This is a genomic window from Picosynechococcus sp. PCC 73109 (assembly GCF_001521855.1).
Lineage (GTDB): Bacteria > Cyanobacteriota > Cyanobacteriia > Cyanobacteriales > MRBY01 > MRBY01.
The window spans coordinates 1,307,228-1,768,600 of the sequence record NZ_CP013998.1 but is presented as its reverse complement, the minus strand read 5'-3'; the positions used below and the strand labels follow the sequence as shown (position 1 = coordinate 1,768,600).

419 protein-coding genes, 5 tRNA genes, 3 rRNA genes and 1 pseudogene (1 of these 428 running past the window's edge) are annotated in these 461,373 nt (G+C 49.7%); 185 read left to right on the top strand and 243 right to left on the bottom strand.

What is annotated here, in order from left to right:
- On the bottom strand, positions 1 to 1,599 hold the 5' portion of the coding sequence (gene pyk, locus AWQ23_RS08490) for a pyruvate kinase (RefSeq protein ID WP_012307271.1). The gene continues 198 nt to the left of window position 1, outside the view; only the first 1,599 of its 1,797 coding nucleotides appear in the window; the start codon lies at positions 1,597 to 1,599; its stop codon lies beyond the left edge, outside the window.
- Between the two features lie 203 nt (positions 1,600 to 1,802).
- Entirely contained in the window at positions 1,803 to 4,517 is a 2,715-nt protein-coding gene (locus AWQ23_RS08485; protein WP_062434397.1) for a cation-transporting P-type ATPase, read from the bottom strand.
- Positions 4,518 to 4,958: 441 nt separating this feature from the next.
- Here AWQ23_RS08485 and proS point away from each other — a divergent pair, with 441 nt between their 5' ends.
- On the top strand, positions 4,959 to 6,764 hold the full coding sequence (gene proS, locus AWQ23_RS08480) for a proline--tRNA ligase (protein WP_062434394.1): 1,806 nt from the start codon (positions 4,959 to 4,961) through the stop codon (positions 6,762 to 6,764).
- Positions 6,765 to 7,016: 252 nt separating this feature from the next.
- Positions 7,017 to 8,216 carry an HhoA/HhoB/HtrA family serine endopeptidase gene (locus AWQ23_RS08475; RefSeq protein WP_062434392.1) on the top strand — a complete coding sequence of 400 codons (1,200 nt, stop codon included), beginning with the start codon at positions 7,017 to 7,019 and terminating at the stop codon, positions 8,214 to 8,216.
- A gap of 65 nt (positions 8,217 to 8,281) precedes the next feature.
- Here the strand turns inward: AWQ23_RS08475 and fmt are convergent, their stop codons facing one another.
- Positions 8,282 to 9,268 carry a methionyl-tRNA formyltransferase gene (gene fmt, locus AWQ23_RS08470; RefSeq protein WP_062434384.1) on the bottom strand — a complete coding sequence of 329 codons (987 nt, stop codon included), beginning with the start codon at positions 9,266 to 9,268 and terminating at the stop codon, positions 8,282 to 8,284.
- Between the two features lie 137 nt (positions 9,269 to 9,405).
- Positions 9,406 to 10,932: a ferredoxin:protochlorophyllide reductase (ATP-dependent) subunit B gene (bchB, locus tag AWQ23_RS08465; protein WP_012307265.1), complete on the bottom strand. Its 1,527-nt coding sequence runs from the start codon at positions 10,930 to 10,932 to the stop codon at positions 9,406 to 9,408.
- Positions 10,933 to 11,235: 303 nt separating this feature from the next.
- Here bchB and AWQ23_RS08455 point away from each other — a divergent pair, with 303 nt between their 5' ends.
- The 5 genes from AWQ23_RS08455 to AWQ23_RS08435 all read left to right on the top strand — a co-directional run bounded on the left by AWQ23_RS08455 (position 11,236) and on the right by AWQ23_RS08435 (position 15,392).
- Positions 11,236 to 11,640: an Npun_F0494 family protein gene (locus AWQ23_RS08455; RefSeq protein ID WP_062434379.1), complete on the top strand. Its 405-nt coding sequence runs from the start codon at positions 11,236 to 11,238 to the stop codon at positions 11,638 to 11,640.
- A gap of 54 nt (positions 11,641 to 11,694) precedes the next feature.
- Positions 11,695 to 13,182: an AAA family ATPase gene (locus AWQ23_RS08450; RefSeq protein ID WP_062434376.1), complete on the top strand. Its 1,488-nt coding sequence runs from the start codon at positions 11,695 to 11,697 to the stop codon at positions 13,180 to 13,182.
- A 177-nt stretch (positions 13,183 to 13,359) separates the two neighbouring features.
- The gene (locus AWQ23_RS08445; protein ID WP_030006969.1) at positions 13,360 to 13,872 is read left to right on the top strand and encodes a Fur family transcriptional regulator; all 513 of its coding nucleotides are present in this window, start codon (positions 13,360 to 13,362) and stop codon (positions 13,870 to 13,872) included.
- A 15-nt stretch (positions 13,873 to 13,887) separates the two neighbouring features.
- The gene (locus tag AWQ23_RS08440; protein WP_062434372.1) at positions 13,888 to 14,907 is read left to right on the top strand and encodes an ABC transporter ATP-binding protein; all 1,020 of its coding nucleotides are present in this window, start codon (positions 13,888 to 13,890) and stop codon (positions 14,905 to 14,907) included.
- Between the two features lie 11 nt (positions 14,908 to 14,918).
- On the top strand, positions 14,919 to 15,392 hold the full coding sequence (locus AWQ23_RS08435) for a CRR6 family NdhI maturation factor (protein WP_062436603.1): 474 nt from the start codon (positions 14,919 to 14,921) through the stop codon (positions 15,390 to 15,392).
- Position 15,393: 1 nt separating this feature from the next.
- Here the strand turns inward: AWQ23_RS08435 and cysE are convergent, their stop codons facing one another.
- The 4 genes from cysE to AWQ23_RS08415 form a co-directional block, all read right to left on the bottom strand.
- Entirely contained in the window at positions 15,394 to 16,131 is a 738-nt protein-coding gene (gene cysE / locus AWQ23_RS08430; RefSeq protein ID WP_012307259.1) for a serine O-acetyltransferase, read from the bottom strand.
- A gap of 113 nt (positions 16,132 to 16,244) precedes the next feature.
- Positions 16,245 to 17,873 carry an AarF/ABC1/UbiB kinase family protein gene (locus AWQ23_RS08425; RefSeq protein ID WP_062434369.1) on the bottom strand — a complete coding sequence of 543 codons (1,629 nt, stop codon included), beginning with the start codon at positions 17,871 to 17,873 and terminating at the stop codon, positions 16,245 to 16,247.
- Positions 17,874 to 18,028: 155 nt separating this feature from the next.
- Positions 18,029 to 18,943 carry a M23 family metallopeptidase gene (locus AWQ23_RS08420; RefSeq protein ID WP_062434366.1) on the bottom strand — a complete coding sequence of 305 codons (915 nt, stop codon included), beginning with the start codon at positions 18,941 to 18,943 and terminating at the stop codon, positions 18,029 to 18,031.
- 72 nt (positions 18,944 to 19,015) lie between these two features.
- Positions 19,016 to 19,225 (bottom strand): Hfq-related RNA-binding protein, encoded by a 210-nt coding sequence (locus AWQ23_RS08415; RefSeq protein WP_062434363.1) that lies wholly within the window; start codon positions 19,223 to 19,225, stop codon positions 19,016 to 19,018.
- A 41-nt stretch (positions 19,226 to 19,266) separates the two neighbouring features.
- Here AWQ23_RS08415 and dapF point away from each other — a divergent pair, with 41 nt between their 5' ends.
- The gene (dapF, locus tag AWQ23_RS08410; RefSeq protein WP_062434360.1) at positions 19,267 to 20,112 is read left to right on the top strand and encodes a diaminopimelate epimerase; all 846 of its coding nucleotides are present in this window, start codon (positions 19,267 to 19,269) and stop codon (positions 20,110 to 20,112) included.
- Here dapF and AWQ23_RS08405 read toward each other — a convergent pair.
- Together AWQ23_RS08405 and AWQ23_RS08400 are read right to left on the bottom strand one after the other, a co-directional pair.
- A complete protein-coding gene (locus AWQ23_RS08405; RefSeq protein ID WP_062434357.1) occupies positions 20,109 to 21,347 on the bottom strand; it encodes a GAF domain-containing sensor histidine kinase in 1,239 nt (412 codons plus the stop codon). The genes dapF and AWQ23_RS08405 overlap by 4 nt on opposite strands.
- 155 nt (positions 21,348 to 21,502) lie before the next feature.
- Complete coding sequence (locus tag AWQ23_RS08400; protein WP_062434355.1) at positions 21,503 to 22,255, bottom strand: YebC/PmpR family DNA-binding transcriptional regulator; 753 nt, start codon at positions 22,253 to 22,255, stop codon at positions 21,503 to 21,505.
- Positions 22,256 to 22,428: 173 nt separating this feature from the next.
- Between AWQ23_RS08400 and AWQ23_RS08395 the strand changes: the two genes are divergently transcribed.
- A complete protein-coding gene (locus AWQ23_RS08395; protein WP_232309000.1) occupies positions 22,429 to 25,590 on the top strand; it encodes a hybrid sensor histidine kinase/response regulator in 3,162 nt (1,053 codons plus the stop codon).
- A 62-nt stretch (positions 25,591 to 25,652) separates the two neighbouring features.
- A complete protein-coding gene (locus AWQ23_RS08390) occupies positions 25,653 to 27,245 on the top strand; it encodes a SpoIID/LytB domain-containing protein (protein WP_062434352.1) in 1,593 nt (530 codons plus the stop codon).
- On the opposite strand, the gene AWQ23_RS08385 is transcribed toward AWQ23_RS08390, so the two are convergent.
- Positions 27,242 to 27,538: a hypothetical protein gene (locus AWQ23_RS08385; RefSeq protein WP_030006981.1), complete on the bottom strand. Its 297-nt coding sequence runs from the start codon at positions 27,536 to 27,538 to the stop codon at positions 27,242 to 27,244. The two genes, AWQ23_RS08390 and AWQ23_RS08385, sit on opposite strands and share 4 nt — an antisense overlap.
- 205 nt (positions 27,539 to 27,743) lie before the next feature.
- Between AWQ23_RS08385 and hisF the strand changes: the two genes are divergently transcribed.
- Positions 27,744 to 28,526, top strand: coding sequence for an imidazole glycerol phosphate synthase subunit HisF (gene hisF / locus AWQ23_RS08380; protein ID WP_012307249.1), 783 nt, complete (start codon positions 27,744 to 27,746; stop codon positions 28,524 to 28,526).
- Here the strand turns inward: hisF and AWQ23_RS08375 are convergent.
- On the bottom strand, positions 28,516 to 29,688 hold the full coding sequence (locus AWQ23_RS08375; protein ID WP_062434349.1) for an S-layer homology domain-containing protein: 1,173 nt from the start codon (positions 29,686 to 29,688) through the stop codon (positions 28,516 to 28,518). The two genes, hisF and AWQ23_RS08375, sit on opposite strands and share 11 nt — an antisense overlap.
- 228 nt (positions 29,689 to 29,916) lie before the next feature.
- Here AWQ23_RS08375 and AWQ23_RS08365 point away from each other — a divergent pair, with 228 nt between their 5' ends.
- A complete protein-coding gene (locus AWQ23_RS08365; protein ID WP_012307245.1) occupies positions 29,917 to 30,834 on the top strand; it encodes a LysR family transcriptional regulator in 918 nt (305 codons plus the stop codon).
- Between the two features lie 107 nt (positions 30,835 to 30,941).
- Here AWQ23_RS08365 and apcB read toward each other — a convergent pair whose 3' ends face one another.
- On the bottom strand, positions 30,942 to 31,451 hold the full coding sequence (apcB, locus tag AWQ23_RS08360; protein WP_062434343.1) for an allophycocyanin subunit beta: 510 nt from the start codon (positions 31,449 to 31,451) through the stop codon (positions 30,942 to 30,944).
- Between the two features lie 572 nt (positions 31,452 to 32,023).
- On the opposite strand from apcB, the gene glnA reads away from it, so the two are divergent.
- Entirely contained in the window at positions 32,024 to 33,445 is a 1,422-nt protein-coding gene (gene glnA / locus AWQ23_RS08355; protein WP_062434340.1) for a type I glutamate--ammonia ligase, read from the top strand.
- Between the two features lie 119 nt (positions 33,446 to 33,564).
- On the opposite strand, the gene AWQ23_RS08350 is transcribed toward glnA, so the two are convergent.
- The gene (locus tag AWQ23_RS08350) at positions 33,565 to 33,852 is read right to left on the bottom strand and encodes an RNA-binding protein (RefSeq protein WP_012307242.1); all 288 of its coding nucleotides are present in this window, start codon (positions 33,850 to 33,852) and stop codon (positions 33,565 to 33,567) included.
- A 263-nt stretch (positions 33,853 to 34,115) separates the two neighbouring features.
- Here AWQ23_RS08350 and AWQ23_RS08345 point away from each other — a divergent pair, with 263 nt between their 5' ends.
- On the top strand, positions 34,116 to 35,018 hold the full coding sequence (locus tag AWQ23_RS08345) for a histone deacetylase (protein WP_030006984.1): 903 nt from the start codon (positions 34,116 to 34,118) through the stop codon (positions 35,016 to 35,018).
- Here AWQ23_RS08345 and urtE read toward each other — a convergent pair.
- The 5 genes from urtE to crtD all read right to left on the bottom strand — a co-directional run bounded on the left by urtE (position 35,015) and on the right by crtD (position 38,568).
- Positions 35,015 to 35,740, bottom strand: coding sequence for an urea ABC transporter ATP-binding subunit UrtE (urtE, locus tag AWQ23_RS08340; protein WP_030006985.1), 726 nt, complete (start codon positions 35,738 to 35,740; stop codon positions 35,015 to 35,017). The genes AWQ23_RS08345 and urtE overlap by 4 nt on opposite strands.
- Positions 35,741 to 35,856: 116 nt before the next feature.
- On the bottom strand, positions 35,857 to 36,381 hold the full coding sequence (locus tag AWQ23_RS08335; RefSeq protein ID WP_062434336.1) for a peptidylprolyl isomerase: 525 nt from the start codon (positions 36,379 to 36,381) through the stop codon (positions 35,857 to 35,859).
- A gap of 90 nt (positions 36,382 to 36,471) precedes the next feature.
- Positions 36,472 to 36,741 (bottom strand): Txe/YoeB family addiction module toxin, encoded by a 270-nt coding sequence (locus AWQ23_RS08330; RefSeq protein WP_062434333.1) that lies wholly within the window; start codon positions 36,739 to 36,741, stop codon positions 36,472 to 36,474.
- Positions 36,722 to 36,994: a type II toxin-antitoxin system Phd/YefM family antitoxin gene (locus AWQ23_RS08325; protein WP_062434330.1), complete on the bottom strand. Its 273-nt coding sequence runs from the start codon at positions 36,992 to 36,994 to the stop codon at positions 36,722 to 36,724. The genes AWQ23_RS08330 and AWQ23_RS08325 overlap by 20 nt, the downstream gene beginning before the upstream one ends.
- A 74-nt stretch (positions 36,995 to 37,068) precedes the next feature.
- Entirely contained in the window at positions 37,069 to 38,568 is a 1,500-nt protein-coding gene (gene crtD / locus AWQ23_RS08320) for a C-3',4' desaturase CrtD (protein ID WP_062434327.1), read from the bottom strand.
- 169 nt (positions 38,569 to 38,737) lie between these two features.
- Here crtD and ffh point away from each other — a divergent pair, with 169 nt between their 5' ends.
- From ffh to ilvA, 7 genes are all read left to right on the top strand, one after another.
- Positions 38,738 to 40,174: a signal recognition particle protein gene (ffh, locus tag AWQ23_RS08315; RefSeq protein ID WP_062434324.1), complete on the top strand. Its 1,437-nt coding sequence runs from the start codon at positions 38,738 to 38,740 to the stop codon at positions 40,172 to 40,174.
- Positions 40,175 to 40,226: 52 nt separating this feature from the next.
- Positions 40,227 to 40,601, top strand: a complete 375-nt coding sequence (locus tag AWQ23_RS08310; RefSeq protein ID WP_030006991.1) for a group 1 truncated hemoglobin — start codon at positions 40,227 to 40,229, stop codon at positions 40,599 to 40,601.
- A gap of 79 nt (positions 40,602 to 40,680) precedes the next feature.
- Positions 40,681 to 41,499 (top strand): Dam family site-specific DNA-(adenine-N6)-methyltransferase, encoded by an 819-nt coding sequence (locus tag AWQ23_RS08305; RefSeq protein WP_083500700.1) that lies wholly within the window; start codon positions 40,681 to 40,683, stop codon positions 41,497 to 41,499.
- Positions 41,500 to 41,621: 122 nt separating this feature from the next.
- The gene (locus AWQ23_RS08300; protein ID WP_062434318.1) at positions 41,622 to 42,803 is read left to right on the top strand and encodes a HEAT repeat domain-containing protein; all 1,182 of its coding nucleotides are present in this window, start codon (positions 41,622 to 41,624) and stop codon (positions 42,801 to 42,803) included.
- A gap of 75 nt (positions 42,804 to 42,878) precedes the next feature.
- Positions 42,879 to 43,943, top strand: coding sequence for an anthranilate phosphoribosyltransferase family protein (locus AWQ23_RS08295; protein WP_062434315.1), 1,065 nt, complete (start codon positions 42,879 to 42,881; stop codon positions 43,941 to 43,943).
- Positions 43,944 to 44,245: 302 nt separating this feature from the next.
- Positions 44,246 to 44,569 carry a hypothetical protein gene (locus AWQ23_RS08290; RefSeq protein ID WP_062434312.1) on the top strand — a complete coding sequence of 108 codons (324 nt, stop codon included), beginning with the start codon at positions 44,246 to 44,248 and terminating at the stop codon, positions 44,567 to 44,569.
- An 81-nt stretch (positions 44,570 to 44,650) separates the two neighbouring features.
- Positions 44,651 to 46,162: a threonine ammonia-lyase, biosynthetic gene (ilvA, locus tag AWQ23_RS08285; protein WP_062434310.1), complete on the top strand. Its 1,512-nt coding sequence runs from the start codon at positions 44,651 to 44,653 to the stop codon at positions 46,160 to 46,162.
- Between the two features lie 9 nt (positions 46,163 to 46,171).
- Here the strand turns inward: ilvA and AWQ23_RS08280 are convergent, their stop codons facing one another.
- Complete coding sequence (locus AWQ23_RS08280) at positions 46,172 to 47,362, bottom strand: glycosyltransferase family 4 protein (protein WP_062434307.1); 1,191 nt, start codon at positions 47,360 to 47,362, stop codon at positions 46,172 to 46,174.
- A 497-nt stretch (positions 47,363 to 47,859) separates the two neighbouring features.
- Here AWQ23_RS08280 and trxA point away from each other — a divergent pair, with 497 nt between their 5' ends.
- The gene (trxA, locus tag AWQ23_RS08275) at positions 47,860 to 48,183 is read left to right on the top strand and encodes a thioredoxin (protein WP_012307227.1); all 324 of its coding nucleotides are present in this window, start codon (positions 47,860 to 47,862) and stop codon (positions 48,181 to 48,183) included.
- Between the two features lie 87 nt (positions 48,184 to 48,270).
- On the opposite strand, the gene AWQ23_RS08270 is transcribed toward trxA, so the two are convergent.
- The 3 genes from AWQ23_RS08270 to AWQ23_RS08260 form a co-directional block, all read right to left on the bottom strand.
- Positions 48,271 to 48,729 (bottom strand): hypothetical protein, encoded by a 459-nt coding sequence (locus tag AWQ23_RS08270; RefSeq protein ID WP_062434303.1) that lies wholly within the window; start codon positions 48,727 to 48,729, stop codon positions 48,271 to 48,273.
- A gap of 84 nt (positions 48,730 to 48,813) precedes the next feature.
- Entirely contained in the window at positions 48,814 to 49,287 is a 474-nt protein-coding gene (locus AWQ23_RS08265) for a hypothetical protein (protein ID WP_030006998.1), read from the bottom strand.
- Positions 49,288 to 49,351: 64 nt separating this feature from the next.
- A complete protein-coding gene (locus AWQ23_RS08260; RefSeq protein WP_062436599.1) occupies positions 49,352 to 49,903 on the bottom strand; it encodes a GNAT family N-acetyltransferase in 552 nt (183 codons plus the stop codon).
- A 323-nt stretch (positions 49,904 to 50,226) separates the two neighbouring features.
- Between AWQ23_RS08260 and AWQ23_RS16000 the strand changes: the two genes are divergently transcribed.
- Positions 50,227 to 50,403, top strand: coding sequence for a hypothetical protein (locus AWQ23_RS16000; RefSeq protein WP_157072206.1), 177 nt, complete (start codon positions 50,227 to 50,229; stop codon positions 50,401 to 50,403).
- Positions 50,404 to 50,464: 61 nt separating this feature from the next.
- Here AWQ23_RS16000 and hemC read toward each other — a convergent pair whose 3' ends face one another.
- The 4 genes from hemC to mraY form a co-directional block, all read right to left on the bottom strand.
- Entirely contained in the window at positions 50,465 to 51,430 is a 966-nt protein-coding gene (gene hemC / locus AWQ23_RS08255; RefSeq protein WP_062434296.1) for a hydroxymethylbilane synthase, read from the bottom strand.
- Between the two features lie 146 nt (positions 51,431 to 51,576).
- The gene (gene tyrS, locus AWQ23_RS08250) at positions 51,577 to 52,758 is read right to left on the bottom strand and encodes a tyrosine--tRNA ligase (RefSeq protein ID WP_315862652.1); all 1,182 of its coding nucleotides are present in this window, start codon (positions 52,756 to 52,758) and stop codon (positions 51,577 to 51,579) included.
- Between the two features lie 93 nt (positions 52,759 to 52,851).
- Positions 52,852 to 54,657: a penicillin-binding protein 2 gene (gene mrdA, locus AWQ23_RS08245; protein WP_062434290.1), complete on the bottom strand. Its 1,806-nt coding sequence runs from the start codon at positions 54,655 to 54,657 to the stop codon at positions 52,852 to 52,854.
- Positions 54,658 to 54,713: 56 nt separating this feature from the next.
- Positions 54,714 to 55,808, bottom strand: a complete 1,095-nt coding sequence (mraY, locus tag AWQ23_RS08240) for a phospho-N-acetylmuramoyl-pentapeptide-transferase (RefSeq protein ID WP_062434286.1) — start codon at positions 55,806 to 55,808, stop codon at positions 54,714 to 54,716.
- 124 nt (positions 55,809 to 55,932) lie between these two features.
- Here mraY and AWQ23_RS08235 point away from each other — a divergent pair, with 124 nt between their 5' ends.
- Together AWQ23_RS08235 and psbQ are read left to right on the top strand one after the other, a co-directional pair.
- Positions 55,933 to 56,784: an alpha/beta fold hydrolase gene (locus AWQ23_RS08235; RefSeq protein WP_062434283.1), complete on the top strand. Its 852-nt coding sequence runs from the start codon at positions 55,933 to 55,935 to the stop codon at positions 56,782 to 56,784.
- Between the two features lie 123 nt (positions 56,785 to 56,907).
- Entirely contained in the window at positions 56,908 to 57,366 is a 459-nt protein-coding gene (gene psbQ, locus AWQ23_RS08230) for a photosystem II protein PsbQ (protein WP_223209910.1), read from the top strand.
- A 92-nt stretch (positions 57,367 to 57,458) separates the two neighbouring features.
- On the opposite strand, the gene AWQ23_RS08225 is transcribed toward psbQ, so the two are convergent.
- From AWQ23_RS08225 to AWQ23_RS08175, 9 genes are all read right to left on the bottom strand, one after another.
- Complete coding sequence (locus AWQ23_RS08225; protein WP_052349659.1) at positions 57,459 to 57,989, bottom strand: GspH/FimT family protein; 531 nt, start codon at positions 57,987 to 57,989, stop codon at positions 57,459 to 57,461.
- Between the two features lie 41 nt (positions 57,990 to 58,030).
- Positions 58,031 to 60,871, bottom strand: coding sequence for a type II secretion system protein J (locus AWQ23_RS08220; RefSeq protein ID WP_062434280.1), 2,841 nt, complete (start codon positions 60,869 to 60,871; stop codon positions 58,031 to 58,033).
- Between the two features lie 69 nt (positions 60,872 to 60,940).
- A complete protein-coding gene (locus AWQ23_RS08215) occupies positions 60,941 to 61,483 on the bottom strand; it encodes a Tfp pilus assembly protein FimT/FimU (RefSeq protein ID WP_045441916.1) in 543 nt (180 codons plus the stop codon).
- A complete protein-coding gene (locus AWQ23_RS08210; protein ID WP_030007008.1) occupies positions 61,458 to 61,997 on the bottom strand; it encodes a hypothetical protein in 540 nt (179 codons plus the stop codon). Before AWQ23_RS08210 ends, AWQ23_RS08215 begins: the two co-directional genes overlap by 26 nt.
- A gap of 2 nt (positions 61,998 to 61,999) precedes the next feature.
- Positions 62,000 to 63,493, bottom strand: coding sequence for a hypothetical protein (locus tag AWQ23_RS08205; protein WP_062434277.1), 1,494 nt, complete (start codon positions 63,491 to 63,493; stop codon positions 62,000 to 62,002).
- Between the two features lie 281 nt (positions 63,494 to 63,774).
- Positions 63,775 to 64,650: a peptide chain release factor N(5)-glutamine methyltransferase gene (prmC, locus tag AWQ23_RS08200; RefSeq protein ID WP_062434266.1), complete on the bottom strand. Its 876-nt coding sequence runs from the start codon at positions 64,648 to 64,650 to the stop codon at positions 63,775 to 63,777.
- Positions 64,651 to 64,671: 21 nt separating this feature from the next.
- Complete coding sequence (locus tag AWQ23_RS08195; RefSeq protein ID WP_099238604.1) at positions 64,672 to 65,514, bottom strand: Tic22 family protein; 843 nt, start codon at positions 65,512 to 65,514, stop codon at positions 64,672 to 64,674.
- Between the two features lie 408 nt (positions 65,515 to 65,922).
- A tRNA-Pro gene (locus AWQ23_RS08185) sits at positions 65,923 to 65,996 on the bottom strand.
- Positions 65,997 to 66,367: 371 nt separating this feature from the next.
- On the bottom strand, positions 66,368 to 66,874 hold the full coding sequence (locus AWQ23_RS08175) for a GNAT family N-acetyltransferase (RefSeq protein ID WP_030007011.1): 507 nt from the start codon (positions 66,872 to 66,874) through the stop codon (positions 66,368 to 66,370).
- A 235-nt stretch (positions 66,875 to 67,109) separates the two neighbouring features.
- Here AWQ23_RS08175 and AWQ23_RS08170 point away from each other — a divergent pair, with 235 nt between their 5' ends.
- The 3 genes from AWQ23_RS08170 to AWQ23_RS08160 all read left to right on the top strand — a co-directional run bounded on the left by AWQ23_RS08170 (position 67,110) and on the right by AWQ23_RS08160 (position 69,204).
- Complete coding sequence (locus tag AWQ23_RS08170; protein WP_062434260.1) at positions 67,110 to 67,832, top strand: hypothetical protein; 723 nt, start codon at positions 67,110 to 67,112, stop codon at positions 67,830 to 67,832.
- Between the two features lie 85 nt (positions 67,833 to 67,917).
- A complete protein-coding gene (locus tag AWQ23_RS08165; RefSeq protein ID WP_062434258.1) occupies positions 67,918 to 68,805 on the top strand; it encodes an alpha/beta fold hydrolase in 888 nt (295 codons plus the stop codon).
- Positions 68,806 to 68,889: 84 nt separating this feature from the next.
- Positions 68,890 to 69,204, top strand: coding sequence for a DUF6679 family protein (locus AWQ23_RS08160; RefSeq protein ID WP_012307207.1), 315 nt, complete (start codon positions 68,890 to 68,892; stop codon positions 69,202 to 69,204).
- Here the strand turns inward: AWQ23_RS08160 and AWQ23_RS08155 are convergent.
- The 3 genes from AWQ23_RS08155 to AWQ23_RS08150 all read right to left on the bottom strand — a co-directional run bounded on the left by AWQ23_RS08155 (position 69,201) and on the right by AWQ23_RS08150 (position 71,839).
- Positions 69,201 to 70,853 (bottom strand): MBL fold metallo-hydrolase, encoded by a 1,653-nt coding sequence (locus AWQ23_RS08155; RefSeq protein ID WP_062434255.1) that lies wholly within the window; start codon positions 70,851 to 70,853, stop codon positions 69,201 to 69,203. The genes AWQ23_RS08160 and AWQ23_RS08155 overlap by 4 nt on opposite strands.
- A 130-nt stretch (positions 70,854 to 70,983) precedes the next feature.
- The gene (locus AWQ23_RS16445; RefSeq protein WP_041443506.1) at positions 70,984 to 71,106 is read right to left on the bottom strand and encodes a membrane protein; all 123 of its coding nucleotides are present in this window, start codon (positions 71,104 to 71,106) and stop codon (positions 70,984 to 70,986) included.
- Positions 71,107 to 71,260: 154 nt separating this feature from the next.
- Entirely contained in the window at positions 71,261 to 71,839 is a 579-nt protein-coding gene (locus AWQ23_RS08150) for a DUF1997 domain-containing protein (RefSeq protein ID WP_012307204.1), read from the bottom strand.
- 254 nt (positions 71,840 to 72,093) lie between these two features.
- On the opposite strand from AWQ23_RS08150, the gene psaC reads away from it, so the two are divergent.
- A complete protein-coding gene (gene psaC, locus AWQ23_RS15760) occupies positions 72,094 to 72,339 on the top strand; it encodes a photosystem I iron-sulfur center protein PsaC (RefSeq protein ID WP_012307203.1) in 246 nt (81 codons plus the stop codon).
- 237 nt (positions 72,340 to 72,576) lie between these two features.
- Here psaC and AWQ23_RS08145 read toward each other — a convergent pair whose 3' ends face one another.
- Both AWQ23_RS08145 and AWQ23_RS08140 read right to left on the bottom strand, forming a co-directional pair.
- Positions 72,577 to 73,131, bottom strand: a complete 555-nt coding sequence (locus tag AWQ23_RS08145; RefSeq protein WP_062434252.1) for a hypothetical protein — start codon at positions 73,129 to 73,131, stop codon at positions 72,577 to 72,579.
- A 472-nt stretch (positions 73,132 to 73,603) separates the two neighbouring features.
- Complete coding sequence (locus AWQ23_RS08140; protein ID WP_012307201.1) at positions 73,604 to 74,008, bottom strand: universal stress protein; 405 nt, start codon at positions 74,006 to 74,008, stop codon at positions 73,604 to 73,606.
- Positions 74,009 to 74,165: 157 nt separating this feature from the next.
- Here AWQ23_RS08140 and AWQ23_RS08135 point away from each other — a divergent pair, with 157 nt between their 5' ends.
- Complete coding sequence (locus AWQ23_RS08135) at positions 74,166 to 75,362, top strand: phosphoglycerate kinase (protein ID WP_062434249.1); 1,197 nt, start codon at positions 74,166 to 74,168, stop codon at positions 75,360 to 75,362.
- Positions 75,363 to 75,445: 83 nt separating this feature from the next.
- On the opposite strand, the gene AWQ23_RS08130 is transcribed toward AWQ23_RS08135, so the two are convergent.
- The 5 genes from AWQ23_RS08130 to AWQ23_RS08110 all read right to left on the bottom strand — a co-directional run bounded on the left by AWQ23_RS08130 (position 75,446) and on the right by AWQ23_RS08110 (position 79,748).
- Complete coding sequence (locus tag AWQ23_RS08130) at positions 75,446 to 76,507, bottom strand: D-alanine--D-alanine ligase family protein (protein WP_062434246.1); 1,062 nt, start codon at positions 76,505 to 76,507, stop codon at positions 75,446 to 75,448.
- Between the two features lie 29 nt (positions 76,508 to 76,536).
- On the bottom strand, positions 76,537 to 77,862 hold the full coding sequence (locus AWQ23_RS08125) for a (Fe-S)-binding protein (RefSeq protein WP_062434243.1): 1,326 nt from the start codon (positions 77,860 to 77,862) through the stop codon (positions 76,537 to 76,539).
- Positions 77,863 to 77,998: 136 nt separating this feature from the next.
- Positions 77,999 to 78,463: a hypothetical protein gene (locus AWQ23_RS08120; RefSeq protein ID WP_157072204.1), complete on the bottom strand. Its 465-nt coding sequence runs from the start codon at positions 78,461 to 78,463 to the stop codon at positions 77,999 to 78,001.
- 143 nt (positions 78,464 to 78,606) lie between these two features.
- Entirely contained in the window at positions 78,607 to 78,903 is a 297-nt protein-coding gene (locus tag AWQ23_RS08115; RefSeq protein ID WP_232308873.1) for a hypothetical protein, read from the bottom strand.
- Positions 78,904 to 79,007: 104 nt separating this feature from the next.
- On the bottom strand, positions 79,008 to 79,748 hold the full coding sequence (locus tag AWQ23_RS08110; protein WP_062434237.1) for a hypothetical protein: 741 nt from the start codon (positions 79,746 to 79,748) through the stop codon (positions 79,008 to 79,010).
- 188 nt (positions 79,749 to 79,936) lie between these two features.
- On the opposite strand from AWQ23_RS08110, the gene nfi reads away from it, so the two are divergent.
- A complete protein-coding gene (gene nfi, locus AWQ23_RS08105) occupies positions 79,937 to 80,617 on the top strand; it encodes a deoxyribonuclease V (protein WP_062434234.1) in 681 nt (226 codons plus the stop codon).
- Between the two features lie 51 nt (positions 80,618 to 80,668).
- Here the strand turns inward: nfi and AWQ23_RS08100 are convergent, their stop codons facing one another.
- Both AWQ23_RS08100 and lipA read right to left on the bottom strand, forming a co-directional pair.
- The gene (locus AWQ23_RS08100) at positions 80,669 to 81,181 is read right to left on the bottom strand and encodes a hypothetical protein (RefSeq protein ID WP_030007023.1); all 513 of its coding nucleotides are present in this window, start codon (positions 81,179 to 81,181) and stop codon (positions 80,669 to 80,671) included.
- Positions 81,182 to 81,310: 129 nt separating this feature from the next.
- A complete protein-coding gene (lipA, locus tag AWQ23_RS08095; protein ID WP_062434231.1) occupies positions 81,311 to 82,213 on the bottom strand; it encodes a lipoyl synthase in 903 nt (300 codons plus the stop codon).
- Positions 82,214 to 82,531: 318 nt separating this feature from the next.
- Between lipA and AWQ23_RS08090 the strand changes: the two genes are divergently transcribed.
- The 4 genes from AWQ23_RS08090 to AWQ23_RS08075 all read left to right on the top strand — a co-directional run bounded on the left by AWQ23_RS08090 (position 82,532) and on the right by AWQ23_RS08075 (position 85,925).
- On the top strand, positions 82,532 to 83,041 hold the full coding sequence (locus AWQ23_RS08090; RefSeq protein WP_062436596.1) for a response regulator: 510 nt from the start codon (positions 82,532 to 82,534) through the stop codon (positions 83,039 to 83,041).
- Positions 83,042 to 83,126: 85 nt separating this feature from the next.
- Positions 83,127 to 83,327 carry a hypothetical protein gene (locus AWQ23_RS08085; protein ID WP_030007026.1) on the top strand — a complete coding sequence of 67 codons (201 nt, stop codon included), beginning with the start codon at positions 83,127 to 83,129 and terminating at the stop codon, positions 83,325 to 83,327.
- A 60-nt stretch (positions 83,328 to 83,387) separates the two neighbouring features.
- Positions 83,388 to 84,605, top strand: coding sequence for an AI-2E family transporter (locus AWQ23_RS08080; RefSeq protein ID WP_232308872.1), 1,218 nt, complete (start codon positions 83,388 to 83,390; stop codon positions 84,603 to 84,605).
- A 57-nt stretch (positions 84,606 to 84,662) separates the two neighbouring features.
- Positions 84,663 to 85,925, top strand: a complete 1,263-nt coding sequence (locus AWQ23_RS08075; protein ID WP_062434225.1) for an efflux RND transporter periplasmic adaptor subunit — start codon at positions 84,663 to 84,665, stop codon at positions 85,923 to 85,925.
- A gap of 12 nt (positions 85,926 to 85,937) precedes the next feature.
- On the opposite strand, the gene AWQ23_RS08070 is transcribed toward AWQ23_RS08075, so the two are convergent.
- Positions 85,938 to 86,438, bottom strand: a complete 501-nt coding sequence (locus AWQ23_RS08070; RefSeq protein ID WP_062434222.1) for an HNH endonuclease — start codon at positions 86,436 to 86,438, stop codon at positions 85,938 to 85,940.
- A gap of 147 nt (positions 86,439 to 86,585) precedes the next feature.
- Between AWQ23_RS08070 and AWQ23_RS08065 the strand changes: the two genes are divergently transcribed.
- The 4 genes from AWQ23_RS08065 (at position 86,586) to AWQ23_RS08050 (ending at position 89,393) form a co-directional block, all read left to right on the top strand.
- Complete coding sequence (locus tag AWQ23_RS08065) at positions 86,586 to 87,509, top strand: TIGR01777 family oxidoreductase (protein ID WP_062434221.1); 924 nt, start codon at positions 86,586 to 86,588, stop codon at positions 87,507 to 87,509.
- Between the two features lie 85 nt (positions 87,510 to 87,594).
- Positions 87,595 to 87,879 (top strand): DUF2470 domain-containing protein, encoded by a 285-nt coding sequence (locus tag AWQ23_RS08060; protein WP_012307185.1) that lies wholly within the window; start codon positions 87,595 to 87,597, stop codon positions 87,877 to 87,879.
- A gap of 274 nt (positions 87,880 to 88,153) precedes the next feature.
- Positions 88,154 to 88,387 (top strand): hypothetical protein, encoded by a 234-nt coding sequence (locus tag AWQ23_RS08055; protein ID WP_223209913.1) that lies wholly within the window; start codon positions 88,154 to 88,156, stop codon positions 88,385 to 88,387.
- 136 nt (positions 88,388 to 88,523) lie between these two features.
- Complete coding sequence (locus tag AWQ23_RS08050) at positions 88,524 to 89,393, top strand: M48 family metallopeptidase (RefSeq protein WP_030007031.1); 870 nt, start codon at positions 88,524 to 88,526, stop codon at positions 89,391 to 89,393.
- A 136-nt stretch (positions 89,394 to 89,529) separates the two neighbouring features.
- Here AWQ23_RS08050 and AWQ23_RS08045 read toward each other — a convergent pair whose 3' ends face one another.
- Both AWQ23_RS08045 and holA read right to left on the bottom strand, forming a co-directional pair.
- Positions 89,530 to 90,012 (bottom strand): DUF4168 domain-containing protein, encoded by a 483-nt coding sequence (locus AWQ23_RS08045; RefSeq protein ID WP_012307182.1) that lies wholly within the window; start codon positions 90,010 to 90,012, stop codon positions 89,530 to 89,532.
- Positions 90,013 to 90,132: 120 nt separating this feature from the next.
- The gene (gene holA / locus AWQ23_RS08040) at positions 90,133 to 91,113 is read right to left on the bottom strand and encodes a DNA polymerase III subunit delta (RefSeq protein ID WP_062434219.1); all 981 of its coding nucleotides are present in this window, start codon (positions 91,111 to 91,113) and stop codon (positions 90,133 to 90,135) included.
- A 68-nt stretch (positions 91,114 to 91,181) separates the two neighbouring features.
- On the opposite strand from holA, the gene AWQ23_RS08035 reads away from it, so the two are divergent.
- The 7 genes from AWQ23_RS08035 (at position 91,182) to psbC (ending at position 96,805) form a co-directional block, all read left to right on the top strand.
- Positions 91,182 to 91,703 (top strand): photosystem I assembly protein Ycf3, encoded by a 522-nt coding sequence (locus AWQ23_RS08035; RefSeq protein ID WP_030007033.1) that lies wholly within the window; start codon positions 91,182 to 91,184, stop codon positions 91,701 to 91,703.
- Positions 91,704 to 91,755: 52 nt separating this feature from the next.
- Positions 91,756 to 92,049 carry an Asp-tRNA(Asn)/Glu-tRNA(Gln) amidotransferase subunit GatC gene (gene gatC, locus AWQ23_RS08030; RefSeq protein WP_062434216.1) on the top strand — a complete coding sequence of 98 codons (294 nt, stop codon included), beginning with the start codon at positions 91,756 to 91,758 and terminating at the stop codon, positions 92,047 to 92,049.
- Between the two features lie 149 nt (positions 92,050 to 92,198).
- Entirely contained in the window at positions 92,199 to 92,600 is a 402-nt protein-coding gene (queF, locus tag AWQ23_RS08025) for a preQ(1) synthase (protein WP_062434213.1), read from the top strand.
- A complete protein-coding gene (gene lgt / locus AWQ23_RS08020; RefSeq protein ID WP_062436594.1) occupies positions 92,600 to 93,472 on the top strand; it encodes a prolipoprotein diacylglyceryl transferase in 873 nt (290 codons plus the stop codon). Before queF ends, lgt begins: the two co-directional genes overlap by 1 nt.
- A gap of 36 nt (positions 93,473 to 93,508) precedes the next feature.
- Complete coding sequence (gene cobU / locus AWQ23_RS08015) at positions 93,509 to 94,066, top strand: bifunctional adenosylcobinamide kinase/adenosylcobinamide-phosphate guanylyltransferase (protein WP_062434210.1); 558 nt, start codon at positions 93,509 to 93,511, stop codon at positions 94,064 to 94,066.
- Between the two features lie 314 nt (positions 94,067 to 94,380).
- Positions 94,381 to 95,439: a photosystem II D2 protein (photosystem q(a) protein) gene (gene psbD / locus AWQ23_RS08010; protein ID WP_012307174.1), complete on the top strand. Its 1,059-nt coding sequence runs from the start codon at positions 94,381 to 94,383 to the stop codon at positions 95,437 to 95,439.
- On the top strand, positions 95,423 to 96,805 hold the full coding sequence (gene psbC / locus AWQ23_RS08005; RefSeq protein WP_030008145.1) for a photosystem II reaction center protein CP43: 1,383 nt from the start codon (positions 95,423 to 95,425) through the stop codon (positions 96,803 to 96,805). The genes psbD and psbC overlap by 17 nt, the downstream gene beginning before the upstream one ends.
- A gap of 97 nt (positions 96,806 to 96,902) precedes the next feature.
- On the opposite strand, the gene AWQ23_RS08000 is transcribed toward psbC, so the two are convergent.
- Genes AWQ23_RS08000 through AWQ23_RS07970 form a run of 7 tightly spaced genes read right to left on the bottom strand, consistent with a single transcriptional unit; the run spans position 96,903 to position 102,671 of the window.
- The gene (locus AWQ23_RS08000; RefSeq protein WP_062434207.1) at positions 96,903 to 97,766 is read right to left on the bottom strand and encodes an NAD(P)-dependent oxidoreductase; all 864 of its coding nucleotides are present in this window, start codon (positions 97,764 to 97,766) and stop codon (positions 96,903 to 96,905) included.
- Positions 97,767 to 97,803: 37 nt separating this feature from the next.
- Positions 97,804 to 99,258: a hypothetical protein gene (locus AWQ23_RS07995; protein WP_232308871.1), complete on the bottom strand. Its 1,455-nt coding sequence runs from the start codon at positions 99,256 to 99,258 to the stop codon at positions 97,804 to 97,806.
- A gap of 57 nt (positions 99,259 to 99,315) precedes the next feature.
- The gene (locus AWQ23_RS07990) at positions 99,316 to 100,020 is read right to left on the bottom strand and encodes a class I SAM-dependent methyltransferase (RefSeq protein ID WP_062434201.1); all 705 of its coding nucleotides are present in this window, start codon (positions 100,018 to 100,020) and stop codon (positions 99,316 to 99,318) included.
- Between the two features lie 53 nt (positions 100,021 to 100,073).
- Positions 100,074 to 100,784 carry a biotin/lipoate A/B protein ligase family protein gene (locus AWQ23_RS07985; RefSeq protein ID WP_157072203.1) on the bottom strand — a complete coding sequence of 237 codons (711 nt, stop codon included), beginning with the start codon at positions 100,782 to 100,784 and terminating at the stop codon, positions 100,074 to 100,076.
- A complete protein-coding gene (locus AWQ23_RS07980) occupies positions 100,784 to 101,812 on the bottom strand; it encodes a mannose-1-phosphate guanylyltransferase (RefSeq protein ID WP_062434198.1) in 1,029 nt (342 codons plus the stop codon). Before AWQ23_RS07980 ends, AWQ23_RS07985 begins: the two co-directional genes overlap by 1 nt.
- Before the next feature lie 13 nt (positions 101,813 to 101,825).
- Positions 101,826 to 102,032 carry a hypothetical protein gene (locus AWQ23_RS07975; RefSeq protein WP_062434195.1) on the bottom strand — a complete coding sequence of 69 codons (207 nt, stop codon included), beginning with the start codon at positions 102,030 to 102,032 and terminating at the stop codon, positions 101,826 to 101,828.
- Positions 102,033 to 102,071: 39 nt separating this feature from the next.
- Positions 102,072 to 102,671, bottom strand: coding sequence for a tRNA-(ms[2]io[6]A)-hydroxylase (locus tag AWQ23_RS07970; RefSeq protein WP_062434192.1), 600 nt, complete (start codon positions 102,669 to 102,671; stop codon positions 102,072 to 102,074).
- Between the two features lie 151 nt (positions 102,672 to 102,822).
- Between AWQ23_RS07970 and AWQ23_RS07965 the strand changes: the two genes are divergently transcribed.
- Entirely contained in the window at positions 102,823 to 103,062 is a 240-nt protein-coding gene (locus AWQ23_RS07965) for a hypothetical protein (RefSeq protein ID WP_062434189.1), read from the top strand.
- A gap of 11 nt (positions 103,063 to 103,073) precedes the next feature.
- Positions 103,074 to 103,922 carry an alpha/beta fold hydrolase gene (locus tag AWQ23_RS07960; protein WP_062434187.1) on the top strand — a complete coding sequence of 283 codons (849 nt, stop codon included), beginning with the start codon at positions 103,074 to 103,076 and terminating at the stop codon, positions 103,920 to 103,922.
- A 147-nt stretch (positions 103,923 to 104,069) separates the two neighbouring features.
- On the opposite strand, the gene gcvP is transcribed toward AWQ23_RS07960, so the two are convergent.
- Positions 104,070 to 106,964 (bottom strand): aminomethyl-transferring glycine dehydrogenase, encoded by a 2,895-nt coding sequence (gene gcvP / locus AWQ23_RS07955; protein WP_062436592.1) that lies wholly within the window; start codon positions 106,962 to 106,964, stop codon positions 104,070 to 104,072.
- A 227-nt stretch (positions 106,965 to 107,191) separates the two neighbouring features.
- Here gcvP and AWQ23_RS07950 point away from each other — a divergent pair, with 227 nt between their 5' ends.
- The 4 genes from AWQ23_RS07950 (at position 107,192) to purQ (ending at position 110,470) form a co-directional block, all read left to right on the top strand.
- Positions 107,192 to 108,331: a response regulator gene (locus tag AWQ23_RS07950; protein WP_157072202.1), complete on the top strand. Its 1,140-nt coding sequence runs from the start codon at positions 107,192 to 107,194 to the stop codon at positions 108,329 to 108,331.
- 22 nt (positions 108,332 to 108,353) lie between these two features.
- Positions 108,354 to 109,373: a permease gene (locus AWQ23_RS07945; RefSeq protein WP_062434180.1), complete on the top strand. Its 1,020-nt coding sequence runs from the start codon at positions 108,354 to 108,356 to the stop codon at positions 109,371 to 109,373.
- Positions 109,374 to 109,465: 92 nt separating this feature from the next.
- On the top strand, positions 109,466 to 109,720 hold the full coding sequence (purS, locus tag AWQ23_RS07940) for a phosphoribosylformylglycinamidine synthase subunit PurS (protein ID WP_012307160.1): 255 nt from the start codon (positions 109,466 to 109,468) through the stop codon (positions 109,718 to 109,720).
- 57 nt (positions 109,721 to 109,777) lie between these two features.
- On the top strand, positions 109,778 to 110,470 hold the full coding sequence (purQ, locus tag AWQ23_RS07935) for a phosphoribosylformylglycinamidine synthase subunit PurQ (protein ID WP_062434178.1): 693 nt from the start codon (positions 109,778 to 109,780) through the stop codon (positions 110,468 to 110,470).
- Positions 110,471 to 110,555: 85 nt separating this feature from the next.
- Here purQ and AWQ23_RS07930 read toward each other — a convergent pair whose 3' ends face one another.
- Positions 110,556 to 111,215, bottom strand: a complete 660-nt coding sequence (locus tag AWQ23_RS07930; RefSeq protein WP_062434175.1) for a hypothetical protein — start codon at positions 111,213 to 111,215, stop codon at positions 110,556 to 110,558.
- A 697-nt stretch (positions 111,216 to 111,912) separates the two neighbouring features.
- On the opposite strand from AWQ23_RS07930, the gene AWQ23_RS07925 reads away from it, so the two are divergent.
- Complete coding sequence (locus AWQ23_RS07925; RefSeq protein WP_030008156.1) at positions 111,913 to 114,186, top strand: ribonuclease R family protein; 2,274 nt, start codon at positions 111,913 to 111,915, stop codon at positions 114,184 to 114,186.
- A 79-nt stretch (positions 114,187 to 114,265) separates the two neighbouring features.
- On the opposite strand, the gene AWQ23_RS07920 is transcribed toward AWQ23_RS07925, so the two are convergent.
- Genes AWQ23_RS07920 through AWQ23_RS07905 form a run of 4 tightly spaced genes read right to left on the bottom strand, consistent with a single transcriptional unit; the run spans position 114,266 to position 116,606 of the window.
- Positions 114,266 to 114,955 (bottom strand): hypothetical protein, encoded by a 690-nt coding sequence (locus tag AWQ23_RS07920; protein WP_232308870.1) that lies wholly within the window; start codon positions 114,953 to 114,955, stop codon positions 114,266 to 114,268.
- 43 nt (positions 114,956 to 114,998) lie between these two features.
- Positions 114,999 to 115,412 carry a DUF1824 family protein gene (locus AWQ23_RS07915; protein WP_062434171.1) on the bottom strand — a complete coding sequence of 138 codons (414 nt, stop codon included), beginning with the start codon at positions 115,410 to 115,412 and terminating at the stop codon, positions 114,999 to 115,001.
- 49 nt (positions 115,413 to 115,461) lie between these two features.
- Positions 115,462 to 116,133 (bottom strand): hypothetical protein, encoded by a 672-nt coding sequence (locus AWQ23_RS07910; RefSeq protein WP_062434168.1) that lies wholly within the window; start codon positions 116,131 to 116,133, stop codon positions 115,462 to 115,464.
- Between the two features lie 20 nt (positions 116,134 to 116,153).
- Positions 116,154 to 116,606, bottom strand: a complete 453-nt coding sequence (locus AWQ23_RS07905) for a M48 family metallopeptidase (RefSeq protein WP_062434166.1) — start codon at positions 116,604 to 116,606, stop codon at positions 116,154 to 116,156.
- 118 nt (positions 116,607 to 116,724) lie between these two features.
- Between AWQ23_RS07905 and AWQ23_RS07900 the strand changes: the two genes are divergently transcribed.
- Positions 116,725 to 119,238: an O-antigen ligase family protein gene (locus AWQ23_RS07900; RefSeq protein ID WP_232308869.1), complete on the top strand. Its 2,514-nt coding sequence runs from the start codon at positions 116,725 to 116,727 to the stop codon at positions 119,236 to 119,238.
- Here AWQ23_RS07900 and AWQ23_RS07895 read toward each other — a convergent pair.
- Entirely contained in the window at positions 119,235 to 120,749 is a 1,515-nt protein-coding gene (locus AWQ23_RS07895) for a site-2 protease family protein (RefSeq protein WP_062434161.1), read from the bottom strand. The genes AWQ23_RS07900 and AWQ23_RS07895 overlap by 4 nt on opposite strands.
- A gap of 161 nt (positions 120,750 to 120,910) precedes the next feature.
- Between AWQ23_RS07895 and AWQ23_RS07890 the strand changes: the two genes are divergently transcribed.
- The 5 genes from AWQ23_RS07890 (at position 120,911) to glgA (ending at position 126,164) form a co-directional block, all read left to right on the top strand.
- The gene (locus AWQ23_RS07890; RefSeq protein WP_062434158.1) at positions 120,911 to 121,576 is read left to right on the top strand and encodes a hypothetical protein; all 666 of its coding nucleotides are present in this window, start codon (positions 120,911 to 120,913) and stop codon (positions 121,574 to 121,576) included.
- 196 nt (positions 121,577 to 121,772) lie between these two features.
- Positions 121,773 to 122,429 carry an ATP-dependent Clp endopeptidase proteolytic subunit ClpP gene (clpP, locus tag AWQ23_RS07885; protein ID WP_030008130.1) on the top strand — a complete coding sequence of 219 codons (657 nt, stop codon included), beginning with the start codon at positions 121,773 to 121,775 and terminating at the stop codon, positions 122,427 to 122,429.
- 41 nt (positions 122,430 to 122,470) lie between these two features.
- The gene (gene clpX, locus AWQ23_RS07880; RefSeq protein WP_012307148.1) at positions 122,471 to 123,802 is read left to right on the top strand and encodes an ATP-dependent protease ATP-binding subunit ClpX; all 1,332 of its coding nucleotides are present in this window, start codon (positions 122,471 to 122,473) and stop codon (positions 123,800 to 123,802) included.
- A 5-nt stretch (positions 123,803 to 123,807) separates the two neighbouring features.
- On the top strand, positions 123,808 to 124,656 hold the full coding sequence (locus AWQ23_RS07875) for an alpha/beta fold hydrolase (RefSeq protein ID WP_062434156.1): 849 nt from the start codon (positions 123,808 to 123,810) through the stop codon (positions 124,654 to 124,656).
- Positions 124,657 to 124,727: 71 nt separating this feature from the next.
- Entirely contained in the window at positions 124,728 to 126,164 is a 1,437-nt protein-coding gene (gene glgA, locus AWQ23_RS07870) for a glycogen synthase GlgA (protein WP_062434153.1), read from the top strand.
- On the opposite strand, the gene menD is transcribed toward glgA, so the two are convergent.
- Complete coding sequence (gene menD / locus AWQ23_RS07865) at positions 126,161 to 127,900, bottom strand: 2-succinyl-5-enolpyruvyl-6-hydroxy-3-cyclohexene-1-carboxylic-acid synthase (protein ID WP_062434150.1); 1,740 nt, start codon at positions 127,898 to 127,900, stop codon at positions 126,161 to 126,163. The genes glgA and menD overlap by 4 nt on opposite strands.
- 71 nt (positions 127,901 to 127,971) lie before the next feature.
- Here menD and AWQ23_RS07860 point away from each other — a divergent pair, with 71 nt between their 5' ends.
- Positions 127,972 to 128,535, top strand: a complete 564-nt coding sequence (locus tag AWQ23_RS07860) for a Uma2 family endonuclease (RefSeq protein WP_062434147.1) — start codon at positions 127,972 to 127,974, stop codon at positions 128,533 to 128,535.
- Here AWQ23_RS07860 and AWQ23_RS07855 read toward each other — a convergent pair.
- Positions 128,532 to 128,939, bottom strand: a complete 408-nt coding sequence (locus tag AWQ23_RS07855; RefSeq protein ID WP_012307143.1) for a hypothetical protein — start codon at positions 128,937 to 128,939, stop codon at positions 128,532 to 128,534. The two genes, AWQ23_RS07860 and AWQ23_RS07855, sit on opposite strands and share 4 nt — an antisense overlap.
- Positions 128,940 to 129,245: 306 nt before the next feature.
- Here AWQ23_RS07855 and AWQ23_RS07850 point away from each other — a divergent pair, with 306 nt between their 5' ends.
- The gene (locus AWQ23_RS07850; RefSeq protein ID WP_232308868.1) at positions 129,246 to 130,076 is read left to right on the top strand and encodes an HAD family hydrolase; all 831 of its coding nucleotides are present in this window, start codon (positions 129,246 to 129,248) and stop codon (positions 130,074 to 130,076) included.
- Here AWQ23_RS07850 and mreD read toward each other — a convergent pair.
- The 6 genes from mreD to AWQ23_RS07820 form a co-directional block, all read right to left on the bottom strand.
- Positions 130,049 to 130,591 (bottom strand): rod shape-determining protein MreD, encoded by a 543-nt coding sequence (gene mreD / locus AWQ23_RS07845; protein ID WP_045442536.1) that lies wholly within the window; start codon positions 130,589 to 130,591, stop codon positions 130,049 to 130,051. The two genes, AWQ23_RS07850 and mreD, sit on opposite strands and share 28 nt — an antisense overlap.
- Positions 130,572 to 131,372 (bottom strand): rod shape-determining protein MreC, encoded by an 801-nt coding sequence (gene mreC / locus AWQ23_RS07840; protein ID WP_062434141.1) that lies wholly within the window; start codon positions 131,370 to 131,372, stop codon positions 130,572 to 130,574. Before mreC ends, mreD begins: the two co-directional genes overlap by 20 nt.
- Before the next feature lie 32 nt (positions 131,373 to 131,404).
- A complete protein-coding gene (locus tag AWQ23_RS07835) occupies positions 131,405 to 132,454 on the bottom strand; it encodes a rod shape-determining protein (protein WP_012307139.1) in 1,050 nt (349 codons plus the stop codon).
- Positions 132,455 to 132,690: 236 nt separating this feature from the next.
- On the bottom strand, positions 132,691 to 132,960 hold the full coding sequence (locus AWQ23_RS07830; protein ID WP_062434138.1) for a TIGR02450 family Trp-rich protein: 270 nt from the start codon (positions 132,958 to 132,960) through the stop codon (positions 132,691 to 132,693).
- 51 nt (positions 132,961 to 133,011) lie between these two features.
- On the bottom strand, positions 133,012 to 133,887 hold the full coding sequence (locus tag AWQ23_RS07825) for an ABC transporter permease (RefSeq protein WP_062434135.1): 876 nt from the start codon (positions 133,885 to 133,887) through the stop codon (positions 133,012 to 133,014).
- Entirely contained in the window at positions 133,877 to 134,335 is a 459-nt protein-coding gene (locus AWQ23_RS07820) for a hypothetical protein (RefSeq protein ID WP_012307136.1), read from the bottom strand. Before AWQ23_RS07820 ends, AWQ23_RS07825 begins: the two co-directional genes overlap by 11 nt.
- A 153-nt stretch (positions 134,336 to 134,488) precedes the next feature.
- Here AWQ23_RS07820 and obgE point away from each other — a divergent pair, with 153 nt between their 5' ends.
- Positions 134,489 to 135,553, top strand: coding sequence for a GTPase ObgE (obgE, locus tag AWQ23_RS07815; protein ID WP_062434132.1), 1,065 nt, complete (start codon positions 134,489 to 134,491; stop codon positions 135,551 to 135,553).
- On the opposite strand, the gene AWQ23_RS07810 is transcribed toward obgE, so the two are convergent.
- The 23 genes from AWQ23_RS07810 to AWQ23_RS07700 all read right to left on the bottom strand — a co-directional run bounded on the left by AWQ23_RS07810 (position 135,516) and on the right by AWQ23_RS07700 (position 156,515).
- Positions 135,516 to 136,151, bottom strand: a complete 636-nt coding sequence (locus AWQ23_RS07810; RefSeq protein WP_315862651.1) for a putative colanic acid biosynthesis acetyltransferase — start codon at positions 136,149 to 136,151, stop codon at positions 135,516 to 135,518. The genes obgE and AWQ23_RS07810 overlap by 38 nt on opposite strands.
- Before the next feature lie 21 nt (positions 136,152 to 136,172).
- Positions 136,173 to 136,403, bottom strand: a complete 231-nt coding sequence (locus AWQ23_RS07805) for a type II toxin-antitoxin system HicA family toxin (protein ID WP_062434128.1) — start codon at positions 136,401 to 136,403, stop codon at positions 136,173 to 136,175.
- Positions 136,400 to 136,639: a type II toxin-antitoxin system HicB family antitoxin gene (locus tag AWQ23_RS07800; RefSeq protein ID WP_062434125.1), complete on the bottom strand. Its 240-nt coding sequence runs from the start codon at positions 136,637 to 136,639 to the stop codon at positions 136,400 to 136,402. Before AWQ23_RS07800 ends, AWQ23_RS07805 begins: the two co-directional genes overlap by 4 nt.
- A gap of 182 nt (positions 136,640 to 136,821) precedes the next feature.
- The gene (locus AWQ23_RS15755; protein WP_062434122.1) at positions 136,822 to 137,052 is read right to left on the bottom strand and encodes a hypothetical protein; all 231 of its coding nucleotides are present in this window, start codon (positions 137,050 to 137,052) and stop codon (positions 136,822 to 136,824) included.
- Between the two features lie 8 nt (positions 137,053 to 137,060).
- Positions 137,061 to 137,870, bottom strand: coding sequence for a YdcF family protein (locus tag AWQ23_RS07790; RefSeq protein ID WP_232308867.1), 810 nt, complete (start codon positions 137,868 to 137,870; stop codon positions 137,061 to 137,063).
- 36 nt (positions 137,871 to 137,906) lie between these two features.
- Positions 137,907 to 138,707 carry a glycosyltransferase family 2 protein gene (locus tag AWQ23_RS07785; RefSeq protein WP_062434119.1) on the bottom strand — a complete coding sequence of 267 codons (801 nt, stop codon included), beginning with the start codon at positions 138,705 to 138,707 and terminating at the stop codon, positions 137,907 to 137,909.
- A complete protein-coding gene (locus AWQ23_RS07780) occupies positions 138,700 to 139,896 on the bottom strand; it encodes a glycosyltransferase (RefSeq protein WP_062434115.1) in 1,197 nt (398 codons plus the stop codon). The genes AWQ23_RS07785 and AWQ23_RS07780 overlap by 8 nt, the downstream gene beginning before the upstream one ends.
- Before the next feature lie 63 nt (positions 139,897 to 139,959).
- Complete coding sequence (locus AWQ23_RS07775) at positions 139,960 to 140,496, bottom strand: DUF874 family protein (protein WP_062434111.1); 537 nt, start codon at positions 140,494 to 140,496, stop codon at positions 139,960 to 139,962.
- 58 nt (positions 140,497 to 140,554) lie between these two features.
- Complete coding sequence (locus AWQ23_RS07770) at positions 140,555 to 141,709, bottom strand: glycosyltransferase (RefSeq protein ID WP_062434108.1); 1,155 nt, start codon at positions 141,707 to 141,709, stop codon at positions 140,555 to 140,557.
- 17 nt (positions 141,710 to 141,726) lie between these two features.
- Positions 141,727 to 143,451, bottom strand: a complete 1,725-nt coding sequence (locus AWQ23_RS07765) for a carbamoyltransferase C-terminal domain-containing protein (RefSeq protein ID WP_062434105.1) — start codon at positions 143,449 to 143,451, stop codon at positions 141,727 to 141,729.
- A 168-nt stretch (positions 143,452 to 143,619) separates the two neighbouring features.
- Complete coding sequence (locus AWQ23_RS07760) at positions 143,620 to 144,864, bottom strand: glycosyltransferase family 4 protein (protein WP_232308866.1); 1,245 nt, start codon at positions 144,862 to 144,864, stop codon at positions 143,620 to 143,622.
- A 48-nt stretch (positions 144,865 to 144,912) separates the two neighbouring features.
- Positions 144,913 to 146,274 carry a hypothetical protein gene (locus AWQ23_RS07755; protein ID WP_062434102.1) on the bottom strand — a complete coding sequence of 454 codons (1,362 nt, stop codon included), beginning with the start codon at positions 146,272 to 146,274 and terminating at the stop codon, positions 144,913 to 144,915.
- A gap of 165 nt (positions 146,275 to 146,439) precedes the next feature.
- A complete protein-coding gene (locus AWQ23_RS07750; protein ID WP_062434100.1) occupies positions 146,440 to 147,060 on the bottom strand; it encodes an acyltransferase in 621 nt (206 codons plus the stop codon).
- 130 nt (positions 147,061 to 147,190) lie between these two features.
- Positions 147,191 to 148,285: a hypothetical protein gene (locus tag AWQ23_RS07745; protein WP_062434098.1), complete on the bottom strand. Its 1,095-nt coding sequence runs from the start codon at positions 148,283 to 148,285 to the stop codon at positions 147,191 to 147,193.
- A gap of 4 nt (positions 148,286 to 148,289) precedes the next feature.
- Positions 148,290 to 149,060, bottom strand: a complete 771-nt coding sequence (locus AWQ23_RS07740; RefSeq protein ID WP_062434096.1) for an FkbM family methyltransferase — start codon at positions 149,058 to 149,060, stop codon at positions 148,290 to 148,292.
- A gap of 137 nt (positions 149,061 to 149,197) precedes the next feature.
- Complete coding sequence (locus AWQ23_RS07735; RefSeq protein WP_062434094.1) at positions 149,198 to 150,187, bottom strand: glycosyltransferase; 990 nt, start codon at positions 150,185 to 150,187, stop codon at positions 149,198 to 149,200.
- Between the two features lie 44 nt (positions 150,188 to 150,231).
- Positions 150,232 to 151,521, bottom strand: a complete 1,290-nt coding sequence (locus tag AWQ23_RS07730) for a lipopolysaccharide biosynthesis protein (RefSeq protein WP_157072201.1) — start codon at positions 151,519 to 151,521, stop codon at positions 150,232 to 150,234.
- Positions 151,522 to 151,708: 187 nt separating this feature from the next.
- Positions 151,709 to 152,278: a Uma2 family endonuclease gene (locus AWQ23_RS07725; protein WP_062434092.1), complete on the bottom strand. Its 570-nt coding sequence runs from the start codon at positions 152,276 to 152,278 to the stop codon at positions 151,709 to 151,711.
- A 250-nt stretch (positions 152,279 to 152,528) separates the two neighbouring features.
- Positions 152,529 to 153,092, bottom strand: a complete 564-nt coding sequence (locus AWQ23_RS07720) for a Uma2 family endonuclease (RefSeq protein ID WP_062434090.1) — start codon at positions 153,090 to 153,092, stop codon at positions 152,529 to 152,531.
- 71 nt (positions 153,093 to 153,163) lie between these two features.
- Positions 153,164 to 153,595: a DUF29 domain-containing protein gene (locus AWQ23_RS07715; protein ID WP_062434087.1), complete on the bottom strand. Its 432-nt coding sequence runs from the start codon at positions 153,593 to 153,595 to the stop codon at positions 153,164 to 153,166.
- A gap of 119 nt (positions 153,596 to 153,714) precedes the next feature.
- The gene (locus tag AWQ23_RS07710) at positions 153,715 to 154,065 is read right to left on the bottom strand and encodes a hypothetical protein (protein ID WP_062434085.1); all 351 of its coding nucleotides are present in this window, start codon (positions 154,063 to 154,065) and stop codon (positions 153,715 to 153,717) included.
- 234 nt (positions 154,066 to 154,299) lie between these two features.
- Complete coding sequence (locus tag AWQ23_RS07705) at positions 154,300 to 155,607, bottom strand: glycosyltransferase family 4 protein (RefSeq protein ID WP_062434083.1); 1,308 nt, start codon at positions 155,605 to 155,607, stop codon at positions 154,300 to 154,302.
- A 416-nt stretch (positions 155,608 to 156,023) separates the two neighbouring features.
- The gene (locus tag AWQ23_RS07700; RefSeq protein WP_062434080.1) at positions 156,024 to 156,515 is read right to left on the bottom strand and encodes a hypothetical protein; all 492 of its coding nucleotides are present in this window, start codon (positions 156,513 to 156,515) and stop codon (positions 156,024 to 156,026) included.
- Between the two features lie 446 nt (positions 156,516 to 156,961).
- On the opposite strand from AWQ23_RS07700, the gene AWQ23_RS07695 reads away from it, so the two are divergent.
- The 4 genes from AWQ23_RS07695 (at position 156,962) to rplI (ending at position 163,088) form a co-directional block, all read left to right on the top strand.
- A complete protein-coding gene (locus AWQ23_RS07695; protein ID WP_232308865.1) occupies positions 156,962 to 158,359 on the top strand; it encodes an SLBB domain-containing protein in 1,398 nt (465 codons plus the stop codon).
- 42 nt (positions 158,360 to 158,401) lie between these two features.
- Positions 158,402 to 160,657: a polysaccharide biosynthesis tyrosine autokinase gene (locus tag AWQ23_RS07690; protein WP_062434077.1), complete on the top strand. Its 2,256-nt coding sequence runs from the start codon at positions 158,402 to 158,404 to the stop codon at positions 160,655 to 160,657.
- 355 nt (positions 160,658 to 161,012) lie between these two features.
- Positions 161,013 to 162,572 carry a diguanylate cyclase gene (locus AWQ23_RS07685; RefSeq protein WP_062434074.1) on the top strand — a complete coding sequence of 520 codons (1,560 nt, stop codon included), beginning with the start codon at positions 161,013 to 161,015 and terminating at the stop codon, positions 162,570 to 162,572.
- 57 nt (positions 162,573 to 162,629) lie between these two features.
- Positions 162,630 to 163,088, top strand: coding sequence for a 50S ribosomal protein L9 (gene rplI / locus AWQ23_RS07680; protein ID WP_012307112.1), 459 nt, complete (start codon positions 162,630 to 162,632; stop codon positions 163,086 to 163,088).
- Between the two features lie 156 nt (positions 163,089 to 163,244).
- Here the strand turns inward: rplI and cysH are convergent, their stop codons facing one another.
- A complete protein-coding gene (gene cysH, locus AWQ23_RS07675; RefSeq protein WP_012307111.1) occupies positions 163,245 to 163,994 on the bottom strand; it encodes a phosphoadenosine phosphosulfate reductase in 750 nt (249 codons plus the stop codon).
- A 275-nt stretch (positions 163,995 to 164,269) separates the two neighbouring features.
- A complete protein-coding gene (locus AWQ23_RS07670; protein WP_062434072.1) occupies positions 164,270 to 165,166 on the bottom strand; it encodes a rhodanese-related sulfurtransferase in 897 nt (298 codons plus the stop codon).
- A gap of 131 nt (positions 165,167 to 165,297) precedes the next feature.
- On the opposite strand from AWQ23_RS07670, the gene AWQ23_RS07665 reads away from it, so the two are divergent.
- Positions 165,298 to 166,527, top strand: a complete 1,230-nt coding sequence (locus AWQ23_RS07665) for a CCA tRNA nucleotidyltransferase (protein ID WP_062434068.1) — start codon at positions 165,298 to 165,300, stop codon at positions 166,525 to 166,527.
- Positions 166,528 to 166,609: 82 nt separating this feature from the next.
- Here AWQ23_RS07665 and cysC read toward each other — a convergent pair whose 3' ends face one another.
- Positions 166,610 to 167,143, bottom strand: a complete 534-nt coding sequence (cysC, locus tag AWQ23_RS07660; RefSeq protein WP_030007136.1) for an adenylyl-sulfate kinase — start codon at positions 167,141 to 167,143, stop codon at positions 166,610 to 166,612.
- 343 nt (positions 167,144 to 167,486) lie between these two features.
- On the opposite strand from cysC, the gene AWQ23_RS07650 reads away from it, so the two are divergent.
- The 4 genes from AWQ23_RS07650 to AWQ23_RS07635 all read left to right on the top strand — a co-directional run bounded on the left by AWQ23_RS07650 (position 167,487) and on the right by AWQ23_RS07635 (position 171,453).
- Complete coding sequence (locus AWQ23_RS07650; protein ID WP_062434062.1) at positions 167,487 to 168,473, top strand: hypothetical protein; 987 nt, start codon at positions 167,487 to 167,489, stop codon at positions 168,471 to 168,473.
- A gap of 42 nt (positions 168,474 to 168,515) precedes the next feature.
- Positions 168,516 to 169,979 carry a phosphoglucomutase/phosphomannomutase family protein gene (locus AWQ23_RS07645; protein ID WP_062436585.1) on the top strand — a complete coding sequence of 488 codons (1,464 nt, stop codon included), beginning with the start codon at positions 168,516 to 168,518 and terminating at the stop codon, positions 169,977 to 169,979.
- Between the two features lie 84 nt (positions 169,980 to 170,063).
- Complete coding sequence (locus AWQ23_RS07640; RefSeq protein WP_071884912.1) at positions 170,064 to 170,597, top strand: hypothetical protein; 534 nt, start codon at positions 170,064 to 170,066, stop codon at positions 170,595 to 170,597.
- A gap of 493 nt (positions 170,598 to 171,090) precedes the next feature.
- The gene (locus tag AWQ23_RS07635) at positions 171,091 to 171,453 is read left to right on the top strand and encodes a hypothetical protein (RefSeq protein ID WP_030007142.1); all 363 of its coding nucleotides are present in this window, start codon (positions 171,091 to 171,093) and stop codon (positions 171,451 to 171,453) included.
- Positions 171,454 to 171,616: 163 nt separating this feature from the next.
- Here the strand turns inward: AWQ23_RS07635 and AWQ23_RS07630 are convergent, their stop codons facing one another.
- Positions 171,617 to 171,967 (bottom strand): hypothetical protein, encoded by a 351-nt coding sequence (locus AWQ23_RS07630; RefSeq protein ID WP_157072200.1) that lies wholly within the window; start codon positions 171,965 to 171,967, stop codon positions 171,617 to 171,619.
- Between the two features lie 305 nt (positions 171,968 to 172,272).
- On the opposite strand from AWQ23_RS07630, the gene AWQ23_RS07625 reads away from it, so the two are divergent.
- The 3 genes from AWQ23_RS07625 to AWQ23_RS07615 are packed head-to-tail and all read left to right on the top strand — an operon-like array spanning position 172,273 to position 174,860.
- Positions 172,273 to 172,746, top strand: a complete 474-nt coding sequence (locus AWQ23_RS07625) for a cupin domain-containing protein (protein WP_052349666.1) — start codon at positions 172,273 to 172,275, stop codon at positions 172,744 to 172,746.
- 34 nt (positions 172,747 to 172,780) lie between these two features.
- Positions 172,781 to 173,953 (top strand): hypothetical protein, encoded by a 1,173-nt coding sequence (locus AWQ23_RS07620; protein ID WP_062434053.1) that lies wholly within the window; start codon positions 172,781 to 172,783, stop codon positions 173,951 to 173,953.
- Entirely contained in the window at positions 173,943 to 174,860 is a 918-nt protein-coding gene (locus AWQ23_RS07615) for an oxidoreductase (protein ID WP_062434050.1), read from the top strand. The genes AWQ23_RS07620 and AWQ23_RS07615 overlap by 11 nt, the downstream gene beginning before the upstream one ends.
- 9 nt (positions 174,861 to 174,869) lie before the next feature.
- Here the strand turns inward: AWQ23_RS07615 and AWQ23_RS07610 are convergent, their stop codons facing one another.
- A complete protein-coding gene (locus AWQ23_RS07610) occupies positions 174,870 to 176,327 on the bottom strand; it encodes a PPC domain-containing protein (protein ID WP_062434047.1) in 1,458 nt (485 codons plus the stop codon).
- A gap of 431 nt (positions 176,328 to 176,758) precedes the next feature.
- Here AWQ23_RS07610 and AWQ23_RS07605 point away from each other — a divergent pair, with 431 nt between their 5' ends.
- The 3 genes from AWQ23_RS07605 to AWQ23_RS07595 are packed head-to-tail and all read left to right on the top strand — an operon-like array spanning position 176,759 to position 181,243.
- Entirely contained in the window at positions 176,759 to 178,141 is a 1,383-nt protein-coding gene (locus AWQ23_RS07605; RefSeq protein WP_062434044.1) for an efflux RND transporter periplasmic adaptor subunit, read from the top strand.
- Positions 178,142 to 178,153: 12 nt separating this feature from the next.
- Positions 178,154 to 178,870, top strand: a complete 717-nt coding sequence (locus tag AWQ23_RS07600; protein WP_062434041.1) for an ABC transporter ATP-binding protein — start codon at positions 178,154 to 178,156, stop codon at positions 178,868 to 178,870.
- 3 nt (positions 178,871 to 178,873) lie between these two features.
- The gene (locus tag AWQ23_RS07595) at positions 178,874 to 181,243 is read left to right on the top strand and encodes an ABC transporter permease (protein WP_062434038.1); all 2,370 of its coding nucleotides are present in this window, start codon (positions 178,874 to 178,876) and stop codon (positions 181,241 to 181,243) included.
- Positions 181,244 to 181,251: 8 nt separating this feature from the next.
- Here the strand turns inward: AWQ23_RS07595 and AWQ23_RS07590 are convergent, their stop codons facing one another.
- Together AWQ23_RS07590 and AWQ23_RS07585 are read right to left on the bottom strand one after the other, a co-directional pair.
- Entirely contained in the window at positions 181,252 to 182,433 is a 1,182-nt protein-coding gene (locus AWQ23_RS07590) for a DUF1176 domain-containing protein (protein WP_062434036.1), read from the bottom strand.
- A gap of 63 nt (positions 182,434 to 182,496) precedes the next feature.
- Positions 182,497 to 183,399 carry a hypothetical protein gene (locus tag AWQ23_RS07585; RefSeq protein WP_138073271.1) on the bottom strand — a complete coding sequence of 301 codons (903 nt, stop codon included), beginning with the start codon at positions 183,397 to 183,399 and terminating at the stop codon, positions 182,497 to 182,499.
- A 560-nt stretch (positions 183,400 to 183,959) separates the two neighbouring features.
- Here AWQ23_RS07585 and AWQ23_RS07575 point away from each other — a divergent pair.
- Positions 183,960 to 184,259 carry a hypothetical protein gene (locus AWQ23_RS07575; RefSeq protein WP_030007153.1) on the top strand — a complete coding sequence of 100 codons (300 nt, stop codon included), beginning with the start codon at positions 183,960 to 183,962 and terminating at the stop codon, positions 184,257 to 184,259.
- Positions 184,260 to 184,408: 149 nt separating this feature from the next.
- Here AWQ23_RS07575 and AWQ23_RS07570 read toward each other — a convergent pair whose 3' ends face one another.
- The 4 genes from AWQ23_RS07570 to AWQ23_RS07555 form a co-directional block, all read right to left on the bottom strand.
- Positions 184,409 to 184,621: a hypothetical protein gene (locus AWQ23_RS07570; protein ID WP_030007154.1), complete on the bottom strand. Its 213-nt coding sequence runs from the start codon at positions 184,619 to 184,621 to the stop codon at positions 184,409 to 184,411.
- Between the two features lie 27 nt (positions 184,622 to 184,648).
- Positions 184,649 to 184,846, bottom strand: coding sequence for a hypothetical protein (locus tag AWQ23_RS07565; RefSeq protein WP_012307091.1), 198 nt, complete (start codon positions 184,844 to 184,846; stop codon positions 184,649 to 184,651).
- A gap of 48 nt (positions 184,847 to 184,894) precedes the next feature.
- A complete protein-coding gene (locus tag AWQ23_RS07560; RefSeq protein ID WP_012307090.1) occupies positions 184,895 to 185,104 on the bottom strand; it encodes a chlorophyll a/b-binding protein in 210 nt (69 codons plus the stop codon).
- A 214-nt stretch (positions 185,105 to 185,318) separates the two neighbouring features.
- Positions 185,319 to 187,841, bottom strand: a complete 2,523-nt coding sequence (locus tag AWQ23_RS07555; protein WP_062434028.1) for a sigma 54-interacting transcriptional regulator — start codon at positions 187,839 to 187,841, stop codon at positions 185,319 to 185,321.
- Positions 187,842 to 187,954: 113 nt separating this feature from the next.
- Here AWQ23_RS07555 and AWQ23_RS07550 point away from each other — a divergent pair, with 113 nt between their 5' ends.
- The 8 genes and pseudogenes from AWQ23_RS07550 to AWQ23_RS07515 all read left to right on the top strand — a co-directional run bounded on the left by AWQ23_RS07550 (position 187,955) and on the right by AWQ23_RS07515 (position 196,479).
- Positions 187,955 to 188,917: an aldo/keto reductase gene (locus tag AWQ23_RS07550; RefSeq protein ID WP_012307088.1), complete on the top strand. Its 963-nt coding sequence runs from the start codon at positions 187,955 to 187,957 to the stop codon at positions 188,915 to 188,917.
- A gap of 65 nt (positions 188,918 to 188,982) precedes the next feature.
- Entirely contained in the window at positions 188,983 to 189,450 is a 468-nt protein-coding gene (locus AWQ23_RS07545) for a hypothetical protein (RefSeq protein WP_062434026.1), read from the top strand.
- A 158-nt stretch (positions 189,451 to 189,608) separates the two neighbouring features.
- Complete coding sequence (locus tag AWQ23_RS07540) at positions 189,609 to 190,796, top strand: CapA family protein (protein ID WP_232308864.1); 1,188 nt, start codon at positions 189,609 to 189,611, stop codon at positions 190,794 to 190,796.
- A 112-nt stretch (positions 190,797 to 190,908) separates the two neighbouring features.
- Complete coding sequence (locus AWQ23_RS07535; RefSeq protein WP_062434024.1) at positions 190,909 to 191,388, top strand: hypothetical protein; 480 nt, start codon at positions 190,909 to 190,911, stop codon at positions 191,386 to 191,388.
- 196 nt (positions 191,389 to 191,584) lie between these two features.
- Entirely contained in the window at positions 191,585 to 191,935 is a 351-nt protein-coding gene (locus tag AWQ23_RS07530) for a hypothetical protein (protein ID WP_062434022.1), read from the top strand.
- 240 nt (positions 191,936 to 192,175) lie between these two features.
- Positions 192,176 to 192,781 carry a fasciclin domain-containing protein gene (locus tag AWQ23_RS07525; protein WP_062434020.1) on the top strand — a complete coding sequence of 202 codons (606 nt, stop codon included), beginning with the start codon at positions 192,176 to 192,178 and terminating at the stop codon, positions 192,779 to 192,781.
- Positions 192,782 to 192,986: 205 nt separating this feature from the next.
- The gene (gene uvrA, locus AWQ23_RS07520; RefSeq protein WP_062434018.1) at positions 192,987 to 195,815 is read left to right on the top strand and encodes an excinuclease ABC subunit UvrA; all 2,829 of its coding nucleotides are present in this window, start codon (positions 192,987 to 192,989) and stop codon (positions 195,813 to 195,815) included.
- A 90-nt stretch (positions 195,816 to 195,905) separates the two neighbouring features.
- Positions 195,906 to 196,479: pseudogene (locus tag AWQ23_RS07515) on the top strand (Uma2 family endonuclease).
- A gap of 16 nt (positions 196,480 to 196,495) precedes the next feature.
- Here AWQ23_RS07515 and ribD read toward each other — a convergent pair.
- On the bottom strand, positions 196,496 to 197,611 hold the full coding sequence (ribD, locus tag AWQ23_RS07510; RefSeq protein WP_062434017.1) for a bifunctional diaminohydroxyphosphoribosylaminopyrimidine deaminase/5-amino-6-(5-phosphoribosylamino)uracil reductase RibD: 1,116 nt from the start codon (positions 197,609 to 197,611) through the stop codon (positions 196,496 to 196,498).
- Between the two features lie 200 nt (positions 197,612 to 197,811).
- Here ribD and AWQ23_RS07505 point away from each other — a divergent pair, with 200 nt between their 5' ends.
- Together AWQ23_RS07505 and arsS are read left to right on the top strand one after the other, a co-directional pair.
- Positions 197,812 to 198,999: a methyltransferase domain-containing protein gene (locus AWQ23_RS07505; protein ID WP_062434014.1), complete on the top strand. Its 1,188-nt coding sequence runs from the start codon at positions 197,812 to 197,814 to the stop codon at positions 198,997 to 198,999.
- A gap of 37 nt (positions 199,000 to 199,036) precedes the next feature.
- Complete coding sequence (arsS, locus tag AWQ23_RS07500; RefSeq protein ID WP_062434012.1) at positions 199,037 to 200,035, top strand: arsenosugar biosynthesis radical SAM (seleno)protein ArsS; 999 nt, start codon at positions 199,037 to 199,039, stop codon at positions 200,033 to 200,035.
- Positions 200,036 to 200,144: 109 nt separating this feature from the next.
- Here the strand turns inward: arsS and AWQ23_RS07495 are convergent, their stop codons facing one another.
- Positions 200,145 to 200,771: a DedA family protein gene (locus tag AWQ23_RS07495; protein ID WP_062434011.1), complete on the bottom strand. Its 627-nt coding sequence runs from the start codon at positions 200,769 to 200,771 to the stop codon at positions 200,145 to 200,147.
- A 176-nt stretch (positions 200,772 to 200,947) separates the two neighbouring features.
- Between AWQ23_RS07495 and AWQ23_RS07490 the strand changes: the two genes are divergently transcribed.
- From AWQ23_RS07490 to opcA, 4 genes are all read left to right on the top strand, one after another.
- Entirely contained in the window at positions 200,948 to 202,330 is a 1,383-nt protein-coding gene (locus AWQ23_RS07490; protein WP_062436580.1) for an efflux RND transporter periplasmic adaptor subunit, read from the top strand.
- 436 nt (positions 202,331 to 202,766) lie between these two features.
- Entirely contained in the window at positions 202,767 to 203,912 is a 1,146-nt protein-coding gene (tal, locus tag AWQ23_RS07485) for a transaldolase (protein WP_062434007.1), read from the top strand.
- Between the two features lie 94 nt (positions 203,913 to 204,006).
- Positions 204,007 to 205,536, top strand: coding sequence for a glucose-6-phosphate dehydrogenase (zwf, locus tag AWQ23_RS07480; protein ID WP_062434004.1), 1,530 nt, complete (start codon positions 204,007 to 204,009; stop codon positions 205,534 to 205,536).
- A gap of 118 nt (positions 205,537 to 205,654) precedes the next feature.
- Positions 205,655 to 206,992 (top strand): glucose-6-phosphate dehydrogenase assembly protein OpcA, encoded by a 1,338-nt coding sequence (opcA, locus tag AWQ23_RS07475; protein ID WP_071884911.1) that lies wholly within the window; start codon positions 205,655 to 205,657, stop codon positions 206,990 to 206,992.
- A gap of 17 nt (positions 206,993 to 207,009) precedes the next feature.
- Here opcA and AWQ23_RS07470 read toward each other — a convergent pair whose 3' ends face one another.
- The gene (locus AWQ23_RS07470; RefSeq protein ID WP_012307071.1) at positions 207,010 to 207,672 is read right to left on the bottom strand and encodes a Crp/Fnr family transcriptional regulator; all 663 of its coding nucleotides are present in this window, start codon (positions 207,670 to 207,672) and stop codon (positions 207,010 to 207,012) included.
- 145 nt (positions 207,673 to 207,817) lie between these two features.
- Between AWQ23_RS07470 and AWQ23_RS07465 the strand changes: the two genes are divergently transcribed.
- Positions 207,818 to 208,564 (top strand): hypothetical protein, encoded by a 747-nt coding sequence (locus tag AWQ23_RS07465; RefSeq protein ID WP_062433997.1) that lies wholly within the window; start codon positions 207,818 to 207,820, stop codon positions 208,562 to 208,564.
- A gap of 305 nt (positions 208,565 to 208,869) precedes the next feature.
- Here the strand turns inward: AWQ23_RS07465 and AWQ23_RS07460 are convergent, their stop codons facing one another.
- From AWQ23_RS07460 to AWQ23_RS07410, 11 genes are all read right to left on the bottom strand, one after another.
- Positions 208,870 to 209,979 carry an ABC transporter permease gene (locus AWQ23_RS07460; RefSeq protein ID WP_062433993.1) on the bottom strand — a complete coding sequence of 370 codons (1,110 nt, stop codon included), beginning with the start codon at positions 209,977 to 209,979 and terminating at the stop codon, positions 208,870 to 208,872.
- A 37-nt stretch (positions 209,980 to 210,016) separates the two neighbouring features.
- Positions 210,017 to 210,511, bottom strand: a complete 495-nt coding sequence (locus tag AWQ23_RS07455) for a salt stress protein, Slr1339 family (RefSeq protein WP_062433988.1) — start codon at positions 210,509 to 210,511, stop codon at positions 210,017 to 210,019.
- Positions 210,512 to 210,569: 58 nt separating this feature from the next.
- Complete coding sequence (gene aat, locus AWQ23_RS07450) at positions 210,570 to 211,157, bottom strand: leucyl/phenylalanyl-tRNA--protein transferase (protein ID WP_062433986.1); 588 nt, start codon at positions 211,155 to 211,157, stop codon at positions 210,570 to 210,572.
- Between the two features lie 51 nt (positions 211,158 to 211,208).
- Positions 211,209 to 211,877 carry a response regulator transcription factor gene (locus AWQ23_RS07445; RefSeq protein ID WP_062433984.1) on the bottom strand — a complete coding sequence of 223 codons (669 nt, stop codon included), beginning with the start codon at positions 211,875 to 211,877 and terminating at the stop codon, positions 211,209 to 211,211.
- Positions 211,843 to 213,354, bottom strand: coding sequence for a cell wall metabolism sensor histidine kinase WalK (locus tag AWQ23_RS07440; RefSeq protein ID WP_062433982.1), 1,512 nt, complete (start codon positions 213,352 to 213,354; stop codon positions 211,843 to 211,845). The genes AWQ23_RS07445 and AWQ23_RS07440 overlap by 35 nt, the downstream gene beginning before the upstream one ends.
- The gene (locus AWQ23_RS07435) at positions 213,354 to 213,716 is read right to left on the bottom strand and encodes a hypothetical protein (protein ID WP_012307064.1); all 363 of its coding nucleotides are present in this window, start codon (positions 213,714 to 213,716) and stop codon (positions 213,354 to 213,356) included. Before AWQ23_RS07435 ends, AWQ23_RS07440 begins: the two co-directional genes overlap by 1 nt.
- Positions 213,717 to 213,823: 107 nt before the next feature.
- A complete protein-coding gene (locus tag AWQ23_RS07430; RefSeq protein ID WP_062433979.1) occupies positions 213,824 to 214,816 on the bottom strand; it encodes a phosphotransferase family protein in 993 nt (330 codons plus the stop codon).
- Positions 214,817 to 214,818: 2 nt separating this feature from the next.
- Complete coding sequence (locus AWQ23_RS07425) at positions 214,819 to 216,651, bottom strand: ABC transporter ATP-binding protein (RefSeq protein ID WP_062433976.1); 1,833 nt, start codon at positions 216,649 to 216,651, stop codon at positions 214,819 to 214,821.
- A gap of 33 nt (positions 216,652 to 216,684) precedes the next feature.
- On the bottom strand, positions 216,685 to 217,824 hold the full coding sequence (locus tag AWQ23_RS07420) for a glycosyltransferase family 4 protein (RefSeq protein ID WP_062433973.1): 1,140 nt from the start codon (positions 217,822 to 217,824) through the stop codon (positions 216,685 to 216,687).
- Positions 217,821 to 219,062 (bottom strand): glycosyltransferase family 4 protein, encoded by a 1,242-nt coding sequence (locus AWQ23_RS07415; protein WP_062433970.1) that lies wholly within the window; start codon positions 219,060 to 219,062, stop codon positions 217,821 to 217,823. The genes AWQ23_RS07420 and AWQ23_RS07415 overlap by 4 nt, the downstream gene beginning before the upstream one ends.
- Before the next feature lie 37 nt (positions 219,063 to 219,099).
- Complete coding sequence (locus tag AWQ23_RS07410; RefSeq protein ID WP_062433967.1) at positions 219,100 to 220,401, bottom strand: glycosyltransferase family protein; 1,302 nt, start codon at positions 220,399 to 220,401, stop codon at positions 219,100 to 219,102.
- A 380-nt stretch (positions 220,402 to 220,781) separates the two neighbouring features.
- Here AWQ23_RS07410 and AWQ23_RS07405 point away from each other — a divergent pair, with 380 nt between their 5' ends.
- From AWQ23_RS07405 to AWQ23_RS07395, 3 genes are all read left to right on the top strand, one after another.
- The gene (locus tag AWQ23_RS07405) at positions 220,782 to 221,171 is read left to right on the top strand and encodes a hypothetical protein (protein WP_062433964.1); all 390 of its coding nucleotides are present in this window, start codon (positions 220,782 to 220,784) and stop codon (positions 221,169 to 221,171) included.
- Positions 221,172 to 222,159: 988 nt separating this feature from the next.
- Complete coding sequence (gene nifJ, locus AWQ23_RS07400; RefSeq protein WP_062433962.1) at positions 222,160 to 225,696, top strand: pyruvate:ferredoxin (flavodoxin) oxidoreductase; 3,537 nt, start codon at positions 222,160 to 222,162, stop codon at positions 225,694 to 225,696.
- Between the two features lie 69 nt (positions 225,697 to 225,765).
- Entirely contained in the window at positions 225,766 to 226,782 is a 1,017-nt protein-coding gene (locus AWQ23_RS07395; protein WP_062433959.1) for a dihydroorotate dehydrogenase-like protein, read from the top strand.
- A 6-nt stretch (positions 226,783 to 226,788) separates the two neighbouring features.
- Here the strand turns inward: AWQ23_RS07395 and AWQ23_RS07390 are convergent, their stop codons facing one another.
- Positions 226,789 to 227,379, bottom strand: a complete 591-nt coding sequence (locus tag AWQ23_RS07390; RefSeq protein WP_062433956.1) for a triacylglycerol lipase — start codon at positions 227,377 to 227,379, stop codon at positions 226,789 to 226,791.
- Between the two features lie 65 nt (positions 227,380 to 227,444).
- Here AWQ23_RS07390 and AWQ23_RS07385 point away from each other — a divergent pair, with 65 nt between their 5' ends.
- Genes AWQ23_RS07385 through AWQ23_RS07375 form a run of 3 tightly spaced genes read left to right on the top strand, consistent with a single transcriptional unit; the run spans position 227,445 to position 229,132 of the window.
- Complete coding sequence (locus tag AWQ23_RS07385) at positions 227,445 to 228,113, top strand: HEAT repeat domain-containing protein (protein WP_012307054.1); 669 nt, start codon at positions 227,445 to 227,447, stop codon at positions 228,111 to 228,113.
- Between the two features lie 3 nt (positions 228,114 to 228,116).
- Positions 228,117 to 228,653 (top strand): peptidase C15, encoded by a 537-nt coding sequence (locus AWQ23_RS07380; protein ID WP_062433953.1) that lies wholly within the window; start codon positions 228,117 to 228,119, stop codon positions 228,651 to 228,653.
- On the top strand, positions 228,650 to 229,132 hold the full coding sequence (locus AWQ23_RS07375; RefSeq protein ID WP_062433950.1) for a DUF4112 domain-containing protein: 483 nt from the start codon (positions 228,650 to 228,652) through the stop codon (positions 229,130 to 229,132). Before AWQ23_RS07380 ends, AWQ23_RS07375 begins: the two co-directional genes overlap by 4 nt.
- Here the strand turns inward: AWQ23_RS07375 and surE are convergent.
- From surE to AWQ23_RS07350, 5 genes are all read right to left on the bottom strand, one after another.
- Positions 229,129 to 229,812 (bottom strand): 5'/3'-nucleotidase SurE, encoded by a 684-nt coding sequence (gene surE / locus AWQ23_RS07370; protein ID WP_062433947.1) that lies wholly within the window; start codon positions 229,810 to 229,812, stop codon positions 229,129 to 229,131. The two genes, AWQ23_RS07375 and surE, sit on opposite strands and share 4 nt — an antisense overlap.
- A complete protein-coding gene (locus AWQ23_RS07365; protein WP_062433944.1) occupies positions 229,812 to 230,576 on the bottom strand; it encodes an ABC transporter ATP-binding protein in 765 nt (254 codons plus the stop codon). The genes surE and AWQ23_RS07365 overlap by 1 nt, the downstream gene beginning before the upstream one ends.
- A 53-nt stretch (positions 230,577 to 230,629) precedes the next feature.
- Positions 230,630 to 231,256: a signal peptidase I gene (gene lepB / locus AWQ23_RS07360; protein ID WP_062436579.1), complete on the bottom strand. Its 627-nt coding sequence runs from the start codon at positions 231,254 to 231,256 to the stop codon at positions 230,630 to 230,632.
- Between the two features lie 203 nt (positions 231,257 to 231,459).
- Positions 231,460 to 232,683, bottom strand: a complete 1,224-nt coding sequence (locus AWQ23_RS07355; RefSeq protein ID WP_062433941.1) for a DNA double-strand break repair nuclease NurA — start codon at positions 232,681 to 232,683, stop codon at positions 231,460 to 231,462.
- Positions 232,684 to 232,759: 76 nt separating this feature from the next.
- Positions 232,760 to 233,464 carry an SIMPL domain-containing protein gene (locus AWQ23_RS07350; protein WP_062433938.1) on the bottom strand — a complete coding sequence of 235 codons (705 nt, stop codon included), beginning with the start codon at positions 233,462 to 233,464 and terminating at the stop codon, positions 232,760 to 232,762.
- A gap of 253 nt (positions 233,465 to 233,717) precedes the next feature.
- Between AWQ23_RS07350 and AWQ23_RS07345 the strand changes: the two genes are divergently transcribed.
- From AWQ23_RS07345 to AWQ23_RS07335, 3 genes are all read left to right on the top strand, one after another.
- Positions 233,718 to 234,602, top strand: coding sequence for an RnfABCDGE type electron transport complex subunit D (locus tag AWQ23_RS07345; protein ID WP_062433935.1), 885 nt, complete (start codon positions 233,718 to 233,720; stop codon positions 234,600 to 234,602).
- An 8-nt stretch (positions 234,603 to 234,610) separates the two neighbouring features.
- A complete protein-coding gene (locus tag AWQ23_RS07340; protein WP_062433932.1) occupies positions 234,611 to 235,951 on the top strand; it encodes a DUF2330 domain-containing protein in 1,341 nt (446 codons plus the stop codon).
- Between the two features lie 128 nt (positions 235,952 to 236,079).
- On the top strand, positions 236,080 to 236,541 hold the full coding sequence (locus AWQ23_RS07335) for a thiol-disulfide oxidoreductase DCC family protein (RefSeq protein WP_062433930.1): 462 nt from the start codon (positions 236,080 to 236,082) through the stop codon (positions 236,539 to 236,541).
- A 49-nt stretch (positions 236,542 to 236,590) separates the two neighbouring features.
- Here AWQ23_RS07335 and AWQ23_RS07330 read toward each other — a convergent pair whose 3' ends face one another.
- Complete coding sequence (locus AWQ23_RS07330) at positions 236,591 to 236,797, bottom strand: hypothetical protein (protein WP_012307043.1); 207 nt, start codon at positions 236,795 to 236,797, stop codon at positions 236,591 to 236,593.
- A 171-nt stretch (positions 236,798 to 236,968) separates the two neighbouring features.
- Here AWQ23_RS07330 and AWQ23_RS07325 point away from each other — a divergent pair, with 171 nt between their 5' ends.
- From AWQ23_RS07325 to AWQ23_RS07315, 3 genes are read left to right on the top strand one after another with little or no spacing between them, the layout of a single operon-like run.
- Positions 236,969 to 237,181 (top strand): DUF2555 domain-containing protein, encoded by a 213-nt coding sequence (locus AWQ23_RS07325; protein ID WP_012307042.1) that lies wholly within the window; start codon positions 236,969 to 236,971, stop codon positions 237,179 to 237,181.
- A complete protein-coding gene (gene coaBC / locus AWQ23_RS07320) occupies positions 237,182 to 238,393 on the top strand; it encodes a bifunctional phosphopantothenoylcysteine decarboxylase/phosphopantothenate--cysteine ligase CoaBC (protein ID WP_062433926.1) in 1,212 nt (403 codons plus the stop codon). It begins immediately after the preceding gene.
- Positions 238,394 to 238,415: 22 nt separating this feature from the next.
- Positions 238,416 to 238,727 carry a DUF2499 domain-containing protein gene (locus tag AWQ23_RS07315; RefSeq protein WP_030007198.1) on the top strand — a complete coding sequence of 104 codons (312 nt, stop codon included), beginning with the start codon at positions 238,416 to 238,418 and terminating at the stop codon, positions 238,725 to 238,727.
- On the opposite strand, the gene AWQ23_RS07310 is transcribed toward AWQ23_RS07315, so the two are convergent.
- Together AWQ23_RS07310 and AWQ23_RS07305 are read right to left on the bottom strand one after the other, a co-directional pair.
- Positions 238,724 to 240,202, bottom strand: coding sequence for a carotenoid oxygenase family protein (locus tag AWQ23_RS07310; RefSeq protein WP_062433922.1), 1,479 nt, complete (start codon positions 240,200 to 240,202; stop codon positions 238,724 to 238,726). The genes AWQ23_RS07315 and AWQ23_RS07310 overlap by 4 nt on opposite strands.
- 74 nt (positions 240,203 to 240,276) lie before the next feature.
- Positions 240,277 to 242,031, bottom strand: a complete 1,755-nt coding sequence (locus AWQ23_RS07305) for a hypothetical protein (protein ID WP_071884910.1) — start codon at positions 242,029 to 242,031, stop codon at positions 240,277 to 240,279.
- A 44-nt stretch (positions 242,032 to 242,075) separates the two neighbouring features.
- On the opposite strand from AWQ23_RS07305, the gene AWQ23_RS07300 reads away from it, so the two are divergent.
- Positions 242,076 to 242,969: a glycosyltransferase family 2 protein gene (locus AWQ23_RS07300; RefSeq protein ID WP_062433919.1), complete on the top strand. Its 894-nt coding sequence runs from the start codon at positions 242,076 to 242,078 to the stop codon at positions 242,967 to 242,969.
- 7 nt (positions 242,970 to 242,976) lie between these two features.
- Here the strand turns inward: AWQ23_RS07300 and murQ are convergent, their stop codons facing one another.
- The 4 genes from murQ to AWQ23_RS07280 all read right to left on the bottom strand — a co-directional run bounded on the left by murQ (position 242,977) and on the right by AWQ23_RS07280 (position 246,774).
- On the bottom strand, positions 242,977 to 243,882 hold the full coding sequence (gene murQ / locus AWQ23_RS07295; RefSeq protein ID WP_062433915.1) for an N-acetylmuramic acid 6-phosphate etherase: 906 nt from the start codon (positions 243,880 to 243,882) through the stop codon (positions 242,977 to 242,979).
- A gap of 47 nt (positions 243,883 to 243,929) precedes the next feature.
- Positions 243,930 to 244,244, bottom strand: coding sequence for a Dabb family protein (locus AWQ23_RS07290; RefSeq protein WP_012307035.1), 315 nt, complete (start codon positions 244,242 to 244,244; stop codon positions 243,930 to 243,932).
- A 46-nt stretch (positions 244,245 to 244,290) separates the two neighbouring features.
- Positions 244,291 to 245,949 (bottom strand): CTP synthase, encoded by a 1,659-nt coding sequence (locus tag AWQ23_RS07285; RefSeq protein ID WP_062433913.1) that lies wholly within the window; start codon positions 245,947 to 245,949, stop codon positions 244,291 to 244,293.
- Between the two features lie 228 nt (positions 245,950 to 246,177).
- Entirely contained in the window at positions 246,178 to 246,774 is a 597-nt protein-coding gene (locus AWQ23_RS07280) for a hypothetical protein (RefSeq protein WP_062433910.1), read from the bottom strand.
- 102 nt (positions 246,775 to 246,876) lie between these two features.
- Here AWQ23_RS07280 and AWQ23_RS07275 point away from each other — a divergent pair, with 102 nt between their 5' ends.
- Positions 246,877 to 247,200, top strand: coding sequence for a hypothetical protein (locus AWQ23_RS07275; protein WP_062433907.1), 324 nt, complete (start codon positions 246,877 to 246,879; stop codon positions 247,198 to 247,200).
- Between the two features lie 152 nt (positions 247,201 to 247,352).
- Here the strand turns inward: AWQ23_RS07275 and psbA are convergent, their stop codons facing one another.
- Positions 247,353 to 248,435, bottom strand: coding sequence for a photosystem II q(b) protein (psbA, locus tag AWQ23_RS07270; protein ID WP_012307032.1), 1,083 nt, complete (start codon positions 248,433 to 248,435; stop codon positions 247,353 to 247,355).
- Between the two features lie 113 nt (positions 248,436 to 248,548).
- On the opposite strand from psbA, the gene cofG reads away from it, so the two are divergent.
- Positions 248,549 to 249,565: a 7,8-didemethyl-8-hydroxy-5-deazariboflavin synthase subunit CofG gene (gene cofG, locus AWQ23_RS07265; RefSeq protein WP_062433904.1), complete on the top strand. Its 1,017-nt coding sequence runs from the start codon at positions 248,549 to 248,551 to the stop codon at positions 249,563 to 249,565.
- Positions 249,566 to 249,582: 17 nt separating this feature from the next.
- Here cofG and AWQ23_RS07260 read toward each other — a convergent pair whose 3' ends face one another.
- Entirely contained in the window at positions 249,583 to 252,354 is a 2,772-nt protein-coding gene (locus tag AWQ23_RS07260; RefSeq protein ID WP_062433901.1) for an SGNH/GDSL hydrolase family protein, read from the bottom strand.
- Between the two features lie 130 nt (positions 252,355 to 252,484).
- On the opposite strand from AWQ23_RS07260, the gene AWQ23_RS07255 reads away from it, so the two are divergent.
- Positions 252,485 to 252,673 (top strand): hypothetical protein, encoded by a 189-nt coding sequence (locus tag AWQ23_RS07255; RefSeq protein ID WP_143589350.1) that lies wholly within the window; start codon positions 252,485 to 252,487, stop codon positions 252,671 to 252,673.
- Between the two features lie 146 nt (positions 252,674 to 252,819).
- Positions 252,820 to 255,807, top strand: a complete 2,988-nt coding sequence (gene ppc / locus AWQ23_RS07250; RefSeq protein WP_062433898.1) for a phosphoenolpyruvate carboxylase — start codon at positions 252,820 to 252,822, stop codon at positions 255,805 to 255,807.
- 79 nt (positions 255,808 to 255,886) lie between these two features.
- On the opposite strand, the gene AWQ23_RS07245 is transcribed toward ppc, so the two are convergent.
- Entirely contained in the window at positions 255,887 to 256,123 is a 237-nt protein-coding gene (locus tag AWQ23_RS07245) for a NifU family protein (protein WP_012307027.1), read from the bottom strand.
- 174 nt (positions 256,124 to 256,297) lie between these two features.
- On the opposite strand from AWQ23_RS07245, the gene AWQ23_RS07240 reads away from it, so the two are divergent.
- The 5 genes from AWQ23_RS07240 (at position 256,298) to AWQ23_RS07220 (ending at position 262,350) form a co-directional block, all read left to right on the top strand.
- On the top strand, positions 256,298 to 257,038 hold the full coding sequence (locus tag AWQ23_RS07240; protein ID WP_062433896.1) for a HEAT repeat domain-containing protein: 741 nt from the start codon (positions 256,298 to 256,300) through the stop codon (positions 257,036 to 257,038).
- Positions 257,039 to 257,072: 34 nt separating this feature from the next.
- Complete coding sequence (locus AWQ23_RS07235) at positions 257,073 to 257,702, top strand: flavin prenyltransferase UbiX (RefSeq protein WP_062433893.1); 630 nt, start codon at positions 257,073 to 257,075, stop codon at positions 257,700 to 257,702.
- Positions 257,703 to 257,873: 171 nt separating this feature from the next.
- Positions 257,874 to 258,998, top strand: a complete 1,125-nt coding sequence (locus tag AWQ23_RS07230; RefSeq protein WP_232308997.1) for a PQQ-dependent sugar dehydrogenase — start codon at positions 257,874 to 257,876, stop codon at positions 258,996 to 258,998.
- Between the two features lie 53 nt (positions 258,999 to 259,051).
- Complete coding sequence (locus tag AWQ23_RS07225; RefSeq protein WP_030007211.1) at positions 259,052 to 259,621, top strand: Uma2 family endonuclease; 570 nt, start codon at positions 259,052 to 259,054, stop codon at positions 259,619 to 259,621.
- Positions 259,622 to 259,701: 80 nt separating this feature from the next.
- Positions 259,702 to 262,350: a trans-splicing intein-formed DNA polymerase III subunit alpha N-terminal partner DnaE-N gene (locus AWQ23_RS07220; protein ID WP_062433888.1), complete on the top strand. Its 2,649-nt coding sequence runs from the start codon at positions 259,702 to 259,704 to the stop codon at positions 262,348 to 262,350.
- Here the strand turns inward: AWQ23_RS07220 and AWQ23_RS07215 are convergent.
- The gene (locus tag AWQ23_RS07215; protein ID WP_232308985.1) at positions 262,337 to 263,158 is read right to left on the bottom strand and encodes a UPF0104 family protein; all 822 of its coding nucleotides are present in this window, start codon (positions 263,156 to 263,158) and stop codon (positions 262,337 to 262,339) included. The two genes, AWQ23_RS07220 and AWQ23_RS07215, sit on opposite strands and share 14 nt — an antisense overlap.
- A gap of 281 nt (positions 263,159 to 263,439) precedes the next feature.
- On the opposite strand from AWQ23_RS07215, the gene purD reads away from it, so the two are divergent.
- A complete protein-coding gene (purD, locus tag AWQ23_RS07210; RefSeq protein WP_062433885.1) occupies positions 263,440 to 264,705 on the top strand; it encodes a phosphoribosylamine--glycine ligase in 1,266 nt (421 codons plus the stop codon).
- A 70-nt stretch (positions 264,706 to 264,775) separates the two neighbouring features.
- Entirely contained in the window at positions 264,776 to 266,794 is a 2,019-nt protein-coding gene (gene nblS, locus AWQ23_RS07205) for a two-component system sensor histidine kinase NblS (RefSeq protein ID WP_062433881.1), read from the top strand.
- Between the two features lie 18 nt (positions 266,795 to 266,812).
- Here the strand turns inward: nblS and AWQ23_RS07200 are convergent, their stop codons facing one another.
- From AWQ23_RS07200 to AWQ23_RS07185, 4 genes are all read right to left on the bottom strand, one after another.
- A complete protein-coding gene (locus AWQ23_RS07200; RefSeq protein WP_062433878.1) occupies positions 266,813 to 267,370 on the bottom strand; it encodes a CAP domain-containing protein in 558 nt (185 codons plus the stop codon).
- Positions 267,371 to 267,396: 26 nt separating this feature from the next.
- On the bottom strand, positions 267,397 to 267,876 hold the full coding sequence (locus AWQ23_RS07195; protein ID WP_062433875.1) for a Mov34/MPN/PAD-1 family protein: 480 nt from the start codon (positions 267,874 to 267,876) through the stop codon (positions 267,397 to 267,399).
- Positions 267,877 to 267,963: 87 nt separating this feature from the next.
- The gene (gene thrC, locus AWQ23_RS07190) at positions 267,964 to 269,073 is read right to left on the bottom strand and encodes a threonine synthase (RefSeq protein WP_045442698.1); all 1,110 of its coding nucleotides are present in this window, start codon (positions 269,071 to 269,073) and stop codon (positions 267,964 to 267,966) included.
- Between the two features lie 165 nt (positions 269,074 to 269,238).
- Positions 269,239 to 270,879: a Ppx/GppA phosphatase family protein gene (locus AWQ23_RS07185; protein ID WP_062433872.1), complete on the bottom strand. Its 1,641-nt coding sequence runs from the start codon at positions 270,877 to 270,879 to the stop codon at positions 269,239 to 269,241.
- A gap of 92 nt (positions 270,880 to 270,971) precedes the next feature.
- Here AWQ23_RS07185 and AWQ23_RS07180 point away from each other — a divergent pair, with 92 nt between their 5' ends.
- On the top strand, positions 270,972 to 271,853 hold the full coding sequence (locus AWQ23_RS07180) for a 4-hydroxybenzoate solanesyltransferase (protein ID WP_062433869.1): 882 nt from the start codon (positions 270,972 to 270,974) through the stop codon (positions 271,851 to 271,853).
- A gap of 160 nt (positions 271,854 to 272,013) precedes the next feature.
- On the opposite strand, the gene rrf is transcribed toward AWQ23_RS07180, so the two are convergent.
- The 10 genes from rrf to ruvB form a co-directional block, all read right to left on the bottom strand.
- Positions 272,014 to 272,131 (bottom strand): 5S ribosomal RNA (gene rrf, locus AWQ23_RS07175).
- Between the two features lie 79 nt (positions 272,132 to 272,210).
- Positions 272,211 to 275,022 (bottom strand): 23S ribosomal RNA (locus AWQ23_RS07170).
- A 206-nt stretch (positions 275,023 to 275,228) separates the two neighbouring features.
- Positions 275,229 to 275,304 (bottom strand) — tRNA-Ala (locus AWQ23_RS07165).
- Between the two features lie 39 nt (positions 275,305 to 275,343).
- Positions 275,344 to 275,417 (bottom strand) — tRNA-Ile (locus AWQ23_RS07160).
- 121 nt (positions 275,418 to 275,538) lie between these two features.
- Positions 275,539 to 277,027 (bottom strand): 16S ribosomal RNA (locus AWQ23_RS07155).
- Together the 16S, 23S and 5S rRNA genes with 2 tRNA genes alongside form the textbook arrangement of a ribosomal RNA operon.
- Before the next feature lie 502 nt (positions 277,028 to 277,529).
- A complete protein-coding gene (gene gltX / locus AWQ23_RS07150) occupies positions 277,530 to 278,975 on the bottom strand; it encodes a glutamate--tRNA ligase (protein WP_062433866.1) in 1,446 nt (481 codons plus the stop codon).
- A gap of 169 nt (positions 278,976 to 279,144) precedes the next feature.
- Positions 279,145 to 279,357: a photosystem I reaction center subunit IV gene (locus AWQ23_RS07145; RefSeq protein ID WP_012307012.1), complete on the bottom strand. Its 213-nt coding sequence runs from the start codon at positions 279,355 to 279,357 to the stop codon at positions 279,145 to 279,147.
- A gap of 99 nt (positions 279,358 to 279,456) precedes the next feature.
- The gene (locus tag AWQ23_RS07140; protein ID WP_062433864.1) at positions 279,457 to 280,074 is read right to left on the bottom strand and encodes a DUF6391 domain-containing protein; all 618 of its coding nucleotides are present in this window, start codon (positions 280,072 to 280,074) and stop codon (positions 279,457 to 279,459) included.
- Positions 280,075 to 280,136: 62 nt separating this feature from the next.
- A complete protein-coding gene (locus tag AWQ23_RS07135) occupies positions 280,137 to 281,633 on the bottom strand; it encodes a site-2 protease family protein (protein WP_062433861.1) in 1,497 nt (498 codons plus the stop codon).
- A 103-nt stretch (positions 281,634 to 281,736) separates the two neighbouring features.
- Positions 281,737 to 282,828 carry a Holliday junction branch migration DNA helicase RuvB gene (gene ruvB / locus AWQ23_RS07130; RefSeq protein WP_062433859.1) on the bottom strand — a complete coding sequence of 364 codons (1,092 nt, stop codon included), beginning with the start codon at positions 282,826 to 282,828 and terminating at the stop codon, positions 281,737 to 281,739.
- A 162-nt stretch (positions 282,829 to 282,990) separates the two neighbouring features.
- On the opposite strand from ruvB, the gene AWQ23_RS07125 reads away from it, so the two are divergent.
- Positions 282,991 to 284,220: a sugar phosphate nucleotidyltransferase gene (locus tag AWQ23_RS07125; protein ID WP_062433856.1), complete on the top strand. Its 1,230-nt coding sequence runs from the start codon at positions 282,991 to 282,993 to the stop codon at positions 284,218 to 284,220.
- Here the strand turns inward: AWQ23_RS07125 and AWQ23_RS07120 are convergent.
- Positions 284,197 to 285,654 carry an ankyrin repeat domain-containing protein gene (locus AWQ23_RS07120; RefSeq protein WP_062433853.1) on the bottom strand — a complete coding sequence of 486 codons (1,458 nt, stop codon included), beginning with the start codon at positions 285,652 to 285,654 and terminating at the stop codon, positions 284,197 to 284,199. The two genes, AWQ23_RS07125 and AWQ23_RS07120, sit on opposite strands and share 24 nt — an antisense overlap.
- A gap of 158 nt (positions 285,655 to 285,812) precedes the next feature.
- Between AWQ23_RS07120 and AWQ23_RS07115 the strand changes: the two genes are divergently transcribed.
- A complete protein-coding gene (locus tag AWQ23_RS07115; RefSeq protein ID WP_012307006.1) occupies positions 285,813 to 286,283 on the top strand; it encodes a DUF4079 domain-containing protein in 471 nt (156 codons plus the stop codon).
- On the opposite strand, the gene AWQ23_RS07110 is transcribed toward AWQ23_RS07115, so the two are convergent.
- Positions 286,267 to 287,043, bottom strand: a complete 777-nt coding sequence (locus tag AWQ23_RS07110) for a DUF1997 domain-containing protein (RefSeq protein WP_232308984.1) — start codon at positions 287,041 to 287,043, stop codon at positions 286,267 to 286,269. The two genes, AWQ23_RS07115 and AWQ23_RS07110, sit on opposite strands and share 17 nt — an antisense overlap.
- Positions 287,044 to 287,188: 145 nt before the next feature.
- Here AWQ23_RS07110 and AWQ23_RS07105 point away from each other — a divergent pair, with 145 nt between their 5' ends.
- The gene (locus AWQ23_RS07105) at positions 287,189 to 287,851 is read left to right on the top strand and encodes an SDR family oxidoreductase (RefSeq protein WP_062433847.1); all 663 of its coding nucleotides are present in this window, start codon (positions 287,189 to 287,191) and stop codon (positions 287,849 to 287,851) included.
- Positions 287,852 to 287,997: 146 nt separating this feature from the next.
- A complete protein-coding gene (locus tag AWQ23_RS07100; RefSeq protein ID WP_062433844.1) occupies positions 287,998 to 290,007 on the top strand; it encodes a DICT sensory domain-containing protein in 2,010 nt (669 codons plus the stop codon).
- 287 nt (positions 290,008 to 290,294) lie between these two features.
- Here the strand turns inward: AWQ23_RS07100 and AWQ23_RS07095 are convergent, their stop codons facing one another.
- From AWQ23_RS07095 to AWQ23_RS07085, 3 genes are all read right to left on the bottom strand, one after another.
- Positions 290,295 to 290,876, bottom strand: coding sequence for a thioredoxin family protein (locus tag AWQ23_RS07095; protein WP_062433841.1), 582 nt, complete (start codon positions 290,874 to 290,876; stop codon positions 290,295 to 290,297).
- 62 nt (positions 290,877 to 290,938) lie between these two features.
- Entirely contained in the window at positions 290,939 to 293,998 is a 3,060-nt protein-coding gene (locus tag AWQ23_RS07090) for an ATP-binding protein (protein WP_062433838.1), read from the bottom strand.
- Between the two features lie 129 nt (positions 293,999 to 294,127).
- Positions 294,128 to 295,732 carry an iron ABC transporter permease gene (locus tag AWQ23_RS07085; protein WP_198158703.1) on the bottom strand — a complete coding sequence of 535 codons (1,605 nt, stop codon included), beginning with the start codon at positions 295,730 to 295,732 and terminating at the stop codon, positions 294,128 to 294,130.
- 184 nt (positions 295,733 to 295,916) lie between these two features.
- On the opposite strand from AWQ23_RS07085, the gene AWQ23_RS07080 reads away from it, so the two are divergent.
- Positions 295,917 to 296,159 (top strand): hypothetical protein, encoded by a 243-nt coding sequence (locus AWQ23_RS07080; protein WP_041443478.1) that lies wholly within the window; start codon positions 295,917 to 295,919, stop codon positions 296,157 to 296,159.
- A 15-nt stretch (positions 296,160 to 296,174) separates the two neighbouring features.
- Here AWQ23_RS07080 and AWQ23_RS07075 read toward each other — a convergent pair whose 3' ends face one another.
- Positions 296,175 to 297,950: a S8 family peptidase gene (locus AWQ23_RS07075; RefSeq protein ID WP_062433832.1), complete on the bottom strand. Its 1,776-nt coding sequence runs from the start codon at positions 297,948 to 297,950 to the stop codon at positions 296,175 to 296,177.
- Positions 297,951 to 298,035: 85 nt separating this feature from the next.
- On the bottom strand, positions 298,036 to 298,827 hold the full coding sequence (locus tag AWQ23_RS07070; RefSeq protein ID WP_030006575.1) for a YaaW family protein: 792 nt from the start codon (positions 298,825 to 298,827) through the stop codon (positions 298,036 to 298,038).
- Between the two features lie 106 nt (positions 298,828 to 298,933).
- On the opposite strand from AWQ23_RS07070, the gene AWQ23_RS07065 reads away from it, so the two are divergent.
- The gene (locus tag AWQ23_RS07065) at positions 298,934 to 299,908 is read left to right on the top strand and encodes an NAD(P)/FAD-dependent oxidoreductase (protein WP_062433829.1); all 975 of its coding nucleotides are present in this window, start codon (positions 298,934 to 298,936) and stop codon (positions 299,906 to 299,908) included.
- A gap of 12 nt (positions 299,909 to 299,920) precedes the next feature.
- Here AWQ23_RS07065 and hmpF read toward each other — a convergent pair whose 3' ends face one another.
- The gene (hmpF, locus tag AWQ23_RS07060) at positions 299,921 to 301,648 is read right to left on the bottom strand and encodes a pilus motility taxis protein HmpF (protein WP_062433826.1); all 1,728 of its coding nucleotides are present in this window, start codon (positions 301,646 to 301,648) and stop codon (positions 299,921 to 299,923) included.
- 430 nt (positions 301,649 to 302,078) lie between these two features.
- Between hmpF and AWQ23_RS07055 the strand changes: the two genes are divergently transcribed.
- From AWQ23_RS07055 to modA, 6 genes are all read left to right on the top strand, one after another.
- The gene (locus AWQ23_RS07055; protein ID WP_062433823.1) at positions 302,079 to 303,266 is read left to right on the top strand and encodes a response regulator; all 1,188 of its coding nucleotides are present in this window, start codon (positions 302,079 to 302,081) and stop codon (positions 303,264 to 303,266) included.
- A 258-nt stretch (positions 303,267 to 303,524) separates the two neighbouring features.
- On the top strand, positions 303,525 to 303,920 hold the full coding sequence (locus AWQ23_RS07050) for a response regulator transcription factor (RefSeq protein WP_012306993.1): 396 nt from the start codon (positions 303,525 to 303,527) through the stop codon (positions 303,918 to 303,920).
- Between the two features lie 61 nt (positions 303,921 to 303,981).
- A complete protein-coding gene (locus AWQ23_RS07045; RefSeq protein ID WP_030006571.1) occupies positions 303,982 to 304,518 on the top strand; it encodes a chemotaxis protein CheW in 537 nt (178 codons plus the stop codon).
- 140 nt (positions 304,519 to 304,658) lie between these two features.
- Positions 304,659 to 307,367 carry a methyl-accepting chemotaxis protein gene (locus tag AWQ23_RS16325; RefSeq protein ID WP_062433820.1) on the top strand — a complete coding sequence of 903 codons (2,709 nt, stop codon included), beginning with the start codon at positions 304,659 to 304,661 and terminating at the stop codon, positions 307,365 to 307,367.
- 106 nt (positions 307,368 to 307,473) lie between these two features.
- Positions 307,474 to 308,268: an MlaE family lipid ABC transporter permease subunit gene (locus AWQ23_RS07035; protein ID WP_012306990.1), complete on the top strand. Its 795-nt coding sequence runs from the start codon at positions 307,474 to 307,476 to the stop codon at positions 308,266 to 308,268.
- Positions 308,265 to 309,056 carry a molybdate ABC transporter substrate-binding protein gene (gene modA, locus AWQ23_RS07030; protein WP_062433817.1) on the top strand — a complete coding sequence of 264 codons (792 nt, stop codon included), beginning with the start codon at positions 308,265 to 308,267 and terminating at the stop codon, positions 309,054 to 309,056. Before AWQ23_RS07035 ends, modA begins: the two co-directional genes overlap by 4 nt.
- Here modA and AWQ23_RS07025 read toward each other — a convergent pair.
- Both AWQ23_RS07025 and AWQ23_RS07020 read right to left on the bottom strand, forming a co-directional pair.
- Positions 309,046 to 309,642, bottom strand: coding sequence for an Npun_F5749 family FMN-dependent PPOX-type flavoprotein (locus AWQ23_RS07025; RefSeq protein WP_062433814.1), 597 nt, complete (start codon positions 309,640 to 309,642; stop codon positions 309,046 to 309,048). The genes modA and AWQ23_RS07025 overlap by 11 nt on opposite strands.
- Positions 309,643 to 309,684: 42 nt before the next feature.
- Positions 309,685 to 310,008, bottom strand: coding sequence for a DUF2605 domain-containing protein (locus AWQ23_RS07020; RefSeq protein ID WP_012306987.1), 324 nt, complete (start codon positions 310,006 to 310,008; stop codon positions 309,685 to 309,687).
- Between the two features lie 191 nt (positions 310,009 to 310,199).
- Here AWQ23_RS07020 and AWQ23_RS07015 point away from each other — a divergent pair, with 191 nt between their 5' ends.
- The 5 genes from AWQ23_RS07015 to AWQ23_RS06995 all read left to right on the top strand — a co-directional run bounded on the left by AWQ23_RS07015 (position 310,200) and on the right by AWQ23_RS06995 (position 314,628).
- A complete protein-coding gene (locus tag AWQ23_RS07015) occupies positions 310,200 to 310,862 on the top strand; it encodes a TIGR00266 family protein (RefSeq protein WP_062436573.1) in 663 nt (220 codons plus the stop codon).
- Positions 310,863 to 310,871: 9 nt separating this feature from the next.
- Entirely contained in the window at positions 310,872 to 311,549 is a 678-nt protein-coding gene (locus tag AWQ23_RS07010) for a TIGR00266 family protein (protein ID WP_012306985.1), read from the top strand.
- 39 nt (positions 311,550 to 311,588) lie between these two features.
- A complete protein-coding gene (locus AWQ23_RS07005; protein ID WP_062433810.1) occupies positions 311,589 to 312,287 on the top strand; it encodes a TIGR00266 family protein in 699 nt (232 codons plus the stop codon).
- A gap of 98 nt (positions 312,288 to 312,385) precedes the next feature.
- The gene (locus tag AWQ23_RS07000; RefSeq protein WP_062433807.1) at positions 312,386 to 313,315 is read left to right on the top strand and encodes a substrate-binding domain-containing protein; all 930 of its coding nucleotides are present in this window, start codon (positions 312,386 to 312,388) and stop codon (positions 313,313 to 313,315) included.
- Positions 313,315 to 314,628, top strand: a complete 1,314-nt coding sequence (locus AWQ23_RS06995; protein ID WP_062433804.1) for a cell wall metabolism sensor histidine kinase WalK — start codon at positions 313,315 to 313,317, stop codon at positions 314,626 to 314,628. Before AWQ23_RS07000 ends, AWQ23_RS06995 begins: the two co-directional genes overlap by 1 nt.
- A 116-nt stretch (positions 314,629 to 314,744) precedes the next feature.
- On the opposite strand, the gene guaA is transcribed toward AWQ23_RS06995, so the two are convergent.
- Positions 314,745 to 316,367, bottom strand: a complete 1,623-nt coding sequence (guaA, locus tag AWQ23_RS06990; protein WP_062436572.1) for a glutamine-hydrolyzing GMP synthase — start codon at positions 316,365 to 316,367, stop codon at positions 314,745 to 314,747.
- Between the two features lie 279 nt (positions 316,368 to 316,646).
- Here guaA and moaA point away from each other — a divergent pair, with 279 nt between their 5' ends.
- Together moaA and AWQ23_RS06980 are read left to right on the top strand one after the other, a co-directional pair.
- Entirely contained in the window at positions 316,647 to 317,636 is a 990-nt protein-coding gene (gene moaA, locus AWQ23_RS06985; RefSeq protein WP_062433801.1) for a GTP 3',8-cyclase MoaA, read from the top strand.
- 147 nt (positions 317,637 to 317,783) lie between these two features.
- Complete coding sequence (locus AWQ23_RS06980; RefSeq protein WP_062433798.1) at positions 317,784 to 318,230, top strand: hypothetical protein; 447 nt, start codon at positions 317,784 to 317,786, stop codon at positions 318,228 to 318,230.
- A gap of 34 nt (positions 318,231 to 318,264) precedes the next feature.
- Here AWQ23_RS06980 and AWQ23_RS06975 read toward each other — a convergent pair whose 3' ends face one another.
- Positions 318,265 to 318,873, bottom strand: coding sequence for a rhomboid family intramembrane serine protease (locus tag AWQ23_RS06975; RefSeq protein ID WP_012306978.1), 609 nt, complete (start codon positions 318,871 to 318,873; stop codon positions 318,265 to 318,267).
- Positions 318,874 to 318,946: 73 nt separating this feature from the next.
- The gene (locus tag AWQ23_RS06970; protein ID WP_062433795.1) at positions 318,947 to 319,453 is read right to left on the bottom strand and encodes a hypothetical protein; all 507 of its coding nucleotides are present in this window, start codon (positions 319,451 to 319,453) and stop codon (positions 318,947 to 318,949) included.
- Between the two features lie 273 nt (positions 319,454 to 319,726).
- On the opposite strand from AWQ23_RS06970, the gene AWQ23_RS06965 reads away from it, so the two are divergent.
- Entirely contained in the window at positions 319,727 to 320,245 is a 519-nt protein-coding gene (locus tag AWQ23_RS06965; protein ID WP_062433793.1) for an NYN domain-containing protein, read from the top strand.
- 396 nt (positions 320,246 to 320,641) lie between these two features.
- Positions 320,642 to 322,243 carry a 2-isopropylmalate synthase gene (locus tag AWQ23_RS06960; RefSeq protein ID WP_062433790.1) on the top strand — a complete coding sequence of 534 codons (1,602 nt, stop codon included), beginning with the start codon at positions 320,642 to 320,644 and terminating at the stop codon, positions 322,241 to 322,243.
- A 202-nt stretch (positions 322,244 to 322,445) separates the two neighbouring features.
- Here the strand turns inward: AWQ23_RS06960 and AWQ23_RS06955 are convergent, their stop codons facing one another.
- The gene (locus tag AWQ23_RS06955; RefSeq protein WP_062433787.1) at positions 322,446 to 324,788 is read right to left on the bottom strand and encodes a sensor domain-containing diguanylate cyclase; all 2,343 of its coding nucleotides are present in this window, start codon (positions 324,786 to 324,788) and stop codon (positions 322,446 to 322,448) included.
- Between the two features lie 583 nt (positions 324,789 to 325,371).
- Between AWQ23_RS06955 and AWQ23_RS06950 the strand changes: the two genes are divergently transcribed.
- Together AWQ23_RS06950 and leuC are read left to right on the top strand one after the other, a co-directional pair.
- Complete coding sequence (locus AWQ23_RS06950; RefSeq protein WP_062433784.1) at positions 325,372 to 326,490, top strand: HAMP domain-containing sensor histidine kinase; 1,119 nt, start codon at positions 325,372 to 325,374, stop codon at positions 326,488 to 326,490.
- 49 nt (positions 326,491 to 326,539) lie between these two features.
- Positions 326,540 to 327,943, top strand: coding sequence for a 3-isopropylmalate dehydratase large subunit (gene leuC, locus AWQ23_RS06945; RefSeq protein WP_062433780.1), 1,404 nt, complete (start codon positions 326,540 to 326,542; stop codon positions 327,941 to 327,943).
- A 230-nt stretch (positions 327,944 to 328,173) separates the two neighbouring features.
- On the opposite strand, the gene fba is transcribed toward leuC, so the two are convergent.
- From fba to AWQ23_RS06930, 3 genes are all read right to left on the bottom strand, one after another.
- Positions 328,174 to 329,247: a class II fructose-bisphosphate aldolase gene (gene fba / locus AWQ23_RS06940; protein ID WP_030006557.1), complete on the bottom strand. Its 1,074-nt coding sequence runs from the start codon at positions 329,245 to 329,247 to the stop codon at positions 328,174 to 328,176.
- Positions 329,248 to 329,539: 292 nt separating this feature from the next.
- Entirely contained in the window at positions 329,540 to 330,007 is a 468-nt protein-coding gene (smpB, locus tag AWQ23_RS06935) for an SsrA-binding protein SmpB (RefSeq protein WP_012306970.1), read from the bottom strand.
- Between the two features lie 151 nt (positions 330,008 to 330,158).
- Positions 330,159 to 332,468: a ribonucleoside-diphosphate reductase subunit alpha gene (locus AWQ23_RS06930; RefSeq protein WP_232308982.1), complete on the bottom strand. Its 2,310-nt coding sequence runs from the start codon at positions 332,466 to 332,468 to the stop codon at positions 330,159 to 330,161.
- Positions 332,469 to 332,748: 280 nt separating this feature from the next.
- Between AWQ23_RS06930 and AWQ23_RS06925 the strand changes: the two genes are divergently transcribed.
- Positions 332,749 to 334,353: a radical SAM protein gene (locus tag AWQ23_RS06925; RefSeq protein ID WP_062433777.1), complete on the top strand. Its 1,605-nt coding sequence runs from the start codon at positions 332,749 to 332,751 to the stop codon at positions 334,351 to 334,353.
- A gap of 6 nt (positions 334,354 to 334,359) precedes the next feature.
- Here AWQ23_RS06925 and trpC read toward each other — a convergent pair whose 3' ends face one another.
- Entirely contained in the window at positions 334,360 to 335,244 is an 885-nt protein-coding gene (gene trpC, locus AWQ23_RS06920) for an indole-3-glycerol phosphate synthase TrpC (RefSeq protein ID WP_062436567.1), read from the bottom strand.
- Positions 335,245 to 335,340: 96 nt separating this feature from the next.
- Entirely contained in the window at positions 335,341 to 335,457 is a 117-nt protein-coding gene (locus AWQ23_RS06915; protein ID WP_012306966.1) for a photosystem II protein Y, read from the bottom strand.
- 204 nt (positions 335,458 to 335,661) lie between these two features.
- Here AWQ23_RS06915 and AWQ23_RS06910 point away from each other — a divergent pair, with 204 nt between their 5' ends.
- The 3 genes from AWQ23_RS06910 to sat all read left to right on the top strand — a co-directional run bounded on the left by AWQ23_RS06910 (position 335,662) and on the right by sat (position 340,305).
- Complete coding sequence (locus AWQ23_RS06910) at positions 335,662 to 336,606, top strand: permease (RefSeq protein WP_198158700.1); 945 nt, start codon at positions 335,662 to 335,664, stop codon at positions 336,604 to 336,606.
- A 514-nt stretch (positions 336,607 to 337,120) separates the two neighbouring features.
- Entirely contained in the window at positions 337,121 to 339,055 is a 1,935-nt protein-coding gene (dnaG, locus tag AWQ23_RS06905) for a DNA primase (protein WP_062433774.1), read from the top strand.
- An 83-nt stretch (positions 339,056 to 339,138) separates the two neighbouring features.
- Positions 339,139 to 340,305: a sulfate adenylyltransferase gene (gene sat, locus AWQ23_RS06900; RefSeq protein ID WP_062433772.1), complete on the top strand. Its 1,167-nt coding sequence runs from the start codon at positions 339,139 to 339,141 to the stop codon at positions 340,303 to 340,305.
- Positions 340,306 to 340,392: 87 nt separating this feature from the next.
- Here sat and gyrB read toward each other — a convergent pair whose 3' ends face one another.
- From gyrB to AWQ23_RS06875, 5 genes are all read right to left on the bottom strand, one after another.
- Positions 340,393 to 342,315 (bottom strand): DNA topoisomerase (ATP-hydrolyzing) subunit B, encoded by a 1,923-nt coding sequence (gene gyrB, locus AWQ23_RS06895; protein ID WP_062433770.1) that lies wholly within the window; start codon positions 342,313 to 342,315, stop codon positions 340,393 to 340,395.
- Between the two features lie 287 nt (positions 342,316 to 342,602).
- On the bottom strand, positions 342,603 to 343,196 hold the full coding sequence (locus AWQ23_RS06890) for a hypothetical protein (protein WP_062433768.1): 594 nt from the start codon (positions 343,194 to 343,196) through the stop codon (positions 342,603 to 342,605).
- A gap of 23 nt (positions 343,197 to 343,219) precedes the next feature.
- On the bottom strand, positions 343,220 to 344,560 hold the full coding sequence (locus AWQ23_RS06885) for a DUF4335 domain-containing protein (RefSeq protein WP_062433766.1): 1,341 nt from the start codon (positions 344,558 to 344,560) through the stop codon (positions 343,220 to 343,222).
- 9 nt (positions 344,561 to 344,569) lie between these two features.
- A complete protein-coding gene (locus tag AWQ23_RS06880) occupies positions 344,570 to 345,205 on the bottom strand; it encodes a DUF3038 domain-containing protein (protein ID WP_012306959.1) in 636 nt (211 codons plus the stop codon).
- Positions 345,206 to 345,402: 197 nt separating this feature from the next.
- Entirely contained in the window at positions 345,403 to 345,705 is a 303-nt protein-coding gene (locus tag AWQ23_RS06875) for a DUF2288 domain-containing protein (protein ID WP_062436565.1), read from the bottom strand.
- 148 nt (positions 345,706 to 345,853) lie between these two features.
- Here AWQ23_RS06875 and AWQ23_RS06870 point away from each other — a divergent pair.
- Positions 345,854 to 345,925, top strand: a tRNA-Gln gene (locus AWQ23_RS06870).
- Positions 345,926 to 346,029: 104 nt separating this feature from the next.
- Here the strand turns inward: AWQ23_RS06870 and AWQ23_RS06865 are convergent.
- The 3 genes from AWQ23_RS06865 to AWQ23_RS06855 form a co-directional block, all read right to left on the bottom strand.
- Positions 346,030 to 346,356, bottom strand: coding sequence for a YbjQ family protein (locus AWQ23_RS06865; RefSeq protein ID WP_062433763.1), 327 nt, complete (start codon positions 346,354 to 346,356; stop codon positions 346,030 to 346,032).
- A 64-nt stretch (positions 346,357 to 346,420) separates the two neighbouring features.
- Positions 346,421 to 346,819, bottom strand: coding sequence for a TIGR03792 family protein (locus AWQ23_RS06860; RefSeq protein ID WP_062433760.1), 399 nt, complete (start codon positions 346,817 to 346,819; stop codon positions 346,421 to 346,423).
- A gap of 39 nt (positions 346,820 to 346,858) precedes the next feature.
- Entirely contained in the window at positions 346,859 to 347,896 is a 1,038-nt protein-coding gene (locus tag AWQ23_RS06855; protein WP_062433759.1) for a hypothetical protein, read from the bottom strand.
- 198 nt (positions 347,897 to 348,094) lie between these two features.
- Here AWQ23_RS06855 and AWQ23_RS06850 point away from each other — a divergent pair, with 198 nt between their 5' ends.
- Complete coding sequence (locus AWQ23_RS06850) at positions 348,095 to 348,976, top strand: ABC transporter permease (RefSeq protein WP_030006543.1); 882 nt, start codon at positions 348,095 to 348,097, stop codon at positions 348,974 to 348,976.
- A gap of 68 nt (positions 348,977 to 349,044) precedes the next feature.
- On the opposite strand, the gene AWQ23_RS06845 is transcribed toward AWQ23_RS06850, so the two are convergent.
- Entirely contained in the window at positions 349,045 to 350,169 is a 1,125-nt protein-coding gene (locus AWQ23_RS06845; protein WP_071884909.1) for a TMEM43 family protein, read from the bottom strand.
- Between the two features lie 319 nt (positions 350,170 to 350,488).
- On the opposite strand from AWQ23_RS06845, the gene AWQ23_RS06840 reads away from it, so the two are divergent.
- Positions 350,489 to 351,640, top strand: a complete 1,152-nt coding sequence (locus AWQ23_RS06840; RefSeq protein ID WP_062433753.1) for an alanine--glyoxylate aminotransferase family protein — start codon at positions 350,489 to 350,491, stop codon at positions 351,638 to 351,640.
- A gap of 175 nt (positions 351,641 to 351,815) precedes the next feature.
- On the top strand, positions 351,816 to 352,835 hold the full coding sequence (locus AWQ23_RS06835) for a methyltransferase (protein WP_062433750.1): 1,020 nt from the start codon (positions 351,816 to 351,818) through the stop codon (positions 352,833 to 352,835).
- A gap of 127 nt (positions 352,836 to 352,962) precedes the next feature.
- On the opposite strand, the gene AWQ23_RS06830 is transcribed toward AWQ23_RS06835, so the two are convergent.
- The 5 genes from AWQ23_RS06830 to AWQ23_RS16175 form a co-directional block, all read right to left on the bottom strand.
- A complete protein-coding gene (locus tag AWQ23_RS06830; RefSeq protein ID WP_062433748.1) occupies positions 352,963 to 353,904 on the bottom strand; it encodes a DUF1517 domain-containing protein in 942 nt (313 codons plus the stop codon).
- A gap of 84 nt (positions 353,905 to 353,988) precedes the next feature.
- A complete protein-coding gene (locus tag AWQ23_RS06825; protein WP_062433745.1) occupies positions 353,989 to 354,564 on the bottom strand; it encodes a hypothetical protein in 576 nt (191 codons plus the stop codon).
- 5 nt (positions 354,565 to 354,569) lie between these two features.
- Positions 354,570 to 355,205, bottom strand: a complete 636-nt coding sequence (locus AWQ23_RS06820; protein WP_012306948.1) for a ParA family protein — start codon at positions 355,203 to 355,205, stop codon at positions 354,570 to 354,572.
- A gap of 106 nt (positions 355,206 to 355,311) precedes the next feature.
- Positions 355,312 to 356,055: a nucleotidyl transferase AbiEii/AbiGii toxin family protein gene (locus AWQ23_RS06815; protein WP_062433743.1), complete on the bottom strand. Its 744-nt coding sequence runs from the start codon at positions 356,053 to 356,055 to the stop codon at positions 355,312 to 355,314.
- Complete coding sequence (locus tag AWQ23_RS16175) at positions 356,052 to 356,285, bottom strand: hypothetical protein (RefSeq protein ID WP_062433740.1); 234 nt, start codon at positions 356,283 to 356,285, stop codon at positions 356,052 to 356,054. The genes AWQ23_RS06815 and AWQ23_RS16175 overlap by 4 nt, the downstream gene beginning before the upstream one ends.
- Before the next feature lie 81 nt (positions 356,286 to 356,366).
- Between AWQ23_RS16175 and AWQ23_RS06805 the strand changes: the two genes are divergently transcribed.
- A complete protein-coding gene (locus tag AWQ23_RS06805) occupies positions 356,367 to 359,069 on the top strand; it encodes a CBS domain-containing protein (protein WP_062433737.1) in 2,703 nt (900 codons plus the stop codon).
- On the opposite strand, the gene AWQ23_RS06800 is transcribed toward AWQ23_RS06805, so the two are convergent.
- The 4 genes from AWQ23_RS06800 to AWQ23_RS06785 form a co-directional block, all read right to left on the bottom strand.
- Positions 359,070 to 359,546: a cupin domain-containing protein gene (locus AWQ23_RS06800; RefSeq protein ID WP_062433732.1), complete on the bottom strand. Its 477-nt coding sequence runs from the start codon at positions 359,544 to 359,546 to the stop codon at positions 359,070 to 359,072.
- A gap of 84 nt (positions 359,547 to 359,630) precedes the next feature.
- Positions 359,631 to 359,987, bottom strand: a complete 357-nt coding sequence (locus tag AWQ23_RS06795) for a HEPN domain-containing protein (RefSeq protein WP_062433730.1) — start codon at positions 359,985 to 359,987, stop codon at positions 359,631 to 359,633.
- A gap of 20 nt (positions 359,988 to 360,007) precedes the next feature.
- The gene (locus AWQ23_RS06790; RefSeq protein WP_062433728.1) at positions 360,008 to 360,331 is read right to left on the bottom strand and encodes a nucleotidyltransferase domain-containing protein; all 324 of its coding nucleotides are present in this window, start codon (positions 360,329 to 360,331) and stop codon (positions 360,008 to 360,010) included.
- A gap of 99 nt (positions 360,332 to 360,430) precedes the next feature.
- Complete coding sequence (locus AWQ23_RS06785) at positions 360,431 to 362,161, bottom strand: diflavin flavoprotein (protein WP_062433725.1); 1,731 nt, start codon at positions 362,159 to 362,161, stop codon at positions 360,431 to 360,433.
- A gap of 118 nt (positions 362,162 to 362,279) precedes the next feature.
- Here AWQ23_RS06785 and AWQ23_RS06780 point away from each other — a divergent pair, with 118 nt between their 5' ends.
- The 4 genes from AWQ23_RS06780 (at position 362,280) to AWQ23_RS06765 (ending at position 365,290) form a co-directional block, all read left to right on the top strand.
- Entirely contained in the window at positions 362,280 to 363,419 is a 1,140-nt protein-coding gene (locus AWQ23_RS06780; protein ID WP_062433722.1) for a chromate transporter, read from the top strand.
- A 65-nt stretch (positions 363,420 to 363,484) separates the two neighbouring features.
- Complete coding sequence (ureA, locus tag AWQ23_RS06775; protein WP_012306939.1) at positions 363,485 to 363,787, top strand: urease subunit gamma; 303 nt, start codon at positions 363,485 to 363,487, stop codon at positions 363,785 to 363,787.
- A 185-nt stretch (positions 363,788 to 363,972) separates the two neighbouring features.
- Entirely contained in the window at positions 363,973 to 364,593 is a 621-nt protein-coding gene (locus AWQ23_RS06770) for a MotA/TolQ/ExbB proton channel family protein (RefSeq protein ID WP_303396470.1), read from the top strand.
- On the top strand, positions 364,583 to 365,290 hold the full coding sequence (locus AWQ23_RS06765) for a biopolymer transporter ExbD (RefSeq protein WP_062433719.1): 708 nt from the start codon (positions 364,583 to 364,585) through the stop codon (positions 365,288 to 365,290). The genes AWQ23_RS06770 and AWQ23_RS06765 overlap by 11 nt, the downstream gene beginning before the upstream one ends.
- Here the strand turns inward: AWQ23_RS06765 and tmk are convergent.
- From tmk to AWQ23_RS06735, 6 genes are all read right to left on the bottom strand, one after another.
- Positions 365,244 to 365,903: a dTMP kinase gene (gene tmk, locus AWQ23_RS06760; RefSeq protein ID WP_062433717.1), complete on the bottom strand. Its 660-nt coding sequence runs from the start codon at positions 365,901 to 365,903 to the stop codon at positions 365,244 to 365,246. The two genes, AWQ23_RS06765 and tmk, sit on opposite strands and share 47 nt — an antisense overlap.
- 2 nt (positions 365,904 to 365,905) lie before the next feature.
- Entirely contained in the window at positions 365,906 to 367,120 is a 1,215-nt protein-coding gene (locus tag AWQ23_RS06755; RefSeq protein ID WP_062433714.1) for an FAD-dependent oxidoreductase, read from the bottom strand.
- A 57-nt stretch (positions 367,121 to 367,177) separates the two neighbouring features.
- A complete protein-coding gene (locus tag AWQ23_RS06750) occupies positions 367,178 to 369,406 on the bottom strand; it encodes a molybdopterin oxidoreductase family protein (RefSeq protein ID WP_062433711.1) in 2,229 nt (742 codons plus the stop codon).
- A 207-nt stretch (positions 369,407 to 369,613) separates the two neighbouring features.
- The gene (locus AWQ23_RS06745; protein ID WP_062433708.1) at positions 369,614 to 371,218 is read right to left on the bottom strand and encodes an MFS transporter; all 1,605 of its coding nucleotides are present in this window, start codon (positions 371,216 to 371,218) and stop codon (positions 369,614 to 369,616) included.
- Positions 371,219 to 371,544: 326 nt separating this feature from the next.
- A complete protein-coding gene (psb28, locus tag AWQ23_RS06740) occupies positions 371,545 to 372,018 on the bottom strand; it encodes a photosystem II reaction center protein Psb28 (protein ID WP_062433705.1) in 474 nt (157 codons plus the stop codon).
- A 73-nt stretch (positions 372,019 to 372,091) separates the two neighbouring features.
- Positions 372,092 to 372,211 (bottom strand): PetM family cytochrome b6-f complex subunit 7, encoded by a 120-nt coding sequence (locus AWQ23_RS06735; RefSeq protein WP_012306931.1) that lies wholly within the window; start codon positions 372,209 to 372,211, stop codon positions 372,092 to 372,094.
- Between the two features lie 255 nt (positions 372,212 to 372,466).
- Here AWQ23_RS06735 and dcd point away from each other — a divergent pair, with 255 nt between their 5' ends.
- The 3 genes from dcd to AWQ23_RS06720 all read left to right on the top strand — a co-directional run bounded on the left by dcd (position 372,467) and on the right by AWQ23_RS06720 (position 376,237).
- Positions 372,467 to 373,063, top strand: coding sequence for a dCTP deaminase (gene dcd / locus AWQ23_RS06730; RefSeq protein ID WP_062433702.1), 597 nt, complete (start codon positions 372,467 to 372,469; stop codon positions 373,061 to 373,063).
- A 133-nt stretch (positions 373,064 to 373,196) separates the two neighbouring features.
- Positions 373,197 to 375,251 (top strand): FAD-dependent thymidylate synthase, encoded by a 2,055-nt coding sequence (gene thyX / locus AWQ23_RS16490; RefSeq protein ID WP_062433699.1) that lies wholly within the window; start codon positions 373,197 to 373,199, stop codon positions 375,249 to 375,251.
- A gap of 236 nt (positions 375,252 to 375,487) precedes the next feature.
- Positions 375,488 to 376,237: a response regulator transcription factor gene (locus tag AWQ23_RS06720; RefSeq protein WP_012306928.1), complete on the top strand. Its 750-nt coding sequence runs from the start codon at positions 375,488 to 375,490 to the stop codon at positions 376,235 to 376,237.
- Between the two features lie 34 nt (positions 376,238 to 376,271).
- Here the strand turns inward: AWQ23_RS06720 and AWQ23_RS06715 are convergent, their stop codons facing one another.
- The 8 genes from AWQ23_RS06715 to AWQ23_RS06680 form a co-directional block, all read right to left on the bottom strand.
- The gene (locus AWQ23_RS06715; RefSeq protein WP_062433695.1) at positions 376,272 to 376,949 is read right to left on the bottom strand and encodes a hypothetical protein; all 678 of its coding nucleotides are present in this window, start codon (positions 376,947 to 376,949) and stop codon (positions 376,272 to 376,274) included.
- Between the two features lie 36 nt (positions 376,950 to 376,985).
- Positions 376,986 to 377,750, bottom strand: a complete 765-nt coding sequence (locus AWQ23_RS06710) for a hypothetical protein (protein WP_062433693.1) — start codon at positions 377,748 to 377,750, stop codon at positions 376,986 to 376,988.
- 53 nt (positions 377,751 to 377,803) lie between these two features.
- Complete coding sequence (locus AWQ23_RS06705) at positions 377,804 to 380,536, bottom strand: hypothetical protein (protein WP_062433691.1); 2,733 nt, start codon at positions 380,534 to 380,536, stop codon at positions 377,804 to 377,806.
- A gap of 178 nt (positions 380,537 to 380,714) precedes the next feature.
- Positions 380,715 to 381,299, bottom strand: coding sequence for a nucleoside triphosphate pyrophosphatase (locus tag AWQ23_RS06700; RefSeq protein WP_030006517.1), 585 nt, complete (start codon positions 381,297 to 381,299; stop codon positions 380,715 to 380,717).
- A 106-nt stretch (positions 381,300 to 381,405) separates the two neighbouring features.
- Positions 381,406 to 381,957, bottom strand: a complete 552-nt coding sequence (gene psbP / locus AWQ23_RS06695) for a photosystem II reaction center PsbP (protein WP_012306923.1) — start codon at positions 381,955 to 381,957, stop codon at positions 381,406 to 381,408.
- Positions 381,958 to 382,088: 131 nt separating this feature from the next.
- Positions 382,089 to 383,366, bottom strand: coding sequence for a glutamyl-tRNA reductase (locus tag AWQ23_RS06690; RefSeq protein WP_012306922.1), 1,278 nt, complete (start codon positions 383,364 to 383,366; stop codon positions 382,089 to 382,091).
- 258 nt (positions 383,367 to 383,624) lie between these two features.
- Positions 383,625 to 384,662 carry a class II fructose-bisphosphatase gene (gene glpX / locus AWQ23_RS06685; RefSeq protein WP_062433689.1) on the bottom strand — a complete coding sequence of 346 codons (1,038 nt, stop codon included), beginning with the start codon at positions 384,660 to 384,662 and terminating at the stop codon, positions 383,625 to 383,627.
- A 143-nt stretch (positions 384,663 to 384,805) separates the two neighbouring features.
- A complete protein-coding gene (locus AWQ23_RS06680; RefSeq protein WP_062433688.1) occupies positions 384,806 to 386,434 on the bottom strand; it encodes an NB-ARC domain-containing protein in 1,629 nt (542 codons plus the stop codon).
- 445 nt (positions 386,435 to 386,879) lie between these two features.
- Between AWQ23_RS06680 and AWQ23_RS06675 the strand changes: the two genes are divergently transcribed.
- On the top strand, positions 386,880 to 387,809 hold the full coding sequence (locus tag AWQ23_RS06675; RefSeq protein WP_062433685.1) for an FTR1 family protein: 930 nt from the start codon (positions 386,880 to 386,882) through the stop codon (positions 387,807 to 387,809).
- Between the two features lie 14 nt (positions 387,810 to 387,823).
- Here AWQ23_RS06675 and AWQ23_RS06670 read toward each other — a convergent pair whose 3' ends face one another.
- On the bottom strand, positions 387,824 to 388,417 hold the full coding sequence (locus tag AWQ23_RS06670; protein WP_062433683.1) for a hypothetical protein: 594 nt from the start codon (positions 388,415 to 388,417) through the stop codon (positions 387,824 to 387,826).
- A gap of 222 nt (positions 388,418 to 388,639) precedes the next feature.
- Positions 388,640 to 389,404, bottom strand: a complete 765-nt coding sequence (locus tag AWQ23_RS06665) for a dienelactone hydrolase family protein (RefSeq protein ID WP_062433682.1) — start codon at positions 389,402 to 389,404, stop codon at positions 388,640 to 388,642.
- A gap of 215 nt (positions 389,405 to 389,619) precedes the next feature.
- On the opposite strand from AWQ23_RS06665, the gene AWQ23_RS06660 reads away from it, so the two are divergent.
- On the top strand, positions 389,620 to 391,056 hold the full coding sequence (locus AWQ23_RS06660; RefSeq protein WP_062433680.1) for an NAD(P)/FAD-dependent oxidoreductase: 1,437 nt from the start codon (positions 389,620 to 389,622) through the stop codon (positions 391,054 to 391,056).
- On the opposite strand, the gene folP is transcribed toward AWQ23_RS06660, so the two are convergent.
- The gene (gene folP, locus AWQ23_RS06655; RefSeq protein ID WP_062433668.1) at positions 391,034 to 391,891 is read right to left on the bottom strand and encodes a dihydropteroate synthase; all 858 of its coding nucleotides are present in this window, start codon (positions 391,889 to 391,891) and stop codon (positions 391,034 to 391,036) included. The two genes, AWQ23_RS06660 and folP, sit on opposite strands and share 23 nt — an antisense overlap.
- Before the next feature lie 4 nt (positions 391,892 to 391,895).
- Positions 391,896 to 392,678, bottom strand: coding sequence for an exodeoxyribonuclease III (xth, locus tag AWQ23_RS06650; RefSeq protein ID WP_041443459.1), 783 nt, complete (start codon positions 392,676 to 392,678; stop codon positions 391,896 to 391,898).
- 401 nt (positions 392,679 to 393,079) lie between these two features.
- On the opposite strand from xth, the gene AWQ23_RS06645 reads away from it, so the two are divergent.
- From AWQ23_RS06645 to AWQ23_RS06635, 3 genes are all read left to right on the top strand, one after another.
- Complete coding sequence (locus AWQ23_RS06645; RefSeq protein WP_041443458.1) at positions 393,080 to 394,108, top strand: chlorophyll a/b binding light-harvesting protein; 1,029 nt, start codon at positions 393,080 to 393,082, stop codon at positions 394,106 to 394,108.
- Positions 394,109 to 394,274: 166 nt separating this feature from the next.
- Positions 394,275 to 394,787: a flavodoxin FldA gene (gene fldA, locus AWQ23_RS06640; RefSeq protein WP_062433665.1), complete on the top strand. Its 513-nt coding sequence runs from the start codon at positions 394,275 to 394,277 to the stop codon at positions 394,785 to 394,787.
- A gap of 147 nt (positions 394,788 to 394,934) precedes the next feature.
- The gene (locus AWQ23_RS06635; protein WP_062433662.1) at positions 394,935 to 395,660 is read left to right on the top strand and encodes an alpha/beta fold hydrolase; all 726 of its coding nucleotides are present in this window, start codon (positions 394,935 to 394,937) and stop codon (positions 395,658 to 395,660) included.
- A gap of 43 nt (positions 395,661 to 395,703) precedes the next feature.
- Here the strand turns inward: AWQ23_RS06635 and AWQ23_RS06630 are convergent, their stop codons facing one another.
- Positions 395,704 to 396,795, bottom strand: a complete 1,092-nt coding sequence (locus AWQ23_RS06630; protein ID WP_062433660.1) for a saccharopine dehydrogenase family protein — start codon at positions 396,793 to 396,795, stop codon at positions 395,704 to 395,706.
- A gap of 351 nt (positions 396,796 to 397,146) precedes the next feature.
- Here AWQ23_RS06630 and AWQ23_RS06625 point away from each other — a divergent pair, with 351 nt between their 5' ends.
- The 3 genes from AWQ23_RS06625 to AWQ23_RS06615 all read left to right on the top strand — a co-directional run bounded on the left by AWQ23_RS06625 (position 397,147) and on the right by AWQ23_RS06615 (position 401,608).
- Positions 397,147 to 397,476, top strand: coding sequence for an STAS domain-containing protein (locus tag AWQ23_RS06625; RefSeq protein WP_062433658.1), 330 nt, complete (start codon positions 397,147 to 397,149; stop codon positions 397,474 to 397,476).
- A gap of 130 nt (positions 397,477 to 397,606) precedes the next feature.
- Positions 397,607 to 401,095 (top strand): transcription-repair coupling factor, encoded by a 3,489-nt coding sequence (mfd, locus tag AWQ23_RS06620; protein WP_062433656.1) that lies wholly within the window; start codon positions 397,607 to 397,609, stop codon positions 401,093 to 401,095.
- A 48-nt stretch (positions 401,096 to 401,143) separates the two neighbouring features.
- Positions 401,144 to 401,608, top strand: a complete 465-nt coding sequence (locus tag AWQ23_RS06615) for a plastocyanin/azurin family copper-binding protein (protein WP_012306906.1) — start codon at positions 401,144 to 401,146, stop codon at positions 401,606 to 401,608.
- An 85-nt stretch (positions 401,609 to 401,693) separates the two neighbouring features.
- On the opposite strand, the gene AWQ23_RS06610 is transcribed toward AWQ23_RS06615, so the two are convergent.
- Together AWQ23_RS06610 and AWQ23_RS06605 are read right to left on the bottom strand one after the other, a co-directional pair.
- The gene (locus AWQ23_RS06610; protein WP_012306905.1) at positions 401,694 to 402,032 is read right to left on the bottom strand and encodes a P-II family nitrogen regulator; all 339 of its coding nucleotides are present in this window, start codon (positions 402,030 to 402,032) and stop codon (positions 401,694 to 401,696) included.
- Between the two features lie 123 nt (positions 402,033 to 402,155).
- A complete protein-coding gene (locus AWQ23_RS06605) occupies positions 402,156 to 402,596 on the bottom strand; it encodes a thioesterase family protein (RefSeq protein WP_062433654.1) in 441 nt (146 codons plus the stop codon).
- Positions 402,597 to 402,648: 52 nt separating this feature from the next.
- Here AWQ23_RS06605 and AWQ23_RS06600 point away from each other — a divergent pair, with 52 nt between their 5' ends.
- Both AWQ23_RS06600 and AWQ23_RS06595 read left to right on the top strand, forming a co-directional pair.
- Positions 402,649 to 403,869 carry a hypothetical protein gene (locus tag AWQ23_RS06600; RefSeq protein WP_157072199.1) on the top strand — a complete coding sequence of 407 codons (1,221 nt, stop codon included), beginning with the start codon at positions 402,649 to 402,651 and terminating at the stop codon, positions 403,867 to 403,869.
- 102 nt (positions 403,870 to 403,971) lie between these two features.
- On the top strand, positions 403,972 to 404,811 hold the full coding sequence (locus tag AWQ23_RS06595; protein WP_030006501.1) for a hypothetical protein: 840 nt from the start codon (positions 403,972 to 403,974) through the stop codon (positions 404,809 to 404,811).
- Here AWQ23_RS06595 and bioF read toward each other — a convergent pair.
- Positions 404,808 to 405,995 (bottom strand): 8-amino-7-oxononanoate synthase, encoded by a 1,188-nt coding sequence (gene bioF / locus AWQ23_RS06590; protein ID WP_062433650.1) that lies wholly within the window; start codon positions 405,993 to 405,995, stop codon positions 404,808 to 404,810. The two genes, AWQ23_RS06595 and bioF, sit on opposite strands and share 4 nt — an antisense overlap.
- Before the next feature lie 2 nt (positions 405,996 to 405,997).
- Positions 405,998 to 408,919, bottom strand: a complete 2,922-nt coding sequence (gene polA, locus AWQ23_RS06585) for a DNA polymerase I (RefSeq protein WP_062433647.1) — start codon at positions 408,917 to 408,919, stop codon at positions 405,998 to 406,000.
- Between the two features lie 188 nt (positions 408,920 to 409,107).
- Here polA and AWQ23_RS06575 point away from each other — a divergent pair, with 188 nt between their 5' ends.
- Positions 409,108 to 409,932, top strand: a complete 825-nt coding sequence (locus AWQ23_RS06575; protein ID WP_062433642.1) for a class I SAM-dependent methyltransferase — start codon at positions 409,108 to 409,110, stop codon at positions 409,930 to 409,932.
- Between the two features lie 84 nt (positions 409,933 to 410,016).
- Here the strand turns inward: AWQ23_RS06575 and ilvC are convergent, their stop codons facing one another.
- Positions 410,017 to 411,012, bottom strand: coding sequence for a ketol-acid reductoisomerase (gene ilvC, locus AWQ23_RS06570; RefSeq protein ID WP_012306898.1), 996 nt, complete (start codon positions 411,010 to 411,012; stop codon positions 410,017 to 410,019).
- 327 nt (positions 411,013 to 411,339) lie between these two features.
- On the opposite strand from ilvC, the gene map reads away from it, so the two are divergent.
- Positions 411,340 to 412,110: a type I methionyl aminopeptidase gene (gene map / locus AWQ23_RS06565; protein ID WP_030006497.1), complete on the top strand. Its 771-nt coding sequence runs from the start codon at positions 411,340 to 411,342 to the stop codon at positions 412,108 to 412,110.
- Between the two features lie 99 nt (positions 412,111 to 412,209).
- Here map and tig read toward each other — a convergent pair whose 3' ends face one another.
- Positions 412,210 to 413,574: a trigger factor gene (gene tig, locus AWQ23_RS06560; protein WP_062433638.1), complete on the bottom strand. Its 1,365-nt coding sequence runs from the start codon at positions 413,572 to 413,574 to the stop codon at positions 412,210 to 412,212.
- 109 nt (positions 413,575 to 413,683) lie between these two features.
- On the opposite strand from tig, the gene AWQ23_RS06555 reads away from it, so the two are divergent.
- The 4 genes from AWQ23_RS06555 (at position 413,684) to AWQ23_RS06540 (ending at position 419,157) form a co-directional block, all read left to right on the top strand.
- Positions 413,684 to 414,784 carry an IS4-like element ISSysp2 family transposase gene (locus AWQ23_RS06555; RefSeq protein WP_062432013.1) on the top strand — a complete coding sequence of 367 codons (1,101 nt, stop codon included), beginning with the start codon at positions 413,684 to 413,686 and terminating at the stop codon, positions 414,782 to 414,784.
- 390 nt (positions 414,785 to 415,174) lie between these two features.
- Positions 415,175 to 416,218: an aspartate-semialdehyde dehydrogenase gene (locus AWQ23_RS06550; RefSeq protein WP_062433636.1), complete on the top strand. Its 1,044-nt coding sequence runs from the start codon at positions 415,175 to 415,177 to the stop codon at positions 416,216 to 416,218.
- Positions 416,219 to 416,254: 36 nt separating this feature from the next.
- Positions 416,255 to 417,145: a 4-hydroxy-tetrahydrodipicolinate synthase gene (gene dapA / locus AWQ23_RS06545; RefSeq protein ID WP_030006494.1), complete on the top strand. Its 891-nt coding sequence runs from the start codon at positions 416,255 to 416,257 to the stop codon at positions 417,143 to 417,145.
- 185 nt (positions 417,146 to 417,330) lie between these two features.
- On the top strand, positions 417,331 to 419,157 hold the full coding sequence (locus AWQ23_RS06540) for a ribonuclease J (RefSeq protein WP_232308979.1): 1,827 nt from the start codon (positions 417,331 to 417,333) through the stop codon (positions 419,155 to 419,157).
- Between the two features lie 162 nt (positions 419,158 to 419,319).
- Here AWQ23_RS06540 and AWQ23_RS06535 read toward each other — a convergent pair whose 3' ends face one another.
- The 3 genes from AWQ23_RS06535 to dnaB form a co-directional block, all read right to left on the bottom strand.
- On the bottom strand, positions 419,320 to 419,742 hold the full coding sequence (locus AWQ23_RS06535; protein WP_062433633.1) for a hypothetical protein: 423 nt from the start codon (positions 419,740 to 419,742) through the stop codon (positions 419,320 to 419,322).
- A gap of 95 nt (positions 419,743 to 419,837) precedes the next feature.
- Positions 419,838 to 419,981 (bottom strand): hypothetical protein, encoded by a 144-nt coding sequence (locus tag AWQ23_RS16310; RefSeq protein ID WP_217833043.1) that lies wholly within the window; start codon positions 419,979 to 419,981, stop codon positions 419,838 to 419,840.
- A gap of 150 nt (positions 419,982 to 420,131) precedes the next feature.
- Complete coding sequence (gene dnaB / locus AWQ23_RS06530; RefSeq protein ID WP_030006491.1) at positions 420,132 to 421,508, bottom strand: replicative DNA helicase; 1,377 nt, start codon at positions 421,506 to 421,508, stop codon at positions 420,132 to 420,134.
- A 145-nt stretch (positions 421,509 to 421,653) separates the two neighbouring features.
- On the opposite strand from dnaB, the gene ruvA reads away from it, so the two are divergent.
- Positions 421,654 to 422,283, top strand: coding sequence for a Holliday junction branch migration protein RuvA (gene ruvA, locus AWQ23_RS06525; RefSeq protein ID WP_062433631.1), 630 nt, complete (start codon positions 421,654 to 421,656; stop codon positions 422,281 to 422,283).
- 58 nt (positions 422,284 to 422,341) lie between these two features.
- On the opposite strand, the gene rpiA is transcribed toward ruvA, so the two are convergent.
- Positions 422,342 to 423,043, bottom strand: coding sequence for a ribose-5-phosphate isomerase RpiA (gene rpiA / locus AWQ23_RS06520; RefSeq protein ID WP_062433628.1), 702 nt, complete (start codon positions 423,041 to 423,043; stop codon positions 422,342 to 422,344).
- A 116-nt stretch (positions 423,044 to 423,159) separates the two neighbouring features.
- The gene (locus tag AWQ23_RS06515; protein WP_030006488.1) at positions 423,160 to 423,594 is read right to left on the bottom strand and encodes an RNA-binding protein; all 435 of its coding nucleotides are present in this window, start codon (positions 423,592 to 423,594) and stop codon (positions 423,160 to 423,162) included.
- A 594-nt stretch (positions 423,595 to 424,188) separates the two neighbouring features.
- Between AWQ23_RS06515 and AWQ23_RS06510 the strand changes: the two genes are divergently transcribed.
- Positions 424,189 to 426,003, top strand: coding sequence for an aspartate kinase (locus AWQ23_RS06510; RefSeq protein WP_062433624.1), 1,815 nt, complete (start codon positions 424,189 to 424,191; stop codon positions 426,001 to 426,003).
- A gap of 211 nt (positions 426,004 to 426,214) precedes the next feature.
- Here AWQ23_RS06510 and AWQ23_RS06505 read toward each other — a convergent pair.
- The 3 genes from AWQ23_RS06505 to AWQ23_RS06495 form a co-directional block, all read right to left on the bottom strand.
- A tRNA-Phe gene (locus AWQ23_RS06505) sits at positions 426,215 to 426,287 on the bottom strand.
- Positions 426,288 to 426,385: 98 nt separating this feature from the next.
- Positions 426,386 to 426,979, bottom strand: a complete 594-nt coding sequence (locus AWQ23_RS06500; protein WP_030006486.1) for a DUF3177 family protein — start codon at positions 426,977 to 426,979, stop codon at positions 426,386 to 426,388.
- Positions 426,980 to 427,177: 198 nt separating this feature from the next.
- Positions 427,178 to 427,399 carry a Calvin cycle protein CP12 gene (locus tag AWQ23_RS06495; RefSeq protein ID WP_012306885.1) on the bottom strand — a complete coding sequence of 74 codons (222 nt, stop codon included), beginning with the start codon at positions 427,397 to 427,399 and terminating at the stop codon, positions 427,178 to 427,180.
- 345 nt (positions 427,400 to 427,744) lie between these two features.
- On the opposite strand from AWQ23_RS06495, the gene dnaN reads away from it, so the two are divergent.
- Positions 427,745 to 428,929 (top strand): DNA polymerase III subunit beta, encoded by a 1,185-nt coding sequence (gene dnaN / locus AWQ23_RS06490; RefSeq protein WP_030006485.1) that lies wholly within the window; start codon positions 427,745 to 427,747, stop codon positions 428,927 to 428,929.
- Here dnaN and AWQ23_RS06485 read toward each other — a convergent pair.
- Positions 428,926 to 430,113, bottom strand: coding sequence for a serine hydrolase (locus AWQ23_RS06485; RefSeq protein ID WP_232308978.1), 1,188 nt, complete (start codon positions 430,111 to 430,113; stop codon positions 428,926 to 428,928). The two genes, dnaN and AWQ23_RS06485, sit on opposite strands and share 4 nt — an antisense overlap.
- 551 nt (positions 430,114 to 430,664) lie before the next feature.
- Here AWQ23_RS06485 and AWQ23_RS06480 point away from each other — a divergent pair.
- Positions 430,665 to 434,357: a response regulator gene (locus AWQ23_RS06480; protein ID WP_062433621.1), complete on the top strand. Its 3,693-nt coding sequence runs from the start codon at positions 430,665 to 430,667 to the stop codon at positions 434,355 to 434,357.
- 20 nt (positions 434,358 to 434,377) lie between these two features.
- Here the strand turns inward: AWQ23_RS06480 and AWQ23_RS06475 are convergent, their stop codons facing one another.
- The 4 genes from AWQ23_RS06475 to AWQ23_RS06460 all read right to left on the bottom strand — a co-directional run bounded on the left by AWQ23_RS06475 (position 434,378) and on the right by AWQ23_RS06460 (position 438,749).
- Complete coding sequence (locus AWQ23_RS06475; RefSeq protein ID WP_030006482.1) at positions 434,378 to 434,689, bottom strand: hypothetical protein; 312 nt, start codon at positions 434,687 to 434,689, stop codon at positions 434,378 to 434,380.
- A gap of 89 nt (positions 434,690 to 434,778) precedes the next feature.
- A complete protein-coding gene (gene secA, locus AWQ23_RS06470) occupies positions 434,779 to 437,595 on the bottom strand; it encodes a preprotein translocase subunit SecA (RefSeq protein WP_062433618.1) in 2,817 nt (938 codons plus the stop codon).
- A 345-nt stretch (positions 437,596 to 437,940) separates the two neighbouring features.
- Positions 437,941 to 438,276: a photosystem II reaction center protein Psb28 gene (psb28, locus tag AWQ23_RS06465; RefSeq protein ID WP_012306879.1), complete on the bottom strand. Its 336-nt coding sequence runs from the start codon at positions 438,274 to 438,276 to the stop codon at positions 437,941 to 437,943.
- A 125-nt stretch (positions 438,277 to 438,401) separates the two neighbouring features.
- Entirely contained in the window at positions 438,402 to 438,749 is a 348-nt protein-coding gene (locus tag AWQ23_RS06460; RefSeq protein WP_012306878.1) for a hypothetical protein, read from the bottom strand.
- Between the two features lie 67 nt (positions 438,750 to 438,816).
- Between AWQ23_RS06460 and AWQ23_RS06455 the strand changes: the two genes are divergently transcribed.
- The gene (locus tag AWQ23_RS06455) at positions 438,817 to 439,770 is read left to right on the top strand and encodes a DNA polymerase III subunit delta' (protein WP_062433616.1); all 954 of its coding nucleotides are present in this window, start codon (positions 438,817 to 438,819) and stop codon (positions 439,768 to 439,770) included.
- Here AWQ23_RS06455 and AWQ23_RS06450 read toward each other — a convergent pair.
- Positions 439,760 to 440,581, bottom strand: a complete 822-nt coding sequence (locus AWQ23_RS06450) for a carbohydrate ABC transporter permease (RefSeq protein ID WP_012306876.1) — start codon at positions 440,579 to 440,581, stop codon at positions 439,760 to 439,762. The two genes, AWQ23_RS06455 and AWQ23_RS06450, sit on opposite strands and share 11 nt — an antisense overlap.
- A 69-nt stretch (positions 440,582 to 440,650) precedes the next feature.
- Complete coding sequence (gene thiL / locus AWQ23_RS06445; RefSeq protein ID WP_062433614.1) at positions 440,651 to 441,643, bottom strand: thiamine-phosphate kinase; 993 nt, start codon at positions 441,641 to 441,643, stop codon at positions 440,651 to 440,653.
- Between the two features lie 101 nt (positions 441,644 to 441,744).
- Here thiL and AWQ23_RS06440 point away from each other — a divergent pair, with 101 nt between their 5' ends.
- Positions 441,745 to 442,317: a hypothetical protein gene (locus AWQ23_RS06440; RefSeq protein ID WP_062433612.1), complete on the top strand. Its 573-nt coding sequence runs from the start codon at positions 441,745 to 441,747 to the stop codon at positions 442,315 to 442,317.
- Position 442,318: 1 nt separating this feature from the next.
- Here the strand turns inward: AWQ23_RS06440 and AWQ23_RS06435 are convergent, their stop codons facing one another.
- The 3 genes from AWQ23_RS06435 to AWQ23_RS06425 all read right to left on the bottom strand — a co-directional run bounded on the left by AWQ23_RS06435 (position 442,319) and on the right by AWQ23_RS06425 (position 447,446).
- Positions 442,319 to 445,456 carry an alpha-mannosidase gene (locus AWQ23_RS06435; RefSeq protein ID WP_062433610.1) on the bottom strand — a complete coding sequence of 1,046 codons (3,138 nt, stop codon included), beginning with the start codon at positions 445,454 to 445,456 and terminating at the stop codon, positions 442,319 to 442,321.
- Positions 445,457 to 445,489: 33 nt separating this feature from the next.
- Positions 445,490 to 446,224, bottom strand: a complete 735-nt coding sequence (locus AWQ23_RS06430; RefSeq protein ID WP_062433607.1) for a GDSL-type esterase/lipase family protein — start codon at positions 446,222 to 446,224, stop codon at positions 445,490 to 445,492.
- 64 nt (positions 446,225 to 446,288) lie between these two features.
- Entirely contained in the window at positions 446,289 to 447,446 is a 1,158-nt protein-coding gene (locus AWQ23_RS06425; protein ID WP_062433603.1) for a 2-succinylbenzoate--CoA ligase, read from the bottom strand.
- 67 nt (positions 447,447 to 447,513) lie between these two features.
- Between AWQ23_RS06425 and AWQ23_RS06420 the strand changes: the two genes are divergently transcribed.
- Positions 447,514 to 447,813, top strand: a complete 300-nt coding sequence (locus AWQ23_RS06420; RefSeq protein WP_030006473.1) for a DUF3593 domain-containing protein — start codon at positions 447,514 to 447,516, stop codon at positions 447,811 to 447,813.
- A 1-nt stretch (position 447,814) separates the two neighbouring features.
- On the opposite strand, the gene AWQ23_RS06415 is transcribed toward AWQ23_RS06420, so the two are convergent.
- The 4 genes from AWQ23_RS06415 to rimM form a co-directional block, all read right to left on the bottom strand.
- Positions 447,815 to 449,752 carry an FAD-dependent oxidoreductase gene (locus AWQ23_RS06415; RefSeq protein ID WP_083500696.1) on the bottom strand — a complete coding sequence of 646 codons (1,938 nt, stop codon included), beginning with the start codon at positions 449,750 to 449,752 and terminating at the stop codon, positions 447,815 to 447,817.
- A gap of 101 nt (positions 449,753 to 449,853) precedes the next feature.
- The gene (prmA, locus tag AWQ23_RS06410; RefSeq protein WP_062433597.1) at positions 449,854 to 450,744 is read right to left on the bottom strand and encodes a 50S ribosomal protein L11 methyltransferase; all 891 of its coding nucleotides are present in this window, start codon (positions 450,742 to 450,744) and stop codon (positions 449,854 to 449,856) included.
- A 62-nt stretch (positions 450,745 to 450,806) separates the two neighbouring features.
- Positions 450,807 to 452,384 carry a phosphoglycerate dehydrogenase gene (serA, locus tag AWQ23_RS06405; protein WP_012306867.1) on the bottom strand — a complete coding sequence of 526 codons (1,578 nt, stop codon included), beginning with the start codon at positions 452,382 to 452,384 and terminating at the stop codon, positions 450,807 to 450,809.
- 219 nt (positions 452,385 to 452,603) lie between these two features.
- Positions 452,604 to 453,131 carry a ribosome maturation factor RimM gene (gene rimM, locus AWQ23_RS06400; protein WP_012306866.1) on the bottom strand — a complete coding sequence of 176 codons (528 nt, stop codon included), beginning with the start codon at positions 453,129 to 453,131 and terminating at the stop codon, positions 452,604 to 452,606.
- A gap of 138 nt (positions 453,132 to 453,269) precedes the next feature.
- On the opposite strand from rimM, the gene AWQ23_RS06395 reads away from it, so the two are divergent.
- Complete coding sequence (locus AWQ23_RS06395) at positions 453,270 to 453,827, top strand: thioredoxin family protein (protein ID WP_030006469.1); 558 nt, start codon at positions 453,270 to 453,272, stop codon at positions 453,825 to 453,827.
- Positions 453,828 to 453,976: 149 nt separating this feature from the next.
- Positions 453,977 to 454,450: a hypothetical protein gene (locus AWQ23_RS06390; RefSeq protein WP_012306864.1), complete on the top strand. Its 474-nt coding sequence runs from the start codon at positions 453,977 to 453,979 to the stop codon at positions 454,448 to 454,450.
- A gap of 14 nt (positions 454,451 to 454,464) precedes the next feature.
- Here the strand turns inward: AWQ23_RS06390 and AWQ23_RS06385 are convergent, their stop codons facing one another.
- From AWQ23_RS06385 to AWQ23_RS06375, 3 genes are read right to left on the bottom strand one after another with little or no spacing between them, the layout of a single operon-like run.
- On the bottom strand, positions 454,465 to 455,058 hold the full coding sequence (locus AWQ23_RS06385; RefSeq protein ID WP_062433595.1) for an L-threonylcarbamoyladenylate synthase: 594 nt from the start codon (positions 455,056 to 455,058) through the stop codon (positions 454,465 to 454,467).
- A 3-nt stretch (positions 455,059 to 455,061) separates the two neighbouring features.
- A complete protein-coding gene (locus tag AWQ23_RS06380; RefSeq protein ID WP_062433594.1) occupies positions 455,062 to 455,715 on the bottom strand; it encodes a DUF2301 domain-containing membrane protein in 654 nt (217 codons plus the stop codon).
- A 37-nt stretch (positions 455,716 to 455,752) separates the two neighbouring features.
- Positions 455,753 to 456,133, bottom strand: a complete 381-nt coding sequence (locus tag AWQ23_RS06375) for a phasin family protein (RefSeq protein WP_012306861.1) — start codon at positions 456,131 to 456,133, stop codon at positions 455,753 to 455,755.
- A gap of 204 nt (positions 456,134 to 456,337) precedes the next feature.
- On the opposite strand from AWQ23_RS06375, the gene AWQ23_RS06370 reads away from it, so the two are divergent.
- Positions 456,338 to 456,562, top strand: coding sequence for a ferredoxin family protein (locus AWQ23_RS06370; RefSeq protein WP_012306860.1), 225 nt, complete (start codon positions 456,338 to 456,340; stop codon positions 456,560 to 456,562).
- A gap of 82 nt (positions 456,563 to 456,644) precedes the next feature.
- Here AWQ23_RS06370 and mnmH read toward each other — a convergent pair whose 3' ends face one another.
- The 3 genes from mnmH to AWQ23_RS06355 all read right to left on the bottom strand — a co-directional run bounded on the left by mnmH (position 456,645) and on the right by AWQ23_RS06355 (position 459,680).
- Positions 456,645 to 457,706, bottom strand: a complete 1,062-nt coding sequence (gene mnmH, locus AWQ23_RS06365) for a tRNA 2-selenouridine(34) synthase MnmH (protein ID WP_062433593.1) — start codon at positions 457,704 to 457,706, stop codon at positions 456,645 to 456,647.
- Positions 457,707 to 457,807: 101 nt separating this feature from the next.
- A complete protein-coding gene (locus AWQ23_RS06360; RefSeq protein ID WP_012306858.1) occupies positions 457,808 to 458,056 on the bottom strand; it encodes a hypothetical protein in 249 nt (82 codons plus the stop codon).
- A 103-nt stretch (positions 458,057 to 458,159) separates the two neighbouring features.
- On the bottom strand, positions 458,160 to 459,680 hold the full coding sequence (locus tag AWQ23_RS06355; RefSeq protein ID WP_071884908.1) for a helicase C-terminal domain-containing protein: 1,521 nt from the start codon (positions 459,678 to 459,680) through the stop codon (positions 458,160 to 458,162).
- A 124-nt stretch (positions 459,681 to 459,804) separates the two neighbouring features.
- Between AWQ23_RS06355 and AWQ23_RS06350 the strand changes: the two genes are divergently transcribed.
- Positions 459,805 to 460,377 (top strand): 5-formyltetrahydrofolate cyclo-ligase, encoded by a 573-nt coding sequence (locus tag AWQ23_RS06350; protein ID WP_232308977.1) that lies wholly within the window; start codon positions 459,805 to 459,807, stop codon positions 460,375 to 460,377.
- Positions 460,374 to 460,709, top strand: a complete 336-nt coding sequence (locus tag AWQ23_RS06345) for a YnfA family protein (protein ID WP_030006317.1) — start codon at positions 460,374 to 460,376, stop codon at positions 460,707 to 460,709. The genes AWQ23_RS06350 and AWQ23_RS06345 overlap by 4 nt, the downstream gene beginning before the upstream one ends.
- Before the next feature lie 105 nt (positions 460,710 to 460,814).
- Here the strand turns inward: AWQ23_RS06345 and AWQ23_RS06340 are convergent, their stop codons facing one another.
- A complete protein-coding gene (locus AWQ23_RS06340; RefSeq protein ID WP_030006316.1) occupies positions 460,815 to 461,054 on the bottom strand; it encodes a hypothetical protein in 240 nt (79 codons plus the stop codon).
- Positions 461,055 to 461,373: the final 319 nt, after the last annotated feature.

Sequence of the window (461,373 nt, the reverse complement as noted above, 5' to 3'; positions counted from 1 at the left end):
TTCGATCACGATGCCGCTGGCCTTACGGATCATTTCCACATAGGCCGCATCCGTAGACCGAGCAACGAGGATCTCCCCTGGCCCAAAATCATTAATATCTTCACTTTGATTCACGACCCGGGCACGACCACTGGCCGCCCCTTGACCAATGCCAATGCCTTCTCCGAGCACCGCCTGCACCATTTCGACTTTGATGAGATCTGTAGAACCAGACACCCCTTGGAGCGTCCCCGCTGTCATGATTACCAAGTCCCCTTCATGGAGAAAACCGCTCTCCTGGGCCACATTAATCGCCGCCTTAAAAGTTTGGGTCGTTGACGGAGAATCCATAACGAGGAGTGGCTTTGCCCCCCAGACCAACTGGAGACGACGAGCCACATCCACATGGGGGGTGACAGCAAGGATCGGCGTTGCTGGGCGAAATTTGGAGACGTTTCGGGCCGTTGCTCCAGACTTAGTGAGGGTCATGATCGCCGTTGCATCTAACTGTCCAGCAATATGGCTGACGGCGGCAGAAATAGCATTGGGAATCGATTTTTTATCAGAAGGTTGTTTTTGAATGCCGTCGGGTTCCTTTTCGATGCGCTTGGCGATGGTTGCCATGGTTGCCACGGCTTCTACGGGGAATTCGCCCACAGCAGTTTCATTAGAAAGCATCACCGCATCGGTACCATCTAAAATCGCGTTGGCCACATCGGAAACTTCGGCGCGAGTGGGGCGAGGATTACTCACCATGCTATCGAGCATCTGGGTGGCGGTAATCACAGGAATCCCGAAGCGGTTGGCGGTGGCAATGAGTTTTTTCTGGAGAATGGGCACGTCTTCGGCGGGCAGCTCGACCCCAAGATCCCCCCGGGCGACCATAACACCATCGGAAAGGGACAGAATAGCCTCCATCTGTTCGATCGCCTCGTGTTTTTCGATCTTGACGATCACAGGGACATTTTTCCCGGCATTGGCGATGAGCTCTTTGATTTCCAGAACATCCTGGGGATTGCGCACAAAACTGAGGGCGACCCAATCGACGCCTTGGTCGAGGCCAAACATGAGATCTTCGCGGTCTTTATCAGTGAGGGCTTTAACGGAGAGATAGACCCCAGGAAAATTGACCCCTTTGTTATTGGAGAGCTTGCCACCGACGACCACGCGGCAGTGGAGATTTTTTGCGGCAATATCGACCCGTTCGACCTTCATTTCTACCTTGCCATCGTCGAGGAGGATGGTGGAGCCTTCGGGGACTTCTTCCGCTAGCTTGTCATAGCTGACGTAGCCGACTTCTTGGGTACAGGGCACCTCACGACTTGTGATGATGTAGGGATCGCCGTTTTTGAGGGTGATAAAGTCGCTCTCATAGCGACCGAGGCGAATTTTTGGCCCCTGGAGATCTTGGAGAATGCCAACGGGTTGATTCAGTTCAAAGGCGGTTTGTCGAATCAGACGAATATTGCGTTGGTGGTCATCGTGGGTACCATGGGAGAAATTTAGCCGTAGAGTAGTTGCCCCTGCTTCGATGATTTCCCGGAGAACGTCTGGTTTGCTAGTCGCAGGGCCAATGGTGGCGACGATCTTGGTGCGGCGGGGCATTTCTCTAGAGGGCATAGTGAACTTTCTCGGGTCAGTTGGGAAAACAAGCCTCATATTATCCCAAAAGTTGACGTTTCTTTCTATACATGGCAGGGGAGTTCTGGGAGATTTTGGGAATCTCGATGGGATCTGCTCTGGGGTCTGTCGGTGGAAGCTTTTGGTGGACAAGGGGGAAGCCAGAGAATCTTCCCCTTATTTTTGTGGTTTTCCTTCAGGTCTCAGGTGTCTAAATAGTTAGCGGCGATCGCCGTGGGAATCATCGGTAACATCGGCAGTACACAGATTAATCCCTGTTGCCAGGTGAGGGGAGCTGTCTGAAAGAGTTGATTCATCAGGCCCCATTGACTAAAGGCAACCTGCAAAGCGACGGCAACGGCAATGCCAACCAACAGGAGCGGGGCTTGGATGATGGTTTTTGTTTGGCCGCTGATGTAGCGAAGGAGGCTACGGCCCAGTTGACTGATGCTCAATAAATAAATGATCCGAGCGGCAACGAGGGCTTGGATCGCCATGGTGCGGGCGAGGGCGAGATCGCCAGTGCTGGTTTTGATCCATTCAAAAATGCCAAAGATAAGAATCCAGTTAAAGATCGAAATAATCCCGATCCGTCGCAGCAGCTTGGGGGTGATCAGGGGTTCGTTGGGATTGCGGGGGGGCGATTGCATAATCCCGGCGGGCTTGGCTTCAAAGGCGAGGGGCACAGTCATGGTGATCGAGTTGATCATATTCAGCCACAGCACCTGCAAAGACAGAATGGGCAAATCCCGCGCCAGCAAGACACTGATCAAGATTGTCATGGATTCACCGCCATTAACGGGCAAGAGGAAGGCGATCGCCTTGCGGAGATTGCGGTAAACGGTGCGTCCTTCTTCGACGGCAGCTTCAATGGAGGCAAAATTATCATCGGTGAGCAGCATATCGGCGGATTCCCTGGCCACTTCGGTGCCGCCTTTACCCATGGCGATGCCAATGTCGGCTTGTTTGAGGGCTGGGGCATCATTCACGCCATCACCCGTCATCGCGACGATATCACCTTTTTTCTGGAGGGCTTCGACGAGGGCAAGTTTTTGGGCTGGGGCAACCCGGGCAAAGACCGACCCGGTTTCGGCGGCCTCGGCCAGACTTTGGGGATCCATTTTTTCGAGGTCTTGACCCTCAAAGGCAATGACTGTTTCTCCGGTGCGGATTCCCATGCGTTGGGCGATCGCCTTGGCGGTGGCAATGTGATCACCGGTGATCATCTTGACGTTAATTCCTGCTGTTTGGCAGGCATGGACAGCGGCGATCGCCTCCGGTCGGGGGGGATCAATCATTCCCTGAAGCCCTAAAAACTCAAGGCCTGTGGTGAGATCCTCATGGTCAACGCTGTGTTGGTGACTGCTGACTTCTTTTTTCGCAAAGGCGAGAACCCGTAATCCTTTGGTGGCCATGGTCTCTACCACTGCTTCGATGGCCGCAGGATCGAGGGCGATCGCCTGACCATCGTCCAATAACATCGTTTCACAACGGCGCAACAGCGATTCCACCGACCCTTTGACATAGATTGTCCGCCCCGTGCCATCATGGAGCGTCGCCATGTACTGATATTCCGACTCAAAGGGAATCGAATCGAGCCGGGGCCGCTGGGCGTCTAAACCCACCTGACTGAGGCCCGCCTTCGCCGCCGCAGTAATCAAGGCCCCTTCCGTTGGATCGCCCACCACAGACCAATCATCACCCGTTTGTTTCAGTTGGGAATCGTTGCAGAGCAGCCCTGCGGTGAGACATTCTGCCAGGACTGGGGGCAGGGTTTCAAAGCTGGCATCCCCATCATCACCGGTTGCGACCAGGTAAACTTCTCCCTTCGGACTGTAGCCACTGCCACTCACTTTGAAATGAACATCCCCCGCATAGATCGCCTGGACGGTCATCTGATTTTCCGTGAGGGTGCCCGTTTTATCAGAACAGACCACCGTGGCACTTCCGAGGGCTTCTACGGCGGGTAATTTACGAATAATGGCATGGCGGCGGGCCATCCGGTTCACCCCAATCGCCAAAGTAATCGTCACTACGGCGGGTAATCCTTCGGGAATCGCACTCACGGCCAGGGCCACGGCAGCTTCAAACATCTCGGCGAGATTACCCCCCCGGCCCCAACCAATGGCAAAGGTGAGGGTCGCCAGGGTCAAAATCACATACAGCAGGGAATGGCTAAATTTGGTAAATTTTCGGGTCAGTGGTGTGGTTAAACTGACCTGCTTCTCCATGGATTGGGAAATCTGCCCCATTTCCGTCTGATTGGCGATCGCCACGACGATGCCTGTGCCCTGGCCAAAGGTGACAAAGCTTCCCGCATAGGCCATATTGCGGCGATCGCCTAGGGGCGTGTCTAGGGGTAAAAGACCTAACTTTTTCTCGACGGGTACCGCTTCCCCCGTCAGGGCTGACTCGTCAACTTGGAGGTTCCGCACCTTGAGCAACCGCAAATCCGCCGGGACTTTATCCCCGGAAGCCAACAGCACAATATCGCCAGGCACCAAATCCCGTGACGGGATCCGGAGAGTATTGCCTTCCCGCAGAACCATCGCTTCGGTGGTGACTGCTTTTGCCAGGGAGGCGATCGCCCCTTCCGCCTTAGCTTCTTGGATATAACCAATCACCGCATTAATGAAAGTAACCCCCCAAATGACCCAGGCATTCGTCCAGGAACCCAAGGCCGCCTTAATACTCCCAGCGATAATTAAGATGTATAGAAGAGGCTGGTGGAACTGCAACAGAAAACGCAACCAAGCTGGTTTCCCAGCCCGAAACTTCAATTCATTCCAACCATACTGCTCATAACGCTGGGCCACCGCCTCTGGCGATAATCCCCGTTCTGCATCGCTCCTTAGGGATTGAATTAATTCGGCCTCTGATTGGGTATGGCAGGGAGGAAGTGATGATGACACTGGCATAACTTAAGCTTAAAAATTAACCTGCAAATTTGATCCTCCAAATTCTAGCAATTTAGTTCTATAGAATTGTGTAGTTAAATTATTAAGCTTTTTATCTGTCTTGTTTAAGATGTTCTGAGTTTAAAGTAAAAGTAATCTTGTTCTGCATCATTTCCATATTCACCCCGCAAGAAATCTAAGTTTCGACGAATTCTCCAAAGACTGTCTGCGCTAGTGAAGACAAATTTGGCTCGATTGGCTTGAAACCAATTTTTGAAACATAAAAGAGAGATTTTTTTGTTTTCATTTATTATTAAATGTGCTGATTCCTCTCGTTTATTCCGGGAAAAAGTTGGCTACCGACAACGTTCTGATCAGGCCCCCGATTCTAAAATGGCAGCAAGTAATCCATAATGGGCGATGGTTCATTCCATTAGCTGTCACGAAAAACTCAAAATAACCATGCGCCTTTCCCAAAGTCTGTTCGTTACCCTCCGAGAAGATCCCGCCGATGCGGAGATTCCTAGCCATAAGCTCCTGCTGCGGGCCGGCTATATCCGGCGGATTGGGCGGGGGATTTATGCTTATCTACCGTTGATGTGGCGCGTACTCCAGAAGGTATCCCAGATTGTCCGGGAAGAGATGAATGCCACCGGGGCCCAGGAAACCCTGTTACCCCAGTTGCAACCCGCAGAAATTTGGCAAGAATCGGGCCGTTGGGATACCTACACCCAGGCAGAAGGGATTATGTTTTCCCTGCGCGATCGCCTGGATGGAGAGTTGGGTTTAGGGCCAACCCACGAGGAAGTGATTACTACCATTGCCAAGGACATGATCCGTTCCTATCGGCAGTTGCCCCAGCATTTGTACCAGATTCAGACGAAATTCCGCGATGAGATTCGACCCCGGTTTGGCTTAATGCGCGGGCGGGAATTCATCATGAAAGACGGCTACTCGTTCCATGCTTCTGAGGAATGCCTCAAAAAAACCTACGCAGACATGGATCAGGCGTATCGTAATATGTTGCGTCGCTGTGGTCTACAATTCCGGGCGGTAGAAGCCGACTCTGGGGCCATTGGTGGTTCTGGTTCCCAGGAATTTATGATCCTCGCCGATGCCGGGGAAGACGAAATTCTCTACACCGAAGACGAAAAGTACGCCGCCAATACCGAGAAAGCCGTGTCTCTGCCCGTTGAGGCGATCGCCTCTCCTTTCAACAGTTTTGAAAAGCGCGAAACCCCGAATACAGCCACCATTGAATCCCTGTGTAAGTTCCTAGATTGTTCCCCCACCTGTGTCGTTAAAAATGTCCTTTATCAGGTGGTTTATAACAATGGCAAAACTGTTTTAGCTTTGATTTCAATTCGGGGTGATCAAGATGTCAACGAAGTTAAATTACAAAATGAATTGACAAAATTAGCGCCTAATTACGATGCTAAAACTGTCATTTCCTTAACAGTGCCCGATGCCGATGCCCAACAAAAATGGGCCGCAAAAGCATTACCTTTAGGCTACATTTCCCCAGCTTTAGCAGATGATTGTATTGCTAAAAATAAAGCGGTTTCAGGCGAATTTCTGCGCTTAGTTGATCCCACTGCGGCGACATTAGAAAACTTTGTCACGGGTGCCGATGAAACGAATTACCATGTCCTCGGTGCCAACTGGGGCACAGAGTTTAAACTGCCTGAATTGCAAGTGGATGTGCGGTTGGCAAAGGCAGGCGATCGCGCTGTCCATGATCCGACCCAAATCCTCCAAACAGCGCGGGGCATCGAGGCGGGTCATATTTTCCAATTGGGAACAAAATATTCCGAGGCCATGGGGGCCACCTTTACCGACGAAAATGGTAAAGAACAACCCCTGGTGATGGGCTGTTATGGGGTTGGCGTTTCCCGTCTGGCCCAGGCCGCCGTGGAGCAATCCTACGATGAAAATGGCATTATCTGGCCCGTGGCGATCGCCCCCTACCATGCCGTGGTAGTCGTGCCCAATGTTAAGAGTGAAGAACAGATGGCAGCCGCAGAAAAACTCTATGCCGATCTCAACGCCGCTGGAGTTGAAACCATCCTTGATGACCGCAACGAACGAGCTGGGGTGAAGTTTAAGGATGCAGAACTGATTGGTATTCCCTTCCGGGTTGTCACAGGGAAATCCCTCAAGGATGGCAAGGTGGAAGTGGTGCGCCGCAAAGAAGGCGACCGCCAAGATCTTGATCTCGATGATGTGGTTGCGACCTTAAAAAATTGGGTCAACGAAGCAACAAGTTAGTTTTTGGAGGTAATTTTCAATTGCTTGATAGTAGGGATTAAGTCACTTAATCTCTATTTTTGTGAACCAAAAACAGCAAATTTACGTCAAAAATTGTGACTCAGGGTCTAGTAATGGCGGGGAAACCTCACCTAAACCGGGAGAATTCAATTGCTAAGATTGACGATAAAACCTCCTGCGGTGTCCCCCTAACGCCCGGCTCGATGTGGCCATCATCCTAAAACTTTATACAGACTGGATAGAAAAACTTCTATGAGACGATCAAAATTTGTCCAACGATTTACAACCCACATTGTTGCCCTCTGTGTGGGCTGTGCCATTACCTTCGGGGCAATGCAAGGCTCTAGCCAAACCCTCAACCAACCTTTAGCTGATACCAATCCGCCCCAGGAAGTGGCAGCGGTACCCGTAGCAGCAGGTCGAAGTTTTGTCGCCGATGCGGTGGCCAGGACAGGGCAAGCGGTGGTGCGTCTAGACACAGAAAAAACTGTGGTGCGCCGCTTCCAGGACCCGTTTATGAATGATCCCTTCTTTCGGGAGTTTTTTGGCGATCGCTTTGGGATGCAATTTCCCGATGAACAGCGTCAGGTGGTTACCGGACAAGGCTCCGGGTTTATTACCGATCGGTCTGGGGTGATTCTCACCAACGCCCACGTCGTGAGCGGCGCTGACCGCGTTACTGTCACTCTAAAAGATGGCCGCAGCTTTGAAGGGGAAGTAAAGGGTACCGACGAAGTCACCGATCTGGCCGTCGTCAAAATTGACCCTAGAAATGAGTCTATTCCCGTGGCTCCCCTCGGTGATTCTGGGTCTGTGCAGGTGGGTGACTGGGCGATCGCCGTAGGAAATCCAGTGGGTTTGAACAATACTGTTACCCTCGGCATTATCAGTACCCTAGAACGGTCTTCGGCCCAGGCAGGAATTCCCGATAAGCGGGTCGATTTCCTCCAGACCGATGCCGCCATTAACCCTGGTAACTCCGGTGGCCCCCTCCTCAACTCCGACGGTGAAGTGATTGGGATTAACACCGCGATCCGCCGGGATGCCATGGGCATTGGATTTGCGATCCCGATCAACAAGGCGAAGGCCCTCGAACCCACCCTCGCCGCTGGGAAAGAAGTGCCCCACCCCTTCATTGGGATTCGGATGGTGAGCCTCACCCCAGAGATGGCTAAGGAAAATAATGCCGACCCCAATTCCATCGTGCTCTTACCGGAAGTAAACGGAGCGCTGGTGCTGGGTGTGGTGCCGGGTAGTCCAGCGGAAACAGCGGGTCTGCGTCGGGGCGATGTGATCACGAAAATCAACGGTAAGGCGATCGCCAATGCCCAACAACTCCAAGAAACCGTGGAACAGAGCGGCGTTGATGCCAGTTTGAAAGTGGAACTGCGCCGGGGCGATCGCACCTCAGAACTCACCTTGAGAACAGCACAAATGCAAGGGGTTTCCTAAGTTCTTTTAGTTGAAATTTCCCCCAAGGTCTCCGGGTTCACAACCTGGGGACTTTTTTTTGCGTTCTAGCCCAAGGATTCACCGATATTTAAGCGCATTCCATTGACCATATCCCAACCGGACTGGGGTTTTTTGCCGCTGGGTTGCACCTGTTTGAGCAACAAAAGTCCGTCCCCCGTTTGGATGATGGGGCCAAATTTTTTGGCGATCGCCACGATTTTCCCAACATTCCCTGTGTTCCCAACAAATTCCTTGAGAGGTTCATATGCTGCGGGATATTGCGCAAAACATTCCGGCACGAGGGGGATCGTTTCTAACACTTTTAACGGTTTATCGCGGCAGATGGTGACACAGTTGGGATAAAAACCGCGCACTTGGTTATGTAAGGCGATCGCCCCTTTTTGCCAATCTAGCTGAAAATCTTCTTTCTGAATCAACGGCGCATAGGTGGCTTGGTCTGGATCCTGGGGGATGGGGGTGATTTTTCCTTGAGCCAGTTGAATGAGCGTTTCTGTCAATAAAGCCGCCCCGGAGGTCGCTAATTTCACTGCCAAGTCATGGGCATTGTCCCAAAGATCAATGGGCGTTTCAGCCTTGAGGAGCATTGCCCCGGTATCCATCCCCTCATCCATGAGCATAGTGGTCATCCCCGTCACCGTTTCCCCCTGGACTAAACTCCACTGGATTGGGGCCGCGCCGCGATATTTCGGCAACAGAGAACCATGGCCATTGACACAGCCGAGCCGGGGCATCTGGAGAATTTGCGACGAGAGCAACTGGCCATAGGCGACCACCGCAAACACATCGGCTTGGAGATTTTCGAGAATCGCTAAGGTTTCAGGATCTTTTTTGATGCGCTTCGGTTGCCAGACGGGGAGATCATGGGCGATCGCCACCTTTTTTACCGCCGACGGAATCAGTTGACTACCCCGACCCCGCCGCTTATCCGGTTGGGTAACGACCCCCAGCACTTCAATGTCCGGGTGGTTCAAAAGGGCTTCTAGGTAGGGCACTGCAAACTGAGGCGTACCGAAAAAGACAACTTTAAGCATGGGAAAAAGAGCAACCAAGCGTGCGATCAGCCTTTCACTTTAGCGCAGATCTCCCCCGACCTTAGCGATTATGCAAACCTCATCGGTCTTTTGAACTGCTCCTAAATCTCCCCCAAACTGGGGGCAGGGGGGCCTTGTTAAGCACCGACAGACTCCTTAGCGGCGTAGAGCACTTCCAGGGAAATTTCACTCAGTCCCTGGGCGCGGGCATATTTTTCGGTGTTGCGCTTCACCTTGCCCCGCACAAATCCGGGGACTTTGTTCAGTTGTCCCTGGGCTTCCGTTGTCCAATTCAGATCAGAACTGGCCGACATGGTTGTGGTAATGACTTCCTTGGTATCGTGGCCGCCGAAAATTTCGAGCAAATGGTCTTCCATGCCTAGGGTAAAGGAGTTATAAACCAGATCCGCGATTTGGTTAGTGCCCTCATAACCCACGAAAGGCCGATAACCAATGGGGAAGTTTTGGATGTGGATCGGGGCGGCGATCACGCCACAGGGAATATTCAGCCGTTTACCCACGTGGCGTTCCATCTGGGTACCGAAAATGGCAGCAGGTTCTAGGCGGGCGATCGCATCAGCAATTTCGCCATGATCTTCGCTAATTAAAATCTCATCACAGTATTCGCTCACCTCTTGACGGAACCAGTCAGCATCATATTTACAATAAGTTCCCGCCAGCACCACATGGATGCCCATTTCCCGCGCCAGAATTTTCGTCATTGCGACAGCGTGGGTATTATCCCCAAAGACAATCGCCTTTTTGCCCGTTAAATTTTGGCAATCAATGGAACGACTAAACCAAGCGGCCTGGGACACATGGAGGGTTTGTTCTTCGATAAAGGCTTCATAATCTGCCGTGGCTCCCTGGTCATTAATCGCTCCCTGGATCGCGCGGATGCAACGGGCCGTTTCCACAACGCCCATCGGTGTAATGTCTACATAGGGTTGGTCAAATTCTTGTTCTAAATATTTTGCCGTGGGCAGGCCCAATTCCCGGTAGGGCACAAGGTTAAACCAGGCCTGGGGCAATTTTTTCAAATCGTGGACAGAGGCTTTGTCAGGAATGACCAAATTCACACTAATCCCCAACTCGGCCATCAAAGTCTTCAGTTCACGGATGTCGTGGTTGTTGTGGAAACCGAGGGTGGAAATCCCAATAATATTTACCGACGGTTGCGGGGTTTTCTCAGTGGCTAAGTCACCTTTTTTTCTTGCCTTATTGATATAAAACTGGACAATTTGCTGGAGGGTGCGATCGCCAGCCTGGAGTTCATTAACCCGGTAGTGGTTCACATCCGCCAAGATGACATCACCCTGGGCATCTAACTGGGCGCGGGCGACGAAATTTTCGAGGTCTTCCTGGAGAATGCTTGAAGTGCAAGTGGGGGTCAAGACAATTAAATCGGGTCGTTCCTCTTGATCCTTGCGGACAATATTATCAACAACTTTTTCTTGGGAGCCCCGCGCCAGAACATTTCGATCCACAATGCTGGCGGTGACAGGGGTGAAATTGCGTTCCCGTTCTAACATCGAACGCATCACATTAAAGTAATCGTCGCCTAGGGGAGCGTGCATAATCGCATGGACATTTTTAAAAGAACTGGCAATGCGTAATGTGCCGATGTGGGCTGGGCCTGCATACATCCAATAGGCAAGTTTCATAGGTATTTTTACTCCCAAAAAAAACTGGTTTGTGATCAAAAGTGATCTCAGTCAGTGTCATTTTCGCAAATGATTTTCGGGTTCTCGGAGAAGAAAACAAAAGTCAATAAAACGATGTATCTCGCAAAGAAAATGGTTTCATTTCAAGGGATATCTCTACGAATAAAGGGTCATCATCTGTTTCTTTCAATGAATTTCAAGCTTTGCCTCGATGATGATTCGCCGTCAAGAACTTTGGGGAAGGATATACAATGCACTTTATTAATGAATTTCGTTTGATTGCAATTGTCTCTGCTCCTAGCCATGACCCAAGTTTTTACACCAAAACCCATTCAATACGCTCCCGAAACGATACAGCGGGCATTGGTGGCTTTTGCTTGCACACCGCTCCGGTGGGAACTACTGGCAGCGATGAAAGATCAGAGTGTGGCACTCCCTGATATTGCTGGAGAAGCTGGACTCCGGGCGGGTTATAGTGGGCGATCGCTGCCGGAAGGGGCCGTGGAAGAGTTGATGATGTGGCTGATTCAAGTGGGATTGCTCCGGCGGGAGGTTGATGGTCAAGGTTTGACAGATAGTTTTCGCTTAACGCCCCTGGGTCGTCAGGTGTTGGCCCAATGGCAAGCGGCACCCCAGGCGGTAAAGGTGTCGTGGCTGGCTCGGTGCCAAAATGCTTTACAACGTTGGCTGAGTCGGTTTTCGGTCTAGACTGTACAATCTAAATCTATGCATCTATCTTTCGGTTTAATGTGAGGAAGCTTCATGCGGGCGATCGCCATTTTTAGCCCTAGTCGTCGGTCTGGAAAATCATGGTTAATTACGGCGCTGGCCCGTTCCCTAACTCGGCAAGGGTTGCGAGTTGTTCCTTTCCAAAGTCAAACGGAAATCACAAAAGGCTATCGGGTCAGTGCCGACGCAGAAGTCAGTCAATCGGCGGCTTGGCAAGCGTGGGCCGCAAAAATTCAACCAACAACCCATCTCAACCCAGTTTTACTGAAAGCCTGTAGCCCCCCTGGTGAGTCAAAGCCCAAATTTCAACTGCTGATTCAAGGGCGGGGGATTGGTACTGTCAAGCGAACGGCTTACTACGATAGCTATTACGATATTGCGCGACCGCTGATTCGAGAATGTTTGATGGCATTGCCGCCGAAATACGATGTGCTGCTATTCGATAGTTATCGCGACAGTCTTTACCATCCCCTCACCAGCGATACCGACCAAAATTTTGAGATTCTCAAGGGTTTAGAGGCGCCCGTCACGGGTATTATTTTGATCGACTGCACCCATGAAGGGGCCATTAATCAGCTCTGGGGCCTCTGGCAACGGCTTTCCCCAGAAAATCGTCAACTGATTCGGGGGGTAATCTTCAATCAGTGGCAAGGCGATCGCCCCCAAGAAACCCAAACCAGTCAATGGGTCAAAACGCATCTCAAGCGACCCGTCCTCGGCTATATTCGGCCCCTCCAAAATCTGGCCTTTGACCCCGAAAGCCTCTGTACTACCGTTGCCCATAACCCTGTAAATTTGCCTCAAAATAAACTGCGCTTGCAGGTAATCCAGCTCCCCCACCTCTGTCCCTATGCAGACTTTGATGCCCTGATGGGTGAGGCTTCGGTACAGTTGGAATTTATTAATCCGACCGAGACCCTGGGTTATCCCGATGCGGTGATTGTGCCCCACACCAGCCAGGCGATCGCCGACCTCGACTATCTCCACAAATACGGCTATCCCCAACAGCTACAGCAATATGTCAATGCAGGCGGCACGGTGTTAGGGATCGGCAATGGTGCCAATCTCCTCAGCAAAAAAATTGCCCTCCCTAGTGGTGATTTTCAACCAGCCCTCGGTTTAACGCCCTTTGATAGCCAACCCCATACCAAGGCCGCCCTCTTCCCCGCCGAAACATTTTCGCGCTTCCCCTTTCCAAATCTTCCCCTCAATGGCATGACCCTCCCCTGTGACATCCTGAATTATGCTCCCAGTAGCGGTTATACCCAACTCTTTGAAACTCCAAACCTGGGTCTCGTGAACCAAAGTCAAAACATCTGGGCCGTCTACTTGCAAGGTTTGTTTAATAATGGCCCCTGGTGTCGCTTTTGGCTCAATGCCCTCCGCCAAAAACGGGGCCTCTCTTCTCTACCGACGGGTATTGCCAATTTCAACGAACGGCAAGAAGCAATCCTCGAAGCCCTCGCCAATCACCTTGAGCAATATGTTGATCCGACGATTTTATTAGAGGATGCCGATTAATCGTCCTCGGTTGATGAAAAAGGGGCAATATTTTTGTTGGCGTAGATTACAGCAGGCGATCGCCTTTTGGGGCCGATGGTGACCTGAATGTTAGTATTTATTTGCAATAAGGCCAGATTGTTGCAAAAGTAGAAAAGGGCGTTTATGATTGTCAATAAGCTGAACTTGTTGAAAAATATGCTGGTACCTTCCTACGACGTAAGCGCCCTCAAGACCGAACTCAATGCTAAAGGGTGGCGGTTAACGCCCCAGCGGGAAAAAATTCTCCGCACCTTTCTAAATTTGCCGAAGGGTGAACACCTCAGCGCTGAAGATTTGCACAATGAGTTATTAGAGCAACAGGAAAAAATTAGTCTCTCGACGGTGTACCGTAGCGTAAAACTCATGACTCGCATGGGCATTTTGCGGGAGCTGGAGCTAGCAGAAGGCCATAAGCATTATGAACTGAACCAGTCCCAGGCGCACCATCACCATTTAGTCTGTGTCCAGTGCAATAAAACCATTGAGTTTGAGGATGTCGCGATCAACAAACACAGCATCGCCCAATGCCAACAGCAGGGGTTCGAGTTACTCGATTGCCAGTTAACGATCACCACCATTTGTCCGGAGGCTCGCTTGATGGGTTGGCCCTCGGCACTCCCCCACGATTGGGTCTGTTCGCGGGAAAAAGCCCAAACCCACCTCCATTAATCGAGGCGATCACCTTTGACGGTAACATTGCAACCCCAATCGCCTTTGTTGGTGACGGAAAATTTAACGGTAGGCTACCAACGGCGGGCCTTACTTCAGGATTTGAATCTGGCGATCGCCCAGGGTCAGTTTGTTTGTTTAGTGGGCGCGAATGGATCGGGAAAATCCACCCTAATTCGGACATTGGCAGGTCTTGAAGCTCCCCAAGCAGGTCAAGTTTGGCTGAACGGTACACCACTGACGGCCCTCAATGCGGCCCAGCGTGCCCAACGCCTCAGCTTAGTTTTAACGGAACGGGTTGATCTCGCCTGGATGTCGGTTACGGAATTAGTTGCCTTGGGGCGTTATCCCTACACCGATTGGCAAGGGCGTTTGGGGCCAACGGATCGACAGCTTGTCCGGGAGGCGATCGCCGCCGTTGGTTTGACCAATCTCCAGGCCCAACCCCTGAACAATATTAGCGACGGGGAACGACAAAAAGCGATGATTGCGCGGGCCTTGGCCCAGGCGACGGATTTGATGTTGCTGGATGAACCGACGGCCTATCTCGATGTGCCCCGCCGGGTGGAAGTGATGCAACTGCTACGGTTTTTGGCGCACCAACAAGGACGCACCGTTTTGATGTCGACCCATGACCTCGATTTAGCTCTGCGGAGTGCGGATCAGCTCTGGCTGATTACCCCCAGCCAAAGGTTAGTGGTGGGGACACCGGAGGAGTTGGCCCTAGAGGGATATTTGGGGACAACCTTTAGTAGCGATCGCTTTTACTTTGATCAGATGAGTGGCCAGTTTCAATTGCAGTACCAGCGGCGATCGCCGATCCAATTTATGGGTCAAGGTTTGGCAGCCACTTGGACAGAACGTGCTTTAATGCGTCTGGGTTTTGAAGCGGTACAAACGCCTTGTCCATTGCGCCTCGATCTCCAGGAACAGCCGACCCGTTGGCTTTTGTCCCAGGGCGATCGCCAAATGCAATTCATGAGCCTTGGAGCACTCAGCGCCCATCTCCAAGCTTTACAATGGGAAGACTGTTGACCAAAGCAACCATGGCAGAGATCAAAATTCCCCAACGTGACATCCTTAGTCTTAATCTGGCCCCCCTGAAAACCCTGGTGCAATCGATTCTGCTCGATGAGGCCCTCGCAGACCATGAGCAAAAGTTTCAGTTAAAGATTGATTTTCCCCAGGAAGCGAATGATCCCCGTGAACTTTCAGAAATTCCAGAAATTCGTCTCTGGTTTGTGCGTCTTGATGCGATCTTTCCTTGGTTTCCGTTCCTCCTCGACTGGAAAGCAGGGGAATTAGGCCGTTATACGGCGATGCTCGTGCCCCATCAATTTCATCGCACCGAAGGGATTCAATATAACCCTGAAGCCCTCGAAATTTTTGTGATGAATAAAGTGTTTTGTCTCAGCGAAACTTTACCGAAATTCGGCATTCAACCCCAGTCACGGATAAAGGCGATCGCCCAATTATTAGGCTACGAACTAGACGACGACTTTTTAAATGATCTCAGCTAAATTAAATTCCCGCACCATCTAAATATTGTTGAATTTCTCGGTCAGACAAGCGACAGCTATCTTTGTGATTTTGACGACGGTGGGCTGTCACAAGATCCGGTTGCTGTTGACCTTGGAGAGTTTGGACTTGTTCTTCTAGGGCTTCAATGCGGTCTAAGAGGGTACGAATCACCGTTGCTTCCGAATCGGGTAGGCTGCCGTGTTCCAAAGGATTTACCTTGACCCCAGAACGATAGACGATCCGCCCCGGAATGCCGACTACTGTGCAATCCGAAGGCACATGGCGTAAAACCACTGATCCCGCCCCAATGCGCACATTATTCCCAATTTCAATATTGCCGAGTACCTTGGCTCCCCCACCAACGACGACATTTTCGCCGAGGGTAGGATGGCGTTTTCCACTCTCTTTCCCTGTACCGCCGAGGGTGACGCCTTGATAGATCAAGCAATAGTCGCCAACAATAGCCGTTTCACCGATGACAACGCCCATACCATGGTCAATAAAAACTCCGTGGCCAATGCGGGCACCTGGGTGAATTTCAATTCCCGTTAAAAAGCGGGCGATGTGGGAGAGAAACCGGGGGATAAACGGCAGACCAGAGCGATAGAGGGCATGGGAGACGCGATGAAACAACAGCGCTTGGAGGCCCGGATAGCAAAATAGAACTTCAAGCCAGTTACGCGCAGCGGGATCTCGTTCAAAAATGATGCGGAAGTCGGCGAAGAGGGTGGAGAGCATAATGAATTCTAATCAGAGCGATAATTCATGCCAAAGGTCAAGGCCATTTTCTATAGTATCCCTTGGTTGTTCTGCCTGGGGCAATTTTTTAGATTTCATCACCCAGGGAATATTTACTTTAGGCGTCCTGACCGCAAAATACTAATGATTAGCCACAATCCTAAAAGACTGGCCGCCGCAAACAAAATTTCATTCACAATCATTAACTGACGGTTCGGCGAAATGGTAATGATCGCGGCTCCCATGATTAATGACCCCACCACAATACTGAAGGATAGGCGATTGGCAGAGTCGTCAATGCTACGGCGCAGGCCATCGAGTTCCCGCAGGTTTAAATTCCACTGGAGGGTTTCTGAGCTGAGGCGGTCGAGAATCACGTCAATCTGGCGCGGCGATCGCAAAGAAATGGTTTTCAGATCGAGAACCGTGCGGAACATGGTCTGAAACGGGGTATCTCCCACCAATTGCCGCCGGAAAATATCAGTGATCAGCGGCTTAATCTCATCGAGTAAATTAACTTCTGGGTTAAAACTACGGGCGACTCCCTCCAAATTGGCAAGACTTTTGGCATACAAACCCAAATTTCCCGGCAGTTTGACTTTATTATTGCGGGCTACCTGCAAAATTTCATAGAACACCTCACTAAAATTTAACTGCGTTAAGCTCCGGTCGTAATATTTACGCAGCAGGCGATCATAGTTGGCTTCTAGGCGGGCTAAGTTCGTCGTGTGCGCCCCTTCGGATAGTTCTAGGGTCAACTGGGCACAGCTCTGGGCATCCATATCCACAATGGCCAGTAGCATCTCTGTTAGTAGTTTCTGGGTGCGCGGATCGAGGCGGCCAATCATCCCACAATCGATTAACGCCACCGTCTGACTATCGAGATAGAAAATATTACCGGGGTGGGGATCAGCATGGAAAAAACCATCCACAAAAATTTGCTGAAAAAAAGCCCGAAACAAAATTGTCGTGATTGCTTGACGTTGTTTTTCTGAAGTTACCTCCGCTTCCAGCAAGGGCTTGCCATCGAGCCATTCCATGACCAGCAACTTTTCGGTGGTCAGCTCCCAATAAATTTCTGGAATCGTCAGTTTTTGTTGATCGAACCAACTGCTTTTCGCTAAATTGCGCCGGAGCTGATCGGTATAACCTGCTTCAGTACGAAAATCGAGCTCCGCCTGGACGGCTTTGGTAAACTCTTTCGCGAGGGCAATCACATCATAATCTTGGCCAAATTCTGTGAGAGCAGCGAGTTCTGCAATTCCTTTAATAAGGGCAATGTCCTGGGCGACGATTTGATCAATACCTGGCCGTTGTACCTTCAGAGCGACAGCTTGACCACTCCGCAGAACCGCTCGGTGGATTTGAGCAATGGAACCCGCTGCAATGGGGTTGGGATTAATTTCTTGAAAAACATCTTCGAGGGGTTGGGAAAGTTGCTGACGAATGGTTTGCTCAATTTCAAACCAAGGCACTGTGGGGACTTTGGCTTGGAGGGCAGTGAGGGCCTCAATGTATTTCGGGGGCAGAAGATCGGGCCTAGTGCTCAGAAGCTGTCCGAGCTTGACATAAAAAGGCCCTAGCTCCACCAGAATATTGCGAAAAACTTCAGGGGGGGGGATCTGTGGTTTATCGGCTTTACCACCAGTCAGGAGACTCTTCATGAAGTCCCAACCATTACTGAAAACAATTTCAATAATTTCCCGCTGGCGTGAACTGCTCTGGGTCAGAGAAAAAACCATGGAACACCCAATGTAGAATTAGCTTGGTCTCTACTATACGTTAGTTTTTTTAGAGGGAAGCGCCTCCATCAAGTTACTCACTTGTCCCCAAAAATGCCTAGCCCAGACTTTACCTTGGGCCCCAGAACAAATGGCAGCAGATTTTTGTAAGTAGGTTATTGAACCGTTTGGTTACGCCAAAGTTCTGGATCGATCGCCACGCCATTGACATAGAGTCCCCAGTGGAGGTGAGGCCCGGTGGAAGCACCACTAGAACCGACGGTGCCGATCGTTTGACCTGCTTGGACAAAATCTCCTTCCTTGAGGTTGCTGGGAATACTGTTGAGGTGTAGGAAAACGCTAATGACGCCCTGGCCATGGTCAATACCGACGGTATTGCCGTGTACTTTAAAACCATTTTTCTCGAAGTCAATCAGGGCCACTTTACCAGGGGCAGGCACGACCACCGGGGAACCATAGCCTGCTGCGTAGTCAATGCCGCGATGGTAGTAATCTTGGGCAAAAACGCCATTGTAGTAGCGCCGTACGCCAAAAATCGTTGAAACGCGACCACTATTCGGCCGCAGGAAAGGGCCATTCCAATGTTTTGTGGGGGAGACGATAGCTTTGAGGGCGGCGACGCGGTCAAGTTCGTATTGGGTTGCAGGGCCAGAGCCACTGCCAGAAAGGGTAATGCGCTGGGTCGGGAAACGGCGGTCTTGGATCCAAACGGCGAGGTTGCGGGTTTCGTTGCCATCACTCACCTGGAGGAGGGTTTTGCCGTGGGATTCGAGGGGAGATGTCGGAATTAAAGCTCGGTAGCGATCGCCGGCCGGATCGAGGGGGAAAACGGGATAAGTATCAGCCTGGGTCGCGCCACTTTTGGTAAAGCGCACCGTTAAAGTATCGGCCTGTTGAGGATCGAGGGTACCGGGGGGATCAATGATTACGGCCATGCTCTCCCCAAGCTTGGGGCTGCTGGGATTGACTGTGACTTGGAGTTGCGGTTCGCTGGTGGCTGATTCTGAAAACCCCACAACTAGGGCAAGGCTGGCGAAGAGGGGGAGAAAACGGGGGAAAGAAACAGTCATGGTGAATTGCGTTAGATCAACAGATTAAAGGGACGGATCACAGACAAAAAAGTTTACCGATAGACCGATAGTTTAAGCTTTGACGTAGGCGATCGCCTGGCGAGGAATCATAAATTCCCTAGTGGAGCTGCGGTCTACGACACAAAGACAGTGGGGATCTTGCCATAAAATTTTGCCAATGATGACATCATTGGTAAGGAGTTTAATCTCCACTTCCCCCTTTACTTTGACGAAGCTCTGGATGCGACGCACACTCGGATAGCCCGTATTAAATTCTGTCATAATGGCGAATTAACTTTTATTGATTAGCTTAACCGACAAGTATGGTGCTGGAATTTACGAAATATCAAGGTCTGGGTAATGATTTTATTCTGCTGGATAATCGCCAGCAAACGACGCCCCTCGTTACCCCGGAGCAAGCCATTCAACTGTGCGATCGCCATTTTGGCATTGGTGCTGACGGTGTGATTTTCGCTCTGCCAGGCCAGGCTGGTGCCGACTATACCATGCGCATTTTTAATTCCGACGGCTCTGAACCGGAAATGTGCGGCAATGGGATTCGTTGTCTAGCCCGCTTCATTGACCACCTAGAGGGAGGAAATTCGCCCGGTAAAACCTACAGCATCCATACCCTAGCAGGCATGATTCGACCCCGTTTAGAAGCCGACGAACTGGTGCGGGTTGATATGGGTGAACCGATCCTCACAGCAACAGATATTCCCACTACCCTCAAAGACGGTAACGCTCAGGCGGTGAATCAACCCCTCGACGTCGCCGGAAAAACCTGGACGGTGACCTGTGTGAGCATGGGGAATCCCCACTGTATTACCTTTGTCGAAGATGTGGCGGCGATTGCCCTAGAGGTGATTGGTAAAGATTTTGAGCACCACCCGGCTTTTCCCCAACGGATTAATACTGAATTTATTGAAGTAGTCCGTCCCGACTACATCAAAATGCGGGTCTGGGAACGGGGCGCGGGAATTACCCTTGCCTGTGGGACAGGGGCCTGTGCGTCGGTGGTGGCTGGGGTCTTAACGGGCCATTGCGATCGCCTTTGTACCGTAGAACTACCGGGGGGCTGTCTCCAGATCGAATGGTCGGCGGCAGACAATCACATCTATATGACGGGGCCGGCGGCCATTAGCTTTCAGGGGCAGGTCACCCTTTAGGTGCTTGGGGCGATCGGCAAGCGAAACGAAAACGTCGATCCTTCCATCCAACGGCTTTCAATCTCTAGGGCAGTGCCCATCTGGTTGAGGTAAGTCTGACAGAGCAATAACCCCAGGCCAGTCCCTTTCTCATTGTCGGTGCCTGGGGCTGACAGTTGATAGCTATGGCTACGAATTTTTTTAAGGGTTTCGGGCTTCATTCCCAGCCCCGTATCCCGAACCCCCAATTCCACATATTGACCACTCCGGCGCGCGAACAAGGTGATCGTTTCACCGTGACGGGAATATTTCACCGCATTGCCCAGGAAATTACGCAGCACAACCCCGATAAGCTCTAAATTGCCTAGGACTTGTAATTGGGGTTCCAGCTCAACTTGTAAGGTCACATTTTTTCGTTGGGCGCAGTCCTGGCACCAGGGCAATACATGGTCGGCGATCGCCTCGACTTTGATCATCTCAATGGGAACCACTTCCGTCTGGAGTTGCTGCTGCGCCCATTGCAACATCTGCATCACCTTCATTTCCGTTTGGTCAAACTTGTTGCAGACTTCGGGAATTAAAATTTCTAGCTCCTCCGGTTCTAGGGCTTGGGCTGCCAAGAGTTCTATCACCGACCGGAAACTAATCAGGGGACTGCGCAGATCGTGGGACAACACCGCTAACAGTTGATCCTTGAGGTTATTGCTTCGATCTAGGGATTGTACTTGCACCGTGAGCAGCTTAATTTTGTTTTGCTTGCGTTTTAGATTACGGCGTAAACGGAGCAAATCTTCTACCTGGTGCGCCAGCATTTGCAGCAGTTCCCGTTCAGTGGCCGTCAATTTACGGGGTTGTTCATCAATTAAGCACAGGGTACCCAGGGGATAGCCGTCCCCAGAGCGGATGGGATGACCCGCATAGAAACGAATGTAGGGTTTTCCAGTAACAAGGGGATTGTCCCAAAAGCGTTCATCGGCCAAGGTATCCGGGATTTCAAAAATGTCTGCCTCTCGAATCGCATGGCCACAGAAGGAAACATTGCGGGGGGTTTCCGTTGCCGTTAAGCCGACCTTAGCCTTAAACCACTGCCGACAATCATCCACAAGGGAAATCAGAACGATTTTGACCCCAAACAGTCGCGCCGCGAGGTTGACAATGCGATTAAATTCAGGCTCCTGGGGGGTATCTAAAAGATCCTGTTGGAACAATGATTTGAGACGTTCTGCTTCATGGGGCAAAGGTTCGGGGGTTCGCATCACTTCAGGATTTCCTTACTGCTGTGAAAAGATTATTTTCTCTCTCCAAGGTACCCAAACTAGAAATATTTTGTGCGCCCCTGAAACCTCAAAGGAGCCCTCAAATCAAGTCTCTGTCGCTAGGGGATCACTTTGGCTCAATTTTTAAATGACCTTTAGAGGGTCGCAAAGGCTGGGGCGATCGCCAAATTACTGGTGACCGTTTGCACATCATCAAGGGCTTCGATCGTTTCGATCATTTTGAGGATCGTTTGGATTTGTGTTTCGTCGGTGAGGTTCATTTCTGTCTCCGGGAACCAGCGCAACTCCGCCTCTTTTACCGTAAAGCCTGCATCCTGCAAGGTTTGGTTGAGGTGTTCTAGGTTCTCAACGGCACTGAGGACTTCCACCTCATCGCTGTCTTCGATGGCACTATAGCCTTCTGCTTCGCCAATTAAGGAAGCTTCTAGTAGGGCTTCTTCGTCGATCTCCCCCGTGAGCGTCACCACCCCTTTGTGGCTAAACATCCAGCTCACACAACCCGTTTCTCCCAAATTGCCACCATTTTTACTAAAAGCAGAACGTAAATCCGCCGCTGTGCGGTTGCGGTTGTCGGTGAGGGCTTCGATCAAAATCGCCACGCCCCCGGCCCCATAGCCTTCGTAACGGATTTCTTCGTAATTGGCTTCGCCATCATTATAGGTACCCGCTCCCTTGGCGATCGCCCGTTCGATATTTTCATTGGGGATACCCGCAGCCTTTGCCTTTTCAATGGCAGTACGGAGTTGAAAATTCCCCGCTGGATCAGGGAGACCATGGCGCGCCGCAACAATGATCGCCCGGGATAACTGAGTAAACGTTTTCCCCTTCTTGGCATCAACCCGTGCCTTTTGTCGTTTAATATTTGCCCACTTACTATGTCCAGCCATGGTGAATGCTCAAATCAAATCATCACTGTTGCTTTCTTCTTAAACCATAACAGGCCACCAATACACAGCAAATTTTGAACCTGTCAGTAAAACTTTACCTTAGGTAATCCACCCGAAAGATTAGGTTATCCTGATTGTAATTGACAATTCCTGTATTTTTTGACCAGCGTTGGATGGGGGCACCAGTGAGCAACAACAGTCATAATGAAGCGCATAACTATCAAGATTCTGAGTTTGAAGACGAACTCCTAGAACTGTTTGAAGACCTCGACGCAGAAACCTCTGCCCCCCCAGCGACCGATTTTCCCAAGGAGATCGATCCGAAAGTTTCATTTATCAGCTTCGCAAATAACTTTGAAGAACTTTTAGCCTTCGAGGAAGTGACCTCCCCCCAGTCCCAAACGCCTCTGCAAGCCTCGTCCCAAAACGAAGCAGACCTCGAAGCCGATTTAGAAGCTCTCCTCCAAGATACTGATCCCAACCAACCCTCCGAAACAGAAACTTACGCCACCGAGAGCGAACCTTATTTTCCCCTCGAAGACCCCGTTTCCCCGCCCATCAAACGCCCCAAGGCCATTTCCTCCCAGATCTCCCCGGTCACCAACGGTCAGATCACCTACTACCCTCCCCTAGAGGATCTCGGTCAATACCTAGAAGTGTCATCAAGCTCGTCGGCCAACTCTGTTGACTGGCAAGCCCTCACTCAACTCATTGAACAAACTCCGAGCGCTCCTAGCCCTAGTCCCTCCCCCAAAAAACGCCCCCAAATTGCCATTTCCAAACAGACGGACTTTGGTGAATTAGAAGCCCTGCTCCAACAAGCAGACACCATGGGAGGGCCTCCCATTACTACCACCAGCGGCCCTAGTACAAATCGTCAACGCTCCCAAAAGGTCAACAGCTTTGAGCAGACCATGCGGATTCCCGTCAAGCAACTCGATAACCTCAGTAACTTGATGGGAGAACTCGTTGTCAACCGCAATACCCTCGAACAAAGCCAAGAAAAACTCCGGCAATTCCTCGATAATCTCACGGGCCAAGTGCAACGGCTCAATGACATTGGTAGCCAGATGCAAGATCTTTATGAACGTTCTCTCCTGGAGCGTTCCCTGCTGGCCAGTCGTGGTCAAAGTAGTGAATATCACTTTCCCCCAGGTTTCACCGATAAGGCGGATGCCCCCGGTCGCCATCGTTCCCAAGAATATGACCCCCTAGAAATGGATCAGTTCACCGGCTTTCACCTCCTCTCCCAGGAGATGATTGAACTGATTGTGCGGGTGCGAGAATCTTCTTCGGATATCGAATTTCTAGTCGATGACAATGAACAAGTTGCCCGTAATCTCCGGCAGGTCAGTACGCAGCTCCAGGAAGGCTTGACTAAATCACGGATGATTCCCTTCGCCCAAGCAGCCGATCGCCTGGTGCGCCCCGTCCGAGAAATTTCCCTCAAACTCAATAAGCGAGCCTCCCTCAATGTCGAAGGTCGAGAAGTGCTCATTGATAAAATGATCCTAGAGCAGCTCTATGATCCCCTGACTCACCTGATCAACAACGCCATTACCCATGGGATCGAGTCCCCGGAAGTACGCCTCAGTAAGGGTAAGCCTGCGGCGGGGGTTGTCTCCCTCAAAGCCTATATTCAGGGGAATCAAATTGTGATTGCCATTGCCGATGATGGTGCGGGGATGGATTCTGAAGCCCTCGTCCACAAAGCCCTCGAAAAAAACCTGATTACCCCTGATCAATTATCGGATCTCAGTCAACAGGATATTTATGATTTTATTTTCCATCCTGGCTTTACCACCAAGGCGCAGGCCGATGACTTTTCTGGTCGGGGGGTTGGCATGGATGTGGTCCGCACGGCCCTCGGTAGTATTCGAGGCACGATTACCATTGACTCCGCCCTGGGTAAAGGTACAACGTTTACCATCCGGCTACCTCTCACCCTTAATATCTGCCGCGCTTTATTTTGTCTCAATCGCCACGCCCGCATTGCTCTGCCCATGGATGGGGTTGAAGATATGCAGACCTACACCCTCGACCAAGTGGAACAGGAAGGCCGCAGACGTTATATTCGCTGGCGAGATTCTCGATTGCGGGTGTATCCCCTCAGTAATCTATTGACGCTCCAACGACAAATTGGGCGGGGCTCAATTTATGGAGGAGTTGGGGATCCTGACCAAATTCCCGTTGTGATCCTGCGCAGTGCGGGAAATCTCCTGGCGATTCAGGTGGATCAGGTGCTAGGGGAACAGGAAATCGTGATTAAACAGATCGAGGGACCGATTCCGAAACCAGCGGCGATCGCCGGGGCGACAGTCCTGGGGGATGGCACGGTCATGCCTGTGGTTGATGTGTTAGAGCTGATTGAACTTGCGGCCCAGGGACGGGTCAGGGCCAAGGCTACCACCTGGCAAGATAACCCGGCCTTACACTTGCTCGTGCCAGAGATGGTACAAACAGAACCCATTGTGTTGATTGTGGATGATTCGATCACAGTGCGCGAACTCCTCTCGATGAGTTTCACAAAGGCTGGCTATCGGGTTGAGCAGGCCCGGGACGGCCAGGAAGCTTGGGAAAAACTGCGGGGAGGCTTACCCTGTGAACTGGTCTTTTGCGATATTGAGATGCCGCGCATGGATGGCTTGGAGCTATTATCTCGCATTCAAAAAGACCCGAATTTAGAAAAAATTCCGGTGGCCATGCTGACATCAAGGGGGGCCGATCGCCACCGACAAATGGCCGCTGAACTGGGGGCGAGTGCCTATTTCACGAAACCCTATTTGGAAGAAGTGCTGTTGGATGCGGCCCAAAAAATGCGCCAAGGGGACGTGTTACTGCCGGGCAGTACGAAACAGCCCACGGTCTCGGAGCCTGGGGACGGGATGGGTGATTTTGAACCCCTAGATGATGCGTCGGTAAAAATAACGGCCCCAAGGATTTTGATTGTGGATGATTCGGTGACGGTGCGAGAATTGTTAGCCATTACCTTCCAAAAGGCAGGCTACCATGTGGAGCGGGCCCGGGATGGTGAAGAGGCTCTAGAGCAGTTGTTGGAAAATCCCGATTTTAGTTTGGTGTTCTGTGATATTGAGATGCCGCGTCTAGATGGTTTAGCGTTGCTCGAAGAAATTCAACAATATCCTGAATTAGCCCATATTCCCATTGCGATGTTGACCTCGCGCGGGGCCGGACGACATCGGAAAATTGCGGCGGACCGGGGGGCAAAGGCCTATTTTACAAAGCCCTATGTGGAAGATCATTTGCTAGAAGCAGCGGCCCGGTTAATGGCTGGGGAAATTTTACTGGACGAAAATGGTAAGGTGGTGGCGTAACTTTGGGCTGGCGATCGCCGTCTATATTTTCATCAATTGTTTTAGGTGTCAGGGGACTCGCCATGGTGCGCAGTGCTAAATTTCAGGGGCAGTGGCTCGGATTGGGGCTATGGATCGGACTTGGACTATGGGGGCCGGGGGCTTTGCCCGGTAATGCCGTTGAGATCGAAGTGGGCATTGTCCAACGATTCGGAGAAGAGCAAAACGATACTTTGACCATCTCCAGTCTGCCGGGCGATCGCCTTGAGGTGGACATTATCAGCGGCGGCCAACAACAAACGCTCCAGACCAATCAAGTCACCCTGGAGGTCGCCCAGCAATCCTTGTCCCAGGCGGAATTAGCGGAATATATCGTCCTCAGTGACCAAGGTACCTTTGAGACGGCAGAGGACAGCGCAAAATTTTGGCGTTCCCTCGGCATTGAAGTAGAAATCACCCAACCCGGTCGCTGGCAAGTGTGGGCGAAACGGGATGTCTACCAAACGCCCCTCCTCCGGCGGTTGTTGCTCCAGGAATTAAAAGCGAAGGGTTACACCACCCCTTATCTCAGTTCGACGGTGCGCACCGAAAAGGCGATCGCCTCCTTTGTGGTGGGGGGGTACCGGTACAATCGGGCCAATGTGACGATCCGTTCGCGCAACGGTTTGTTTAATGTCCAAGAAGACGGCGGCCCAGAAAGTCGCTTTGCCGGGGAACTGAGGCTCCAGCCGAACGCCTACGGTACTTTTACCCTTGTTAATGACGTCGATATTGAGGTGTATTTACGGGGTGTTGTGCCCCACGAAATTGGCCCCAATGCCCCTGATAATGCCGTCGAAGCCCAGACAATCATTGCCCGCACCTACGCTCTACGCAATTTACGGCGTTTTGAAGCTGATGATTACGAACTCTGTGCCACGATCCATTGCCAAGTTTATAAAGGTCTCCAGGGCACTAGTCCCCGCATTGACCAGGCGATCGCCCGCACCAAAGGTTTAGTGCTCACCTACAACAATGAATTAGTCGATGCCCTGTATTCTTCCACTACCGGGGGAGTGACGGCCTCCTTTAGTGATGTGTGGGACGGAGCAGAGCGACCTTATCTCAAAGCCGTGATTGATTCTCCGAATCCGGTTTGGGATTTAAAAGGCAACTCCCTCGCTGATGAACAAGCGTTTCGGAAATTTATCGCTCTCAACCAAGGCTTTAATGAAACGGGCCGCACGGTATTCCGTTGGGAAAGATCCGCCACTCTCCAGGAATTAGCCACGACTCTACAAACCTATCTAGAGCGCACCCAAAATCCCCTCGCGGGCATCCAAACGGTACAAAAATTAGAGATTAAGCGGCGATCGCCTTCGGGTCGTGTCCTGGAGTTGGATGTCACCACCGACCGGGGCATTGTCAAACTCCTGAAAAATGAGATTCGCAGTGCCCTGGGGCCGCCCCGCAGTACCCTGTTTTACCTACAACCCAACCTCAATCCCCAAAATCAACTCACGGGCTATACCTTTGTGGGCGGTGGGTTCGGCCATGGGGTCGGCATGAGTCAATATGGCTCCTACAATCTCGCTAACTTGGGCTGGTCAGCAGCGCGGATCCTCCAGTTTTACTATCCTGGCACAACCCTCCAGCCCTTAGATGAGTCCATTGTCTTTTGGCGAGAAACCCCCTAGAGATAGGTGGCCACGGCGCGTAAAGAGTCAGGGATGGCGATCGCCTCAGGAAATTCTAAAGTTGTTTCCGAACTGCCGAGGTACCCGGAGGTGGTAAAGGCCATCAACATCCGCCCTAAAGCAACCCACACCACCCGATCAAATTCCCAATCTCCCTGGCGCGGCGTATAGCAAGCAATGGATTTCAACGCCCAAAAATAACTATTGCGCACCACCGAGCCGCCTTTTTTGTAGGGGGGCAGATCATCTTGGTGAATACAGAGAATGTCATCCTGGAGAGCTACAACACGCATAAACACTGATCGGCGAAACACACACAGGCCCATTTTAAATCACCGCAAAATTCTCAAGGTCAAACCGAGCCGCTGCATCGGTTAATTTCTGTGATAAACAATTCGTGAAATTTCTGCTAATTTCTTGGGGGCGATCGCAATTGTAGTGTTGCGAGCAAGGGGTAAAATATGACCTTGCCCCCCGACCTAGGAGACCCCCTTTAAAATGCTCGCCAAACGAATTTTGCCTTGCCTCGATGTGAATGCTGGACGGGTTGTCAAAGGTGTGAATTTTGTCGATCTCAAGGATGCTGGCGATCCGGTGGAGTTGGCGAAGGTTTATAACGATGCGGGGGCTGACGAATTGGTTTTCCTCGATATTACCGCCACCCACGAAGACCGCGACACCATTATCGATGTGGTCTACCAAACCGCAGAACAGGTCTTTATTCCCCTCACCGTCGGCGGTGGCATCAGTACCACGGCCCAGATTAGAAACCTCCTGCGGGCCGGGGCCGATAAAGTCAGTATCAATTCTTCGGCGGTGCGGAACCCGGATTTTATCAATGAAGCAGCCGAACGATTTGGCAATCAGTGCATTGTGGTGGCGATTGACGCCCGACGTCGGCCAGATCCGGCCAATCCGGGTTGGGATGTTTATGTGCGGGGCGGCCGCGAAAATACCGGCATTGATGCCCTGGGCTGGGCGAAGGAAATGGCCCAACGGGGCGCTGGGGAACTGCTTGTGACGAGTATGGATGCCGATGGTACCCAAGCGGGTTATGACCTCGAACTGACCAAGGCGATCGCCAATGCTGTCGAAATTCCGGTCATTGCCTCCGGGGGAGCGGGCAACACCCAGCATATTTACGAAGCCCTGACGACGGGGAAAGCAGAGGCCGCCCTTTTAGCCTCGTTGCTCCACTATGGTCAACTGACCGTCGCCGAAATTAAGACCTATCTCCAACAGCATCAAGTGCCCGTGCGCCCAACTCAAATCACTCAGTAAGGGGCAGTAATCGTTGGCCATAAACCAAGGCTTGGTGGCAATAAACGAGGCCTTCCGCTCGGGTGGCGATCGCCAAAGGTTTGAGGATCGATTTTTCCTGGGGGAGCACACCAATTTTTGCCTGGAGAGCTGTCGCCACCGCTGCCTGGGCATAGGGGGGAATTTCTTCCTGATCTGCGTAGTGTTCTGTTAGAGCGATGTCCCCTGGTGGTAAACGCAGGCCCTGGGCGATCGCCACGAGGAGATGGACACGCCGTAGGGGTTGCTGGGGTTGGAAAGTATGGTCAGGAAAACCAGAGAAAAAACAGCCTTGATATCCCTGTTGAATGGCCTCGGCGGCAGGCAAATGGGACGGCACATCGAAAAATTGTTTCCGGGGCCGTCGGGGACTAGGGTGAAACATGGCTTGGATCCACAGGGCAAACTGGGCGCGATTGAGGGGCTGATCGGGGAAAAATTGGCCCCGGGCTGAACCGTGAATGTAGCCAAGATTGGCGATCGCCTGGATAAAGGGTTTGGCCCAGTGGTTTTGCACATCGCTAAAGGTCGGCAAATAGGGCAGTGGATCGACCAATCCAGGCGCAGCCAAAACGGGTAATTCCCCCTGCAAAACCAAGGCTTGGTGCAAAAAAGCGGCCATTTCCCCCCAGGTGATCCGCTGGAGGGGTCGCAGATCAATTTGGGGCTGGGTCACGACCAAATGGTGTTGGGTCGCAGCGGCGATCGCCCCCATCACCGTCGAAGGAATCTGGGCATAGTCTCGAAAAGCCCGTAATACCGCTGGATTTCCTGGACTCAACCCTAAACCCCGTACCAACGCTTCTAGCACTTCAAACCGTTTCAGCACAGCTTGGGGGCGAAAGGTGCCATCGGGATAACCCATCAAAAATCCCATGGAGACCGCTTGGGCGATCGCCGCTTGGTCTTGGCGCGCAACATCTGGGAATTCCGGCACAAAAGTGCCCCAGGGCCGAGGTAGATCAAAACATTGGGCTAGCACCCTGGCAAACTCAGTCCGGGTCAGTGGTCGAGCCGGATCAAACCCAGGCCCAAACCAAGCCCCTAAACCCTTGACCATGGCAAGCTGATTACTAAACGGCATCGCCCAATGGTCAGGGGGAGGAACCAGAGGATCAGGATTAGAGCGATTCATATTGGGCATAGTTAGGGATGCAACCGAGGCAAATCACTCGGCCACGGATTGAACACAGGCGCAAATTGTCCCCATGATAGATTCTTCCGCAGGACTTGCCAGATTTTTGTCAGATTATTGAGTCCTGGCCCTTTTCCTTTCTTGAGGTTTGTAACATCCGGAACAAAAAGCCCCAAAATCAATGCAGTAAACTCATTGGGCACATGACAGGAAAACATTTAACCAAGGGGATGACCCATGCGCCTGGAGCAATTGCAAGCATTTTTGGCGATCGCCGCCACCGGAAATTTTGGTCAAGCAGCCCAGCAATGTGGCGTCACCCAATCCACCGTCAGTCGCCAAATTCAAAGCCTTGAGGCCGCCGTCGGGATGCCCCTTTTTCACCGCAGCGCCCAGGTTAAACTCACCCTGGCGGGGGAACGGTTTCTGCCCTATGCCCGCAAAATTTGTAGCAGTTGGGACAATGCCCGTGCCGAAATCAATGATCTCCTCGCGGGCAATCAATCGGAACTCTGCGTCGCTGCCATTCATTCCGTCTGTGCCTACCATCTGCCGCCTGTACTCCAACAATTTTGTCGGATGTACCCCCAAACCCAACTGCGAGTCACCGCCCTCGGTAGCGATCGCGCCCTAAAAGTGCTGCGGGATAGCCTTGTGGATGTGGCCATTGTCATGAATAATCGCTTTCTCACCGCCAGCCCCGATATGGTCGTGATGCCCCTCTACAAAGAAAGCGTTGAAGTCCTCCTCAGTAGACATCACCCCCTCGCCCAAAAGGAGAAATTAAGCTGGATCGATATCGCGAGCTACCCTCAAGTGGTCTTTAAGGACGGCTACGGTATGCAACGCTACGTGCAAGATCAGCTCGCCAACCACGGCCTCGCCCCCACGGCCACCGTTGAACTCAATAGCCTCGATGCCTTCCGTGGCCTGGTACGCCAGGGCGATATGATTGCCCTCTTGCCCCAATCTGCCCTCGTCGAAGCCCGCACTGATTCTGCCCTTGTGGTCAAACCTTTACCCGATGCCATGGATATGCGGGAAGTTGTCCTCGTCACGACTAGCGATCGCCTAGAGATTCCCCCAATTCAATATTTTTGTAGTCTCATTACCCAACTTCTTTCTCAACCGCGCCTCGATACCCTTAGTGCCTAGGTCTCGGTTTAGAAAAAGACCCATAAAAAAATTGCCCCGACCAGGGTCAGAGCAAGGAACTGAGGTGACAGCCCACCATTGGTGTAAGTTAGTTGCCGTCAACTAATTTAGAGATCCACTTCGCTCAGTTCACGGGTCATGTGGTCAAACGGTTCATCGATAAAAGCCGTATTCACAATGCCAGCCGCCGCCGCCATTTCCTTAATCGCATCCTTGAGGAATTGAATTCCCCGAACCGTCGGTGCAATGGGCACCCCTAGGGAATTATAGGTTTCTCTCAAACCCTGTAGGACCCGCTCGTTGAGGACGTCCATATCTCCAGCAATTAAGGCATAGGTGCCATAGCGGAGGTAGTAGTCCATGTCCCGCAAGCAAGCAGAGAAGCGACGGGTCGTATAAGCATTGCCCCCAGCTAAGAGCAGTTCAGGAACCGCTTCAAAGAGACTATTGGCCGCGGCCTTGACGATCTCCGCAGATTGACTATTGATCATCGCCGCAACGGTGATTCGGTCATTCCCCGAAGCAAAGTAGTCTTTGAGGCTCTCGATGGCATCACGGTCAAAGTAACGCCCGGTGGTATCGTAATTTCTGATCAGACTTGTAACAGCGTCCCGCATTAAATTTTCTCCGAACAGCAGTTTTATTAAGCGCGTTTAGAAAAGGATCATCCCAGGGGGATGAGAAGCTTCGTTTTATATTGACATACTCCCATGACTGAAGTACATGGTTTTTCCTTCGGATAAAGACTCCAGGACGAGCCTGTTTTACGTCGCCCAAAGGAGTGGAGGATGTCTTCTCTCGTAATTTTATACGGCATTTATAATCCCAGGTTTCGGGCCGTATTGATTACATTTCTTTAAAAAAAATAATAAAACTGCTCTAAATCTGAGATCTAAAAGACGATTTTTGTTTTTCCCAAGCTGTACCGAGGCTGTGGCCATCCATGTCAGATGGGGCGACTTTCTGTAAATATTTTGGTGAAATTTTGGCGATCGCCTGACCCGGAGCTTTAAATCTAACCTACCCTGACAGTAAACAGTTCCCGGGCCGCAACCAGTGGAGATGTGACCCAGACTACAACGAACTGCCATAACTCTTTCTAGGATCAAGCGAACTGTGTCGGCGTGAATCCCATCGCTTGCCGGATCCTACCAGTGAAGATTAAGAATTGTTTGTGAGGCACCCCACCATGACCCAGACAGCAACCGATGTTCTACGGCTGATCCAAGAGGAAAATATTCAAATTATTGACCTCAAGTTTGTTGATCTGCCAGGCATTTGGCAACATTGCTCGTTTTACCAAGATCAACTGGACGAAGCTTCCTTTGTTGATGGGGTGCCCTTTGACGGTTCAAGCATTCGAGGCTGGAAAGCGATTAACGAGTCTGACATGGCGATGGTGCCTGATCCCACAACCGCTTGGATCGATCCATTTTGTAAAGAAAAAACCCTCAGCCTCATTTGTTCCATCAAAGAACCCCGCACAGGAGAGTGGTACAGCCGTGATCCCCGCAGCATTGCCCAAAAAGCCGTGGACTATCTCACAGCCTCCGGCCTGGGTGATACCGCCTATTTTGGCCCCGAAGCAGAATTTTTCGTGTTTGATGATGTGCGTTTTGACCAGACGGAGAATAAAGGGTTTTATTACGTTGATAGCATCGAGGGTCGCTGGAATTCAGGCCGCAAAGAACCGGGGGGCAATCTCGCCCACAAACCGGGCTACAAACAGGGGTATTTCCCCGTACCACCAACGGATACCCTCCAGGATATGCGCACAGAAATGCTGCTGACCATGGCGAAATGCGGCGTTCCCATCGAAAAGCACCACCACGAAGTCGCCACCGGGGGCCAAAATGAATTGGGGTTTCGCTTTGCAACGCTCCTCAAGGCCGCAGATTATTTGATGACCTATAAGTATGTGATCAAAAATGTCGCCCGTAAGTATGGCCGCACCGTGACATTTATGCCGAAACCACTGTTTAACGACAACGGCTCCGGGATGCACACCCACCAATCCCTCTGGAAAGAAGGTCAACCACTATTTTGGGGCGATCGCTACGCCAATCTCAGTCAACTGGCACTCCATTACATTGGTGGCATCCTCAAACACGCCCCAGCCCTGCTCGCTTTTTCTAATCCCAGTACCAACTCATACAAACGTCTTGTTCCCGGCTTCGAGGCTCCGGTGAATTTAGCCTATTCCCAAGGAAATCGTTCGGCGTCGGTGCGCATTCCCCTGTCTGGGCCAAACCCCAAAGCCAAACGCCTTGAATTCCGTTGCCCTGATGCCACGGCCAACCCCTATCTAGCCTTTGCGGCGATGCTCTGTGCGGGCATTGATGGTATTAAAAACGCCATTGATCCAGGTGATCCCCTAGATGTCGATATCTACGATTTGACCCCAGAGGAACTGAGCAAAATTCCTTCAACTCCCGCTTCCCTAGAAGCCGCCCTCGAAGCTCTCCAGCAGGATCATGATTTTTTAACGGCGGGCGGTGTCTTTACGACAGATTTCATTGAGAATTGGATTGAGTACAAATTAGACGCCGAAGTGAATCCCCTCCGGTTACGGCCCCATCCCTACGAATTTGCCCTTTATTACGATTGCTAAACGGCAACCTAGCTCCATAAAAAATCCCACTGCCGATGGTAGTGGGAAACAAATTAATTTATTTGTGACGACAGCTAGACTAAATGGCTGTGTCGAGTAGTAATGCTACGAAAAATGCTTTAGTAGCGGCTACGGCCACCCCCACGGGAAGCCGGACGACGGTCTTCACGGGGTTTTGCTTTGTTAACCTTGAGGTCACGACCCATCCATTCAGCACCATCTAGGGCTTCAATGGCCGCATTTTCTTCGTCTTCGCTAGACATTTCCACAAAGGCGAATCCTCTCGGTCTGCCAGTTTCCCGGTCAGTGGGAACTTGGACACGGTTTACCTTGCCATATTCGGCGAAGGTTTCTTTTAGGTCCTCATCAGTAACCTGATAGGACAAATTTCCAATGTAAATCGACATAATTAACGAATATTCTTCCGAATCGGAGAATCGTAGAGGGCAGAGATTCGGAAAGCTACGCAGTCAGGAAAACTTTAGACAATCTTACTTAACTGGATCAAATCCTTATCTTGTTACGTCTGATTATAGCTGCTCGATTTGATTTTTAATCAGATGTTTCAATTTTTGAGGGTCTTGGGCAGGGAAAAGTTAATCCTACGACTCTTACTGCAAAAATTCTTTACAATCCTGGGAGGATAAGTTGCTAATTTGGGGGGCATTGTATGGGGTTTCCGGTTGTTTATCATCCTGATTATGTGACGCCGATTCCGGAGGAGCATCGTTTCCCGATGCCGAAGTTTCGGTTATTGCATGGGTTGCTGTTGGGGGATGGGGTGATTCAACCGGAGCAAGTTTACCAACCGCAATTGCCAGATCGAGCCTGGCTAGAACTTGTCCACGAACCGGACTATGTGACGGCCTATTGCCAGGGAACCTTGACCCCAAAGGCCCAACGGCGCATTGGTTTGCCCTGGAGTGCGGGGGTCGTCCAACGGACTTTGACGGCGGTGGGAGGAACGATTTTGACGGCGCAGTTGGCCCTAGAGCATGGGTTGGCCTGTAATACGGCAGGGGGGACACACCATGCTTTTCCGGGCTATGGGTCAGGATTTTGTATTTTGAATGATTTGGCGATCGCCACCCGGACAATTCAGCAACGGGGCTTGGCGCAGCGGATTTTAATCGTCGATCTCGATGTGCACCAGGGGGACGGCACGGCGTTTATTTTCCAAGATGACCCGACGGTATTTACCTTTTCGATGCACTGCGAGGTGAATTTTCCCAGCCAAAAGCAGCGCAGTGATTTAGACCTTGGCCTACCGGAAGGATTGGACGACGATGGCTACCTGCAAATTTTGGCGCACCATCTAGAAGATCTTTTGAGTCAGGTGAAGCCGGATTTGGTGTTTTACGATGCGGGGGTGGATACCCATGTGGGCGATCGCCTCGGTAAATTAGCGATGACGAACACGGGTCTGTATCGGCGGGAACGGCTGGTGTTGAGTACCTGCTTGGCGGCGGGCTATCCCGTGGCCTGTGTGATTGGTGGGGGCTATGCGAAAAATATCCATGACCTTGTATATCGCCATTCCCTGCTCCATCGGGCGGCGCGAGATGTTTATTAAACGGCCAAAAATTCCTGGATGACAGCCTGGCTGAGTTCATGGGTACTCCCAGAAGCAACAATGCCCCCTTTCTGCATCGCGTAGTAACGGTCAGCTTGGCGCACAAAGTGCAAGTGTTGCTCGACTAAAAGCACTGAAATCCCCGTTTCCGCAATAATTTGTTTCACAGCCGCTTCGATTTCTAAAATGATCGACGGCTGAATTCCTTCGGTGGGTTCATCTAGGATTAGTAACTTTGGTCGACCCATTAAAGCGCGGGCGATCGCCAACTGCTGCTGCTGACCCCCACTCAGATCGCCCCCCATCCGGTGCAGCATCTCCTTAAGCATTGGGAATAAATTCAAAATTTCTGAGGGAATATTACTCTTATTGCGACGGCCCTTGGGTAAAGCTTCTAGGCCGAGGAGGAGATTTTCCTTAACCGTAACCCGGGGAATAATTTCTCGTCCTTGGGGAACATAGCCAATCCCAGACCGGGCACGGCGATCCGTCGCGAGGGAATTAATTTCCTGGCCCATAAAACGCAGTTTTCCGGTGCGGGGCGGCAACAATCCCATAATTGTTTTCAGAAGCGTTGTTTTGCCGACGCCATTGCGACCAATTAGACAAACCATCTCCCCTTGGGGCACATTCAAATCCACATTCCGCAAAATGTGACTTTCACCGTAATAGACATTGAGATCAGAAACATTCAGAACTGGGGCATCGTTAGCTTGGGTCATGGTTTCAGAAAAACAAAAAGGGGGAATATTGGCTCCCTAATCATAGACAGGAATTCTCCCCCCATTTCGTAACAAAAACAGCAGTATTTTTTTAAATGCGTCCCGCGCTGCCAGATTTAGAGCTCACCACAATCGGCGATCGCAATTTCCTGTTTTGGGGCACCGCTACCAGAACCCTGGGCTTCCATGGCTTTGACCACATCCATGCCTTCAATAACCTTGCCGAAGACCACGTGCTTACCGTTGAGCCAAGGGGTTAGGGTCGTAGTGATGAAGAATTGAGAGCCATTGGTATTGGGGCCACGGTTCGCCATACTCAGCAAACCTGGGACATTGTGGCGCAGTTCAAAGCTTTCGTCGGCAAAGGTGTCGCCGTAGATGGATTCGCCGCCAGTACCGTTGCCATTGGTAAAGTCTCCCCCTTGGCACATAAATTCAGGGATCACCCGGTGGAATTTAGAGCCTTTGTAATGGAGAGGTTTGCCCCGTTTGCCGATGCCTTTTTCGCCAGTGCAGAGGGCGCGGAAATTTTCAGCGGTTTTGGGGGCAACGTCGGCCCGTAGTTCAAAAACAATGCGTCCGGCACTTTCGCCGCCGATGGTGATATCAAAAAAAACTTTGGGGTTGGGCTGTTCGCTCACGATTACTTGTCCTAAAAAATGTCGTCTCTTTAACCAAATGGTACTGCAAGGGTGGTCAGGGGCGATCGCCTCTTCATTGAGTCAAATGCGCTAGAACGACTCATAATGCCCACCAATCGCAAAGATGTAGACGGCTTGGTCATCAAATTTGTAAATTAGGCGATCTTTTTGACTGATGCGTCTTGACCAAAAGCCCGATAAGTTGTGTTTAAGGGGTTCTGGTTTTCCGATGCCAATGCTTGGATCGTCTCGCAACATATCTTTTAGCACTTTACGTAGTGATTTGTGGAGGGTTGGATTTTTCTGGCGCAATTTTTCGTAGATTTCCCATGTATTTCCCTCAAAAACCAAGGATCTCATCCATTGCCTCCGCGTTGGGTTGATAGCCTTGTTGTTTCGTGTGGGTTTCGAGGGAGTCTTTAATTTGTTGCATGAGAACGTTATTTTGCAATATGTAAAGCGTTTCCTGCTCTCTCTCCCAATCTTCAGCACTGATCACAATAAAATCTTTGCCATTCCGCCGAGTCACCTTAAGGGGAAGATGATCGGCAATTACGGTCTCCACAAAAGATTTCAGGTTTTCACGAAATTGATTGACGCTGACTGTATCCATACTTGTGTGTGTTCAAAAATAAATGTACGGAACTACCGTACATAGTAAGAGATAATTTCGATGGCGATCACCTTTTAGCTGACCTGTTCAATTTGGCGTACAGCGGTCAGGGCAGAATAACTTACCCCAGCTGTACCTTCTCCCGGATGGACAGAATCTCCCACGAGCCAAACATTTTTAAACGGTGTTCTGGTGGCGAATCCAAAGGGCGCAAAGGTGGAAATTCGCTGTCCTACACCGCCAACAAAGCCTTTGTGTCGGGCCGTATAGAAAGCAAAGGTGCGCGGCGTTCCGGCTTCTTGAACAATGATATTTTCTGGGGAAAGGTCAAAATAGCGGCCTAATTTGGCGATCGCCTCCTGGGTGTAACGCTCCTTCCGTTCGGCGTAATCTTCCCCAAACCAGGGATCAGGATCGACAAAAGAAGAGGCGATAATCGTCCGGTGACCCTCTGGGGCGCGACCATCATTCGGCTTACTCACCGAAACAAAGAGAGAATTATTCTCGCCAATTGCTTGGTCATAATCATAGAGAAATTGCAGGTGAGGTGGACAATTTTTGGGAATTGCCGCTTCCTTGACCCCTAAGTAAACAACAAAGGCTCCCGATGGATCTGGCAAATTTTCAATGCGTTTTTGATAGATTTTTTTGAAAATTGATTCGGGCGGATGCTCTGAAATTTTAATTAAATCTTGAACCGTGGTGTTCGCGACTACATGATCAAAAGCTTGTGTAAAAATTTCATTTTGACGCTGATCAAAGACTGTTAATTGAGGCTTGGTTTGACCCAAGTTAATTTCCTTAATGCGGTGGCGAGTGAGTAATTTCCCCCCATGTTTTTCGAGGGCTTCGATCAGGCGATCGCTCAAGGCTTGCATACTACCCTGGAGATGAAATAAACCTTGGGGCGTTTGGGAAACGGCGAGGGCCGTCGCACCGTAGAGTAGTGCGGTTTCGGAACTATCAACTTGGGAGTACAGCTTTAACTGCAAATCCAAAAAAATTTTCAACCTTTGATCTGCCGCAACACCACATAATTTCAACGCGTCTAAAACCGTCATCAAAGCAAAGGGAACTGTGATCAATGTATCTAAACGAAATGCCTTGATTAACTGCAAAATATCCCAAGGATTACGGGGTGGCACCACCGGATCGCGGCCTTGAAATTGCCAACTCGCCGCAAATAAAACCTTTAATAAATTCCAAAAATTTTCGCTTTTGGGAAATTGTTTAAGCCGCTCAACTTCCCATTTTTCAGCATCACGCCAAACATTAATGGGTTCTGTTTCGCCCGGTAAAAACACCGCACAAGCCGGATCACAAACTGTGGCTTCGGGTAAAGCGACGTCCAATTCTTGAAAAATACGCTGGTGAATCCCCCCTGCTTCTAAGCCCGCCACCTGGGTCGCCCCTACATCGAAGGTAAAACCCCGACGCTTAAAAGTGGATGCACAGCCCCCGGCGATCGCCGCCTGTTCATAGACCGTGACATCGTAGCCCCGTTTCGCCAACAGAGCCGCCGCCGTTAAGCCACCAATGCCCGCCCCAATGACCGCAATCTTGCCCTTACTCATCCCGAAACATCCGTTACAATTCTTTACCTTTCCCTATTGTCCAAAATTTTACCTTTCTTGACAAAAAGGCGATCGCCCCTGATAAAGAGAGATTGCCGAACCTGCTACAGTCCGCAACTTGGTAAAGTATTTAGACAGTCACTAAACAGCCCACCCAGAGAAAAGACCTATGTTTGACGCCCTAGCCGAACGCCTAGAAGATGCCTGGAAATCCCTCCGGGGCCAGGACAAAATCAGCGAATCTAACATCAAAGAAGCCCTAAAGGAAGTTCGTCGCGCCCTCCTCGAAGCCGACGTCAACCTCCAGGTGGTCAAGGGCTTTATTTCTGATGTGGAAAAAGCGGCAGTCGGTGCAGAAGTTATTTCTGGCGTTAACCCAGGGCAACAGTTCATCAAAATTGTCTACGACGAACTCGTCAAAATCATGGGGGAAAGCAACGTTCCCCTCGCCGAAGCAGAAAATAAGCCCTCCGTAATTCTCATGGCCGGGCTGCAGGGGACGGGGAAAACCACCGCCACCGCCAAACTTTCCCTCTATCTCCGCAAGCAAAATAAAACCGCCCTGATGGTCGCAACCGACGTTTACCGTCCAGCGGCGATCGATCAGCTCAAAACCCTCGGTGAACAAATTGACGTGCCCGTGTTTGACCTGGGTAGTGACGCCAATCCCGTTGACATTGCCAAACAAGGGGTTGAAAAGGCCAAAGAACTCGGTGTTGATGTCGTCCTCGTGGATACGGCGGGTCGCTTGCAGATTGATGCCGACATGATGGCCGAACTCAAGCAAATTAAAGACACGATTAACCCTGACGATACTTTGTTGGTCGTTGACTCGATGACGGGCCAAGAGGCTGCTAGTTTAACCCGCACCTTCCACGAAGAAATTGGCGTTACCGGGGCCATTCTCACCAAGATGGATGGGGATACCAGAGGTGGTGCGGCCCTATCTGTGCGGATGATCTCTGGTCAACCGATCAAATTTATTGGGGTTGGTGAAAAAGTAGAAGCCCTAGAACCATTCTATCCAGACCGTTTAGCGTCCCGTATCCTCAACATGGGCGATGTGCTGACCCTCGTCGAAAAGGCCCAGGAAGCCGTTGATCTGTCCGACGTCGAGGAAATGCAGGCCAAGTTACTCGAAGCCCGCTTTGACTTTGATGACTTTCTCAAGCAGATGCGCCTGTTAAAAAATATGGGTTCCCTGGGGGGCATGCTGAAGCTCATCCCTGGCATGGGGAACAAGATTGATAAAAATATGCTCGAACAGGGGGAAGTGCAACTGAAGCGCGTGGAAACCATGATCAACTCCATGACCAAGGAGGAGCGCAAAAATCCGGATGTATTAGCCCAAACGCCCAAGCGTCGTACCCGTATTGCCAAGGGCTCTGGGTTATCAGAAAAAGATGTCTCAAAACTCATTGCTGACTTTACCCGGATGCGGAAGATGATGCAGCAGATGGGTCAAGGGGGAGGCTTACCTGGGATGGGTGGACTCGGTGATCTGTTCGGTGGGGGAATGCCTGGGATGGGCGGACGTCCCGGTCGTGGTGGCGCACCGAAGAAAAAGAAAAAGGCGAAAAAGAAAAAAGGTTTTGCTGACCTCTAGGTTTTCGTTGCTACGATGAATGAAATGGTGCCAAATAAACGGAGATTCGTCCATGGCTAGTTTGTATGAAAAGTTAGGCGGCGCAGCGGCAGTTGATCTGGCGGTGGAGAAATTCTACGGTAAGGTTCTGGCCGATGAACGAGTTAATCGTTTTTTTGTCAATACTGACATGGCCAAACAGAAGCAACACCAAAAGGATTTTATGACCTATGCTTTTGGGGGCACGGATCGATTTCCGGGTCGTTCGATGCGGGCTGCCCATCAAGATTTAGTTAAAAATGCGGGTCTAACGGATGTCCATTTCGATGCGATCGCCGAAAATTTGGTGTTGACCCTCCAGGAATTAAATGTGTCCCAAGATTTAATCGATGAAGTCGTCACCATTGTGGGTTCAGTGCAGCACCGCAATGATGTTTTAAACCGTTAGTCGTTAGTATCGATCGACCATTGCACAGTGAAATCAGACGATGGATGGGGAACAATGACCAAAAAGCCCCATCTTTTTTATGGCTATGATTAATTCAGAGCAGTTAAAACCGCCCCTAAAGTGGGCTGGGGGTAAGCGTTGGTTAGTCCCTAAATTACGGTTAATTTGGCAAGGCTACCAAGACTATCAATTAATTGAGCCGTTCTGTGGTGGCTTGGCGATCGCCTTGGGTTTGGTTCCGCAAAAAGCAATTTTAAATGACGTTAATTTTCATTTAATTAATTTTTATCAGCAACTCAAAAAAGGCCTAAAAAGTAGTATTTTAATGGCAAATGATGCTGATTTATATTATCAATGCCGAGACCGTTTTAATGAATTGATTGAAAATAATCAGAGCGAGACCCAAGAAGCCGCGAGTTTATTTTATTATTTAAACCGGACTGGGTTTAATGGCTTGTGTCGATTCAATTCCCAGGGAAAATTTAATGTCCCTTTCGGGCGATATCGTTCGATTAACTATAGGGATGATTTTTTTGCCTACAAAAAGTTATTTCAAGCTTGGCAGTTTCAATGGGGAGATTTCGAGAAAATTCCAGTTGCTGACCATAGTTTTATTTATGCTGATCCGCCCTATGATGTGGAGTTTCGTCAGTATGCTGCCGGGGGGTTTAGTTGGGCCGATCAAGAGCGATTAGCCACCTGGCTGGCAGCACAAACCGCGCCAACAATTGCTTCTAATCAAGCCACGCCCAGAATTTTAGATCTGTATCAAAGTTTGGGTTTTACCGTGACGACCTTAAGCGCCCCACGACGCATTGCCTGCAACGGCGATCGCACTCCGGCTAAAGAGATGCTCGCCTTCCGTAATTTGGCAGCAAAAGATTTGTTGAATACATAGGGTTCATGCAATTTCTGCAACCATTTCAGGCACCCTGTAAATTGTGATACCAGTTTTCCGGCGAGAGGAACTTACCTTGAAGGTCTGTCAACTTTTTATGTCTTGGTAAGGGGAGTGAATTCATGGGGCGAAGAAATACAGCACTGTCTGATGTTGCCCAACCGCCAACACTCCAGGAATTTTTGCAGTTATGTACAATGGCGGATCTTCGCCAAGAACCCACCGCCCAAGCCTGGGCCTTTCAGTTACTCCGGGAAGGGACATTTCAAGAACGCTGGCGACTGGTTAAGGTTTTTGCAAAATTAGGCTCAACAGCGATCGCCCCTCTCCTGAGCATCGCTGAAGATCACACCGCTGAGACAGAATTACGGTGGTTTGCGATTCGTATTTTGGGACAATACCAAGATCCTGAGGCGATCGCCCGTCTGATCTTGCTCATTGACCATTGTTCAGAAGAATTCCTCCTCGAAGAAATCATGAGAACGTTGGTGCAGCTAGAAGGAAAGGCCGTGGATTATCTAGTGCCGCTGTTGGCCAAGCCAGAAAGTCGTAGCCTCGCCGTAAACGCCCTTTGTAAATTACGCTATCCGCAAATTATTGATCCCCTGCTGACGGTCATTGATGATCCAGATCCGCAAATCCGTTCCTTAGCCATTGAAACCCTCAGTCAATTTCGCCAACCAGAAATTTTTACCGCCCTGTTGTCTGCCCTCACAGATACGGCGGCCCCAGTGCGTCGGGAAGCAGTTAAGGGTTTGGGCTTTTGGGGCCAGTCCATTGATCCGGTTTTGTTGTGCGAAAAAGTCCAGCCGTTGCTCTACGATTTCAACCTGGAGGTTTGTGCCCAGGCCGGGTTTACCCTCAGTCGTTTTCCGATTCCCCAAGCTGCCGAGGCGATCGCCACCGTGCTGCAATCCCCCCATACGCCCGAACCATTACAATGTAACCTGATCCAAGCCCTCGGTTGGTTAGCCATTCCAGAAAGTTTAACCCAGCTCGAACCCTTGCTTCACCATGGGGCTGACACAGTGGTTTTAGAAACTCTCAAGGCATTTGGCCGAATCACCGAACCGAACCTGCGGGGGCAGGGAACAACAATTTTGCTGCAGTTTTGGCAAAAGGTTTCCCAGCCCCAACCCCTGCCGATTCAACAAGCATTCATTTATGCCCTCGGCCAGCTCCAGGATCCCCGCGCCCAGGCTTTACTAACTGCCTTTAGCCAAAGCCTCGAAAAACCGATCCAACTCCATGCGATCGCCGCCCTGAAAAAAATTGGCATCGCCGCAAGTTCCGAAGTTAGCTGATTTTTAGAAGCCAATCAGTTAAGCTAATTATTTCTTAATCTGAGAACATCCATTCCCCACCCACAGCAAGGCCCCATGAGTACCGAATTTCGTGAGCTACTGAAGAAAGTTGGCAGCGGTAAACACACCAGCAAAAGTTTGACCCGTGCCGAAGCGGCGATCGCCCTAGACATGATGCTCGATGGTACCGCGACTCCCGCCCAAATCGGGGCCTTCCTCATTTCCCAACGGATTAAACGGCCTACCGGGGTAGAACTAGCAGGGATGCTCGATGCCTATGACCGCCGCAGCCAAAAATTAGACCCCCTCCCCAACGGAGAAAAAGTATTTATCCTAGGGATTCCCTACGATGGCCGCACCAAAACAGCCCCCATTGCACCGATCACGGCTTTAATTTTGAAAACGGCTGGGGTGCCCGTGCTCATGCATGGTGGCGATCGCCTGCCGACGAAATATGGCCTCCCCCTCGGAGAAATTTGGCAAGCCCTGGGCCTCGATTTCCAAGCCCTCAGTTTTGCGCAACTACAAAGCTACTTCCAGCGCACCCACTTTGCCTGCTGCTATACGCCGACGCTCCTGCCCGCTAGCCAAACCCTGATTTCCTACCGCGAAGAATTGGGCAAACGCCCGTCCCTAGCAACCCTCGAATTGGTCTGGTCGCCCTCTGGCGATCGCCAAGCCCACACCATCGCGGGTTATGTACACCCCCCCACCGAAGCGATTATTCGCGATACTTTTACAGAACGGGGCAATCCTCCCTACACCCTGATCAAGGGCTTAGAGGGTAGTGGCGATCTACGGATTTCCCAGACCACCATTGTGGTCACCAATCAAACCGAATCCGCCGATGGATTTGTCTATCTCAAGCCCAATCCCTATGACTACGGTTTAGGAGGCGAAGACATTCACCTAGAAAGCCCGGAGCAATACTATCAAGATCTCGCTGCGCTTCTCCAGGGACAGCCTTCACCGCTAAGCGATTCTGCTGTGTGGAATGGGGGCTTTTATTTGTGGCATTGTGGGCAAGTCAAGGATCTCCAAAGTGGTTTAGATTTAGCCCAAACCTGGGTCAAAACCGGAAAATTACAAGCAACCCTCACGGCTCTCAAGGCTGATTTAGGGGCAAGAATCGCCTCCTAAAATTTCAACAATCACACCAATGATTGCCATCTAATATTTTTATTGTTCACAATCTTAAAAATTTGTAAAAACAACATTTTCCGTCTAGACTAAAGGGAAGATACCGGAATAATACTTTTTCGTTAATAAAAGAACTGGGCTTGTTTTTTGTGGCGGCCCATCGTTATATATGTGAATGTGAGAAATCTCGCCTGGCGTTTTTCTCAACCATTGATACCAAAAGCCAGTCTTGTTTTTTGGTGCATTTAGTAAAGGGTAATGTGATCTTGTAATATTCGTTGACATTAGGGAGGCAGAGTCAGATGATGACAAACCATGCTGTACAACGGTTGGTGGAATTGGCCGAAGGCATTTACATCGAAACTGCGATCCCTAGGGAAAGTCATCCTGCGCTGCGGTCTGGCTTTGCGGGTTATCCCAGTAATCCCCGTTGGAATGTCCGCAAATATCAGGCTTGGAAACAAGGCAAACAATGGCGACAAGCTTTAGATAATGGGCAACTGGTGGTTGAAGAGCAGCACCTAGTCCCCGTGGTACAACCGGAATGCCAAGCCCCACCTCCCCCCAAGAAAACAACGCGAGATTGGCGATCGCCCCTCAAAAAATTAACCTTTTCGTTGAACTAGGCTTTCGTGGATTGACGGGATGGGGTTACAGTAAAATCCTCACACTTTATCTGTCCTAAAATTCCCGTTGGCGATCGCCCTATGCATTGCGATTATTTGATCCAAATTTTAAATGCCCGCGTTTACGACGTAGCCCAAGAAACGCCCCTCGAAGTGGCCCCCAATCTTTCGCGCCGCCTGCACAACCATGTGCTATTGAAGCGGGAGGATATGCAGTCGGTCTTTTCTTTTAAGCTGCGGGGCGCGTACAACAAGATGGCGCACCTAACCCCAGAGCAACTGCAATGTGGCGTGATCGCTGCCTCCGCCGGAAACCATGCCCAGGGGGTGGCCCTTGCCGCGACAGAGTTGGGCACGAGGGCAGTGATTGTAATGCCCGTGGTGACGCCCCAGGTCAAGATCAATGCCGTTAAAGCCAGGGGTGGCGAGGTGATCCTGCATGGAAATGCCTATGATGATGCCTACGCCCACGCCCGCAAACTCTCGGAGGAACAGGGCTTAACGCTCATTCATCCCTTTGATGATCCCTATGTCATCGCTGGCCAGGGCACGATCGGCATGGAGATTTTACGCCAGTGCCAACAGCCCATCCACGCGATTTTTGTGGCGATCGGCGGCGGCGGATTAATTGCAGGCATTGCGGCCTATGTGAAGCGGGTGCGGCCTGAGATCAAAATTATCGGCGTCGAACCTGTGGATGCCGATGCTATGAAACAATCCCTTGCAACAGGGGAACGGGTGCAGTTATCCCAAGTGGGGTTGTTTGCCGATGGGGTGGCGGTGCGCTATGTCGGGGAAGAAACATTTCGCCTGTGCCAGGAATATGTCGATGAAATTATTCTGGTCTCCACCGATGATACCTGTGCGGCCATTAAAGATGTATTTGAGGACACCCGCTCTATTTTGGAGCCGGCTGGGGCATTGGCGATCGCCGGGATGAAAGCCTATGTGGAGCGGGAAGGCATTCAGGACGAAACCTTAGTGGCCGTTGCCTGTGGGGCCAATATGAACTTTGATCGCCTGCGGTTTGTGGCCGAGCGAGCCGAATTAGGGGAAGGGCGAGAAGCAATTTTTGCCGTGACAATCCCAGAACAACCGGGCAGTTTACGAAAGTTTTGCCGTTGCATGGGCGATCGCAATTTAACGGAATTCAACTACCGCATTGCCGATGAACAGGAAGCCCATATTTTTGTGGGGGTACAAATTGCTGACCGCAGTGAAATTAAGACCCTCGCCGAAACCTTCGAAGCGAATGGCTTTAAAACCCTCAATCTCACCGATGACGAACTGACGAAATTACACCTGCGTCACATGGTCGGTGGCCGCAGTCCCAAGGCAACCCATGAGTTGTTCTATCGCTTTGAGTTTCCTGAATATCCAGGGGCATTGATGAAGTTTGTCGATACCATGAGCCCCCATTGGAATATCAGTGGGTTCCACTATCGCAATAATGGTGCTGATTACGGACGGATTGCGATCGCCGTCCAGGTGCCCCCGGCAGAAATGGACGATTGGCAAACGTTTCTCGACCAACTCGGCTATCGTTACTGGGACGAAAATCAAAATCCCGCCTACAAGCTCTTTTTGGGCTAAGGTTTTGTCCTACTCCCAAAGCACGGCAGCCCGCTCTTGAACCACACGTTGGTAAACCTGCTCCGTGGCGATCGCCAATTTTGCCCAATTAAAACGCCGGGGCAGATCCGCGTAGGCATTTTCTACGAGGATTTTGGCATATTCTGGGTGTTGTAAGACCTCCAAAATTCCCCAGGCGAGGGAACTGGCCACATTCGCATAGGTGACAATGCCCGTTTCGCCGTGGGTGACCACCTCCGGTAAGCCTCCCGTATTGGATACCACCACGGGAACTTTCGCCGCAAAACTTTCGAGGACAACAATCCCAAACGGCTCATACAAACTAGGAAACACGGCACAATCGGCGATGGTTTGGAACTTATCCAAATCCTCGTCGGACATAAATCCCGTGAAATTACACTGTTCCCAAATGCCTAAATTCCAAGCCTGTTCCTTCAGGCGATCGCCATTGCCGCCCCCAATAATCACAAACCGGACTTTCCCCCGCATCACCTCCAAAATCCGAGGCGCCGCACTCAGGAGCACATTAATTCCTTTTTCGTAGGTTAAACGTCCCACATAATAGACAATCCGATGGTCATCGGGGGCAAACTGACGGCGAAAAGACTGACGGTCAAAACTAACCGCATGTTGTTTTTTTTCTGGCCGAATCCCATTAAAAATCACATCCATTTTCGGCCAGGGAGTTTGCAAGGCCCGCTCCAGCTCGTGGCGCATGTATTGACTACAAACGATCACCCGCCAGGCCTCGTGGGACAGCATTTTTTCCTTGCGGGCGATGTAGCGGTGGGTATCGGTGTGAATACCATTGTGGCGACCATATTCCGTGGCGTGAATGGTGGCCAATAGGGGAATTTTAAACTGATGTTTGAGGGCGATCGCCGCATCAGCGACTAACCAATCATGGCTATGGATCAACGCACAGGAGCCTGTTTTTTCTAAAAAAGCAGCACCATAGGCCAGCATTTCCCGGTTCATCGACCCCACCCACTGGAAAAAATCAGGGTGATCCGGCACGACGACCCGATGCACATGGATGCCCTCGACAATTTCATAGGCTGGCGCTAACCCTGTGGCCAAGGTCAACATGTGCACTTCATGGCCCAGGCGGACAATTTCTGGATACAGTTCCCCCACATGGCGAGCAATCCCACCCACAACCCGGGGGGGAAACTCCCAACTGAGTACTAAGATGCGCATTATTCCATCTCCCTCACCGCTTGCAAAAATACCCTTTCTTTCCCCATTCATTTAATCCCTTAAAGAAATTTCACAGCTCGCCGAGTGGGTCTGAACAAACGCTCTTTTTTCCTTTACAATAGAGGTGGGCAAAAACTTTTGCGATAAAGAATGAAAGTTTTTGTTCACTCCTCACACCATACTTCGTCCGAATCGCCATAGTATTCGGGCGTTTTTTTTGTCAGTAATTTAACCAGATTGTTGCGCTCAAAGTTGCCGACTCTCCCTGGGATCAATCACATTTCTTGGTAGGGTTTGCTGCTGTCATATTCCCCTAAGCGATGGAGCATAGAAAAAGCTCGCTATATCCTAGCATTGGTTTTCCTTCAGTTTTCAAGAAAGCATCAAACGCAAAATTTTCTATCATTTTGCCTAAAGTTCCAGATGGGTCGGAGCCTTTATGCTAGAATCCCTAGGTATCCTTAGAAAAATCTTGTATAAATTAGGAATTTAGAGGCATGTCAAAAACTGCCGCAGTCACAGACGCAACCTTTCAAGAAGAAGTCCTCGAAAGTGACGTCCCTGTACTCGTCGACTTCTGGGCTCCTTGGTGTGGTCCCTGTCGTATGGTTGCTCCCGTCGTGGAGGAGATCGCCGAACAATACCAAGATCAAATCAAGGTGTTTAAGCTCAATACTGACGAAAACCCTGGTGTCGCCAGCGAATATGGTATTCGGAGCATCCCGACCTTGATGATTTTCAAAGGGGGCAAAAAGGTCAGCATGGTAGTCGGTGCTGTGCCCAAAACAACCCTCGCTGCTGCGATTGATAAAGAACTTTAAAAAAATTCTCTTAAGAACTTCAACGCACTACGAGCCACCAACGACATCATTTAACATCCGGCTTTTGCATTTAGCCCTAGTGTATTCCTAGGGTTTTTTAGTGTCTGGCTGGGTGGCGATCGCCTTGAGTTTTTGATAAGCATCGGAATTTGCTAACTCCGGTGGTGGCGAAAAGGTGGCAATGCCGAAACTTGGGGACGGTAGTGCTGAAGCGATAGAGGCTTCGGGGCGAGATTGTACAAGCGGAGTGGGGGCGACTTTGGTCGGCAGTTCGGCACAGATCAGGCTTTCAAATTCTCGATTGAACTGGACTTGGGGCTTTTCCCAGCGTTGCCAAACCCGCAGGATTGCCGTGACTGAAATTTTTTTATAGCGCCCCCGATATAGGGCTTCGAGGACAGCTAGATGAACCCAGGCGACGGGACTATGGGCACACCATTGCTCAATGGTGGCTGCAGCGGTCTGACCATTGAGTTCAAAACCATAATATTCTAAGAGGGCAATCGTTTCGGCGATCGCCTGCTGTTCTGGGATGCTCTCCCCCATAGCAACTGTTCTCCTCTTGGTGACTGGTTTCTATCATCCCCTAAAGGTGAGGTTTACAACAATCTAAAGGTGAACATTTTGCCGTCAAATTTCTGAGCGGTTAACACGGTTACGCACTTTAGCAATGGTTTGGGGCAGTACCCCGACCAACTCAGCAAAGACATCATCGGACAGTTGGGCGGCTGTGTCGAGGTCAAACCAATTTTCAAACTGATTTAAAATAATTTGGGCCCGCTGTTCTGGTACGGGTTTGTCGGTGATCTGCTTCAGGAGTCGGACCCACTGCCGCCGAATGAGGTAGGCTTTTTCCCGCTCAGTACCGGGCGCTGGCACCAACAGAGACAGGGCGCCCACGGGGATTACCGATTCTACATCTTGATCAAAAACGCCACCAATGATCGCCCCTGGGCCAGCAAAATCGCCATGGTAGGCTTTGCGCAAAATCAGTCCATTTTTACGGCGGGGGTTCACCATCAAAAGCTCTCCCTGCTTCAATTGGGCCAAAATTTCAAGATGGTCTATGGGAGAATTTGTCGTTGAGGGGGGAGTAGAGCCCATGGCAAAGGATAAAGAACAGTGGCGATCGCCACATCAGCGGCGGTGAACTAAGAAACAAAAAGACTTAGGGAGATAAACTCTTTTGAACAAAGAGACGGCGCGGCCGACGCAGGAGCCAAGCACTTAGGGGACGTTCTGCATATTTAATATCATACCCACAACTGAGATAGAGTTGTTTGGCAGCTTCATTATTTTCCAAGACATGGAGGGCCACACTGCCGTAGTGCCAGTAACGCACTTGGGTTTCACAACGGGCCAAAAGTTTTCGGGCGATGCCCAGGCGACGGTATTGGGGATTTACCGCCAAATTAGAAATATAGGGGGCTTTGGCGGGGGCGATCGCCAGAGCACTTAGATAGCGTACCGAAACCTCCACTGTGCCGACGATTTCTTGGGTTGTCGCCGTTTGCATTGCTGCCACAAAACAAGCGTGGTGCTCTTTGGTCTGTTTGAGACGATGGTGTAAATCTTCATAGACCCCCAGGCGCAGGAGAGGCGTCAGCCAGCCCCAAGTGCCTTGGTAGTGATGGAAACTATGGGTCAAGACCGTTGCCAGGGCGCGGGCATCCTCCAGGGTAGCAGGCCGAATACTCAGGGTACTCTGGCTGAGAGCCACATCGACTGAGGATAGTTGCGGGATATTCCAAACAGAAGAAAGACGAGGATTCACCAAGCCTCCGGAAACAAGGGTAAAATTTTTCTAGAAAAACTTGAAACCACAAACCATTGTGCCAATTTTATGAATGGCTTGTCGAGGGATAGATTTTGCCAATCATCTGTAAGGCTCTAAATTTGTGGGCCACTATTCTGATCATGATATCCACCGACAATCGGTAAACAAGTCTTGAATGAAGGGCATTTGAGTAACGGAAGGCAAGCCGATGCCATCTTCAATGCACGTTTGAAAGCGGCACTGCATATTGTGAGGAAATCTTCACCATGGGACGCAAATCTAAACTAAAAAAACAGCGTAAAGTGATCGCCCAAAATCCATCCACTGCAACCTCATCATCACCCAAGGGGGATATCGAGACCCTGAATCAGCTTGGCTATGGCGAACACAATCGACTGCGATCGCCAGAAATTCCCGCTGATCGACCAGAACCCCAGTTATAAAGCTGTAATAAAAATCCCCCCTCGCCTGGAGGAGGGGGCAATTCATCACTCAACTACGGAATTAGGCGCGGTTCGCCTCATTAATTTCAGCCAAAATCTTGTCTGCTCCCTGGGCGATCGCCTTTTGGGCTAATTCAATGCCCAATTTTTCCGCATCGGCACGGCTACCCCTGACCTCATCGCGGATTAAGGTTTTGCCATCAAGGCTAGCAACCATCCCCACTAAAGTTAGGCGATCGCCTTCAATGGTTGTGTTGACCCCAATCGGTACTTGGCAGCCCCCCTCCAACTGACGCAGGAAAGAGCGTTCTGCATAACAGCGATCGCGGCTCTCGGCATGTTCGAGTACAGGCCGCAACAGACCCAAAATCTCCTCATCCCCATCCCGGCATTCGATACCCAAGGCCCCTTGGCCCACGGCATGGAGGGAAATCTCACTGGAAATAATCTGGTGGATGCGATCGCCAAAATCAAGCCGTTGCAGACCCGCCGCCGCCAAAATAATCGCATCATACTCACCCCGGTCTAACTTCGCCAGACGTGTATTCACATTGCCGCGAATATCTTTAAATTCCAAATGGGGGAAGTGGTGCCGCAGTTGGGCCAGACGCCGTAGCGAAGAAGTGCCAATCACCGAACCGCTTGGGAGGGTTTCTAGCTTCTTATCCCGATGCTTTTCGTTAACCACCAGGGCATCCGCCGGGTCAACCCGCTCCGTGACACAGCCGAGCATCAACCCCTCAGGCAAATTCGTGGGCAAATCCTTCAGGGAATGCACCGCAAAATCTGTCTCTCCCTTCAACATGCCGTCTTCGAGTTCCTGGGTAAATAGCCCCTTATCGCCAATTTTCGAGAGGGCCACATCCAGCACCTTATCCCCTTGGGTTTCCATGGTTTGGACTTCAAAGGTGATCTCTGGGTAAGCCTTTTGGAGCTCATCCCGTACCCAATAGGTTTGGACTAAAGCAAGTTGGCTTTTGCGGGAGCCAATCCGCACAGTGCGTTTCGAAGGGGTCTCAGCGGTCATATCAATTCGGATTTATAAAAATGATCTTAAAATTTTGACTCAAACTAGGGTATCGCGTTGTCCGTCCCTAATCGCAGAATTTTTTCTGAGAACAGCCGGAAATGTTACAACTGTTCACGAAATCCCCAAAAATCAGAGTCCTAATCCTAGGGCACGAGGCGGACAAATTTCTTTTTCCCCACCCGGAGCACCTTATCTACTAATTGCTCAGGCTTCTCAAAGGCAAGATTCATGTCCGTGATCCGCTCATCATCGAGGCGAACTGCCCCCCCTTTAATTTGGCGACGACCATCCCCGCCGCTGGAACATAGGCCAGAAGCCCCCAAAATATAAAACAGAGGCGAGGGGAATTCCACTGCGCCCAGGGAAAATTCGGGAATATTGGCAGCGGCAACATCCTGTACAGCTTTCTCCGCATCTACCGCCGCTGCAGCCCCATGGAACTGAGTAACAATGTCCCGGGCCAGGAGTTTTTGTTGGTCACGGGGGTTTGTCGGCAAGGTTTGCAGATCTTGTTTAGTGAGCAGTTCAAAATAGTCCTTCAGCAAGCTATCGGGGGTATTCTGCAACTTTTGGTACATGGTGTGGTGATTGTCCTTGAGGCCCACATAGTTATTGAGACTTTTGGACATTTTTTCTTTGCCATCGGTACCGATCAAGATAGGCAGCAATAGGCCGAATTGGGGCTTTTTCCCAAAGTGTCTTTGCAGATCCCGCCCCACAGCAATATTAAATTTTTGGTCAGTGCCCCCAAGTTCTACATCCGCATCCACGGCCACCGAGTCATAGCCCTGCATTAGGGGATAAAGAAATTCATGGATATAAATCGGGTTTTCGCTTTGGTAACGTTTGGCAAAGCCTTCTTTAGCTAGCATTTGCTGCACCGTCATTGTCGCCAGCAGTGCTTGAATTTTGGCTAAATCTAAATCCTTGAGCCATTCGGAGTTATAGCGAATTTCGAGGCGGCCTGGGGTCTCAAAATCGAGGATTGGTCGCAGTTGCTCTAGGTAGGTTTCGGCATTTTGTTGCACGTCGGCGGCACTGAGCTGTTTGCGCACTTCTGATTTGCCGGTGGGGTCGCCAATCTGGGCGGTAAAGTCGCCAATAATCACCACTGCAGTGTGGCCCGCATCTTGGAATGCGCGCAGTTTACGGAACGGAATACTATGGCCGAGGTGGAGATCTGAACCCGTCGGATCAATGCCTAATTTGACCCTCAAGGGGCGATCGCCTGTCTGGAGAACCTGGGCTAAATTTTCTTCAGGATTATCCGGAAAAATTTCGCTGGTGCCACGGGTTAGCCACTCAAGATTCGCAGACATATTCACAGGGGATTTTGTTAACTCAATTGTGGAAATTTAAACCTGCCTATTGTGCCATATTCTGCTGAGATTATTGAATGCAGCGAAGCGATAAGCTGCCTATTCTGGGGTTGCGGTTGTGACTTCAGGATTTTCGGCCTTTTCCTTCAATTCAAAATAAGCCGCCATCACATCGCGCACCATCGGCCCAGCCACAGAACCACCACCACCACCAGAATGTTCTGCAAAGGCGACGACAACGATCTCTGCCTCGTCATAGGGAGCAAAGGCACCGAACCAAGCATGGTTTTCCCGGGGTGGTGCCTCGGCGGTACCACTTTTTCCCGCTGCCGTCGGAATCCCAGGAATATTGAGCACTGTACCAGTACCGTTAGTGACCACGGCCCGCAAGCCTTGGCGAATAGTTTCTAGGGTACTGGGGGCCATGTTGAGGGACGTTTTCACCGGAGTATCGGTTTGGACGAGGTGGGGTTGCACTAAATAGCCGCCATTCGCTGTCACCGCAAACATCTGGGCCACCTGTAGGGGGGTCGCCAACGTTAAGCCCTGGCCGATGGACATATTTACGGTGTCTCCCACATTCCAAGGGCGATCGAGGCGCTCTTGGGTCCAATCATCATCCGGAATTAGACCGCTGGTTTCTTCGTTGAGTTCAATGCCAGTGGGGGCACCAAACCCAAAGCGGCGCGACCAATCAATCAGGGTTTCACCGCCAACACCCCGCCCCACCTGGCCAAAAAAGGTGTTACTACTCCAGGCCATCGCTTTCACGTAGCCAGCGGCCCCAAAACCAGCCCGGTTCCACTCATAGAAACGAACCCCAGCAGCAGCGAGGTAAGGACTGGTGCTCAACACTGTATTGGCTGGATATTTGCCGGATTCCATCCCGGCGGCGGCGGTCACAACTTTAAAAGTCGATGCTGGCGGAAACCCACGAATGGCACGGTTAATGAAAGGATCGCCCTGGGCAGTGACCGCGGCCCATTTTTCGGGGGAAATGCGATCAGAAAAAATATTCGGATCAAAGTTGGGGTAGCTCGCCATCGCCAAGACATCGCCATTGCGCGGATCGAGAGCGACGATCGCCCCTTTGCGTCGTCCCAAAACCCTCTGGGCAACCTTTTGAAGTTCAGCGTCTAGGGTAAGACGCAGATCTTCCCCGGCCTGGGCTGGTTTTTCTCCCAGGATTTTCACAAACCGGCCATCGCGGTCCACTTGAATTTCTTGGCCGCCCCATTCCCCACGCAGACGGGATTCTAGGGACGCTTCTAGACCTAATTTACCGATGTAATCCTGGAGGCGATAGCCTTCTGCTTGGCGAGTCTCAAATTCTTCGGGGGTTAATTCTCTCGTGTAACCGAGGACATGGGAGGCCGTATCACCTTCGGGATAGTAACGCACCGGTTCGATGATCACCTCTACCCCGGCAAGGGTCTGGTGATGTTCTTCGATGGCGGTGACTTGGGCAAGGGTCAAATTGCGGGCGATCGCCAAGGGTTCAGTGGCGTAGATATCTTGGGATTCTAGGCGCTTTTCAATTTCGGCGGGGGCGATGCCTACCAACTGGGAGAGCAATTGTTTCGTTTTTGGCCAATCGGGTCTCGTGCGGGCTACGGGCCACACATAGACGGCATGGGCAAGTTTTGTGGTGGCCAGCACCTTGCCATGGCGGTCAAACATATTACCCCGGATCGGTGGTTTGGGGGCAATGCGGACGCTATTATTCCGGGCCGTTTGTCGCAGTTCATCTCCCTTAACGAGTTGCAAAAAAGCCAAGCGGGAACCAATGCCGCCCAGGAGTGCCAAGCTAACGGCAAACATAATTCCCCAGGGACGAACACCCCGGCCAACGGTGCGACCCGATTCTTTGCGTGAGGCTTTTGCAAGGGGAGAGATGAGGGTCATGGGTGCCTAGGAAAAAAGGAAAATTGATTCTAATTTTAGCGTGCGCATTAGGCTTTTTAGGTCAAGATAAAACTGAGTAGGACTAAGCCCAGGTTGATCAGATAAAAAGCGCCAACAATCTGGGTTTCAGGCCAGCCACTGAGTTCTAGGTGATGGTGAATGGGGGCCATTTTGAGGAGTCGTTTCCCTTGACCGGTTTCGTCTTTGGTGGCTTTGTAATAACTGACCTGGGCAATGACAGAGACGGCTTCAATACAAAAAATGCCACTGATAATCAGCAGCCCCCAAATGTTGCCGCTCAGGATTCCCGCTGCGGCCAAGCCTCCCCCCAGGGCGAGGGAACCGGTATCCCCCATGAAAACTTTTGCGGGATTGCGGTTGTGGTAAATGAAGCCCAGACAAGCTCCACTTAGACAAGCACAGAGTAAGCTCAGGCCAGGATGTTCAGGCAACGCGAGGGCACCAACACCCAGGAAGGCGATCGCCCCTGTGCCCCCGGCCAGCCCATCGACACCGTCGGTGAGGTTCGTGGCATTACTTTCGGCGACCATGGCAAAGCCAGCCAAGGCCCAAAAGAAAACACCGAGGGGTAAACTCAGTCCCGCAAAAAAGGTAATTGTCGTCAGTTCTGGAGCAGTGAGGGCAAGCCAAATACAAAACACCACGGCGATCGCAATTTGCAGGATCAGTTTCATTCGGGGGGAAATGCCTTTGTTGGACTTGAGGCGCAGCACTTGCCAATCGTCCACCCAACCAATCACCCCGTAGGCGAGGGTCACGAGGGCCACGGCGATCACCTCTGGATCGAACCCCGCAAAGATCACCCCAGCCACCAGACCAACGGGCAGAAAAATGAGGCCACCCATGGTGGGAGTTCCCGCTTTTTTGAGGTGAGCCTGGGGGCCTTCTTCGCGAATAATTTGACCCGTTTTCAGCCGCCGCAGTAGGGGCACGATCCAGACCCCAAAGATCCCAGCCACAATCGCCGAGACCAAAACCGGAATCCACAGGGGCAAAATATTGCTAGGGTTCAGTTGGGGCTGATGGCTAATCAACACAGCGAGGCCCACGAGCAGGGCGCTCAAGAGACCTAGCAGTTGGGTGCCAGAGGGTTTCTGAAAAAAGAGAGGCAGTGACGATTTGCTTTCCACGGGGTTATTTGGCGTTGATCAAACTCCCCAAAAAGATAGCATCTCCCTGGCTCTATCTCGCTCTACTTAGGGGACTTTGTTTTGGTCGAGGAGTATGCCACAGTGAAAATTTCATCTAACTGTTATGGGGGCTAATCAAACCATGGCGATCGCCACAGAAAAAATTACCGTCGGCAACCTCACTTGGTTCTACCGCGAGACCGAAAAACAAGACAATGGCCGCCTGCCGATCCTCTTTCTCCATGGACTGCCCGCCCACAGTTACGGTTGGCGCGGTGTGTTGGAACGTTTAGGGGCCGCAAATTTTCACTGTATTGCCCCGGATTGGCCCGGATCTGGTTTTTCGAGCTACCCCAGCAGTCGGGAGTTTTCCTACCGAGCCGAGGCGTTCCAAGGGGCATTAAAGGACTTTCTCGCTGCTTTAGAAATTGAGCGCTGCCACATTGTCACCCAAGGATTTCTTGGCCATGTGGGTGTTTTATTTGCCCTCAACGAACCGGAACTGTGCGATCGCCTGGTGATTCTCAATAGTCCGATTCTGCCGGGGAGTAAACTGCCCTGGGTAATGCAGCAGTGGGGCTTACCCCTCGCCGGGGAGATGCTCACCCAGGATCCGCTCTTGGTAGACCGTACCCTCGAAAAAGGCAGTGGCTTCGTGATTGGTGACAGTGACCTCGCCACCTACCGCAAACCCTACAAAACCAGTTCTGCCGTGGGTCGTGCCCTGATGACGACGGTGCGTCGCTTTGAGTTAGCCAAAGTTTTGCCGGACTTGGGCGATCGCCTCAAAAATCGGCCTGCGCCGACCCTATTTCTTTGGGGGACTCAGGATTCCTGGTTAGACAATGGCCAGATCGAAAACTGGGTCAAAACAGAAACCGCCCACCGTTGGGAAGCCTTGCCCGAAGCGAAACATTATCCCCAGGAGCATTTTCCAGAGGCGATCGCCCCTGTATTGAGTGAATTTCTTGCTTAGAAAACTAGGGGGGCCATAAAAAAATATGAATGGCGCTAGTCGAAAACCTGATCTCAGTCCCATTTGTGAGATGATGTTGGCAATTGAAAACCTGATAACGTCATTAAGCTTTAATACATAACCATGATGCTACGTTTGCGGTCAGTTTTGTCCTTGCTGTTAGTGGTCATCACCACTTTTCTCGTCAGTTGCTCTAGCCCTGCGGTCAAAGTACCTGATACCTACACCCCCGACCGGATTTCCCAAATCCAAACCTATATGGTGCCTGTTAGCGAAGCCCGCGAAGGCATGGAGACCCTTGGGGAATTTGTTCAAGCCGATAACTGGGTGGATACACGCACCTATATTCACGGGCCTTTCGGGTTCCTACGTCGTGATCTGACCTATCTTGCGAATACCCTGCTGCCGAATGACCAAAAAGCAGCTAAGGATCTCATCGATGAAATCTTTGCTCATTTGGAACGTCTAGATGTTGCGGCCCAAGCCCGGAACGCAACTGCGACTACAACGGAATATAGAAATGCCCTTGCGGATTTTGATGCTTTCTTACAGTTGATCCCAGGTGATGCTGAAGCAAGCTAATTAAAATTTATTCGGTTTTAAAAAATTCCTTGTAAAAGTGATGAGGCGGTCAGGCGATCGCCTTTTTTTATTACCTACTTTTTTTCAAAAAATTAACCTGTTGTCTCACAAGAACTGGCGGAAACTGTGCCTGAAATATCACCAACATAAATCCCTTTACGAATCACGCCAATCCCATTGGAAATAATTAAACAACGTTGGTATTGAGACTGGGTATCCGCAAGGACAATAGTGCGCAGCGGACTGGTGTTACCTCGGTAATTAAAGTTAATCGCTTGGTTACTGGCATTGTTATATTTGATCACAACATTTTCAAGCACCACATCTTCCGTTACCCGACAGTCAGAGGACACTTTTGCATTTTCACTATTGTTAGTGGGCAAAATTACCCGACAAGTGCGACTTTGGCGAATCGCTTCCTGTTGAGTCCGTTGTAACAAACCCTGCAAAGCCGTAAAGTCTTGTCTTGCGCCTGCCCGTGCCAAAAAGCCAAGTAGTGATGGCGTTGCAATTCCTGCCAAAATGCCGACTAATAGCAAAACTCCCAACATTTCAAAGAGAGTGAATCCTTTGTCTTGGGAGTTTTTAAAGGGTGCTTTGAACTCAGAAAATAATAGTGACATGACGCACAGTCTAAGTAGATCTAACTACAATTTCCATCATATCAATTATTGTAAGTACTACCTGAGCGTATACAAACGCGATCGCTCATATCACTGGTCAACCCTCCCTGTTTGGCTTTAATTCCAAAACAGAACCAAGTAGTGCTATCGTTTTTGCCGGTTAAATTTCCAAATGTATAGTTTGTCGCTGCAATATTAGGAACAGTTGCTGTACTTGGTAGTGTACAGTTATTGCCTTGGCAACGGTAAAGGTCAAATGTTGTCCCTCCATCCGGTGCTAACCAATCAATTCTGAGATCTGTATCAGAGCCATTATTGCCGACAAGATCTCTTCGACTAAAGTCAATCGTATTAATCGTCGGTTTCGATAAACCTTGTTGAGCTCCACAAACTTGATTACTTGCAGGGCTAACAATTGAACTTTTAGTGGCCTTAACTGCAAAACACCATTGATTACCGACACCTGGATCGCTACTCGGTGTAAAGGAAAGATTGGTGGTATTCGTTGTACTCCCTGATAATGGGTCGCAATTTAATCCTTGGCAACTAAATACCCGATAACCCGTTGCCCCGGTCACGGCTGACCAGTTCACAGTTGGTCTCACTAAAGATGAGTTATTCAAAGTAATTACGGGTGCCGCTAGACTGGTTTCGAGGGTTGTACAGGTTTGACGGCTGGTTGTTTGGGTGCCGTCAGTCACGTCAATGGCATAACAGATGTTAGTTCCTTCAGCAATGCCAGAAACACTATCAGTGAAACTACCGCTGCCCGTATTTTGTGTCGTTCTAGTAGATCTCGCCGTGGTGGGTGTACAGTTTTCTCCAGTACAACGTTTCAGAGAAAGATTATAGGTCGGTGATGCCGTACTGCCCCCTGTAATCGAGCTCCAAGCAATATTTGCTTCCGAAGTATCTGGATCAATGGTGACAACAAGGCCGCTCAGCAACAGGGGATCAATTTTAGTTTCACATACAGTTTCTGTTTGGTCTGTTGTCCCGTCTGCATCGCTGACTTGAATTGCGTAACAAACGTTTCGGCCTCTAGCAATGCCACTAATACCATCTGCATGCACTGACGTAACATCAGAAGTCAGCAAGCTGGGCGTACAGCTACTATTGGTTGTATCGCACCGATAGAGATTGTAGGTATAGTCTGGGGTGCCACCTGTTGCATTAGGCCAGGTAATGTCCATCTCTGCACTACTAACATCAAGGGTTACTGTTAGAGAATCTGGCGCAGTAAGGGGAGCATCTTTAACTAGACATTCTGTTGCGCCAATGCTGGTGGCAGCGCTACTGTCTGTCACTTGCACGGCATAGCAAATTTTACTACCACTGGTAACCGCTGCAATATTATCTCCAGAGAAACTTTTATCTTGGGTCGCTAAATTGAGAGGTGTGGTCGGAGTACAGTCTGGAAGATTAATAATACCAAGTATAGACGGGCTGACACAGCGCAATAGATCGTAAGTATAGGGATAGTCGCCACCAGAGGCGCTTAACCAGGTTAGATCGACGATGTTATCAGCTTGTTCCGTAATTGTTTTGATTGGTGGTGCAGAGAGGGCTTGTCCCTTGATGATACATTTCGGGTCACTCTGGGCTTCGCCACCTGCTTGATCTTTGACAACGACGGCATAGCAAATTTTTTGACCATCGCTGATCCCTGTTAGTGGATCGGGGAAGTAGGAGGTATCGGCAATTTCTGGATCGCGCACCAATGTTGTGGGGTCACAATCATCTGCATTCCCTGCAACATCGCAACGCTTCAGACCATAGAGGTAGCCGGGATCACCGCCAGAAGCAGCTTGCCATTCAAGGCCCACTTCTCCTTGGGATTCCCAAATATCTTCAATTTGCGGCGGGATCAGTTCATCAACAATTTCAACACAAACAGGATTACTCGTGCCAATATCTCCTTCTGCATCCGTGACTTTGACAGCATAACAAACGGTATTTCCCTGGGATAAGCTGGAAATATTATCGGTGTAGGTTGTGGTTGTTAAGCTACTCGCAACAGTATCGGAAGTGGCAATATCAATGGCGCAGGTGTCTGGCCCTTCGCTACAACGATAAAGGGTATAGGAATAGGGTTGTGTCCCTCCGAGGGCTTCACTCCAGTTGACGGTTGCGGTCGTCAAATCACTACTTAAGGTCACTGAAGTAATGGAAGGATTTTTCAGAAAGCCTCCTTCTGGACTGAGACTCCGGGCAAAAGCAGCACTATTAACACTCAAAACTTCAGATGTATTATTGCTACCATCAAAGTCATTCACTTCACCGTAGAGTGCTAGATCGACTTTAAAAACATCATTGCCCGTTGCGGATGTACCTACTTCTAAGCACGCTCGGAAACCAGCATTGCCAATCGCAGTTCCAGAGGAGCAATCAATGGTAAGACTCGTGTTTTCAGAAATAGCATCAACGAGAACTGTCCAGTTACTAGGGTCATCACCTGTTCTATAATCTCGTCGCCGCAGCACCATCGGCCCGACCCAAGGGGAATTCGCATCTTTTTCTGCGATCGAATATTCAATGGTTCGCGAACTAGCATTATCCCCTGTGGTTGGAAAATATTCTAAAACCAGGGTGTCATTGGGGGTGTCGTCATCTGTGGTGGCAACGGAAAGAAAACGCGATCGCCGGACGTCTTCTGTGATGTAATCAATGGCGCGGTTAAGTTGAGAACGGCGCTGGGTCCGGGCTTCGGTGCGATTGCTGGCATTGAGGGTGGCGACCATGGCAGTGCCAAGACCGGCAGCCACGATCCCACTCAGGGTGATCGCCAGGAGCACTTCTGTAACAGTAAAGCCTCGGCTACCTTGTGAGGTCGATCGTCTATTGAGCAAATTAAAATAATATTTTAGGAGCCAACGTCTCATCGTTTTGCAGGCCTCAAACCGGTAGCAAGATAAAATGCCATAATCACACCTCAATGATACCCAAAAAAGCTATTGCAAAACACATTTAGCTGAGTCTGTTGAACTGTCTCCAGATGGGTAATTGCCACTACGGACTAAGCCCAAACCACGGGAAACAATGACACATTTCTGATTACCTAAATTGCCATTTTTTGTGAGGATCAGCACTAAATCTCCCGTGAGCAGATTGCTGGTCATATCACTAGTTCTTCCCCGAAAGTCGAATAAAAAGTCTCCTGCCTTGACGGTGGCTCCATTGTGACGAAGCGTGATTCCCTCTAAACTGCGATCGCCTGTAACAAAACAATCACTGTCAAAGGTCGGGTTGATGGCAGGACTTGACGGCAAAATAAACCGACAATTAATACTCCGACGGATCGCCTGACGCTGTACTTCCTCTAAAGCACCAAAAAGCTCACTCCTTGCGCTGGTTAATTTACTGCGATTGACAAAACCAAACATCACAGGTGCAGATATGGTTGCCAAAATGCCTGCCATAAAGATTGCGACCATCAACTCAATGAGTGTAAATCCGGTGCTTTTTTGTTTAGTTCCGACAAGCGAAGGAAGCATCAGGCACAATCTCCGAATAATATTCTGCAATTTGTCGCCCACTGTCCGGATCAACAACACGATAACCAATTTGCATCGTGTTGTAAGGGGCCTGATTCAAGACATTCAAAGTCCGGGTCATAGTGTAACTCTTGTTAACCAGGGAAACAGAATTAGAGACTTCTCCTGTCTGGTTATTTGCTTGACCCAAATCGTCTTTAATTTCTGTGATCAAAGCCTGAGCATAGCCATCTGTTGTGGCTGCAGCATCACAAACAGGAGAAGCTTGCGAAAAGGATAAAGCGGCCAGATACTTGATTTCGTCAAAGTCCGACTGGATCGCATTCATCGCTTCGGATGCACGCTGGGCCTGAACTCGCAGGACAACACCAATAAACGTAGCCTGGGCTGTCACAAGCACAAAGATTGTCGAAACGATAATCCCTGCCAGGACTTCAATGAAAGTGAAGCCCTGTTCTTTTTGCTGTGTTACACGACTAGAATATTTGTCTGTCTTCCGTTGAGCGTTAATCATCACTAGTTAGTCGTTCTCTGGGGTAGAGACGTTACCTCCTGTCTTTCCCATTCAACCACACCGCTATTTTGAAACTTCTCTGTGTAGAGAGAAACATTTTCAAAAGTCATCCCGAAGGTATTACCAAGAGCCTGGGGCGCACCAGGGGGAATATTAACCACAGCACCGCTAGCATTTGAGTTGGAAGCATCCCAAATCTTACCCCAAACAACACCGTTCATGCCGTCACCATTGCCACCACCATTGATCCCTACCTGGGCATCAGGGGCATAAACAAAGAATGTCGAACTAGCTGTCCCATTGATGCGAATATTCTGCGAAGCTGTGCCTGTGCCACTATCTGGTTTACCAAAAATTGCAAAGTCACCAAAATCGCCTTCATGAATAATTTGGCGGCTTCCAGAAATTGTTAAATCACCAGACAAAAAGACAACGACAGGCGCATTTGTTGTGTTGATAGTCCAGCTTCTAACGCCACCACCAATTGTCAAATTATTGGCTTTATAGACATAGGCTTGATAAGCTTGGGCTGGGCCATTTCCATCGGGGTCGAAAGAAACTGTTGCGTCACTACCGCTAGGCAAATCCCGAACACTATTACCTAAATCTGCAGTAATTGTTTGTGGTGCTACAGGTAAATCTGGCAGGTTGGGTCTCCCCAATCGAGGGATAACATTTGTTAGGGTTGAATTATTCTGGGCCCCCATTGCACTACTGTGAATATAGCCTTGGTAATCTGCTTCAGAAATACCAGCAGCACAAGCATTTTCTTTCGCGGACTCTGAAAATTGGCATTTTGCACAGATTACACTGCTTTTTTCATTGGGATCAGCATTGACATTAGGAATCAAAGAAACATCATTATTCCCTAGTTCAATGAAGTTTTCCATAAAGAGGCCAGGAAAACTGGTTGGTACTTCATCAAGGTAGTTGTCAACATAAATTGATGCTTGTAAGCGCGCCGTTCCCTGGGTTGCATTGCCCTGAGCATCCTGGAATTCTCCCTCGACAATGAAAGTACCCGTGTTGGTTTGGGGATTGTAATCATAGGCAAGGAGTTCATAGTTGCCATCGCCAGTACTATTGGTGGTCAAGCCACTAGGGACGCTAACTTCTACATCACCAGAATTACCACTGCAACCACCATCGAAAACAGAGGTTTTGAGAACACGTTTATCGGCATAGGCTGCGTCTTCCCACTCGTTGATACCGCTACCTAAAAGATTATTGGGATCGTAGTCAAGTTTTAAGAAAAGACTGTTGTTATCAGAACGAAGTACCCCAAGCACTCGATTTAGACCTGCTTCGGCGATCGCGATATTTTCTAGATTGTGTTGTTGCAGAGTCGAGGCGACTTGATCGTCATTGGAACGGAGGATCATCGTTGCGCCAGTGACCACCATGAAAAGACCTAGCCCTAGAGCAACCACGAGACTAAAACCGCTCTCCTGAGTCTGCTTTGTTTTTAGAAGGAACTGGAGTAAGAATGTATACATGGTGGTTTTTAACCTCGCAGTGTTTGTTGAAATTCCGCAATATTCTAAGCAACGACCTGGGCAGCACTGCTTCTACCTCTAATTATTAGAGTGCCCACAACTTGAGGTGTTTGTAACATTTTACAGATTAAATTTTATGTATCAGTTTTCCCAACTGAGACAATTAACCAAAAGTTACGTGGGGACAACGCGTTAAAGATAAGCTGCCTTAAGTTAAATTTAAGTCTAAAGGTAGATGTTATCAGTGATTTTAATCACGAATGACACTTACGTAATTTGGCTTAGATACGCTGAGCAGATACGTAGCGATCGCCCCCAGCAAAGTCATGAATGATCTGAATTTGAGTGTAATGACCATTGTCTGCGAGTAATTGCGCCACCGCTTCCCCCTGGCCACGCATCATTTCAATGATCCAAATACCACCAGAAATCAGATAATCCGGCGCTTCATTCACCAAAATTCGCAGGTCGGCTAATCCATCTATGCCCCCGTCAAGGGCGCTATGGGGTTCGTGGCGATAAACCTCTGGCTGTAAATCCGGCAGTAGGGCAGCGGGAATATAGGGGGGATTGGAAACCATACCCGCCACCTTACCCCGCAAATGTTGTAGCGGCTCCCACCAACTGCCTTGATAAAACTGAATTCGATCTTGTAATCCGTAGGCGATCGCATTTTTTCGGGCGACCTCAAGGGCGGCGGCACTCTGATCAACCGCATGGATCGTCGCTGCGGGAAAACTGTCGGCCAAACCCAAGGCGATCGCCCCACTGCCCGTTCCTAGATCGACCCAATGACCTGCGTGTAAATCACGATGACTCGCCTGAGCCAGATCAATTAAATATTCCGTTTCGGGTCGAGGGATCAAGACCGCAGGGGAAACAACTAGCTCAAAATTGCGCCAGGGCGTTTTCCCGACGAGATATTGCACCGGGATTTTCTCTTGGCAGCGCCGTTCCCAGAGTCGTGAAAGTTCAACCAAAGACACCTGACTCTGCACAGCTTCCCGAATCCCCAGCCGCAAACTCAACCGATCCACGGTGGTCAGTCCCAGCAGAAACCAATCCACTTCCTCAACAGAAATATCGGTGGCGATCGCCTGGGTTTTGGCCCACTGTCGCCACCGTACTAAATCCTGAGCCGCAATAATCTCACTCAAGAATCAACCGTTCCCAATACCCTATTGTTGTTGCCGTTGCTGCTCAATGACAGCTTGGATCAACTGGGCCGATTCCGTCGAGGGAATTAGGGTCATCGACTCCAAAAATTCCTGCTCCTCTGCCGGTAGATCCTCATCGAGCAGTTTTGCGATAAATACCTCAAGGGGCATTACATTAATACTCAGCTCTTCATCTTCCGGGAAAGCATCTAATTGCTCAAGAATCGGCTGCACTTCAAAGAAAACGGGAATCTCGCCGTTGCCATTGTTGTCATCCCCTGCCAAAGTTGGGAAAGAAACAATATCTTGTCCGTTGGCATCCTTTTCCTGAATCGAGAGGAAAAATAAAGGCACACCGGGGAAGTTTTCCTGTTGCGTCACTTGGGCCGCCGCATTTAACTGCGCCATGGTCGGCAAAAACTTAAAGGTCAAATCTTCTGCTTCATCGCTTTGGGCAAACTGGTAGATCTTATCCAAACCGATGGGAAGAACGTTAGCCTCTTGCCACAGGGCCGCTTGAGCTTCTAGTTCAGCGACAATTTGAGGATCGGCATTGGGTTTTGCCCGTTCCGCATCGAGGAGTCTTTTTGATTCTGTTTGGCGGGCCGCCACGAGGTTTTCGGCATCCGAAAGACTCACAAAAACGCCCGTAACCCCCGACTCGCCACCATTCTGGTCGGTGACTGTCGCAAAAATGGGCTGTCCTTCGTCGTTGATCAGCATATACATCGGAATTGGCCGGAGCTTTTCGACGACGGCTGCCTCAGGGAGCGCCAACACACTGCCATTAACACCTAAGATTGTGCCGGCGATTACCGTGCCCATCAGTAGGGCTTTTTGACCCAAACGAACCAGACTTTTCATAAATAAAACCTCAAACAAAATAACTGCAAGATTAGAAAAATTAATCCTAAAAAAATAAGCCGTCAAAATACTTTGGTTTACGTCTTAGAAATCCCCATTAAAAAAGCGGCAATCTACGCCATGATCTAGATGAACTGGGGTCTCCCATGGATGACAGATGTTGCAGTTTATCAATGTATTCTAGAGACGTGGCTCCGTAAATTGGAGTTCCATTTCGTAAATGTTTATACTCAAGTTCCATTGCAGATAGAAAAGTATCGGCATAGGCTGGCCAACGACTTCGACTCTAACACAAAAAATTCAATTATTCTGGGGCGATCTAGGCTTTTGATTGAAGTGTCTTGGCTGACCTGGGATGGTCAAATTAATGGCGGCGATCGCCACCAGAAAGTCCTAAAACTTAAAAAATCGGGATGACAGGATTCGAACCTGCGGCATCCTACTCCCAAAGCAGGCGCGCTACCAAGCTGCGCTACATCCCGTTACCGTAGTGCTCTATTCTATGACAATTTGCACAAAGAACACAACATTTTTCAATTTCTTTCTGGATTTTTGCCAGGGAAGCTCCCCGGGACACAAAGTCAGCCACCGAGAAATCCTTTGCTGTGGGATCAGTGTGATGGAATTCGAGAGCACGATAGTCCGAAAAGCCACATCGAGAACAGTTCAGGCTTTGCTTGTAGCATCGGAGGTAATCATAAATTTTTTGGCGGCGGGCGTTTTGCAGTTTTTGTTTACATTGCCGACAGCGATGGCGTCGATAGATCTTGTCCTTAACAACGTTAGCAATCTCGAAGTGTGATTCTGGTTGCAGTTGTTGACAATAGCGACATTTTCTTTCCATGGGGCCACTTTAGCTTGGATACCAAAACATCCCTTTAATCCCTTCTGGATCAAGAATAAAACCCAACCGCCGATAAAACTCCACCACCTGGGGATCAGCAAAAAGCGTAATATTGCTAATGTCTGACTCTCGCAGTTTTTTAATAATGAACTGCATCAGACCTTTACCTAAACCTTGGCTCTGGAACTGGGGATGAATCACCACATCCCACACCGTCGCATTGAAAGCACAGTCAGAGGTGGCCCGGGCAAACCCAATGAGACGCCGCCGTTTACTATTGCGCACTTCCCAGACGGTGACCACCAGAAAGCTATGTTGGATCGCTTTGCGGACTTTACGAATCGGGCGTCTGGCCCAACCGACTTGATCACAGAGTTCTTCTAGTTCGTAGAGATCTAGGTCGCGATCTAGGCTAAAGAAAATACGCGGTTGACCAGCAGACTCAAGCTGTGAATCACTGATCTGGACATTTGGAACATCAACGGTGGGATTAAATAGTCGTTTTAGGAAACCCATGCTCATTTTATGGGGGCGATCGCCTCGGATGAAGTCGCAGGACATGACAAATAAATATTCTTGATAATCTTACAAGATCTTTTGCGAAGGCTGACTGTGGGCTGCTGGGGCACTAGGGAGCAGAAAGAGCAAAATTCCTGGAGTACACTGTAGAAAATAAGGGTTATTCGGAGATCACAAACGCATCATCATCTTTATCGTTGAGTATCTTTAGCCCCACTGCCCCCCATTAACTATGGCCGCCACCCTCAAATCTTCTAATTTAGATCTACTGAAACGTTTCAACCGTTCATTTCCCGAATTTTACGAACAATTCGTCAGTAGCGAAGCGCAATTTCAAAATCTTCAGTTAGCCTACCAGCTCTACCGGGCCAAGAAGCCGATTGTTGAGATTAGTCCCGAAGGCAACCGGAGCGTCTTCCAGTTTGCCTACCGAAACCAATCTTTTCTTTTAAGTGATATTTTCGGCATTCTCTTAGCCTACGGTTTGAAGATCCATAGCCTCAGTTTGTATGGGCAGATCCAAGCGCCGATGCTCGTTTTTATTAAGATTAGTCTTGATCGCAATAATCAGCCCCTCGCCCCAAATACCGCCGGAAACGTCTGTCGAGCAGTGCGGGAAGCCCTGGCTGGGCGCTTTGAAGTAGAGGAAATGTTGGCCGTCGAGTTTGATTTTGCAGAGGGGCTCGCCGAGGTGCATACGGAATTTTACATTGACCCTGTTTTCCATCTGCCGACTCTGATCATCGAAGCCAAGGAACAGGAAGGTTTATTGTACCGGGCTATGTATGCGATTTGGCAGGAAGATTTGTTAGTGATTAATGCAAATTTGGTGTCTTGGCGCGGCAATACAAGGCTGATTTTGTATCTTTTTGGCCCCAATGAAAGTGCGATTCCTGAGTATTTAGGTCAACGGATTGCGAGTGATGTGCGCGATCGCCTGCTGCACCTTTCATGATGTCCCTAGACAGGGCAACATGGGAGAACGCTCTTGGGTAAGATAAAGGATGGTAGAACTGTGAGCCCATTGGTAACAAGATTTTATGGCAACAACGGTAATTCGCGATGTGCTCCATGCCTATGACTTTACCTCCAGCGATCGCCCCGCAGATCCTGCCGGAGAAGAGACCGAATATCCCACTCTTGTTTTTATCCATGGTTGGCTCCTGAGTCGCGCCTATTGGCAGCCCCTCATTGATCTTTTAAAACAAGATTATGCCTGTCTCGCCTACGATCTCCGAGGTTTTGGGGAATCTGCTGCTAAGACCCAAGGCGATCGCTACCCAGACCAAGGCTACACCCTCCAAGACTACGGCACCGATTTACAGCATTTACTCGAAACCCTCAACCTCAAAAATGTTTGGCTTGTGGGTCACTCCCTCGGAGGAAGTATTGCCCTGTGGGGGGCCGCCATTTGTCCCGAACGGGTGCGGGGAATCATCTGTATCAATGCTGGGGGGGGCATTTATCTCAAAGAAGACTTTGAAAAGTTTCGCAATGCCGGCCAAAACCTCGTCAAAAATCGCTGGCCTTTCCTGAAACATTTCCCGTTATTGGATTTATTTTTTGCCCGGTTGATGGTGCATCGTCCCCTCTCAAGACAATGGGGAAAACAGAGAATTCATGACTTTCTCCAGGCCGATGTCACTGCCGCCCTCGGCGCTCTCCTCGAAACAACCACCGAACAAGAAGTGCATTATCTACCGCAGTTGGTGGCGCAATTAGGCCAACCGGTTTATTTTTTGGCAGGACAGCAAGATCCCGTCATGGAACTGAAGTATGTGCGCCATTTAGCCAGCTTTCATCCTAGTTTTGGTTGTATGGGCAATAATGTCCGAGAAATTGATCACTGCGGTCATTTAGCGATGGTTGAACAAGTCGTCTCGGTAGAAGAAAATATCCGCAAAATTTTAAATCAATATCACCCCTAAAAAGACTGTAAAAGTGCAGGGAGATTGTCTACAATGCTTAGTAGAGAAATGTTACTGTGCTCTGCCCAAACCTTGGAGAAGCTTATGCTACACCGCAAGATTAACCAAATCTGCAACGACGAAAAAGAAGTTTGTATATTCTTGCGGGATCAACAGCGCTGGATTGAAAATGCAACCATTACAGCGTTTGAGGGAGAAATTCTCACAATCCGTTATGAAACGGAAGAAGATGACGAAATTTCCTCCTGGGAAGAATTAGTGCGCCTAGAAAGCGTCGGTGCCATTACCCAAAAACTCGCCTCGGTGCCGAAGATGGACGTGGAACTGGCGATCGCCGAAGATTGCCCAGAAGCGGAGCAAATTTTCCCCCATTTCCCCGATTCCAAAAACCAAGACTAAATTTCTTCTGACAGATCTGGGGCCTGGGCGATCGCCTGAAACTCTGGACAATACCCCTCTGGTGTCACCTTAAAGCGATGCAGGGGGGATTTTGGTTGTTGGCAGCGCAATCCTTTTTGGAAACGGCAGTTGAGGCAACAATCTAAGTTGTTAAATCGTTGGGCATCGACATTATGGTGCAGCAGTTCCCGCTCGTTAATGCCCCGCAGTACGAGTTCTTCCCCTTGCCAGCGCGCTTCTACCAGGCCCGTATCCGCAAAGGTTTGCCAGCGGGGATCATCGTTGAGGCTATTGGGCAAACTGATGGTGATCCAAGCTCCCACTTCATTGATTTCCCCTTCGTATTCTGTGCTGTGGGGGCCTGCTGGTTGGATAAAAGTGGCCCCAATGGGCAACTCAACTAACTTGCCAGCGGCGGGACAATGGAGTTGGTAGCGGCTTTGGAGTTCTTCGAGGGCGGTGAGATCCTCTAGGTCTTGGGAAGAACCGTGGAAAAAGACAACGTGTTGGGGCCGCAAGTTATGGATTAACTGGGTGGTATTGCGACCGTCGCTGTGTTCGGCAAGGAGATAGGTTTCGATTTGGACGTGCTTTTTAGGGGCGATCGCCGCGAGGGGAGGCGCTTCAATGTCTAACCAAACCCCCGGATGTTCCGGTAATAGGAGTAAACAAGAACATTCCTCTGCCTCACAATACTTGGCGAAATCATTGGTGTAATCGGTGATGATCACATGGTTGCCCTGGCGTAGATCTGGATATTCACCAGGGGCGAGGCGGTGCATCCGGGGATACACCCGGTCATCCCAAAAGAGAGCTTGGTGACGGGCAAAATTTTGCACTGGATTTGGCAGTTCGGGCAAAATCTCTAGATACAAATCACAACCACGGGCCACTTGGCCTTCCACCCAAATATCGACTTTTTTGCCGGTAAATTGGTGATGCGATCGCAGTAATTTCAAGATTTCTTGGCCGAGGCCGAGGCGCGGTACCGGCAAAATCACCGATTGACCAGCGTCTAGGGCGTCGAGAATCCGTTGGGTGAGATATTTTTCCTGTTGACGGCGGTGGGGATGACGCATGGTGCCATAGCTACCCTCGATGATCAACACATCGGGCTGGAGACCCCGCAGGGCCTCGATGGATAAGCCATTCACCAACTGAAAATGGGAAACGGAAAAATCCCCCGTATAAAATACCGTGTAATCTCGCTCTGGGGTATGGAGCGTAAACAAGGCCGCCGCCGCCCCTGGTAAATGTCCAGCGGGGAAAAGTTGCAGGGTTAAATTTTTCGCAATTTCTACGGGCGATCGCCAGGGCAGCACTTGACCCAACTCAGCGGGAACTTTTGTCCCAGGCCAATTGAGGGGCAACAATGCTTGGGTCGCGGCACTGAGATAAATGGGGACTGCGGGAAAATGGCGATGTAGAGCGAGAATTCCTTCAGCGTGATCCCGGTGGGCATGGCTGCAAAAAACAGCATCGGGCATTTTGTCCTGGGCCAAAAAATGCTCAAAATCCTTGACACCACAGTCGAGGAGCAGTTGATAAGGCCCCAATGTCAGAAGCAGACAAACACCTTCTGCTTGTTGGCCAGTGGCGTAGGGCAGGCAGGATAATTGGGGCAAATCAGGCGCGACGGCAGGGGGCATTGGGCACAAAAAATCCTAGAATCCCAAGGAGGCGATCGCCGCAGGAGATCCTAGAGTATCTCAACGAACAATAAAAGACATAGTTAAGGGAACTTGTGGCGAAACTCCCAAAAAAATGTGGGTAGGGGCATTAGTGGGCAGAACCATTGCCATGGTAATCATCGGAATCATAAAAACCATTTTGGGTACCGAAAAAGAGACAAGCCACGGTAAAGACACCAGTCAAAGCCAATAAAAGTAATTTGATATCCATAGGGTTAGGGTAACTGTACATTCAGTTTCATCATAGCGATTTTTCCAGAGAGCGGAAATTAACTTTTGTGGCGGCAAAATCTGCTATTTTATCGGAAATTTTTGGATTTTACGGAATTTTGACCCATGGCACCAGGCTGTATCCTTCGGGAAATTTACGGGTGAGTTTCAAGGCGATCGCCACAGGCAGAATTTTCGCGGGTACCATTGGCCCAAACTTGGTAGTCACGCACTAACTGGTCAAGGAGTTGCCCCTTGATGCGTTGGAGAATTTCCCGCAAAAGGCGATCGCCCGTTTTTTTCACCAGTGCTTTGGGGGTAAACCAGAGGGGCGGCGGCAATTCGAGTTTAACCTGGAGATCCGCTTCACCTTCGAGTAACCATTGCTCCTGTTCATCGGCGATGGGTTGTAACCGACCAGTCACATCGAGTTTAAAGCCCTTCATAAAGGGTTCTAGACCCCGCAACTGGTAGTCCAAACTTTTGATATGGACTTGGTAGTGGCGATCGCACCAAATTTTCAAGGTCACAATGGGCTGAAATTTGTACAGATCTAAAAAACCAATGGGCCGCATTTTGAGTTGGTATTGATCCGGGGCAATTTTTTCGGTGCGTTCCGGATCGGCGATCGCCCCCACCAGACAATCAATGTCTTGGAGATACTCTTGAATCGGACGGGGTGCCTCTGGTACGGAGAGGGCAACAACTTCGAGAGCTTGGAAGCGGATGGCCATAGTAAAGTTTTGTTCCTAAAATTTTGTAGTCAACATCGAATCAATAGAAACCCTGGTTTTGCCCCCAAAAAGCACCCCAGAAAATTTCAAAAAACGCTCAAAATTGCCTAGAGACGCCGGTTTTTTAGGGATATGTAACGCAACGTAAACTTATATCACCTTTTCGCCAAGGGACTTCTAGCCCTGCGGTAAACTAACCCATAATCCAGAATGCTGACATAATCAAACCACATTCTTGTAGGAGTTAACACTCAATGTCTCATAGCGTTAAAATTTACGACACTTGCATTGGCTGCACCCAGTGCGTCCGTGCCTGTCCCCTTGATGTCCTAGAGATGGTTCCTTGGGATGGCTGCAAAGCGGGTCAGATCGCATCTTCTCCTAGAACGGAAGATTGCGTTGGTTGTAAGCGGTGTGAAACTGCTTGCCCCACCGACTTTCTCAGTATCCGGGTTTACCTCGGTGCCGAGACAACTCGTAGTATGGGTCTGGCCTACTAAACTCGCCCATTTAACACAAGCCTTTTTGTATTGGGTTATATTAAAACACTATCCCATTAACGTTTTCAACCATTCTGGTCATTTCCGGAGAGGCATTTTAGTCCTCTCTTTTTTTTATTGTCCGCTACATTATATTTGTTTCGCCATTAGAGTGCGGCGATCCGCGTGGGTGGCGATCGCCATGGGTCAGACTTGTTCAGGATTAAGTTCTATTTTTTAAAAACAATCAGGAGTAAATTAACCAATCCAGTTAATTTCTGTGGGATTAGTCTCCTTGGCCGTGTTTAGGGTCTCTTTAGAGAGTGGGGGTTGAGTCGCTTTCGCGTTGGGCTGCTGGGCGAGAGATGTTTTGGGATGATGGGTGGTCTGCCAAAATCGGCGATCGCCAACATGTTGATTTAGGATACGACGCAGGAAAAAATTCAAGGTTTTCTGGGGAATATAACCTTTCAACACCGCTAAACTGCCGAATAACATATGGTTTAGCCGTTGCTCATCAAGAATTAGAGCGAGCTGCTCGGTGGTCAGTAAATCCGCTTCAAGTAAATAATCACCAAGCCGTTTGCTATCAATTAAGATCAACTCCTGTTTAGCATACTTTGCAAAAAAATCAGCCGTGGGTTGACGAATCCAGCCCCGCAAAGTCAAAATTTCACCAAATTTTAAATCACTATAAATTTGCTGATCAAAAAGAGCCGTTTGTAATTGGGCTTCAGAAATTAAGCCTGCATCTTCAAGGACTTCGCCGATCAACTGAATTTTCGGACCATTGTTGGTAGATGCTGCATTCATAAGCGTTATTTCAACCTACTGTGACGATGCAAGAACAATACTTTACAGACCCAGTGATACTCATTGCCGTTAAAGGATTGCTCTTTTATTTTTTATTTTCCCCATAGAAATATAACTAGACATCTATTGTTTTAATTGGGACGCTACAGTACCTATTTTGTTCAATCTTAATGCAATCATAAGTGATGAATGTTAATTTCGACTCCTACTTTCGCCATAGACAAGATGATCAATTTTTTATCTGCGAAAATTGTCGCAATTTTGATCTGTATTTAATCATTCTCTGCTCAGAGACAGAAGCACTGGAATAAATATAAATACTTAATGATTTTTTGAGTCTTGCTTCATTAAAAATCAAAATTCTGACATTGCCATGGGCGAAAAGGCTGAACAGCAAAAGGCGATCGCCTCCGCCCTGTAGAAAAAAAGAGCAGTGATCTCAAGCTGGATATTTAACTGGCAGAGCAAATCTCTAGGGGATAATCAAGACCGGACAAGGAGAAAGATTTGTAACTTTGCTCGTGACACTTTCGGCGACTCCTTCTTGGGTTAAGCCCATACCCCGACAGCCCATCACGATTAAATCAGCCTCAATTTCATCGGCCACATCACAAATGGTGAAAGATGGCATCCCTTCCCGTTCAATGATCTCCGCTTCGATCCCCGCTTGGGCAAAGAGATCATGGGCTCCCTGGAGGAGCTTCGCCACCGCTTCTTCGGAATTCATCACCCCCTGGCGTTCCTCTGGCTCTGTCGGTTCGACCACGGAGAGCAGGACTAAACGACTTTGGAAAGATTTCACAAGCTGAATCACTGTCTCCGCTGCTTCACGGGCTTCACGACTTTTATCAACGGGAAAAAGAATGGTTTTAAACATGGTAGCTCTACCTCCTAGACACAGGCTCCGGTAAAATCTGCATGGAGATATTTTTCTGGATTTGGAACTCTAGTTCAATTTTCTCGGAAAAATGGTCTTCTTCTGATGACAAGATGACAGAACTTTATAAAAAGCAAGCATTTGGAGGATCTTAATTGTGGCTAAGAAATCAGTTGCAAATTTAACAGAGGCAGATTTAAACGGAAAGCGCGTGTTTGTCCGGGTTGATTTTAATGTACCCCTCAATGAGAGTGGTGTAATCACTGACGATACCCGGATTCGGGCAGCACTCCCCACCATCAAATATTTGACTGAGAAAGGTGCCAAGGTAATTCTTGGGAGCCACATGGGTCGTCCGAAGGGTCAGGTGGTTGATTCGATGCGCTTAACGCCTGTGGCCGCTCGTTTGTCTGAATTGTTGGGCCAATCTGTCACCAAGTGTGATGATTGCGTTGGAGATGCCGTGAACCAGGCGATCGCCAACCTCGGCAATGGTCAAGTGGCGTTACTAGAAAACCTCCGCTTTAACCCCGGCGAAGAAAAGAATGATCCCGAATTTGCCAAGCAACTCGCGGCCAATGCAGACATCTATGTCAACGATGCGTTCGGGACGGCTCACCGTGCCCATGGTTCCACCGAAGGCGTCACCCACCATGTTGAAACTTCCGTTGCGGGTCTTTTGATCGAAAAAGAACTCCAGTTCCTCAAGGGCGCCATCGAAGCCCCCAAACGTCCCCTCGTGGCGATTGTTGGCGGTTCTAAGGTATCCAGCAAAATTGGCGTCATTGAAACCCTCCTCGAAAAGTGCGACAAGCTTTTGATCGGCGGCGGGATGATCTTTACGTTCTATAAAGCTCAAGGGAAATCCGTCGGTGGTTCCCTCGTCGAAGATGACAAGATCGATTTGGCAAAGAGCTTAATGGAAAAGGCCCAAGGGAAAATTTTGTTGCCCACTGACGTGGTTGTCGCAGACAAGTTTGCCCCCGATGCTGAAGCTAAAACTGTCAGCGTTGACGCAATTCCCGATGGCTGGATGGGTCTCGACATTGGTGCCGATTCTGTGAAGGTCTTCCAAGAAGCTCTTGATGGCTGTGGTACAGCGATCTGGAATGGCCCAATGGGGGTATTCGAGTTCGATAAATTTGCCGTGGGTACCGAGGCGATCGCCAAGACTCTTGCTGGTGCGACTGAAACTGGTACGGTCACGATTATTGGGGGTGGAGACTCCGTTGCGGCCGTCGAAAAAGTTGGTGTTGCAGACAAAATGAGTCACATTTCCACAGGTGGTGGTGCCAGCCTCGAACTGCTCGAAGGAAAAGAGCTTCCCGGTATTGTTGCCCTCGATGATGCCTAAACTTTTAACCGTTCTTTTGCTCTAACAAATACCCCTCTAGCTCAATTTAGGGGGGCTTTTTTACAGAGAATTTTCCGAGAATGTTAAGCCTGTGGGACATCCTCCAGGGCAAATTGCACCAGGCGATCCACCAATTGAGGGAAGGGAACACCGCTCTGTTGCCACAATTGCGGGTACATACTCAGGGCTGTAAACCCAGGCAGGGTATTAATTTCGTTAATTAACACCGTCTGGGTCGCTTCTACATAGAAAAAATCCACCCGGGCAATGCCACGGCAATCAAGAGCTTGGAAGGCTTTAATGGCGAGTTCTTGAATTTGTTGGGCGATCGCCCCTGGGATCTCAGCAGGAATGTGCATACTAGATTGCCCGTCAGTGTACTTCGTTTCGTAGTCGTAGAAATCACTGTCAAAGCGAATTTCCCCCACCACCGAAGCTTTGGGCTGATCATTTCCTAGGACGGCACATTCTACCTCGCGGGCCGTTACCCCAGCTTCAACAATAAGCCGACGGTCATATTCCGCCGCGAGATCCAGCGCTTTTTCCAGTTCGTCACGGGTGCGCACTTTACTAATTCCCACGGAAGATCCCAGATTTGCGGGTTTGACAAACATCGGGTAACTCAACTGAGCTTCAATTTTGTCGCAGACCTTTGGGAAAACACAGGGGCCAGACCAGACTTCAGAACGCAACACGCCCACATAATCCACCTGGGCTAAACCTGCTTGGGCAAAGACCATTTTCATCGCCAGCTTATCCATACCTGCCGCCGAACCGAGCACTTTACTCCCCACAAAGGGCTTTTCCACGAGGGTCAGCAGGCCTTGGAGGGTGCCATCTTCCCCATTGGGCCCGTGGACAATGGGAAACCACACATCAATGCTGGGGGCCGCTGGGGGAAATTGCCAGCGACTGGCCGGATCAACGGTTTCTACGGGGAGGGCTTTTCCGGCAGTGAGTACCTGTTGGGAAATCTCTGGGTCGTGCCAAATACCATTACGGTCGATGTAAAACGGGAGGAGTTCGTATTTGTCGGGGTTATCTTCCTGGGTAAAGGCTTTGGCGATCGCCGCCGCTGAAACGATGGAAACATCATGCTCCCCAGATTTTCCGCCAAACAATAAACCAACCCGTTGCCGTGCCATCACGTTCTCCACCATAGATATCGGGATCATTATAGGGGCAAGAGGACGCCGCGAATGGCAAAATCGAGCAGTTCCATCGGATGCCACAGGGGAATCGTTTGTCCTTGCTGCTGGAGATGGTTTTGGATTTGCAGACTACAGCCTGGATTCGCCGAGGCGATCGCCTTCGCCCCAGTATTTAGTAAATTTCTGGCTTTGCGTTCTCCCAGTTCGGCAGCAATTTTCGGTTGAAGGAGGTTAAATACCCCGGCACTGCCGCAGCAAAGATTATGTTCAGCGGGTTCCCGGAGCTGCACATGGGGAATTTGTCGGAGTAGATCGCGCGGTTGGACAGAAATTTTTTGGCCATGGAGCAGGTGGCAAGCGTCCTGATAGACCAGGGGAAAAGCTTCGGATGTTAAAGGATTTAAAGGAGTTGTTAGTCCCACCGTCGCGAGAAATTCCTGAGCATCGCGCACTTTAGCGGCAAAATCCTGGGCCTTTTGGGCGTAGTCTGGGTCATCTTGCAAAATTCGCCCATATTCCTTAAGGGTGTGGCCACAACCGGCAGCATTGATAATGATGTAATCGAGGTCTTGATCGGCAAAACTATCGATCATCTGCCGCGCGAGTTCTTGGGCTTGTGCCGTTTGTCCCTGGTGGGCCGGAAGCGCCGCACAACATCCCTGACCATGGGGAATCACCACTTCACAGCCATTGGCCGTTAAGACCCGCGCCGTTGCTTCATTCACCGGAGAAAAGAACAACCGTTGGACACAGCCCAGCACCATGCCAACGCGATACCGTTTTTCCCCCTGGGCTGGAATTAGGGTGGGTAATACTTTTTTGCTAGCCTGGAGATTAACTTTAGGCAGAATCAACTCCATCGCCGCCAGTCGAGGTATGAGTTTGAGAATCCCCAGTTTACGAACGAGCCATTGCAGACCCGAATTTTGATAAACCCACAACAATGGCAGCAGCAGTTTTAGGCGCAAAGGATAGGGAAACAGATTAAAAATCAGCCACCGAAATAGGCGATCGCCGAGGCTTCTGGTGTAGTTGCGCTCAATTTGCGCCCGCATCGAGGCCAGCAGTTCGTCATAACGGACTCCCGACGGACAAGCCGAAGTACAGGCCAAACACCCCAGACAACTGTCGAAATGTTGTACCGTCGCGCTGTTAATTTCTGCCTCCCCTTTGGCGATCGCATCCATTAGATAAATGCGGCCCCGGGGAGAATCCATCTCCGAGCCGAGCACCCGATAGCTCGGACAGGTATCCAAACAAAAGCCACAATGCACGCAACTATCGATCACTCCCTGTTCTGGGGGAAGCTGCGGGTCAAAACCACCTAATTTTGTGTCAGAAAGGGTCATTGCTCGTCCAAAAACTGCCTCAGATCACTATAAAAGTTTGCGGCTCCGAGAAAAAACCTCCCAGGATAGGGAGGCGGAAAATCAACATAATTCGTAACGTCTAAAGGCTTAATGGGTAATCCTTTAAGATGAAAACTTAACGGTTTCGGGGGAAAACGTAGCCAACTCCTAGGGTAAGGCCCACATCTGTATCATCGGAAAAACCGACATTAAGCCCCACATTTCCGACAAAATCCCGTGAGAAACGGTAGTCAAAGCCGCCAGTGGCCAAGAAATCTGTATCGCCAGAATCTGTGACGATGCCGCCGCCAACATAGGGATTGACGCGTCCCCGACCAGCAAAGTCATAGGTGATTGGTAGCGTCACAGAAGTATCATCCCCGAAATTGACGCCAGGGCGGAAGGATAAATTGTTCAGAATCGCGATTTTACTAATGACCGTGACCCCATCATCGGCAACACTACGATCGGGATCTGTTAAACCGACATTGCCAGCAACGCCAATGTAACTGTATTGATTCGTGGGAGTGATTTGGGCCTGAGCTGCACCGGCAGTGAGCATAACGCTACCGAGGCTAAGTAAAGCAATTATTTTTTTCATGGTTGAGCACTCCTCAAAACGCTTGAAACTTACTTGAAAAAATCTCGCTTAGGAGACAGAAATCAAGGGTTTACCAAGTTTCTTTACATCTCCATTGTAGGATTTCCATTCAGGAATTGGGTTTCTAGTGGAGAAGGACTGCTCTATTCGGGGGTAACGCTGTCCCGTTGCCAGGCACCATAGCGTCCGGCGTAGAAGGAAAGAATCGCTTCAATTTGTTGGCGATCGCCTTGGGGAAGATCCGCCGGATAACGTAGATGCATTTCCCCAATTTGACTGTGGAAATAATTAAATTTTGGCGATCGCCGCAACTCTAATTCCACCTGTACTTGGGGCACCTGTTGCAGATGGGCTGCCACCTCCCGATAAATAGCCAGGGGCAGATCCTCCCGCCGTAAACGTTCTGTGATCAGTTCTGTTACAGTGCTCGGAGTTGTCACAATCGCTATCCTTTTCTGCGTCAATCTTTAGGAGCATTGTACCGTTTTGTCTGTTCCCCCTGGGGCAATATTTCAAGGGTGGTTGGCTTGTTTTTTGAATAAACTTAACTTTCTTCTAGGGTTGGAACAGTGCGTTCTCCAGGATTACTCGCCACCGAAGTCTCATTGAGCTTTTTCTGAATCGTCATGCCGTACTGCTCCAGAGTGACAACGGGAACGCCCCGATTAAAGGCGATCGCTTTTACGAGCACCTGACCATTAGCGACGTAGTCTCCTACCTTCACATAGCGGCTAAAACGCTCATCGGGAGATTCCACCATCACATAATCAGTGCCATTGATCTGTACGACCCCTGTCACTTTAGTGTTATTCGCCGCAGTGGGTTCTGGTAGGGATGGGAGAATGGGGCTAAAGTCCAGAGGTGGTGGTGGGGCGATCGCCACGCTCCCAGGAGCTGTACCAGGGGTGGTTTGTCCAGGAGTGCCAGCGCCATTGGCCGTGCCAGGGGCACCCGGTTGTGCACCAGAAGTAGTTGGTGTCGGAGCTGGGGGAGGTGCTAAAGTCACCTGGGGCGCAAGGGAAAGATCCGCAAAGGGATCGGGGCGGCCTTCTGTGGTAGCCCGACGACGGGCATCAGGGTCAGTGGATGGGATCAGCACAGAAGACAATGTTTCTGTTGTCGGGGGGGCAAACAATTCAGCGTCTGGCTCCGGAGCGGGAGTCGGTGCTGTGGTTTGGGGGGTTTCCGGGGTCGGTTCGTCACCGCCACCACCGGGCAATAGAGAGCAACTCCCGAGCGTTAAACCCACGGCAACAAGGGGCAACAACAGAAATACTTGACGCATGGCGGAAACCTCGACACAAAATGCTGGGGTAGGGGGTGGATGAAAATGAAGTTTTAAAAAGTTGCTTCCAGTGTAGAGGAAAGTGCCAGATTGATTCTCAATTAATTGGTGAAATTTAACGGTTACTTGTTAATTGTGCCAAAACTTTTCCCGTAAACCCCTCGAAATGCAGATGAGGAATTATATAAATGCTTGTTTTACACCACAGTCATCCTTGGGATGTTTCCCCTGGGGTGGCCCGGGAGATTCAAACGTCTTTAAGGCAATGGATCGTGCTTCAAGATGACTTACCAACGAACGTCAAAACCATTGCGGGGGTGGATGTGGGCTTTGAGGCGCGCTTCTCAATCACACGGGCGGCGGTGGTGGTTTTGTCCTTTCCCGATCTAGAGATCCTCGAAACGGCGATCGCCCGCTGTCCCACTTCTTTTCCCTATGTACCGGGATTGTTATCTTTTCGGGAAGTGCCCGCCATTTTGGAGGCATTAGAAAAAATTACGCATCTACCAGATTTATTGTTCTGTGACGGCCAAGGTTACGCCCATCCACGCCGTTTAGGGCTAGCCTCTCACTTGGGGGTCTTGTTAGATTTACCGACGATTGGGGTGGCAAAATCCCGCTACATCGGTACCCACCAAGAGGTGCCCCTCGAAAAAGGGCAGTGGGTGCCTTTACAGGATCACGGTGAAACCATTGGTGCAGTGCTCCGGAGTCGGACGAAGGTGCGTCCCCTCTATATTTCTGTGGGTCATCGGATCAGTTTAGCCACAGCCCTTGATTTCGTCCTCGCCTGTACGCCGAAATACCGTCTGCCAGAACCAACGCGCTTGGCGGATAAATTGGCTTCTCGAAAACCTAATTTCCCATAAAAAAACCGCCTTGGGGCGGCATCGATTTGTTTAAAAAACTGAATGGACGATTTAGGCGATCGCACAGGCCCGACGGTAGCACCACCGCAGCAAAGTGATCCCCAAAACAAATTTCGCGGCTTCTAAGACCCAATACAAACTGTGCCACACGGACATTTGCAAAGGCATCGTTGCCGTGCCATTGAAGCCGGACATTTCTAAGCCAAAGCCAGCTAATTGAGGCGTAATCAAATAGGTATAAAGCAAAGCAATATTTAACAAAATACTGGCAATGACGAGGGCATTTAAGGCTTGGCGATCGCCAAAGAGATGTTCAAATTTAAACCCAAAAAAGATCGTTAGAATTCCGGCGGCACAGACCACCTCTAAACGATTAAACACCTCAAACAAAACATAGCCAGTGCTAATAAAACCGCTGTCGGCCATCATCCCGGTCATGGACAATACAGGAATGATCACAAAATCGAGGAGGAAAGAGGCACTCAACCAAAACCCCAAGATGGTCATGACAATAGCCGATAAGTTGAGGGAAAACGGTTGCTTTTTGAGGGCATAGTTGAACATAGTTTCTTCTCCCGAAACTGGGCCTTACTTTTTTAGCTTAAAAGCTTAGGGAACCCCATCGGTAGCATTGTCCCAAAACGACATAATCTAGTAATACTCTTTCATAAATCGCAATACTCTCAGCTGCTTTTAGAGCGATTCACCAGCATGGTAAGAACTACGCACCAGAGGCCCTGAACGCACATGGGAAAAGCCCATTTCCTTGGCGATCGCCCCTAGGTGTTCAAATTCTGCCGGTGTCCAATATTTTTGTACGGGTAAATGGGCTAGGGATGGGCGCATATATTGGCCTAGGGTGAGGCGATCGCAGCCCACAGTCCGCAAATCCCGCAACGCTTGGATAATTTCTGCCGCCGTTTCTCCGTGACCGAGCATTAAGCCCGATTTCGTTGGGATCTCAGGGTTGTACGCTTTCACCAATTCCAAAACCCGGAGCGATCGCCCATACTTTGCCCCCCGCCGCACAGGGCCTTGGAGCCTTTCTACTGTTTCAATGTTGTGGTTGTAACAAGCCGGTTGCGCTGCCACCACCGTTTTTACCCGTTCTGTCTGGGCTGTTTCTGCCCCTTTCCCACTCCAAAAATCTGGGGTCAGCACTTCGATCTGTGTCCCTGGATTTTCAGCCCGGATCGCGGCCATTACCGCCACAAACCAGCCAGCTCCCCCATCGGCAAGGTCATCCCGCGCCACCGAAGTCAACACCACATAACTCAGTCCCAACAGCCGCACCGACTCCGCCACTTTTTGGGGTTCCTGCGGGTCAAGGGGGAGGGGGATTTGGCCTTTATCTACCTGACAGAATGCACAGGCCCTGGTGCACACTTGCCCCATCAATAAAAATGTTGCGGTTTTATTGGCGTAACACTCACCCCGATTTGGGCACTTTCCTTCCTCACAGATGGTGTGAATGCCCCGTTGCTTAACGATTCGCTGGACTGTCGAGATCTCACTGGCTTTACCGAGGGGAGCTTTGACCCAACTGGGCATGGGCAAAATCGGGGCGCTGGAGGAGTGAGACGCAGAAGAAGCCATAATTTTTATAAAAACGCTGTTGAGGAAAGTTCTGGGATTTTTAGAATTAGTTTACTGAAAATCTAGTTAACCCAACATCCCCAGGTACGGGGCTAGCCCAGTGATCAAAGTCACGGTGGCTTCAGGTCGATGAGTATGTCAAACTGAGGAAAACTCAATCGCTTAACTTCTAGATGATCGTAAATCTTGGTTGAAGCTTTTAAAATTTTCACCAAGCTCACGCCATCATAGAGACGACCCAGCCAGCTATTTTATGTTGTGAAGGAGTATGTTGTGACCCACAAAATCCTAGTGATTGACGACAGCAAGGTGATCCGTATGCGGGTCAAGGATATGCTGCCAGAGGGGAATTTTGAAGTCATTGAGGCCAAGAATGGACTTGAGGGCTTCAATCTCATCAATACGGAACATCCCAATCTGATCATGTTGGATTTTCTGCTGCCGAAGATGAGCGGCTGGGAAGTATACCAAGAAATTCAAAAACGCCCGGAACTAAAGGCAATCCCCCTCGTGCTGATGTCTGGCCGCAAGGAAGAAGTCACCGAAAAGCTCCCGGAACCCTTTGAACTGTTTTCATTCATCGAAAAGCCCTTTGACCAAAAGCAACTAATCAACGCGATCAAAGATGCGATGGCGAAGGCGAAAAAACAGGCCCAAACAATCCCAGAAGTTTCTCCTTCTTCCCTCAGCGCGAGCACAACGGGAAATCCAATGGCAGCAGAAATCGTGGCGTTACAGGCGAAGGTAAATGCTCTCCAGGGGGAAATCGATCTGCTCAGAAAACAAATGGGACAGTTGGTCAATTTCGTGAAACAGAAGTTGAAGTAGAATCGCTAAACTCGACCAATATTTGTATTTGTTGAACTGCCGACTAGATAATCATTGGCGAAAACATCAAGGGACAATAATTTCGATGGGTGCACAGCTTTCTTCTTTAGTTAAGGTGTTGGTGATTTCGGCGGTGGGGGCAGCGTTAATCAAGTATGGTCTGCCCTATGGTTTCAACCTAGCGGCGATCGCCCCATCTAATGGCGGTGCTTTGGCGGCAATTTTACTCCCGGCGATGGTGATGGCCGGGTTATTGTGGTGGCGGAGTACGTCCCAGACTTCCTAAAAGGGTAAGGGTTAGTCAAAACTAAGACATAATCAAAACAACAGCACTAACTTGAGGCGTGTGAGTAACGTGGATTTTCGGAAATGGAGTGGCTTCATTGTTCTTCTGAGTTCCCTGTATATTCTCTGGCAAATTAAAGCGTTTTTACTGTTGTTGCTCACGGCGGTGATCCTGGCTAATGCCCTCAATGTGCTGGTGATTAAGCTGCAAACCTGGGGCGATCGCCTCGCGGCCCGTTTCAACCAACCGTTACTGCGAATGGGGCGTTCCTTCGCCGTATTTACCGCCCTGTTTATGGTGGTATTGATCCTCTGGCTCGCCTTCACCATCGTCATTCCACCTTTTATTGGCCAGTTCCAAATTTTGTTTAGCAAGCTCAATACAGGCTTTTATGAAATCGATGAATGGTTAGATTCCCAAATTTTCAAAATTGAAGAAAACTTTGGTCTGCCGATCAGTGAACAACTGCCGAATCTCGATGAGGTGATCCCCCAAATCCCGACCCTGCTCAATGAGCTCCTTAATCGCGGCTGGAGTTTATTTTCCGACTCCCTCAAGGTACTTTTAAATGTCTTGCTGCTGACGGTTTTAACCTTGATGTTTCTGGCAGATCCCCAACCCTATCGCCAGGGATTTATCCGTTTGTTTCCTTCTTTTTATCGCCGTCGGGCAGACGAAATCCTCACCCTCTGCGACGCCGATCTCAAAGGCTGGGTCGCAGGCATTATGTTCAATATGTTTTGTATTGGCATCCTGAGCTATGTGGGTCTTTCGATTTTGGGGCTGTCATTGGCTCTACCCCAGGCGATTTTGGCTGGTTTACTGACCTTTATTCCCAATATTGGCCCGGCTTTGAGCGTGATTCCTCCCATCCTCATTGCTCTGTTAGAAGCCCCGTGGAAAATCTGGGCAGTTTTAATCTTATACTTTGTAATTCAGCAGGTAGAGGGAAATGTTTTAACCCCTTGGGTAATGGCCCGGCAAGTCTCCCTACTCCCTGCCGTAACGCTTTTGGCCCAGGTTTTGTTTGCGGTGACATTGCAGTTGGGGTTTTTGGGGCTGTTCTTGGCGTTACCCCTAGCGGTTATCGGTCAAGTGATCGTTCGAGAGGTATTGATCAAAGATATTTTAGACCCTTGGCAGGCGAGGGAAGAAGGCCAAGTGCTGGCGATGGTCTCCGGAATTGTGGGTATTGAAACCAGCCAATCCGTAGCGCCAGAACCGGAAGCAAAAACGCCTGAATTGCCGACGGATCATCCGCCGGAGTCCCCCAGTTAAGGGAAACTTTGTGTACCCTTGTTAGGAGTGATTTTATTCTGGTTGAGGAATTGATGTATGGGTGCGTCCCGGAGTGATTGGCGATCGCCAGTGGTCTTAGGTCTAGTTGTCAGCTGTGCCGTGAGTCTTAGTGGTTGTGGTGGGCCACCGCCCCAAGCCCAAACTCCCCAGGGAGTACCAGTAAAATTTGAAACCTTAGATTCAGATCTGCTCGCCACTACCACTGAATACGTGGGGGTTTTAGAAGCGGATAATCTCGTGACCCTCAAACCAGAAGTAGACGGCATTATTCAAGCCATTCAAATCCAAGAGGGGGATACGATTGCGGCAGGAACGCCCATTTTGACCCTCAAATCAGAACGCAGTCAGGCTTCTTTGCAACAGGCGATCGCTGGGGTAGAAGCAGCCCGGGCCGCCCAAGCAAATGCCGAAGCCCAACTCAGTGCTGTCAATGCAGAAAAACTAGAGACCCAAGCCGACTTAAAACTCCGGGAACAGGATCTCCAACGGATTAAAAGCCTAGTGGATACCGGGGCTTTACCCCAGCGGGATCTCGACCAGAGCCAACGGGATCTAGAGGTGGCCAAGGCGCGGCTAAATACCATCAATCAACGGATCAAGGCTGCCCAAGCAAGTGTAAATCAAGCCAAAGCCACCCTCCGCCAATCAAGCAATACGGTGGCGATCGCCAATGAAGATCTCCGGGAAACCCAAGTGACAGCCCCCGTTGCGGGCACCATCGGCGACTTAACCGTGCAACAAGGAGACTACCTCGAACAGGGAGCCACCATTGCCACCATTGCCCAAAATACACGCCTGAGTCTTAACTTTTTTGTGCCCATCGAGCAGGCCCCCGATCTGCGTCTCTCCCTCCCCGTCGAGCTGATCGACTATCGCACCCTCGAAACCGTGGGTCGGGGTCAAGTAAGTTTTATTTCCCCAGAAGTAGACTTTACCTCCCAAACCATCTTGGCGAAGGCCAGCTTCGATAACCCTGACAATCGCCTTTTCACGGGGCAACTGGTCAAGGCCAAACTGATTCTGAGTCAGCAAACCGGGGTTTCGGTGCCTGTCACGGCTGTATCCCGCATTGGTGCAGAAACTTTTGTCTTTGTCACTGCCCCCAATCCCGACGCCCAAGGGGAAAGCGATCCCCCCCTGATTGCCGTCCAAAAATCCGTCACGTTAGGCGCCATTGAAGGCGATCGCTATCAAGTGTTAGAAGGATTAACCACCGGGGAACAGGTGATTACCACGGGCATTCTCAATTTGACTGACGGCACCCCTGTCTTCCCCCAAACCGAAGAAGTCTTTCAGTAGAGCGTTAGGGATTTAGTTAATGCCGATCACATATTTGCGCCATTCGTGGTTGAGATCATCCCGGGTGTATTTCAAAAGCTCGAAATAAAGACTGCTGTGGGGTTTGCGCGGCTGGATCAGTAACTCCATTTCTGCTTCTTTGGGGGTGCGATTGCCCTTACGAACATTACAACGCATGCAGGCGGTAACGAGGTTTTCCCAACTGTCTATGCCACCGCGCGATCGCGGAATAATGTGGTCGAGAGTCAGTTGATCGCCGCGCTTACGGCAATATTGGCAGGTGTGGCGATCGCGTTCCAGAATATTTTTGCGAGTGAGGGGAATCTCGCGGTAGGGCACTTTAATGTAGTGGCGCAGGCGAATGACGGTGGGGAGAGGAAAATTCTGGTAAATGACGCGGCCATTGTGTTCTAGGCTTTCGGCCTTGTCTTTGAGCAACAGCACCACTGCCCGACGCCAACTGGTAATGTTGAGCGGCTCATAAGAGGCATTTAGCACCAATACCTTGGCCATATTCTCCCCGTAATCTTTGTAAAAAAAGACGCTAGACTCAATATTTCCGCCTATGCTAGCACAGCTCTCAAAGACAGGGGGCGTTGTCGCCACTGGGGGCATTACGCCACAATTTGTGTATATCCTTGATGATTTAAACTTTTTTCAATGAAAATTGCGATTACTGGTGCAACAGGTCTTGTGGGGCAACGTTTGGTTGAGCGTTTGTACCCTGCCCATGAGCTTTTAGTCTTGACCCGCAGTGAGGCCAAAGCCCAAGGCATTTTTCCGGCTTCTGTCTATCCAAAGCTCAAGATTGTGGCTTATACCCCCACGGAGTCAGGCCCCTGGCAGGACTGTATCTCTGGCTGTGATGCGGTGGTGAATCTGGCTGGGGCTCCCATTGCGGAACAACGGTGGACACCAAGCTATAAGCAGGAAATTCGCCACAGTCGCCAGGGAGGGACAGAAAAAATCGTCGAGGCGATCGCCAAAGCCAATCAAAAACCCCAGGTACTCATTAATCCCTCCGCCGTCGGCTATTACGGCACCAGTGAAACCGCCATCTACACTGAAACGAGCCCTCCCGGTAACGACTTCCTCGCAGACGTTTGTCAAACATGGGAAACGGCAGCCCTAGAAGCCCAAAACCACGGCACTCGCACCGTCATTCTCCGGTTTGGGATTGTCCTCGCCAAAGAAGGAGGAGCCCTCGCCAAGATGATTCTCGCTTTCAATACTTTTGTCGGCGGCCCCCTCGGCACAGGTAAACAATGGGTTTCTTGGATTCACCGCGATGATCTCGTTAGCTTGATTGAAATGGCCCTTACCCAAGCCGATTGGCAAGGCACCTACAACGGCACTGCCCCCAATCCAGTCACCATGGAAACCCTCGCCCAGACCCTAGGCTCTGTAATGAAACGTCCTGCTTGGCTCCCGGTACCGGGCTTTGTTTTAGAATTACTCCTCAGCGATGGTGCGAAAGTCGTATTAGAAGGGCAAAAAGTGCTACCCAAACGAACCGAGGAGACCGGCTTTCAGTTTAAATTTCCGGATCTCAAAGCTGCCCTGGTTGATTTATTGGCACATTAATCTTTCAACAGGATGGCAATCCATACTTTTTTGGTTCGGCACCCTATCATTTTTGATAAAGATTTATCGTATTTTTTTACAAACCATGTCTGAAATTATTACCTCCGCCGTGAGCGATCGCATTTGTAACCACATGAACAAAGACCATGGCGACGCGGTTCTCCTGTACGCGAAACATTTTGGCCAGTGTCATCGCGCAGAAGCCGCAAAAATGTTGTCCTTGGATGAAACGGGGATGGCCCTTGAAGTGACCGACACCACCGGCACAGAAGCGGTACGCATCCCTTTTCCGAAAACTTTAGCCAATGCTAAGGAGGCCCACACTGTTTTAGTGGAAATGATGCAAGCAGCCCAAGGTAATCCCACCTAAACAAACTCCCAGCAACTTACACCATAATTTGTCTAAAGCCGTCTATCCTAGGCGTTCTGTGGGGATGGGCGGCTTTTTGGTGGTCTGGCATATCTCAAAATTTTATAAAAATTTAAGAATCATGTCCTTTATAGTATGCATTCCGTTTAATTGGCTACTCTAAAGTCAGCTCAACGCGCCATATCCTAAAGAAAACGAGTGCTTGTGCCTAAGGATCCCCTGACTTATGAAAGCGACCCCTAGATTTTTTCCTTCACTGTGTATCACCGTCACGATGAGCTTTTTGGCACCGATGGTGGTTTGCGGTTTACTTTTGACCCTCTGTGCGGCGGTGGGGATTTTCCCTGGGGTAACTGTTGAATTGTTAACGGATGCCTTTGGGAATGTGCTAAAAGTTTTTGGCAATGGGCGCATTTGGGAAGGGGTCTTAGTCATTGCGATCGCCTGTGGTTTTGTCGGCGGTATGTTTGAAACCTTTAACTTTTACTATTACCAAAACATGAATTAAGGAACTAAAGTCCTGGGGGCGACCGTCTTAGAACATAACGGAAAATTGCGATTGGTTACTATAGAAAAAGACAAGCCTTCGGTTTGTTAGCCAATCTACCTTCCCTATTCAAAACAGCCACAGGAACACAAGCATCATGTTGCATCGTCGAAAAAACCGCTGGATGTATGGCCTATTAGCCTGCATTGTCGCGATCAGCGTCAACCTTGCGACACCCACCGTTAGCCAGGCGGGTTTTTTTGAAAATCTTTTGCGGGGCGTTTTAATCTGGGGGGTGCAGAGTTATCAAATTTCCAATCTCTCGGATGCCCAGGAACAGGACTTTGGTCAACAAATTCACAATGAACTGACCCGTTCCGGCCAGGTTAAACTCTATCAAAACCAGCGGGTTGTGAGCTACATCAACGAAATTGGTCAACGTTTAGCGCGCCAAAGCACACGCCCAAATTTAAATTACAAATTCTTTGTCGTCGAAGATGACAGCGTGAATGCCTTTGCCACCATGGGGGGGTACAACTACATCAACACAGGGCTAATTAAAACCGCCGCTAATGAGGCAGAACTTGCTAGTGTAATTGGCCATGAAATTGGTCACATTGCGGCGAAACATTCCCTAGAACAGATGAGAATGCAGGCCCGGAATCAGGGGATTTTGGCGGCGACGGGCTTGGATAGTAGTCAGATTGTCCAGTTAGGAGTGGCGATCGCCGTTGATTATCCCAACAGTCGCAGTGACGAAACGGAAGCGGATGATCTTGGGTTTAATATGTTGACCCGGGTCGGCTATGCCCCAGAGGCGATGGCTTCATTTATGAAAAAGTTGATGGCAGCCAACAGTGGTGGTGGTCGTCCCCCTGAATTTTTGAGTACCCACCCAGCCACCAATGATCGAATTGTGCGACTCCAAAATAAAGCCGCCCGTTATTCTGGTAATCCCCAAGGTTCGCTCTATGCGGAGGGGTTAAATCAGCAACGTTATCGGAGTCGTCTGTCGCCCTTGCTCTAAATAGTTGGTTTTTAACTCAGTTTCTAGGCGATCGCTTTCCTTGGCGATCGCCTTTTTTGGGTGTATCTGTGAGCAAAAAAAATCCCCCATAGTGCTGGGGGAAGGGAATTTTGTTCGATATATGCGGGCGAGTTAGTTAACGGCCGCCTTGTTTTTGTTTGAGGATATCGAACATGGCATCCTGAATTTGTTCCTGGAGAGTCGGATTATTGGGCAGCTGATTACTAATGCGATTAAAGGTGCTGCGGGGCATAATGTCGTCGATGAGGTTGGGCAAGACATTGTTGCAGTAGTTACGCACTTTCCCAATGGCGGCGCGGTTATTGAGACGGTTAATACTCTGGGGCTGATCGCAGCGAATTTCCCAGTCCGGTTTGCGGCCAATGAGATTTTCGACTTCCAACAAGAGATTATCCATGCTGTTGTTGCCGTAGATCGCCAGATAGGCTTCGGCATAGCGATTAATGTCTGCGGTGCTCGGTTGTTGGGCGATCGCCTGATTTTGCCAGCCAAGAATTTCCGGTTTGAGGGTTAATTGGGGCGCTAGCCCCAAGCCCAGGGCGCTGAGGGTAAGGCAACTGCCCAGCAAATAATCTTGGAAGCGACGGGGTAAAAGCATAATGACCGATGGGGAATAAAAATCAGCGATGGCAAATTTTAAACGTATTTAATATTAAAGAATAGGTTTTAGGGAGGGAAGTTCCAGGGGGCAACTTTTTTCTGCCATGGTTGCAAGGGTTTAGCGGAAATGCTGACAGAGTTCGAGAATTTTAGTCGGGAGAATTTCCTCGGCGATCGCCCCTTGTTTCAGTCCGGCTTCGAGTTCGAGCAAAATCGGCAGAGTTTTGAGGAGTTGCTGACCCCGCAACCGGGAAATTTCCTTTTTCAGAAAATATAATCGTTTGGGATTCTTGAGATCTGCTAGTTTGGCGATCGCCTGATCGTCCCGTTCCCCAGCTTCGATCATTACCTTAATAATTGTCCACATCCGGAATTGCCCGATCAACGTCGCCACAATCCGCAGGGCAGGCTCATTTTGCGCCAACAGTTCCCCCACCAATTGAATCGCTAAACCACCATTGCCTTCCCGGATCGCCTCACAGAGTTGCAAGCTATTTTGGTTCGTTGCTGCCACCAGTTGCTGAATTTCTACTTGTGTTAACGGTTGTGTCCGGCTCCCCTGATAAATCTTGAGCTTTTCTAACTCATTCCAGAGTCGTCGCGTATCATTGCCCACCGCTTCACCGAGCAATTCCGTTGCTGGTCGATCTAAATTCACCCCCAATTCCCGCGCTGTTGCTTTAACGCGATCTGCAAGGGCTTCCGTCTGCCACGGGGGAATCGGCGAAAACTCCCGTACTTTCGCGTGTTCCTGGATAAATTTTGTCGATTTTAGCCGCTTATCTGGTTTTTTACGGCTCGTCATTAACAGGTGTGAACTTTCGGGAATCACGGGTAATGTCCGGTGCAATTCCTGCAAAAGACTATCCGAGCAAGATTGGCACAGGGTCGCTTCATTCAGCCAAATTAACCGTCCTCCCATACCAAAGGGCGGCGTCATTACCTCGTTCAGCGCATCGATGATACTTTCCTCTTTACTGCCGTCGTAGGTCTGAAAATTAAACGATAGCCATGCCGGATCTAAAACCGATTGCTTAATCTGATCCACCGCTTGGGCGATCGCAAAATCATCCTCTCCCCAGAAAAAATACACCGCCATCGCAATCCGCTAAAATCACAAACAAATCAAGGTAAAGTAAATAGAGCATCCCTCGCAACGTAACCATTATGCCCAGAACACAGCGCAACGATAATTTCATCGACAAAAGCTTTACGGTGATGGCCGATATCATCCTCAAAATTCTGCCCACCAATAATCGTTCCAAAGAAGCCTTTGCTTATTATCGCGATGGGATGTCGGCCCAAGCCGATGGGGAATATTCCGAAGCCCTCGAAAACTACGAAGAAGCCCTGAGGCTTGAAGATGACCCCAATGATCGTAGCTATATCCTCTACAATATGGGCCTAATCTATGCCAGCAACGGCGATCACAACAAAGCCCTAGAACTCTACCACGAAGCCATTGATCTCAATCCCCGGATGCCCCAGGCCCTAAATAATATTGCGGTGGTCTATCACTACCAAGGCGAAAAAGCAAAGCAATCTGGCAATGAAGACGAATCAGAAGCGCTCTTTGATAAGGCCGCAGAATATTGGAAGCAGGCGATCCGCATCGCGCCGAACAACTACATCGAAGCGCAAAACTGGCTGAAAACCACCGGCCGCTCGGAAATGGACGTCTTTTTCTAACTGAGTTAGTGATCGAAACTTTAAAGTAAGCATTTACATTGAGAATTTAAACATGATTGATCTTGAACAGGTTCGCAAGGTTGCCCATTTAGCACGTTTGGAATTAACGCCAGAAGAGGAACAGCGCTTACCCTCCCAACTCAGCGCGATTTTAGACTATGTCGAACAACTCAGCGAACTGGATACGGACAATGTGGAGCCGACCACCAGAGCCATTGACGTGAGTAATATTACCCGCGCCGATGAGCAAAAAACCTTTGGCGATCGCCAACTTTTACTCGATAATGCCCCAGACCGCGAAGATGATTATTTCCGAGTCCCCAAGATCCTTGGCGAAAGTGAATAAGTAAAATTATTCAGTTTAATTTGCTGTTATAAATCCTCGTAAGGGGATTTTTTTGTGTCTCTCTAGTACAAATCTCAAGGTTTTCGAGGACTTCCAAAAAATTTGTACAATACAATACGGTTTCTTTAAAAAATATTAAGGTTTTATCCATGGGCCAGACCACAGAAGCGCAAACCCTAAAGTACGGTGAGCGGGAAATTGAAAATGGCGAACTCATTACTTTCCCGAACCCCCGTCCCGGACGTCGCTATACCATTAACATCACCCTGCCAGAATACACTTGTAAATGTCCTTTTTCTGGCTATCCGGATTTTGCAACGATTTACATTACCTATGTACCGGATCAGAAAGTGGTGGAGCTAAAAGCGATCAAGCTTTACATCAACAGTTACCGCGATCGCTATATTTCCCACGAAGAAGCAGTTAATCAAATTCTCGATGACCTGGTCGCGGCCTGTGATCCCCTCGAAATGACGATCAAAGGAGACTACCAGCCCCGTGGTAATGTGCATACTGTCATTGAAGTTACCCACACCAAAGAACAAGCATGATGATTTTCGCTTGGCAGTTCCAATCCCCTGGCCCCATTTTGTTTGAGGTGGGTAATTTTGCAATCCGTTGGTATGGTCTTTTAATCGCGATCGCCGTGTTGATCGGGGTGAATCTCTCTCAATTTTTGGCAAAACGACGGGGGGTTAAACCGGAGTTACTGGCCGATTACGTCATTTGGGGAATTATTGGGGCGATTCCCTGTGCGCGACTGTATTATGTCCTGTTCCAGTGGCGCAGCTACGCCGATCGTCCCCAGGATATTATTGCGATCTGGCAAGGGGGCATTGCGATCCACGGGGCGATCCTTGGTGGTGTAATTGCGGCGTTGATTTTTTGTCGCCTGAATCGTCTTTCTTTTTGGCAACTGGGGGATTTAATTGCGCCTGCTCTGATTTTGGGGCAAGCCATTGGTCGCTGGGGAAATTTTTTCAATTCGGAAGCCTTTGGGGCACCAACCGATTTGCCTTGGAAGCTTTATATTCCCCTCCAAAATCGCCCTTTAAATCTTGTGGAATATGAATATTTTCACCCGACTTTCCTCTATGAATCTGTCTGGAATCTTGGGGTTTTTGCATTACTCCTCTATTTATTTTTCTGGGGTTTGCGCCATGGCGATCGCCTCAAAACAGGCACAATTTTCCTGACCTACTGGATCGCCTACAGTGCTGGTCGCGTCTGGATCGAAGGCTTGCGCACTGACAGTTTGATGCTTGGTGGGATTCGCGTCGCCCAATTGGTCAGTTTGACAGGAATGGCCCTCGGTATTTTGGGATTAGTCTGGTTATATGTCCTGAAACGACGCTTACCCGATGTGCGATCGCCGAGGGAATTGCGAGAGGCAGAAGCTATTCCAGAAAACTCCGAGACTTAAACCGTTACCCTTGCTCCTCTAGTGACAACATTATCCATGGGCCAAACCATCCTCGTTACGGGCGCCGTCCGCTCCGGCAAAAGTGAATGGGCCGAACACCTTGCACTCCAGTCCCAACGCCCCGTCACTTACATTGCGACGGCCACTGAAAATCCTGACGATCCCGAATGGATGGCCCGGATCCAACACCACCGCGATCGCCGCCCGAAAAATTGGGGATTTATGGGTGAGTCAGTCCATCTAACCGAAGCAATGCGACGTATCCCCGAAGACCACTGCATCCTTGTAGATTCCCTCGGTCTGTGGGTGGCCAATCATTTAGAAACAGAGCCGGCTCCTTGGCACCAGCTCACCACAGCATTTTTGGAGGCGATTAAAAATTCCCCACGGATGCTAATTCTTGTCGCCGAAGAAACGGGTTGGGGCCTTGTCCCCACTTACCCATTAGGACGCTTATTTCGCGATCGCCTGGGCCGTTTGATCCGCGAAGTGGGCCTCGTTTCCGATCAAGTCTATTTATTGGTGGGTGGCCATGCCTTGGATATCAAAACACTAGGACATCCCTTGCCTCCGGTAAAAATGCCCCTCAGCTGAAGTCAATTGTATCTTTTTGTAACAAAAACTCTGCTAGATATTAAGAAAAGTGTTTACACTCAGGTTATGAAATCCTTCAGAAGGCTATATGCCTATGGAGTATGTGTTATTTTAAGAAACGTTAACCATCTGAAATAGCCTATATTTCATAAGGTTGACCCGCTTACATGATTCTCGGAAACTCCCCTGACCATAGGATTTATACCTATTGGCTTTTGCTCATTTGACAGGGAGAATCCATAACAAGGAAACTAGCGTAAGCCATTTAATATCCAACCCTTGTTCATTCATATAGACAAGAGGAATTAAAAACTATGACTATTGCAGTCGGACGCGCGCCCCAGGAACGAGGCTGGTTTGATGTCCTCGATGACTGGTTGAAGCGAGATCGATTTGTCTTCGTCGGTTGGTCCGGTATCCTCCTGTTCCCCTGCGCCTTCATGGCTCTCGGTGGCTGGTTGACTGGCACCACCTTCGTTACTTCTTGGTACACCCATGGATTAGCATCCTCTTATCTCGAAGGGTGTAACTTCCTGACTGTTGCTGTATCCAGCCCTGCTGACAGCCTCGGTCACTCCCTCCTTTTCCTCTGGGGCCCCGAAGCCAACTGGAACTTTGCTCGTTGGTGTCAACTCGGTGGACTCTGGAGCTTTGTTGCCCTCCACGGTGCTTTTGGTCTGATCGGCTTCATGCTGCGTCAGTTTGAAATTGCCCGTCTGGTGGGTATCCGCCCCTACAATGCGATCGCCTTCTCTGGCCCCATCGCGGTATTCGTCAGTGTATTCCTGATGTACCCCTTGGGTCAGTCTAGCTGGTTCTTTGCCCCCAGCTTTGGTGTCGCTGGTATCTTCCGTTTCATTCTGTTCTTACAAGGTTTCCACAACTGGACGCTCAACCCCTTCCACATGATGGGTGTTGCAGGGATTCTCGGTGGTGCGCTGCTCTGTGCGATCCACGGGGCAACGGTAGAGAACACCCTGTTTGAAGACAGTGACCAAGCGAATACCTTCCGAGCGTTTGAGCCGACCCAGGCAGAAGAAACCTACTCGATGGTGACCGCGAACCGTTTCTGGTCTCAGATTTTCGGGATTGCGTTTTCCAACAAGCGTTGGTTGCACTTCTTCATGCTGTTTGTACCGGTGACTGGGCTATGGATGAGTTCTGTGGGGATTGTGGGTTTAGCACTAAACCTACGGGCCTATGACTTTGTATCCCAGGAAATCCGCGCGGCGGAAGACCCCGAATTTGAAACGTTCTACACGAAGAATATTCTGTTGAACGAAGGTATGCGTGCATGGATGGCACCGCAAGACCAAATTCACGAACAATTTGTATTCCCTGAGGAGGTATTACCCCGTGGTAACGCTCTCTAATGCGCCCATTTCCGGTGGTCGTGATATCGAATCGACCGGCTTTGCGTGGTGGGCTGGTAATGCCCGCCTGATCAATCTCTCCGGTAAGCTCTTGGGTGCCCACGTTGCCCATGCTGGCCTTATCGTATTCTGGACTGGTGCGATGACTTTGTTTGAAGTCGCTCACTTTGTCGCAGAGAAGCCCATGCACGAGCAGGGTTTCATCCTGATGCCTCACCTCGCAACCCTTGGTTGGGGTGTCGGCCCTGGTGGTGAAGTTATTGATACTTTCCCCTACTTTGTCGTTGGTGTATTACACCTGATCTCTTCTGCGGTTCTCGGTCTGGGTGGTATCTACCATGCTGTCCGTGGCCCTGAAACCCTCGAAGAATATTCCAGCTTCTTTGGCTATGACTGGAAAGACAAGAACCAAATGACCAACATCATTGGTTATCACCTCATCCTCCTGGGTTGTGGTGCGTTGTTGCTTGTCTTTAAAGCGATGTTTTTTGGTGGTGTATACGACACCTGGGCCCCTGGTGGTGGCGACGTGCGTATCATCAGCAATCCAACTTTGAACCCGGCAGTAATCTTTGGTTATCTGTTCAAGGCTCCCTTCGGTGGCGAAGGCTGGATGATCGGTGTCAACAACATGGAAGATATTATCGGTGGCCACATCTATGTGGGTCTGATTTGTATCTTTGGTGGTATCTGGCACATCCTCACCAAACCTTTCGGTTGGGCCCGTCGTGCGCTCGTTTGGTCTGGTGAAGCTTATCTTTCCTACAGTCTCGGTGCGCTGTCTTTGATGGCCTTCATCGCGACTTGCTTTGTGTGGTTTAACAATACTGCTTACCCCAGTGAATTTTATGGCCCGACTAACGCTGAAGCGTCCCAGTCCCAGGCTCTAATCTTCTTGGCCCGTGACCAATCTATGGGTGCAAACGTTGGTTCTGCCCAAGGTCCCACTGGTCTTGGTAAGTACTTAATGCGTTCTCCTACCGGTGAAATTATCCTCGGTGGTGAAACCATGCGCTTCTGGGATTTCCGTGGTCCTTGGCTGGAGCCACTTCGTGGCCCCAATGGTCTTGACCTCGACAAAATCCGCAATGACATTCAGCCTTGGCAGCTTCGTCGTGCGGCTGAATACATGACCCACGCCCCTAATGCTTCTATCAACTCTGTTGGTGGGATTATTACGGAGCCTAACTCCTTCAACTTTGTGAACCTTCGTCAGTGGTTGGCTGGTTCTCACTTCGTTCTTTCTTTCTTCTTCCTCGTTGGTCACCTGTGGCATGCTGGTCGTGCACGGGCGGCTGAAGCTGGTTTCGAGAAAGGGATTGACCGTGAGACTGAGCCTGTACTGAACATGAACGAACTCGATTAAGAATCTGTTGAGGCATCAGTTTAGTTACTGAGTTTCATGAATAAAAACTCCTGCCCTAGGGTAGGAGTTTTTTGCTTTTGGGAAAGTCTTAAAAGAATCAATACGAGCGGAACATGGCTTGGGTGCCTTGTTCGAGGGCATCAGCTAACTGGGCGGTGTCTTTAAATTTTTGGGTCGCTAAAGTTAAACCGGGTAGTTTGAGATCTGCAAGACTTTCATTGACTAGGCGGAGGTCTTTGATGATGTGTTTGACCATAAAGCCCGGTCGAAAATCCCTGGCGGTAATTTTGTGACCGAGGTTGGCGATCGCCCAGGAACCAGCCGCCCCAGTCTGACAAACTTCGATCATTAAATCTGGGTCAAGGCCTTGGGATTGAGCCAACTGAATCGCTTCACAGAGGGCCACCATGTGGATTGCACAGAGGACTTGGTTGCACATTTTCACGGCTTGACCACTGCCTGTATCTCCACAGTAATAAATATTTTTTCCCATGGCTTTTAGGTAAGGTTTGGCTTCGTCAAAATTCAGGAGATCGCCTCCGACCATAATCGTCAAAGTGCCATTTTCTGCGCCAACATCCCCGCCACTGATGGGGGCATCGAGGAACCGGAGATTTTTTGTTTTGAGGGTTTTGGCAATTTCTTGGGCTGCCGGTTTTCCAATGGTGCTGAAATCAATGATTAGGGCATTGGGTTTTGCGTCGTGGATTACCCCTTCTTCTCCTAGGAGAACCGATTTCACGTCGGGGACATCGCTCACACAACTAAAAATGTAATCTGCATCATCTACCGCAGTGGCGATCGCCGGGGCAACGGGCAAACCTGCTGTGGTGACCCTAGCCAAGTGGGGACTGGCAGCGGCACGGTTCCACACAGTGACTTGATAACCTTTTTTCTGGAGGTTGAGGCTCATCGGTGCCCCCATGACCCCCATACCGAGAAATGCAATTTTTTTCGTCATCGTTTAAGTATCAATGATGATCAAGATCGCCTCTAGGTTACTCCGGGAACAACTGAATTTCCGGAGACTCTAGATCATCTGCGCCTTGTTTTAAGGGATCTGTCTCTGGGAAAATATCTGCTTCTGGTACTGCGGGACTGGACTCAATCTCTTCCTCAGACGAACCTTCAGCCGTTTCCGGGGGCGAAGCCGCTTCTGGTTCTAGTGTTGATTCGGGCGCGGTTGATTGTGGGGTTTCAATCTCTGGAGTATTTGGAGGGACTGCTTCAATTTCGGGCGCGGGAGCAGGTTGTTCAACCTCTAGCACTGACTCAGATTGACTGGGGCTTGTCTCCTCAACGGTCGCAGCGGGTTCTTCTTCGGTTGGCATTGCTTCAGGGAGATCAGGAGAAGGGCTGGATTCTGCTTCTGGTGCTACCTCTTCTTCTAAGGTTGGCAAGGTTTCTTCTGGAGCAGGGGTCATTTCTGTTTCTGCTGGTGGCGTCGCTTCATCAACTTCCGGAACAACGGTTGGTGCTGGCTCTAATGTTTCTTCTGGGGCAGCCGTTTCGACTTCGGGCGCAAGAGGTTTGGTGGTGACGAGGCGTTTCGCGGTTCTGAGGGAGAGTTTGTTTTGGACGAGCTTGGCGAGGGTGTCGTTGAGCTTCGGATCGTAGTTGATAACGCGGACAGGGCTATTGTAGGTATTTTCTAACAGTTCCCCTTGGTCATCGATAAATTCTAGCTTGAGCCAGTTTTCGCCTTTCTTGAAGCCTTCGAGGTAAATGGGATGCCAGTCATCGAGAATAAAGCTCTCACCATTGATGGTGATCCGGATACGCCAGTCATTCACATCATCACTATTGTCGGCCTGGGCAATGAAGTGCAGTGGGGCATTGGTCAGATAAAAATCCAACATGATCGGCTCAGCACCATAGGTTCCCTGGGGGCGGCTATAGGTGAGGAGGGGCTGTTGGAAATCAGGAATATTGTTATTACTTTTGGTGAAGATATTAAAAGTAGTTTCGGCGTAGGCACCTTCGTTTTTAAAGCTTTCGTGCCAAGGACGGGAAGCAAAGGCGCGGATCAGGTGGCTACCGGGACTGAGGTTTTCGAGGGTGACGGGTTTGCTGGTGTCGTAGACGGCAATGTAGGGCTGGTCATCGACAAAGAGGTGAATGTGCGGCCCCATGCCTAGTTCTTCGTCCTTGAAAATGGGTAGGTCATTGACCTGGAGTTGGACGTCGATGGTGGTGCTGTTAAAGGTTTCGTCGGGACGGGGACTGAGAATTTTGACCTGGGGTTGGTACTGGTCTAATTCTTGGCGCAGTTCGGTAATTAGGCTGGGCGTCGCCACTTCTGTGAGGGCTTGGGTGGTGACGGGCGTCGGTTCGCGATTGAGATCACTGGCGAGGCGGGCATCGAGGCGATCGCCACAACTCCACAGGCCCAATGCCAAAATAACGAGGAGAATAATCCGCTTAAACATTTCCCACAGTCCTTGATAAGCCACGCTTTTTATCTTCTCACTGACCTGACAAACCGCCAACATCCAATCAGAAGAATGGCTTTACCAGCGAATTTTGTAGAGATGGAACAGTTCGCCCGATTGTTCTTTGACGATTTTTGCGCCGGATTTTTTGATCAGGGCTTGCCAGTCGCTTAGGTCTTCGAGGAATACTTCCGCGCCCAGGTAGGTTTCCAGGATTGACCAGTCTTCGGCCATGTCTTGGCTTGGGTCAATCACATCAAAGACAAAAAAGCCCCCTGGTTTGAGGACACGCCGGACTTGTTCTAACACGGTTTCCCAATATTCCAAGGGATAGTAACAGCTAAATCCGGTGGCGATCGCCAAATCGAAAAAACTGTCCTGGTAGCTTTCGAGGTGATGGACGGGTTTGTTCGAGATGCCTTTAAACAGTTTGGAATTGAGTTGGGGGGCGCGGGATTGGAGGATTTCTGTGGCAACTTTACTGATGTCTTGGCCATAAAAATAGGCATTCCAGTCGCGCCAAGGGTAGATCAAAAAGCTGATCCCGCAACCGAGATCGAGGCAAGCTTGGTTTTTTTTCGGTTGGGCCAGTTCCCAAAACTTCGAGGTAACGCGGTTCTGGAGCTTACCGGATTGCCAGTCGAGGAAAATGGGTAGGGCTTGCACTTCGTCGGGGAGATCGGGCTTTTGGTTTTGATATTCTGCGTCGAAACGTTTGGCGATCGCCTCCGTGAGGGTAAACCAATTTAATTCGCGGTTGTCGGTGGGTAACTGGGAAAACATGGGCCGCCCCGAAGTTTAGAAAATTCAAACCATTCCATTGTACAAGTCTCAATCTACAGGGAATCCGTCATCGCAAGTTGGGGGATAAAGTCAGTTTCAACAAGGCGGAGATTAAGGCTGAGTTGTAGTTGCTGGCAGAGGGTATTGATCATGTTTTGGATGTCATCGGCCACAAACGTAAGACCGGGGATTAGAGGCTCGCCAAAAACTTTTTCATATAGTTCTGGATCGGAATTTAGACGAATCGAACCGTGCTGCAAAATTGCCCCTTGGCGACGCAATTGCGCTGATCCAATCAGTTTATAACCAGATTCCGTTACCAAATCTGCCTTGGTATGGGTGCGAAAACAGCTATCAAAATGCCCGTAATTTCGTTGCTGGTGGCCATAACTTAAAGGAATTCCCAATTCCCCAAACCCAGCGATGAGAAATTGGCAGAGGGTTTCGTAGTTTGTTTGGCGATCGCCTTTTAACCCAGACGTAATAATCGCGTAGGTGAGGTCTCCCTGATGAAGCACTGCTCGTCCACCGCTCGGACGCCGCACCAGATCGATTTTTTTGCCTTGGTAGGTCAAATCATTCCAAAAATCAGGATATTTTCGTTGGTGGTAGCCCAGGGAAATCGCCACCGGTTCCCAGGTATAAAATCGCAGTACGGAGGGGATTTTGCCCTGGAGATGCTGATCCAAAAGCCACGCATCGATCGCCATTTGGGTTTCCCCAGACGCTTCGATGGGCGGAATATAGTGCCAGACTTCAGCCATTACAAAAGATTTTTCGGGAGATAGCCGAGGATTTTCTTAATGTCCTGGGTGCGGTGCTTATCCACAATCAGGGTCACATCCCCCTGGCGCACCACCACCACGTCTGCAACTCCTAGGGTTACTACCGTTTCGTCGGGGTTATCACTATAGACAATCGCCCGTTCTGTCTCGAAGGCATGGTGATTCCCCACACAAACATTGGTCACCGCATCGGGGGGGAGTAACCGTTCGAGCGATCGCCAATCCCCCAGATCATCCCAACCGAATTCTGCGGGCAACACATAGGCGTGCTCGGTTTTTTCCATTAGAGCGTAGTCGATACTAATTTTCGGCAAACTATTGTAGGCGTCGATGCCTTGATTTTGAAGCGGTTCTAGGATCTCCGGGGCGTAGCTGGCGAGTTCCTTGAGGACGGTGCGGATCGAAAAGAGAAAAATCCCGCTATTCCAGCTAAATTTGCCCGTTTCCAAAAAAGATTTCGCAACGGCAGTACCGGGTTTTTCGTAGAACTGATTCACCTTAAAAATGCCCGTTTCAACCGCTTCTCCCTGCTCGATGTAGCCGTAACCCGTGGCGGGATAGTCCGGTTTGATGCCGATGGTGGCGATCGCCAATTTATCTTTGACAAAATTCGCGGCGTGGTCGAGGGTTGCCCGGAATTTATCTGGGTCGCCAATCCAATGATCCGCCGGGAAAAAAGCAACGACCGTATCCTCTGGGTAGTATTGCGCCAGCTCTAAACAAGTCCAGGCGATCGCCGCGGCCGTATCCCGCCGTTCCGGTTCCACCAAAATATTACGCTGGGGCAGTTGGGGCAGTTGTTCCCGCACCAGATCCGCAACTTGCGCCGCCGTAATCACCCAGAGATCTGTCCAATTGTCCTGGGAAACTAGACGATTTGCCGTCGCTTGGAGCAAACTCACCCCAGACCCATCGAGGCTGAGGAACTGTTTCGGGCGGTCTTGACGACTGAGGGGCCAAAAACGTTCGCCCTTACCACCAGCCAAAATTACGGGGATGAAAGTCATAGGTTGGGAGTGCTTAATTACGGTAGGCCTTCGCTGAAGCGCGAATCCAGGTTACAGCAGCAATGGTAAAGGGGATCAAGAAAAATAAAAAGCCAAACCAGAGGGAATTTGCCCGCACAAAGGGCTGACTGATCATTAGGGCAATAATGAGGCCACAGTACACCAGCCCCGCCACGGGTAAGCCCAAAACCAGCACAATAAATTTTGTATCCTGATCCATCCTGCAAAATTCCCTTGGTAAATGCCGTTGCCGTTGATTCTAGCTATGGATCCGGGGTTCCGGGTGGAGGATCGAGAGAATTTCACTTTCGGCGATCGCCAATTCCTCAAGCCGCTGATTCACCAAATCTTGCTCGTAATAAGTCGTTGCCAATACCCAATAAGCCCCATAATGCCGCGCTTCCGAGGCCATTAACCCCCGATAAAATTTTGCCAAATCCGGCTCCGGGCAATGTTCCCCCAACAGCCCTAAGCGTTCGTGGGAGCGGGCTTCGATTAACGCTGAAATTAACAACGAATCCAACAGCCGTTCCGGTTCCTGGGGTCGGATCAATTTGCGCAACTGGCCGCCATAGGGGGGCGCATTTAATGGCGCGAGGGGAATATTTTTCCGTTCTAGCCACTGGTTCACCAGCTCGAAATGCTCTAATTCTTCCTTGGCGATCGCCGTTAATGCTTTCACCAATGCCACCGCCGAGGGATACCGGAACATCATATTTAGGGCGACCCCCGCCGCTTTCCGTTCACAGTGGGAGTGATCCAGCAAAATCGTATCCAAATTATTGAGGGCGAGTTCGATCCATTCCGGGCGGGTTGGCTCCTGAAGAAACTTGATCCGGGGTAAAGTCGCAGCAGTCATAGATTTGGGGAGATGGCGGACAACTCAACAGTATATAGTTTCCCCAAGCCCGATGCAGAATAGCCGCTATCGAGAGCAAGTTTCCTGCGAGAACGGCCACAACTCTTTATAATTTTTGGAGCAAAATTTACCGTAGCAAAGGTGATCGCCCATGAATCTCAGAAAAAACAAATTGACCTGGTACATTACCGCCCAAATTGGGGTTTTGATGTTTCCCTTTGGCCTCTGTCTCCTGGGGGAATCGATCACCCGTCGCATTAATGGGGAACCCTGGTTTTGGTGGGGCACTGTGAGCCTAATTGTTGTCAATGCTGGCCTGGGGCTGATGATCGAAAGTGGCCTGATTGGTGGCTTTCCCCGCAATAACAGCGACGACAAAGCAGAATCTTAGACTTTTTTACCATGACTTTTATTCCCCCAAAGAAGCATACTGCGGCAATTAACGGTCTACCCTTGAGCTACTACGAATGGCATCCGGGTGGTGAACCAGTGTTATTACTCCATGGTCTCGCGGATCATGGTTTGGTGTGGGCCAGCTTGGGGGAAAGTCTGGGGAAAAAATACCATGTGGTTGCCCTGGATCTGCGGGGTCATGGGGACAGTGGCAAACCGGAAACGGGTTATACTTTCGCCGATTACAACGCTGATCTGGACGGCATTTGTCAGCATTTCGGCTGGTCGCAGGTGAATCTCCTCGGCCACAGTTGGGGGGCAAAAATTGCTGCTGTTTGGGCAACCCAAAATCCTGAGAAAGTGAAAAGCTTGATTCTCTTTGATCCGTTTTTTATGGGACAACTGCCCCTCTGGTGGCGTTACACCTTCCCCATCGGCTACCGGGTGCTGCCTTTTTTAAAACTGTTGGGTCAGTTCGAGAGCTATCACCAGGCCGAGGCGATCGCCAAAAAATTGAAGCAATATCGCGGCTGGAACGAGTGGCAACAGGCGATTTGTCGGGAAAGCTTTCTGGAAAATCCCGACGGCACTTGGACAAGCAAATTCGTGAAACGCGCCTGCGATGAAATTCTGCTTGATATTCTCCGGGTCAATGGCCTCACACAACCCCTAGGGATGCCGAGCCTGTTTGTGCAACCAGAGGGAGGATTAAATCGCCTCGAATTCCAGCTCAAGCCCTACCGTCAATATTTAACGAATCTCCAATGGCAAAAAGTCCCCGGCAACCACTGGGCCCACATGGTTGAACCGGAAGCCTTTAATCAGGCGATCGCCAATTTTCTCACTAGAAGTTTATAGATATCTCACACCAGACTATCGTGATCTTTTCGGCGATGAAAATATGATGTGTCATTAATTTTGGGAGTAAATATCCAATCCAAAAGGCGATCGCTCCCTAACTCATGGCAGGGGTTCACCAGCGTCAACCCCGACTAACAGGAGCAACTAACTTTCCTTGTATGCCTCCATCCCCTCACAGGAGCAGACCAAATTTCTGTCCCCATAGGCATTATCAATCCGGCCCACCGTCGCCCAGAACTTATGCTGTTTCAGCCAAGGGGCAGGATAGGCCGCCACCTCACGGGAATAAGGATGATTCCATTCACCACAAATAACCGATTCCGCCGTATGGGGCGCATTTTTCACCGGATTATCTTCCTTAGAAATGTTGCCCGCTTCAATCAGGCGAATTTCCTTCCGAATCGCAATCATCGCCTCACAGAAACGGTCTAACTCCTCTAAAGATTCACTTTCAGTGGGTTCGATCATCATCGTCCCCGCCACGGGCCAAGAAATCGTCGGCGCATGGAAACCATAATCCATCAAACGTTTTGCCACATCCTCCACCGTAATGTCTGCCGATTTCCGCAAATCCCGCAGGTCGATAATGCATTCATGGGCAACACAGCCATTCGTCCCTTTAAATAACACCGGATAATGGTCATCCAAGCGTTTAGCGATGTAGTTGGCACTGAGAATCGCCGTTTGGGTTGCCTTCGTTAAACCCGCTGTCCCCATCATGGTGATGTACATCCAAGAGATCGGCAGAATACTTGCACTACCGAACGGTGCTGCCGAAATTAAGCCAATATTGTCGGTATTCCCGTCTAAATTGGTCTTGGGCAGATAGGGGACGAGATGGGCGGCGACACCAATCGGGCCAACCCCAGGCCCCCCGCCACCGTGGGGAATACAGAAGGTTTTATGTAAATTCAGGTGACAAACATCCGCACCGAAATCCCCCGGCCGACAAATGCCCACCATCGCATTCATGTTTGCGCCATCGAGGTATACCTGGCCGCCGTTGTCATGGATCACTTGGCAGATGTCTTTGATTCCCACCTCAAAAACCCCGTGGGTCGAGGGATAGGTGACCATTAACGCGGCGAGATTCTCTTTATATTTTTCGGCTTTAGCTTTGAGATCCTCTAGTTCAATATCCCCTTGGCTACTGCAACATTTAATCGGGATCACCTTAAAACCACACATCACTGCACTGGCAGGGTTTGTGCCGTGGGCGGATTCGGGAATCAGACAAATATTCCGCTGGCGATCGCCGTTTTTGATGTGGTACTGGCGGATCACCTGTAACCCTGCATATTCCCCTTGGGAGCCAGCATTGGGTTGGAGGGAAACCCCCGCAAATCCAGTGATTTCAGCCAGCCAATGCGCCAACTGGTCACACATTTGTTGATAGCCTTTGGTTTGACTACGGGGCGCAAAGGGATGCATTTTGCCAAAACTTGCCCAGGTGACCGGCATCATTTCCGCAGTCGCGTTGAGTTTCATCGTGCAGGAACCCAGCGGAATCATCGAGGTGGTCAGCGATAAATCTTTGCTCTGGAGGTGATGAATATAGCGTAGCAACTCCGTTTCGGAACGATAGCGATTGAAGACGGGATCCGTTAAAAAGTCACTGGTACGGCGGAGAGTTTCAGGGAAGTTCGGCGTAAAATTCTGGGCGAGCTGGGCGTAGGTAAAGAGAATTTCGGCATCGCTAAAAATTGCCCAAATGATTTCAATCTCGCTGGCGACCGTGGTTTCATCGCAACTGATGCCGATATTACCGTCCGCAAAGTAGCGGAAATTATAGCCCTGTGCCTCGGCGCGTTGACGAATGGCTTGCGCTTGCTCTGCCGTGGTTTGAACTTTAAGCGTGTCAAAAATTGGTTCTTGATTGGACGCAAAACCGAGTTTATCTAACCCCGTCGCCAAGATTTGCGTGTGTTGCTGCACTTGGGTGGCGATCGCCTTTAGCCCTTCAGCCCCGTGGTAGACCCCATACATCGAAGCCATCACCGCCAGCAGCACCTGGGCTGTACAAATATTACTGGTCGCCTTGTCTCGCCGGATGTGTTGTTCACGGGTTTGCAATGCTAGCCGTAAAGCGGGTTGACCCTGACTATCCTTTGAGACCCCGACGATGCGCCCCGGAATTTGCCGTTGATATTTTTCTTTCGTCGCAAAATAAGCCGCGTGAGGCCCACCATAACCGAGGGGAACCCCAAACCGTTGACTGGTTCCCACCGCAATATCAGCGCCCATTTCCCCCGGTGGCGTAAGCAAGCATAAACTCAATAAATCCGCTGCCACCGTGGCGATCGCCTTTTGATCGTGAGCTTTTTGGATAAACGCCCGATAATCAAAAATTGCCCCATCCGTCGCCGGATATTGCAGCAACACCCCAAACACAGCCTCAGTCATCTCAAAGGTGCGATGATCACCAACGATCACCTGAATGTCTAGGGGAATCGCCCGTGTCCGCACCACCTCAATCGTTTGCGGATGGCACAATTCCGACACAAAAAACGTATTCGCCTGCTTCTTCTTACAGAGTCCATAGCTCATCGCCATCGCCTCCGCCGCCGCTGTCCCCTCATCCAACAACGACGCATTGGCAATCTCCAGCCCCGTCAACTCAATCACCATCGTCTGGAAATTTAACAACGCCTCTAGACGACCTTGGGCAATCTCCGCCTGGTAGGGGGTGTAAGCCGTGTACCAACCCGGATTTTCTAAAATGTTGCGCTGAATCACGGGCGGGGTCACACAGTCGTAATAGCCCATGCCGATGAAATTTTTGTAAACCTGATTTTGGTTGGCGATCGCCGCCAGGGTGTGTAAAGCCTCTTGTTCCCCCTTCGCAGCGGGTAAATTCATTGCTAATTTTTGGCGAATCTTGGCGGGAACCGCTTGATCAATCAAGGTTTCCAACGCGTCATACCCTAAAAATGCCAGCATTTTTGCCATTGCCCCATCACTAAGACCAATGTGACGGCGAGCAAAAGAATGATCCTCAGAAGCATGAGAAAGCGGCGGCAACTGTTGCAAATTAACCATGAAATCACCAGAAAAAAGCAGGCTTAAGCACTTATCATAATAGGGAAAAATCACCCCCCACGGGCTGCTGATGTGGTTCTCCAACCTAAGATTTCCCATCACAACATCCCCCAACCCCAGCGTAAGGTCGCCCACCCCATGTCCCTAATGTCTCTCCGGGCGGGACTGTGGGGCCCTAGGCCATACCCTTTTCCCTCAACGCTCATCCGATGGAGGTTCTACACTTTGTGGCGACCATTTTAGTCATTGAAGATGAACTCAGTGTTTTAAATATTTTGCGGGACATTCTAACCGCCGAAGGGTTTGCTGTAATCACAGCGACCGATGGGCAAATCGGCTTAGAAACGGCCTATGCGCAGCTCCCCGATCTCATTATTTGCGACGTAAATTTACCGCGATTAGACGGGTACGGTGTCCTCAAAGCGCTCCATAGCAACTCAACCACCACCACTATTCCATTTATTTTTCTGTCAGCCCGCGCTTCCCGTTCTGCCCAACGCCAAGGAATGGATCTAGGGGCCGATGACTACATTCCCAAGCCCTTTACCCGTCAGGAACTGCTCAATGCGATCCGGGGACGCCTCAGTCGCCGTCAGGGTCTCGCCCAACATTCAGCGCAACAGTTAGAGCAACTGCGGCGCAATTTAACCATGGCCCTCCCCCATGAGCTGCGCACTCCCCTCCAAGGCATCATGACCTCAGCGGAGTTGCTGGGGGAATGTTGGGAAACCCTAGACCGCCAAGAAATCCGAGAAATTAGTGAGAGCATTCGTATTTCAGCCAGTCGCCTCCATAATTTAATCCAAAAGTTCTTGCTATACACCAAGCTCGATTTAGCCACCCACGATCCCGACGATTTTCACCTCTGGTATAGCCCTGTCACCGAGAAAAGTGACACGATCATCACTACTTTGGCCCGACAAATTGCCAAACAATACCAGCGACCAGAGGACTTGAAGCTGGAGTTATGTGCGGCGAAGGTTGCCATCTCAGAGAAGTGGCTTGTTACCCTGGTGCAGGAAATTGTCGATAATGCGTTTAAATTTTCAGAGCACACTTCCCAAACCCAGAAACGCATTCTGCTGAAAAGTCGGATCAGTGGCAATGTATGGCAGTTAGCGATCAAAGACCACGGTCGTGGCATGAGCCCAGAGCAGATTCGGGCCTTGGGTGCCTATATGCAGTTTGACCGTCAACAGTATGAGCAGCAGGGGTCTGGTCTCGGATTGGCGATCGCCGAACGGATCGCAAAAATTTATAATGGGACGGTGACGATTAAGAGTACTGTAGGGACAGGAACCACGGTGATTGTCACATTTCCGACTGCGACTTCGGAACAAATTCCGACAGAAAACCGCCTCAGTTAGTGCCCGCTGTTATTTTTTCTCCATGAGTCAATTACACAATGCCTTTACCCTGTTTGTCAGCCTGTTGGTGGAGGCGATGCCCTTTCTGCTACTGGGGGTAATCCTTTCGAGTGTGCTGTTGGTGTGTGTAGATGAACGCCAACTGATCCAGCGTTTACCGAAAAATCCAGTTTTAGGGGCTTTTATGGGCAGTTGCATCGGGTTTTTGTTTCCGGTGTGTGAATGTGGCAATGTGCCCGTGGCCCGTCGCTTTATGCTCCAGGGGATTCCCACGTCCGTGGCGGTAGGTTTTTTGCTGTCGGCCCCCACCTTAAATCCGGTGGTAATTTGGTCGACTTGGATCGCCTTTCGGGGCCAACCGGAAATCGTCCTCTATCGGGTGCTGGGTTCCTTGGCGATCGCCACCATCGTCGGGACAGTGTTTAGCGTCGAATCAGATCCCAAAAAGCTGCTCCAACCGAAACTGGCCCAACGCTTAAAATTTGTCCAGCAGGTCAACGAAAACCAGGCCCAGGCAGCAAATACCAGCCCTCTGCTCCAATCGGGGACATTTTTCCTCGGCGCCCAGCAGACAGTCCCCCTCGAAACAGTGGCGACCCAAATGCCAGCACCAGCGACGACCCAAGACCGGAGCTTTAAAACCCTCTTTGGGGCCTTGGTTAACAATATTTCTGTGGAATTGCGGGAACTGGGGGCGGTATTGATTTTTGGTAGTGCGATCGCCGCGTTGATCCAAGTCTTTGTGCCCAGGGAAGTGGTCTTGAGCCTAGGCCAAGGGACGATTACCTCCATTGTGGCGATGATGCTGTTGGCGGCGATTGTTTCCATCTGTTCGACGGTAGATTCTTTCTTTGCCCTGTCCTTTGCTTCCACCTTCACGACGGGTTCCCTGTTGGCCTTTTTGATTTTCGGGCCAATGATCGATATCAAAGCAGTCGGCCTGATGCTCTCAATTTTTAAACCCCGCTTTATCCTGTATTTTTTCCTCTTGGCGGGTCAGCTCACCTTTCTTTTTGCCCTCGGCTATAGCTATTTCCTTTAGGGGGCCAAGGAATTTTAGCGGGGAGACGCGTTCCAGTTTTCCAGAAGTCCGCCGCAACGTACAATAAAGACCGTCTTCACAGTTTGAGTTCTATGCAGTACCACGCACAAGTTTATGTTACTCTCCGTCCCTCTGTTCTTGATCCGGCTGGTGCCGCTGTCGAATCAGGTCTAAGTCAATTGGGCCATGGGGGCGTCTCTGGGGTACGCATTGGGAAGTATATCGAATTAAATCTTGCCGCCGCTGACGAAGCAGAAGCCAAGGCGAAAGTAGATCAAATGTGTGATCAACTGCTTACCAACCCAGTCATTGAAAATTATCGCTTCGACCTCACCCCCCTGAAATAACGATAAATTTCCGCCCGATCTTCCCTTGCAATCCTTCAATTAATTGGTAACGACACGATGAAATTTGGTGTAATTGTTTTCCCTGGCTCAAACTGTGACCATGACATGGCAATGGTGACGGAAGGGATTTTTGGGCAGCCGACGCGGATGGTCTGGCACCAGGAAACAGATATTACGGACATCGATGTGATTGCGGTGCCTGGGGGCTTTAGCTACGGGGATTATCTCCGCTGTGGGGCGATCGCCCGCTTTTCTCCGGTGATGCAGAGCGTCATCGACCATGCTAATCAAGGGAAATATGTGCTGGGGGTTTGTAATGGCTTTCAGGTGTTGACGGAAGTGGGTCTGCTGCCTGGGGCTTTGGTGCGCAACCGAGATCTGCACTTCATTTGCGATCGCCAATATCTCCGGGTTGAAAACAATGATCGGGTCTGGACAAGGGGTTACCGCCAAAACCAGGTGATCAATATTCCCATCGCCCACGGAGAAGGACGCTACCATGCCGACCCCGAAACCCTCAAGGCGATCAAAGATAAAGGTCAAGTTCTCTTCCGTTACTGCGATGCCCAAGGCAATGTAAATGAGGCTGCCAATCCCAACGGTTCTCTCAATAACATCGCTGGCATTACCAACCAAGCTGGCAATGTTTTAGGAATGATGCCCCACCCGGAACGGGCCGCCGATGGCAGCCTCGGTTTAGTAGACGGGAAAGGTTTATTTGAAGGATTATTAAATCTCGTCGCCAGATAGCTTGAGGATTGAGTAAAAGTAGCAAAAAACCGCTCTAGACGACCATTAAATTGCTTAACGAGATCTAACTGCCAAGGCTCAAAAATTAAGATGGCGTCGGTTGAGACTCCAGGTAGCGTAGAAATTCTAGCAACTCATCATCGGATAACAATTGGCGCGATCGCTTGCCATAGGTTTCTAGCAAATAAGTGCGGCCCTGCTCACTAGACCAGCGCAAACGCTTGAGCTCCACATCAGTGCGGGCAATAATCTCAGAAAAATCTAACGCATTTGTCGAGCTGCCTGCTGACCCTAAATCTAAGCTCGTATCGGGTGTCGCTTGGGGTTGCTCTAGGGGGATTTCGGGAGTCTGGTCTACGACCTGAGCCGGAGATGGCAAGGGCAAATCATTTTGTTGATGGCTCGGTATCGGTGCTGGGTTTGTAGCCGCTGTCACTGTGGAGGTAGCCATGACAGGTGCTGGTTTTGCAGAGACGACCGGAGCTGCTGGAGGAGATTGAACGGGCATGGTCTGCTTCGCGGGGGCTGGTGCCGGAATTGCCCCAGATCCCAAAAGATTTAACGCTCGGATTCTTGCTTGATCCTCCGCCTGTTCCACAGAGGGGGCTGCCGCCAAACCACTGGCGAGTTTTTTCCCTTCCAATTCCACCACAACCCGCACAATAAACTGGCCATGTTCAATGGCTGCCAGTTCACTGATTAAGCCCCCATAGGGATAACGCTGCCGAAAAATCTCTGGTGTCATGGAACGCAATAGGAAAAATTTGACTCAATTTATTAGTTGAGTGCAATTGTACCCTTATTCTTCCTAATTCAGGGCAATTTGCTAGTGAATTCCCTGGAGGCCATGGAGAGAATTCCCTTGACAGGGTACAATATCGAAAAAGCATTGTGACAAGATAGTCAACACATACGTCTAGTGGCTTGGTCATTCAGATTTTGCCCTTGTCCCAGCCGCGATTGTATCGGACGATCCTCCTTTAATCACATTGCTTGTTTTTCCGTCGGGTTTGCTTAGCCACAGGCAGTCCCTGCTCTTTTCCTGAAACACGTCTTTTTGGGTCAGTTTCAGAACCAAGTCCCCGCCATAGCCGTTTCCTAAGCGTAATGACCTCTAGAAGGGTTGGTGTGGGAGCTCCCCTGTTCGATGTTTGCTCAAGTTTTTCGACTGTGTACTTGCGAACTTGTCGTTTCCTGAGGTGTTATCGGCCTCGCCCCCATTAGGCTTTGTTTCTTTTGTGAAACGGGCCATCCTTTCGGAAAGGGCATTGTTTTGATCAGTCAACCTTGGGGTTCCTGGGGAATTTGTGGCGTTTCCCATCAGAAATACAGGTCTGTTGACTGTCTAGGTTTAATGATAGCGACAAACAACGGGCTGATACTGCTTTTCTGGTGGACTGTTGTCGTTTCACTTTACTTTCTAACGAAAAGGATAGTTTTGCATGGATTTTTCAATCGCCACACTGCTGTCTTTCTTTACAGATGACAAATTGGTTGCCGGTAAATTCCTCGAAAAGAAATTAGAGTGTCGCTCTGAGGAAGATACAGAACAGCTCCAGATTATTCTTGATGCCCTAGAGCGCTCGAATATTTTGGTGAAGGAACGGGGTAAATATCGCCGGGTGCCGGAAGCGGATGTGGTCGAGGCAAAGCTACGGTGTTCGAGTAAGGGTTTTTGTTTTGCGATCCAGGATTCTGAAGATGCTGATGATATTTATATCCGGGAAAGTTATCTCAGCAATGCTTGGAATGGCGATCGCGTTTTAGTCAAAATCATCAAAGAAGGAACGCGGCGGCGATCGCCAGAGGGAGTAGTCCGTTTAATTTTAGAACGGGCCAATCCTTCCCTCCTAGCGCGGGTGGTCCAAAAAGACGAAGGCTTCCGGGCAGTGCCCCTTGATGATCGCCTCCTGTTTGAACTTGAACTCCAGGACGAAACAGATCGGCTCCAGCAGGCCATTGATCACCTCGTCCATGTTTCGGTGGTGCAATATCCCATCGCCCAGTACCTCCCCCAGGGGTCTGTCACCAAGGTGTTGGGGAGTGATGCCGAGGCCGCCGCTGACACCGATATTGTCTGTTGTAAACATGATTTACTGCGCCAATTTCCCGAGGAGGTTTTGGCTGCCGTTAAGGACATTCCCACAAAACTAACCAAAAAAATGCTCGCCAAGCGGCGGGATTTTCGCGACCAATTGACCATCACCATCGAGGATGAAATTCACCTCACCCCAGAAAACCAAGCCTTCATTGAAAATGCATTTACACTGCAAAAAACCGAGGCTGGACAGTGGCAACTGGGCATCCACTTAGCGGACGTGGCAGAATTTGTCCCGGCCCAGGGAGTCCTGGATCGGTGGGCGAAAAAACATGGTACGGCGGTGTTTCTCGGTCAAATGACCATTCCACTATTTCCACCAGAATTTAAGGAAAAGGTGGAGCTTCGTCCTGGGGGCGATCGCCTGACGATGTCCATTCTCCTCACCTTTGATGACCAGGGGAACGTGGCAGAATTTGAAATTACCCCCAGTGTGATCCGCGTTAACCAGAGCCTGAGTTACCAAAAGATTCAGCACCTCCTCAGTAGTGGGGAAACCGCAGAGGCTGAACTGGCCGATGTCGCAACCCTGCTGAATGATTTAATTTTTAACCTCAGTCCTTTAGTCAAAGCCCAGCGCCTGCAACGGGGCGGTTTCCAGATTTCTCTACCCGAAGTAACTTCTGCTTTTAAAGATGAAGGGCGTTTTGGGACGATGATTGTTTCACCAAGCTTGCCGGTGCGGTCTCTCTTGGCAGAGGTGATGATCTTGGCGGGTCGAGCCGTAGCCCAACATATGCTGGCCCTAGAACTGCCAGCCATCTATTGCTACCAAGCGAATCCTGATTTTGAGAGCCTCGAAAATCTGATTAAGTTGGGCAATAATCTAAACCTGAAGCTCAAGCTCGAATCGGAAGAGGAGCTGTTACCCCACGATTATCAGCACTTTATCCAAGAGTTCAGCCAGACAGACATGACAAAAATCCTGAACTATCTGCTTCAGGAAACCCTGGATGTTCCCCGCTATGGTGCCCATCCCCACCCCCATTTTGGCTTGGCCTACCGGGACGGTTACAGTCGCGTGTGTGCGCCGGGGCAACGCTATGGTGACTTGGTGATGCAGCGTATTCTAAAACTCATTTTCTCTGAGGGGCGCGATCGCCGTTCGAGTCGCGTCAAGGTCGGGGTTAACCTCGGCAGCAGCACTTGTCATAACCAGGTGAACTGGAAAGTGCTACCAACGCCGATCCAAACGGAATTAGAAGAAACCATTGCCAGCCTAATTTTGCAACTCAACGACCAAGAGAAGGTGGCCGATGACGCCGAAAAAGATCTCCAGGGACTCCAAAAGGCTGAAAAAATGAAGGCCCACACGGGACACACTTTTAAGGGATTGATCACCGGGGTGCAGTCCTATGGTTTCTTTGTAGAAATCGAGGATCTGCTTGTGGAAGGTCTTGTCCATGTCAGCTCCCTCAAGGATGACTGGTATGAATATCGCGCCCGACACAGTTGTCTGGTGGGTCGGAAAAATCGCACTGCCTATCGCCTCGGCAATACCGTCGATGTGGAAGTGAAGAGTGTCGATTATTATCGGCAACAGATTGATCTGGCGATCGCCAAAAATACCAATTCAGACCCAGATGACGCGGCTGCGGAAAATTGGGAAGAAGAATAATCACCTGTCTATGACTTAGCTGATGGGGGAAGCGTTGAATGCTTCCCTCTTTTTTTGTGACGATACGGCCCCCGGTGGCCTAGGGCATCCACTCCAGGAAAAAACCCACCTTACTTTCCTTTGCGGCAGTCGAATTATGTTTTTGAATTTCCGTCGCCGCCCGCCAGTGGGACGTGAAGGCATAGCCGGCCCCTAGGGTCGTGATCCCCATTTCCTCTGGGGTCGCTAAGTTAACAAACTGTTGACTCAGGCTAATGGTCGAGGCCCCAGAGCGCGACAAATTAAGCTGCAACTTGGCGCCCACCTCTAGGCCTTCTCGTTCGTAATCTGGGCCAGAAAAGGATTGATAGCCGAGACTAGGGGCAATATTAAAGCGGTTGCCGAGGGGAAGTAAATAATAGTTGGCACGGGCGGCCACCTGGGTGCGATCGCCACTAAACAGGGTATGACCTTCGGCACTGAGGGTCAGGGGAAAATCGGGTTTTACAAAAATATCTTCAACGCCGACACTGATGCCCCCCTGGCGATCATTGCTGGGAAATTGGGCGTATCCAAGCCGCCAGCGGGTCTGAAAACTCGGTTCGTGGCGAATGCTATGGAGCACATCAGGGATCCCTGCTTCGCTCCACCGTTGCAGTACGGGGCTATTGTCAAAGGTTTCTGGGGACAAATCAAGTTGCTCTGGGGTGAGGGTTTGGGCTAGACCTAGAGGGGCAAAGGCGATCGCCAAACTACTGGCCAGCACAACGTTCTGTAATCCGTTTCTCAAGGTTAATGCTCCCCACCACAACAAATATTTTTTCTATCCTAGACTATCCCGCAAACAGATCGAGGGGGAAATGGCCATAGGTACCAGCGAGTTCCGGTTCAGGGGATTGCAGCGCCACCAAAACGCCCCGATACTGACCCACATAGTCATCGAGATAATGGCCCATTTTTTGAGTATTAAATTTTAAATACACCGGGCGATCGCCCCATTCGCCTGGATCAATGGCGATCGCCGCATCGTAACCTAAACCCCGGAGATACTGCTGCACCGTTGTTGTGGCGACGGTGACGTTATCTGCGCAGATGCCAATATTTTCCCAGTCCGCCGCCTGACAAGCCAAACGCAAATTTTGCCGGAGGGTTTCCCGTTCGGCTTCTGATTCTCGGACGGGGGTAGTCACACAGCTTTTTTGCTGCAAAAGGGCGATCGCCGCCGTCAACTCTGGGGAGATACTCATCGGTTATGTCACAAAATAGGCTCGATTTAGCCTAGCAGACTCCCTGGGGCTAGATCCATTCTCCATCTTCGTCGGGGTCTACCCTAGGGGAAGCTTCCTCTTCGGAAGTGTAGGGGGGCGTCAAAATTCGATAGTCAGCATCATAGACAGTACCCGTTTCATCTGACGCTTTGGCAGGCTTTGCAAACGGTTTTGGGGCCGGTGGCTTTGGCATCGCAGCCTCTGGGCCGGGACTAGGACGGGGACGCTGGGGTTTCGGTTGGGGGCGAATCTGGGGTTCTCCTTCACCACCTGTCTGGGGCGGCTGGGGACGGGTCGGCTGTTGGGGAGGTGATTCAATGTCCCAGGTTTCTTCGTCCTGGGTTTCTAGTTCCTTGTCAGTCCAATCATAATTAGCGCGGCTCCGTTCCCAATCGGAACGACCAGTGCGGCGATCGGGCTGGCGAGGAGGACGTTGTTTCAGGCGTTCAAGGCGAGGATTCGGGCGATCGCCTCGATTATTAGGACTAGGATTTGTCCCTTTTAAAAAAAGCTGCAAGAGCAAACTCAGGAGCAACCCAAGCAATACCGCTGCGATAAACCAAATGCTGAGGGGTAACTGCCAGGGAACGGTGCGATTAAATAAAACGAGACCCAGCGCCTGACTATTTTGCAGCAGAAGAACTGCTCCGCCCCCAAAGCAGAGTAGCAACAACAATAACAGTGGCGACCTAGACTCCATAAACAAGCAACGGCGATCGCCTAGGGCGTTTCCGGATTTTCGGTGGGAGACTGGGCCGGAGTTGTCGTGCCAGTGCGTGCCAAAGCCTCGTCCACTTGGGCTAAGAGATCCTTAAGCACCTGTTCATCCGGATATAACTCCACCAACCGTTGCAGATGGGGACGTGCCCCTGCTAAATCCCCCAGGGCTAAACGGGCTTGTACCAAACCTTGCAGCGCATTTGTATTGTCTGGCTCCCGTTCTAAAACGGCTAGAAATCCGGCTTCTTGTTGCTTTAGTTGAGCTTCTTGATCCGCCTGGGGATTCCGAGCCACTTCGGTTGTCGGTTGTCGCACGCTATCAATGATGCCCCCGATCACTGGCACCATCGCAGTTCCCGCAAAGGAGCCCGCACCAATAATCAGGATCACTTTTGTCCAAAATTTCTGTTTCTTTTGTTTGCCTGTGGTGGCCTTGTCAGAGAAAAGAGGCATGGGTTGAGGGGGATGACTTAAAAATCCTATCTATTTTAGCCCATGGCCATGGGAGTTCTAGAAAATGGGATTTAATGGGAAAGGCTGCCATTTCCCGAAGTTTTTTAACCCTTGCTCTATGTCTGCTTCTAAGTCTCCAGCCCCTTTATTGGCCTACTTCACCGCTTTTTTTTACATTCTCTTTAGCCTCATTCCCGATAGCCATAGCATGATGGTGGCCTGGTCATGGGTGTTTGTGTGGCAGGTGGGTCTGTTCTGTCCTTTGTTGTGGTTTTTGGTGCAGCTATGGGATAACCGCCGCCTCTATCTGTTGGGCAACGGGTTTGATCAGGGTCTAATTGCAATTTTAGTCAGCTTGGGGATTTCCACCCTGGGGGCAGAGTTTCCCCAGCAAGCCCGCTGGCAAGCCTGGGCCTGTTTAGGGTTTATCGCCGCGCTCTACCCCATTAGTCGTTGGCTGAATAGTGTGACTGGTCGTTATCGATTATTTTTGGGACAAGGATATTTAAGTTTGGCCTTCGTTGCTTTTAGTTTGGCGCTGTGGCTGAGTCGGACATTTTTACCGGAAATTGAGCGACTCCGGGATTTGGGCGTTGATGGAGCGGTGCAACAGTTTGATTTTTCGCTGCTGGAGCTGCGCAATTGGGCTCCCTTGGGTCACCAAAATTATGTGGCCGGTTATCTCATTCTTTGTTTACCGACCCTCCTGGGCTTGGCGATTTTACATCGGGATTGGCGGCGCTGGCTTTGGCTGACGGGGGTGGTGATTGGGGCGGTAGATCTTTATACCACGAGCTCTCGGGGGGGTTGGCTTGGGTTGGCGATCGCCTCGGTGGTGGCCTTCGGGTTTGCCTGGGGGTTTAGTCAGATTCGCAAATTTTACTTAGTGCTGGCGGGGATTATTTCCACAGGGGTTTTAGGGATTTTTGTGCTGACCAATAACCGCCTCTACAATCTCGTGGTGCCGATTTTACAGGGGGAATTTGGGGAATTAAATTACCGTTGGGTCAATGCCCAGGTGGGTGGGGCCATGGGTCTCGACCATTGGTGGACGGGGGCTGGTTTAGGAAATGCGTTCTTGTTGTATCAAAATTACCGCCCAATCACAGCGGGTCGCCTTTCGGAAATCATTTATCAACTCCACAGTACCCCGGTGCAACTCTGGGCGGAAATGGGCATCTGGGGCTTGGGTTTGTTCTTTGGTTCGATTGTTTTTCTGGGGGTGATCCTCTGGCGACTGCGGGGCCATGTTAGAGGGATGGCACGGGAAGACCGCATTTTGTTAGGCAGTATTTACACCGGGCTAGTCGGCTATTGGGCCTTGAGTTGGACGGATTACCAACTGGATAATGTGGCCATTAGCGGCATCATTACAATTCTGGTGGCCCTGCTCGCGGCGATCACCCGTCAAGATCAACCCCAAATATCTCTCCCGTCCCAGCCAAACCCAGAAAAATTTTTAGGGAAACCCCGTCTTGTGGCCCTTGGTCTAGTGGGCATTTACGGCGCCGTTGCCATCTGGTTAGCACCGATCCAAGCCGCCTGGGAGCGATCCAGCACCGGATTTTTAGCATTGCGCCAGGAAACCCCTGATTATGACCGTTTTGTGGAAAATTTGACCGCCGCCCATGACCTCGCTCCCTGGGAACCTTACTATTCCTATCAGTTGGGTTGGAATCTCGGTGAATTAGCTCTCCAGACTACAGACTTAGAACAACGGCAACGCTATCTCCAGGAGGCGATCCAATGGTTTGACCAGGGCAACCAATCATCTCCCTACCGGGAATTTGGCCGCAGCAACGTGGCCTGGCTCCACATCGCCAACAATGAAACCAATCTAGCAACGGCGGAATTTTACCAATCGGCCCAGCTTGTGCCCGCGAAACGAGGCATTTTCTACGGGTTGGGGTTAAGTTTGTTGGCCCAGGACAAAACAGATCTTGCGGTCGAGGCGATCGCCTTAGAAATTCTTCGGGATCCCCAATTTATCACCAGTCCCATTTGGCGAGGCGGGGGCTTGGGGGAGCTTTATCCAGCGGTGGTGGCGCGGGTGATGGGTCACTACGAACAGCTACTGGCGCAATATCCCGATGATCCGTTGTTACATCGCTGTCGGGGTGGCATCGCCTGGTGGATTGGGGATTTTGCCCTGGCCGAAACGGAATTTCGGCAATATTTCGACGCCACGGCCCTCGGTTTACTCCCCGGTCGGGAAGCCCTGGGTCAGGAAACGGCGATCGCCCTGTTGCAAGCCACCTGGGAAAACCCAGAAAAACGCTTAGAACTCCTAGAGGAAGCCTGGGCTAAGGTTTCGCCCCAACAGATCCTCACCGACCGACAACGGCAAGAATTTTTAGCCACCATGGCCAATAGTCCAGATTTTGCCACTTGGATCCGCGTCGGTGCCCCAGTCCTCCAGTACCGTCGCCAGCGCAGCGGGTTTAATGTGAACAGTCGCCACATTGACGGGGACAATCCCACGGATTTTTGGACGGTAAGCGAAAACCTCGCAATTAACACCTGGTTCGGCGAATTTTTCCCGTCCGTTGTCTATGAACCTCGGTTTGACTTGCAATTGCAGCCCCTCAGGGACAATCTCTATGCAACCCTCAAAACGGAAATTAACCCCTAAAAATTGAGCCAATTACTCAGGCCAGCGGGTAACGGCAAGAAAATTAACGCCACAAAAACCAGGGTAAACATGCCCAACAGGTCGCGGCGATTGTCCAAATCCGTCACATCGTTAAGGGCGGGCTGGTTCGCGATGGGCATCAACAGGGCGAAAATCGCCAGAAAGAGAAAATTCGGCTGCACAAAGGCGATCGCAATCATACAAATCCTTGTCACCTGGGCAATAATGCTCGCCGTCCGTTGACCGAAAACGGCATGGGTCATCAAACCACCATCCAATTGACCGATGGGTAAGAGTTGCAAGCCCCCCAACATCAGGGCCACATAACCGGCGATCGCCACCGGGTGTAAATCCAGGGCCATATCCGGGGTGAACTGATTTCCTAGGGCCAAACGGCTCATCAGTCCTAGGAGGAGGGAAAACCTTGGATTAAATTCATTAAAGGCCAACAGCGTTGATTCCTCTGGCAAGGGTACCACTTGGGACAGACCCAGGCCCACCCACAAACAAGGCAGGGTCAGGAGCATCCCCACCCAGGAACCTGCCACCGCAAAATCAAATAGGGCTTGGCGATGGGGAATGGGGGATTTCCGCTGGGTATAGGCCCCTAGGGTACCGATAAAAAAGGGGATCGGGACAAAATAGGGGAGCGTCGTTTTAATTTTGTAATAGGCCGCCGCACCGTAATGGCCCAGTTCATGGCAACCGAGAATTGCGACTAACAGCAGACCATAGGGTAAGCCCTGCCAAAGCATACTCGGATTCTGTTGGATCACCTCCGGAGCCACTCCCTGCAATTCCAAACCCATCACGGTGGTAGTAAATAAAGTAATTAACACCAAGGCGATCGCCAAATCCGGGCGCGTTAGGGGTTCCTCTTTCGTTTGGGATTGTTGGGCCGCTTTCCAAGGGTTGGGAACAAGGGCAAAAAACGGTTGACCCCGCAGACTTTCTTGGAAGACCACAATAAAGCGATCGCCAAAGAGCTGTTCGATATTATCCCGAATTGTTTGGTAGGCTTCCTGGGGGACCGCTCGCAACTTGCCTCGACAGAGGATCGCCTGAGGATAGTAGTCAATATTCTGAAGATAATAAACCCCCCAGGGAAAACAATCCCGGAGTGCTTTTTCTTCCTTGGTACTGATCGGGCGGAGCTTAGAGCCTTCCTTTTTCAGGGCAGAAGCTTGGTCTAATTTTTCTAAATCTAAGCTTGGGGTTTGGGGCGCAGCAGGCGGCGGGCTGGGATCAGCAGATTCGTCCGGTTTAGGTTTACCCCAGTCCAACAAACTCCAATACATAAACGGCGAAAGGATCAACAGTGGCAACATCAGCAACAAGGGCATCGGCTGGGTCGCCCCAAAAATTAAAATCCAGACTAGCCAGGCGGAAGCAGGCAACATCATCACCAGCCAGAGTAAGCTTAATGGTGCTTTATTTTCTGGTGGTACAGTGCGGCGGATGAGGGCGTAGGTCAACACCCCCATAACGAAGAAAAGCAGCCAAACTTCCATGAACTTTCAATTGAATCCTTACTAGAAAATGTGTGGCACAAGCAAAATGATTGCCCCTGCTTTGTGGCGATCGCCCCTAGAGAGAAAATTGTCGAAACCTCACCCCAATGCAACAATGGTAGCGACTGTTTAACATTTCAACATGAGTAGGGACTCCCCCCGTGCAGACTCCCCCCAAACCGCCCCGCAAACTTTTTGAAGACATCTACGCCTTTGCCCCTAATCGAGAAACCCTCGGTGGCACAGCCTACTTTATCGCAAAAGCCGGTGGTGGTCTGTTGGTTGATTGTCCCCCTTGGCACCCAGAAACCCTCAACTTTTTGCAGGCCCAGGGCGGCGTCAAAACCCTCTACATCACCCAGCGGGCCGCCATCAGTAACCAAGTCGCGAAAATTCAACAGGCCCTCGGTTGTGCGATTGTGATCCAAGAGCAAGAAGCCTACCTGATACCAGAGGCTGACGTGACGCCCTTTCGGGATGATTGGCAGGATGGTGATTTTCGCGGCATTTGGACACCCGGATTTTCCCCTGGTGCTTCCTGTCTCTATTATGGCCAATGGGGAGGCTGTCTGTTCACGGGGCGGCATCTCCTCCCCAACCAAAAGGGTGAAATTCTCGCCCTGCGCACCGCCAAAACTTTCCACTGGGGCCGCCAACTCAAAGGCATCGAAAAGCTGATTGAAACGTTTAAAAATCAGCCCCTAGAATATCTGCTGCCCGCTGCAAATACGGGTTTTCTCCGGGGTACGGGTTATCTAGCGGAGGCCTACCCAAAATTACAACAGGCGATCGCCCTGTCCGAAACTCAACCCCTTGTGCATCTCTAAAGCCGCCAATTTCGGAGAAATTAACCCAGGGGCGATCGCCCTCTGCCCGTGACTCCCATCTCAGGCAATGCGACTATATAATAAAGGCTATGTGGGCAATCATTGCTTGGCTTCACCCAAGAGTCATCAAGGTCTGCCCCTGATTTTCCCCAATTTTTTCCCTGTTCATCCCCAAAACATTTAGCATCGAGCTTTCATGGTTCAATCAACTACCTCCTATCAACACCTTTCTAGCCAAGCCGTCCCCTACAGCTACTCCATGGGTGGGACGGTGGTGCCGATGGTTGTCGAACAATCTGGCATGGGAGAACGGGCCTTCGATATTTACTCCCGTCTACTGCGGGAACGAATTGTGTTCCTCGGTACCGCCATTGATGACACTGTTGCCGACTCTGTGGTGGCCCAGTTGCTCTTTTTAGACGCCGAGGATGCCGATAAAGATATCCAACTTTATATCAATTCCCCCGGTGGTTCAGTTTACGCGGGGATGGCGATCTACGACACCATGCAGCAGATTCGCCCCAATGTGGTGACCATTTGCTACGGCATCGCCGCCAGTATGGGAGCCTTTCTTCTATCGGGGGGCACCAAGGGTAAGCGGATGGCCCTGCCCAGTTCCCGGATTATGATTCACCAGCCCCTCGGTGGTGCCCAAGGTCAAGCGGTGGATATCGAAATTCAAGCCAAGGAAATCCTCTACATCAAAGATAAATTAAATACGTTGATCGCCGACCATACGGGGCAACCCTTTGATAAGGTGGCAGAAGATACCGAGCGGGACTTCTATATGTCCGCCGAAGAGGCTTGCCAGTATGGTTTGATCGACCAAGTGATCGCCCCGAACGCCGCTTAACCCCATCGCTCACGTTATCCAGAGGCCCTACTCCAAAACCCATGTCTAAATACGACTCCCATCTCAAATGTTCCTTTTGTGGTAAGTCCCAAGAACAGGTTAGAAAGCTCATCGCTGGGCCAGGGGTCTATATTTGTGACGAATGTGTCGAGCTGTGTAACGAAATCCTCGATGAGGAGCTGATGGAAAATGCAGCGGGCATGGGGATGGGGCGATCGCCTGAAAAAAATCCCCCCAAGGCTCCCCCTGAAAAAATTAATTTTGAAGACATTCCCAAACCCAGGGAAATTAAGCATTACCTCGACGAACATGTCATCGGTCAGGACGAAGCAAAAAAAGTTCTTTCCGTGGCTGTCTACAACCATTACAAGCGCCTGAGTTTGATGGAAGACGACGACGCCGATCCCGTCGCCGATGGCATCGAACTCCACAAATCCAATATTCTTTTGATCGGGCCAACGGGATGCGGTAAAACCCTCCTCGCCCAGACCCTCGCGAAGATCCTTGATGTGCCCTTTGCCGTCGCCGATGCCACGACCCTCACCGAGGCGGGCTATGTGGGCGAAGATGTCGAAAATATTTTGCTGCGCCTCTTGCAGGTGGCCGATCTCGATGTGGCCGAAGCCCAGCGGGGGATTATCTACATTGACGAAATCGATAAAATTGCCCGCAAAAGTGAAAACCCCTCCATTACCCGTGATGTGTCTGGGGAAGGGGTACAACAGGCCCTGTTGAAAATGCTGGAGGGTACCGTCGCCAATGTGCCACCCCAGGGAGGCCGAAAGCACCCGTACCAGGACTGCATTCAAATTGATACCCGCAATATTTTATTTATTTGTGGTGGAGCCTTTGTCGGTCTTGATAAGGTGATTGAGCGGCGGGTCGGCAAAAAAAGTATGGGCTTTGTGCGGCCCGGGGAAGAAGGTAGTGCCAAGGAACAACGTACCGCTGAATTGCTCCAGCATCTTTCGCCAGAGGATCTCGTTAAGTACGGGATGATTCCAGAGTTTATCGGGCGGATTCCGGTGATTGCGTCCCTCAGTCCCCTCGATGAGGAAGCGCTAGTTGAAATTTTGACCCAGCCGAAGAATGCCCTCGTCAAGCAGTACAAAAAACTCCTGAAGATGGACAGTGTGCAGTTGGAGTTTGAACCGACCGCTATCCGGGCGATCGCCCAGGAAGCTTACCGCCGCAAAACCGGGGCCAGGGCGCTACGGGGCATTGTCGAAGAATTAATGCTCGATGTGATGTACGAACTGCCTTCCCGTAAGGATGTCAACCGCTGCACGATTACACCAGAAATGGTCGAAAAACGCTCTACGGCTGAACTCCTACTCCATCCGTCCTCCTTACCCAAACCAGAATCCGCTTAAGGAAGATGGCGATCGCCCAGGTGCGGGGAGTCCCCCACTATTACGAATGGATTTGTCGCGGGGGCTGCGATCTTCCCAAACCAGTGATGTTATTTGTCCACGGTTGGGGCGGGTCGAGCCATTATTGGCGCAGCACTGCCACGGCCTTCAGTGAATTTTTCCATTGTTTGATCTATGACCTGCGGGGCTTTGGTCGTTCTGAACTCCCCGCCGATTACAGTGGTGATTATGCCCTAGACGATTATGCTCTGGATTTAGAAGTACTGCTGCGGCAGTTAGACATCAACAGCCCAATTATTCTCAATGCCCATTCCATGGGGGCTTCCATCGGGGCAATTTTTGCGGCGCAGTTTCCCCAACGCCTAGACCGGGCCATTTTGAACTGCAACGGGATTTTTGAATATGATGCCCGCGCCTTTGGGACGTTTCAGAAAATTGCTGGCACCATTGTGCGCTTACGGTTTCCGTGGTTGCGTCAGGTACCGGGGCTGGATCGGTTGGCGATCGCCCGTTTTTTGCAGCAACCAATTGCGCCCACAGAACGGCGGCAATTCCTGGAGGATTTTTTGAGCGCTGATAATCGCGCCGCCGCTGGCACCCTGCTGGCCTCGGTGAATGAAATGATGGTGACCCGCTTGCCCCAGGCGTTTCGCAATATCCAATGTCCGACCCTGTTCCTCGCCGGGGAAAAAGATCAAATCATTCCGGCGGCCATGGCCAAAAGGGCGATCGCCTTAAACCCAAACTTTCAATACATTGAAATTCCCCAGGTGGGACACTTCCCCATGCTCGAAAATCCCCACCTCTACCAGGCCGAAATCCAGCAATTTCTCAGGGACAAATTTCCCGGATAGTATTTATTCTTGGGATCCCTCAAAGAATGATACGCTCTAACAGAACCTCAAAAATTGACGAGAAAATTCTGATGCGTATTTTGTTTGTTTCTGCCGAGGCTGCTCCCATCGCTAAAGCTGGAGGTATGGGAGATGTGGTGGGATCACTGCCCAAAGTTTTACGGCAGTTAGGACATGACGCGAGAATTTTCTTACCCTATTACGGCTTTCTCAACGACAAACTCGACATCCCTGCGGAACCCGTGTGGTGGGGCAGTGCAATGTTCAATACGTTTGCCGTGTATGAAACCGTATTACCCAATACCGATGTCCCCCTTTATCTGTTTGGCCACCCTGCCTTTGATGGACGACATATCTATGGTGGGCAGGACGAATTTTGGCGTTTTACCTTTTTTGCCAATGGGGCCGCTGAATTTATGTGGAACCACTGGAAACCCCAAATCGCCCACTGTCACGATTGGCACACGGGCATGATTCCGGTGTGGATGCACCAATCGCCGGATATCAGCACGGTATTTACGATCCATAACTTGGCCTACCAGGGGCCTTGGCGGGGTTTCTTGGAGCGCAACACTTGGTGTCCTTGGTACATGGACGGTGATAATGTGATGGCCTCGGCGCTGATGTTCGCCGATCAAGTGAACACCGTATCTCCCACCTATGCCCGACAGATCCAAACCAAAGTCTATGGTGAAAAATTAGAGGGTTTATTGTCTTGGATCAGCGGCAAAAGTCGCGGCATCGTCAATGGCATTGATGTGGAACTATATAACCCTTCTAACGACCAAGCCCTGGTAAAACAATTTTCTACCACCAATCTTGAGGATCGGGCCGCCAACAAAGTGATCATCCAAGAAGAAACGGGGCTAGAGGTCAACTCCAAGGCTTTTTTAATGGCAATGGTTACCCGCTTAGTGGAACAAAAGGGGATTGATCTGCTGCTGAATATCCTGGAGCAGTTTATGGCCTACACCGACGCCCAGCTCATTATTCTCGGCACTGGCGATCGCCACTACGAAACTCAACTCTGGCAAACCGCCTACCGCTTTAAGGGGCGGATGTCTGTGCAACTACTCTATAACGATGCCCTCTCCCGCCGGATTTACGCTGGATCCGATGTCTTTTTGATGCCGTCACGCTTTGAGCCCTGTGGCATTAGTCAAATGATGGCGATGCGCTACGGTTCTGTGCCCATTGTGCGCCGTACTGGGGGCTTGGTGGATACGGTTTCTTTCCATGATCCGATTCACCAAACCGGGACAGGCTTTAGTTTTGACCGCTACGAACCGTTAGATATGTACACCTGCATGGTGCGGGCCTGGGAAAGTTTCCGCTACAAAAAAGACTGGGCTGAACTACAAAAACGGGGCATGAGCCATGACTTTAGTTGGTACAAATCCGCCGGGGAGTATCTCAAGATGTATCGCCAAAGCATTAAAGAAGCTCCGGAATTAACGACCGATGAAGCCGAAAAAATCACCTATTTAGTGAAAAAACACGCCATTTAAAAATGATGTTGAAAGCCTTGGAATAAATCTTTCAGCCAAGTCATCGCTTGGTTACGGTTTGTTTTGACTTCCAGTAACCTTACTCCCCTGGGTGGCAAAGTAGCACAGGTTTGCATTAGGTCAGCTTTGGTTTGGATCGCCTGATATGCAATGCCATATAAATCGCATACTTTAGAAAATTCAACGGTTTGGGGCGTCGCAAAATATTCCTCAAAAATATCTTTTTCTTCGGCGATGGGTAACATTTCAAAGATGCCGCCGCCTTGGTTATTGATCACAATAATCGTCAGGGAGCCGGTAAATTTTGATAATGTCAAAAAGCCATTGGTATCGTGGAGGAGAGCGAGATCCCCCGTCAGTAACACAGCAGGCGAATGATTCTCCGCAATGCCCAAAGCCGTTGATAGGGTACCATCAATGCCATTGGCCCCCCGGTTAAAGTAAGGCAAAATTTGTTGATCATTCAACTGCCAGAAAAATTCGGCATAGCGCACCACCATGCTATTGGCAAAGAAAATAGCTGTTTCCTCTGGTAACGCTCTGGCTAAACAGTAGGCGATCGCCGCTTCGTTGAGATTTTGTTCTGCCTGGAAAACTGCGGCTAATTTGGCGCGAATTTTTGCATCTTGGGTCTGCCATAGATCCAAGTAGGGCAAACCTTTTTCGTTATCGGGAAAGATCCCCAAATACTTCATGGTACGAAGATTAACGGCGAGATATTGGTGGGGACGATGGAGGGGGTCAAAATTATCGGCCCGCTCGCTTAAGATATAGGTTTGAATCTGCTGTGCTTCGAGCCAGGCCCGCAAAATTTTACTGGTGGGCAAAGCGCCAATTTGAATCACAATTTCTGGTTTGAGGGTTTCTGCTAGGTTTTGATCCCGCAAAATAAAATCGTAGGTGATGACTAAACCCTGGGGAAAATAATGGGCATAATTCCGCACGGGGGAGAGGGCTTCGGTTAAAACTGGAAAACTCAAATAACCCGACAACTGTGCGATCGCCTGGCAATATACATCGGGATCATCGGGCTGATACACTCCAGCAATAATTAGCCCCCGGGCATAATTTTTCCAAGCTTCCGTAGGCAAAATATCCGCAGAAAATTCTGCCTTTTCCAGGGGCTGAATCTCGGCAAAAAAATCCGCCTTGATCACATCTTTGAGGTGCGTCACTGAGCCATCGGCGATGGGGGCAAGGGGATCCCGAAACGGACAATTGAGATGCACCACCCCTTTCTGGGGAAACTGCGATCGCCGCCAAGCTTGCACCATGGTTTGTCGGGCATAGCGCAACATTTCAACAGTGCCCAGGGGCGTCGCCATTTCACTAAACCACTGGGCAAAATTCCCAAATAGCTTGATCTGATCAATGGTTTGCCCCGAATGACAATCCCGCAATTCCGGGGGGCGATCGCCTGTGAGGATAATTAAAGGCACCGCACTTTGGTAGGCTTCGATCACCGCTGGATAGAAATTGGCTCCCGCTGTCCCCGACGTACAGACCAGCACCGTCGGTAAACCAGAACTTTTCGCTAAACCCAGGGCAAAAAACGCCGCCGAGCGTTCATCTAAAATCGGGATCGTTTTAATCTGGGGGTGACGGGCCAGGGCAACGGTGAGGGGCGTAGAGCGTGAACCGGGACAAATCACCGCCGAGCGCAAGCCTAAACGAACGAGGGTTTCTACCATCACACCCGCCCAAAGACTATTAAGGTTACTAAAATCTAGACCCATACCTGCCGTGCTGAATTATGTTCCCAAATCACCCAGGTTACAATTAAAGCACCGATTTTTCGTCTTTTGGCATGATTGCTTTACCCTCTGGTTTTTCCCCCCAGGCATACCTCGAACTTGAGCTTGAAAGCACAATTCGCCACGAGTATCGCCAGGGTTTGGTCTACGCCATGGCCGGTGGTATTGATGACCATAGTCGCCTTGCCATTAATTTTTTAACTGCCCTGAATCTGCATCTCCGGGATGGCCCATGCCGATTTTTTGCGGGGGACGTAAAAGTTAATTATCGAGACCAGTTTTTTTATTATCCTGATGCTTTTGTCACCTGCGACCCTAGGGATCAACAAAATCGCTATGTAAAACAATTTCCCAAGTTAATCCTTGAGGTTTTATCTCCAGCCACAGAGAACTTTGACCGCACAGAAAAATTCCAAGATCATCAACGGATTACGACCTTAGAAGAGTATGTTTTGATTTCCCAAACGCAACAGGAAGTAGAGGTCTGGCGGCGATCGCCCCAGGGTTGGACGAGTCAAATTTACCGGACGATTGATCCGGTCAAGCTCACCAGCATCCACCTTGAAATGCCTATATCAGAACTGTATCGGGGCACCAGTCTCGAAAGCTTCATTTAAGATGCCGTCGGATTTTTGGCGCGGGCTTCGAGATCGTCAAGGGTTTGCAAGACTAAACGTTTTGCTTCTAGTTGCCAACCCCAGCGTTGAATTTGGATGGCTGCGGGCAGGGCGATCGCCGGGGCGAGGAAATCGAGGGGCTGCTGGAGGGAAATACCGAACAGTAAACCCAAACCCGCAATGCCCCAAAAAGGTAAAGCGACTGTCTGTCGATTTTCCAGCACCATTTTTCCGAAAAATCCCTGGGGCATCTGGGCCAAAAGTTCGTCCTTAATTTGCTGCTGTTGTCGAGGATTCAACATAAACGCAAATTTGCGGCGCAACTTTTCAATCTTGCGGGCGTCGGTACTGTATTCTGTCAGTTCATTTTCCGCCATCTGAATCAATTTCTCTAGCTGAGCCATGGTGCTTTGGGCCTCTCTCTTTAAAAATCTCTGTTTATTGTGGCATTCCCTGGGATTTTCTCCCCGGCTCCCAAAAGGCGATCGCCATTACTATTCAGCTTCGTTTATCATCAACCCCTAATTTTTTCATCATTCCGACGGTTTTTTCTACCGCTGTTTCGATAAAAATTTGCTATTGTAAAGAAAGTTTAAGTAAGTTATCCAAATTTATAAACAAGTCTACAAATCACCAATAAATGTGTGACGCAGACAACAAAACCACAAAAGTAAACCATGCTAAAGATAGAGCATTGACCGAAAAGCACCATGAGTATCCCAGGCTTGTTCCAGAGAACCGCTGCCCGTTTTCAAACTATGAACTCTCCCACCGCAAGACGTCTCCGTTTGACGCTATTTTGTGACTTCGATGGGCCATTGGTCGATGTTTCGGAGCGATACTATGGTACGTACCAAGCCGCTCTCCAGCATACGCAACAGATTTACGCCCAACAGGGCATCGCCATTCCCCTCAAATACCTCGGCAAAGACCAATTTTGGCAAATGAAGCGCCAACGGGTCAGTGATATCGAAATTGCCATGCAGTCCGGACTCCAGGAAGAGCAAATTGCCTTTTTCCTCGACCATGTCCGCACCATCGTCAACGATGAAGCTCTACTCCACCTCGACAAAATGCAGGGGGGCGTGAACTGGTCTTTGGCCTTACTCCATTCCTACGGGGTGAAATTGGTACTGGTGACGCTCCGGGAAGAACAGCAGGTGCGGAAAATGCTCGATCAATATGGCCTAAAACGTCTATTTAGTGGGATTTACGGTAGCGACGATCGCCACACGGCCTATGTGAACAATGTGGACGTAAAAACCGCCCTCCTTAAGGAGGCGATCACCGAACAAGGAGAACTAAGCGATCAATGGCTCATGGTTGGTGATACCGAAGCGGATATTATCGCCGCAAAAAATATGAACATTCCGGCGATCGCCGTGACCTGTGGTATTCGCGATACGGCCTACCTCAAAACCTATCAGCCCGATCATTATTGCAATGATCTTCTCTCTGTGGCCCATTTTCTGGCGGAGCGCTATGGTCACTCTCCCAAGCCCCAGGGCCATCACTACTGCCTATCGAGCATTCTCACATAATCCCACCAACGCACCAGAGGCGTACAAAGGAGCGGTGCCCAGAGGCTACTTAAAATTGCCGTTGCGAGGCCGATCCGTTGCAGTTCACCCCAGAGCATCCCTGGGGAACCCAACCCCCACAGCAGATATTGAAATGCCATAATCACTTCTGCGGCTAGGGTCATCACGAAGACCAGTAGCGCCAGAATAATAAAGTCTTCCTGGAGATAGCGTTGTTGTCGCCAGCGGGAAACAAAATAGGCGACCAGCACGAAGCCTGGAAGGTGGGAGGGCAAAGCACTCACCATTAAGCTGTCATGGATCCAAGCAGCAGCGATCGCCCCCAGGAGAGCATAAATCATCTCCCGCTTCACACTCCAAGCAATTACCCACATCAAGAGCCACTGGGGACTAAAACCGAGGATTGTCATCCCAGGAATGCGGAGTAACAAAAGCTGGCTACACAGCAGCAGCGAGCCAATGCTCACCAAACCATTCATCCAGGGCAGTGCCCCTCTAGGGAGTTTGCGAAACATCTTGCTCCGGTTGCAGCTCAAAATTTAAGGGCTTCTGCTCAAAAGGTGCTACCAATACCCATTCCAGCGACCCCAGCGGTACCGTCAACTCCACCGTCGCGATGGGGGCTGGCCCCGCATTAAAATCAATTGCGGCAATGCGACCAATGGGGAGACCTGGGGCGTACAGGGTGCTCAGGTTTGAGGTGGTGACCATATCTCCCACCTTGACATCCGGAACTTTCTCATAGAAGACCATCTGGGCCTGTTGGGGATCATTTTGGCCCCGGAGATAGCCCTGGAAACGACTCCGGGACAACATCACACCCACTTGTTGGTTGAGGTCACTCACTAAAGCAACGCGACTACTGTGGGGGGTAACTTGTACCACCCTGCCCACAAGTCCACCGATGCCGGTCACAGTGTCCCCGACCTTGATCCCGGCTTGACTCCCCTGGCCGATAATAATTTGCTGCCACCAAGCATCGGCACTGCGACCAATGACCGGGGCGGCGATCGCCTCTGTCTGGAGCGTTTGTCGATAATCCAATAAATCTTGTAGCTGTTGGTTCTGGGCTTCGAGTTCCTCGACTCGATTTTGCAGTTCCCGCAGCTTACTGTTCTGGAGCAAAATTTCCGTTTCAGCGGCGGTGAGATTGCCCTGACGCCGGAAGAAAAGCCCATAAAATTCCTGAATTGCGCCCCCCTGGGTCTGGCGCAAAAATAAAGCAGCCGAAAGGCCAACCCCAATAAAAATTAAGGTCATCCCATAGCGTTGCCACCAACGGCGGAACATTAACATGCACTCAAGAAAACGATGTAATCCATCCTAGGCTATTCGTAGCGAGTATGGCTCTTAAAGACCCGCTCCATATCCTTATCTTTAAAGTTTTCCAAAACACGACCTGTACCCAAAGCAACACAGCTTTCAGCATTGGCCGCCACGTGGGTAACGATGCCTGTTTCGTGGCTAATCAGGGTATCGAGTCCCTTGAGCAGGGCGCCCCCCCCGGCCAGCATAATTCCCCGATCAATAATATCAGCAGCCAATTCTGGTGGAATTCGTTCTAGGGTGCGCTTCACAGCTTCAACGATGATCGAAAGCGGTTCAGACATACTTTCACGGATTTCAGGGGCCTTGATGGTGACGGTGCGGGGTAATCCGGAAAGCAAATGTAAACCACGCACTTCCATGATCGGCTCTTCTTCGTCGGTGGGATAGGCAGACCCCAGTTGAATTTTGATATCCTCGGCGGTGCGCTCCCCAATGACCAAATTGTGGACTTTTTTCATGTAGAGCATAATCGAGTCGCTGAGTTCATCCCCCGCAACCCGTACCGATTCGCTCAGAACAGTGCCCTGTAAACTTAAAACGGCCACTTCTGTGGTGCCGCCACCAATATCAATAATCATGTTACCGGTGGGTTCAGAAACGGGTAACCCAGCACCAATGGCAGCGGCAACGGGTTCATCAATGAGATAAACATCGCTGGCCCCAGCTTCTTTGGCTGCTTCTTCGACGGCCCGCCGTTCTACCCCTGTAACCCCACTGGGAATCCCGATCACCATCCGGGGCCGAATCAGGGGATTGCGGTTATCGTGAACGCGCTTAATGAAGTGCTTTAGCATCGCCTCGGCGGTGTCAAAGTCCGCAATTACCCCATCCCGGAGGGGACGAATGGCAATCACGTTGTCGGGGGTGCGCCCTAACATGCGCTTGGCTTCTAGGCCGACTGCCAGGACTTCTTGATTATTTTTGTTGATGGCCACAACAGACGGTTCCTGGAGGACAATCCCTTTACCAGAGACGTATACAAGGGTGTTGGCGGTACCGAGATCGATACCCATGTCCCGTGAAAATGAAAAGCGACTAAATAAACCCACTTGTACGCTGACCCCTTATCTGCTGTGTGTTGAGCTGGTTTTGAACCTTGAACACATTTACATGATTTACATCGATGTATTGTGTCGGCGGATCTTTAGCGAAAAATTATAACTTTTGGATTTTATTATGTTTGTTCACCGGCGTCTAGCGTCTATGGATAGCTCCCGCGGGGATCAAGAGATCAAGGCGATCGCCTATTTGTCGCCAATTTTACAGGGCATTTTATTCGCCATGACTAATCTTGCCAGAAGGGGACTTCGGGGGGCTGATTCATCTCTTCGAGGGTTTTCCAGCCCGCTTCCCATAGTCGTTGATCCTTGAGTTGTTTGGCATTGATCCAAAATCGGGTGTCAGGGTCACAGGAGGATACTAATTCGGCAAACACCCATTTCCCTTCATTGCGGCGGTTCATCACCTGGAAATGTCGCCAACCGAAAGTCTTTTGGGTGGCGGTCCATTTAGACCCAAGGAGATGGGGAAAGCGTTGTTTGTGTTTCTTCGCCATGGCTGAATTGATGCTCGATCACACCCTAAAATCGGGGTCGTTTATTCTAGCTTAGTGGGACGCGCTTTTCGGATCAAAGGCGTCTCGGAGGCCATCGCCAAGGTAATTTAAACTGAGCACCGTCAAAAAAATCGCTAAGCCTGGAAATAGTGCCATGTGGGGAGCTGTGGTCACGAAATTTTGGGCATCATACAGCATCCGTCCCCAAGTCGGAATGTCCGGTGGAAACCCTAAACCAAGGAAACTGAGGGTTGATTCGGTGATGATCGCGTTACTCACGGACAGGGTGGCGGCGACGGCAATAAGACTGACCAGATTCGGCAAAAGATGTGTCCTGAGGGTGCGGAGGGGATTGGCCCCCATGGCCTGGGCCGCGGTCACAAATTCTCGGTTTTTGAGGGTTAAGCATTGGGCGCGGACTAACCGGGCGATCGCCATCCAATTCAAGCTACCGATCACCAGCACCACGAGGAGAAAGGTGCCCCATTCTGCCCCGGCGATCGCCCGGAGGGATTCCCGAAACAGATAGACCACCAGAAGTAATACTGGCAGTTGGGGGAGGGATAGAAATAGATCCGTCAAACGCATCAACAATTGATCGAGCCAGCCACCATAAAAGCCGGCGATCGCCCCAATCACAGTTCCTAAACTAATCGCCACAGCCATCGCAGCCAGCCCGACCGTTAGGGAAACTTTGCCCCCAAACAACACCCGCGCCAATTGATCCTGTCCGAGGTCATCGGTGCCAAAGGGATGCGCCCAGCTTGGTGCCAGGGCACTTCTGGCAAAGTCAATACCATCAATGGGGGTCTGGTAAATCAGCGGTAGGCCAAAAACCAACAAGGCGATCGCCCCCAGGACAATCCCCCCAAGTACCGCCAAACGATTGCGGCAAAACCGTTGCCAACTGCGCGTCTTATTCCACATCCTCGTTATCGTAATAGAAAGGACGCACTCGGGACGTGAACCCAGACGCCTTAAATTTTTTCAGTTGGAGAGGTTCCGGCTGATTGGCAGCGACCGATACCGGGATCTGAAACTCACTAATGCCTGGTGGTACTTCTAAAATGGTGCCCACACGACCGCGATTCTCAAAGGTCGGCGAACCATTGGCATCATAAATACGCCCAAACACATCCGCATCAACAATATATTTACCCGATGTGTTTTTCGCTTTGCCTTTAATCATGAAACAGTTTGCATCTTCATTGGAGCCGCTGGTCACAATTCCCTGCATCTCTGCGGGACAGCGCTCATAGCTCAAGTCAGACAACTGAATCGGCGTGAGGGCCAAGGCCTGGCTGAAGGGAAATAGCCCCAAACAAAGCCATAAACATCCCGCGAGAAAGCTTACGATGATGCTGCGTCGTTCCATGGATTTCCCTCAATGTCAAAAATTTCCTCTAGCATAACAATTCTATTTTTTTCCCAAGACTTCCGCTAGATTACAGTTCCAATCTGGCGCATCCGATGGCGGAAAAGCAGAGTATAATAACTGATTGCCCAAAATCACCAGATTCTATTTCCCATGCAATTTATTGACCACGCTGAAATTGAAGTTATCGCCGGAAAAGGGGGAGATGGAATCGTTGCCTTTCGTCGCGAAAAATACGTGCCCGCTGGTGGCCCGGCGGGGGGCAATGGCGGCTGGGGGGGTTCAGTGATCTTTCGGGCAGAAGAAAACCTGCAAACCCTCCTCGATTTTCGTTATGCCCGTACCTTTAAAGCACCGGACGGCGAACGGGGTGGCCCCAATAATTGCACCGGAGCGTCTGGGGAGGATCTGATTGTGGATGTGCCCTGCGGTACGGTGATTTATGACCAGGAAACGGACGAAGAAATTGGTGATTTAGTTTTTCATGGACAAACCTTCTGCGTCGCCAAGGGCGGTAAGGGAGGACTAGGCAACAAACATTTTCTCAGCAATAAAAACCGCGCCCCGGAATACGCTCTCCCTGGCTTAGAAGGAGAAATCAAGCAACTGCGCCTAGAGCTGAAATTACTGGCAGAAGTGGGCATTATCGGCCTCCCCAATGCCGGGAAATCGACCCTAATCTCTGCGTTGTCGGCGGCTCGGCCCAAAATCGGCGCTTATCCGTTTACAACTTTAATCCCTAATTTAGGCGTGGTAAAACGGCCAACGGGGGACGGCACGGTATTTGCGGATATTCCAGGCTTAATTGAGGGGGCGCACCAGGGGGTGGGCTTGGGCCACGAGTTTTTGCGCCACATTGAGCGCACGAAGGTTTTGGTGCATCTCGTTGATCTCAATGCAGAAGATCCAATTAAAAATTACGAAACGATCCAGGGAGAACTAGAAGCTTATGGTCGCGGTTTACCAGAACTCCCCCAGATCATTGCCCTCAATAAACTCGATGCCGGCGATCGCGAATTGGCAGATTTCATCACAGAAGAATTACGGCAGCTGACCGACGCCAAAATTCTGACCATTTCAGCGGTATCCAGAACCGGTCTAGAACAGTTACTACAAGAGATTTGGGACGTCTTAGACCACCTCAAAGAGATCAGCCGAAATGAAGCATCTGAAACCTCAGTCATGGATCTTGACAGTCTTCACATTGCAAATAAATGATGCGGGGTTTTAAGGCGATCGCCGGATTGCCGCCATAGATAGTCAGCGGGTCGAGCGATCGCAAGGCAACACTCCCCAAACAAAGCACCGCCCCTTCGCCGATGGTGACACCGGGGGCAATGCTACTGCGGGCCCCCAGCCAACTGCCCCGTTCAATGTGGATGGCACGGGTGATTAGTTTAAAGGTGGGGTCGCTCCAGTCGTGGTTACCGGTGCAGAGATAGACATCCTGGGAAATACAAACATGGTCGGCGACAGTGATTGGTGCCAAGTTATCGAACCAGCTATTTTCGCCAATCCAGCAATGGTCACCGATGGTCAGCCGCCAAGGAAATTTAACGCGCACGCCAGGTTTAAGCCTCACCCCTTGACCGATGGTGGCACCAAAGCAACGCAATACCCAAACTTTGAAGGGAGATAGAGGAATCAACCGAGTTCGCACCACAGGATCACCGATAAAAAACCACAAGAGTTGCCTTAGAAAGGAGGCACCGGGAGTGTAGTTTCCGGTGGTATAGCGGTCGAGATGGATAAAACTCACAACAGCAATTTTTAACAAAGGCAGGGATGGTGATAATGCTTGAATGGCCGAAGACAAAAAAGGCGATCGCCAAAGACGCTATGTCTGTAGCAGATCAAAGAATGTTTCTTTTTCAATGCCAATGTCTTTGATCATGCCCAGGAGTGTACCTTGCTTCAAATCCTTGCCTCGATGAATTGGGACAACAACTCGATTCCCTTGCTTATCTTTGTAGATGGCATGGCTTCCTTTTTGGCGATTCAAGGCAAATCCAAGCTTTTTGAGCACTTTGACGAAATCTTTGGCCTTGACACTTGGAAGGTTGCTCATACTGAAACACTCAAGGGTTTCACAATCAAATTTTCTTGAGGAATAGGTTGGCGATCGGCGATTAAACTTTCAAGGTATAGCTCAATGGCCTCTGTGATATTTTGCAGCGTTTCTTCAAACGTGTCGCCTTGGGAATGACATCCTTTGAGCATTGGGCAGAAGGCATGATACCCACCATCGGGTTCTTTTTCCAACAGAACAGTGTAGTTATAAATTTGTTTGGGACTGGTGGTCATGGTGCTCTCGTTTTTTTGAAGGATTGAGGCTGAGAAGGGTCTTGGTTCTACGATATTTTCTTCTTCTTACAGGGGGTAGAAAAGATCACAGTGAGAGTAGCAATAATGCCGCGACTGCCGAAAACCAAAAAGGAGATCGCCTTTTTACTCCCCGTATTCCTGAAGAAAACTGAGAAAGTCTGCTAGGGCTGTTCTGGTTTCTCGGCCAGGGGTAAGTTGATACCGTGTTTGGAGAATAAAGCCTCGATTTTGGATTCGAGCACGGCGAGCCGCTCGTTCTCTTTCTTCAGCTGCTCGGTCCCTTTCTCGATCTGCTTTACGTCGTTCTTCGTCTGCAAGAGCATCGCGTCGAGTTTCGCGTTCTCTTGCTTCAATCTCTCGATATCGGCTTCGATTTCCAGCGTGCCACTCAAGGCTGAGATTAGCCAGGAGAGCCGCTGTCCCCAGCGCGAACGCCAGGAAGCTCCACTGGAGGATGGTAAGGGGGATGGGTTGGATTGGGGTGGTGTCGGTGTCGGCATAGAATCTCAGGAGGGCGGCAACGGCATAGAGAAAGGTGGTGAGGGCACGGGGTAACAGGGCTAAAAAGCTTACCATGATCCCATTTTAACCTTTCTAATTTGGTGAAATACTTACAGGTTGCTTGAAGGAAATGCTGCTCCCAACTGGGGATGTAGGCTGGCTCCGGTACGGCCGGTGATGATCCAGAGAATGCTCGCCCGATATCACGGGAGACACGCCAGAGGGTTTCGTTAGGCTGGTTGGAGGGAATGGGGATGGGGGTGGTGATAATGCCGCGACTGCCGAAAACAAAGAAGCCGATCGCCTGGGCACGACGCATATGAAAATCAGAGGTGATTAGGTAAACGTGCTGGATGCGGCGATCGCCAAACTCTTTGACAAGGGAGGTGAAATTGGTGACGGTATCGATGGCGCGATAATCGAGATGAATGCGATCGCGATTGATGTTTGCGGCTTGAAAGATATCCTTGGCGATTTGACGAGATTGACCGCTAGAAACCCAAATATCGAGAGTTGGGTGTTGCTGGGCAAAGCTTACGGCAAATTCTTCCCGACCTAAACCACCTCCAAGAGCTAGGATGGCTTGAGGTGTAGGAGCTTGAATCTGTGCGAAAATTAAGCGGACGGGAATAAATCCAATGAGAAAAATAAGGCTCGTGATAGTAAAGATTACCCACGGTTTGCGGTAGTTTTTTGCGCAACGCAGCATCGAATTTCGGCTGATAAAGATGGTCAGCGTGCTTTTCTAGTTTAGTTTTTGTGGGGGTCGAGTCGTCGTAGAAAGGCCAGACAAGTCAGCTTCGATGAGGCGTAGACTAAGGAGGGTTTCGGCAAAGACGCGCTGAAAGGCATAGTACCAGCCGTGCCAACCATCGAAAATGCCGCCTTTAAAAATGAGGCAATAGAAAAAGATGATGATAGGTGCAAGGATTTTTTGTTTGCGGAGGCGATCGCCCCAACCCAATTTTGATAGGGGAGTTTTCTGAAGCTTTTTAACTTCGAGCACCATATAGCGATCCTGCGCCCAGAGCCAGCGACTAAGGGATTTGCGATCATCATGAAGAATAGGGTTTGATAAGGACTCAGACTGCCCTTGAACCACTAAAAGCTGGGTATGTCCATCGTCAATGTAATGCGATCGCCCTTTACGGAAGAGAGCCTGACGAGGAGGAAGAATGGTGCCGCGCAGTGGTTTTCCAAAAACGCAATATTTAAAGGAAATAAAATAACCATCGATCTCTGGAGAGGGAGACAAGATTTTGAGTTCATCAATGAGGGCATCAGTGAGGGCATAATCAGCATCGAGGGAAAGTCCCCATTCGGATTGAATCTGTTCAAGGCCAAAGTTCCATTGCTTGGCGTGGGTATCGAATTTTCGCTGGAATATTTCTACTTGGGGATAGCGCTTAAGAATCTCAAGGGTAGCATCTGTGCTGAAGCTATCAATGACCACAATGCGGCTTGCCCACTGGAGTTGTTGCAGGGTACGCTTGATATTTGGGGCTTCGTTATAGGTCAGGATCAGTGGTGTGATTGACTCAAGCATGGAGATGGGACAAGGGTTGATTCTGGATGATGGCGTCATATATTTCGACTAAATTCGCGGCGATTTTGTCCCAGGTGTAGTTTTCAACAATAAACTGTCGCGCGCGATCGCCTTTTTCTTTGGTGACTTCAGGTTGAAGCAAACAGGTGCGGATTGCAGTGGTGATCGCCGCTTCATTCATCTCTGGAACTATTCCTAGATCCTGCTGTTTAACAATTTCCGAAAGAGCCACTCCAGGCGTGACAACACAGGGAAGTCCTGCGGCGAGAGCTTCTAGGACAGCGATACCAAAGTTTTCAGAGTAAGACGTGAGAGTAAACAGATCAGCACCTTGCAAAAGGAGATCTTTTTTTTCTCCTTCGATGAAGCCCAACATCCGGGTGCGATCGCCTATTCCTGATTGTTGAAGGCAAGTATAAATTTCATTTTCATAATTGGGATCACCACTGCCTGCGATCACAAAGGTAAAGCGTTGATCCACCAGTTGCGCTAGAGCTTGGATGAGTATCTCTAAACCTTTCTTGGGGTGAATCCGAGACAAAAATAAAATAATCGGTTCATCTTCAGGTAAATGCAGCCATTGACGGAGTTGAAGGTGGACATTAGCGATCTTAGGGGGAATAGTTAGACCATGGGGAATGATTATTCCTGGCGCTGCTAACTCTAATTCCTGGGCTTCGACATATTCAGCCTCGGCCGTAAAGTGAATTGCCTTAGCGTGATTCAGATTTGCCCGTTCGATCAAACCCAAATAAAATTGCTTTTTGCGCTGGCTCTGTTGCAGTGACCATTGGCAGAGTTGCCCTAGAGGACGAACAATGTAAGGCACGTTTTTGAAACGGGCGATCGCCATGGCGACGGTGGAAGGGAAGGAAAAAATGGCATGAACATGGACAAGATCATAATTTTGAATATTGCGCCATAACCAGGACATTAGACCTGCTGAAAAGGCAAATTCTCGCACGGCATGGAGCCGGGGCGAAAACCGAGCAAAAAATCTTACGGGAACACCCTGATATTCCTGCAATCTTCCTAATGGTACATCTAGCAAATTCTCGCCGTTGTCGTTGGTGGTGGCAATGTCAACTTCGCACCCTGCATTTTGAAGACTGTTGACCATCTCAATGACAGCTTTGCTTGGCCCACCCCTCACAGCGGCGATTGAGGGGATAATGTGTAAAACCTTCATAATGTCGGGGTCAGAAAACCTGTCAGATTGAGGATAATTTTGGACTTTTGACGGCAGTGCGATTTACTCTCCATATTCCTGGAGAAAACTGAGGAAATCCGTTAGGGCTGCTTCGGTGTCTGGGTTAGGGGTGAGCTGATGCCGTGTTTGGAGAATAAAGCCTCGATTTTGGATTCGAGCACGGCGAGCTGCTCGTTGTCTTTCCTGATCTGCTCGGTTTCTTTCTTGATTTGCTCGGTTTCTTTCTTGATCTGCTCGGTCTCTTTCTTGATCCGCTCGAGCTCGTTCTTGATCGGCTTTTTCTCTTTCCTCAGTCGCTCGGTTTCGTTCCTCGTCTGCAAGATTGTCGCGTCGAGTTTCGCGTTCTGTTGCCTCAATCTCTCGGTTTCGGCTTCGATTTCCAGCGTGCCACTCAAGGCCGAGATTAGCCAGGAGAGCCGCTGTCCCCAACGCGAACGCCAGGAAACTCCACTGGAGGATGGTGAGGGGGATGAGCTGGATTGGGGTGGTGTCGGTGTCGGCATAGAACCTCAGGAGGGCGGCAACGGCATAGAGAAAGGTGGTGAGGGTACGGGGCAACAGGGCCAGAAAGCTTACCATAGTTTTATTGTAACCTGTGCCAATCTAGCCATTTTTTTGGAACGACTCAGCAAAATTCTCATGTTGGTTGTGAAAATTGAGTCGCTAAAAGTTGAGCTAAATTGTGCTTGAATTGCGCAAAGCCGTAAATTTCTATTACTTTTTGCCGGAGAGTCTCTGCTTGGTAAAGAATTGGGAAAGGATAAGTCTTTTTTAGGATTTGGGTAATTGCTGTGCTAATTTCCGTGAGATCATCAGGGTCTACTAATACCCCCAACTCGCCGTTACACAACGCGTCGATCGCCCCATCTTGGTTGCCGCCAAGGGTAGGTTTTCCGCAGGCCAGAGCTTCTAGGTAAACAATGCCAAACCCTTCGCCTTTGCTAGGCATAGCAAACACATCACAGAGATTGTAATGATCGGCTAATTCTTCATCGGGGATAAATCCTGCAAGGGTAACGTAGTTTTCTAGGTTCAACTCTTGAATGAACTTTTCAATGCGGGGGCGATCGCCTCCTTTACCGCCAATCAGATAATGCACGTTCGGAACGGAAGCAATGATCTCTGGCAGGGCGCGAATAATTTGGTCGTAACCTTTATAACGCTCTTCCCCGGCTAATCGGGCGATGGTTAAAATAACAGGTTGATCAGACTGTAAATGATATTTTTCAAGTAGATACTGGGGTTTGGGGGCAATTTGAAGCCGGGAAGCGTCGAAGGTGTTGGGCAAGACAACAATTTTCTCTGGATTGAGTGCTTGTTCCTGGAGGAGGCGATCGCGAGTGTACTGGCTAACGGAGACGATTTTATCAGCACTTTTTAAACCAGTAATTTTTCTGGAATCTTTAAGGTTCCACACATCAACACCATGGACAATCACCCAATAGGGAATATTGAATAAATTCGTGATCTTAGCGGCAAGGGGAGAAAAATTAACATGGCCGCAAACAATCATATCTGGCCTGTTGAAAAGAGCTCCGAGTAAAATCTGAATGGAAAAGAAAACGGTATGTAAGGGGGTAGACTTCCATTGTCCCGAGAAGTGGAACTGAGTCTGAGAATCAAATCCCAAATTATTTATTTTAGGACGATCATTTTTAAGAAAAATATGGCGATTACTATTTGGGGAAATTTGCTCTAGGGCTTGGAGAAAAAAAGTAGAATAAATTTGAATACCACCCTTGAAGTCAAAGATACCGGGTAGCCAGACATGTATTGTGGAGAACTTAGTCATTAAATTGTTTAGAGAATTTAGCGAGAAAAATAATAAGTATTCAATACCAACCCATCCATTTGTGTTCTCAAAAAACACTTGATCGCTTCGTCTGGGGTTCTGACAATGGGTTCATTTTCATTAAGAGAAGTATTGAGTAATAGGGGAATCTGGGTGCGCTTGTAAAAGGTATTAATCAGTTCCCAATAAAGGGGGCTACTCGTCCGGCTGACGGTTTGTAAGCGCCCGGAACCATCAACATGGGTAACCGCTGGAATCAAGGCTTGTTTATCCGGGCGAATCGGTAAGACCCGTTCCATAAAGGGAGACGCTTCGTTAATTTCAAAGAACTCTGCCACTTTTTCCTCCAAAATACTGGGGGCAAAGGGGCGAAACTTTTCCCGGAATTTAATCTTGAGGTTAATGATATCTCGCATATCCACCCGTCGGGGATCGGCTAACAGAGAACGATTGCCCAAGGCCCGCGCCCCAAATTCCATCCGCCCTTGGAACCAGCCAATCACTTTTCCTTCACAGAGATCGTTAACCACTTGCTCTAACAATTCGGATTGTTCTAAATGCTGGGGTTGTAGTTGATGACGCTCAAAGGTGGCTTGGCACTCCTCATCGGCAAATTCACTGCCCCAGTAAGCGTTATCCAAGATGAAATTGCGGGGTTGTTTCAATATTTGATTCCACACATAAAAAGCGGCCCCAATGCAAGTGCCATTGTCGGCGGCTCCGACAGGAACATAAACATTATTAAACGGGGTATTTTGACGGATTTTGCCGTTGGCAACGGAATTCATGGCGACCCCACCGGCAAGACAGAGGTTATCACTAGGAAACTTTGCGTGCAGTTGGCGCAGCAGATGAAAAATAATTTCTTCAGTAACGGCTTGGAGGGAAGTAGCGATATTTTGATGCCGTTCTGTTAATGCTTCCTTGGCCTGACGGGCTGGCCCCAATAATGTTTCTAATTCTGCACTGTGGAACGGTTCGACACTGGGGGCTCCGGCTTCCCAAGTCATACTGATGCCTTTGATGTGATGGGTGAAGTAGTCTAGATTCAATTCAAAGCCATCGGCAGTGGGGTAAATAATTTTTCGGAAAGCTTCAAGGTACTCTGGCTCGCCGTAGGGGGCCAAGCCCATCACTTTATACTCGTCGCCATAGGCAGGAAAACCGAGATAGAGGGTAATGGCGTTGTACAGATAGCCCAAGGAATGGGGATAGTAAATGCGATTGAAGGACTCTATTTGGGTATCCCGACCTGCCGCCATCACTGTGCTCGTAAAATCTCCCATCCCATCGATAGAAAGTAGGGCCGCTTGACCAAAGGGAGAAACGTTAAAGGCATGAGCTAGGTGAGTGGAGTGGTGCTCTAAGTTATGTAAACGGGCTTTAATCTGGTCAACATCACTGTCACAGGCTCGGGCTAATTCCTGCCGAATATCGCCAGATTTCTGTTGTTTTTTGAAGCGCTCTAATAATAGTTCTACTGGTGGACGATTTTTAAGGGAAAAAAGCAGTTTACGGGAAAAATTGGCCTTGGAGTTATAGGAAATGGCAATGTGATCTACGTCCTGGAGCTGAATTCCTCCCGTTTCGAGGCAATATTGGACGGAAGCCACCGGCAGCCCAGCCCAGTGTTTGATCCGATTGAAGCGTTCTTCTTCGACAGCGGCAATAAGTTTGCCATTTTGAACGAGGCAGGCGGAGGAATCACCATGGTAAGCATTGATGCCGAGAATGTTAGTCATAAAAGGTAAACAAATAAAATGACAATGATAAATGTCTTGAACTTGCCAGTTTGATAATGAATCAATACTGAGGTGTTTTCATGGAAACTATCGAGCGGCGTTAAACATACTTCGCTATCTAGAGGTGGATAGCATTGGCTACTGATTTGGACTTATTCACGGCTGATATTATCGAGTCGTAGACGGTTCCAGCAATGCCATTACTTTCGCCGAAAGTTGCTCTTGATAGCGCGTCCAAGTCAATTGTTCAGCTTTGCGGCGGGCAGATCGTCCCATTTCTGCTAGTTCTTCAGGATGCTCATAACACCACTCGATTTTTTCTTGCAATGCCTCCGGATCGCGAATCGGCACAATAAATCCCTCGACACCATCGGTGATGATATCCGGCCCAGCGGTATTAGGTGTAGTAATCACAGGGATACCGCAGGCCATTGCTTCAGTTAAAACTAGACCAAAACCTTCAACGAGAGATGGAAGCACCAGCACGTCAGCAGCACTATAGTATTGATTGAGGGCGACATGGGAGACAGAACCAACTTGACGACAGAGATCTTGATAGGGAGCAAACCAGTCTGGAGGCATCATATTGGAACCAACAGTCATGAGCTCGGCATGGGGGAGTTTTAGATCTTTCCACGCCTGGAGAAGATAATGGGAGCCTTTGGCCGGCGAAAGACGTCCCGCATAAATCACACGAAAAGTATTGTCTGGTTTAGGTTGTGGCTGAAAATAATCGACAGGTGCACCATAGGGAATGACCGTAATTTTTTCAGGAGCGACACCAATATCAAGGAGCGATCGCTCAGTCATTGATGAGGCAACAAAGATATGGTCGGCTAATTCCACTTCTCTTTGTTTACGCTCTAGTTTTCCTCTTGGTTCTCGAATAGCGGGTATCGCTGATTTTAGTTCAGGAAAACGTTCTGTTTCTTCCGCTTGGATATGTTGGCTGGTTTTGTAATAAGGGGTTGGCAGATCATAAAAACACCAAATTCCTTTTTGTTTAGCCTGCTCAAAGGTGGTAGCGGCTTCATCTTCATAAGCATAAACTGCACCAATGCCTTGAAGATGATGATGGCCTACATGGCGATCAAGATCGGCATAAACCCAATCAATCAAGTTGCGGTGATCAAGTTTGAGGATGTTGGATAAGTTGGATCGATTGAGAGCGAGTCTTAGTAATTCTTGTTTGGGATGGACGCGGATTCTGCCACTTTTGGGAGTTATCCAAGTGCGGCGTTTGAGTTCAGTTGTAAGCCAATCGCTGATTCCAAAGGGTAATTGGTCAATCAGTTTGGCAAATTGGCTATCTGGATTATAGGCAATAGTCGTAATGAGTTCATAAAGCAAGCCTGCTTTGGAAAGGGCGATCGCCACATTGAGAGAATTAGAGTTGGCAGTTGCCTGGATCAAAGAGATTCGGGTTTTTGACATGGTGCTAAGCAGTAACCCAGTAAAACATCATTGCTTGAATTCTGGCGATTGAATTCCTGCTGGAGGTAATAAGTTGATAGCAGCATTTTGATAGGCAAGAATCATACCGACACAGATCCAGGGCAGAAAGCTCATAATTGGGGAGGTTGTGATCTGACCTAATGTAAAAGGGAGTACGACGTACCCAGCCAATGGTAATACCATCGGCAATCCCACGCGGGTAAGCTGAATTGCAATTTTTAGTAACCAAAAGCCAGTGAACCAACGAAGAAGGAGGAACATACTCCCTAAGATGACGCCTAATTCATTGATATTGCGTTGCGTATCTGATTCACCATAAATGAATTGAGGCAAACCCAGAAATCTCGTCACTCCGGGAGCGCCGGCACCAATTCCATGACCCAATATTGGTGACGTTTGTAGAGCATCCAAAAAAGTAAAGCTACTATAGTAGACTCGATTCCAGAGAGAGCCTTCTGACCTTGATGCACTCTCTATCCTGACACCCATTGCCGCAAACATATCCGGAAAAATATTAACAACTAACCAACCTGCAAAAATAACAAAAGCCACAATCACGATAACTTTAATCAACGTTCTTGCCTTCAAGTCAGCTTTAAGCAAGCCTAAAGTTGTAATCCCTAAGGTGCTGACCACCGCAAAAAAAATATATCGACTGCCCGTCAATACAGCCATTGTTGCCACTGCTGTGGCCATAGTAAATAAGGCAATAGGATTAGGACGATCTCGAAGTCTACATAGATAGATCGCAACTAACATTACAACCATGAATATCGTAAATTCCGTATTCGGAGTTGTATAAGTAAATAAGCCAAAAGGACGTATGATTCCTTGAGCTACGCCTACAGTGGCCGATTCGTCACCGCCAACGCCCCGATTAATGAAGGCAGCAGCCCCGGCACTATATTGAGTCGCCACCAGAAACGCATAGGGAACAGCAATCCAAAGGTTCAACTTCAGAAATCGGAGAACATCCGGTGGTCGAAAGGTGACCGCAATAACAAAAGCCAAGGGCAGATAGAGCCAGTAGGTGCGCACGCCTAACATCCAGCCTTCCAGGGAGTAGCCACTCAGTAGATATTGGAGCAGTCCAAAAGCACTTGTGAATACGGCAAATTTTAGCCAAAGTGAAGCTATCCCTTTGCGTAGGATCAAACCGTTTAGCAGGCAATAGGCATAGAGCGCAATGACGAAGGGATCGCGCAGCAGCGTTAACGGGCCAGCCAGTCCAGGTAAAAACCATTTACGCAGTGGTCCCTCAAGCAATGACAAAAAATAGATAAAAAAAACGGCTTTCACGACAAACTGTCGTCGCCTTTCGCGGTTGTCATTATGTGCAAGTATGCTTTCATCTAGCTGATTCAGCATATTTTGATTTCTGCAATTAATGTTAATGTTTTCATTCTGACCTGAGCTGACGTCACTGAGGGTTTACTTTTAGAAGCAAAGGAGCATTATACAATAGCATTTGCTTGAGTTGTTAAATCAACGAAGATAACAACAGGAGATACTTTATAAATAAATTTATTGTTCTCAAATATCTTTTTGATAGACTTTTATCTCTTTTCCCAGCCATGCTTCATAACAAGCAATTAATTCGACAGGATTATAACTTAATTCTTTTTCTCTTGATTTATTTGTTAATTTGGCTGGATTTCCTACTGCAATTCTGTAATCAGGTATATTTTTAGTTACAACTGCTCCAGCACCAATAACAGCACCTTTGCCAATATTAACTCCAGGTAGAATGATTGCATTTGTAGCAATCCAAGCGAAATCATTAATGACAATTGGTTTAGCTAATGTAGCCCACTTCGGATCATTAACGATGTGACTTGCCGTTAGAATCTGAACTCCGTCATTAATAGCAACATGAGAACCAATAGAAATATGCGCGTTTGTAGTGATATATGCTTTACCAATAAAACTATAATTTCCAACAGAAATTTGTTTAGGAGAGCCTTGTATTTTACACTTATTACTAATAATGCTTAGTATTCCTATCTTTGCTCCTCTTCTTTCTAAAGAAAATCTATGACTTAATAGTCTTAGCAGACTAAAAACATGGTAACCTCGCTTCAGCCATTGCTTAAGCCAAATTCTCGAAAACAAAGTATGTCTTACTCTATTTTTCCAAAGATATACAACATTCATCTTTGTCTTTTGCCTCTCATTGATCTAGGAGCTTTATAAATTAAATTTTCAACAAAGAGTATGTTTTGAGAACAATCTAATCCTTATATGATCTATATTTTGGTTGAAGAACTATCAGCTATCTTTATCTTTAGATAAAGAGTAATTCTTGATAGACTTTTACATGATTAGCTAAATTATGAGATTGATACCAAGCATGGGATTTGTCAGCGATCGCCTGCAATACTAACCCATCTTTTGCCCCTGCTGAGTACTGATCGGGAAGGAGATAGTGTTGACCCGGATAAAGACCATCTTCAATATGACTCGTCATCTGGGCGCTAACAGGCAACATCCGGTGAGCACAGTAGGCCGCAAAAATTCCAGATTTCCCCAAGAACGGAGGGGAATAATTAAAAAATCCGGCGATCGCCTTCGACAAAAGGCCAGAGACCTCGTCGCTGGGTAAGCTGCCTGTGGCGGTGATGGGGACATCACCAATGTGGGTTGGGATAGCATCCAGCTTGGGGCCAATATCGATAATTTGTTCAATGTCGAGATAGCTACAAATCTGCTTGAGTTGATCTAGGGATGATTGATAAACCCCAGCTCGCTTACTCCGCCCACCGAAAATCACTAAATGGCGATCGCGTTTAGATAGGTCAGGGGGATTCTCTGGCTCACCCACATTAGAAAATACTGGCAGACTGGGAATTTCGTTAAAGCGCCCCTTGCCGTAACCTTGGAGAATTTCGGCGTAGAGTTGCTTGCTCGTCAAAAGGCGATCGCTTACATTCACTAAACGTTTGGCTAAGTTGCGTTGCAAGCCGGAGAGCCAAAAAGCACTTGTCCACATTGGGCCGGAGGCGGCGATTTCATGGAACATAGTCACCAAATGGACCTGTTGGTTTTGTTGCTTCCAGATTTCTAACGCCTGGATTAACCAGGTCGGGCAACCGCGCTTGGCATAGCCATAGCCGACATAGTGCAACAAGACTGGATTGCTTGGAGTTAGGCGATCGAGTAGTGCTTGTGTGGAACGGGTTGCGAGTTTAGTCGTTTTAAATTCCTCTATTTGTTCAATATCGGGCCAGGCTGGATCGCCAACGATGAAATGGGTATCGATGTCATAATCATGGCGAAGTTGACGGGCGAGACTCAGTGCATAATCGCCGACCCCATCAACTGCCGGGGGAAGACGCGGCACAATATGGTGAATTTTTTTTCTTTGAATACGAAATGCCATTTTTTTAATTAACTAACCAAGCATGCCACTCATTGTTAGCTATTTTTTTTATTTTATAGCCATGCTCAGATAGTATTTGATAAGCAATTCCAGAATCAATTTTCAATTTTGACATTCGAGATAAGTTTTCTTCAAAGAAGATATGCTTTATTCTTTTTTGTTTTAGTAGCTGTATACTGCCCTCGATAACCCAAGTATCTGCACCTTCCGTATCTATTTTGAGGGCATCGATTATAGTATCTTGGTTTTCAAAACAATCGTCCAGGGAAATAACAGGAACTTCAACTGTATTATGTGATTTCTCTATGGACAAGCCTCCCCAACCACTTTGGTTACTAGGTCCTACATCAAACTGAAGTTTTCCTTTCTCTTTACCCACAGCCACCTCATGGGTTTGCACCTGAGATTCAAGTTTATTTAACTTCAAATTAGACAATAACATTTGGCTATTACGAGGTGATGCTTCATAGGCAATAACTTGATTATCACCTCTCAACGAAGCCCATAAACAAGTGTAATATCCATAATTAGAACCAACATCAACCAGCAACCCTCCAGACTTGGCCAACTTGGAAATCAGACGAGATAAAGGTAATTCATAAAATCCTGTAAAGGCTATCATTCGGTGACCAATATCAGTCTCCATTAAGTCAAGATAAACATTAGGGGCAAACTCTAATCGAGCTTCATTAAAAAGATTTGGAAAATTTTTTATACTTTGAGCATAAAACTTCCAAAATATTTTTTCTCTTAACCAAAGAGGCTTGAGATTCATCAATAATGGTTTTCTAGAAAAGTAGTTCATAAAGAGCTTGATTTTTATTTATTGATCTGGAAATACAGCAATTCAAGAAGGGACATCTATATTATTAGATCATATTTTCCCCAGAATTGATGTGAGAAAATATGTAATCATGTAATCCAAAAAAATAGACTGAAATTGCCTAGATGATCTTTTAACATATTAAATTTTGCTTTGAGACGTGTGATAACTAGGATTGTTTGCCATCCAAGTATACGATATGTTGTTTCAAATTTAGAATTTCCATCTGGCTTAAATTTACCATTTTTAGACAATTTCAAACTTTTCTCATAACAAGTATTGGCCATTGTTAATTCTCCGAAATTCAAATAGTTTTTTGCGGTAAAAAAGTATTTTTTAGCAAGAGAATAACAATATTTTTCAGTTAGTAAATAGTTTTCTTCTAACAGGGCAGTGATTTTATCTAGAGAAAGTTCTACAAATTTAGGATGTTTTATACCCTGCCCAGTGGAAAGAGTAGTAGAAGAATGTATGCGATAAAAATAATGACAACCTGATTGATAGGCAAATTTTGCTCCAGAAAAGGCTAGTCGAAATGAAAAGTCGTAATCCTCAGCAATTTTCAAAGATTCGTCAAATCCAGATACCCTCTCGACAACTATTTTTCTGTAAAGGCAAGAACAATGAGGAATCATATTTTTAAGAGTGTAATAAATATAATCTTCTACTGGTTCACCTATTTTTACATCAGAAAGCTCATATTCATCATCTGACTTTTGATATTGATAGCACCAATCGCCATAAACGATGTCAGCATTTGATGTCAATAAAAAATCTAATTGTTTTTGTATTTTGCCTGGAGAAATATAGTCATCTGCATCTATGAATTGAATAAAATCACCACTACTTATTTTTATTCCTTTATTTCTAGCAGCACTAACTCCTAAATTTTCACTAGTAATCCATTTAATTTTACTCTCATATTTTTTGATGGCTGAAAGACTATTATCAGTCGAACCATCATCAACCACAATGATTTCGATGGGAGAATAAGTTTGTCTTAAAGCACTTTCGATCGCTTCCCCAATCCATTTTTCAGCATTGTAGCAGGGAATAATTATTGACACCAATGATTTCATTCTGTTTATCCTTTATTAATTCAATAATACTAATAAAATTACGATTAAGTAAGTTGACTAAAATTCATTTTTTTAAAACCGAAGTATGCTACATAAAATATTTTTGCACAAACAGGGATATTACTGAGAATATTAAAGAGAAAAATGCCATTAAGACTTGACACATCAATAAATAATAACAACACTATTTTTGTAATAATTTCAATCGGTACTGCGATCCAACCTGATAAAATCCAACCTTTAGAAACATTCATTAACCATGCCACACCAAGAATATACTGCACAACAAAACTTATTACTAACAATAAAACTTCTTCTTTTAAATGACTATAATTTTCTCCTAGAATCCAAAGAGATTGACTGGGAAAGAAAAACGCTAAGATGATTAACAAAAAAGAGAATAGACAATATAATCCTAAAACTTGCATATAGCGTTTAAAGAGAATCTTGGCTACCTGACAGCGAGAAAAACTAGGTAAAATAATTTCATTAAGAACAGAACTAATAAGGCCAAAAATAACACCAAGCCTCGTTAAAGCACCTAGTTCAGCAATGTTTTCTGTATTACCAAAAATACTAATTAGCCAGATTCCTAATTGTCCTTCTACGGCATAGAGAACTGAATTAGGAATTTGTTTGCCAATAAACTTAATAATTTCCCCTCTATCTTCTTGATTAACGGGGGCTTTTCTGTCAATGGAATCTTTTACCCATGCATTTAATATTATCGACTGTGTAATAGATGCAATAGTGGAAGCAAAAATCCCTATTCCAGCATTTAAAAATTTAAACAAAGCAGTTAGGATAACTAGGCGACAACCTCCTCCTATTAAAGCTAGTTTTTGAATACGAGTAATTTGAGTTTTTAACCGTAAAACCGAACTTAGCACCCCCATTTGAAGATAACAGTATAATTCGATTAGTACACCGATAATTAAAATAACTGTATAACTAACAGAAGCCCCAGCATGGTGAAGCATTAAAAATAAAATTGGTGTGACAACTATTACCGCTATAACTGCTAAATGCTGACGCAAATACATTGCTGTATTGATCAACTGCCCAAAACGATAATGGTCTTGCCAAACCTTGCCTCCAATGGCATCAAGAGCAATCCCAATGCCACTGTCTGCCAGAATATTCATTGTCGCTTGTAGAGAATTAGCGATGGCAAAATAAGCGTATTCTTCTTTGCTAAGAGTACGAATAATAAGTATTCCAGATCCAAAACTCAAAGCCTGCACAAACAGTTGCACAGACAAAAATTTACTCAGGGTTTTCATCCAATATTGAGTATTGGAAGCAGACAAAAAGCTAGCTAATTTTGAATACATTAAAGCAAAGATATTTTAATTTCACCACACACGTCAATATAGACTAATTTAGTGAGCTATTTTATTCTTCTAAAGTGGCTACTCTAGTGAATCTAAGGTATTTAAGATCGCCTTCTATCACACCGGCATCAGTAAGGTAGTGAAAAGTGATTTCAGATTGAGAGCCAGACTTCTGGGCGAGTCGTGATCACTCAAGATGAAGCCAACCAAACAGCTCACTAGCAGAAAGTTCTAACAGAGATAAGGATTCGAGAACGGGCAAAACATCCGCCTCTGACTTCATTTCTGGAAACTGCTGGGGTTTAAAAACCAACACTGACTCATCCTCTGGATCGACCAACCAAGCCAATTGAGTCCCGGCTTCGAGACAAACCATGATCTTCTTGATGACCTTATTAGCCGACTGCTCTGGAGATAAAATTTCAATCAACCAATCTGGATAGGTATCAATGCGATTGGCAATGCGACCCGATGCGGTCTTGGGAAGCCGCTTCCAAATAAAAACACTAATATCCGGCACAAAGGAGCGGCCATTGATATTACATCTCAGTTCTGTGAGGGCCAAGGCAATTTTGCTGGATGTGCCAACTTCATTAATGCGACTCGATAAAAAAGTCTGGATAATACTATGTTCACCTTGGGGCATGGGTTTTTGCTCAACCTTGCCGTCAATGTATTCACGAGAGGGTTTGGTCTCCGGCAGAGCTAAAAATTCTTCTAGGGTTAATGGCGATTTAACTAGGGAAACAGCACTCATCGTTTTTAGACCCTCGTCCTAAGCCTTGCTCACAAACAATCCACACCTGGGTTGCCCCCAATGCCTCTAACATCGCTACTGAAAATCAGGCGAGGTCGAGATAATTTTATTGTAGTGGGTATCCTGTGGGGCGATCGCTTACCATCACACCAGCAGCAGGGCATTGGAGGATAATTTCATTTTCAGGGAGAAATTTTTGGGCGATTGCTGAGTGAAAAACTAAGGCCAATAATTAACATCTCGAACTTGTTCAGTCTAGGCTAATGCTTAGCCCAGGCAAAACGTCTTCTCCAGATAAGGTCACCGGTAAATTGACGATTTGTATGGTTTGATTTGGGCGATAGATTTCCACCTGTTTTTGTTGTGGATTAATCAACCAACCTAGCCTTAAACCAGAGCCTAGGTATTCCTGCATTTTATTCTGTAAGGGTTTTAAGCGATCACTTTTTGACCTCAGCTCAATGACAAAATCCGGGCAAATTGGCGGAAATCCTTTTCGTTCTGCGTGGGTTAGTTTTTCCCAGTTGCATCGGGAGACCCAAGCCACATTGGGGGAGCGATCGCCGCCCTGGGGCAAGCTAAATATTGTTGAAGAACTAAAAACAATTCCGAGTTGACTCTGATCATTCCAGAGAGAAACTTTGAAAATAAGATTCGCTTCTTGGGCACCGCTTTCCCCCCCAACTGGAGACATAATAATGAGCTTTCCTTGGGGGTCTCTTTCTAAGTTTAGGTCAGGATTGTTTTGGCAGAGCTGATAAAATTGCCCTCGATTTAATGAAACAATTGGCTGAAGGTCTAAAACGGTAGCCATAATGATGCAAATTAGAAGAGTAAGCTAATTTTAACAACTTGTTTTCATTGAGGCGATCGCCCTCTAGAGGATCACTCACCAAGGGAAATAACGCGACTTAACACATCTTCGATATCGTAGGGGCAATCTTTAGGAAAATCTAAATCCGTTTCCCGGATCGCGTCAGCACGGGCAAGCCGATACATTTTTGCTAGGGATACCTCATCATTAAGATAGCGCCGCAGACTCGGACTGTCCTCAAGATATAGTTCAATATTACTTCTTTCTCGATCAATCGTATTTCGCCAACTGCGAGACCGTTTTTGGGGCTGATGATCCCACTTTAATAGGTGGTGTAAAATCAGCCGGATACTGCTAAGGAGGCGATCGCGTTCTCGCTTGGACAAATCCCGCACCTCTTCTACCAAGTTTTCAATATCAAGGGCCGTAAAATCCCCAGCGGCAAGAAGATCGGCCATCGTTTCTGCCCATTGACTAAAGTCTTTTTCGTACAGTTGTTCCATGGGAGTGTAAGTTTTTTTTGTTTTAATCTAAGTCTAGCCGGATGTTGAGGATGACAAGCAAGGCGATTGCCCTTAGGAGAACAGGTCGCCATATTCCGCCAAGAGGGCCAAAGCTTCTCTTAATGCCCGTCGGTTTCGGTCGGTTGGGTCGAGCTGGAATTGTATTTCGGCAATACGGCATCGAGTTTCGATTCTAGTTCGGCGAGCCTCGCGTTCTCTTCTCTCAGCATTTTCAGTCTCTGCTCGTGTGCGATCCTCGCTTCTTTGTTGCTCTGCCTCAACTCTTCGTTGCTTTTCTTCAGCCAAGCGGTTTGTTTCTCGATTTCGACGGTTCCACTCAACGCCGAAATTAGCCAATGTAGCCAGGAGGGCCGCCACAGTGAATCCGTGGATTCGGCAAGCTCACCACAAGTTGCTCCACTGTCTGGGGTTGGCAATGAGTCCGAGGAATTCAAAGTCGGTTTGGTCATAGAACCTCAAAAAGGCGATCGCGATCAATAACACCGTTAAGACGGTTGAGGGCAATAATGCCAGGAAATTTAACCACATCTAAGGCTAGGGGAAGATAATTTTATTTTAATAGTTCATTTGGCGATCGCCTTTCATCAAACCATCAGAAGAATTAGTGAAGAATGATTTCACTTTAAGGGGTAGAGCCCTGGGCGATCGCCACTATCAAAAGCTCCCCTTTAAGTCTTGGTCTATTACCGTTTGACGGAATTTTGCAACACCTCTAAATATTGCGCCGCAATTCGCTGCGGTGTGAAGTTCTCTTCTAAATATCGACGTCCTGCTTGGCCCATGCCCTCTGCCAAGGGGCGATCGCCCGCCAACTGCCGAATAAAATCCGCTAGCCCTTGGCCATCCCCATTGGCGATCGCCCGGCCACAATTTGTTTTCTGCACTAGATCTTTTAAATAGCTCTTGGGCGGACAGACCACGGCGATCGGCCGACCTGCTGCCAAGGCTGAGTAGAGCTTACTCGGTGCTAACAGGCGTTCCATCCCCGGACTCAAACTCACTAACGACAAATCACAGGCCGTCAAAGAGTAGGGCAGCACTTCTTTATCCTGGTAGGGCAGCAGCAGCAGGTTTGATAACCCCAACTGTTCACGCTTTTCCATTAACACCTGCCGCTTGGCACCATTACCAATACAGACAAACTTAATCGGTTCATCCTTGAGTAAAATGGCCGCTTCGAGGAAGGTTTCAACATCGTGGCAACGGCCCAGATTACCGGAATAGAGCACCGTAAATGGCTGAATCAGTCCGTACCGCAGGGCAAACCAATTTTCCTGCTTGGGGATCGGCACGATTAAGTCCGGATTTGCCCAACTGTGGATCACGCTGACCTTTGATTCGATCCCCGGACAGAGTTGGGTAATGTGTTGTTTTTTCGCCGGGCTTAACACCACAATGCCCTTTGCCCGTCGCCACACTCTGAGGTTCATATTTTGCCAAAATCGCGCTAACCAGTGCTGTTCTGGGATCACGCCAAGCTTAACGGCAATATCAGGATAGAGATCATAGAGCAGACAAACATAGGGCACTCGGAAAATCAGGTTCGCAAAGTAACCCACGATGGGTAAAAAGGGAGGGGCCGTCGTAATCAAAAGCAGTTCTGTTTTGCGCCCACATCCGACGAGATGGAGCACTGTCCGCAATAGGAACAAAATGCCATTGATCGCTTTGCCGCGAATCCGCTGGGGCCAGAGCTGGGCTGTCCGCGATCGCCGGACTTTCAGACTATTTACTTGTTCAAGGCGTGGAGCATCTGTCGCTTGAAAGGCGTATCCGGGTTGCCCCGTAAAGATATCAACATCTAAGCCTTGCTGGCTCAGGTGCCGCGTCAATTCCTCGATGAGCTGACCTGTCGGGGCAAAATCAGGGGGGAAAAACTGGGTGAGCACCATTAAGCGGAGTTGTGGTTCATTCCTAGCCCCAGAAGACTGATCAATAGTTGGCTGGGAACGGCTAGAAACCAAGCGCTTGAGGTAATGAACAAACAACATAGATAAACTTTTTTAAAGGGGAGATAAAGCTAAAGATTTGGATCGGCGAAGCAATGAACCCATGCACTTTTGCTTCATCTTCACCATTAGGCGATCGCTGAACCATTAACCAAAAAGGCGATCGCCCTATACGCAAAGCTTTATAGGCAACGTTTTTAGTGATCCCCTTGTAGCTGAGAGATCGTTGCGCGGTAGTGCAGCAAGCTTGGGTTGTGAAAAAAATAGACAGACGAATCCTGGGACTGTTCTACCCTGGATGCCGAATTGATGGCATTGCTAGTAGTAGAAGCAGGGTAGAGAAACTGAGATCAAATAGACCATCGAAGCTCACTCTACGGTGGGAAGCTTTCATCGCTCCCTCATGCTTTCTTCATCATTTCTTCACACTGTATCCTATCTACGCCAATTGGTCGAGGTCAATTTACGAAGCGGAAATCTTTGATTGTGGTAGAACCCTGACATTGCGATTGACGGCGCGTAAACTCGCTGACAGAAGGATTGCCTTGAACAGAAATTACGCCAGTTGCCTGTTGCCATAGTTCAGGAGAGGCCAACGATAACTGATATTCGCGATCGCATTTGCGGACATGGTACCATTTCGTTTCTTGACAACACTTACACCAAAAGGCTTCTAGCCACTCCCCATCTAAGGGCACAGTCGTTTTTGTTGCAACGAGTAAAAGTGCCTTGCGCCGACTGAGCCCCCGGCTTTGGAGATGATCCGGTTGGTCGGCGTAAATTCGGTGTTTCTGACTCACACTATCTAAGTAGCACTGGTGAATGGGGCAAAAGATAGCACGGCGCTTGGAACGCTTACGGTGGCGATCGCGGCGCTTGGTCGATGATTGTTTGCCTGAACTTCTATTGTCTGGGGAGACAGGATGAGAATTCCGGTTGATTGGTTTCATGACGCAGAATGAATGTAGACCCAATTGCCGAGACAACTTGATTGGTAAACAAAACGCTAACAGGATAGTGATTGCTTGCCACTTAACACATACTACTCATCGACACTATTCCTAAGTGTCTAATTTAGAGATTGGTATCAGTCTCAACCATTAACATTAGCCTGGCTCATCTAATCGTTATACTGACAATTTTAGAATAAGCACCTATAATGTCTGGCGTCTGGATTGAATTTGCTTCCTTTTTGTCATCGGTTGCTCACTTTTAAACCTGTGCCCTATGGTAGTGACACTTTACAGTAACTTTACAATAGAATTTAGATAAATTTTCTCCCGTTTGAATCGATCAGCATTAGCCTGCCCCTAATTTGGGGTCGTCTGTAGATAGCTGTGTTGTTAGTAGATTCTGAATCCTTGGGTCAGAATATAAATTCCAGGAGCCTTGCTCAATGCAATTTTTTATCCTGTTTTGTACGTCAGTCTTCATCCTAATTCCTGGTAGTTTCAGCGCTGCCGCTGCTGCCGACAGGTCTGATTTTTCAGAGGATGGGGCGATGCAAGCGCAAACTCCACAACGGGTCCACCTATCGTCGAGTGCTTTGCCGGCAATGGGCGTTGATCGAAACTACATTCTCGGTGTGGGCGATCAGTTAGAAGTTGAAGTCTTTAATGTGCCTGAATATAGCGGTAGTCAACGGGTGCTGGCCGATGGCTCCCTTAATCTCCCGGCCATTGGTAAAGTGCCGGTTGCGGGTTTAACCATCGAAGCAGCAGAAACGGCGATCGCCACCCGCTACCAGTCAGAATTACGCTATCCCAGAATTACCCTTGTCCTACAGCAACCCCGTTCTTTCCAAGTGACCCTCTCCGGAGAAGTCAATAGTCCCGGTGCCTATACCCTAGACGGAGGCCAGTTTCCCACCCTTGTGCAAGCCATTCAAGCTTCGGGAGGGCTCACCTATGCCGCCAATTTACGACAAGTGCAAATTCGTCGCCTCAACCCATCTGGCGCAAGGCAGACCGTCGCCGTTGACCTCTGGGAACTGTTACAAAACGGCGATGCAAGCCAAAACATCGCCCTGCGAGATGGGGATGCGGTTTTTGTACCCGCAGTGGAAACGGTGAACTTAACCGAGTCGGCTCAACTAGCAGCCTCAAATCTAATTGGCACCCCTGAAACCTTAGACATTGGTGTTGTTGGCGAAGTATTTCGTCCAGGTATCTATCGATTAACGGGCGGCGCCTCCCAAACCAACCCCACCGTTTCCCAAGCTATCCGGGAAGCGGGTGGGATCAAGCCCTCCGCTGATATTCGTCAAATTCAGGTGCGACGTCTGACCCGCAGTGGAACATCCCAAACCATTGACATTGATTTTTGGGAACTGTTTCAATCGGGGGATTTGACCCAAGACTTAGCCCTCCAACAAGGGGATACCATTTCTATCGCCACCGCTGCGGCCCCATCCGATGCCGAGGCGGCCCAAATTGTGGCCACTAACTTGTCCCCCGATCAAATTCTCGTTAATGTGGTCGGTGAAATCGAGAGTCCTGGTGCTGTTCGCGTTCCTGCAAATACGACATTAAACCAAGCCGTGCTGGCCGCTGGAGGACTGACAGATCGCGCCCGCAACGATGTGGAATTAATCCGTCTCAATCCCAATGGCACCATTGTCCAGCAGCAGTTTGAAATTGATTTTTCTCAAAACGTCAATGCCGAATCCAACCCAATTCTTTGGAATAACGATGTCATCATCGTGGATCGTAATGCAACGGCTAGCTTTACAGATGGACTCTCACGCATTTTAAGTCCACTGCGCAATCTTTTGCCTTTCGGTTTCTTATTTTAAAGATGAATTTTTAAGAATTAAATTTATAAGCGCGAAACTACCATGGATAAACACGATACCAATAACGCTGTTCTCGAATATCAAAATAACGGCCATAAAAAAAACGGTGCAGTCGCCCCAATACCGTATCCTGTCTCTCCTCTATTGCAGCCAGTAGACTACGGCGATGACTTCGATTTCCGCCAGTTTTTATCCGTGATGCGGCGTCGAGCTTGGTTAATTCTGGGGGTGATAACCGTTGGCATGGGGGGAGTTACCTTCAACACATTTTCCCAAGAAAAAATCTATTTATCGAAGTTTCGTTTGTTAGTTGAACCCGTCAATTCCGACAATAGTGTTTCTGACCTAGCCCGGAGCCTGCCCGGAAACTTTGGTAGCGGATCCGGTGAATTAGACTACGCTACTCAAATTCAGGTTTTACGCAGTCCCGAATTACTGCAAAAAGTGATTCAACCACTGCAGCAACAATATCCTAACCTTAACTACAATACTCTACTCAGTAATCTCAGTATTACCCGACCGGGAGAGACAAAAATTCTCGAAGTCAGCTATCAAAATCCAGACCCTGATCAAATTGAAGCGGTGTTAGAACAGCTTAGCTCGGTGTACCTGGAGTACAGCTTGGCCGATCGCCAAACCAACGTTAGACAAGGTCTGCAGTTCATCGATGAACAATTACCCGACCTCCAACAGGAAGTGGATACTCTGCAGGCAGAGCTTCAACAGTTTCGTCAAAACTACAATTTCACCGAGCCAGAAATTCATTTCAATCAGCTTGCCCAGAAAGCAGCAACCTTAGAGCAGCAGCGCTTCCAGTTGCAACAAGAGATGGCCCAGGCCCAAACCCGCCTCCAATCCCTCCAAGGGGACAGTGGAGCCTTAGCAGCCCTCGAAAATTCAGAAACCTATCAGCAGGTTCTTGGTCAACTGCGGTCGGTCGAGGCGAACATTGCCAAAGAATCGACACGTTTCCAAGAGGGGAGCTTAAATATTCAAGTGTTGAGGGAAGAACGCCAGAATTTACTGCCCATTCTGCAACAGGAGGCTGCACGGGTGGGAGCAACCCAAGTGACAGATGCCGCCAATCAACTCCGCATCTTGCAAGCTCGGATTCCATCCCTCAATCAAGCCCAAGCCGAAGTCGATCAATCTTTTCAGAATCTTGCTGTCCTGAACCGGCTATATACCGATCTGCAGCGGCGACTCGGGATTTCAACGGAAGCACTAACGGAGCTCTTGGCAAGACGCCAAGCTCTACAAGTACAAGCGGCACAAACGGAGATTCCGTGGGAAGTCATTGAAGATGCCACCCGTCCAAACTTGCCGATCTCCCCTAATATTCAACGGAGCTTGATGCTCGGCTTCATTGCTAGTTCGGTCTTGGGCGTCGGCGCTGCCTTACTGCTCGACAAACTTACGGACGTTTACTACTCTTCAGATGATCTTAAAAATCGCACAAAGCTACCATTGTTAGCCAATATTCCCTACGAAGAACAGCATGGGATAGCCGAGACAACAAAATCATCGTTGCCACCGATGCTGCGTTTCCAACGTTGGTTAGCCTCTTTCATCCCAACTTCAACGACCCGGACATGGCGAAAAATGACCGGTGGAGATCAGCCCTATGGCTATTATGGTGCGTCTGCCTTTTCTGAATCCCTACGGGTGCTACACACCAATCTAAAATTACTGAGTGCCGATCGCCCTTTACGTTCGGTGATTATTGCTTCGGCTTTGCCAGGGGATGGCAAATCAACAATTGCCCTGAACTTGGCACCAACGGCGGCGATTCTCGGTCAGAAAGTATTGCTCGTTGATTCTGATATGCGGCGTCCCCAGGTTGCTCAACGTCTCAATTTAAATCAAAAGCAGGGTCTCAGCACTGTAATTACAAACAATAGCAACGAGACTGAAATCGATAACTATTTACAGAAACCAATGCCCTTGGTAGATTTTTCGGTGCTGCCAGCGGGGGATCTGCCTCCTGATCCAGCAAAATTACTCGCCTCTCAAAAGATGCAGCATTTGGTTAAGGACTTTGAGCGTACCTTCGACCTCGTTGTCTACGATACGCCGCCAGTGCTTGGACTTGCGGATGCCAGTCTGTTGGCCTCACATACTGATGGTGTGATTTTAGTGGTCACTTTGAATAAAACTACGCGTTCAGCCGTTTCCCAGGCGATCGCCACCTTTAAGCAAGCCAATATTCCAATCTTAGGACTCGTTGCTAACAGCCAAACCAAAGGGACGTCCGGTAATTCCTACTCCTACTACGGCTACAAGTCCAAAAACAATTAATTATTAAATGGTTAGTAGGCGATCGCCCACTGATCTTTTAGTTCCTGTATTAACCCTCTCGCACCAGGAGGGGAAATTTGTATTTCCAGCTTTTTTCTGGGGAACAGTTTGGACTGAAGAAAGTTCTACACTTGCACTTGAGCAATACCCAAGCAAAGCAATTCACAAAACACGGTACTGGCCAACAGCGCTCAAGATTCGTTGCTGAAAACCCCCAACCGATCCATGGCCCGCCTATGATGGACAAAAGAGTCATAAATACTTCTAGGCATCTTCATTCCAGTTGCTTTAGTCGTTGTGGCCCATTGCAACAGGTCATTTTTTCTTCAGGGCAAACTTTTGTCGCGTTTTACCTATGCTTGATCTCACTTCCTACAAATCCGTTGAAAAATGTCTCATTAAAGACCCCATTATGCTCGCAGCGGAGACCACCTTGCTTGAAGCGGCAAACACCATGGCGAGTTTAAAGCGTACCTGTGAGTTACAAGACAAGACAAGCGATGCCCTAGAGGTCAATAGTAGCCGCGCCAGTTGTATTCTCGTGATGGCAGGCCAGCAATTACAGGGAATTGTGACCGAACGCGACCTCTTGAAATGGGTCATCCTGGATCAAAATTGGCAGCAGATCACCCTAAAGCAAATTATGACGACCCCTGTCATCTCCCTAACTTGGGATCAGTCTTTAACACCCCTGCATATTTCTCAACTGTTGCAAAAACATCGGATTCGTCACTTACCAGTTCTAGACACAGAAGGTAAGCTATTCGGTTTAATCACTCACCGCTTACTGCGTGGTGTCATTGAACCGGTGCATTTGCTGCGCCTGCGATTTGTCAAAGAAGTGATGGTGAGTCGCGTGGTCTATGGTGCCCCCCAACAATCCATGTGGCACTTGGCTAAGGTGATGATGGAATGCCGTGTGGGTTCAATTGTCATTGTTAAACCCCATCCGACCCTCGAACAGGCTTGGTTTCCCCTGGGAATTGTCACGGAACAGGATATTTTACATTTACGTTCCCTGGATGTGGATTTGCAAAAAATCACAGCGGAACAGACCATGACCCGGCCGACCAAAATTGCGGTGCACCGTTCTCTGATCGAGGCCAAACAACTGATGGAACGGCACCAAACCCACCGCTTGATTGTGGTTGGGGAGCACCACGAGCTCCTGGGGTTGGTGACCCAATCGAATTTGTTGGAGGCGATGAACCAAAATGAAATGTACGGGCTTGTGAGTTTTTTAGAGCAGCAGATCAAAGAGCGTACCCAGGAACTAGACCGCCTCAATCAAAAACTTCGTCAAGAGGTGCAGGAACGGAAAAAAGCCGAAAATCGCATTCGTCAACTGTCTCTCACGGATGAATTGACAGGCGTTTACAATCGTCGGGGTTTCTTTATGCTCGTCGAACAGGAATTATCCTTGCTGGAGCGCCAAAAGTTGCCTTTCTCGCTCTTTTTCTTCGATGTGGATAATCTAAAGACGATTAATGATCACCTGGGCCATGGGGTAGGCGATCGCGTCATTGTCGATGCAGCCCAGATTCTGCGGGACAGCTTCCGGAGGGCAGATATTCTGGCCCGGCTGGGGGGCGATGAATTTACCTGTTTTGCGCCGGTAAACCAGGCAGAAGCGGATCTGATTTGCCAACGTCTCCAAGCGGCGATCGCCAACTTCAACCAACAACAACAGCGCCCCTACCAACTCTCAATCAGCACTGGTTACGCCAGTTATACCGAATTTCCAGCCAATGCCTCCCTACGCACCCTGTTGAAACAAGCTGACGAGAAAATGTATCGGAATAAGCGGCAGCGGAAACAAGGACGACAATCTGCCTGTGACGATACCCCCCGCCCCAATACCACAAAACAGAACACAGATCCGGACTATTTGCCTAAACAATCCCTTAACTTGTAGAATTTAAAGTTCTGGAAGCTAACAGATTTCTATAGAAAAAATTATTCTGTCAATATTATGAGTAAGCGTTTACAGGTAGTCCTTAATCAGGACGTGCGCAAGCTAGGCAACAATGGTGACCTCGTTGAAGTTGCCCCCGGCTATGCCCGTAACTACCTCCTCCCCCAAGGCATTGCCTCCCTCGCCACCCCCGGCATTCTTCGCCAAGTTGAACAGCGCCGCGAAAAAGAACGTCAACGTCTGCTTGCAGAACTCCAGGACGCCGAAGCGCGTAAAGTTGCCCTCAAAACTGTGGGTAAACTCATTATCCGTAAGCAAGTTGGTGAAGAAAATCAAATTTTCGGTACCGTAACAACCCAGGATGTGGCCGACGCCATCAAAGAAAGAGCAGGCCAAGATGTAGATCGTCGTGGCATTACGCTCCCTGAAATTGGCAAAACTGGTAGCTACGAAGCCCAGGTTAAACTGCACCCCGAAGTGACCGCAACGGTTCAATTCGACGTAATCCCCCTCTAGATAGCTTTAAATCAAAGGATTGCGGCATTTATTTTTTGTCATCCAATCAAATTGTTAACCCCAGGGGCGAATCATTCTTGATTCGCCTTTTTTTAGTCTCTGGGATGGACAATTGCTCTGTTGTCTAGGGCTTGCCATGGCAAACTCGACTACCGCCTAGAGGCCGCTGGAGTCTAAACTCTGGGCTTCTTCGGAGGTGCTGGGAAGGTGTAAGCCACATTCTTGTTTTAGGCCCCGGAAACGGGTATCCCGTTCGCTTTCATCGCCTGCCATCAAAGGCCGACTAGAGTGCCAATCCCCAACGGTGACATAGCCTTTATCAAAATAGGGATGGTAGGGGAGATCGTGGGCCATTAGATACTCATAAACGTCCTTAGAAGTCCAGGTCAAAATTGGGTGAATTTTGTACTGCTTGCCTTGTTTGGCGACGTAACCGAGGGTCTTGCGGTGGTCGGTTTGACCTTTGCGGAGTCCGGCGAGCCAGGCCTTGGCGTTTAACTCCTTGAGGGCTCGTTGCATGGGTTCGACTTTGCGGATGTAATCGTAGCGGTTAAAGGCTTCGATGTTGTCCTGTTCCCATAGTTTGCCGTAGAGGGCTTCCATCCGCGCGGGACTGAGGGGCGATTGATAGACTTTGAGGTTGAGGTTGAGGCGATCGCCTAATTCTTCAGCAAAGCGATAGGTGGCCTCTGGGAGATAGCCGGTGTCAATCCAAACGACGGGAATATCAGGGATGACCTGGGTGACGAGGTGGAGCATTACCGCCGACTGAATCCCGAAACTGGTGCTCATGATCAGCCCTTCGGGAAAGGTCTGGGACGCCCACTGGACGACTTCAACGGCATTGGCTTCGCTGAGTTTTTCGTTAACGGTCGCTAAATCAAGATCTGGCATCATCCCACCCATTTGAACATCTCCCATTGGCATTGATTGTGCTTGGGGGTTGGCGGTTTGCGCGCGGGGGTTGAGGTGGGAAAGATGCAGTTGTGGCATACTTTTACGGGTAAGTAAGGGTGATTTAGTAAATGGTGCGGTTGACTAGGGGCGATCGCCAAAGATTCGATCCTTTGGGAATTACCAAAAATCAACGCGGCAATGTCGTTACGTCATGAATGCTGGCAAAGAATTAGCCCCATTGTAGTCGAGAAGTTCCCCAATTCTGCTGTGGATTCCCTGACGATCTAACTGGCTTGGCAGGCTTTCATCTGTTGCCGTTGTTGCCATTTTGCCTCAAAGCGCGATCGCCGTTCCGGGGTCAGAGCTTCAATACAGTAAGGGCAAGACACGCCAATCTCATAATCCGCCGACGTTTTATCCTCGGCATCAATGGGATGGCCACAGGCATAGCACAGTTCATAGTGACCCGTTTCTAGGCCATGTTTGACCGTGACCCGTTCATCAAACACGAAGCATTCCCCTTCCCAGAGGCTTTCTGCAACGGGGATTTCTTCGAGATATTTTAAAATGCCGCCCTTGAGATGGTAAACCTCCTGAAACCCTTGGTTTAAAAGGTAGGAAGTCGCCTTTTCACAGCGAATCCCCCCTGTGCAAAACATCGCCACCTTCGCATTTTTCTGGGGGTCTAGATTTTCGGCGACATAATCGGGAAATTCGCGGAAGGATTTGGTGTTGGGGTTAATGGCCCCTTTAAACGTACCGATGCCCACTTCATAATCATTGCGGGTATCCACGAGGGTCACATCCGGATTTTGGATCAAGTCATTCCAATCCTTAGGGTCAATATAGGTGCCGACGGTATTGTTTGGATCAACGTTCGGCTGGCCTAGGGTAACAATTTCCTGTTTGAGTTTGACCTTGAGACGTTTAAAGGGCTGCTTGGGGGCCGTCGAAACTTTGTAGGTGAGATCTGCGAGGCGAGGATCTTGATGCAGAAAGTTCACCATGGCATCGAGGGCTGTTTGGGTCCCTGCAATGGTGGCATTGATGCCTTCGTGGGCCAACAGAATAGTGCCAATGATGTTTTGTTCGTCGGCAAAGTTGAAAATGGGTTGTTGCCGTTCTTTGTAGTCAGGAAAGTCGAAAAATTTATAAAAGGTGATGACAACAAAGTCCTTCATTTGGTCGGTGCCCTCAAACAGCAGACCCTATTTTAGCCTGTGTTTTTGCGCTTTTGAATTTCCCCACCCATAATCGGAGGGGGAATGATATTCTCATTAATCGTGCTTATTCTAATCGGGTTTCGTCATTGATGGTTTTGGACTCTCCCAAGGAGCGTTTAGCTGAATTTTTACGCCTTTTGCCATTTTCTGTGGCGGAATTGCCAGCGGAGGCTTGCTTGGTGGGTGGTGCCGTGCGGGATGCCCTCTTGCAGCGCCAGAGTGATTATATTGATTTTGATTTCGTCGTCCCCAAAAAGGCAGTGGAAACGGCCCGTGCCATTGCAAAAAAATATCAAGCGGGTTTTGTGGTACTCGATGAGATGCGCCAAATTGCCCGGGTGGTCTTCCGGCAGGGGACATTAGATTTTGCCCAACAGGAAGGGGACAGCCTAGAGCGGGATTTGCGGCGGCGGGATTATTGCGTAAATGCGATCGCCTACCATATCCGTTCTGATTGCTTAGTCGATCCCCTCAATGGCCTCGCTGATTTGGAAAATAAGGTGTTGCGGATGGTGACGCCGGAAAATTTGGCCGACGACCCCCTGCGGTTGTTGCGGGCCTATCGTCAGGCGGCGCAGTTGGGATTTTCTTTAGATGCCGACACCAGGGCACAAATTCGCGAGTTGGCCCCTTTGATTAAAAATATTGCAGCCGAACGAATTCAGCATGAGTTGAACTATTTGTTGCACCACCCACAAGGCGATCGCTGGTTAGAGTTAGCCTTTCAGGATGGCTTGTTGGCCCATTGGTTGCCCGCAGCGGATCAAACGAGCTTAGACCGCATGCAACGGTTAACGGCCATTGGTCAAGAATTCGCCGCAGTCTACCCCGAATTTGCCACGGAGACAGCCTGGCTCGCCCTGGGGAAATTGGCCTGTTTGGTGGGCAGCGATCCAGAAAAAGCCCAACAGGCGATCGCCCGCTTGAAATATCCCCGGTACGAACTACGCACCGTCAGCACCGTCATCGAAATGCTCCCCCAACTGTTAGCCAGCCAAGCACAACCCCTGAGCCTGCGGGAACAATACTTTTTCTTCCAAACGGTTAAGGGCGCTTTTCCGATCCTCGCCCTGGTTGCCCGGAGTTTTGGCCTTAGTGCCGCCCCGTTAGCGCCATTACTGCAACGGTATTTCACCGCCCATGATCCCGTCGCCCATCCGGTTTCGCTTTTATCAGGGAAGGATCTCATCCGTGAGTTGCACCTTTCCCCCAGTCCCCAAATTGGCCATCTACTCACCGAAATCCAAGTGGCCCATGTCGAAGGAAAAATTCACACCAAAGCCGAAGCGATCGAGTGGGGGCGATCGCAACTGCACTAGCCACGAAACACAAAAAAATGCAGCCAAGCATTATCCTAGACTGCACTTTCAAATTATGCAATTGTGGGACTGCAATCAAAAATTAAGGGGTGATGTAGCCCAGTTCAGTGAGCTTCGCCATCACTTTTTCGATACTTTCTTCGAGTTCTTCGAGGTCAGTACGGCACTCCACTTCAGGATTGGTGGGCGCTTCATAGGGATCATCAATTCCGGTAAAACCTTTAATTTCACCCGCTCTCGCCCGTTGATAAAGACCTTTAACGTCCCGTCGTTCACATTCTTCGAGGGGGGCATTGACGAAAATCTCGACGAAATCACCAATTCGTTGCCGCACTTCTTCGCGAATTTCCCGGTAAGGAGAAATGGCAGAAACAAAGACAATCACGCCGTTGCGGGTGAGCAGATGGGAAACAAAGCCAATCCGACGAATATTTTCATCGCGGTCTTCTTTGCTAAAGCCTAGGCCCTTGGTGAGATTTGTCCGGACAATGTCGCCATCCAGGATTTCTAACTTACAGCCAGCCGCTTTTAAACGTTCCGCTAGGGCATGGCTAATGGTGGTTTTCCCTGCACCACTCAGACCGGTGAACCAAACTGTGACGCCACGATGCTCCATGTGACTTTTTTCCCTCAGAAACAAAACATAAACAGTTTAATGGGAGAAGGGTTTTTTTGAAATTTATCTCCTCACTGTGGTGCGTTTTGAACCAGATCAGCCGCTTCTTTCGGGATTGTCTTTTGTTGCCGCCGACGGCCGACAGCTACTAATTGTGAAAAAAAGCAAGCTTGGGGTTGCGTCCTGGCCAAAGGGCATTAGGATTGTAGAGATATTTCCACATCTTGAACATGTGGCATCAATCTCGACGCTGCACCATGGGCTGATCGCTAATTTCGGCACGGTTAGGTGACGAGATTCTGATTACAATTAAAAGCAATTTTTCTGCCCCCCTCTTGGTGATATGAACGAACTGCGCACAACTTCCTTGGATTCCCTAGAATCTGATTCTTGGTCTGCTGAAGCAGAGGCTAACCGTCTCATGGATGATGTGTTTGCGGATATCGATCAGCTCTTAGGCGATCGCCAGCCGCCCCAATCTTTTAGGCGATCGCCAGAACCGGAAGTCAGACCGATGCAATCGGTATTAGTCACCCAGGGAGACCTCATGGGGCCGCCTCCTGAAGCCCCCCCCTTTCCACCAGAAGAGATCGACGCAGAATTGGTGGTCAAACGGGGCTGGGGCTATTACACAGAGCGACTTCTATTTATCTGCTCCTGTGCTTCTTTAGTGGGCGGTATTCTGTGGTTAGCGGCGAATGATCAGTTAAAAATGCCGCAATTCCTCAGTCGTTCTACCCCTGCTGCGACGGAGACAGTCCCCCCAGAAAACCCAGAGCCGGGGGCAGAATTTGCCAACTACATTCAGCGAGCGCTCGACAATATTGACCGCCAAGGGGATGCAGAAGCACCAGCATCAGAAGCAAATTCGGGGCCACAGGTCATTGAACGCATCTATATTCCGGTCTATCCACCGAATGCGGGCACCAATGGCAGCGCAAATTTATCCCAGGGTTTAGCCCTCTTACCGCCGCCGCCCAGTGTGGAACCCCCCGTGGCGATCGCCCCCCCACCGCCACCAAAACAAAATTCAGCTCCCTTAGCCATCGTGCCGCCCCCTGCACCCCGTGCGGTGACCCCAACCGTCAACGATGTACCTGCGCCCCCCGCAGCGCCAAAGACGATGTATAGCCTCGTGGGGGTTTTAGAAGCGGGCGATCGCTCCGAAGCTTTATTCAAAATCAATGGCACCACCCAACGGTTCCGTCTCGGTGAAGAGTTGGGTAGTGGCAGTTGGAAGCTGATTGGTGCCCAGAGTAACCAAGTCATCCTGGAGCGGGCTGGTCAGACGCGCACCGTTTATGTTGGTCAGGACTTCCCCAGCAATTAAACTGCTAAAGGACGTTTTTAAGTTTTTGAGGCAGAGATTGTGTTGGCGTTTGGGAATCAACAGCCGATTCGGTTCGGCACAGACGGTTGGCGTGGCATTATTGCGGCGGATTTTACCTTTGAACGGGTGCAACGGGTGGCGATCGCCTCGGCCCATGTTTTAAAAGAAAATTTCGCAGACCAAGCCATTGATAACACGATAATCGTCGGCTATGACCGGCGGTTTCTTGCAGATGAATTTGCCCTTGCCGCCGCCGAAGCGATCCAGGGGGCAGGGTTTCGCGTGCTTCTGGCCAATAGTTTTGCGCCAACCCCAGCCCTCAGTTATGCCGCCCACCACCACAAGGCTCTGGGGGCGATCGCCTTAACGGCCAGCCATAATCCAGCGGGTTATTTAGGATTAAAAGTGAAAGGGGCTTTTGGCGGCTCGGTTTCTGAGGAAATTACGGCTCAGATTGAAGCGCGACTGGAAGCCGAGATTGATCCTCAACATTCAACGACGGGCAGTTTAGATTATTTTGATCCCTGGCAGGACTATTGCGCCGGATTACAGCAACTGGTTGATTTAGAAAAAATTCGCCAGGCGATCGCCGCTGGTCGTCTCCAGGTCTTTGCCGATGTAATGTATGGCGCAGCGGCGGGCGGTTTGACCCAACTGCTCAATGCGGCGATCCAAGAAATCCATTGTGAACCAGATCCTTTGTTCGGCGGCCGCCCACCAGAGCCTTTAGAAAAACATTTGTCTCAACTGCAACGCACCATTCGCGCCGCCCATAATCAAGATTCAGAGGCAATTCAGGTGGGATTTGTCTTTGATGGTGATGGCGATCGCATTGCCGCTGTGGCTGGGGATGGTGAGTTCTTCAGTTCCCAAAAGCTAATCCCGATTTTGCTGGCCCATTTGTCCCAAAATCGCCAATATCAAGGGGAAGTGGTGAAAACCGTCAGCGGCTCTGATTTAATCCCCCGTTTGAGCGAATACTACGGTTTGCCAGTCTTTGAAACACCCATCGGCTACAAATACATTGCCGAACGAATGCAACAGACCCAGGTGCTTCTTGGTGGCGAAGAATCCGGCGGTATTGGCTACGGCCACCACATTCCCGAACGGGATGCGCTGCTGGCGGCATTGTATCTCCTAGAGGCGATCGCCATTTTTGATCAAGACCTCGGCGAGATTTACCAGACCCTCCAAAGCAAAGCTAATTTTTATGGCGCCTACGACCGCATTGATTTACATTTGCGGGATTTCTCCAGCCGCGATCGCCTATTAAACATCCTCGCGACAAATCCCCCCAAGGCGATCGCCAACCGTGACGTAATTCACAGCGACCCCAAAGATGGCTATAAATTCCGCCTTGCTGATCAAAGTTGGTTGCTGATTCGCTTTAGCGGTACCGAGCCTGTACTGCGGTTATATAGTGAAGCGGCCAATCCTGAAGCCGTACGAGAAATCCTGACCTGGGCGCAAACCTGGGCTGAGGCTGCCGACCAAGCCGAAGGTTAGACTAAACAGACAGGGAAGATGAAATATTTCTCCCTGCTCTGCCTGGGTTCACTGCCGAGTTAACGCCTTTGCACTACTGAAAATATGATGTTCAATCGCTCCCTCGCCATTTATTTCACATTAATTTGCGGCAGTTTCGGGATCTGCTCCACGAAGGCGATCGCCCAACCCCAGTGCAACGCTCCCTTAACAGAAATTGTGCCCCAACTCCTGGAAGATCTACCCAGCTATGGTAATCGGGTCATTCAACGGGCGCGTAATTTAGACCGCACTGAAGATAGTTTTAGTTACATTGTCATCGCTAGTCCAGGAAATTTAACTCCTCTGCCCCTCAAAAATCGTCAATATACGCCGACGGTTCCTGATACTACGGAGCAGATTTTTTTCACCACCCTAGAAACCCAATACAACAACAGTCAAAAAATTAGCTTTGAAAACTACTATTGGTTGTTTCTAACCCCTACGAACAATGGTTGGGCGATCGCCAATGTCGTTTCTAGCCTTGCCAATCCTGATCCTAGCCAACCAGCTAACCCTCCCCGTGATGCGTCCCGAGGTTCCGTGGGCCAAGCCACCAAGCTTTGGCTCCGCGATTTCCATGCGACCTGTTCTACCTAGGACTCTTTCTAAGGCGATCGCCACGTTTCTCATCTCAATGACGACGATCATCTCCACAAGAGGTTAGATCATCATTCTTAAAGTCAAAAAAACGCTTATTTTATATAACTATAAAGTATTTTATTTATATATCTAAAGATGCTATGGCTCAGATATCTAACCAAAACTTTATTCAAGACTTATTAATTCAACAAAAAATTACTTTTTTTTAATATTGGATTCTCTTTTTTTTGAAATTTAGCCTGTAAAATGAATGTATGCAAAGACCAGTCCCTTGGTACAGTTAAAAAAAATTAATATTTCGTTTTTGGGGATCTCACTTAATTTTTGATCTAATCTGTGTTCTGAAGTTAAGTGGAAGAAAAAACGAAGGTAGCTTGTTACTTCCATACTTTGCTGCGTCTCCGAAATTAATTGACTTGATTACTCTTTATGCAATGCATTTTTTTAAGATGCAGCTTATTAGTTCGAGTACAAATAAAGGAGAATTGACATGAATAAAATGTTCTTATTTGTCGGCGCTAGTATTTTTGTTCTTTTGGGAAATATGGCACAAGCTAACGAGATGTCACGGACAAAAGAGGCAAAGGGGAAACTTCTGTATATGCAGCCTGCTGGTTATGTTTGTGTAAACAATCCCAGTCCACAATGTGCTTTCCCCATGGAAGCTCTGACAATGGGTATGGGAGGGCAAATGCATGCCTTAGACAGGGAACAAGCCGCAGAACAACATGGGCCAGGCAAGCATCGTCATTTGTCTGAAAATCATCTTTGTTTGAATAATCCAAATCCTGAGTGCGCTAATCCTGTTCAGAGTGCAGATACCCGACAAAATATTCCGCCTCGGCTTAGATAGAGTTCGGTCATCTGGGTAATAAAAAAGCGCCGTCCCTTGAGGGCGGTTTTTATGGTTGATATATGTCTTTGAAATGGTGGATTGCCCTCTAAAAAACAGACTATCCACGCATGAGGAGAAGGTGGATAGTCGAGTTGAAAAAACTTCAGAAATGTCCTATTGATTATGGTGTAAAGTGCCAGTTTTCAAAGGTTTGGGGTCGTGAATTGGGGGGAGTCGGTTCTGGTTTGGGATTGCCCAAGGAAGAATCTACTTCGTGAACTGTTGCGGGGACTGGTTGCGGGTCACCACCAGGATTGGCAATGCCGCCATGATCCTCACAAAGGGCTGGCCCCACGGTGCCGAGGCCACTGGAGCTGCCTGCATAGCTGTGGAGTGTGCCATCTGCACATTCGATGGCCCAGATATCTCTCCCATCTTTGTTATAGAGATAATAAGCGTTCCAGGCTAAAACGGACTGCGGCATTAAGGACAAGGCTACTGCCGGAATCATTAGGAAAGTGAGTGTTTTCATCAGAGGCTACCTCTTTTTATTCAGTTGTAAAACAGTCGATACTGGGGATTAGTTGCGGCGTATTAATCCCGATGCAGTATGACCCAGCGACAAGTGGCTTCAAGGGAGCCGTCAAGTGAAAAGAACTGCTTGATGATATCTGGTGTGGGTCTGTTTCGATCATAACCGACAGAAAAAGCACTAATGGGGCGTCTGTTTCTGGGCGCTTTGCAACTCAACTTTAAATTGTTGTTTCGGTTTGCTACTGGGAAAAGTTTTTTCTTCTATCCTTTGGCCATAGTCCTAATGCTTGGGAGAAAAATTCGATGGCGACAATTCGTGGAAAATTTTGTGCCGGTTTTGCCTTGGCGATCGCCAGTGTGCTCACCCAGCAAGCTCTAGTCAAAGCCCATCCCCCTGAACATTTCTCCCATCCATCTGAGATTGCCCAACAAAGCACTGGTGTAGATTTACCACCGGGGCCAAATACAATGTTACGGGCACCGGTGAGCATGGCAGAAAACCTCGAAGTGATTATCTCAGACGTGATTATTCCGCCGGGGGGAAGCTTGCCCCTCCATTACCATCCCGGTGAAGAATTTATCTATCTGCTCGAAGGCTCTGTGATTCATATCGAAACCGGAAAACCCAACCAAATTCTTGTAGCAGGCGATACCTATGTGATCCCACCCTATGCCCAGCACGCTCCCCAAGGAGGCCCAGAAGGTGGGCGAGCTATTGTCTTTCGGGTGCATGTAAAAGGAGAGCCAGAGCGTATCCTAGTAGAAAGTGAAGAATAAGTTCTCCATCCAGGGGCAAAAATAGCTTGAGATAATGAAATTATTGAATCGATTCATTGGGGGTCTGGTGCTAGTCTGGCTTGCCCAGGGGACCAAAGCCGCAGCCTTTATGACCCACTTAATTCCCGGCCACGAATACCTCACCCTTTTTGCCCTTGAACAATTACAAACAAGCCCCGATCCCCTGACGCGCAACTTCTATGGCACGCCCGTCGGCTCCATTGATCGTCAGGCCCATCCTTTATTTAATGGCAATACCCTGGTGGATTTTCCGGGGCTAGATCGTCCCTTTGCCGAGCAGTTGATGCAAATTTTAGTCGGGCCAGAAGATTGGGAAGTTCTATCTGAAGCGGAACGGGATGAATTATTAGCGGGCATGATTCGCCACGATGACAATCGCTCCCAAATTACAAACTTCACGCGAAATTATCTGGGGAACGCCCAAGAAGAATCCGTCAGCGCCCATGAATCCTGTGGGTTATCCCATAATTTCATCAAAGACACCATTATCCATGGCGTTGCTTCCATGGCCGGGCCATTGTCTCCGCCGCCAGACTCCGAAAGTTTCGAGCAGCGACACCGAAAAATGACGGGTATCAAATTTATCGGGGCCGCCCTCCATACTCTGCAAGACTCTTTTTCTAAGGCCCATACCCAAAGACACCCGGACACATGGCTCATCGAAGATATTTGTAGTTATCGCTTTGCCTACTTTGGCCGCAATGAACCTTCTGGCTATTCGGTGGGCTGTGTCCACACCCATTTTCCCTTTGAGGAGGATTTTGGTGGTGGGTCGTTATTAATCGATGATCAGGTGTGGGACCGGGGTCAAACGGGCTGTGAAATAGGAGCAGACGGTCAATTGATCAAAAGTTTTGCTTGCCTAAAGGATGAGACCAAGATGGCCGTGGTGGTCACGCGGGATTTGCTGGCATTATTGGTGCCTTTTTTGAACCACGCCCTCTGGCACCAAGAGGTTTTACAGACTGAGCTAGAAACGACCTTGATGGATTTTTTGCAGACTTATCACCCAGACCCGGTGTTAAGGGCAGCCGACCAGGGGATTATGAGCTGCAATCGCCTGGTGGATTTTTCACCCCACACCCGTTTCGATGCCTACCCCCCAGAAATTCAACCCGTTACAATCGACTTTGAACCAGTGCCGTTCCAGCAAAATTTAATGGAGATATTTTTGAATGACCTTTAAGCTCGATAGCCTGCCTTCACAACAAGGCAAAAAAGCCATCGTTACCGGCGCAAATACAGGGCTTGGCTTTGAAACAGCCCTCGGTTTGGCAAAAACAGGCTGTCATGTGATTTTGGCCTGTCGGGACATGGACAAAGCAGCGGCGGCCGCAACTGAGATCCGTCAGCAGATCCCCGACGCTAACGTGGAGACAATGGCGTTAGATCTGAGTCAATTAGCCTCTGTTAAAGAATTTGCGACAGCCTACCGTCAACGGCATCAAACTTTAAATCTCCTCATCAACAATGCGGGCATTATGTTCCCTCCCTATAGCCAAACGGTAGATGGTTTTGAAAGTCAGTTTTGTGTGAATTATTTAGGCCATTTCCTCTTAACGGCGCTCTTAATTGATCTGATGCCCGACACCGCAGAATCACGGGTTGTTTCGCTCAGTAGCAACGCCCATAAATTCGGCAAAATTAATTTTCAAGACCTTCAATCCGAGCAAAACTATTCGGCGACAGCGGCCTATGGCCAGAGCAAGTTGGCTTGCTTACTGTTTGCGGTGGAGTTGCAACGGCGGCTAGCAGCAAAAAATAAAAACATTCTCTCGGTGGCGGCTCACCCAGGCATCGCCCCCACGGAACTTGGCCGCTACATTCCGGCATTTTTAGCGGGCCTGATCCGTTTGATTTTTGTGCCTTTCTTCGCAAATTCCGTCGAACAAGGCGCGTTACCCACCCTGATGGCCGCCCTCGAACCCACGGCAACCGGAGGCGACTATTTTGGCCCCCAGGGCTTTGGGGAGATGTCCGGCAAACCAGGGCGCGTTGAGAAATCAGACCAAGCCAAAGACGAGGCGATCGCCAAACAATTATGGGAGACTTCTGAAACGCTGAGCAACTGTCCATTGACGATCCCAGACTAACGACGATGGTCAATTCCGTGGGTCATGCTCGCATAAAATGCGGTCTAGTCCTTCCAGTTGACTGCAATCGATTGTGCCGTTCCCAGCATTCCCAGTAGAACCATTGGCACTACCGAGCGAAACGCCTTTGAGCAGAGACATACCCTTAAATCCCGATTGTTGATTATTCGCCCAACTGCTCGGATGACTGTCGCCAATTGTATAGTTGCCTGCTTTTAAGGTGACATTCGGGCGCACAATCCAATAGGCATTGGGCACGCCCCCTTGACCCGGTTGGGTCGTCGCTTGCCAGGGGCCATAGGTGGTGCCGTCCTGATGGGTCAGCCACATTGTTCCAGGAGCTTGACCCCGGGCATCGTTCCAATGGTAGTTCATGAAATAAGTCAACCGTGCCGCATTCGGTAAAGAAAACTGTGTGGCACTACTTGGACTATTACGAACACCATAAATATTATTGTTATCAAAAAGAGTTACCTCTTGAAGGGCCACTTCTGGGGAGGCTGTTGGTGCTTGGGCAGCGGAATTATTTTGATTGAGACTGAGAAGATAGTCCCCTGTTTCGCCGGCTTCATAGCTATTAACAACGATGGTATATTCCCCCGTATCGGGTAGTTTAATGACTAATGTTTCCTTCTCGCCTTTCCAGTTGTCATCAATTTGTGCGATTGCTTCTCCTTGGGGATCAACCAAAATCAACAATCCATCAAAAGCTTGGGTTTCAAGGGTAATTTGAATCGTATCTCCGGCTTGCCCCGTAAATAGATGCGCATTGTAAAATGTCCCATCATCAAAAACCCGACTATTCCTCGTTAAGGTGCCTCGCCATTGCCTTGAATTTGCACCTGTTTGGGTCTGGCTCGGTGTAGATGACTGGGTGGCGCTGTTATATTTATTTGCTGAAACGATGCAATAGGCGTAGCTGTTGCGGAACGTGTCGGTGTTTCGCACCTGTACCCAACTGGCGGTTCCTTCGACATAGTAGGGCAGCGGGCCTTCGATCATCCGCACTTGGCGCGTTTGGGGGCCAAATTCTAGCAGATAACCCTTGCCCGCCCTGAGATCAAAGGGGCCAGTAACTTCCCAAATCCCATTATTTTGAGTCCAGTTAGGCCGCATTTCTGAGGTGATCATTGAAAAAATGACATACACAGGCCCAGGGTTTTGGGGGCCATCATTGAGAGCTTCTTGGTAGGGCGTCCATTCTAAAGGCCCATGAAACGGTAAACCATAGTTCCCACAGGAAAGGGCCACATCACCGCCATCTTCCTGGGACGTATTTTGGGAGCCGGACTGACTACAGGGAACTTCCACAAGGCGACAGTTGTACTGGTCACAAACTTCATCAAAACAGCGATTTTCGAGATTATCGAAGGGGTTGGCTGCGGTGAGGGTCGCCCCTTGGAACATCAGTAGGGCTCCGAGAAAAACAGTCCGACTACTAAAATTAGCAACCTGTTGAATCTTCATTTGCCTTCCCCCTGTGTTGAGAATGGGGACATTGCTTTGAGATTTAGAAAAAGGCTTTTTTTAGGAATAGTCGATCTATTTGACTACTGGCTAAATTTGTTGCGACTTTAACAATTAAATTGTTGCTTTTTTTCTAGATCTCCCCTTATTTTCATTGTATCAAAGGAATTTCAGGGCCATAGGTAATGTTTTAGACTTTACTTTAGGGTTTAATTTTTTGGTCAATAAATATTAACTTGTGTTGATAATTTTAAATTAAAGCCAATAGGGTTTTGCAAAGAGAATCCGGCTCAGAATCAGGCGATCGCCAAATAATTGATCGCAGTATGATTTAGCGAAACATTACTATACCGGGCTGATGTAAGTGGCAATGGCTACCATGGAAGTAGGCTCCCAGACTTATAACCTGACTCCATCGGTTTCATTGCGTCGTGGCCACAAACGCCGTCGTATCCTCAAAAGTTTTAGACCTTCAGCTCAAACCATGGCTGTATGGTTTGGGGATCATCGCCGTTGCTGGAATTTGTGTTGTCCTCTTCCGCCCAAAACCGATTCCGGTAGAAGTGGTGACCATTAAACCGGGGCCTTTGCAAGTGATGGTCATTGAGGAAGGACAGACCTACCTTGAGGATCGCTACCTGGTGTCTACCTCCGTTGCAGGTTATGTGCCCCGACTGGATCTTGAAGTCGGTGATCCGGTGAGTCAGGATCAAGTAATCGCCCAGATTGATCCCCTCGAATTTGATAATGATGTGTCGGCAATCTTGGCCCAAATCAACGCCCTCCAAGCCGAAAAAACAGGCGTTGCCACCCTCCGACCGAAGACAGAGAGTTTGACCCAAGCAGAAGCCAAGATCAAGGCGGTTGAAGCGGAAATTGCAGGGGATCAGGCGATCGCCACGGAATTGAGAATTCGTTTCATCCAAGCGCAACAGGAACAACAACGGGGGGAATTTCTCTACCGCAATGGGGCCATCTCGAAACAAGCGCTGGAAACATTGGCACTGAATACCAAGGCGATCGCCCAAAATTCAGAAGTGGCACAACAAAGACTGAACCAAGCCCAGGCAAATCTGCAAGAGGCGATCGCCGCACGGGATGAACTGCGGGCCACCCAACAGGATCCTGATTATTTGCTCGAAGTTTATGATGCCCAAATTCGCAGTTTAGAGGCAGAGCTTGCCAACCGCACCGACCAAGTCCAACGCACCGCGATCAAAGCGCCCATCAGTGGCCAAGTGCTGCGTCTCTATCAAAAAAATTACCAATATCTGGAAGCGGGACAGCCCCTGCTAGAGCTTGGAGATCTACAAAATTTAGCGGTGATGGTGGATGTGCTCTCTAGTGAAGCGACCCAGATTCAACCCGGAAATCCTGTCATCATCGACCAATGGGGTGGCGATCGCCCTTTGACGGGCCAAGTGAAACGCCTTGAACCAGCGGCTTTTACCAAAGTGTCGGCCCTCGGTGTCGAAGAACAACGGGTGAATGTGGTGGTTAGCCTCGATGACATTCCCGCCAACCTGGGCGATCAATATCGGGTCGAAACTCAGATCGTGGTTTGGCAAGCCAGAAATGTATTGCAGGTGCCCCTTAGCGCCCTATTTCGCTGCGATGAGCAATGGTGTGTGTTTCTCGTGGAAGCGGGACAGGCCCAAGCAGTGGCGGTAGAGATTGGCCACAAAACGGAACAGAATGCCCAGGTCAAAAGCGGTTTAGCTGCCAATGATCAAGTGATCCTTTATCCCTCTGGAGATATTCAAACTGGGCGTCGAGTACAGCCCCAAGCAGACCGTGCAGCGCCGACAAACTAGGGGGCGATAATTATGACCGACTCACCCGTTGTTCTTTTTTGGATTCAACACCTTTCCAAGACCTATTACATCGGCGATGTGGCCGTACAAGCCCTAAAAAATATCGATTTAGAATTATACGAGGGGGAATTTGTCGTGCTGTTGGGCGCTTCGGGGAGTGGTAAATCAACCTTGCTGAATATTTTGGGGGGTTTAGATATTCCGAGTACGGGCGAAATTTTTTTTCGGGGCAAAAGTCTCACCACCGCTAATGAAGCGCAACTCACCCGTTACCGCCGCAACCATGTGGGCTTTGTGTTCCAATTTTATAATTTGATCCCAAGTCTGACCGCCGCCGAAAACGTGGCCCTCGTAACGGATTTGGTGGCCCATGCCATGGCACCAACGGAGGCTTTGACCTTAGTGGGTTTAGAGAATCGCCTCGATCATTTCCCAGCTCAACTATCGGGGGGCGAGCAACAACGGGTCGCGATCGCCCGGGCGATCGCCAAACAACCAGAGGTTTTGCTCTGCGACGAACCGACGGGAGCCTTAGATTTCCAAACCGGGAAACGGGTGCTGCAAGTGCTCGAACAGATCAACCACGACCTGGGCACCACCGTCGCCGTAATTACCCATAATGCCGGGATTGCGGCCATGGCCGACCGGGTCTTGCGGATGCGCAGTGGGGAAATAGTCGCCATCGAAACGAATGCGATTAAACAATCACCATTGCTTTTGGAGTGGTAAGTGATGGTTGCACCGCTGGATCGGAAGTTATGGCGAGATTTACAGGCCCAGTGGGGTCAACTTTTGGCGATCGCCCTCGTGGTGGCCTGTGGCATTGCTTGTTTTGTGATGATGCTCAGTGCTTACCATTCCCTGGTGTTGACCCAGACAGCCTACTATGAACGCTATCGGTTTGGGGAAGTGTTTGCGGAACTGAAGCGCGCGCCCCAAAGCTTACAACCACAAATTGCCGCCATCAACGCAGTTCAGGAAGTACAAACCCGGATTGTCGCCGATGTCACCCTCAATGTACCGGGACTCTTAGAACCCGCCACAGCGCGGTTAATTTCCCTGCCTCCTAGACGCGAGGGGATGCTCAATGGTTTGTTTTTGCGCAGTCCAGGCACCTTTCCCGATCCCCAGCAGCCTGAGGAAGTGCTCATCAGTGAGGCCTTTGCGATCGCCAATCAGATCCAAGTGGGCGATCACCTGGGGGCAATTCTCAATGGTCGCTGGCAAAATCTCCGGGTCACGGGCATTGCCCTCAGCCCTGAATATATCTATGCGGTTTCCGGGGGAAATATTTACCCAGACGACAAACGTTTTGGCATTCTCTGGGCCAACGAAACCGCCTTAAGTCATGCTTTTGGCCTTGATGGTGCTTTTAATAGCGTGGTGCTCACGTTGACTCCTGGGGCCAATGAACGGGCCGTGATTACCCAGTTAGATCACCTCCTCGAAGGCTATGGCGGCTTGGGGGCCTACGGTCGCAGTGATCAGTTTTCCCACCGGATTGTGAGCGATGAAATTCAGAGTTTAGAAGTCTCTGCCACGATCCTACCGACAATCTTTTTGGCGATCGCCGCTTTTTTGCTCCATATTTTAATCTCCCGCCTGATTGCCATCCAAAGGGGACAAATTGCCGTGCTCAAGGCCTTTGGCTATACCAATGTCCAAGTGGGCTGGCATTACCTCAAATTCATGTTGCTGGTTTTTAGTGGTGGTGCTGTTTTGGGGTTATCCTGCGGGCTTTGGCTCGGACAAGGTTTAACCCAACTATACGCAGACTTTTTCCATTTTCCCTTCCTGCGCTATGAAGCCAGTGCCCTGCTTATCATCACCGCCTTGCTTATTAGTGGCGGTGCGGCCTGTATTGGTGGATTGATGGCGGTACGGGAAGCGATTCTCTTACCCCCAGCCGAGGGCATGCGACCCAAACAACCCGTGACATTTCGCGCCACCATGGTCGAAAGATTGGGCTTACAACGGTTTTTTTCGCCAGCCGGACGGATTATTCTTCGCAATCTCGAACGTCGTCCCCTCCGCGCTAGCTTATCGATCCTCGGCATTGCTGTGGCTGTGGCTATTTTACTAACAGGGTTTGGCCTGCAAGGATCCATGACGGCTTTAATGGATATCCAATTCCAAACCGTCCAGCGCGAAGACATGACCTTAACGTTTAATCAACTGTTGCCCTATCGCAGCCGCTATCACCTGCGCCACCTCCCAGGCATTCTCAAAACGGAGGTTTTTCGGTCGGTGCCAGTGCGGTTACGCCACGGCCACTATCAATATCGCCTGGCGATTACCGGCCTCGAACCCCAAGGGGAATTACGACAACTCGTTAACCGTCAACTGCAACCTGTATCTTTACCGCCAGCAGGTCTTGTCTTGGGCACAAAGTTGGGGGAAATCCTCCATATTCAACCCGGCGATCGCCTCGGAGTCGAAGTCCTTGAGGGGAAACGCCAACAAACACAAACCTGGGTAATGGGCTTAGTGGATGAACCGATTGGCCTATCGGCCTACATGAATTTAGCAGCGCTGAATCAAATGCTGGGTGAAGGCCAGGTCATTTCCGGGGCCTATGTCCTCATTGACTCCCAAGTGAAAGAACAACTTTACCAAGCCCTAAAACAACTACCAGCCATTGAGGGCATTGCGTTTCGGGAAGCTTTGTTAGAAAGTTTCCAAGCCATTAGCGGCGAAAGCCTCCAGATTATGACCGGCATTATTGTCCTCTTTGCCTGCATTATCACTTTCAGTGTGGTTTACAATTCAGCGCGCCTTGCCCTGTCCGAAAGAAGCCACGAGTTAGCCACTCTGAGGGTGATGGGATTTACCCAAACCGAAATTGCTTTTATCCTCCTAGGGGAACAAACTCTGCTCACATTCATCGCTATTCCCTTGGGTTTGGGGCTGGGGGTACTGCTGCTCTGGCTGTTGGTGCAAGCTTACAATACGGAGCTTTATCGTCTACCGTTAACCCTAAATTCCGGTATCTATGGGCTGACGGCTTTGATCGTCATTGTCACGTCTCTCATCTCCAATCTGCTCATTTATTCCCAGCTTCAGGCCCTGAATTTAGTGACCGTCTTAAAAATTCAAGAGTAATCTTTTGATCAATCTTGGGTTAGCCAAATGGAGCCGATGGCGGCATGGTCTTCGTATTGGGTTGTTGTTTGGTAACTGACTCGGCGATCGGGATAAATACCTGCGTAATCGCTTAGGGTCCATTGGTTCGAGCGGAAAAAGAGCCAGGATGTTTGGTCAGTGCTGAAAGGGGAGTCGGCAAATTGAATCAATTCTCGACTTTCATTTTCTGTGCTGTAGCTGAGGGTTGCAGGGCCATAGGCGGCGATCGCCTCGGATAGGGGAGTGCCAGGGCCAACCCCCGCAGCGGTACGGTAACTGGGATTGTCCACCATAATCCGAATAATTTTGTCCTGGTCACCGGGAAGATTGTCACCACTGTCCCCATCAAAGGCCACCACAAACTGGGCTGCACCGTAGAGATTTACTTGCCAGCCGGTGGGCAGATCGACCCCCAAAGGCACGGCTTCCAAGGTGGCCGCTTCGGGAAGTTGGGCTTTGAACTCCCTAAAAGTCATTCCTAGACGGGCAGGCCCGACCCCCTCGGCGGTAATTAGATAATCTGCACTGGGCGATCGCACACCGAGATCTGCACAGCCATTGGGGACGCCATCGATCAAACTGGCAGAGATAAGTCGCAGGCTATAGCCATCCCAATAATATTCAGAGTCCTCTAGGCAAGTCCCTGCGCCGTTAAATTTATAGCCATTGCTGAGAACGCTGGTTTCTGGGTCAAAGGTGGGAAAGCCAGCGAGGGCCAAGCGGGAATGGGTGATAGTTTCACCGTCAACATAAACAAATTCATAGGCTCCCTGATAAGCCGCCATAAAGCACAGCACACTCACCAAATATTGATCTTCGCCCTGTTGATACACCGCCGCATCATCGAGATTCGCAGCTAAATTATCGTTGTCCAGGCAGAGGCCAAGGCTGGCTTGCTGATCCACCACCCGCTGAAAAATACTGGCTTTTTCCGATCCCGTCACCGTGCGGGCGATCGCCACGGGGATTGGTGGAGTGATCCCTGGCTCTGGGGTAGGAAGACTCGGCTCAGGTTTAGTTGGGGTTTGTTTTAAAACAGCACCAAAGCCCGGTTGGGGCGGCGAGGGCTGAATACTGGCGGTGGTGCGATTCCCGAAAAACTGATAGGCGGCGATCGCACTGAAAACAAAGGCCGTGGCGGGGAGGGTGTAATAGTAAAATTTTTGCATGGTGGGCAAGGCTCCTGGGTAATCACTTTAAATTTCAGTCAAACATTCCAGCCAAAAAAAACGCTAGAGACAGAGTTGCGCTGAATAGGTCTGGGAACCCCGACCCGGTTGGCAGCGCCAGGTCACTTGGCGATCGCTGACCGTCCAGGTGCCATTGGCATTTTTATTGAGGGAAATCGTAAACCGTTGCCCCCGCACCGAATCATCCAACAGACCTTCTTGGGTGATCGTCACCGTAGAGCGTTGGGGGTTTTCCACCGTATCGTTTTGTCGTTCGATGCTGACCCGAAAACTCTCTGGAGTGTAACCAAGGCCTTTTGCCGTTGCCAAAGCCACCATGAGCGGATCCTGGGCCGCCCCCTGGTTGTTAGCAAATAGGAGTGGCTCGCTCGCCTGGGCCAATAACGTCGCCTGATCAAATAAATTCACCAAAGACGCCTTGTTCACGCTTTGCACCTCAACGATCCCCGGCACATCCGGCGCTTCGTACCAACCATAGGCCACATCAAACTGGCTTTGAATTTCCGCAAAAACCACATCAATGCCATTAATTGATGCCCGACTGACCTTCGGATTTGGCCCCACGGTGCGCCCCTGGGCAAACTCTTGGAGGGTTAAATTTTGGGGGTTGGGTTGCCGCCGGAGGGTCTGGGGATAAATCGCATCTGTCCCTAGCACGGGCGTTCCTTGGGCAAGGCAACGAATCAAGTTAAAATCTCCCGGCCTGAGGATTGAAATGCTGCCATCATTGCGGAGCATCGTCCGAAAATTCCGAGGAATTTCTAGTTGGATACCAAATTGCTCGAACTTAACAATACGAGTTGCATCAACGGCGCTTAAATCATTCGTATTCCGACAAACCCCTTGGCTGGTGGCCGGTGGTAGCTGCCGTGAAATGCCAATTCCCCCAAGGGCGATCGCCCCAGCGATCATTAAACAATTGCCAACTAATTTTTTGTTCATCATCACACCTTTGCCGATAACCTTCTGACTTCAACAGATTTAAAATTCGGAGATTTATTTACACCGACGATCCCAAGCCAAAAAAGTTTTTCTCGTTTACTAATGCCCCCAGCTTAAACAGGATTTTTCTGGCCTCAACGATGGTTACATTTTTTGTGACATAAATTTCGAAAGCCGCAAGGCAATTGCCTACAAAAATCCGAAAGACAAGATTAAGATTTCTTAAGAGCATTTTCTGGCTCATTGAAGACTTCGATGACAAGTTGTTAACCTAAATTTATCGATTTTTTATAAATTTCTCCCCTGCAACTAAACAATTAACCCCTAGAAAAAATGCAGATCTGGCGCACTTCCTGGAGTCATATTTAAAACGAATCAGCCTGACATGAAAATTTGGCTCAGAACAACCAAAAACTTCAATATTTTTTCTATACTTGATTTAGTGTGGAGCGATCTGCACAATGCTATCTGACCACGACGTAACAAATTTCAGCAAATAAGCGGACTTTGTTTACCCGGCCTTGATCAACAATTGAAGCGCAGTCGAACAAGAGGAGAAAACGATGAATTTACCCAGCAATAAAGACGAGCTCGTCACCCAACTGCACCAGCAAATTGACGAAGCCTCTCGCAATATCGATGAATTAAAGCTCCAAGCCAATCTTGCGAAGGCGGAAGCGAGATCTGCTTTTGAGGCGAACATTGCCGCCCTCGAATCCCAGAAAGTTAAGCTCCAAGAACAGGTCAATCACCTGAAACACAGTACAGATAATGCTTGGCAAGAACTGGCAGAAGGATGTCAGAAGTCTTGGCATGAGTTTCAAAGTGCGGTGCAAAAGGCGATCGCCCAATTCAAGGCATAACTCTCCATATTCATTGAGAACGCCTTTTAATCTCTCCCATAAAAAAAACCTAAAACCCCATCCCACCGGAGTCTTAGAGTTGATGATTACGATTGCTCGTGTAGAGGAGAATAAAACTTGGACAAACTTGTAGAAAACTATAGATAACCCTAAAGGGCATTCACGGCGATCGCCCCGATGGTACCCGTCCCGAGCAACCCTAAGATCTTCATCCCTAAGGCCCCAAGACTTGCCCCCTGCTGGGAACGTCGTTTGAGAAAACTGTAGATGTGGGGCGCACCAGCTAGGAAAAAGAGAATCGCAACAATACCCGCATTTTGAGAAGCTGGGGTTTGTTTTTTGGTGATTGGTTGACGGGACATAGTGAGTACCTAAGAATGCAACGGAGTTTAGGCCATGAAACCTAGGCGGTGGCCATTGGATTTCGCGAGGCGAATTAGATTTTGTCGCGTTTTTGCGTCGAGGCCGACGGTGTTGCAAAAGTTGGTGATTGTCTTGCAATGAAGACCAATGACCTTACCACGGGTTTTGTTAAAACGGGCTGTACCCATGACTTTGCGAATCAAGATAACCAGGGAACCAAACATTGCAACTAGCCTCGTAAAACGACAAATAACTGGGGAAAAACTAAAAAATTAGAGTTGGAACAAGAGATTGATCAGGGTGTCGCCACCAATCAATTCCGTTGCGATGAGCGCCACAAAACCAATCATTGCCAGGCGGCCATTTAACTTTTCGGCGTAGGCTGTCCAGCCGGCGGTATGTTCTGTATCAACGTAGACTTCAGGCTCGATTGCAAAGCTGTTGAGTTGACCGAATTCGTTGGAAGTATAACCAGTAGCCATTGAGGGAACCTCGTGCTTGCTTACATGAACAAATATAACAGAATGTAAACAAATATTGCAAGTTATTGACGAAAAAATATTTTTCTGAGGTGTGAGCCATCAAAGTCCTATTTGCCCCAAACAGCAGTAACCCCAATCCTTTCAGGGGATCGGGATAGAGCAATAACGGTTGAAAAAACGATGTTAAGCCCTGGGGTTTTGTAACAAAACTCTGTTACAAACCGACAATGATCTGAGCCATCGCCCAGGCGAGACCGAGACTTGTTAGGTACTGGGGCAACAGCGATCGCCAGGATTGTTTACTCATTTTTTTCGTGAGCACAAAAGTACAGAGCGTTGCAAAGATTAGAGTTGAACCCTGGAGAAAGGCAATCACGGCGGGATGGGCGACAACAATTGGCAAGGTGCTGCCCTGGAGACCGAAGGTGGCCATGGTTACGGGTAAAATTTGACCGGCTTCCCCTAGGCCGAGGCGGAGATAATGGGCGAGGCTGCCCCCCAAAACCAAAGGCAGATAACCATAGGCCAATTGTAAAAAGGGTTTTGCCTTGGGGGGAGAGTTTAAAAATTGCACCACGGCCCCTGTTAATAGGACTACTCCAGCGGGCACTCCCAAGGCGGCGATCGCCAATCCCAGGTGGGGCCAAAATTGACTGAGGTCTACATTTAAACCCAGGATTTGGTTAATTTCTGGCAGCCGATGGAGAAAGATTCCCCCCAGGAGTAATAGTAAAAGAGCGACTTCATAGGTGCGGGGGCGGTGGGTTGTCCACAGTTCAATGGCTGGGGGGCGTAGATTTACCGCTACCGATCGATGGGGGCAAGCCTTGAGACAGGTCATGCACAGTACACAATCGCGGTTGTCCTCCAGTTGGGCCGGATGGGAATAGAGGGGACAGCCCGCCGTTTCTAAGCCTTCACCCTTTTGGGGGCCGCCTTTATAACATTGATAGGTGCTACATTCCGCCGAACAAGTGCCCTGTTGCGCCCGCAACTCCGTCATCGAAAGTTTTGCAAAGAGGCCATTCATGCCGCCGATGGGACAAAGATAGCGACACCAAAACCGCCGCTCAAAGATCGCCGAGCAGATCATCGCCCCGGCAGTAATGATAATCAGCAACCAAGCCGAAAGATAAGCCGTATTTTGTAAATCCCACAGTTCTTCCCAAAGGAAAATCAGGGCAAATAAGCCAAAGAGAAACCAACCGCCCCATTTTTCTGCCTGCTGACGGGGCCAGGGTTTGAGGTCGCGCTTTAGGAGTTCGGTGGTAATTTTCTGGGTAATTTCCCCGTAGATCATAAACGGACAAACGGCACACCAGAGGCGACCAACAAAGGGAAAGGCGAGGAGCACCAGGGGCCACCACCAAGCCCAAAAGAAATTCAGCGCAAAGTTTTGGTCACGGGTTTGGGGGGCGAGAAATAGAACAGCAATAATCAACGGAAAGGCGATCGCCGTAAAACCATAGTTAATGCGGTCGGGCCACCAAGCGCTCCGGAGAAAGCGGCGAAAGGTAGGATAGGCATTGAGTAAATTGAGGCGAAAGCGTTTTTGTTTCCCCTGGGCTGACCAAAAAATTTCTTCGGTGAGTATTGACCCTTGATCCGATTGAACAATGGCTCGTTCTACCAGGTTTTGCAGTTCGCGGATATTGTTCGGGAAATCATAGGACTGGAGGCGACGGAGGGCTTCGGGGGTGAGGGTCGGTTTATCGAGGCCCTTCGCCCGGCAAAATAAGCTGGTGTAATATTCCACCTGGGCCGCGAGATCTGCTTTGCGCACCCGCAGCGGCGGCACTTTAATTGTTTCAGAAAAATGGCGGGCCACGGCGGGGAGTTGTCGTTCGGCGATCGCCACCAATTTTGCCGCCGTTTGTTGGGGGACAGGTTCTGGATCACCGGGGCGACTGATGGGGGTATAGGTCTGGGTTTCGATTAACGTGGCGACTTTATCGATCAGTTCCGGGGGCAATTCTTCAATTTTGTTGAGAATTAGGGTGCCTTTTCCCAGCCATGCCAAGAGACCTTTTTTACCATCGGTGCGGCCAAAGAGTTCAGCACCACTTTTTTGGAGAATACTGCAATCGATTTTAATAATCGGCTGTCGGCGTCGGGGCGAACCGTAGTGAATCAAGGCGGCTAAATTATCTTTTTCTAAACCCGGTTCCCCAAAAATGTAAATGGATCGATCATGGGTGCCCGCCTCACGAATTTGTTGCCGCAGGCGTTTGGCGTAGCGACTTTTCCCCACAACCCCCCGTTTCGCTTTGGTGACAAGGTAGGGGCGCAAAATTTCCTGTTGTTGCTGTTCCTGTTGGAGGGCTTGGGCGACTTCTGCCAGCTCCTGGGCGAGATCCTGGGAAAAGGCCTGGGTAATTTCAGGATAGTTTTGGATCAGGTCTTGCCACTGTTGGCGCGGCATAAACCACACTTCTGTGTCGGTGACGGTGGCGATCGCCTCTTGGGAAGCTTCATTGAGGAGTAAAGGCCGCAGATTAATCGTACTGCCTCTGGTTAATGGGTTGGTCTCTGGTGCAGCCGCGCTTTTGTGGCTGATCACCTCCCCGGAAATCAAAATGTATAAACCTTGGGGAGCTTGGTCGATCTCGCTGAGGGTCTGTTGGGGAGGGAGGGTTTGCCTTTGGAGTGCCGTGGCGATCGCCCCTAGGGTTTCCAGCGACAAACAACCGAGACTGGTGCGTTCCTGCAACCAAATCAAACGTTCCTGGATGGTCATGTTTATTTTCCTCCAACCCTTGCTCCCCCAGCTTATCGAATCTGACGGAGTAGATTAATTCCCCAGCGGAACAAGCTACAGTGGAACCAATGACCCGCCAGAAAAACGAGCTTATGAAAACAAGACAACTAGGCCAAAGTGCCGTCCAAATCACCCCGATTATTCTCGGTACTTGGCAAGCGGGCAAGCGCAATTGGGCGGATATTGACGACCAAGAAATTGTGGCCGGGATCCGTGCCGCCGTAGATGCAGGCATTACGACCATCGATACCGCTGAAATTTATGGCGATGGGGATTCTGAACGTCGGGTCGCCGAGGCGATCGCCCCCCAACGGGATCAAGTGACCCTATTAACGAAAGTCTTTGCCAATCACCTCCACCACGACCAGGTGATCACCGCCTGCGAAAATTCCCTCAACAGGCTCCAGACAGACTACATCGATCTGTATCAAATCCACTGGCCAGCGGGAACGTGGAATTCTGACCTGGTGCCCATCGCTGAAACCATGGCTGCCCTGAACCAATTGAAAGAACAGGGCAAAATTCGCGCCATTGGCGTGTCTAATTTTTCTCTCGCGCAACTCCAGGAAGCTATGGAACACGGCCAAATCGATAGTATTCAACCGCCCTATTCTTTATTTTGGCGGGCCATTGAACGGGAGATTCAACCTTTTTGCGCAGCCCAGCAAATTTCGATCCTCGCCTATTCTTCCTTGGCTCAGGGTCTACTGACGGGGAAATTTGGCCCCGATCACCAGTTTGCGGCGGGGGATCACCGCTCCCACAACCGTCTCTATGCTGACCCAGAAAATTATCAACGGGTACAAACGGCCCTCGGACTCCTGAAACCGATCGCCACGACAAAAAATTGCACCTTAGCTCAACTGGCGATCGCCTGGCTGATTCGGCAGCCCCAAACCAATGCCATTGTCGGCGCGCGCAATGCCCAACAGGCGATCGCCAATGCCCAGGCCATCGATGTCGAGTTAACGGCTAAAGATCTCGAAGCCATTGACCATATCGGGCGGACAGTAACCGATCCTCTAGACGAAAATCCGCTCCTATGGAACTGGTAAGCACCAGGAAATTCAAATTCCTTTGGCTATACTGAAGGCAAGTTTCAGCGCTCTGCATCAACCCAATGAAAGCTTTAATTTTGGCCCTGGGGATTTCCTGTCTGGCGATCCCCGTCGCGGCCCAGGGAACCTGTCTCCGGATTAGCGATTTTTATACCACCTGCCAAGATGGTCGGGGCAATCAATACAGTATCCAGACCTTTGGCCCCAATACCTTTATCAACGGCAATTCCTACTACTCCCGTTCGCCCTATTACCATAGCTACCCTGGGTCTAGCGCCTATCGACGACCAGGCGATCGCCCCTGGAAACCAGCCCACTACCGACGGCCGACTAGCCACCATACTTATTCTTTTAGTAATACTTTCAAAAGCAAGAAAAGTCGCCCTTGGCAATATGAACCCTATTGGCAACAGCCCTGGAAAAAAGAGCCTAGTTCATCACCCCAATTCAGCACCTATTGGCAGCGTAACCCCTGGCAACGGCCCACCTACCACAACGACCAAAATATCTACCTCGACACCCGCTGGTAAATAAACTTTCAACGGCCCTAAAAGTTCGCCAACAATTAAGAGTTAAGAATCAGGGCAAAAAAAAGGCGATCGCCACCGGTGATTTATTTTCTGTGTCTCCTAAACATCGAAGCACCCAAAATCCAGTACGATAAAGCGGTACTTCTGCGTCCGTTGCTATGGCACAGTTTTCTTTGTCTACTGTTTCCCTGCGCCGTTGGTTGCCCTGGGGTTTAGGTGGCCTAACAATTATCACTTCCCTTGGCATCCTCGGATTTAGGCATTATCAACGCCAACAAGTCTCTTTTATCAGCACTTCCGTCGCCATTAGCAACAGCACCCTCGCCACAATTGCCACCGATGCGGCCAAGGCGATCGCCCCCGTCCCCCAAACCAAAACGACCGTCATCACCCTCAAGGCCGTTGGGGATATGGCCCCAGGGACTCGCTACTCGAAAACGCCCCAAGTCGAACAGAAAATGCAAATGTTTGCCGGGGTCGAAGGCCAGCTCGGTTGGAGTGACCTCCTTATCGGCAATCTAGAAACAACCCTCACCAATCATCCCTACGCCGCAAAAGATATTAGTCGCCCCAATGTCTTTGCTTTTCGGACGGCCCCTAGCTATGCCAATCTCCTCAAGGATGCAGGATTCCAAGCCCTTAGCATTGCGAACAACCACACCTTCGACTACGGACAAACAGGCTTTCAAGATACCCAAACGACTCTTACAGACACTGGCATTGCCCCCATTGGCGTTAAAAACCAAATCCATTACCACCAACACAAAGACCTCACCGTCGCCCTCATCGGTTTTAGTACCTACCAATATCACAATACGGTTCAAGACCTGAATGCCGCCGTCGCTCTGGTCAAGGAAGCCGACGCTAAAGCCGATATTATCGTTATTTCTGTCCATGCTGGCGCCGAAGGCACTGGGGCAAATCGCGTCCGGCCTGGTACCGAATGGTTTTTTGGGGAAAACCGTGGCGACCTCCACAAATTTTCCCGGACTCTGATTGATGCCGGAGCAGATTTAATTGTTGGCCATGGCCCCCATGTGCTCCGGGCAGTAGAACTTTACCAAGGCCGTTTGATCGCCTATTCCCTCGGTAATTTCGTCGCCGATGGTGCCCTGTCAGTGGCCAGTACCCTCGCCGAAAGCGTCATTTTAGAGGTTTCGATGAGTAGTGAGGGGCGTTTTCTAAAGGGGAAACTTCATCCTGTGCGCCTCAACGGTCAGGGATTTCCGTTTTACGATGCCACGGGGACAGCGATTAAGCGGATGCAACAGTTGACCCAGCGGGATTTTCCGGAGACTCCTTTAACGATTCAAGCAGATGGCCAGCTTTTACCAAGAACGTTGTAACCCTTGATGGTGAAGGATTTTCAAAAAAGTTGCGCTTAAAAACTGCATAAGCAAAATTTTCGGTCACTATCACCTGGCAACACACAACAATCAATCAACAGGTAACTGACCCATGACTACTTTCGCTTTCTCCCGCCCCCAATCCCTCAAACTGGCTACCGCTGGTGCTTTCCTTGCCCTCGGTGTCCTGAGTATCGCTCAACCCGCTAAAGCCGATAATGTTTCTAGCAGCACAATGATTTCTGAACAAACCAGTGCCGCTGTTGGCGTCGGCAACTCTACTTCTAACACCATGGGCCAATCGAATTTCCAAAACCAAAGCGGTTTCTTTAGTGGTGGTAACAACGGTGCCCAGTCAACGATTGTCGGTTCCCAGACTGCTGTGGCTGATGGCTTTTTCAACAATGTCAACAACAACCTCGGTCAATCCAGCACCCAGCTCCAATCCGACGCCTTTGGGTTCGGCAATAATGCCAGTGTTGCCCAGGTGGGTGCAAGCCAAACAGGTGCGGGAATTGGTTTCGGCAACAGCGTCAACAACAGCAGCTTCCAGAACAGCTTCCAAAACCAGAGCTCTCTCTTCTCTTTCTAAAAAAGGCGATCGCCAAGGTGGTGGTGTGATGGCACAAAGCACATCATTGCCTTGGTCAAAACCTGCCAGCACAATCTTCTCCCTAACATGGCTAATCTGTTAGGGGGCTTTTGCGGTGAGTAGATAAATAAAATACTGCATCTGTTCTGGGACGTGGCAACTATCAAGCAGTACCACAACAGAGCAGGCCAGTCCGATGATTATCACTACTTTTTTCCGTCACCACTCCCTCAAACTCGCCCTTACCTTCGCAATCTTTGGTTTCTTATGCTGGCTTTATTGCCTTTCGCCCCTGACCCTCAACCTTAGTCAACTCCAGCAAGTCGCCATCTACATTGGCCTCGAAGTTTTGTATGATGTGCTGCGCCACTGGTGTTTAAAGTTGGTACAAAGTGGTTGCGATCGCCTCCGCCATGTCTCTCCCTTTGTGAACGATTTGTTTGCAGTTGTGACCAAACTGGCAACCGATGGCCGTAATTTTAAAATTCATCTCCCCACGGTTACGGGACAAATGTGGACGATTTATCCTCTGCGCGTTCTTTCTTAAAAAGTCAAGTCTGCTCTAAGCTTTGTGGCCTGTGGTATCGCCAACAAATTTCAAAAATAACTATTCTTAGACTGTCGTTTGCCCCAGAAAGTTCCGCCATTTCCCGATAAATAGACCTTTCCAGACAATTCCTGCCAAAACGAAAAATACTTGCTACAGTGAGGATGATTGTAAAGTTTTCTTTACAAAACACTACGAAAAGAAACAACTTTATTGTTCGCTCACAGACAGGAAGTATCTATGCGTTTTACAAAAACCCTCGCCCTCAGTCTCGCCCTTGGTAGCACCCTTGGCTTAAGTACCGTTGCCCAAGCAGGGGACTATGGTAGCTACGGAGACAAAACCAAGCCCATGACCGAAGCCGAAGCGCCTGCACCCGCAGCGGCAATGACAGCACCAACCATTGTGGACATTGCTGCTAGCAACGATGCTTTTTCGACCCTCGTAGCGGCAGTTTCTGCGGCTGACCTCGCCGAGACCCTTGCTGGCGAAGGCCCTTTCACTGTTTTTGCTCCCACCAATGATGCCTTTGCAGCCCTGCCCGATGGCGTGCTCGAAAGCCTTTTACTCCCTGAAAACAAGGAAATCCTCACTCAAATTTTGACCTACCACGTAGTCAGCGGTAATGTCATGTCCACTGATCTCAGTGCTGGGGCTGTCACCACCGTTGAAGGTAGTGATGTGGTGATTTCCCTCGATGATGGCGTGAAAGTCAACAATGCAAATGTTGTCATGGCAGATATCGAAGCTAGTAATGGCGTTGTCCATGTGATCGATACCGTGATTGTGCCCCCTGCATTAATGGCAGAATTGGAAACATCTAGTGAAACTAGCGAGAATCTCTAGGTTGATCTCAGCATAGTGATTTAACACCACAACTATTTAGGTTATCTGTGAAACCACGGCATCGGGCTGTGGTTTTCTTTTTGACTCATTTAAAACCCAACTGTGGTTTTGCTGTTGAGGATCTGGCCTGGAAAGGGTTCTGAAATTCTCGACAGGTCTATTTATAATGTTTAGGCACTTTTCTCAAAATTGGCGATCGCCCCCCATGAGCAAATCTGACCAAATCCGCATCCGTGGCGCAAGACAGCACAACCTAAAAAATGTGGATCTCGATTTGCCGCGTAACCAGTTGATTGTGTTTACGGGGGTGTCGGGTTCGGGAAAATCATCCTTGGCGTTTGACACGATTTTTGCGGAGGGACAGCGCCGTTATGTAGAATCCCTCAGTGCTTACGCCCGCCAGTTTTTGGGGCAGTTGGATAAACCTGATGTGGACGCGATTGAAGGTTTGAGTCCAGCGATCTCCATTGACCAAAAATCCACCTCCCATAACCCCCGCTCCACCGTCGGCACGGTCACGGAAATTGCCGATTATCTGCGGTTACTCTTCGGGCGGGCGGGAGAGCCCCACTGTCCCCACTGCGATCGCCCGATTGCGCCCCAGACCATCGATGAGATGTGTGATCGGGTGTTGACATTGCCGGATCGAACGAAATTTCAGTTGCTTGCACCGATTGTGCGTCACCAAAAGGGAACCCATAAAAAGACCCTTTCTAGTATTGCCGCCGAAGGGTTTGCCCGGGTGAGAATTAATGGCGAAACCCGTGAACTCAGTGACAATATCACCCTCAATAAAAATCACTATCACACCATTGAAATTGTGGTGGATCGCTTAGTGAAAAAAGAGGGAATTCAAGAGCGTTTAGTGGATTCTTTGAGTACCTGTTTAAAACATTCCGAAGGGACAGCAATTGTTGATTTAATCGAGACGGGTGAACAGATTATTTTTTCCGAAAATTTTGCTTGCCCCGAACATGGCGCAGTAATGGAGGAACTCTCGCCCCGTTTGTTTTCTTTTAACTCCCCCTATGGTGCTTGTCCCGCTTGCCATGGGTTAGGCAGTCATCGGCGTTTTTCCCCTGATCTCGTCATTCCCGATCCGAAACAACCCCTCTATGCGGCGATCGCCCCTTGGTCGGAAAAAGAAAATACCTATTATTTATCATTGCTATATAACCTTGGGCAAAACTTCGGTTTTGAGATTCAAACGCCTTGGGAAAAACTCAAAAAAGAACACCAAGAAATTTTACTCCATGGCACCGAAGAACCGATTTGGTTTGAGGAGGAATCTCGCTATGGCGGTGGCAAAGGTTACTATCGCCATTATTCGGGAATTTTAAAACTTTTAGAACGCAATTATGAAGATACAAATTCCGATGCCATCAAAGATAAACTGGAAAAATATTTAATTAATCAACCCTGTGAAGTTTGCCACGGAAAACGCCTTAAACCAGAAGCATTATCCGTCCGTTTAGGGCAATACAATATTGATGAATTGACCAGCGTTGCCATCCGCGACTGTCTCGAACGGGTCGAAAATTTACAGTTAAGCGATCGCCAAAAATTGATTGGGGAATTAGCCCTAAAGGAAATTCGGGCGCGGTTACAATTCCTGCTGGATGTCGGCTTAGATTACCTCACTCTTGATCGGGCGGCGATGACCCTCTCCGGCGGCGAAGCTCAGCGCATTCGCCTTGCCACCCAGATCGGCGCAGGGCTAACGGGGGTCTTGTATGTACTCGACGAACCCAGCATCGGCCTCCACCAGCGGGATAATGAGCGACTGTTGCAAACCCTCAAAAAATTGCGCGACCTCGGCAATACTTTAATTGTCGTGGAACATGACGAAGACACGATCCGCACCGCCGATCACATCGTTGATATTGGGCCAAAAGCGGGGGTACATGGCGGCGAAATCGTCTTTCAGGGCAGCTTTGACAAATTTCTGAAGAACAAAAAATCCCTCACCAGCGCTTATCTGTCCGGCAGACGGGCGATCGCCACCCCCCCAGAGCGACGGGAAGGCAACGGCGGCAGATTACGCCTCGAAAATTGCACCAAAAATAATCTCAAAAATATCACCGTAGAAATTCCCCTCGGCAAATTGGTGTCCGTGACGGGGGTTTCCGGTTCGGGAAAATCAACGCTAATGAATGAATTGCTTTATCCAGCGTTGCAACATAGCTTGAATCGCAATGTACCTTTTCCAAAGGAGTTGGGCGCAGTGCAGGGACTTAAATCTGTTGATAAGGTGATCGTCATTGATCAATCCCCCATCGGCAGAACCCCCCGTTCTAATCCGGCGACCTATACGGGTATTTTTGATCCGATTCGGAATTTATTTGCGGAGACGGTAGAGGCGAAAACCAGAGGATACAAAAAAGGGCGGTTTTCGTTCAACGTGAAAGGGGGACGCTGCGAGGCCTGTAGTGGGCAGGGGGTGAATGTGATCGAGATGAATTTCTTGCCGGATGTCTATGTGCAGTGTGAGGTGTGCAAGGGGGCACGCTATAACCGCGAAACGCTTCAGGTGAAATTTAAGGGCTATTCCATTTCGGATGTGCTGAACATGACGGTGGAGGAAGCTTTGGAAGTCTTTGAAAATATTACGGCGGCGGCAAATCGCTTGCAAACATTGGTGGATGTGGGCTTAGGATATATTCGCTTAGGGCAACCTGCGCCGACCCTTTCCGGCGGGGAAGCGCAACGGGTGAAGTTGGCTTCGGAACTCTCCCGACGGGCAACGGGCAAAACCCTCTATCTGATTGACGAACCGACGACGGGTTTATCGTTTTACGATGTGCATCATCTGTTAAATGTGTTGCAACGACTGGTGGATAAAGGAAATTCTGTCCTCGTCATTGAGCATAATTTGGATGTGATTCGCTGTAGTGATTGGCTGATTGATCTAGGGCCAGAGGGGGGCGATCGCGGTGGAGAGATTATTGCGACGGGTACACCGGAAGATTTAATTAAAGTCAAAGAATCCTATACAGGTAAATTTTTAAAGCCTTTATTGACAAAGAAAAAATAAAAGGCGATCGCCTTTTTTGTTGATACCATTGACACTAACGCACTGAGAATGAAGTCTAAAATGGTTTCATAGTGAACAGGAGCAGTTGTAATGGCGATGGTCACAGCAGTTTCTCAGGAATCTTCCCTAGCTGAATTTTTGGAGTTACCTGAAACGAAACCAGCAAGCGAATATATCAACGGGAAAATTCATCAAAAACCGATGCCCCAAGGAAAGCACAGCACCTTACAAGGTCGTTTAGTGGCGGAAATTAATCGCGTTGGACAGCCTGAAAAATTAGCCTATGCTTTTCCTGAATTGCGCTGTACCTTCGGCGATCGCTCTCTTGTACCTGATATTGCGGTGTTCGAGTGGGCCAATATTCCTGTAGACGAAAATGGCGAAATCCAAAATCGGTTTTCTGTCGCTCCAGATTGGGTGATTGAAATTCTCTTTCCAGAACAAAATCCCCCCAGAGTCATCGAAAAAATTCTTTTTTCCTTACTTACAACAAGGGACAAAGCTCGGTTGGCTCATTGCCCCAGAGGACTACTCAGTCACCATTTTTTACCCTGATAAACTCGCTGAATTTAAAGAACAAGATGATCTGCTTCCCGTTTTGCCAGCGATCGCCCCTTGGCAACTCACCGCCACAGAGCTATTTTCCTGGTTACGCCTCATGTGAAGCTTAGTGCGACAAATTATTCCTTCAAATTGGGGAGATCGCCAGTTAACAGAAAATCGTGGCCGATGGATTGAAGCTGGACATTTTCGAGGGCGATCGCCTCGTCCATGAGCGTCAAACCCAAATTGCCGACGGGCGTCGGTGCCCCTTGCCCACCAATAATTTTCGGGGCGATAAAAGCCATTACCTTTTGGATACTGCCAGAGGCGATCGCCGCCGCCGCCAGGGTACCGCCACATTCCCACAACACCTGCAAACAACCCCGGTCGTAGAGATATTGCATCACGCCCTCAGGGGCAACCGGATCAAGGTGTACCACTTCTACTCCCCGTTGCCGGAGGAAATCCTGCATCTCCGGATTCGCTGTGGCCTGGGTTAAAACCACCGTCGGCGCAGCGGTCACATCCCATAAATGGCGATCGCGGGGCAGAGTTAACGTTTGGCTTACAACAATGCGCAAAGGATTATGGTCAGTAGTCCCGTGGGTCGTTAAATAAGGATTATCAAGGCGTACCGTATTTCCCCCGACAACCACTGCATCACACTGGGAACGGAGGTCATAGACCTGGTTGCGGGTTTCCTGGTGGGTAATCCAAGCACTGTGGCCCGTGGTTGTGGCAATTTTTCCATCGAGGGTCATGGCATATTTCAAAATACCGAGGGGGCGCTGGTGCAGCATCCGCCAAATGAAGCCCGCATTTAACGCACGACAAGCGGCCTCTTCAACACCCGTTAAGACCTCAATACCCGCATCCGTGAGGGTTTTTAAACCGCCCCCTGCCACCAAAGGATTGGGATCAACCATGCCCACCACCACTTTGGCAATGCCCGCTTTGACCACCGCCTGACTACAGGGAGGGGTTCTGCCGTGGTGATTACAGGGTTCTAGGCTGACATAGAGCGTTGCCCCTTGGGCCGCTGCCCCTGCCTCCCGGAGTGCAAACACCTCTGCATGGGGTTGACCTGCCCCCGGATGAAATCCTTCACCAATAATGTTTTGATCTTGAACGACCACAGCGCCCACCATTGGGTTTGGGGCGGTTTTTCCGGCTGCCTGCTTTGCTAACGTAATACAGCGTTGCATCATGGCACGATCAAAGTCAGTTCCAACGGGGGCAGCGTTTGAGGTCATGGGGGAAGGCAACATTTAAACTTAAAAATTCTTTCCCATTGTAGGCAAGAACCGAGGGGCAAACATAGGGTCAAAGGTTGACCGATGGTGGAGAAATTCAGGTGATTTAGCTGTATTTGCGCCATTAACTCAGGTGATTTTCATAAATCATCGATATGATGATCAACACATACGCGCTGATCTGGGGTCGAAACTCACCAATGCCCGAACAAAGTATTACACCGACTTACGATGTGGAGAATGCAGTTCTCAGTCGCTACCAAGCGGGAGCCCAGACCCACGAACCCAGTCTGTGTTGCCCGACAGAATACCAGGATGTCCATTATCTGGATGTGATTCCCGATGAAATTTTGACGAAGGATTACGGCTGTGGTGATCCGACTCGCTATGCAATCCCAGGAGATACCGTCCTTGATCTGGGGTGTGGAGCTGGCAAAAATTGCTACATGGTCGCCCAAAAAGTGGGGCCGACGGGGAAGGTGATTGGTGTTGATTTTAATGATGTGATGTTAAATCTCGCCCGCAAATATCAAGGGGCGATCGCCACGAAAATTGGCTTTCACAATACCGAATTTGTCAAAGGAAAAATCCAAGACCTTAAACTTCCCTTCGCTCCCCTCCAGGCTTGGCTCCAGGCAAATCCCATTACCACCCTAGAAGATATTGCCCGCTATGAAACAAAAGGCGATCGCCTCCGGGCAGAGTCCCCCCTAATTGCCGACGAGAGCATTGACCTCGTGATCTCCAACTGTGTTTTAAACCTCGTCAAACCCCGTGATAAACAACAACTGTTCCAGGAAATCCACCGGGTTCTGAAAAAAGGGGGCCGCGCCGTCATCTCGGATATCGTCTGTGATGAGCCACCCACCGAAAAAATCCTCAATGATCCAGAGTTATGGAGTGGTTGCATTGCTGGCGCTTTTCTGGAAGCCGAATTTTTGCAAATGTTTGAGGCGGCGGGTTTTTCTAGCGTTGAAATCCTTAATTACGGGGCTGAACCCTGGCAGACCATTGATGGCATCGAATTTCGCTCTATGACCGTCCGGGCCTATAAAGGCGAAAAAGCAATTGGTCGCGAACGGCACCAAGCCGTCATTTACAAAGGCCCCTGGAAGCAGATCCAAGATGATGCAGGTCGCACCTATTTTCGAGGTGAAAGAATGGCCGTGTGCGATCAAACCTTCCAACGCCTGACGAATCCCAATGGCCCCTATGCCGGGCAATTTATTCCCGTTGCCCCCTACCAAGCAATTCCCCCGGAAACAGCCGCCCCATTTAACTATCACCCAGAGGCCCGCCGTGATCCCCAGGAGACCAAGGGCGCAGATTACCAGCTCACCCAACTGACCGAAGACGACGCCTGTTGTCGCACTGACAGTTGTTGCTAACTTAAAAATTCATCCCTGTTCTGTTATCCCAATCACCATGGTTCAAACCCCAACCCAAACTGCAATCCCAGCTTTTCAGAAAACCTTGGGTCAACCCCTAAGCAAAACCCCCATCAGCACTCTCCAAATTAACCTCGGCAAAAAATGTAACCTCGCCTGTACCCATTGCCATGTTGAGGCCGGCCCGAAGCGTACCGAGGCACTTAGCCCAGAGATTTGTGCCCAATTGATCCAACTGATTCGCACCTTTCCCCAAATTCAAACGGTGGATCTCACGGGGGGAGCGCCGGAAATGCACGATGGGTTCCGGCAACTGGTGGCTGCAGCACGGGAAACAGGGAAGGATGTGATTGTGCGCTCAAACCTAACCATTTTTTTCGTGCCTGGGTACGAAGATTTACCCACCTATTTTGCAGAAAATCAGGTGCGAGTGGTGGCTTCCCTGCCCTGTTATTTAGAAGATAACGTCGATCGCCAACGGGGTGCGGGAGTGTACCAAGATTCCATTGCGGCCTTACAACGATTAAATGCCTTGGGTTATGGTCGAGATCCAGCCCTGGTCTTGGACTTGGTTTACAATCCGCCCGTGCCCCGGAACCAAGACTTTTCCCTCACGCCCAATCAAGCGAACCTAGAACAAGATTACAAAGCCTATTTAGCACGCCATTTTCAAATTCAGTTTAATCACCTGTTTACGATCACAAATTTACCCATTGGCCGCGTAAAAAATTATCTCCAGGCCCATGCGCTCTATAAACCCTATCTCAGCTTTTTGGCGGCACATCACAACGGGACGACAGTGCCTAATCTTATGTGTCGTAGTCAGCTTTCTGTGGATTATGAAGGCAATATTTTTGATTGTGATTTTAACCAGATGGAAGCTCTACCAGCCCGCACTCCCGACGGCCAACCGGTAACGGTGCGGCACCTCCTAGAAGCAGAATCCTTAGATGTCATTGAAACGGTGGCGACGAAACCCTATTGCTATGGTTGCACAGCGGGAAGTGGCTCGAGTTGTGGTGGTGCTTTGAGCTAAGAGACTATCCACTGAATCATTAGGGGTGACTAGCGCGCAATTTTTCTGCTAATTAATCCGGTCAGATTGCGGCTTGCTGGGGTGAACGCGAAAACTTGCTTATCATGGCTTATTTTTCCGGTTGGTTGCGGGGGCGATACTCCAACCACAGGGGAACAATAATCCAGGCCGCAACGAGGGCAAAAACAAGGAGACCGAATTTCGCCATGAACCGCAACACATCCGCCAGGGGCATGATGCGTCCAAGGAAATAGGGAAGCGTTACCGTCACTGTTCCCCAGGCGATCGCCCCCGCTAAATTGCACAGCAGAAAGATCGGCCAGGCCATCCCCACAATGCCGGCGAAGGGAGCGGCAAAAATCCGAAAAAAGGTGATAAACCGACCAACAAAAACAGCTTTAGGGGCATTTTCTAAAAACTTTTGCTTCGTTTCGGCGAGTTTGTCATCACTAATTTTAAAAAAATGGGCTACTTTCTGGAGCAGCGGCAACCCACCCCACTTTCCCACCAGGTAGCCGATATTATTGCCGATGAATGATCCGGCGATCGCCCCACACAAAACCCAGCGGTATTGCAGTTCGCCACTCCCGGCAAAAAAGCCCCCCAGCAGGGTTAACACTTCTCCGGGGAGGGGGATGCCCATATTTTCCAGGCCGATGCCGATAAAAACAGACCAGTAGCCATATTCTGTGACGAGGGTTTGCAGGGTTTCTAGGGAAATCAACTCAAGGGTCATGGAGAAAATTTAAGACAATGTTTATATTTTGACACTCCTTTTCGGCGGACGGGGGCCGCCACTGTAACTTTCGGGGTGGGTTGTCACCCAAGTTTCTGGGGACTTCTGGCAAAAGCCACCAAATCAGCCCAAAATTTTTTAAGATAATTATTAAGCAATATTACAAATATCCCATCGTGACCCAACTCGCCCCGAAACCGGATCCGACTGATAATCCAGCGATCGCCTCTCAATCGAAGCGGCTACCCTGGCTTGGTTTGGTGGTCGGAATTTTGATCGGGGCGATCGCCACCTATGTAGGGGGGCAATTTTCCAGCTCCCAACCGGAAGAAACCTCATCCGCCCCAACGACAAATCCCAATCAAGCCCCTGGGCGAGCTGTCACGACCTTAACCCTCGAACCCCAGGCGATCGCTAAAACCATGGCGATTGTGGGCACCGTTACCCCCGCCGAGATCGTAGCGGTTACGGCAGCCCGTTCGGGTCTCCAGATCACTAATCTCCTGGTGGATGAAGGGGACAATGTCCAAGCCGGTCAACTGCTGGCCCAATTGGATAATGCCACCCTCCAGGCAGAACTCCGTCAAGCCCAAGCCCAGGTCGCCCAAGCCCAAGCCCGCCTCGCCGAACTCAGAGCCGGAGCCCGCTCCGAAGAACTTGCCCGTGCCCAGGAACAAGTGAACCAAGCCAGGGCTGCCCTCGGTCGGAGCCAAGCGGATCTCAAGCTGAGCGAACAACGCCTACAACGAAACCAAGAATTATTTGAAGCTGGGGCGATCGCCGCCGATACCCTTGATGAAACCCGCACCCGTCGCGATGGTGCCGCCGCCAGTGTCAGTCAAAATCAGGCCACATTACGGGAAGCCGAACAACGCCTCCAGGAATTGCGCCGAGGCCCCCGCCTTGAAACCCTGGCCCAGGCAGAAGCCCAACTACAACAGGCCCAGGCCCAGGTTAGCCTAGTGACCACCCGGTTACGGGAGACCCAAGTCCGGGCACCACGTTCCGGTAAAGTCCTCGAAAAATTCGCTCAACTCGGTGATCTCAGTGCTGCCAGTGAGCCGTTATTTAATCTTTTAGAAGCAGGGCAATTAGAACTCGAAGCAAACATTCCCGAAACCCAACTGAATCAGGTCGAAATCGGCCAAACCGTTGAAATTACCAGCGATCGCGATCCCAATCTTCAGCTCACGGGGCAAATCCAAGAGATTGTCCCCACCGTTGACCGACAATCCCGCCAGGCGACCCTAAAAATTAGTTTGCCCCCAGGGACGGACCTCAAGCCAGGAATGTTTTTACGGGGCAATATCATTCTGGCCCAGGCCCAGGGTTTAGGGGTGCCCACGGAGGCTGTGATTCCCCAGGATGGCGAGCAGGCGACGGTTTTCCGGGTGAATAATGACAACACCGTTACCGCCGTCACTGTCCAACTTGGGGAGCTTTTAGACGATGACCAGATTGAAGTTCTAGGGGGGTTGCAAGCGGGCGATCGCCTGGTGGTAAAAGGAGCCCCCTATCTTAAAGATGGGGACGCCATCGAGATCCAACCCTTCCAATAGGCATTTTTTAGCTAGCGAAAATCAAGGTGGTGAAATCTTAAGTTTTAATGTTTTTTTCTAAAGAAAAATTTTCACTGAAGACGTAATTTTATATTTGTTTAAGAAATGCCAAGGGTTAGGGGAGATTAGCAGCCAAAAAGAGCTTTTCCATGGTCACAACACTGAGCAAAGCAACGCTTTAGGGAAAATTTAACCTGTTTAAAAACAGCCTTTAAAATAATTCTTTCGTCCCGGTAATCCAGACCCCGGCCCTTGAGGTGAGGTAATCCTCACAAATCAGGTCAAGATTTTTTCAAAAAGTGAAAACTTCCTCAACAATCCCCGGCCACTTTTAAAAAGATCTTGTAAGTTGAGAGTAGTGCCCCCACGCACTGTATCAAAACATTAATACCCACTGCTTGGGGGCGATCGCCGCACACAAAAGGAGTAATGACCTATGGCTACCGCAAACCCGATTATTGATATTGAAGACTATGGTCAAAGTATCTGGATGGATAACCTCAGTCGGGATTTAATCACCTCTGGGGAATTGGCACAATTGATCGACAGTCGGGGGATCCATGGGATTACCTCTAATCCAGCAATTTTTGAAAAGGCGATCGCCGGCAACGAAATTTACGACGAGGCGATCAAGCAGGGCATTGCGGCCGGAAAATCCACCCTCGAAATTTACGAATCCATTGTGTTTGAGGACATTGGCAACGCCTGCGATATTTTTGCAGGGGTCTACGAAAAAACCGATGCCCTCGATGGCTATGTGAGCATTGAAGTTCCCCCCAACATTGCCAAAGATACCGAAAGCACGATCAAAGAAGCCCGCCGCTATTTCAAGGAAATTGGTCGTCCCAACGTAATGATCAAAATCCCCGGTACCCCCGAAGGCTTGCCCGCCGTCACCGAGGCGATCGCCGAAGGGATTAATGTCAACGTCACCCTGCTATTTTCTGTACAAGCCTACATCGACACCGCTTGGGCCTACATCGAAGGACTCGAAAAACGCGCCGCTGCCGGGGAAGATATCAGCAACATTGCCTCCGTTGCCAGCTTCTTCCTCAGCCGCATTGACGTCAACATCGACAATCAACTCGATGCCAAAATTAAATCCGGGGTCAGCGAAGATGTCGCCAGCAAGCTGATCGGTCTCAAAGGAAAAGTGGCGATCGCCAACGCGAAAATTGCCTACCAACATTACCTTGAGATTTTCAGTAGCGACCGTTGGCAAGCCCTCGCTGCGAAAGGCGCGAAACCCCAACGACTCCTCTGGGCCAGCACCGGCACCAAAAATCCCGACTATAGCGATGTAATGTATGTCGATGAACTCGTCGGCGCTGACACCGTCAATACCCTGCCCCCTGACACCATCGAAGCCTGTGCCGACCACTGCGATCCCGCCAACCGCATTACTGCCAACGTCGCCCAAGCCAAACAAATCATTGCCGCCCTCGGTGACGCAGATGTGGCGATCGATCTTGACGCTGTAATGGCCGAACTCCTCGAAGAAGGGATCGAAAAATTTATCAAGCCCTTCGAATCCCTCATGGATTCCCTCGAAACCAAAGTCAAACAATTGGCCACTGTCTAACCAACCCCCCCCTAAAGTCTCCTCCATAGGGGATTTTAGGGAGATGTCAAAAATCCCTTTCTGATTACCCCATTGCTCCTTCAAACCCAGCCCTATGGTTGCCTTACAAGAAAATCCCCTTAGAGTCGGACTCCGCCAAGAACGCACCCCAGACCCCCTGATCATCGTCATTTTTGGCGCATCCGGCGATCTCACCCAGCGTAAACTCGTTCCCTCCCTCTACGCTCTCAAAAAAGATAATTTATTGCCACCGGAGATCACCATTGTCGGTGTTGCCCGGCGGGACTGGAGCCACGATTACTTCCGCGAACAAATGCGCCAGGGCATTGAGGAATTTTCCGACGGCATCGGCAGCGAAGACCTCTGGAACAACTTTGCCGAAGGGCTTTTTTATTGTTCCGGCAATATGGACGACCCCGACAGTTACCAGAAACTTAAAACCTTTTTAGACGAACTCGATCAAAAACGAGGTACCAGAGGTAATCGTGTCTTTTACCTTGCGGTCTCTCCGAAGTTTTTCCCGCCTGGCATCAAAAATCTGGGGGCGGCGGGGATGCTTAATGATCCTCTCAAGCACCGCCTCGTCATTGAGAAACCTTTTGGCAAAGATCTCAGCACCGCCCAAGTTTTAAACAATGTAGTCAAAAATGTCTGCCGCGAAGAACAGGTTTACCGCATTGACCACTACCTCGGCAAAGAAACCGTCCAAAACCTGTTGGTCTTTCGGTTTGCCAACGCCATCTTTGAACCCCTCTGGAATCGCCATTACGTCGATCACGTGCAAATTACCGTCGCCGAAACCGTCGGTGTCGAAGATCGTGCTGGTTATTACGAAACCTCCGGCGCCCTGCGGGATATGTTGCAAAATCACCTGATGCAACTGTTTTGTTTAACGGCGATGGAAGCGCCCAATGCTTTAAATGCCGACAGTATTCGCAGCGAAAAAACCAAGGTATTACAGGCCACCCACCTCGCCGATATTCACAATCTTGATAAATCAGCGATTCGAGGACAATACAAAGCAGGTTGGATGAAAGGCAAACCCGTCCCCGGTTACCGGGAAGAATCCGGCGTCAATCCCGAATCAACGACGCCCACCTACGTGGCGATGAAATTTATGGTGGATAACTGGCGCTGGCAAGGGGTGCCTTTCTATCTGCGTACCGGCAAGCGTTTGCCCAAGAAAGTTTCAGAAATTGCAATTCAATTTAAGCAGGTGCCCCTGGCGATCTTCCCATCGGCAGCAAAACAGGCGAATCCCAATACCCTGGCCCTGCGAATTCAACCCAATGAAGGCATTTCCCTACGCTTTGAGGCCAAGATGCCAGGCGCAGATATTAGAACCCGCAGTGTGGATATGGATTTTAGCTATGGAACATCCTTTGCCATGGCTACCCAGGATGCTTACACCCGACTGCTTTTGGATTGTATGGTCGGTGATCAAACTCTCTTTACCCGGGCCGATGAGGTGGAGGAGGCTTGGCGTGTGGTGACACCGGCTCTAGCGGCGTGGGATGGGCCAGCGGATCCTAGCAATGTGCCCCAATATGAGGCGGGGACTTGGGAACCGACAGAAGCGGAATTTTTGATTAATCGGGATGGTCGCCGTTGGCGTCGGTTGTAGAGGCGAATTTCCAATTTTAGGGAACAGATATCGGCTCTCAGTGTTTGTTTATTTTTGATTTCTTAATTCTTTTCGCACGCAAATTTCGCAAAAAACTCTCTAAGCAATCTCTGGAAAAATTATGACTATTTCAGCACCCCTTGTTTCTTTGCAAGCTCCGAAGGATGTCTCGATTGAGGAGATTGAAGCGGAACTGACGCAACTCTGGCAAAATTACCGCTCCGATGAGGGCATGAGTGCCACCCGGGCCACAACCTTTAGTTTTTTGGTCTATGAGCCAGATGATTCCCAAGCATTGTTGGCAAGTTTAGGATTTTATTCGGGGCCAATCGATGGGATCGCTGGTTCGCGGACGGTGGCAGCAATCCGGGCTGCTCAAAAAGCCTATGGTTTTGAGGAAACCGGTAAAATTTCACCGGAATTACTCGCGAAGCTCCGGGAAATGTGGGAGTGCCAGAGTCAGGACCAAGGCTGTCAACCATTAACCTATTCGGCCGATTTGAGTAGTTCTGGGGTGGCCGATGCGATCGCCGCTGCGAATCCCTGTCGAATTATTACCCTTTGTCCCACCACCGGTGAAGATGAAGGCGTTTCCGCCCAGGTCTCGGCCTATTGTCCGATTAATAAACGGGGCGGTAGCACCCTTGTTTGTTGCGAGTACATTACCCTGAGTGGCACAGCGGCAGCCCTAGAGCGCATTGGGGGCTTAATTACGGCTTTGATGGTGCGGGATTTGCCAAAATTCATCTGGTGGAAGGCAGTGCCAGATAGCAACTATGGCCTCTTTCAACGGTTGATGGCCGAAGCAGATACCCTCATCCTCGACTCCAGTGGCTTCCGGGATGCCGAAGCAGATCTCAAGGTTGTGTGCGAACTGTTGCAGCAGGGCACCAACACCGCCGATCTCAATTGGAGTCGTTTAGCAGCTTGGCAAGAGTTAACCGCCGCTGCCTTTGACCCCCCAGAACGACGGGAAGCCATCTGGGATGTAGACCATGTGACCCTCAACTACGAGAAAGGGAATGCCACCCAAGCGATTTTGTTTTTAGGCTGGCTCGCCAGTCGCCTCGGCTGGAATCCGACGGACATCGAACGGGAATCAGGGGATTATGAGATTCACCGCATTCGTTTTGGCGATCGCCACAAAAAAGCAATTACGGCTGAATTGGTAGGTCTACCCATGGCCGATGTGGGGGATATCGTCGGCGATCTCGTGAGCCTCAAACTCACCTCCAATAACCTTGATGCCGATTGTTGCACCGTGATTTGTTCAGAAACCTCTGGCTGTATGCACATGGAATCGGGTGGTGGTGCGCAATCCTGCCGCATTGAACAGGTCACCCCCTTGGCTGATCAAGCAACCGAGCATCTCCTGGGGCAACAGCTCCAACGCTGGGGCAAAGATGTTCTCTACACCGAAACCATGGAACAGGTGCGTCAAATCCTCGCCCTTTAACCCTTTCAATTTTATGGTCAGTGGCTGAGGCGAACCTGAAACCGATCCGCCTGGGTGAGTTGAATTTTATCCGCTTGCATGAGCTGCTTGAGGAGGCGATTGACCGTTACCTGGGTGGCCCCCAGAACCTCAGACAATTGCTTGCTGGTGAGGGGAAACGGAATCATCATTCCTTCCGGGGAAGGGTTGCCGTGGGTACGCCCCAACATTTCTAGATATAGCCACAGCCGATCAATAGTTTTACGTTGGCACAGGAGGGTCTGCTCTAGGCGCTGGTGTTGCTGCTGGTGTCGGAGCGCTTGTAATACGTTGTTTTTTAGGGTGGGCCACTGGTCGAGATCTTCCCAGTAGAGCCAAAAGACTTCTGTTTGATCTACCTGGGCGATCGCCTGGAACGAGATCATCGGACTGCGGTAGATATCAATGGGTTGATCGGCCCCAATAAACGCCAAAATTACCGGCTGCCCATCCAGGGAAAGGGAAGGCTGAAAATGCCGTAGACGACTTTCAAGGCGCACAAATCCTTTCGTGACAAAGTAAAGCAAACCGGGCCGGGTAGGAATGGTTTCTTCCTGGAAAAACGTCCGACTCCGACAGTGGGCGATCGCCCATTCTTGCAAAAACTCTGTGATTAAAGGCGAGTGGGGCTTAATTTCGTCAAGGGCAAAGAACTGAGACATTACTTAATAGATACACAAAAATACGCAAAAAAAGAGTGGATATGAGTGAGCTGATCTTGGGTCGGTTTTAGGGGCCATTAATACGGGCAAAAGCTGCGGAAAGCTCTATCATCCTAAAAGATCCCCCTAGTCCAGGCAAGCTGCAATGGCGTCCATTTCAGTCATAACCCAGGATGGCAATTTAACCAACGATCTTCGCGTACACCTCGCCCAGGCGGGAGGTCTTCCCAACGCCAGTGAAATTCCACTCCAGCTCTGTTTCCAACGGCAAGGCATCGGTTTTCGGTCGGCGATCGCCTTAAAATTGGCCGCCCACAGCCACCAGCCTCCCCAGACCATTGCCCAGGCATATCTCGCTCGGCTCACTACTCCAACAACGCCGCAATCAAATTTAAAACACCGAACTGCAACGGCGGTGTTCACCTATGAGGCGATCGCCACCCCCCAGGGTTGGTTAGAATTTTTTTTGATGCCAACGGAGATCGGCCGCTGGCTAGATCAAATATTACAGCGAGAAAATCTGATTTTCCCTCAGTTGCCCCCAGATCTTTTATTCTCTTGCCATTACCTACAGCAACGATTTTATGACCTCAGTCGCCTTGCCACTGACTACACCGCTGATACGCCCCAATGGAATTTTGAAAAAACTCTTTTGCCCGCCTGGGAGCAAGCTCTCCTAGAGGCGATCGCCCGTTGTGTCCTAGGGAGTTTCCATCGCTCACCCAAACCCCATCTTTTTGCCGCCCTCGAACAAACTCTCTGGGAATTACAGCGCCGTTGCCCTCTATTTTATTTTCTCCGTGAAAATTCCACCCAAGGCCGTCATTATTGGCAGTGGTTTACCTATCTCGCCCAATTTTTAGCCCATTATCTCCCACAATTAGAAAATTAATTCACAAGACTCAAAGGCAGTGTGACGTTAGCTTTCACGCTTTTTTTGATTGGTCTATTTAAAATTTTCGACACAAAACTTGAAAAAAACATGGCAGTTTGAGAAAAGATGGTCTACACTTACAGGTGTGTGAGGAGCGAACCAGAAAGAAGACCGAGACGAAACACGGAAAGTCGCCGGTCTTTTTTCTGTGCCCAACACAAAAACATCCCAGGGTTACATCGCCACGAACAATCACCCCAGGATTCACAATAGTCTTTCGTTTTCTTAAATCAATACACCCTAGCGGCTAGTCGCAACAGGGTCTAATCTTGGCGGTTTTGGAGGCTCTTTGGATCGAGGGCATCCCGTAGCCCGTCACCGAGCAGGTTAAAGGCCAGCACCGTCACGATAATCAAAATTGCGGGTGACCACACTAGCCAGGGTTGCAAGACCAAAATAGACGCATTGGTACTCAAAGAGAGTAGATTGCCCCAACTGGGGTCAGGCTGTTGAATGCCGAGGCCAATCAAGCTCAATACCGATTCGGCAATGATAAATCCTGGTACGGCGAGGGTTGCGGAGATAATCGCATAGCTCGCCGTTTGGGGCAGGATATGTTTGGTGATGATGTAGAGCGATCGCCCCCCCGTTGCTTGGGCCGCCTGAACAAATTCTTGGTTTTTAATCGAGAGCACTTGACCCCGGATCACCCGCGCCAGGCCAGACCAGCTAATGAACGAGGTAATCAGCACAATCAAGAGGAATCGCTGGGCGCTGGTTAAACTCGCGGGCAGAATCGCCGCCAGGGAAACGAGGAGATAAATCCCCGGAATAGTCATCAACACTTCCACAAAGCGCATCAAGACCGCATCGATCCAGCCGCCAAAATAGCCGGAAATGCCACCGATGAGCATCCCCAAGGGAAAGGAAATGACAATCCCCACCAGGCCAATGAAGAGGCTAATGCGGCCCCCATGGAGTAAGCGGCTAAATTGATCACGCCCCTGTTCGTCGGTGCCGAGGAGATTAAAGCGAGCCTCGCCGACCACCCCAAATAAATGGCGATCGCCCCGGATGCCCGGAAAGATAATTTTTTCCTCGAAGGTCGGGGGCACGGGCAATTTGATCTGGAACAGTTGGTAAGGATCACCTTTCACAAAGAGGCGCAGCGGTTGGGGGTTATCGGTATCGACAATCAGTTGGCGATCGCCCGTGTCGAGATCCGTCGGCCCCTGGCTGGTGGGATAAACATGGGGGATGCCATTGCGCCAGTGGATCGCTGTGGGCGGCATTAAAGAACCATCTGCCTGGGACACATAGGGGTCATAGGGGGCAAAAAAGTCAGCACCAATGACGAGGACATAAAAGGTGATCAGGATAATTGCGCCCAAACGCGCCAGGGTATTATTTCGAAGTTTGCGCCACCAATCCATAGTTACTGCCAGGGTTGCCAAAAATAATTGTGTCCCCTCATTCTAATGCCTGCAGATACTCGATCGCGGCAGCAAGCTGGGAGTCATAGCCCTCGGCAAAGTCCATAAACCAGAGCCCTTCATTGGAGAGGGGATCCAGTTGCTTGAGCCAGGTTTCGGCTTTGGTACGCCAATATCTAGCCTGGGCCTGTTTTTGCTTTTCAGCGGCGGCGATCGCCTTGAGGTCTGTTTCCGGGAGGGGCTGTTGGGCTTGCTGCTGCTGTTCGGCAATCAGTCGGTTAATGTCTTGGTACAGACGGTGATTTTTTTCACAATCTTTAAGTTTGTTGGCGGTCGTTTCCTGCTCGAGGGCCTGCAACATGGACGAAAGGCGATCGCCCTGGGATGACTTTTCCCCAGTCGGCTGCGGGCGGGCTTGGTATTCCTGCTGGAGGGCCGCTAGGGTTTGATCCAGGCCATTGTCCGGTGGCTGTGGTGCTGCCGCGCGATGTTGATTTTCTAAATCCCGTAGCAAATCATCAAGGGAAGCCATCGTTCAATCCATTGCCGAAGAAATCTCACCTTAATTATAAAAAGATCTTTCCCCTTCTTTAATCCGGTGCAAACTGACACCGCAAACGCACTGCCTGGGCTAACAACCGTCGATAATCTTGGTTATCAATGACGTAGGAACCAAATCGCTCTAGGTGTGGATTTTGCAACTGGGCATCAAATAGGATAAAGCCTTGCCGCCGCAGATGTTCGACCAAAAGAACCATTGCCACCTTGGAACCATTGGGAATTTGAAAAAACATCGACTCCCCGATAAAGGCTCCACCAATGGCGATGCCTAAAATCCCCCCAGCTAATTGATCCCCCTGCCAGGTTTCAAAACTGTGGGCCCACCCAGCCCGGTGCAACGCCCGATAAATGTCTAGCAATTCCGGCGAAATCCAGGTCACATCCCGGTTGGCACAGCCGGCACACACCGCCTCAAAGGCTTGGTTAATTTTGGGGGTAAAAATCTGTTGATTGAGCGATCGCCTCAGGGATTTGGGGTAACGAAACCGACCATCTAGGGGAATCAAAGTCCGTTGCCGACTCGAATACCAACCCAAATGCTGTTGCTCATCCGCCATCAGAAAATAGCCCTGGGAATATCCTTCTAAAATTGCTGGCAGATTAAAACGGCTGATCATACATTGCCCACGACGGAATTTTTCAACTGTACCAGGCGATCGCCCTGACATTTAGGTCTTGAGGCGATAACCAATGCCCCGCACCGTCTCGATGAGATCACTGCCCAACTTTTTACGGAGATAGCCAATGTACACATCGACGATATTCGAGCCTGGATCGTAATCATAGCCCCACACCTGATCCAAGAGCTGTTGACGGCTGAGGACTTGGTCGGGATGGCGGAGCAACGTTTCTAACAGGATAAATTCACGGGTGGGCAACTCTAACCAAACATCCCCTTGCCTGACCCGCCGCGCCTTGAGATCTAGCTCCAACGTCTGGGTTTTCAGACACATCGGCTCTGGAGTCGCCCTTGGGGTAAAGGTGCGTAACCGCGCTTGGACACGGGCCAGGAGTTCTTTAAAACTAAACGGTTTACCCAAGTAATCGTCGGCACCAAGGTTTAAGCCAGTTACTTTGTCATCGAGGTCATCGCGGGCCGTGAGGATAATAATTGGGGCCGTAACCCCCTGACCGCGCAGATCATGGAGCACCTCTAAACCATCAGCATCGGGCAAGCCTAAATCTAAGATCAACAGGGAAAAGGGATATTGCAAGGCCCAGTCTAGGGCTTCTTTGGCGGTGCTGGCGATGGTCACCGTAAAGCCTTCGCTTTTAAACCCCTTTTCGAGGAAGGAAGCGATTCTAGGTTCGTCTTCGATAATCAGAATCTGGGTCATAGGGAATCGTCAGGGTAAATGTACTGCCTTTGTTTAACTCGCTTTCGACGGTAATGCTGCCGCCATGGGCGATCGCCACCTGTTTAACGATGGCTAACCCCAGGCCTGAGCCTTCTGTGCCCCGTACTTGGCGGCCCCGGGCAAACCGTTCAAAAATCCGTGTTTGGTCAGCGGCGGCAATTCCCTGCCCACTATCTTGTAACCAAAATTGTAAATTTTTCCCGGTGCGAGTGACCCCTAGGCAAATTTCGTCATGGGGTTGGGTATGTTGAACGGCGTTTTGGGCGAGGTTAATCAGCGCTTGGGTTAACCGTTGGCGATCGCCCCAGAGAATCCCCGTCACCATTCCCTGCCGTTGCCATTGGCGAGGACTAGACGTTAAAGCCGTAATTTTCGTGTAGAGCTCTCCTAAAAACGACTCTAAGTCAATCGGTTCATAGTGCAAAAAATTAGGCCGCTCCAACTTCGCCAACAGGATCAACTCCTGCACCAGTCGGCCCATGCGATCCAGTTCATCTACAACCAATTCCACCGTTTTTTGTTCTTCGAGGGGAAGATTGGCGATCGCCATCAATTCCAGATGCCCCCGAATAATCGTGATTGGCGTACGCAGTTCATGGCCCACATCATTGAGAAACTGCCGCTGATTTTCAAAGGCCGTTTCCAGTCGGTCTAGCATCGAGTTAAAAGCCTGGGCTAAATTGGCCAATTCCCCCTGGGTGGTGATGGGAATCCGTCGCGTCAGGTTGGATTCATTAATGCTTGTTGCCGTTTTCAAAATTAAAGTTAGGGGCGCTAAAACCCGCCCTGCAATCACGGCACTCACCGCGATGGACAAACAAAAAACCCCGATCAACGTCGCAAAAACAATTTTTAAAGACGTGAGAGTTTCATTGTGTTCCCCCGCCACCGCATGGACAGCAATAAAGCGCCCCAGAATATCCCCTGTCTCATTTTCGATGGGGAGCGCCACATACAAAATATCCCCCGTTTCCGAATTGGGACGCGGATCAACTCCCTCTTCCCAGCGGTTTACCTGGGCCAAGCGTTGCAAAAGAGAAGAATCTGCCTGGAGGGTCGGCGGTAGTGCTTCGGGGCTAGAGCGATAAAATTCCTCGGCAATCACGCCAACGATAAAAGTGTCGTCCTCCGGTACCCGACGGGCCAGATACAGATTAAACAGAGAAATCAAATCCGCCGGAGTAGAGAGGGGCAAAATCTCGGTTTCTCGGAGGGCAAGCCGTTGTTTCACTTGGGGATCATTGTTAAGCAACCCCTCAAACAAATACACATCTTCCTTGAGATCATTTCTGACCCGCTGGTTAATGTTGCTAAATACCAAGTGCAACATCAGGGGAAAGGAAATGGCCAGGAACCCCGATAACAGTAGTAAATACCAGAAAAAAACGCGACCCCGAACCGAGAGAAAATGGATTCGCAGCAGTTTAAGCCATTGTTTGGGGGAAAAGACGACCATTAACGCTGGAATAGGGAGCGTTGGGGTAGGGGACGTTCAATAATACCGGCCACTTGGGTCGCAGCATTGAGATTAAGACTCAGGGCTTGTTTTGCCCAAATATTACCTTGAATCACTGCGCCGTTGGCAATGAGGGTGCCTCTGGGTTGAACGACGACATCACCCCGTACGGTAGTTTGCCGGAGAATGCAGGTGGCTCCGGAAGGGACTTCGAGATCCCCAATGGCGATCGCCCCTAAACTTCCTTTACATTGGGTCGCTTGGGCGAGCACGGGGAAGAGTCCGAAAACCCCCATGGCAAAGGCCACGCCCAGTCCCAGTCGGCAAAATGGGGATTGTAAATAATGCTGATACTGACCCATGGGAAAATAGCCAATTTTTAAAGGATAGGGGTTGTCGGGCAGATTGCTTCAATTCTAAGGATGACCTGGGGCGATGAAACAACGTTGAAAATTCCATGAGAAGTTTCTCATCTAATCTGGTGCAATTGTTCGGTAAGGCGATCGCCACAGAGTTCGAGCAGGGTGGGAATATTCGGGCGACGCTCTGGAATACGCCAACTAATGGCAATATGCCGCAGGAGAGTAAGATTAGCGTAGACATCAATAGCCTGACTGAGATGGGAGCTTTCTGGGGGTTGTTTTGCTAAAAAAGCGGCCTTTAACGTCTGTTCCTGACTAACCATGGCATTGGGATCACCCCAGGTGCGGAGGCTCTGCTCGGTCATGTGGGCGATGAAATTCCCCAGATCAACGGCGGGATCTCCCTGGCAATAGAGGTCGAGATCCACCAGCCAAAGGCGATCGCCTTCTACCAAAATTTGATCAGGGTAAAAATCCCGGTGAATCGTCGTTGAGGGGCGGGGATGCTGTTCTAAGATTTGTCCTAGTCGTTCACTCTGGGCGATGAAATATTGAATTTGTGTTTGCCATTGGGGTTGCTGGTGGGCAAAATCCCGGAGGCGATCGCCAAGAATCTGTAATTCGTCAGCAATGGTATGGGTCTTTTGAGTGGGTACGGAATGGGTGTGGAGTTTGTGGGCAAGGGCAGCAATTTTTTCGGGTAAACCTGGCTGGGTGATCAATAAATTGGTTGCGGGTTGACCAGGCACCCACCGTTGCAGCCACATCCGCCAGGGTTCAACAATACCGAGAGGTTCCGGCACCGATAAGCCATCTTCACTATCCCCGTGGAAGCCGTTTTCCCATAACGCTCGCTGGTAGCCATAGCTTTTGTAATCTGTGCCCTTGGCGCGAATTTTGCCGAGAATAATCTGTTCCCCTGCGTCGGTTTCCAGATAATAAGCAATCAAGGCCCGGCGTCCGATTTTATGGCGTAGCAGTTCGGCCTTGATCACCCTCCGCACAGTGGGAAAAATGGTAGTGAAATGCGGCTGGACTAACTGGGGATCGAGGACAAACGGTAGCCAGGGCATTTTGGGATCAGGGTAAATTTCTGCCATGGTTAACGCCCCAAGGATTTAGTGACGGTTGCGAGGGTTTGCCGTTGGAAAAGGTCGGCATAGGCTCCCTGGCGCGCTAATAATTCGGCGTGGGTGCCCTGTTCCTGGATTTGTCCCTGGTCGAGGTAAAGGATTTGGTCGGCGGCGATCGCCAACTGGAGGTTATGGGTGACGAGAAAGGTGGTGCGATTTTCTGCTAACCGTTCTAGGGCTTCAAAAACCAACTGTTCGTTGACTTTATCCAAGCCACTGGTGGGTTCATCCAGGATCAAAATGGGGGTTTGTCGCATGGCGGCCCTGGCGATCGCCAACCGTTGCCGCTGCCCACCAGAAAGGGTTGTGCCCCGTTCCCCCACCACTGTGTCGTAGCCCTGGGGCAGTTGCAAAATAAAGTCATGGGCATTGGCTAAACGGGCCGCTGCCTCGATATGAGCCATTGTTGCGTTCTCGATGCCATAGGCGATATTTTCCCGGATCGTTGCCGCAAACAGTAAACTCTCCTGCAATACCACCGCCATTTGGTTCCTTAAGCTCGTCAGTTGATAATCCCGCAGATCCTGACCGTCGATAAGAATTTTTCCCGCTGTTGGGTCATAGAGGCGCAACAACAAACTGAGAAGCGTCGATTTTCCACTGCCGGAACCACCAACGAGGGTAATTTTTTCGCCGGGTTGCACCGTTAAATTTAGCCCCTTAAGAATTCCTTGGTCGGGATGATAGCCAAAGGAGACATCTTTAAATTCAATCAACCCCCGGAGAGATGGCGTGGCGATCGCCCCTGGTTTGTCTTGAATATCGGGGGTTTCCGCCAAAATATTTAAAATCCGTTCCCCCGAAGCCGCCGCCTTTGCCAGACGCCCAGTATATTTCGCAAAATTCTGCACGGGTTTGTAGGCATTGCGCAGATAGGTTAAAAACACCAAAACTGTTCCTGGCGTGAGGGCATCTTCGATCACCAGATGTGACCCATAGCCCATCACCAAGGCCGTACCTAGGGCAATCAACACATCCACCACCCGCTCTAGGTTTGCGGCCAATCGTTTGGTTTCAATACTCTCCTGGAGGCTCTGTTGGTTCTGGCGACTAAAAAGATCCGCAAAGGCTTGCTCTAGGGAAAGGGCTTGCACCAGTTTAATCGCGGCGAGGGATTCAGCGGCGGTGGCGGCGACGGCCCCTTCCCGGTGGCGTTGGGTGAGGGAAGCACGGCGAATTTTGGTACTTAAACGGCTGGCAGCAAACCAAAACAGCGGAAAAGTCACGAGGGATAAGAAGGTGAGTTTCAAGTCAAGCCAGGCCATTACCCCAAGCATTCCCCCCAGGGTTAACAGGCTAACCACCAGGGGCAACGCCGCCGTGAGCAAAATTTCCTGGAGACGGTTCGCATCGCTACTGACGCGGATAATCAGGTCACCACTGCGGGCTTGGTAGTGGTAGCGCAGGGAAAGCCGTTGCAAATGACTGTACAGTTGATCCCGCACCTGGGCCATGACGCGACTACCGACGATCGCCAAACTGACGGTATTCCAATAGGTGGCGATCGCCCGACTGACGGCAATGACGATCACCCCGGCAGCAATGAAAACCAAGAGCCAAACCGGATCGAGATTTGTAAAACCGAAAAAAGCCAGGGTCGGCTGGGTTTGAGCCGGAATCAGCACCCCATCAATGAGCAGCTTGAGGGGCCAGGGTTCCAACAACCGCAACCCCACATCCGCCAGTAAAGTCACCATCGCCACTAGCAAGAGTCGCCACTGGGTACGAATTTGGGGCCAAAAGGTGGTGATTACAGCCCAGAGGCCAGGGACAGCTTGGGTCATGGGGGAGGCACGGTGCATATTTTTCTAACTTTTAACCTCAACGTTGAAAAACTAGGCTTGGGCGATCGCCAAAATTTGGGCAGCAATGTGATCCCAAGTGTGGCGTGCAAAAACGGCGGTGCGGGCGGCGGTGCCTAACTGGTGCCGTTGCTGGGGCGATCGCCAGAGATGTTCGAGGGCCTGGGCAAGGGCTGCTGGCTCTCCCGGTGGACACAAAATCCCCGCCACCCCATCGTCAATAATGTCCGGCAGTTGACCGATGCGACTCGCCACCACGGGCAACCCCGCTGCCATGTATTCCACCACCTTGAGGGGGGAAAAATAAAAATCTTCACTGGCGGGATAGGGGGCCACTGCCACGCTCATCTGGCTTAACCAGTGCGGGACTGCCTCTGGAGCCACAGCACCTGTCCATTGCACCTGGGCCGTTAACTTGCGCTGGGTGATCGCCTGTTCAAGGGCTTGCCGTTGGGGGCCATCGCCGACGATCAACAAGCGCGCTTCCGGGACAGTTTGTCGAAGTTGGGCAAAGGCTTCAATGAGGCAATCCAGGCCATGCCAAGGCTTGAGGGAACCCACAAAACCCACCGTAAACGGCTTTGTGGCGGACGGCTTGAAAACCTCCGAAAATCGGTCTGGATTCACGCCATTGGGCAGCACAAAAAGGCGATCGCCAGGCACCCATTGTTGCAAATAGGCCTTCACCCCCTCGGACACGGCGATTAAAGCTGTTGCTTTCCCAAAGGCTGTCGCTGCGACCTGCAACGCTAAATCCCGGTCAATTAAACCCCGGTGGGTGGCCTGTTCTTCAATTAGGGGCGCATTCACTTCTAAAATGCCAGGAATCTGCCAGTATCGCGCAGAGGTCATCCCCGCCTGGCTCCAGAGGGAATAACGTTCATAGACGAGATCGTAGGGAGCTGCCTGGGTTAATAAATTTTGCAATATCTGATTTTGTTGAAAGAGTCCCTGCTCACGGCTTGCCAGATCTCCTTTGGGAACTTTGGGTAAGCAGTAAACGGGTAAATCGGCCAAATCTGCGGGCGGTTCACCTCCAAGCCTCGCGGCAAATAGCGTTACCGTTGCCCCCTGGTTCTGAAAGGCACGGATCATCTCCTGGACATGGATCGAGGCCCCTTTACAGCCAAAGACCGGAATGCCTGGATCGGCGCAGACATAGGCAATTTTCATCGTTGGGCCTCCCCTTGGTGGAACAGTTGGCGGAGTTGGGCGGCATTGCGCTGGAGATCAAAGGCTTGTTCTAAACGCTGGCGGGCTGCCTGGGCGAAGTGGTGCCGTAAATCCGTTTGGTTTAAAAGAATTTGGAGGGCTTTGGCGAGTTGTTCTGGATCATTTTGGGCCACCAGCAACCCTGTCTCCTGGTGCTGAATAATTTCGGGAATTCCTGTGACATCCGTCGCCACGCAGGGAGTCCCCAAGGCGATCGCCTCTAACAAAACTGTAGGTAAACCATCCCGATTGCCATCTTTCCCAATAACGTAGGGAGCCACAAAAACTGTCGCCTGTTTTAGGAGCTGAAACACTTCTCCCTGGGGTTTGGGGCCAGTAATCTCCACCCAAGGCTCTAGCTGGTGTTGGGCAATTTGCGATCGCAGTGTCGTTTCTAGGGGGCCACTCCCCACGATTTGACAGCGGAACGAACAATTCCAACGACGCAGCAGATCACAGGCGGCAATCAGATAGGTCAATCCTTTCTTTTCCACGAGGCGCGACACTGACACAATTAACGGTGGCTGTGGATTTTCTAAATGGGGTTGGTAGGGTAATTCCGTTAAATCCATGCCGTTGTAAATGCGTTTGACCTTAGTTGCAACTTCCCCATACTGCTGTTGTAAATAGGTACGGTTATAGTCGCTGACAGTCACCACAGCGCAGGCATCTTGGAGTTTGCGGCTAAAATCTGCCGGATCAACGCTCTCGTGGAAAATGTCTTTTGCGTGGGCTGTAAAGCTGTAGGGAACCCCGGCAAAATGGGCGGCTAACCGGGTAACGCTGGTGGCGACGCTGGCGAAATGGGCATGGAGATGGGTGATCCCCTGGTGGCGGACGGCTTGGGCGAGCCAGAGGGCTTGATACAGAACACTGGAACGTTCTCCGGCGGCGTAGGCTAATTTTTCCCAGAGGTCGGGGATCAGGGCGGCGGCAGCTTGGATTTCTGCCCAGAGGTAACTGGCAGCAGTGGGATTTTGCCCTAAAAAATCGGGGTGCGATCGCCCTTGGCTGGGTTTTTGAATGTAGGTGACAGGCGCTTTAATCCGGGCAATTTTGTCTTGGAAATGACTATCCACCGGGGGCCGTAGGGCAAAAATTTTGATGTCTAAACCCGCTGCTTCGTGGGCGAGAATTTCATTGACGATGAAGGTTTCTGAATAGCGGGGATAGCGTTTAACAACATAGGCAATGGCCATGACACATTGAAAAAATAATGGAAATAATGATGATGGACTAGGAAGCTTGGGAAGTAAAACAAGTTGAGGATTTGAGCATCTGACCTAAAAGGAGAGGCAACTGTTGGGTGGCCTGGAGATTTAGACCAGCAGTGTGCCTGGGGGTTTTTGGATCACAACGGAGCCAAGCCGCTAGATTTTGGAGATTAACCTGGTGGGGATGGAGTACATCCACCATACCCAATTGTTTTAAGCGGGTTGCCCGGAGCCATTGTTCCTGGCGGGGTTTAGTCCGGGGGATGATCAAAGCGGATTTCTGGAAGGAGAGAATTTCACAGGTGGTATTGTAGCCACCCATGGCAATCACCCGTTCGGCGGCGGCCATGAGAATCGTTGGTTCGGGACAGTAGGGAAGGATTGTCAGGTGGGGATTGTGTTGGGCGATCGCCCCTAGGGTTTGGCGTACGGACTCCGGCATAAAAGGCCCCGTGAGTAGCACCCCGGGCAGGTCAGCGGTGAAGGGAATTTGGGCAAAGGCGATCGCCAGGGTTTCCCCATCTTGGCCGCCACCCACCGCACCGAGGATGAACCGGGGTGGTAAATCCCACGCTTTTAAGGTTTCTTGCCAAGGTTGCCCTAAATACTGGAGGCGATCGCGTTGGTTAAAATAGCCTAGAGTAGCCATTTTTGCGATCACCTCTGGGGAAAAATCATATTCTCGCCGAAGATCATAAACTTGGGGATCGCCGTAAATCCACACCGCGTCATAGTAGCGACAAATAGCCATTTCGTTGTCCGCCCGTTGCCAATCTCGCCGCACAGCTGCCGGGTCGTCCAACACATCCCGTAACCCCAAAACACAGCGCATCTTGGGCTGCTTACGGATGTATTCCAGGCTGGGGTCTAATTCCCGTTCCGCCCCCCTGGGGACATTATCGACGATGAAAACATCAGGTTGGAATTGTTGAACTGCGTTTAAAATTAACTGTGATCGCAACCCAATGATTTCCCGTAAAGGCAAGGCTAAATGACGCGCCCGATAGGAACCCTCCCGGCTTTTTTTCAGGGCTGGCAAACTTAAGCAATCAATCCCCGCAGTGGCCAGCCCGTCATTGCCATCGCCCATGCCGCTAATGAGCAAAATATCTAGGGTCAAAGCCGATCGTTGTAGAGTTTGTGCAATCAATACATTACGCCGTTTGTGACCCAATCCCATAGTGTCGTGGGAATATAGCGCGATGCGGTGGCGGGGGGCTGGCGGCCTGGATCGGGGGCGTCGTTTCCCAGAAACAGAGGTTGGGCTGGAGATCCCCTGGGGCGATCGCCATTGAACATTCCGTTGTCGTTGGGCGGGTTCCATGGGCAAAGACCTCTCCTTTGGGATCTGACCTCGACACTGCTCGCCAGATTCTTAACGATTATGGATATCTTGACCCGCTTCCCTAAACCCCTGGTGAAGATTCCATGAGAAAACCTTCATGGAAAAAGCCTAGATAATAAAGTTTCTCTATGGCTTATTTGCACTGAGGATTACGGCAGCTTGGGGGAAATGTAAGGTTAAAGACCGCTGAGAAATGCAAACATCAGTAGATGATAAATCCAGGGTGAGCGTCAAAAATTTAGACAAACTGCATCAGTAAAATTTTGTGGCCACTACTTATCCCCAGCAACCTGACCTAATCGTTCCAGAATGCTTCAGTCTCTAACTTTTCTAGTTTTCCCTCACGGGAGGTTTGTTCCATGTTTCTGAAAAAAGTTTCTCTGACGGTCTTGTCTTCTCTCCTCCTGCTCGCGGGTGCCTCGATCCCCGTAAAAGCCCAGGTCTATGTCAATGGCGAATATATCCAGGGCGAAGATTTGATGATCCTTGAGTATCTGGCTGGCGGCTCGATTCCTGCGGGGAGTTACTGGCTGGATTACTACACTGGTGCGTGGGGCTATGCAGGCGATTACACGGTGCAAGGATACCTTGGCGCTGGCAGTAATAATTACGACGGCAGCTATGGGAGTGATTCTAGCGGCTATGATTCCTACTACAGCACCGGTGGGGCTGGGGGCTACGGTTCCTATGTCTCCGATGGTGACTGCGCCTATTTCTCATCGGGAGATATCTCAGTTTCTACCTGCTAAAGATCAAGAGGGCGATCGCCACAGCGATGAGCATGAACTAAACCGTTTTCCTTAGTGGCGATCTACTTACTCCTTGCCAAGACCTCTTTATCCTCGGCAATAACCATTTCTTCGTCTCAAAGTACAGCTTTATGGTTACTAATCACTCTTATATCTTTCCTGCTGGCAATAATCTAGCATTTTGGGAAATTCCAAAAGATTCTGGATTGATTAATGTTTTTGCTGCTTATCCAGTCTATCCTGTACGTCCTCCCAACGTCGAAAAAGACTCTAATTGGGAACTTCCACAGATATTTCTGTAATAGTTCTCCTTCTTGGTTTGATTATTACTTGTGTTTTAGTCCTTTGCTTTAACCAACCAAATGGACGTTGAGATTGAAATCTCTACAATCTTCTAGATTGACTAGGTATAGGCGAAAGATTGGGGTTTACGCGCGAAAACTTCAGTCAGAGGCCAATTTTCCTAGGTAATTCTTTAATTCTTTGAATTCTCGTGGGCGATCGCTAAACCAACGAAATTTTTATGCTGGCAATAGGCCCAGCTTCTTGGCCAAACACCGACAGTTTTTCCTCTATTGCCGAAGGTGTCATAATCAATCTCTACTAAAAAAGTTGGCACCGAAACCATGCTCAAGATCGTTACAAAAAAAAGCAAAAAATAACTTTTCTTATTTAGCTTCCCCTAGGATTTCAACGAAATTTAAACCTTCACTGATTTTTGTCATTGTCTACAGCAGAACAACCCAAGACAGCAAGAAATGTCTCTAAAATTAGAAGTGTAAATATTTCCTTGATTTTCCGGATCAGACCAATCAAATTCTATTTTTTCTTATAACTTTTAGCAAGCATTTTGTTGTTAAAGTCAACAAAGTATCAGGCTCAAAAAATAGCCAACATCAATCACTTTTTCCACTGCCTCGACTCACAAAACAGATCATCACCTACGATTTCCACCCAGTCACCAGCAAAACATTAAAATTTTGAGATTATGGCTACTAACACAATTGCCACCCTCGATGCGAATGAAGCCGTCGCCAAAGTTGCCTACAAACTAAACGAAGTCATTGCCATTTATCCCATCACCCCCGCTTCACCGATGGGTGAATGGGCCGATGCCTGGGCCTCCCAAGGACAGCCAAATCTCTGGGGAACCGTGCCCAGCATCATCGAAATGCAGAGTGAAGGAGGAGCCGCCGGAGCCGTCCATGGTTCCCTGCAAACGGGTTCTTTAACGACAACCTTCACCGCCTCCCAAGGGCTACTGTTAATGATCCCCAACCTCTACAAAATTGCGGGGGAATTAACCTCAGCGGTGATCCATGTTGCCGCCCGTTCCGTTGCAGCCCAAGCCCTCTCCATTTTTGGCGATCACTCCGATGTGATGGCTGTGCGGGGGACGGGATTTGCCCTGTTGTCCTCCGCCTCGGTGCAGGAAGCCCACGATATGGCGTTGATTGCCCAAGCGGCGACGATGAAAGCCCGTGTGCCCTTCATCCACTTTTTTGATGGGTTCCGCACCTCCCACGAAATTCAAAAAATTGAATTACTCGATGAATCGGTTTTACGGGATTTGATCGACGATGAAGATGTCTTTGCCCACCGCGCCAGAGCCTTAACCCCCGATCATCCAGTGGTGCGCGGCACAGCCCAGAACCCCGATGTCTTTTTCCAAGCGCGGGAATCGGTGAATCCGTTCTATGACAAATGCAGTGCCATTGTGCAGGAAATGATGGATCGCTTTGGGGCACTGACAGGACGCGCCTACAAACTGTTTGAATATGTGGGTGCGCCGGATGCGACGCGGGTAATTATGCTGATGGGTTCCGGTTGTGAAACCGTCCATGAAACGGTGGATTACCTCAATGCCCAAGGGGAAAAAGTTGGCGTTTTAAAAGTGCGTTTATATCGTCCTTTTGATCCTGCTGCGTTAATTGCTGCGCTACCAAAATCTGTTGAAAAAATTGCGGTTTTAGACCGAACGAAGGAACCCGGTGCAAACGGTGAACCGCTCTATTTAGATGTGGTTTCGGCGTTGATGGAAGCTTGGGAAGGCACAATACCGAAAGTTGTCGGGGGACGTTATGGTTTGTCTTCTAAAGAGTTTAACCCGGCGATGGTAAAGGGGATTTTTGATGAATTAAATCAAGTCAAACCAAAGAATCACTTCACCGTTGGCATTAATGATGATGTTAGCCACACTTCCCTTGCCTATGATCCGAGTTTCTCTAGTGAGCAGGATAGCGTGGTACGGGCGATGTTTTATGGCTTAGGTTCCGATGGGACGGTGGGCGCGAATAAAAATTCGATCAAAATTATTGGCGAAGAAACGGAGAATTACGCCCAAGGTTATTTCGTCTATGACTCGAAGAAATCAGGGGCAGTGACGGTTTCTCATCTGCGCTTTGGCCCCAATTTAATTCGCTCCACCTATTTAATTAATCAGGCGAATTTTGTGGGCTGTCACCAATGGTTATTCCTCGAAAAATTAGATGTGCTCAGTGGTGCAAAGGATGGTTCAATTTTTCTTTTAAATAGTCCCTATGCTCCGGATCAAGTGTGGGATCAATTGCCCCTTGAGGTGCAGGAACAAATTGTTCGCAAAAATTTGAAATTCTATGTGATTAATGCGAATAAGGTAGCCCGGGAAAGTGGCATGGGCGGAAGAATTAATACGGTGATGCAAACCTGTTTCTTTGCTCTCTCCGGTGTCCTGCCAAAAGAGGAGGCGATCGCCAAAATTAAGGAATATATCCAGAAGACCTACGGCAAGAAAGGCACGGATGTGGTCACCATGAATATTCAGGCGGTGGATAACACCTTGGCGAATTTGTTTGAGGTGAACGTGGGCGAAGCCAATAGCCCGATCCGTAAGCCTCCTGCCGTTTCCCCAAATGCGCCCGACTTTATGCGCAATGTCCAAGCGCCGATGCTGATCAAAGAAGGCGATCGCCTGCCGGTGAGTTGTCTACCCTGTGATGGTACTTACCCGACGGGGACTTCTAAATGGGAAAAACGCAATGTGGGTGAATTTATTCCAGAGTGGGATCCAGAGGTTTGTATTCAGTGCGGTAAATGTGTGATGGTCTGTCCCCACGCGACGATTCGCGCCAAAGTTTATGAACCCAATCTGTTAGGAAATGCGCCGGAAAGTTTTAAATCCATTGATGCGAAGGACAAGAATTTTTCGGGTCAGAAATTTACAATTCAGGTAGCTCCGGAAGACTGTACCGGCTGTGGCGTTTGTGTGGATGTTTGTCCCGCAAAAAATAAGGCACAACCCGCCAAGAAAGCGATCAATATGGTGGAACAGTTGCCCCTACGGAAACAGGAAAGAACGAATTGGGATTACTTCTTGAATTTGCCCTTGCCGGAACGGCGCGAATTAAAACTCAATCAAATCCGCGAACAACAATTACAGGAGCCACTCTTTGAATTCTCCGGTGCCTGCGCCGGCTGTGGTGAAACCCCGTACATTAAATTGGTTTCCCAACTGTTTGGCGATCGCACGGTGATTGCCAATGCGACGGGTTGCTCCTCCATCTATGGCGGCAATTTACCGACAACGCCCTACACGAAAAACGCCGAAGGTCGGGGCATTGCTTGGTCGAATTCTCTGTTTGAAGATAACGCCGAATTCGGTTTAGGCTTCCGTCTTTCTATCGATAAACAAGCCCAATTTGCGGCGGAATTATTACAACGCTTAAGCGGTGAACTTGGTGATAATTTCGTCAGTGAATTATTAACTGCCCGCCAAGCCGATGAAGCCGACATTTGGGAACAACGGCAACGGGTGCGAGAACTGAAAAATAAACTCGCAAGCCTCAATGCCCCCGACGCGAAACAGTTAGCGTCCCTCGCTGATTACCTCGTGAAAAAATCCGTCTGGATCGTCGGTGGGGACGGTTGGGCCTACGACATCGGTTTCGGTGGTCTGGATCATGCGATCGCCAGCGGGAAAAATATCAATATTCTCGTGATGGACACCGAGGTTTATTCTAATACTGGCGGACAATCCTCCAAAGCTACTCCACGGGCAGCCGTCGCCAAATTTGCCGCCGGTGGGAAACCCGCCCCGAAAAAAGACCTCGGTTTAATCGCCATGACCTACGGCAATGTGTACGTCGCATCGGTGGCAATGGGAGCCAGAGACGAACATACCCTGAAAGCCTTCCTCGAAGCCGAAGCCTACGAAGGCCCCTCCCTGATCATCGCCTACAGCCACTGCATCGCCCACGGCATTAATATGCAAACCGCCATGAGTCACCAAAAAGAACTCGTCGAAAGCGGACGCTGGCTACTGTACCGCTATAACCCCGACCTCAAGGCAGAGGGCAAAAACCCCCTCCAACTCGATAGCCGTACCCCCAAAGGCAGCGTCGAAAACTCCATGTACAAAGAAAACCGCTTCAAAATGCTCACCATGACCAAACCCCAAGCGGCGAAGGAACTGCTCAAACAAGCCCAGAGCGATGTCGATACCCGTTGGCGAATGTACGAATACCTTGCCAACCGTCCCGAAGCCTAACGCCTCAAGTCCCCCTTACTTCAGGGGGACTTAGGGGATGTAAAACCATTAACCTACCGGAGAACCACCATGGATTTAACCACACAATATTTAGGTCTGACCCTGCGATCGCCATTAATTGTTGGTGCAGCCGCTCCCTTAACTGAGGACATCGATAACATTAAACGGATGGAAGATGCCGGAGCCGGAGCCGTCGTTTTACATTCCCTCTTTGAAGAACAAATTCGCAAAGAAAAACTCGAATTGCACCATCACTTCACCTATGGAACGGACTCCTTTGCCGAAGCCTTAAATTATTTCCCAGAGAATGCTTCCGATGTTTTTCATGTAGGTGTTGAAACCTATTTAGAACATATTCGGACTGCTAAATCCGCCGTCGATATGCCGATTATTGCCAGCCTCAACGGTTCCCACCAAGGGGAATGGGAACACACCGCCAAACTGATGGAACAAGCCGGAGCCGATGCCATCGAATTGAACATTTATTATGTCCCGACGGATATTAATAAAAATGGTTCAGAAGTGGAGTATGAATATATTCAAATTGTGCGGACAGTGCGAGAAAATTTAAATATTCCTGTTGCCGTAAAGCTGAGTCCTTTCTTTAGCAACATGGCAAATATGGCGAAACGGTTAGTTGATAATGGGGCGAGTGGCTTGGTTTTATTTAACCGTTTTTATCAGCCGGATATTGATATCGAAAACCTCGAAGTCACCCCGAATTTAATCCTGAGTAGCCCCTTGGATATGCGTTTACCCATGCGCTGGATTGCGATGCTCTATGGACGTTTGGATGTGGATTTTGCGGCGACCAGTGGCATTCAACGGGGAACCGATGCGATCAAAATGTTAATGGCAGGGGCAAAGGTGACGGCCTTAGTGGCAACTTTATTGCGCCACGGCATTCATCACATTGAAACCATTGAAACGGAAATGGTGCAATGGCTCGAAGAACATGAATATCTTTCTTTGGAGCAACTGCGGGGCAGCATGAGTCAGGTCAATTGTCCCGATGAAAGTGCCTTTGAACGGGCGCAATATATGCGGGCGATTCAATCCTACCAACCAGAGCGACATACACTTTGAGGTTTGCTATTGCTGCAGGGCCTTGGCGATCGCCTTAAGGGCACGGGGATCAGACAACATCCAAGGGTGCAAGGGTACGGGTAACTGCACGCCGGTGCCAATGGGGAGCTTCGTGCTCTTGGCGGGGAGAATCATGAGATCAAAGGGAGTCCATAGCCAAGTGACTTTTACAGGTTCTAGGGCAGTGGCCACATCACGGTTCAAATCCTGAAGCAAGTCACTATCCGGGCGCATCTGACGAATCCCCGGAAAGGGCAAACCATAGGCTGATAAAGTGCCATTATTGGGGGCCGAAATACTCACATAACGTTCCACCCGTTGATTGCCGCCGAGCCGTTGCAAATAGTAGCGGGTCACAATGCCCCCCATACTAAAGCCCACGAGATCGAACCGCTGGGTCGTCCCAAAATGTTGGTGGACATAGGTTTCGATTTGGCTAGCTAAAATGGGCAGTGCTTGACGGCCGTCGTTGGGTTGTAGATCAAGGGCATGAATTTCCCAACCTTGCTGACTGAGGTATCGAGTTAGGGGTTTAAACACGGTGTGGCGGTCTAAAAAGCCATGGATCAACAACACCGGATTGAGAGAGTGGGTCATGGTTTATTGAAAAATCCTGAGAATCTTGATTACAATTTTATTAAGAACTTTTACAAAATTTGGTTATGTCTCACCCCAGCTTAGCGACACTTTCCCAACAACTCGAAAGTGAAAACTCCAAGGATCGCATGATTGCCCTGGCCCAATTGCGGGATGTAGCCCCCCTAGAAGCGATGCCCCTCATTAAAAAAGTATTAGATGATGAGGTGCTGCAAATTCGCTCGATGGCGGTTTTTGCCCTGGGGATTAAGCAGACAGAAGAGTCCTATCCAATTTTGATTAAGCTGCTAGAAACTGACGGCGATTATGGTATTCGGGCTGATGCGGCGGGTGCTTTAGGGTATCTCCAGGATGAGCGGGCTTTAAAACCACTGCTGCGGGCTTTTTACGAAGATACCTCTTGGTTAGTGCGTTTTAGTGCGGCGGTTTCCTTGGGGAATCTCGGTCGTCCGGAAGCGAAGGATGCCCTGGTTCAAGCCCTTGATAGTGGGGAAGCCATTTTAGAACAAGCAGCGATCGCCGCCCTGGGAGAAATTGGTGCTGTAGAAACCGTGGATCGCCTTGTTACCTTTGTTTCTTCAGACAATTGGCTAGTACGACAACGGCTCGCAGAAGCCCTAGGCGCGTTACCTTGTGAAAAGAGTCTTGCGGCGGTCAAGTTCCTCGTCAAAGACGACCATCCCCAGGTACAGGAAGCAGCCCAATATAGCCTCGATAGACTTAGTAATTCGTAGCGCGTGCGCGGCAAAATTTTACTGACCTCCTTTCAACCCTGGCTGGAGCATCACACTTCCAATGCCTCGGATGATCTGCTCTGTCAGCTTAAGGCGAGGCGACTGGCCTTTGCGGATTTTTTATTTCTGCACCATCTGCCTGTGGAAACGGCGATCGCCTCCGCAAAAACGATTCAAGCCATTGCCGCTTATCAGCCGGATCTAGTGCTCTGCTGTGGCATGGCCGAAAAACGCGATCGCCTCACGGTGGAATCCCAAGCTTTTTATCAGGGGCAGCAGTTACAAACGCGCTTGGATCTGCAGGCTCTCACGGCTCCCCTAGAATTTACGGAGATTAGCGACGATGCGGGTAAATTTGTCTGTGAAGGGCTATATTTTCAAGTGTTAAAGCATCTCCAGCGGCAGCAATCCCCAGCGCGGGCCTTATTTCTCCATGTGCCTCTGCTCACGGCGGCCAATCGACCCTTAATCCTGCGGGACGTTGAAACCATGCTCCACTGGCTGCTGCACAATGTTCTGGCTTTCCCCACTGACCCATGACTGCCACCAAAACCCCGAACCCGAAGACGTTAAAACGCATCCGCACCCTCAGTAAGCTGCTCGACAGTGCGATCGCCATTCCGGGGACAAAGTACAAAATCGGCCTCGATCCGATCATCGGTTTGGTGCCAGCGGTGGGGGATTATCTGAGTTTAATTCTCTCTGGCTATGTGATTTTCGAGGCGGCCAAACTGGGAGCAAAACAGGATACCCTCGTCAAAATGGCCCTCAATCTTCTTGTGGATAGCGTTGTTGGGACGGTGCCCGTGGCCGGGGATCTCTTTGATGTGGCCTGGAAAGCCAACGAGGCGAATTTAAAGCTTTTAGAACAGGATTTGCCCGACCAGATTGACCTCGACAATGCCTCCATTGATTGGCGTCCCCTGATTTTAATTTTAGGGGCGATCGCCTTGGTGATTCTTTTGGGCGGTTTGTTGACCCTGTGGCTGCTAAAGCTCGTGTTTAATGCCCTTACCTAGATCGAAATTTGGGTTACGGCAATATTCCCTGAAAAACAGACATCCACATCGGTACCAGCGGCCCGGGGGCGCTCAGGGTAGGAACCGACATAATGGAACTGTTGATCCCGTGCTTCATAGCGCACTTGCATCGGGTCGGTGCTGCGCTCACAGAAAATAATTTCCGGGTCAGAGTCTCCCGTTAAATGGGGAAAATTCACATTCCAAAAATGCTTTTCCGGTAGTTCCTGGGTCAATAATTGCGCCAAAAGTTTCCCCGTCCAGTGGGTGACAAGATCCCAGTCAATCTCTAAAGGCCGCTGGATGAAATGGGAAAAGGCGATCGCCCGCTTACCGAGGATTGTCGCTTCCCGCACCGCCGCCACCGTTCCTGAAGTGTAAATATCCACGCCGAGGTTTCCCCCTGCATTTACCCCCGACAGCACCCAATCAACATCTGCCGCAAACTGCGTGAGACCCAAGCGTGTACAATCTGCTGGCGTACCTGCCACCGCATAGGCATTTTTCGTCCGTTGCTCCACCGGAATGGGAGCATAAACCGTAAACCGATGGCCACATTCCGACATCTGTGTTTGGGGGGCCACCGTCACTACTTCTCTCGCATGGGGGGAGATCGCCTTTTGTAAGGTTGCAATCCCAGGGGCATCAATCCCGTCGTCATTTGTTAATAAAACGCGCATTACGATCCCAAATAAGCCTCTAAAACCTGTTCATTACACTGGATATCTTCGGGGGTTCCGTCCGCCAAATTGCTCCCCTCTGCCAGTACCCAGATGTGGTTACACAAGGACATGATCACATCCATATTGTGCTCAATGATCAAAAAAGAAATTCCCTGCTGGTTCCAGCGGACAATGTGTTCACAAATTTGGTTGATCAAAGTGGGATTCACGCCCGCCGCAGGCTCATCCAACAAAATTAACTGGGGATCGCTCATCAAAGCCCTGGCCATTTCCAGGAGTTTGCGTTGTCCCCCCGACAGGGCACCAGCGTAATCCTGGGCTTTTTTCCCTAGACCGACGGATTCTAAGATGGCGATCGCCTTTTCCCGATTTGCCTTTTCTTGGCGACGAATTTTCCCCTGTTGCCACACCCGCAGGAAGTTTTCCCCCGTTTGCTGTTGGGCCGCCAGCAACATATTGTCTAGTACCGATAACCGCGATAACACCCGTGCCACTTGGAAGGTACGCACAAAACCCCGTGCCGCAATCTGGTGAGACGGTAAATGCTGCACTTCCTGGCCGTTAAAAATAACTGTCCCCCGATCCGGCGTAATAAAATTCGAGAGCAAATTAAACAACGTCGTTTTGCCCGCCCCATTGGGGCCAATCAACCCCGTAATCTGTCCGCGGGGCACCGTAATCGAAGCATTTTGCACCGCACGGATGCCACCGAAACTTTTATGGAGACCTGATGCTTGCAGCAAAGGGGATGGTTCACTCATGGTTGCCGGGATAGGGAGTCGCCCTATATCCTAGCGGTCTCTGGGATGGGACGCTAGGGTGTAATCGGTTCTTCGTCGGCAAATTGCGGCTCTTCGTTGAGGATGCCCACGCGATTAAAGGGCCAAAAACGAATAAAGGCTTTCCCCACAAGCTTTTCACGGGGGACAAAACCCCAATAGTGGGAATCATAGCTATTGTTGCGGTTATCGCCAAGGACGAGGTAGTGATCTTCTGGAATCGTCACGGGGCCGTAGTCATATTCTGGGGCTTCGTTGATATAGTCTTCTTCGAGGGCTTCCCCATTGATAAAAACGGTGCCGCCGCTGACTTGTACGGTATCCCCGGGAATCCCGATCACCCGCTTAATAAAAGCATCCCGATAGTTTTGCTGCTGGAGAATTTCTGTCGGGTTAAAGACCACCACATCTCCCCGTTGGGGATTTTTGAAGTGATAGCTGATTTTTTCAATGATTAGGCGATCGTTCACTTCTAGGGTCGGCAGCATCGACTCGGAGGGAATGTAGCGGGCCTCGGCGACGAAAGTGCGGATCCCAATGGCCAAAATACCAGCGGTCACAAGGGTCTTGATGGTCTCTACCCAGGGATTTTCTTCATGCTGTTGCTCCGTGCCACTGGGTTTCTGGGGCGGTTCAACGGGAAATTGAGAGTTTTCGGGCATTTCGGGCATTATCGGTTCGCGCAGAAGTGACTAAAAGAAAATTGTGCGGCAGAATGTACGACGTGATGGTGACGACAATTGTGCCTGCCTGGGAAAAAGTGCTGATGCTTGTTTATTGTATGCTCTCCGATGGGGGATTGGGACTGGCTTAGGGGAGTTTAAGAATTCTCCTGAAAAGTCTTTGTGGGGGGAGAGCATGCTCTTTAAGCCACGGAACCCCGTTTGCGGGTTTCTTTGTAAGAGATACCTACGTTGGTTAACCCTGCTTTGAGGAGTTGTTGTTCGAGGAGCGCAAAAAATCGGGCGCGATCGCCACCCCGGATCACAGCTTGATTATGGGCTTCGGCGATCGCCACGGGATACCCAAACCCCTTTTGCACTTGGCCGAGGACAATGCCTAGGGTTTGATCGAGGAGTTGAGGATCTGCCGCGACCCAGCGGGGCATCTCGATCCGCGCCACCTCCGTCCCCACATGGAGATAACAAAAACAAACCTGATCCGCTTCTGGATAATGATTTAAAATGCGTGCCTGACTGAGCCAAAGCCCACTGCGATCGCCCGGTTGCAACAGTTGCTCAAAAAGAGTGCTATCCCGCAACGGTTCAATGGTTTGGCAGGGAAGAGTTTCGCGAAATTCTGCTTTACGTTCCTTGGTTTCGCCGTCGAGGCAATGGCTTTGACAATCGGGTTTGTCGTGGGGGCAAGCCTGGAGCCGCAGGAAATGAACCGCCTCTACACTGCGGGTGGAACTAATGTAGCCAATCAGCGGAATACGGGTTTCTCGGAGTTGTTGCCAGGCCCCTAGGAGGGGTTCGAGAATTTGTTGGCGGGCTTCGGCGGGCAAATTTTCTAAAAACCAATAGACCAGAGAGCCATCCACCATCGCCACATTGGGAATATGACCGTGGGCACCGGGGGGTAACACCCATTTACAGGCCATCTCAGCGAGCACTTCAGCTTCGGAGGCGGTGCGGCGATAACCGAGCCATTCATCGGTGCGGATGCCCCATTTGCGGGAGGTGTACAGATCTTCGCTGCGATAGAAAATCTCCGGCAGATGATCCAGCAATGGGTGCAAGCTTTGGCCGTAGTGGAGCATCACTCGACCAATATTAATCAAATAACAATAGGCAATTTCATGGTGAGACGGAGCAATTTGGGAGCCATCCGTGGCAAAAACGGTGTGGGCTTGGGAAGGGGGCGAAATGGGAACGCGAGTCTCCAGGGGTTCGAGGGGAATGCCATGGTTAAAAATGAGGCGATCGCCCCAGGTATTTTGGTGGGCCTGGAGGGTCTGGAAATCCGCCTGGGCTTCCCGGAGCAGAGAAATTCCCCGCTCGATTCGTTCTCGTCCCGTGACAGCCTGTTCCTGGAGGTGCGCCCCCATGTCTGGCAGTTGTCCCGCAAGTTTGATTAGATCTAACATTCCCTCAAGTTTCGCCGCTCTTCCACAAGGCGATCGCCCCTAGATTTAAGCGTAATTTAGCCCAAAAAGCAGGGTGTTAGTAACGGATCGTCAGGGTTACGGAAGCATTCACCGTCTGTTCACCCCCTTCTACCGGAGAAGGTGCTGCACTTTCAAGGGCGATTCGTGCCGTATCCATGGTTTTAAAAATGGGGGTTGGCGGCGTCGCCCCATTGACCTGGATTTGGACAATTTCTTGGGGACTCAAACCCAAGGCACCGAGGACAGTTTGGGCCTGGGTGCGCGCATCCTGGGCGGCTTCAGCGAGGGCAGTTTTTTCTGCTTCAGTGAGGGCGGCTTCGGTGGCTCGGAAAGAAATCCCATCAATGCGGGTTGCTCCGGCTTTGACAGCTTCATCCATCAGGCTCCCGGCTTGGGCGGTGGGCACCTCAAAGCTCACTGTATTGGTAGCGAGATAACCGATGAGGCGGCGATCGCCATTGTTGTAGTCATATTCCGGCTGGAGGTTAATGCCCGTGGTGGTGAGCTTGGCCACATTTTTGGACTTGAGAAAATCCACCACTTGGTTACTGCGCTTGGCGATATCTGCCTGGACTTGGGTTGCCGTCGCCCCCCGCACCTCGACCCCAAGGCGTACTTCAGAAAGACTCGTGGCAATGGCTTCTTCGCCGCGCCCCGTGACAGTGATCGTGCGCAATAGTTCTTCGGCGATCGCCCCAGAGGTTCCCCCCAGGAACAACATTCCCGCCAACAGTGGCACAAACAGTTTTTTCAGTTGCATTTTTTTTCATACTCCTACACACAGGTGCAAGATCACAGGGACAATTGTGTTTGACGCTCTAGAAATTTATTAGTCAATCAAATTCACATTTTTTAATATTAAACAGCCCCTGGAATCCTGCTTTGACTCTAGTTTACGACTGCCACAAGTCTCAAGGTTTTCTGTTACAAAAAAAGAAACCTTTTCGTCATCCCTGGACTTGTCTTTCATACTTTAGGCAACTTATTTTTTGCTTAGTCAGGGAGGATTTTCAATGCCCTTCAGTGATGCCCGTGATTATCAAATTGCAATTCTGACGACGTTTCTCCTGTTGGGAGTTTACACGCGAGACTGGACGTTAAATTTAACCTGGGTTTTGCTGGCGATCGCCACCTGCATTGTGACCCAATGGAGCATTAGTGCTTGGCAAGCCTACCGTTGCCGACGAGAAACCCCTCTGCAATGGCCACCGCTACTGATCTCTGGGGCGCGGAGTGCGGCGATTACCGGCTTGGGCCTTTCCCTGCTCCTGCGGGTAAATCATCCCCTTGTTTTAGTGGGGGCAGCGGTCGGGGCGATCGCCAGTAAATTTTTATTCCGTTATCAAGAAAAACATTTTTTCAACCCCGCCAATTTTGGCATCATTATGGCCCTCCTGTGGACAGATGGGGCTTGGGTTTCACCGGGTCAATGGGGCACTGATTGGTGGTATTTATTGCTGTTTTTTAGTGCGGCTGGCCTCGTGCTTAACCAAGTTGGTCGCTGGGATACGTCTATCGCTTTTCTAGCAAGTTACGGCGGTTTAGAAATTCTTCGTAATTTTTGGCTGGGTTGGAGTTGGGATGTGGTTGCCCATCAGCTCACGAGCGGCTCGCTACTGCTATTTGCATTTTTTATGCTTACGGATCCGCGCTCGATCCCCAATGCAAAACAGGGGCGAATTTTTTGGGCCATTAGTATCGCCCTGCTCACCTTTATTTTGCAACATGGCCTCTATACTTCAACGGCAATTTTCTGGGCATTATTCTGTCTAGCTCCCAGCACCATTGTGATCGATAAAATTTGGCGATCGCCCCGGTTCCAGTGGCAAGAAAAAGCTCAGGTGAAAGCCCCTATTGGCGATTCTTCTTTGACCCTACAAACTCGCCCCGTTATCTAAGGAAAATCATGTTTAAAACGATCCTGCAATATTTGCGCGGTTTGGCCATAACCTGTATTGGTTTACTACTACTGACCCAACCCGCCTGGGCCTTCTGTGGTTTCTATGTCGCCAAGGCCGATACCGATCTCTATAACCAAGCATCCCAGGTGATCATTGCCCGGGATGGCGATCGCACCGTACTCACCATGGCCAACGACTATGAAGGGGAAGTCTCAGATTTTGCCCTGGTAGTGCCTGTCCCCGTCGTTCTTAAAGAAGAACAGGTTCATGTGGGCGAAGCAAGCATTATCAAACGCCTCGATGACTTTAGCGCCCCCCGGCTGGTGGAATATTTCGATGAAAATCCCTGTGCTGTGCGGATGTTTGATGACGGCATTGGGTTCCTACAAAATGCGAGGCCGCCGATGCCCATGGCCGCAGAATCCATGCGCGAAACAGCAGCGGATTTAGGAGTCACCATTGAGGAACAATTTAGCGTCGGCGAATACGACATCCTCATTCTCAGCGCCAAAGAATCCGATGGATTGGAAACCTGGCTACGCCAAAATGATTACCAATTGCCCCAGGGGGCCAGTGAGTTACTGCGGCCCTATATCCGCAACAAGCTGAAGTTTTTTGTGGCCAAGGTGAACCTCGAAGAATTTAACCGGAGCGGCGTGAACCAATTGCGTCCCCTGATGATGGCTTTTGAATCACCGAAATATATGTTGCCGATTCGCCTAGGGATGATGAACGCCCAACAAGCCCAGGATCTCATTGTCTATATTCTCTCTCCCAAGGGCCAGGCGGAAGTGACCAACTATCGCACCGTAAAAATCCCCTCGAATGTGGAAATTCCTGAATTTGTCGAAGCAGAGTTTGGGGATTTTTACACCACCATGTTTGAGCAAGATTACCAACGCCAGGGCCGGGATGATATTTTCTTGGAATATGCCTGGGATATGAGCAGTTGTGATCCCTGTTCTGCGCCTAATTTAACGAAGGCAGAGCTGAAACAGGCCGGAGTCTTTTGGGATGAAGATCAATATCTACCGAGGGTCTTTATCACCAGACTCCATGTGCGCTATGGCCGCGACGAGTTCCCAGAAGATCTGCGCTTCCAAGAAACGGCCAATCGTCAATTTTTCCAAGGACGCTATGTGATTCGTCATCCCTATCGCGGGGAAATGACTTGCAGTGCCGCCCAGGATTACCGAGAGCGCACCTACCAGCGCCAGGAAGCGGCGGTACAAACCCTGGCAAAGTTGACAGGTTGGGAGCCAGCAGACATTCGCCGCAAGGTTGACTTTATCGAAACCAATAGCCCAACGCCGACAGATGAGGCTTGGTGGGATTCTATTTGGTAATTGGAGAGTGAAAGACTGGGGCGATCGCCAAAAGAACACAGCCTTAAAAACGCCCTTTTGGTGATTCCCCAGGCACCCGCAAAAAATCTTTACAATATAGATTGAATCTCTTACCCGAAAATTGCACCATGTCCTCCACCCCATCCTGGAAAATTAAACTGCTCTATGACGGTCAATGCCCCCTTTGTCTGCGGGAGGTTAACTTTCTGCGGCGCAAGGATAATGGCCGTGGGTTAATTTGCTTTGTGGATGTGGCAGCCGATGATTACGACCCCAGTCGCCATGGTGGTGTGACTTTCCGGGCAGCGATGGAGCGGATCCATGGCGTGCTACCCGACGGGACAGTGCTCCAAAATGTGGCGGTTTTTCGGTATGTTTACGAAGTTCTGGGGATGGGCTGGGTCTATGGCATCACTAAACTTCCTGGCATTGGGCAATTGGCCGATTGGGTTTATGGCATCTGGGCGAAATATCGTCTCCAACTGACGGGCCGCCCCGATTTAATCACTTTGATCCAAAACCGGGAAGAACGACAAGCCTGTGGTGCTGGCGATCACTGTCGTCTCGAAACGTCAGTAACGGACACTTAAAACTTTTTCTTCAAAGGCAGTTCCCTAAGTAAATGCCTAATTTTTAGCGTCAAACATCGTAGCTCATCAGCTGTTCGACAGGCACAAAAACTTCCCTGGGCAAGAGAATAGACCGTTCACGAAAGCTGACAAATCCCTGGAGTGTTTTGGGATTTACCGAAACCCCAGTGACATATTGGGAGCGCACGGGATGAACAGCAACATATTGGTTATAGATCTGCTGGGCAGCTCGCAACACGCTGGGTTCAATTAACATGGGAGGCTGACTCCTTGGGGAACAGAATCTCCCCTTAAGATACGTCTAGTTTACTCGACAAATCAAGCCGACAATAAGAACGGTGACAGGCCATTGTTTTGGGGATTTCTAAGAGTAGAATAAAGAATGAACAGAACCTAAAAGAACGTGCAGCGTCAGGGAGGTCTTATTATGACAGTCTTAACAAAAACCCCCCAGGAAATCGCCCACATGGACGAAACGGATGTGGCTCAACTCGCCGCACGATTGGAACAGGACGATTATGGGACTCCCTTTGAAGCCCTCCAGGATTGGCATTTGTTGCGGGCGATCGCCTTTCAACGGCAAGAGTTAGTCGAACCCTACTGGCACCTGTTGGACATCGAAGCCTACGACGAATCGTAAATGCTCAACGGAAAAAAGATTGTCGTCGGCATTAGTGGGGGCATTGCCGCCTACAAAGTTTGTGAAGTCATTTCCCAACTGTTCCAGGCTGGGGCAGAGCTCAGGGTCGTCCTGACGGATTCGGCCCAACGTTTTATCACGCCCCTCACAGTGGCCACCCTCAGCCGTCACCCGGCCTACACAGACGAAGATTTTTGGGATAGCCATCGGCCCCGCCCGGTGCATATCGATCTGGGAGAATGGGCGGATCTGATTCTACTGGCCCCGCTGACCGCAAATACTTTAGCCAAGGTGAGCTTGGGCCTTGCGGATACGTTATTGACGAATATTATTTTGGCGTCCACTTGCCCGGTTTTGGTTGCGCCAGCGATGAATACGGACATGTGGCAACAGCTATCAGTACAGTCCAATTGGCGGCGACTCCAACAGGATCAGCGCTATCACATCCTCGATCCCAATAGTGGTTTGTTGGCCTGCGATCGCCAGGGCAAAGGGCGCATGGCAGAACCCGTGCAAATTATTAAAGCAGTTCAAGCCTTGATCCACAGTCGCGGCCAAGCGGATCTCACCGGTAAAAAGATTCTCATCAGTGCGGGAGGAACTAGGGAACATTTTGACCCCGTGCGCTTTATTGGTAATCCTTCAACGGGAAAAATGGGTTTGGCGATCGCCGAGGCAGCGGCCTACCGGGGGGCGACTGTAACCCTTATCCACGGGCCAATCGAAAGCCGTTTGCTGGAAAATTTACCGAATATTAAGCGCTTTCCTGTCACCAGCGCCGCCGAAATGGAAAGGGCAATGTTGTCCCAGGCAGAGCAATTCGATTGGCTCATTCTGTGTGCAGCGGTCGGCGATGTGCGGCCCACGGTCAATTACGACTACAAGCTCGCTAAAGCCGAACTGCCCCAAAGCCTTGCCCTCGAAGAAATTCCGGACATTGCCGCTCAACTGGGTCAAAGCAAGCACCCCAACCAAAAACTAATCGGTTTTGCCGCCCAAACGGGAGAAATTACTGCCCCAGCCCTGGCCAAACTGCAACGAAAAAATCTCGATGCGATCGCCGCCAATGCTGTCGATCAAGCCAATTCTGGTTTTGCCAGTGAAACCAATCAACTGATTTTTCTCGATAAAGAGGGCCGCAAGGCGACAATTCCCCAGGCTAGCAAGGGGGCGATCGCCCATCATCTACTAGACTTTATCAAGCAACTTTAAACAAAAATTCCTGCCCATTGCGATGAATGCCCTTTCCTTTCCCACTTGGATTGTCCACATTTCCAGCGTTTTAGAGTGGATTTTGGCCATTTGGCTGATCCAAACCTACGGCAATCTGACCCAAGACAAAAGCTGGTCAGCCCTCGCCTGGGGAATGTTGCCGTCCCTCGTTAGCGCGATGTGTGCCTGCACTTGGCACTTTTTCGACAATGCGCCCAGCCTCGAATGGCTCGTCACGATCCAAGCCGCCCTCACTCTCGTGGGTAACTGCACCCTGTGTTTAGGGGCCTGGTGGATTTGGCGATCGCCTGACCCCAAAGAATCCGCTGACTAGAAATTCACAAACACTTCCGGCGTCCAACTACCATGCAGGCCATAGGGAATATGCTGCTTTAAATGTAGGGTTGCCAAAGGTTGAGCAAAATTTTGCGCATCAAAAATCACCACATCCGAGCGATGCTGGGCCGAATCATAGACCATCAAGAGAACCCAGCCTTCGTCTTCTGCCGTAGCTCCTGGACGGGGTACAAAAATCGGCTCCCCCGTAAATCCGTCTGGCGCAAAGGAATAAACTTGAGAATCCTCCCCTTGGTGATCCACTTTCCACACCGCCTGCAACGGTGCATTGCCTGTTTTGGCGTGGGTCGCCCCGATGTAGGCATAACGATAGTCCCGTCCCACACGCTCTGGATGCACCACCGGGAATTCACAACAGCGGGTAGCCAATAGTTCCCGCGTCACCTTTTTTGTCTCTAAATCTAGAGTAAAGCGCCATAACTGCCCTGGATCTAGTGCATCAAAATCAACATTTTTATAGTTCACATCCGCCTGCACTTGGGGAATTGACTGATAACAAACCGAATCGACGATAATTTGCTTATCTCGCTCAAAGGCATTGGCATGGTGAAACACAAAGCCGGCTTCTGCCTCTAGGGTTTGCACATCATTCCGCGCTGGATCCCTCGGAATCACAATCATCTGTGTTGGTTTATTCGCCTCGAATTTCACGCATTCACCAGCTCCCTTAAACCCCAAAACATAGGGCAAAGGATTAAATTTCACCGACGCTTGGAAAAAAATGACGTAGTTGGGCGTAATCACGAAATCATGGATAAACGCAAAGCCTTTAGCTTCATGTTCTCGATAGCGCAGTAATTTGCCTGCCGGACTAATTTCATAGATCACCAAGCGCGTCGGCAAACCTGGCTTAACGGCAAAATTGACGAAGCAAGGTTCGCCCCCATCCCAAATACTCGCCGGATCAATACGTGGATGGGCCGAGAAACTATCCCCAGGCTTGAGCGTTTCCCCTAAATAATCCAGGCCGCGCGTTTCCAAATTTTCAGGATTTAAACTGTGGGGTTCCGCCGCTTCCCAGAGGGCTAACAGTTTTTTTCCCCAATAGATCACGTTTGTGTTTGCGATATTTTTCAACCGCAAGTCAAACATATTATTGAAAATGCCCCCCGGTTTTTGCGTCCCAAATACGCCTCGATAAATAGGTTGACCAGCTTTTTGTTCCGCCACAAACCCTGCTGTCTGCACAAAGCGATTCTGGAAATAGGCCCGCCCTTCCTGAAAGCTGACTGAGCAGACCATTCCATCGCCATCGAAAGGATGCTTAATCGGCGTGCCACCAATGTCTAAGAGCCCAGGCCCGTTACGAAACAAGGTTCCCATCAGTTCAGGAGGGATCTCGCCGTCGATATCTGTGACTTCATAGGCAAGTTCCTGTCGCTGGGATTCATAGCCTTTTTGCCACATGGTCTGATTGTAAGATTTCGTTTTGTTTGAAAAGATGGAAGCCATACCCTAGAACAGGTTTTATTAACTTTTATTAAGTTCATTCTAAGTCTAACATTAATCAAATAATGCAGGGAAGGCTAGTTTAGCTCCTTAGAAATCCAGTCTAGGATGCAGTCTGAGCTCACTACATTTATATCTTGATCAGTAAAGATGGTGCATTGTTTTTGGACTTGCCACAGAGCGATCGCCTCTTTATTTAACTTAACTTGATGAATGGAATTGCTGGCTTGAGGTTGGAAATGGTTAAACCATCGATTTGCTTCTAAGAATTTGACGCTAAAAACATCGGAATTAACCAACCATAAATCAATTTTTGAATCATGAATAAATCTCTGCAGTACTGTGGGATCAATATTGTAATGGGCTGTAATTAAATCCTGAGTACGTTGGCGAAACTGGCCATAATATCCCACATGGTAAGGGATGCCATATTCTGCCGCTACGAATACACTCCGTTGCGAGAAAGATGGTATGTTGTTGGCCTCATCGGCAAGAGAAGCAACCAGGGTATCTTTTGGAGTTTGTTGTAAAAATTGATATAAATTATGATATTTCCCAGTGATATATCCAGTACTAGGAAAGTCTTTATCAGTTAATGGATCAACAAGTAAAGAAAAAGCAATAGAAAACAAAGCAAATACCAGAAAGACTAGTCGCACAGTCCTTAAAGATTTTTCTCGACATAAACGAACTAGCTTATCCAATAAAATCACCAAAGTCAGACCACAAAAAATGGTTAAGCTAAAACGCAAACTATGCAAACTATAACGACTAGGCAAATAAAGTTTAAATAGGAATAAATGAGCCAATGTGTATAGGACAAATCCGCTAATTAGTAGTTGGTTCAACACAAATAATCGGCGAATGTCTTGAGTTAAAGGAAAATGTTTTTTATATAAAAAAATGATCGGCAATAGTAAAGAAGCATAGACTAAATCAGGTCGTAGTGCCGCAGTAAGACGAATCCCTGTACGACCACCATTGAAAAGGTAATCCCACCAGTTAGTTTGAAAAAAACTTGCTCTTCCTCCTGGTTCAAATTCTGGCAGTTGTTTTGCTTGAGTAAGGGAGATTACAGGTTCGAAGTCAGAATTACTAAGGATGTGGGGCAATAACACGACAAAGGCAACTAGCAATCCAGAAATTGCTAAATTTTTATCACGACGATTGTAGTTAAGCTGAAGTTTTCCTTGATTTAGAGTAAAGTATTGACAGACTAAGATTCCTGCTGCAACTAACACAAAAGATCCATAAAATAATCCTAGAAGAACTATTGATCCTATTGTCCAGAAAAAAGACTTACGTATTACTGCCCAAAGAAATAATAAAAAAATAGGAATCAAAAAAGCTTTCGCAGTTCCGGAAGTTAGTCCGTCTTGAAGCCAGAGATTTTGTATCAGAACTGTACTAGACAGAAAAGCAGCAAAGGGAATTGGCAATATTTCTAAGCAAAGAATAAAACTTAAAAATACTGTCAGAGGACTGAGTAACAAAGGTACTATTTTAGATAAGAAATCAGGGTCAACACCCAATTTAGCAAGACAATAATAAAAAAAGGATACGCCGGCTGGAGAAATTGAGTTGTAATAATCCGCAATTAAATCATCGGAAAATAATTCTGGATCTAAAAATCTCGCCATCCAAAAAATATGTTGTCGAGCATCATCTTGTATCCAGTGAAGCTCTCCGGAAATTTTAGTCAGGGCTAAAATTGGATATAGAAGGCCAAGAAATAGTGCGAATAGAAGCCAGAATAGAGTAGTGCGATCACATACTTTTTTTGAGCGAGTCAATAAAAATTGACTGACTCGATCTAACAGGTTTAAACTCATTTATAATTAGCAAAATAAACAATTAACTTTAGACTTATTCTGTAATGGCAGTAGTATCTGAGCCCATGCCACAATCTCCGTCTCCAGGGGTTTCGATTATTATCCCTGTCTATAATGAAGAAGGGGCGATCGCCGAAACATTGGGGCAATTAAAGACAATTTTTTCCCAAGTAGAACAAGTCTACGAAATTATTGTGGTTGATGATGGTTCCATTGACAATACTGCAAAAATTTTAGAAGAGCAACCGGGAATTCGTCTTTTAAAACATCCGACAAATCGAGGTTATGGTGCAGCCCTTAAAACAGGCATTATCCATGCTCAATATGATTTGATTGCAATCACTGATGCTGATGGGACTTATCCGAATGAGCGATTGCTAGATCTGATCAGTTTAGGAATGAGCGGTAGGTTTGATATGGTGGTTGGCTCTCGCACAGGGAAAAATGTTACTTACTCTAACATCCGCAAGATTCCAAAATTCTTTTTAGTTGGTTTTGCTGAGTGGATCGCCAAACAAAAGATTCCAGATCTTAATAGTGGCATGCGAGTCTTTCGTAAAGAAATTGCTCAAGAATTTATCCATATTTTACCTGATACTTTTAGTTTTACAACAACTATTACATTAGCAATGCTGACCAATAATTATATTGTTCACTATGAACCAATAAACTACTTTCATCGAGTTGGAAAAAGCAAAATAAAACCCGTTCAAGACACTCTGCGTTTTTTTAAATTAATTCTAAGAACAGGAATTTATTTTGCGCCAATTAGAATATTTGTGCCGATTGCTAGTCTTTTTTTTCTGGGTTTTTTAATCTCCCTTGCTCAGGATATACTTAGAAAAGACTTGACAGAATCTACTTTGATTCTCTTTGTTGCAGCAACTCAACTTGCGGTTTTTTCTTTACTGGCAGATATGTTAGATAAGCGCTTATAAAATAAGTTTATGACTTTAACGCTGTTCGGAGACTGCCTTGATGGACTTTTAATAAATGCTCTGCTTCTGAGGCATCTACATTTTTCCAATGCATTAATAATGCTATTTTGACGCGACGCTGGGATTTTTCTAAAAGGATAGCCGCTTCCTCACGGCTTAAATCTGTTAGGTCTTGAAGGATGCGGAGCGCTCGGTCATGGAGTTTATGGTTCGTGACGGCAACATCAATCATGCGGTTACCGTAAACTTTACCGAGCTTAACCATGACGCTAGTCGAGAGAATATTTAAGGCCATTTTGGTGACAGTTCCAGCCTTAAGACGGGTCGAGCCTGCCAGAATTTCGGGGCCAGTCAGTAGACGAATATCAACAGCGGCAGCAAAGGGCACTTGCTCGGCCGGAACACAACTGATGAAAATAGTTTTCGCTCCGCGCTGTTGGGCGGCAATCAGGGCCCCTTGGACATAGGGAGTGGTTCCCCCCGCAGTAATACCGACAACGACATCTAATTCGGTGATCTGTCGTTGGGCGATCGCCTTTTTACCATCTTCAGCCCGGTCTTCGAGATCTTCTGAACTGCGCACGAGGGCACCGGCTCCCCCGGCAATGATGCCTTGGACGAGTTCGGGGGGTGTACAAAAGGTGGGCGGACATTCCGCAGCATCTAAAACACCGAGGCGGCCACTGGTGCCAGCCCCCACATAAAATAATCGGCCACCGCGCATCAGAGCATCGCTGGTGATCTCGATGGCTTGGGCTAGGGCCTCGCGAGCATTGGCGATCGCCTCCAGGGTTTTTTGATCCTCTTGGTTAAAGAGATCGACCAATTCCAAAGCCGACATTTGATCTAAATTTTGACTCTGGGGGTTGACCTGTTCTGTAAGTAAATGGCCGCGACTTTCGTAGGAATTCAAGGAATTGCCCTCGCACTAACGCATGATAAATAAACAAAGTTAACCATCTACTGTCCGAAGAAATCAACCACCTGAACTTTCGTCCATTTGCTCTTATGTCGCTTGAGAAATTCTTGGTGGTTGGGGTGAGGCCCATAGGTATCAAGGGCTGCATTACTTTCTAACTGCACATACAAAGCCAATTGATAATCCTTAATGTGGACATCCCGATCTGACCGGGCCTTTAACCCCAGATCAACTTTCAAAACCCCAGGGATTGCCCCCAAGAGAGTCAGGCCATCTTCAATAATCGTTTGGGTTTCAGCAGTCCCAGTTGCTGCTGCCAATTCAAACAGAACAATATGATGTACGGAATTTGCCATGGTTTTTATCGTTGTGATCAAGTTAATTCATTACAGGTTCTTCGCCCTAGGACAGAGAAATAGACATCTCCGTACTCTGGTTATCTAGCTCATCAGAAATCGGTTGGGACTTGTGGTTTCCCGCCGCTTGAATAAACCCGAAAAAGAGGGGGTGGGGATGGTTCGGACGAGATTGAAATTCGGGGTGGAACTGGGTCGCAATAAAGAACGGATGGTCAGCATATTCAATAATTTCTACCAAGCGACCATCGGGGGAAGTTCCACTCACTTGATAGCCCGTTTCTAAGAACAAACTCCGGTAGGCATTGTTAAATTCGTAGCGGTGACGGTGACGTTCGTAGATCACCTCTTGGCCATAGAGTTGATAGGTCAGGGTGTCAGGGGTGAGCCGACAGGGATATAAACCCAGGCGCATGGTGCCACCAAGATCCACCACATCCCGCTGTTCTGGCAAAAGATTAATCACGGGGTTTTTCGCTTCGGGGTTGAATTCGGCGCTGTGGGCATCCTCTAATTTGGCAACGTTACGGGCCCATTCAATCACTGAAGATTGCATCCCAAGACAAAGGCCCAGGAACGGGATTTGATTGAGCCGGGCATATTCAATGGCCGCTACTTTTCCATCAACGCCCCGTAAACCAAATCCTCCGGGAACGACGATCCCCGCCATATCCGCAAGATACATGGACGCGCCGTGTTTTTCGATATCCTCAGCGTTGACCCAATGGAGTTTGATGTCCATGTCATTGGCGATCGCCGCATGGCCGAGGGATTCTACCACGGATAAATAAGCATCATTGAGTTGGACATATTTACCGACAATGGCGATATCCATGTGGCGGCTGGGGCGCTTCATCCGTTCAATGAGGTTTTGCCACTGCGCCAAATTCGGTTGCCTGGGTTCCATCCGTAGCAGTTTTAGGGTTTGTTCTGCCAAGCCTTCCCGTTCCAACATCAGGGGCACTTCGTAAATGCTGCTGGCATCCTGGGAGGTGATCACCTGTTCTTCGGGAACATTACAAAACTCCGAAATTTTTTCCCGTTGTCCCTGGGGTAAAGGGCGATCGCAACGACACACCAGCACATCCGGCTGAATCCCAATAGAGCGCAATTCTTTTACAGAATGTTGGGTGGGCTTCGTTTTCATTTCCCCCGCCGACGAAATCCAGGGGATCAAGGTTACGTGCATATACAAAACATTGTCCCGGCCAGCCTCTTTGCGGAACTGACGAATCGCTTCTAGGAACGGTAAAGATTCAATATCGCCGACGGTACCGCCAATTTCTGTGATCACAAAATCAGGATTCGTATTCTCCGCCACGCGAAAAATTCGTTCTTTAATCTCGTTGGTAATGTGGGGAATGACTTGAACCGTCCCCCCTTGATAATCGCCCCGTCGCTCCTTATTAATCACCGCTTGATAAATGGAACCGGTGGTCACACTATTAAGGCGAGACATGGAGGTATCGGTAAATCGTTCGTAGTGGCCGAGGTCGAGGTCTGTTTCTGCACCATCCTCGGTGACAAAAACTTCCCCATGTTGGAACGGGCTCATGGTGCCAGGATCGACGTTAATGTAGGGATCGAGCTTCAGGATCGACACCGAATAGTCACGGGACTTGAGTAAACGCCCCAAACTTGCTGCCACAATGCCTTTCCCGATGCTGGAGACCACACCACCGGTGACAAAGATAAATTTAGCCATTAACCGATACCCGTTCCGTTCACAATGTTTTTAACCTGTTCATTTTGCCATACTCCTTTCGATAGACAGAGAAAATTTACTGGCAAAGGCTGAACCCATGTTGAGTTGTATTGTATTTTCTTTCGTGAAAATCGGTGTAACTTACCCAGAAAATATCTGGGCGATCGCCTAAATCGAACAATCTTAGTTGGTTTTTAACTCAACAAAACAAGTTTATTCTGGCAGTTTTTAGGTGGACTTGGGACGGCTCGAAAATACGGGTTGCGCATCAGGCCCCGCTTGACCGCGAATTGTTTCTAGTACCTTTGCGGCAGTGGCAGCATCGGTCGGGGTGAGTCGCTCAAATTGATAAACACGGTAGACGCGATTCTCCGGATTTGCAGCTCGATTATCGTAATGATAAAACCGCACCGTATGGAAATTTTGGTCGCGATAAATCACGATTTCTTCGTTTTCTGGTACCGGAATCCGACTAATTTGGGTTTGCCATAGATGCTGCACAATGACGGCGTGGGTTGGGGTCACGATGTAATTCGTCGCCTTGAGGGAAGAACGAACAACCTTCGGCATGACAATGAGAAAAGCAAAGGCGATCGCCAAGCTTAATCCCAAAAAAGTAAGCCAAATGCCGAGTGCTTCCCCTAGTTCATCCCAATTTGCCAGCCCAATTAATAAAAAGAAGCCAAACGTAAATAAACCAAAATAGCCAAACGCTTGAATAATTTTCAGACTCCAGGGCGATGACCCGGCCGCCTGGGGCATGCCTTGCCAGAGAATTTTTTCTTGGGGTTCTAAAAAAACTGAAAGATCATAAATATTGCTCATTATTATTAGATTTTTTCATGCATACCCCCATAGTTATAGCGAAATTTCGATTTTATAAAACCTAAAATAGAAGCATTTATATTACCGAGTGGAAGAATTTTCATGAAACTATCGGTTAAGACTCCCTTGGTTTTAATGGGCTTGGTTGCTTGTACGGGCGCTACTCAGATGGACAATGGTGTTCTAACAGGAACTGTGGAACGGGTCTGGGAAGATGGGTTTAGTATCAACACAGGCGATCGCAGCATCCGAGTCGATTCTTGGGGCGTATGTGGCGACAACACCAGACAGAACATCTCAGTCGGCGACGAGCTAACGCTAGAAGGAGAATTCAGTGGTGGCGAGTTTGACGCCTCAGCCATTACAAACGTGAATGATGAGAATATTTGCTCAGCAACATCTAGCCAAAATCCCAATTTTCCTTAGCTGAAGATATCGACAGCAAAGTAATTTCCCAAAAAAAAGCAAGCAAAAACCCCCACCATCTTTGGTAGGGGCCTTCGCCAATCATTACTTATTCAGTTTTACTGTCAAAGCAATCATCTTTTCTCAACTAAGCCCTATGACTCAATCCGGTATTAACCGTTGATTGCAGGTGCTTGCAGAGCCACAGGTGCTTGCTCGCCAGCTGCTAAGTCTAAGGGGAAGTTGTGAGCGTTACGCTCGTGCATTACTTCAAAACCGAGGTTCGCACGGTTCAGAATGTCCGCCCAGGTGTTGATCACACGACCTTGAGAGTCAAGGATGGACTGGTTGAAGTTGAAACCGTTCAGGTTGAATGCCATGGTAGATACGCCAAGAGCAGTGAACCAGATACCGACTACAGGCCATGCACCCAAGAAGAAGTGCAAGGAACGGCTGTTGTTGAAAGATGCATATTGGAAGATCAAACGACCGAAGTAGCCGTGGGCTGCAACGATGTTGTAAGTTTCTTCCTCTTGACCGAACTTGTAACCGTAGTTCTGAGATTCGGTTTCAGTGGTCTCACGTACCAAAGAAGAGGTTACGAGAGAACCGTGCATTGCGGAGAACAAAGAACCACCGAATACACCAGCCACACCAAGCATGTGGAAGGGGTGCATCAGGATGTTGTGCTCTGCCTGGAATACGATCATGAAGTTGAACGTACCAGAGATACCCAAAGGCATACCATCAGAGAAGGAACCTTGACCGATAGGGTAGATGAGGAATACTGCAGTTGCTGCTGCTACGGGAGCAGAGAACGCAACACAGATCCAGGGACGCATACCAAGGCGGTAAGAAAGTTCCCACTCACGACCCATGTAGCAGAAAACACCAATGAGGAAGTGGAAAATTACCAACTGGTAAGGGCCACCGTTGTACAACCACTCATCTAAGGAAGCAGCTTCCCAGATGGGGTAGAAGTGGAGACCAATTGCGTTAGAAGAAGGTACAACTGCGCCAGAGACGATGTTGTTACCGTAAAGAAGAGAACCTGCGACGGGCTCACGGATACCGTCGATGTCAACGGGGGGAGCTGCGATGAACGCAATGATGAAGCAGGTAGTAGCAGTGAGAAGGGTAGGAATCATCAGGACGCCGAACCAACCGACATAGATGCGGTTCTCGGTGCTGGTGATCCACTGACAGAACTTCTCCCACAAGGAAGCGCTTCCGCGCTGTTGTAGTGTAGTAGTCATATCGTTATGATTGCTATGAAATTATCAAGGTGCTTAACCTTAGTAGCTATATTAATGAAACTATTGCTTTTTGTAAAGTGTTTTAAGGAAATGTTTTGATTTGCGGAGGGGCCATGCTGGATCTGTCAAGGGTTGATCGCCCGGTAGGCGGCGGCAGTAACCAGGCAAACGCTGTTGTGACCTACAGTCCAGCTTTCACCTTGGTGCCAACTTACGAATGTTTCAATCGCTGTTCATATTGCAATTTTCGCGTTGATCCAGGTCAGGATCGTTGGTTGACCCTAGTGGCGGCCCAAGCTCGTCTAGAAAATCTCCGGGGGCAAGGCATCCGAGAAATTTTGATTTTGAGTGGAGAGGTGCATCCGGCTTCAGGGCGGCGATCGCCTTTGATCCAGCTCATCTATGATTTGTGTCAGTTGGCCTTAGATTACGGTTTTATTCCCCACACCAATGCTGGCCCCCTGAGTCGTACTGAAATGGAATTGTTAAGGGATGTAAATGGTTCCATGGGGCTGATGTTAGAACAAATGCGTCCGGATCTCCCCGTCCATCGTCACGCCCCCAGTAAAGATCCCCAGGTGCGATTACAACAATTGACTCTAGCCGGAGAATTGAAAATCCCATTTACAACAGGGCTGCTGTTGGGCATCGGTGAAACGCCCCAGGATTGGCGGGATACATTAGAGGCGATCGCCAAAATTCAGCATCAGTATGGTCACATCCAAGAGGTGATTTTGCAGCCCCACCGTCCTGGGCAAACCCAGGACTATTTAGGTGAAGCCTTTTTGCCTGAGCAACTCCCAGCGGTTATTCAATTGGCCCGTGACATTTTGCCACCGGAGATCACGATCCAAATTCCCCCTAATCTTGTGGCCGATCCCCAATGGCTTTTAGGTTGTCTCCAGGCTGGGGCGAGGGATCTCGGCGGTATTGTCCCCAAGGATGAAGTCAACCCCGACTATTCCCATCTCCACCTCGATCAATTGCAACTCCTCCTCGCTGATCAAGGCTGGCAATTACAACCCCGGCTCGCCGTTTATCCGGCCTATGATGGATGGCTAGCTTCCCAGGTGAAACAGGTCGTTGAGCGCCATCGTCGAGCATTAACAGAGACCGAAGCCTTGTCCTGAAAAAAATCAGAAGAAAATTAGTCTGAAGTACGTTGTGGCCAGGGAATCGTCGAAACTTTAGCTAGTTCTTGGGCCACTTGCGCCGCACCAAACTGATTGAGATGGCTCGGATCCGAAAACCATTCATAACGGCCTTGCCAGGCTTGTTGGTGGACAAAATCAACGAAATCAAGCTTGTCTCGATTAGCCAATTGACGAAAATACTGGCGAAACTGCCGTTCATAATCCAGACGTACCGGATCGAGGTAGTAATCCGTCAGGGGCTGATTCAAGAAGACCAAGTGAATTTGGTGAGACTCGAAATGATCTAAAAGCTCTAAGAAGGTTTCGTGTTGCGTTCCCCGGAGATTAAACGCCGCATAATCCCCGTCATAATTTCCCGTGACTTGGGTGTGATTTTGGTAGTAAGTTTCTGGAATGAAGCGACGGTCGAGGGGCAAAAAACCATCTAAATTAAACTGCTGCCCTGACTCAGTAGAAATCATCGGGGATGCTGCCTCTGCTGTAGACACCCAGGTGTGGAATGGCGCTAGGGTTTCGTCAAAAAAGCGTTCTTTGAAAAATTGTCGCTGATCATAGACCTGGGAGATTTTTCCCAGCCATTGGGTGGTGATTTGTTCTAGATCAGGAACAACAGAAGTTATTGCCTGATGTTTGGGGATATCTTGAGACAACAGTTGGGAAAATGTACCTGCTTCAAGGGCTTGGAAACCTGGAGAACGGGTCATCAGTTCGTAGGTCAAATCCTGCCGACCGCTATTAAAAGCACGGGCTCCGTCGGCAAGGATAATTAACTGAGGCAGTTGCTCCGGAGGGAGAATTTGCCGCAGCAGTAGATCAAAGATCTGGACAGTGGCACCATTAATCCCGAAATTGAAAATATCAAGGGGCGGATAGCCTTTCTCGGTGAGGGCCATTTGCAGGGCCAGGGGATCGAGGCCACGCAGGGCACGGGAACTACCAATAATAAGAACGTCAGGTACACCATTTTTGGCGATGCGCTCTTGGTAGAGGGCGAGTTTTTCGTCTAGGAGCGGATTATCGAAGGAAGGATAGGGGCTAGTTAGGGGATGGGCGATCGCCTTTGGGGCCGTGGTTGGCCAATTGGTGACTGGAAGCTGGGCATCTAAGACTTCTGAGCGGGTTGCCGGATCGGTTTGGGACATGGACACAGATTGAGGTTGAGCCAGATCCCGCCGGAGCCATTGGCCCGCCAACCAATCGGTTTGGGCCGTGACTAAAATGCCGCCCAGCAGCCACAGGCAAGCCACTCGCCACCGCCGCTGCGGGGAAAAGACGTTTCGCTCGGATTCACCCTGGTGTAAAACCAGACCACAATTATCCGGTATTGGCTGCCAGAGGCGACTACGCTGGAGGAGATTACGGGCACCTTGGTTGAAGCATTCTAGGGGAGAAAGACTGGGGTCAGTTTCGACGGGGGAAAGGGCGGTTTCCGTTGGCGTCTGTGGTGATGTCCTGGCTGGGGTAATGGTGTTGAATTTTAATGATTGTTGCCAGAGGGCTTTGCTTTGGCCCGAACGGCGGCCATAGACCTTTAGACGACTAAAGGGGTGAGGTTCTAAATGCCGAAAAAGAGTGGCGATCGCCTTGAGCGTTGCCATTTGGGGTGGACAGGCGATCGCCTCCGTCATGATGTAGAGGGTGTCATCCTTTTGGCGGAGGGTAATGTGGATGCCGCCAGTGGCCAAACGTCTCGTCAAATCAGGATTCAGGCAACGTTGGAGCAAAAACCGCCACGCCTCCAAATCCCCCTGTTGGGCCAACTGTCCGGGAGAATCATGGTGTACCCCTGGCTGATCCCCCGGCAACGGCCATTCACTGTGCCAGAGTTCTTCATTGTGGGGAGCTGATTTCGCCCGGATTAGCGCGCGCTGTAACCCCTGGGGCGCGAGGACGTCGAGAATATCTTGGATGGTCTTGAGAATGTGGGCCTGGGCTAGGGAAATATTGGGGGCCAGGATGCACTCCAGGGACAACACAGCATCGGTTACAGCCGCCCGAATGGTGAGGGGGTGAGCTTGGAATGCCTGGGTCAAAATCTGGGCGATCGCCTCAGGATCTCCCCATTGGCCCCACTGCCGCAACATGACATCGGGGGGCGTCAGATCAACCCATAGCAACCATTCGGGCTTTTCTTCCCCACGAATTTGACAGCGGATTGCCCCATCGCGAAAACCTTTGATTTCCAGTTCCCGGAGTCGCTGCACCAGAGATTCTGTCAGCAAGCCATAGTCCGGGCTGTAGTCACATTCACAGGTAATCCAGAGACGCTGTTGCCCTTGGTGGGGGGCTGTATTCGCTAGGGTCTGGGTTTCAACCCGAATACTAATGCCCAACTGACTGAGATTTTGACTTAAATATTGGGCGATCGCCTGGGGATAACCGAGGCGGGCCTGATTTTTTCGATTGAGCTGGAACGTCTCCGGGTTCGACGATGGGGACGACTGGCCCAGGGGAATTAGGCTTAACCAGAGGCTTTTTTTCTCTTGGCGGAGGCGACCATAGACAATGAGACGGTGAATTGTGATCCCAGGGGTCGGCGCTAGGAGTTGCACAGGGGGCGGTTGACGGCGCATTCTCCGTAAAATGGCTTGGGTAATCTCTTCTTTTTCCGTGGGACAACTGGTTTCACAGAGGATGTGGAGCGTATTCCCCCGCAGTCGCACCCGCAACCGCAGATACCCTCCCAGGGGCACTGCCAGACGAATGGCATCCTGGAGCCAGGGCGCTAAATGAAAGTGAAGATCCGTGGAGGTTGCAGTTGTCACAGTAACAATGGAGCGTTTTTAGGGTGGCCGGGTGGGGACAATTCACCCCTAAGATAAACGAAAGTCCCCAGAATTGTTCTCCCATAAATAGACTAGTAGGATAAGGATGCCCTGTCGTGTCTGTAGCCCGATGAAAGTTCAGTTACCTGTGCCCTCTAATCTCCTGGTTGGGTTATTAGCCCCAGCCTATTTATTGACCCACCGTTGGGGTGAAGATCTCGCCCAGACTCTAACGCAGGCAGGGGTTTGGAGTGAAGAAATTTTCCGGGGCGATCGCCTACCATCTTTACCCTTTCCCGATGTTGAGACGTCCGATTAGCCTGCACCGCCACCGCCACCCCCCAAAGGCGATCGCCCGTTCCGTGTTCCACTGCACTACCCCGATCGAACCTTAACCCTTACAATCATCAAGATCTTCTTTCACAGCAGACAGCCCATTTCCCTAGCCCCAAACGTCTAAGTACCATGAACCAAGTCATGCATCCCCCCAGTGCCGAAGCTGAACTTTTGTCCACTTCCCAATCTCTCCTCCGGCAACGCCTCACGCTGGTTGAAGACATTTGGCAGGCGGTGTTGCAGAAAGAATGTGGTCAAAAACTCGTCGAACGGCTCAATCATCTCCGGGCAACCCGAACCGCCGATGGCCAAAGCCTCAATTTTTCCCCCAGTAGTATTTCGGAGCTGATCGAAACCCTAGATCTAGAAGATGCGATCCGGGCAGCACGGGCATTTGCTCTCTATTTCCAGCTGATCAATAGCGTCGAGCAACATTACGAACAGCGCGAACAACAACAATTTCGGCGCAATCTAGCTTCTGCCAATGCCAACGAAGCCAACGGTAACAGCGTCCACACAGAAATTGCCCCCACCCAAGCCGGCACCTTTGATTGGCTGTTTCCCCACCTCAAGCACCAAAATATGCCGCCCCAGACGATCCAGCGTCTTCTCAATCAGTTGGATATTCGACTGGTATTTACGGCCCACCCCACGGAGATTGTCCGCCACACGATTCGCAATAAGCAGCGGCGGATTGCGGGGATCCTACGGCAATTGGATCAAACCGAAGAAGGGCTGAAAAGCTTGGGGACAAGCGATTCTTGGGAAATTGAAAATATTCAGCAGCAACTTACCGAAGAAATTCGGCTCTGGTGGCGCACCGATGAGCTGCACCAATTTAAACCCCAGGTGTTGGACGAGGTGGACTATGCGTTGCATTATTTTGAGGAAGTTCTATTTGATACCCTGCCCGAATTATCGGTACGGCTCCAACAGGCCCTAAAAGCGTCTTTCCCAACACTCAAAGTACCGACCACCAATTTTTGTAATTTTGGCTCTTGGGTCGGGGGCGATCGCGATGGCAACCCTTCTGTTACCCCTGACGTCACCTGGAAGACAGCCTGCTATCAACGGGGTTTGGTGCTGGAACGTTACATCGCCTCGGTGGAATCCCTCTCGGATGTGTTGAGCTTATCGCTGCACTGGAGTAATGTGCTGCCGGATCTGCTGGATTCGTTGGAGCAGGATCAAAATATTTTCCCCGACATCTACGAAACCCTAGCTATTCGTTACCGCCAAGAACCCTACCGCCTCAAGTTGGCCTACATCAAGCGGCGCTTGGAAAATACCCTGGAACGCAACCGCCGTCTAGCGAATATGCCCGCCTGGGAAAATAAAGTAGAAGCGGCCGATGACAAGGTTTATATTTGTGGCCAGGAGTTTCTCGCTGACCTAAAACTGATTCGCGAAAGCCTTGTACAGACGGAAATCAACTGTGCGGCCCTGGATAAACTCATTTGCCAAGTCGAAATTTTTAGCTTTGTTTTAACGCGCCTCGATTTTCGCCAAGAATCAACGCGCCACTCCGATGCGATCGCCGAAATTGTTGACTACCTGGGAGTATTGCCCAAATCCTACAACGATCTCAGCGACGCAGAGAAAACCGCTTGGCTAGTGCAGGAACTTAAAACCCGCCGTCCCTTGATTCCGAAGGAAATGCACTTTTCGGAAAGAACCGTCGAGACGATCCAAACGCTCCAGGTGCTGCGCCGTCTCCAGCAGGAATTTGGCATCGGCATTTGCCAGACCTACATCATCAGTATGACCAACGAAGTCAGTGATGTCTTAGAGGTGCTGCTCTTGGCCCAGGAAGCGGGTTTGTATGACCCCCTCACAGGGATGACCACTATCCGCATTGCCCCCCTCTTTGAGACGGTGGACGACCTGCGCAACGCCCCGGAAATCATGCAGGCGTTATTTGAAATTCCCCTCTATCGCGCTTGTTTAGCTGGTGGCTATGAACCCCCTGCCGATGGCCGCTGTGATGAAACCTTTGGCGATCGCCTGGTGCCGAATCTCCAGGAAATTATGCTCGGCTATTCCGACAGCAACAAAGATTCCGGCTTCCTGAGTAGTAATTGGGAAATCCACAAAGCCCAGAAAAATCTCCAACAAGTGGCCGATCCCTACGGCATTGACCTCCGCATTTTCCATGGTCGCGGTGGTTCCGTTGGTCGGGGTGGCGGCCCTGCCTACGCCGCTATTTTGGCCCAACCGCCGAACACCATTAATGGCCGGATTAAAATCACCGAACAGGGGGAAGTGCTGGCGTCTAAATATTCCCTCCCAGACTTGGCGCTATACCACCTCGAAAGCGTCTCTACGGCGGTGATTCAATCGAGTTTGTTAGCCAGTGGCTTTGATGATATTCAGCCCTGGAACCGGATTATGGAAGACCTCTCCCAGCGATCGCGGGCCGCTTACCGGGCGTTAATTTATGAAGAACCAGACTTCCTAGACTTTTTCATGTCTGTGACGCCGATTCCGGAAATTAGTCAACTGCAAATCAGTTCCCGTCCGGCCCGTCGCAAAAAGGGCAATAAAGATTTGAGCAGTCTCCGGGCGATTCCCTGGGTCTTTAGCTGGACCCAAAGCCGTTTCCTCGTGCCAGCTTGGTATGGTGTGGGCACGGCGCTCCAGGGCTTTTTTGAAGAGGACCCTGTCGAGAACCTGAAGTTAATGCGCTATTTCTACAGTAAATGGCCCTTTTTCCGGATGGTGATCTCAAAGGTAGAGATGACCCTTTCTAAGGTGGACTTACAAATGGCGAGCCACTATGTCCACGAACTGGCAGAAAAAGAAGATATTCCCCGGTTTGAAAAGCTTCTAGAGCAGATTTCCCAGGAATACAACCTCACGAAGCGGCTAATCCTCGAAATTACCGAAAATGAAGCCCTCCTCGATGGCGATCGCCCCCTCCAGCGTTCTGTCCAATTGAGAAATGGCACCATTGTCCCCCTCGGTTTCCTGCAAGTCTCGCTCCTCAAACGGCTACGTCAATACACCAGAGAAACCCAGGCCAGCATCGTCCACTTCCGCTACAGCAAAGAAGAACTCCTGCGGGGCGCCCTTTTAACTATCAATGGCATCGCTGCCGGCATGCGCAATACTGGTTAATCTCAAACAGATCCGTCAGGTACCAAAAAGGGGTTTACTGTGGTAAACCCCTTCAGCTTTAGAGAAAGTGAAAAGCGATTTAGAAAACCTGTTCTACTTCTGCAATTTCCGGAATATTTTCCCGTAAACGCCGTTCGATGCCCATCCGTAGGGTCATGGTTGAACTGGGGCAAGACCCACAAGCGCCCTGGAGACGCAGTTTAACCACGGGGCCATCAATCTCTACCAACTCAACGTTGCCGCCGTCGGCTTTGAGGTAAGGACGCAATTCATCAAGGGTTGCTTCGACGTTTTCGGTCGTGAGTGCTAATGCCATAATTTTTTTGGTGAACGAAGGGATCGCCTTCTATTATAAAGTTTCCGTTTTATTCCTTTGCAAAGAAAATGCTCTCCAGTAGACTTTGAGGCGATAATGTTGGCGATCTCGGAGAGATCCGCTACCCACCCAACAGTTGCCCCTAGAACAACAACGGTAGTAGGGTAATTAATTATGCCAAGTCCAAACGACCTTAACCTAATTGACGAAACCTTGGGTGAACAGCCGCTTCAGGAAGGCACCCCAGACGGAGCAATGGCGGCAGAATCGATGCTCCAGATGCTTACTGCTGCCGATAAAAACCAACGCATGATCGCCGCCCGCTATTTTTGTGATCACCGGGATGCGCGAGCGGTAAATCCCCTCATTGAACTGCTCCAGGGAGATGTTTGTCCCCTCACTCGTGTCAGTGCTGCCTATGCCCTTGGTCGTAACGCCTCAGAAACAGCGGTACCGGCTCTCATCAATGTGCTTGCACAAGACTGGAATGGCTATGTACGCAAAGGGGTTGTTTGGGCCTTGGGAAACTGTGGCGATCGCCGCTCCGTTGATCCATTAGTCCATGCCCTCCAAAATGATATTTCGGCTGTCCGTTTATGGGCTGCCAGCAGCCTCGCCCAGGTAGCTAAACTCCAGTATGAAGACATTTCCCGGGCAATTCCGCCCCTGATCCGGGGGTTGCGCCGCGATAAAATGGCCGCCGTCCGCAGTAACTGCGCTTGGTCATTAGGGCAACTCTGTCGCGAAATGCCCTCCAATGTGATCTATGCCACCGCCGTTGATGCCCTCATTGAAGCTCTCGTTGAAGATGAAGATGTCGGCGTGAAAGAAGATGCCCGGGCCGCCCTGCTGCGTATTGGTGATCCCAATGGCCTGCAAATGATCGAAGCGTTAGAATTTGAAGGTTTGATTTAAAAAAACTTTACAAACCTTACAGTCAAAATTTTCTATGGATCGACCCCTCACGGTAGGTATCAGTGGTGCATCGGGGCTTATCTATGCGGTGCGGACGCTCAAATATTTACTTGAAGCCAACTTGACAGTGGATGTCGTCGCCTCAAAAGCATCCTTTATGGTGTGGCAAGCCGAAAATGGCATTACTATGCCCGCTGATCCCGATCACCAAGCTAAGTTTTGGCGTGACCAGGCAGGGGTTCCAGAAAAAGGCATTTTGCGTTGTCATCGTTGGGGTGATGTAGGAGCAGGCATTGCCAGTGGTTCCTACCGCACCAAAGGAATGCTAGTGATTCCCTGCAGTATGAGCACAGTTGCAAAAATTGCCAATGGCCTCAGTTCTGATCTCCTTGAACGGGCGGCAGATGTCTCTATTAAAGAAGGTCGTAAAGTGGTCATTGTCCCCAGGGAAACACCTTTTAGTTTGATTCACTTGCGGAATTTGACCCAACTGGCTGAGGTGGGCGTAAAAATTGTCCCAGCGATTCCGGCTTGGTATCACCAACCACAAACGATTCATGATCTGGTAGATTTTGTCGTCGCTAGGGCCTTGGATCAGTTTGAGATTGACTGTGTTCCCCTCAAGCGTTGGAAGGAAGAGGCCGCCAGCCAAAAATCAGAGTGATGATCTACCCTAGGGATATTTCTCGCGGAGTATCTATTCCCCATGAACACTCGACTTAAGCTGCTACTGACGGCCCTATGGTGGAGTGCCTTGCCTCTGGTGGGTTGTTCGTCCCAATCCGTGTCGATGCCCGATGAAACTTCACCTCTAGCCGAAGCAACGCCGACGCTCATGAGTCCCCAGGCGGAGGATTTAGCGGTGGATGCCGTGACAGTGACGCCAATTGTTGAAGGTTTGGAACGTCCCTGGGGGGTTGCGTGGTTGCCCAATGGGGATATGTTGATCACAGAGCGGCCGGGACGGTTGCGCCTGGTGCGGGATGGGGTGTTAGAACCAGAGGCGATCGCCGGGGTTGCAGAAGTCTCCGCCGCTGAAGCCCAACAACTGTTTGCTTCGAGACAGGGGGGATTGTTAGATATTGCCCTTCATCCAGACTTTGAACAAAACAATTGGGTTTACTTTACCTATGCCTTTGGTACCCAGGATGCAAACCGCACAAGGGTCGCCCGGGCCAAATTTGACGGGGAAAAATTGACGGATTGGGAAGTGATTTTTCAGGTGGCGCGTACCAAACAAGGGGGACAGCATTTCGGTTCTCGGCTGACTTGGCTCCCGGATCAAACATTACTGATTTCTATCGGTGATGGTGGAAATCCGCCCCTAGAGCAGGATGGCGAGTTTATCCGGAACCAGGCCCAAAACCTCGATAGCCATCTGGGGAAAGTGGTTCGCATTAACGATGATGGCTCAATTCCTGATGACAATCCCTTTGTAGATGAGCCGGGCGCTTTACCGGAAATTTGGAGCTACGGCCACCGCAATATTCAGGGACTGGCCTTTGACCCAATGACTCAACGGGTTTGGGCGACGGAACACGGCTCTAGGGGCGGTGATGAAGTGAATCTGATTCAGGAAGAAGCCAATTACGGTTGGCCCAAGGTTTCCTTTAGTGCGGAATATGCGACCGGGCGACCTGTGGCTCCCGCAACGACAGCCCCAGGAATTACGGATCCCCAGCGGGTTTGGACCCCTTCGATCGCCCCTTCTGGGTTAGCAATTTATACAGGCGATCGCCTTTTGGATTGGCAGGGAGATTTATTTGCAGGGGGCTTGGTTTCCCGGGATATTCGCCGCTTAGAAGTTGACGAACGGGGAAATGTGATCGCCGAGTCGCGGATTCCCATTGGCCAACGGGTGCGGGATGTGCGCCAAGGCCCCGACGGTTACCTCTACGTTTTGACGGATGCAAATTCAGGTCAACTGTTACGCCTCGCACCCCAGAGTGAAGGTTCATAACCATCCCTCAACTCTTTTGCCACAATGGAATGGTGCGCTGACTGAGATTTGCCATGATTGCCCTTTCTGACTACCAACCCCTCACTCCAGAAGAATATTTAGCCCTTGAGCAAACGAGCGAAATTAAGCATGAATATATCGATGGTGAAATTTACGCCATGGCTGGGGGCACGGGCAATCATAATCTGATCAGTAGTAATCTCTTAATTCTCTTGAAAAATGGACTCCGGGCTGCGGGCTGTCGGACTTACATCTCGGATATGAAAGTTAATGTGGGCGATCGCCGTCGTTTTTTCTATCCAGATCTAGTTGTCACCTGTGACCAGCGAGACGAGCCACAACTCAGCTATATTCAATTCCCCACGGTGATTGTAGAAGTGCTTTCCCCCTCAACAGAATCCTTTGATCGGGGACGCAAGTTTGAGTTTTACCGGGAAATTCCCAGTCTGCAAGAGTATCTCCTCATCAATGTGGATCAATACCTGGTGGAATGTTTTCGTCGTCAAAAAGCTGATATCTGGCTTCTACAAACCTATAAAGGTCTAGAGGCGATCGCCCACATCGAAGCCCTAAATCTGAATGCTCCCCTCCAGGAAATCTATGGTGACGTTCCCCTAGAATAATCCCGGCATTTCCCCCGTCATAGTGAAAGGCGATCGCCTAAAATGAGGGTCTACTTCCCCTACTAGAGTGCCCCCTCGCCATGTCTTTTGTCGGTCTCCACATCCACAGTGATTACAGTTTGCTCGATGGCGCTTCCCAGATTAAGCCCCTCATTAAACGGGCCGAAGAACTGAAAATGCCGGCGATCGCCTTAACGGATCATGGGGTAATGTACGGGGCGATTGAACTGCTAAAAACCTGTCGCAATAAGCGGATCAAGCCGATCATTGGCAACGAAATGTACGTGATCAACGGCGACATCGAAGACAAAACCCAACGGTTTAAAAAGTACCATCAGGTCGTTCTGGCGAAAAATACCCAGGGCTACAAAAACCTGGTGAAACTGACCACCATTTCGCACCTCAAGGGCTTTCAAGGCAAAGGGATTTTCGCCCGCCCCTGCATTAATAAAGAACTCATTGAGCAACACCACGAAGGGCTGATTATGACCAGTGCTTGTCTCGGTGGCGAAGTGCCCCAATGTATCCTCAAGGGCGAATATCAGCGGGCGCGGGAAGTGGCGAAGTGGTACAAAAATATTTTTGGCGATGACTATTACCTCGAAATCCAAGACCATGGCTCCCAGGAAGACCGCATCGTCAATGTGGAGATCGTCAAAATTGCCCAGGAACTCGACATTAAAATCATCGCCACCAACGACTCCCACTTCATTTCTTGCTACGACGTGGAAGCCCACGATGCCCTCTTGTGTATTCAAACCGCAAAATTAATCACCGAAGATAAGCGCCTCCGCTACAGCGGCACCGAATATCTCAAATCCGCCGATGAGATGCGTAAACTCTTTCGGGATCACCTCGACCCAGGGATTATTGACCAGGCGATCGCCAATACCCTCGAAGTTGCTGCCAAGGTCGAACCCTACAAAATCCTGGGGGAACCCCGCATTCCCGATTACCCCGTCCCCGAGGGCCACACCGCTGACAGTTACCTCGAAGCAGTCACCTGGGACGGACTCCTCAAACGACTCAAATGCAAAACCCAGGCCGAAGTCGATCCCACCTACAAAGAACGCCTCGAATACGAACTGCAAATGATGCAGCAGATGGGCTTTTCCACGTACTTCCTCGTGGTATGGGATTACGTAAAATACGCCAGGGACAATGATATTCCTGTCGGGCCAGGGCGGGGTTCTGCGGCTGGTTCCCTCGTGGCCTACTCCCTTGGCATTACGAATATTGACCCAATTCATCACAGTCTGCTGTTCGAGCGGTTCCTCAACCCCGAACGGAAATCCATGCCGGACGTTGATACGGATTTTTGTATCGAGCGGCGGGATGAAATGATCAAATATGTCACCGAAAAATATGGTGAAGACCGGGTCGCACAAATTATTACTTTTAACCGCATGACCTCCAAAGCCGTGCTCAAAGATGTGGCACGGGTGCTGGATATTCCCTACGGAGAAGCGGACATGATGGCAAAAATGATCCCTGTGGCCCGGGGCAAACCTGCCAAGCTGAAGGTGATGATCTCCGACGATACGCCAGAACCAGAATTTAAACGTCGCTACGAAACCGATCCCCAGGTGCGCCGCTGGGTCGATATGGCGATCCGCATTGAGGGCACGAACAAAACCTTTGGCGTCCATGCCGCCGGGGTGGTGATTTCTTCAACACCTTTAGATGAAGCGGTACCGCTCCAGCGTAACAATGAAGGGGCGGTGATCACACAATATTACATGGAAGATGTGGAGGCGATGGGGCTGCTGAAAATGGATTTTCTCGGCCTAAAAAATCTCACTACCATCAAAAAAGCGGCGGATTTGATCAAGGAATATCGCCACGTAGAACTGGATCTCGATCAGTTGCCCCTCGATGAACGCAAGGCCCTAGAAATTATTAGTAAAGGCCATGCGAAAAAGTTACCGGGTGATATTGATAAAACCCATGATCTGTTTGGTCGGGGGGATCTAGAGGGGATTTTCCAGCTAGAATCCGACGGCATGAAAAAAATTGTCCAGGATTTGCGCCCCTCCGGCATTGAGGATATTTCCTCTGTCCTTGCCCTTTATCGACCTGGCCCCTTAGATGCGGGCTTAATTCCGATTTTTATTAACCGCAAACACGGCGTCGAAAAGATCGAATATCAACACGAGCTTTTGCAGTCGATTTTGAATGAAACCTATGGGGTGTTGGTTTACCAAGAACAGATTATGAAAATGGCCCAGGATTTGGCGGGCTATTCCCTCGGGGAAGCGGATCTGCTGCGGCGGGCGATGGGTAAAAAGAAAATTGACGAAATGAAAAAACATGAAGCTAAGTTCGTGGAGGGGGCGGCGACCAATGGGGTTTCGGAGGCGATCGCCAGAGATCTATTTGACCAGATGGTGAAGTTTGCGGAATATTGCCTCGCCGGGGACACACCTGTCGTCACCGTTGAATATGGGGTGCTGCCGATCCAGACTATTGTGGAACAGGAATTGCTCTGCCATGTGTACAGTGTTGATGCCCAGGGCTTGATTTACACCCAACCCATTGAACAGTGGCACCAACGGGGCGATCGCTTTTTGTATGAATATGAACTGGAAAATGGCCAAATGATTCGGGCGACCCCAGACCATAAATTCCTGACCACCACCGGGAAACTGCTACCCATTGACGAGATTTTCACCCAAAATTTAGACCTAGCCGCCTGGGCAGTACCAGATTCCTTGCCTAGAACTGCTTAGGTTTGCGAGTTTGGCGATATTCAAACAACAGTAAAGCGGCAACGGCGATCGCAAAGGGCAACAGATAGTACAGACCCCGAAAAACAATTAAGGTGGCTAAAATGACCTCCTCTGGCTGGGTGTCTTGCAAGAAAAAGAGAATCACCGTCTCAAAAATCCCCAAACCACCGGGAATTGTACTCACTAGGCCGGCGACCATCGCTAGTACATAAACTCCGAAAAAAACAGGATAATTGAGGGGTGGCGCCAACAGAGAATGCAGTGCTAGAGCGGCAAATCCCCAATCCAAACTAAATACAAGAACCTGCTGAAGAGAAAGTTGCAATGAAGGAAATTTAAACTGATAATTACGCCACTGCAATGGCTTTTTAAACACACAAGAACCCAGCACATATAAAGCACTAATCCCTAAACAAAGAATGCCAAATCCCTGTAATGATTTTGCAAAAAAAGGCAATTGAATGCCCGTTGGTAGGGGAAACTTAAAAATCGTAAAAATAATGCCACTAATGGGCAATAACCCGACCCACAAACTTAAATTGGTAAAGGCAATAACCTGAGCAATTTCTAAATGGGACACTTGCCACTGACGATAGAGGCGATAGCGCAACATACTCCCCGACAGAAACGCAAAACCCACGTTTGGACTAATGGCATAGGTGATCAACCCTGTAAAGGCGATTTTATAGGTATCTAAAGTTTTTTGGAGATATCGAAATGCCAAAAGATCATAATTGGCGATCGCCCCGTAACTACACACCACAAAAAAGCTTGCTAGTCCTAACTGAGCTCCAGAAAGATGATTCAAATTTTCCCAGACAAGAGGCCAATTAATACGTCTAAATTCCTGCCAAATCACCCCCACTGCCACCGCACAAATGACGAGACTTATGCCCGATAGAAAATGCTTTTTAAAAAATCTTTGACGGTCACTTTTACGATCTATCACTGGGCTAACCCAAAAATATTTTGCCAAAGTTCATTTTGTCTGCCCTTACCATTGCCAGAACTTTACCATAGCCTCCAATGGGGGAATCTCTTCCGATAGAATAAAAGATTGATCAATTAACAAAGGTTGAATTAGTAACAATGAATGTACTCGTGGTGGGTAACGGCGGCAGAGAGCATGCGATCGCCTGGAAACTGCTCCAATCTCCCAACGTCCAGAAAGTCGTTTGTACCCCCGGAAATGGCGGCACCGCTCTGTTAGAAAATTGCCTCAATCTGCCTATTGCCGTGGATGACTTTGCGGGAATTGCCCAAGCCTGTACCGACCACGACGTTGCCTTTGTTGCCGTCGGCCCAGAAGTCCCCCTTTCCCTCGGCCTCGCTGATTTTCTCTCGGAACGCAAGATTTCCGTATTCGGCCCGAAAAAAGATGGCGCAATCATTGAAGCCAGTAAAGCTTGGGCCAAGGACTTAATGAACGAAGCAGGGGTTCCCACCGCCGCCGCTGGCACTTTTAACAATCCCCAAGCCGCAAAGGACTACATCCAAACCCAAGGCGCGCCCATCGTTGTCAAAGCCGATAGTCTCGCTGCCGGAAAGGGGGTGATCGTCGCGGAAACCTTAGAAGAAGCCTTAAACGCCGTTGATCGCCTCTGGGCCGAAGGGTACACAACCTTAGTCGTCGAAGAATTTCTCGTGGGTCAGGAAGTCTCTGTCCTAGCCCTCACCGATGGGAAGACGATCCGCCCCTTGCTGCCCTCCCAAGACCATAAACAAATTGGCGAAGGAGATACCGGGGAAAATACCGGGGGCATGGGGGTTTACGCCCCAACGCCCATCGCCACCACCGAGATCATGGCCCAAGTCCAAACCGATGTTCTGGAGGCCACTCTCAAAACCTTACAAAATCGCGGCATTGATTACCGGGGGATTCTCTACGCAGGTCTCATGGTTGCACCAAATGGCGAGGTTAAGGTGCTGGAATTTAACTGTCGCTTTGGCGATCCAGAAACCCAGGCGGTTTTACCCCTCCTCGAAACACCCCTCGATGAGATTATGCTCGCCTGCATTAATCAAACCCTTGCTGAACTGCCTCCTTTGCAGTGGTATGACGGTAGTGCAGTTTGCGTCGTGGCGGCGGCGGCAGGCTATCCCGGTGCCTATGAAAAGGGCAAGATTATCACAGGTATCCAAGCAGCTGAAGCTCTAGGTGCGACAGTTTTCCATGCAGGGACTAAATTAGAAGGAGATACCCTCGTCACCAATGGGGGTCGTGTCCTTGGCATTGTTTGCCGTGGCCATAGTTTTGAGCAGGCGATCGCCAATGTCTACCAAGCCGTTCCCAAAGTTCAGTTCCCAGGAATGTACTACCGTCGCGACATTGGACACCGCCTCAAAAAAGCGTAACTTGCAACAAAACGTTACATTGTATTTAATAAAGCAAACTTGATCTGGTAAGTTCACCCCCGAAAACACCTTGCTAACCCTCATCACCAAACTCCGCAATATCCTTTCCCGCTGGTGGTCAGAATTCACATTGCAGACCAAACTGATGGCTGCAGCCACCCTCGCCGTGTCCCTGCTGATGAGTGGTTTTACCTTTTGGGCGGTGAACTCAATCCAGCAAGATGCCCGCCTGAATGACACCCGTTTCGGCAGCGATCTGGGCCTTTTACTGGCAGCAAACGTTGCACCCCTTGTCGCTGACCACAATCTTTCTGACCTCGCCCTCTTCACCAATCGCTTTTACAACAGCACCGAAAACGTCCGTTACCTCATCTATGCCGATCCCAACGGCAAAATTGTCTACGGTATTCCCTACTCCGAAGCCGAAGTCCAAAACAGCCTCACCATCGAACGGCGCATTACCCCACCAGATGATTACAATCCCGCCGGATTTTTCCCCGTTGCCAAGCAACATTTGACCCCCAACGGCGAAATTACGGATGTCTTTGTACCCCTCCACCAAAATGACGAATACCTAGGCATTCTTGTGGTGGGCATCAATCCCAATGCCACCGTTGTTGCTTCTTCTAATCTGACGCGGGATGTTACCCTCGCCGTGTTTGTCTTTATTTGGGTCATGGTCATCCTCGGTGGTGTTTTTAACGCCCTGACCATTACGCGACCGATTAAAGAACTCCTCGATGGCGTGAAAAATATTGCCGCCGGAAATTTCGAGCAACGGATCGATCTTCCCTTCGGTGGGGAACTCGGTGAACTGATCGTAAACTTCAACGAAATGGCCGAACGGCTTGCTAGCTACGAAGAGCAAAATATCGAAGAACTCACCTCCGAAAAAGCCAAGCTCGAAACCCTCGTCACCACCATTGCCGACGGAGCAATTCTCCTCGACACAGACTTAAAAATTATTTTGGCCAACCCAACGGCCCGCAAGATTTTTCACTGGGACGAAAAATCAATCATTGGCACCACTGTCCTGCACCACTTACCTGCCTCTGTCACCACCCAAATTACCCGGCCGCTCCATCAGATTGCCGCTGGCGAAAACTTAGATTCAGACTTTCTGATTGAGCACCATGCCGTCCAAGGCAATGCCGAAGAAATTATTCGGGGGAATGAATTCAAAATTACCCTCGAAGATATGGTGGACAATGTGGCAGAAGCTACGACAATTCGGATTTTGCTGACTGAAGTGTTGGATAAGAGCAAAATCAATGTGCGGGGCATTGCGATTACCGTTCAAGACATCACCAAAGAAGCGGAGCTCAATAAGGCCAAAAGCCAATTTATCAGTAACGTTTCCCATGAATTGCGCACCCCACTCTTTAACATCAAGTCTTTTATTGAGACCCTCCATGAATATGGGGATGATTTGACGGAACAGCAGCGGCAAGATTTCCTCGAAACCGCCAATAACGAGACCGATCGCCTTACCCGTCTGGTGAATGATGTTTTAGATTTATCGCGCCTTGAATCTTCCCGCGTTTATCGCCTTGATGAAGTGGATATTTCCCAACCCATTGAGCAAACCCTGAGAACCCACCAACTTAACGCCCGGGATAAAGAAATCACCCTGACCCATGAGTTAGCAACTGATCTACCGATGATTTTGGGTCATTATGATTTGTTGTTACAGGTACTAACAAATCTCGTGGGGAATGCACTCAAATTCACCCAAGCAGGGGGCTGTGTCAGCGTGAGAGCCTATCCTGTTCCCCACGATCCAGAGCGGGTGCGCATTGAAATTTCAGATACAGGGATTGGGATTGACCCAGAGGATCAAGAGGCAATTTTTGACCGTTTCTTCCGGGTGGAAAATCGTGTGCATACCCTCGAAGGCACGGGGCTTGGGTTATCAATTGTGAAAAATATTATTGATAAACACAATAGTCGGATTCACCTCATCAGTGAAGTGGGCATTGGTACCACGTTTTGGTTTGAGCTGAACGTTGCCCAAGGGACGCCGGAATTACAGTTGCTCGACAACCCGAACCATGTCCAGGATCAATCGATAGAAGTCAGCAGTAATTAGCCACTCCAACGGGATTGTTCAGCGGCGCTTGAGGAAAAGCTGCGTGAAGTAGTAGACACCTTCTTCGTTTTTAACGACACCAATGCCTGTGAGATCAAAGTCGCCAATAATATTTTTGTGGTGGCCAGGGCTGTCGATCCAACCTTCTACGGCAACGGTGGCAAGGTCATCATAGCCTTGGAGAAGCGCGAGATTTTCGGCAACACTGGCATATTTTAAAGCTTGTTTTTCAAGGCTAGCGGCCCGTTTGTCAAAACCATCATGGGAAAAGCTAGCTTCACCGGAGGCCATTTTGGCACTGTATTTGCGGGACTCATTCGTAATCCGGTAGTCCAACGTTAAAGGTTCTAGGCCCAGACTGGCTCGATAGGCGTTGATTTGGGTATGAATCTGCTGTTCGATGGTTTCGGTATTGGGATGTTTGACGGGTTGGGGGGTGAGGGGTTGTTCCTGTTGGGCGACCGGCTGATTCGCTGTGGAGGAAATGGTTGGTCGTTCTGTCTGCTGAAAGACGAAACGGGCACCGAAATAAAACAAGATGGGAACCACAAAACGTGACCAACGCTGGTGTCTCATGGGAAAGCCTCTGGGGAAAGTTAGCTCTATTGTAAGAATTCAGAATCTAAATGCTGAATCTGGATCGGTTCTTCTTGAAATTGGCGATCGCCATCGAGTTGCCAACTGCGATAGTCAGCGACACGCCGCTGGTGGACAGAGAGAATGAGGTAAGAGTAAATGTCCCAGGCGATCGCCCGGTCATATTCAGAGGGAATTGCGGCATGGTCAGGGTGAGAATGGTAGATGCCGATGATTGCTAGGTCTTGGGCGCGGGCGTATTTCTGGGCTTTGAGAATTGCGGCAGGGGCGATCGCAAAGCGGTCATAGCGCGACTGGGATTGGGGATTTTGGGGGAGCAATTCCGGCATTGCTTGGCTAAACGCCAGCGTCCAAGTATTTTCTGTCGGCCAGATTTCCCGAACTATTTTATTTTGCCCCAGTAACAGACCACAACACTCTTCCGGATAGCAGGTCTGGGCGTGGGTGATGAGTTGTTCGATTTGAGAAGGAGTCAAGCTTAACATGATGACCTTGTTGCCTCGTTGCCGAAAAAAACGCCCAAATCCTCAGCAGATTCAGGCGCAGTTTTGTTGAAGTGATTGAATTACAGCCTAGAATCCCATTGCCTTAGCCACCGCTGCCATATTTGCAGGAATTCCGGTTTGCCCTTTTGATAAACTGTGGGCGATCGCCGCATCGGGATCCTTCAAACCATTACCTGTCAGAACACAAACTACCGTTGCTCCCGTTGGTACTTGATCTTTGACTTTCAAAAGTCCGGCCACCGAGGCTGCACTGGCAGGTTCACAGAAAATGCCTTCATTAGCCCCAAGCTTGCGATAAGCCTCGATAATTTCTTCGTCGGTCACCGCATTAAAAGCCCCTTGGCTAGCCGCTTGCACCCCGTGGGCTTTGTCCCAGTTTACCGGGTTGCCAATGCGAATTGCCGTTGCCAGGGTTTCCGGGTTATGGACAGGCCCTCCCTGGATAAACGGTGCCGCACCAGACGCTTGAAAGCCCATCATCCGGGGGAGCTTCGTCGCTTTATTTAGTTCATGGTATTCACAAAATCCCATCCAATAGGCCGTGATATTCCCTGCATTGCCTACGGGGATACAAAGCCAATCTGGTGCTTCACCGAGGGCATCGACCACTTCAAATGCTGCGGTTTTTTGACCCTGGAGCCGGTAGGGATTCACAGAATTGACCAGTGTTACAGGGTAATTTTCCGACATTTGTCGCACGATGCTGAGGGCGTTATCAAAGTTGCCTTCAATGGCGATCACTTCAGCCCCGTATAACAAAGCCTGGGCTAATTTTCCTAGGGCCACATAACCATCGGGAATTAAGACAAATGCCCGTAGACCTGCCCGTCTAGCATAGGCAGCAGCAGCAGCAGATGTGTTACCAGTACTCGCACAAATTACGGCTTCGGCCCCTGCTTCCTTGGCTTTGGTAATTGCCATGGTCATGCCCCGGTCTTTAAAGCTCCCCGTGGGATTTAGGCCGTCATATTTGGCATAGACTTGCACCCCACGACCGATTTCTGCGGCAATACTGGGAATGGGAATCAGGGGAGTATTGCCTTCGTAGAGGGTCACCACGGGGGTGCTGTCGGTTACGGGGAGATATTGGCGATACGCGTTAATCAGACCCGGCCACTTAGCAGCATGGTGGGTCGGAAAGGGAGCAGAGGTCGGATCGGCTTTAGGAGTACTCAGAACCACAATTGTTCTCTTAAAGTTTAGAAAGTGTAGTCAAACAAACGAAATCTTCTCTAAAGGGTAGCAGTAAGGGGCTATCTGGGCTAGTCACAGGGGCGATCGCCGCCCCATTGGTACAGGGATTTTAAGAAAAGATTAACGTGGATTAACTATTTTAAGAGTTTAGGGGCATAGATGGGCGGCCACGGTCACTGCAAATTCTTCTTCAAAGATCTCCTTGTTATAGTTTAAACTCCAGAGCTCTAGTTCGCAGGCATCATCCCTATGGGTCGGAGTCAGCTTGAGGGTGAGTAAACGCTGTTTCGCATCAAAGTCACACTGAATTTCGGCGATCGCCCCCACCTGGCGTCGGTCAAGGGCCACCGCAAGCCGCATGATCGCACTCAACTCACTCACCATCTGTCGGTGTTCTTTGTGGATGAGATTTTGATAATTTTCGTGTTTTTTCTTCGGCTTGCTTTTGCGGTGGTAGCGGGCGAGGTTCGCGACGATTTCTAATTGGGTCTCATTGAAACCGAGGAGCTCTGCATTACGAATCAGATAGTAGGAATGTTTATGGTGGGCCGCATGGCTAATGTAAAGACCACAGTTATGGAGGATCGCCGCCGCCCAGAGCATTTCCCTCGCTTCGGTGTCCCATTGGTGTAGCCCCCCCTGGAGCTGATCAAAGAGACTCAGAGAAAATACGGCAGTGCGTTTACTGGCGACCAAATCAACGCGATATTTTTTGGCGATCGCCATCACACTCCGTTCCCGAATCGAACTTTGGTATTGCAGGCGACTTTCAATCAAACCATGGGAAAGCATCCAGTCAACGATCACCCCTTCCCGCAACGCCCGTTCACAGAGGGTAATTTTTTTCAGCTGTAATAGATCCATCGCTTCTTGGAGGATGATTGCCCCTGCCAGGATAATTTCTGCGCGCTTATCGGACATCCCTGGTAAATTTGAGCGCTCCCGACAATTAAGCTCCCGCATCTGTTGAATCAGTTTGCCCAAGTCTTGACGCGAGAACGTGTAGCCGTGGAGAGGACTCGGCACGCTCCCCAAATCAGCCATCGCGTGCATTGCTGCCAAGGTTTCAATGGTGCCAGAGGTGCCGATCATTTGTACCTGTTCTTCCGGGAGAAGATGTTCTTGTAGTTCTTCAATGGGACGCTCTAACATCCCCCGAATATAAGCTTGTAGGGCCGCAAATTCCCGGTTGCTAATTGGATCAGTATTTACAAAGTCCTGGGTTAACCGCACCGCTCCCACCTTTGTGCTGCTGAGAAAGCGTGCTTCATGGCTTTCTACCAGGCTAATTTCTGTCGAACCGCCCCCAATATCAATCAAAACATGGGGTTGTTGGTTAAAGTCAACGGCTGATAAAACGCCGAGGTAGATACGGCGCGCTTCTTCTTGGCCGGAGATTAGATCAACTTCTAAGCTTAGTTCTGCTTCAATCCGTTGTAAAAATTCTCGACCGTTGGGGGCTTCCCGCACGGCGCTAGTTGCCACCGCTACTAAAGAATCCACCTGAAAACTCGTCGCTAGATCCTGACAACGACGGAGGGCATTTAAAGAACGATCCATGGCGGCTTCCGTCAGGTTTCCTGTGAGGCGATCGCGATGACCAAGGCGCACTGTATCTTTTTCCCGGGCGACAATTGTAAATGCGGGCAGGCTGGGTTGAATTTTGACAATCACCATGTGAATTGAGTTGGTGCCGATATCAATCGCTGCTAGGGTACAGTCCTCCCCTTGGGTGACATTCGCAAATTGAGTGGAATTCGTTTTAAGCTGATAGACGGAAGTAGCCATAGATTTATGTCTGTCATCTTTGCTGACTTCTCTATTATTAAGGATTACCTCCGATTTACTGATTTTTTATGACATCTCTTCGTTGAACATCTATGGTTTCTGAGCCTACCTGGAAAAAAATTATCTATTTATTACGCTGGGATAAACCGGCAGGTCGCTTAATTCTAATCATTCCTGCCCTATGGGCTGTCTTCTTAGCGGCTGAGGCCAAACCTGACTGGAAACTGGTCTTAGTGATTATCTTTGGGGCAATTACCACCAGTGCTGCGGGCTGCGTTGTGAATGATTTATGGGACCGGGATATTGATCCCCAAGTGGAACGAACAAAAGTTCGCCCCATCGCTTCTAAAGCTCTCACGGTCAAAGTAGGAATTATTACGGCGATCGCCTTTTTTCTTTGTGCCGCTGGGTTAGCGTTTTATTTCAATCCCTGGACGAATCCCCTTAGTTTTTGGTTATGCGTCGCCGCAGTTCCCGTGATTATTGCTTATCCTCTAGCAAAACGTTTTTTCCCGGTACCACAACTTGTTTTGGCGATCGCCTGGGGCTTTGCCGTTCTCATTAGTTGGAGTGCTGTGACCCAAAATTTAACTGCTGCAACCTGGCTGTTATGGGGTGCAACAGTTTTCTGGACTTTGGGTTTTGACACCATCTACGCTCTCTCCGACCGGGATGATGATTTGAAAATTGGCATTAATTCTAGCGCTATTTTTTTTGGTAAATTTGCCCCCGAAGCCGTCGGTATTTTCTTTGTCTTAACAGCGACTTGTCTTGCTATTCTAGGCAAAACATTGAATATTAATCTTTTGATTTACGGTATCGCTTGGGCGATCGCTGTCGGTCTTTGGTTTAAACAATATCTAAAAATTCGGAAACCCAATCTTCCCCGCAAAGCCTACAATCGACTCTTCGAAGAGAACGTTACGATTGGCTTTATTCTCCTCAGTGGAATGATCAGTAGCTTTATATTTTAGACCTCTCAGTTACTTAGAAAATATCACAAGCTGTCATGGTAGAAAGACAGCTTTACTGTAGTTCTACACGACAAATAAAACCCTCAATCTGCAGATTGAGAGCTTTGATTAGAATATAAAGTTGAAGAATAAGATATTCAGTTTTTCATAAAAGAGAGAAGCTTGGCATTGAGCTATTTTCCCGGTAGGCTACCCCACAGGTATCGTCGCCGCTATAGCGTTTCACATCTGAGTTCGGGATGGAATCAGTGTGGTTCCACTATGCTAAAAACACCAAGCAGTGGTGTGGTCTCACACCCTCAAGACTGCACAAAATACTCATTAGTTCATCGAAATACTTAGTCTAACCATCTGTTTAAGGACAAGCCCTCGGTCTGTTAGGACATCTCGGCTCCATATGTTGCCACACTTCCACCTAATGCCTATTAACGGGTGTTCTTCCCGTGACCTTACTGGATTAACTCCATGAGAGCACTCATCTTGAGGTGGGCTTCCCACTTAGATGCTTTCAGCGGTTATCCGCTCCGCACTTGGCTACCCTGCGTTTACCGTTGGCACGATAACAGGTACACCAGCGGTGCGTCCTTCCCGGTCCTCTCGTACTAAGGAAGACTCCTCTCAATGCTCTTACGCCTGCACCGGATATGGACCGAACTGTCTCACGACGTTCTGAACCCAGCTCACGTACCGCTTTAATGGGCGAACAGCCCAACCCTTGGGACCTACTTCAGCCCCAGGTTGCGATGAGCCGACATCGAGGTGCCAAACCTCCCCGTCGATGTGAACTCTTGGGGGAGATCAGCCTGTTATCCCTAGAGTAACTTTTATCCGTTGAGCGACGGCCCTTCCACGCAGCGCCGTCGGATCACTAAAACCGACTTTCGTCCCTGCTTGACTTGTAGGTCTCGCAGTCAAGCTCCCTTCTGCTTTTGCACTCGATGGCTGATTTCCAACCAGCCTGAGGGAACCTTTGTGCGCCTCCGTTATCATTTAGGAGGCGACCGCCCCAGTCAAACTGCCCACCTGATACTGTCCTTTCACCGGCTTCACGGTTTAAAGTTAGAATTCTAGCCTTGTTAGAGTGGTATCTCACCAGTGACTCCATTACTCCCACAAGAGTAATCTCAACGTCTCCCACCTATCCTGCGCAAACAAAGCCCGAACCCAATACCAAGCTACAGTAAAGCTTCATAGGGTCTTTCTGTCCAGGTGCAGGTAGTCCGTATCTTCACAGACAATCCTATTTCGCCGAGCCTCTCTCCGAGACAGTGCCCAGATCGTTACGCCTTTCGTGCGGGTCGGAACTTACCCGACAAGGAATTTCGCTACCTTAGGACCGTTATAGTTACGGCCGCCGTTCACCGGGGCTTCGGTCGTCAGCTTCGCCTAAGCTAACCAACTTCCTTAACCTTCCGGCACTGGGCAGGCGTCAGCCCCTATACGTCCTCTTACGAGTTTGCAGAGACCTGTGTTTTTGGTAAACAGTCGCCTGGGCCTCTTCACTGCGACCAGCTCTCGCTGGCACTCCTTCTCCCAAAGTTACGGAGCAATTTTGCCGAGTTCCTTAGAGAGAGTTACCTCGCGCCCCTCGGTATACTCTACCACCCTACCTGTGTCGGTTTCGGGTACGGGTCCTATGCTTTCAACACATAACTAGCTTTTCTAGGCACTATCCTTTACTACGCGGAGACCGTAGTCTCCTCCCAATCCATTCAGGGTGTAGCTATCTTTCATGCGTCATAGTTATGCTCCCACACAGGAGTTGAGGAATATTAACCTCATGTCCATCGACTACGCCTTTCGGCCTCGCCTTAGGTCCCGACTAACCCTCCGCGGACGAGCCTTCCGGAGGAAACCTTAGGGTTTCGGGGTATGTGATTCTCACACATATTTTCGCTACTTAAGCCGACATTCTCACTTCTATACAGTCCACATCTGCTCACCGCTAATGCTTCACACCATATAGAACGCTCCCCTACCACTCTTTCGAGTCCGCAGCTTCGGTAACTTGCTTAGCCCCGTTCATTTTCGGCGCAGGAGCGCTTGACCAGTGAGCTATTACGCACTCTTTCAAGGATTGCTGCTTCTAGGCAAACCTCCTGGTTGTCTATGCACTCCCACCTCCTTTATCACTTAGCAAGTATTTTGGGACCTTAGCTGGCGGTCTGGGCTGTTTCCCTCTCGACGATGAAGCTTATCCCCCACCGTCTTACTGGCTGAATTTTACATGGTATTCTTAGTTTGTCTCACTTTGGTACCGCTCTCGCAGCCCGCAGCGAAACAGTGCTTTACCCCCATGCAAGGAAACCAACCGCTGCGCCTAAACACATTTCGGGGAGAACCAGCTAGCTCCGGGTTCGATTGGCATTTCACCCCTAACCACAGCTCATCCGCTCCTTTTTCAACAGAAGTCGGTTCGGACCTCCACTTGGTATTACCCAAGCTTCATCCTGGCCATGGTTAGATCACCCGGGTTCGGGTCTACAAACTGTGACTAACGCCCTTTTCAGACTCGTTTTCACTTTGGCTTCGGCTTTTCACCTTAACCTGCCACAGCCTGTAAGTCGCCGGCTCATTCTTCAACAGGCACACGGTCAGACGTTAAATCGTCCTCCCATTGCTTGTAGGCTAACGGTTTCATGTTCTATTTCACTCCCCTCCCGGGGTTCTTTTCACCTTTCCCTCGCGGTACTTTTACACTATCGGTCACACAGTAGTATTTAGCCTTACGAGGTGGTCCTCGCTGATTCAACCGGAATTTCACGTGCTCCGGCCTACTCGGGATACAGTTAGGCTACTTCGATTTTCGACTACAGGACTTTCACCTTCTTTGGTGTAGCTTTCAACTACTTCGTCTAACCTCTATAGTCCACATCACTGTCCCACAACCCCAACCGCCTAAGCAGTTGGTTTAGGCTCTTCCCGCTTCGCTCGCCGCTACTAAGGGAATCGATTTTTCTTTCTCTTCCTTCAGCTACTAAGATGTTTCAATTCGCTGAGTTGGCTCATACCATCCTATATATTCAGATGGCTGTATTTAGGGTTGCCCCATTCGGAAACCCCCGGCTCAATGCTTGCTTCCAGCTCCCCGGAGTATATCGTCGGTAACCACGTCCTTCATCGCCTCTGTGTGCCTAGGTATCCACCGTTAGCCCTTTGTAGCTTGACCTTTTTTCGAGGTCAGACTCTTGGCTATTTTTGGATTGCTTGTACTTTCGTACTTTCCTACCTAGCTATTATTTCGACTATCTAATATTCTTTTGTGCAGTTTTCAAGGTGCTTTGCTGAAATCTCTTTCAGCATTCAACAACATCTTTCGTCTTTTTTTTTAGACTATGGTGCTGATGCTGAGTTCGTTTCATTATTTCGTGGTTTTGGTGGAGGTAAGCGGACTCGAACCGCTGACATCCTGCTTGCAAAGCAGGCGCTCTACCAACTGAGCTATACCCCCATTGATATCAACAATTGATGATTATCAACGGTTGATAAGTGGGCCATCCTGGACTTGAACCAGGGACCTCACCCTTATCAGGGGTGCGCTCTAACCACCTGAGCTAATAGCCCATGTCCACGAACCTAAATTTGAAAGTGACTCCCGTTTCTCCCCCTCGCACGACCTTCGAGATGACCTTACTGCGTTCTATTTGCTGATTGCTTTCAAACTTCAGTAGGTTAGGTCTCCCTAAAAGGAGGTGATCCAGCCACACCTTCCGGTACGGCTACCTTGTTACGACTTCACCCCAGTCACTAGCACTGCCTTCGGCGCCCTCCTCCGCGAACGGTTAGAGTAACGACTTCGGGCGTTGCCAGCTTCCATGGTGTGACGGGCGGTGTGTACAAGGCCCGGGAACGGATTCACCGCAGTATGCTGACCTGCGATTACTAGCGATTCCTCCTTCATGCAGGCGAGTTGCAGCCTGCAATCTGAACTGAGGCCGGGTTTGATGAGATTCGCTTGCCCTCGCGGGGTTGCTGCCCTTTGTCCCGACCATTGTAGTACGTGTGTAGCCCAAAATGTAAGGGGCATGATGACTTGACGTCATCCCCACCTTCCTCCGAGTTGTCCCCGGCAGTCTCCCTAGAGTGCCCAACTTAATGCTGGCAACTAAGGACGAGGGTTGCGCTCGTTGCGGGACTTAACCCAACATCTCACGACACGAGCTGACGACAGCCATGCACCACCTGTCTCCGTGCTCCCGAAGGCACTCTCGCATCTCTGCAAGATTCACGGGATGTCAAATCTTGGTAAGGTTCTTCGCGTTGCATCGAATTAAACCACATACTCCACCGCTTGTGCGGGCCCCCGTCAATTCCTTTGAGTTTCACACTTGCGTGCGTACTCCCCAGGCGGGATACTTAACGCGTTAGCTTCGGCACTGTCCGGGTCGATACAGACAACGCCTAGTATCCATCGTTTACGGCTAAGACTACAGGGGTATCTAATCCCTTTCGCTACCTTAGCTTTCGTCCCTCAGTGTCAGTTACGGTCCAGTAGAGCGCTTTCGCCACCGGTGTTCTTCCCAATATCTACGCATTTCACCGCTACACTGGGAATTCCCTCTACCCCTACCGTACTCAAGTCACACAGTTTCCACCGCCGATCCACAGTTAAGCTGTGGGCTTTGACAGCAGACTTGCATGACCACCTACGGACTCTTTACGCCCAATAATTCCGGATAACGCTTGCACCCTCCGTATTACCGCGGCTGCTGGCACGGAGTTAGCCGGTGCTTATTCCTCAGGTACCGTCAGTATTCTTCCCTGAGAAAAGAGGTTTACAATCCAAAGACCTTCCTCCCTCACGCGGTATTGCTCCGTCAGGCTTTCGCCCATTGCGGAAAATTCCCCACTGCTGCCTCCCGTAGGAGTCTGGGCCGTGTCTCAGTCCCAGTGTGGCTGCTCATCCTCTCAGACCAGCTACTGATCGTCGCCTTGGTGGTCCCTTACACCACCAACTAGCTAATCAGACGCGAGCTCATCTTCAGGCCAAAAAAGATTTCACCTCTCGGCATATCGGGTATTAGCAGTCGTTTCCAACTGTTGTCCCCGTCCTGAAGGCAGATTCTCACGCGTTACTCACCCGTCCGCCACTAAGCCCGAAGGCTTCGTTCGACTTGCATGTGTTAGGCATACCGCCAGCGTTCATCCTGAGCCAGGATCAAACTCTCCATATTAGACTTTTTTACTCATTCCTTAGAATTTTCATTTGTCTTTAGCAAGAGATGTTTTTTAAGGCTCTCTTTATCCTTAACTAAGCTCCTTGGTATCGATTGTTTCAATCTCAACCAGCTCACTTGTTATAATCTTGTTTAAAACAAGGGGGCGGATAGTCACTTTCAAATTCTATTCTTTTGTCTCGGTTCGGGGCGGCGGTTCAGTGCGTCTCTCTCAACCGCGCTTAACTATATTAACCACACAACTCGGAGATGTCAACACCTTTTTCCAATCTTTTTTCGGATTTGGATGAAAAATCCCTGGAATGCACTCAGGACAAGGGGTTTGGTGGCTGGAAAAATTTGGGATTTTAAGTTCTTAAGCCCCTCAATCTGGATTTGACAACCACATTCTATTCCTCTCGATTAGGTGAGATATTAAAAAAACCTCCTTCCTCATTTCACTGATGAGTACCAGAGGTCTTTTTGTTGGATTTGAAAACCAAATCCCTACGTTGGCGGGTTAGATCGAGGCGATCGCCTGATTGAGTCTTTCGATATCCCAACCTTTTTGGTGGAGGAGTACCCAGGATTGCATGAGATCGGGGCCTTGGAGTTCACCCATCAGCCCGGCACGCATGGATTTCATGACGACGCCTTTTTTGACGCCATGGGCTTTGGTGACTTGGTTAATGAGTGCTTTTGCTTCATCGGGGGTGAAATTAGTACTGGCTTGGATGTTTTGGAGGATTTCCTGGAGAATCGCTTTAACGCCCTCGGTTTGGAGTTGGGCCGTGGCTTTTTCGTCTAAGGTGATGCTGTCACCAAAAAGAAGTCGGGTTTCTTGGGTAACATCGGCCAAGCGGGTGAGGCTGGGCGCAACGAGGGTGATGAGGGACTCTAACCAGGGGCGATCGCCTAGATAATCTTCGTAACCTGCTGCTTGTAAATAAGGGATAAGCAGATCCGTCAGGGCGGGGATCGGCATTTGGTGGAGGTACTGGGCATTAATCCAATCGAGCTTGTCCCAGTCAAATTTTGCGCCAGCTTTATTGACCCGCTCTAGGGAAAATTCCTTTGCGGCTTCTTCGAGGGTAAAAATTTCTTGGGTTGAGTCGGTCGGCGTCCAGCCCAAAAGACTCATATAGTTGGCGATCGCCTGGGGGAGGAATCCCATTTGGCGAAAATCATCAATAGATGTCACCCCATCCCGTTTCGACAATTTACGTCCCTCTTGATTGAGGATTAAGGGCGTGTGGGCAAACTGAGGTACTGCCGCGCCAAGGGCTTCATATAAAAGAATTTGTTTAGCAGTATTGGCGATGTGGTCTTCCCCCCGAATCACATGGGAGATTTGCATATCAATATCATCAACCACCACCGCAAGATTATAGAGAGGCTGACCAAAAGACTCATTCCCTTCAGGAGTGCGGGCAATCACCATGTCACCACCGAGATCGCTACCTTTCCAAGTCATGGTGCCTCGAATCAGATCTTGCCAAACGATTTGCTGAGCATCGTCAATTTTGAAGCGAATTACGGGTTTACGACCTTGGGCTTCAAATTCAGCTCGCTGCGCCTCCGTTAAGTTGCGGTGACGATTGTCATAGCGGGGCGCCTGATTATTCGCTTTTTGTTGTTCCCGCATCGCCTCAAGTTCTGCGGGGGTACAGTAACAACGATAGGCAAGACCTTGATCTAAAAGGGTTTGGATTGCTGCTTTGTATTGATCCAGCCGTTGGGTTTGGAAAAAAGGGCCTTCATCCCAGTGCAAACCGAGCCATTGGAGACCCGTTTTAATGTTTTCGGTGTATTCGGGCTTAGACCGTTCCAAATCGGTATCCTCAACCCGGAGGACAAAGGTACCGCCATGGTGATGGGCAAAAAGCCAATTAAAGACAGCAGTTCTAGCTGTCCCGATGTGGAGATTTCCGGTGGGACTTGGGGCAATACGAACGCGAACAGTCACGGGGTTAATCCTTTGTTGTAGTGGTTTAATTTAATCTTTGTGGTGGCTATTTTCCCATTGTCCTTTAGGAATTTGAAGGGGCATATAAAAACACCGCCCCCGCAAAGAGACGATGTTGGTTGTGTGTTTAATATCAAAAATGGGTTTTTAAAAAGAGGGACAGAGGGGCTTAGCCGACGACTTCGAGTTCATGCTCAGCGAAGTTGTTGGTGTTTAGACCACCAGCACTACCGCTAAAGCCGTTGTAGTTGACTTTGTTAAAGCGAACAATGACGGGATAGATAATACCGCTTTTATCAATGCTTGCTACTGTGCCGACATCGCCGTACCAGTAGGATTCTTTCCGGAGAATTTTAACTTTGGATCCGCGTTCGATAGCCATGCTTATGTTCCTTTAAAGCGATTACTAAAGAGTGTAGTTAGACTTAGATAACAGCCTACTATCGGATAGGGGTTTTCAGGCACTTGAAGTGTTTAAGTTTTATTGCGCGTCCTGCCACCGTAATCGGACAAAATGGCTTGGATTTCCACTCTCGTCCGTGTTTTCTTGGATTTCTTCGAGGGCGAGATTGAAGGGAATCGCGGTGGTGATGTGCTGTTGGGCATATTTACCGAGATCAGGGGCGATCGCCCAGGCTGTGGCAGCAGCAGTCCCCATACCAAAGAGTTGGGTGAGGGGATCTTTGGGGAGCAACCAAGCGGCTCCACCAGCTAATCCTGCTGTTAGTAGTAGAGTGACAGAGATATTGGTGCCGCAGCGAGGATGAATCGCTAAATTCCATTCCCCAGACCGGAGGCGATCGCCGGCTGTACTGACCGCCCGGTAAAGATCGGTTTTATCCACGCCACCAAATAAATAAAACCCTTGCCCCGTGGACATTCCACTTAATTCCGCGTAGTGGTGACGCCAGGCCGTTGGGTAGCGTTCTGCCAATTCTGTAAGCACCCAGACCGTTCCATGTTCGAGGGCATGGGCCTGGCGAATAAAGAGCAGCTCCCTCAGACCGGGCACAAAATCCAATTGCGCGATTAAATTTTGATCTTGACTGGCCTGCGGTGAAAACCAGTCACCATCCCAGAAAAAATTATGCGCTGTCATTGCTGTTGTTATCCTTTACTGAAAAAATTTTGTCCATCAAAGCTTGAATTTTCCCCAAGAGGTTATGCGCCGATCCCCAATTGTCCCGCCAAGCTGGGACTCAAGGGAATTAAAGTCACCAGCATCAAAAATAAAGCGACTAATCCCAGGATCGCCCGGGTATCGTTAGGTTCCAATAGTTCATTGAGGCTGGGGCGTTCTGCTTCCCGTTGTAAAAAAATAATAATCAAAGCCCAGTAGAGGGGAATGGGGTTTGCTGGGTTAAACAAAGCCACTAGCCCCAATACCACGAGGGTAGCAATGGTAGTACGACGAGCTGTTTTACGGCCATAAATAGCCTGGATAATGCGGCCTCCGTCTAAACAACCTGCGGGGAGTAAATTTAACGCTGTAATCACAAGGCCCAACCAGCCCAGAATCGTCAAGGGATGAATCGCCACAATCGCTTGTTGCAACCCATCGCCTAGGAAAATGCGCGCCAGGGTACCCACCAACACTGAACCCTGGAAAAATTGACTGGGAACTTTAAATAGACTGTCTGGGTTAGAGAGCCCAAAACCACCCAGGAGAAGCACCAGGGAAATCAGCCCCCCCGCCGCTGGGCCAGCAAAAGCAATGTCGAAGAGCGCTGTCCGGTTCGGGAGCAGGGATTCAAAGCGGGTAATCGCCCCAAAAGAAGCAATCTGCCAGTTGGGGAGGAAAAAAGGAATGCTGAGTTTGACATTATATTTTCGGCTCGTGACCCAGTGGCCTAGTTCGTGAACCCCCAAGATGAGCCACATCCCCAGGCTGAGGGGCAGGACGTCGGTATAACGCTGCCAATCACTGAAGAAATCAAAGCCTTTGAGGACACCAATCGCTTCTAGGGTCGTCGCCAGGGTGGCAACAAGTAAGACTAAAGCGACATTTTTCTGGGCGAGACTCGTGGTTTTTGGGTCGTTACTGCTCGGTAAGATGACAATCACTGGTTTGCCTTCTGGGTCTTCGACTAAGAAAAGGCGGTATTTATCCCCCAGGCGATCGCCTAATTTTTCCGTCAGCTTTTGGTGGGCCTCTTCGGGTTCCCCCCGCAAATTTCCCTTGAAAATGGCCCCTTCTTGGTAGGGAATTGCTTCTGTGGCAAAAAATGTGTCAATGCCAAAAATACCTTTAATGGTTTGGAGATCCTCTGGATTAATGGGTTGAATTTCGGGTTCGGTCGCCAGATCTGCTGGGGCTTGTGTCGAGGATTCTGTGGCTTGAGTTTCAGTTTGGAGGCGTTCTAGGGCCTGTTTGCGAATCATCTCCCCCTGGCCTGCCTCTCGGCGTAGATTACCTAAATAGATATAGGCTCCCGCCGAAGCCACCAAAATCAGCACCACACCAATGAGATCCAGGCTCACCCCTAAAAGAATGCAACTCAATAGCACCAACCAGGGAACCGTAATCGCGAGGGATTGTCCCCAGGCCAATAACCCTAAGCGTCCCGCTTTTTGCGATCGCCGATAGCCCCACAAAACCGTACCCAAAGCCGCGAAAATAAGCAGTATTAATGCTGAGGTTGCCGGGGAAAAATCCATAATAAAGTTGCGTTGATCGTCCAAATTTCAAGTGTTTTCACTATTTTAGAAGGATTTCTCCAGAAAGAAATTTCGAAGCCGTCACCCGCAAGACCAGTTAAAACTAGGGTAAAAGGTCGAGTTGGGTGGTTTGTTCTACCGGGATTAAACCTAGATGTTGTCTCGCTTTTGCGCTCACTACACGTCCTCGGGGCGTGCGGTTTAAAAAACCAATTTGGAGTAAATAAGGCTCGTAGACTTCTTCAATGGTCTTGCTATCCTCGCCAGTGGCGGCGGCGATCGCCTCTAAACCCACTGGGCCACCCCCAAAATGATTGAGCATTGTTTCTAGGATTAGACGGTCTGTCCAGTCCAATCCCAAAGCATCAACGTTGTACAGATCCAAAGCCGTTGCCGCCACCGTTTGGGAAATTTCTCCATGGCCTTTGACCTGGGCATAATCCCGGATTCGCCGTAATAGACGGTTGGCAATGCGAGGCGTCCCCCGTGCTCGACGGGCAATCTCTAAAGCGCCCTCTGGGGTAATGGGCTGCTCAAGGATCAAGGCACTGCGATGGACGATGGCAATCAATTCATCGACCTCGTAGAAGCGCAACCGTTGAATCAAGCCAAAGCGATCGCGCAGAGGGGAGGTTAAAGCCCCCACTTTGGTCGTTGCGCCAATCAAAGTAAAAGGCTTCAGGGGAATACTACGGGTTCTGGCACTGACTCCTTTGCCAATGGTGACATCTAAGCGGCCATCTTCCATCGCTGGATAGAGCAATTCTTCGGCCATGCGATTAAGACGGTGAATTTCATCGATAAACAAAATATCGCCAGCCTCTAGACCCACCAACAGGCCACTAATATCCCGGGGGCGTTCTAAGGCTGGGGCAGCAGTAATTTTACACTTCACGCCCATTTCTGCCGCTAAAATCAATGACATGGTTGTCTTCCCTAACCCAGGGGGGCCATACAGCAACATATGATCGAGGGGTTCACGGCGGGCTTTGGCGGCGGCGATCGCAATACCCAATACTTCCTTGAGATCCTTTTGACCCAGGTAATCTCCCAGACGTTGGGGACGAATGCGATCTTCATTGGCCGATTGTTCTTGGTCTTCGGGCAGGGCTTGACTCGTGGTGAGGGCATCTCTACCCAAAGCCGGATCACGTTTAGGCGGGAGACCATGGCCTTGGTTGCGTTTAATCGCCATTGCTGTGGACAGAAAACAACTGTCACTCCATCCTAAACTGAATCTTTTGGGAAATGCGGGCATTTAGGGAAAGGAACACCTTTCGGTAAAATAAAGACCAATCTTCCGAGGCTTTGCGCCATTTAGCCTGAAAACAATCATTGTTCGAGGACAATACCATTCATGAAAGCCATGATTCTGGCAGCGGGTAAAGGAACCAGGGTTCGTCCAATTACCTACACCATCCCCAAGCCCCTCATCCCAATTCTGCAAAAACCCGTGATGGAATTTTTGCTGGATCTGCTCGCCCAACATGGCTTTGATCAGATTATGGTGAATGTGAGCCATCTCGCCCACGAAATTGAAGGCTACTTTAAGGATGGTCAACGCTACGGAGTACATCTGGCCTATTCCTTTGAAGGCAGTATCCAAGACGGAGAATTACAGGGGGCAGCCCTCGGTTCCGCCGGGGGGTTGCGGAAGATCCAAGATTTTCATCCATTTTTTGACGATACTTTTGTGGTGCTTTGTGGTGATGCTCTGATTGATCTAGACCTCACCGCAGCGGTGCAGTGGCATCGCGAAAAAGGGGCGATCGCCACCGTAATCACCAAATCTGTCCCCAAAGAAGCGGTCTCTAGCTATGGCGTTGTGGTCACAGATGATGAAGACCGGATTCTCAGTTTCCAAGAAAAGCCCAGCGTTACCGAAGCTCTCAGCACGAAAATTAATACCGGGATCTATATTTTTGAGCCGGAAGTAATCGATTTTATTCCCCCCAACTGCGAATTCGACATTGGTGGTCAACTGTTTCCAAAGCTTGTGGCGGCCAATGCACCTTTTTACGCCCTAGATATGGACTTTGAGTGGGTAGATATTGGCAAAGTCCCTGACTATTGGCAGGCGATTCAGAGCGTGCTCCAGGGCAAGATCAAAAATGTGCCCATTCCCGGCATCGAAGTCAAACCAGGGGTTTATACAGGCCTGAATGTGGCCGTCAACTGGGATAAAGTCGATATCGAAGGCCCTGTCTACATTGGCGGCATGACCCGCATTGAAGATGGGGCAAAAATTATTGGCCCGACCATGATTGGCCCCAGTTGTTGGATTTGTGCAGGCGCGACCGTCGAAAGTAGTGTAATTTTTGAATATTCTCGCTTGGGCTCAGGGGTACGCCTCAAGGATAAATTGGTCTTTGGGCGCTACTGTGTTGATAAAACGGGGGCAACCATTGATCTGCAAAAAGCAGCCCTGGACTGGTGGATTACAGATGTGCGCCATGCCCATCCCCCCACGGCACCGGTGAAAAATCCCCACGTGGTCGAATCCTTAGAAATTGAAAAGTTTTTAAATAGCTCTAGCTTGGCGGCAGACTCTCCCCCATCGCCATCATCTCGCCCCAGCAGCCTTTAAGAGCTTCACAACGGTTTTACATTGGTTAAACTGAGCAATTTTAAGGGCTGTGTCGCCCCGTTTGTTTTGGGCATTGAGATCTAAATCTGGACACCGTTCGAGGAGCAACTGAACAACGGCATGGTGATCCCGGTGGGCTGCCCACATTAAGGCTGTGGCTTGATGTTGATCTTTGATATTGGCATCGGCCCCTGCCTTTAACAGCACTTCAATGACTGCTTGATAACCGCGATCGCCCGCTTCCATCAGGAGGGTTTTGCCGTTGGGGAGACGTTCATCAGGATTAGCTCCCCTTGCCAGGAAAAGTTCGAGGAGTTCCAGCTTGCCTTGGTTGAAGGCGATCAGGAGCGCATTTTCTCCTTCGTTTTGGTAGTGGAGATCTGCACCTTGGTCGAGAAGAAGTTGGGCGATCGCCCTTTGCCCCTGGTAGGCAGCAACCAGGAGGGGGGTATCACCTTGGTGGTTGGCTAGGTTCACCACAGCATTTTGGCGGAGTAAATATTCGACAATATCGTAGTGGCCTTCGAGGGTTGCTAAATGGAGGGCCGTGTCGCCTGCTGCATCGGTGCTATTGGGATTTAATTGATGCTTAAGCAAATATTGCACCAAGGCGAGATTGCCAGCAGCCCCCGCGAGAGGCAGAATATCCGGCTGAGTCAGGGTTGCCCCGGCCTGAACCAGACGTTGTGTGAGGGGCAAATTCCCCTGTTCGACGGCAAAAATAACGGCCGTATCCCCATCGAGATCTGTGGCATTGACCACCGCCCCAGCAGCCAACAGCATGTCAACGACCTCATCGTAACCCGCAATAACTGCGTGCATGAGGGGGGTCTTCCCGTCACTACTGGGAAGATTCACATTTAACCCGGCCTTGAGTAGGACTTCTAAACAGGCGATCGCCCGCTCCGACACGGCCACCGTCATCGCCCCTAGGCCTTGGTAAGGGTTAGCCCGCTGGGCCAGGAGTATCTGCACCACCACCGGGTGTTGCCCTTGAATCGCTAAATTCAGCGCCGTATCTCCATCGAAATCTTCGTGGTTAATCTTTGCCCCGGCCTTCAACAAAATTTCTACGGTGGCGATCGCCCCCCGATAGGCCGCCACCATCAGCGCGGTACTGCCATCTTCATTGGTGGCATTGGGATTAGCGCCAGCCCCAATCAAAAAATGTAGGACTGCCGTTTGTCCTGCCGCCGCCGCCACCATCAGCGCCGTGAGGCCATATTTTCCTCGTAATTCTAAATCTGCGCCGTGGGTGAGGCAGAGTTTAACGAGATCCAAAGCCCCAACTTGACAGGCATACATCAAAGGACTCGTGCGATCGCCATCCAAAATATTGACTGGTACCCCCTGGGTGAGCAATGCGGCCACTCGATCCACATTTTGGGCGCGAATTGCCTGAAATAACTGGGCGCGGTCCACGGGGGCTGTCATCGCGAAACATACAATAAAGGTTAATTTCTATTGTAGAAGTATCCCGGATCGATCCTGTCCCAAGCCGTCCCAGATTCTAGTTGATAATTTCCATTTGCCAGGGGAATCGGTTAAGTTTTATAAAGATTTCAGCATCCTGAACGAAGGAGAAAACACCCATGAGTTTTGAAATTCCAGAGTCCGTCAAAGTCTGGTCCCAGTTTGGTCACCCCATTATGATGTGGGTCTTGTTTGGGCTTTGTATTTATGCGATGTACCTCGGTATTCAGATCCGCCGCATCCGGAGTGCCGATAAAGAAGTCCGCAAAGAATTGGTCAAAAAACAATTTAACTTCAAGCACCACCAGGTGGGTTCAGCCCTGCTGGCATTTATGGTTTTGGGAACCATTGGTGGGATGGCCGTCACCTACATCAACAACGGGAAATTATTCGTTGGCCCCCACCTCCTTGTCGGTTTAGGGATGACCGGTTTAATTGCCATCTCAGCCTCTTTGGTGCCTTTTATGCAACGGGGCAACGATTTGGCGCGGGTAACCCACATTGGCTTGAATACGTTGCTGGTGGCTCTGTTTGGTTGGCAGGCCGTGAGTGGTATGGATATTGTGACGAAAATTATTGGCCGTCTGTAGGTAGCGTCCAGGCAAAATTTTCGGGGGGGACAGGGGGACTGTCCTCTTTTTTGTGGGTTTCTGGATTGTCTTCGGGAGGACGAATGACGGTACAACCTCGACCACTCTTGAGGGGTAAGGGGAGATTGAAACAGTCGTGGAAGTCTTGCTGAACTTTTGTGGTGAGGCGCGGCGAAACCTGGGAAACAATGGTCGCGAGGAGGCGATCGCCTGTGGTTTTCAGTAGACCCTGGGGCAACTTGTAGATAAACCGGGGAAACTGAACCAGCACCTGTAAATGCAGCTCCCAATTCACCTGGGTAATCACCGGCGGCATCGGGCGATCGCCAAGCAGTTTTCGCGCCTGTGCATCGTTGGCAAGTACCTGTTCCCAGGGGAGATGATCGAGGCACATCAACGCATCATAATCAATGGCATAGCCCTGGGATTGGGCCTCAGGCAGAGGCACATTGTACATTCTGTAGGCATTTTCAACGGGGGGGTCAAAAACCACCGCCAGTTTTGGTTCTACTTCATAGCCAAAATTGCCAAACTTGCCCACCGTCAGAATATAGCCATTCTCGGTGAGGGGTTCTACCTGCATCGGTTTTGCACAACGGTGGAACCAACCGCCATGGCGATCTAGGTACGCCGCGACTTCCTCTAGGGGCGCGTACATTTGCATGATCCCTCGATAGTGGGTCTCAAAATGCATCGGTGGCGTTTCGGGGTTACCGTCACCAAAGGCCGTGAATAGACGAGACGATTCCGCAGGGTTCATAGCAGCAAAAGACAAGAAATAAACTTGTTGTACCTAAAATCATGCCCGCTTTTCTGTAAAGTTGCACCCCAAGACCGAGGAATTCAGGGTAATAATTGTAAATCGAAGGCAAATTTCCGCCAGCGATTTTAGGAGGTTAACGAGGATGAAAGTTTTAGTGGTCGGGGCGACGGGGGAAACGGGACGGCGCGTTGTCGAAACCCTAATTGCTCAAAATATCCCGGTGCGGGCCATGGTGCGGGATCTCAACAAAGGCAAAGAAATTTTGCCCTCGGACGCAGAATTAGTCGTTGGCGATCTCCTCGATAAAAAATCGCTACCAGGGGCGATCGCCGACTGTGACCACATCATTTGTGCCGCCGCCGCCCGACCCAGTTTGAACCCTGCCGCATTTTTTCAAGTGGATTATGTCGGCACCAAATCGCTGATCGATGCTGCCGTGGCCCAGGGAGTTAAGCAATTTGTCCTCGTCACGTCCCTTTGTGTATCTAAATTTTTCCATCCGTTGAATCTATTTGGTCTGGTGCTGTTCTGGAAAAAACAAACCGAGGCTTACCTCATCAACAGTTCCCTCAATTACACGATTGTCCGTCCCGGTGGCTTGAATGCCGAAGCCGCAGCGCCCCTGGTACTCGCCCAGGCCGATACCCTTTTTGAAGGACGAATTCCCCGGCAGCAGGTGGCAGAATTATGCGTGGCTGCCCTTAATCATCCCCAGGCGAACCGACAAATTATTGAAGCAATTACGGACAGTGACCGTGAGCCTCAGCCGATCCCTGACCTGATTCGTGCCTTGGGCTCTGCGTAATGGCGATCGCCTCGTCACCATTCATTCAGTTTCCAAATCCCCTAGAAAAATTGATCAATATTGGGTGATCAAGGATAATCTAGGGAATTCCTCTGGTCCATCGTTCGTAGAAGGCGACTATTCCTTTCGGGAAAAAGCATTTCTTAATGAGTATTCAAACCTCGGTTGTCAAACAATTATTTGAAGCCGTTCCCCATGGGCGATCGCAACTCTATTTCAAATCTTCCCTAACGGCACTCTCCCACGCGATGGAAGATCAAATCCTTGCAGGTCAAGACTCCCCCTTGGTGATCGCCAGCTTCCAGCAAGAAAGATATTACCGCCAGGAAGCAACTCGCTATCATCGCATTGCCGATAAATCCCAACAGGTTTACGTCCTAGCGGCCCCAGAAACAGAGTTTGAAAACGCCTCTGATACCTACGAGCGCATTGCCTTTACGCCAGATGATGCCCTAAGCGAAGAGTGGCACCTCGTGGTGATTGGGGAGAATTTTGCCAGTTGTCTCCTCTGCCGAGAAAAACACAACAATTCTGAAAAGGGAGATCACTTCGCCGATAATGCCCGTCGTTTTGAAGGTATTTGGACCGAAGACCGCAACATTACCGAAAAAGCAGCGGAAATCCTCCTCGATCGCATTGCCCAATATCGCCCGGAGCTCCAGAAAAAAGTTCAAGCGGCCAAGGAAACCTACCTCCAAAATGGTCACCAAGATCTAACGGAACATCAGCCTAATTCCACCGCCGATCCCTTTGTGCAACGCTTGGTGAACTATCTCCAGGCGGGTCAATACAAAATCCTCAAAGCCAACCGCTCCCTGGCAAACAAAGAACAAAAGGAGCGTTTAATTAATACGGTCACAGCGGCCATTCGGCGATCGCTCGACACCGAAGACATCTTGCAATTGGCCGTCGAAAAATTAGGAGAAGGTCTCGGAGTCTGTCGCTGCATTATTTACCGTTGCAAAGAGTCAGACGAACAAGCCCAGATCCAGCATGAATTTCTCCATGGGGATCAAATTTCTGTAAAAGGTCGCAATTGGCCCCTGAAGGATAATCCCCTCTTTCAAAAGGTGGTCTCCCTGGGGGAGCCCCTGGGTATTGATAATACCGAGCAAGATCCGGACTTCATTAAAGACCAGCTAGAAACCCTCACCCAAACCTGTTCCATCGTCTCCTGGCTGCTGGTGCCGGTACTCTACCAAGGACGATTGATCGGCATGATCGAGTTACATCACTGCCACCCAGAGGCGATCCACTGGCGACAGGAAGATATTGCCCTCGTGGGGGCGATCGCCATCCAAGTAGGTGTGGCCCTAATTCAGGCCGAAGCGTACAACAACCTCGAAGAACTTAACGAACAATTAGCGGCCCTCGACCGTACCCGTTCTAACCTTGTGGCGATCACAGGCCACGAACTCCGGACACCTTTATCGACGATTCAAGTCTGCCTAGAAAGCCTTGCCAATGAGCCGGATATGCCGGAGGAACTGCGCCAGGTGATGCTAGATACCGCCCTCCAGGATGCAGAACGTCTACGCACCCTCGTCCAGGATTTTCTGACCCTGTCCCAGCTCGAAAGTGGTCGGGTGGAGTGGAATATTGAACCCCTGATGCTCTATGAGTGTGTGGAACTGGCCATGAGCCACGTGCGGGCCAAGCGTCATCAAAGTGGCGGCCAACCCCTGCCCCAACTGATCAATCAAGTTTCGCCAGATTTGCCCCTCGTCCAAGCTGACGGGGAATGGCTTGTAGAAGTGATCGCCAAGTTGCTGGACAATGCCTGTAAATTTAGCGATGCCAAGCAGGGTCAAGTGGCGATCGCCATCACCGCCGAAGATCCCCATAAACTCACCGTGAGCATTATCGACAATGGCCGGGGCATTGAACCCAAACGCCTCGAAACCGTCTTTGATCGCTTTTACCAAGAAGAAGGAGCCTTACGGCGGAGCGCTGGCGGCACTGGCTTAGGATTAGCGATTTGTCGCCAGATTGTCACCGCCTGGGGGGGAGCGATCTGGGCAGAATCCGAAGGCAAAAATCAGGGGAGTCAATTTTCCTTTACGGTACCGGTCTTTGAAGAACCCAGCCCACCGAAAACGAACCAGACCAGCAAAACAAAAACGAAAACGAAAACGAAGCGTTCCCGGCGTCGCTAACAAACGCTCACAAAACTGAGCAATTCACCTTAAGCTTTGTGAATATTCCCAACTAAATATCAGCATGGGCCTACAGAGGACTAAGGGCGCAGGACAATAAAGATAGAGGGACACCACAGAATCCACAGACTCCCTATCTGAGCGAGAGATCCCTGAGTGAAGTCCCAAGGAGGCTTTATGTTAAGCACCTATTTATTTCCAGATGGCACCCTGTACATTTTAGTAAAACTGCTTGTCCTGGCCCTCGTCATTTTGCTATGGCTGACGGTCAAGTCGTCCCCTGTGGTTTAGCCAAAATAACTGGGGGCATTGCCTGGTTTCCATTTGATATTGCAACCAAGGCTGGGCTTTTGGTTCGGATCAGGGGTTTCTTTTGCCAAAACGGCGGCGATCGCCTGGCGAAGATCAGCTCCCGTCACGGGCTTGTCATTACCGGGGCGCGCGTCGTCCAATTGGCCCCGATAGACCAGCTTTAAGTCCTGATCAAAAAGGAAAAAATCAGGGGTACAGGCCGCTTGATAACTTTTGGCGATCGCCTGGGACTCATCATAGAGAATCGGAAAATTTAATTGGAGTGCTGCCGCCATTTCCTTGAGCTTCTCTGGGCCATCATCCGGATAATTCTCTGCATCATTGGCACTAATGGCGACAATGCCTAGATCCTGGGGGACGAAATTTACTCCCAACCGGGCTAGCTCATCCTGGACATGGATCACAAACGGACAGTGGCGACACATAAAAATCACGAGCAAACCCGCTTTCCCCCGGAAATCTCCAAGGCTAACGGTTTTTCCGGTGGTGACATCCGGTAGGGCAAAATCAGGGGCCGGAGCACCCAGGGGAAGCATGGTGGATTCAGTGCGAGCCATAAAAAATTACCTCAATAATTGTGTGTAAGTTGCTGGGACTGACGCAAACCATCAAAATCAATTTAGCGATCGCCTTCATAAACCCAAGTGAGATGAAGATGGGTCTGAAGCATCTCCAATAAATTTGAAAAATCCAGTGGTTTTTCTAAAAAAGCGTCAAAATCCGAATTTATATTATGCCAACCATGATCCAAAACATCCCCGGACATGGCGAAGATAGGGATTGTCCTAAATTTTTCGAGTTGACGAATCTGGTGGGCCATGGCTTGACCGTCCATCCGGGGCATTACCATCTCTGAAATGATGAGATCCACTGGATGGGCCTCTGCCACCATCAAACCATCTTTTCCGTTTTCGGCTTCGAGAATCTGAAAACCCAAAGGCATCAAGAAGTGTTTAATCACAGAACGATTAACCCAACGGCTATCCACAATCAGAATGGTCTGCCGGCGGCCCACATAACCAATAATTTGTAGGTGATCACGGGTCGCTTGATCCTCAGCAACCAGGGGAGGACTAACGAGCACCTCCGACAGCTCCAGGTCAAAGGAAAAACAACTCCCTTTGTTCGGATAACTCGTTAACTGGAGTTCGCCCCCCATCATCGCCACTAATTTTTGGCTGATCGCTAATCCTAAACCTGTACCGTGGGGACGACTGCGGCGATCGCCGACCTGCTCGAAGGGTAAGAAAATTTTCTGATGGTTTTCGGGGTCAATGCCACAGCCTGTATCCCGAACCGCGAAGTGTACTCTGTGCCAATGGTGCTTAGGAGATTTGGGGGGAGTCTGCGGAGGTTGGCTTAATTGAACGTCTAAAACAACGCTTCCCTGGTGGGTAAATTTAATCGCATTGCCCAATAGATTCAGCAACACTTGCCGGAGACGTTGATCATCGACCAGTAAATAATCGGGAATATCTGGATCAATATCGTAATTGAGGAGGAGTTGTTTTTCTGTGGCCTTGATCTGACAGGTTTGGATAATATCCAGAATAAAGTAATGGAATTGCACCGCCGTTGGAATTAGTTCTAGGCGTTGGGCTTCAATTTTAGAAAAGTCAAGCACATCAGCAATCAGACTCAAGAGATGATGGCCGCATTGTTCAATAATTTTGAGGCTGCTTTTTTGCTCTGTACTCAAGGATTCATCAAACATCAAAATTTGCGTGTAACCCAAAATGCCATTTAAGGGTGTGCGCAGTTCGTGGCTCATATTGGCGAGAAACAGACTTTTTGCCCGGTTTGCTTCTTCGGCTTGTTTTTTGGCGGCTTGGAGGGCGAGTTCATTGGCCTTGCGGTCCGTAACATCCATCGCCATGGTGATTTGCAGTTTACGTCCATCGGGTAAGGTACCAAGGGGAGCACTACTAAAATCCCAAATACGTTGGTCGCCGTCTTTGATCAGGATGGCGTATTCACCGTCATGGGTAGAATTTTGGATCTCATAAACTTTCTCGATCCCCTGTAGGGCCGTCAGATATTCTTCACCGTAGGCTTTTGCTGCCCAGGCTGCGATCGTGGGAATTTCCGTGATGTCATAGCCAGTTAACGCCGTCCAAGTATGATTGAGCTGCAAAATTTCACCATCACTGGCGTAGAGCAGAATGGGAAAGGGTGCGTCTTGAATCGCCCGGTAGAGACGTTGTTCACTTTCGCCGAGGGCAGCATTAGCTTGTTTTTGCTGGGTGATGTCTTGGACAAAGATAAAAAATCGGCTTTGATCTTCGCTAAGGTCAGTGGTCAAACTCAGTTGCATTTCTTGGATCTGACCTTTTTGGTGTCGCCACTGTTGCTGGAGTTTGAGTTTGCGGCGATCGCCCCATTCAGTGAGCAGTTGTGCGGGATCGAGGTTGTCGGTAATGAGCAGATCAAAAATTGAGCGTTGCAGCAATTCATCGCAGTCATAGCCTGTCATTTCACCCAGGGCCACGTTAACTTCGAGAAAATAGCCCCGATCATCTAAAACAGCATAACCATCAATGGCAGTTTCAATGGCCGTTAAATAACGGGAAGCACTAGCGGCACGGATCTGTGCTTTTTCGATTTCTGCTTCCCTGGCGATCGCCTCTAGCCTAAAGCGCTGTAACCGCAGCATTTGGTAGCCCACCCAAAAAACAACCCCGATCAGTAAGCCCGATAAACCACTAATGGCGATCGCCAACTGACGAAAAGGGGCATTAGCCTCCCGGAGATTGACCTTATAAATCACAATCCAAGGGGCTTGGGTCGTTTCAAAGGAAGCCCCCACAACGAGGATATCCCGGTAATCAGTACCCCGCACCAAACGCCGAGACTGCAAAATTGCTTGGGTTGCGAGGAGAGAATCTTGATCCAGGGAACGACTTAACCGTAATGGTGGATCACTGGCAAACCGTAGGGGATTGAGGTAACGAATATTATTGCCTTCACGACGCACCAATAAAGTTTCAGCGGTGGTACTAGCATTGGCCGCTCGGTCTAATAGACTATATAAAAAATTCTGGGGATCTTTTTCTAAATATGCCGCCCCAATAAAATTATTTTGCTCATCGTAGATGTAGGCTAAAACACCATAAACGGGCAAGTCTTGATTATTGACTTTTAGGAGATTCAAGTCGATCAAGCGCACTTCTCCCCCAAGACTGGTTTGGTGATCTGCCTCCCTAAAAACTGTATTAATTTCCTGGGGTAAGGGATTTTGCACCCCCGTTTGCCAAACGGTCTGTCCCTGGCGGTTAAAAAAAACGATGCGGCGGTAATCGTAACTGGTTTGCACATCGAGGGCCAATTGGGTTAAATTCGCCTGTTGCTGCCGCACAATGGCGGAATTCGGCTCATTCGTCGCAAAGGCTTTGAGGGCATTAATGGTCGTGGGCCTTGAGGCAAGCACCCGGGCATCGCCTTTGCGTTCTAATAACCATTGATCAATTTGGGTCGCCTGGAGTTTAGCCACTCCCAAGAGATTGTCCTGCAGATCGAGTAACAGTTTTTCACTGAACCAACGAAAGCTAACAATACCACCAGCAACGACGCCAACAACGGCGATCGCCAACCCCCAAGATAAATACCGGACATTGAAGCGCGCTTTGTACGGACTTTGATGTGACTGGGAATTCGGCAGCTTGGGGGAATCCTGGAACATTTGTCTGGAAAGCCGACTAGGATAACGATGATTTTTGTAATGAATAAAATCAATCTTCTAGAAGTCACCTTACCCATTCTCACCCAGCTATTAAAGATTTGTAGCGAATTTCTTACATTTGTTATCCATTCACTCGTTGCGGACGTGGGCAATGCGCCAACTGAGAAAAATCACCGGAATCAAGCCCACCGCCAAAATCGCCAGGGCGGGCACAGAGGCTTCGACTAACCGTTCATCGGAAGCGTATTGATAAACCTTCACGGCCAGGGTATCGAAGTTAAAGGGACGAATCACCAGGGTCGCCGGGAGTTCCTTCATCACATCCACAAACACCAACATCGCAGCGGTTAACAAACCACTCCACATCAGGGGAGTATGCACACTCACCAGGGTACGAATCGGGGTATAACCGAGGCTGCGGGAAGCGTCATCTAGGGTGGGCTTAATTTTGCCGAGGCTCGTTTCGACGGCCCCAAAGGACACCGCCAGAAAGCGCACCAAATAGGCAAAAACCAGGGCGGTAATCGTGCCACTCAGGAGTAAGCCCGTGGAGATATTGAACTGGGCTTGGAAAAAATTGGCGATCGCATTATCGAGTTTCCCCATGGGAATCAGAATCCCCACCGCAATTACCGAGCCGGGAATGGCATAACCCAGGGACGCAATCCGCACACCCAAGGCCATCCAGAGACTGTGATTCAATCGCTGACCGTAGGCCAAAATCAAGGCGATCGCCACCGCTAAAATTGCCGTCACACTGGCTAAGACAAAACTATGCTGGGCAAACTCCCAGAACTGTGTCCGAAACCGCGCCTGGGGACGATTAAAGGCCATTTCCAAAAGAGTACCAACGGGCACAACAAACCCAAAAAAAACCGGAATCCCACAGGTCATCGTGGCAACCCCAGCCCGCCACCCCCGCAACTCATAGGCCTGGGGTTTGTCGTAGTTATTACTGGTTTGGTAATACTGGGCTTGGTGCCGCGACCATTTTTCGAGAACCAACAGCCCCGCAATAAACAGCATCAATACCGCCGCCAGTTGCGCTGCTGCCTGGGGTGCCCCCAACCCAAACCAAGTGCGATAGATCCCCGTGGTGAAGGTTTCGACGCCAAAATATTGCACGGTGCCAAAATCATTCAAGGTTTCCATCAGAGCCAGGGCCAGACCCGCCGTAATCGCTGGCCGAGCTAAGGGTAAGGCGATCGCCCAAAAACTTTTCCAGGGGCCGCAGCCCAACGCGCGACTCGCCTCTAGGGTTGTGACGGACTGCTCTAAAAAAGCCACCCGTGCCAGCAGGTAAACATAGGGGTAGAGCACCAAGATCAACATAATGATTGCCCCCCCCAGAGACCGAACCTCCGGAAACCAATAATCCTGGGCCGATTGCCAACCGAATATTAGTCGCAAAAACCGCTGCACCCAGCCGAAGTAATCCAAAATATCCGTGTAAATATAGGCCAACAGGTAAGCTGGAGCGGCGAGGGGCAAGAGTAACAATACCTCCCAAAAACCTTGGCCCCGAAAGCGACACATCGTCACCAACCAAGCCGTGGCCACCCCGACAACTGTGACCCCCACGCCGACCCCAAGCATCAACCACAGGGAATTGAACACATAACGCCCCAGCACCGTGTCGACCAGGTGACGCCAAATTTCGCCAGAATCCGTGAAAACACTCCCCAATACAGAAAAAATCGGTAGGGCAATCAAAGCGGCGATCGCCAGAGTCATCGGAGTCCAAAAATTAAGCTGTAAACGTTTCAAGGGATTCACAATCAGGAGAGGTACTAAAATCCCATTGTGGAGTGAAGGGGAAAACTAATGCAACTCATTTGCACCAAAGGTTACCCCGTCAGGACGATAAAATAGGCAACATTAATCGCTATTGCCCACAGCAAACCCCAAGCCATTAGTTATGAATCAACCCAACTTCCTCACCCCAGAAGAATCCCTCGATGTCGATGCCGCCCTCTTAAGTAGTCCAGAGAAATTTCTCGCTCGTCTGACCATTTCTTCCCAACGGTTACTGGGGATCATCGCCCAAGATCTCGATTGCCCCATCGAAAACCTGAGCCACAAAGAAATTATCCAGTGGTTTGAAAAGGACGCCAAAACACGCCAGGAAGAAGGCCCAGAAGCGGCTGTTTTAAAATGGTAAATCTTAACAGATTTCTTAATTACTGGTTTTTAACGGTTCCGTCAGCATCAATTTCGCTAGGGCCACACACAGGAGTCCATTAATCCCTAAAAATGCCTGGGCTAAAATACCCGATCCCAAACCCCAAACCATCGGCCCGGCGATCGCACTAACCCAGAGACAACTCGCCACCCCCAAACAGAGACCAACCCCAAAGCGTTTTCCCCCTTCCGTACCAGCAAACAGGAGCAACACCCCAAAGGGAATTAACACACTAGCAAACAGCGGATTTAAAGCAGGATTTCCGTTGATGGCATTGCCCAATTCTGGGAGAGAACTGCCCAGAAGCCGAAAAGGGGCCTGGGGCAAATCAAAAATATAAATGCCCTTGAGGAAAAAGAACCCCGAACTGCCAAAAACCAAGCCACTACTGAGGGGCCAACCCCACCCAAAGGGGAAGTAGTTCCGCAGCAGAAAAGCGAGAAGATAGGAACCCAAAACCATCGCTAACTTCGGTAAAAGAGCTACTGTCCCCCCATCAATCCAGAAACGAGGATTCAGATATCCATTATCCCGGAGCCAGCGGAAGAAATCTTTGACGGTGATTTTGCCCTTAAGGGCCTCTGTTACCGCCTGACCTGCATTGAGATACCCGGCACCGTAGTGGTTTAAAGGATCTTCCGTAACCTTTTGGGCCGATTGGGTTAAGACCTGTAAAACTTCGGCTGGTTCAGTCACACCAGTCGCTTTCACCATGGCCGCCACGCCAGCCACATGGGGCGCGGCCATACTGGTGCCTTTGTAGTCGATAAATTCTGGTTTGCCTGTTTTTGGGTTAAGGATTTCCTGGAGAATGCCTCCCGCTTCACTGCCCCCAGGAGCCGCAAGATCAATTCCCGCCCCGTAATTGGAATAGGGCGCTTTTTTGCCAGCCGCATCGGTGGCCGCAACGCCGATCACTTTGGGATAACGGGCTGGATAGGCAGCAGCATTTTTGTTGGCATTCCCCGCAGCGGCAATGATCACCACGTCTTTGCGATAGGCATAATCAATTGCTTCTTGCATCAGCTGGCTCGCACCAGCCCCCCCAAGGCTGAGGTTAATCACATCGGCCCCTTGATCGGTGGCAAAACGGATTCCCTCGGCGATGTCAGCGACGGTTCCCCCACCATTAGCGGCGAGGACTTTAATGGGCATAATCTTCGCTTTATAGGCAATGCCCGCAACACCGTAGTTATTGTTTGTCGACTGGGCAATTGTCCCGGCAACATGGGTACCATGGCCCACATCATCTAAAGCTTCTGGGCGATCGCCCACGAAATCATAGCCCCCAACAAAGGCGGTTTGTTCTAAATCTGGCACAGGGCTAACCCCAGTATCGATAACCGCCACGGTGATCCCTTCCCCTTGGGTTTCTGACCAGGCAGCTTCGACATTAATACTGCGTAAATTCCATTGCTTTGGGTAATCTGGGTCGTTTGGCACCCCATAGGCTCGGTAAATGTAGTTGGGCTCGATGTATTCCGTTGCTTTTTTAATGGGGTCAGATTGGCGCAACCACTGGAGCATTTCTCGCTTGCCCTCGATGACGTAGATCTGGTCAGCAGCGGAAAATTCACTATTGAGCCGGGGGATGACATTGAATTGTTGGGCGATCGCCTTTAACTGTTGCTCAACGACACTGGTTTCTACGGTTTCGCGAAAATCTAAGATTAAAGAATCGTATTCCCCTTGGGTCGCCAAGCTCGGCGATCGCCAAAGGCCAAACCCAAGACCAATACAGAACAGCAGCAAAATTAAAAATTTACGCATGGGGAAGTTTTGCCAAATCTATTGCCCCAGCCTAGCTCAAACTTCTGTGAAAACGGGCCAATGTAACAGAGTTAAACCGGGGGGTTTAAGCAACAACCAGGGGTTCTCTAGTGAGGCGAATTTGGGCCAAGGTGACAATCATCGGGATAATACGCCCGTAATTAGTGGCGATCGCCCGCCAACCGAGATCGACAAGAAACCAACTCCACAAGGCCGGGACAACAGCCCCCAACACACTACGGGTGAGGCCATAACGCAGGGCAGTTTGGGTCAACATCAAAGAACCCAGACGAGTTGTGGTTGTTTTTAGGGCTTGGCCCGTCGCAAAATGTAGCGCCAACTGTCGGGCAACCTGCTTCATTAAAAATGATTTCAGCACACTACTAATCACCAAGGTGCTACTCCCTTTAAGGAAAATTCTCAGGGGGTTATGTTGGAGTTGGACGGGCAAAGCTTCCGGTAAATCCGTTTGGGCCAGCGATCGCCTCACTCGATCAATCAAGGCCCGTTGTTCTTTTTGGGGGAGTTTATCCCAAGCGCGGCTGGTCAAGGCGAGGAAAATTTCTGCTTCAAGCTCAATGGTATCCAGGGCAGTCCCACAGGGAATATCGAGAAATTCTCCTACCTGAAACAGGATCTGGCGGTAGGTGAGGGTTTTGGTTTGGCGACGGAGCACCGTGACCCCATCGGCGGCTAAAAAACGGAAGCGGGTTTCGATGTGCTGAATTTGGCGATCGCGGTCTTGACTACGAATGGCGCTGGGTTGGGGCGTTTGCCAATAGTCGAGGGGATTAAATTTACGGCTAAAGAGCAGTTGAGTGAGGTGGTGCAATTCCTCATCCGTTGCTAATTCCAGGGCTGTCCGTAGTTCATCCACAGCAAACATCATCTCCACGCTTGATGCTGCCTATTGTAATCTAGCTTTTCGCTGGTCAACTTTTTACAATGGGGCGCGGACAGAGAACGTCAGGAAATGTGATCAAATGTTGGATGTGGCGATTATTGGGGCAGGCTTAGCAGGGATTCATTGTGGCCGAAAGATGCAACAAGCAGGCCAACAGGTCGCACTTTTCGATAAATCCCGTGGTGTAGGTGGTCGCCTCGCAACCAGACGGATTGCAGCACAGCCCCTCGACCATGGTTTACCCTACTGGGAGATTTTAGGAGCCCATACAGCGGCTTTAACGGAAACTTTAGTTGCAGCCGATCTTTTAAAACCCTGGTCGGTGGCAACAAGCGATCGCCTTGATCCAGACATTTGGCAAACCCTTGCGGGGGAACAACAGTGGATGGTGCCAGCGGGAATGACGGCGATCGCCAAATATTTAGCTCAAGATTTAACAATTCATCGGAGTCAACGCCTGATCCACCTCGAAGAACGCCCAGGTCATTGGCGGCTGACCTTTGAACAAGGGGAAACCGTCTGCGCGAGGCAGGTGGTTTTAGCGCTGCCCCTGCCCCAGGTGATCACACTCACTTATTCTTTTATTACCGTGCGCGATCGCCTTGCGGAAATTTTCTATACTCCAGCCCTCTCTCTCATGGTTGGTTATGACCAGTTTGACTGGAGATTTCCCTGGCAAGCACTCCGCCTTACCCAACATCCCCGATGGCGCACAATTAGCTACGAAAGCCAAAAGCGATCGCCTGGGAACTTCACCCTGGTCTGTCAAACGACGGGAAATTTTGCCCAAAATTATTTAGAGACAGCGGATTTAACCCCCGTCGCCACCACGCTATTGGATGAATTGCAAAATCTTCTTACCTTACCGACACCCCAATGGTGGCAAATCCAGCGTTGGCGCTATGCTCTCCCTGCAACGAACTATGGCCAAGCCTATTATCGTTTTGCCACGGACTCTCCCCTGATCGCCTGTGGAGATTGGTGTTTGGGAAATGGGATCGAAGGGGCGATCGCCGCTGGTTTGGCCACTGGTGATGCGCTTTTATCTGTGTAAATTTAATTAGTCCTACGGAGAGTAAGTCGCCTCGGCCATGGTTTGTTCGAGTTCCTGGGCGAGCTGTTGCTGTTGTTCGTTGACCTTAAGGAACTGATGGATTGAATTTTCTAGGGTGCGGAGAGACTGGATAATTTTCTCTAAGGTGTCCTTGAGTGGAAGTAACTCCCCTTGATAAAGCTGGATTTTTCCCTGTAATTGCGCCTGTTCCCGCTGTTTGGCTTCGTATTCAGCTTGTTTTTGCTCTAGGTCCTTTTGTTGTTGTGCTAACTCCCGTTCCTGGGGCATGAGGATATTTTCAAGCTGCTGAATCGTATGGTGCATCGCCTCAATTTCTGCTTCAAGCTTCTGCTTTTGGGTTTCGTCTTCCTCCTGGTAATCTTCGAGGTAGGCGATCGCCGGACTCAGATCAATATTTTGCTCGGCTTCTACTTCAATAATCCCCTGGCGACGCTTGAGAATGCGTAAATGCTGTTGCAATGCCCCTTGCCGTTCCCGGAGGGTGCGTCGCTGACCCACTAAAGTCTGGTTGAGCATCCCTAATTTTTCTTCTTCGTCCCTGAGTTCTTCTTCGAGCTCTTGGAGTTCCATCACGTTGTCTGGTTCAACTGTCGCCAAAGACGCTTTAATTTCTCCTACCGCCTCATGTTGGAGGGTGAGTTCTTCTTCCTGGTCATTGACAAAGCGAACTAGCTTATCCAAATCGTCCCGCAGTTTCTCGACGGTGGTTTCGAGTTCTCCGAGGGGCATGGCTTCGATCGCCGCTAAATCCACCCCATAGTGCTCGATGCCCCCCATTCCGGCAGCGAGATTATTGAGCAAATCCTGCATATCTTCTTGGCGCTGACGTGATGTAGCCAATTGGTTGAGGTGGCTTTGTTTGACCTGTAGAAGTTGCCGTTGGATCTGGAGTTGGGTTTTGGCGTTTTCTAGGGCTTGGCGTCTCTCTTCAACGTTGGTGGTTTCGGTCTGGACTTGGGTGGCGATCGCCGCGAGTTGGGTCTCTAGTTCCTGAAGCTGTTGGGGATATTGCGCGAAGGTTTGAAAAAGTTCTTCCTGTTGCGTGAGTTCGTCGAGCAACTCACCTAGTTGGATGCGTACTTCGTCTGTGGGGGCATTATTACTTTGGCACTGGACGAGAATTTGCTGAATTTTTGTGGCGATCACCGAGCTTAATCCCTGCCCATCGGTTTCTTCTTGGAGATTGGCTAGCCGTTGTTGCTCTCCCCGGAGCTGCTGCCAGGCACCCTCTAATTCTGCTTGCTTACGGGCAAATTCTGCTTTAATTTCGTCGGCCTCGGCCTTGAGTTTTTCAAAGGCTAGTTTTTCATCCTGGAGCTTTTGCAGTTCGGCTTCGGTTTCTTCAATTTGGTCAAGGCGACTATTCATTTCCTCCTGGCGACGATTGAGTTCATCGGCTTGGTAGGTCAAGGACTGCCGCCATTGTTCAATTTCTTCCTCTTGGGATTTGGATTTGTCCATGAGGCGAGAAAAGTTCTGGAGCACCGTCAAAAGGCGGTTTGTGGCAATTTCGGGGGAGCCTTGAATCGTCCGATTATTGCCAAGATTGACGACCACGAGGGTTCCGTCATTGAAATTACTCAATTCATCGGCAGGGACTAATTCTTCCCCAGGCACCGTGCTCCAACTGCGATCATTACGTTCACAGGCAAGCAATTTGATTTCGGTCTTGCTTCCCATGAATCCTTTCGTTTTTTTGACCTCTGCAAGGTATAGCACGTGAATGTATTCCCCCTGAAACTGCTAGTGCCTGAGCGAAGTGGTGATGAGTCATGGATAGAGTGTAGTGCGTAGGTGACCTAACTTTAAAGCCTTAGGCGATCGCCATTGGTTGGGACTGACCGGAGGACTGCCATCACGAAACATTTTTAGGATTACCCATGGTCAAGGGGGCACTTACGACTGGAGTTGACTCACCTTCAATGATTTTAGAAGATCATTGTACTGGCTTAATCTTCTTGGCTAGGAGTGTAATTTTTCGTGATTTTCTGACATAGCAACGAACGACTTGTCTTACCCTAAAGGGAAAATGGTAGGCCAGTTAGTCTTGATACTTGTCCACGACAGTGAATTGCGCCTGGGATTAGTTAAGCTTTAAATCCAAGGGCGATCGCCCTGTTCCCATGATCCCAATGATCCCCAAAAAAGTATGCAAGGGACTCTCAATGAAATTGATCTCCGTAGTATTTTGCAGCTCCTTGAGCTGGGACAACGGACTGGGCAATTGTGGATCGAAGCTCGACCATCGGGGACAGTGGATGATCTGAGTTGGCAGTTTCCACAAGCGCCGCGTTCCCAACAATCGCTGCCTTTGTCCACCTGGTTGGTCTTTTTTGTGAATGGTCAAATTGTCTACGGGACTGATGACTATTCTCCCCAGATGCACCGTTTGCAGGATTACCTTGTCCATTACCATCTCACCCACAAGCTAGAGGATCTTGATCGGGGGGCGATCGCCGAAACTACAATTCCTGAATATGCAGCCCTATGGCGACTTTTAGAAACCCAAACAATTACTGTTGATCAAGCGCGGCATATCCTCCAGGCAATGGTGCAAGAAACTTTGTTTGATCTCCTGAGTCTCCACCAGGGTCACTTTAATTTTCAGTTGGGGACTCCCTTTGGGCCACAGCTAAGCACCTATGCAGTGACTTCATTGCTGTTCGAGACGGTTAAAAAAGTCCAAAAATGGAAGCAACTCTATCCCCAGATTCAATTTCCCCAACAACGTTTACTGCTGGCCCAACCCGAAAAACTTGCCGCCGCGCTACCGGCGATCGCCTACCAAAAATTAGCCCAGTGGACTACTGGAGAAACAACCCTCCGCCAACTGGCCCGTTACCTCAATCGTGACCTCGTTGCCCTTGCGAGAGCCTTGCTTCCCTATATCCAAAAAGGTTGGCTCCAAGTTCTAGATCCTCTCCCTCCCCAAAGTTTGTCACGTCCCAGTGAAATGTCGTCTCATCAAACCTGGCGAATTCTTTGCATTGATGATGACTTCACCATCGGTAAAGCCGTAGAGCAAATCCTTAGCACCCAGGGATATCAAGTGCACCTCGTCCAAAATCCCCTAGAGGCAATTCAAGCGGCCTTTGCTGAGGTGCCCCACTTAATTCTCTGTGATATCGCCATGCCTCACCTAGATGGCCATGAAATTTGTATGATGCTGCGTCACAGTAAGCGATTTCAAAACGTTCCTATCATTATGCTGACGGGGCAAGAGCAGTTTATTAACCGAATTCAGGCAGATTTTGCTGGGGCAACGGATTATTTAACAAAACCCTTCGGTCAGCAGGAGTTGTTAACCCTGCTAGAAAAATATCTCCCAAACCATTAGCCAGTGCAGATCTCCCCAGGCGATCGCCCCCGGAGTGAAAAAACAAGCTATGATGGCGATGGCCTAACCCTTAGTCCCCATCGCACCCTTGCTGAATACCAAGATTCACGGCAATTCCCCAGAAATTTTTCAAGAAATAAACATTTTGTAATCCCCCTCCCTGATAAATTAAAGTCTGTCCGTCCCAGGGCATGTTTTTGACAATGTTGATGCTACGGTGATTATTACGCCGGTGATTTTATTGCTAGGACATTTGTAATGAGTAGAATTTTGGTTGTTGAGGATAGCCTCTCTCAACGGGAAATGATTTCAGAATTACTGAAAGGCAACGGCTTGACAGTGGATGTTGCCGGTGATGGTCTTGAGGCGTTAGAAACCCTCAGTCAAATGGCTAAAAATGCGGCTGAAACCCTGCCCAACTTAATTGTGCTCGACATTGTTATGCCACGGATGAACGGTTACGAACTCTGTCGTCGCCTCAAATCCGACCCAAAAATTCAAAATATCCCCATTGTGATGTGCTCTTCAAAGGGGGAAGAATTTGACCGGTACTGGGGCATGAAGCAGGGAGCCGATGCTTATATCGCGAAACCCTTTCAGCCAGCGGAGTTAATTGGCACCATCAAGCAACTCCTACGCAGCAATAAAAAGTAAGTTAAGCCCTGGGGAATAGCCGTTTTTGGCGAAACCTGAATTGTCTGTTTTCTTTCGATCTATGTCTACACCTGATGACAGTTCCTTACAACAAAACCTGACGTCCTTAGAAACCCAGTTACAGGGTTTAGAAAGCCCGGAAGGGGAGTTACACCTCAAGTTTCAGCTTCCTTCAGGGACTGGATTTGTGCTGCCGGCGTTTGGCATCCGTGAAGTGATGCAACAATCACCGGATCGGATTACCCCGATTCCCAATGTTTCGCCACTGCTGCTAGGGACGATTAATCTCCGGGGTCAGGTTATTTGGGTGGCAGATTTGGGGCAATTTTTGGGCGATAGTGCTCCCTTACGGACAGACCGTGCCGAAATTCCGGTGATTGCCATAGAAGATCAAGACATGCTCCTGGGTTTAGCCGTCGAAGAAATGCAAGGGATGCAGTGGCTTGCCGCGGAAACGTTGCAGATTCAGCTTAGTGATCTGTCGGATGTTATGGCCCCATTCGTCCGGGGGATTTGGACGGATGGTGATGATGCCAGTAAATCTTGGCATTTATTAGACCATGTGGCGATTTTAAAATCGGCCCGTTGGGCAACATAAGGGTGTTAATACTTACTGCGGTGGTGCTGTGATCTGCGAGAAAGTAGATTACATTAAAAATACGTTTTGCATCCGTTAAAAAGTTTGTGCAGCGCTCAGTAAGATAATCCTAAAAATGTGCCAGTCCAGGAGGGAACCCGATGCCGCCCAGCACCACTGATTATTCAAAGGAGTATGCTGAGGCCCAGAAGGCCTATTATCAGAATAATTTGCCTGAAGCAGAGGCGATCGCCAATCGGTTACTCAAAGATTACCCGGACGATCCCCATTTACTGCTTTTGAGTGGCCATATTTCCCTTGGTTTACAAGATTTAGGGCGGGCTTCCGCGTTCTACCATCGGGTTTTGGATGTCACTAACCAGCGGGATTACCATGAATATGCTCGCCAAGGTTTGACCCAGGTCAATGCCTACAGCGATCAAGTCAATGGTCACCGGGAAACCAGCGGTGGACAGCCGACCCTCACCCAGCCAGAAGATTATCCGGTTGCAGCAGAATACAACTCCCCAGAAAACTTTGTCACAGCAGCGGGGGAACAACCAATTTCGGCGGATGATTATTCAGAACAATGGGCAGAACCAGAGTTGCCCTTGAGAAATTTCCCGGAAGATGAAGAAACTTTTTTAGTGCCCCACCCCGGCGATCGCTCCCCTGAACCAGGTTTAAATCAGTCCCTTAATGATCCTTTTTTCGAGGCAGAGGCTGGCGAATTCATTGAATTTAACGAAGACGAATTGGTTGAATTCGACAGTGCAGCCGGCCTAGAAGAAGACGGAGATTTCCTAGGGAGCGAAGATACATCTCCTTTCGATTTAGATTGGTCACCGACCCAGGAAAATGGCAGAATTTCAGCAGATCAAGACCATTTTGATGCAGTAGATACTGCACCACTCGGCTTTGAAGGTGAGTCCCCCACTTGGCTCGAAAATCCTCCTTTAGCCGATGCAGACGCATTGACATTTGATGAGCCAGCGCACCCAAGTTTTGCACCTGACTCCCTCTCCCCTGATGAGGCGGCAGATTTTGACGATGAAATTAGCTTGGGTAGCCTTGGGGCAGAACTATTTGATGAAGAACCAGAAGCGCTACCAAAACAGGATGAAGGGGGCTTTTTAGAGGAATTTGGCATTCTCAACGAACAGGATCTAGATGATTTTGGTGATCTCGGTTCGGATATTCTCGATGATGACCAAAAAATGCCAGATACAGGTCTGTTTGAAGCGCCCCTAGAAACACCGACGACCTCAGGGGAATTTAATTTTGATGATTTTCCCGAAGAATTGGGCCTCACCGAAGACGACAGCCTATTTATCACCCTAGGGGAAGATAGTCTCTCTGGCGGTCTAGGGACAGATTTTACTGTTTCTGATAAACCCCAGGAAATTGTCGCGGAAAACCCCAAGGGTTATTTGGCTTGGTTTGAAAATGTGCCTCTCCAGAAAAAACAATTGTTCACTGCGACTGGCGCTGCTGCCGCATCGGCGATCGCCACTTTGATTGTGACAGTGGGCGTATTTCAAACCACCCCAGCTGAACAACGGCCCCAAACCCTCTGGCCCGTGGCCAAAACAGGTTTACTCACCAGCTTATTGGCCGGGGCAGCCAGCTTTGGTACGACCCTCTTTTTTGGGAAGTTAACAACTCGGCAGATCAAACGTAGCACTGACAACCTACAAAACCAGTTCGACGCGGTTTCCCAGGGGAATCTCAATGTCAAAGCAACGGTTTTTGCGGAGGATGAGTTTGGTGCCTTAGCCACGGGCTTTAATAAAATGGCCCGGGTTATTTTAAATACCACCAGTGAGGCCCAGCGGCGAGCCGAAGAAACAGAACAGTCCAAAGAAGACCTCCAGCGCCAGGTGATCCGCCTCCTTGATGATGTGGAAGGGGCCGCCCGGGGAGACTTTACCGTCCAAGCAGAGGTCACAGCCGATGTTTTAGGGGCCGTCGCCGACGCCTTTAACCTCACCATTCAAAATCTCCGGGAAATTGTTCAACAGGTTAAACAAGCGGCGCGCCAGGTGAATAAAAATGCTGCCGATAGTGAATCCTTTGCCCGGGGTCTATCCAGTGATGCTCTCCGTCAAGCTGAAGAATTGGCCGTTACCCTCAACTCCGTACAGATGATGACCGATTCGATCCAGCGGGTTGCAGAAAATGCCCGGGAAGCGGAGGAGGTGGCCCGAACTGCTTCGAGTACGGCCCTCAAGGGGGGAGAATCCGTAGAGCACACCGTGGCGGGGATTTTACAGATTCGAGAAACGGTGGCCGAAACAGCCCGCAAGGTAAAACGTCTAGCCGAATCTTCCCAGGAAATTTCTAAAATTGTTGCAGTGGTTTCCCAGATTGCGTCCCGGACGAACCTCCTGGCGTTAAATGCGTCCATTGAGGCGGCCCGGGCAGGGGAGTCTGGTAAAGGATTTGCGATTGTCGCCGATGAAGTCCGTCAGTTGGCAGACCGTTCTGCCAAAGCCCTGAAGGAAATTGAGCAAATTGTTTTACAAATTCAAAGTGAAACAAGCTCGGTAATGATTGCAATGGAGGAGGGCACCCAGCAGGTTATTGACGGGACTAAACGGGCTGAGCAGGCGAAACAATCCCTAGAGGATATTATTCAGGTCTCGAACCGCATTGATGCTCTGGTGCGTTCGATTACGGCGGATACCGTTGAACAGCGGGAAAATTCCCGTGCTGTGGCCCAGGTCATGCAATCGGTAGAATTAACGGCCCAGGAAACCTCTAGAGAATCCCAACGGGTGGCCGGATCGTTACAAAAGTTGGTGGGCATCGCCCGGGATCTCCTGGCTTCTGTGGAGCGATTCCGCATAGAATCCACGGATGAGGCGTAATATGGTTTGGCAATGGCGTTAGTGCCCATAAAATTTGCATAAAGTTTGGCGATCGCCTTTTCCCTTTGCCTTTTTTTTAATTTTCAGTTGTCCCATCCGATCACCTATGACCAGCCAACGCAGATCAAAAAGTTCCCTTGGGAAATGGTTTGAGCGGTTAGTTGCCGCAACCCTTCTAGGGGGGCAAGTCATCGTACATCTCCTGCGGGGGCGTTTCAACCGACGCATTACCATTGAACAGATGGCGGCGGTGGGGCCTGATTCCCTCCTCATTGCCCTGGTCACGGCTGGGTTTGTCGGCATGGTATTTACCATCCAGGTGGCGCGGGAATTTATTTACTTCGGCGCAGGCACGGCGGTGGGGGGCGTTTTAGGTCTTTCCTTGTCCCGGGAATTAGCCCCTGTATTAACGGCGGTGGTGTTGGCGGGGCGTGTCGGCTCGGCCTTTGCAGCGGAGATTGGCACCATGCGCGTCACTGAACAAATTGATGCGTTGCATATTTTACGCACAGATCCCATTGATTATTTGGTCGTCCCCCGCTTCTTGGCCTGCTGTTTGATGTTGCCTTTATTGACTGTTTTATCGCTCCTCACGGGGATGGCTGGCGGGTTAATCATCGCCATAAATTTGTATCAAATTCCCCAGTCTATTTTTATCAACTCGGCCCAGAGTTTTTTAGAATATTGGGACATTATCAGTGCAATGATTAAATCTGTTGTTTTTGGGGGCTTAATTGCCGTCATTGGCTGCAGTTGGGGCTTGACAACAACTGGGGGAGCAAAGGGCGTAGGACAATCGACAACAACGGCTGTTGTTACATCTCTACTAGCGATTTTTATTGCTAACTTTTTCCTATCTTGGTTGATGTTCCAGGGTTTAGGTAGTGCCTTAGTGGGATGAAATTCAAACTGCCACATTTTGTTTGGGGTCTAAGCATTGCCCTTGTAATCAGTCTACATGGTTGTACTTTTGGTAATTCTGGGCAAACTTTAGTGGTGGCGATCGCCGCTTCCTTGACCGATGTCATGGCAGAGATTCGCACCGAGTTTCAAACACAGTATCCAGACATTTCAATTCAATTTAATATCGCTGCTTCCGGGACGTTGCAAAGGCAAATCGAGCAACAAGCTCCCATTGACATTTTTGCTAGTGCGGCCTTGGAACCTATTGAATCCTTGGCCCAAAAAGAGTTTGTCGCAGCAGAGGCAGTCCAAATTTTTGCGGAAAATCAACTCGTTCTGATTCAAAATCAACAAAGCCAACCGCAACTGAATCGTTTGGAAGATTTAGCGGGTGAGGATGTTCAAAAAATTGCCCTGGGTAATCCAAAAACAGTACCAGCGGGACGATATGCCGCCAATCTTTTAGAAAAATATCCCCAGCTTTACCAAACCCTAGAGCAGTCCCAAAAATTAGTTTTTGGGGAGAACGTGCGGCAAGTTTTAACCTATGTCCAAAATCAATCGGCAACGGCGGGGTTTGTCTATCAAACAGATATTTTCCAGCAATCTAATTTGCGAGTGATTGAATCTTTTGCGCCAGAATTAACAAGTTCAATCTTGTATGCGATCGCCCCAATTAAAGTCTCACCCAAGCAAACCCAAGGACAACTTTTTATCGATTTTATTCTGGGTCGAAAAGGTCAGGCCATTTTACAAAAATATGGCTTTCTGCCCCCTAGGGATTAACTGTTTTTTGCTGCCAAGTACCGTCGGCTGTGAGGTCATACAAAAAGCGATTTTGGGGATTGCCCCGCAGTTCGAGGTGATCGATCTTTGTCACCTGAAACAGGAGAAGCACGAAATTAGAAACAGGCTCTTGATCATTCACTGCGGTTGGCTGGAAATCAGCTAAATTTTCACCACGGCGATCGCCAGGCTGGGGCCAGAGAAATTGAGCCCGGGCCGCATCCGAAAGGGCTTGCCAGGTCTGTTGTCTAGCGCGATTTAGCGGTGATGGCGGACTTGCTGCTGTAACCAGCTTAATCTGACCACTAAAGCGGAATTGTTCCCGGGTTTTGGTGAAATACCAAGCAATTTCGGCATCGGGGCAAGTAGTGAGGTGACTTATTTTTTCACTGCGCTGATCCGTAATAATTTTGAGGTCATTGCTTCCTTCGAGGAACCCCCGAAAAACCACCGTGCGATTCCTGGGTTTTCCTGTCGGCGTTATGGTGGCCAACTGAAAAAAGCGGTGGTGGGGCTGACTTTTATTCCGGTGTAAGGCCCGGGCTAGGGGCGATCGCCAAGGGGCCAATTCAAACGTCACAGGCATGATTGTTTACGGTAGGGCCAAGCATAATCCAGTATCGAATAATTAGGCCTCTCCTTCTAACTGACGTCGCTTTTGGGCCACTTGCCAACATTCAGAAACCAATTGGTGCCAGGGCATCAGCACCTGAACATCGACTCCAGCATTGCCATCGGTGGCTTGGAAAAGAGACTTGGTCGCCATTACCTCCCCCTGGGCCTGGCGAATGCGGGCGATGAGGTCTTCCTGCTCGGCGGGGGCCATAAAACTTAAGGATTTTTTTTCGAGGGCCGTTAAAGATAGGTCAAACCAATAAAGAAAATCATCCAAAAGCGGGGCCAGTACAGCCTTTAAAAGTTGCTTTTCATCGGCGGGTTCTGGAGAAAACATAGATATTTTTAAAAATGAGACTTTCTTCACATATCTTAACATTTTGAGGTGATCGCCGCTGTCGAGGATGATTTCCTTGAATATTAAGCAACCTTAACAAACATTTCTTCACTTCCATTGCCCTGCTAAAAATAAGGGGAATTAGCTTGTATTGGGCTAGTTTATTCAAACTCTTATCAGGTAGAGTCACGGTGAAATACGAAATCCGCTATAAACCCGCCTTTGCTTGTCTATTTGTCACCCTCGAACCCGGCGAACAGGTCACAGCCGAATCCGGTGCAATGGTAAGCATGGATGGTGGAATCTCAATGAAAACTGAATTTTCGGGGGGATTTTTCCCGGCGATTCTCCGTCGGTTATTTGGGGGAGAATCCCTGTTTGTGAATGTTTATCGCAACACAAGTCAGCGGCCCCAGACCGTCATTTTAACCCAGTCAATGGTGGGTGATATCCACCGCATTGATTTGTCCCAGGGGCCGATCTGTTTTCAGCCCGGTGCTTACATTGCCCATACCCCCGGCGCAACAATGGGAATCCGTTGGGCTGGCTTTGCCAGTTGGTTTGCGGGGGAAGGCCTCTTCAAACTGCAATTCACAGGTAGTGGCCGGGTCTTTTACGGGTGCTATGGCGGCATCATCGAAAGACAAATTGCGGGGGAATTTATCGTCGATAACAGCCACCTCGTTGCCTACGATCCAGGCATCACCATGAATATCCGGATGTCTGGGGGCTTATTTGGTTCCCTCACCTCCGGCGAAGGCCTGGTGAATAAACTCAAAGGCCGTGGCCGAATCTACCTCCAATCGCGGAGTGTGTCAGGTCTTGTGGGCTTTTTACGTCCAAAATGTCGTTAGGGGGTAGCTATGGAAATTAAACTCTTACATCAACCAGATAATGCGATCGCCCATGTCACCCTCGACGCTGGGGAAGAAATCATTGCCCAAGCCGGCGCCATGGTTGCCATGAGCGGCAATATCAATGCCAGCACGACCCTCCGCAAAGGCAAAGGGGGCGGCATCATGGGAGGGCTAAAACGGATGCTTGCCGGAGAATCCCTCTTTCTGAGCGTTTTTCGGGCGCCCTTACCCAATAGTGAAATTTGGTTTGCCCCCAAGCTGATGGGTGATCTCCTCCTGTACGAAATGCGGGGCGATGAATTTGTTGTCCAAGCCTCTTCCTACCTTGCCTCTGGCCCCAATGTGGACATTGATCTTGGTTGGCAAGGCTTTAAATCCTTCTTTTCAGGGGAATCTATCTTTTGGCTCAGCATCAGTGGCCAAGGGCCTTTGCTGGTGACGTCCTTTGGGGCCATTTACGAAGTGGATGTGGATGGCGAATACGTCGTGGATACAGGCCATATCGTTGCTTTTGAAAAGAGCCTGAGCTTCACCGTGGGTAAAGCAAATCCCTCTTGGATTGGGGCATTCCTCGGTGGAGAAGGGTTAGTCTGTCGCTTCCGAGGTAAGGGCAAACTGTACTGCCAAACCCACAATCCCGGAGCCTTTGGTTCCCTGGTTGGTTCCCAATTACCACCCCGTTAAGTTGTCCTTTGAAGCCAGTGCTGAAAGTGCTTAAAAATTATGTCTCAGTTTGAATTTCGCGTTGAAAATAATCCCTCCTATGCCTCGCTCATTGTGACCTTACCGCCCAACCAAACCCTGCTCGTAGAGGCGGGGGCGATGGCGGCAATGGATGCCAACATTGAGATGAAGTCGAAGATGCGGGGGGGCTTGATGAAGGGCATCGGGCGGATGTTCAGTGGAGAATCCCTATTTATCAGTGAATTTACTGCCAGAAATACTGCCGGGGAACTCTATATCTCGCCAGGGGTGCCGGGGGATGTGACCTACTACCATTTGGACGGTTCTAAAAGTTTAATGGTGCAGTCTTCGGGCTTTGTGGCTTCTAGTCCCTCGGTGGATCTTGACACCAAATTCCAGGGGCTGAAGGGTTTCTTTACGGGGGAATCGATCTTTTTCCTGCGGGCATCGGGCCAGGGGGATTTTTGGTTTAGTTCCTACGGGGCGATCATTGAAATTCCTGTAGAGGGGGATTATGTGGTGGATACGGGCTACATTGTCGCCTTTGAGGATACGCTGCAATACAACGTGGAAATGATTGGGGGCTTATCTTTCCGGAGCCTGCGCACAGGGATTCTCGGCGGAGAAGGCTTAGTTTGTCGTTTCAGTGGCAAGGGTAAGCTCTGGGTACAATCGCGGAATCTTTTTCCCCTGTTGAATTTCCTTTATCCGTTCCGTCCCGTGCCGAATAATAATTAACGGCGTTTCTAGGAAAATTGATTAGCTGCTGTGCGGTGCGCCTTCGGGGGGATTACGGTATCCTGAAGGCAAATTCCATGCACGCAACAAGAGCAACCATGGCCCAAAAAAATGATACGTTGCCTTTAATGATGGCCCTCATCGTTACCCTAGGCATTCTGGGGGGCGGTGGTTGGTGGTTTTTAAATCGTTCCGGCTTCCAGGGTTTGGCCCCAAATGGTGCAGAAACGGGAACTAATGATGGGGCGATCGCCCCAGGTTCCCAAGCCACAGATAATCCTTTCAGTCCACCGGCAACAGTGGCCCCAGGAACGGTGGTAAAAATTTCTGGCTCTACCAGCATGGTGCAGATTAACACCGCCCTAAAAAATCGGTTCGAGTTGCAATATCCCCAGACCCGTGTCGAAACTACCGCTAATGGGTCGAGTGAGGGACTTGAAGAGCTGCTGGCGGGAAATATTGACCTCGCGGCGATCTCCCGTCCCCTCCAGCCGGAGGAAATGCAACAGGGCCTCAAGGCGATCGCCGTTACCACCGATGCCGTCGCCATTGTAGTCGCCAAGGAAAATCCCTTTAGTACAGGGCTGACTGGGGAACAGGTACAGGGCATTTTCCAAGGGAATCTCACCGATTGGTCAGCGATTACCGATAAAGCGACGGGAACAATTCGGGTTATTAATCGCCCTCCGGTGAGTGGCACTTACCAAACTTTCCAAGAAACGGTACTCAACGGCTCAAACTTCGGGAATGGCCCTAATTTTATGAATATGGAACAGGATGCCACCACGCCGATTTTGCAGGCCCTGGGCGCAGACGGGATCAGTTATGCCACTTACAGCCAGATCGCCAATCAGCAAACCGTTAGAACAGTGCCCATTGATGGGGTAACCCCAGAATCAGACCTCTATCCCTACACCCGCACCCTTTATTACGCCTACCAAGAACCTGCTTCCCCCCAGGTGGAGGCTTTCCTTGGTTTCGTTGGGACTCCTGTGGGAGCAGAGTTGATCCAAGCGGCGCAGCAGTAATGTTTCAAACCACCCGTAATCGTCTGGCCCTCTGGTACACGGCGATCACCGCAGTGTTGCTTTTGGTTTTCGCGACGGGGGTTTATTTTTACGTGCGCTATACCCTGATTGAACGCATCGATGACACCCTAAAGCATGTAGTGGAAGTGGTAGAGCGATCGCTGATCATTGAGCCAGATGATCCTGTGGGCTATCACATCAATTTAGAAGCCAGCTTTCGGCAACAGTCCCCCACCGTCGAAGATGACCGCATTGACCTCGAATTTTTCAACCCAGCCGGAGAATTGCTCTGGTCTACTTTTTCTGAACCATTAGTCTTGCCCCTAGAGTGGCACCCCCGGGGGGAAACGGTACGTCTGGGTGATGATTATCTTCTGCGACAAATCACCGATCGCCTCGAAGTGGATCGCTATGTTTTGGGGTATCTACGGGTGAGCCATCCTTGGTTTGAGGTGACGCGACCAATTCGCAAATTAGTCCTTGATCTCAGCCTGGGGATCGCGATCATGATTACCTGTGGGGCGGTGATTGGTTGGTTACTGTCTGGTATTGCCATCGAACCGGTAAAGGATTCCTATCAACAATTGCGGCAATTTACGGCAGATGCATCCCACGAGTTGCGTAATCCCATTGCGATGATCCAAACCAATGTACAAATGGCGATCGCCTACCCAGATCCCGACCAACGCCAACAAAATCTCAAGGTGATTGAGCGACTCACCCAACGGTTGGGCCGTTTAGTAAATGATCTCTTATTTCTCGCCCGCAGTGATAGTGGGGTACTTCAGGCGGAATTTGAACAATTACCCCTGGACGCTCTATTGCTGGAGGTCATTGAAGAACAACGGGCCATCTGCCGTCAGGAAAAAATTGAGTTGCAGTTGGATATTCAAGGGGATGCCACCGAAGAAGCTTATCTCATCTTGGGAGACTGGGATCAGATGGCGCGCCTCTTTACAAATTTGATCGGCAATGCGATCGCCTATGCTTTTCCAGGGGACTGGGGCGACAAACCCAAGCAAATTACCGTCACCATGGCCCTCAAGGAGAAAACAGGGCGAACAACCGGAGAAACCCTCCAAGTGACGGTTAAAGATAATGGCATCGGTATTCCTGCCGAAAATTTGACCAATATTTTCGACCGTTTTTATCGTCTCGATCCCGCCCGGACAAACCCCGGAGAAAGTAGTACTGGTTCAGGTCTTGGTCTCGCCATTGCGGCGGCGATCGCCAAAAATCATAAAGGCAAAATCACCGTCGAAAGCAAAGATCAAAGCACAACATTTTCCGTTTTTTTACCACGAGCCGCCTAAGCAAGATCAGTTGCTCCCAAAGAAAAAAGCCCCAACAGTTTTAACCTGCGGGACTCTCAATCTCCCCTTGAGGGGAGCTAGATGGGTGTTCCTGAAGAGGAGCTAAGGAGGTGTAGTTACTCCCACTCGATGGTGCCAGGAGGCTTAGAAGTGATGTCATAGACCACGCGGTTAACCCCTTTCACCTCATTCACCATGCGATTAGAAATGGTTTCCAAAAGCTCATAGGGGGGACGAGCCCAATCCGCTGTCATCCCATCTTCACTGGTAATCATCCGCAGTACGACGGGGTGAGCATAGGTGCGCTTATCGCCCATCACACCCACACTACGAATCGGTAGTAAGACCGCAAAGGCTTGCCAAAAATCACTGTAAACCCCTTGCTTTTTGATTTCATCCCGCACAACCCAGTCTGCATCCCGGAGAATATTTAACCGTTCTGCGGTGACTTCACCGATGATCCGAATGGCGAGGCCAGGGCCAGGGAAGGGGTGACGGCGAATAATTTCTTCGGGCAAACCAATGCTGGCTGCGACCTTACGCACTTCATCTTTGAAGAGTTTGCGGAGGGGTTCAACCAATTTAAAGCGCAGGTCTTCTGGTAAACCGCCGACGTTGTGGTGACTCTTAATTTTGACCGCGACCCGTTCTCCCGTTTTGGGGTCAACGTTGGTATCCGCCGATTCGATTACATCGGGATATAGAGTCCCCTGGGCGAGGTAATCAAAGGGGCCAAGGCGTTTTGATTCTTCCTCGAAGACGGCGATAAATTCGTGGCCAATAAGGCGGCGCTTTTCTTCGGGATCGGTAACCCCTTTGAGCTTGTCGATAAAGCGATCACGGGCGTTGATATAGGCGACGGGAATGTGGAATTGCTCATCAAAGATTTCCACAAGGCGTTCCGGCTCCCCTTTCCGCATAAAGCCTTGGTCGATGAACATACAGGTCAGTTGATCGCCGATCGCTTGGTGGAGCAAAAAGGCCAAGGTAGAAGAATCGACGCCTCCAGAAAGGGCGAGGAGTACCCGTTGATCGCCGACCCGGGCCCGAATCTCACGAATTGCTTCTTCAACGAAGGCTTCTGTGGTCCAGGTGGGTTCACATTTACAAATGTGATAAACAAAGTTGCGGATCAGGGCCATACCGTCCTGGGAATGAACCACTTCTGGGTGGAACTGCACCCCGTAAAGTTGGCGGCCATGGTGGGCGATCGCCGCACAGGGGGTATTGTCCGTGTGGGCTAAAATTTCAAACCCGTCAGGCAGGTGTACACAGGAATCCCCGTGGCTCATCCACATGGTGGAGCCTTCCTCCACATTGGTCAGCAGATCGGTGGGATCATCAATAAAGATTGATGCTTTGCCATACTCTGCGTGCTTGGCGCGCTCGACGGTGCCACCGAGTTGTTTCACCATTAGCTGCATCCCGTAGCAAACCCCAAGGACAGGAATCCCAAGATTCCAAATTTCAGGGTCACAGGCCGGGGCATAGTCGTCATAGACAGAGCTGGGGCCACCGGAGAGGATGATGCCGCTGGGATTAAGTTGCCGCAATTGTTCGGCGCTGGTGCGATAGGAAATGACCTCAGAGTAAACTTCCGTTTCGCGAATTCTTCTGGCAATCAGTTCAGAGTATTGGGAGCCAAAATCTAAGATAACGATGATTTGGCGTTGAAGACTATTGCCTGTATTGGTGGCGTCAATCGGTTTTTGGAGTGGAGTCGTAGTCACGTTCAGCAAAAAATCCCTAGTGGAAGTTAACAGATAAAACAAGCCAGGGAAAAATCCAAGGCCTCGTATTTCCCAGCACCAGCGATCGCCGGGTTGCTGTGGAGATTGGGGAAAATTGTGAATGCTGAAGAGAGATTAAAAACGGTATTTTATAGAGCAAATAAATATTCCGAACAAAATAACACAGATCGATATTTTTTTAAAGTCTGATCTGAACCAGACAGAGGATCGTCATCTTCTGTATCCTCAAAGGAAGCTTGTCCTTTATTTGTCGTGGTAGCAGTAAGCATGAATCCGGTAGATTATCTCCGCATTAGCTTGATTGATCGATGTAATTTTCGTTGCCATTACTGCGTCCCAGATGAAGCGAGCCTCCAATATTTGCTGACCTCAGAGCAGTTGAGCAATGGGGAAATTCTCACGCTCCTCGAACAGGTGTTTATTCCCTTGGGATTCCGTAAATTTCGCCTCACGGGGGGAGAGCCTCTCCTACGCCCCCAGTTAGTCCCCCTCGTCCGGGCGATCGCCCATTTGCCGGGGGTAGAAGATTTATCGATGACCACAAATGCTTATTTATTAGCGGATCTGGCTCAGGATCTCTACAATGCGGGTCTGAATCGTCTCAATATCAGCCTAGACTCTTTGAATCCTGAGACCTTTGATCAAATTATTGGTAATCGGGGCAAGAGTCGCTGGCAGCAAACTTGGGAGGGCATCCAAGCGGCCCATCGGGTTGGTTTTGACCCCCTCAAGCTCAATGTCGTGGTGATCCCTGGGGTCAATGATCGAGAGGTATTAGATTTAGCCGCGTTGACAGGCGATCGCCATTGGCACGTGCGCTTTATTGAGTTTATGCCCATCGGCAACGACAAATTATTTAATGAACGAGCCTGGATTCCTTCGGAAGAATTACGCCAACGGATCCGGGCAAAATGGGGCTTAGAAACGGCATTCGTTCAGGGCAATGGCCCCGCAGATATTTTTAAGATTCCCGGGGCAAAGGGGACGCTTGGGTTTATTTCCCAGATGTCTGAATGTTTTTGCGATCGCTGTAACCGGATGCGCCTCTCAGCGGATGGTTGGCTTCGGCCTTGTCTATTGAATGAAGCAGCACAAATGGATCTCAAAACATTACTCCGGACTGGGGTTCCCCCTAGGGAAATTCGGGCGGCAGTCAAAGCACTCCTCGACCAAAAACCGGAGATTAATTTCAAAATGCGCGATATGGGAACCACCACGGGTCAATATGGCCGCACCATGTCGCAAATTGGCGGCTAAAGAGCGTTATTGTCTAGGATTCATTACATTTCGCGGCACAAAACGTCAATAAACGTGAATTAGGTTCCCCAAAGGGAGCTTTTTTTTCTAGAATATTTGTAGCGAATGTTACCGAATAAATTTCGATTTGTGCATTAGTCCAAACCTATGATCAAAGAACGCCTTACTACCTGCGAAACCCTCCTCTACCGTTGGCTCCATTTTCACCAAAACCAAACGAAGCCAGAGGAGCTGAATTTACAGTATTTTCAAGTCTGGACGGCAGAATTTCTTACGGAAAAGGCCAGTGGCGAGGATATTGATCAAGCTCTGCTGCGGTTGATGCAATTACGCCTGATTTATCTCAATGATGGCGGAACATTGGCGATCGCCCCAGAAGAGCAACCGGGTGTACAAATGGCTCCCCTCCCCCGGAAATTTTGGCAAGCGTGGTCTTGGGAGCACCACTTGGCGGCGGGCAGTTTGGCGATCGCCTCGGTGGTTTTGATGGCCGTCTCTGCCTTTGCCCTGTGGCAAAACACCAACGCACCCTTGGATATGACAGAATCAGCAACCGTTACGGAACAGGTGCTTGGAGAAAATGACCCAGAATAACGGTACTAGGGCAAGCATAAACTGGTGCAATCCATTAGCGGCGAAGGGAACGGGGGTTAAGATATTTTGCGGCGATCGCCCCGCCGATAAGTCCGAATAAATGCCCCTCCCAAGACACCCCTGGGGTCGTCGGCAAAACACTCCAAAGCACCCCACCATAGAGAAAAAATACCAAGAGCGAAACGGCAATGGATGGGATATCTCGCCGAAAGTAGCCCCGAAACAACAGAAATCCCAAATACCCAAAAATTAAAATACTGGCCCCAATATGCACAGAATTTTGGGCACCAATGAGCCATACTCCCAGGCCACCGACAAGCATTGTTATTAAAGTAACCGTAAAAAAGTCACGGATGCGGTCTAGCATCACGAGCCAGCCCAACAGCGCAAAGGGGATTGAGTTGGTGACGAGGTGCTGAAAACCACCATGGAGAAAGGGTGCAAAGAAGATTCCCCTGAGTCCCAGCAGTTGTCGGGGCAGAATGCCGAATACATCTAGGCCACCCCGCCAAAGATTTTGAAAAACAAACTGATCACTAATTTCTAGGCCCCAAAAACTCGCAAGAAACAAACCCAAAATCATGATTTGCTGCTTTAATTCCTGGGCAACAGCCTGGGCTTCGGGATCGCGCTGGTGGGTCATGGATTCGGCGAAAAGTTAGTTGAAATATTCCTTCCCACGTTAACAAGTTTCGCGATCAATGGGACGACTGCATTCACGAAAAGCGAAATAAGTGCAACCACTGCATGATCTGTGCCCCAGAAAGCTGCAACCGACTCTGTAAATCTGCAAAATCACGATACTGGCCCCGTTGCCGCTCTGTAATGATCCGTTGGGCCAGGGGAACTTCGACGCCAAAATCGACTAGCGCCCCAAGGTCAGCGCGGTTTAGGTTAATTTGTACTGGGGCTAGCTCTGGGGCATAGTAAGCAAAACTGAGGATCGCGGCCAAGGGCTGGAGACGTTGACGGGGAACCCCTAGGGCCGCTGCCACATCGTCGAGGCTATAGAATTGCACCCCCTGGCTGGTGAGCTGCACGAGCGATCGCCCCTGATGAATAGAAATGCCTGGTAGACGGAGCCAATCATCGACGGTGGCTTGGTTGACATCGATCTTAATTCCCATGGCCGCAGCGAGGGCGACTTCTTCGAGGGAACGAAGGCGGTAGTAAGGATCCTGGCGTAGACGTTGCTGTAATTGCTTTTTCCGGAGAAAATTCATGGTCTTTTGCGGGCCTCAATCTTGTTTACTCTACAGGCGATCGCCTCTATTTTTTAGCATTGCCGAAAAGATCCCTTAGCCTTTACAATAGGCCGATAGACTTATTTTTATGCTTTATTCCGTAGGAATGCCTGGCCCAGTCCATCTGCTAACCTACACTATATTTCTCTTTTATTTTTATTGCGAGGGAACAACTTCCTTCCCTTTATTTAAACCCAAACTAAAACCCTATATTTTAAAAAATCACCCTATTATTTTAGGGCCAATTTTGCTATGAACTTTTATCAGCGTCGCCTGTCTATTTTTGTAGATGGGAATAATATGTTTTATGCACAACAGAAAAATAATTGGTTTTTTGACCCCCGTCGTGTTTTAGATTATTTCACTTGCGATCCCACCGTGCGCCTGATCAATGCCTTTTGGTACACAGGCCTAAAGGATTCCCAAGATCAGCGGGGTTTCCGCGATGCCTTGATCAGTCTGGGTTATACAGTACGCACAAAAATCCTCAAAGAATACTATGACGATGTCTCCGGTCGCTACTCCCAGAAAGCAAATTTAGACATTGAAATTGTGGTCGATATGTTTAATACAGTCGATCAATATGATCAAGTTATTTTGTTTAGTGGCGATGGTGATTTTGAACGGGCCATTGAACTTTTGCGCTCAAAAAATACCCACATTACCGTTGTTTCGACGGAGGGAATGATCGCCCGGGAACTGAGAAATGCCACGGATTGTTACATTGATCTAAATAATCTGCGGGCCGACATTGAAAAAACAGAACCTTAAGCAATCACAGTAGCCATAAATGCTTTAAAAATGCCTTGTAATGACGCCACTATTTTTGACTGAATTAAGGCCAAAGATTTAGTGTTGTGTTTCAATAACGTGGGTGCCCTCAATCGCAAATGCTCTGGATGACTGGCAACCGTAACTCTCGCCCGATATTCCGACTTTTTTTAGCTACCGACAGGAGCAGTAAGCCATTACCTCTGACCATGGGTCGTGCCTTAGGATTAATGCCACCCATCCTTTTTTACGGCAGAATATCTAATTCTTAAGGAATTGGTTTATCCTAGGGAGATAGCTATGGACTTCTTTAAAGTAGAGCATAGCCAGTACTTTTATTCCAATCAACATAGAGTTTTTATTTAGACTATTTTCACGCTAAGGGAGCGGGAAATGATGAACAACCAAGACGATCGCATTATTATTTTCGACACAACATTACGGGATGGTGAACAATCTCCGGGGGCAACCCTAAATGGAGACGAAAAGCTGGCGATCGCCCGTGCCCTGGCGCGACTTGGTGTAGATGTCATTGAAGCGGGTTTCCCCAGGGCGAGTCGGGGTGATTTTGATGCTGTACAACGTATCGCCGCCGAAGTCGGCACAGAAAATGGGCCAACGATCTGTGGTCTAGCCCGGGCCACCAAGGGCGACATTGAAGCGGCAGGCAATGCCCTGAAGCCAGCTTTTAAAAATCGAATCCACACCTTTATCGCCACCTCCGATATTCACCTCGAATACAAACTCCGCAAAAGCCGCAAGGATGTGTTGGCGATCGCCCCGGAAATGGTTGCCTACGCCAAAACCTTTACCAACGATGTGGAATTTTCCCCCGAAGACGCAGGCCGCTCGGATCCTGAATTCCTTTATCAAATCCTCGAAGCCGTCATTGATGCCGGGGCAACCACCGTTAATATTCCTGACACCGTCGGCTACACAACCCCCGCCGAATTTGGCGCTCTGATCAAAGGCATCAAAGAAAACGTCCCCAATATTGACCGCGCAATTATCTCTGTCCATGGCCACAACGATTTGGGCCTAGCGGTGGCCAATTTCCTCGAAGCCGTAAAAAATGGCGCTCGGCAGTTGGAATGCACTATTAATGGCATCGGCGAACGGGCCGGGAATGCCGCCCTCGAAGAATTGGTGATGGCTCTCCATGTGCGTCGCCAGTATTACAATCCTTTCCTTGGTCGGCCTGCTGACTCAGAAGCACCTTTGACCAACATCAATACCAAAGAGATCTACAAAACATCTCGCTTGGTATCTAACTTGACGGGGCTTTCTGTCCAGGCCAATAAAGCGATTGTGGGTCTGAATGCCTTTGCCCACGAGTCAGGCATTCACCAGGATGGCGTCCTGAAAAATAAGCTCACCTACGAGATCATGGATGCTCAGTCCATTGGCTTAACCGATAATCAAATTATCTTGGGTAAACATTCTGGTCGTAATGCTTTCCGTACCCGCTTAGCAGAATTAGGGTTCGATCTGTCTGACAATGATCTCAACAAAGCTTTTCTGCGCTTTAAAGATCTAGCCGATAAGAAAAAAGAAATTACCGACTGGGATCTTGAGGCGATCGTTAAGGATGAAACCCAGCAACCGCCGGAATTATTCCGTCTGGAGCTGGTGCAGGTTTCCTGTGGTGACCATGCCCAACCCACAGCCACCATTACAATTCGTACTCCCGGAGGAAAAGAATTAACCGATGCAGCCATTGGTACCGGGCCTGTAGATGCCATCTATAAGGCGATTAACCGGGTGGTTCAGGTGCCCAATGAATTAATTGAATATTCCGTGCAGTCGGTGACGGCGGGCATTGATGCCATTGGTGAAGTCACGATTCGTTTGCGGCACGAGGGACGAATTTATTCTGGCCATGCTGCAAATACAGATATTGTGGTGGCGTCGGCCCGGGCGTATATCAGCGCCTTGAATCGTTTATATGCTGCTCTTCAGGAAGATGTGTCGGCTAATCCAGCGAAGGCTTCTCTGTAGTTGCTGCGACAGTTAACCCGCGCGCTTTTTCCCAGCTTTTTTTCAAGGGGATTTTTTCTCTAATTAATTGGGGAAAAGTCTCTTTATTTTATGCGTGGGATTTACACTGCGCCTCAGAGCTTATTGACACAGCCCCCCTGCCCCCAGTTGGGGGGAGATTTTTTTAGTTATGATCTCTCAGGCTAGCTGAAGTGGGCTAAATTCAAGGTAATTCAAAGACTTCTGAACGGGCGCGTCCCTTGGCTTTGGCATGGTACATCGCTAGGTCTGCGTCGCGTAAAATGCCCGTCGAGGTGAGATATCGATCAAGTTTAGGTAAGACACCAATGCTCACCTTTACAAATAGGGACTGGCCTGCGAGTTCAAAGGGGGTTTGTAGGGCTTTATGGATCCGCTGACTAACTTCAAAGGCGGTCTGGGGCTCGGTTATTTCTGTGAGGAGCACGACAAATTCGTCTCCCCCCAAACGGGCCAGGGTATCCACATCCCGGAGACAATGACAAATGCGTTTGGCAAAGTCTTGTAGGAGCTGGTCACCAACGAGGTGGCCAAGGCGGTCATTAATCGCTTTGAAATAATCTAAGTCAAGGAATAAAAGAGCATTGTGGTGTTGGGGATAGCGTTGTTGTTGTTTAATGACTTGCTCGAGGCGCTCTTCTAGGAGGGAGCGATTGGGGAGGCCGGTGAGGTGATCGTAGAAGGCCTCTTGGACGAGGCGCTGTTCTATTTGTTTGCGATCGCCAATGTCTACCATTTGCCGAATTACATGGAGGGGTTTGCCTTCGGCATCGCGCACGAGGGCGACTTGTTCTAGGATGTGAATTTTTTGGCCATCTTGAGCGATGTAGCGTTTTTCCCGCTGAAATTCCTGGCGATCGCCTTGCTGCAAGAGCTCATTGAGGCGTTCATCTTCGGCTTGATCATCGGGATGGGTTAACTCTAGATAGGTTTTTTCTAAGAGGGTCTCTTGATCGTAGCCAGTGATCCGACACCAGGCTTGGTTGACCCGTTCATAGTGGCCCCCTAAGGTAGTGATCGCCATGCCAATGGGGGCGAGTTGGAAGGTTTGGTGAAATTGCGCTTCGGTTTTTTGGAGGTTAGCGGCGGCGGCCTTTTCGTGGCTAATATCCGTTTGGATCCCAATAAAGTGGGTCAGATAACCAGCGGGATCTCGTACCGGAAAAATGTGGAGGGCATTCCAAAAGGGTTCACCATTTTTGCGGTAGTTGCGGAGGGTGACGTTACATTCTTGGCCCTTGAGGATCGCAGCCCGCAATTCTGTGAGGGGAGGCTGTCGGCGATCGCGGCCCTGAAGAAAATTGCAGTTACGACCAAGGATTTCATCTGCGGTGTAGCCAGTAATTTTTTCAAAACCTTGGTTGACATAAATAATTGGATTATTCTCTTCCCGGGCATCGGTGATTACCACTCCCTGGCGGATCACATTGATCGAGCGGTGTAAAAGGTTCATGTCCGCTGCCTGGCGATCGCGTTCGATACTACTAGACAGAACATGGGCGATCGCCTGGAGAAAATAAGTCTCATCCCCACTGAAATGACGTTCTTCGGTACTATAAACCGCCAGTACTCCCCAGGGGTTATCCACTGGGCCAATGGGCATACTAATTCCACTGACTACTTGATAATTGTGCAGTAGCGTTTCGCCCCGAAAGCGACTTTCAACGCGCAAATCCTCGATGCTGATCGCCTGTTGTTGGGTCAGGGTATAGCCAACGTGGCTATCTGGAGTCGTACTTACTGTGACCGCACCGATGAGATCGATAGGCCAACCATAACCTGCTTCTAGGGTACAAATAGAGGTCTTTTTTTGTTTTAGATAGAGGCAACTATAGGGAACGTCCAGGGTGCGGGCCACAAAAATTACCGCTTGACGAAATAATTTCGCTAGATCTGATGTGTTGAGGCTGATGCTCCCTAATTTGGCGATCGCCGACTGTTGGCGCACCTGTTGGCGGAGTTGTTGTTCCGTGAGGAGTTGTTCGCTCTCGTCGAGAATACACATCAGGATTTGATCCGGAGCAATAAACACATACTCCACCCGGAGGTACAAATTTAAGCGAATAAATTGCAATCGCTGACCGTTCGAGACCTCCCGTTTGAGGCAATTTTCTAAGTGGTGGTAGAGGGTAGGTAACGCCGCAAAAATTTTCTGGGGTCGTTGCCCAAGATTCAAGGAAGGCTGCTGGAGTGCTTGGCTATTAAACCGTGCCGCCGCCGGATTAAAGTCCGATAAATAAAGCTCTCCCTCAATGGCTTGCCAACGGTAGCAGGGAAGGGGCAACGAAAAATATTCTTGGTACTGTTGACTGTATTGGTGATCGTATTGCTCCTTGAGCTGATGGTATTGCTGGAGCGCCTCTCGATATTGGTTGGCGAGATGATCTTTTTCACGTTCTAAAGTTTCGATCTGGGCCGCTTGATTTTCTAACAGGGCGATCACCTGACCATAGGCCTCAATTAACCACGCAAAACTGCCGATTCCCCTCGGTGGTTGCCCCCCTTGATCTGACGATTCATTAACCATAAAGTCTCTATTCCTAATCCAACGTTCCTTCTGTTTTTGTTACACAATCTGCTCTGATGTTATTTATGGGGGGCACGTGCGAGAAGAGCTAAAAATGAAGCAACAAAAAGAGGACTTCTCCGTACTGGCTGTTAGCAGTTGCCTAGGGGAGAAATTTGATCCCATCGCCGTTTTCTAAAGGTAGACCCTTAACCTGAGATAGAAGCAGCCTTTCTATCCTACCAAATTTCCTTTGTTTTCTCGGAAGAATCAAGGATTGATCGGCCTAAGATTACGGCTTTTCTAGGGGACTCTTTTTTGAAGGGATAATGCAGACTGAAATAATTTAAACCACTGAGGAGCGCCAATATCAACTAGATAAAATCATTTCTAAATAATTGGTGGGCTTGAGCCAAAAGGGGCGATCGCCCTATCAAAGAAATTGAGTATTTAAACTTATTAATTGCCCCATTTCCCTGCAATGACCTGGGTATAATGAAGCTAAAGAAGCAACGCCGTAACCGCCATCGGGTTCAACGTTTAAAATAGGGGATTCCGCTGTTCAACCAGCAGTTGAGTCGAAATTAACCTGGGGTGATGTGCCATGTTTTCGCTGAGCAACCGTGATCGCGTTCTGGTCGTGGATGATTCGCCGGATAATTTATTGTTGATCCAGAGCATTTTAGAAGATGAAGATTTAGACCTGGTGACGGTTAATAACGGCCAAAAAGCCCTGGAGCTTGTGGCACAGCAGCCTTTTCACCTGATCTTGCTCGATGTGATGATGCCCCACATGGATGGCTTTGAGATCACACGGCACATTCGTAACGACCCCGACATCCCTTACATTCCCATCCTGTTGATCACTGCCCATGCCCAACCGAGTGTTGCCCTAGGTTTGGATATTGGTGCTGATGATTTTATCCGCAAACCCGTGGAGATTGATGAATTGATTGCCCGGGTGCGATCGCTGCTGCGGTTTAAACATACCGTCGATGAGAAAAATATGATTGTCCGGCAACGGGAAGACTTCGCCTCCCGGTTGACCCACGATATGCGTACTCCCTTGATTGCGGCGGATCGGATGCTCAATCTCCTTTTGCAGGGGGCTTTGGGGGAACTGTCAGAAGCAATGCAAGAGGTTTTACGCACCATGTCCCGCAGTAATGCCAATCTATTGGAGATGGTGAACAATATTTTGGAGGTTTATCGCTACGAATCCGAGCGGAAAACGTTCTATTTTAGTCGGGTGGATCTCAAGACCGTGATTACCAATGTGCTTGAGGAATTACGTCCCCTCGCCCAGGAAAAACAACTGCAACTCCAGGGGGAACTCCCCGAAGTCCCCGTGTGGCTCGAAGGCGATCGCCTGGCCGTGCATCGTGTTTTAGTGAACCTGGTGAGCAACGCCATTAAATTTACAGATCAAGGCCATGTCACCGTTAAATTGACCCCAGTCGATCAAGAGCAAGTGCAAATTCAAGTAATCGACACGGGGAGCGGCATTAGCCCGGAAGATCAATTAGAAATCTTTGAGCGATTCCGCCAAGGCAAGCATTACAACGGGGGCAGCGGCCTGGGGCTACACCTTTCAAAACTGATCCTCGAAGCCCACCAAGGTCAGATTAGTCTCACCTCCCGTCTCCAGGAAGGTAGTACCTTTACAATCACCTTGCCCCTCTCCCAAACCCCTGCCCAAAGCGAGGAAAAAAAAGTTGTATGATTGAAGCTCTGCACAGAATATTATTGGCGTACTTGAGCAATTCAGTTCTATGAGCAAAGGCACTCTTTTCGATAAGGTTTGGGACTTACACACCGTTAAAGTTTTACCCTCTGGCCAAACGCAACTATTTATCGGACTGCACCTGATCCATGAAGTGACCAGTCCCCAGGCCTTTGCCATGCTCAGAGACCGCAATCTCCAGGTCATGTATCCAGAACGCACGGTTGCTACGGTGGATCACATTGTCCCGACGGAAAATCAAGCGCGACCCTTTGCGGATCCCCTCGCCGAAGCGATGATGCAGGAACTGGAAAAAAATACGGCTACTAACAAAATTCGTTTTTATAATGTCGGCTCCGGGGGCCAGGGGATTGTCCATGTGATTGCCCCAGAACAGGGATTAACACAGCCGGGGATGACCGTTGCCTGTGGTGATTCTCACACTTCTACCCACGGCGCTTTTGGGGCGATCGCCTTTGGCATTGGAACCTCCCAAGTGCGAGATGTGCTCGCCTCCCAGACCCTAGCTCTGGCAAAATTGAAAGTTCGTAAAATCGAAGTGAATGGTGATCTTCAGCCCGGAGTTTATGCCAAAGATGTAATCCTACACATTATCCGCAAACTGGGCGTTAAAGGGGGCGTCGGCTACGCCTATGAATATGCCGGGACGACCTTTGAAAAAATGTCCATGGAAGAGCGGATGACGGTTTGTAATATGTCCATCGAAGGGGGCGCCCGCTGCGGCTATGTCAATCCCGATTCAGTAACCTATGACTATTTGAAAGACCGTCCCTTTGCGCCCAAGGGAGAAGCCTGGGAAAAGGCGATCGCCTGGTGGGATAGTCTCCGCAGTGAAGCCGACGCCGAATATGACGATGTGGTCACCTTTGACGCAGCAGACATTGCCCCCACCGTCACCTGGGGGATTACGCCGGGTCAGGGCATTGGCGTTGATGAATCGGTGCCGACCCCAGAAATGATGGCCGAAGATGAACAGGCGATCGCCGCTGAAGCTTACAAATATATGCAGCTTCAACCAGGCCAAGCGATCCAAGGCACTAAAATTGATGTCTGTTTTATTGGTAGTTGCACCAATGGTCGCTTGAGCGATCTCCAGGAAGCCGCTAAATATGCCAAAGGCCATCACGTTGCTCCGGGAGTAAAAGCCTTTGTGGTACCTGGTTCTGAGCAAGTGAAACAACAGGCTGAGGCAGAGGGACTTGACCAAATTTTTACCGAAGCAGGCTTTGAATGGCGGGAACCCGGCTGCTCCATGTGTCTTGCCATGAATCCCGATAAGCTCGAAGGCAACCAGATCAGCGCCTCTTCTTCGAACCGCAACTTTAAAGGACGGCAGGGTTCTGCGACGGGGCGCACCCTACTCATGAGTCCGGCGATGGTTGTTGCTGCCGCTGTGACGGGTCAAGTCACCGATGTGCGCACCCTTAACTAAATTATTTCTTCCCCCAAGGTTACTCTTTCACCGAAGATAATACCCTCCGCCTTCAGCACCTCCCTTCATCAAAGTCAATTTTTTAATGCTTTTCCACTAGATGGGCTAGGGGAGGGTTATTGAGTAACTGTGGAGTTAAGCAAAAAAAAGTGAGCCCTATCTCCACTGGAACAGGACTCAAATTCAAGCTAGCTTAGGGAATAAACCCTAAGACTGGCGGGAGTTTCAACTTAGGCGTTAACTGCAGTTTTTGCTGCGAGTTCACCGCTGGCATATTTCTTCGCAAACTCATCTAAGGGGATTTGCTTGATCTTGCTAGCGTTACCAGCACACCAGAATTGCTGATAGCGATCGCTACAAACCTGCTTCATGTATTTGATCGAGGGCTTGAGGAAGTGACGGGGATCGAAGTTCTTCGGATCCTTCATCGCTGCTTCACGAATTGCCGCAGTGATCGCCAGACGGTTGTCGGTGTCGATGTTGACTTTACGCACACCGCTCTTAATACCCTTTTGAATTTCTTCTACGGGTACACCATAGGTTTCAGGAATGGCACCACCGTACTCGTTAATCATGTCGAGCCACTCTTGGGGTACAGAGGAAGAACCGTGCATTACCAAGTGGGTGTTGGGGAGTTTCGCGTGGATTTCAGCGATCCGGCTAATGGCGAGGATTTCACCAGTGGGCTTCCGGGTAAATTTGTAAGCACCGTGGCTGGTCCCGATCGCTACAGCAAGGGCATCTACTTGGGTACGCTCAACGAATTCGACAGCTTCGTCGGGATCGGTTAGAAGTTGTTCTTTGCTGAGAGCGCCTTCAAAACCGTGGCCGTCTTCTGCTTCACCCATCCCTGTTTCGAGGGAGCCAAGGCAACCGAGTTCCCCTTCGACGGAAGCACCAACGGAGTGGGCCACTTTCACAACTTCAGCAGTCACACTGACGTTGTAGTCAAAGCTCGCGGGGGTTTTGGCATCGGCTTCGAGGGAACCGTCCATCATCACAGAGGTGAAACCGTTACGGATCGCAGAATAACAGGTGGCAGGGCTGTTGCCGTGATCCTGGTGCATCGCAACGGGGATATGGGGGTAGGTTTCCACGGCGGCAAGCACGAGGTGACGGAGGAAGTTTTCCCCGGCATAACTACGGGCACCACGGGACGCTTGGAGAATTACGGGGCTATCGGTCTCATCAGCAGCCTGCATGATGGACAGAATCTGTTCCATGTTGTTGACGTTAAACGCAGGAATGCCATAACTATTTTCTGCAGCGTGATCTAAGAGCAAACGCATTGGGACGAGAGCCATAGATGTCCTCCTATCTTACTTGCTTATTTTATTCGTGATTTTGTCAAGAAAATTAATTCTCTTATCTGACAATCTTAAGATACATTCACCCTTTTGACGAATGCTTTTGTTGAGTTTTGGCGATCGCCTTTATTGTTTGGGATTTCTTATCACTGGGTTTAACCCCACTAATTATGCAAAAGGATGACCGAAAAATATTGGTATTTCCCAGGGCGATCGCCCGACAATTCACTGTCCCATTTGATGCGACATAGAGTTTTCTTTGGGAAAACTTTCCATGGTTCAATTTAGCTTAATAACGTTTCAAGGCCCGCGCCATTTCCCGGCTATCCTGGCGACGTTTAATCGTTTCGCGTTTATCGTGGAGTTTTTTCCCACGGCCAAGCCCCAGACTGACTTTTACTAAGCTGCCCTTGAGATACATTTTTAAAGGAATCAGCGTCAATCCCTTTTGTTCTAGTTGACCGATCAAGCGGCGAATTTCTTTACGATGCAACAGCAATTTGCGATCGCGCTTGGGTTCATGGTTAAAGTACTGGCCACTGGCAGTATATGGCGAAATATGCACATTGAGCAGCCAGGCCTCGTTGTTGCGAATTAACACATAACCGTCCCCTAGGTTCACCTTGCCCGCCCGCACCGATTTAACCTCCGTTCCCTGGAGCTGAATCCCGGCCTCTAAGGTTTCGAGGATTTCATACTGGAAACGGGCTTTACGATTATCACTAATGATTTTGATCGGTTTTTTGGTGTCTGCCATAGGGTTTTGAACAACTGCGGAACAAGAAATATGTAATCTCTAATCCTAACAAATTCCCCGAAACCCCTGATCCCTTTCCCACCAGGCGCTTAATGAACCGCAATGGTCAGCAAAAGTGCCCGAACAGCCCATCGTTGTCGATACAGGTTTTTTAATTCGCGCAGGCAACACACCCTTCTGATCCCTCTTTAAAATCATCTTTTTGTACGGTGCGGATATAGTAAATTGCCTTGCAACCTTCAGCCCAAGCCAGCATCAAGATTTCAAAAATATCCTTTGCTTTTAAGGCCCGTTCTGGTTCGTTCGGGAAATAAATGCCTTGGTTGAGATTGAAAATCAATTCCATTGAGATGCCCGTATCGATCCACTTTTGCATCGTCGCAACGGCTTTGACCACAAGACGCTGATCCATGCTTTTGTTTTCTTGGTAGAACCAGAAAGATTTACCGATAAACGGTGGCGCAATGGGAACGGTGCCTTTTGCCCATTTGTCATAGAAAAATTTGCTGTAGGTCGGCAAAATACTGGCGCTGCAACCCTGGACGAGGGAAGAAGAAGTATTGGGGGCGATCGCCGTGATGTGGCTATTGCGGATCCCGTACTTTTGTACATCTTCACTGAGGCGTTCCCAGCGGTCTACTGCGTGGGCATTTTCTCGATACCAAGTAATCGGTTTCGCGCCGATTAAATGTCCCTTACTCCATTCACTACCCGGAAACCCAGGGTAAGCACCCCGTTCTTGGGCGAGGTTTACAGAGGTGCGAGTGCAGTAGTAGCCAATGTCTTCAAAGAGGTGATCGATGGCCTCAATATTCTTATAGGAAAGCTTATTTTTCGCGAGCCAATCTGCCAAACCCATCGCCCCCACACCAATGGTGCGGTAACGCTGGTTGTGGATGCTGCTGTCTTCAAAGGGAGTGTTGGTAATTTCGATGGTGTTATCAAGGATGCGCACCGCCACTTCGCAGGCATCGGCTAATTCATCAGCTTCAATATTCGCCAAGTTTAAAGAGTCGAGATTGCAGGTGTGGGCGAGCTGACCCGGCACCACATTGGAAAAAGATTCGACGCACAAATTGACCCCAGGAATGTAGCCCTCGTGTTGGTTCGGGTTAGCGCGGTTGATGGTGTCTTTAAAGGCGATGTAGGGCATCCCAGTTTCGATCTGCGATCGCATAATTTCCTTAAACAGGTGCCGGGCATCGACTTTTTTGTAAAGCTTAATGTCTTGGTCGAGGCTTGCTTCGATTTGACGGTAGGCCGCGTCGAATTTTTCGCCCCAGAGGGCCGCGAGATCAATGCCGAGATTTTCTTTAACTTCGTAGGGATCCACCAAAGTCCACGCTTCTTTGTGTTGTACCCGCCGCATGAACTCATCGGTGACCACCAACTGCGGAAATACATCGTAGGCCTTGCGCCGTTGATCGCCGTTTTCGGTCTGCATTTCGAGAAATTCTGGCACATCTAAATGCCACACATCGAGGGAAACAGTAATCGCCCCGGCTCTGCGGCCCCCCTGATTAACGGCGATCGCCGTATCGTTGAGGAGTTTAATCCAAGGAATAACGCCCCCGGAGGCATTGGCCTTGCCCATTACGCGGCTACCCGTGGCGCGAATCCGACTAACATTACAGCCGACCCCGCCGCCATTTTTCGAGATCCGGGCGGCATTGGTGATTTCGCGGAAAATACTTTCGAGGTTGTCTTCCATGCCAATGATGAAGCAGGAAGAGAGGGAGCCATTGGGAATCCGCAGGTTGGCGAGGATCGGCGTTGCTAAGGAAATCTGCCGTTGGGCGATCGCCTCGTAGAATTTTTTCGCCCACTTTAGCCGATTTTCTGGTTTTTCCGGGAGAGCAAGGAGGAGCGCACAAGTCAAAAATGCTTCCTGGGGCAGTTCATCATCCAGCAGATAACGCTTGGTGAGCAGCACCGCTCCGGCATAGTCATAGTCCATATCCCAATCGGGATTGATCCAGCCATTTGCAATTTCTAGCTCCGCCGCACTGTATTGCAATAGCCGCTCGTCGTAGGCTTTTGCGGCTACTTTATCCGCCACGAGCTGGGGATATTGACCATACTGATAACCACGCGCCACGAGGGTATCTTTCCAGAGGCTCCAGATGTGGAGACGCCCAGCCACATAACGCCAGTCCGGTTCTTCGGGACTGCACATCTCCAGGGCACATTGAATTAAATTTTCTTGAATTTCGCGGGTGGTAACCCCATCTTTGAGGCGCGTTTTTAGCCCGGCTTCCAGTTCGATGGTGTTGGCCTCTAAATCTTGACAGGCCCACTGCACCACGTTGCGAATTCTGGTGACATCGAGGGGAGCCCGTTTGCCACTCCGTTTGATCACATAGGTCTGGGGTTTCGTCGGTGTTACCGCCCTGGAAGCAGAGTAGGTAGCCGTAGCGCTGGGGGTGCTTCTGGAGAGGGCAGTATCTTGACGGAGATCCATAGGGCAGACGGGATTAATGGGGTGAAGTGACAAAAAAGTCCTGTTCAGAGATAGCACCATATTTATGGTGAAAAACAGGAAGCTTGCATATACTAACACTAGATAAGCTTAGGAAACAAATAATTTTTTTACAGAAATTTTTAGTCAATTTAGGGTATCTACGCTAGGAAACGTTAGGAGAAGATCCGCCATTTTCTGTCCTCTTTGCGGCGATCGCCAATCGCTGAGGGGACTCCCTTACAATGGCAAGGGTACAAAACTTTTTCTGACCCTGACGACTTTGTTTGAGCAAGAACGCCTCCTCTTTGATCCTGTAACACCGACGGCCAACGCGATCCCCTTGATTTTTGCCTTTCCGAATACCTACACCGTGGGGATTACGAGCTTGGGCTACCAATTGGTATGGGCAAAATTTAGCCAACGGCCCGATGTGGATGTGTGTCGCCTGTTTACGGATTTAGAGGAAAAACTGCCGTCCCAGCCAGAAATTGTCGGCTTTTCTTTTTCTTGGGAACTGGATTATACAAATCTCTTTAGCTTGTTAGAAAAACTAAAAATTCCACTACGGGCAGCCGAGCGTGGCGAACAGCATCCCCTTGTGTTTGGGGGGGGGTCGGTGTTGAGTGCTAACCCAGAACCCTTTGCGGACTTTTTTGACGTGATCCTCCTGGGAGACGGGGAAAATCTTCTGGATGAATTTATCGATCAATACCAAGGAATGCGCCAAGGCGATCGCCAAACCAAATTACGTCACCTCGCCCAAACGCCGGGGATCTATGTGCCTAGTCTGTACGAAGTAACTTACCGGGAGCAGACGGGGGAAATCGAAACCATTCGTCCCAAATATCCTGATATTCCCGAAAATGTTGAAAAACAAACTTACCGGGGTAACACTCTTTCGGCCTCGACGGTGGTGACGGAAAAAGCCGCTTGGGAAAATATCTACATGGTAGAAGTGGTGCGTAGTTGCCCAGAGATGTGCCGCTTTTGCCTCGCTAGCTATGTCACCTTGCCCTTCCGGACGGCCAATTTAGAGCAGTCCTTGATCCCGGCCATTGAGCGGGGTCTTAAAGTTACGGATCGCCTTGGTTTGCTCGGTGCTTCCGTGACCCAACACCCGGAATTTGAACAACTATTAGACTACCTTTCCCAACCCCAATACGCCGATGTGCGTTTGAGTATTGCCTCGGTACGGACGAATACCGTCACGGAAAAACTAGCCCGGACTCTTGCGGCACGGGATACCCGTTCGATCACAATCGCCGTAGAAAGTGGTTCGGAACGGCTCCGGGAGATTGTCAATAAAAAGCTCACCAACGACGAAATTATTACCGCAGCAGTGAACGCAAAAGCCGGCGGCCTCAAGGGGATTAAATTCTATGGCATGGTGGGCATTCCAGGGGAAGAGATGGCCGATGTGGAAGCAACCATTGCGATGATGCAGGCTGTGAAAAAAGCGGCCCCAGGCTTGCGTTTAACCCTCGGTTGCAGCACTTTTGTCCCCAAAGCCCATACGCCTTTTCAGTGGTTTGGGGTAAACCCAGCGGCAAAAAAACGGCTGCAATTCCTCCAAAAGCATCTCTGCTCCCAGGGCATGGAGTTCCGGCCCGAAAGCTATAACTGGTCTGTGATTCAGGGGTTGCTTTCCAGGGGCGATCGCCGCCTCTCTAGCCTTTTAGAATTAACCAGGGATTACGGTGATACCCTCGGCAGCTACAGGCGGGCCTTTAAGGAACTGAAAGGCAAAATTCCCCCCCTAGATTTCTATGTGCATCAGGATTGGGCGACAACTCAGGTCTTACCCTGGCAGCACTTAAACACGGCTATCCCCAAGGTCACCATCGAAAAACACCTGGCAACGGCGGGAGTGCCCCTCCAGGTTTAGCCCAATCTAAAACTGAAATAAGTCGGCGATCGCCTTCCTAGGATCCGGCTGTTTCACGAGAGATTCGCCGATTAACACTGCCTTTGCTCCGGCTTCTTTGACAAACTGGAGATCCAGGGGCGTATGTAAGCCTGATTCACTGACAACGCGGACACCCTTAGCCTGGAGTTCAGCGCGACGACTTTCCAGCAATATGGTGGTTGTTTCCAAATCGACGGAAAAATCTTCTAAATTACGATTATTAATCCCCACGAGGCTGACCCCCTCGATGGCGAGGACGCGATCAAGTTCCGCGAGGGTATGGACTTCCACCAGGGCGGTCATCCCTAAGCTGCGGATAATTTTGACGAAATAGGCGAGGTCTTGGTCACTGAGGATCGCGGCGATCAAAAGAACCGCATCGGCACCATGGCTGCGGGCCTTAAAGATTTGATAGGGATAAATAATAAATTCTTTGCAGAGCAGGGGCAGATCGACGGCATCGCGCACGAGGCTCAGGTTTTCGAAGCTCCCCTGGAAAAACTTGTTATCGGTGAGGACTGAGAGGCAACTGGCTCCCCCGGCGGCATAACTTTTGGCGATCGCCACAGGATCAAAATCTTCCCGAATTACCCCCTTACTAGGCGAGGCTTTTTTTACTTCAGCGATGAGGGCTGGCTGGGTCTTCCCATGGACTAAGGCCCCCAGAAAATCTTTTGCGGGCGGCACCGTTGTGACCCGCTGGCGTAGCTCTAGCAGAGAAACCTTATCGCGTAGTTGCTCCACTTCTTTTTCTTTATGCCAAACAATTTCTTCCAGGATGTGCTGGGGTTTGGCATCGGGCACCGCCACTTGGTACTGCAAGATGCTGACGTTAACGGGACGGCTGGGGTGGAGACGACGGATTTGCACAGTCATAGATTTGCTGGGGATGAAAAAGCAACCCCTAGGGGCTGCTCCTGTCAAAAACAAAGGGTAATTTACGCGAAAAGCAGTAGAGATAAAGACTTATTTCTTCGTTTGCATATTGCGGAGTTGGTTCAGGGCAGCCGCAGCAATGTTAAAGATTGCCCAAGAGCCAGCGATGATTACGGGAGCTAAAACAACAACAACTCGCCAATCCATGGTTTGATTCCTCTCAGTTAAAAAATGATGATAAACAAAGTTTTTCAATTCTATACTAATAACCCATTAAGCTCCTTTTTCCAAGGGTTGCAAGAAGATCCCCAGGGGGGTGTCTGACCGGGGCGATCGCCGCTCAAAATCGAGCAAAAGACCAGGGATCGGTTAGGGTAAATGGAGCAATTTTTCTGGAATTTAGGTGTGGTAATGGTCGCTTTGCAACAGTGGTTTACCCTGATGATCGCCCAATGGCTGATCCTTTGGCCCTGGCTTTTTGTGGGGGTATGTCTCTCGACGGTGGCTTTAATTTTTACGCCCCGTCCCTGGTGGGAAAAAGTTCTTCCCCAAAGCGCCTGGTTACAATTACTGGCTGGTCTTGGCCTCGGCTTTATCCTACCTGTGGGTCAAGTGGGCGGGCTGCCCCTTCTGCGACGGCTCCTGTGGCAATCCGGCTCCTCGGTGGGGGCGATCGCCTTTTGGCTGGGGACTGTTTCCCTGAGTCCCTTTGTGCTCGCTAAATTCTGGCAGCAGCTACCTGGACGGGAGGGACTCCTGTTGTTCTATGGCAGCCTGAGCCTAGGGATTTTGCTTTTAATTGCCAGTATTTTTGTGGGGGCGCGTCAACAACGCAGTTACCAACAGGGAGATCTAGACACTTTTTTGTATCCGGCGATCGCCCGCCCCAGTTCCCACCGCATTCCCAATACCCAACCAGAAACCCTGGCGCCACCGAGTAAATTAACCATTCTGCCCACTTCTCGCCGATTTCGATCCCTCATGGCGAGCCAAAACCTTATGCAAGAACTGCTGGAATGGTCGGTCTGGCTCCTGATCGCCTGTGGTGTGATGGCTTGTGGCCAAGTCCTTTTCCCCCTAGAAACATTACTCAGCCACGGTATGACGGGTCTATTTGGCGCGGGGATCTTGTACGCCGTTCAACCGACACAAATGGCGGCGATCGCCGATCTGATCTTGGGCAATAGTAGCCCTGGTGTTGCCCTTGGCTTTCTCCTGACTGGGACTTTCTTCAATGGCATCACCCTAATTTTGTTGATTAATGTTGTCCGCTGGCGGGCCTATTTTTATCTCAGTCTGCTTTTGGGGTTGACCCTCTTGGCCCTGGATCTATGGCTGAATTTTTATGTTTTTTAATCTTTTGTAAGTGCCTACTTTTAGTGGCCCAAAGAAAAATCACGTTCCCCCAGATCTCCTGGATTGGGTGATATCGTTAGAGACAAGAAGCAAAGCGCTTCTCCTGGCAGATTAAACAGCTTAATCTAAACAATAGAAAAAAGAGGTGAAAACGCTGTTCCAAACTACGTCTGTCCATCCATATCCAAAAGCAATAATCCTCACGAACATTCGCTATTTTCCAGAGTGCTGAACAGGGGAGTTTGATCAAGGCTAGTTCTTTGGCAGCTCCAAAATTTTCTGAAATAGATTCGGAAAAGCAAGCTTGAGTATTCGGACTGGATTCTTGTTTTTGTCATGAACTCTCTGTTACACATTCGTTTATCAACTGCACATTCTCTAAGCTCACAGTTTGTGGGCTTTTTTTGTGGGGAGAAAGCCAAGGACAGATCAATTTATTGTTTGTAGCGGCGCACCCGGAGATTTTCTTTTATCTTTAAGGATGCATTCTGTTTAGATTTTTGCGACGTAATCTATGGCCTACCCCTCGATTCATCCTGACACCATCGAAGAAATTCGCGCCAAGGTTGATATTGCGGAGGTGGTATCTGATTATGTGGTGCTCAAAAAGCGGGGCAAGGATTTACTGGGGCTTTGTCCGTTCCATGATGAGAAGACCCCCAGTTTTACAGTAAGTCCGACGAAGCAGTTCTATCACTGTTTTGGCTGTGGGGCAGGGGGCAATGCAATCAAGTTTTTGATGGAGATCAATAAGTCTCCCTTTGCCCAGGTGGTGCTGGACTTGGCCCAACGGTATCAAGTCCCGGTCAAAACCCTCGAACCAGAACAGCACCAAGAGATCCAGCGGGAACTGTCCCTCAAGGAGCAGCTCTATGAAATTGTGGCGATCGCCAATGATTTTTATCAATACTCCCTACGGCAACCGGAAGGGCAAACGGCCTTAGCTTATGTCCGCGAGCAACGGCGATTAACGGAAGCAACGATTCAAAACTTTGGCCTGGGCTATGCGCCGGGGGGCTGGGATACCCTCTATCACTACCTTGTGGAACAAAAACGCTATCCCATCGAACTGGTCGAAAAAGCAGGCTTAATTAAACCGCGCCAGTCTGGGAACGGCCATTATGATCAGTTCCGCGATCGCCTGATGATCCCGATCTACGATGTCCAGGGTCGGGCGATCGCCTTTGGCAGCCGCACCCTCACGAACGAAGAACCGAAATATCTCAATTCCCCAGAAACGCCCTTATTTGATAAGAGCCGGACTTTATTTGCCCTCGACCAAGCGAAGGGAGCGATCGCCAAACAGGATGCTGCTGTGGTCGTAGAAGGCTATTTTGATGCGATCGCCCTCCACGCAGCGGGTTTTGAAAATGCGGTAGCTTCCCTCGGTACTGCCTTTACCCAGGGGCAGATTAAACAACTGCTGCGCTACACCGATTCCAAGCAAATTATTTTTAACTTTGACGCAGATAAGGCGGGGATCAAAGCCACCCAACGTACCCTCACAGAAATTGAACCCCTCATTTACAGTGGCCAGGCCCAGGTGCGAATCCTCAATCTCCCTGGGGGCAAGGATGCGGACGAGTTTTTGCAAACAGACCAAGGCCCGGCGCAGTATCAAACGGCCCTTACAACGGCGCCCCTCTGGCTCGATTGGCAACTGGAGCAAATTTTGCTGGGCCAGGATGTCACCCAAGCCGACCAATTCCAAGGGGTGATTAAACAAATGATTCGCCTGATCGCCAAAATTGATCATCCGAGTTTTCGGAGCCATTACATCGCTAAAGCCAGTGAACTCATTAATCACGAAGATTCCCACTACAAAAAACAATTGGAAGCGACCCTTTTGACCCAGGTAAACCGTTTCCGCAAAGCCCAAGCCCGGAATCCGACGGCGACCCCGGAGGTGCAACCAGAGGAGATCGCCCTTTCCTCCCAAACCATTGCCCTCGCCCAGGCCGAAGAATTGCTGCTACGGATCTATCTCCATAGTCCAGCCCAGCGTCACCCCATCGAAGCGCGCCTCGCCGAAAAGGAAGTGATGTTTAGCCTGTCCCACCACCGTTGGCTCTGGCAACAAATCCTTGAAACGCCCCTGGAAATCAAACAAAACCATGTCCATAATCAACTGTTGGGCCGGATGCTTGATATTTTGACCCACCATCCCGAACGGATGCACAGTCTCGGCTCCCTGCTCTACCTCACCGAAACCACCGAAATCGATGTGCGTCGGGCCACCTTGAATATCCATGCGGCGATCGCCACCCTCGAACACGTCAACTGGACCCAGCATCGCCGTTATTGTCAAGAGAAATGGCAAGGCCTCGATCCCCAGCACCCGGATTTTGCCTATTACCTACGGGAATTTGAACAGGCCGACCGCAAACTGAAGGCGATCGCCCAGGAACGGCAATTTTCCCACCTGGAGATCCTCCACTACGAAACATAACTCGCCCCATTCCCACAATGGAACGAACAGAAACTGATACCATGAGAGCTTGCAGATAGCCATGCTTTTATATCCTAAATTTTATGAGTACCCCATCCGGTCTAATTGCGCCCCACGGTGGCCAATTAATTAACCGCATCGCCTCCGACGCCGAGAAGCAAGAATTCCTCGCCCAAGGCGATCGCCTGCCCCGCATCACCCTCGATGCCCGCGCCCAATCCGACCTGGAAATGATTGCCATCGGTGGCTTCAGTCCCCTCAAGGGTTTTATGGAGCAAAAAGACTACGAACTCGTAGTTGAAGAAATGCACCTCAGCAATGGCCTGCCCTGGTCTGTGCCTGTCACCCTCTCCGTTTCCGAAGAAATTGCTGATCCCCTCAAAGAAGGCAATTGGGTACGCCTTGATGATCCCAACGGTCGCTTTATTGGTGTCCTCGAACTGACCGAAAAATACCACTACAATAAAGCCCACGAAGCGATCAACGTCTATCGCACCGACGAAGAAAAACATCCTGGCGTCAAGGTCGTCTACGAACAGGGTGCTGTAAATCTCGCTGGCCCCGTCTGGTTACTCGAACGGGATGATCACCCCCTTTTCCCCAAATATCAAATTGATCCCGCCGCCTCCCGGGCCGCTTTCCAAGAGCGCGGCTGGAAAACTGTGGTTGGCTTCCAAACCCGGAACCCGATCCACCGTGCCCACGAATACATCATCAAATGTGCCCTCGAAACCGTTGATGGTCTATTCCTCCATCCCCTCGTCGGCGCAACCAAGAGCGATGATATCCCGGCTGATGTGCGGATGCGTTGCTACGAAATCATGCTGGAAAACTATTTCCCCCAAGAGCGCGTGATTTTGGCGATTAATCCTTCAGCGATGCGTTATGCTGGCCCCCGTGAAGCCATTTTCCACGCCCTGATCCGGAAGAATTATGGCTGTACTCACTTCATCGTTGGTCGTGACCATGCCGGTGTTGGCGATTACTACGGCACCTATGACGCTCAAAAGATCTTTGATGAGTTTGATCCCCAAGCCCTTGGCATCACCCCGATGAAATTTGAACACGCCTTCTTCTGTAAGAAAACAGAACAGATGGCGACCTCGAAAACCAGTCCCAGTGGCCCCGAAGATCGGATCCACCTCTCTGGCACGAAGGTTCGGGAAATGCTCCGTCGTGGGGAATTACCACCGCCACAGTTTTCCCGTCCCCTCGTTGCGGCTGAACTCGCGAAAGCGATGCATGATTAATTGCTGAATTGCTAATTTTTTAAGAAAAAACAAAACCTCCTTTTCGTTGCGATTAGGAGGCTTTTTGTCTGGTTTTGAAAATGTCAATTAAATATCGAGATCGTCCATGTTGAGTTTGGGGGCATTCATCTCGATAAATTCTCGTCGGGGGGCAACGCGATCGCCCATCAATACCGTAAAAATCCGGTCAGCTTCAGCCGCATCTTCAATCTCAACCCGTTTGAGGGTACGACTTTCTGGGTTCATGGTGGTGTCCCAGAGCTGTTGGGGCATCATTTCCCCCAGACCCTTAAAACGTTGGATATTATATTTCGCGTTATCAGGAAGCTGGCTAATTTGATCTTGCAGTTCGCGATCGCTATAGCAGTAGGCGTGATTTTTACCCCGTTCCAGCTTATAGAGGGGCGGGCAGGCAATATAAATGTAACCCTGATCAACCAATTCCCGCTGATACCGATAGAAGAAGGTTAATAGGAGTGTCCGAATGTGCGCCCCATCCACGTCCGCGTCGGTCATGATCACCACCCGATGGTAACGGAGTTTTTCCGGGTTAAATTCTTCTCCTTTAATCCCTAAGCCCAATGCCGTGATCAGGGACTGAATTTCATTATTTTTATAGATTTTTGCGTCGTCGGTTTTCTCAATATTGAGGATTTTTCCCCGCAACGGCAGAATCGCTTGGAAAGCGCGATCGCGGCCCTGTTTCGCACTACCGCCCGCAGAATCCCCTTCCACTAAATAAATTTCTGTCTTCGCCGGATCCCGCTCACTACAATCGGCTAATTTACCAGGGAGCAAAGAAGACTCTAAAACGGATTTACGGCGCACCAATTCCCGCGCCCGCCGTGCTGCTTCTGCTGCCTTAAAGGCTTGGATTGCCTTTTCTAAAATCGCATCAACAACATTTAAATTAAATTCAAAATATTCCGTTAACACCTCGCCCACGAAGGAATCAACGATCCCCCGCACTTCGGAGTTGCCGAGCTTCGTTTTCGTTTGCCCTTCAAATTCTGGATCGGGCACTTTAACCGAAATTACCGCCGTTAACCCTTCGCGAATATTTTCACCCGCTAAATTTGAATCATTATCCTTGAGCTTATTGCGTTTGCGGGCAACGGTATTCATCGTCCGGGTGAGGACACTTTTTAAGCCTTCAAGGTGTGTCCCGCCGTCAACGGTGCGAATATTATTGGCAAAGCCCAGCAGGTTATCGCTATAGGCATCGGTACACCATTGCAAGGCTACTTCTAGCTGGACACCGTTCTTTTCCCCGGTGACATAAATGATTTCTTCGTGGAGGGGCGATTTTTCGCGGTTCATGTAGGCGACATATTCTTTGATGCCTCCTTCATAAAAATAAGTATTGCTGGCCTGTTTTTCGGAGCGATGATCCGTAAAGACAATTCTGACGCCAGCATTTAGATATGCCAGTTCCCGCAGGCGTCCGGCGAGGGTATTGTAATCAAAAACAGTAGTTTCAGTGAAAATTTTCGCATCGGGCAAAAAACAAACGGATGTTCCCGATAAATGCTGGGGGGCCGGGGCTTCGGCGAGTTCGCCTTGGGGGACGCCCCGTTCGTACCGTTGTTTGTAAGTGGTTTCGTCGCGCCAAACGGTAACTTCGACCCATTCGGAGAGGGCATTAACCACAGAAACGCCGACCCCGTGCAGACCACCGGAGACTTTATAGCCACCTGCGCCAAATTTTCCGCCCGCATGGAGCACGGTCATCACGGTTTCGAGGGCTGATTTTCCGGTACTAGGGTGCACATCAACGGGAATGCCGCGGCCATTGTCGGTAACAGTAACGGAGCCATCAACATTAATTTCAACGTTAATTTCTGTGCAGTAGCCGGCAAGGGCTTCATCGACGGAGTTATCAACCACTTCATAAACGAGGTGATGTAAGCCACGGGGACCAGTGGTGCCGATGTACATTCCGGGACGTTTGCGGACAGGTTCTAATCCTTCGAGAACCTGGATCTGCTGGGCACTGTAATTACTGGTCATGGACGAACTCCGAATTTTGGGCGTAAAAACTCTGTAGCCTGTTTTTGGGTTAAATCAGGCAAAAATTATACCATAAAAGGCTTCTGGGAGGAGTGGGCTGAATTTGCAGCAAGATTTACCAAGGGGGTGGAGCGGGGATTTTGCGGCCCAAAAAAATATATGGAAATTAAGCAAAAAATAAACTCGGGGCGATCGCCATAAAAAGACTCAATGAAGCGGGAAGAAATTAGTACGTCTATTTCACAATTTTAGCGCAGGGGCGAGGGATCAGAAAAAATGTTTGGGAGCTAGAAGATGTTGAGATGTTGGGGTTGTCCGGCGGCGGCAATGAGGCGATCGCAGCCAGATTTGGGGGCGGCCCAGCGATAGTGACATTCCTTCGGGTTGCCCCAGCAGAGGGCGAGGTAAAACTCACCATGGCCCACGTCTAATTCTGCCCATTCAGCGAGTCGACTGGCCCGCTCTAGCTCTGTAAAAGTCAAGGGAGAAAGTTGATGATCGACTAACTGCCAGAGGTTTAAACCAGCGGTGATGTGGTGCCAAAAGTCGAGGACATTTTGTTTCGCCGCCCGGAGAATCGCTTTGTCGCTGTCGATGGCAATGAGTTGTTGGTGAATTTCCGGCAGGCGCAGTTGGCGATCGCCGACGCTGATTTCCCGCCAAACAATGCCGGAAACATGATTTTCCCGTTGGTATTGATGAATCTGTTGGGTAAAGTCCTGACAGGCAAACACTTTTCCCAGTTGGTCTTGATCGAGGGCCATGGTCACGATCGGTACCCCCACCCGCGCATCGGGGGAGAGCAAAAGGCGATCGCCCCGGAGGGTTGCCTTTAACTCTTGGTTGAGGATTTCAATTAAATCTTGGGTGCTGTAGACCATGGCTTTCAGGTGGTCGCTTTCTTCTAACGATAACCTGCCCAAGGACTCACTTCGATCACACCGTTGGGTTGAAAGACCACATTCACCTGGGTCAGCGGTTCCGTGGGCAAGATGGTTTCGCCAGGGACAATGCCCGCCGCCGCTGGTTCTACCAAGGCCGGGAGGGGGGTCTGACCAAGGGCTGTTTTCGCAGCGTTATTATCGGCGACGACAATGGCGATCGCCCCGTCGTTGGTTACCCCTAGGGTATAGGCCAGGGTTTGGGGGATGGTGGCATTTTCTCGGTCAAACTCAGCGGCGATGGTGTCTTTGACCTGTTGGATCAATTGTCGGAGCGTTTCTCCTTCTACTTCGCGGGAGTCAAAATCCAATTCGCTAGAACTTTGAAAGCCATCCCAGGGGCTTACTTCCAGGACATTTCCTGCAAAATTGACCCGAAATTGAGCCATGGCTTGTTCGTTGGCGATCGCCGCTACCTCTGGGGTATGACCCAACTCACCCAAGGCCGTTGTTCCCGTTGTCACCGCAGCACCAGCTAAGGGCTGCACCCCCAAAAGACGACCATCGGTTCCCAGGGCCAAGCGATAGGAAGCATTTTCTGTGGTATCGCGCTCCGTCCAGGCCGAGTCCAAAGTGCCATAGAGATAAGCTTGCATTAACTGAAGATCGCGGTCTGTGGCAATGGTGGGCAAGGTTTCACCGAGGCGATCAAAATCAGCTTCCGTCCAGAGGGCCGTATCCGGTAAAGTTGCGCTGGCGAGTTGTTCCGTTTCTTCCCCAGAGCTAACTTGTTCACTGTCGGTACGTGTTGTTTCCGGCGCTGGGACAAAGAATAATGCAAAGGCCGTTAGGGCTAACCCACTGACGCCAACCAGGGGCGGCACTGCCCGATCCGCAAAGGATTCTTCTGGTACGCAATGGCGACGACTCAGGGGCGTTAGGGGCAAAACAAAATCCGGGAGGGTCAAACCATCGGCAAGGAATTGATCAATGGCTTCGGTTAAATCAAACAACTCCGCCGTGGTTAATTCGAGAGTTTCGGCGGCGCTGCCATCGGGTTGTTGCCAATGGAGATGATGGGTATAGGTTGCTGTTGCTGTTTCTAAGCGAACTTGGCCTTTTGCATCGAGGATTTCGGGGGGGCGTTGGAGGCCGCTTAAAATACCCTGGGCATATTCACTCACGGCTTGGACGAGGTGATCAAAGAAAATTTTCCCACCGCTGAGCACTTTCTGGGAGGTAGTAAAACGACATTCCACATTGGAAAGGATGGTCAGGGTGTCGAGGAGTTTGCCGCTCCCATCATCGAATCCTTCGAGGGTGAGGGTGCAGTTGGGGAGGTTGTATTGGCGACGAATATTCATGGTAATTGTTTAGCTCACTTCTCCATCAAAGAGGCTGACCCATAGCCGTTGGGTGCCAACGGTGCCTGTGCAAAACAGCAGTTTTTCGAGGAGGGCGATCGCCAGTTCATTTAAATCTTGTTTTGACTGGTTGTAGAGGGTGACACGGACGCGCCGGGGATTCATCCGACTCCTGAAGTGGGCCCGAAACCGCTCTAGGTATTCCGAAAGGCGGAAATGACTATCTAAGGGGAGATTGCGTTCCCGGAGGTGCTGGGCAGCGGGTAAAAGTTGTCGCAATAAAGCCAGTAAATTCTTGGCGCGATCGCCAATGATCAATACCAACGCCTTTGCTTCTGTGGGGGTCAGGTGGCCGTGGGTATGGGAACGTCGCCAGGGGTTGGTGCGCCGTAATCGCCAGAGGACGACCCGATTCGGGATAATTTCTGTCAATTCTAGTTTTTGGGCAGAGCGCAGCATTAGTTCTGAGCCGCCCAATTCCAGCGCTTCTAGGGCCAAGAGGAGCAGATCAATTTGCTGTTGTGCCCGGCGCGGGAACACTTTTCCCTCCGGTAACAGATCCGGCAGATTTTGCAACAGGTAGGGTTGTCCTGGGGATACCGATGGGGAACTAGGATTGGGCATTACGCTCACAGAATCATTCATACTCTCAGAAAAACAAGCTTGGTTCGCTGCAAACCCACGACGGGAGATGATTGCTATCTATCGCCAGACCATCAATGAGGCTCAAACCCGATCATACGCGATGATTAGGGGTCTCACACCAGGGCAATGGATTGTTCTCAATCAGTTTACCCCACAAGACCCGTCGTCCCAGCGAAAAAATTCCGGGCGATCGCTCCTTAAATTTCTGGGCGGTCACCACTGATCAGCACAAAGGGCTGCACAATTAATGTCGCAAATACGAGGGTCTGGGTTGCTTGGTTCCAGCGTTCTAGTTCTTCTTTTGTGGGCTTACGCACTAGGCCACCACTCATCCATTTGCCCACTAGGGCCGCATTATCCGTGGCGATCGCCTCTCCCACCTGCAATAAATCCAGGGAAGGGTGTACCACAATCAGCGCATCACGGGCCGCATGGGGCGCGAGGTCATGCCACTCACTGTCGCCAAAACTGGACTGGAGTTGTTTAATCAAATCTGACATCAAAAAATAATGAGGTTTAAGGGCAACGGTTAAGGTTTACTGGATTTTTGGGTTTTTGACAATTATCCAGGGCCACCCAAAAAAGATTTGATGAGACTGTTGACGCTTCCGAAAAATTGGTGTTATATTTCTAAAGGCTTAAACGCAATGGGGTGTCGCCAAGCGGTAAGGCATCGGATTTTGGTTCCGACATTCCCAGGTTCGAATCCTGGCACCCCAGTTAAAATTACCAGTTTTGAATAACCCCAGGACTCTCGGGCTTCCAACACTATCGGCCCGTTTGGTCTTAGAGAGTTTTGTTTGGGAATTGGCGGGGGGAAATACCTACCCCAGCTTTACGGCGGTTCCGGTGGCTGTGATCAGCAGCAGAACGCCTTTATCGTCGATATTGATTGTGCCTGTGTCCATGCTAATGCCAATTACGGCATCAGCGCCGCGTTTTTTAGCATTGCTTTCTAGTTCCCGTAGCGCTTCCTGGTGGCCTTTTTCAAAGATGCGCTCATAACTAGCGGTGCGACCGCCGATCATGTCTCGGATGCCCGCAAAAAAATCCCGGAGGGCGTTGGTGCCATAGACTACTTCGGCGGTGACGACCCCCTGGTAACTGGTGATGGTTGCTCCTTCGATGGTGTTGGTGGTGCTTAGAATCATGTTTTTTATGAATATTAATTGCGACAAAAATTTAGTGAGGCGATCGCCTCTGTTTCTTTCAATGTCAATTAGTCGTAGAAAGATTGCGGAATTCTTTCTTTTCGAGGATCGGGTAACTTTTGCCCATGGCTTTATCAAAGGCTTTCTCAGCGGCATTAACTGCCTCTGGGGAAACGACTTTCCGTAGGGCTTGGCTTGACCAGGAAACAACAACGGTGAGCTGATCCGGGTGGTCGGCATCTTGCCAGATTTCTTTGCGCACAAAGGCAGGCGATCGCCGATCGATAGGATTCCAGATTTCTAGTTCTTTTTCGATAAATTTTGCTTGGTCGGCCTGGGGCACGTCAAAGGTCAACCATTCCACCACAGGCCCATCTGTGACAAATTCAGCAAAACTCGGCCCTTGTCCCAAACCGAAAACTAAAGCCAGTACCAAGGCGATCGCCCCGAACCATCTACCCATCGGCTCCGTTACTCCTAACTAAAACTGTTACCCGCTATTTTACTCTTCTCCCAAAATCCGAATCCGCACACTACTCTCGCCGGAATCATCTAAATCAACTTCCAAAACCTCGCTACTCAGGGCTTCTAGGGTACCCAACATCGACCGTAAATAGGGATTGCTCGCCCCCGTATCCACATAAAGGCGATCGGCTAATTTTCCTAGGCGCTTCCAGGTGGTAAAGAGCTTCACCACACATTGCTCCATCTGGGTGGCCTGTTTCACCAGATCGGCGGCAGTACCCAGACAATCCAAACGCAGCGCTTCTTCGAGGGCCATTTCCAGGTCAATATTCGCCTTACGGAGGGTCTGCACCTGGGCGGCGGCATCGATATATTTCGCTAAACTCTTCGCCTCACGGGTCATCGCTTTGACGGTATCGGTGTTGGGGGCTTCGCGGATTTCTTCTTGGATCGCTGTGACGTGGGTTTCTGGCAGCTTTTCTAATTCTTTTACCAAGGGCGAGAGAAACCGACTGGGGAGGGCACCGCTGGCGGCCTGTTCTTTAACTTCATCGGGGAGCAGCTCCGAACTCATGCTCGTCCATTCGTCGGCCAACTGTTTTACTTCCCGTCTGGTAATGCGATCGCCTTTTTGGGCGGCATCGGCGACGAGTTTTTGAATTTCGGGGGCCGATTTCGCCGTTTCGACGAAAGCATTTTTACTGAAATTATTAATACTGTTGGGGTCTAGTTGGCCCTCGGCGAGGAGAGTATCAGCACTGTTAGCCAGTTCGATGAGGCCGTAGGCTTGACTCTTGCTAATTTCCCGCTGTTTGAGCCAGTTTAAAAAGCCTGTTCCGCGCCCGTCACCGCCGCGTTTTTCCCGATCTCGCACGGCCCGCATAATCCGGCCCCGCCAAATGTCCGTTTGCAGGTCAAAGCGATCGCAAATTTGCCAGACCCGCTCGATCTGGGTATCAAATTCCGCATCGTGGAGTTGATCATCCTCTGGATCGGGCAGCTCCAAGTTAAAGTCAACGTCAGTGGTCAAGGCGGCGGCAAGGTCTGCCGTTGAAATGTCGGTCAAGCTGGTCATAAAGGCGATCGCGTTTAAAAACGACAGGGAGTAAAGGTTTAGCTTTCGTTAAGCCCCACTGATTTTAGAGGGAATTTTCCCACCCGACAAGGCGCGTCCTAACGGCGGTGGGGGCCATGATTTGGGGTGAAATACGTTAATCTAGTCCTGAGAAAAGAGCCAAAATCTGCGCCTATTTGGTGACGCGAAACAACCGTTATGAGTCAATCTATCTTTACGCCCAACTCGATTCTGTCCCCCACCGCTAAGGTCAACGTCTCTGAGAGCAATGGCTGGCAGGATTTTTTTCAGGAAACGGTAGCCCTTACCCAACGGCTGGTGATTCAACTGCAACGGCGACCGACGACCTTGGTGGCAGGGATTATTCAACCGTTTATGTGGCTGATTTTGTTTGGGGCCTTGTTTTATAAAGCGCCCCAGGGACTGTTTGGCAACGACATCAACTATGCCCAATTTCTCGCCCCAGGGATTATCGTGTTTACGGCCTTTTCCGGGGCATTGAATGCAGGTTTACCCGTGATGTTTGACCGGGAATTTGGCTTTTTAAACCGGCTTTTGGTGGCTCCTTTAGCGACGCGCTATTCCATCGTGGCGGCTTCGACGATTTACATCATGGGCCTGACCTTGATTCAAACGGCGGTGATCGTTGGGGCCAGTGCTTTATTGGGGGCCGGTTTGCCCAGTGCCTTGGGTCTGGGGGCGATCGCCTTGGTGGTGTTTTTAATTGTCTTGGCGGTAACAGCCCTCAGTTTAGGTTTGGCCTTTGCGCTGCCGGGTCATATTGAATTGATTGCGGTGATTTTTGTGGTGAATTTACCCCTACTGTTTGCCAGTACCGCTCTAGCGCCCTTGGATTTTATGGCGAACTGGTTGCAGCTTGTCGCGAGCTTAAACCCTTTGACCTATGCCATTGAGCCGATTCGCTATTTGTATATGCACAGTGATTGGACATTCCAGAGTGTGGTCTTCAGTGCCCCCTGGGGAAATTTAAACTTTGGGGCTGTGCTCGGAATTTTGACGGGCTTTGGGGCGATCGCCTTGGCGACCATTCAACCGCTCCTTAAACGTCGTTTAGGCTGATTTCCACAAAAAAAAGGAACGACCGCCGTTCCTAAATCTTTTTAAATTCTTGCTTGACCAGGGAGAACCTAAGCCAGTTGATCCTTGGTCTTTTTACGTTTTGTCCAGCGGTAGACAATGAAGCCACAGAGACCGAGGGCCAGAAAAATCATGATCGGGCTGTGGAGAATAATCGACACAATGATCGTTAACCCAGACAAAATCGCCGCCACAATGAACGTGGCAAACCCTGTAGCGGTGCGGGTTAAATCTCCTAAAAAGGGAATGACATCTAGAACAACACCGAGGGGTTCTACCACCAAATTTAAGCCGATCCACATCAGCAAAAAGCCCCCCAACCGTAGGCCCCAAGTGATCAGCTTATGTCGGTTTGCCAAGTTGGCGATCGCCTGGTCACGGGTACCGGGAAAGAGTCGATAAAAAGTCACATTTTTCCGGCCTTGGTGGGGCGTGAGTTGGTTACTGCTGCCCAAATCACCGAAGACCGTCGCTTGAATATTTTTGTTTAGGGCTTGGTAACTGAGGCGCAGATCGCCAATTTCTGGGCTGCCAAGGCTACCTGTCCCAAAAAATAAGTAACTGCCGTTGAGTTTGTTTTTTGATTCTGCCGGGATCTGGGCCGCCGTTAAATTAACGGGTTGGTTGATGGGAAACTGCAACTGATTTACATCCAGTTGATAATCATCCACCTGGGCCTGGGAAACCCGTAGTTCCTGACTTTCGATGCTTTTGGCTGGATTATTATGGCCCGTTGGATTCTTAAAACGAGAGGAATCATCGGGATTTTCGGCCCACTCCTTGGCGTAGGTATAGGTTGTCGTTTTCGTTTCTGAACCCCCTGCATTTTTCTTGGTGGTGGTGCGGCTATTTTCTTCCCAGGCATACATTTCTGTTTTGCGCCGGAGGGCAATGTATTCACCGGGTTCTAAGTAGGGGCGATCGCCGAGGGTTTCCGGGCTGCTTAGGTTACCCGTAATTGATACAAAACTATTGGCTTTTACCGTGGCGGTGCCGGTGGCGGGAATTTCCGTGGCTGTGGCCGCAATTTTCGAGAGGTCTACTCGGCCTTCATTCCAGTAGAGCACCCCAAAGGACGCTAAAAAGAGAACAACCCCGAGGAAAATCCCCACAAGCGAATTGCCGAGGCGCTGAAAATACCCCGTTGTTTTTTGTTCAACAAATTGGTCACTCATTGGCTTTGGAACAGTACAAAACATTGCCTTTCTATCCACCTCAGCCGAGGGAAAGCTTTCGGTTAATCGGTGAATTAAGGTGCTTTCAGGATATAACTTGGGCCTCGTTTTTTTGGACTTTGTGACGCTTCTCAATCATCCTTAACGTTTTCCGTTGCTGCTCTGCGAAACCTTTGCTTTTCGTGAACAAATAGACAGCATCTCAGTGGCTTGATCTGGGCGATCGCATAGGATAGGATTTAGCTTTTGCGGAACGTCCCTAGACTTTTGGGGATTAACGGCATTTTCAATCACGGTCTAAGCGAAGGACAAACACACCATGGAAGACAAACATATGCTGATGATTCCCGGCCCGACCCCTGTGCCGGAGCAGGTTTTGCTAGCAATGGCCAAACACCCCATCGGTCACCGGAGCGCCCAGTTTAGCGAAATCATGGCCGAGGTCACTGCGCAACTCAAATGGCTCTTCCAAACTCAGAACGATGTGTATTGCCTCGCCGCTAGCGGTACCGGCGCGATGGAAGCGGGTTTGATCAACTTTATTAATGCGGGCGATAAAGTCCTCGTCGGCGATAACGGTAAATTTGGTGAACGTTGGGCGATCGTCTGTGAAACCTACGGCATGGACGTAGAACGGGTCAAAGCCCCCTGGGGTGAAGCCCTCGATCCTGAAGTTTTCCGTGCCAAACTCGAAGCTGATACTGCCAAAGAAATTAAAGCTGTTGTCGTCACCCACTCGGAAACTTCTACTGGCGTCCTTAACGACCTCGAAACCATCAGCCGTTACGTCAAAGCCCACGGGGCCTTGATGATTGTCGATGCGGTGACTAGCCTAGGGGCCTGCAATGTCCCCACCGATGCATGGGGCCTTGATGTGGTCGCCTCCGGTTCCCAGAAAGGCTTTATGATTCCGCCGGGCTTGGGCTTTGTTTCCGTCAGCGAAAAGGCTTGGGCGGCCTACGAAAATGCAAAAATTCCCCGTTTCTACTTTGATCTCAAGGCTGCGAAAAAGAATTTAGCGAAAAACACCACCCCCTTTACACCCCCGGTGAATCTGATCTTTGCGCTCCAGGCAGCCCTGGGGATGATGCAACGGGAAGGCTTAGAGAATATTTTTGCCCGCCACCAACGTTTAACCGATGCTACCCGGGCCGCAGTCAAGGCTTTGGGTCTAAAGACCTTTGCCCCCGATGGTAATGCCAGCACAGCAGTTACTGCCGTTGATCCTGCCCCCATTGGCGCAGAAGATATCCGCAAGGCGATGCGCACAAATTTTGATATTGCCCTCGCGGGTGGCCAGGATGATTACAAAGGAAAAATCTTCCGGATTGGTCATCTGGGCTTTGTCCATGAGCGGGATGTGATTACGGCGATCGCCGCCCTCGAAGCCACCCTCCAAGGCTTAGGCCACAATGATTTTGAGGCAGGCGCTGGCGTGAAAGCAGCAGCAACAGTTTTCCAAAACGCTTAAAACATTTGGCTTTCTAAAATTAACTGCAAATTTTCATTTTTCGCCTCTGGTCTACGGTGCTGGGGGCGAAATTTTTTTGTGAGATCCCATTTCGTGAATAAATCCTACAAAGCAGTTTTGAGGAAAAGGGAGATTTCTAAAATTGCAGTAATTTCTGTTGGGATTTTTTCTTTATATGCAACCGCCGACCCTCCCTCTCCATACCCAATTGCTCCAAATGGCCTCTGGCTATTGGCTTTCCCAGTGCATTTATGTGGCGGCAAAATTGGCGATCGCCGATCACCTCAAAGCCGGAGAACAATCTTGCCGTGTGTTAGCCCACCTCACCGAAACAGACGAAACAGCTTTGTATCGCATTCTCCGGGCCTTGGCCAGTGTGGGTATTTTCCAAGAAACAGCCTCCCAAACCTTTGCCCTGACACCGCTAGCCGATTTTCTCCGCAGTGATCATCCCCGATCCATGCGAGGTTCTGTGGTGATGTTGGGGGAACCAGAGCATTACGAAGCCTGGAGTAATATTCTCCACAGCGTTAAAACCGGTGAACCTGCCTTTGACCATCGCTATGGCCAGGGGGTGTTTGAATATTTCGGCAATCATCCAGAAGCGGCGGCGATTTTTGAAGAGGCGATGAACAGTTTCTCCAGGAATGAAGAACCGGAAATTTTGGCCCATTATGATTTTTCGGCTTTCTCAACCATCGTTGATGTGGGTGGGGGCTACGGGGAATTGCTCGGCAGCATTTTGGCGAAATATCCCCAATTACAAGGTATTTTGTTCGATGAAGATTATGTGCTGGATAATGCGGCCCCGACGTTAAATCGCCATGGGGTGGGCGATCGCTGTCAACGAATTGGAGGGAGTTTCTTTAACAAAATTCCTGCTGGGGGCGATGCCTATCTGCTCAAACATATCATTCACGATTGGGGTGATGACCAGGCGATCGCCATTTTGCAAAATTGTCGCGCTGTGCTCCCGGATGACGGCAAAATCTTGATCTGTGAAGCGGTGGTTCCAGAGGGAAATCAACCCAGTGGCGCAAAAATGCTCGATATCAATATGCTGGTGATGTGTCCCGGTGGCAAAGAACGCACCGCCGCTGAGTTTGAAACCCTGTTGGCGGCGGCAGACTTAAAATTGACGCGCATTGTTAGAACCACCGAAGAAATTTGCGTCATTGAAGCCTGCAAAGCCTAAAAAATACATTCACTCAAGAGAGAATTTTTAGGATGAATTTCTATGAAAATCAAAAAGAATCCCCTATATTGAGGGGATTCTTTAAATCGCTATGATTTACGTTGAATTGCTTTAGCGTTTGACCTGATTAAACGAGATTGATGTCGGGGTAGTAGGTCAAAATATCGTCGGTGCTGAGGGTGTCACCGATAGCCTGGGGCGTCCATAAAACTTCGAGGGCCAAAAGGCGATCGCCACCAAGGGCACCAATTTGCCGGATCGCTTGTTCGAGGGATTGGGAATCGGTCACTTTCGGTAAATTCACTTTTCCCATGGCCCCAGCAATGATCGTTACCATGATGTATTCGTTTGGTGTGCCGTCACTTTTGACCAAATCAGCACTTGCACTCTTCCCAGCCACGTCCCGTTCGTTGTCAACGTTACTGAGGGTCTCGGCGGTAAATTTACTCCGCTCGTTCAGGGCCAATTGATTAAACTTGGCTTCGGCAGCATCAACCCCAGCTTCAAGGGATTCGCTCGCACCATAGACCCAATATTCTGGGTGGCGCAACAGGGCCAGAGTCGATTCCTGTAGAACCTTAGCGCGTCCGGCCGGGGTTCCGGTATCAGCGGTGCTCGCCAGGCGATTTAGATCCTGCTGGAGATCCCGTGCTTGGGCCAACAGCCCCACCTGTACTTTCGCCACAGAAATTTTGCTACTGGGGGCGGAGTAACCGAGACTGTCGCCCTCATTCATGCCACCCCCCATCACGTTCTGGAAGGTGCGGACAAGGAAGCCGGCGATCGCCAACATAATGAAAAGACCGAAAATGCCGCTAAAACCACCGAATCCGAAGAAAGGCAGCAGGAAGGGGAACCCAAATCCACCCCCAAATCCGTAGCCATAGCCACCCCCAACGGGAGCCCGTCGTGCTGGGCCAGGGGAAAAACTGCGGCTAGGGGCACTGCGGAAGGAACCGCCACCAATACGTCCTCCACTGCGGGCCGCCCAAGCATTATCCGCTGGGGTAAAGATCAGGGTAAAGGCCAAGATAATGGCGATCGCCCCATAAAAAAACCGTTTAATCATGATTGAGTTGTTAAATGTGCTGCGTAAAAATCCTGAGATCCATTCTATCAAGCCCCAGAATTCCGGGCATTGGCGGTTTTTCCCCTAATCAAACCAACCGATTTCCTCATCGGGGATGCTGGAGGGGGGCTGATCGGGAAATTGCAAATTTGCTTGGTAACTGGCAATGCGGGCCAGTACAAGGGCGCGGTCTTCCTCAACGGTGCGTTCTATGGCGGCTTCTTTTTCCGTCTGTTGCGCTTCGAGGCTTTGGATTTGACCGTATAACTTTTCGACGAGGCCCCGTTGTGCGCCTAATTCTTGTTCGAGCTTTGTCTTTTCAGAAGAATCCGCTTCGAGGGTCTTAATGGTTTTCTCGGCATTGGCGATCGCCTTTTGTTGGGCGGCAATTTTTGCTTCCAGGGCTTTTACTTCCCTCGCCAAGGTTTCCTTCTCCGTGAGCAATGTTTGATCAACAGAATCTGTCGCGACTGTTTCCTGTTGGGCGTAGAGGGTTTCAATGTGGGCCAGTAATTGCGCCTTCGTCATCCGGGAAAGGGCCGTTGGTGAAGGTTTCTCCGGTGTATCATTAACCGCCGTTTCGGGGGCAGTAGCCTTGGTTTTGTCCTGCTTTGCCTCCTGCCGTAACAAGTCCGATAAATTTTGTTTGCTGCTAGCCATAACCGTTAAGTCCAATCTCGTTGCAGTTCATCCGCGACACGACGATAATCCGTTTCCGCATCCTTAGCCTTTTTACCACGCATTTGGGTCATGGGAACGCCTGCGAGGACAGCTTGCTCGTGGGCTTTATAACTGCGCACAAAGGCATGGCACACCGGAATCCCTAACTCAATCAAGGTATTTTGGGCATCAATGCTCTCCCGGAGGCTGCGACTATCGACTTTTGTCAGGAGCACTCGGTGACTAATTTCAACGGGATTAATGGCCGTTTGCACTGTTTCAATCAAGGCACTTAAGTCCATCGGCGCCGGTGGTGTCGGCAAGATCACATAATCCGCAATCCGGAGGACGGTCTTGAGGGCCTGTGATCGCAAGGCTGGGGGGGTATCCACCACGATCAAGTCATAGCCTTTAATCTGTCGGAGATTTTGAAGTAAATCTGGTTGATGTTCTCTACTGACATCCAGTTGCCATTCATCGGGGTTACGGTCTACCCACCAAGAGGCCGATCCCTGGGGGTCGCTATCCACCAAGAGAACCTGCTGTTTTTCGGCAAAAATGGCCGCAAGGTTAACGGCGGTTGTTGTTTTACCAACGCCCCCTTTACCATTCACAACTGCTAAAATCCGCTGGGATGCCACGATAGATTCGTTTTTTGCTTATTAGCCTTGATTTATGGTGAGATATTATAGCGGCTCTGTTCCCACTCCCTAGTAAATGCAACGTTTCTTGAGGGAGAAGTGACGATCAAAAAGGCGATCGCTCTTCCCAATATGTTCTGGTGGTAGGGGCAAGTTCTAGATCAGCACTGAGCAAATCCAGGCCATCAATCACATCGGGCCAAAAGTCTCGTTTTATTTGAAGACTTTCAAAACATTGCTGGCGATAATCAGGGTTTGTTTGAAAGGATTTAATCGCATCACCCAGGGGACGGAGCACTTCATAGGCATTTTCTGCTTTGGCGATCGCCTCGCGGGAAAGCCCTGTGTGTAACCGTAAAACAGCCAAATCGATTAGATCGCGGGATTCAACGCTTCTATCCATGTAGCGATCAGCATTTGCTAATAATTTACTGGTTAAACAGTCGTTCAAACTCAGACAAGGGACAGGAGACCACAGAGGGAAGCGCGGCTCATCCAGTTCAAAACGGACTTCAGCAATGATTTCTAATTTAATCGGCACTTGATTGATTTCTACCAATAATCGCACGCCATACTGATCAGTGGTTGCTCGTCTAATTGTTAATGAAGAATTTTTATTTAAAAATAAACCTTGATCCCCTGCCTGATATAAATGGGTACGCAGTTTTTTGTAACCTTGGGAAGTAACAGAGCAGATAAGATCAATGTCTTTACTCCAGCGATATTCTTTCATATCTAAAGCGAGAAGTGTTCCACCACCAAAATAAGCCTGACAATCGAGTAATAATTTTGGATCAAGGGATTTGAGAATTTCTAAAATGTAATTATGGTGGGGGATTTTAAACTTCACAGCTGAGCCTGGAGCCAGGAATGATATTGTTTTGCAAGACGTTGGACAAACTCCAACTCTTCTCCTTGAGGAGGCTGAAAAATATCTTTATAACGCCAACCTCGTTCATATCGTGACAGCATTTGTTGGGGTGTGAATCGATAAACATCTTCTGTTTGCCAGCAAATCGCCTCTAAAAATGGCAAATATTGAGGATGATCAAGATTTTGAGATCGGGTTTCTTTGGCCATAGCTTAAGTAAGAAACATGACTCATAATGTTATTTTAATCACAGTATAGCCTACCCAAAATATTCCTTTCCCTGCAATTTTATGGATGTAATTCTCTGTCACCAAACCGTTGATTTTGATGCCCTGGGGGCGGCGATCGGCTTGGCATATTTGCGGGTTGGGGCGCGGGTGGTGCTGACTGGCGGGGCACATCCAGGGGTGAAACGGTTTCTGGCACTGTATCGGGGGGAGTTTCCGTTTATTGAGATGCGCTCGGTGCACCCGGAGCAGTTGCGGACGATTATGGTGGTGGACAATCAGCAGCGACAACGGCTGGGTAAGGCCCAGGAATGGCTAGATCGACCCCAGGTGAAGCAGATCGAAGTTTATGATCATCACCTCGATCAGGAGCGAGACATTCCGGCGACCTACGTGGAAATTGAAGATGTGGGGGCAACAACAACGATCATTGCCGAAAAATTGCAGGCGCGGGGGGTAGAACTCGATCCCTATACGGCGACGGTGATGGCCTTGGGGATTCATGTGGATACGGGGTCACTCACCTTTGACCAAACAACGGTACGGGATGCCCAGGCTTTGACGTGGCTAATGGGTCAGGGTGCCATGGTGAAAATTATTGCGGAGTATGCCGAACCCGGTTTTTCGCCCCAGGTGCAACATTTATTTTCGGAGGCGATCGCCAACCTGGAGCGAGAAAATGTTGATGGCCATCGGGTAGCGCGAGTCTTGTTAAAAACAGCGAATTTTGTGCCGGGACTATCGAATCTCGTCGAGCAGATGATGCAGATGACGGATCTCGATGCGCTGTTACTGGGTCATTTTTATCATCAGACCGATGCGGAAGGGAAAATGGTGATCATTGGGCGATCGCGGATTGTGGGGACAAGCCTCAATCGACTGTTTGCCCCCTATGGTGGCGGTGGTCACGATCAAGCCGCATCCTTGAGCTTGCGTCTCAACGAACCAGAGGCAATGTTACACAAAATCTATGCTGAATTCATTGCCCAGGTGCCCCCTGCCCTAACCGCCCGAGATTTAATGACGGCCCCTGTGCGCACGATTTTGCCCCAAACTTCCATCGAGGAAGCCCAGCGGGTGTTGTTTCGCTACGGCCATTCCGGATTAGTGGTGGTGGATGATCGGCAACAACTGGTTGGGGTCATTTCGCGGCGGGATCTAGATTTGGCGATTCACCATGGCTTTCACCATGCCCCCGTTAAGGGTTATATGAGTCGAGAGGTGCGCACGATCCAGCCGGACACGACCATGCGCGACATTGAAACGATTATGGTGACGGACGATGTGGGGCGATTACCAGTGATCGAGGGTGATCAACTTTTGGGCATTGTGACGCGGACGGATGTTTTGCGACAACATCACCAGGACGAGCAGTCTCTTGATCTGTTACCCACTCCCAAGGATGACAAAAATCGCTATCCTTTGCGGGAAATTTTTGCGGAACGGCTGGCCCCTTCCCTGTGGCAGTTATTGCAGGGGGTGGCAACGGAAGCCGAAAAACGGGGCTGGCATTTGTACCTCGTCGGTGGGGCGGTGCGGGATGTGTTGCTCTCAGATTCCGATGAAGAATTGCTGTTGCAGGATATTGATCTGGTGGTGGATGGTTTCCATACGGCGGCGGATGTGGGGGCCGGGGTAACGCTGGCAAATTACATTTGCGATCGCCAACCGAACGCGCGGTTATCGGTGCATGGGGAATTCCAAACGGCGGCGATTTTGTGGCACAAAGACCCGGTGTTGGGTTCCCTGTGGCTGGACATTGCCACGGCCCGAACGGAGTTTTACCCATATCCAGCGGCGAATCCGGAGGTGGAGGCGAGTTCGATTCGACAGGATTTGTATCGGCGGGATTTTTCGATCAATGCCCTCTGTTTGCGCTTGACGGAACCCCGGTCGGGGGAATTGCTCGATTTTTTCGGGGGACTCTGGGATCTCAAAAAACGGCAAATTCGGGTGCTCCATGCCAACAGTTTCATCGAAGACCCGACGCGCATCTATCGGGCGGTGCGGTTTGCGGTGCGGTTAAATTTTCAGCTAGAAGTGCAGACGGAGGAATATATTCGCTATGCGATCGCCTCTGGCATTTACGACAAATTGCACCACGAAAAACCCCAAGCCCCTGCTTTAACGACGCGATTAAGGGCGGAATTAAAATATCTTTTAACGGCAAAATATTGGAAGCCCGCATTGCAATTATTAGACGATCTGGGCGCGTTGAAATGCATCCATAAAAATCTGGCTTTAACAGATGTGGTTTGGTGGCAAATTCGCTGTGTGGATCGTTGGCTGCGCTATCATGACCCCGATTATGAATTGGAACATTGGCGTCTTCGCCTGGAAGCTTTGTTGTTAAATTTGACCACAGCAGAACGCTTAAAAGTGGGCGATCGCCTGCAATTACCAAAGGATAGTTTGCAACGGTTAGCGAAAATTTCCCAGCACCAAACTGGAATTTTACCGAAACTTTCCCAAGCTGAAAAACTCAGCGAAAAAGTCTTTGCCCTCAAACATTTATCCTTACCAGAAATTATCTTACTCGCGGCCATCAGTCCGAAAAAACTACGCCATGATTTATGGCATTATCTTCGTCATTGGCAGCATATCCAGGCTCCCCTTGATGGTTTTGATTTAAAAGAATTAGGCTATAAACCGGGGCCACAATTTCGCGATATTTTATCAGATCTTCTCAAACAAACCCTCGACCAAAATATTGGCGATCGCCCCTCTGCTTTAGCTTATTTAGAAACCCACTATCCTCTCAATTAACTATTCTTCTATGAGGATTGCTTTCGGTTCCCCGACGGTCAACAGAGAAGTGGCGAGCAAAATAACTGGGTCAGGGGTTTCATTTTGGCCAAAATGTACCATTCCCTCGGATTCTGTTACCGCATCCCCAGGTTTGAGGAGGGTTTTTTGTCCCGCTGTTAAGGTTTCTTTTGTGCCATCCGTGCGGGTGATGAGCGCCGTGCCTTCGATCACTGCATAGGTCAACAAGCCAAATTCCACCCGGGCGATTTGCAAACCAGGATGGATGTGGGGCGGCAAGGTTGCAAAGGGGGGGATTTCATAACGCACCAACTCCAAAATTTGATTGGGGGCCGCTTCCGGCAACCCTTCAGCTAGAACAGTGCGAGTGACGGTTTGGGTATATTGATTTTTGGATTCTGATTCAGCTAAGGCCGCTGGGGAGACAGAAAAACAGCTACAGAATAGTAATGAAGAAAGAAAATGATAGGGTTTCACAGCGAATGGAACTCACTTTTGTTAAAAGACAATAGTTGCAGTGTAAAAGTCCCTTTGGCGATCGCTTTCTAGGCAACATAATTCTTAAAATTCTTTGAAATAATCCCTAGCAAAAATAAGAAATTTTGTAGCATTTTCAATCTGTTGATTCGCTTGATATTCAGAAATTGCCTGGAACTTTCCATAGTCACCTGTCTGTCGAAGAGACTGGGCATCAATAAGGAAACGATGAAATTCCCGCGGCACTTTACCTAATTTAGCAAAATCTCGACCAAAAGCAGAGATCACAGCAGCATGACTCGAAAAAGTTTTTGCTTCTCCTTCTAAAAAAGCTTCGGCTAAGTAAAACATTGTATAGTAAGCTCGCGAAACCGAATAATCAAAGTATTGATTGTCTCGTAATAATTTGGCTGCTTCTAAACTTTCAGTTGCCTTACTCATTAAGTTTTGCTGCTGGCAATTCACAAATAAATACCTTCTCGCTGAATATTCCGAATTAGAGCACTCCGATGTTCTTCAAAATATTCATTTTCCATAAAAATGCGGTTGATTAAAATGTCATATTCCAAGCAGATATCAGCAATTATAGCGCTAGTTTTTTCTAATTCTTGATCCAAATCAAAATTGTGTTTTAAAACAATGGCAATGTCAATGTCTGAGTCTTCTTTTGCCGTATTTTTCGCCTGTGACCCGAATAGGATTAAGTCTTTGAGTTCTGGCCCATAGATTCTTTTGAGAGAGTCTCGCAGTCGTTCAAGAATAGCACTAAGAGCGGGATGAACCATGGCGATCGCCTGCAATGTTTACTGTTTTATTTTAATCCAAGAAAAAAAGGAGTAATCAAAAACGAATACTCCCCTGTAAAAGTTAGAAATTCAAGTTAGTTAGTAATAATTACCCACTTTGCGGTGGTGAACAGCAGTTAAACCATCGGGGTTGGAGACGCGACCCGCAGCGACTTTGCTATACACAATCCAGTGATCACTACATTCCATCCGACTGACCACTTCGCATTCGAGGTAGGCCAGGGCATCATTCAAAATCGGGGAACCATTTTTCGCGGTTTGCACTTTTACCCCTTCAAAGCGGTCTGCGCCGGGGGGAAAACGCTTGAGGAAATGTTTCATCAAAGGTTGGTATTTCCCTTCCTCGAGGATATTCAACACAAAGCGATCGCCCACTTGCATCAGGGATTCAATCGCTCGGTCTTTTGCCACCGCGACGGTAAAACCGGGGGGGGCAAAACTGGCTTGGGTTACCCAGGAGGCGACCATTGCCCCTTTCATGTCGCCTTTCTGGGCGGTGATGATGTACAGGCCGCCACTGATGCGTCCCATCGCTTTATCGAGTTCAGTATCGATATTTTTCCGTTGTTTGAGCTTTTCTTTTTGGGTAAGCAATTGGCCGAGGTCAGTGCCAGATTCTTCGCAGAGCTGATAGAGTCCTTCGCTGGGTTCATCCTTGACGCGGATCGAATCAAAAGCTTTGGTCAGGCCAGCATCCCGGAAGCGCATCAGCAACGGATCAATGGGTTCGTCGTTGCCGCCGTAGGATTCGAATAGTCCGACAACTTGTTTGTCCTTTGAGGCGGCGAGAATGGTGCCCATGGCTTTGCTTAATTCGGCGTTGTAGGCGCTGTCGATGGGGGGCATGCCGATCACTAGCCCTGCGGCGCGACCAACGATTTCGTGGACATCCTGGGGATCTGCGACTTTGAGATCGACCATTTCTACGGCAACTCCGGCTTTGGTAATCCCCTTGGCGATCGCCTGGGAAATACGGTCACTGTAGCCATAATCAGAGACGTAAAATACCGCCGCCATTTTATCGCCCTTGGTTTGGGCCTCGCTCCACTGGCGATACCACTCCATCATCTCCTTAGTGTTGTGCTTCAGCAAGGGGCCATGGCCATTGGCAACTAAGGAGATTTCCCCGTCGAGCTTGTCCACCCGTTTCATTGCACTCAGTACCGAGCGGGCGTTGGGAGCCATCAAACATTCGTAATAAAAACGGTAATCCGGTGTGATCGCCTGGAGATCCTCGTCGTAGGTGGCATCAGAACAATAGTGCATCCCGAAGGCATCGCAGGTAAACAGAATTTCGCTTGCCGGATCGTAGGTAAAAATCGTGTCGGGCCAATGGAGGTTCGGCGCACTGACAAATTCAAGGTTGTGACCGTTGCCTAAATCGAGGCGATCGCCACTTTTCACTTCGATAAATTCAAAGGGATCGTGTACCAAATCCTTGAGGAACTTAATCGCAATTTTTGCGCCGACCACCACTGCTTGGGGGGCAATTTTCAAAACATCTTTAACGAGGCCACTGTGATCTGGTTCCGTATGGCTAATGATCAGGTAATCAATGGTTTTCGGGTCAATTTCGCCAGTGAGCGCATCGAGGTATCGCTGCCGAAACTTCGCGTGGGAGGTATCCACGAGGGCAACTTTTTCGCCCCGGATGATGTAGGAATTGTAGGTGGTGCCATTTTGCAAACCGAATTCAATGTCAAAGCGATCGCGGTCCCAGTCCAGTGAACGAATCGTTGTGGTGTTGTCGTTAACCTTTTCTGTCTGGATCGTTAACCGCTTTTCGGTTTTAATTGGCGTAGCAACCATAGGTAACCCTCCTACACTTTGATGCAATAGTCATCTTTCACTTATTGTGGCACGAATTTATTAGGGGTTGTGGCCTAGGCAGAGGGGGAAATGATTAAACATTTCGATAACATTCATCATGGCGCAATGGTCTGAACTGCAGGAGATTTCTCGATTATTTTTGCGATTAGGTTTTACGGCGTTTGGCGGCCCTGTGGCTCACATTGCAATGATGCATGACGAGGTGGTAAAAAAACGCCACTGGCTTACGGAACAGGAATTTCTCGACATTCTCGGCGCAACAAATTTAATTCCTGGCCCCAATTCCACGGAAATGGCAATCCACCTCAGTTTTAAGCGCGCCGGTTGGTGGGGTTTGCTCATGGGGGGCCTTAGTTTTACGGCTCCGGCGGTGGGTTTAATGCTGCTCTGTGCGATCGCCTATCAGCAGTTTGGCACAACACCCCAGGGGACATGGTTACTCTATGGGGTCAAACCAGTGGCGATCGCCATTATTGCCCAGGCCCTATGGAAGCTTGGGAAAAAGGCAATTAAAAATAAATTTGGGATCGGTTTAGCGGTATTTAATGTGGTGCTATCCTTGGTCGGTCTCCATGAACTGTGGTTGTTGTTTCTGAGTGGCTTCATTGGCCTAGGGAAAAAACTCGGAGGCCAATGGCTAAAAACAAAACAAACCCGTAGCATTGTTCCCGCTCCGTTTCTGTTGCTATTAAATGGCACCCCTACAAATTTCAGTTTGGGCTGGCTTTTTTTAATGTTTCTCAAGGTGGGGGCGGTGCTCTATGGCAGTGGTTACGTCCTCGTGGCTTTTTTGCGGGCAGATTTTGTGGAGCGCCTCGGTTGGCTGACGGATCAACAGCTTCTTGATGCGATCGCCATCGGTCAAATCACCCCAGGGCCTTTATCTTCGACGGCGACGTTTATCGGCTATTTGCTCGGCGGAGTACCGGGGGCCGGGGTTGCCACCTTGGGGATGTTTTTGCCTTCTTTTTTATTTGTGGCGATTCTCAATCCAATTTTACCGAAACTGCTCCAGGCCAAATCATTCCGGGCCTTTCTCGATGGGGTGAATATTGGTGCGCTGAGTCTCATGACCGTTGTCACCGTGTTTCTGGCGCAATCTTCTTTAGTTGATCCTCTGACCATTGGGGTGGCGATCGCCACTTTATTTCTCTTGATCAAATACAAAATCAATTCTCTCTGGCTGGTCTTGGGTGGAATGGCGATCGGGTTACTGTCTCCTTTTTTGCCAAGCTAGTGGGTTTGAATTTAGAGGAGTCAAGGTAGACTAAAATCACATTCATCTGCGTATCAGTCCAAACCATGCAACTCTCGCCCCAGGAAAAAGACAAGCTGCTCATTTTCACGGCCTTTTTAGTGGCGGAACGCCGGAAAAATAAAGGACTCAAGCTCAACTATCCTGAAGCGGTGGCCTACATTTCAGGCTTAATCCTGGAAGGGGCAAGGGAAGGTAAACTGGTCGCCGAACTGATGAGCGAAGGACAGACTTGGCTGACCCGTGATGATGTCATGGCCGGGGTCGCCGAAATGGTGGATGAAGTACAGGTAGAAGCGACTTTTCCCGACGGGACAAAACTGGTAACGATCCACAATCCGATCCAATAATCAAAAAATCCAGAAACTTCCCTAAAAATTTCTGCCCTCCAACAGACGAATAAAACACCATTAAAAACCTTAGAATTGGAGCAGTCTTTTTTTTGGTGTGACCGGAGTGAGGTGCCTCGGTGAATGTTCTAGATATCCTAAACCGTGGGGGGCCAGCGATGTGGCCCTTAGTACTCTTGTCGATTATGGCTCTGAGTACGATTATTGAGCGGCTGTGGTTTTGGTGGAAAGTGATCCAACAAAGCCAGCGGGTCCAGGACAAAATTTTGGATGCTGCCCATTACCAATGGCAAGCGGTGAGCGAAATTGCCCGCACCTGCCAAAAACATCCCCTTGGTCGCTTCCTCTATGCTCCTTTGAAGCAACAGGCCACCGACCCAGAAATTTTTCACTTGGCCCTCGAAGCGGCCGCTGATGAAGAATTGGCGAATATGCGTCGCGGTGAAAAGGTCTTAGAAGCAGTCATTGCCCTCTCGCCTTTGTTGGGACTCCTGGGAACTGTTTTGGGCTTAATCAACTCCTTAGGATCAATCCAATTGAGTGATTTAGGTACAGATTCGACCACGGGGGTGACCTTGGGGATCAGTGAGTCGCTCTTTTCGACGGCGATGGGTTTGATCGTCGCGATTGTGGCCTTGGCTTTTTACCGTTTGTTCCAAGCGCTTTCGAGCAATCAGGTGCGCCTTTTCCGTCAAGCGGGCAGTGAGCTAGAAATGCTCTATCGCCAAAATTATCTCGAAGGATTACCTGCTTCTGTTGACAATGTAGATGCAATGCTCATTGAAGGAGACCAAAATGAAGCGTGAGCCAATTAAGCCAGAAACTTTGGGTTTAAGGCCGTTCCAACTCTGGCAAGAAAATTCTGCGCCGGATCTGCGCATCGAAATTATTCCGCTGATCGATGTGATTTTTTGTGTGCTGACCTTTTTTATCCTGGCGGCAGTGAATTTATCGCGACAGCAAGCGATTAACTTAAATTTACCTGTGGCGGAGAGCGCAACGACCCAAATGCCCGATATGGTGATTGTGAGTTTGACGGACTTTGGGCAAATCTATGTGGAAAAACAACTGATTGAGACCCAGGCTCAATTTTCACAAATTGTTGAGGATTATTTAGGGCGCAACCCCAATGGCGTCGTTGTGCTCAATGCATCGGAAAAGCGGCCCTATCAGGAAGTGATTCAGGTTTTAGATTGGCTTAAATCCATTGGTGGCGAACGGGTCGCCTTGGGAACAGGAGCGGGCACCCAGGGGGAACAAGCCCTCGATTCCTTTTTTAATGGCCAACAAACTCCGGGCTTGAATCCAGGTACGCCGACAATTCCCCAGGTGCCAGGAGTTAATCCGAATAATGATTTTCAGCTTGAACCCCTCGACAGTGGTACGCCATTGCCGCCGCCCAATGGGAATGGGTTTGATTTGGAGTTACAGCCCCTAGAGGAGTTTGGGACGCCGCCTAGTCCGACCCAGATTCAGGAGCAGTTACAAAATAATCAGCAATAGTTTGGAGAATTTGCTGGTGGATGCTTTCAGGGGGTCGGGTGGCGTCGAGTTGTTGCCAATTCCCTGGATAGGTTTGAAAAATTTGTTGGTAGTTTTGGCGCACTTGGGTAAGTTTGGCTTTGGTTTCGTAAATTTCTTGGTGTGATCGCCTTTGGACGCGCTCTAGGGCCACCTCCACGGGAAGATCGCAATAAAACACCAGATCGGGATTGGGAAAATCCTGGTTGAGGCGGTAGATAAATTCGTATTCGGCGGGATTGTTGGCGTTGTAGGCGAGGGAAGAAAAATAATAGCGGGTCGTAATCACCTGGATCCCAGCGGCGAGTTGTTTGAAGACGCCATCAATTTCGTTGTAAAGGTGATCATGGCGATCGCCAGCGAAGAGATAGGCCAGTTGCCGATTTAATTGGACTGGATCGGTGGTAAAGCGCAGCCGTTGCCGTAGGGTCTCGCGAACGAGGTTGCCGATAATGCCGTTGGAGGGTTCGGGACTGAGGACGGCGGGGATCTTTTGTCGCTGAAAATGTTGATACAAAAGCTCGGCTTGGGTTGAACTACCGGAACCGTCAATCCCTTCAAAAACGATAAATTTTGCTTGGGTTTCACGTTGCATCACTACACCATCTCCGCCAAAAGGCCCGCATTTTCTAGGAGATTGTCCCATGTCTGGAAAGGTTTTTGGTTTTGGATCAAATCACGGCAATGGTAAATCAGTTTGCCAGAGCGATCGCCGAGGATGGTGGCCCCCAACAGTTGATCCTGGCCATCGAGCCACAATTTGAGCGTTAAGTCTTGGGGAAATTGCAGTTGATCAACGCGATCGATCATCAGAGTTTTACTCAGGATTTTTGCGTCGGGGGGCAGATTTTGACCTTGGGCACCCACATGATCAAAAGGTAGCGGTTCAAACAAACGATAGGGAATTTCGCCGTGGGCACAGGGCATTTTCCGGCGCTGGGACATATTGTTCACAAGGGTTGTCGCTTCGGCGATCGCCAATTCCGGCAAGGCATAACCGCCAAGCACTGGCCCGACCCCATAAATATTGCTGCGGGGAGTTCTAAGCTCAGAATCAACCCGTAGCCACATCTGGTGCGGCTGACAAAAATCGGGGGGCAAATTCAGTTGCGTCGTTAAACCCCGGCGCTCTTCGGCCCAAATGACGGCTTTATTTTCCTGAACAAAAAGATCTTGGGCTATGCCAAACTGGAGCGTCACCCCCGCCACTTCGAGGCAAGTCTGTAACCGTTGGACGCAGTCTGGATCCTCCGTGGGCAATAGGCTTTTTTCGCTAGTTAACGTGACCGTTTTTCCCAATTTTGCGAGGCAGTAGGCAAGGGTAAGACAATGGGGATCGTGACCGACAAGGACAATTTTTTCTGGCAGGGTGCGCCAAATTTCTGGATTTAAGAGGTCAGTGGGGCTTAAAAAGCCATCCTGGGGAGGCGTAGCCCAAGTGGTGCCTGTGGCGATCGCATAATGTTTGCTTTGGAGGCGACGGGTTGCGGTGACAAAATAGGTGTTAGGTTTCCAGACAAAATTGCCCATTTCTGGAATCACATCAACGCCCGCTTCTGCCAGGCGTGCCAAGGGTTCATAGAAATCATTCGGGGCGATCGCCCCCTTGACCCAATCGGCAATATCCATTGGTTGGGGCTGTCTGGCCAGGTATAGCAAGGTTTTTTCGAGGGCGAGTACCTGTTGATCCTGGAGTGGCTGCCCTGTTTGCTGCACTAAAGCAACTTTTTTGCCAGAGGCGATCGCCCGTTTTGCCGTCGCAATTCCGGCCCCCGTTGCCCCAATCACCACCAAGTCGTAGTTCACTGCCATACCAACCCCAATTGCTCACGTTCAAAAGGGATATCATAACCCAGGTTTCAGATCGTCCTAAAGCTGCTGCAATACAGGCTCGGCTGTCGCTTTTTCCTGGGGAACAGGGCCAGTGATTTTTTGCACATTCACGGCACAGGCTTTTAATTCCGGCTGCAATGAATCGGGGCAGGCTTCGGCGTGGCTCAGGGCATTGGCTTCGGTATCTTCTCCCCACAAAGCGCCCCAGTGCATCGGCGCAAAAACGGTGCCAGGGGTAATATTTTTCGTGATCAGCGCTGGAAATCGGGCCATCCCGCGCGGCGATCGCACTTCCACCATTTCCCCGTCGGTAATGCTGAGGCGGTCTGCATCGCGGGGGTGAATTTCCAGGAAAGGATTTGGGTGCATTTTTTGGATTTTTTTGATTCGTCCCGTGCGGGTCATCGTGTGCCAATGGCCGTAGAGTCGTCCAATGGTCAGCACAAAAGGATAGTCGGTGTTTGGCGGCTCTGCCAGACCCCGGGAATGGTACGCCGCAAATCTGGCCCGACCATCGGGGGTATGGAACCGTCGGTCGGTGTAAAGCCGTTTGCCCTTGAGGGGTTCGTCCTGGTGGAATAATTTTTGCAATAAACCCCGGTTGTCGGCTGTTGTTTCTGGATCGCTCTTGGTCTCATTGGCGGGACAGGGCCATTGGATCGGGCCTTCGGTGGCCAAACGTTGGTGACTTAGCCCCGTCATATCACAGGGGCGATCGCCCGTAAGCTGCACGAATTCGGCGTAAACCTCCGCTGAAGATACCGCCCGGAACTGTTGCTGGAATCCGAGGCGGCGTCCTACCTCGGCGAAAATCTCCCAATCAGCCCAGGCTTCACCGGGGCGATCGCGGAACTGGGGACAATAGGTCACAACCCGCTCCGAATTGGTCATTGCGCCTGTTTTCTCGCCCCACTGCAACGCTGGCAAGAGGAGATGGGCGTAGTTAGACGTTTCCGTGGGGTAATAGGCATCCTGGCAAATGGTGAAAGGGGATTTTAACAATGCGGCCTTGGTGCGTTCCAAGTCTGGCATACTCACTGCTGGATTCGTCGCCACCACCCACAGCAAACCCACCGTTCCCCTGTCTAGCCCCTCGATCATTGCCCAGGCATCTTTTCCGGGTAGTGGTGAAATAGTTCCTGGGGGTAATTGCCAGGCTTTTTCTAAGGTGGCGCGGTGCTCTGGATTTTTGACGAGGCGATATCCCGGCAGTAAATGGGCCAGTCCCCCTGCTTCTCTGCCCCCCATGGCATTGGGTTGACCCGTGAGGGAAAAAGGCCCGGCCCCCGGCTTGCCAATTTCCCCGGTCATTAGGTGCAAATTAATTAGGGTGCGTACCTTGGCTGTGCCCTCGGCGGATTGGTTCATCCCCATCGACCAAAGAGATAAAACATTGTCCGCATTGGCCCAATATTTTGCGGCTTGTTCGAGGTGATCAATGCGAATCCCACAGCGTCGGGCCACCGTTTCAGGAGTATAGCTCTGGATGAGCATCGCATATTTAGAAAAGCCCTTGGTACATTCATCGATGAAGAGGGTATCGATTTTGCCCCATTTCAGTAATAGATGCGCAATGCCGTTGAGTAAATCAATATCGGTGCCGGGTTTGATCGCTAAATGAAGATCCGCTACTTCGGCGGTTTTAGTGCGGCGGGGATCAACGACAATTAACTTTGCCTTAGAGCGTTTGTGGTGTTCTCGCAGGCGGTTAAACACAATGGGGTGACATTCGGCGGTATTGCTGCCGATGATAAAGGCGCAATCGGTTAATTCTAGGTCTTCGTAGCAGGGGGGCGGCCCATCGGCCCCAAAGCTCTGGATATAGCCCGCCACGGCAGAGGACATACAAAGACGGGAGTTGGCATCGAAATTGTTGGTGCCGAGGCAGCCCTTGAGGAGTTTTTGGGCGGTGTAATAGTCTTCGGTTTGGAGTTGTCCGGAGCCATACATGGCAATACCTTCGCTGCCGAGGGTTGCCTGTACCGTTTCGATCTGCTCCACAATTAGCTCAAAGGCGTCATCCCAACTGATGCGCTGGAATTGATCCTGTAGCGATCGCCGATACATGGGGTAGAGTAAGCGGTCTTGATCGAGGGATTCGGCAATGGTCGCGCCCTTAACACAGACTTTACCGAGGCTGGATGGATGTTGGCGATCGCCCATGACTTTGAGGGTGGGTTGTTCATTTTTGATCACCTCAGAAACTTCGAGGCCACAACCAACACCACAATAGGGACAAAGGGTTTTCGTTTTGCGTTGATCCATTGCTAAACCGCTAACTTTAAGACTTCAATAATAGAGTTAAAAAATGCCAGAAAATTAAATGGCATTCATTAAGAAAAAAATCCCCTGGGGCGATGATCAAGAGAGACTTACCATGGCCCCAAAGCGCGTAATAGAAAAAACCTGTAAAACGCCATTACTTGCCATGACTTTTGTTTTACAGGTTGTGCCTAAACTAATCTCAAAAACCTAATAGGTTGCTTCTTCCTCAACGGGAGGAGTCGCTGTCATTTCCGTTTCGCCTTCATGGAACTCAGCAAAGGAACCTTTGGGTTCTTTGAGGAAAAAAGCACAGAGGAAAGCAACAATTAAACCCGTAATCCCAAGCACTTGGAAGAAACCGGCATTCACCGCTGCCATCACGGGTTCGCCCCCATTGGCCCCTGCCGAAGCTTCGGTGAGCAACAATAGCACTGTCAAATAGGCCACTGCTCCCACATTGCCGTAGGCGCCAACGTTTCCAGCAATTTGCCCGGTAATGCGTCGTTTGACGAGGGGAACAATCGCAAAGGTTGAACCCTCTGCGGCTTGCACAAAGAAAGAACAGGCCATCGTTAACAAAACGGCGATCGCCAAGGGCCAAGTACCCGCCACCGAACTCATCAGCAGATAACCAATCCCCATGCCCACCGTGAGGACAACCATTGTCCATTTCCGGCTGCCCATCTTATCGGAGATCAAGCCTCCCCCTGGGCGAGACATCAAGTTCATAAACGCATAGCTAGAAGCAATAATTCCCGCCGTTGCCTTGTCCAAACTAAAGGTGCCTTCAAAGAAAGCCGGCAACATGGTCACCACCGCAAGCTCAGAACCGAAATTCACAATATAGGTCAGTTCTAAAATGGCCACTTGGCTAAATTCGTAACGGTCTTCCGGGGCATAGCGTTTTTTCCCGGTCATTAAGTCCTTATTCACAGTCCAGCAGTTGTAGGTCTGGAATAGATAAAGGCCCACTAGCGCCAGGATGGCGATCGCCAAGCCAGTGCCATTTAAAAAATTCACCTTTTGCAAACGCCACGCCAGCACCATCAAAATCAGGGTCAAAGGCAAATTCATGGCCAACAGGAACCAGAAATCCTTCTTGGTGGTGACTTCCATGCCCCGGGCACTCTTCGGGCGGTGGTACGTTTTCCCAGGGGGGGTATCACTCACGCTGAAGTAATACAACATCCCATACAAAGCCGCGATAATCCCCGTACCGGCGATCGCCGCCCGCCAATTCAAAATAGCCGTATTAAATTCCGGGAAAAAGAGAATCTTAAAACTTTCCGGCTGGCCGAAATTAAACGCACCGGGGAGGAAGGCCAAAATGATCCCAAAAATCACCATGGTAAAGGCCGAAAATGCCGAGCCAAAGTTGCCCCAGCCCCCATAAATGCCTTCTGCCGTACCCACATCTTTGGGGGGAAACCATTCTGCGACCATCCGAATCCCGATCACAAAACCAGCCCCAACAATCCCCATCAAGAGGCGTCCTAATACCAGTTGATTAAAGCTCTGGGCCGTCGCGAAAATCAAACAAGGAACCGCAGCGTAGATCAACAATAATGAGTAGGTTAACCGGGGGCCGTATTTATCTAACAGCATCCCAATAATGATCCGTGCGGGCACCGTCAAAGCAACATTACACAACCCGATTGTGCCTAGTTGAGCATTGTCTAAGCCAAAGTCCTGGGCGATGGTGGTTGCGAAAGGTGGAAAATTAAACCACACCACGAACGACAGGAAAAAAGCAAACCAGGTCATGTGCAGGATCTTATACCTGCCATTAAATGACCACATTTCTCCAAGCATTGTTTACCATCCTAAAAAGAGTATTCTCAAGCTGCAGGTCAGACTGTCAATTTTCGACCTTATGGGAGTTCGAACTAATCAATTAATTATGAATATCAAGAAAATAAACGCGGGAATTATTCTTTCCCATTGTGAGGAGACCAATATTATTTGATTCCGACAATTGTTTATTTTCCTGCTGATAGTTCGAATGGCCTAAAAATCTCTCGCCACCGCAAGAAGTTGTGATAAAGAATCACATTCTTTCTTCGCTAAATTCGTAACCGCTGATACTCTTTATGGGGATCGATGCGCTTTTGGGATGACAAGGGGCTTAATCCTGCATCCTAAGCTTCTGAACCTGTTTCTGATGCTAATGGAGATGGTTCATCGGACGTTTCAGCACTTTCACCATAGGCAAAGCCATGTTCATCGGCGTAGCGGTGCATGAAACGCATGAATCTTTCCCAGTGGTCAGCATTGTCAATTTCAAAGCGACAAATGACGCCCCGCAGTTCATCTCCTTCTTCACCACCAAAGACGATGCGGCAACTGGAGGGGGTAACGGCGATGTCTCCTTCTTCGTCGATCAGTCGAACAATGCCATTGGAACCAGCGGTAAAGCTCTGGAAACGGTCGAGGGCATTAAGTTGGGCAAAGGTCATGGAGACGGATTTAACGCCTGTTTTGGGGTTGCGTTGCAGGCTAACGTTGCTGAGTTCTTCGCTGATGCCGTTGAAAAATTCGATCCGTGGTGTTGGGTCTTGCGGTGGGGGCGGAGCGGCTGGTTCGGTTTGTTTATTTTTGAAGAAGTTAAACATGATTGTGGAGGGCGATCGCCAGTGAGGGAGGGATATAAGGCTATACCCCTATCCTAACAATCACGCGTTGAACCTATTCGGCTTTGCCTGCTTTATTTTGGATTTTGAGGATCAAAAATCCCCAAGCTACACCAAAGAGGACTGCGGTGATGGCAATGATAAAGCCGTTGAACATCATGCTTTCTGCGCTCATGGAAATACTCCTTTGTCTGGTTATAATGGCTTGATTTTAAAGCGATTTGGCTACAAAGGGTATTTTAAAACAGGGAGTGTTTTTTGGCGGTTGGGGGATTCCATGGGCGCGGTTGGGATATTTCAGGGGCGATCGCCGCTCTGCAAATTTCTCTAAATTAAAAAAATAAACTCCAAACTCCAAATTTGTGGGGTTTTTGTGGGATTATATAGTTTTTGTTTTTTGCTATGATGAGCGATTTTAGCTACAGGAACTATGCTGAAGAATGACATTTGGATCCTCGAACAAGCCCAACAGGGAATGATTTCCCCCTTTGAAGCCTCATTGATCCGCAAGATCCAACTGTCCCCCCAGCAGACTGTACCCGCTCTCAGCTACGGCCTGTCTAGCTATGGCTACGATATCCGCCTCAGTCCCGAAGAATTTCTTATTTTCCGCCACATCCCTGGCACCGTCGTAAACCCCAAAGCCTTCAGCCCGGAAAACCTTGAACGGGTTGACCTCAAGCGCGATGAATACGGTGACTACTTTATTATTCCGGCTAATTCCTATGGTTTGGGCGTGTCCCTCGAAAAAATTCAGATGCCCCCCAATGTCACCGCGATCTGTCTTGGTAAGTCCACCTATGCCCGTGTCGGTCTGATTGCGAACACAACCCCCCTGGAGGCTTCCTGGTGCGGTGCAATCACCCTTGAATTTAGCAACGCCTCTAGTACCGACTGCCGTATTTATGCCAATGAAGGGGTTGTGCAGCTACTTTTCTTTGAAGGTGATCCTTGCAATACCACCTATTCCGATCGGGGGGGCAAATACCAAAACCAAGCCGGAAAAGTCACCCTACCCAGGGTCTAGATAGATTCTGAATATATTTGGCGATCGCCCCAATTTTTATTACAACCCCCATGGACATCGCTTATTTTTGTCTATGGTGAAATCAAATCTTTTCTTTCCCTACATCTCCATTTGCTCCTGAGTTTGAATTGTCATGGATAAATTTCGCGTTGAAGTGCTCCGCTCTACCCCCAACCCCCAGCAAACTATCTGGAGTGCCATGCACCAGGACTACTGCGAGGAATTTGTGTGGGAACAACAGAGTAATTTTCCAGACGAACAAAAAGCAGGGGAGTTAATTGTCAAACATCTTTTGGCGGGTGGTCGCGGTCACTATGGCCCCCTGGAACATCCCCAGATTGTTTTTAATGTGGGCTATTTTCCCCACTCGATGATGCAGCAAATCCGGACTCATCGCGTGGGCGTCTCCTTTGATGTACAGTGCCTCGCCGGAGATACAGAAATCACCTTTGTCCAAGCCTCTGGATCTCTCCGCAAAATTAAAATTAGCGATCTCCATGACCTCTGGCACAACGGAGAAAAAGCCATACGGGAACGCAAAATTCGTGGTCGCAAAGGTGAACAACCAGGCTTTTACCGCCGCGACTGTAAAACTCGCTTGCGTAAAATGTCATTAAGGGTGCTGAACGAGGACACTGGTAATTTTGAAATTGGCCATCTCCAAGATGTAATGAGTAGCGGTGAGCAGCCCGTTTATCGCCTGACCTTAGCCGATGGAAAAACCCTTGACTGCACCGTTAATCATCGTCTCTACACGACCCAAGGCTGGCAACGCATGGGAGAAGCCCTGGGTTTAATGACCGATGAAGAACATCAAGTCCTAGCAGTGACAAAAACCTGTGAAGTCATGACCAACGGCGTTGTCCGTCCCGATGCTCTCTACAGTCAGCAATCTTGGTTAGCCGCACAGGTAAAACAAGGGTTAACAGCTCAGCAAATTGCTAATATTTGTGACTGCTCCCCAGACGTGATTCGCCATTGGGCCAAGAAATTTCAATTAAAACTTCCTGCGGGTCATCGGCGAGGGCTAAAAACAGTTGTCGGTAATGGCTGTTATCGCAGTCGTGCTTGGCTACAACAGCAACATGAACGAGGGTTACATGTCGATGAAATTGCTGCTTTAGCGAATTGCTCTATCGAATCTGTGAAAAAGTGGAGCTACCATCATGGCCTCCAACTCAATAAACGCTCCCCTGGAACCAAACAACCTTGGAATAAAGGTTTAACGGGTTATCGTCTTACATTGTCTGAGACAGCTATGGAAACACGGCGACGGAATGCGCAACATTTCACCAAACGTGGTGCAGATTCTCATTTTTGGAGAGGCGGCACTGCCACAGAGCGGCAACAGATTGGGGCCTGGACACGACAAATTGCTCCACAAGTCCATGCAAAATTCGACTATATTTGTCAGTCTTGTGGCCAACAAGGTAAACAATTACAGGCCCATCATCTCGTACCCGTTTTTGCGGATAAATCCCTTGCCTACGAATTTGAGAATTTAGTTTCTCTTTGTCAGACTTGCCATCAATCTCTACATCAAAATCACCTGGAAGAGGATTTTGCCAGACGATTTCACCCCATCCGAAAACCTGAAATGTGGGCGGCAAAACCTAAATCTAAGGGTCGCCGTTTAAAAGCGCATCCGGTGAAGGTGGTTGCCGTGGAATATCTTGGGATCCAGCCCACCTACGATCTGGAAGTACAAGGGCCTTGGCATAATTTTGTGGCAAATGGTGTTGTTGTGCACAATTCTTTCCGCTATACAGGACAGCGGATTATTGATGTTGCGGAAGGCAAGCGGGACGTGGAAGAGGTCTTTTACCTACGGCCTGTGGGTAAGTATGACAATCGTCAAGGGAAAAAATATTTTTACTCAGAAGAACAACGCCAGGCGGATAAGGAATGGTGTCTGGCTGCCTGCGATCGCTATCGGCAACGGATTGAAGAAGGCTTGGCAGAGGAGCACGCCCGGAGTTTGATTCCTTTTGATGCGCGGCAACACTTTGTTATGAGTTGCAATGTGCGATCGCTGATGCATTTGTTAGATTTGCGTTGGAAAAAAGACGCCCAACTAGAAGCCCAACAACTTTGTGAATTATTATTTGTTCACTTTGAAACTTGGTGTCCAGAAATTGCAGCTTGGTACCATAAGAATCGCGCCCAAAAAGCACGCTTGTCGCCTTAAGATTTTCTTTAGATTTTTGAGGCTGAGTGCCGATAAATTTACGCAAAAGTTAACATTGCTTGGTAATCTGTAATGTTCTTTCTAAATAGATCGAGTGGATGAAACCTTTGAAAATCAAAGAATAAGGCTGATTATTCATAAATTTTGATTGTCATGACCGGGGAATTTTGTGAAAATTCCTTAATCCTTTTGAATTTTCCTTTTAAGATAGAAGCAGTTGCTTTAGCTTGGTTGTGATGCCTCGAATTTTAATTATTGATGATGATCCGGCGATCGCCGAATTGGTTGCGATAAACCTTGAAATGGCGGGTTATGACGTCAGTCGTGCCGAAGACGGTATTAAAGGTCAGGCATTGGCGGTGCAGCTACAACCCGATTTGGTCATGCTGGATCTGATGTTGCCGAAAGTAGACGGGTTTACCGTTTGTCAACGGATCCGGCGGGAAGAACGCACAGCAGATATCCCCATTTTGATGTTAACTGCCCTGGGGCAAACCCAAGATAAGGTGGATGGCTTTAATGCCGGGGCCGATGATTACCTCACGAAGCCCTTTGAAGTCGAAGAAATGTTGGTGCGGGTGCGGGCTTTATTGCGACGAAGCGATCGCATTCCCCAGGCCGCCAAACACACAGAAATTTTGAACTACGGCCCGTTAACGTTAATCCCAGAGCGATTCGAGGCGATTTGGTTTGATCAGACCATCAAGTTGACTCACCTTGAATTTGAATTACTCCACTGTCTCCTGCAACGCCACGGCCAGACCATTTCTCCCAGCGAAATCCTCAAGGAAGTGTGGGGTTATGATCCTTCCGATGATATCGAGACCATCCGGGTGCACGTTCGCCACCTGCGCACGAAGTTAGAGCCGGAGCCCCGTCGTCCCCAGTACATCAAAACGGTTTATGGAGCGGGTTACTGCCTGGAGTTGCCGTCGCGGGTGAACCACGGGGAGACAACTCAGGTCTCGGAGCCAATGAACTCCTAGGCCCAAGTTTGCTTTGGCGTTAATTGATCAGCGATCAAAGGTAATGGAGCCAGCGGAGTCCCCAATTTCTAAGGCGATCGCGCTGGGCAAAGCGGCCATAAAGTACCTGGGAGAGCAACCAGCGTTTTAGGGGATATCGCCATTGTCGTAATAAGGTCTGCAATCCCCAGCCGAGCAGGCCCAAGACGATGGGAAGGAGGATCCACAGTAAGGGTTGCATCATCAGCGTTGACCAACCCAAGGCCACAGAGATTAAGACAAAGGCGATCGCCAAGGGCCAGGCAAGATAACTGAAGCCATACTTTCGTTGTCGCCAGGGTAATTGCGTCAATAATTGCCCAATAAACCACCCTTGAATTTCGGCTAACTGTTGATAGAGGGAAGGCGACGGCAGTAGATCCGCTACCACTTGGTGCAACACACCGCCATCAAGTCCAATTTGGGTCTTTAAAACGTTGATCCCTTCGTAACGCAACAGAAAAGAGAGGGACGCCTGGGGCCAGTCACCTTCTCGAAAAAGCACATATTTTCGCCAAGCGAGGTTGAACTCATCGGTAAACGTTAGGGTTTGCCCTTGGTTTTTGAGCGCCAGGAGCTGCAAAAGGTCATCATGATCCAACACAAATAAAACCCCGTGGCAGAGTGTGGACTGCGGTGGCGGCGTTAGCTGTTCTTGATCCAGTTGGATGTAGGGGTGGGCGGAAACAGTCACGGGAGGAAGGGCAAAAAGCGTAAATGACAGAGAAAACTATTGGGGCTTGGCAAGGGGCGCTCTGGGGAGACTTGGTCGGGCTTTGGACGTTTGTGAACTCGGTTTGGGTTGTCGTTTGAACGTGCCTTGAATGAGACTGATAAAAAATCTAAGGAGTCCCTGCCAGTGCTGTTCACTGGTTTGGATATTGTGCTGGTGGGCCTGGAGGATTGTCGTGCAGTGGGGATGGCTCATCAGGGCTTCGGTGTAGGTATTCGCAATGGTGCCATCCAGTTGCAGGATTGTTTTCGCGTAAATAATGCCTTCGGGGAGGGGCTGTTTCGCTTGTTGGTGCTGTCGTTTGCGTTGGTCAAGGGCAATTTTTAGTTCTCCTAGTTTGCGTAGGCAACAGAGAAATTGGCGATCGCCAAGCAGATTTTGAATTTGCCGCTGATCTTGGGCATCGCCCGTGGGATTGGGGAGTGGGGGTAGAGGGCCGGAGTTTTCGCCATGATACAAAGGGTGTGTCGGTTCCCTGAGGAGGGCGTGGTATTGTCGCGCCAGTTGCGATCGCAACTGGCCGTAGGCCGCCTGTAAATCGGGGGAGTAATGCTGCTGGCTGAGCGTATCCTCCCTGAGATAATACAAATCTTGGTAAACCTCCTGGGGAATGAATCGCTGACCATCAATGGCATCGACCACCATCGTACTGACCTCTAGGGTGGTTGCATCCAGAAAAACCTGGTTTAGAGCCTGGATAAATGGGTCCATAGCAGCAGGCTGGGGCTGAGGGGATTTGGCTTCGGGAGCAGAACGATTCATGGGAGACCAAAAAAGTGGGATGAAACAATTGGGAGCGTCGTTAGCAGTAAAACCTAGGACTCTTCTTCTAGAAAAAGAGGCGCCTCGTCTCCAAAATCAAAATCATCAAAGTCCTTGCTATCAAAGGCACTCAGCTCTTCTAAATCTGCTAGCGCTTCTTCTAAATCTAGATCCCCATCGGGGGCGATCGCCTCATTGCTGGCGGATAGATCAATGGCACTTTCTTGATCCAGATTATCGAGGCTGGTGATATCTATCGCTGAATTTTCGTCATCAAGGGCAAGATCGAAATCAGGATCTAGTTCACCCGACAGATCAAGTTCCTCTAACCAACTATCATCGCTGAAATCATTGGTCGGGGCGGCTGTTGCGTCATGGTGATGATTGGCCTCGCTGGTGCCGTTGCTTTCATCTCCTAGGGAAGGGAGATCGGCTGCAAGGTCAAGATCATCATCCCAAAGGGCCATTGCCTCCGGTGGCAAAGTTTGGGGGTCAAGATCAAGGTCTAAGTCGTCAAAGTCCAGGGCTGCAGCATCTTGCGGACTAAGGTCATCTGGCTGTTGAAAATCTGCCTGAATCACAGTCTCTTTGCTGAACTCACTGGCCTCAAAGTCGTGGGAATTTTCCTGATGATCAAGGGCTTCGATTTCAAGTTCGGAGAGATGGTCTTGATCGAGGTCAAAGTCGAGCAGTGCTGCCTCATCGAGTTCCCCTAGGTTAAAGATATCGGCGTCTTCTTCCTCTGGGTCAGCTCCCTCTGACAGCCAAGCGTCGGGATCCGTCGTGGATTCTGGTGGGGCATCAGGATCAGCCGGGGCGACGTGAATATCCTCGGTGAAGTCTTGTTGTTCTAGATCTAAATCAAAGGATGCATCGAGGGGATCAAGGGCCATTTCCCCAGAGAGATCCATCTGGTCGAGGTCAAACTCAAAATCGTCAAATTGCTCAAAATCTTCTTCAGATAGAGCTTCTGGAGCTTCTAGGGAATCGGTATCTGACCCAGAATCATCACTAATATTGTTGGAATGATCAATGGGTTCGAGATCAAGCTCAAAATCACTGGGCAGATCGAAGTCTTCCTCGGCTAGGGGATCTGCCGTTGCCAAGGGATCAGCCCCAAGCTCAAAATCGGCATCAAAAGCATCGGGATCGAGGTCTAGATCTTCGTTGTCATCTAATTCTAGATCCAGGGCTAAGTCTGAACTGCCAAGGTCTGGGGCATTTAAGGGGCCGAGGGTATTTTCGTCTAAATCTGTGGGGAAGAGGTTGAAATCAAAGGCGTCCAAATCCTCTAGATCCGTGGGTAGGTCTTGGTGATCTGCAATGGTTTCTTCGGGGGCGATCGCCGCATCTGCTTCGGTGGTTTCAATGAGCGTTTCTTCATTACTCCCCAAAAGATCGTCCAAGTCAGCGGCGGCCAAAGTCTCTAAACGTTCTAAATCAGAGTCCGTAAAGTCTAATTCTTCTTCGCTGAATTCCTCGCTGGGCAAGGCATCATCTGCCGTCAACTCTGATGAAGCTTCCGGGTCACTGTCAAAATCGGCGGTGGTGACATCCGGGAAGGCTTGGCTTAAGCGATCGCCAAGTTCATCTTCCGGGAGTTCGCCGAGGGCCAGATCCTCGATGAAAATATCCTCCCCAAAGTCAGCGATGGTTTCATTGAAGTCCCCTAAGTCTGCTTCACTATCACCATCATTAGCTTCGGACTCTGCCAGATCAGGTAAAGCCTCTGCTTCTGCGGCCAGTTCCTGCTCCAGCCAATTTTCCGGAAGGGGAGGTAAAGGCAATCGGTCTGTCTCCGGCCCATCGAGGGACGTGATCTCTGTGACGCCTGGGTGATTGTGCCAATCCTGATTCAAAAATGCAAATAAAGTCTCATCATCGACCGCATCTAGATCCGTGGTTTCTAACGATGTCGCTGTTTCGGCTACGGGAGTTGCGGGGTCTTCGAGTAAATCTTCTAATTCTAAATCGTCTACTGCCTCATCTCCGAAGGGATCGCTATCTACTTCAAAATCTGCCAAATTGGGAACATAGGCATCGGGGCGATCGCCGTTGGCCCGTTCTGCCGCCGTGCTATCAACGGGGGTTTCCCAATCTTCAATTTCTGGGGCCTCAGGGGTCGTCAGGGATGCCTCTGGCGTTTCATCCAGGGCAATTTCGGCAAAATTATCTAAAAAGTTGAGAGAATCAGCATCCGCTAGATCCTTCGCCTCGTTCTTTTCTGCGACAAAGCTGGGCTGAGGTTCCGCAGCTGATTCGGTCGGGGCATCTGGGGCTACCGTTGGCAGGGGGTTATGGGGCAGAGGGGGAATTTTGTCACTATCCGGCGGCGTTTCCGAAAAAGGCTCAACAACCTTCACCGTTGCGGCCATGAGCGTTTGGTTAGGAATTTCAAGGAACTTCAAATCTAGGGGTTCCTCGGCATTCATCAAGCGGTCGTATTGCTGCAGGGTCACGAGCAACTGGAATAGCTGTTGCAAACCCTGGAAATTTTCTTGAATTTTACGGTGACCTAGGGCAACCTGCTGTTGATGAAAATGTTGGAGATTTTGATACTGAGCGTTATTAAGTACGGCCTCGCCGACATCATTTTCGACGGTGCCATTAATGAGGTCGACTTGGGTATGGAGACTCGTATCGGGAGGGTAGGGCTCACCCTGGTCAGGATGACGGACAATGCGAGTCGTAATATTTAGGGTTGCTGCCTTACTCGCCACCATCGTAAAGGCTTTGGAAAGGTCGCCGCTGCGGAGGGCTTGCTTAAATTCATCGCTTAAGGACATGGTGGAATCTCCTTGGTCACTGGGTTGGCGCAAAAATGGGGGCGCAGTATGGATAAAAGCCTGGGGATGATGGCTGGGCGGATGTTATTTCTTCTCAGAATATCCCATCCCTAAAATGTCGTTGGTAAAATGCCAGTAAATGTAACATTGCCCTATTTGTTTGACATTGCCGCCGATCCTAGGGCCACAGGTGCTGAACGGTATAGCCGAGGTGGGTCAACATTTCCCGCAATAGCGGCAGGCTCAAGCCAATAACATTACTATGGCAGCCTTCAATTTTTTCGATAAAAAGCCCCCCTTTTCCTTCAAGGGCAAAACACCCCGCACATTGTAGGGGTTCACCGCTGCGCACATAGGCCGCAATGGTGTCATCGTCAATGGCCGCGAAATAGACTTTGGTGACTCCGTGGCGCACGAGCAGTTGGTTTTGGGTTTGATCCACGAGGGCATGGCCTGTGTAGAGCAAACCGTAATGGCCCCGCATGGTTTGCCACCGGGCGATCGCCTCAGTAGGGGAGGCCGGTTTCCCCAGGATTTCGCCCCGGACATGGAGCACTGAATCGCAGCCGAGGATTAAAGCATCTTGACGATGTTGGGCCACGGTTTTTGCTTTGGCCGCAGCGAGGGCTTCGACCAACTGGGCCGGATCATCATGGTGAATTTGGGATTCATCAAAATGACTCACGTGGACAATGGGGTTGATCCCAATGCCTTGGAGTAAACGACGACGGGCTGGGGAAGCGGACGCAAGGACAAATTCCATGGTGTTTTGAGGTAAGGCGGCGCAAACAAAGGCAATTACAGCATACCCAGGTGGATGCACTGGCGGATCAAGGTGTCAAAAATATTGCTTCAATATGGCTCATCAATTAGACCTTAAAGGAATTGACCATCGCGTTAAAGAGTTTCTCCACTTGGGGCCAACGGCTTTCACGGGTCGAGAGATTAAAGGTATAGAGTTTGCCCAGCTTGACGGCAACGGTGGCGAGGTCATGGCGCATTTGACCTTCAGGGAGGGTGACGCGATATTCGAGGGTGTAATAGGTTTGGCCCTTGTCGGTGCGGCTTTCGGCCCGGATCAATTCAGGTTGGCGATCGCTATTTTGGCTTGCTTCTTTCATGAATCGATAGCCAACATCGGTGGGGGTGCCGAGATCGTTTAAGGCTTTGTCGGCGGGAACATCACTGATAATGACGCTCAAATTTTCGGAATATTCCACCAAATCCCGAAACACCACATCTACGCCAGTATCGCTCTTGCTGACGTCAACGGGAATCCAACCATTGGGATAGAGAAACTGATAGCCATAGGTGCCATTGCTATAGCCCTGGAGGCTACCGACGCCACCACAAGCAGCCAACGTACAACTGATCACGATCAACAAACTGGCGATCGCCTTTTTCCATCGATTTTGGCGCATTTATTTACCTCAGAAATTTAAAAGAAATTAAAAAATAAACTTACAGAGCCGGAGTCTCCGCGTTCATCATCCTAGCGAAAACACCGGCTCAAACCGAAATTTATTGGGTTTAATAATGCCTTAGGCTCTTGCTAAATCGCCTCTTCCGTTTCGAGGTTAAACAGCATTTGCAGCGATTGTAGACAAACTCGACGGGCTTCGATGTCCTGTTGGGCCCGCAGTTGCACCATCGGATCATGGAGAATTTTATTAACAATCCCCCGGGTCAAGGTTTCAATGACTTCCTGGTGCTTCTCTTCAAATTCTGCGCCGAGGCGAGAGAGGGCTTTTTCCAGCTCCTGCTCCCGAATGCTTTCGACTTTGCTGCGTAGGGAACTAATGGTCGGAACGGTTTCGAGGGACTGCCACCATTGGATATAGTTTTCTACTTCCTCTTCTAAAAGGGCTTCGGCTTCTTCGGCCATTTTGCGGCGGGATGCTTGGTTTTGGGCCACTACTTCCTTGAGGGCGTCCACATTATATAAACGAACACCGGCGATTTCTTCCACATCGGCAGCAACGTTGAGGGGCACAGAAATATCGATCAAGATTAAGGTGTGAAGATCGAGATTTTCCAGTTTCGCTCGGTCGAGAATCGGTTCCGTCGCCCCGGTACTGGTAAAGACAATGTCCGCCTGTTCAACGACATTGAGCATCTCTGGTAACAGTTCTAATTGCAGATCCACATCGGGGAATTTTTTCGCGAGATCCCGCGCCCCCCGTTCGGAACGGTTGACGATAGTGATGTCTTCAGCCCCTTTAGAAACGAGGTGTTGCACCAACAGGCGCGACATTTTCCCGGCACCGATAATCGCAATTTTTTGATTGGAAAGATCCTTGACCTTCATCTGGGCTAATTCCACAGCGGCGGAGCTAATGGAAACGGCCCCGGTGCCAATGTTGGTTTCGCTGCGGACGCGCTTCCCGGCGGTGATCGCCCGTTTGAACATCCGGTCGAGTAAGCGCCCTAGGCCTTTGTGCTGTTGACCGAGTTTGTGGGCGGCTTTGACCTGGGCGAGGATTTGGCCTTCGCCGAGAACGAGACTTTCTAGGCCCGCAGCGACTCGCAATAAATGACGGATGGCATCTTGGTGCAGCAGGGTGAAGAGGTAACGGCGCAGGCGGTTGAGTTGGAGTTGTCCGGTTTCCGCGAGAAATTGGCAAATTTCCCGCACGCCCTGTTCTGTCTCCTGCACGACGGCATAGATTTCAAGGCGGTTACAGGTACTGATAACGGCGACTTCCTCTACGTGGGGGTAGGATTTGAGGTGGGCGATCGCCTCGTCCATTTTCGCTTCTTGAATACTGAGTTTTTCGCGGATTTCGACGGGGGCTGTTTTATGACTCAGGCCAACAACAACGATATTCATGGGGTTTTCTCTAAAGGTTTGATCTCTCTAGGGCTCCAACATCCAAGGGAAGCGCAGAGTTCTATTAAAGGATTTTTTTAACTTCCTATGCAATGTAGTCTCCGAACATTTAGGGACAAAAGGTTTTGTAAAGAAAATTTATGTAACTTTACGGCATCCCAATCGCTGACAGCGCACGAAAAAAAGGCGACCCCTCGTTGGCGATCGCCCTTTTGTTGCAGACAGATTAAACTCCAATGATCGCTGTCAAGTTTGATCCTAGAGTTGAATGTTTTGGGGGTTGTCCCACATGTGAATGGTATCGACGAAGCGAGCTGTCATGGATTGGCTAGAAATAACCAGAGACTGGGTGCGTGCGCCACCATGGAACAGACGAACCCCTTCCATGAGGGTGCCGGGGGTAATCCCACAGGCCGCGAACAGAACCGTTTCACCGGAAGCTAATTCTTCTGCTTCATAAACCTTGTCCGGATCTTCAACACCCATGGACTTGAGGCGTTTGATATTTTCTTCGCGATTCCAGTCCGCACTTTCGGGGGTATTCACATCGGCGGGATCGTAAATCAGTTGTCCTTGGAAGTGACCACCCAAACAACGCATCGCGGCGGCACTGATCACCCCTTCCGGAGCGGCCCCGATTCCCATCAGCGCATGGATGTTCGTCCCAGCAAAGGCAGCACAAATTGCTGCAGAAACGTCCCCATCGCTAATCAAACGAACCCGGGCGCCAGTGGCCCGAATTTCTTTGATCAGATCTTTGTGACGGGGGCGATCCATCACGATAATGACTAATTCTTCTGGGCTACGATTTAAGCACTCAGACAAAATTTTGATGTTTTCGGTGGCTGACTTGCGAATGTCAACTTTCCCTTTGGCGGCTGGGGGCGCGGCCAATTTTTTCATGTAGTAGTCGGGGGCATGGAACAGACCGCCTTTTTCGGAAATGGCGAGGACTGCCATGGAACCGGGTTGACCATTGGCGACGAGGTTGGTGCCTTCACAGGGGTCAACGGCAATGTCAATTTCGATCAGTTCATCGGGGTTGCAATAGGTCTTTGCATCTTCGCGGGTACAAATCCCGACTTCTTCACCGATGTAAAGCATGGGGGCATCATCCCGCTCCCCTTCACCGATAACGATGCGACCGCGCATATGAATTTGATTCATCCGTTCCCGCATGGCTTCAACGGCCACTTGGTCGGCGGTATCTTTTTCGCCCATCCCCATCCATTTGGCAGAGGCGATCGCCGCTTGTTCGACAACTTCAATAATTTCTAAACCGAGGGTGCTTTCCACGCTTTTTATCCTCCAGACTGCGACTGTTGATCAAAACCACCAGTCATTTAGTTTTTTTGTAAACACCCCAAAGTCTATCAGAGAAGGGCGATCGCCTCAGAAGATTCCCAGAAAAGTTTTTCCTTTAAATATCTCCGGATGGGCTAGAGAAAATAGGTCGTTAAGGTTTCATATAGAAGGATGAGATTGGTTTGGCGATAGTCGTGCTGGAGGGAGTTTGCAGGGGGCGTGTTTTGGGCAAGTCGCCGCAAATTTGCTTGGATTTGTGAAAAATCCCGATAACGATTTTGTAGTCCCTTCAGGATCGGGCAAATGACGGGGGAAGTCAGGATATTTGGATCGGCTCCCTGGGGCATGAGGGGGAAATGTTTGAGGTGATTAAAGTGGGTTTGGGGTAAGTTGGCGATCGCCTGGATAATTTCTTGGCAACATTCCCGGGTAAATTCCTGGGCGAGGTAACGCTGGATAGACGGTTGCAGACCAAAGTAGGGGCGATGATTTTCTTTTTTCTCCAGGAGGAAACGTCGGTCAAGGGAGCGCACCGCATCCCAAACTTCACTGGCAAAGGGCATTTCTACATGAAAGTTAGCCTGCAGTTGTTCAAGGGTAATGGATTTGCCCCACAACATCAGCCAGTAGAGCACTTCCTGTTCGGAGTTGCTAATGCGGCAGGTGAGATTGTAGAGGATATCCCGTAGGGTATTGCCACCGATAATTGTTTCTTGGTTTTGAAATTGCGCCACAGAACCGCCGTACCATTCTTGAATCCCCGTGGCAATTAACCGGAGCTTGAGGGGGTTGCCGCGATAGGTCTCGACCAAATCAGCCCAAAGCTCTGGGTCTTGGAGGTTATATTCCTGGAGGATTTGCTGGGCGACTAAATTACTGAGGCCTTCGACGGTGATCAATGTGACCCTGGGGTTGTCCGTGGCTAAGGCTTCGATGGCGGGGGAATGTTCCCGGGAAATCACGACAACGGTGCCAGCTAGACTCTGGTGGGCGATCGCCTCTAAAAATTCCACATACATTACGTGTTGCGGTTGATAGTTCCCCGACAGACAAGCGGTGGCAAAGAGCAGTTCCCAGTGGTCAAAGACTAAAATCTTCGGCTGTTGTTGCAAATGATCCTGGAGTTGGGCGATCGCCCCGTCAGGGTGTTCCGCCAAGGCCCATTCCTGCTGAATCAAAGCCCAATTGTGATCAAACATGAGGCGATCGCTGAGGTTACACCAGAGCGTGTTTTCCTGGAGTGGTGGGTGGTGCCGGAGCACTTCGCTGACAAGGGTAGTCTTTCCCAGGCCGCCACCCCCTAGCACGAAGATTAATGAAATATCCCTTTGTTGGAGCCGTTGCCCTAGGGTGCGCAGGGTTGATTCCTGGTTATAAAAATGATTCTTGTTTCTCGGAATCCCTTGGTACTGGGGTGGTGTTGGGGCTGGCACTTGGGACTCCGTCGTTGCGGCCATACCGTTGGGTACAATTTTATCGACCGCTGCCTTTTCTTGTTCCGAGAGCTGCTCATATTTAGTAGTCAAAGCCAACTGGAGTGAACGAATCCCCACCCGTTGGTTACAATAACGTCCGAGGCGTTTCCAAAGATCCGGAGCAATAACCCGTTTTACATAGCTGTGGGAATAGCCATCGATCTGAATATCTTTTAATTTGTACCCTTCTAACGCCCGCAATAATAGCTCTTGACGCAGTCCATCCAGGGGGTCCCCGTGTTTGTGACTAAGCCAAATACAAAGCTGAAGAAGCGTAAGGTTGGTCATGTGGCGTTATTCGATGAAATGTTAGGTGACGGCTGCAATGGACAATGCTCTGCCACACACTAAGGCAACTATCTAAGAGTTTATCTGTATTCCTTTCCTTCCTGGTGTCCTTGACCAAAAGTTGTGAATAATATGACTTTGTGAATAAAATGACTTTCTGTGGTTACCAATAGAGAGCAAAATGTTGCAGAAAATGCATTGTGAGCATTTTTGGGTTGCTTTATTTTTGACCATTCAGTCAAGATAAAAAATGCCTTGTCAGAGCCGTTAAGTATTAATCGTGATTGGCTGTCGCTTTTATGCAAAATTTGGATGCAAAATATTCATCGCAGCGATGGTGAGAGTAAGGGACTTTTGGCGATCACCTAGGTCTTAAGGAAAATCCTTTAGGATCAAAAAAGCATTGCGCAAGCGAAAAACGTCACCGAAATTGATGGGATCAGTTATGGAAATTAGTGCAGCATTACCCGCCTTTGTGATTACGTTGCGGGAGGGCTTTGAAGCGGCCCTGGTGGTGGGCATTGTCTTGGCTTGTCTGGCGAAAGCGCAGCAGATGTCCCTACAAAAGTGGGTCTATGGTGGCATTGGTGCCGGGTTGGGGGCGAGTGTCCTGGTGGGCTGGGGTCTGTGGGGGCTGCTGTTACAGGTGGCGACGACGGATGGAGCCTATGCGCCAGTTTTTAAACAAATCCTCGAAGGGAGTTTTGGGGTTGTGGCGATCGCCATGTTGAGTTGGATGCTCATTTGGATGACCCGCCAGGCCAAATCTTTAAAGTCCGATGTCGAAGGGGCATTGCAAGCGGCACTCCAGGACAGAGAAACGGCGGCCTGGGCTGTCTTTTCCCTGATTTTTATTGCGGTACTCCGGGAGGGATTTGAAACGGTGATTTTTATCGTGGCCCAATTCCAAGGGGGATGGCTGCCGCCGAGTCTTGGGGCGATGGCTGGCTTGACTGTGGCAACGGTGCTGGGGTTTCTCCTCTTTGCCCTGGGGGTACGGCTGAATATCAAGTTATTTTTTCAGGTGATGGGAATCTTTCTGCTGCTGATTATTGCGGGGCTGGTGGTCGGTGTTTTAAAGCACATCGATGCGGCGATCGCCCTTTTTGCCCAGATCCAAACCCAATATCAAGCCCTCTGCATTTCCCCTTCCCCTGCCTGCGTTCTAGGGATTCAGCTTTGGGATTTGTCAGAAACTTTACCCGACAAGCAGTTTCCGGGGATTCTGCTGAAATCTTTGTTGGGTTATCGCCAAAAAATTTACCTGGCCCAGGCGATCGCCTATGTGCTCTTTCTCAGTTCCGTTGGCACACTCTATCTTTATAGCCTCGGTTTGTTCCGTAGACCCGATGTCCCCTCAGTGAAACAACCCTAGGGAAACCGTTTTAATTAATCATCGTAATCATACGAACGCACGCGACCACATTGCCGCAACAAATAGGGAGGCACTGGGTTGCCGCGATAATATTCCTGTCGCCACCGGGCTGGTAAGCAACTAGCATCGATGCCGTAGTCAAATCCGCGCTGATAACGGTAGTTATTGTAATTGTTGTAGTTACGATCGAAAAGAACACCGAGAATAATGTCACGGATCAAATTGTCATTTCCCCTAGGCAGACCGAAGGTTTGAAACAGGCTCTGACGCAGATTTTGGTCGCGTCTTAGGAAATAAAAAAGCTCGCGGGGAATACGATTGTTGTAATTGCGATCAATGTCATTAAAAATTCTATCCCAGGAAGAAATTTCATCTCGCCAGTCGTATCGACGGTATTGATATCGATAGCGATCATCGTCGTCATCGTCATAATCATCCCAGTCATCATCGTCATCATAATCCCAACGATATCTATAGTATTCGTAGGAATTTTCGGGGGTGTTGTTTCTTCTGGGGTCAGCGGCGGCGGGCAATGTGGGCAGTAGTGACCCCAAAGTCAGGAGGGGAATAAGGCCCAGCAGTACCCATTGACGTGTGAAGGGTTTCATGGTGCTAAATATCCTGCTTAACTCAATCCTTGTGTAAAAGTCTATGACAGGTTAAGCCACGGAAAAGTTTCCCAATGGGCGTGAAATTAATGATGTAAAAATTTGTACTAATTGGTGTTTTACCGTGGCGAAAAACATCAAAAAAGCAAGCCTGGAATGATATTTTTCCAAAACTTGCCGATAATGAACTGTAACTTTTTTGAAATGAAAAATTGATCTGGTTTAAAAAACTGTTTTTAAAAATTCGAGCAATTCATCCCAGGATTTGAGATCCGCTTGGGGGTCATAATCGCTAGAATCCCACTTGGTAAAAGAGTGTAAGCCGCCCCCATAGATTTCCATGTCGTAGGTCACGCCTGCTTCGTTTAAATCTGTGGCGAGGGCGGCCACCTCAGCGATGGGAGAGACAGGATCAGCGGAGCCATGGAGCACTAAAACGGAACCTGTGGTTTCACTGTAATCTTGGCCTTCTGGTAGGGCTAAGCCGCCATGGAAGGAAATGAAGCCATCGAGATCTGCCCCTGACCGGGCCATTTCTAGTACCGCCGAACCGCCAAAGCAATAGCCCATGATGGCAACTTTTTCTGGGTTAACCCCTTCGAGTTGCTTGGCGACCTCAAGGCCTGCTTGTAATCTTTCGCGCATCAGTTGGCGATCGCCATAGAGTTTGCCACTTTCTGCTTGGGATTCAGCGACATTTTTTGGTCGTACCCCCTGACCATACAGATCAAGGGCAAGTACCGTATAACCTTGGGTCGAGAGCATATTCGCGCGCATTTTCTCGTAGCGATTGAGGCCATCCCAGTCGTGCACGAGTAAAACAATCGGCTGATCATCCCCAAAGCCTTCGTTGCGGGCAACATACCCCTCAAAGGGTTGGTCATCGATGTTATAAACCAAGGGATAGGCAACAACATCCGCCTGGGCCGGCATACTGAAGCCAGCGCTCACCATGAGAGTCAGACCAAACAAGAGTTTTCGTAACATTTTCAAAGGAGTTCCCATCGAGTAAATCAACTAATTAACTCGTATTGTAGTGGTTTCAGACAATCACCCCTTGGCCTGGGGAAAGCGGGCGACAAAACTGAAGCTAAGCAGAAAAAGAGTTAAAAATTTCCTGAAAATCCCAACATTAGCGATACAAAGGGGAAATTTTCGCGCAAAATAAAATCACTTGACTGCACCAATGGAGAAACTTAACTGTGGCTGTGGATTACGATATTGTCATCATCGGCGGTGGTTCTGGGGGCCTCGTGGTGGCCAGTGCAGCGGCCCAGTTAAAGGCAAAGGTGGCCCTGGTGGAAAAGGATCGCCTTGGGGGAGATTGCCTCTGGTATGGTTGCGTTCCCAGTAAATCTTTTCTCCATGCGGCAAAAGTTGCCCACCAAGTGCGCCACGCAGGACGGGTCGGCGTTCATACAAAAGCGCCAGAAATTAATTTTTCAGAAGCAATGGGCCATGTACAAAAGGCGATCGCCACCATTGAACCCCATGATTCTCCAGAACGATTTGAGGGGCTTGGGGTCGAGGTGATTTTTGGGGATGGTCAGTTTCTCGACGGCAAAACTTTTCTCGTCAATGGTCGCAAGCTAACGGCCCGCGCTTTTGTGATTGCCACCGGATCACGGCCTGCTGTTCCCCCCGTCGAAGGGCTCCAGGAAGCGGGTTTTATTACCAATGAACAGGTGTTTTCCCTCACAGAGCAGCCAGAATCCCTCGCGGTGATTGGGTCGGGGCCGATTGGTTGTGAGTTGGGGCAAGCCTTCCACCGTTTGGGGACGGAAGTGACTCTGTTTGCGAGCCGCGATCGCCTTTTGCCCAAAGAAGACCCCGACGCCGCCGCTGTCCTGGAGCAACAATTTAACCAAGAAGGAATCACCATTCTGAAAAATGCCCGGTTAAAACGGGTAGCAGTGGTCAAGGGCAAAAAACACCTCTACACTGAGGATGATTCCCAGGTGGCGGCGATCGCCGATGAAATTCTCCTGGCCACGGGCCGCACTCCCAATATCAAGTCCCTCAACCTAGAAGCCGCTGGAGTGGACTACGACAGTCAAGGCATCCATGTAAACGAAAAACTCCAAACGACCAATGGTCGGATCTATGCTTGCGGCGATGTGATTGGGGGCTATCAGTTTACCCATGTGGCGGGTTACGAAGCCGTTGTGGTACTCCAAAATGCCCTGAATCCACTGCAGTTATTTCTCAAAAGCGTCAATTATCGGGTGATTCCCTGGGCAACTTTTACCGATCCGGAGGTGGCACGGGTTGGCATGACCGAGGAACAAGCCCGTAAACGTTACGGTGATGTGCTGATTTTGAAAGTGCCTTTCGCGTCAGTGGATCGCGCCCAGGCGGAGGATTCTACCGTGGGCTTTAATAAGTTGATTGTGCGTCATAACGGCGAAATCCTAGGGGCGCATCTGGTAGGGCCAATGGCAGGGGAGCTGATCCATGAAATTGTTCTGGCGATGACCTATCGCTTACCGGTTTCGGCCTTAACGGGGATTCATGTTTACCCGACCCTGAGCGAAATTAATAGTAAAACGGCGCTGTTACTCTCCAAGAAAAAATACGCCGATAACGAAAAACTCCAAAATTTCTTGACCGAATTCTTTAAGTTTCTGCGCTCTTTGTAGGCCGCCAAATCGCATCGGCAATTTTCGCCACATCGATCATTTCTGGGCCATCATGCACCCGGAGGATATCGGCTCCAAAGGCGATCGCCCCGGCACAGGCCGCCGCTGTCCCCCACACCCGTTGCGTGGGATCTGGTTCGTTGAGGATATGGCCAATAAAGCTTTTGCGGGAAGGCCCCACCAGGAGCGGGTAACCCAGATCGCGAAAGTCCTGGAGCTGGCGAATAAGATCGTAATTTTGCAGGGCTGTTTTCGCAAAACCAATGCCCGGATCGAGGATCAGGTGATTTTTCGGGATGCCCAATTCTAGGGCAGCAGCGATGCGCCCTTGGAAAAAGGTTTTCAGATCGGCAATCAGATCTTGGTAGTCCGTCAGACTTTGCATGGTTTCGGGTGTGCCCCGGATGTGCATCAAAATAATTGGCACGTTTAAATCCCGCACCACCGTCAGCATTTGCGCGTCAAAGGTCGCCCCAGAAATGTCATTCACCAGATCAGCTCCGGCGGCGATCGCCGCTTTTGCCACTGCCGCCCGGGTGGTGTCGATGGAAATCACCGTCTGAAATTTTTCTCGCAGTGCTCGGATCACAGGAATTGTCCGGTCTAACTCTTCCGCGAGGGAAATTTGTGCCGCACCAGGTCGGGTCGATTGACCACCAATGTCAAGAATATCAATGCCAGCAGCCACCATTTTGTCCGCTTGGGCCAGGGCTGAGGCGACGGAATTAAACTGACCCCCATCACTAAAGCTATCGGGAGTGACATTGAGAATTCCCATCACATAGGTGCGATCGCCCCAGGTAAAAGTTTGATTCCGGAGGGTAAGCGGTTCCATCGGTCTAAAGCTCCACAATTACAGGGGTATGGTCACTGGGTTTTTCCCAACCGCGCGGCTCCCGGTCGATCCAACAGCGTTTTGCCTGGCCGTAAAGCTTTTCCGTCAGATAAATGTGGTCAATGCGCCAGCCGCGATTCCGACTAAAACCCCGCGTCCGATAATCCCACCAGCTAAATTGATCTGCCTCTTGGTTAAATTTGCGGAATACATCCTGAAAGCCGAAGTCCAGGATCGCCGTTAAAGTCTCTCTTTCTGCGGGGGAAGCCATAATGTGATCCGGTTTTTTCGGCATATAAATATCCCGGTCTTCGAGGGCAATATTAAAATCGCCGCACATTAAAATCTCTCGATCGTCTTTGCACAATTCTTTTAAATAGGCCTTGAGAACCTCAAACCAGCCCAGCTTGTAGTCATATTTTTCGCTACCGACGGCGGAACCATTGGGCACATAGAGATTCACCACCCGCACATCGCCAATCACCCCAGAAATCACCCGTTTCTGCGCGTCAAAATCCTGGGCGATCGCCGCCCCGACCACAGGCGTAAAACCAATAATCACGTCCTGGAGCGGTTCCCGACTGAGGAGAGCAACGCCATTGTAGGATTTTTGGCCAGAGATCGAGGTGTGATACCCCAGGGCTTCAAAGGGCTGCCGGGGAAAGTCCGGATCTACCACCTTTGTTTCTTGGAGACAGAGCAGATCAACCCCCGTTTGTTCTAACCATTGGCAGATGTGGGTTTGGCGAGAACGCACCGAGTTCACGTTCCAGGTTGCGATTTCCATGGGCTTCGAGAATTGGACTTAGTTAATTTAGCGTAGTTTGCGGCCAGGAATCCGACTGATACCTAGGCGATCGCCTTTTATTGCATGAACACCAACTGATAATTAATAGTGATAAAACTTGTCTGAAATAATTATTGGGTTTCTTCATATCAAAACTGATTAGCAAAAAAGACGTGATCGTTGCGGCGAGAAGTGGAGCGAGAAATTCGTAAAAACTCCTATTTTCTTTGCAGAGATAAGGTTTTTGGTCTCATGGAGTGATTGGCCAGGGCAACTTTTTACAAAAGTTAACTTGACTTTACTGAGAATAATTGTAGGATAAAGCCAATCCTTTATTGCCAAATATGTGCGATAAGTGATTAGCCTGATTAGTTTTAACGACCACTCTTTTTAAAATCACGATGCAAACCTACGATAATCCAGACGTTAAATACGAATGGTGGGCAGGCAATGCCCGGTTTGCTGACCTTTCCGGTCAGTTTATTGGTGCCCACGTGGCCCATGCTGCCTTAATTGTTTTCTGGGCAGGGGCCTTCACGTTGTTCGAAATTTCTTACTTTGACCCGACCCTACCCATGGGCGAGCAAAATTTAATCCTCTTGCCCCATTTAGCCACCCTTGGCCTGGGCATCGAAGGAAACGGTGCGATCAATACAGAGCCTTATTTTGTGATTGGTGCAATTCACCTAATTTCTTCAGCGGTACTGGCGGCAGGGGGATTGTTCCATGTGTTGCGTGGCCCCCAAGATCTCAAAACAGCCACCGGCCCAGCCCGTCGTTTCCATTTTGATTGGGAAGACCCGAAGCAATTGGGTTTAATTTTGGGCCATCACTTACTGTTGCTGGGACTGGGTGCTTTCTTGCTCGTAGCGAAAGCGATGTACTTTGGCGGTTTGTACGACACAGCGACCCAAACCGTGCGCTTGGTTACAGAGCCGACCCTCGATCCGGCGGTGATCTACGGGTATCAAACCCACTTCGCCACCGTTGATAATCTCGAAGATATCGTTGGTGGCCATATTTATGTGGGTGTACTGCTTGTGGCTGGGGGAATTTGGCACATTCTCGTGCCGCCACTCCAGTGGGCAAAAAAGGTGCTCCTGTTCTCTGGGGAAGCGATTTTGTCCTATTCCCTGGGGGCGATCGCCTTGGCGGGATTTGTGGCCGCCTACTTCTGCGCAGTGAATACCACGGCCTATCCCGTTGAATTTTATGGGCCTGTTCTCGATGTCAAACTCAGCATTGTGCCTTACTTTGCCGACACCATCGAGCTCCCCATGAACGAACACACTTCCCGTGCCTGGTTAGCCAATGCCCATTTCTTCTTTGCCTTTTTCTTCCTCCAGGGGCACCTCTGGCACGCCCTCCGCGCCATGGGCTTTGATTTCCGTCGAGTCGAAAAAGTCCTTAGCGATCCACTGGATGCCTAGGTTTTTTAACCGCTACACATCAACTTAGTAAAAGTTTTCCTCTCATAGACAATCGGGTTCCATGCAGTGATTTGGAACCTTTTTTCTTTCTCCTAACGCGACTCTTTTTAGAGTAATTGATTTTTCAATTCAAACAACTTTCTAAAGCAAGATTACGGTTTTAATCATGTCAAAAATTGGTTTATTTTTCGGCACACAAACAGGCAACACAGAAGAACTTGCCCAAGCGATCCAAGCGGCCTTTGGTGGTTCAGATATTGTCGAACTTTTTGATGTGGCTGAGGTTGATATCGAAGCACTACGGGATTTTGATCAGCTGATCATTGGTTGTCCAACCTGGAATGTGGGAGAACTACAGTCAGACTGGGAAGCCCTCTATGATGATCTCGATGACGTAGACTTTTCAGGAAAAACCATTGCCTATTTTGGGGCTGGGGATCAAGTGGGCTATGCCGACAATTTTCAGGATGCCATGGGCATTTTAGAAGAAAAAATTACCAGCCTTGGCGGGAAAACCGTAGGCCAATGGCCCACCGCTGGTTATGACCACAGCGAATCCAAAGCGGAACGGGACGGTAAATTTATCGGTTTGGCGATCGATGAAGATAATCAACCGGAATTGACGGCAGAACGTATTCAAGCTTGGGTTGCCCAACTTAAACCAGCCTTTGGTCTGTAGAACGCTTGATTAATGTCATTCAGGGGAGGAGCTTGTTGTACTCTTCCTCTGGTGGAATCAAAAGGAATTCGGTAAAGGGATTTTTCCAAATAAATTTTTTTAATCAATAACAACAATAAAAAATTATTCTAAAAATAAAAAATAAAAATGTACCAAACCAATGATGTGCTGTGGTTAAACGTTAATCCCGCTTTTAAATCCTTTGATATACCTCTCCTGAAGGTATTAGCAAAAAAACACTCAGTTCACTATTGGGAATATCAGCAATCGATGGACGAAGCCCGTTCCCTTGATGATGTTTTAGTCTTACTCCATGACTACCTCAAGCAGTGCGATCGCCCCGTCCATTTACTGGGCCACGGCACCGGGGGATTAGTGGCTTTGCTCTATGGCGATCGCCACCCAGAACGGGTAAAATCCTTGACCTTGCTGTCGGTAGGGGCTTATCCAGCGGTGGATTGGCAGGCCCATTATTATGCCCAGTTGCGCCTGTTACCTTGTCCGAGAAGTATTCTCCTAAAGCAGACCGTTTACAACCTGTTTGGGATTCAATCGCCAGCCACCGTTTATCAACTGCGGGATGTGCTCGAAAGCGACCTCAAAACGGCTCTCCCCCTCCATACCCTTTGTCGCAATCGATCTTTACCACCCCGTTCGGTCTCAATGCCTTTGTTGGTTTGTGGGGGCAGTGATGATGTGGTGATTGATCAGAAACTTCAAACAGATTGGCAGCCTTGGCTCAAGCCGGAGGATACCCTGTGGCAATGCCCCCAAGGTCGGTATTTTTTCCATTATTTTCAGCCCGAAAAAGTGGCCCATAAAATTTCGACTTTCCTGCAACTCAAGCAATCGGCACTAACAGCGACAGTTTAAAAATAGTGACCAGATTTCTAGTGAATGTTCAATTGGCGATCGCCTAATTCTTTTCAGAAGGTTGAATGTTCCAAAAGAGTTGGAGTTGATGCTGGCGTGCCCAGGCCAAAAACAAATCACTGGGAATAATCTGCTCGACGGGATAGAGACCAGGCTGGTTAATTTGCTCACTCAAGACTAACTCCGCCACCAGAGCAACCCCTAAGCCAGCGGCGATCGCCGTGTGTTCATGGACAAAATCCACCGTAACTTGCTGGGGCGTACCATCTTTTATGCCGCTAACAATTGCTCGCATCGCCACCCCCACCCCCGTAAAGGGATCCGTGAGCTTGGTCATGCCGTAGCCAATTTTGCTGAGACCTTGAATGATGCGGGGATGTTGGCGTAATGATTCCGGTAATAGGGTCATGGCCCGCGTCAGCTGATTATAAAAATTGGGCAGAGAACCAAATTTTGTGACCACCGTTTCTACCGGAAAAGACTCAGCAAAGGTAAAAGTTTCCGCCACATCAAACCAATACACCGTCGTTTTGCCAATGGGTGCCGGGAAATCGATAATCGTCGGCTCGGAATAGGGTTGTTTGGCTTGCCAAGTGCTGTCTTGAAAAACCCCAAAAGGTTCTCCTAACCCCAGAAAAGTCGTGGTCAGCACCGTTTCTCCAGCACCCCCGGAACCTGCGACACCATAATAAAGCTCAATTGTGTGAGGTTCGTCGAGCTGCTCTACACCGAGGCGCACCATACTGTTAGAGATCCCCGGAAAGACCCCTGCATTACACACCGCGATAATTCCGGCTTCCGTAGCGGCTTGGGTCAGGGGCTTGAGCTTTTGGTACAGGCAACGGTGATCGCTGACGTCGATGTAATTTTTGCCTTGGCGGATGCAGGTTTGTAGGACTCGCCCATCCCGGCGGTGAAATGGCCCCGCACAGTGAATCACCAGATCATGGTTGGCGATCGCCTTTTCTAAAGCTGCTAAATCTTCTAAATCAAGGCGCAGAAATGTTCCCTGGAGCGCCTTTGCTGTCCGCCCAGAACGCCCTGTAACCGTCACCGCACCCAAGGGGGCGATCGCCGCTGCCACCCGTTGCCCGATGCGGCCTGTGCCCCCCAAAATCAAAATTTTCCTTACCATCGGCGCTATCCTGTACTCTGGCTGCCACACCCTGGGCATTTTATCAGGCCACTCCCTGGGACAGTAGACAACGACCCACCACACCACCGCAAGCCTGAGCCTAAAAAATCCAATTTTCCCCGCCAGGTTGCCCCTAGGCTCGGATAATATTTAAGGTAGAAACGCCATTTGTTGCCAAGCCCATGGATTGAAAAGAATAGGTCTGGTTCAAAGGACGACAATGTAGACTAAGCTAAAACAGTCCCCCTGGGTCACTGCGCTTGAGGACAATGCCTCACCTTCTTGACCATCAATATTGATTTAAAATTTTTACCTAGTTTTTGATTCTTTTTTAACGATTCTGCGTTCATTATGGATAACAAAATTGCAGTCTTTCACCCCACGGGCATTTTTGATAATATCAAGTCCCTTGAGTTTAAAGATGATTTACTCAAAAGTATTACCGAGGAAAAAAAAGAAGTTGTTGTCCTTGATTTTGCTGGAATCACATTTATGGACAGTGCCGGCCTCGGATCATTGGTTTTATTATTAAAAACGGTGCGCTCCCACGGGGCGAAAATGATTTTATGTAACGTCAATGAACAGGTGCAAATGCTGTTTGAGTTGACCAATATGAACCGTGTTTTTGAAATTTTTGCGACCCAAGCAGACTTCTTTGAACAGCAGGCAGCGCAATCCTAAACAAGCCCCAAAAAGCCGAAGCGATCGCCGTAATCTTTTGTTGATTTTTTTATTGATTTTGCGGCCCCGTAAAGAACTGTAATACATTGAATGAACCCCTAAACGCTTCCTGTCACCGTCGCCATTACCTATGACTTTTTCTTCGGTTGTCCGTTTTTTGAGCCGCGCTGCCCTCACCGCAGAATTAAACCAAAAGCTCCAGACCCAAGGGGAACTCGCATTAAGTGGCCTGCCAAGACTCCCCAAAGGGCTGCTGGCCTCAAGTTTGGCGCAGTTGCAGGAGAAAAATTTATTAGTAGTTTGTGCCACCCTAGAGGAAGCCGGACGTTGGGCGGCCCAATTAGAGGCCATGGGCTGGGGGCAGGTCTTGTTTTATCCCACCTCGGAAGCATCCCCCTACGAGGCCTTTGATCCAGAGTCAGAAATGATCTGGGGGCAGATGCAAACCCTAGGGGCGATCGCCCAGGGTCAGTCGTCTAATGCTGGTAAGGGCATGGTCGTGGTGACAACGGAGCGCGCTCTCCAGCCCCATCTGCCACCCCAAACGGTTTTCCAAGATTATTGTTTGACCTTAACGCCGGGAGAAGAACTCGATCACGCCGGGGCGATCGCCACCCAGTTAACGCGCCTCGGTTATGAGCGGGTAAACATTGTCGAAACCGAAGGCCAGTGGACTCGCCGGGGAGATATTGTTGATATTTTTCCGGTGTCGGGGGAGTTACCGATCCGCTTAGATTTTTTCGGTGATCAGCTCGAAAGCATCCGGGAGTTTGACCCCAACAGCCAGCGTTCCCTCGATAAAGTAGAGCAACTGGTTTTGACCCCCACGGCCTGGGCTCCTTTAATTGGTCAACAGATTCTTGATCCGGCGGCTCTCCCCTTAACCCCAGAGGAAAAAGCACAATGGGCGGATGGTGTTTACCCGGAGGGAATGCAACGCTTTTTAGGGATCGCCTTTGCGGATCAGGTGGCTTCGATTCTGGCATATTTACCCGAAAATACCTTGGTGGCCATCGATGAACTCTCCCAATGTCTGGCCCATGGCGATCGCACCTATGAAACCAGCGAGGCCCAGTGGCAGTTGCTCAATGGCGACTTTCCCTTGCCGAAAATTCACCGCAGGGTGCAAGAAAATTTCGACCAAGTCAGCCAACGGTATCAAAAAATCACCTTGGCAGAACTCGATGATGTCAGTGAAACCAGTGTCAACCTGTCCAGTCGCCCGGTGCCCATTACACCGCACCAGTTTGGTAAATTAGCAGAAATTTTGCGGGGTAAACGGGAAATCTACAGCACCATTACCCTCGATAAATACAATGCTTGGCTGGTCTCGGCCCAACCCTCACGCTCTGTGTCCCTACTCCAGGAACATGACTGCGCCGCCCAGTTCATCCCCAACCCCAGGGATTATCCCGCCATCGAAAAGCACCAACGCCAAGGCACGGCGATCGCCCTCAAATACAAAGGCCAGGCAGAACTCGAAGGCTTTATTCTACCCACCTTTAGAATTGCCGTTGTTACCGACCGAGAATTCTATGGCCAACACGCCCTCACCACCTTTGGTTACATCAGAAAACGTCGCCGGGCCGCCTCAAAAACCGTTGACGTTAATAAGCTCAATCCCGGTGATTATATTGTCCATAAAAGCCATGGTATTGGTCGTTTTATTAAAATTGAAACTCTCCAAAGTCGAGAATATTTAGTTCTCAAATATGCCGATGGAATTTTGAGAATTCCCGCAGATTCTTTAGATACCCTGTCCCGCTATCGCCACACCGCCAAGGGACGTCCAGAACTCCACCGCATGGGCGGCAAAACCTGGGAAAAAACCAAGGCCAAGGTCAGAAAGTCCGTTAAAAAGCTGGCCGTTGACCTGTTGAAAATCTATGCCCAACGGGCGGAAATGAAAGGCACAACCTACCCAAGCGATGCCCCCTGGCAACAGGAAATGGAGGATTCTTTCCCGTACCAAGCAACCCCAGACCAACTGAAGGCCGTCCAGGATATTAAGCGGGATCTCGAAAGCGATCGCCCAATGGATCGTCTCGTCTGTGGCGATGTGGGATTTGGGAAAACAGAAGTGGCAATCCGGGCCATTTTTAAAGTCGTCACCGGTGGCCATAAACAGGTGGCTCTCTTGGCACCGACCACAATTTTGACCCAACAGCATTACCACACTTTAAAAGAACGCTTTTCTCCCTACCCGATCAATATTGGCCTTTTAAACCGCTTCCGTACCGCCTCCGAACGCAAGGACATTTTGGAACGGCTCCACAAGGGCGAATTAGACATTGTGGTCGGCACCCAACAACTCCTCGGCAAAGATGTGCAATTTAAGGATTTGGGCTTGCTTGTGGTCGATGAAGAACAACGCTTTGGGGTGAATCAAAAGGAAAAAATTAAGGCCCTCAAAACGAAGGTTGATGTTTTGACGTTGTCCGCCACCCCGATTCCGCGCACCCTATACATGTCCCTGTCGGGCATTCGGGAAATGAGCCTGATCACCACGCCACCGCCCTCCCGTCGCCCGATCCAAACCCATGTGTCCCGCCATAACCCCGAAATTATCCGCACCGCCATTCGCAATGAATTAGATCGGGGCGGACAAATTTTCTATGTGGTGCCCCGTGTCGAAGGAATCGAAACCATTGCCACCCAATTACAAGAAATGATTCCCTCGGCACGGGTGGCGATCGCCCATGGCCAGATGAACGAAGCCGACCTCGAAACGACGATGTTGACCTTTAATAATGGCGAGGCGGATATTCTTCTCTGTACGACCATTGTGGAGTCTGGCTTAGATATTCCCAGGGTGAACACGATTATCGTCGAAGATGCCCAAAAATTTGGCCTCTCCCAGCTCTATCAACTGCGGGGTCGGGTGGGACGCTCCGGGATCCAGGCCCACGCGTGGCTCCTTTATCCGAGCAAAGGGGAACTGACCGAAAAAGCCCGGAAACGATTGCGCGCCTTGCAGGAATTTAGCCAACTGGGTTCTGGTTATCAATTAGCGATGCGGGATATGGAAATTCGCGGCGTGGGAAATCTCCTTGGGGCAGAGCAGTCCGGGCAAATGGAGGCCATTGGTTTCGATCTGTACATGGAAATGCTCCAGGATTGCATCAGTGAAATTCGCGGCCAGGAAATTCCCCAGGTGGATGACTGTCAGGTGGATCTACGGCTCACGGCCTTTATTCCGAGCAACTACATCACCGATGCCGACCAAAAACTTGATGCCTATCGTCTGATTACCCAGGCCAACTCCAAACCGGAACTGATGCAAATTGCCGCTGATTGGGGCGATCGCTACGGTAAATTACCCCCCTCGGTCGAACAACTGCTCCAGGTCATTGAGTTAAAAATGATTGCCAAATCCCTTGGTTTTGCGCGCATCAAACCCGAAGGCAAACAAAATATCGTCCTAGAAACGCCCATGGAAGAACCCGCCTGGCAGCGCTTCGCCGAAAAGTTGCCGTCCCATCTCCAGTCCCGCTTTGTGTACACCTCTAAAAAAGTGACGGTGCGGGGTTTGGGGGCGATGAAACCTCAGCAACAGTTGGATAGTCTTATCGAGTGGCTCGGCAGAATGCAGGGGGTGTTAGAGGAAGCCAGGGTATAACGGAACTATCAAAGAAAGCTAAATTTTCAAGCGCAATGGAGAAAATCAATGGTATTTCATAAATACTTCATCCATGGCTGTAGAGCGCTGGTGTTACTCGGATTAATCTGGTTTTGTCTGACCCCAGCGGCGATCGCCTTACCCGTTCCTGCCCAACAGCCCCTCCAGGAAATGCAGATCCATCTGGGTACAACCAGTGGCGCCCTACGATTTGTCCCTGACCAGTTGGAATTTGTCGCTGGCCAACGCTACAAATTACTCCTCGATAATCCCAGCAATCAAAAACACTACTTCACGGCCAAGGATTTTGCCGATACCAGTTGGACTCAAAAAGTCGAAGCGGGCAAGGTGGAAGTAAAAGGGGCGATCCACGAACTCGAACTCAAGCCAGGGGCGATCGCCGAATGGATTTTGATTCCCCAAAAGACAGGCAAATTTGAACTGCATTGTTCTGTCCCTGGCCATGCCGCAGCGGGGATGGTTGGCACCATTCAAGTCATTGCTGATTCGTAAAAAAAACTCCCTCAAATCAAGAGGGAGCTGTGGGGGATAGTTGTGGACAATTTTAAAAAAACTTAACTGAGCACCAGGGGCGATTTTAGACAGCTTCGAGGTCTTTTTCGCCAGTCCGGATCCGCACAATTTGATCCACAGGAGAAATAAAGATTTTCCCGTCGCCGATTTCCCCAGTCCGGGCCGCCGCAACAATTTTGTCAACGACTGCATCTACTTGATCATCATCGATGACAATCTCAATCTTGAGCTTTTGGAGGAATTCAACGGTGTACTCAGAACCGCGATATCTTTCTGTTTGTCCTTTTTGGCGACCGAAACCGCGAACTTCAGAAACGGTCATGCCGACGATGCCTGCATTGACGAGGGCGATTTTGACTTCATCGAGTTTGAAGGGGCGAATAATGGCTTCTACTTTTTTCATTGAAGTGATGACTCCTCTTAAATAGTCTGAAAATAATGAAAAATAATGAATTAAGTGCGTGAGCTACCTTGTTTTAGCATCACAGGTAAAAAGATATCGTTAGATTCAAGACAATTGTACAGGCTAAATTTTGCTGTCCTCGATTTTCGGTGCATTCCTTAACCATGTTTCGACTACCGGAGGTAGGCTACAACGCTGACGAGTTCTAGGATTGATCGCCACGTGGCGGGTAAGGGCTGTGGCCAGGGGCGATTCTGGGGGGGAGTCTTGATTTTCCTTAAAAATCCGGTAAGAAATCTTAAATTGGCGAGAATTTTCAAGTTCTGGGTAAAGCTGAATGTCTAGGCGATCGCCCCAGGTAATTGGCCGCAAAAAATTGATGGCACTATGGACAATGGGCAGGGCAACGGTTCCCTCCCGGAGTAACCCAGACCAATCCATACCGTTCTCTATGAGACATATTTCATAAGCCTCATGGCAAATATGGAGAAGCTGGGCAAAATAGACCACCCCGGCGGCATCGGTATCCGCCAAATGGATGGTTCGTCGATAAGCGTAAGCCATAAACTTCGATTCCGAAATCTCTATGGGACAATAAAAGCGTTGTGCCGCAAAAATGACGATGTCTGCTCCAGGCCCCTACCAAAGTAAACTCTTTAACTTTCTCAATCGTCAATCGATCCAGTGGGGAAGCCGACTGACCCAGGCCGCCCGCCGCCTTAAAATTACGGTGGAGTGGGGTAGCCAAATCGCTCTGTATCCGCTGTATCTACTGGTGCAAACCAGCCGCGTTGCGGTGCGTCAAATTGCCGCCGCCCAAACAGAACGCAAACGCCTTGCCCTCGCGGAGGCAGCGACCCAAACATCGGATTTTCCCCTCAGCATTTCTGGAGGTGACGGTACAACTCAGCCCCCCCTCCAAGGCATTGCCTGCGACCTCAAAACCCAGGACATTTTATTTGTCGATCAAGACAATCACACCGTTGAACCCCAGCAATCCCAAACGGAGCTACAGCGACAAATCAGTTTTCACCTCGGCAGCGTTAACTATCAAAAAAGACAGCAGGATCTGGCGAGCCAAACCCCAAATCCTCGGATTCTCCCGCCCGTGCATCACCATAATCCCCGGCTGCTAGCTCCGGTACGTTGGTTGATGCAGGGTTTAAGTTGGCTTGAACGAAGTCCGGTGGCGATCGCCATTGATCTCTTCGGTGAATCCCATTGGCACACGGCGGTGCTTCCCCCCGAAATTTATTCGCCCCAGCTTTTACCCCCGTTGCCCCTCGCCCCAGTGCTTAAGCCCCTGGATCAACGGCTGGCCCAGTTAGAACAGCGGGTTCTGGCGCCCACGGCTCCCGCCGAAGCCTTACCACCCTTGCAACGTTTTTTTCGCAACTGGTTTAAGATTCAACCCGCCACCAGTGCGATCACGGCCCCCGACCCCGTCGTCACCCCGAAGCCCTGGCTGACCTGGGCCGACCTCTTCCAAGCCAAAACAAAGTCTGCCGAGGCCATTGATCAAGCTAATCTTAATTCGCCTCAGGCTCAACTAACTCCGCCGCCACTGGCCACAACTTTAGACCAACCAATTTCTCGCCCTGAATCGGGGGCGATCGCCACGGTCATATCTCAGACCCAGAGCCTCACCCAGCCGGATGCCCCCCCAAATGCGACGGAGATCGAGGCGAAGCCGGAGTGGATAGAAGCGGAGGCCCTCAGCGTTGGTTACGAGCAACATTTTTTGGAGCGGCTTTTAAAGGCGGTGGATCACCTTTTGGCTTGGGTTGAACATACGGCCAGTCAACTCTTTAAAAAACTAAATCAGCTTAGGAAATAAACAAAACCAGTCAATAGCGCTGCGACAAGCAAATGTCATCAGGATCGGTAGCCCAGCAGGCTAAAATTGGAGTGTTTTCAAAAACCTTAGCACTCTCGGATTATGGTGGCGATCGCACTTGTGGGTAAAGGACTAAAAAGTCTAGGGCTAGGCGCGTTAGCATTGGCTTCTGGAGCCGCAATTATTACCCTGCAACAATTCCGTCTCAATAATTTGAAGCAAGCCACCGACTTAACCCCAGAAATTGTCGAGCGTCAGGCACAAACGGAAGCGGCCAGTTTAGACCTGTGGCAACAACTGCCCACCTACGGTTACGACAATTTAATTTCTGATTGGATTTTTCTGCGATTTTTACAATACTTTGGGGATGATGAGGCGCGAAAATTGGGGAATTATCGCCTCAGTGCGGATTATTTTGAGGTCATCGTTGATTTAGACCCTTGGTTTAAGGAAGGCTATTACTATCTGTCGGGGAGCAGTTCCCTCTACGCTGGTACCCCAGACCGCACCGTCGAGTTGTTAAATCGTGGCCTGGCCGAGATGACTCCTACTGTCCCGGATCAAAGTTTTTATCTCTGGCGCATGAAAGCCATTGACGAGCATCTTTTCCTTGGTGATATTCCCGCTGCCATTCAATCCTACAAAACGGCGGCGGCCTGGGCGGCCTACTATGATGACCCCGAAAGTCAAAATGCCCAACAACGCTCTGAAGCCAGTGTTGCCTTTTTGGAACGGGATCCCCGCAGTATTATGGCGCGGGTAACGGCTTGGTCGTCGATTTTGGGGCAGGCGCGGGATGTGGAAACCCAAAGACGGGCGATCGCCGAGCTAGAGGCGATGGGGGTAATTGTTCGCATTGATGAAAATGGCAGACCCCGCTTTCAGGTGCCGCCGGAGATCCTAGAGGCGGAAAAAGAGGCTTTCCAAATTGAGGAAAATTAAAGATTCGATGACCCAGAAAATTCCGCAAAGCACCGCTGGAATATTTCGATAAATCCTTGGATCTGTTGGGGGCTGTGGGTCGCCATCACCGACACGCGAATGCGGCTGGTGGGAACTGTTGGCGGGCGAATGGCAGGGGCAAAGAAACCTGCGGCCAAAAGGCGATCGCCCATGGTTAGTGCTTGCTGGGGATTAGCGAGACCAAAACAAAGCACCGCCGATTCAGAAGATACTAATTCATGGTTCCCAAGGGCGCTTTTTAACTGACGAATGTTTTCCCAGAGTTGCTGCCGCCGTTGGGGTTCATGCTGCAAAATATGAATTGCGGCGAGAGCGGCCGCCGTATCCGCTGGGGAGAGTCCGGTGGTGTAAATCCAAGTCGGGGCGCGGTTACGGAGAAAATCAATCATAGCTTTACTGCCCGCCACATAGCCGCCGAGACTGCCCAGGGCTTTGCTGAGGGTGCCCACTTGAATAAGCGGTTGCTGGGTACAATGAAAATGTTCCACAACTCCGGCACCTTTTTGGCCCAAAACCCCAGTCCCGTGGGCCTCGTCTACGAGTAGCATGGTGGAAAATTCCTTGGCGATCGCCAACAATTCGGGCAGTAAACAGAGATCGCCATCCATACTAAAAACGCTATCGGTGGTGATCAGGCAACGGCGGTAGTTTTGTCGATGGGTTTCGAGGAGCTGACGTAATGCGTCTAAATCATTGTGGTCATATTCCAACACTGTCGCACCGCTTAATTTTGCCCCATTTTTTAAACTCGAATGGTTGTATTGATCCCCTAAAATCAGGTCTTTTTTGTTGGTAATGGCGCTAATGGTGCCGAGGTTGGCTAGATAACCGGAGCTAAATACTAGGGCATCTTCGGTTTGTTTGAGATTGGCGATCGCCTGCTCCAAATCCCGGTGGAGTTGTCGGTGGCCACTGGTGAGCCGAGAGCCTGTACTCCCCGTCCCCAGCGTCTTGGTGGCCGCTATGGCAGCATCAATTAAGCGGCGATCGCCCGCTAAACCCAGATAGTCATTGCTGGCAAAATTAACCACCGATTGACCATTTAAGGTCACCGTTGCCCCCGATTGACTGGTGATTGTTTTCGGTTGTCGATACCAATTTGCTTTTTTGATAGTGGCCAAAGCGGTCTCTAGCCAGCCATAAATAGGATCAGAATTCGCCATGATTACTTCGCATCGAGCCAATTTTTACCACAGTGAATATCAACCACTAAAGGAATAGATAAAGGTACCGCTTGTTCCATTGTGGTTTTGATTTTAGGGCCTAATTCTTCCCATTCTTCTGGGGGCATTTCAAAAACTAATTCATCATGAACTTGGAGTAACAAACGAGCCTGATAATCCTTTAATAATTCGTGAATTTGGATCATCGCCACTTTGATAATATCAGCACTGGAACCCTGGATCGGTGCATTAGCCGCTGCCCGTAATAATTGGGCATCGTTGTAGGCATAATCGAGGCTATCTAAATCAATCGCTTTAGGATCGCTGCCTTTTAGTTCAATTAAACAGTTACTGATAAAGTCAAAGTTGCGCCGTCGCTGCAAAATTGTACTCACGTAACCCTGGGCGATCGCCTGCTTTTTAACCAGTTCTAAATACTCAAAAACCTTAGCATAACGTTCATGGTAGCGATCAATAAAAGCCCGTCCTTCTTCCTTAGAAACGCCCGCTTCCCGGGCAAACCGCTGGGCACCCATCCCATAGATCACACCAAAATTGATAATCTTACCAATTCGTCGTTCTGCGGCAGTGACAGCCTGGGACGAGTCCCGATCAAAAATCATTTGCGCCGTAACCCGGTGGACATCTTCTCCGGCTTGGTAGGCCTGTAATAAAATGGGTTCTTGACTTAAGTGGGTCAGAATTCTAAGTTCAATTTGTGAATAATCTGCCGCGACAAGTACCCAATTTTCTTTAGGGATAAATGCCCGCCGAATCCGTTGGGAAAATTCAGTGCGTACCGGAATATTTTGCAAATTGGGGTTCGATGAAGAAAGTCGCCCTGTACTGGTTAAAGTTTGATTGAAATCTGTATGAATTCTATCGGTTTTTGGGCTAACGAGGGTCGGCAAAGCATCAATATAGGTGGATTTTAATTTTGCAAGGGTACGATATTCAAGAATGTAATCAATGATTGGGTGATCCCCTTGTAATTTTTCGAGGACAGCGTGGTTTGTTGAATAGCCTGTTTTGGTTTTGCGTGTTTTCTTTGTGTTTAAACCCAACTTTTCGAAAAGGATTTCTCCTAATTGTTTGGGGGAATTGAGATTAAATCGTTCATCTGCTGCGTTGTAAGCTTTGGTTTCTAAGTCTGTTAAATCAGCCCCCAATTCTTCGGCTAATTGCTGAAGATAGTCTTGATCAATGCGAATACCTGTATTCTCCATGGCACAGAGTACTGGTTCTAGGGGCGTTTCAACTTCTTCTAGGAGTTTTTCTAAATCGGGGTAATCTTTAAGCTCGACTTTTAATTTTTGGCAGACTAGATAAGTTGTATAAACATCTAAGCCACAGTATTCTGCCGCAACGGGAATCTCTAGATCTGCAATGGTTTGTTTTTTGGTTAACCCTAAATCTTTATAGCTTTTAGCAATGATATTTCCCAGATAACGTAGGCTCAAATCCGTTAAATTATGTTTCATCTCTGGATGTAAAACATAACTTGCTAACATCGTATCGAACACTACCCCAGCTAGGGTGATTCCCTGGTGGGCAAAAATAGCGCGGTCAAACTTCGCATTTTGAAAAACTTTTGGATATTTTTCTGTTTCCAAAATCGGTTTTAGAGCCTGAAAAATTTGCGTTTTTTCTAGTTGGTTTCCGTTATGGTGAGCAATGGGAATGTAGGCAATATTGCCTGGGTCTCTCCCCCAACAGCACCCAATACCCACGAGATCGACTTCCCGGGGATCTAAACCGGTAGTTTCTGTATCCCAGGCCACGGGGTGATTGACATCAGTTTGGGTTTTGAGTTGATCGATTAACTCAGTGAGCTTCTCTGCGGTGTCAATAATCAGTGGCTGGATCGGCGAGATAGTTGCAGTTGGGGGCGTCTGGGCTTGATTTTGGTCGGGATCTGAGGGAGCAAAAATAGATAATTGTGCGTTACCTGCTTCGTCAACGGTCGTGTTATTGGACTGGACAGATTCTAGGGTGGGAATCTCGATGGTTTCTGCGCCAAAAATTTGCTGGATTCTACCAATATCCTGGATAAATTTTTTGAGTTCTAATTTCGTTAAAATCCCGATTGCTTGCTCTAGATTAAAGCCAGTTAAATGAAGCTCATTTAAGAGAATATTAATGGGCGCATCCTGGGCAATTTTTGCTAACTTTTGACAATGATAGGCGGCGTCTTTATCCGTTTCTAAACGTTTTTTAGTGGCGCCTTTAATATTATCGAGGTTGGCATAAATATTATCTAAACTGCCAAATTCATGGATGAGCTTAATGGCGGTTTTCTCACCAATGCCCTGGACACCTTTGTAATTATCGGAGGAATCACCCGCGAGGGCTTTGAAGTCTACGACTTGCTCTGGTTTTACACCTAATTTTGCTTCGACAAGTTCTGGGGTGAATTCTTCATAGCTACCGCTTTTGACGCCCTTGGTATCGAGGTAAAGAATGCTGATTTTTTTGTCAGGGTCTACCAACTGAAAAAGATCGCGATCGCCTGTCAAAATTTTTACCTGTTGGCCTGCTTCACTGGCTTGTCGGGCGAGGGTCGCAAGCACATCATCGGCTTCATAACCCACAGCAGCCACCCGGGACACATTTAAGCTATCGAGCAGGTCGAGGAGATTTTCAAAATCGGGCCGGAAATCGTCTGGGGCAGGCTTACGTTGGGCCTTGTAGTTCTCGTCGGCGGTGTGGCGAAAGGTGGGTTCAGGTCGGTCAAAGGCGATCGCCACCGCATCGGGTTTTTGGCGTTCGATCACCTGCACAAGGGCATTGAGAAAGCCAAAGCAAATACTCGTCGGAATTCCCGTTGAAGTCCGCAGCGCCCCTTGTCTAGACTTGGCAAAGGCGTAGTAGCAGCGAAAGGCGAGGGAGTGACCATCAATTAGGAGCAGCAGCGGCGTTGTCATTAATACTTACGGAACAATTCAAGGAGCAATCGACTATGATGATCTTCCCATAATCCCGCCATTTCATCACCCCAGGGATTTGTTTTATTCTAAAGAGGAGATTCTTTTTTACTTCCTTGATTTCAATCATCAAGAAAATAACTGATATTAAATTATTCAAAAATATTGCCCTTTTAAACTTATCAAACATGAAAAATTTTGACGCCTTTTTTCAAAAAATTTATGCTCAACCCATCGAAGCTCGGCAACATTGGTATGCAGAGGCAACCCAAGCCTATGACCAATATCGTGCCCCCTATATGCCGGAAATTATTGATTTAATCTGCGGAAAAATCAAGCCGGAAAGTGTCATTCTAGAAATTGGCAGCGGCCCAGGCAATGCAACGCAACATTTTGCCCAACGGGGTTTTTCATTAATCTGTTTAGAGCCGAACCCACGAGCCTGTAAATTTGCCGCCCAACGCTTCCAAAATTACCCAATTCAAATTATTAATACCACCTTTGAAGAATGGGGACCGACCCTAGAAAAATTCGATACCATTCTTGCCAGTACTTCTTTTCACTGGCTGCAACCAGATACCAGATGCCAGGCGATCGCCAGTTTACTCAAGCCCCAGGGGAACATAGTTCTGCTTTGGAATACCGTGCCCCAACCGGATCCCACCATTTTTCAGGATCTCTTGCCTCTCTATGAAAAATATATGCCCAGCTTTGCCAGCTTTGAAAATATCGCTGTCCAAGAACAAAATCTCAAGAACATCAGCCAAGGTTTGCTTGATTCAAATTGTTTTCAAAACTTAGAACTAACCCAGATCATTGAAACAAAAGATTATTCCCCCAACGATTACCTCAAATTACTCACAACTCTTTCTCCCTACATTGCCCTAGATTCCACAGTTCGCAGGCAACTCTTCGATGAACTAAAGGCTGTCTTTCAAGCTCGAAAAATTCAGACGATTCCCACCCAATATATTTGCGCTGCCCACATTGCCCAAGTGAAACCGCCCAATTAAGAAAAAAGGTGAGAATCACTGACTCTCACCTAATCGGTTCAACTTAATATTGTTATTAAATATTAAATCAATCTAATTTCTCGATTAGCTTTCCTTCAACCAGCTAAACATTGCCCGCAGATCCTTACCCACAACTTCAATGGGATGTTCTGCTTCACGGCGACGAATCGCCGTAAATTGCGCTTGACCCGACTGATTTTCGAGGATGAAATTCCGTGCAAACTCACCCGTTTGAATTTCCGTCAGAATTTCCTTCATTGCGGCTTTGGTCTCAGCGGTGATCACCCGTGGCCCACTGACATAATCACCATACTCAGCGGTGGTAGAAATGCTATCCCGCATTTTCGCCAGACCACCTTCCACAACGAGGTCAACAATAAGTTTTACTTCATGGAGACACTCAAAGTAAGCCAACTCCGGCTGGTAACCCGCTTCGACGAGGGTTTCAAAACCAGCTTTAATCAGAGCACTCAGACCACCACAGAGAACTGCCTGTTCACCAAATAGATCAGTCTCCGTTTCTTCTCGGAACGTGGTTTCAAGGATGCCACCGCGAGTACCGCCGATGCCTTTCGCGTAGGCCATCGCCAAATCACGGGCTTGACCTGTGGCGTCTTGGTAAACTGCGAATAATGCTGGCACCCCTTGACCTTGTTCATAGGTACGACGCACGAGGTGACCAGGGCCTTTAGGGGCAACCATTACAACGTCTACATCAGCGGGAGGAACGATTTGGCCGAAGTTGATATTGAAGCCATGGGCAAAGGAAAGTACATTGCCCGCTTGGAGGTTGGGGAGAATATCTTTGGTGTAGACAGATTTTTGGACATCGTCGGGTAACAAAATCATGATCCAGTCCGCCACTTTTGCTGCTTCCGCAACAGGTAAAACCTTTAGACCTTCGGCTTCGGCTTTGGCTGTGGACTTACTTCCGGCATACAGGCCGATAACGACGTTAATCCCACTGTCTTTGAGGTTGAGGGCATGGGCATGGCCCTGGGAACCATAGCCGATGATGGCAACGGTTTTGCCGTTTAACAGATCTAAGTTTGCGTCCGCATCATAATACATGCGAGCCATAGGACAATTCTCCGACGGAAATTACAAAGTTAAGAATATGTGTTAATGCATACTGCAGACTTCGTATTATAGGAGATTGTTGTCAACTGAACTTTTGCTGGGCAGGCTCCTCAGAAATTTTTAATAACTTATAGGAAAAACAACCAACCGACATCTTTGATTTCGGCAAACTCTGCTGATCATTGCGTCGAAATTTTGGCGATCGCCGAGGATCTCAGTCGCCCTCCCTAGGGACTTGACAGGCGCAACAATGATTCGCCGAAGGCTTTTGGGGCTGTTACAATAAACCTCTGATAATTCTGTTGGTCTTACAAGCAATAAACTCCCATGGGTAAAGGCATCGTTCTGCTATCAAAACGAGAAATTGAAAAAATGCGCAATGCGGGACGGCTAGCGGCGCAACTCCTTGATTACCTAGAGCCTCTGGTTAAACCGGGAGTGACGACCCTCGAATTGAACGATGCGGCGGAGGAATGGACCCAAAAACACGGTGCAAAAAGTGCCCCCCTCGGTTATGGCAAGAGTAACCCTTACCCAAAATCTATTTGTACCAGTGTCAATGAAGTAATTTGTCACGGCATTCCCAGTAAGAAAAAAGTGCTCAAAGACGGCGACATCATCAATATCGATGTGACCCCCATTCTCGACGGCTACCATGGTGATACGTCTCGGACTTTTTTTGTGGGCACCCCAGCACCCAGGGTCAAAAAATTAGTCGAAGTAACGGAAAAATGTCTGTACATCGGCATTGAAGCGGCTCAACCCAACGGTCGCATCGGTGATATTGGGGCGGCGATCCAAGAATATGCCGAATCCCAAGGCTATTCAGTCGTGCGTGATTTTGTCGGCCATGGCATTAGTAATGTCTTCCACACAGAGCCCCAGGTTCCCCACTACGGCAAACGCGGTAAGGGCACCAAAATTCGTCCGGGGATGGTTTTTACCATTGAACCAATGATCAATGAAGGCACCTATGAGAGCCAATTACTTGGTGATGGTTGGACAGCGGTGACCAAGGACGGTAAGCTCTCGGCCCAGTTTGAACATACGATTGCGATCACCCCAGAAGGGCCAGAAATTTTAACCCTGTCGGCATAAAGGGTGTGATTGGATGGCTTAACAACCTGAGATACCAACAAAAAAGACCCCAAATGGGGTCTCTTCGCAATTAGTTTTAGAGTTTAATCGTCTAAAGCTCTATTCTTCTTCGTTTGCTGCTTCAGCCTCTTCTGCTTCGAGGGTGCCGGCAGGGACAAATTCGATCTCAGACTGTTCTTCGAGCCAATCGAGGGTGGCATCAATGGTCAACTCTTCTTTGATGGCTTCCTGGAGACGCTCTTCATCAAAGCCTTCCTGGAGTTCTGCCTTGGCTTCCTCTAGGCGCTCGTTAAATTTGTCGGTATTAATTTCGATCTTCTCGACCTTGGCAATTTCCGTGAGAATCAAGGAGTTGCTGAGCCGTTGTTCTGCTTCTGGGCGAGCCGTTTCTCGCAGTTTAGGAATCATATCCTTGGTAAAGATGCGATTCACATCGATGCCCATGCGGCTGAATTCCATCATCTGCTGGGTGAGGACTGCGGTAATTTCTTCGTTGACGCTCACTTCTGGCAGTTCGGCGCTGTTGTTGGCAGCGAGTTGTTCTAGCAGATAACGACGCACGCTGTTTTTGGTGCTGATTTCAGCGTTTTCTTTTAGCTGGGCTTCTAGACTTTCTTGCCAAGCCGCGAGGGTTTCAAATTCTTCGTTGGTGGCTTCGCTGGCAAACTCATCATCGAGTTCCGGTAGTTCGCGGCTCTTGAGTTCCTTGAGGGTGACGGTGAAGGAGACTTGTTTCCCGGCCATTTCTTCGTTGCCGTAGTCTTCGGGGAAGGTAACGGTGAATTTCTTGGTTTCTTCGGGTTTCATGCCGACAAAACCATCCACAAAGCCTGGGATAAATTTGCCTTCTTCGAGGTCGAGGGAAAAGTCTTCGGCTTGGGTGCCGGGGATAATGTCTGCTTCTTCTTCGCCAGCGTCGTTTACATAGCGACCTTCGTAATCGGCGATCGCCACATCTCCCATTTGAGCCGCCCGGTCTTCGACGGGGACAAGGGTGGCCAGTTCGCGTTGTTTCTGGGTGAGAAATTCATCGAGATCCGCCGGATCATATTCGCTCTTTTCGGCCTTGAAGCTGAGGCCCTTGTAGCTGTTGAGGCTTACGGTGGCGGGGACATCCACGGCGGCCTTGAAAGTGAAGGATTCACCGGGTTTGTAGGCGCTGATCAGGTCATCGAAGGAAGATTTGAGTTGGAAATTTCCTAGGGCCTCAATGTTTTCTTGGGCGATCGCCGCTTTTAAGCTGTCGTCGATCAAATCCTCAAGGACAGACGCCTTAATGCGATTGGGGCCTAACCGTTGGATCAAAATCTGCTTGGGAACTTTTCCTTTCCGGAAACCGGGGAGGTTCACGGTACGGGCAAGTTTCCGCACTGTTTCATCATAGACTTTTTGGGTGACGTCAGCGGGGACTTCGATTTCTAGCCCAACTTGGCTGGCAGGAAGCTTTTCCTGGATAACTTTCATCGATGTTTAAAGGTTCTAATATATAAGTTACCTCAGTACAGGACAAAAAGCTTGAAAAGGATAGAGGGAGAGGGTTTGATGGAAATAAGCACAAATCAATCAAGCCCTCATGAATCAGATTAGCGAAATTCGCCGCCAATTGCGACCTCATCTCGGATGGCATGGAGCCAGACTGTCATTTATCGCCCTCTTCCTGGTGGCACTGTTCCGGGCTAAAACCGTCAATCTCGCCGAACTCGCCACCGTCTGGGGAGGCAATGCAGCAGAAGAGTCTAATTACAAACGCATGCAGCGATTCTTTCAGTCCTTTGACGTCAACATGGACAAAATCGCCAGGATGGTAATGAATATCGCGGCTATCCCGCAACCTTGGGTCTTAAGCATCGACCGCACCAACTGGTCATTGGGGACAACTGACTTCAACATCCTAATGCTGTGCGTCGTCCATGAGGGTATCGGCTATCCATTGATGTGGACGATGCTCAAAAAGAAGAGGGGCAACAGCAATAGTACAGAGCGGATGGATTTGCTCGAACGCTTTGAAACCTTATTTCCCAATATCGAGATTGCCTATCTCACGGGAGACCGAGAGTTTATCGGCAAGCCCTGGTTATCGTATCTGATGCTCGATAAGCCTATTCCCTTTCGTCTGCGCCTACGTCAGACCGACAAAATAAGTAAAGGCAAAGGTCAACCCGCCATCGCGGGGTCACATCTGTTTCGCTCCTTAGCCATTGGCGAAACAAGAATACTGCCAGGAAAACGGTGGGTCTGGGGTCGTCAGGTCTATGTCATGGGCACTCGTCTCGACTCGAAACGAAGAGCTAGTAAAAATGAGGATGAGTTTCTGATTATCATCACCACCCATGACCCTCAAAATGCTTTAGCAGATTACCGTCGTCGCTGGGGAATTGAAACCCTGTTTGGAGCTCTTAAGACCCGTGGCTTTTGCTTGGAATCGACCCATTTTACCGATAAGGTGCGTTTGTCGAAGCTGCTGGCTCTGTTGGCCATTGGCTTTGTTTGGGCGATGAAAGCGGGTTTATGGCGACATATCCAAAAGCCGATTCGTATCATCAAGGCCCATGGCCGTCGAGCTCGGAGTTTGTTTCGCTATGGCTTTGACTTATTGCGTCGCTTTTTTACCGCTTCTCCCCAATCTCTACTTGGGTCAGAGTTTCACCCCATACAACTTTTGTCCTGTACTTAGATAAGTTACAACTAAGAGTCTTAGGATAGTTTTGTTCGTTGGCGATCGCCCCTTTAGGGGTCTGAATTGAGCGCTCCATGATATCCTAAGGTCAGTAACCCAAACGCAGGATTACCCAGAATATGTTTGGGTCGGTCTATTGCGTTTTTACGAGGGGTTAACCTATCTGATAATAGTATAATTAGAGCTTCGATATACAAAGTCTTGCGAAAGGGATGCACCAATACAAAACGACAAAAGTTGCCCTGCTTATCCTAGCCAAACCCTCACCTCTGGGGTGATCAAGCCATCCCCGCCACAGTGAAAAATTCTCCCAGGCGATCGCCCCAACCAGATTTTTACTTTTTAATTTCATTACCCTTAACCCAAAGTCATTAGGAGGTTTATTCTTTGTCAAAACTAGTCAATGTCGCCATTCTTGGTGCTACCGGAGCCGTTGGCGCAGAACTCCTACAGTTGCTAGAAGAACGGGATTTTCCCCTAAACAACTTAAAACTTTTGGCCTCGCCCCGTTCTGCCGGGAAAACCCTGACTTTTAAAGGCAAGCCCATTACCGTCGAAGCAGTCAGCCCAGAAGCCTTTGAAGGGATCGATATTGTCCTCGCGTCCGCCGGGGGAAGCACCTCAAAAAAATGGGCCAAGGCGATCGTCGAAGCCGGTGCCGTGATGATCGACAACTCCAGCGCCTTCCGCATGGATCCTGATGTGCCCCTCGTGGTGCCAGAAATTAACCCAGCGGCAGCCCAACAACACCAGGGCATCATCGCGAACCCCAACTGCACAACCATTCTCATGGGGGTGGCAATTTATCCTCTCCATCAAGTGCAACCCATCCAGCGGATTGTGGTTTCTACCTATCAATCTGCCAGTGGTGCCGGGGCTAGGGCCATGGAAGAAGTCAAACAGCAGACCCAGGCGATCTTGGCGGGCGAAGAACCCCCCACAGAATCTTTCCCCTATCCCCTCGCCTTTAATCTTTTTCCCCACAATACCCCCATCGATGACGCGGGCTATTGCCAAGAGGAGATGAAAATGGTGAACGAAACCCGGAAGATCTTTGGGACGCCTGACCTGCGGATTAGTGCTACCTGTGTCCGGGTGCCGGTGCTGCGGGCCCATTCTGAAGCGGTTAACCTAGAGTTTGCGCAGCCCTTCGAGCCAGCCCAAGCCAAAGACATCCTCACCACGGCCCCTGGTGTTACCGTAGTAGAGGATTGGGAAAACAATTATTTCCCGATGCCCATGGATGCAACGGGGAAAGATCCGGTGCTGGTGGGTCGTATTCGCCGGGATATTTCCCAAGACAATGGCCTGGAATTGTGGCTCTGTGGCGATCAGATTCGGAAAGGAGCAGCCCTTAATGCCGTCCAGATTGCGGAACTGCTTTGGGAAAAAGATTGGCTCCAACCAGCGGCGATCGCAACGGCGGTCTAGTCCAGTAAGATTTATGTGTGTTGTGTCGATTCGTTTATGACAAGTACAAGATTTGGTCGAGTGATCACCGCAATGGTGACCCCCTTTACGGAAGAGGGGCAGGTGGATTACGCGATGGCGGAAAAATTAGCGGCCCATCTCATTGACCAGGGGAGTGACGCCCTTGTTGTCTGCGGCACCACCGGAGAATCGCCCACCCTGACTTGGGATGAGGAGTATGAGCTATTCCGGGCTGTGCAAAATGCTGCCACTGGACGGGCTAAGGTAATCGCGGGTACGGGTTCTAATTCCACCAGTGAGGCGATCGCCGCCACCCAAAAAGCCGCTAAACTGAACTTGGACGGTTCGCTGCAAGTTGTTCCTTATTACAATAAGCCCCCCCAGGAAGGACTTTATCAGCATTTCAAGGCGATCGCCGAGGCCTGCCCTGATATCCCATTGATGCTTTACAACGTGCCGGGGCGCACCAGTTGTAATCTGTTGCCCGAAACCGTGATTCGCCTCGCCACCGTGGACAACATCGTGGCCATCAAAGAAGCCAGCGGTAACCTCGACCAGGCCGCCCAAATTCGTTGTGGTGTAGATTCTACCTTTGAAATTTACTCAGGGGATGATAGTCTAACTCTACCTTTGATGAGTGTAGGAGCCCAGGGCGTTGTGAGCGTGGCCAGTCACCTTGTCGGGCCGCAGATGCAGGCGATGATCCAAGCCTTTCTTGCTGGCCGTACCCAAGAGGCGATCGCCCTCCACCTGAAGCTTTTTCCCCTATTCCGAGTCCTATTTTGTGATACCAACCCCCTCCCCGTTAAAACCGCACTCATTCTTCAGGGATGGCGTTTAGGGAGCTTTCGTCCGCCCCTCTGTCCCCTCAGCCCCGATCGCACGAAACAACTCACCCAGGTGTTGAAGGATCTGTCCCTCCTCTAAAACAAAGCATTGGGATGAACAGCCTACTGCCATGGCTTTTGACAACTGAACAGTATTGCGCCAATTACCAGCACCCGATTGATCGCTGGTTGTGCCTAGCCGTTGGTCTTCAGAGACCTGCTTTAAAAAGTTTTCTATTTCAATCTTTTCTCTAGTTTTAACCACACGCAAATCTAAGGAGTTTTATGAACAAGAGCAAACCCCAACCCACAACCCGTAGAAGAACCCGCACCAGCCAAAAACAAACGACCAAGCCAGAAAATCTCAACTCCCAGGACAGTATTAAAATTATTCCCTTGGGTGGTCTCCATGAAATTGGTAAAAACACCTGTGTTTTTGAGTATGACGATGAAATCGTGCTGCTCGATGCGGGGCTAGCCTTTCCGACGGATGGAATGCATGGGGTCAACATTGTTCTGCCAGACACAACCTATCTCCGGGAAAATCGCCACAAAATTAAGGGGATGATTGTCACCCACGGTCACGAAGATCACATCGGTGGCATTTCCCATCACCTCAAGCAGTTTGATATTCCAGTAATCTATGGCCCCCGCCTAGCTATGTCTCTGCTGTCCGACAAATTAGATGAAGCGGGTGTAAGTGATCGCACCAAACTCCACAGTGTTATGCCACGGGACATGGTGCGCATTGGTAAAAATTTCCTCGTAGAATACATTCGCAATACTCACTCCATTGCCGATAGCTTTACCGTGGCGATCCACACGCCCATTGGGGTAATCATTCACACAGGGGACTTCAAAGTAGACTTTACCCCTGTTGACGGTGAACAGTTCGATTTCCAACGCCTCGCTGAACACGGCGAAAAAGGTGTTCTCTGTCTTTTAAGTGATTCGACGAACGCCGAAGTTCCCGGTCGCACCCCTTCAGAAGCTTCTGTAAAACCGAATTTAGACCGTATCTTTGGTCAAGCCCAGGGAAGACTCTTCGTCACGACCTTTGCGTCTTCTGTTCACCGAGTCAGCATTATTTTAGAACTGGCACAAAAGCACAATCGCAAGGTGGCTGTAGTGGGCCGCTCTATGCTAAACGTCATTTCCCATGCCCGCAATTTAGGCTACATGAAATGTTTGGATGAGCTGTTTATTCCCCTGCGACAACTCAAAAGTATGAAGGATGAGGATGTTTTGATCCTGACAACGGGCTCCCAAGGTGAAACCCTATCGGCCATGACCCGGATCTCCCACGATGCCCACCGTCACATCAAAATTAAGGAAGGGGATACGGTGGTCTTTTCGGCCAATCCGATCCCTGGGAATACGATCGCCGTGGTCAATACCATTGATCGTTTGATGATGCGCGGCGCGAAAGTTATCTATGGTAAAGGGGAAGGCATTCACGTTTCTGGTCACGGCGCCCAAGACGATCACAAGTTGATGTTGGCCTTGACGAAGCCGAAGTTCTTTATTCCGTTCCACGGGGAACACCGGATGTTGGTGAAGCACGCCCAAACGGCCCAATCGATGGGGGTACCGGAAGAAAATATTGTGATTATCGATAACGGTGACATTGTGGAACTCACAGAAAATTCCATTGGTGTTACCGGGAAAGTGCCTTCGGGAATTGAATTAGTAGACCGTTCTGGTATTGTCCATGATTCGGTACTCCAGGAACGCCAACAGTTGGCCGAGGAAGGGGTGATTACGGTGGCCGTGGCGATCGCCCAGGATGGTAATCTAATTGCACCGCCAGAAATTCATCTCCGGGGTGTGGTTACCGCAGCGAACAATAAGTTGCTCCACCAGTTAATCCAACGGAATGTCGAAAATGTGTTGGAGGATCGCCTCGCAGAATATAAAGAACATGGCAAGCGCAGCAACGAAGACATTGACTGGACTGATATTCGCCTAGAAATCGAAGCATCCCTGCAACGCCTTGCCCGTCGAGAATTACAAGGGGAACCCCTGGTGGTCTTTTTGATGCAGGTCAGCGAACAGACTGCCGTTAGAACCCAGCGCCGTCGTCGTCGTCCCACAGCATCCCTTGCTTCCTAATGAAGGAAAAGGATTTGGGATTTGCTCTAAGTCTCTTGTAAGCATTTAAATTCAGAGAAATACACGAAAGGGAGCCATAATGACTCCCTTTTTTGTTTACGGATTTAGAGCATTAAAAAAATTCGAGAAAATGCTTAGCTGATAGCCAAGCTCTTAGAAAAATTAATTTTCGCTATTTTGAGCCTGGGCCGGATCTACCCAGATAATGCGCTGTTGTTTGGGATCGACTTTTATGGTGTACTCCTGCATTAGTCGATGGCTCCCGTAGGCATCGAAGTGACGGTTAAATTCTTGGCGTAGTTTGGCGACCCGTTGTTCTGCTTCGGTGACTTCGCCCTTGAGAACAGATAACTGCTGCTGTTGGGATAGTTGGGCCGGTAACAATTGAGCAATGGAGGCGATCGCCACCCCACCGAGGAGACAATTTACAGAAATCTGCGCCGCCAATTCCCAGCAAGCGAACCGATGCTGCTTATTTGCTGCTGTTGATGGGCCAGCGTTTTTTTGATCTTGCTTATGGCGACGTTTCTGGAGAGAAATAGGGGTCTGTTGCCGGGGTGATTGTGGAGGGGAGAAGCCGTACATGAACACAGGATCCAACACTAAAAAAACAAGAAATCGCGTAACCTGAAGTTATCGAAGCATTTTTCTTTGATTGATAATGCTTATAACAAGCCTTTTTAGAAAAAATGATCGATAATTTTGCCGATGTTTAAATGACAGTAGATGCGCTGAAAATGGATCGAGGCGATCGCCCAAATCATTAAGATGTAAAAAATTTCAAGACCGAAATTCACCACAATTTTTTGGAGAATTTTGATCAAGCTTTGGCCTTGATGCTAGCAGCATCTTAGCATTTGCGTTTTAAAAAATTAGAATCTCTTCAAAAAGAAGCTCTGATCCCCAAAATTCAGGCAAATATGGCCGCTATTGATAAATAAAACAAATTATAGCCACGCAGATTTTGTTGAATTCTAATAGGTTTCTGCATAGGGGCTGGGACTCTGGGCCAGATTTAAAAACTTTGTTAGCTCCGGCTGGAAAATCAGCTTAACCGTCCCGGTGGGGCCATTACGGTGTTTCGCAATAATCACTTCGGCAATATCTCGCTCCGGGGTATCTGGGTTGTAATAACTGTCGCGGTAGAGCATTAAAACCAGGTCGGCATCCTGCTCGATGGAACCTGATTCGCGCAGGTCAGACATCATGGGACGTTTGCTGTTGCGGGCCTCAACGCCTCGACTTAACTGGGATAGGGCAAAAATGGGCACATCTAATTCCCGGGCGAGCCCTTTGAGCGATCGCGTAATTTTTGAGAGTTCTTGGACACGATTGTCTCCACCGCCTTCCATGAGTTGCAGATAGTCAATGAGGATTAACCCTAACTTTCCCCCCTGTTCTGCCTGAAGTTTCCGGGCCTGCGATCGCATCTGACCTACCGTGATATTCGCCGTATCATCGATAAATAAAGGCACATCCGACAAAAATTCCACCGCTTTGAGGAGAGGACGCATATCAACCTCATCGAGGCGTCCGGCCCGGAGACGATTACTTTCAATCTGAGCCTCCCCAGCCAAGAGGCGCTGCACCAATTGCTCCTTCGACATTTCTAAACTAAAAATGGCCACGGGAAGCCGTTCCTTTTTAGCGATATTAGTGGCCACATTTAGCGAAAAACTGGTTTTCCCCATGGCGGGACGTCCGGCAATAATTACCAGATCAGAGCGTTGGAAGCCATTGGTCATCGCATCGAGATCATAAAACCCACTCGAAAGCCCCGACAGCATCTCTTTTTCCTGCTGCTTGGCCTGGCGTTCTTCGATATTGCTAAAGGCTTCGGCAATGGTTTCGGCAATGGCGGTTAGGCCATCCTGGGGACGGGTCTGGGTGAGCCGAAAGATTTTTTGCTCAGATTCATCGAGGACATCGGGTAGAGTTTTAACGGTGTCATAGCCCAGATCAATAATTTCATGGCCCCCGGCAATGAGTTGTCGCCGCACGTATTTATCCATGACCAGTTCCGCATAGTGGTCAATATTCACAGCGGAGACGGTGCGATCCACCAATTGGGAAAGCTTGGGAATACCGCCGACTTTTTCGAGACGTTCGTTGTCCTGGAGCCAGGTACTCAGGGCCAATAAATCCGTCGGTTTGCCCTGATTATGGAGCACCAACAAACCTTGATAAATATCCCGGTGGGCCTGGACATAAAAAGCATTAATCACCAGAACATCCACCACCCGGCCCATGGCTTCTGGGTCCATTAAAATCCCCCCCAGAATAAATTCTTCGGCTTCGATATTTTGGGGCGGAAGGGCGTTACCGGGAAAAGCGGGAGTTGAATCGGCCATGGTTGGGGAGGAAGTGGGGCGTAAGGAAACGCTTTCTTAATAGTCTAAACGTACTGATTGAAAATGAAAATAGCGATCGCCACTGGGACTTGCTGGAATGTCAGAGGCAATGGGAAGATCGCAGGCATTAGGCAGAGGGGATTTCATGTTTAGTTATCTTAAGGGAGAGGCGATCGCCATCCACCGGAATTTGCAGGGGCGTTTTTTTCTAATTCTCGAAGTGAGGGACATTGGCTACGAGATCCAAGTGCCAGGACGCCTCGCCCAGGAGTTGGAAGCAGTGATCGGCCAACCCCAACACATTTTTGTCCACAGTCAGCAACGGGAGGACGGCACCTATCTCTACGGCTTTGCCAGCGGTGCCGCGCGGGATTTGTTCCGTCAGCTCATCAGTGTCAGTGGCATTGGTGCCCAAGGGGCGATCGCCCTCCTCGATACCCTAACCTTGCCGGAATTGGTACAGGCCATTGTCACCGCCGATCATCGTCAGCTAGCCAAAGCGCCGGGTATTGGCAAAAAAACCGCCGAACGGCTTGCCCTCGAACTGCGCAGCAAACTCAGCCAATGGCGAGATCAATTTTCGCTTCCCGACACAGCCGCTCAACCCAATGCTGCCGTCCACGAAGATTTGGAATTAACCTTGTTGGCCTTGGGATACCAAGAAACCGAAATCCGTGGGGCGATCGCCACCCTCAGTCAAGACTCGATTCTGTTGCAAAATGACAATGCCGACGAATGGATCCGGCGGGCCATCACTCTCTTGAGCCAGACATAACAAGACAAAAACCCCCTACAATGAGGAGGCCTAGGCTCACCTGTTCAACAAAAAAACGCTATTGAATTTCCCGGACGCGGGGTTGTCCGTCAATAATTTCACCGACCAAAATCACATCAGCCACCCCAACAAACAGACCGTTTTCCAGGACGCCAGGGATATTATTAATCTTTTGCTCTAGGGTTGCTGGGTCGTCAATCCCTGTAAATTTAAGATCCACGACTAAATTTCCTTCATCGGTGACTACAGGGCCAGCTTTTTTGACTCCCATTCGGAGTTCCGGCTTACCACCTAATGCTTCTAGTTGACGCATCACTGGCGTAATGGCCATGGGAATAACTTCCACGGGTAATAAAAAGGTTGAACCCAAGCGATCAACCAGCTTGCCGCTATCTACCACGACGATAAACTTGTTGGCGAGGGCATCCACAACTTTTTCCCGGGTGTGGGCCGCACCGCCCCCTTTAATTAAATTTTTCTGGGGATCGACCTCATCGGCCCCATCAATGGCCACATCAATGTGATCGACGGCATCCAAACTGCTTAGGGGAATGTTGTACTGTTTTGCGAGAACTTCTGCCTGGAAGGAGGTGGGAATCCCGACAATATTCTCCAGTTCACCTGCGGCTAAACGCTCACCAATGTATTGAATTGCATAGGCGGTGGTTGACCCAGTGCCTAAACCAACCACTGAGTTGGACTGGACTAGGGCGGCGGCGGCTTTGCCCACTTCCTGTTTCATGACCGTGACGGCATCCATTGTGTATCCCTCCGAGAAAAAAATTGAATAAAAAAATTAATGCTGAAAAATTTTTTGGCGTAAACAAAACAAATCCTGCCACACGATCTGCAGCAGGAAAATCAATGACCCAAGGCCTAAACGTTAGCGGTTTGCTGTTGGAGCATGTCTTTGAGCTTCTCCAATTCGCTGGCCCAGCGGGGGTCGGGTTGAGCGGAAGTTGCATCGCCATAGCTGGATTGCTTCTTGCTGCCACCACCACTGCGCTTGCGCTTGCCGCCTTTGGCATTACTGGCTTCGGCTGGTTTGTCATCGCCTTTGCTACGGGGGAGAGCCTTCTCAATTTTGAGGGGACTGTCCATGAAGGATTGGCCATTGTACTTTTCGATGAAAGCATCGGCTTCTTCGTCGGTGGGGACGGTAACGAAGGCGAAACCACGGCATTTGCCTGTTTTCCGGTCTTTGATCACTTTGGTGGTTGCGTTTTCGCCTGCTTCAGCAAAGAAATCAACCAGGGCTTGTTTTTCGACGACGTCTTTGGGCAGATTGCCGACATACAAACGTACGGACATAGGGAACCTCCTAGATGTTGGTTGGGTTAGATGAAAAACTGGTTTGGGGACAAACTCGTCCAGGGATCAAGTGCTGATAATGTGGCGATCGCCTTTGACCTTGCATACAAAAAAATTTAACTGTAAAAAGACTGATCATCCAGTATTGTTGTGCCCTAGGGCCTTCGGTGAAAACTGATCGGTTTGTCTGTCACAGGAGCAGTGGTGGCATACTTCACATCGTGCGGTTGCTCTGGAATTTTTACTTTACCGTGAACGTTACAGAATGTATAGCACCATCGAGTGACCCATTATGGGGTAAATGGTGCGGAAAGACAAGTCACTTAACGTTTTTTTCCGTTTTCCCCAGGGGATTTATGCTATGGTGATCGCCTGAAATTTTCTCGATGCCGTGGCTTTGGTGAACGATAATCCATCGTAAACCTTGGGGGAAAAAATTGCCCCTAAACGTAACAGAGATGACGGCACCACACAACGGAATGTGAAAGATCGATCAGAAAAGTCGGTAGGATTTGCTAGAGTGGATCACCGATTTTCCAAAACATCTATGGAAAGCGAATTGTGTTTTAAGTTCGGGAGAGTGAGGCAGGTTCCATGGCAATGATCGTTCAAAAATACGGCGGTACCTCCGTCGGCTCGGTGGAAAGAATCCAAGCAGTGGCCAAGCGGGTACAGCAACGGGCCCAGGCGGGCAATCAAATTGTCGTGGTGGTCTCTGCCATGGGAAAAACCACCGATGGTTTAGTGAAATTAGCCCACGAAATTAGTGATAATCCCAACCGGCGGGAAATGGATATGCTCCTCTCCACGGGGGAACAGGTCTCGATTTCTCTGCTCAGTATGGCCCTCCAGGAACTGGGACAACCGGCAATTTCTCTCACTGGTGCTCAGGTGGGAATCGTTACTGAAGCGGAACATAGCCGTGCCCGCATCCTCGAAATTAAAACCGACCGCCTCCAACGACACCTGCAAAAGGGAGAGGTGATCGTCGTGGCGGGTTTCCAGGGCATTTCCAAAACCGAAGATCTAGAAATTACTACCCTGGGTCGGGGCGGATCGGATACTTCTGCGGTGGCGATCGCCGCCGCCCTCAAGGCCTCCTGCTGTGAAATTTATACCGATGTGCCAGGAATTTTAACCACCGACCCGCGTATCGTCCCCGAAGCGCAACTGATGGCCGAAGTCACGTCCGATGAAATGCTAGAGCTTGCCAGTTTAGGGGCGAAGGTGCTTCATCCCCGAGCTGTCGAAATTGCGAAAAATTATGGGGTGCCTTTGGTGGTACGTTCCAGTTGGACGGAGGATCCGGGGACTTGGGTGACCTCTGCCCCGGTGAGCGATCGCCCCTTGATTAACCTCGAAATTGCCAAAGCCGTCGATGCGGTGGAGTTTGATACTAACCAGGCCCGCATTGCGATGCTGCACATCCCTGATCGCCCTGGCGTCGCCGCCAAATTATTTGGGGAAATCGCCACCCACAATGTCGATGTGGATTTAATTATCCAGTCGATCCACGATGGCAATAGCAATGACATTGCCTTCACCGTGACCGAAAATGCTGCTACCCAGGCCCAGGCGATCGCCGAAGCCATTGCCCCCACCCTCTGCGCTGGCACAGACCAAGATTTAAGCGATGTTGCGGTGATGAGCGCCAATGACATTGCCAAAATCACCATCTCTGGGGCTGGGATGATCGGCCGTCCCGGAATTGCCGCGACTATGTTCCAAAGCCTAGCCGATGCAGGGATTAATATCGAGATGATTTCTACCTCGGAAGTGAAGGTGAGTTGCGTTATCCAGCAGACGGATTGTGACCGGGCGATCGCCACCCTCTGCGATGTTTTTGACATTGCCTCTTCCCCGATGAATGCGACCCCAGCGGCTCTCAATCCCAAAGATCACCCCCCCGTCCGGGGTGTCGCCCTTGACCTCAAACAAGCGCAACTGGCCATTCGTCACGTGCCGGATAGCCCCGGTATGGCTGCCCAAATTTTTTCGCTGTTGGCCCACCAAAACATCAGCGTCGATATGATTATCCAATCCCAACGGTGCCGTGTCCTCAATGGGATCAAAACCCGTGACATTGCCTTTACCGTCGCCCAGGGGGATGCTGAAGCGGCTCGCCTCGCCCTCTCTAGCATGGCGGAACAGCTAAACTTTGGGGAAATCGAAGTAGATCCGGCGATCGCCAAAGTCAGTATTGTCGGTTCTGGGATGATTGGCGCACCAGGGGTTGCGGCTCGTTTCTTCCAAGCCCTCGCTACGGCAAAAATTAACATTCAGATGATTACCACTTCTGAGATTAAAATTAGCTGCGTTGTCCCGGAAACCCAAGGCCAGGCCGCCCTGAAACTCGTCCATGAAGCCTTTGCCCTCGGTGGTGAAGCAAAGGTGGAAGTCCCCGCCTAATCATTGCCCAAACCCAGGATTAGCCCGCCGAGGAGAATTAGGAGCAAAAGCCCCAGGATCATAAGTACGCCCATACAAATTCCCTAAAAATACAATCTGCATTCAAACCCAGCCTAGCCCGGTTGGGTTTCTTTGTGGCGGAAACAACTTGATTCTAAAAATATTTTTCAAACAAAAAAAGAGCCCACCGAGGTGAACTCTCTTTATGCAGTGCCGGGAGGCGGAATTGAACCGCCGACACGAGGATTTTCAGTCCTCTGCTCTACCAACTGAGCTATCCTGGCGTTTTGCGCACAAGTTCTAATTTAGCAAAGCAATTTTAAATTGGCAACCCCTAAGCCTAGATTTTTCTCAAAAAAAGTTTTTTACGGGGTTTTTTTCATTATTCTTCGATGGCAATGCGGCCCTGACGTCCCAAACGGAACACCAAAAACGTCAGTAAATACACGACATAAATCACCAAGCCGACAATTCCTAAGAAGCCGAGAAAACCGGGTGTCGAGTTGGCGTGCAAAATTTGTTGGTAACGGCTGGGTGCTTCTAGCCACACTTGGCAATAGGTTCCTTGGCGCATCGCCGTCGAAAAGGCACAGCCCAAAAATGGTAGATTGGCGATCGCCCCGAGCGCGCAGTAAACTGTCACCGCCCAACGCCAAGCCGTAAACGCCAATTTCAGACGACTACCCGGCTGATCGCGAATTTCTTCATTGAGATCAATCCAAAACCATAACCCAATGGGGATCAAAATCCGTGACAACAGCCCTGTCAGATAGCCCACTGACCAACTGGGAATCAACAGATACACCGTCACCATTAACAAGCTGGCCACTTTCCAGTAAATGCCCAGGAGCCGCTGCATCGATTCCACCTTCGCGACGAAACTCCAGATCAACAGTGCAATCGGCACCATCACCGTAAAAATGACCGCCAAACGGTAGTCCATCCAGGCCAATTGCTGTAGTAACGTTTCATCCATGGTTTATGTGGGGTTTGAGACAAATTAAAATTGATTTTTCACAGTATACACAAGTCAAAGCAGTGGCACTACGGAGAGAAACCACTGCTTTGGGGATTAGCTTCTAGCACGTTTTTTGACCTTACCGAAGCCAAGATCAATGACCAAAAGCGCATCAATTAATTTTTTTAACAGAAATAAAGGCGATCGCCGACAAAATTAGTCTTCATAAAGACGGCATTCATCCGCGTCGGGGTTATCATCACAAAACTTTTCTAGGGGACTTTTTTCCGGCTCTTTTTCCCGTTGGTGGGCGGCTTCCGCCTGGAGTTCTTCAACGGCGTCCCAAGCAGCTGCACATTCAGCGGAAGTGGAGTCAGTACTACAAGCTTCCCGAGCCGCATCACGTTCTTGTTCAATTTTTTGATGAATATTTGTCATGAATCCTCGTTTTATCTTGCTATCTTTTTTAATTAAGGGCTCCAGTGACGAATGTTGCAATGTTTGCTTAAGCTCAGCAAAAAGAAAAGACAACAGCCACTGGCGTAGGAACGAAACTCTTTGCTTTTCTTGGCAGTGATTGGCATTCACCGATGGAGATTAGCGCAGGATTAAATTCGAAAAATAAAAAGTCCCTACTGTTCCCCATTGTACCGTAGGAAACCTGGTGGGTCGGTTTATTTTAGATCGGGTATTGCGCCATCGCCGCCCCAGAAAAAATCCCGCCGGCCAGGGGATGTTGTAGTAGAATCTATCTGCTCTGCTTGGAGATCTCCGGAAAAAGCCATGAAGTTTGTTTGCAGTCAAAGTGATCTAAATAGCCAACTGTCCCTCGTCGGTCGGGCGGTGCCCTCGCGGCCTACCCACCCTATTTTGGGAAATGTGCTGTTGACTGCGGATGCGAACCGCCACCAGATTCAACTCACCGCTTTTGATCTCAGCCTCGGCATTCGCACGAGTTTTCCGGCCCAAGTCATCGAAGGGGGCACCCTAACCCTGCCAGCGAAGTTGCTCAATGATATTGTGTCGCGTCTGCCTGAGGGGGAAGTGACCTTGAGTTGCCCGTCGGATACTTTGATGAAAGGCGATGCCCAGGCGACCCTAACTGCTGCTACGGGACGGTTTCAGATTCGAGGTATGGGGGCCGAGGAATTCCCAGAATTGCCGACGATCCAGGACGGTAAAAAATTAATGTTGCCGGCGATCGCCTTGAGCGAAGGCCTAGGAGGTGTACTATTCGCCGCAAGCCCCGATGAAACCAAGCAAGTTCTCACGGGCGTCCATCTCACCCATCATCAGGATTGCCTTGAGTTTGCCGCGACCGATGGCCACCGTCTTGCCCTCGTCGAAACCAGTGATCAGGTCAGTCCAGAGCCAGAATCCAGCGAAACCGGTAAACTTCCCACCTCAACCCTGGAAGATTTTGCTTTAACCATCCCCGCCCGGGCGCTCCGAGAACTAGAACGAATGTTGACCACCGCCAATGAAGCGGATTTAATTGCCCTGCATTTAGACGATAGCCAAGTCATTTTTGAAGTCAATCACCAGCGCCTCACCAGCCGTAAACTAGACGGTGCTTACCCCGCTTACCACCAGTTAATCCCCCGCCAGTTTAGCCGCGATGTCACCCTAGAGCGACGGGCTTTGATTAGCAGCATTGAACGGGTGGCGGTTCTGGCCGATCAGAAAAATAATATTGTCAAATTCCGCCTCAACAGCGCCGAACAAAAACTTCACCTCGCTGTGGAAGCCCAGGATGTGGGCAGTGGTGAAGAAGCGTTGCCCGCCCAGGTTTCAGGGACAGACCTAGAGATCGCTTTTAACGTGAGGTATCTCATCGATGGCCTGAAGGCTTTACCGAGTAATGAGATCAAGATGCAGTTGAATGAGAATAACCAGCCAGTCATTTTTACGCCCCTGGGTGCAGTGCAAATGACTTATTTGATTATGCCCGTGCAGATCCGCAGTTAAGGCGTTGGGGCTGGGGCTGTCTCTGGGGCGGCTGGTTGGCTAGGCGCTTGGATAATCTCTTTTTTAGCCATGTGGTCATAGAATTGACGACTAATTTTGTGGAGTAGCTCTTTACCCTTGGGGTCGTTGTAGGGACGCTCTACAAAAATTGCAGCAACGTAACGCTTGCCATTGGGCAGGTCAACAATTCCCGCATCGCCGATGATACTGCCGATGTCTCCGGTTTTATGGACGATGTCGGCTCCCTGGCCCAAACTCTGGGGTAAAAGGCGATCATTACTCGTGGCTCCCATGATCCGAAACAGGCGATCGCGGGAGCGGACAGACAAAATTTCGCCTTGGTTAACGCGGGCCAGGAGATGGGCGAGATCCTTCGCGCTGGTGAGGTTTGTGCCTTCGAGATCCGGCAGGGGGTTGTTTAATTGGGTTTGGGTCATACCCCACTGCTGAAATTTGGCGTTGAGGACGGCATTCCCCCCCAACAATTCGGTGATCATGTTGGTGGCGGTGTTGTCACTGTTGACGCTCATTTCCGTGGCGGTGTAGAGGGCGGTGTAGGTGCTGCCTGGGGTTTTGTATTGCATGCCGCCAGATCCGCCCCCGATGACCTCTTGAGTGAGGGTGAGGGAATCATCGAGGTTGACTTTGCCACTGTCAACGGCTTCAAAGAAGGCCACAAGAATGGGAATTTTGATCGTACTGGCGGCGGAGAGGGGGCGATCGCCAGCCACATCTAAATATTCCCCGGTGTCTAAATCCACAAAGAGCAAAGACGCATCCAGGGTAGAGTCGGCGGCGATCGCCGCTTGGGTGGTTTCTGCCAGTTGGGTGAGGGGCGTTTTCAGGGGAAGTGGCGCCGGGGCTGGGGGAGGAGAAACCTGTTCAGAGAGGAGCTGTTGGCTCGTTACGTTGTCGGGGGGAGTAACCGTGGGGATGGAGCGTAGGTTTGCGGCGCTGAGAATAGTGCCAATACAAGCACTAACACCAACACCCACGATGAGTAAACGGAGAGGATACAGGAGGGGCCGGGGTAATTTGAGGCGTGCTTGGCGGACTGGGCGGCGGGAACGGCGATTTGTCCTTGGGGAGTTGGGGGGGGGCTGGAGCGCGATCGCCTGGGGGGAATTCCCTTGCCGGTGACGGGCTTCAAAGGCGATCACCTTAGTATTGGTCGCAGCATTCAATGATCGTGGCGCTGGGGATTTTCTGCGTTTAGAACGACGGGACTTACCAACCACTGACGACTCCTACCTTGACTTTGGGGTAACTGAAATAGATTTTTTTCATTATGCCTGAAGACTTTAGCGATCGCTCCCCCTTTCTCAAAATTTTGTCAGCTCGCTGCAGCCTAAGGGAAAACCCAGAGAATCATGGCCAGCCTCTGCAATGCCACTGAGCCAAAAGCAGGAACAAATCATGGTGTTGCGCCTTGGAGAAGGCAATTTAAATTAAATTTGTATCCTATTTTTCAGTCAGGATAAATTTTTGAGCTTTGGGGAGAATCTAAATTGATTTAGTAATTTGGCGATCGCCTTTTTGCGAGAAAACATAACTTTCATGCTTAAAAATCAAGGTTAAAAAATGATCGCTTTATGCTGAATTTCACTTTAGGTCAGTAAAAGGGCTGTTAAAATTTGCTTAAATACTCAAGCCAATTTAGGGGAAATAATTAAGGTAATTCTCCCCTCCAAAATAACTGACAACAATGCTACAAAAATAATTCGGGGTGTTGTGTATGGTGAGTTTTTCTGGTGCTTTGACCTGGGAAAGTCTGCGGGGCTTTTTGACGGGGCGGATGTATATGCCCCACGGAAGCTGCTATCTATGGCAAACCCCTCTAGTTGGGCTACATCTGATGGCGAATTTGCTTACGGCGATCGCCTATTTTTCGATCCCGATTATGCTGGTTTATTTTGTCAAAAAGCGGCAGGATATGCCTTTTTCACGAGTGTTTATCCTATTTAGTACTTTCATTACTGCCTGTGGAATTGGTCACTTTTTAGATATGTTGACCCTCTGGTTTCCCATTTATTGGATTGATGGGATCGAAGGCAGTTTTACGGCTTTGATTTCCTGCTATACCGCCATAGAACTGTACACTCTTTTACCAAAATTTTTAGCGCTCAAAAGCCCGGAAGAGTTGGCAGTTATCAACCAAAAATTACAACTCGAAGTGCAGGAACGCCAAAAAGCAGAAAGCATTTTGAGTCGTATTGTGGCGGGCACGGCTGCGGTCACAGGACGTGATTTTTTCTCGGCCCTAGCGGAAAATTTGGCGATCGCCCTTGATGTTTGTTATGTCGCCATTCGTGAAATCCTCGACAATGACACTCATTCGCCACAAACCCTTGCCACCTGGAAAAATCCTAAATTTCCCTCGATCCCAGCAGTGGCGATCGCCTCCCCTGCTACGGAATCCAACACCAGTCAAACGCTCCAGTTCCCGATCCAAGACCGCAATTCTCGCACCATCGGCACCCTCCATGTGCAGCACTATCAACCCACCATTGACCAAGAGCTAGCCACAAAATTAACCCGTATTTTTGCTGCCCGGGCCGCCGCAGAAATTGAGCGCAAACGCGCCCTAGACGAACTTGCCTGGGCCAATAATCAACTCGAAACCATTAATAACCAACTCGAAGAAAAGGTCGCCGCCCGCACCCAAGCGCTCAAAACAGTGAACGAAACGCTCCGGAGCAGTGAAGCCCGTTACCGCAGTTTAGTGCTCAATATCCCCGGCGCTGTGTACCGTTGTCTCCCCGACGCACAATGGACAATGCAGTTTCTTTCCAATGGTATTGAACCAATTACTGGCTACCCGGCAACGGATTTTTTACATAATCAAATTCGTGCCTTCGGAGATATTATCCACCCCGAAGATTACCCACGGGTTCTTGCCTCTTTGGGCACACTCACCCCCGATAATCCCACCTATACCGATGAATACCGTCTTGTGCGCGTTGACCAAAACATTTGTTGGGTCTTTGAACAGGGACGGGGAATTTTTGATGAAACCGGTCATTTAATTCGCCTAGAAGGGGTGATGATCGAAGTCACTGACCGCAAACTGGCTAGCCAAGCCCTTGATCAAGAGCGGCGGCAACTGCGGCAACTGATCCAAAATATGCCCGTGGCGATGGCGATGTTAGACAAAAAGCTATGTTACGTGGCCCATAGCCATCAGTGGCTCGTTGACTATCAGCTTGGGGAAGAAACTCTCGTGGGGCGATCGCACCGTGAAGTTTTTGTGAATCTCCAGGAAGACTACCAACAGCATCTCCAAACAGCCCTAAGCGGTCAGGTGATTACCTGCGAAGAAGATTGCTACGTCCAGCATGATGGCAAAAAACAGTATCTCAAATGGACAGTCCAACCCTGGTATCACCGAGAAAATCAAGTGGGTGGGGTAGTGATTGTCACCCAAAATATTAATGATCTTGTCGAAGGTCGTGAGGCTGCCCTCGCTGCATCCCGCCTTAAATCGAGCTTTTTAGCGAATATGAGCCACGAAATTCGCACTCCCATGAACGGCATTCTCGGCATTGCGGAGCTTTTACAAACGACTCAACTGAATCCCCAGCAACAGGATTTTATAAAAACCCTCAGCCAAAGCGCGAACCATTTACTTTATGTGATCAACGATATCCTGGACTTTTCTAAGTTAGAAGCCGGGGAAATGCGCCTCGAATCCATGCCTCTACAGATTATTGACTGTGTGGAGTCGGTGGCAGAGCTACTGGCCATTCAGGCTCAAACGAAACAGGTGGAATTGATCACCACCATTGATCCGCAACTGGGAGGAACAGTTACGGGAGATTCGATGCGGTTGCGGCAGATATTGACGAATTTAGTTGGTAATGCGATTAAATTTACCCATCGGGGTTCTGTGGTGATCCGTGCTTTGCCTGTGGCCGAAGACGAGGCTTCTGTTTTGGTGAAGTTTGAGGTCATTGATACTGGGATTGGCATTGACAAAGCAGATCAAGCAAAATTATTCCGGTCTTTTTCCCAGGTTGATCCGTCTACGACAAGGGAATATGGGGGAACAGGTCTCGGTTTGGCGATCGCCAAACATTTGGTCAGTCTCATGGCCGGAGATATTGGTTTAGAAAGTAGTCCTGGCCAAGGTTCAACCTTTTGGTTTACGGCCCGTTTCCAACGGTTAGAAACACCGCCCCCTCTGCCCCAACTAGCTCCCTACCGCGTTCTCCTCATTGACTCCCAGCCCTTGTCTTTAGAAGCGACGCGTCGGCAGCTCAGTCACTACGGGGTCAGTGTCACGGCCTATGGGGATTTTATGGGGGGAATCCTCGCCCTCGAACAACAGGATAGTTTTGATCTGATGCTCTTGGCTTTACCCATTGTTGGTAATCAGGCAGGCATCGAAACGGCTTTGGATAAAGTAAAAACGCTCCTCCCCCGGGAAAATTTAGTGCTGCTGCTATCGGCGGTGGATTATCCTCGCTTAAAAAATTGGCTGCAGCCCCAAGGACTCCGTTATCTTCTCCGCCCCCTCCAACAGGAAGCGCTTTTACGTTGCCTCCAATCGGAAAAAAGGCTGGATCAGACAATGGCAGATGACCCAGATTTGGATTGGACTTTAGCAGAAATTTTGGGTGATCAGGGGGAGCGATCGCCAGATATTCAAATCCTCGTGGTCGAAGATACGCCCATTAACCAAACGGTCATTCTCAATCAGCTTGAAATTATTGGTTTTCGCAGCATCGATTGTGTGAGTAATGGCCGCGAAGCCCTCACTCAGCTCCAACAGCGGACCTATGACCTGATTTTGATGGATTGTCTGATGCCGGAACTAGATGGCTATACGACCACGGAAATGATCCGCCAACAAGAACAGGAGGATACCCACCAATTGATTATCGCGATGACAGCTAATGCGATGAAAGGCGATCGCGAAAAATGTCTAGCGGCGGGGATGGATGGCTACATTGCCAAACCCACCAGCATTAAGACTCTCCGTCAGGTCATTGATAAGTGTTTACAAAAGTCAGAAAAAAGTCGATCCGTAGGGGCGATCGCCGCGCCAACGATCCAGGAAAACCCAGAAATGGCAACAGATCCTGACACGCCTGTAGATTTAACACAATTGGTGCATTTTTATGGCAATAATCCCAATTTCCACCGGGAAGTGTTCGTACAATTCCTCGAATTTGCGCCCGGTTATCTACAAGCACTCCAAGGGGCGATCGCCAATCGGGATGCCAAAAAAATTTCCTACGAAGCCCATCGCCTCAAGGGAGCCGCCAGTAGCGTGAGTGTTCGTAAAATTCCAGACTGGTGCATTGCCATCGAATTCGCCCTCGCTACCGAAAACTACGCCACGATCCAGACGCTTTCCCAGCAGATCGAAACCCATTTCCAGGCAGCCCACCAGTTTATCCAGACCTACCTCGAATCCCCCGACTGATGGCCGAACAACCCTTGATCTCAGAGTTCTGAGCGACGAATATCTTGCTCGGCTTGCTTTCTCAAAAGGCGATCGCGGCGGCTATGGTAGAGCTTCGTTTCCTCTGGGGTCATCTGGGTCGGATCCAGGATAATCAACCCATGGAAATTTAACGCCGGATAAACCTTTAAATGGGGTAAACATTCCTCCAGGGCTTGTAACACAAGTCCATAGACATCCGCTAAAAAATAGTCAAAGGCCTCTGGCTGATCCCGTTGCCGATAGCCCACTGCCTGCTCCAGGTCTTTTTGGGAAATAATATAGCCCGCCTCAAATTGTGAAAACTCCAACATTGCTGCCCATACTTAAAATTGATCCAAGGAAAAACATAAAACAAAAAATCCCCCAAGGAGGGGGAGCCATTCGGTATTTAAAGAGATATCTATACCGCTTGGGGTTGTTGGGGTTGCCGTTGGGGCTGGAATTGGAACAGGGAGTACACAACATTCCGGCGGATGTCGATCATCATCTCCAGGAACATTTCGTAACCCTCTTGTTTGTATTCAATCAAAGGATCTTTTTGACCATAGCCCCGTAAGCCGACAGATTCCCGTAGGGCATCAATGGCCTGGAGGTGTTCCCGCCAGAGGGTATCGATCTGTTGGAGGATAAAGAACCGTTCTGCCTGGCGCATCAAACCGGGTTGACTTTTCTCCACCTGGGCTTCCTTGAGGTCGTAGGCTTTGCGCACTTCTTCATGGAGGAAGGTTTTGATTTCGGGGACGGTCATATCCTCAATATCTTTGGGTTCTAGATCTTCGAGGAGGTAGATAAATTCCTTCGCTTTATCGAGGAGCTTATCGAGTTTCCACTCTTCGGGGGGCAGTTCGGGGTTAACGTAGGCCTCGACGATTTCGCTCATGGTCTTTTCGGCGTATTGGATAACCTGCTCTTTGAGATCTTGCCCTTCTAAGACCCGACGGCGTTCGGCGTAAATGGCCCGCCGTTGATTGTTCATTACTTCGTCGTACTCAAATACCTGTTTCCGGGCGTCGTAGTAGAAGGTTTCGACTTTCTTCTGGGCACCTTCGAGGGAGTTGGTAAGCATTTTTGATTCGATGGGCATGTCTTCTTCAACCCGGAAGGCATTCATCAAACCAGCCACGCGATCGCCACCGAAAATACGCAGGAGATTATCTTCGAGACTGAGGAAAAATCGTGTCGAACCGGGGTCCCCTTGACGACCGGCCCGGCCCCGCAGTTGGTTATCGATCCGGCGGGATTCGTGGCGTTCCGTCCCAATGACGTGAAGACCGCCATTTTGAATCACCTCGTCATGCTCAACGCTGGTGAGGTCATGGTAGGTTTTTTCGATGGCATGGTATACCGTCCGCAATTTTTGCACCACAGGATCGGCGGTGGGGGCATTTTCCGAGGCGATCGCCAACTTTTCCTCGGCCTCTAGTTCCGTCAAACTTTGGTTGCCATATTGATCAACCGCGAACTTTACCGCTTCCTTAAGCTGCTGTTCGAGGTCTGTGGGCAGTTCTGTTGGATAAATGTCGAGGGTGGTTTTCCAGGTTTTTTTCTTCTGTTTATTGTTGGTATCAAAACCCTGGCCGCCGCTGTTTTTACCACTGCCGGCGATCGCAAAACTCCCCTCATCCTCTGGTTTGACGATTTGGGGCATAAAATATTCACGCATCTTCAGGCGAGCCATATATTCCGAGTTCCCGCCGAGGATAATATCTGTACCACGACCCGCCATATTTGTGGCGATCGTTACAGCCCCTTTACGACCCGCCTGGGCGACAATTTCCGATTCCTTCTCGACATTTTCAGGTCGCGCATTCAACAGGTTATGGGGAATACCCAACTCATGGAGATAGGCTGAAATAATCTCTGACTTTTCTACACTGGTGGTCCCGACTAGCACCGGCCGACCTGTTTCGTGCATCTGGGCGCATTCTTCGGCGACGGCCCGCCACTTCGCTTTCTCATTTTTGTAGACCACATCCGCCAGATCTTGCCGTTTGGTGGGACGATTGGTGGGGACGATCGTCACCTCAAGGTTATAGACCTTTTCAAATTCTGTTTCTTCGGTTTTGGCTGTCCCCGTCATCCCAGAAAGTTTGGGATAGAGCAAGAAAAAGTTTTGGTAGGTAATGTTGGCGAGGGTCTGGGTTTCTTTTTGGATCGTGACCCCTTCTTGGGCTTCGATCGCCTGGTGGAGACCATCACTCCAGCGTCGTCCTGGCATAATCCGGCCCGTAAATTCATCGACAATCACCACCTCATCGCCGCGTACGATGTAGTTCACATCTTTCTTAAACAGTTCCTTGGCTTTAACGGCATTGAAAATATAGTGGGCCCAAGGATTTTGCTCGTCGTATAGATCCGTCACTCCTAGCAATTGTTCTGCTTTGGCAAACCCTTCGTCGGTCATTAAAACGTTGCGCGCTTTTTCATCGACTTCGTAGTCGCCGGGGCCGTCTTCTTCGACTTGGGGAACCAACTGTTTCGCAATTTCCGCCGCTTGGAGATATTTTTCAGTGGGGCGTTCGATCTGCCCAGAAATAATCAGAGGTGTTCTGGCTTCATCAACAAGGATCGAATCGACTTCGTCAATGATGCAGTAGTTAAAGGGACGCTGCACCACTTCTTGGATCGTGGTGGCCATATTGTCCCGCAAATAATCAAACCCTAGTTCAGAGTTGGTGGTGTAGGTAATATCGCAGCGGTAATTTTCAATTTTTTCGGCTGGCCCCATGCTGGACTGGATTAGCCCCACAGTAAGGCCCAAGAAACGGTGTACCTGCCCCATCCACTCGGCGTCCCGGCGGGCGAGGTAATCGTTCACGGTGACCACATGAACCCCTTTCCCCGTGAGACCGTTGAGATAGGCGGGCAGGGTGGCAACGAGGGTTTTACCTTCCCCGGTTCTCATCTCGGCGATTTGCCCTTTATGGAGGACGATCCCCCCCAAAAGTTGGACATCGTAGTGGCGCATCTGGAGTACTCGCCAAGCGGCTTCGCGAACGACGGCAAAGGCTTCGGGGAGGATTTCGTCTAAAATTTCTTCGGTTTCTTCGTCGCTATTGGCTTTGTCGAGCTTGGCGCGAAATTCTACGGTTTTTTGGGCTAGGGCTTCGTCTGTAAGGTTGGCAAAATCCTCTGCGAGCAGGTTGATTTCAGCAACGAGGGGCTGAAACCTTTTGAGTTTGCGGGCGTTGGGGTCACCAAATAGCTTCTTAAACATAGGATTTTGATTACAAACGGAGGATTAGGGGAAAAATATACGCATTGCGCTGGCACTAACTAAACGCCATTTCCTCAATTTTGGGTCTGGCGTTGGGCGATCGCAAATATTAATTTAATAACTTTTTTTAATTATGGTATCACTCCCGTTTTCGGTGAGAGAGTGGGGAAAATACGCCAGGCCATAGAATTCTATCGGCGATCAAAAGGCGATCGCCCCTGGCATTTGGCTCGTGAATACCAAAGCAAGCCACAATCTGACGCATCATAATTTGCGCAACCGTGACAGGCAATATTCCTGGAGCAGGCAACCGAATACCAAGGACGGAGAGACGTTTGGCCGGGCCTAGGCTTTAGTAAATTCGAGGCCGTTTTCCGCCGCATAACGTTCCATAAACCGCATAAAACGATCCCATTCAGCGGTCGAGCGCATCACCAAGCGCGCTTCAATAATGCGTGGTTTCCCATCATAAAATTTTGCTTTGACTTCGCGGGTGACAATTTCGCCTTCTTCGTCGATGAGGTACATACCCGTAATTTCATCGGTACTTTCTTGGGCGAGGGCGGCGGGATCTTCAAAGGAAAATACAGCGGTGCCGGTACTACCATCGGGGGAACGGGTTAAGCGGATACCGGGAACTTCAGGTTCATTAACGCCTTGGGAAAACTGAATAACGGCCATAATAATTTAATTTTTCTTCATAATATATTTGTGCCCCTATCTTCTCATACTCCCATCGGTTTGTTGATGGCCTGGGTCGGGAAAAGCGGGACTTTTTTAACAAAAGCCTGGGGGAAAATCAGGGATTAATCGAGGTTATTTGTTTCTAATTCCCAGGGCTGTTGGGCGTTCACGGTTTTCAAAATCTGTTCAAAGATCGACCGACAATGGTTATCGGTATGGAGGGGGAGTTCTTGGTTTTTCGCCACAAAATCCACTTGCAGTTTGCCATCTTGAACTTTGTTGCGGTCAAATAAGACTTCAAGCTCCACAAGTTTGGTGAAAGAGACGTTGCCGGGTTTTTCTTTGGCCATGATGTAACCTCCCGTCTCATAGGTGAGGTTGAGGTCGCATTCCTGGATGATATCCCTGAGGGAAGCGAGCATCTCTGGTTCGGAGAGTCCAACGAAGTAGGAGCAAGTATAACGCGCCATAAAAAATATCTTTCAACCATGCTGAAGCATTCTTTTTTATATTACCGAACGGGAGGCCCCTAACCGAATGATTTCTCTCGATCAGGTTCTTGGTCAACCCCAAGCCGTCTCACTCTTGCGTCAGGCGATCGCCCAGGATCGTCTGGCTCCTGCCTACCTATTTGCGGGGCCAGAGGGCATTGGTCGTAGTTTGACAGCCAGGGGCTTTACGACGGCCCTTATGACCCAGGGAGTACCAGAAGCAGCCCAACGTCTGATTCGCTACAAGCTCCTGAAAAATAATCATCCCGATTTGCTATGGGTAGAGCCCACCTACCAGCACCAAGGCAAACTCTACACCCCAGCCCAGGCCCAGGAAGCTGGCTTAAAACGGAAGGCGCCGCCCCAGATTCGCATTGAACAGATCCGCCAATTGGGGGAATTTCTCAGTCGTCCGGCCCTGGAAGCCCCCCGTTGTGTGGTGGTGATCGAGGCCGCCCAGACCATGGCAGAGGCTCCGGCCAATGCTCTTTTAAAAACCCTAGAGGAACCCGGCAACGCAACGTTAATTTTACTGGCCCCCAGCGGCGATAGTTTATTGCCGACCCTCGTTTCCCGCTGCCAAAAAATTCCTTTTTATCGCCTTTCCCAGAACGATGTGGCGCAAATTTTAACGGCCCAAGGTTATCAACACATTTTGGCCGATGAAACGATTTTGGCGATCGCCCAGGGAAGTCCCGGTGCCGCGATCCAAATTTATGAGCTACTGAGTAATGTCCCCCAGGACTTATTACAAAGCCTCCAGCAACTCCCCCAAAACCCCCTTGGCGCTTTTAGCCTCGCGAAGGAAATTCACAATGCCCTTGACATAGAAGTGCAGTTGCAACTTATTGACTACCTGCAGTATCAGTACTGGCAACGGTTTCACAATGATCAACTGATCCAGCGCCTCGAAACCACCCGAAAATACCTCCGTAATTATGTTCAGCCCCGTCTCGTGTGGGAAACTTTTTTCTTAGAATTTTGCCAAACTAGCCCTTAACACCACTGCTGCTGTCACTGGGGATGATGTAACGCTGGAGGAAAACAAACAGGATCATCACCGGCAAGATAGAGATAATCGAACCCGCTGCGATCAAGCGCCAATCGAGGGAAAATTGGCCCGCCAAGGTCGCTACTCCCAGGGGCAAAGTATAAAATTCCGGACGGTCAATGACGATTAGTGGCCAGAGAAAATCGCTCCAGGCACCGATAAAGACAAAAATTGCCAGGGTAATCAAAGCCGGACGCACGGCAGGCACCATAATGTGCCACCAAATACCCAGTTCCGAACAGCCATCAATGCGGCCCGCTTCTTCTAATTCCTTGGGCACCCCTTGAAATGCCTGTCGTAGCAAGAAAATCCCGAAGGCAGAGGCCAGACTGGGAAAAATAATCCCCAAGTAAGTATTACGCAGACCAAGCTGCACTGTCAGGACATACAGGGGAATCATCACGATCTGAAAGGGGATCATGATCGTCGAGACGATGGTGGCAAAAATAGCATCCCGGCCCCGGAAGTCCAGACGCGCTAGGGGATAGGCGGCCAAGGCACAAAATAAAAGATTAAAGCCCACGGTGAGGACTGCAACGAGGGTGCTATTGAAGAGGTAGCGGCCAAAGGGATGTTGTTGCCAGACGGTGACGAAATTACTCAGGGTCGGCGCTTGGGGAATGAGTTGGGGCGGAAAGCTAAAGACGTTTTCGGTGGGGGATTTGAGGGCGGTGCTCAACAACCAGAGCAGGGGAAAAAGCATCACTAGGGCGATCGCCCCCAGAAGGAGATAAGTGGCAGCGGTTTTCAGGCGATTCATGGAGGGCCGACAGAGAAGATTGCAGCCTTATTTTGTCATATCCAGTTGGAGATCTTGGTAAGGAAAACGTTAGGCAAAGTGTTGAAAAGTTTGGGTTTGGCTTAAGGGCATGGTTTGGCCTGCACCATTGGCGATCGCCACCGTTTGCTCGGCGGTAATCTGGCCGATAATCGCCCCTTGACCTGGAAGCTTGGCTAGGAGCTGTTCCGCCGCTGTTGGGGGGAGACAAAGCACCAGTTCAAAATCCTCGCCACCATACAAAGCCCACCGCAATGCCGTTTCTGGATCTTGATAACGCCGGAGGGCCGGGGATAAGGGAATTTTCTCTGCTTCCACTACGGCACCGACACCACTGCGTTGACAAATTTGCAGCACGGCATCGGCTAAGCCATCGCTACTATCCATCCCTGCTGGGGGCGAATCTGAGGGGTTTAAATACGCCAGCACATCCAGGCGGGGTTGGGGCGTTTGGTGGGCGCGGATCAAAGCTTGGCGATCGCCTGTCGATAGAGTTTGGGCGTGAGAATCACCATGGAGCAGCAATTCCAGACCCGCACGGGAATCCCCGTGGCAACCTGTGACGAGAATCACGTCGCCCACTTTTGCGGTACTGCGTTGAATCGGGCGGTGCGGTGACACGACCCCAAAGGCCGTAATGCCGATGGTTTTTACCGGCGATCGCGTCAAATCTCCACCGACTAGAGGCGTACTGTAGCGCCCCAAACAGGCGGCCAGTCCTTGATAAAGCTGGTCGAGCCAAAGGATCGGTGTTTCTGGGGGCAGAGATAAACCCACGGTAATGCCGATTGGCGTTGCTCCCATCGCCGCTAGATCCGATAAATTCGCCGCCACTGCGCGCCAGCCCACTTTCTCTGGAGGCATCGTGCGATCGCCAAAGTGCACCCCATCCACCAGCACATCCGTCGTCACGACCAAATTCTGACCAGGGGGAAACCCTAAAACCGCTCCATCATCGCCGATAATTTCTGCCGGACAAAACCGCTGCAACCGCTGGAGAATCTCTGCTTCCCCAAAATCCTTGAGACATTTCATTTCTGCCATGGTTCTTTAGCCAAGCCCTCCATCATGAACCGTTTACCCCTCGAAAAAGTATAGTAATTGACTAAATCCATTACTTGTTCTGTAAAATCGAGGAAAGAGTAATGGACTATGACAACATGGGTACCAAAAATAAAGCCGTCACCGCCTATCTCCCCGAGGAAATTGAAGCACGTCTGACCGCTTTTTGTTTGGAAAATGGTCTGTCCCGCCAAGGCAAAAAAAGCGGCAAAGAGAAGCCCGCCCTGGGCACAGGCATTATCGAAGTGCTGCGGATCTTTTTTAGTGCTGACCTTAATGGCAACACCCCTACTCCTGTTTTAGACAAAGATGAACTCCAGGCCATTGTCTCTAAAACCCTCCCCAGTAATGTACCAACCCAGGAATGGGTACAAACGGAAATTCAACAGGCGATCGCCCTGCTCAAGTCCGAATTAAGCAGCCCGGCCCAAACCACCGAAATCCAACCCAGCCCCGAAAAAAAAAGTCCTCTTGTCCTGAAACAAGCTGATCTAGCCCGCCGCCTCCGTTCCAATCCCTCGACCCTGAGTCGCCACAATCAAAAAGGGGGCCAACATTTTGCCCAGTGGTCGAAGGCCAAAGATCCCGAATCTGTCGCCTGGCAATACCGTGGTGTCGAAGAAAATAGCAAAATGTATGAAACAATCGAGCTTTAAACTAGATATTTTTCGCGTTTTGATGTTTTTCTAAGCGATAACTTTGGACTTTCCAAGGTTGAATCGGTATGTCAATTGTTTGTGAAATCGTATCTTCTAAACCATTGACTTGCTCTGTGATGGTTAACCCCAAAGTATTACGATAATTTAATTTGGTTGTTTGGCCACAAGCTTCATAGAAACGAAGGATATAATCTTGAGTTGATTCCGCCTGTTTCAAAGCTAATAAAACCAAATTATCTGAGCCTAACGTCAAAAAAGAATGGTGAGGTTGTAAACAGTTCTGGTTGGCAATAATGTCAGGAACCACTGCCCGTAAAGGTGAATTGAAATTCCGTGCTAAATTAACGGTTCTCGCCCTTTGCCATGGGCCACTATGGGGATATAAAGCATAGGCTAGATGATGCGTTCCTCGATCGGCTTGAGGGTCAGGCCAAAGGGGACTTTTGAGTAACGTTAAGCGTAATTGACCGGATTTTGCATCGTAGCCATGGTGATTTTTGGTGAGAATACTGACGCCATACTTCTTATTGTGAAAATCAGCCCAGCGTAAGGCTGGCACTTCCCATTTTGCGGAATCAATTTCCGGTTTTCGTTCAATGGCACCACAAGGAGTTTCATAGGTACAAGTAGCCCCATCAATGGCTAAGGGAAATGCCACTTTTAAGACAACTTGATCTTCCTGCCAATTTACGGTGCTGTAAATCCTTAGCATTTTTCCCTGGCAATCGAGTTGATAATCCTGGCTAAAAGTGGATTGATTTAATTGCTTTTTCACACGGATAATTGAGCGCACAGCATTTTTTTCTCGCCAGTAAATTGAAACTACTTCAGGGGAATGGAGAGGTTTGCTTTCATAATCAGGGGCAATATCCCAGGCGTCCCAGTATTGGCCTTTATCTTCAAAGGCTTGCAGTTGATTGCCCGCATCAAAAAAGATATTTTTTTTATTTATTTTGTCAAAATATTGGGCAATATTTCCTGTTTTCGGGGCGATTTCAATACGAAGAAAATTATTCTCTAAAATAAAGTCTGGTTCATTATGTAAATCGCCTTCTCTTTGGGTTGGTGCTTGCGGATCGGGACACAACCAGTAGAGGGAATAACCGACGGATGGCACTGTCGCGAGAAAAGATAAATATTTTTTGTCGTTGTGATCTGCCTGTAAATCTTCAACAATGATTTGTGGCTCGACTTTGTTGCCGTTCCAGTCGTAAACTGTCACTAAATCTGGAATACTTAAACTAACAACCTCTGTGCGCTCCCAGTTGAGGTCATTAAAAAGAAGTAGTGGTTTAGCCGCCTTTTCTAAGGGGCAATCATAGGTGATTTGCGAGGCGATCGCCTTAAAGCTTTGGGATAACATCGCTTCCCCAGTATTAATCACTTCCTGCCATTGTTGGTTAGCTTCTGTAAAAACTTCAGGAATCGAGGTGCCGGGCAAAATATCGTGAAATTGGTTAAATAAAACTTTTTTCCAGAGGTCTTTTAATTGGTTTTGAGATATTTCTGATCTCAAGGAATCTGTGTGAGGTAAATTGTTGGCGATCGCCGACCAAATTTCAACTTGACGTAGTAGAGTTTCACAGCGATTATTAAAGATTTTTTGATCCCGGTGCACGCTATAGTACCCACGATGCAATTCTAAATAAAGTTCATCCTGCCAAACTGGTAAATTGGACGTTTCTTTAACGTGGTTGAGGTAACTTTCTGCGGTGGAAAATTCTAATTTAGGAAAAAATGGTGACTGTTGCCACTTGCGGGCCACCTGCAACATATCTTTTGTGGGGCCACCACCATGATCACCGACGCCCGGTAACCAAAAAATATCTTTTAAATGGGTTTGTGTTTCCCATTTTTGAGCATAACTGGCCATCGTCAGCGGATTGGTATCCATGATTCCGGTGACATTGGGGGGAGTCATCAAGGTTAACAGTTCTGTGCCATCGGGCGATCGCCACCAAAATAAACCATGGGGAAAAGGAGCCGTATCATTCCAGTGGAGTTTTCCGGTACCAAACACTTTAATATCGCAATGCTGGGCCAGTTGAGGAAATTGATTGGGAAACCCAAAGGAATCCGGTAACCAAGCAATGGTTGAACGTCGGCCAAATTTTTCTAAAAAATATTGTTGGCCATAAAGAAATTGGCGGATAATAGATTCCCCAGAAACCAAATTCACATCGGGCTCGACCCACATTCCGCCCAATAATTCCCAACAATTATGATTAACTGCCTGTTGAATTTTCTCCCACAGATCAGGACGATTTTTTTCAATCCAATCGTAGAGGGCTGGAGTGCTATGGCCAAAAATCAATTCAGGAAATTCCCGTTGGAGATTTAAAACCGATTGAAATGTGCGTTGTCCTACTTCCCAGGTTTCAGCAGTTGTCCAGAGCCAAGCCATATCTAAGTGGGCGTGACCCAAAACATGAAATTTTCGTGTTTTAAGGCAACTGGCAACTGGTATTAGGTTTGTCCGAATTTCTGCTAAAGCTTGATTAAACGCTTGTGTATCTGCGACTTGTGCCCAAGGGATACGATTTAAGTGCGCTTCTACAAAAGTTATTTTTTCTGGATCATAACGCGCTAAATAGTCGGTCAAAATCTGTAATTCTGTGGCAAAATTCCCCGCTTCTAAAATGTCTAAGGTAGGGGATTCAAAAATCAATTCAGATTTCATCAATGCGCCGATATCATGGCCCGGACTAACGAGGGCGATCGCCACCTCAAAAATCTGATTCGCTTGGGCCTGATCCGTTAATAGTAGCCGCGTTGAAGAATCAAATAAATCGCCTTCACAAACTAATTTGCCGTTGACAAAGATTGCGGCAATTTCGGTCCACCAAGTAAGATTTAAGCGGGCATTTAATCCGGAAATGCAATAGTCATCAATGCTTTCGGGGAGCGTAATTTTTTGGTAAAACCAAGCGAGCTTTAACCCCTTTTCAAAAACGAGATAACCATTATTATTTGGTTGAATTGCTGCGAGCTGAGTGGGTTGAAAGGTTGCTAAATCTGGCCGAAATGTTTTCGGAACAGCGGTCTCCGCTTGGTAAAATTGCCATGTCGTTTGGGTCGGCAATGTAACAAAACTTTTTAGGCGCTCGATGGTCGCTTGGATAACAGGGGATGCCATGGGAGATTTTCAGCCAGAGAACTGACTTTTATCTTAAACCCCAAGGGATACTGGCGTTTTCGATGAAATTGAGCAAGTGTTACCAGAATCGAGTTGGGCGATCGCCTGCCAGTTGATCACATCTTGGAAGAGCATCGCATAGCCTCCGCTGTTGGGGTGGAGACCGTCGGCGCTGAGGTGCTCATTGACCCAGTGGGTGCCACGACTGAGCCACAAATCAAAAATATCTAGGTATGGAATTTGGCGATCGCCGCACAGCTTTTTCGTCAATTCTTTGTAACGATATTGTTCGCTGTGGCTGTAATACAAGCAGTCAAGAAAAGGCATTTTGGCTTCATTAACGGGCACTTGACCGATAAAAATTACCGGACAAAGTTGTTGCGCTTGTGCTAATAAATTGTCTAACTGGCTTTGGAAAAGGTCAAAATCCGTAAAACTTTTCCCATCGGGACGCCCCAGGCGCGGCGAATCATTGACTCCGACAGACAACAAAATTAAATCCGGCTGTTTATTACGTAATTCACCCCGTTGTTGGTACTCGGCTCCGAGGCGATCGCCCACCAATTTCACCGTATCACCCCGCACACCGAGGTTATAGAGCACATGGCCGTGGGGATTGCCCATCCAGTGGAGCCGTAATTGCTCGACCCAACCACCCCGGACTGGATCGCCAAACCCATACACCAGACTGTCCCCGAAGGCGACGACCCGCAGCGGATGACGTTGGGCGTAGCTGGGGTTGATGTGGGTAGGACTGAGGGCGGTCATGGCGACTGTATTGGCAAAATTAAGCTTGCTTCATAAATCTACATCAAAAATGCGACTTCCCTCTTTACTGATAGCGATTTTCAATCATTTGGCGGAGTTTGATTCGGTTTAACTTTCCCTGGGTATTGCGCGGCAATTGTTCAACCAGCAACCAATGTTTTGGCTGTTTATAAGGGCTTAATTGCTTGGCGATCGCCATTTTTACCCTGTCTAAATCACTCGGATTTTTCAAACTCAGCACAGCAATGACAACTTCTCCCCAGTAAGGATCTGGCAAACCCAAAACTGCCGCATCTTTAACGAATTTCGTCCCTAGAATTGCTGCTTCAATTTCTGTTGGATAAATATTTTCACCACCACTAATAATCTTCTGGCTTTGGCGTCCCAATAAATGTAAATAGCCTGCTTGATCGAAGTGACCTACATCATCGGTTTTTAGAATTTTAGGATGATCAAACTTGGGATAATAACCGAGAAATAACGATTGGGCCGCAATGGAAATCAAGCCTGTTTCTGATAAAGATAAATTGGCATGGGGCAAAACTTGGCCCGCACAATCTTTGCCGTCTAAAAAGTCTGCGGGTTTTAGGGCCACCACCTGGGAAGCGGTTTCCGTCATGCCGTAGGTCAGAGCAATCCGGAGCTGCAATTGCCGGGCTTGATCAAGGAGCGATCGCCAAGGCGGAGCACCACCGAGTAATATTAAGCGAAACTGGGCTAACCATTGGGGGCAAACTTGGAGCAATACTTGTAATTGGGTCGGCACTAGAGATAGACAAAAATTACTTACATCCCAATCCGGTAAAATACCGCGTTTTAACGCTGGATAATCGCCGAATTTAAAGTCACCCCCACTCAAATGCGATCGCCACCATTGCATCAAGCCGCTGACATGGTAGAGGGGCAAAATACAAAAACAATTCACCTGTTCCAAAGCGAAAAAATCCTGAAAAGCCTGGGCCGAAGCAGACAGAGTTTCAGGGGTATGAATTGCCAATTTTAGCTGTCCTGATGTGCCGCCAGTGGGAATTAAAATGTGGGATTTTTTTGTTAGAAGTTCTGGCCTTTGATCTTGCCCTAAGAGTGATTTAATTTGTGCTCGCTCTGAAGTTTGCCAAGTAGAATTGACCAGCAACACGGATTCGTGACGGGCGATCGCCTTTTGAAACGCTTCAGCAAAGAAGGCTGGATTTTTTTGATCAATAATTTGGAGCGACGACATCGAAGCAAATAGGCAGAATCCTTTAAAATACGGAGACAAACGCCCCTTGGTTGCTGATTATTCCATAATGTTCTCCAAAGAAACTTTTTTTGCCCTGTCCCTGTTTCCCTACCTCGGTTTTTTATGGTTCCTGACCAAATCCGGGAAAACGCCAAAACTGGCCCTGATCGGCTTTTATGTCCTCCTCGTTTTTGTGGCGATCTCCATTCCCGCCGGCATTTACGCCCAGGTGCAATATGGTGAAGAGTTGGCAAATGTGGACTGGCTCCATGGCAGCGCTGAATCTTTTTTGACCCTCTCTAACGTGCTGGTGGTCTTGGGTTTTGTCGGGGCGATCGCCAAACTCAAACAGACCAAATCTGAATAATTTAGATTTTAAAAACCCCCTCCGGATTCACCGAAAGAATCGGTCGCCGTTGTATTCCTTCCCGTTGGAGAACGCTATTGGCGGCGAGCAAACCGCTACTGATCGCCCGTTCCATCAAGCCACAGGGGAACGGCATTTTCACCCAATCCCCCGCATACATCAGGTTGCTAATTTCGCTTTCGGTGGTGGGGCGATCGCCATAGCTATTGGGGGGATAGCCAGAGAAATTCTTTTGGTTCACCAGTTGCCGATGGAGCACCGTCGCTCCCTTGAGTTCCGGCACGATTTCGTACAGCTCCTGCTCGAAGGTGGCCAACAGTGCCTCTTGGGTAGGAAATTCTTTTTCTTTATAACAGTAAGCATGGAGCTCCACCACACTACCCCCGGTGCGGGCGGCCCAATCCTTAAACTGGGTCTGGATTTGGTGATACAGGGTAATGCTATCGGTCAAGGCATAGCCCGACAATGATGCAAACTTACTGTGCTCCCAGGGGAAACCTCGATCCAGCCAGAACCGTCCCACCGCAAAGGGATCAGACACCACCAATTGATCAACCTTACGTTCTGCCTCTGGATCCCGGTCGCCCACTAAGCGGGTAAACAAATGGCGAGTTCCAGGTACGTCCGTCGCCAGCACCACATAATCGGCGGCAAGGGTTCCCCGCTGGAGTTCATCACTGGGATTTTCGGCCACCAACTGTACCTGATCAATGTCGCGGTCTTGAACTTTGAATTGTGGTAAATCCCGTTGGGCGGGGCCACTCAGACGTTTACCGTTGGCATCATAGCGGGCCCCATGGCAAGGACAGAGGAAAGAGCCATCCGGTTGCCGACCGACGGTACAGCCTTGGTGGGTACAGGTTAAGGACAAGCCTTCCTCCGTTGCCGGATTGACCGCATACATCGCATCCCCAGCGCCGTAGTATTCCAGACTGTCATCGGCGATCAACGCGTTTTTCTTCGTCCAGAAAGGTACATCCGTTTGCTCGTCTCCCTGTTGGTAGGCGATCGCCTGGATTTTGTTGTCCTGACATTGAATTTCGCTGACGGACACATCGGTCAAAATTTGGCCCCCTTTCGCGCGGATGGCGTCGGCAATGGGTTGAACGAGGCTCGTGCCCATGTCATCCACGGTGCCGTTAAACGCTAGGCCCTCTGGGTTCCCAAAAAAGTAGAAGTGGAAAAATTGCAGCAATTCCCCTGTGCTCAAGGTATCGGGGGCATTTAGGCTAGATTTAGCGAAGGGTAAAAAGTAGAGGTCATAAAGGCCCTGGGGAAATTCACCCCGGACCCAATCCGCCACGGTAATAGTGTCGTAGGTGTCGTAGGTGCGGGGGATTTTAAAGCCCGTGATCGCGTGAAAAACCTCTAAATGCTTAATTTTTGTGAGATTAATGCCCCAACGGAGTCGGTTCGGCGAAGAAATGGCGAGATCCACGATATTCCAAGGAAAGGCGGTATTACTAGGACGAAATACCTCTGGGCGATAGCGGTCTGGATCTTTGAAAACGAGGGAATAAAAATCTAAGGATTGAAAATTGTCGTTGATGCTCAGTTCACTGACCAAGCTCTTGAGGTTGTAATACTGGGGGAAAAAGCCGTGGAAGCCATGTTCCATCATGAACTCGTCTTCACCGACATTAATTTTCCAACTGGCGACCTTGCCACCGAGTTGAGGGGCTTTTTCTAACAGCGTGACCTGAAAACCCCGTTGGCTTAATTCGTAGGCAGCGGCCAGCCCTGCTAAACCGCCCCCAATGACAACGACTTTTTTCCCCTGGGTGTGATAGTGGGGTAAATCCAAGGATTCTTGCTGGTGGATCGTCGGGTGGGGTTTGGCGAAGCGGGTGTACCCGACCATCGATCCGGCGGCTCCCACCCCAAGGAGTTTGAGGGCGCTACGGCGGGAAATGGGGGGAAGGGAAGTGTTGTCACTCATGCCATTCAGTTTAATTGCACATCTAGTGTCAATTATTATGAACTGATTTGCTGGGGGCGGGTTGTTTTTTTCGGCACTTTGTCACATTTGCGCAAAAAGACTTAGTTTCGGCGGATATTGAAGCAACACCATTCGTCTTTCTTCCAGAGGGCGGCGATCGCCCAGCCATTTTGCTCGAGGGTATCGGCGATGGGTTGAATTTGCTCGATCAGAATGCCGCTGAGGATTCCCCAGGTGTCCGGTTTGGCGATCGCCGACATCTTGGGGATCAGCTCAATAATAATTTCCGCCAGGATATTACAAACAATCCCGTCAAAGGGCTCCGGGTACATTTGGGGGAGGGTATCAATGCTGCCCTGGGCGACGACCATGCGCTCTGGTTCGATGTTATTTAGCGCCCGATTACTGTTGGAGGCAGTCACCGCCAAAATATCCGTATCCACCCCAAAGGTTTGCTTCGCCCCCAAAAGGAGAGACCCGATGGAAAGAATCCCCGAACCACAGCCAATATCAGCGATCACCTGGGTTTCTGGTTGCTGCCCTAAACGCATTTCTAGGGCTTCGAGGCACAGTTGGGTGGTCTGGTGAGCGCCAGTCCCAAAGGCAGAACCCGGATCGAGGCGCAATAGGAGGCGTTCTGAATGGGTGGGCACTTCTAACCAGGCTGGGTAAATCAACAGGCGATCGCCAATTTCTTGGGGTTGCCAATGGCTCTTCCAGCTACTTGACCAATCTTCCTCATCGATCAGATGCCACTTAACCGCGGGTTTAGGCAAACGAGCAAGTAAAGCATCCTGTTTCAGTAGCAGCGCTAAGGCCGCAAGATCTAAATGATCAAACTCCGCCTGGGGACTATAGGCACGAATCAGGTAGGACTGCCCCTTCTGCTCCCCCGCCATTCCCCGACAGCCAAAATCATCTAAGCGCCAGAAAATCGTCTCTTCTAAACTCGGGTCGCAGAGGATCTGTAATTCCCACCAAGTTGTTGTCATCTTTTTCCCCTTGTCATTGGCCAGGGGAAAGTATCCAGAGACCTTTCCCCCGTAGCTTAACCTTACAGCTTAACCGTATAGGCATCCCGGATGCCGGTTACCTTCGTAATTTCACTCAGAACGCCTTCTGGCAGCGGATCATCCAAGCTCAGCACCATCACGGCATCACCCCGGACAATCTTGCGGCCCACCTGCATACTGGCAATGTTCACATTAAAACTGCCCAACAGAGAACCGATTTTTCCGATAATCCCCGGCACATCCCGGTGGAGCGTAAAGAGCATATAGCCCGTCGGCGGCACATTGATGGGGAAACCATTGATACTGGTAATGCGGATATCCCCATCACTCAACAGCGCCCCATTGACGGAGTGTTCCCCATCGGCCCCAGTGGCTTCTAGGTGAATAGCCCCGGTGTAATCACGCACTGATTCATCACGGGTTTCAATGATCCGGATTCCCCGTTCCTTCGCTTCAATTTCTGCGTTTACATAGTTGACCCGTTCCCGCAATGCTGGAGAAAGTAAGCCTTTGAGCGCAGCCACAACCAAGGGTTTGGCTTCTTTTTCGGCTAAATCCCCTTGGAGCGTCACATTTAATTTTTCGATGCGGCCCCCGGCCAACTGACCGACCATGTTCCCTAGGGTCTCCGCCAACTGGAGATAGGGACGGAGTTTTTCCATGACGTTGGCATTGAGGCCAGGAATATTCACCGCAGAGCGTGCTGGCAACCCTAAAATGACATCCCGAATTTGCTCGGCAACATCAACGGCAACATTTACCTGGGCTTCAGCGGTAGAAGCACCCAAGTGGGGGGTAAGGACAACGTTATCCAAGGCCCGGAGTTCGGATTCACCCAGGGGCTCTTCTTCAAAAACATCCAAAGCGGCCCCACCAAGGCGACCTTCTTGGATCGCTTTAGCAACGGCGGCTTCATCAACAACGCCACCACGAGCACAGTTAACAATGCGGGTGGTGGGCTTCATTTTGGCGATGGACTCTTCGCCAATCAAGTGAGTGGTTTCGGGGGTTTTGGGGACGTGGAGGGTAATGTAGTCGGCTTCCCGGAACAGGTAATCGAGATCGACGAGGCGACAACCCAATTGTCCGGCCCGTTCTTCGGAGATAAATGGATCGTAGGCGAGGAGCTTCATGCCTAGGGCTTTACCGACGCTAGCTACGTGGGCACCAATTTTGCCGAGACCGACAACGCCGAGGGTCTTTTTGTAAACTTCTGCGCCGATGAATTTTTTCCGGTTCCATTCTTTGGCTTTGACGGACTGGTTGGCATCGGGGATGTGGCGAGAGAGGGACAACATCATCGCGAGGGCATGTTCGGCGGCGGCAATGGTGTTTCCTTCGGGGGAGTTGACGACGATGATCCCTTGGCGGGTGGCGGCGGGAATATCGACATTATCAACACCGACTCCGGCACGGCCAATGATTTTGAGGTTTTTACCGGCTTCGATCACTTCTTTGGTGACTTTGGTCCCGGAGCGAATCATCAGGGCATCGTATTCGGGAATAATGCTGATGAGTTCTTCGAGGGGTAATCCGACTTTAACGTCTACTTGGGCGACCTGGGAGAGGATATCGATTCCGGCTTGGTCGATAGAGTCGGAAACAAGAACTTTAGCCATAACAATTCGATTAAATATAAATGTTTCGTTTGGGTCGGATACTGCGGGTCGTGTCGCCGGGGGCGGGGTTTGGGGGAAGTTCCCGTGGGCACGAGGGCTACAGATCCTTAAGTTTTTGTATAGAACAAAGGATTATTCTATCCTGACTGCTCACCCTGGACGGATTTTTCCCTGGGGGCGATCGCCTTTTTTCTAGATTTACAGGCGGAGTTTTGGTACTTAAATCTCAAAAAGTCCGGGAGGGGCATCCACTTCCAGGCGATTTTCTACCAGATCAACGACGGGGACAATGGCCTTCACGAAGGGGACAAGGTGCTTTTTCTGGTTGGCATCGGTGACTTCGAGGACGTCCTGGGCCGCCGTGTAGAGATCGCTGACAATCCCTAGTTTTGCTTGGGTGTTGTAATCAAATACCTCAAGGCCAATCAAGTCACTGACATGGTATTCGTCGGCTTCAAGTTCGGGGCGATCGCCAGCCCGCACCAGAACTTTAGCACCCCGGATATTTTCTGCTTGGGTGCGGTCTTGGATATGTTCAAATTTCACGACAAATAAATTTTTACCAGGGATTTGTCGGCCCCGTTCGAGTTCTACCGATTGGGGGTCTTGGTTGGGTAATTGTAACCACCGTTGACCGGGCACTTCGAAGCGTTCGGGAAAATCAGTGCTGGGATTAATCCGCACTTCTCCTTTAAGACCCTGGGCGGCCACCACCTGGCCAATGATGATCCAATCCTGTTCTGCCATGTTGCGCCTCGATGCCTTTTTTAGAGCAATGTGAAAAATGTGGGTTAAAAACTCAGGCTTCTTACTTTATCGGATTTTTCTGACGGAACGCGCCCTTTACAATACTTATAAGTTTTACTTGGAATCTGGCCCTTAGCTATGACTGACACAAATTCTGGACAAAATAAACTCAAAGGTCTCGTAATTGGTTTGGTGGCGATCGCCCTGGCGGTATCCCTCGCCCTGGGGATCAAATTCCAGCCCCCTGCCGCTACCCTCGAAGCCCAGGCCGCCGAAGCTGTGCCCCTCACCGTCGCCCTCGACAATGGTCGCCCGACTTTGATGGAATTTTATGCGGATTGGTGTACCAGTTGTCAGGCCATGGCCCCGGATCTTCGGCAAATCAAACAAACCTACGGCGATCGCCTTAATTTTGTGATGCTCAATGTCGATAACGGCAAATGGCTCCCGGAAGTGCTGAAATACCGCGTTGATGGGATTCCCCACTTTGTTTTCCTTGATGAAACTGGTGAGGCGATCGCCGAAACCATTGGCGAACAACCGCGCAGTATTTTAGAAGCCGACCTCAATGCCCTCCTCGCCCACAACGACTTACCCTACACCTACGACCAAGGCCAAGTTTCTAAACTCGATCGCCCCAATCAACAACCCCGCCAGAGTGATCCCCGTAGCCACGGCGCCCAGGTTAAGTCCTAGGTTTTGGGCGAAAAACTTGCCTCACAAATTTTCCCAGAAAGGTTGGCTATAATTGAAGCCAATTTTAAGGCCCTGGCCCGTTCGTGCTGGTGCCTCAGTTTTCTAAATACCCTAGGTTTCAGGTTACGCCCTGTTTCAGTAAAGTACCTATGAATATTAAGTCTCTCCTCACCACCATCACTTGCTTGTCAGTCGGCTGTCTCGCCCCCAAAGCAGCCCTGGCCCACGCCATTGAAACGAATTTCCAAGTGCGCTTCGATAACTTTGAGCTCCAAAGCACCTTTGGTGATGGCGAAGTTTTCCCCAATGCCCCCGTTACGGTTTACTCTCCAGAAAATCCTGACCAACCGATCATGATTGGTCGCACCGATGAAAACGGGAAATTTAGCTTCAAAGCCGACACTACCAAAGCCGGAGACTGGGCCGTAGAAATTGGTTCCGCCGACGATAGCCACTGGGATCGCCTGATTGTGCCCGTCCAAGCAGAGGGGATCGACGCCAACGCCATTAGCGAACTGCCCCAACCGGAACACAGCCATGATTACTTTGCCTATTCATTCCTAGCGGGAATCGTCGGCTTGGGCCTCGTCTTTGGGATGCGCCAAAACCAAGACCGCGCTTAAACACAAATTATTTTTTACAAATTAAGGCTCACTGCCCCTTGACGGAGAATGCGCCAGCCGGAGCCTGTCCACTGGGCCACCGTCGAGGGCTGTCCACTGCCAATCTTGCTTGTTCGTTCCTGGGTTGTGCAATCAAGCACTGGGATTTCGGGAAATTCTTTGGCGATCGCCGTCATCCATTCGAGGGGGTCGCTACCGGAACGGTTAGCGCTGGTGGTGGCGAGGGGGCCTGTTTTTCGTAAAATCCCTTGGGCCAAGGCCAAATCGGGGACACGCACGCCAATGGTACCGGAATTGGTCGGATTCATCGCCGCCGAAACCTTTTCAGAAGCGGGTAGGACAAGGGTCAATGCCCCTGGCCAATATTGTTGGGCGATCGCCTGCCATTGTGCTTTTTCTGTTTCACTACCCACCACATAGTCCCAAATCTCCGGCAGGGAAGCCGTCATCAGGATCAGCGGTTTGTCGGGCGATCGCCGTTTCAATTGATAGATCAGGGGGGCGGCGTCGGGTTGTGCCGCGAGGGCAGGCACGGTATCCGTGGGGAAGCTCACCACTTGGCCATTGTTTGCCTGGTCAACCAGGGCAGCAGCAGTAACGAGAGGCATTAATTATTGGGTTTCTTTGAGATGGTCAAATACACTTTTATCACCAATATCATCGGCGGGCTTTTGTGTAAATTTTCGGGCTGCAAAAATGATGAATAAAACGCTCCACAGACTGAACCCAATTTGCGCAACTGCTAACGGTAAAAGCTGAATCAAGTGACCCAAAAGCAGCAGGGGCACCAGGGGCGTCAATAGCATTGTTTCCAAACGTCGAAAACAAAAGCCCTCTTTAAAGAAAATTCCCGTTAAGGCGGCAAAAAGAAAGCCAATGCCCCAGAGAGTTTGGGGTTTTTCTAAAACCGTGACGAATAGCGGTTCTGGAAAAATGAGACCAAAGGCGATCGCCGCACCACAGCCCACAAGCCAAAAGCCCTGGAGCAGTCGGTGTAGAGGAATGAGATAAATATGAATCTTTGCCAAACTGAGACCCAGACCACCACAAAAGGCGACGAATAGTCCAGAAATTAATCCCTGCGTCCAACCCTGATCGCCTAAAGCAATAGCTAAAACAGTACCAAAGCTAAAGGCACCAGCGGCGATCGCCAACCCCAGACGATAAAGAAAAACTTCCTGGCGATCGGCAGCGGTGATCGTAAATTCGCCATAGTAACCTGTGTAAACTTCCGGGGTTTGGGGTGATAAATAGGCATCAGACATCGTTATTTCCAGTTATCCATTTCCAAAACATCTATGTTTATCGTTTCAAATTATTCAGTTCTGCTTGGAGAGATTCCACTTCCCGCCGGAGCCGTTCCGCTTCGTCCATGGCGTCGGTGTTTTCAGGTTCATCATCATCGAGGATTTCAATGCGGCGCGGCTCTTTGGTCTCGCTGTTGGAGCTTGTTGTCGTTTCTGGGCTTTGGGGTACCCGCTGTTGGGCCTGCTTGACCATTTCATTGACAAATTTTTTGGCCTCCTCGGCGTTCATTTCCCCTTTTTGTACCATCTCATCGGCGATGACCTGGGCCTGTTCGCGCAGATCATGGATTGTTGCTCCTGCTTTTTCGGCAGCGAGGGATGCGGCCCCGACCCCAAGGTAAAAAGCTTTTTGTACTAAATCACTGAAGCCTGCCATAGTCTAAAGTCCTGTGTCATCAAGCGTGCTGTTTTAAGCATAGTCGATAAATTTGAGGCTTGGGCTGGGGGCGATCGCCTGTCCCCATAGCGAAGAGCAATATTCCGGAGCATCCTTTGGGGAGAAATAGCGAAACGTTGATCTTCTTGCAAGGAATCGGTTACAAACAGTAACAAGAAGCAGTACATCTTTGAGGAAAAACCCTTGCCCCATTCCATTGTGACTGACGTTTGCGAAGGCATCGCGGATTGTGTCGAAGCTTGCCCTGTGGCTTGTATCCATGATGGCCCCGGTAAAAATGCCAAAGGTACCGATTGGTACTGGATTGATTTTGATGTGTGCATCGATTGCGGCATTTGTATTCAGGTTTGTCCTGTCGAAGGGGCGATTATCCCAGAAGAAAATGCCACGTTACAGCGTACTCCCTAATTTTTGGGACTTGATCTAGATCGTTTTGATAGGTGACAAATCCCCGCAGCAGGGGATTTTTATTAGCTGTATTAAATCTCTATTACCTTGAGCCAAGAGTCTTGATAAAGCTTTGAATGTCAGCGGCGTTTAACCCATTGAGGTGAATGGTTTGTTGGGGTTGGCGAAAATGGCGGGGCAGCGATTGCCGATAGGTGGGATCATAATGCGCTTCGAGGATCGCCTCCACAAACTCTGGCCATTGTTGAGTATCGATTAAGTTGTACCAGGCTTGGATTTTGCCCTTGCCATATTTGGGTACGAGGTGACTGAGCAATTGTTTCAGGGTCGCTGGATGTTCGATGAGGTGGGGATATTCCGCGATGAGTAACTTAACCCGTTCGGCCATCGGTAAAACTATTTCCACCACAGGCGATCGCCGCATATTTTCCCAGAGGGGTTTCGGCACATGGATTTTGCCAATGGTCTTGCTTTCTGACTCCACCCAAATCGGTCGCCTGGGATCAAAGGCTTGGAGCTGGGCCACCAGTTGCGACTCAAACCACTTTTGCGCAGGCTGTTGCTGGGGCGTTTCTTGCCACATTTGTCCCAACAGAGATCCCCGGTGGGCGGCGAGGGCTTCTAAATCTAAAACCTGAAACTGTGCTGCCTGTAATGCCTGGAGTAATTTGGTTTTGGCGCTGCCTGTATAGCCGCAGAGTACCCGCAAAGACAGGGTCGTTCCGAGATGGGTAAGGGCTTGGCGCACATACTGACGATAGGTTTTGTAGCCCCCGGTCAAGAGAGTTGTCTGCCAACCGATTTGGCTCAGTACCGTCGCGAAACTGTGGGAACGCTGGCCGCCCCGCCAACAGTAAATGAGGGGGTGAAATTCCTTGGGTTTTTCTAAAAAATGCGTTTCTAAATGATGGCCAATATTTTTAGACACGAGGGCGGCCCCAATTTTACGGGCTTCAAAGGGCGATCGCTGGGTATAGATGGTGCCCACCAAGGCCCGCTCTTCGTTATTTAATACCGGAAAGTTGACGGCACCGGGAATATGATCTTCGGCAAATTCCGCTGGCGATCGCACATCGATAATGTCTGTGTAGGGTTGAAAATTCTGATCCCAAGGATTTGTCGTGCTGTGAATCGGAGGAGCCATCGCCACCTAACTTTACGTTGTGAATCAAGCTTTCACCATAACAAAAAGACAGCCACGGGGCTGCCTTGGGGGTTTAGGTTTTAGCACAAGTCTAGGGAGATCTAGAACAGAGGAGATAGGGGCGCGCTAAAGAAGATTGCGGCGAGGGCAAAGGCGACACCACCGGCTAACAACACATTGTTATAGAACCAACCAATTTCTTTTTCTTGGCCAAAGAGGTTTTCTTCTTGACCCGCCGAGAAGAAGAGAGACCAGGCTTGGGTCGCGGAAATGGTGGCGTTGCTGAAGTCCTTACGGAAAATAACGGGGGTGAAGAGATTTTCAGGTTTGTAATTAAAGTTGGTAACCATAAAATTGCCTGTTTTGTTTGTCTACATTAATAATCTTAACATAAGTTTACGAAATATTGCAAATTGTTACAAAAGCATTGACTTTTGCCTGAGTACTCAAAAATTAATTTCCCAACCAGTTGGGTTCAAGGTAATTACACACAGAACAGGGCTGGAGGGCATCGAGGATTTGTTGACCATAGGCGCGGTGGTTGATGCGGTTGTCGAGAATGGCGATCACACTTTGCTCTTGGTGGAGGGGATAGGTGGCCCGTTGCATTTCCTGGAGAGCTGTGGGGAGTAGGTACAGGCGAAACCAATCTTGGCGTTTTTGTTTGTATTGGGCGACGCGGGCTGCCACCAGGGGATTTTCTAGGGACGGGAGAGGGAGGGTGGCGATCGCCATCAGTTGAGGTAACGGGAAGCCCACGGATTGACCATAAAACAAGGGATCCGTAAGCCGCCGCCAAAAAGCCCAACCACAAATCAAAATGCTGTCGGCCTGGGGATTTGCTGTTTCTACCTTGACCCGCGACCCAAACTCAGCAGCAAGGGCCGCCCCCATCTGTGCCTGGAGGGGCACGTCGTTAATTAATAAAACAATGGGACGCTTCTGGTGGGGGTGGCGGCGAATTAGATGGCGCAGTTGGTGCAACAGTTCCCCTTGGAATTCTGGGGTATTGGGTAAGGGAAGGCGTTGTTCTGGCAGATAAACGCGCACTTGATCCTGTTGACGGGGGGGCGCAAAGTCTACGCAGGTAAGCTGGTCTGGGTTGAGGCCAATTTGTGTACAAAAGCTTGGGGCTTCTCGTTGGGGTTCGAGGAAACTCCCAATCAATAAAGTCGGCTGCCGTTGCCAGAGGGGGGCAAGGCTTTGGTTAAGGGTCTGGGGAGCTACTTGGAGAGAAAATCGGCCGTCCCGTTGGTGGAGATGCGCCCAGCAGAGAGGTGACTGGTGACGGTGTTGCCAGGTGGCCGCAAAGGTGCGCCAAGAATCAGGTAGATGCGGAAGTTGAAAACAGGTGGCCAAACGGCGTTGATTGTCTGGGTCGAGGGGATAGCAATGGTAGGGATTCGGCGATCGCCGCAGTAGTTGTGCCTTTAATTGGTCATATTGGCTCTGAATAAAATCCTGCTGGCCGGGGTTTTGTTGCTTGAGCATTTCCCAGTCGGCAAGTTGCAGTTGGCAACGGTAAAAATCTTGGGCCCACTGCCATAGCTCATCGACAGGATTAAGAATCGTTGTCACGGGGGCCGGGGGGCGATCGCCAGTTATTCTTCCGAACCATTGGGGAGGGGTTAAAAGCGTAATGGCGTTGGAGTGGGGCTGACATCCAGATTCAACGGTGGCAATGGGGCGCTCGGTTCCCAATAAACGCTGTAGGCGAGGAATTTCTTCTGCTTGGAGCCAAGTTAACAATAGCTGGGGGACAACGATGGTGACAGGCTCTGAGCTCAAAAGGGCAGGGGTTAGATAGCTGAGGGCATAGTCTTCGATACCCGTTCTGGTTTGAATTAGAGCAGAGCGACCTAAGCGTAATCCCCGCGCCACTAACCGGGCCAGGGTTAAATGGTGGGGCCAGGGGCTAGTATTTTGCTCACGGGTGATCGCCACCAGGATTTGGTGTACCTGTGCTTCCATCATGGCGTCACTTTTTCCATTAACACAACAACCCAGAATTTCCTAAGCAAGAATTGATCCCCCCGCAAAAACGCTTTCTAGCCTATCAGAACCCTATTGCAGCGGTAGTGATGGGTCTGGTATATCCATGGATATGGATCAAAAAACCCACTTACGACAAACCTTTAAACAACGGCGGCGATCGCTGCTTGAATCAACTTGGCAACAGGCCAATGCCGCCATCTGTCAGCAACTCCAGGACAGCTTGCTCTGGCGAAATTCCACAACAGTCTTAGGCTACCTATCCCACCACCGCGAGCCCTGTTTACAAGCCTTACTGAGTGCTCCTAAAACTTGGGGATTACCCCGTTGTATCGGGGACGATCTCGCTTGGCACCATTACCAAATGGGCGATCGCCTGATACCGGGCAAATTTGGCATCCGCGAACCGGAAGCCACGGCTCCTTTAATTGATCTAACGACCATTGATCTAGTGCTAGTACCAGCCCTTGCCTGTAGTCAAACGGGCGATCGCCTCGGCTACGGCGCTGGATTTTATGATCGATTTTTTGCCACCCTACCCCAACCCGTCACCACAGTGGGCATTGTGTTTGAATGTTGCTTTGTGCCAACCCTGCCCAACGATCCCTGGGACGTGCCCTTAGACTATGTTTGTACAGAAAAACGACTGATTAAAATTGCCCAGGAGCTTTCCCAATGACCAGCGTCATCCTCAAATCTTTGCTGTATTTTGTGCTGGCGGGGCTGTTTGAAATTGGTGGCGGTTATCTCGTCTGGCTCTGGCTTAGGGAAGGAAAAAGTTTACCCGTCGCCCTTTTGGGCTGGCTACTGCTGATGGTTTACGGCGTGATTCCGACCCTGCAACCGGCTCACTTTGGTCGGGTCTATGCGGCTTACAGCGGTATTTTTATTGTCTTGTCGTTGCTGTGGGGCTGGCGTATCGACCAAGTTCGTCCCGATAACTACGATTGGCTGGGCTGTGGTTTGGCGATCGCCGGGGTTTTGGTCATGATGTATGCTCCCCGCAGTTAAATAAACGCTGTTAAGGTTTTTCGCCCCTGACTTTTGCGAACCCATTAAAAAGCCCCCCAACCAGCTAGGGATTGAGGAGCCAGGTGCTAGGCGATCGCCAAATGATTAGTTAGCGGTTTCTTCGCCTTCAGCAGGTGCTTCTTCAGTCGCTTCACCTTCAGCGGGAACTTCTTCTTCAGTTACTTCACCGTCAACGGGAGCTTCTTCGGTAACTTCACCTTCAGCGGGAACTTCTTCCGTGGTGGTTTCATCGGTGGGTGCAGTGGTCTCAGGGCCGCAAGCACCTAAGAAGCCAAGGCTCATAACAGAGGCGATCGCCACCAAGAGAAAACGTTTGATGTACATAATATAAATACTCCTTAATCTAAATTAAGACCAAGTTAAAACAGCTACTAATTATAGCGACGGAAAATTGCCCTTGAGTAGCCGTCAAGTCAAGAACCATAAAGGTTTGAACAAAAATAAAGCTGATCATCAGAAAGGCTAATCAAAACACTATTGCTTTTCTGGTTTTTTCCGCCTAAAGGATCATGATCTTTTGAGCTAACCTAAGCTAAAGCTTTAACAAGCGTTTTGGTAAATCGAATCCAATTCTTTTGCTATTAATTCTCAACAACAATTATTGATAAGTAAAACTACTTATTCTCACCAGCCCCGAAGCCCA

Coding starts and splice junctions, on each gene's coding strand:
- AWQ23_RS07085 (WP_198158703.1), bottom strand. CDS start 295,732: ATGACTCTGGCGATCGCCGCTTTGATTGCCCTACCGATTTTTTCTGTA.
- arsS (WP_062434012.1), top strand. CDS start 199,037: ATGGTTCAAACCCCAACCCAAACTGCAATCCCAGCTTTTCAGAAAACC.
- AWQ23_RS07535 (WP_062434024.1), top strand. CDS start 190,909: ATGACTACTTTCGCTTTCTCCCGCCCCCAATCCCTCAAACTGGCTACC.
- AWQ23_RS16445 (WP_041443506.1), bottom strand. CDS start 71,106: ATGGATATCAAATTACTTTTATTGGCTTTGACTGGTGTCTTTACCGTG.
- AWQ23_RS07730 (WP_157072201.1), bottom strand. CDS start 151,521: ATGTATTCAAAATTAGCTAGCTTTTTGTCTGCTTCCAATACTCAATAT.
- AWQ23_RS08110 (WP_062434237.1), bottom strand. CDS start 79,748: ATGCGTCAAGTATTTCTGTTGTTGCCCCTTGTTGCCGTGGGTTTAACG.
- AWQ23_RS08235 (WP_062434283.1), top strand. CDS start 55,933: ATGGGGGCTAATCAAACCATGGCGATCGCCACAGAAAAAATTACCGTC.
- AWQ23_RS16175 (WP_062433740.1), bottom strand. CDS start 356,285: ATGGCCAAAGAAACCCGATCTCAAAATCTTGATCATCCTCAATATTTG.
- AWQ23_RS06880 (WP_012306959.1), bottom strand. CDS start 345,205: ATGAATGATTCTGTGAGCGTAATGCCCAATCCTAGTTCCCCATCGGTA.
- AWQ23_RS07225 (WP_030007211.1), top strand. CDS start 259,052: ATGATTGCCCTTTCTGACTACCAACCCCTCACTCCAGAAGAATATTTA.
- AWQ23_RS06480 (WP_062433621.1), top strand. CDS start 430,665: ATGGTGAGTTTTTCTGGTGCTTTGACCTGGGAAAGTCTGCGGGGCTTT.
- AWQ23_RS06955 (WP_062433787.1), bottom strand. CDS start 324,788: ATGGTTAATGAATCGTCAGATCAAGGGGGGCAACCACCGAGGGGAATC.
- AWQ23_RS07365 (WP_062433944.1), bottom strand. CDS start 230,576: ATGAGTGAACCATCCCCTTTGCTGCAAGCATCAGGTCTCCATAAAAGT.
- modA (WP_062433817.1), top strand. CDS start 308,265: ATGAAATTCAAACTGCCACATTTTGTTTGGGGTCTAAGCATTGCCCTT.
- thiL (WP_062433614.1), bottom strand. CDS start 441,643: ATGGCAGAAATGAAATGTCTCAAGGATTTTGGGGAAGCAGAGATTCTC.
- AWQ23_RS07300 (WP_062433919.1), top strand. CDS start 242,076: ATGGCAGTAGTATCTGAGCCCATGCCACAATCTCCGTCTCCAGGGGTT.
- AWQ23_RS06930 (WP_232308982.1), bottom strand. CDS start 332,468: ATGGATCTCCGTCAAGATACTGCCCTCTCCAGAAGCACCCCCAGCGCT.
- AWQ23_RS08420 (WP_062434366.1), bottom strand. CDS start 18,943: ATGACTGTTTCTTTCCCCCGTTTTCTCCCCCTCTTCGCCAGCCTTGCC.
- surE (WP_062433947.1), bottom strand. CDS start 229,812: ATGCGCGTTTTATTAACAAATGACGACGGGATTGATGCCCCTGGGATT.
- AWQ23_RS08000 (WP_062434207.1), bottom strand. CDS start 97,766: ATGACGAAAAAAATTGCATTTCTCGGTATGGGGGTCATGGGGGCACCG.
- cysE (WP_012307259.1), bottom strand. CDS start 16,131: ATGCTCTCCACCCTCTTCGCCGACTTCCGCATCATTTTTGAACGAGAT.
- mrdA (WP_062434290.1), bottom strand. CDS start 54,657: ATGACCCTCATCTCTCCCCTTGCAAAAGCCTCACGCAAAGAATCGGGT.
- purD (WP_062433885.1), top strand. CDS start 263,440: ATGAATGTACTCGTGGTGGGTAACGGCGGCAGAGAGCATGCGATCGCC.
- psb28 (WP_012306879.1), bottom strand. CDS start 438,276: ATGGCCGTTATTCAGTTTTCCCAAGGCGTTAATGAACCTGAAGTTCCC.
- hisF (WP_012307249.1), top strand. CDS start 27,744: ATGCTCGCCAAACGAATTTTGCCTTGCCTCGATGTGAATGCTGGACGG.
- obgE (WP_062434132.1), top strand. CDS start 134,489: ATGCAATTTATTGACCACGCTGAAATTGAAGTTATCGCCGGAAAAGGG.
- AWQ23_RS06675 (WP_062433685.1), top strand. CDS start 386,880: ATGGAAATTAGTGCAGCATTACCCGCCTTTGTGATTACGTTGCGGGAG.
- AWQ23_RS08415 (WP_062434363.1), bottom strand. CDS start 19,225: ATGACAGAATTTAATACGGGCTATCCGAGTGTGCGTCGCATCCAGAGC.
- AWQ23_RS06385 (WP_062433595.1), bottom strand. CDS start 455,058: ATGCCTCTCGTTACTGCTGCTGCCCTGGTTGACCAGGCAAACAATGGC.
- AWQ23_RS06745 (WP_062433708.1), bottom strand. CDS start 371,218: ATGCTTGGAGAAATGTGGTCATTTAATGGCAGGTATAAGATCCTGCAC.
- AWQ23_RS06450 (WP_012306876.1), bottom strand. CDS start 440,581: ATGAATCGCCTGAAAACCGCTGCCACTTATCTCCTTCTGGGGGCGATC.
- gyrB (WP_062433770.1), bottom strand. CDS start 342,315: ATGACCAGTAATTACAGTGCCCAGCAGATCCAGGTTCTCGAAGGATTA.
- nifJ (WP_062433962.1), top strand. CDS start 222,160: ATGGCTACTAACACAATTGCCACCCTCGATGCGAATGAAGCCGTCGCC.
- glnA (WP_062434340.1), top strand. CDS start 32,024: ATGACCCAGACAGCAACCGATGTTCTACGGCTGATCCAAGAGGAAAAT.
- AWQ23_RS06735 (WP_012306931.1), bottom strand. CDS start 372,211: ATGAGCGCAGAAAGCATGATGTTCAACGGCTTTATCATTGCCATCACC.
- AWQ23_RS06610 (WP_012306905.1), bottom strand. CDS start 402,032: ATGAAAAAAGTAGAAGCCATTATTCGCCCCTTCAAACTCGATGAAGTC.
- AWQ23_RS06425 (WP_062433603.1), bottom strand. CDS start 447,446: ATGTCGTCGCTCCAAATTATTGATCAAAAAAATCCAGCCTTCTTTGCT.
- AWQ23_RS07565 (WP_012307091.1), bottom strand. CDS start 184,846: ATGTTTGGTTCCCTGGTTATCTTGATTCGCAAAGTCATGGGTACAGCC.
- AWQ23_RS07405 (WP_062433964.1), top strand. CDS start 220,782: ATGTTTCTGAAAAAAGTTTCTCTGACGGTCTTGTCTTCTCTCCTCCTG.
- AWQ23_RS08405 (WP_062434357.1), bottom strand. CDS start 21,347: ATGCGAACCCCCGAACCTTTGCCCCATGAAGCAGAACGTCTCAAATCA.
- AWQ23_RS07820 (WP_012307136.1), bottom strand. CDS start 134,335: ATGGAACGACGCAGCATCATCGTAAGCTTTCTCGCGGGATGTTTATGG.
- AWQ23_RS07285 (WP_062433913.1), bottom strand. CDS start 245,949: ATGGCTAAATTTATCTTTGTCACCGGTGGTGTGGTCTCCAGCATCGGG.
- AWQ23_RS06670 (WP_062433683.1), bottom strand. CDS start 388,417: ATGAAACCCTTCACACGTCAATGGGTACTGCTGGGCCTTATTCCCCTC.
- fba (WP_030006557.1), bottom strand. CDS start 329,247: ATGGCTCTCGTCCCAATGCGTTTGCTCTTAGATCACGCTGCAGAAAAT.
- AWQ23_RS08175 (WP_030007011.1), bottom strand. CDS start 66,874: ATGGGTTTCCTAAAACGACTATTTAATCCCACCGTTGATGTTCCAAAT.
- AWQ23_RS06665 (WP_062433682.1), bottom strand. CDS start 389,404: ATGTTACGAAAACTCTTGTTTGGTCTGACTCTCATGGTGAGCGCTGGC.
- AWQ23_RS08265 (WP_030006998.1), bottom strand. CDS start 49,287: ATGGGCTCTACTCCCCCCTCAACGACAAATTCTCCCATAGACCATCTT.
- AWQ23_RS08325 (WP_062434330.1), bottom strand. CDS start 36,994: ATGGATACAGTCAGCGTCAATCAATTTCGTGAAAACCTGAAATCTTTT.
- AWQ23_RS07915 (WP_062434171.1), bottom strand. CDS start 115,412: ATGAGTATCTCCCCAGAGTTGACGGCGGCGATCGCCCTTTTGCAGCAA.
- AWQ23_RS06595 (WP_030006501.1), top strand. CDS start 403,972: ATGGTGGCGATCGCACTTGTGGGTAAAGGACTAAAAAGTCTAGGGCTA.
- AWQ23_RS07120 (WP_062433853.1), bottom strand. CDS start 285,654: ATGACAGCCCCCGTGGACCGCGCCCAGTTATTTCAGGCAATTCGCGCC.
- AWQ23_RS07275 (WP_062433907.1), top strand. CDS start 246,877: ATGAAACTATCGGTTAAGACTCCCTTGGTTTTAATGGGCTTGGTTGCT.
- AWQ23_RS07075 (WP_062433832.1), bottom strand. CDS start 297,950: ATGCGTAAATTTTTAATTTTGCTGCTGTTCTGTATTGGTCTTGGGTTT.
- urtE (WP_030006985.1), bottom strand. CDS start 35,740: ATGACCCAAGCTAACGATGCCCCAGTTCTGAATGTTTCTGATCTCAAT.
- AWQ23_RS08165 (WP_062434258.1), top strand. CDS start 67,918: ATGGCAACAACGGTAATTCGCGATGTGCTCCATGCCTATGACTTTACC.
- AWQ23_RS08150 (WP_012307204.1), bottom strand. CDS start 71,839: ATGGCCATCCGCTTCCAAGCTCTCGAAGTTGTTGCCCTCTCCGTACCA.
- bchB (WP_012307265.1), bottom strand. CDS start 10,932: ATGAAACTTGCCTATTGGATGTATGCAGGCCCAGCCCACATCGGCACA.
- AWQ23_RS07640 (WP_071884912.1), top strand. CDS start 170,064: ATGATGTTCAATCGCTCCCTCGCCATTTATTTCACATTAATTTGCGGC.
- AWQ23_RS07735 (WP_062434094.1), bottom strand. CDS start 150,187: ATGAAATCATTGGTGTCAATAATTATTCCCTGCTACAATGCTGAAAAA.
- AWQ23_RS07690 (WP_062434077.1), top strand. CDS start 158,402: ATGGATAAACACGATACCAATAACGCTGTTCTCGAATATCAAAATAAC.
- AWQ23_RS07965 (WP_062434189.1), top strand. CDS start 102,823: ATGAATCTCAGAAAAAACAAATTGACCTGGTACATTACCGCCCAAATT.
- AWQ23_RS07705 (WP_062434083.1), bottom strand. CDS start 155,607: ATGTTGTTTGTTCATTACCTCAAGCGCTTGGTTTCTAGCCGTTCCCAG.
- AWQ23_RS06720 (WP_012306928.1), top strand. CDS start 375,488: ATGCCTCGAATTTTAATTATTGATGATGATCCGGCGATCGCCGAATTG.
- AWQ23_RS06575 (WP_062433642.1), top strand. CDS start 409,108: ATGAAAAATTTTGACGCCTTTTTTCAAAAAATTTATGCTCAACCCATC.
- psbQ (WP_223209910.1), top strand. CDS start 56,908: ATGATGCTACGTTTGCGGTCAGTTTTGTCCTTGCTGTTAGTGGTCATC.
- AWQ23_RS08055 (WP_223209913.1), top strand. CDS start 88,154: ATGAGCTTTTTGGCACCGATGGTGGTTTGCGGTTTACTTTTGACCCTC.
- AWQ23_RS06970 (WP_062433795.1), bottom strand. CDS start 319,453: ATGAATTTTCTCCGGAAAAAGCAATTACAGCAACGTCTACGCCAGGAT.
- AWQ23_RS06960 (WP_062433790.1), top strand. CDS start 320,642: ATGAACAACCAAGACGATCGCATTATTATTTTCGACACAACATTACGG.
- gcvP (WP_062436592.1), bottom strand. CDS start 106,964: ATGGTTAATTTGCAACAGTTGCCGCCGCTTTCTCATGCTTCTGAGGAT.
- AWQ23_RS07010 (WP_012306985.1), top strand. CDS start 310,872: ATGGAAATTAAACTCTTACATCAACCAGATAATGCGATCGCCCATGTC.
- AWQ23_RS07495 (WP_062434011.1), bottom strand. CDS start 200,771: ATGACCCTTGAGTTGATTTCCCTAGAAACCCTGCAAACCCTCGTCACA.
- AWQ23_RS07785 (WP_062434119.1), bottom strand. CDS start 138,707: ATGCTTGAGTCAATCACACCACTGATCCTGACCTATAACGAAGCCCCA.
- gatC (WP_062434216.1), top strand. CDS start 91,756: ATGATTGATCTTGAACAGGTTCGCAAGGTTGCCCATTTAGCACGTTTG.
- glgA (WP_062434153.1), top strand. CDS start 124,728: ATGCGTATTTTGTTTGTTTCTGCCGAGGCTGCTCCCATCGCTAAAGCT.
- AWQ23_RS07945 (WP_062434180.1), top strand. CDS start 108,354: ATGAGTCAATTACACAATGCCTTTACCCTGTTTGTCAGCCTGTTGGTG.
- AWQ23_RS08090 (WP_062436596.1), top strand. CDS start 82,532: ATGCGGGTCAAGGATATGCTGCCAGAGGGGAATTTTGAAGTCATTGAG.
- AWQ23_RS07560 (WP_012307090.1), bottom strand. CDS start 185,104: ATGGCTACTGGTTATACTTCCAACGAATTCGGTCAACTCAACAGCTTT.
- AWQ23_RS06950 (WP_062433784.1), top strand. CDS start 325,372: ATGTTTTCGCTGAGCAACCGTGATCGCGTTCTGGTCGTGGATGATTCG.
- AWQ23_RS07145 (WP_012307012.1), bottom strand. CDS start 279,357: ATGGCTATCGAACGCGGATCCAAAGTTAAAATTCTCCGGAAAGAATCC.
- AWQ23_RS06340 (WP_030006316.1), bottom strand. CDS start 461,054: ATGTACATCAAACGTTTTCTCTTGGTGGCGATCGCCTCTGTTATGAGC.
- AWQ23_RS06765 (WP_062433719.1), top strand. CDS start 364,583: ATGAAGCGTGAGCCAATTAAGCCAGAAACTTTGGGTTTAAGGCCGTTC.
- AWQ23_RS07395 (WP_062433959.1), top strand. CDS start 225,766: ATGGATTTAACCACACAATATTTAGGTCTGACCCTGCGATCGCCATTA.
- mreD (WP_045442536.1), bottom strand. CDS start 130,591: ATGTTTCGCAAACTCCCTAGAGGGGCACTGCCCTGGATGAATGGTTTG.
- AWQ23_RS06625 (WP_062433658.1), top strand. CDS start 397,147: ATGGATAACAAAATTGCAGTCTTTCACCCCACGGGCATTTTTGATAAT.
- AWQ23_RS16325 (WP_062433820.1), top strand. CDS start 304,659: ATGCCGCCCAGCACCACTGATTATTCAAAGGAGTATGCTGAGGCCCAG.
- AWQ23_RS07695 (WP_232308865.1), top strand. CDS start 156,962: ATGCAATTTTTTATCCTGTTTTGTACGTCAGTCTTCATCCTAATTCCT.
- AWQ23_RS06975 (WP_012306978.1), bottom strand. CDS start 318,873: ATGACCCACCAGCGCGATCCCGAAGCCCAGGCTGTTGCCCAGGAATTA.
- AWQ23_RS06915 (WP_012306966.1), bottom strand. CDS start 335,457: ATGGATTGGCGAGTTGTTGTTGTTTTAGCTCCCGTAATCATCGCTGGC.
- AWQ23_RS07340 (WP_062433932.1), top strand. CDS start 234,611: ATGTTTAAAACGATCCTGCAATATTTGCGCGGTTTGGCCATAACCTGT.
- AWQ23_RS08390 (WP_062434352.1), top strand. CDS start 25,653: ATGGTGCGCAGTGCTAAATTTCAGGGGCAGTGGCTCGGATTGGGGCTA.
- AWQ23_RS08425 (WP_062434369.1), bottom strand. CDS start 17,873: ATGGTTTTTTCTCTGACCCAGAGCAGTTCACGCCAGCGGGAAATTATT.
- AWQ23_RS08450 (WP_062434376.1), top strand. CDS start 11,695: ATGCGGGCGATCGCCATTTTTAGCCCTAGTCGTCGGTCTGGAAAATCA.
- AWQ23_RS06865 (WP_062433763.1), bottom strand. CDS start 346,356: ATGATTCTAAGCACCACCAACACCATCGAAGGAGCAACCATCACCAGT.
- AWQ23_RS07505 (WP_062434014.1), top strand. CDS start 197,812: ATGCCCGAACAAAGTATTACACCGACTTACGATGTGGAGAATGCAGTT.
- ppc (WP_062433898.1), top strand. CDS start 252,820: ATGAACCAAGTCATGCATCCCCCCAGTGCCGAAGCTGAACTTTTGTCC.
- mreC (WP_062434141.1), bottom strand. CDS start 131,372: ATGTTAATGTTCCGCCGTTGGTGGCAACGCTATGGGATGACCTTAATT.
- purS (WP_012307160.1), top strand. CDS start 109,466: ATGCAGTACCACGCACAAGTTTATGTTACTCTCCGTCCCTCTGTTCTT.
- AWQ23_RS07625 (WP_052349666.1), top strand. CDS start 172,273: ATGGCGACAATTCGTGGAAAATTTTGTGCCGGTTTTGCCTTGGCGATC.
- aat (WP_062433986.1), bottom strand. CDS start 211,157: ATGATCAGCCGTTTTAATCTGCCAGCAATTTTAGAAGGATATTCCCAG.
- zwf (WP_062434004.1), top strand. CDS start 204,007: ATGGTTGCCTTACAAGAAAATCCCCTTAGAGTCGGACTCCGCCAAGAA.
- psbD (WP_012307174.1), top strand. CDS start 94,381: ATGACTATTGCAGTCGGACGCGCGCCCCAGGAACGAGGCTGGTTTGAT.
- AWQ23_RS08225 (WP_052349659.1), bottom strand. CDS start 57,989: ATGTCACTATTATTTTCTGAGTTCAAAGCACCCTTTAAAAACTCCCAA.
- ribD (WP_062434017.1), bottom strand. CDS start 197,611: ATGACCTCAAACGCTGCCCCCGTTGGAACTGACTTTGATCGTGCCATG.
- AWQ23_RS07375 (WP_062433950.1), top strand. CDS start 228,650: ATGACTGCCACCAAAACCCCGAACCCGAAGACGTTAAAACGCATCCGC.
- AWQ23_RS06885 (WP_062433766.1), bottom strand. CDS start 344,560: ATGAATATTCGTCGCCAATACAACCTCCCCAACTGCACCCTCACCCTC.
- crtD (WP_062434327.1), bottom strand. CDS start 38,568: ATGAGTAAGGGCAAGATTGCGGTCATTGGGGCGGGCATTGGTGGCTTA.
- AWQ23_RS08205 (WP_062434277.1), bottom strand. CDS start 63,493: ATGTATACATTCTTACTCCAGTTCCTTCTAAAAACAAAGCAGACTCAG.
- AWQ23_RS06825 (WP_062433745.1), bottom strand. CDS start 354,564: ATGGCTAGCAGCAAACAAAATTTATCGGACTTGTTACGGCAGGAGGCA.
- AWQ23_RS06645 (WP_041443458.1), top strand. CDS start 393,080: ATGCAAACCTACGATAATCCAGACGTTAAATACGAATGGTGGGCAGGC.
- map (WP_030006497.1), top strand. CDS start 411,340: ATGGGTAAAGGCATCGTTCTGCTATCAAAACGAGAAATTGAAAAAATG.
- AWQ23_RS08215 (WP_045441916.1), bottom strand. CDS start 61,483: ATGCTTCCTTCGCTTGTCGGAACTAAACAAAAAAGCACCGGATTTACA.
- AWQ23_RS07180 (WP_062433869.1), top strand. CDS start 270,972: ATGGTTTCTGAGCCTACCTGGAAAAAAATTATCTATTTATTACGCTGG.
- AWQ23_RS07800 (WP_062434125.1), bottom strand. CDS start 136,639: ATGACCACCAGTCCCAAACAAATTTATAACTACACTGTTCTGTTGGAA.
- AWQ23_RS06475 (WP_030006482.1), bottom strand. CDS start 434,689: ATGTTGGAGTTTTCACAATTTGAGGCGGGCTATATTATTTCCCAAAAA.
- AWQ23_RS06805 (WP_062433737.1), top strand. CDS start 356,367: ATGGATGTAATTCTCTGTCACCAAACCGTTGATTTTGATGCCCTGGGG.
- prmA (WP_062433597.1), bottom strand. CDS start 450,744: ATGACAACAACTTGGTGGGAATTACAGATCCTCTGCGACCCGAGTTTA.
- AWQ23_RS07585 (WP_138073271.1), bottom strand. CDS start 183,399: ATGATGAACAAAAAATTAGTTGGCAATTGTTTAATGATCGCTGGGGCG.
- AWQ23_RS07630 (WP_157072200.1), bottom strand. CDS start 171,967: ATGAAAACACTCACTTTCCTAATGATTCCGGCAGTAGCCTTGTCCTTA.
- AWQ23_RS07615 (WP_062434050.1), top strand. CDS start 173,943: ATGACCTTTAAGCTCGATAGCCTGCCTTCACAACAAGGCAAAAAAGCC.
- AWQ23_RS08220 (WP_062434280.1), bottom strand. CDS start 60,871: ATGAGACGTTGGCTCCTAAAATATTATTTTAATTTGCTCAATAGACGA.
- AWQ23_RS07245 (WP_012307027.1), bottom strand. CDS start 256,123: ATGGCATTAGCACTCACGACCGAAAACGTCGAAGCAACCCTTGATGAA.
- AWQ23_RS07110 (WP_232308984.1), bottom strand. CDS start 287,043: ATGAACCCTGCGGAATCGTCTCGTCTATTCACGGCCTTTGGTGACGGT.
- AWQ23_RS08455 (WP_062434379.1), top strand. CDS start 11,236: ATGACCCAAGTTTTTACACCAAAACCCATTCAATACGCTCCCGAAACG.
- AWQ23_RS07090 (WP_062433838.1), bottom strand. CDS start 293,998: ATGTTCCAGGATTCCCCCAAGCTGCCGAATTCCCAGTCACATCAAAGT.
- AWQ23_RS07970 (WP_062434192.1), bottom strand. CDS start 102,671: ATGACTGCTGCGACTTTACCCCGGATCAAGTTTCTTCAGGAGCCAACC.
- serA (WP_012306867.1), bottom strand. CDS start 452,384: ATGGCTAAAGTTCTTGTTTCCGACTCTATCGACCAAGCCGGAATCGAT.
- AWQ23_RS06355 (WP_071884908.1), bottom strand. CDS start 459,680: ATGATGGAAGCACAGGTACACCAAATCCTGGTGGCGATCACCCGTGAG.
- AWQ23_RS07720 (WP_062434090.1), bottom strand. CDS start 153,092: ATGGCTACCGTTTTAGACCTTCAGCCAATTGTTTCATTAAATCGAGGG.
- AWQ23_RS07700 (WP_062434080.1), bottom strand. CDS start 156,515: ATGAAACCAATCAACCGGAATTCTCATCCTGTCTCCCCAGACAATAGA.
- AWQ23_RS07080 (WP_041443478.1), top strand. CDS start 295,917: ATGAATCAACCCAACTTCCTCACCCCAGAAGAATCCCTCGATGTCGAT.
- AWQ23_RS08475 (WP_062434392.1), top strand. CDS start 7,017: ATGAGACGATCAAAATTTGTCCAACGATTTACAACCCACATTGTTGCC.
- tal (WP_062434007.1), top strand. CDS start 202,767: ATGGCTACCGCAAACCCGATTATTGATATTGAAGACTATGGTCAAAGT.
- AWQ23_RS08395 (WP_232309000.1), top strand. CDS start 22,429: ATGGGGGCACCAGTGAGCAACAACAGTCATAATGAAGCGCATAACTAT.
- AWQ23_RS06420 (WP_030006473.1), top strand. CDS start 447,514: ATGTTCTCCAAAGAAACTTTTTTTGCCCTGTCCCTGTTTCCCTACCTC.
- AWQ23_RS07765 (WP_062434105.1), bottom strand. CDS start 143,451: ATGACTAACATTCTCGGCATCAATGCTTACCATGGTGATTCCTCCGCC.
- AWQ23_RS07975 (WP_062434195.1), bottom strand. CDS start 102,032: ATGGATCAGGATACAAAATTTATTGTGCTGGTTTTGGGCTTACCCGTG.
- menD (WP_062434150.1), bottom strand. CDS start 127,900: ATGGGTCTAGATTTTAGTAACCTTAATAGTCTTTGGGCGGGTGTGATG.
- AWQ23_RS07020 (WP_012306987.1), bottom strand. CDS start 310,008: ATGTTTTCTCCAGAACCCGCCGATGAAAAGCAACTTTTAAAGGCTGTA.
- AWQ23_RS06615 (WP_012306906.1), top strand. CDS start 401,144: ATGGTATTTCATAAATACTTCATCCATGGCTGTAGAGCGCTGGTGTTA.
- AWQ23_RS08350 (WP_012307242.1), bottom strand. CDS start 33,852: ATGTCGATTTACATTGGAAATTTGTCCTATCAGGTTACTGATGAGGAC.
- cysH (WP_012307111.1), bottom strand. CDS start 163,994: ATGGGTGGGATGATGCCAGATCTTGATTTAGCGACCGTTAACGAAAAA.
- holA (WP_062434219.1), bottom strand. CDS start 91,113: ATGGCGGTGTATTTTTTCTGGGGAGAGGATGATTTTGCGATCGCCCAA.
- AWQ23_RS08435 (WP_062436603.1), top strand. CDS start 14,919: ATGGCAGAGATCAAAATTCCCCAACGTGACATCCTTAGTCTTAATCTG.
- AWQ23_RS08050 (WP_030007031.1), top strand. CDS start 88,524: ATGTTGCATCGTCGAAAAAACCGCTGGATGTATGGCCTATTAGCCTGC.
- AWQ23_RS06540 (WP_232308979.1), top strand. CDS start 417,331: ATGAACAAGAGCAAACCCCAACCCACAACCCGTAGAAGAACCCGCACC.
- ilvC (WP_012306898.1), bottom strand. CDS start 411,012: ATGGCTCGCATGTATTATGATGCGGACGCAAACTTAGATCTGTTAAAC.
- AWQ23_RS07830 (WP_062434138.1), bottom strand. CDS start 132,960: ATGGCGAAGAAACACAAACAACGCTTTCCCCATCTCCTTGGGTCTAAA.
- AWQ23_RS06630 (WP_062433660.1), bottom strand. CDS start 396,795: ATGGTAAGGAAAATTTTGATTTTGGGGGGCACAGGCCGCATCGGGCAA.
- AWQ23_RS07330 (WP_012307043.1), bottom strand. CDS start 236,797: ATGTTAATTGAACCCAGCGTGTTGCGAGCTGCCCAGCAGATCTATAAC.
- AWQ23_RS07790 (WP_232308867.1), bottom strand. CDS start 137,870: ATGCTGCGTTGCGCAAAAAACTACCGCAAACCGTGGGTAATCTTTACT.
- AWQ23_RS06510 (WP_062433624.1), top strand. CDS start 424,189: ATGGCAATGATCGTTCAAAAATACGGCGGTACCTCCGTCGGCTCGGTG.
- AWQ23_RS06770 (WP_303396470.1), top strand. CDS start 363,973: ATGGCTCTGAGTACGATTATTGAGCGGCTGTGGTTTTGGTGGAAAGTG.
- AWQ23_RS07900 (WP_232308869.1), top strand. CDS start 116,725: ATGTCTGCTTCTAAGTCTCCAGCCCCTTTATTGGCCTACTTCACCGCT.
- AWQ23_RS06890 (WP_062433768.1), bottom strand. CDS start 343,196: ATGGTCTACAGCACCCAAGATTTAATTGAAATCCTCAACCAAGAGTTA.
- AWQ23_RS07650 (WP_062434062.1), top strand. CDS start 167,487: ATGAACGAACTGCGCACAACTTCCTTGGATTCCCTAGAATCTGATTCT.
- AWQ23_RS06500 (WP_030006486.1), bottom strand. CDS start 426,979: ATGGATGAAACGTTACTACAGCAATTGGCCTGGATGGACTACCGTTTG.
- AWQ23_RS07095 (WP_062433841.1), bottom strand. CDS start 290,876: ATGGCTCGCACTGAATCCACCATGCTTCCCCTGGGTGCTCCGGCCCCT.
- AWQ23_RS06690 (WP_012306922.1), bottom strand. CDS start 383,366: ATGAATATCGTTGTTGTTGGCCTGAGTCATAAAACAGCCCCCGTCGAA.
- AWQ23_RS06860 (WP_062433760.1), bottom strand. CDS start 346,819: ATGGGTAGATGGTTCGGGGCGATCGCCTTGGTACTGGCTTTAGTTTTC.
- AWQ23_RS06495 (WP_012306885.1), bottom strand. CDS start 427,399: ATGACAAATATTCATCAAAAAATTGAACAAGAACGTGATGCGGCTCGG.
- AWQ23_RS08085 (WP_030007026.1), top strand. CDS start 83,127: ATGGGTGCACAGCTTTCTTCTTTAGTTAAGGTGTTGGTGATTTCGGCG.
- AWQ23_RS06840 (WP_062433753.1), top strand. CDS start 350,489: ATGGAAGACAAACATATGCTGATGATTCCCGGCCCGACCCCTGTGCCG.
- AWQ23_RS06780 (WP_062433722.1), top strand. CDS start 362,280: ATGGCGCAATGGTCTGAACTGCAGGAGATTTCTCGATTATTTTTGCGA.
- tmk (WP_062433717.1), bottom strand. CDS start 365,903: ATGCAACGTGAAACCCAAGCAAAATTTATCGTTTTTGAAGGGATTGAC.
- AWQ23_RS08445 (WP_030006969.1), top strand. CDS start 13,360: ATGCTGGTACCTTCCTACGACGTAAGCGCCCTCAAGACCGAACTCAAT.
- AWQ23_RS07390 (WP_062433956.1), bottom strand. CDS start 227,379: ATGACCCACTCTCTCAATCCGGTGTTGTTGATCCATGGCTTTTTAGAC.
- AWQ23_RS07985 (WP_157072203.1), bottom strand. CDS start 100,784: ATGGCTGAAGTCTGGCACTATATTCCGCCCATCGAAGCGTCTGGGGAA.
- AWQ23_RS07470 (WP_012307071.1), bottom strand. CDS start 207,672: ATGTCTCAGTTCTTTGCCCTTGACGAAATTAAGCCCCACTCGCCTTTA.
- AWQ23_RS07290 (WP_012307035.1), bottom strand. CDS start 244,244: ATGGCAAATTCCGTACATCATATTGTTCTGTTTGAATTGGCAGCAGCA.
- AWQ23_RS07410 (WP_062433967.1), bottom strand. CDS start 220,401: ATGGAACCCGCCCAACGACAACGGAATGTTCAATGGCGATCGCCCCAG.
- AWQ23_RS07355 (WP_062433941.1), bottom strand. CDS start 232,683: ATGTTAGATCTAATCAAACTTGCGGGACAACTGCCAGACATGGGGGCG.
- AWQ23_RS08485 (WP_062434397.1), bottom strand. CDS start 4,517: ATGCCAGTGTCATCATCACTTCCTCCCTGCCATACCCAATCAGAGGCC.
- AWQ23_RS08100 (WP_030007023.1), bottom strand. CDS start 81,181: ATGTTCAACTATGCCCTCAAAAAGCAACCGTTTTCCCTCAACTTATCG.
- AWQ23_RS07590 (WP_062434036.1), bottom strand. CDS start 182,433: ATGCAAAAATTTTACTATTACACCCTCCCCGCCACGGCCTTTGTTTTC.
- AWQ23_RS07465 (WP_062433997.1), top strand. CDS start 207,818: ATGGCGTCCATTTCAGTCATAACCCAGGATGGCAATTTAACCAACGAT.
- lepB (WP_062436579.1), bottom strand. CDS start 231,256: ATGCCCGAAAACTCTCAATTTCCCGTTGAACCGCCCCAGAAACCCAGT.
- trxA (WP_012307227.1), top strand. CDS start 47,860: ATGTCAAAAACTGCCGCAGTCACAGACGCAACCTTTCAAGAAGAAGTC.
- AWQ23_RS06535 (WP_062433633.1), bottom strand. CDS start 419,742: ATGTACGGCTTCTCCCCTCCACAATCACCCCGGCAACAGACCCCTATT.
- AWQ23_RS06360 (WP_012306858.1), bottom strand. CDS start 458,056: ATGGTTACCAACTTTAATTACAAACCTGAAAATCTCTTCACCCCCGTT.
- AWQ23_RS07310 (WP_062433922.1), bottom strand. CDS start 240,202: ATGGCTTCCATCTTTTCAAACAAAACGAAATCTTACAATCAGACCATG.
- AWQ23_RS07740 (WP_062434096.1), bottom strand. CDS start 149,060: ATGAATCTCAAGCCTCTTTGGTTAAGAGAAAAAATATTTTGGAAGTTT.
- AWQ23_RS07860 (WP_062434147.1), top strand. CDS start 127,972: ATGATTGCTTTACCCTCTGGTTTTTCCCCCCAGGCATACCTCGAACTT.
- AWQ23_RS07065 (WP_062433829.1), top strand. CDS start 298,934: ATGTTGGATGTGGCGATTATTGGGGCAGGCTTAGCAGGGATTCATTGT.
- AWQ23_RS07620 (WP_062434053.1), top strand. CDS start 172,781: ATGAAATTATTGAATCGATTCATTGGGGGTCTGGTGCTAGTCTGGCTT.
- AWQ23_RS07125 (WP_062433856.1), top strand. CDS start 282,991: ATGAAAGCCATGATTCTGGCAGCGGGTAAAGGAACCAGGGTTCGTCCA.
- leuC (WP_062433780.1), top strand. CDS start 326,540: ATGAGCAAAGGCACTCTTTTCGATAAGGTTTGGGACTTACACACCGTT.
- AWQ23_RS08345 (WP_030006984.1), top strand. CDS start 34,116: ATGGGGTTTCCGGTTGTTTATCATCCTGATTATGTGACGCCGATTCCG.
- hemC (WP_062434296.1), bottom strand. CDS start 51,430: ATGACCGCTGAGACCCCTTCGAAACGCACTGTGCGGATTGGCTCCCGC.
- AWQ23_RS08210 (WP_030007008.1), bottom strand. CDS start 61,997: ATGATTAACGCTCAACGGAAGACAGACAAATATTCTAGTCGTGTAACA.
- AWQ23_RS08035 (WP_030007033.1), top strand. CDS start 91,182: ATGCCCAGAACACAGCGCAACGATAATTTCATCGACAAAAGCTTTACG.
- cofG (WP_062433904.1), top strand. CDS start 248,549: ATGCTGGATCTGTCAAGGGTTGATCGCCCGGTAGGCGGCGGCAGTAAC.
- clpX (WP_012307148.1), top strand. CDS start 122,471: ATGTCTAAATACGACTCCCATCTCAAATGTTCCTTTTGTGGTAAGTCC.
- thyX (WP_062433699.1), top strand. CDS start 373,197: ATGGATAAATTTCGCGTTGAAGTGCTCCGCTCTACCCCCAACCCCCAG.
- dnaN (WP_030006485.1), top strand. CDS start 427,745: ATGAAGTTTGTTTGCAGTCAAAGTGATCTAAATAGCCAACTGTCCCTC.
- AWQ23_RS07350 (WP_062433938.1), bottom strand. CDS start 233,464: ATGCAACTGAAAAAACTGTTTGTGCCACTGTTGGCGGGAATGTTGTTC.
- AWQ23_RS07025 (WP_062433814.1), bottom strand. CDS start 309,642: ATGCCTGTGACGTTTGAATTGGCCCCTTGGCGATCGCCCCTAGCCCGG.
- AWQ23_RS06430 (WP_062433607.1), bottom strand. CDS start 446,224: ATGACCGCCCTCAGTCCTACCCACATCAACCCCAGCTACGCCCAACGT.
- AWQ23_RS06785 (WP_062433725.1), bottom strand. CDS start 362,161: ATGGTTGCTACGCCAATTAAAACCGAAAAGCGGTTAACGATCCAGACA.
- AWQ23_RS07280 (WP_062433910.1), bottom strand. CDS start 246,774: ATGAGCAATATTTATGATCTTTCAGTTTTTTTAGAACCCCAAGAAAAA.
- polA (WP_062433647.1), bottom strand. CDS start 408,919: ATGACAACGCCGCTGCTGCTCCTAATTGATGGTCACTCCCTCGCCTTT.
- AWQ23_RS07035 (WP_012306990.1), top strand. CDS start 307,474: ATGACCAGCCAACGCAGATCAAAAAGTTCCCTTGGGAAATGGTTTGAG.
- AWQ23_RS07550 (WP_012307088.1), top strand. CDS start 187,955: ATGAAAACAAGACAACTAGGCCAAAGTGCCGTCCAAATCACCCCGATT.
- AWQ23_RS07875 (WP_062434156.1), top strand. CDS start 123,808: ATGGCGATCGCCCAGGTGCGGGGAGTCCCCCACTATTACGAATGGATT.
- AWQ23_RS07750 (WP_062434100.1), bottom strand. CDS start 147,060: ATGAATGTTGTATATCTTTGGAAAAATAGAGTAAGACATACTTTGTTT.
- AWQ23_RS06390 (WP_012306864.1), top strand. CDS start 453,977: ATGAATATTAAGTCTCTCCTCACCACCATCACTTGCTTGTCAGTCGGC.
- AWQ23_RS07345 (WP_062433935.1), top strand. CDS start 233,718: ATGCCCTTCAGTGATGCCCGTGATTATCAAATTGCAATTCTGACGACG.
- AWQ23_RS07595 (WP_062434038.1), top strand. CDS start 178,874: ATGGTTGCACCGCTGGATCGGAAGTTATGGCGAGATTTACAGGCCCAG.
- lipA (WP_062434231.1), bottom strand. CDS start 82,213: ATGGCTTCTTCTGCGTCTCACTCCTCCAGCGCCCCGATTTTGCCCATG.
- AWQ23_RS06795 (WP_062433730.1), bottom strand. CDS start 359,987: ATGAGTAAGGCAACTGAAAGTTTAGAAGCAGCCAAATTATTACGAGAC.
- AWQ23_RS08400 (WP_062434355.1), bottom strand. CDS start 22,255: ATGGCTGGACATAGTAAGTGGGCAAATATTAAACGACAAAAGGCACGG.
- AWQ23_RS06850 (WP_030006543.1), top strand. CDS start 348,095: ATGAGTCAATCTATCTTTACGCCCAACTCGATTCTGTCCCCCACCGCT.
- AWQ23_RS06460 (WP_012306878.1), bottom strand. CDS start 438,749: ATGGCGCGTTATACTTGCTCCTACTTCGTTGGACTCTCCGAACCAGAG.
- AWQ23_RS07335 (WP_062433930.1), top strand. CDS start 236,080: ATGTCCTCCACCCCATCCTGGAAAATTAAACTGCTCTATGACGGTCAA.
- AWQ23_RS07230 (WP_232308997.1), top strand. CDS start 257,874: ATGAGTCCCCAGGCGGAGGATTTAGCGGTGGATGCCGTGACAGTGACG.
- folP (WP_062433668.1), bottom strand. CDS start 391,891: ATGGAACCGCTTACCCTCCGGAATCAAACTTTTACCTGGGGCGATCGC.
- AWQ23_RS16000 (WP_157072206.1), top strand. CDS start 50,227: ATGGGACGCAAATCTAAACTAAAAAAACAGCGTAAAGTGATCGCCCAA.
- AWQ23_RS06830 (WP_062433748.1), bottom strand. CDS start 353,904: ATGATTAAACGGTTTTTTTATGGGGCGATCGCCATTATCTTGGCCTTT.
- AWQ23_RS07440 (WP_062433982.1), bottom strand. CDS start 213,354: ATGGTCGTCTTTTCCCCCAAACAATGGCTTAAACTGCTGCGAATCCAT.
- AWQ23_RS07895 (WP_062434161.1), bottom strand. CDS start 120,749: ATGGAAGTTTGGCTGCTTTTCTTCGTTATGGGGGTGTTGACCTACGCC.
- AWQ23_RS07435 (WP_012307064.1), bottom strand. CDS start 213,716: ATGGGTCAGTATCAGCATTATTTACAATCCCCATTTTGCCGACTGGGA.
- AWQ23_RS07220 (WP_062433888.1), top strand. CDS start 259,702: ATGTCTTTTGTCGGTCTCCACATCCACAGTGATTACAGTTTGCTCGAT.
- AWQ23_RS06710 (WP_062433693.1), bottom strand. CDS start 377,750: ATGAATCGTTCTGCTCCCGAAGCCAAATCCCCTCAGCCCCAGCCTGCT.
- proS (WP_062434394.1), top strand. CDS start 4,959: ATGCGCCTTTCCCAAAGTCTGTTCGTTACCCTCCGAGAAGATCCCGCC.
- AWQ23_RS07105 (WP_062433847.1), top strand. CDS start 287,189: ATGAAAGTTTTAGTGGTCGGGGCGACGGGGGAAACGGGACGGCGCGTT.
- uvrA (WP_062434018.1), top strand. CDS start 192,987: ATGAGCAAATCTGACCAAATCCGCATCCGTGGCGCAAGACAGCACAAC.
- AWQ23_RS07005 (WP_062433810.1), top strand. CDS start 311,589: ATGTCTCAGTTTGAATTTCGCGTTGAAAATAATCCCTCCTATGCCTCG.
- AWQ23_RS08290 (WP_062434312.1), top strand. CDS start 44,246: ATGATGACAAACCATGCTGTACAACGGTTGGTGGAATTGGCCGAAGGC.
- AWQ23_RS07960 (WP_062434187.1), top strand. CDS start 103,074: ATGACTTTTATTCCCCCAAAGAAGCATACTGCGGCAATTAACGGTCTA.
- AWQ23_RS06875 (WP_062436565.1), bottom strand. CDS start 345,705: ATGTCAGATTTGATTAAACAACTCCAGTCCAGTTTTGGCGACAGTGAG.
- AWQ23_RS08300 (WP_062434318.1), top strand. CDS start 41,622: ATGGGGCGAAGAAATACAGCACTGTCTGATGTTGCCCAACCGCCAACA.
- dnaB (WP_030006491.1), bottom strand. CDS start 421,508: ATGGCCGATTCAACTCCCGCTTTTCCCGGTAACGCCCTTCCGCCCCAA.
- AWQ23_RS08120 (WP_157072204.1), bottom strand. CDS start 78,463: ATGAAAAAAATAATTGCTTTACTTAGCCTCGGTAGCGTTATGCTCACT.
- AWQ23_RS07420 (WP_062433973.1), bottom strand. CDS start 217,824: ATGAAAATTGCCTATGTCTGCGCCGATCCAGGCATTCCGGTCTTTGGC.
- clpP (WP_030008130.1), top strand. CDS start 121,773: ATGGTTCAATCAACTACCTCCTATCAACACCTTTCTAGCCAAGCCGTC.
- AWQ23_RS07715 (WP_062434087.1), bottom strand. CDS start 153,595: ATGGAACAACTGTACGAAAAAGACTTTAGTCAATGGGCAGAAACGATG.
- AWQ23_RS08045 (WP_012307182.1), bottom strand. CDS start 90,012: ATGCTTTTACCCCGTCGCTTCCAAGATTATTTGCTGGGCAGTTGCCTT.
- AWQ23_RS06790 (WP_062433728.1), bottom strand. CDS start 360,331: ATGGTTCATCCCGCTCTTAGTGCTATTCTTGAACGACTGCGAGACTCT.
- AWQ23_RS08125 (WP_062434243.1), bottom strand. CDS start 77,862: ATGACCCTTTCTGACACAAAATTAGGTGGTTTTGACCCGCAGCTTCCC.
- AWQ23_RS07525 (WP_062434020.1), top strand. CDS start 192,176: ATGCGTTTTACAAAAACCCTCGCCCTCAGTCTCGCCCTTGGTAGCACC.
- psbP (WP_012306923.1), bottom strand. CDS start 381,957: ATGCGCCAAAATCGATGGAAAAAGGCGATCGCCAGTTTGTTGATCGTG.
- rpiA (WP_062433628.1), bottom strand. CDS start 423,043: ATGGATGCCGTCACGGTCATGAAACAGGAAGTGGGCAAAGCCGCCGCC.
- dnaG (WP_062433774.1), top strand. CDS start 337,121: ATGGCCTACCCCTCGATTCATCCTGACACCATCGAAGAAATTCGCGCC.
- AWQ23_RS06515 (WP_030006488.1), bottom strand. CDS start 423,594: ATGTCCGTACGTTTGTATGTCGGCAATCTGCCCAAAGACGTCGTCGAA.
- AWQ23_RS07770 (WP_062434108.1), bottom strand. CDS start 141,709: ATGACTAAGTTCTCCACAATACATGTCTGGCTACCCGGTATCTTTGAC.
- rimM (WP_012306866.1), bottom strand. CDS start 453,131: ATGGCAGAACAGGATTGGATCATCATTGGCCAGGTGGTGGCCGCCCAG.
- AWQ23_RS08170 (WP_062434260.1), top strand. CDS start 67,110: ATGGCCGCCACCCTCAAATCTTCTAATTTAGATCTACTGAAACGTTTC.
- AWQ23_RS06835 (WP_062433750.1), top strand. CDS start 351,816: ATGCAACCGCCGACCCTCCCTCTCCATACCCAATTGCTCCAAATGGCC.
- AWQ23_RS07685 (WP_062434074.1), top strand. CDS start 161,013: ATGCTTGATCTCACTTCCTACAAATCCGTTGAAAAATGTCTCATTAAA.
- AWQ23_RS07325 (WP_012307042.1), top strand. CDS start 236,969: ATGACAGTCTTAACAAAAACCCCCCAGGAAATCGCCCACATGGACGAA.
- AWQ23_RS07445 (WP_062433984.1), bottom strand. CDS start 211,877: ATGACCCAGATTCTGATTATCGAAGACGAACCTAGAATCGCTTCCTTC.
- AWQ23_RS06345 (WP_030006317.1), top strand. CDS start 460,374: ATGACCAGCGTCATCCTCAAATCTTTGCTGTATTTTGTGCTGGCGGGG.
- AWQ23_RS08375 (WP_062434349.1), bottom strand. CDS start 29,688: ATGCCCAATATGAATCGCTCTAATCCTGATCCTCTGGTTCCTCCCCCT.
- dapA (WP_030006494.1), top strand. CDS start 416,255: ATGACAAGTACAAGATTTGGTCGAGTGATCACCGCAATGGTGACCCCC.
- coaBC (WP_062433926.1), top strand. CDS start 237,182: ATGCTCAACGGAAAAAAGATTGTCGTCGGCATTAGTGGGGGCATTGCC.
- apcB (WP_062434343.1), bottom strand. CDS start 31,451: ATGCGGGACGCTGTTACAAGTCTGATCAGAAATTACGATACCACCGGG.
- AWQ23_RS07665 (WP_062434068.1), top strand. CDS start 165,298: ATGGTTTTGGACTCTCCCAAGGAGCGTTTAGCTGAATTTTTACGCCTT.
- mfd (WP_062433656.1), top strand. CDS start 397,607: ATGACTTTTTCTTCGGTTGTCCGTTTTTTGAGCCGCGCTGCCCTCACC.
- cysC (WP_030007136.1), bottom strand. CDS start 167,143: ATGGAGCATCGTGGCGTCACAGTTTGGTTCACCGGTCTGAGTGGTGCA.
- AWQ23_RS07745 (WP_062434098.1), bottom strand. CDS start 148,285: ATGGCATTTCGTATTCAAAGAAAAAAAATTCACCATATTGTGCCGCGT.
- queF (WP_062434213.1), top strand. CDS start 92,199: ATGGGCCAGACCACAGAAGCGCAAACCCTAAAGTACGGTGAGCGGGAA.
- AWQ23_RS06845 (WP_071884909.1), bottom strand. CDS start 350,169: ATGAGTGACCAATTTGTTGAACAAAAAACAACGGGGTATTTTCAGCGC.
- AWQ23_RS07305 (WP_071884910.1), bottom strand. CDS start 242,031: ATGAGTTTAAACCTGTTAGATCGAGTCAGTCAATTTTTATTGACTCGC.
- AWQ23_RS07045 (WP_030006571.1), top strand. CDS start 303,982: ATGTCTACACCTGATGACAGTTCCTTACAACAAAACCTGACGTCCTTA.
- xth (WP_041443459.1), bottom strand. CDS start 392,678: ATGGAAATCGCAACCTGGAACGTGAACTCGGTGCGTTCTCGCCAAACC.
- AWQ23_RS07910 (WP_062434168.1), bottom strand. CDS start 116,133: ATGGAGTCTAGGTCGCCACTGTTATTGTTGTTGCTACTCTGCTTTGGG.
- AWQ23_RS08280 (WP_062434307.1), bottom strand. CDS start 47,362: ATGCGCATCTTAGTACTCAGTTGGGAGTTTCCCCCCCGGGTTGTGGGT.
- ruvA (WP_062433631.1), top strand. CDS start 421,654: ATGTTTAGTTATCTTAAGGGAGAGGCGATCGCCATCCACCGGAATTTG.
- dapF (WP_062434360.1), top strand. CDS start 19,267: ATGGTGCTGGAATTTACGAAATATCAAGGTCTGGGTAATGATTTTATT.
- AWQ23_RS07050 (WP_012306993.1), top strand. CDS start 303,525: ATGAGTAGAATTTTGGTTGTTGAGGATAGCCTCTCTCAACGGGAAATG.
- AWQ23_RS06980 (WP_062433798.1), top strand. CDS start 317,784: ATGATCAAAGAACGCCTTACTACCTGCGAAACCCTCCTCTACCGTTGG.
- AWQ23_RS06605 (WP_062433654.1), bottom strand. CDS start 402,596: ATGGCTTACGCTTATCGACGAACCATCCATTTGGCGGATACCGATGCC.
- AWQ23_RS08310 (WP_030006991.1), top strand. CDS start 40,227: ATGGCTAGTTTGTATGAAAAGTTAGGCGGCGCAGCGGCAGTTGATCTG.
- AWQ23_RS06600 (WP_157072199.1), top strand. CDS start 402,649: ATGACGATGTCTGCTCCAGGCCCCTACCAAAGTAAACTCTTTAACTTT.
- AWQ23_RS06705 (WP_062433691.1), bottom strand. CDS start 380,536: ATGTCCTTAAGCGATGAATTTAAGCAAGCCCTCCGCAGCGGCGACCTT.
- purQ (WP_062434178.1), top strand. CDS start 109,778: ATGAAATTTGGTGTAATTGTTTTCCCTGGCTCAAACTGTGACCATGAC.
- AWQ23_RS07100 (WP_062433844.1), top strand. CDS start 287,998: ATGAGTATTCAAACCTCGGTTGTCAAACAATTATTTGAAGCCGTTCCC.
- tig (WP_062433638.1), bottom strand. CDS start 413,574: ATGAAAGTTATCCAGGAAAAGCTTCCTGCCAGCCAAGTTGGGCTAGAA.
- AWQ23_RS07855 (WP_012307143.1), bottom strand. CDS start 128,939: ATGGCTCAGCTAGAGAAATTGATTCAGATGGCGGAAAATGAACTGACA.
- AWQ23_RS07460 (WP_062433993.1), bottom strand. CDS start 209,979: ATGGATTGGTGGCGCAAACTTCGAAATAATACCCTGGCGCGTTTGGGC.
- mnmH (WP_062433593.1), bottom strand. CDS start 457,706: ATGGCTCCTCCGATTCACAGCACGACAAATCCTTGGGATCAGAATTTT.
- ffh (WP_062434324.1), top strand. CDS start 38,738: ATGTTTGACGCCCTAGCCGAACGCCTAGAAGATGCCTGGAAATCCCTC.
- ilvA (WP_062434310.1), top strand. CDS start 44,651: ATGCATTGCGATTATTTGATCCAAATTTTAAATGCCCGCGTTTACGAC.
- AWQ23_RS06755 (WP_062433714.1), bottom strand. CDS start 367,120: ATGGCAGTGAACTACGACTTGGTGGTGATTGGGGCAACGGGGGCCGGA.
- AWQ23_RS06700 (WP_030006517.1), bottom strand. CDS start 381,299: ATGGAATTTGTCCTTGCGTCCGCTTCCCCAGCCCGTCGTCGTTTACTC.
- AWQ23_RS07140 (WP_062433864.1), bottom strand. CDS start 280,074: ATGACAGCGCATAATTTTTTCTGGGATGGTGACTGGTTTTCACCGCAG.
- nfi (WP_062434234.1), top strand. CDS start 79,937: ATGCTTGTTTTACACCACAGTCATCCTTGGGATGTTTCCCCTGGGGTG.
- AWQ23_RS08075 (WP_062434225.1), top strand. CDS start 84,663: ATGGGTGCGTCCCGGAGTGATTGGCGATCGCCAGTGGTCTTAGGTCTA.
- AWQ23_RS06635 (WP_062433662.1), top strand. CDS start 394,935: ATGTACCAAACCAATGATGTGCTGTGGTTAAACGTTAATCCCGCTTTT.
- AWQ23_RS07315 (WP_030007198.1), top strand. CDS start 238,416: ATGAATGCCCTTTCCTTTCCCACTTGGATTGTCCACATTTCCAGCGTT.
- AWQ23_RS08270 (WP_062434303.1), bottom strand. CDS start 48,729: ATGGGGGAGAGCATCCCAGAACAGCAGGCGATCGCCGAAACGATTGCC.
- AWQ23_RS06395 (WP_030006469.1), top strand. CDS start 453,270: ATGACTGACACAAATTCTGGACAAAATAAACTCAAAGGTCTCGTAATT.
- AWQ23_RS07755 (WP_062434102.1), bottom strand. CDS start 146,274: ATGCTGAATCAGCTAGATGAAAGCATACTTGCACATAATGACAACCGC.
- AWQ23_RS08160 (WP_012307207.1), top strand. CDS start 68,890: ATGCTACACCGCAAGATTAACCAAATCTGCAACGACGAAAAAGAAGTT.
- AWQ23_RS08140 (WP_012307201.1), bottom strand. CDS start 74,008: ATGTTTAAAACCATTCTTTTTCCCGTTGATAAAAGTCGTGAAGCCCGT.
- AWQ23_RS07540 (WP_232308864.1), top strand. CDS start 189,609: ATGGCACAGTTTTCTTTGTCTACTGTTTCCCTGCGCCGTTGGTTGCCC.
- AWQ23_RS06455 (WP_062433616.1), top strand. CDS start 438,817: ATGATTTCTCTCGATCAGGTTCTTGGTCAACCCCAAGCCGTCTCACTC.
- AWQ23_RS07850 (WP_232308868.1), top strand. CDS start 129,246: ATGAGTATCCCAGGCTTGTTCCAGAGAACCGCTGCCCGTTTTCAAACT.
- lgt (WP_062436594.1), top strand. CDS start 92,600: ATGATTTTCGCTTGGCAGTTCCAATCCCCTGGCCCCATTTTGTTTGAG.
- AWQ23_RS07600 (WP_062434041.1), top strand. CDS start 178,154: ATGACCGACTCACCCGTTGTTCTTTTTTGGATTCAACACCTTTCCAAG.
- AWQ23_RS06750 (WP_062433711.1), bottom strand. CDS start 369,406: ATGGATCAACGCAAAACGAAAACCCTTTGTCCCTATTGTGGTGTTGGT.
- AWQ23_RS08330 (WP_062434333.1), bottom strand. CDS start 36,741: ATGAGATCCTTGGTTTTTGAGGGAAATACATGGGAAATCTACGAAAAA.
- AWQ23_RS06380 (WP_062433594.1), bottom strand. CDS start 455,715: ATGTCTGATGCCTATTTATCACCCCAAACCCCGGAAGTTTACACAGGT.
- AWQ23_RS08305 (WP_083500700.1), top strand. CDS start 40,681: ATGGCTATGATTAATTCAGAGCAGTTAAAACCGCCCCTAAAGTGGGCT.
- AWQ23_RS07570 (WP_030007154.1), bottom strand. CDS start 184,621: ATGTCCCGTCAACCAATCACCAAAAAACAAACCCCAGCTTCTCAAAAT.
- AWQ23_RS06435 (WP_062433610.1), bottom strand. CDS start 445,456: ATGGCATCCCCTGTTATCCAAGCGACCATCGAGCGCCTAAAAAGTTTT.
- AWQ23_RS07575 (WP_030007153.1), top strand. CDS start 183,960: ATGAATTTACCCAGCAATAAAGACGAGCTCGTCACCCAACTGCACCAG.
- AWQ23_RS06350 (WP_232308977.1), top strand. CDS start 459,805: ATGGATATGGATCAAAAAACCCACTTACGACAAACCTTTAAACAACGG.
- sat (WP_062433772.1), top strand. CDS start 339,139: ATGAGTACCCCATCCGGTCTAATTGCGCCCCACGGTGGCCAATTAATT.
- psaC (WP_012307203.1), top strand. CDS start 72,094: ATGTCTCATAGCGTTAAAATTTACGACACTTGCATTGGCTGCACCCAG.
- AWQ23_RS07115 (WP_012307006.1), top strand. CDS start 285,813: ATGAGTTTTGAAATTCCAGAGTCCGTCAAAGTCTGGTCCCAGTTTGGT.
- psbA (WP_012307032.1), bottom strand. CDS start 248,435: ATGACTACTACACTACAACAGCGCGGAAGCGCTTCCTTGTGGGAGAAG.
- AWQ23_RS06855 (WP_062433759.1), bottom strand. CDS start 347,896: ATGACCAGCTTGACCGACATTTCAACGGCAGACCTTGCCGCCGCCTTG.
- AWQ23_RS07455 (WP_062433988.1), bottom strand. CDS start 210,511: ATGGCTTCCCTTGATGATTTGCTACGGGATTTAGAAAATCAACATCGC.
- AWQ23_RS06555 (WP_062432013.1), top strand. CDS start 413,684: ATGAATCAGATTAGCGAAATTCGCCGCCAATTGCGACCTCATCTCGGA.
- dcd (WP_062433702.1), top strand. CDS start 372,467: ATGCTGAAGAATGACATTTGGATCCTCGAACAAGCCCAACAGGGAATG.
- AWQ23_RS06375 (WP_012306861.1), bottom strand. CDS start 456,133: ATGGCAGGCTTCAGTGATTTAGTACAAAAAGCTTTTTACCTTGGGGTC.
- AWQ23_RS08070 (WP_062434222.1), bottom strand. CDS start 86,438: ATGGCCAAGGTATTGGTGCTAAATGCCTCTTATGAGCCGCTCAACATT.
- ruvB (WP_062433859.1), bottom strand. CDS start 282,828: ATGGCGATTAAACGCAACCAAGGCCATGGTCTCCCGCCTAAACGTGAT.
- AWQ23_RS08060 (WP_012307185.1), top strand. CDS start 87,595: ATGTCTGAAATTATTACCTCCGCCGTGAGCGATCGCATTTGTAACCAC.
- AWQ23_RS07235 (WP_062433893.1), top strand. CDS start 257,073: ATGGATCGACCCCTCACGGTAGGTATCAGTGGTGCATCGGGGCTTATC.
- AWQ23_RS08155 (WP_062434255.1), bottom strand. CDS start 70,853: ATGCCCCCTGCCGTCGCGCCTGATTTGCCCCAATTATCCTGCCTGCCC.
- AWQ23_RS08065 (WP_062434221.1), top strand. CDS start 86,586: ATGAAAATTGCGATTACTGGTGCAACAGGTCTTGTGGGGCAACGTTTG.
- AWQ23_RS07710 (WP_062434085.1), bottom strand. CDS start 154,065: ATGACCAAACCGACTTTGAATTCCTCGGACTCATTGCCAACCCCAGAC.
- fldA (WP_062433665.1), top strand. CDS start 394,275: ATGTCAAAAATTGGTTTATTTTTCGGCACACAAACAGGCAACACAGAA.
- AWQ23_RS07055 (WP_062433823.1), top strand. CDS start 302,079: ATGCAAGGGACTCTCAATGAAATTGATCTCCGTAGTATTTTGCAGCTC.
- smpB (WP_012306970.1), bottom strand. CDS start 330,007: ATGGCAGACACCAAAAAACCGATCAAAATCATTAGTGATAATCGTAAA.
- AWQ23_RS06995 (WP_062433804.1), top strand. CDS start 313,315: ATGTTTCAAACCACCCGTAATCGTCTGGCCCTCTGGTACACGGCGATC.
- AWQ23_RS07240 (WP_062433896.1), top strand. CDS start 256,298: ATGCCAAGTCCAAACGACCTTAACCTAATTGACGAAACCTTGGGTGAA.
- fmt (WP_062434384.1), bottom strand. CDS start 9,268: ATGCTTAAAGTTGTCTTTTTCGGTACGCCTCAGTTTGCAGTGCCCTAC.
- secA (WP_062433618.1), bottom strand. CDS start 437,595: ATGTTTAAGAAGCTATTTGGTGACCCCAACGCCCGCAAACTCAAAAGG.
- AWQ23_RS07135 (WP_062433861.1), bottom strand. CDS start 281,633: ATGGATTTTTCCCCGGCAACCTCAGCATTAATACTGCTTATTTTCGCG.
- ureA (WP_012306939.1), top strand. CDS start 363,485: ATGCAACTCTCGCCCCAGGAAAAAGACAAGCTGCTCATTTTCACGGCC.
- AWQ23_RS07195 (WP_062433875.1), bottom strand. CDS start 267,876: ATGTTAAGCTTGACTCCTTCTCAAATCGAACAACTCATCACCCACGCC.
- AWQ23_RS07530 (WP_062434022.1), top strand. CDS start 191,585: ATGATTATCACTACTTTTTTCCGTCACCACTCCCTCAAACTCGCCCTT.
- AWQ23_RS06680 (WP_062433688.1), bottom strand. CDS start 386,434: ATGACCAACCTTACGCTTCTTCAGCTTTGTATTTGGCTTAGTCACAAA.
- AWQ23_RS07555 (WP_062434028.1), bottom strand. CDS start 187,841: ATGACCATCCAGGAACGTTTGATTTGGTTGCAGGAACGCACCAGTCTC.
- AWQ23_RS07670 (WP_062434072.1), bottom strand. CDS start 165,166: ATGAAGGACTTTGTTGTCATCACCTTTTATAAATTTTTCGACTTTCCT.
- AWQ23_RS06910 (WP_198158700.1), top strand. CDS start 335,662: ATGGTCGCTTTGCAACAGTGGTTTACCCTGATGATCGCCCAATGGCTG.
- AWQ23_RS07385 (WP_012307054.1), top strand. CDS start 227,445: ATGTCTCACCCCAGCTTAGCGACACTTTCCCAACAACTCGAAAGTGAA.
- AWQ23_RS06415 (WP_083500696.1), bottom strand. CDS start 449,752: ATGAGTGACAACACTTCCCTTCCCCCCATTTCCCGCCGTAGCGCCCTC.
- AWQ23_RS07545 (WP_062434026.1), top strand. CDS start 188,983: ATGAAAGCTTTAATTTTGGCCCTGGGGATTTCCTGTCTGGCGATCCCC.
- AWQ23_RS07430 (WP_062433979.1), bottom strand. CDS start 214,816: ATGGCAGAAATTTACCCTGATCCCAAAATGCCCTGGCTACCGTTTGTC.
- AWQ23_RS07990 (WP_062434201.1), bottom strand. CDS start 100,020: ATGTTTTCCCAGTTACCCACCGACAACCGCGAATTAAATTGGTTTACC.
- AWQ23_RS06440 (WP_062433612.1), top strand. CDS start 441,745: ATGGACTATGACAACATGGGTACCAAAAATAAAGCCGTCACCGCCTAT.
- AWQ23_RS07610 (WP_062434047.1), bottom strand. CDS start 176,327: ATGAAGATTCAACAGGTTGCTAATTTTAGTAGTCGGACTGTTTTTCTC.
- bioF (WP_062433650.1), bottom strand. CDS start 405,995: ATGGCGAATTCTGATCCTATTTATGGCTGGCTAGAGACCGCTTTGGCC.
- cobU (WP_062434210.1), top strand. CDS start 93,509: ATGGGCCAAACCATCCTCGTTACGGGCGCCGTCCGCTCCGGCAAAAGT.
- AWQ23_RS07825 (WP_062434135.1), bottom strand. CDS start 133,887: ATGTGGAATAAGACGCGCAGTTGGCAACGGTTTTGCCGCAATCGTTTG.
- AWQ23_RS07775 (WP_062434111.1), bottom strand. CDS start 140,496: ATGGTAAGCTTTCTGGCCCTGTTGCCCCGTACCCTCACCACCTTTCTC.
- AWQ23_RS07185 (WP_062433872.1), bottom strand. CDS start 270,879: ATGGCTACTTCCGTCTATCAGCTTAAAACGAATTCCACTCAATTTGCG.
- AWQ23_RS07425 (WP_062433976.1), bottom strand. CDS start 216,651: ATGCACCGTGCCTCCCCCATGACCCAAGCTGTCCCTGGCCTCTGGGCT.
- AWQ23_RS08130 (WP_062434246.1), bottom strand. CDS start 76,507: ATGGCACGGCAACGGGTTGGTTTATTGTTTGGCGGAAAATCTGGGGAG.
- AWQ23_RS07200 (WP_062433878.1), bottom strand. CDS start 267,370: ATGAGACACCAGCGTTGGTCACGTTTTGTGGTTCCCATCTTGTTTTAT.
- rplI (WP_012307112.1), top strand. CDS start 162,630: ATGAGTAAGCGTTTACAGGTAGTCCTTAATCAGGACGTGCGCAAGCTA.
- AWQ23_RS07980 (WP_062434198.1), bottom strand. CDS start 101,812: ATGACTTTCATCCCCGTAATTTTGGCTGGTGGTAAGGGCGAACGTTTT.
- AWQ23_RS07930 (WP_062434175.1), bottom strand. CDS start 111,215: ATGACACCAGAGATTTTTCGGCAGCGTTATCCCTATGGGGGCTTAATC.
- AWQ23_RS06965 (WP_062433793.1), top strand. CDS start 319,727: ATGAACTTTTATCAGCGTCGCCTGTCTATTTTTGTAGATGGGAATAAT.
- AWQ23_RS07415 (WP_062433970.1), bottom strand. CDS start 219,062: ATGGCCATTGCCTATGTTGTTAAACGCTATCCCCGCTATTCAGAAACC.
- AWQ23_RS08195 (WP_099238604.1), bottom strand. CDS start 65,514: ATGAAAAGTCTGGTTCGTTTGGGTCAAAAAGCCCTACTGATGGGCACG.
- AWQ23_RS07905 (WP_062434166.1), bottom strand. CDS start 116,606: ATGCCTCTTTTCTCTGACAAGGCCACCACAGGCAAACAAAAGAAACAG.
- AWQ23_RS07780 (WP_062434115.1), bottom strand. CDS start 139,896: ATGAAGGTTTTACACATTATCCCCTCAATCGCCGCTGTGAGGGGTGGG.
- AWQ23_RS08385 (WP_030006981.1), bottom strand. CDS start 27,538: ATGCGTGTTGTAGCTCTCCAGGATGACATTCTCTGTATTCACCAAGAT.
- AWQ23_RS08295 (WP_062434315.1), top strand. CDS start 42,879: ATGAGTACCGAATTTCGTGAGCTACTGAAGAAAGTTGGCAGCGGTAAA.
- AWQ23_RS07255 (WP_143589350.1), top strand. CDS start 252,485: ATGAAAGTTCAGTTACCTGTGCCCTCTAATCTCCTGGTTGGGTTATTA.
- AWQ23_RS07925 (WP_030008156.1), top strand. CDS start 111,913: ATGGATTTTTCAATCGCCACACTGCTGTCTTTCTTTACAGATGACAAA.
- AWQ23_RS07725 (WP_062434092.1), bottom strand. CDS start 152,278: ATGAGTGCTGTTTCCCTAGTTAAATCGCCATTAACCCTAGAAGAATTT.
- AWQ23_RS07635 (WP_030007142.1), top strand. CDS start 171,091: ATGAATAAAATGTTCTTATTTGTCGGCGCTAGTATTTTTGTTCTTTTG.
- moaA (WP_062433801.1), top strand. CDS start 316,647: ATGAATCCGGTAGATTATCTCCGCATTAGCTTGATTGATCGATGTAAT.
- AWQ23_RS07805 (WP_062434128.1), bottom strand. CDS start 136,403: ATGAGCAACCTTCCAAGTGTCAAGGCCAAAGATTTCGTCAAAGTGCTC.
- AWQ23_RS08365 (WP_012307245.1), top strand. CDS start 29,917: ATGCGCCTGGAGCAATTGCAAGCATTTTTGGCGATCGCCGCCACCGGA.
- AWQ23_RS08145 (WP_062434252.1), bottom strand. CDS start 73,131: ATGAATGCAGCATCTACCAACAATGGTCCGAAAATTCAGTTGATCGGC.
- psb28 (WP_062433705.1), bottom strand. CDS start 372,018: ATGTTTAACTTCTTCAAAAATAAACAAACCGAACCAGCCGCTCCGCCC.
- AWQ23_RS07000 (WP_062433807.1), top strand. CDS start 312,386: ATGGCCCAAAAAAATGATACGTTGCCTTTAATGATGGCCCTCATCGTT.